Origin of the sequence: Pseudomonas sp. HS-18 (genome assembly GCF_020401845.1) — a bacterium.
GTDB classification, from domain to species: domain Bacteria; phylum Pseudomonadota; class Gammaproteobacteria; order Pseudomonadales; family Pseudomonadaceae; genus Pseudomonas; species Pseudomonas nitroreducens.
The window spans coordinates 5,818,736-6,271,466 of sequence record NZ_CP084413.1 but is presented as its reverse complement, the minus strand read 5'-3'; the positions used below and the strand labels follow the sequence as shown (position 1 = coordinate 6,271,466).

Sequence of the window (452,731 nt, the reverse complement as noted above, 5' to 3'; positions counted from 1 at the left end):
TTTAGAACGTCGTGAGACAGTTCGGTCCCTATCTGCCGTGGACGTTTGAGATTTGAGAGGGGCTGCTCCTAGTACGAGAGGACCGGAGTGGACGAACCTCTGGTGTTCCGGTTGTCACGCCAGTGGCATTGCCGGGTAGCTATGTTCGGAATAGATAACCGCTGAAAGCATCTAAGCGGGAAACTAGCCTCAAGATGAGATCTCACTGGGAACTTGATTCCCCTAAAGGGCCGTCGAAGACTACGACGTTGATAGGTCGGGTGTGTAAGCGCTGTGAGGCGTTGAGCTAACCGATACTAATTGCCCGTGAGGCTTGACCATATAACACCCAAACAATTTGCGTGTTGTACGGTGAAGACGTAACGAACCGAAAGTTCGTGTGAACCGCAAATTACCTGTCACATACCCGAATCTGGATGAGCGTGTGCAACTGCCACGAGCGTCCGTAAAGAATTGCTTGACGACCATAGAGCGTTGGAACCACCTGATCCCATCCCGAACTCAGTAGTGAAACGACGCATCGCCGATGGTAGTGTGGAGTTTCTCCATGTGAGAGTAGGTCATCGTCAAGCTCCTATCCCAAGACCCCTGGTCAGCTTCGCTGGCCGGGGGTTTTGCTTTTGCGCCTGAAAAAGGACTCCACCCGGCATGGAAACGTTGATCTCAACCCTCATTCTGCTGGGCGTTCTGAGCCTCAGCGTCGGCCAGTTGCTTGCCTTCTTCCTGTTGCTCTCGCGAGCGGGGCCAGCTGCGCTGCTTGCATTGATCATCCCAGGCTTTGGCTTCTTCCTCGGTCGCCGCCACGGCATCTATAAGTGGCTCCTGCTGCCGTATCTGGTGTGCATGGGGTGCTTCACCTCCGCCATGATCATGGCCGGATGAATCCCACCAAGAGTCTGCGAACAGCGCGCGCAGGAGCAGGTTGGTTTAACAGAAGGCGCTCTAGAACAGCTATTTCAGCGTGATTTCTCCTATTCGGGAGGCGCTATTCTTGCTGTTACAAAACCTCTTCAGCAGCGCTGATGGCATTTCATCCAAATGTCATATTCGCGTCATAGAGTCTTCATGCGGCCTGACGATACTGGCCCCCGTTCCATCCAACCCCATTCTCCTCAAGGAGCAAGGCATGAAACTCAAGCGTTTGATGGCGGCCCTGACTTTTGTCGCCGCAGGCGTAGGCACCGCCAGTGCGGTGGCCGCGATCGATCCGGCTCTGCCGGACTACCAGAAAGCCAGCGGTGTGTCGGGTAACCTGTCGAGCGTCGGTTCCGACACGCTGGCCAACCTGATGACCATGTGGGCGGAAGAGTACAAGCGCCTGTACCCGAACGTGAACGTGCAGATCCAGGCCGCCGGCTCCTCCACCGCGCCGCCGGCTCTGACTGAAGGCACCGCCAACCTGGGCCCGATGAGCCGCAAGATGAAGGACGTCGAGCTGCAGGCTTTCGAGCAGAAGTACGGCTACAAGCCGACTGCTGTTCCGGTGGCCGTGGACGCCCTGGCGATCTTCGTGCACAAGGATAACCCCATCAAAGGCCTGACCATGCAACAGGTCGACGCCATCTTCTCCTCCACCCGTCTGTGCGGCGGCAAGTCGGAAGTGAAGACCTGGGGTGACCTGGGCCTGACCGGCGACTGGGCCAACAAGCCCGTCCAGCTGTTCGGTCGTAACTCCGTATCCGGCACCTACGGTTACTTCAAGGAAGAAGCCCTGTGCAAAGGCGACTACAAACCGAACGTGAACGAGCAGCCGGGTTCGGCTTCCGTGGTGCAGTCGGTCAGCCAGTCCCTGAACGGCGTTGGCTACTCCGGTATCGGTTACAAGACCGCTAGCGTGAAGACCGTTGCCCTGGCCAAGAAAGAAGGCGGCGAATTCATCGAGGACAACGAGGCGAATGCCCTGAACGGCACCTACCCGCTGTCGCGCTTCCTCTACGTCTACGTCAACAAGGCGCCGAACAAGCCGCTGAACCCGCTGGAAGCACAGTTCCTGAAGATGGTGCTGTCCAAGACTGGCCAGCAGGTTGTCGTGAAAGACGGCTACATCCCGCTGCCGTCCAAAGTCGCCGAAAAAGCGATCAAGGACCTGGGTCTGTAATCAGCCTTCAAACCGGGCGGAGATCCCCGCCCGGCATGGGCTGACGCTTACTCGACCGAGCCCGCCAGCATGGCTCTGCTGGTGGGCTTTGTCGCGTCACTTCCATGTCATCTTTCTGTCATACAGAGCCGCTAGGGTGTCACCCCATGAACGACATGGCCAACTCCCCGATGACTTCTTCTCTCCCCGAGCGGATCGATTTCAATACGCCTGCCCTGCAGCGCAAGCGCCGTATCCGAGCGCTCAAGGATCGACTGACCCGTTGGTACGTCCTGGTCGGCGGTCTCGCCGTGCTGGCTGCCATTACCCTGATTTTCTTCTACCTCGCCTACGTCGTGCTGCCGCTGTTCCGCGGCGCCGAACTGGAGACGCGTGATCCCCTGGCTCCGGCCTGGCTGAAGACGGCCCAGGCGCCGCTCCTGCTGAGCATCGAAGAGCAGAACATGGTGGGCATGCGTGTCGCCGCGAACGGCGAGGTGATGTTCTTCGACGCCAAGAAAGGCGACGAGATGGATCGCGTTGCGCTCAAGCTGCCTGCCGGTACCAGCGTCACCTCCATCGCCGAGGACCAGCCGGGACATCCGACCGTTGCGCTGGGCCTGTCCAACGGTCAGGTGCTGGTGTTCAAGCACAACTACAAGGTTACCTACCCGGACAACAAGAAGACCATCACCCCGCAGATCGACTATCCCTATGGCGAAGCTCCGATGAACCTGGATCCCCAGGGCCGTCCGCTGGAGCACGTGGCGATCGTCTCGGGTGATGACAGCCTGTTGCTGGCCGCGTCCACCGGCAGCGAGATGCTCCTGCTCGGCCTGACCCAGCAGGAAAACATGCTGACCGGCGAAAGCACCCTGCAGGAAGAGCGCATCAACCTGCCGCAAATCGCCGACCCGGTGAAAGCCATCTACATGGACCCGCGCAAGCAGTGGCTCTATGTGCTCAATGGCCGTGCCCAGGCCGACGTCTTCAACCTGAATACCCACCAGCTCAACGGCCGCTACAAGCTGCTGGATGACGCCTCCGCCGAAGTGACTGCCAGCAGCCAGCTGCTGGGGGGCATCTCGCTGATGGTCGGCGACTCCAAGGGTGGCATCGGCCAGTGGTTCATGGCTCGTGGTGAAGATGGCGAGCCGCGCCTGTCTCACGTACGTGACTTCAAGCTGGGCGACCAGCCGATCTCCAGCATCGCCCCGGAGCAGCGCCGCAAGGGCTTCCTGGCCCTCGACAAGCAAGGCAACCTGGGTATCTTCCACAGCACCGCGCACCGCACGCTGTTGGTGGAGAACGTCGCTCCGTCCGCCGGCCCGATGGCCCTGTCGCCGCGCGCCAACCGTCTGATCGTCGAGCAGGGTGGCGAACTGCGCCGCTTCAGCCTGAGCAACCCGCACCCGGAAGTGTCCTTCAGCGCGCTGTGGGGCAAGGTCTGGTACGAGAGCTACGACAAGCCGTCCTACGTCTGGCAGTCCACCGCCGCGACCACCGACTTCGAGCCCAAGCTGAGCCTGTCGCCGCTGACCTTCGGTACCCTGAAGGCCGCCTTCTACGCGATGATTCTCGCCGCGCCGCTGGCCATCGCCGCTGCCGTCTACACCGCTTACTTCATGGCGCCGGGCATGCGCCGCAAGGTCAAGCCGGTGATCGAGTTGATGGAAGCGTTGCCGACCGTGATCCTCGGCTTCTTCGCCGGCCTGTTCCTCGCGCCCTACGTCGAAGGCCACCTGCCGGGCATCTTCAGCCTGCTGCTGCTCACGCCTTTGGGCATCCTCGCCGCCGGCCTGATCTGGAGCCGACTGCCCGAGCGCATCCGCCTGAGCCTGCCGGCCGGCTGGGAAGCAGCGATCCTGATCCCCGTGGTCCTCGCCACCGGCGCCTTCGCCCTGTGGATGAGCCCGCACCTGGAGACGCTGTTCTTCGGCGGCGACATGCGCCTGTGGATCAGCCACGACCTGGGCATCACCTACGACCAGCGCAACGCCCTGGTAGTCGGCCTGGCCATGGGCTTCGCGGTGATTCCGAACATCTTCTCCATCGCCGAAGACGCCATCTTCAGCGTGCCGCGCAGCCTGACCTACGGCTCCCTGGCCCTGGGCGCCACGCCCTGGCAGACGCTGACCCGCGTGGTGATCCTGACCGCCAGCCCGGGCATCTTCTCCGCGCTGATGATCGGCATGGGCCGCGCCGTGGGTGAGACGATGATCGTACTCATGGCCACCGGCAACACCCCGGTCATGGACGTGAACATCTTCCAGGGCATGCGCACGCTGGCGGCGAACGTCGCGGTGGAAATGCCCGAGTCGGAGGTGGGCGGGACTCACTACCGCGTGCTGTTCCTTTCGGCACTGGTACTGCTGACCTTCACCTTCGTGATGAACACCCTGGCAGAGCTGATCCGTCAGCGCCTGCGCAAGAAATACGCGTCGCTCTAAGCGCCGCCCGACGAGGCTAGTTCCGTGAAACAGAAACAGGAATCCGTCAAAGCGTGGTTTGCCAGCGGTTCTCCCTGGGTGTGGATGAACGCGGGGGCCGTGTCCATCGCCGTGATCATGACCATCGGCCTGCTCGCCGTGATCGCCGTGCGCGGTCTTGGCCACTTCTGGCCGGCGGACGTGATCGAGGCGACGTACAGCGTCCCCGGTGAAGCCCCCAAGACCCTGATCGGCGAAGAAGTGCAGATCGAACAGGTGCCGCGTGCGCGCCTGCGCGGCGCCGGCCTGCCGGTGCCGGACAACGGCCCGGAGTTCATGACCCGCGAACTGCTCAAGCTGGGTAACCGCGACCTGTATGGCAGCGACTTCTCCTGGGTGATCGGCGAGTGGCTGACCGACCGTCACCACCCCGCCGAGCTGGTGACCCTGGAGCGCCGCGAGTGGGGCAACTTCTATGGCTACCTGCTGAGCGTGAAAGAAAACGGCAAGGTGGTCGCCGAAGGTCCCGGCGCCATGGCCGAGCTGCAGACCCGTCTCAAGCGCGTCGATGAGCTCTACACCAAGCTGTATCAGCTGGAGAAGAAGGATATCGGCGGCATCAACCACGGCCTGGAGCGCCTACGCCTGAAAGAGCGTGGCTTGCAGCTGAACAACAAGCTGGACGCCACTGCCGAGGCTGACATCGCTGCCGGCCGCGCCGAGCTGAACGCCCAGTACAAGGTGCTGGAAGAACAGCTCAACGGCCTGCACCAGGAGTTCAACCGCGACAGCATCGTCATGCGTGATGCCACCGGGCAGCAGACCGAAATCAGCGTCGGCAAGCTGGTGCATGCCTATCAGCCGAACCAGATGGGCGTCGCGACCAAGCTGAGCTTCTACTTCAAGAAACTATGGGAATTCCTCAGCGACGACCCGCGTGAAGCCAACACCGAGGGCGGTATCTTCCCGGCCATCTTCGGCACCGTGATGATGACCCTGGTGATGGCCGTGATCGTCACCCCGTTCGGCGTGATCGCCGCGGTCTACCTGCGTGAGTACGCTCGCCAGGGCCTGCTGACCCGGATCATCCGTATCGCGGTGAACAACCTCGCGGGCGTTCCGGCGATCGTCTACGGCGTGTTCGGCCTGGGCTTCTTCGTCTACGTGCTGGGCGGTTCCCTCGACCGGATGTTCTTCCCCGAAGCGTTGCCGGCGCCGACCTTCGGCACGCCGGGGCTGTTCTGGGCCTCGCTGACCCTGGCCATCCTCGCGGTGCCAGTGGTAATCGTGGCCACCGAGGAGGGCCTGGCGCGCATCCCGCGGGCCACCCGTGAGGGCTCGCTGGCACTGGGCGCGACCAAGGCCGAGACCCTGTGGAAAGTGGTCCTGCCGATGGCCAGCCCGGCGATGATGACCGGCCTGATTCTCGCCGTGGCCCGTGCCGCCGGCGAAGTGGCGCCGCTGATGCTGGTGGGCGTGGTGAAGCTGGCTCCGGCGCTGCCGGTGGACGGCAACTACCCCTACGTGCACCTGGACCAGAAGATCATGCACCTGGGCTTCCACATCTATGACGTCGGCTTCCAGAGTCCCAACGTCGAGGCTGCACGCCCGCTGGTATACGCCACCGCGCTGCTGCTGGTGATGGTGATCGCCCTGCTGAACTTCTCGGCCATCGCCATCCGTAACCGCCTGCGCGAAAAGTACAAGGCGCTGGAAAACTGATTCTGCAGGCGGCGGGCAAGGCCCGCCGCCAAGCCTCCCAAGGAGACTGGATATGCAACATGAAACCGCAACCCATGGCATCGACATCGGCGCACTCGGCCGTGGCGATCGCCAGGGCATGAACCTGGAAAGCGAGACCGTCGCTCTGGAAGTACCCGGCCTGAGCCTGTTCTACGGCGAGAAACAGGCGCTGTTCGACGTCAGCATGAACATCCCCAAGCAGCGCGTGACCGCCTTCATCGGCCCTTCCGGCTGCGGCAAGTCCACCCTGCTGCGCTGCTTCAACCGCATGAACGATCTGGTCGACGGCTGCAACGTGAAGGGCGAGATCCGCCTGGACGGCCATAACATCTTCGCCAAGAACGTCGATGTCGCCGAGCTGCGCCGCCGCGTCGGCATGGTGTTCCAGAAGCCCAACCCGTTCCCCAAGAGCATCTACGAGAACGTGGTGTACGGCCTGCGCATCCAGGGCATCAACAAGAAGCGCGTGCTCGACGAGGCCGTCGAGTGGGCGCTCAAGGGCGCGGCGCTGTGGGACGAGGTGAAGGACCGCTTGCACGAGTCCGCCCTTGGCCTTTCCGGCGGCCAGCAGCAGCGCCTGGTCATCGCCCGTACCATCGCCGTGGAGCCGGAAGTCCTGTTGCTCGACGAACCCTGCTCGGCGCTGGACCCGATCTCCACCCTGAAGATCGAAGAGCTGATCTACGAACTGAAATCCAAGTTCACCATCGTCATCGTCACCCACAACATGCAGCAGGCCGCGCGCGTCTCCGACTACACGGCGTTCATGTACATGGGCAAGCTGATCGAGTTCGGCGACACCGATACCCTGTTCACCAACCCGGCCAAGAAGCAGACGGAAGACTACATCACCGGTCGTTATGGTTAAGCGCTGCGCGCCAGCTTCAAGCCGCAAGCTACAAGCGGCAAGAACACCAGGAAACGACTGACTTGAAGCTTGCAGCTTGCAGCTTGCAGCTATTTCGCGGAGCGAAAGCATGATCAACAAAGAAAGCCTCACCCACCATATCTCGCAGCAGTTCAACGCCGAGCTGGAAGATGTGCGCAGCCATCTGCTGGCCATGGGTGGCCTGGTGGAGAAGCAGGTCAACGATGCGGTCAACGCGCTGATCGACGCCGATTCCGGCCTGGCCCAGCAGGTGCGCGAGATCGACGACCAGATCAACCAGATGGAGCGCAACATCGACGAGGAATGCCTGCGCATCCTCGCCCGCCGCCAGCCGGCCGCCTCCGACCTGCGCCTGATCATCAGCATCTCCAAGTCGGTGATTGATCTGGAACGCATCGGTGACGAAGCTTCGAAGATCGCTCGTCGCGCCATCCAGTTGTGCGAGGAAGGCGAGTCGCCGCGCGGCTACGTCGAGGTACGCCACATTGGCAACCAAGTGCGCAAGATGGTGCAGGAGGCGCTGGACGCCTTCGCCCGCTTCGATGCCGACCTTGCGCTGTCGGTGGCGCAGTACGACAAGACCGTCGACCGCGAATACAAGACCGCCCTGCGCGAGCTGGTCACCTACATGATGGAAGACCCGCGCGCCATCTCCCGCGTGCTCAACGTCATCTGGGCCCTGCGTTCGCTGGAGCGCATCGGCGACCATGCGCGCAATATCGCCGAGCTGGTGATCTACCTGGTGCGTGGCACCGACGTGCGCCACCTGGGCCTGACCCGCATGAAGGAAGAAGTGCAGGGCACCGCTGGCAAGGCAGACAAGGCCGAATAAGCCGGACGCCCGTGCCAGAACGAACCCGGCCACCGCGCCGGGTTCGTCATTTTATGGCCGAGCGGTCCCTCACCAATGGCATGTAGCCACCCGGCAAGGCTATTCTTCGCCCTATCGTTTTCGGGAGATGCCGATGGGCAAAGTCAGTGTGCTGGTGGTGGATGACGCTCCGTTCATCCGTGACCTGGTGAAGAAGGGGCTACGGGACCATTTCCCTGGCCTGCAGATCGAAGAGGCGGTCAACGGCCGCAAGGCTCAGCAGTTCCTTGCGCGCCAAGCGGTCGACCTGATCCTCTGCGACTGGGAAATGCCCGAGCTCTCCGGTATCGAGTTGCTCACCTGGTGCCGCGAGCAGGACAGCCTGAAGACCACGCCCTTCATCATGGTCACCAGCCGTGGCGACAAGGACAATGTGGTGCAGGCGATCCAGGCCGGCGTCTCCGACTTCATCGGCAAGCCGTTCTCCAACGATCAGCTGGTGAGCAAGGTGAAGAAGGCGCTGTCGCGCGCCGGCAAGCTGGAGGCCCTGGCGGCGCAGGCACCGCAGCGCAGCCTGGTTGGCTCGCTGCCCAACGACTCCCTCGCGGCCCTTACCGGAGGCAAGGCCGAAGTCGTTCGCCCGGCGGCGGCACCCGCTGCACCAAGTCCGGCTGCTGCGGCGCCGACAGCAGCTGCCCCCGCCGCGCGCAGCGGCGCCAAGGGCCAGCAGGGGCAACTGCGGCTGCCATCGGCGAACCTGCCCTGCGTCATCAAGGCGTTGAGCCTCAAGGAGGCGCTGTTGGTGGTGAAGCGCGTAACGCCGCTGCCACAGGTACTGGAAAGCGCCGTACTGGACCTGGAGGAAGACAGCGATGTCGCTCGCCTCAACGGCTACCTGCATGCCGTGGCGGCGCTGGAGCCCAAGCCGGACAGCGAGTGGCTGCAGCTGACCTTCCGCTTCGTCGACCGTGACCCGCAGAAACTCGACTACCTGTCGCGCCTGATCGCCCGAGGCAGCACCCAGAAGCACTACGTGCCCGGAGCCTGATCCGGCTACAAATGCGCCGACCGGCGGGTAGTACTGCTTCACAGGCCGACCGGCGGCAGGTCGCGACGCAGGAGCGACGCTGCTAGTCTTGCCACCGTCGCCATACCTATAACCAGAGTCGACATGCTAGGGCGCAGTATCCTCCTGTGCGGTCTATTGGCCGCCTCCGGGACGGCTTCGGCCGTGACCATCTACAAGTACACCGACGCCAACGGCGTGGTCACCTACACGGACAAGGCCGTGCCGGGTGCGGCCGTCTTCGTCTTCCGCGATCGCATGGTCGAGCACCTGGAACAGCAGGTGAAGTTGGAGACCAGGAAGCACGCCGGCGGCGAAACGCTGCAGGTGCGCAACGACCTGTACGCGCCGGTGGAAGTGGAGCTGAGCGTGACCGGTGCGCAGAACGCCGTTGGGGTTCCGAAGCAGCCGATTCGCTGGGTGCTGCCGCCGCGCAGTTCGATCCGCCTGGCCACCCTCAGCGCGCTGGATCCCAACCAGCCGCTGCGCTTCAAGCCCAAGCTGCGCTACGCGCTGGGTGATCCGCGGCCGGTACCGCTGTCCTATCAGTACGCGCTGCCGTGGGTGGGCGGCCCGTTCCGCCTGACCCAGGGTGCCAACGGCCGCTACAGCCATTTCACGCCCAAGGGCCGCTACGCCATGGATATCGCCATGCCGGTGGGCACGCCGATCGTCGCGGCACGCGGCGGCATGGTAGTGAAGATCGAGAACGGGCAGAACGGGCGCGGCAAGAACCCCTCGGGCAACTTCGTGCGCATCCTCCACGATGACGGCACCATGGGCGTCTACCTGCACCTGATGCAGGGCTCGGTGCTGGTTCGCGAGGGGCAGCGCGTAGCTACCGGCTCGCCGCTGGCCAAATCGGGCAATACCGGCAACAGCAGCGGCCCGCACTTGCATTTCGTGGTGCAGCGCAACGTCGGGCTGGATCTGGTCTCGATTCCCTACGACTTTGCCCAGCCAGTCGATACGCTACCCAATTTCGCGGTGGTCAGAGAGCACTGACGGCCACTCCCTGCAGGAGCGATCCTGCTCGCGAGCAGAATTGCCAGCAGCGCCGGCGCCGGGCAAGCTCGCTCTTACGAACAGACAAAAAAGGCTGCCCTGGGGCAGCCTTGTTCATTTCCGCGCAGGAGAATCAATCCAGCTTCACCACCTTGGCGAGGACGATCCTCGGGCCTTTCATCTTCTTCACGATGATGCGCAGGCCTTCGGTATCCAGCACTTCCTCTTCTTCCGGCACGCGCTTGAGCGTGTCGTAGACCAGGCCGGCGAGGGTATCGGCCTCGATGTGATCCAGGTCGATGCCCAGCAGGCGCTCCAGCTTGAACAGCGGGGTATCGCCACGCACCAGCAGTTTGCCGGGCTGGTAGGCAACGATGCCGCGCTCGGCCTTGCGGTGTTCGTCCTGGATATCGCCGACCAGCACTTCCAGCACGTCCTCCATGGTCAGATAGCCGACCACCTTGTGATCGGCTTCCTCCACCAGCGCGAAGTGCGAGCCGCCCTGGCGGAACTGCTCCAGCAGACGCGCCAGCGGCAAGTGCTTGGTGACCATTTCCAGCGGATGAGTCAGCTCATCGAGATCGAAGGACTCCGGCAGGCTATCCAGCGTGGCCAGGGCCAGCAGCAGATCCTTGATGTGCAGCAGGCCGATGAACTCGTTCTTCTCGCTGTCGTACACCGGGTAGCGGCTGTACTTGTGGCGGCGAATGGTGGCGAGGATGTCATCCAGCGGCGCAGTGCGCTCAAGGTAGACCAGGTCCTCGCGGGAGTTGGCCCAGTCGGCCACTTCCAGCTCGCCCAGCTCCACCGCCGAGGCCAATACGCGCATGCCCTGGTCGCTGGGGTCGTGGGCGCGGCTGGAGTGCAGGATCAGCTTGAGCTCATCGCGGCTGTAGTGGTGTTCGTGATGCGGCCCCGGCTCGCCTTGTCCGGCAATCTTCAGGATGGCGTTGGCGCTGGCGTTGAGCAGCCAGATCGCCGGGTACATCGCCCAGTAGAACAGGTACAGCGGTACCGCCGTCCACAGCGACAGCAGCTCCGGCTTGCGGATCGCCCAGGACTTGGGCGCGAGCTCGCCGACCACGATGTGCAGGTAGGAAATGATGAAGAACGCAGTGAAGAACGACACGCCGCGGATGACTTCCTCGGAGTGCACGCCGACGGCGGCCAGCAGCGGCTCGAGCAGCTCGGCGAAGGCCGGCTCGCCGACCCAGCCCAGGCCAAGGGAGGCCAGGGTGATGCCCAGCTGGCAGGCGGAAAGGTAGGCGTCGAGCTGGTTGTGCACCTTGCGCAGGATGGTGCCGCGCCAGCCGTGCTGGTTGGCGATCGTCTCCACGCGGGTGGAGCGCAGCTTGACCATGGCGAACTCGGCGGCCACGAAGAAGCCGTTGAGCACGACGAGGAACAGGGCGAACAGGATCAGGCCGAAATCGGCGAAATAGGTGAGGAAGTTGCTACTAGGGGAAGGGTCCATGGTTCTGTTGGATTAGGAATGGACGGACAAGAATGCGGTTCGTGGGGCCTGGCTGGCAAGCCCGTCTATACCAGAGTCGAAGTCGGGCACCGCTATGCGCGGCTCTCCACCTGCTGCGTCGGGAAGTGGCAGGTGAAACTGCTGCCCTTGCCCGGCACGCTGCTGATGTCCAGGGTGCCGCGGTGGCGCAGCAACACGTGCTTGACGATGGCCAGGCCCAGGCCGGTGCCGCCGGTACTGGCGTTGCGGCTGGAGTCGACGCGGTAGAAGCGCTCGGTCAGGCGTGGCAGGTGCTTGGGATCGATGCCGATGCCGCTGTCCTGCACGGCCAGGTGCGCGCCTTGTTCGTCCGCCCACCAGCGAATGCGGATCTCGCCCTCGTCGGGGGTGTACTTCACCGCGTTGAACACCAGGTTGGAGAAGGCGCTGCGCAGTTCGGCCTCGCTGCCCTTGAGCTTCACCTTCGAATCCGCCTCCAGGCTGATGCGATGGTTGCGCGCGCCAGACAGCGCCTGGGCGTCGTTGCGGATCGACAGCAGCATCAGGTCCACTGCCACCGGCTTGTTGTCCGCCGGGTAGTCGGTGGCCTCCAGCTTGGCCAGCAGGAGCAGGTCGTTGAGCAGGTTCTGCATGCGCCCGGCCTGCTGCTGCATCTGCTGCAGCGCGCGGGTCCAGCGCGGGTTCACGTCCTCGACGTTGTCCAGCAGCGTCTCCAGGTAGCCGGCGATCACTGTCAGCGGCGTACGCAGTTCGTGGGAGACGTTGGCGACGAAGTCCTTGCGCATCTGTTCCAGCTGATGGACACGGGTCACGTCGCGCACCAGCATCAGGTGTTCGCCGGCGCCGTAGAGGGTGATGTGGAACTGCAGGCGCAGGTTGTCGTTGATCGGCGAGGAGAGCTCCAGGGGCTCGCGATAATCCTCGCTCTCGAAATATTCCTTGAAGCGCGGGTGGCGCACCAGGTTGGTCACCGGCTGGCCGCCGTCCTGCGGGCTCTTGAGGCCCAGCAGGCGCTCGGCGGACTGGTTCCACCATTCCAGGTTGCCATCGCGGTCGAGCAGGATCATGCCGTCGCGCAGGGCTGCCGTGGATTCCTGCATGCGATCGATCACCGCCTGCAGGCGCCCACGGGCCCGCTGGTTGCGCCGCTGCAGGTGGTAGATGCTGTCGAACACCTCGCCCCACAGGCCGTAGCCATCGGGCGGAGCCTCATCGGGCTGGTGATGCTTCAGCCACTTGTGCAGGCGCAGCAGTTGCCAGGTCGACCAACCGAGGTAGGCGCCCAGCGCCACGGCGATGGCCCAGCCGTACTGGCCGGTGATCAGGCCGAGCAGCGAGCCGGCGGCCACCACCAACAGCAGGTGGCGTATCAGCACGCCTCTCCAGTTCTGGGTCACGAAATTCCGTTCCTTGTACCCGTCAGACGAGAAGTCGGGTCAGCTCTTGGTCGAGAAACGATACCCGGTGCCGCGCACGGTCTGAACCAGATTTTCGTAGACCTCGCCCAGGGCCTTGCGCAGACGACGGATGTGCACGTCGACGGTGCGTTCCTCGACGTAGACGTTGCCGCCCCAGACCTGGTCCAGCAGTTGGCCGCGGGTGTAGGCGCGTTCCTGGTGGGTCATGAAGAACTGCAGCAGGCGGTATTCGGTCGGGCCCATCTCGGCGGGCTTGCCGTCGATGGTCACGCGGTGGCTGATCGGGTCCAGCAGCAGGCCGCCGACCTCGATCGGCGTTTCGCTGTCACCGGCGCCGGTACGACGCAGTACGGCCTTCAAACGGGCCACCAGTTCGCGCGGGGAGAACGGTTTGGTGATGTAGTCGTCGGCGCCGACTTCCAGGCCCTGGATCTTGTTGTCCTCTTCACCCTTGGCGGTGAGCATGATGATCGGGATGGCCGAGGTCAGCTCGTCGCGCTTGAGCCGGCGGGCCAGTTCGATGCCCGAGGTGCCCGGCAGCATCCAGTCGAGCAGGATCAGGTCCGGTTTGCGATCGACGATCACCGCGTGAGCCGTCTGGGCGCTGTCGGCCTCCAGACACTCGTAGCCGGCCATCTCCAGGGCCACGGCGATCATTTCCCGGATCGGAGCTTCGTCATCGACGATGAGGATTGTCTTGCCAACCATGCTGAGGCCTCAGAATTTCTGTAATGCGCCGCATTAGATAACGGAAATATTTCATGAATGTGACACGCCGATGGTAGCCGAGCCTGGTCGCAGCACGCTCGTCTATGCTGATCGAGTCGCCGCGCGATGCTTGCGCGGCACACGGAACGCACCGGCCCGGTCGGCGGTGTGCCCGGCAGGCGACCCTGCCGGAGTCTTGCGATGACGGTAGTGAGTGCGTTGTCGACGTCGCCCTGGCCGGCCCTGCCTGCATTCCTGCCTGCCTTTGCGCCGATGCTCGCGCCGTTTCCACCTCACCAGAGGAGAAGCGCTCATGAAACTGCTATTCCCGGCCCTGGCACTGGGTCTGATGCTGCCCGCGATGTCCGCCCTGGCCGCCGGCCCCGGCATGGAGAAGAACGGCATGCTGGTCGATGCCAAGGGCATGACGCTCTACACCTTCGACAAGGACAGCGGCGGCAAGTCGATGTGCAACGGCGGCTGCGCGCAGAACTGGCCTCCGCTGATGGCCGCTGCGGATGACAGCGCCATGGGTGACTGGACGCTGATCAAGCGTGACGACGGCAGCGCCCAGTGGGCCTACAAGGGCAAGCCGCTGTACACCTTCGTGCAGGACAAGAAGGCCGGCGACATGGCCGGTGAGGGCAAGATGGGCGTCTGGCACATGGCCAAACCGTAGCGTCTCTTTGTAGGAGCGAGCTTGCTCGCGAACTGCTCCGCTGGGGGGGGCGATTCGCGAGCAAGCTCGCTCCTACAGGGTTTGTATCAGCGCAGGGCGAAATCCAGCACGGTGCCGAGGAAGATCGCCAGCCCCGCCCAGTGGTTGTGCAGGAAGGCCTTGAAGCACTTCATCGGCTCGCGGTCGCGGGTCGAATGGAACTGCCAGGCGAAGCAGCCCGCCGCCACGGCCAGGCCCAGGTAGTAATACAGGTGCATCGCCAGCTTGTTGCCGGCCAGGATCAGCAGCAGGAGCATCAGGCCCTGCAGGCTCAGGTTGATCACCCGGTCGGCATCGCCGAAGAGGATCGCCGTGGACTTCATGCCCATCTTCAGGTCGTCCTCGCGGTCGGTCATCGCGTAGTAGGTGTCATACGCGACCGTCCACAGCACGTTGGCGAAGAACAGCAGCCAGGCCACCGCCGGCAGGGTGCCGCTGGCCGCGGTGAAGGCCATCGGGATGCCCCAGGAGAAGGCCGCGCCCAGTACCACCTGCGGGTAGTAGGTGTAGCGCTTCATGAACGGGTAGAGCGCCGCGATGGCCGCCCCGCCGAAGGACAGCCAGATGGTCTGCGCGTTGGTGCACAGCACCAGCAGGAAGCTCAAGCCCAGCAGCACGAAGAAGGCGATCCAGGCTTCGCGCACGGTGATCCTGCCGGTTGCGAGCGGGCGCAACTGGGTGCGTTCCACGTGGCCATCGAGCTTGCGGTCGGCGAAGTCGTTGATCACGCAGCCGGCCATGCGCATCAGCACGGTGCCGAGGACGAAGATCACCAGGTTCTTCACGCTCGGCACGCCGCCGCTGGCCATCCACAGCGCCCACAGCGTCGGCCAGAGCAGCAGGTAGATGCCGATCGGCTTGTCCATGCGCGTCAGCTGGATGAAGTCCCAGGCGCGGGGATGCAGGCGGGCGAGGGGTTTGATCAGGGCGACGAACATGGCGGCCTCCGGAAAACGATCCGGGAATTATACGGGCTGTTGTTCCACGCGTTGCCACAGTGTCGGCAGGAATACTTCGGCAACCAGCACGCCCAGGCCATCGCGGCTGAAGCAGGAGCGGCGCCCCCACAGGCGTTCGGCGCGGACCTCGGCGGGCAGGCTGGCGGCAGGATAGCGGCACACTTCGATGGGCCCGCGCAGGAAGGCGCGGTCACTGAACAGCAGTTCGCCCAGAGAGCGCGTGCCGAGCAGGCGCAGGTCGAAGCCCGAACCCTCCAGCGCCGAGCGCGCAGCGACGCTGCGGGCGAATACCCAGGGCGTGCCGTGGCCCTTCAGGTACACCTCGCGCACCCAGCCCTGGCCGCCATCCGGCACGCCCAGCGCTGCGCACTCATCGGTACGCAGGCGATGCCAGCCCTCGGCCAGCGGCTGCACAGCGAAGGCTCCGTCGGACAGCGCGGTAAGGCGGCGCGTCAGCGAACCTTCGTCGAACAGCCAGTCCACCACCTGGGCGGCGGGAGCAGGGTGCAATTGGGCGGCGGTGAGCCAGCGAGGCGGGTGGATCAGGGCGGCTTCGGGCACGGGTTCGACTGCGGTTGGCCAGGGACGCGGCAGCTTAACATGGCGGCTTTGCGGCTCCGATTGCGTTGTCTGCAACAGTGCCTTGCGCAAAACCCCACCAAAGGTTTGGCCGGCTACCCGCATTTTTCCAGGGGCTTGCGCCACAAGCCCATCGCCAGTAAAAAGCCGAACATTGGATGCACTGACGTCCAAGCGACAAGAACATGAGGGTGATAGCTGATGAAGAAGTGGCAGTGCGTGGTTTGTGGCCTGATCTATGACGAAACCAAGGGCTGGCCGGAAGAGGGCATCGCCGCCGGTACCCGTTGGGAAGATGTGCCGGAAGACTGGCTATGCCCGGATTGCGGCGTCGGCAAGCTGGATTTCGAGATGATCGAGATCGGCTGATCCACGGCCAATGGAATCCCCGCGACGGCGGCCTTCGGGCCGCCGTCTGCGTTTGTGCGGCCAGCAGGCCTCAGCCGTGCGCGGTAGACTGGGCGGACGCCGGGTTGGCCTTGCTGACGCAGCTCGGCGGCACGGGCGCCGTTGGCCGGCGCCGCCAAAGTGGGTTAGGTTCACTTCGCAATCGCTGGAGGGCTTGGCTGATGCGCAAATGGCAATGCGTGGTCTGTGGCTTCATCTACGACGAGGCGCTGGGGTTGCCCGAGGAGGGCATAGCTCCCGGCACGCCGTGGGAAGACATCCCGGCGGATTGGGTCTGCCCGGATTGCGGTGTCGGCAAGATCGATTTCGAAATGATCGAAATTTCCTGAACCCTGCCGAGATAACGAATCAACGCGGCGGCCCGATGGCCGCCGCGCCGTCTTTACGAAGTGCCGTCTTTTGGATATGGAGAGAGCAATGAGCGAAAACGCACCGCTGGTGATCATCGGCACCGGCCTGGCCGGTTACAACCTGGCTCGCGAGTGGCGCAAGCTGGACAGCGAGACGCCGCTGCTGCTGATCACTGCCGATGACGGCCGCTCCTACTCCAAGCCGATGCTCTCCACCGGCTTCTCCAAGGACAAGGACGCTGACGGTCTGGCGATGGCCGGGGCCGGCGCCATGGCCGACCAGCTCAAGGCGCGCATCCTCACCCACACCCGTGTCACCGGCATCGATCCGGGCCATCGGCGCATCTGGATCGGCGAAGAGGAGGTCCAGTACCGCGACCTGGTGCTGGCCTGGGGCGCCGAAACCATCCGCGTGCCGGTCGAGGGCGATGCCCAGGAGCTGATTTTCCCGATCAACGATCTCGAGGACTACGCGCGCTTCCGCGCTGCCGCCGCCGGCAAGCGCCGCGTGTTGCTGCTGGGCGCCGGCCTGATCGGCTGCGAATTCGCCAACGACCTGTCCAGCGGCGGCTACCAGCTCGACGTGGTGGCGCCGTGCGAGCAGGTCATGCCCGGCCTGCTCCACCCGGCTGCCGCCCAGGCAGTGCAGCAGGGGCTGGAAGGCCTCGGCGTGCGCTTCCACCTCGGCCCGGTGCTGAACAGCCTGGTGCGCGCGGGAGATGGCCTGGAGGCTCATCTTTCCGATGGCCAGGTGATCCCCTGCGACCTGGTGGTTTCTGCCGTGGGCCTGCGCCCGCGCGTCGATCTGGCCGCCGCCGCCGGCCTGGATATCAACCGTGGCGTGATGGTCAATCGCGAGCTGCGCACCTCCCACGCCAATATCTACGCCCTGGGCGACTGCGCCGAGGTCGATGGCCTCAACCTGCTGTACGTGATGCCGCTGATGTCCTGTGCCCGCGCGCTGGCCCAGACCCTGGCCGGCAAGCCGACGCCGGTGACCTACGGTGCCATGCCCGTGACGGTGAAGACGCCGGTGTGCCCGCTGGTGGTGTCGCCGCCTCCGCGCGGAAGCGAGGGCGAATGGCAGGTGGAAGGCTCTGGCCCGGACCTCAAGGTCCTGTGCCGGGATACCGCCGGTCGATTGCTCGGTTACGCCCTTACCGGCGCCGCCGTGAGTGAAAAACTCTCTTTGAACAAGGAGTTGCCGGCCCTGTTGGCGTGACAGGCGCCGTCTATGGCGTTTTTGCCTTGGGAAACTGCTCGCAAATTGTCAGACGATACTGGCGTACCAGCTTTCGGCGTGCCATTCTCCCCCCGTCTGCCGCAGCCTAGAGCCTGTACGGCAAGGCTGCGGTGCCTTGGGCGCTGTTGGGAAGACAGCACGGACACAACAACAACAAACCGTCAAAGAGGCATTTATGCGTAAACCAGAACTCGCCGCCGCGATCGCCGAGAAGGCCGACCTCACCAAAGAACAAGCCAACAAGGTGCTGAACGCGCTGCTGGATGAAATCACTGGCGCGCTCAACCGCAAGGACAGCGTTACCCTTGTCGGTTTCGGTACCTTCGTTCAGCGCCACCGTGGCGCCCGTACCGGCAAGAACCCGCAGACCGGCCAACCGGTCAAGATCAAAGCCAGCAATACCGTTGCCTTCAAACCGGGCAAGGCGCTCAAAGACGCAGTCAACTGATCGTCTCAAGCCCGGAGCCAGAGCGGCTCCGGGTTGCTTCCTGCGGTTACATAATCCCTCCAAAAGACCGGATGTAGTCCGTTTTGAAACTGGCTACAATGCGCAGACTTTTGTCTCGAACGTCGAGGTTTGTGCATGAAATTCCGTCTTCTCCTGTGGATGCTCGGTCGCCTGATGGCCAAGGCCAGCCGCGAAAACCCGGCATTCCAGAAGCAGCTCGAAGGCAAGGACCTGGTGTTCCAGCTCCACACCCTCGACGGCAAGGTCGCCCGCCACTACATCGTCAAGGACCTCAAGGTCAGTGCCCGCCGCGGCACGCACCCCAGCCCTGCCTTCGCGCTCGGTTTCAAGGACGGCGCCTACGGCTTCGCCACCATGACCTCGAAGAACCCGCAGTTGGCGTTCATGCAGGGCATCCAGAACAAGGACATCCAGATCCAGGGCAACCCCGGCCTGGTGATCTGGTTCCAGGGCCTGGTGAAGTACCTGAAACCGAAGAAGAAGGCCGCACCGGCGAGCGACAAGAAAGCCGCCTGAGGCGCTTTCTTGCGGACAGAAAAAAGGCCCCTGATGGGGCCTTTTGCATTGGCGCCGGCTTTCAGTGCCCCGGGTTGAACTGGTTGGCCAGCTCGCGCAGAACGGCTTCGGCATCGAGTACCTTGCGCACGGCGTCCTCGGCCTTTTCACGCGGGATGTCCAGGCGATCGAGCAGGTCCTGCGGGATATCGCTCTCCGGGCCGCTGCCGATGCCGTGGTTGCGCAGCAGGCGGGTCGCCAGGCACACCAGGTTGGCGTAGGCCGAGCAGTCGCCGGCATAAGATGGGTCGTGCTGGAAGCGCAGCGCGGTGTAGATCTCTTCCGGCATGTCCCAGGTGCGCATCAGCCAGGCGCCGATCTGCTCGCGGGTGATGCCCAGCAGGTGCTGCTCGACGAGGTTGTGCTCGACGTGCGGGTTCACTTCCAGGTGCCGGCAGATCAGCGAGAAATGCGGTGGGAAGATGTGCGCCAGGACCAGGTAGCCGATGCTGTGCAGCAGGCCGCCGAGGTAGGTCAGGCCGGCTTCCGGGCGTTCTGCGCGGGGCACGGCGCGGGTCAGGCCCTCGATCACCGCGGCGGTGTAGATCGCCTGGTGCCAGTAGGGCGTGGCGTGCTGCGGCTGGTCCTTGGGCAGGCTCAGGGTCTTGCCCAGGGCCAGGCCCAGGGCGAGGTTGATCACCAGGTCGAAGCCCAGCACGCGGACGATGGCGTCTTCCACCGAGCGGATCTTGCCGGGTGCGGCGTAGTAGGGCGAGGCCGCCCAACTGACCACCTGCGCGGCGAGTGCCGGGTCGGTTTCCACCACGCCGGTGATGTCGTCCACCGTGGCGTTGGGATCGACGCGCAGCTTGATGATCTTCTGCGCGGTTTCCGGCAGCGGCGGAATCTCGATGGTTTCTTCCAGGCGCTGCTGGATGCGGCGGGCGGTGAACGCCTGCACGGCCTGGGTGATTTCCTTGCGGTCGTCGTCCGGGCGGTCCAGGTTCGGCCGGATCGAGTCCAGCAGCACGCCGAAGCGCGCCGCGCTGGCTTTCTCCAGCAGGCTGCGGAAGGACGCCGTAGGAATCTCCAGCAGGGTGCCCGGCGTGCCGGATTCGATCAGCAGCTGGGGCTCCTGCAGCAGGCGCTCGTCATACAGGCACGGCGAACTGGTCAGCGGTGGCAATGCCGGCAGGCGGCCGAGCTGATGCTTGCCGAGCATGCGCTCCAAGCGATCGGGCTTGACCGCCACCAGCTTGCGCCCGGTGAGTTCGGCGAGGCGATTGAGGTCCAGCAGTTGGCTCTGGGGGAACAGCACCAGCAGGGTGCCGACCGCATCCTCCAGCAGGCTGGCCTGCACCCGACGCGCAGCGGAAAGCGTGCTGCCGTCGTTCACCTCGCGAGAGGGAATGCCCAGCTTGGCGAGCAGCTGCAGGATGACCTCGGGGGCCTGCGAGGAGTCGGATGGGGCGAGTGCGGCATCGCTCATGAATGTGATCCGGTTATCAACGGCTGGGTCGGAGTATAACCACGCAGTCAGCGTGACCGAGCGGTCAACTGACCGATGAGAGTGAAATACATCACACTTGTCCGTATTGCTGCCCGTGTCGCAGCCAGCGCGCCAGCAATGGGCTGACCGATTGCGGCCAGTGCGCCAGCAGGGCTTGGGCGGCATCGCGTACTGCGGGCAGCAGGTCGGCGTCGCGCATCAGGTCGGCGACCTTGAATTGCAGCAGGCCGGTCTGGCGGGTGCCGAGCATTTCGCCGGGGCCGCGCAGCTCCAGGTCCTTCTCGGCGATGATGAAGCCGTCGCAGGTCTCGCGCATGATCCCCAGGCGCTCGCGGCCGATCTGTGACAGCGGCGGGTGGTAGAGCAGCACGCAGTGGCTCGCCGCACTGCCCCGGCCGACGCGCCCGCGCAGCTGGTGCAGCTGGGCCAGGCCCAGGCGCTCGGGGTTCTCGATGATCATCAGGCTGGCGTTGGGCACGTCCACGCCGACCTCGATCACCGTGGTCGCCACCAGCAGCTGCAGCAGGCCTTCCTTGAAGGCTTCCATGACCACGGCCTTGTCCGCCGGCTTCATGCGCCCGTGGATCAGGCCCACGCGCAATTCGCCCAGCGCCGAGGAGAGTTCCTCGTAGGTGGTTTCCGCGGCCTGGCAGGTCAGTTCTTCGGATTCTTCGATCAGCGTGCACACCCAGTAGGCCTGACGACCTTCAGCGCAGGCGGCGCGAACCCGCTCGATCACTTCGATGCGGCGGCTGTCGGCCACCAGCACGGTGTTCACCGGCGTGCGGCCGGGCGGCAGCTCGTCGAGGATCGAGGTGTCCAGGTCGGCGTAGGCGCTCATCGCCAGGGTTCGTGGGATCGGTGTGGCGGTCATGATCAGCTGGTGCGGGCAGAGCCGTCCGTCCACGCCTTTCTGGCGCAGGGCGAGGCGCTGCTGCACGCCGAAGCGGTGCTGCTCGTCGATGATCACCAGGGCCAGGCGCTTGAACTTCACTTCGTCCTGGAACAGCGCGTGGGTGCCGACGATCATCGGCGCGCCGCCGGCGATCTGCTCCAGCGCACTGGCGCGGGCCTTGCCCTTGAGCTTGCCGGCCAGCCAGGCGACTTCGATGCCCAGCGGCTGCAGCCACTTGGTGAAGTTGAGGAAGTGCTGCTCGGCAAGGATCTCGGTGGGCGCCATCAGCGCCACCTGGTAGCCGGCCTCCAGTGCTTGCAGGGCGGCGAGGGCGGCGACCACGGTCTTGCCAGCACCCACGTCGCCTTGTACCAGGCGCAGCATCGGCTCGGGCTGGGCGAGGTCGTAGGCGATCTCCGCACCGACCCGCTGCTGCGCGCCGGTGGGCTTGAAGCCGAGGTTCTTCAGGTACAGCGCCGGCAGTCGCTTGGCCGGTGGCAGCTGCGGCGCGGCCTGGGAGCGCACGCTCTCGCGCAGGCGTTGCAGCGACAGCTGGTGGGTCAGCAGTTCCTCGAAGGCCAGGCGGTGCTGCGCCCAGTGGCGGCCTTCGGCGAGCTCTTCCAGATCGGCGTCCGGCGGCGGCCGATGCAGGTAGCGGATGGCTTCGTCCAGCGGGCCCAGGCGGTAGTCGCGGGCCAGCTCCGCCGGCAGCCAGTCCGGCAGGCTCGACGGGCCGAGGCGCGCCAGGGTCTGCTCGCTCAGCTGGCGCAGACGCTGCTGGGTAAGGCCTTCGGTGGTCGGGTAGATCGGTGTCAGCGTCTGCTCCACCGGCGCCGCGACGGCGTCGGTGAGCGAGCGGTATTCGGGGTGGTAGATCTCCAGGCCCGATGCGCCGGGGCGCGCCTCGCCGTAGCAGCGCAGGTGCGTGCCGCGCTTGAGGTTTTCCTTCTGCGCCTGGCTGAAGTGATAGAAGCGCAGGCTCAGCGTGCCGGTGCCGTCCTGCAGGCGCACCAATAAACTGCGACGCTTGCCCATCACCACGTCGGCGCCGGAGACCACGCCTTCGACCACCGCATCCTGCCCCGGGCGCAGCGCGCCGATGGGCGTGATGCGGGTGCGGTCCTGGTAGCGCAGCGGCAGGTGGAAGAGGATGTCCTGGAGGTTCTCCAGGCCGACCTTCGCCAGCTTCTCCTCCAGCGCGGCGCCTACGCCCTTGAGCGCGGTGACCGGGACGTTAGACAGATCGGTCATGCCGGCTCGGCTTCACCCTTGACGGTCGGCTTGGCGACCGAACAGAGGCGGATCGAGTCGGCCAGCACCTCTATCGCTCGCGGCCGCGGGAAGCTGGCGCGCCAGGCGATGGCGACGGTACGGAAGGGCACTGGCGCGCTGAACGGACGCACTTCCAGCACGCCCGGCGCGTAGTGGTGGCTGTCCACGGCGGAGAACGGCAGCACCGACACGCCCAGGCCGGAGGCGACCATGTGGCGGATGGTTTCCAGCGAGCTGGATTCCACCGTGGTGTGCTTGTTCTCGCTGCCCTTGTGGGTCGTCGGGCAGGCTTCGAGCACCTGGTCGCGGAAGCAGTGGCCTTCGCCGAGCAGCAGCAGGCTCTTGTCGTTGAGCAGCTCCGGGTCGATGGTCTTCTTCGCGGTCCATTGGTGGTCCGCCGGCATCAGCACGTAGAAGGGCTCGTCGAACAGCTGCAGGGTCAGCACGTCGGCTTCCTGGAACGGCAGGGCGATGATGATCGCGTCCAGCTCGCCGGTGCGCAGCTTGTCGCGCAGGATGTGGGTGAAGTTTTCCTCGATGTACAGCGGCATCTGCGGAGCGACCCGATGCAGCTGCGGGATCAGGTGCGGGAACAGGTACGGGCCGATGGTGTAGATGGCGCCGACCTTGAGCGGCGAGGTCAACTGGTTCTTGCCGGCCTGGGCCAGTTCGCGGATGCCCTGGGCCTGTTCCAGCACCTTCTGCGCCTGCGCCACGATGCCTTCGCCGACCGGGGTCAGGCGCACCGCACTCTTGCTGCGCTCGAAGATCAGCACGCCGAGCTCGTCTTCCAGCTTCTTCACGCCCACCGACAGGGTCGGCTGGCTGACATGGCAGCGCTCCGCGGCGCGGCCGAAGTGTTGCTCCTGGGCAAGCGTGACGATGTAGCGCAGTTCGGTCAGGGTCATGGCGACTAAATCCGTTGAGGTGGCCCAAGCATAGCGGCTGCACCGCCGCGAACCAACCGCGCTAAACTGCCGAGCTTTGATTCGCGGAGCCAAGCATGAGCAAGAGCACCTTCCCGAGCCTGATGATCGTCGGTTGCGGCGATGTCGGCAGCCGCCTGGGGCGTCAACTGGCCGCGCAGGACTGGCGCGTCCATGGCCTGCGTCGCAACGTCGCCGCGCTGCCGCTGGAAGTGCTGCCGGTGGCAGGTGACCTGGCCCAGCTCGAATGCCCCGATACCTGGCCGGTCGGCAGCCTGGATTACCTGGTGTACTGCGCCGCCGCGACCCAGCATGACGAGGCTGGTTATCGTGCCGCCTATGTCGAAGGCCTGCGCAATACCCTCGGTTGGCTCAAGCAGCGCGGGCAGACGCCCAAGCGCCTGCTGTTCGTTTCCAGCAGCGGCGTGTATGCCCAGCGCAATGGCGAGTGGATCGACGAGACCTCGCCGGCCGAGGCCGAAAGCTATTCCGGCAGCGTGATGCTCGAAGCCGAGCAGGTGGCGCTGCAGAGCGGCATTCCCGCCAGCGTCGTGCGTCTCACCGGCATCTACGGCCCCGGCCGCGAGTGGCTGCTCAAGCAGGTGCGCGAGGGCTACCGCGTAGCCAGCGAGCCGCCGCTGTACGCCAACCGCATTCACGCCGAGGACTGTGCCGGCCTGCTGGCGCATCTGCTGGAGGCCGATCGCCAAGGTGTTGCGCTGGAAGACTGCTACCTCGGCGTCGACAACGACCCCGCTGCATTGCATGACGTGGTCGCCTGGCTGCGCTCGCACCTTGGCGTGACCCACTGGGCCGACGAGCAGACCGTGCGCCGCGCCGGCAGCAAGCGCTGCAGCAATGCTCGCGCCCGTGCGCTGGGCTGGGAGCCGCGTTACCCGAGCTTCCGCGAAGGCTACGCGGCGATTCTCGCGGGCAAGCAGGACTGATGGACGCCAACCGGCTGCTGGTGCGCCCCTGGTTGCCGGGGGTGGAGTTGTTCCACGCGGACTTCTCCGGCCAGCCGTTCGGGCGTCATAGCCACGATGCCTTCGCCATCGGCGCCATCCTGCACGGCGCTGGCGGCTACCAGTGCCGTGGCGCGCACCACGTGCTGCCGGCCGGCACCCTGTCGCTGATGAACCCGGAGGAGCCACATACCGGCAATGCCGAGTCCGAGCGTCTGGTCTACCGCATGCTCTACATCGAGGAGTCGCGCCTGCTCCCGCTGCTGGGCCGCAAGCAGTTGCCGCGCGGCTTCCAGGCGCTCAATCCGAACGATGACGGGCAGGTGGCGGAAGCGCTGCGGCGTGTGGCCAGCGAGTTCGAACGCAACGATGCGCTGGCGCTGGAAAGCGAACTGCTGGCGCTGCTGGAGTTGGTGTTCGTCCGCCACGGTGGCATGCGCCCGACGGCCTCGGCCGCGCGCGATGGCAGTGCCACCACAAAGCTGCGGGATTATCTGGAGGCGCATTACCGCGAGGCAGTCAGCCTCGAAGAACTCGCCACGCTGTTGCAGCGCCATCCGCGCCACCTGATCGAAGCCTTCCGCAACGCCTACGGCGTGCCGCCGCATACCTATCTGCTGCAGCGACGCATCCGCGAGGCCAAGCGCCTGCTGGTGGCTGGCGAGAAGCCGCTGGATGTCGCGCTCACCCTGGGCTTCTACGACCAGGCGCATCTTTCCGGCACCTTCCGCCGCTTCACTGGCGTCACTCCCGGACGTTTCCTGCGCGCCACGCGCACCTGAGTTTCTTCCAAGACTCCACGAGGTCGGTCCTTTCAGACTGCGCGACGCCGCATTCGGGAGATCGCCATGTTCGCCGCCTTCGCGCTGGTTGCCAGCACTCACTTCGCCGCCCTGCTGTCGCCGGGGCCGGATTTCTTCCTGCTGATTCGCGCTGCGCTTTTGCGCGGCAGGCGCCATGCAGACGGCTGCGCAGCGGGCATCTCCCTGGCCAATCTGGCCAGCATGCTGCTGGTGTTGTTCGTCCTCGGCCTGCTGCCGGAGGTGGCGAGCCATGGGCTGCGCGTCGTGCAATTGCTGGGAGGTGGCTATTTCGTCTGGCTCGGTACGCAGGCTCTGCTGGCGCGGCGGAAGCTGGAGATTCCCACAGCCGGCGGCAACCACAAGGCGGGCGGCTTCCTGCGGGGAGTGCGCGAGGGGTTCCTGGCCAGCAGCCTGAATCCCAAGCTGCCGATCTTCTATGCCGGGCTGTTCGGCGTACTCGGGCAGTTCCACCTGCCCGCCTGGGCACTGGGGGCCTGCGTGCTGTGGATGGGCGCGGTGGTACTGCTGTGGGACATGGCGCTGGTGCGCCTGCTGGATCGCCCGCGCTGGCGCGGCTGGCTGAAGCGTCGGGTGACGGCGCTGGACAGGATCTGCGGGGGATTGCTGCTGGCGCTGGGCGGCTGGCTGCTGTGGAGCGGGCTGCGCTGATGCTGTCAGCCCGTCCGCTTGCGGATCAGTCGCGCTCCAGGGTCCAGACCTTGTTGCCCGGCGCGTAGCTGGGCATTTCATCGGCCTGGGCGCGATTTACCGCCTCGAACAGCTCCAGCTTGTCGCCGTCACGCTCGAACAGATACTCGCGGCCTTGCTGGCCCTGTTGCAGCCAGATGCTGTCGTTGTCGCCGCTCATGGCCGCGCAGTCGCCGGCCAGGCACAGCGCGTAGCGGTCGAAGCCCGGCATGCCTTCGAGGCTGCCGTTGGAGAGGAACTTGACCTTGCTGCCCTTGCCTTCGCCTTCCTCGATGATCCAGGTGCCGTTGAGGTAGGCCGCATACAGGGCGTTCTCGAAGGTGCTGCCGGCCGATGCCTGCGTCGCGGGCTGCTCCTTGGGACGCAGGAAGCGCTGTTCGGGCCAGTTGTCGCTGCCTACCTGCACCAGTTCCTTGCCGTCCAGCTCCAGGGATTCCTGGTTGCTGCCGTAGAACTCCACGCGGTAGTGCTTGGGATCGGTCTGGGTAAGCTGCCCTTCGCCCAGCTCGAAGCCGTTGCTGAAGGTCGCCTGGCTGGCCTTGGTGTCCAGCTTCCATTCCAGGTTCGGGCCGTAGGCCAGCAGCGCCTCGCGCAGCTTGCCACCTTTGCCGGCAGCATCGATGGCGGCCTGGTTGACCCAGACGCCGGAAGGGTCGGACGGGGTGCCGGCGCAGCCAGTAAGCAGGCCGATCAGAGCGCTCAGGATCAGGGCGCGACGCATGTTTGCTCCTTGCAGACAAAGGAACGGGGAAAGGGTCTGATGACGTTTCGTCGTGAACCGCGTTGCCGCGTCAAATCACGCCAGGCTAGACGCGGGGCGACGGTAATGGCGCTCCCTTACCTAGCCCCGCAACGACGCATGGCGTGATTTGACGCGCAACCCGAAGGAGCGGGCCGCATTTTGCGCAGCGCTTCGTTACTCATCGTTCATTTGGAGTGACCAAACCACACGATTCGCGCCTCACCCTGCGCAAAATGCGGCTCCGTCGCGGCCACGTCGAAACGACATCAGACCCTCCGGGGCCCCGTAGGTGTTTCGTAGCGCTTATTCCAGGACGACGATGGCGTCCATCTCGACCTGCGCGCCCTTGGGCAGTGCGGCGACGCCAATGGCGGCACGGGCCGGGTAGGGCTGGGTGAAGTACTTGCCCATGATCTCGTTGACCTTGGCGAAGTGCGAGAGGTCGGTGAGGAAGATGTTCAGCTTGGCGACGTCGTGCAGGTAGCCGCCGGAAGCCTCGATGACGGCTTTCAGGTTCTCGAAGACCTGGACGGTCTGCTCTTCGAAGCCCTCGACCAGTTCCATGGTTTTCGGGTCCAGCGGGATCTGACCGGAGACATAGACGGTGTTGCCGGCCTTGATCGCCTGGGAGTAGGTACCGATGGCGGCCGGAGCTTTGTCGGTGTGGATAACGGTCTTGGTCATGTCGACTCCTTAGGGTGGGATCAGCTGCGCATGCGGGTGATGCGGATCACGCCCTTGAGCGCGCGCAGCTTCTTGATGACGCGGGCCAGGTGCACACGGTCATGCACGCTGACGACGAGCTGGACCACGCTGATGCGGCCGTCGCGCTCGTCCATGCTGATCTTCTCGATGTTGCCGTCGGCGGCGTTGACGCTGGTCGCCAGCAGGGCGATCAGGCCGCGCTGGTGTTCCAGTTCGACGCGCAATTCGACGTTGAATTCGCCGGTGACATCCTTGGCCCAGCTGAGCTGGATGCATTTTTCCGGGTTGTGGCGAATCTCGCTGATGTTCCGGCAGTTCTCCAGATGCACGACCATGCCCTTGCCGGCGGACAGGTGGCCGACGATCGGGTCTCCCGGGATCGGTGTGCAGCACTTGGCGTAGCTGAGCACCAGGCCCTCGGTGCCGCGAATCGCCAGCGGACCTTCGGCGCTGGGCGCTTCCTCGCCTTCGCTGGACAGCAGGCGGCGCGCGACTACGTAAGCCATGCGGTTGCCCAGGCCGATCTCTTCGAGCAGGTCCTCGAAGACTTCCATGCGGTATTCGGCGAGCACGCCCTGGATGCGTTCCTGCGGGATCTTCTCCAGGTGGCTGTCGAAGCCGGCCAGGGTCTTGTTCAGCAGGCGCTCGCCGAGGTTGATCGACTCGGAGCGGCGCTGCAGCTTGAGCGCGTGGCGAATGTGCGTGCGCGCCTTGCCGGTGACCACGAAGTTGAGCCAGGCCGGGTTCGGCCGGGTGCCCGGCGCGGTGACGATTTCCACCGTCGCGCCGCTCTGCAGCGGTTCGGACAGCGGCGCCAGGCGGCGGTTGATGCGGCAGGCGATGCAGCTGTTGCCGACGTCGGTGTGCACCGCGTAGGCGAAGTCGACCGCCGTGGAGCCCTTGGGCAGCTCCATGATGCGGCCCTTGGGCGTGAAGACGTAGACCTCGTCCGGGAACAGGTCGATCTTCACGTTCTCGATGAATTCCAGCGAGTTGCCCGCGCGCTGCTGCAGTTCGAGGATGCCCTTCACCCACTGGCGGGCGCGGGCGTGGGTGCCCTTCTGGGCTTCCTCTTCGCTGGACTTGTACAGCCAGTGCGCGGCAATCCCGTGGTTGGCCATCTCTTCCATCTCGCGGGTGCGGATCTGGATCTCGATGGGCACGCCGTGCATGCCGAACAGCGTGGTGTGCAACGACTGGTAGCCGTTGGCCTTGGGAATCGCGATGTAGTCCTTGAAGCGACCGGGGAACGGCTTGTACAGGTTGTGCACGGCGCCGAGCACGCGGTAGCAGGTGTCGACCTTGTCGACGATGACGCGGAAGGCGTAGACGTCCATGATCTCGTTGAACGCCTTGCGCTTGCCGCGCATCTTCTTGTAGATGCTGAACAGGTGCTTCTCGCGGCCCAGGACCTGGCCTTCCATGCCTTCGCGGGCGAGGCAGTTGACCAGCGATTCCTGGATCTTGCCGACGATCTCGCGGCGGTTGCCGCGGGCTTTCTTCACCGCCTGGCGGATGCGCTCGGAGCGCATCGGGTGCATGGCCTTGAAGCCCAGGTCCTCGAACTCCACGCGCATGCTGTGCATGCCCAGCCGGTTGGCGATGGGCGCGTAGATTTCCAGGGTTTCCTTGGCGATGCGCCGGCGTTTCTCGCCCGACAGCACTTCCAGCGTGCGCATGTTGTGCAGGCGGTCGGCCAGCTTCACCAGGATCACGCGGATGTCGCGTGCCATGGCCATGGCCATCTTCTGGAAGTTCTCGGCCTGCGCCTCGGCCTTGGACTCGAAGTTCATCTGGGTCAGCTTGCTGACCCCGTCCACGAGTTCCGAGACGGTCTCGCCAAACTGCGCGGTGAGCGCTTCCTTGGCGATGCCGGTGTCCTCGATCACATCGTGCAGCATGGCCGCCATCAGGCTCTGATGGTCCATGTGCATGTCGGCGAGGATATTGGCGACGGCGAGCGGATGCGTGACGTAGGCTTCGCCGCTGCGGCGGCGCTGCCCGTCATGGGCCTGCTCGGCGTAGTAGTAGGCGCGGCGGACCAGGTTGACCTGATCCGGGCCCAGGTAGCTCGAAAGCCGGTCGGCGAAGGCGTCTATGCTCGGCATGGGTTCACCCCCTGCCGAGCGGCATATCGCGGTGCGCCGATTCGTCGGCCGGACATCGACTTACAGGGCCTCGTTGTTGGCCTCGTCTTCAAAAGCAGCGAACAGCGGCTCTTCTTCAACCACGTCCTCCTGCTGAACGATGTCAGCATCCACCAGACCCGAAGCGATTTCGCGCAGGGCGACAACGGTGGGCTTGTCGTTTTCCCACGGTACCTTGGGCTCTTTGCCGCCGGTAGCCAGCTGGCGCGAACGCTTGGTGGCGAGCATGACCAGCTCGAAACGGTTATCGACGTTGTCCAGGCAGTCTTCAACGGTGACGCGGGCCATGGTGTTCCTCATTACGCAAATGGAGACCCGGAGAAATACCGGGCGGACTGGATAGTCTAAAAAATCGCCAATCTTTATGGAAGTGCCTTTGCTCGCCCGATTCAGGCCAGCAGGCGTTGCAGCAGCTCGGTGTGACGCTTCTGCTGGGCATCCTGGCGCAGCTGGCGGGCGCGGAAGATCGCCTTGAGGTCTTCCAGCGCGTGGGCGAAATCGTCGTTGATCACCAAATGATCGTATTCCACATAGTGGCTCATTTCGCTGACGGCTTCCTGCATGCGCCGCTCGATCACCTCGTCGCTGTCCTGGCCGCGGTTGGTCAGGCGCTGGCGCAGGGCTTCCTGGGTCGGCGGCAGGATGAAGATCGATTGCGCCTGCGGCATCAGCCGGCGTACCTGCTGCGCGCCTTGCCAGTCGATCTCCAGGATCAGGTCGTTGCCTTCGGCGAGGGTCTTTTCCACCCAGCGCTGGGAAGTGCCGTAGAGATTGTCGAAGACCTGCGCGTGCTCGAGGAATTCGTTGCGCTCGAGCATGGCGCGGAAGGTGTCGTGGCCGACGAAGTGGTAATTCACCCCGTCCACTTCGCCCGGGCGCATGCCGCGGGTGGTGTGCGAGACGGAGACGCGCACGCTGGGCATGGCGTCGAGCAGGGCCTTGACCAGGCTGGTCTTGCCGGCACCGGACGGAGCGGAAACGATGTAGAGGGTGCCGGACATGGCGCTTTCCTGGAGTTGCGGTGGATGGGGGCCGGAGGCGTCCGGCTTACTCGATATTCTGGACCTGTTCGCGCATCTGCTCGATCAGCACCTTGAGGTTGACCGCGGCCTGTGTGGAGCGCGGATCGAAAGCCTTCGAACCCAGCGTGTTGGCCTCGCGGTTGAGTTCCTGCATCAGGAAGTCCAGGCGCCGGCCAGCGGCGCCGCCGGCCTTGAGCACGCGGCGCACTTCGGTGACGTGGGTGGTCAGGCGGTCCAGTTCCTCGGCGACATCGCTCTTCTGCGCCAGCAGGACCATTTCCTGCTCCAGGCGCTGCGGGTCGAGCTCGGCTTTCATCTCGGTGAAGCGGTCGAGGATCTTCTGGCGCTGGTTGGCGAGCATCTGTGGCACGAGTTCGCGCAGATTGACCACTTCGTCCTGCATCGCGCTCAGGCGCTCGTCGATGATCTTCGCCAGCTCGGCGCCTTCACGGGCGCGGCCGGCCTTGAGTTCGTCCAGGGCCTGATTGAACGCGGCCAGGGCGCTGGCGTTGAGCGCCTGCGGGTCAGCGGCGTCGCCTACCAGCACGCCCGGCCAGGCCAGCACGGCCAGCGGATCGAGCGGGGCCGGCTGCTGGATCAGGCCGGCAACGGTCTCGGCGGCGGCGACCAGCTGCGCGGCGCGCTCGCGGTCGACCTGCAGCGGCTTGCCGGCGTTCTCCTCGTTGAAGCGCAGGGTGCATTCCACCTTGCCGCGCGACAGTCCCTGGCGCAGGGCCTCGCGCACCGCGCCTTCGAGGTCGCGGAAGGCTTCGGGCAGGCGCAGGTTGGGCTCGAGGTAGCGGTGGTTCACCGAGCGCAGCTCCCAGCTGAGCGTTCCATGGGTGCCGGCGCGCTCGACGCGGGCGAAGGCGGTCATGCTGTGGACCATGGAATTACCTCGCTTGAAGACTGTGGGAAACGGCCGACAGGTCGTCGGAAACCGGCAATTGTACCCCAGCGTGGCGCGCAGCCGCACGCCGGCGGTGGTTGCGCCCGTCCGCTGGCCTCTATAATGGCGGACATTCCCCCGCCAGCAATCTGTACAGGATGCCTCCATGAACCGTCCCAGTGGCCGCGCCGCCGACCAACTGCGCCCGATCCGTATCACCCGCCATTACACCAAGCACGCCGAGGGCTCCGTGCTGGTCGAGTTCGGCGACACCAAGGTGATCTGCACCGTCAGCGCCGAAGCCGGTGTGCCGCGCTTCCTCAAGGGCCAGGGCCAGGGCTGGCTGACCGCCGAGTACGGCATGCTGCCGCGCTCCACCGGCGAGCGTAACCAGCGTGAAGCCGCGCGCGGCAAGCAGGGTGGCCGCACCCTGGAAATCCAGCGCCTGATCGGCCGCTCCCTGCGCGCCGCGCTGGACCTGACCAAGCTGGGCGAGAACACCCTGTACATCGACTGCGATGTGATCCAGGCCGACGGCGGCACCCGCACTGCGTCCATCACCGGCGCCACCGTGGCGGTGATCGACGCGCTGGCCGTGCTGAAGAAGCGCGGTGCCCTCAAGGGCAACCCGCTCAAGCAGATGATTGCCGCCGTTTCCGTGGGCATGTACCAGGGCGAGCCGGTGCTGGACCTGGACTACCTGGAGGATTCCGCCGCCGAGACCGACCTGAACGTGGTCATGACCGATGCCGGCGGCTTCATCGAGGTCCAGGGCACCGCCGAGGGTGCGCCCTTCCAGCCGGCCGAGCTGAATGCCATGCTGGAGCTGGCGCAGCAGGGCCTGCGCGAACTGTTCGAACTGCAGCGCGCCGCGCTGGCGGACTGATCCGCACTCGATACCCAACGGCAAGGAGCGAAAGGATGAGCGACGAAGTACCGGTACAGCAGGTTCAACCGAGCCAGGAAGCCCGCCAGTGGGCGATGTTCTGCCACTTCGCCGCCTTTCTCGGCTTCATCTTTCCCTTCGGCAACCTGCTCGGGCCGCTGATCGTCTGGCAGATCAAGCGTGAATCGGACCCGTTCGTGGACCGCCAGGGCAAAGAGGCGCTGAACTTCCAGATCACCGTGAGCCTCGCGGTGATGGTCAGCTTCCTGCTGATGCTGGTGGTGATCGGCTTCTTCCTGCTGGGGCTGGTGAGTATCGGCGCGCTGGTGCTCACCATCATCGCCGGGATCAAGGCCAACGAAGGGCTGGATTATCGCTATCCCTTCACCTGGCGCCCGATCAAGTAGGGGCTGAACTCCAGGCACGAAAAAGCCGGCTCGAAGCCGGCTTTTTTCTGTCCGCCTCTCGGCGGCACGACGGGGCTCAGATGCTCAGGGTCCAGTCGTAGTCCACGATCAGCGGCGCATGCTGGGAGAAACGCGGCTGGCGCGGCAGCTTGGCGCCGCGCACGAAGCGGCGCAGCCCCGGCGTGAGGATCTGGTAGTCGAAGCGCCAGCCCAGGTTGAGCAGCTCGGCCTGTTCGCTTTCCGGCCACCAGCTGTACTGGTCGCCTTCGCGGTTGACCTCGCGCAGGGCGTCGACGTAGCCCATGGTGCCGAAGATCTCATCCATCCAGCCACGCTCCGGCGCCATGAAGCCGGGCGATTGCTGGCATTCGCGCCAGTTCTTCACGTCCAGCTTCTGGTGCGCGACGTAGAGCGAGCCGCAATAGATGTATTCGCGGCGCTTGCGGCGCTGCTTGTTCATGTACTGGGCGAAATCGTCCATGAACTTGAACTTGTGGTTCAGGTTCTCGTCCCCTTCCTGCCCGGTAGGCAGCAGGAGAGTGGCGATACTCACCTTATCGAAATCGGCTTGCAGGTAGCGCCCGTAACGATCGGCCATCTCGAAACCCAGGCCGCTTATGACAGCCTTGGGTTGCAGACGACTATAGATTGCGACGCCACCCTGACTGGGCACTTCGGCATCGCAGGCGTACAGGAAGTAGCCATCCAGTTGGTAGGACGGGTCATCCAGATCGAAAGCGGAGGCGCGGGTATCCTGCAAGCAGATCACGTCGGCATTCTGGGCTTGCAGCCAACTGAGCAAACCACGCTCGGCTGCAGCCTGAATACCATTCACGTTCACACTGATGATCCGCATAAATGGCCCCCAAAATCACGTGTGTGTATGATACCCGAGCTCAAACGGTTTAGCTAAATTCATACCGGCCGGTTCTCTCCCATGCACGCATATCAACGCGATTTCATCCGCTTCGCCATCGAGCGCGGCGTTCTTCGCTTCGGCGAGTTCACCCTCAAGTCCGGGCGCACCAGTCCGTACTTCTTCAACGCCGGTCTGTTCAATACCGGGGTTGCACTGTCCCAGCTGGGTCGTTTCTACGCCAGCGCGGTGGTCGACAGCGGCATACCTTTCGACGTGTTGTTCGGCCCGGCCTATAAAGGAATCCCGCTGGCGGCCGCTACAGCGATTGCGTTGGCCGAACAGCACGGCCGCGACCTGCCCTGGTGCTTCAACCGCAAGGAAGCCAAGGACCATGGCGAAGGCGGCACGCTGGTCGGCGCGCCGCTGGCCGGCCGCGCGCTGATCATCGATGACGTGATCACCGCCGGCACTGCGATCCGCGAGGTCATGCAGATCATCGACGCCCAGGGTGCCCAGGCAGCCGGCGTGCTGATCGCGCTGAACCGTCAGGAGCGCGGCAAGGGTGAGCTGTCGGCGATCCAGGAAGTTGAACGGGACTTTTCGATTCCGGTCGTCAGCATTGTCTCGCTGGAGCAGGTATTGGAATATCTGGCCGGTGACGGTCAGCTCAAGCAGCATCTCGCGGCTGTCGAGGCTTATCGGGCGCAGTACGGTATCTAACCGCAACCAGGACGTAGGGCATGGCCAAGCAGGGTGCTTTCCGCTACAGGGTGTTGATGGGGCTTCTGGGAGCCATGCTCGCAGGCCAGGTGACGGCTGCCGGGCAGCCGACCAGCCAGGTCGAGATGTACCGTTACGTCAATGACAAGGGCATCACCGTCATCGACCGCCTGGGTGTCCCTCCGCAGTACATCGGCAAGGGCTACCAGGTGCTCAACGACCAGGGCCGGGTCATCCGCGAGGTTCCGCCGGCACCGACCGCCGCCGAGATCGAGCAGCGCAAGGCGGACGCCGCCCGCGCCAGCTCCGATCAGCAGTTGATGCGCATGTATACCAGCGTGGAAGACGTCGACCGTGCCCGCGATCGCAAGCTGGCCGAGCTCGATGGGCTGGCCAGCGTTGCCAAGGGCAACCTGCAGTCGCTGAAGATGCAGCAGGCCAACCTGCAGGCCCGTGCCGCCGACCAGGAGCGCGCCGGTCGCCAGGTGCCGGACGACCTGGTCGCGCAACTGAGCAACCTGCGCGACGATGAACAGCGCCTGCAGCAGGATATCGCCCGCTACCAGCAGTTGCGGATTCAGGCGCAAAGCAGCTTTGCCTCCGATCGGGCGCGCTTCGCCCAGATATCCGGCGGTAATTGACGCGCCGTCCGCCGCGCTCACTGCTGCGGCGAGACGCGCTCGAATTCGTTGATCTTCCCGCGCAGCCAGTCCGGCAGGGGCTGGCTCGTCCGGTCCTCGCCGGCATAGGCGTAGATCAGTTCCCCCAGCGTCAGCAACTGTTCGTCACACCAGATCGACACCTGGAAGGTCAGGCTGCTGCGGCCCAGGCGGCTGGCGCGTACGCCCATTTCCAGCCAGTCGTCGAAGCGTGCCGGCGCCAGATACTCCAGGGTGGTCTTCACCGCGAACAGGTCGCCGCCGCCACGCAGCAGGTCGGCCGGGTAGCTCACGCCCAGGTGGCGGTAGTACTCGGTGGTGGCGACGTCGGCGTAGGTCAGGTAATTGCCGTTGAAGACGATGCCCTGTGGATCGACTTCCGACCAGCGCACGCGCAGGCCGTGGAAGAAGCTGAAGTCATTGCGGGAAACGGGAGACGCGGCCATGTCAGAAGGACTCCTGTAGACCTGTTCGAGGCCGGGCATCCATGGGGCTGAAGCGGCCTGGAACAGGCAAAAAAACACCCGCGAGGATCGCTCCTGGCGGGTGTCGTTGCGATCAGCGCTGCTTGCGGTTGGTGATCAGCGTGCCGACACCGCTGTCGGTGAAGATCTCCAGCAGCACGGCGTTGGGTACGCGGCCATCGATGATGTGCGCGCTGGTCACGCCGCCCTGGACTGCCTCGAGGGCGCAGCGGATCTTCGGCAGCATGCCGCCGTAGATGGTGCCGTCGGCGATCAGCTCGTTGACCTGCTCGGTGGTCAGGCCGGTGAGCACCTGGCCCTGCTTGTCCATCAGGCCGGCGATGTTGGTGAGCAGCATCAGCTTCTCGGCCTTCAGCGCCTCGGCCACCTTGCCGGCCACCAGGTCGGCGTTGATGTTGTAGGACTCGCCGTTGGCGCCTACGCCGATCGGCGCGATGACCGGGATGAAGTCGCCCTGCACCAGCATGTTCAGCAGGTCGACGTTGACCCCGGTGACTTCGCCCACGTGGCCGATGTCGATGATTTCCGGCTTGGTCATTTCCGGCGTCTGGCGGGTGACGGTGAGCTTCTTCGCGCGGATCAGCTCGGCGTCCTTGCCGGTCAGGCCGATGGCGCTGCCGCCATGACGGTTGATCAGATTGACGATGTCCTTGTTCACCTGGCCGCCGAGGACCATCTCCACCACGTCCATGGTCTGCGCGTCGGTGACGCGCATGCCATCGATGAAGTGGCTTTCGATCGACAGGCGGCTGAGCAGGTCGCCGATCTGCGGACCACCACCATGGACCACCACCGGGTTGATACCGACGGCCTTCATCAGCACCACGTCGCGGGCGAAGCTGTTCTTCAGCTCGTCCGTTTCCATGGCGTTGCCGCCATACTTGATCACCAGCGTCTTGCCGACGAACCGGCGGATATAGGGCAGGGCTTCGGCAAGGACGCGGGCAACCTGGGCGGCGTCATCGCGGCTCTGGGTCATGGTGGGCTCCGGCATAGGGGTCAAAATGGCAGGCTGAGGGCGGGGTCGACCGCTTTCAGCTGGGTACGGAACACGTCCTTGATGCGTTCCAGTTCGTCCTGGGAATCCGCCTCGAAGCGCAGCACCAGCACCGGAGTGGTGTTGGACGCGCGAACCAGGCCCCAGCCTTTGGGGTAATCGACACGCACGCCGTCGAGGGTGGTGAGGTTGGCTTCACCCCACTGGCCGCGGGCCTGCAGCGCCTCGATCAGGGCGAACTTGCCCTCGTCGGTGACGGTGATGTTGATTTCCGGGGTGGAGATGTCCATCGGGAACGCGGAGAACACGCGCTCGGCATCGCGCTTGTCCAGGCTGATGATTTCCAGCAGGCGCGCGGCGCTGTAGATGCCGTCGTCGAAGCCGTACCAGCGCTCCTTGAAGAAGATGTGGCCGCTCATCTCGCCGGCGAGCAGGGCGCCGGTTTCCTTCATTTTCTTCTTGATCAGCGAGTGGCCGGTCTTCCACATCACCGGGCGACCGCCGTAGCCGCTGATCAGCGAGATCAGGCGACGGGTGCACTTGACGTCGAAGATGATGTCGGCGCCCGGGTTGCGCGAGACCACGTCCTTGGCGAACAGCATCAGCAGGCGGTCCGGGTAGATGATGGTGCCTTCGTTGGTCACCACGCCCACGCGGTCGCCGTCGCCGTCGAAGGCCAGGCCCAGGTCGGCGCCGGTCTCCTTCACCTTGGCGATCAGGTCTTCCAGGTTCTCCGGCTTGCCCGGATCCGGGTGATGGTTGGGGAAGGTGCCGTCGACATCGCAGTACAGCGGGATCACGGTGCAGCCCAGGGCTTCGATCAGTTGCGGGGCGATCACGCCGGCCACGCCGTTGCCGCAGTCCACCACCACTTTCAGCGGCTTGGCCAGGGCGATGTCGTCGCGAATCTGCTGGAAGTAGCGCGGCAGGATGTCGACCTGCTGCACGCTGCCGACGCCAGAGGCGAGGTCATCGTTCTGGATGCGCTCGCGCAGGGCCTGGATCTGTTCGTTGGCCAGGGTTTCGCCGGCGACGACGATCTTGAAGCCGTTGTAGTCCGGCGGGTTGTGGCTGCCGGTGAGCATCACACCGGATTTGCCTTCCAGGACGTTGGCGGCGTAGTACAGGACCGGGGTGGGCACCATGCCGATGTCGGTGACCTGGCAACCGCAATCGACCAGGCCCTGGATCAACTGCTGGACCAACTCGGGGCCGGACAGGCGGCCGTCGCGGCCGACGGAGACGCACGGCTCGCCGCGCGCCAGGCTTTCGGAACCGATCGCGCGGCCGACCCAGTAGGCGGTCTCGGCGGTCAGGGTATCGCCGACCACGCCACGGATGTCGTAGGCGCGGAAGATGCTGGCGGGCAGTTGCGGGGCTTTTGGCGTGCTCATAGCGGGTGTTTGCTCCAATCCCAGGAGATCCTGGTCTTCATCAAGAATGTCGATGTCCAGAATGTCGGTGTTCTGGAATAGCGGATCGACCAATGGCGATTCGGTGGCAGCGACCGGGGCGCTGGCAGCGGTGGCAGCCGGGATCGGCTGGGCGGGAGCTGCGGGCGCGGAGGGTGCGCTGGCACCGGGTGTTTCGGTCTTGCGGCGTGGCTGGCGGGCCAGCGCCTGAGCCAGCGCCTGCAGACTCGGCAGGCTCAGCTCAGGTGCTTTGGCAGTGCGTTGGCCGGCGAGTTCCTGAACGAACTGCCCCAGGGCCTGTGCATCCTTGCTTACCCGGCGCTGCATCGCACTTTGCGCAAGATAGAGGCCAAGGATACTGCCCACCAGTGCCAGCAAGGCGGCGATACCCAGCAGGGTTGGCGAGTACAGCTGGTCGGTGACGGTCGGGCCGGGGGTGAAGCTCAGCTTCCAGTTCGGATTGCCACTGGGTAGCGCTACCGCAGCGGCGTCGCTGGCCTGCCCGCGTTGCAGCAGCAACTGGGCCGGCGAGTTGCCGAACTGCTGGGAAATCTGCAGCTGGCCGATATCGGCGGACATCGGCGGCAGGTTGCCGAGCAGGCGCTGCAGGTCGACGACCAGCAGCAGGGAGCCCTGGATCGAGTTATCCGCGGCGCGCAGGGCGATGGGGTTGTAGACCAGCCAGCGGGTCCCGACCTTGTAGGCCTCCGGCGCCACGGCCTGGCCGCTTTCGACACGGTGCAGCATATCCAGCGCGGCATAGTTCAGCGGGCCGGGGCGGGCGGTGTCCTGCACAGCCTGACCGTTGGCGTTCAGGTGGACGTCCACCAGCCCATCCAGATGGCCCTGGGTCAGCGCCTTCTCCAGTGCGGCAATGCGCGTCGGGTCATTGCTCTGCAGGGTCGGCAGCAACTGCGGGTCTCCTGCCATGGCGCGGCTGTCGGCGGCCAGCAGATTCAGGGACTGACGCAGCGCGCCGGCCTGGCTTTCCGACCAGGCGTTGCTCAACTGGGTGACGTGAGCCTTGTCGGCCTGGCCGAACAGGCTGAACCACAGCAGCGCGCTGGCCGCCACTACGCCGCCCACGGTAAGGATGAGCGATGGCAGCAGTGGTTTGAGGTCGACCTTGGGGGGCGATCCCCTGACGGGCTTCTCCGCCGGCACGAGTTCCGGCAGGTCGGCGCTGTCCTTGGCAGTGCGTTGGAAAAGTTTCATGCAACGTCTCCTCGGCGATTCATCCTGAAATGGGTAGGGGTCAATGGCTGCCGGAGTGCCCGAAGCCGCCGGCGCCGCGCTGGCTTTCGTCGAAGCTCTCGACCAACTCGAAATGCGCCTGCACTACCGGCACCAGCACCAGCTGGGCGATGCGCTCGCCGATGGCGATCGTGAAAGCGGTATTGCCGCGGTTCCAGCAGGAGACCATCAGCTCGCCCTGGTAGTCCGAGTCGATCAGCCCGACCAGGTTGCCCAGCACGATGCCGTGCTTGTGGCCCAGGCCCGAGCGCGGAAGGATCAGCGCGGCCAGGCCCGGATCGGCGATGTAGATGGACAGGCCGGTGGGGATCAGCACGGTCTGGCCCGGCTCGAGGATGAGGTCTTCCTTGAGCATGGCGCGCAGGTCGAGGCCGGCGGAACCCGGGGTGGCGTACTGCGGCAGCGGGAAGTCGCTGCCCAGGCGGGGATCGAGGATCTTGGCTTGCAGGGAATGCATTGGGTTCTCAGTGTTGATGGATGCGGTCGGCGATGAAGGCGATCAGCTGGCGGGCGATCTTGCCCTTGCTGGTCTGGGCGAATGCAGTCTTGTGCAATTCGCGGTCGATGACCGTGATGGCGTTCTCTTCACTATTGAAGCCGATTGACGGATTTGCCACGTCGTTGGCGACAATCAGGTCGAGATTCTTGTCCTTGAGCTTGCGCGAGGCGTACTCGAGCAGGTTCTCGGTCTCCGCCGCGAAGCCGACGCTGAAGGGCCGGTCCTCGCGCAGCGAGAGGGTGGCGAGGATGTCGGGATTGCGCACCAGCTGCAAGAGCAGGCCATCACCCTTGGTGGGATCTTTCTTCAGCTTCTGCGTTGCGACCAGTTCCGGGCGGTAGTCGGCCACGGCGGCGGAGGCGATCAGGATGTCCGCCGGCATCGCCGCTTCGCAGGCGGCGAGCATGTCGCGGGCGCTGACCACGTCGACGCGGCTCACCCGGTCCGGAGTCGGCAGGTGCACCGGGCCGGTCACCAGGGTCACGCGGGCGCCGGCCTCGGCGGCCGCCTCTGCCAGGGCGAAGCCCATCTTCCCGGAGCTGTGGTTGGTGATGTAGCGCACCGGGTCGATGTTTTCCTGGGTCGGCCCGGCGGTGATCAGGATGTGCTGGCCGGTCAGTGCCTTGAACTCGAAGCAGTCGGCGGCCAGTTGCGCCAGCTCCTCGGCTTCGAGCATGCGCCCGGGGCCGACGTCGCCGCAGGCCTGGCTGCCGGCAGCGGGGCCGAAGAAGTGCAGGCCACGGCTGCGCAGCAACTCGGCGTTGACCTGGGTGGCCGGGTCGCGCCACATGGCCTGGTTCATTGCCGGGGCGAGGGCAACCTGTGCATCGGTGGCCAGTACCAGGGTAGTCAGCAGATCGTTGGCCACGCCCTGGGCCAGACGCGCCATGAGGTCGGCGGTGGCGGGGGCGATCAGGACCAGGTCGGCCCAGCGGGCCAGCTCGATATGCCCCATGGCCGCTTCGGCGGCGGGGTCGAGCAGGTCCAGGTGCACTGGATGACCGGAAAGGGCCTGAAGGGTGAGCGGGGTGATGAACTCGCGGCCGCCCTGGGTCATCACGACACGCACCTCGGCGCCCTGGTCGCGCAACCGGCGGACCAGTTCGGCGCTCTTGTAGGCGGCGATGCCGCCGCCGACGCCCAGAACGATGCGTTTACGATAGAGCCGCTGCATAGGCCAGCCTTAAATACGGAAATGGATGACGCGCGCTGAAGCCGACGACGCCTCCCCAGGCCTCCGGCTGCGCGAAGCGAGGGGGCTAAGATAGCACAGCGCCTGCGCGGGAACAGCGGGCGGCCTGACCGGGAGGTTCCTTGAGTATTCGTGACTGGCCTGCGGCGGAGCGCCCGCGGGAAAAGCTTCTCGAACGGGGCGCGGCGAGCCTGAGCGACGCCGAGTTGCTGGCGATCTTCCTGCGTACCGGCGTGGTCGGCTGCAGTGCCGTCGACCTGGCGCGGCGGCTGCTCAGCGAGTTCGGCAGCCTGCGGGCCCTGCTGGAGGCCGACCTGGAATCGTTCTGCAGTCACCTGGGGCTGGGCGTCGCCAAGTTCGTGCAACTGCAGGCCGTGCTGGAAATTGCCCGGCGCCACCTGGCGGAACAGCTCAGTCGCGATTCGGCGCTGGAAAGCCCCCAGGCCGTGCGTGACTTTCTCAAGGCGCGGTTGCGGCATGAGCACCACGAGGTGTTCGCCTGCCTGTTCATGGACAATCGCCACCGGGTGCTGGACTTCGAAGTGCTGTTCCACGGCTCCATCGACAGCGCCAGCGTCTACCCCCGGCAGATCGTCAAGCGCGCCCTGGCGCACAACGCCGCCGCGCTGATCCTGGCGCACAACCATCCCTCGGGGATCTGCGAGCCGAGCCACTCCGACCGCCTGCTGACCCGCCGCATCATCGAGGCGCTGGCGCTCATCGACGTACGCGTGCTGGATCACTTCATTGTCGGCGACGGCGAGCCGCAATCAATGGCCGAGTTGGGGATGGTCTGAGATGCGCCGCTGGATGTCGCGCAGCAGGCGTCGGCGAATCAGCCCGCTGACCGGGCGGATCGCCAACCAGTAAGGTGTGAACAGCAGGCGGCTGCGGCGGTCCGGGCAGTGCACGCGGGTTTCCGTTCGGACCTGGGTGTAGCCGTCCCGATCCGCTGGCTCGCAGGAAAAGTGCAGCATCAGCCTGGCTGTGCCGGGCTCGGCGAAGCGCCGGAAGGCTTCGCCGTCCGCGCATGAACGCAGGCCGAAGTCGCTGCGCCAGAAGCGTCCAACCAGCCCATAGCCGATTTCCCGGTCGGCGTGGCGACCCAGCAGGGTGAACTCGTGCAGGCCGAAGCGCGGGCGATCAGCCAGCGCGTTTCGTAACCCCAGGCGCAGGGCGAGCCGCGCCGGTGCCTCGCGGATCTGCAGAAAACGCTGTACCAGCGGGTCCTGTTCGGCGGTGAGCTGGGTCACTGCGTCCAGCACCTGGCCGGGTGACGCCCGCATGTTCAGCGTGTGCCGCTCGGAGAACTGGAACTCCGGTAGCAGATGATTGAGCAGGACGTCGCTCAAAGCTGCACCTTGGAGAAATCCTGGCGACCGAAGGGGCTGACTGAATAACCCTTCACGTTCTGGCGGGTGAGCGCCGAGGCGGTCGGGTGTGCCAACGGCAGCCACAGCGCCTGGTCGTGGATGATCTGCTGGGCCTGGTGGTACAGCGCGCTGCGCTTGGTCTGGTCGGCGACTGCCTTGCCCTGGCTGATCAGGCCGTCGAGCTTCTCGTCGCAATAACGGGCGAAGTTGAGGCCGGACTTCACGCTGGCGCAGGAGAATTGCGGGGTGAGGAAGTTGTCCGGGTCGCCGTTGTCGCCGGCCCAGCCCATGAACAGCAGGTCATGCTCGCCGGCCTTGGCGCGGCGGATCAGCTCGCCCCATTCGATCACGCGGATCTCGGCCTGGATGCCGATCTGCGCCAGGTCCGCCTGCAGCAGTTGTGCGCCGACACTGGGATTGGGGTTGAGCAGGCTGCCGGAGGGGCGGGTCCAGAGGGTGGTCTTGAAGCCGTCCTTGTGTCCGGCTTCGGCCAGCAGCGCGCGGGCCTTGTCCAGGTCGCGCGGGTAGCGGGGGATGTCCTTGGCGTAGCTCCAGGTGTTGGGGGGGTAGATGCCGTCGGCGACGGTGGCACTGCCGGCGAACACGCTCTTGAGGTAGGTGCCCTTGTCGAAGGCAAGGTTGATCGCCTGGCGCACCTTGGGGTTGTCCAGCGGCGGGTGCTGGCTGTTGATGCCGACGAACGCGGTCATGAAGGCCGGGGTCTGCTCGACCTTGAGGTCGGCGCTCTTGGTCGCCGCCTCGACGTCCAGGGGCTTGGGCGACAGGGCGATCTGGCATTCGCCGCGCTTGAGCTTCTGCAGGCGCACGCTGGCGTCCGGGGTGATGGCGAACACCAGGTTATCCACAGCCGGCTTGCCGCCGAAGTACTCGGCGTTGGCGCTGTAGCGCACCACGGCGTCCTTCTGGAAGCGCTTGAAGACGAAGGGGCCGGTGCCGATCGGCTGGGAGTTGAGCTTCTCCGGGGTGCCGGCCTTCATCAGCTGGTCGGCGTACTCGGCCGAATAGATTGAGGCGAAGCCCATGCTGAGCATTGCCAGGAAGGTCGCGTCCGGATGGTTGAGGGTGAAGCGCACATGGCCCTCATCGACCCTCTCCACGGCTTTTACCAGGCTCGGCAGCTGCATCGACTGGGCATGGGGGAAGCCGCTCTGCGCGACCTTGTGCCAGGGTTGGGCCGAGTCGAGCATGCGCTGGAAGCTGAACACCACGTCGTCGGCGCTCAGCGTGCGGCTGGGCTTGAAGTAGTCGGTGTGATGGAAGGCTACGCCGTCGCGCAACTGGAAGTCGTAGGTCAGGCCGTCATCGGATACCTTCCAGCTTTCGGCCAGGCTCGGTACTACGGCGCCCTTTGCAGCATCGAAGTCCACCAGGCGATTCATCAGTACGTCGGCCGAGGCGTTGGTGGTGGTCAGCGAGTTGTACTGGACCACGTCGAAGCCTTCGGGGCTGGCTTCGGTGCAGACACTCAGCGAGGCGGCACTGGCGAGGGCGGGAGAAAGAAAGAGGGCGAGAAGGGCAAGACGCATGACGGACTCCGTGTAAGCTGGCAAGATGCCCATCCGCGAGGCTGGGCGGGTCATGCAAGGCTGTTGGCAGCCTCGAAGGAGCTACCCTAGACCAAGCCGCTGCCCGTCACAACGATGACAGGCGACGAACGGCACCAGTGCCGCGGCCCGCGGGGGCTGGCGTCGGCTTTTCCGAGTCATGCTTTCCCTTGCAGCGTGAAGTGACTTTCTGATATAAAGCTGCGCTCTTTTCTGGGGCCCTGCCTGATCCTGCGACTCGATCGCGGCGAAGCGGCAGTTAAGACCCCGGTGAAACTGAGAATCCTATTGAGTTAAGCAGCCAACCCATGCCGGGTTTGGCATGTGGTTTACAGAGGGCTGAGCCATGTCGAGAGTTTGCCAAGTGACCGGTAAGGGTCCGGTTACCGGGAATAACATTTCCCACGCACACAACAAAACCCGTCGCCGTTTCCTGCCGAACCTGCAGCATCACCGTTTCTGGGTTGAATCCGAGAAGCGCTTCGTGCGTCTGCGCGTTTCCGCCAAAGGCATGCGTATCATCGACAAGCGTGGCATCGAGGCCGTTCTGAACGACCTGCGCGCCCGCGGCGAAAAATTCTAAGGAGCTGCAGTCATGCGCGAACTGATCCGTTTGGTGTCCAGCGCCGGTACCGGCCACTTCTACACCACCGACAAGAACAAGCGTACCAAGCCTGAGAAAATCGAGATCAAGAAATACGATCCGGTTGTTCGCAAGCACGTGATCTACAAGGAAGCCAAGATCAAGTAATTGATCTTCGCCCTTGTGAAGAAACCCGCCCCTTGTGGCGGGTTTTTTCTTGCCCGCGGTTTCTGACGGAACCGCAGGCAAAAAAAAGCCCGCCGATCGGCGGGCTTTTTCATGTTCGGTGGATCAGGCCTTCTGCTCGAAGATCACGTAGACCTTGCGGCACGGCTCCAGCACTTCCCAGGTGCCACTGAAGCCGGCGGGGATGACGAAGCGGTCGCCGACGCGCACGGTCTTGGCGCCGCCATTGGCGTCACGGATCACCGACACTCCCTGGAGAATCTCGCAGTACTCGTGCTCGGTGTAGCTGACGTTCCAGTGGCCGGGCTCGCCTTCCCAGATGCCCACGTTGAACTGGCCGCAGTCGCTGGCGTAGTGGTTGCGCACGTTCTGCGCCGGGTCGCCCTTGATGATGCGGTCCGGGGCGGGGCGGTAGTGTTCGGGGGCGGTGGTGGCCTGGGCGAAATCGACGATCTGCTCGACGTTCATGGCGGTCTCGGTTCTTTAGAGTTGTAGGCGAGAGTGCGTGCGGGCACGCGCAGCGCTGTTGGTTATTTACTCCGAAGCGGCTGTCGGAAAACCATCAGCCGACGAATCAGGGCAGTCTATGTTTAATAAAACGAACGTGACAAGGCCATTTGGCCGCTTAGTGTAAAAAATATTGAAAATTGGCTGCCTCCGGTTTAGGGTTGCCAACAGCATGCGTTTGCTCCGCCTTGCGGAATATTTGACAGCGCGCCCACGCCGGGCGCCTGCACCTGAATAAGTACATTAATAAGAGGACACGTTGTCATGGGTACCCTCACTCGCGCCGATTGGGAAGCTCGCGCCAAGGACCTGAAGATCGAAGGCCGCGCCTTCGTCAACGGTGAATACGTCGACGCCGCATCCGGCGCCACCTTCGACTGCATCAGCCCTGTGGATGGCCGCTTCCTGGCCAAGGTCGCCAGCTGCGACCTGGCCGATGCCGAAAGTGCCGTGCAGGTTGCCCGTGCTGCCTTCGACTCCGGCGTGTGGTCGCGCCTGGCCCCGGCCAAGCGCAAGAAGGTCATGATCCGCTTCTCCGAGCTGCTGCTGGAGAACGCCGAGGAACTGGCCCTGCTGGAAACCCTCGACATGGGCAAGCCGATCAGCGACTCGCTGAGCATCGACGTATCCAGCGCCGCCAACAGCCTGCGCTGGAGCGGTGAGGCGATCGACAAGATCTACGACGAAGTCGCTGCCACTGCCCACAACGAACTGGGCCTGGTCACCCGCGAGCCGGTCGGCGTCGTCGCCGCCATCGTGCCGTGGAACTTCCCGCTGCTGATGACCTGCTGGAAGCTCGGCCCGGCGCTGACCACCGGTAACTCGGTGATCCTCAAGCCTTCCGAGAAGTCCCCGCTGACCGGTATCCGTATCGCCCAGCTGGCCATCGAGGCCGGCATCCCGAAAGGCGTGTTCAACGTCCTGCCGGGCTTCGGCCACACCGTAGGCAAGGCCCTGGCCCTGCACATGGACGTCGACACCCTGGTGTTCACCGGTTCGACCAAGATCGCCAAGCAGCTGATGATCTACGCGGGCGAATCCAACATGAAGCGCGTCTGGCTGGAAGCCGGCGGCAAGAGCCCGAACATCGTCTTCGCTGACGCGCCGGACCTGAAAGCCGCTGCCGAAGCCGCTGCCAGCGCCATCGCCTTCAACCAGGGCGAAGTCTGCACCGCTGGCTCGCGCCTGCTGGTAGAGAAGTCGATCAAGGCCGAGTTCGTGCCGATGGTCGTCGAAGCCATCAAGGCCTGGAAGCCGGGCAACCCGCTGGACCCGGAAACCAACGTCGGTGCGCTGGTCGACACCACCCAGATGAACAACGTGCTGAGCTACATCCAGGCTGGCCACGACGACGGCGCCAAGCTGGTGGCCGGCGGCAAGCGCACCCTGGAAGAGACTGGCGGCACCTACGTCGAGCCGACCATCTTCGACGGCGTGACCAACGCCATGCGCATCGCCCGTGAAGAGATCTTCGGCCCGGTGCTGTCGGTCATCGAGTTCACCGATGCCGAAGAAGCCGTGCGCATCGCCAACGACACTCCGTACGGCCTGGCCGCCGCGGTGTGGACCAGCGACCTGTCCAAGGCCCACCTGACCGCCAAGGCGCTGCGCGCCGGCAGCGTGTGGGTGAACCAGTACGACGGCGGCGACATGACCGCTCCGTTCGGCGGCTTCAAGCAGTCCGGCAACGGCCGCGACAAGTCGCTGCACGCGTTCGACAAGTACACCGAGCTGAAAGCCACCTGGATCAAACTCTGATCCTCGGCTGAAGCAGGTCGGCCCCGATCCAGGGGCCGGCTCTGACAAAGAGCCACACCCGCGGCCGGGTTTCCCTCAGGGAAACCCGGCCGCTGTGCATTGCGCATCGGGCACCCTCGCGCCTGGCGTGCGCTCCGGATGGAACGGGAGAAAGACAATGCGTTGGGGTCCTTATTTTGCTGTGTGTGCTGCCGTGATCAGCATCGGTCTGGCCCTGGGCCTGACCATGCCGCTGGTTTCTCTGCGCCTGGAGAGCTGGGGTTACGGCAACTTCGCTATCGGCGTCATGGCGTCCACGCCTGCGGTGGGCGTACTGCTGGGCGCAATGATCGCCGGCCGCCTCGCCGCGCGTGTCGGTACACCGCTACTGATGCGCATCTGCCTGATTTCCGGGGCCTTCTCGGTGGGCCTGCTGGCGTTGCTGCAGAGCTATCCGGTCTGGCTGATCCTGCGCCTGCTGATCGGTGTGCAGCTGACCGTCGTGTTCATCCTCGGGGAGAGCTGGATCAACCAGCTGGCCATCGAGAAGTGGCGCGGCCGCCTGGTCGCCCTCTATGGCACCGGCTATGCGCTGAGCCAGCTGTCCGGCCCGGTGCTGCTGACCTTCATCGGCACCGCCGACGACCGTGGTTTCTGGTTCAGCGTCTGCCTGCTGGTGGGTGGTTCCCTGTTGCTGCTCGGCCGCACCGGCGCGCCCAAGGTCGACCCGCACAGTGCCAACGGCCGCGGGCTGTTCAGCTTCTGCGCCCAGCTTCCGGCGATTGCCTGGGCGGTGGTGCTGTTCGCCGGCTTCGAGGCCATGATCCTCACCTTGCTGCCGGTGTATGGCATCCAGCAGGGCTTCACCCAGGCCGTGGCACTGGCGATGGTGAGCACCGTGGTGGTCGGCGATGCACTGCTGCAACTGCCCATCGGCTGGCTGGCCGACCGCATCTCCCGGCAGACGTTGTTCAAGGGCTGCGGCATCGTGCTGTTCCTCAGCAGCCTGGCCATGCCTCTGCTGCTGCAGCACATCGCCATCTGGCCGATCCTGGTGCTTTTCGGTGCCAGTGCAGGCGGGCTGTTCACCCTGTCGCTGATCCTGATTGGCGAGCGTTATCGCGATGATGCGCTGGTTCGCGCCAACGCGCATGTCGCTCAGCTGTGGGGGATAGGCTGCCTGATCGGCCCCCTGGCGACCGGCGCGGCCAGCCAGTGGATCAGCGGCCATGCACTGCCACTGGTGATGGCGCTGGGCGCTGCGGGGTTCGTGGTGCTGGTGTCCTATCGCGGTTTGCCGCCGGTGATGCGCGCGACCGACGCCGAGCTGCAGCAGGAGCGCTCCTAGAGCATCTTCTCCAGCCCGATGGCGCCGGCGATCCATACGTTGAGCCGGCGCCAGACGTTGCCCGGCTCACGGTCCAGCGCCACCCGCTTGCCGCCACGCTCCTCGATCCAGATCAGCTTCGGCGGCTCGCTGCCCGGCGCTATCTTCACCTGGTAGCTGACGCTGGGCGACATGCTCGCCAGCGCCAGGCGGCGCACCTGGTCGGCCAGTTCCGGGCTGTCGACTATAATGCCGACCTCGGTGTTCCACAGCACCGAGCGCGGGTCGAAGTTCAGCGAGCCGACGAACACCTTCTGCTGGTCGAACACCGCCGCCTTGCTGTGCAGGCTGGCACTGCTCGACCCGCGCACCATCCACGGCGCTCCGGAGAGGCGCTGGTCCGGGTCGGCGCGCAGCTCGTAGAGCTTCACCCCGTGCTCCAGCAGCTCCAGGCGGTAGGGCGCGTAACCGGCGTGCACGGCCGGCACGTCGGTGGCTTCCAGCGAGTTGGTCAGCAGGCGCACGCTGACGCCGCTTTCGGCACGCTGGGTCAGGTAGTCGACGCCGGCGCTGGTCGGCACGAAGTAGGCCGAGACCAGGATCAGCTCCTTCGACACTTCGTCGAACAGCGGTTGCAACTGGGTGCTGAGCAACTGCTCGCCTTTCGGATCGCCCTGGTCGAGTACCTTCAGTGGCGTATCCCAGACCGCCTTTCCCGGCGCCCAGACCAGGTCGTCCAGCCAGTTCTGCAGATGCGGGCGGTCACTGTTGCGATTCAGCCGGGCGATATAGCTGGAGCTCTTCACCCGCTCCTTCGCCAGGTAGTGATCCAGCTTGCGGCGCATGCGATTGAGCTCGTCGAGATCCGGCTCGCCCCACAGGTAGTCCTCGATGGGCCGGCTGATGCGGCTGTTCCAGTACTGGTCGAAGCTCTGCCCCAGCGATTGCGCTACCGGGCCGACACCCATCAGGTCGAGGTCGCTGAAGTTCATCTCGGCCTTGGCGTCGAAGTACTCGTCGCCCAGGTTGCGGCCGCCGACGATGGCCACGCTGTTGTCCGCCAGCAGCAACTTGTTGTGCATTCGCCGATGCTGCTCGGAGAGGTTGAACAGCCGACCGAGGTTGCGCGTGACGCCGGTACTGCGGCCCAGGTGCAGCGGATTGAACAGGCGCACCTGAATGTTCGGATGGGCGGCGAGGGCGCCCAGTTCGTAGTCCCAGCCATCGCTGCTGGTGTCGTCGATCAGGATGCGCACGCGCACGCCGCGATCTGCCGCGTGCAGCAGTTCGCGGATCAGCGCGCGGGTGGTGAGACCGTCGTGGACGATGTAGTACTGGACGTCGAGGCTGCGCTGGGCCTTGCGGATCAGTTCGGCGCGGGCGAGGAAGGCGTCGACGCTGGACGCCAGCAGGTGGAAGCCGGACTGGCCGGGATGGGCGGCGGCGCGCTCGCTGATCTGATTGTCCAGCCGCGTGCCCTGCACCGGCAGCACGTGCGAGGGCTCGGGCGGCGGCGCGCTGGCGCAGCCACCCAGGGCCAGAAGGATCAGCAGGAGCAGGCGTGGAAGCAAAGAGGAGTCTCCGACAAGCCCGCCGGTGACGGGCTGCGGAAGATTCTAGCCGCTGCAGCGCGCAGGGGTCAGCCGCCGAGGGTTTCCTTGAAGCGGTACCAGGCCATGCCCAGGGCCAGCAATGGCGAGCGCAGCAGCTTGCCGCCGGGGAAGGTGATGTGCGGCACCTTGGCGAACAGCTCGAAGCCGCTGCCCTGCTGGCCGGCAATGGCCTCGGCGAGCAGCTTGCCGGCCAGGTGCGTGGCGTTCACCCCGTGGCCGGCATAGGCCTGGGCGAAGTACACATTGGGCTGGTCCGGCAGGCGGCCGATCTGCGGCAGGCGGTTGGCGCCGATGCCGATCATGCCGCCCCACTGGTAGTCGATGCGCAGGTTTTCCAGGTGCGGGAAGACCTTGAGCATCTTCGGTCGCATATAGGCGGCGATGTCCGCCGGGTCGCGCCCGGAGTAATGGCAGGCGCCGCCGAACAGCAGGCGGTTGTCGGCGGAAAGACGGTAGTAGTCCAGCGCCACGCGCTGGTCGCACACGGCCATGTTCTGCGGCAGCAGTGCATGCGCCTGTTCAGCGGACAGCGGCTCGGTGGCGATGACGTAGCTGCCGGCAGGCAGCACCTTGCCGTCGAGGTAGGCATTCAGGCGGTTCTGGTAGGCGTTGCAGGCGATCACCAGGGACTTGGCGCGCACACTGCCCTGGGCGGTACGCACGCGCACTTCGCTGCCGTAGTCGATGCCGGTGACGGCGGAGTTCTCGAACAGCTTCACGCCCAGGCTCTGCGCCGCGGCCGCTTCGCCCAAGGCGAGGTTGAGCGGGTGCAGGTGGCCCGAGCCCATGTCCACCATGCCGCCGACATAGAGGTCGGAGCCGACGATGGAGCGCATTTCCTCCTTCGGGACCATGCGCAGTTCATGGCGGTAGCCGAGGCTCTTCAGTTCGTTGAAGTCCTCCTGGAAACCTTCGACGTCGGAAGGCTTGTTGGCCAAATCGCAGTAGCCCCAGGTCAGGTCGCAGTCGATGGCGTACTGCTCGACGCGGCGACGGACGATTTCCACCGCCTCCAGGCCCATCAGCTTGATGGCATGGACGCCATCGGCGCCAATCACCGGCTCGAATTGCTCCAGGCCGTGGCCGACGCCGCGGATCAGTTGGCCGCCGTTGCGGCCGCTGGCGCCCCAGCCGATCTGGTGGGCTTCCAGCAGGATCACCGAGAACCCGCGCTCGGCCAGTTCGATGGCCGTGTTCAGCCCGGAGAAACCTCCGCCGATGATGCACACGTCGGCCCTTTCCTCGCCGGCCAGGGGCGGTACTTCGAGGCGCCGATTGACGCTCGCGGCATAGTAGGACGGGGCGTGGCGGTCGGTGTGTACCGGCTGGTGAACGCGGGCGTTCATGTGCGATATCCTGATTTTTGTGTTGTTAAAATTTTACGCAGGATAAACGCCGACTTCCCGCCCAGCCAATAGGCAGTGGCGCAAAAAACGCCGGGAAGTCGTAAATAAACTCGATGAGCCTGCCGCGAACGGCGGGAAATCAGTCGGGCTTTTTAGTCCGGCTATTTAGTCGGGGATAGGCAGGGTGAGGCTTTCCTTCACCTCTTCCATCACGATGTAGCTCTTGGACTCGCGGACATGGGGCAGCTTGAGCAGGATGTCGCCCAGCAGCTTGCGGTAGGAGGCCATCTCCGAGATACGCGCCTTCACCAGGTAGTCGAAGTGGCCCGACACCAGGTGGCACTCCAGCACGTGGGGCAGCTTGAGCACCGAGCGGCGGAAGTCCTCGAAGGTGTCTCCGGATTTGTAGTCCAGGCTGATTTCGACGAACACCAGCAGGCTTGCTTTCAGGTATTGCGGGTTCAGCCGGGCGTTGTAGCCCATGATGATCCCCTCGCGCTCCAGCCGGCGCACGCGCTCGGTGCACGGCGTGGTGGAGAGGCCGACGCGCTCGCCCAGTTCGGTGAAGGAGATGCGACCCTCTTCCTGCAGGATGCGCAGGATATTGCGGTCGATCTTGTCCAGTTCGCGGCGGCTTTGGTGCTGGGTTCTCATGGGAAAGACTCTGGGATGAGCTTTGGGGGAATATCGGCAATATAGTCGGTTGTGTAGGGAATATCACTGGCAACCCTTGAACTTCCCGCGCCGGGCGGCCAGCCTGTAGGCCAGAGTTCTGCCGTTTCCGGCTGCAATCGCCTGTTTTTTCCGGAGCCTTCGCATGTCGTTCCCCCGCCTGCGCACCGCCCTCCTGCTGCTGTTGCTGCTCCTGGCACTGGCGGTTGGCGCGGCGTGGCTGGCGGTTCCGCGACTGCTGGCCAATGCCGGGGTGAGCATCGAGCAGTGGCAGGGCCTGAGCGTTTCGCGACAAGGGCTGACCCTGGAACAGATGGCTCTTCAGCGGCAGACACCCGATGGTGCGCGGTTGGCCATCCAGTTGCGCAAGGTCCGTGTCGGCTGGCCCGAACATGCCGATGGCCGCTGGCGCTTGAAGGAGCTGGCCGCCGGCAGGATCGATGTCCGCCAATGGCCGGGAGAGAGCGCGGAAGGCGAGGACGTCGCGCTGCCGGACCTGGCCAAACTCAATCGCTGGCTGGCGTTGCTGCCCGGACGGCTGGCGCTGGAACAGGTTTTCCTCGAGCTGCCCTGTGCCCGCGAGCAGCGTTGCACCCTCAACGGCAGCGCCCACTGGCAGCAGATCCCGGGCGGCGCCGCGGCGCTGGGCGGCGAGTTGCGCCAGGGCGGGCAGCAGCTCGCCTTCAATGGCCTGTTGCAGCCCGGCGACGGGCAGTGGCGCCTGCAACTGGACAGCTTCCTCGACAACGAACAGCTGCTGTCGCTGGATTCGATCTGGGCGCCGGGCGCCCGCCAGCTCAGCGGCAGCCTTGCCAGCCCCGCCGTGCCGCCGGTGCAGGCGGTGCGCAACTGGCTGGGCATGTGGTTGCCAACGCCGAACCTGCCGCTGCCTATCCCCGAAGCCGGCCGCCTGCGCCTGAGCTGGAATACGCAGCTGGCTGGCAACGCCGCGTGGCCGGACTGGCCCGGCCTGCGCGATGGCCGCGGCAACATCGATCTTTCCCTGCAATTGCCGCAACCCTGGCCGCTGCCGGGCCTGGGCAACCTGCAGGGCGACCTGCGGCTGATCGCCAGCGGCACCGACCTTGGCTGGCGGCCCTCGGTGCTCAGCGGCGATCTGCGCCTGTCCGACCTCTACGGCGACTGGCTGCAGGCGCTGCCAGTGGGCCTGCGCCCGGCACGCCTGACGCTGCACATGGAGCCCGGCGTGGATGAAGAGGCCGGTAGTGTTCGCGCCGACCTGCACGCCGTGGGCGCCGCCGACTTGCGCCTGCGTTCCCGCGTGGCATTGCTGGAAGCGACGCCGCTGGCGCTGCAGCTGATGGATTCGCGGCTCGAAGGCAAGGTCCCGCACCTTGAACTGGCCGGCTTGCGTGGCGACAGCAGCCGTCTCGATCTGAGCTTCGAGGGGCGCATCGACCAGCAGTCCGCCAACGTCGCCTTCGCCGATGGCGCGCAACTCCAGGTCGGCACCCTGGCCGGGCCGCAGTCGCTCAAGGCGAGCAAGCTCAGCGCCGTTCTCGGCAAGGGCGCACTCGACCTGGGCTATGCGGCCGATGCGCCGGCCACCCTGCAACTGAATGCGCCGCTGAAATTGGCCGTGGGCGAACTCCGTCAGCCCCACGTCAAACCGCTTTCCTGGAATGCCCTCGGGACGCTGGCGGCGAGCCTCGACAGCCAGCAGTTCAAGGGCCGCCTGCTGAACAGCGGCGGGCTGAATGCCGAAGTCGATCTGAACAATTCCGCCAGGCAGGGCGTTGCGCTGGTTGCGCGCCAGCCGGAGTTCTTCCTGCGCACCGGCAACCCGCTGGAGAAGTCCCTTGGCGACTGGCCGGCGCTGCTCAGCCTGAACAACGGCAAGGCCAGCTTCGACCTGAACTGGCGCCTGCCACCGGGTAGCGCGCCGCAGAGCCTGGGCCTGAACGTGCGCGGGCAAGGTCTGGAGGGCGTGTACGACCGCAGCGAGGTCCATGGCCTCGACCTGCAGGCGAAGTTCGCGCTGAACGGCTCGCAGATGGAGCTGCAGTTGCCGCAGGTGAAAGTCGCCTCGCTCAACCCCGGCGTGACACTGGGGCCGCTGTCGCTGCAGGGCAACTACAGGGGCTCGCTGGACGCACCGCTGGCCGGGCGGGTCGACTGGCAGCAGGCGGAGCTCGGTATGTTCAACGGTCGCGCATGGCTACCGCCGGGGGCCGTGGATCTTTCCGCGCGCCGCGAGGGTCTGACGCTGAAGCTGGAAGGGTTGGCGCTGGAGGCGATCCTGGCGGCCTACCCGGCGGAAGGGCTGTCCGGCAACGGCGTCATCGACGGCAACCTGCCGCTGGGCCTGCGCGAAGGCAAGCTGGTCATCCACGGCGGGGAAGTCGCCGCACGGCAACCGGGCGTGCTGCAGTTCCGTTCGGAGAAGATCCGCTCCCTGGGCCAGAGCAACCCGGCCATGCAACTGGTGGCCACGGCCATCGACGATTTCCGCTACGACAAACTGAGCAGCCGCGTGGATTATGATGAATCGGGCAAGCTGCTTCTCGCCCTGAGCCTGAGCGGGCGCAACCCGGCGCTGGAGCAGGGCCGGCCGATCAACCTCAACGTCAACCTGGAGGAGAACGTGCCCAAGCTGCTCACCAGCCTGCAACTGAGCGACCGGGTCAGCGACACCATTCGCAAGCGCGTGCAGGAACGCCTGCGCAACGACCCGGCCGCCGCGCCATGACCGCAAGGAGAACCCCGATGCGCCTTCGCGCCGTTTTACCCTTCCTGCTCCTGGCAGGCGTCGTCCAGGGCTGCACGCCTACCGTGCAGTTGGCCGCGCCCAAGGAGCCGATCAACATCAACCTCAACGTGAAGATCGAGCACGAGATCTATATCAAGGTCGACAAGGCGCTCGACGGCATCATCAACGAGAACAGCGGCCTGTTCTGAGAAGGAGCCTTTGCATGAGATTGCACCGCAAACTGGGCGTCGCGCTGGTCGCCCTCTGCCTGAGCCTGCCGGTCATGGCCATGAGCCTGGAACAGGCGATGTCTGCCCTGGGTGGCGCCAAGTCCCAGGGTCTGGTCGGTGAACAGACCGACGGCTACCTGGGCGTCGTGAAGAATGGCGGTGACGCCGCCGATATCGCCGCGCAGATCAACGCGGCACGCCGCGCCGAATACCAGAAGGTTGCCGGGCAGAGCGGCGCCAAGCTGGCTGACGTCGAAGCGCTGGCTGGCAAGAAGGCCATCGAACGTACGCCATCGGGGCAGTACGTGCAGGTCAATGGTCAGTGGGTACGCAAGTAGCCGCGCCAAGGGGAATTCCCTGCTCGCCGCCACCTGTGGCGGCGAGTTCGGGGGCGGGCGGCGGGAGCAGGTAATTCCCGTCGGGGAATGGTCCGGCGGGAGAAGTTCTGGCCAATCCCATTTCGTTCGCTATTTACTCTGGATCTGGTGAAATTTTCACCAGATCATCGACCATTCGGTCTCGGCTGAAAATGCCGTAATCCTGGTGGATGTCCCTCCGTGAAAGCGACTTTTGCCAGGATTTTTCGTCAAATACCGCATCGCAATCAGTGAATATCGCTGAGCCCGACTTCCTATACTGCGCGCATCTACGTTCAGAATAAGAAACGTCTGCGCCCCTGGCGCGACGTAGGAGGCAAAGATGCGCGTTCTGGTGCTTGGCAGCGGTGTGATCGGTACCGCCAGTGCTTACTATCTCGCCCGTGCCGGCTTCGAAGTGGTCGTCGTCGACCGCCAGCCCGGCCCGGCCCTGGAAACCAGCTTCGCCAACGCCGGCCAGGTGTCGCCTGGCTACGCCTCGCCCTGGGCCGCCCCGGGCATCCCGCTCAAGGCCATGAAATGGCTGCTGCAGACCCACGCCCCGCTGGCCATCAAGCTGACCGGTGACCCCAGCCAGTACAGCTGGATGTGGCAGATGCTGCGCAACTGCAACGCCAAGAGCTACGCGGTGAACAAGGAGCGCATGGTGCGCCTGTCCGAGTACAGCCGCGATTGCCTCGATGAGCTGCGCGCCGAGACCGGCATCACCTACGAAGGCCGCTCCCTGGGCACCACCCAGTTGTTCCGCACCCAGGCGCAGCTGGATTCCGCCGCCAAGGACATCGCCGTCCTGGAAAGCACCGGCGTTCCTTATGAAGTGCTGGACCGCGCCGGCATTGCCCGCGTCGAGCCGGCCCTGGCCAAGGTGGCCGACAAGCTGGTCGGCGCCCTGCGCCTGCCCAATGACCAGACCGGCGACTGCCAGATGTTCACCACCAAGCTGGCCGAGATGGCCAAGGCCCTGGGCGTGGAATTCCGCTTCGGCCAGGACATTCAGCGCCTGGACTTCGCCGGTGACCGCATCAACGGCGTCTGGGTCGATGGCCAACTGGTCACCGCCGACCGCTACGTGCTGGCGCTGGGCAGCTACTCGCCGCAGATGCTCAAGCCGCTGGGCATCGACGCCCCGGTCTACCCGCTCAAGGGTTACTCGCTGACCGTGCCGATCACCAACCCGGACATGGCGCCGACCTCGACCATTCTCGACGAGACCTACAAGGTCGCGATCACCCGCTTCGACCAGCGCATCCGCGTCGGCGGTATGGCGGAAATCGCCGGCTTCGACCTGTCGCTGAACCCGCGTCGCCGCGCTACCCTGGAAATGATCACCACCGACCTCTATCCGGAAGGCGGCGATGTCAGCCAGGCGGAATTCTGGACCGGCCTGCGCCCGGCTACCCCGGACGGCACCCCGATCGTCGGTGCCACCTGCTATCGCAACCTGTTCCTCAATACCGGCCACGGCACCCTGGGCTGGACCATGGCGTGCGGCTCGGGCCGTTACCTCGCCGACCTGATGGCCAAGAAGCGCCCGCAGATCAGCACCGAAGGTCTGGACATCTCCCGCTACGGTTCCACTTCGGAGGCCCAGAATGGCCATCCAGCGCCTGCACACTAATCAGCGGATGAGCCAGGTCGTCGTCCACAACGGCACGGTGTACCTCGCCGGCCAGGTGGCGGACGACCTCACCGCCGACGTCGAGCAACAGACCCGCGAAGTCCTCGCCAGCGTCGAGCGCCTGCTCGACGAGGCCGGCACCGACAAGTCGCGTGTCCTCTCGGCAACCATCTACCTCAAGGACGTCGCCGCCGACTTCGCCGGCATGAACGGCGTCTGGGACCAGTGGGTCCCGCAGGGCTGCGCCCCGGCGCGCGCTACCGTCCAGGCGGCGTTGTGCTACCCGGAGATCCTCGTCGAGATCTCCATCGTCGCCGCACTGCCCTGATCGTTTTTGCGTGGCCCGGCCGGAGCGCCGGGTTTTTTTCGTCTGCAGTTTCGTACCACGTTGATAAAAAGAGAGCCTCGCCATGCGTCCCGCCCGTGCCCTGATCGATCTCGCCGCCCTGCGCCACAACTACCGCCTGGCCCGTGAAGTCACCGGCGCGCGAGCGCTGGCCGTGGTCAAGGCCGACGCCTACGGCCACGGTGCAGTGGTCTGCGCCCGCGCCCTGGAAGGCGAGGCTGACGGCTTCGCCGTGGCGTGCATCGAGGAAGCGCTGGAGCTGCGCGAAGCCGGCATCCGTGCGCCGATCCTGCTGCTCGAAGGCTTCTTCGAGGCCAGCGAACTGGAACTGATCGACGCCCATGATTTCTGGTGCGTGGTGCACTCGGCCTGGCAGCTGGAGGCCATCGAGCGTGCCCACCCCAGCAAGCCGCTGACCGTCTGGCTGAAGATGGACTCGGGCATGCACCGCGTCGGCTTCTTCCCGCAGGACTACGCCGCCGCGCTGGCGCGCCTGAAGGCGCTGCCCCACGTGGCCAAGGTCGTGCTGATGAGCCACTTCTCCCGCGCCGACGAACTGGACTGCGTCCGCACCGAAGAGCAGGTCGCCGCTTTCCAGACCGTGCGCGAAGCCGCAGGCCAGGGGCATGAGATCAGCCTGCGCAATTCCCCCGGCATCCTCGGCTGGTCCGAAGTGCCCAGCGACTGGGTGCGCCCCGGCATCATGCTCTACGGCGCCACTCCGTTCGAGCAGGCCCATCCGCTGGCGGACCAACTGCGTCCGGTGATGACCCTGGAATCCCAGATCATCAGCATCCGCGAGCTGCCGGCCGGCGAGCCGGTGGGGTACGGCGCGCGCTTCATCGCCGACCGCCCGGTACGCGTCGGCGTGGTCGCCATGGGATACGCCGATGGCTATCCGCGCCATGCGCCGGATGGCACGCCGGTGTTCATCGACGGCAAGCCCAGCCGCATCATCGGTCGCGTGTCCATGGACATGCTCACCGTGGACCTGACCGACCTGCCGCAGGCAGGCCTGGGCAGTCGCGTCGAGCTCTGGGGCCCGAACGTCCCCGCCAGCCAGCTGGCTTCCCTGTGCGGCAGCATTCCCTACCAGCTGTTCTGCAACCTCAAGCGCGTCCCGCGGGTCTATAGCGGCGAGTGACGGATACCGCCCGTAAAGTTTGCGCAGGATCGTCGGGCGATCTGTTGTAAATACTGAACGGTGTTGCCATGATACGTGGCACTTGGAACCCGCTCGGCTCAAGCCGCTGCGGGTTCTGCCTTTCAGAGCCTGCCTGATCACAAGAATAAGGAGGACCCCACCCTTGGACGTCGGTGCTCGTCTGCAAGCCATCCGTAAGCTCAAAGGTTTGTCCCAGCGCGAACTCGCCAAACGGGCGGGTGTGACCAACAGCACAATCTCGATGATCGAGAAGAACAGCGTCAGCCCCTCCATCAGTTCGCTGAAGAAAGTGCTGGGTGGTATTCCGATGTCCCTGGTCGAGTTCTTCTCCCTCGATCTTGAGCAGAGCAGCAACACTCCTGTGGTCTACAAGGCGGACGAGCTCAGTGACCTGTCCAGTGGCTCGATCATCATGAAGCTGATTGGCAAGGACTACCCCAGCCGCGCCATCACCCTGCTCGACGAGACCTATCCGCCGGGTTCCGACACCGGTGACGACATGTATGCCCACGAAGGCGAAGAGACCGGCGTGCTGGTCGAAGGCCGCCTGGAACTGACCGTCGGCGACGAGACTTTCGTCCTCGAATGTGGCGACAGCTACTATTTCGACAGCACCAAGCCGCACCGCTTCCGTAATCCGTTCGAAGCCCCGGCACGACTGATCAGCGCGACCACACCGGCAAATTTTTGAACAGCCGGTAGGACCGGCCAGATCAGCTGCGACCTAATGCCGCAAAGGCCGGCAAGGTGGCGCAATTGTTTCGAGCTTCCCGGCTTTGCCGTTATACTTGCGCCCGCTCGCGCGGCCCGAGACTGTGACTGCACCGCGACCGGGCGTGATAAGCCACGATGAGGGTGAAAGGGTGAACCTGATTAGAAAAATCCTGGCAGCCCAAGCTGCCGTGCTGGCCCTGTGGGCAGTGAGCGTTCAGGCTGCGACCAATGATGACGCCATTGCCAAGCGTCTCGAACCTGTCGGCAAAGTCTGCGTCCAGGGCAAGGAATGCGAAGGCGTTGGCGCCGTCGCTGCTGCCGGTGGTGGCGGTGCCCCGCGTTCGGGCGAAGAGATTGTCGGCAAGGTCTGCACCAACTGTCATGGTACAGGCCTGCTGAATGCACCGAAGATCGGTGACAAGGCCGAGTGGAGCAAGCGGGCGAAAGAGCAGGGTGGTTTGGATGGCCTGCTGGCCAAAGCTATCTCCGGCTTCAACGCCATGCCGCCCAAGGGTACTTGTGCTGATTGCTCCGATGACGAGCTGAAAGCTGCGATTCAACACATGTCCGGCCTGTAACAGCCGACCTGTGCGAAAAAGCCGCCCAAGGGCGGCTTTTTCATGCCCGCGATTTGTCACCTCGTGAGTCGCGGGAGCAACTTTTGCGTAAAGCCGGTCCAAACTCCTGTCGTGGACAACGAACCCGGAGGGATGCCCGGTGCAATCCTGCTCGATCGAAACCGCTGTTGAAGAACTGCTGCACCGCCTGGACGGGCACATCCGTCTCGGGCTTCCCCTGGGCCTGGGCAAGCCCAACCGACTGGCCAATGCGTTGTATCGGCACATGCGCGAGAACCCGCGCCGGCAACTGACGTTCTACACGGCGCTGTCCCTCGGTCGCCCGCAGGCCGGCGGCGAACTGCAGCGGCGCTTCCTCGACCCCTTCGTCGAGCGCATCTACGGCGACTACCCCGAACTGGACTACCTGCACGACCTGCGCAGCGGCAACGTGCCGGAAAACATCCGCGTCGAAGAGTTCTACCTGCAGCCCGGCAGCCTGCTGGACAGCGCCCCGGCACAGCAGAACTACATCAGCTGCAACTACAGCCACGTGGCGCGGGACATCAATGCCAAGGGCGTCAATGCCGTTGCCCAACTGGTTGCGCGCGACCCGGCGCGGCCGGGCAAGCTGAGCCTGGCGTGCAACCCGGACATCACCCTCGACTTGCTGCCGATGTTGCAGCGTCGCCGCGCGGCGGGCGAAACCATCGTCATTATCGGTGTCGTCCACGACCAGTTGCCGTACATGCCTGGCGATGCCGAAGTGGATGAGGATTTCTTCGACCTGCTGGTGGATTCACCGGGCGACAACAGCACGCTGTTTTCCACCCCCAACCTGCCAGTGGGCCTTCAGGACCACTGTATCGGCCTGCACGCCAGCGCCCTGGTGCGCGACGGCGGCACCCTGCAGATCGGCATCGGCTCCATGGGCGATGCCCTCACCTCGGCGCTGCTGACCCGCCAGCGCGACAACGATGGCTATCGTGCGCTGCTCGACGGCCTCGACTCCACCGCCCGTCACGCCGGGCTGATCGAGCGCGACGGCGGGCTGGGCGCTTTCCAGCACGGGCTGTATGGCTGCAGCGAAATGTTCGTACCCGGCCTGCTGGCCCTGGCCGAGGCGGGTGTGCTCAACCGCCGGGTAGCGGCGCGCCCCGGCGCCGCACCGACCGAGCCGGGCGTCTGGCTGCACGGCGGCTTTTTCCTCGGTCCGCAGGCCTTCTACCGGCGCCTGCGCGAGATGCCCCGCGAGGAGCGGGCCGGTATCGGCATGACCGGCATCGGCTTCGTCAACAACCTGTACCGCGACGAGGAGCTCAAGCGCGAGCAGCGCCGGGATGCGCGCTTCATCAACAGCGCCTTCACCGTCACCCTGCTCGGCGCCGGCGTGGCCGACCAACTGGAGGACGGCCGGGTACTCAGCGGTGTCGGCGGGCAGTACAACTTCGTCGCCCAGGCCCATGAGCTGGAAGGCGGGCGCTCCATCCTGATGCTGCGCAGCTGGCGCGAGTCCGAGGGTGAGCTGAGCTCCAACATCGTCTGGAGCTACGGCCACACGACGATTCCCCGGCATCTGCGTGACATGGTGGTGACCGAGTACGGCGTCGCCGACCTGCGCGGCCGCAACGATGCCGAGGTGATCGCCGCCATGCTGTCCATCGCCGACTCGCGCTTCCAGGATGCGCTGATCGCCCAGGCCCAGGAGGCCGGCAAGCTGCCGAAGGACTTCGAGCTGGACCAGCGCTATCGCGACAATACCCCGGAGCGCTTGCGGGACGCGACGCGACAGTATCGTCATCTGCTGCCGGAGTTCCCGTTGGGTTGCGACTTCACCGAACAGGAGCGCGAGTTGCTGCGCGCGTTGGGTTGGCTCAAGAGCAAGCTGAAGCTGAGCGAGATTCTCGAGCTGGGCAGGGCGACCCTCGATGCGCCGGCGCCGGAGGCCTACCCGGCGCACCTGGAACGCATGGGGCTGGCGAATCCGGAGGGGCTGCGCGAGGAGCTGTACCAGCGTCTGGTGCTGGCCGGCCTGAAAGCCAGCGACGAACAAACCTTGTAGGACGCGCTGAACTGTCAGGCATGAAAAAAGCGGGCCCTGTCGGCACCCGCCTTTTTACAGCGCAGGATCAGTCTTCGAGGAATTCGACCTGACCGTTGGCCAGGGATTTCACCCGGGCCAGGGATTCCACGCGGTAACCCTCGCTTTCCAGCAGGGAACGGCCTTCCTGGAAGGACTTCTCGATGACGATGCCCAGCCCGGCGATGCTGGCGCCGGCCTGCTGGATCAGGTCGATCAGCGCCTTGGCGGCGTGGCCATTGGCGAGGAAGTCGTCCACCACCAGCACGTGGTCGGCGGCGGTCAGGTGCTTGGCCGAGATGGCGATGGTGCTTTCGGTCTGCTTGGTGAAGGAGAACACCTTGGAGATCAGCAGGTCGTTCTTCAGCGTCAGCGACTGGAACTTGCGGGCGAAGATCACCGGGATGCCCAGCTCGAGGCCGGCCATGATCGCCGGGGCGATGCCCGAGGCCTCGATGGTGACGATCTTGGTGATGCCCTGGTTCTTGAAGCGTTCGGCGAATTCATGGCCGATCTGCTTCATCAGCGCCGGGTCGATCTGGTGGTTGAGGAAGGCGTCTACCTTGAGGACCTGTTCGGAAAGAACGATGCCTTCGCTGCGAATTTTGTCTTTGAGAGTGTTCACGGGGGTGCTTCCGGAGCGGCTGTCGCTGATGAAGCGCGTAATTCTACAACGCTAGTGGCCATCTGCGCGACGTTCCGACCAATGCAATTGCTGATCGAGTGGACAGTTTTTCGATGGGCGGGAAGCGTGGGGTTGCCTGCCGCGGAATCTGTCCTGGGGCTTGGCCCTCTCCCTAACCCTGGCTGCGCGCCCCGCTCCGAAGGGAGAGGGGACAGTTCGGCATCAGGGGGGAGTGGTGGTGTCAGCTGGCTCGGATAGCTCCCTCTCCCTTCAGGGAGAGGGTAGGGGAGAGGGGGCCCGGCACAAAACCGACCGGTAACACCCGGCAAGATCAGCGCTTGAGCATCGCCCGGATATCCGCCAGCGCCGAATTGCCCTTGGCCACCTTCACCTCCTGCGGCGCGTCCTCCTGGCCTTCCCAGACCAGGTCTTCGGGCGGCAGTTCGTCGAGGAAGCGGCTGGGCGAGCAGTCGATGATTTCGCCGTACTGCTTGCGCTTGGCGGCGAAGGTCATGGCCAGGTTCTTCTTCGCCCGGGTGATGCCCACATAGGCCAGGCGCCGCTCTTCCTCGATGGTGTCGGCTTCGATGCTGGAGCGGTGCGGGAGGATTTCTTCTTCCACGCCGAGAATGAACACGTAGGGGAATTCCAGGCCCTTTGAGGCGTGCAGGGTCATCATCTGCACGCCGTCGGCGCCCTCTTCCTCTTCCTGCTGGCGCTCGAGCATGTCGCGCAGCACCAGCTTGGCGATGGCCTGCTCGATGGTCATGTCGCCTTCTTCGTCGCGCTCCAGGGTGTTCTTCAGCGCTTCGATGAGGAACCAGACGTTGCCCATGCGGAAATCGGCGACCTTGTCGCTGGAGGCGTTCTGCCGCAGCCAGTTCTCGTAGTCGATGTCCATCACCATGCTCCGCAGCGCGCCGATCGGGTCGCTGCCGGCGCATTGCTCGCGGACCTTGTCGATGAAGCGCTTGAAGCGCTGCAGGCGCTCGATGTAGCGGGCGTCCAGGTGTTCGGACAGGCCGAGTTCGCCGGAGGCGTTGAACATCGAGCATCCGCTCTCGGTGGCGTAGTTGCCGAGCTTCTCCAGCGTGGTGGAGCCGATCTCGCGGCGCGGCACGTTGATCACCCGGAGGAAGGCGTTGTCATCGTCCGGGTTCACCAGCAGGCGGAAATAGGACATCAGGTCCTTCACCTCCTGGCGTCCGAAGAAACTGGTGCCGCCTGACAGGTGATAGGGAATCTGGTGATGCTGGAGTTTCAGTTCGATCAGCTTCGCCTGATAGTTGCCCCGGTAGAGGATGGCGAATTCGCTGTAGGGCCGCTGCGTCTTCAGGTGGATGGTGAGGATTTCCATCGCCACCCGCTCGGCCTCGGACTCCTCGTTGCGGCAACGGATCACGCGGATCGGGTCGCCCTCGCCCATCTCGCTCCACAGCTGCTTCTCGAACACGTGGGGATTGTTGGCGATGAGGATGTTGGCGCATTTGAGGATACGGCTGGTGGAGCGGTAGTTCTGCTCCAGCATCACCACCTTCAGCGAGGGAAAGTCATCCTTGAGCTGCATCAGGTTTTCCGGGCGCGCGCCGCGCCAGGCGTAGATCGACTGGTCGTCGTCACCCACCACGGTGAAGTGCGCGCGCTGCTGCACCAGCATCTTCACCAGCAGGTACTGGCTGGCGTTGGTGTCCTGGTATTCGTCCACCAGCATGTAGCGCACGCGGTTGCGCCACTTGTCGAGGATCTCCGGGTGCTCCTGGAACAGCTTCACCGGCTGCAGGATGAGGTCGTCGAAGTCCACCGCGTTGTACGCCTTGAGCGTGCGCTGGTAATGCAGGTAGACCATGGCCGCGGTCTGTTCCTTGGGGTTGCGCGCCTTTTCCAGCGCCTCTTCCGGAAGGATCAGGTCGTTCTTCCAGCTGCCGATCAGGTTCTTGATCTCGTCCAGACCGTCATCGCCGGAATATTCCTTCTGCATGATGTCGGTCATCAGCGCCTTCACATCGCTCTCGTCGAAGATCGAGAAGCCGGGCTTGTAGCCCAGGGCCGCGTGTTCCTTGCGGATGATGTTCAGGCCCAGGTTGTGGAAGGTCGAGACGGTCAGGCCCTTGCCTTCGCCCGGGCGCAGCAGGGTGCTGACGCGCTCCTTCATCTCGCGTGCGGCCTTGTTGGTGAAGGTCACGGCGACGATGTACTGGGCGCGGATGCCGCATTGCTGCACGAGGTAGGCGATCTTGCGGGTGATCACGCTGGTCTTGCCGGAGCCGGCGCCGGCCAGCACCAGGAGCGGGCCGCCGACGTAGTTCACGGCCTCTTGCTGCCGGGGATTGAGTCGGGACATGAAGGCGGGGGTCTTTAGTGAAGCGGGGGCATATTCTAGCAGGCCCTGCCGGGCGTCGGGGTGCCGCTCGGAATAGCGGCGATCTGTGACACGATCGTACTTATGTGTTTTGGATAAATCTGTACATGTATTAGGCTTGTGACAGCATTACTTGAAGAAAACTCTTAAGAGTTTCTCTGAAGTTTCGTCTACATCCACTGGATGTCCGGATGGCGTCGCTTCAAAACCGGGGGAAATGGGCGCAGGGATGGTGCCTGGAGTTTCCCCTCTTTCTAGAGATACATGGGGGTCGCTTGGCAGCGTCGGTCGAACCAACGCGCCTGCTCCTGCTGGCGGAAGCGCCGCAGTGGGCCCAGCTACTGCGCGGGCATCTGGCCGCGTTGGGGCCGGGCTATTCGCTGATCACGGCCCCGTCCTGGCAAGCCGCCAGCGCCCTGTTCGACGAGGATCAGGTCGGCCTGGTGCTCGCCACGCCCGCCAAGTTGCCGTCCGCCCACCAGTGCCACCTGCCGCTGATCCTGCTGCTGGAGCGCGAGCCCGCGGAAGAGCCCGTCGGCGTCGCCGACTACCTGGTGGCCGAATCCCTCGGTGTCGAAGTCCTGCGCCGTACCCTGCGCTACGTGCGCGAGCGCACTTCGCTGCAGAACACCCTGCAGAGCCTGGCCGAGCAGGACCCGCTGACCGGCATCGCCAACCGCCAGGGTTTCCAGACCCTGCTCGCCGCCCGGCTGAGCGAGAGCGAAGGGCGCGGCCTGGCGCTGGGCCACCTGGACCTGGACAACTTCCGCCACGTCAACGACGCCCTCGGCCACCAGGCCGGCGACCGCCTGATCCTGCAGGTGGTGGCACGGCTGAAGGCGCACCTGGACAACGGCGACCACATCGCCCGCCTGGGCAGCGACGAGTTCGCCCTGCTGCTGGACACCCGCCGCGATCCGGCACGGGTGGAGAAGGTCGCCGAACTGATAGTCGAGTCCCTGGGCGAACCCTACTGGGTCGAGGGCGAAAGCCTGCTGCTGGGCTGCAGCCTGGGCATGGCCCACGCCCGCGCCGGTGAAGCCGCCGACCCGTTGCTGTGGCACGCGCACATCGCCATGCAACAGGCCAAGTCGCGCCAGGGCTGCACCTTCCACATCTTCGATGAGCGCATCAACCGTGGCGCCCGCAGCCTTGCCGACCTGGAGAGCGAACTGCGCCGGGCGCTGCGTCGCGACGAGCTGGAGCTGCACTACCAGCCGCGCCTGGACCTGCACAGCGGGCAGATCGTCGGCCTCGAGGCCCTGGTGCGCTGGCGCCATCCCGAGCGCGGCCTGCTGACGCCGGGCGACTTCGTGCCGCTGGCCGAGGAAAGCGGGCTGATCGTGCCGCTGGGTTACTGGGTCATCTCCCGCGCCCTGCGCGACATGCAGTGGCTGCGCGGGCGCGGCCTGCCGCCGCTGCACATGGCGGTGAACCTGTCGTTCCGCCAGTTCCAGGACAGCCAGTTGCTGCCGACCCTGGAGCGACTGATCCGCGAGCGCGGCGTCGACGCCCAGTGGCTGGAATTCGAACTCACCGAGACCGCCGTGATGCGCCGCAGCGACCAGGTCCTGCAGACCATGCAGGCCCTCGGCCGGCTGGGCGTGCGCTTCTCGCTGGACGATTTCGGTACCGGCTTCTCCTCCTTCGTGCACCTCAACAGCCTGCCGATCACCCTGCTGAAGATCGACAAGAGTTTCGTCGGCGGCATGCACGTGCGCCCGGAAAACCTGCAACTGGTACGGGCCATGATCAACCTGGCGCACAACCTGAACCTGGAAGTGGTCGCCGAAGGCGTCGAGACCGCCGCCCAGCAGGATGAGTTGCGCCAGTTCGGCTGTGACCAGGTCCAGGGTTACTGGATCAGCCGCCCGCTGCCTTTGCCGGAGCTGGCGCGTTTCCTGGTCTTTGGCGCCAACCGTGCGCTGCGCCTGCAGGACTCGGTCAGCTAGCGACCAGCTCCGCGGCCGGCAGGCTCGGACGCAGCAATCGCGATGTCTTCGTCTCGAAGGCCAGCGTCAGCCCGATGGCCGCGCAGGCCAGGCCCGACGCCAGGCCCCACCATACGCCACTCGGTCCCCAGCCCAGAGGGAAGGCCAGCAGCAGCGCCATCGGTACGCCCACCAGCCAGTAGCCGGCCAGCCCGACCAGGAAGGTCGTGCGCGCATCCTTCAAGCCACGGATCGCCCCCATGGCGATGCATTGGGTACCGTCGAACAGCTCGAACCACGCGGCGATGGCCAGCAGGCCGACGGCCAGTTGCACCACGTCGCGGTTGGCTGGGTCGTTGTGGTCGATGAACAGGCCGATGACCAGCTCCGGGGCCAGCCAGAACAGCGCGGCGAAGGCAAACATGCAGCTGGCGCCGAAGCCGATGCCCAGCCGCCCGGCGCGTCTCGCCTCGAACAGCCGGCCCGCGCCGTAATGCTGGCCGATGCGGAAGGTCACCGCGTAGGAAAGCCCCATGGGCACCATGAAGGCCACATACACCGACTGGATGGCGATCTGGTGCGCCGCCAGCGCGGTGCTGCCGATCACGCCCATGCACAGCGTCGCCACGGTGAACATGCCCGACTCCACGGCGTAGGTGCCGCCGATGGAAATGCCCAGCCGTAGCGATTCGCCGATCACCTTGAAGTCCGGCTTCGACAATCCCTTCAGCAGCGGGTAGGGCGCGTACGCCCGGTGCCAGCGCAGGTACAGGGCGAAGATCACCGGCAACGCATTCATCACCACCGCGGTGACCATGCCGATCCCCGCCAGCCCCAGGCGCGGCAGGCCGAACAGTCCTTCGATGAAGGCGTAATTGAGGGCGAAGTTGGCCAGCGCGCCGATCAGGCTGATGGCCATGACCGGGCCGGGCCGCTCGATGGCGCTGGTGAAGCCGCGCAGCACCATGAAGGCCATGTAGCCGGGCAGGGCGAAGACGATGCTGTGCAGAAAACTCATGGTGCCGGCGACCGTTTCCGGGGCCTGGCCGAAGGCGATCAGGATCGGCCCGAGGTTCCACAGCAACAGGCCCGCCAGCAGCGCCAACGCGGCGCCGATCCACAGGCCGGCCTGGGTGGCTTCGACTACGCCGCGGGCGTCTTTTGCGCCATGCCGGATCGCCACCAGGTTGCCGGTGGCCGCCACCACGCCTACGCAGAAGGTCGAGATCAGCGCATAAGTAGATGCACCCAACCCACCGGCGGCCAGCGCCTCGCGGCCGAGCTTGCCCATCATCACGGTGTCGGTGAACACCATGGCGACGTAGGCCAGTTGGGCGGCAATCAGCGGGCCGGCCAGGCGCAGGATGGCGGCGAGTTCGTCACGGTACGGGCGTTTCATGAGTCAGGCTCAGCAAGCGGCAGGCGCCGCATCGATAGGAATGGCCCATTCTCCGGCCGTTATGGACGCGGGCACAAAAGGAAAAATGCGATGCCATCCATGAGTCATACTCATGTTTAAGACAGCCGGAGCCCGCCATGAACCGCCAGTTGCCGCCCCTTTACGCCCTGCGCGCCTTCGAGGCTGCCGCGCGGCACGCGTCCTTCACCCGCGCCGCCGAGGAACTGGCGATCACCCAGAGCGCGGTGAGCCGGCACATCAAGACCCTGGAAGAACACTTCGCCTGCCGGCTGTTCCAGCGCCGCGGCCGCCAGCTGGAGCTGAGCGAAACCGCACGGATGCTGCTGCCCGGCCTGCGCGACGGCTTCGATGCGCTGGAGCGCGCCTGCGCAAGCCTGCGCGCGGACGAAGGCGTACTGCGGCTGAAGGCGCCGTCCACCCTGACCATGCGCTGGTTGCTGGCGCGGCTGAGCAAGTTCCGCATGCAGAACAGCGATATCGAGGTGCAGCTGACCAGTGCCTGGATGGACGTGGATCGCGTCGACTTCGTGCATGAGCCCTTCGATTGCGCGGTGCTGCTGAGCTCGGGGCACTTCCCGCCGGACTGGGAGGCCGCCTTGCTGTTTCCCGAATGGCTGATTCCCGTCGGCTCGCCCGCGCTGCTGGCGGATGGCCCCTGGGACGCCGAGCGGCTGGCCGGCGCCGAACTGCTGCACCCCACCCCCGACCGTCGCGACTGGCGGCGCTGGTTGCAGCGCATGGGCCTGGGGGAGCAGGTCTCGCTCAAGGGCGGACAGGTATTCGATACCCTCGAGCTGGGCATAGTCGCTGCGACCCGCGGCTACGGTGTTTCCATCGGCGACCTGGTGATGGTCGCCGAGGATGCCAATCAGGGCCGCCTGGCACTGCCCTGGCCCAGTGCCGTCGCCAGTGGCGAGAGTTACTACCTGGTCTGGCCCCGCGCACGCCGAGACCAGGGGCGCCTGCGGCGGCTGCGCGAATTCCTCCAGGCGGAGATGCAGGCGATGCAGATGCCAGCGGTGGACTACTTCGAATGACCTGTCGCTGCGGATAATCTGTCAGCCGTTGCCTTCGCCGGGAATCCCATGAACTCCATCGACCACCTCATCCAGCTCGCTGGCCTGCGCGGCAGTCTCGACCTGCGTTGCCGCTTCCTCGGCGACTGGGCGCTGGACCACGAGCCCTTGCCCGAGGGGACGGCGCAGTACCACGTGGTGCTGTCCGGCAGCTGCCGGGCGGAAATGCCCGACGGACAGGCCCTGGACCTCGAGGCAGGCGACGTACTGGTCCTTCCCGACGGTGCAGCCCACCTGTTGCGCAGCCAAGGCGCTCGGGTGGCCGCGCAGTCGCCGGAAGTCCACGAGGCGGGCCTGTTGCCGGTCCATCGCCTTGGCACGGGCGAAGGCGAGCTGGACATGCTTTGCGGCAGCTTCCATTACCAGCGCGGCTCGCTGCTGATCGGCTCCTTGCCGAGCGTCCTGAAGGTGTCCTGCCAGGACAATGGACTGGGCGATGCCGTGGCCGCGCTGGTCGGCCTGCTGCGCGCCGAGGCGGACGGCAACCAGGCCGGTGCGCGCTTCCTGGTCGATGCATTGTCCTCGGCGCTGTTCACCCTGATCCTGCGCGTCTACCTGCAGGAGCACACCCCCAGCAGCGGCACCCTGGCATTGCTCGCCGACAGGCGCCTGAGCCGCGCCTGGCAGGCCATGCTCGACGATCCTGCCCACGAATGGACCATCGAGGCCCTGGCCGAACGGGCGAACATGTCCCGCGCCACTTTCACGCGCCTGTTCACCCAGGTTGCCGGGCGGTCGCCCTGGGCGCTGCTGACCACAGTGCGCATGGAACTGGCCTACCGCCTGCTGAGCACCTCGCAGCTGCGCCTCTGCGACATTGCCGCCCAGGTTGGCTACCAGTCCCAGGCCTCCTTCACCAAGAAGTTCAGGGACACCTACGGCGAGGCCCCCGGCCGCCTGCGCCGTGCGGTGAACTAGACCAGTCGTCGCTGCCGGCAAAGCCGCGTGGCGCGTATGGATATGTCCTGCCGCCTTCGCGACGGTTCGCGTCGCTGCCGTCGCAGAGCTGAAACAGCGCTTTGCTAGGGTCATTGCTGGACTAGTCCAGCGAGGGCCCGTTTCGGGCCTTCCCCATTCCAACAACACCACTCGGGGGAATTCCATGAAGCCCATGCGCACCTTGCTCGCCGGCCTGATCCTGGCCGGCCTCGCCAGCACCACGTTTGCCGCCACTGAGCTGAAGCACTGGCCGGCGCCCGCCGCCAAGCAGCTCGACGCCTTGATCGCTGCCAATGCCAACAAGGGCGCCTTCGCGGTCTTCGACATGGACAACACCAGCTACCGCTACGACCTCGAGGAATCGCTGCTGCCCTTCCTGGAAATGAAAGGTGTGCTGACCCGCGAGAAGCTCGATCCCTCGCTCAAGCTGATCCCCTTCAAGGACGTGAACGGCCACAAGGAAAGCCTCAACAGCTACTACTACCGCCTCTGCGAAGTCGACGACCTGGTCTGCTACCCCTGGGTCGCCCAGGTGTTCTCCGGCTTCACCCTCAAGGAGCTCAAGGGCTATGTCGACGAGCTGATGGCCTACGACAAGCCGGTGCCCAGCACCTATTACGAAGGCGATGTGGTCAAGACCCTCTCGATCAACCCGCCCAAGGTCTTCACCGGCCAGACCGAGCTGTACAACAAGCTGATGGAGAACGGCATCGAGGTCTATGTGATGACCGCCGCCCATGAGGAACTGGTGCGCATGGTCGCCAGCGATCCCAAGTACGGCTACAACGTGAAGCCGGAGAACGTCATCGGCGTCACCACCCTGCTCAAGGACCGCCAGAGTGGCGCGCTGACCACCGCGCGCAAGCAGATCAGCGAGGGCAAGTACGATCCCAAGGCCAACCTGAACCTGGAAATCACCCCCTACCTGTGGACTCCGGCGACCTGGATGGCCGGCAAGCAGGCGGCGATCCTCACCTATATCGACCAGTGGAAGAAGCCCATCCTGGTCGGCGGCGATACGCCCAGCAGCGACGGCTACATGCTGTTCAACGGAACCGCCGAGAACGGCGTGCACCTGTGGATCAACCGCAAGGCCAAGTACATGAACCAGCTCAACGGCATGATCAAGAAGAATGCCGAAGCTCAGGCCAAGCTCGGCCAGCCGGTGACCGCCGACAAGAACTGGGTGATCGTCACGCCGGAGGAGATCCAGTAAGCAGTAAGCGCTTAGCGCTTTTGCACGAGTTGGCTTCGTCCGCGATAGGCTCGTATCGCGCCGGGCCCCATCGCGGACGGAGTCCACTCTTGCGCCATTCCCCTGCTCTGGCCTCCCAGCCGCTTACGAATTCGCGGCTTTTACTGTGGGTCAGTCCTTGAGCTGGCCCAGCCCGTACTCCAGGCTGGCAGCAGAAAGCTCGCCCATCTGGCTGTGCTTCAGGCGCCCCTGGGCGTCGTAGAACAGGGTGGTGGGCATGCCGTAGGAACCGGTGAGCTGGCCCAGGCGGTTGCCGCTGTCGAGCAATACTGCCGCTTCGCTCAGGCCCTGGTCGCGCAGGAAACGCTGCACGGCTTCGGCGTTCTCACCCTGGTTGACCAGCAGGAAGCGCACATCACTGCGCTGCTTCTGGGCGGCCTCCAGCACCGGCATTTCGCGCCGGCACGGTGGGCACCAGGTGGCCCAGAGGTTCACCACCATGGGCCGGCCATCCCGCGCGCGCAGGTCCACGGCCGCCCCGCGCAAGTCCATCACCGTGAGTTCGGGAAGCTGCTGGCTGCGATCCAGCGCCGAAGTCACTGCCTTGCCGCCGCCCCACAGGCATACGCCGACCACGGCGGCGACGGCCAGCGGGCGACGCAGTGCGGCCCTGCGCCAGGCCAGCACGGAGCCGATCAGCGCAGCGGCGATCACGCCCGGTAGCGCGAGAAACCCGCCATCGCGGATATCCACAATGCTCAGGGGCGTCGCCGCGTACTGCTCGGCAAAGCGCGCAACGAATGCCAGCCGTGCCACCAGCAGGCCGCCGAGGAACATGGCGAACAGCGCACCTTCGGGATTGGCGCCGCGCCTGCGCCCGGCCAGCCAGCCGGCCAGCAGCGCACCGAAGAAGCCGAGGTAGAGCAGGACGTGGGGCAGGGGAATGGCCAGTGGGCCGAGGGTCAGACTGGTCAAGGCAGGAGCCCGGCAAAAGGAAACCAAGGTACAGCAGGGCGCGGCCATGCGGCAGCGCCGGGCTGTGGATAAATGTTTCGCCTCAGGCCGGCAGCGGCTCGGCCTGCTGCTCGCGCAACTCGGCGGTGAGCCGCCCGGCGCAGGCGCCGACCTTGCGCACGGCCGCTTCGATCAGCGGCAGGTCGCGGTTGGAGTAGTTCATGCGGATGCAGTTGCGGTATTTGCCCGAGGCGGAAAAGATGTTGCCCGCCGCTACCTGTACGTTGTCGCGGCGCAATTCGTGGTTCAGCCGCACGCTGTCGAACTGCGAGTCGAACTCGACCCAGAGCATGAAGCCGCCGCGCGGCCGGGTGACTCGCGCGCCTTCGGGGAAGTAGCGGCCGACCCACTCGGTCATCAGGTCGCGGTGGCGCTGGTACTGCGCGCGCATGCGGCGGATGTGCGGCTCGTAGTGGCCGCCGCCGACGAACTCGGCCAGGGCCATCTGCGGCTGCGGCGCGCAGGTGCCACTGGCGATGTACTTGAAGTGCAGGATGCGATCCAGGTAGCGCCCCGGTACCACCCAGCCGGTGCGCAGGCCGGGCGCGACCGTCTTGGAGAAGGAGCTGGCCAGCAGGACGCGGTCGTCGGTGTCGAAGGACTTGATGCTGCGTGGGCGCGGGAAGGCGTAGGCCAGTTCACCGTAGACGTCGTCCTCGAGGATCGGCACGTCGTAGCGCGCGGCCAGCGTCAGCAGGGCGCGCTTACGGGCGTCGGGCATGATGTAGCCCAGCGGATTGTTGCAGTTGGGGGTGAGCAGGATCAGCTTCACCGGCCACTGTTCCATCGCCAGTTCCAGCGCTTCCAGGCTGATGCCATTGGTGGGGTCGGTGGGAATTTCCAGCGCCTTCAGGCCATACGCCTTGAGCGCCTGCATGGCGCCGTGGAAGCTCGGCGAGTCGATGGCGATGATGTCCCCCGGTTCGCAGATGGCGCGCAGGGTGATGGCCAGCGCTTCCTGGCACCCGGTGGTGATGACGATCTCGCTGGGCGGCACCTGGCAGCCGGAGTCGAGCATCAGCCGGGCGATCTGCTCGCGCAGCGGCAGCGAGCCCTGGATGCCTTCGTAGCCCAGGCTCTGCAGGTCGGTCCGCCGCGCGGCATGCACCATCGCGCGTTGCAGCGGCTTGAGCGAAGGGCTGGCGATATCCGGCGTGCCGCGCCCGAGCTGGACGAAATCGCCGCCCGGCGCGCGGCGCACCTGTTCCAGAACCTGGTCCCACTGCGACACATCCACCGGCCGCTGTGCCGGGCGAGTCATCGCCGGCATCGGCGGCAGTTCGCGACGTTCCGGCACGAAGTAGCCGGACTTGGGCCGCGGCTCCACCAGGCCGTCATCTTCCAGTACGCGATAGGCCTGCTGCACGGTGCTGATACTGACGCCATGTTCTTCGCTTAGCGCGCGCACCGAGGGCAGGCGGTCGCCAGGGCGATACAGGCCTTGCTCGATGCGTTCGCCGAGGGTGGCGGCCAACTGCGCGTAGCGTTTCATGACAGATCTCCCGTGCCGGGTTGGTTCGGCTCGATGCAGTACAGATCGGGAAAAAATACGCCATTCAGACCGATTTCGCCCAGTTCTGTATGGAAAAAACTTTGTCGTGTTGAATCTGTAATGATTTTCCCCGATTCGTCACGCTTGCCCCACGTCCGAGGAACCCGACTGGAGGAGTGACGACATGAGCGGCCTGAGCGATGTGCGGCTGACCCTTTATCAACAGGAACTGCTGGAGATCCCCGGCACCCGCGTGGCGCCGCGTGAGCACGGCGAAAGCCGCTGGCAGCAGTTCTGGCGCCGCGTGCGCACCCGCAAGCAACTGCTGGAGCTCTCCGACGAGCAATTGCGCGACATCGGCATCAGCCGCGAGCAGGCGAAGCTGGAAGCGATGCGGCCATTCTGGCGCTGCTGATCACCTCCAGACCAATCAGGGAGCACTTATGAGCGAGACGCGCGCTGCTGCGTTTGAACGGATTGCCGCCGAGCTCGGCTACGACTTCAGCGGTGAAATGAAGATCGGTGGCAACTACGTGCCTTTCCTCATCGAGGGAAACCAGGTGCACCTGAGCGGGCAGATTCCGCGAGTAGGCGATGAAATCGTCGTCACCGGTCGGGCGGGCAGTGAGGTGTCGCTGGCCGACGCCCAACGGGCCGCCAAAGTCTGTGTGATGCGGGCGCTGGCGCTGCTGCGACAGGCGCTGGGGGATCTCGAGCGGGTGCGCAAGGTGCTGCAGCTCAATGTGTTCGTGCAGTCGGCGGAGCACTTTACCCAGCACAGCGAGGTGGCCGACGGCGCCTCGGCAGTCCTGTATGAGGTGCTGGGCGTGGCCGGTGTGCACACGCGCACGTCGGTCGGCGTCTATCAGTTGCCGAAGAATGCGACGGTCGAGCTGAATCTCCTCGTCATCGCCGAGGGCCTGCCGCGCTAGTGCCCCGCACGGTATTGCAGCGCTTCGGCCAGGTGCGGGCGCGCGATGCGGTCTTCCTGCTGCAGGTCGGCAAGGGTGCGGGCGACCTTGAGAATCCGGTGCAGGGCGCGCAGTGACAGGTTCAGGCGTTCGCCGGCCTTTTCCAGCCAGGCCTGGTCTTCCGGGCTTAATGCACAATATTGGTGCATTTTCTTCAGCGTAAGAAACGCGTTCGCGCAGCCCTGGCGGGCGAGTTGGCGCTGGCGGGCAGCGGCGACCTGAGTGGCCAGTTCCGCGCTGCTGGTGCTGGGCCCGCTGGGGGCAAGGGTGGTGCTTTCACGGTTGACGGTGAGGTGCAGGTCGATGCGGTCCAGCAGCGGCCCGGAGAGCTTGGCGCGGTAGCGCTGGATCTGTTCCGGCGAACAGCGGCAACGGCCGCTGGGGTCGCCGAGATATCCGCAGGGGCAGGGGTTCATCGCTGCCACCAACTGGAAGCGTGCCGGGAAGCGCACACGGCCGCTGGCGCGGGCGATGACAATTTCGCCCCCTTCCAGCGGTTCGCGGAGAACCTCCAGGACCTTGCGATCGAACTCCGGCAATTCATCCAGGAACAACACACCCTCGTGCGCCAGTGTGATCTCGCCCGGCTGCGGGCGGCTTCCCCCGCCGACCAGCGCCGGCGCGGAGGCGGTGTGGTGCGGTTGTCTGAAGGGGCGCTGTGGCCAGTGAGTCAGCGGCCCGCGACCTGCCACGGAATGGATCGCCGCAACCTGCAATGCCTCGTCTTCGTTCAGCGGCGGCATCAGACCGGGCAGGCGGCTGGCGAGCAGGGTCTTGCCGGTGCCGGGCGGACCGCTGAACAGCAGGTTGTGCGCCCCGGCAGCGGCGACCAATAGCGCGCGCTTGGCGGCGGCCTGGCCCTGGACTTCCGACAGGTCCGGATAGGGCGGCGTCACCCGCATCAGGCCGTTCGCCTCATAAGGACGCAGTCGCTCCTGGCCGCTGAAGTGCGCGGCCAGTTCCAGCAGGTGGCCGACGGCATAGACGGTCAGGCCGCTGGCGAGGCTGGCCTCTTCGGCGTTCTCCTTCGGCACCACCAGGGCGCGGCCGGCGGCGCGGGCAGCCAGGGCGGCGGGTAGTACTCCGGGGACCGGGCGCAAAGTGCCGGACAGCGCCAGTTCGCCCAGGCATTCCAGTTCATCCAGCCCGGCAGCGTCGGCCAATTGGCCGCTGGCGGCGAGGATGCCCAGGGCAATGGCCAGGTCGAAGCGCCCGCCATCCTTCGGCAGGTCGGCCGGGGCGAGGTTCAGGGTGATGCGTCGGTTGGGGAAATCGAAGCCGGCGTTGAGCAGGGCGCTGCGCACGCGGTCCTTGCTCTCTTTCACGGCGCCTTCGGGCAGGCCGACCAGGGTCAGGGAAGGCAGGCCGTTGGCCAGGTGTGCCTCGACGATGACGCCGGGCGCTTCCACGCCGACCTGGGCGCGGCTATGGACGATGGCGAGGGACATGGATCACTCCTGGATCGCATGCCGCCCGCCAGGAGGGGATTACTCGGCGGGTTCGGCGGCGGGCGGCGAGAGCTTGGCTTCCATTTCCGCGACCTTGGCTTCCAGCGCCTCGAGGCGCGCGCGGGTACGGGCGAGGACGACCATCTGGCTGTCGAATTCGTCGCGGCTGACCAGGTCGAGCTTGCTGAAGGCGCTCTGCATCAGAACCTTGAACTGGGCTTCCAGCTCGGCCTTCGGCAGGGGCGATTCGCCACCGAACAGACGTCCGGCTTGTTGGCTGATGGCATCGAGGAAGGCTTTGGGCGGCAGCATGGTTCATGGGTTCCGGATTGAATCAGAGCGCAGTCTATCACGCAGCCGCCGCCGGCTGCGGCGTGCGGGGTTGCACGCTTTTTGAGCAGTGTGCCCGCCCGCCGTGCGCGCTTTCGGTGCGCCCGGGCGGCACTGGCGAATCGCCAGAAACTCCTTTTTTAAGCCAAGTGCCTGATGGCGCGGGCATTTCCACGAACTGGCAAGCTTCATGCTTTGGGGCATACATGGCGTGCACCGATGCAGTTCCGGTGCGGCAGGCGAGGCAGGGGATCGCTTCGATCAACGCAGTCGGAGTGCTGAGGTAGGGCGGCCGGCGCATTACAAAAGCCAGACACTGCGCTTAGACTTGTCTCCGGGTTCGTTCTTCCTGGGGCGGGTCCACCAAAACACGGGAGAGAGTTACATGAAGCTAGTCACAGCCATCATCAAGCCGTTCAAGCTGGACGACGTTCGTGAGTCGCTGTCCGAGATCGGCGTGCAGGGCATCACTGTGACCGAAGTCAAAGGCTTCGGCCGGCAGAAGGGCCACACCGAGCTGTACCGTGGCGCGGAATACGTTGTCGATTTCCTGCCGAAGGTGAAGATCGATGTCGCCATTGCCGATGACCAGCTGGATCGTGTTATCGAAGCCATCACCAAGGCCGCCAACACCGGGAAGATCGGTGACGGCAAGATCTTTGTCGTAAATCTGGAACAGGCCATTCGTATCCGTACCGGCGAAACCGGCACCGACGCGATCTAAGCCAAGCCCACACCGAACCCCACGCCCCAGGAGAAACAACAATGACTCTGCGCAAATACGCAGGGCTAGGCGCCCTATTGCCCCTCGCAATGCCCGGTCTGGCCTTGGCCGACGAGGCTGCGGCCCCCGTCCTGAACAGCGGTGACACCGCCTGGATGCTGATTTCCAGTGCCCTGGTGCTGCTGATGACCATCCCCGGCCTGGCCCTGTTCTACGGCGGCATGGTGCGCGCCAAGAACGTCCTGTCGATCATGATGCAGTGCTTCGCGATCACCGCGCTGATCAGCATCCTCTGGGTCGTCTACGGCTACAGCCTGGCCTTCGATACCGTCGGTATGGAGAAGGGCGTGGTCAACTTCGCCTCCTTCGTCGGCGGCCTGGACAAGGCCTTCCTCAGTGGCCTGACCAGCACCGGCCTGACCTCTGCCGCGGCGCTGTTCCCGGAAAGCATCTTCGTGATGTTCCAGATGACCTTCGCGATCATCACTCCGGCCCTGATCGTCGGCGCCTTCGCCGAGCGCATGAAGTTCTCGGCCATGCTGATCTTCACCGCGCTGTGGTTCACCCTGGTCTACGCACCGATCGCCCACATGGTCTGGAGTGGTGACGGCGGCCTGCTGTGGGACTGGGGCGTGCTGGACTTCGCCGGTGGCACCGTGGTGCACATCAACGCCGGTATCGCCGGCCTGGTGGCGTGCATCGTGCTGGGCAAGCGCAAGGGCTACCCGACCGCTGCCATGGCACCGCACAACCTGGGCTACACCCTGATCGGCGCCGCGCTGCTGTGGGTGGGCTGGTTCGGCTTCAACGCCGGTTCCGCCGCTGCTGCCAACGGCACTGCCGGCATGGCCATGCTGGTCACCCAGATCGCCACCGCCGCCGCCGCCCTGGGCTGGATGTTCGCCGAGTGGATCACCCACGGTAAGCCGAGCGCCCTGGGCATCGCTTCGGGTGTGGTTGCCGGCCTGGTGGCCATCACCCCGGCCGCCGGTACCTGCGGCCCGATGGGCGCCATCGTGATCGGCCTGGCGGCCGGCGTGATCTGCTTCTTCGCCGCTACCAGCCTCAAGCGCGCCGTCGGCTATGACGACTCCCTGGACGCCTTCGGCGTGCATGCGGTCGGCGGTATCGTCGGCGCCCTGCTCACCGGCGTGTTCGCAGCGCCGGCCCTGGGCGGCTTCGGCACCGTGACCGACATCGGCGCGCAGCTGTTCACCCAGTTCAAGGGCGTGGCCTTCACCATCGTCTACACCGGTATCGTCAGCTTCGTGATCCTCAAGGTCCTGGACCTGGTCATGGGCCTGCGCGTCACCGAGGAAGAGGAAACCGTGGGTCTGGACCTCTCCCTGCACAACGAACGCGGCTACAACCTGTAAGGGTTCGCGCAAGTTCGACGAAGGGCGCCCTCGGGCGCCCTTTGCTTTTTCGATCAGCACGCTAGAATGCGCGCGCATCACCGTTAGCGACGGAGAAGTGCCCGCCATGTGGCAGCAGAAGTCCATCACCCTGCGCCCTCGCCCGCGAGGTTTCCACCTGGTCACCGACGAGATCCTGGCCGCGTTGCCGGAGCTGTCGAAGTGCCGGGTAGGCCTGCTGCACCTGCTGTTGCAGCACACCTCCGCCTCGCTGACGGTCAACGAGAATGCCGATCCCTCGGTGCGTCGCGATTTCGAGCGGTTCTTCAATCGCCTGGTGCCCCAGGGTGAAGGCGGCTACGAGCATGACTACGAGGGGCCGGATGACCTTCCGGCGCATTTCAAGTCGAGCCTGCTGGGCTGTCAGCTGACGCTGCCGATACAGCAGGGAGGCTTGGCAATGGGCACCTGGCAGGGTATCTATCTGGGCGAGCACCGTGACCACGGCGGCCCGCGCAGGATAGTGGCGACCTGGCAGGGCGAGCTTGTATGAATTTTTTCCGGCGGCGTTCGTCAAAGCGCGCAGCTGGGCTATAACTAACGTGCTTTGCAGCACCACAGAGGTTGAACGATGAGCGACGAAGAACTGGAACAGGACGAGCTGGACGGCGCTGACGAGGATGATGGCGAAGAGCTCGCCGCAGCCGACGACGGCGACGCCGAAGCAGACAGCGGCGATGGGGATGAAGCCCCTTCTTCCAAGGGCGGTGGCAAGAAAGCCAAGGCCGCTGCGGAAGAAGAGGAACTGCCCTCGGTCGAAGCCAAGCAGAAGGATCGTGATGCACTGGCTCGCGCGATGGAGGAATTCCTCACTCGCGGTGGCAAGGTGCAGGAGATCGAGCCCAACGTCGTGGCCGACCCGCCCAAGAAGCCGGATAGCAAATACGGCAGCCGCCCTATCTGATATCTGACGCAATACGAAAAGCCCCGTCGCTCCGTCTGGAGCGGCGGGGCTTTTTCATGTCCGATTATTGCGGCGTGCCGTGCTGTAGGAGCGAGCAGGAGTATCAGAGCTTCGCCAGGACGCCCGGCAGCTCTGCCAGGTTGTGGATGATCGCGCTGGGCGCTTCTTCGCCGTCCCATTGCTTGCGGGCGGGGTTGAACCAGATCGCCTTCATGCCCGCGCGGCGCGCGCCGGCGATGTCATCGCTGGGGTGGTCGCCGATGTGCACGGCCTGTTCGGCGGCGACGCCGCCGCGCTTGAGCGCTTCCTGGAACGGATGCGGATCGGGCTTGCCGACGCCCAGTTCTTCCGCGCACAGGGCGAACTGGAAGTAGTCCGCCAGGCCCAGCCGGCGCACGTCGGCGTTGCCGTTGGTGAGCACGCCGAGGATGAAGCGGTTGGCCAGTTGCTCCAGGGTCGGATGCACCTCGGGGAACAGTGCCACCTGGTGCCGCGCCTGGAGGAAGGTCTGGAAGCCGGCCTCGGCCAACTCCGTCGCCTCGGGCTGTGGATAACCCGCGTCGAGCAGCGCGTGGAACAGGATGCGCCGGCGCAGCTCACTCAGGCGGTGCTTGAGCATCGGGTCCTGCTGCATCAGTCGTGAGCGGATTGCCCACAGGTGCTCGATGGGCACCGGGCCGAGCTGTGCAGCGTGCACCGCGAGCCAGTCACGCAGGGTGGCTTCGGCGCTGTTCATCACCGGGGCGACGTCCCACAGCGTGTCGTCGAGATCGAAGGTGACCAGACGGATACTCATTCTTCTGCTCCGGGTTTACGGCGTGCCCGCGGGTGCGCCTGGTCGTAGACCGTGGCGAGGTGTTGGAAGTCCAGGTGGGTATAGATCTGCGTGGTGGCGATGTCGGCGTGGCCGAGCAGCTCCTGTACCGCGCGCAGGTCCTGGGAGGATTCGAGCATATGACTGGCGAACGAATGCCGCAGCATGTGCGGGTGCAGGTGCTGGCCCAGCTCGCGCACGCCGGCCTCGCGCACCCGCAGCTGGATGGCGCGCGGCGTCAGGCGCTTGCCGCTGCGGCCGATGAAGACGGCGTTGTCCTGCGGCGACACGCTGGCCCGTAGTGGCAGCCAGGCTTCGATGGCCTGCCGCGCGGCGCGGCCGACCGGGAGTTCGCGAACCTTGTTACCCTTGCCGTGGACGCGTACCAGGCCGTCTTTCAGGTCCAGCCATTCCAGGTCGAGGCCGACCAGCTCGGAGAGGCGCAGGCCGGAGGAATAGAACAGCTCCAGCAACGCCTGGTCGCGACGGGCGATGAAGTCGTCCTCGACGCCGCCGTCGAGCAGTTGCGCAGTGCGGTCGGTATCCAGCGTGCGCGGCAGCTTACGGGCGCCCTTCGGAGCGGCGAGGCCGTCGGCGGGATCGTGCCGGCAGCGGCCTTCGCGGATCAGGTACTGGTACAGCCCGCGCGTGGCCGACAGCAGGCGCGCCAGGCTGCGGCTGGCAAGGCCCTGCTGGTGCAGGCGGGCGACGAACAGGCGCAGGTCGCGCACCTGCAGCGCCGACCATTCGTTGATCGAGGATTTCTCGCACAGCGCGGCGAGCCGCGCCAGGTCGCGGCGGTAGCCGTCGAGCGTGTGCACGGACACCTGGCGCTCGCTGCGCAGGTGTTCCAGATAGGATTCCAGATCGGCTTCGAGCGACACGCGGAAAGCTCCCAGTGATACAGCCAGGCTGGCAGCTTACCGCGTTGCGAAGGTCAGCGTACCGAGCGCAGTGGCGTGGAGAAGCGCGGCAGGGTGCGCGCGAGGACTTCGGCAACGTAGCCGAGGAACAGGGTGCCCAGCGAGCTCTTATAGTGCTGCGGATCGGGGCTGCCGATCGCCAGCACGCCGTGCAGACCCTGGAAGGTCAGCGGCACGACGGCGGCGGACCCGACCTGCTCGCGTTCGCTTTCGCAGAACAGGAAGGCCAGCTCGTGGGGGCGCAGCACGCCGCAGACGGTCTTGCCGCCGGACAGCAGGCCACCGATGGCCTGGTGCGCTTCGGCGCTGCTCACCGAGCGGCCCACCGGCAGATTGTTGTCGCTGAACAGGATCAGGCTGACGTAGGGCACGAGGAATTCGTGGCGCAGGCTGTCTTCCACCGTGCTGACGATTTCCTCGAGGCTGGTGGCGTCGAGCAGATCGAGCACCAGGCGGCGGGTCTTGTCGAACAGGCGATCGTTGTCGCGGGCTACGTCCATCAGTTGCGACAGCCGATGGCGCATCTCGATGTTGCGCTCACGCAGCAGGCGCACCTGGCGTTCCACCAGCGACACGGCATCGCCCGGCTGGTGCGGAATGCGCATCTCCGGGATCAGCTCGTCATGGTCGACGAAGAATTCAGGGTGCCGGCGAAGATAGTCGGCGACCTGTTCGGCTTCGAGCGTAACGGTGGGGTCCTGGGGGATATCGGTCATAAGCGTCCCGGTTCAGCGCCTGTCCAATGTCTGCCTGCGCTTTGCTCATACGGCGTTGGAAACAGGCTCAAAATGCTCATCTACTCTTCGTAAACTGCGCTTTCTCGCCTGTTTCCGCCTTGTCTGAGCTGCGCTCGGCAAGACCTTGAACAGGCTTATAGACGTACCTGGCCTTCGAACACCCGCACGGCGGGCCCGGTCATCATAACGGGCTGACCCGGTCCTGCCCACTCGATGGACAACCGTCCGCCGGGAAGGTCGATCTGTACCGGCGATTGCAGCCAGCCCTGGCGAATGCCGGCGACGGCGGCGGCGCAGGCGCCGGTGCCGCAGGCCAGTGTCTCGCCGGCGCCGCGTTCCCAGACGCGCAAGCGTGCCTGGTGCGGATTGACGATCTGCAGGAAGCCGATGTTGGCCTTCTGCGGGAAGCTTTCGTGGACTTCGAGTTTCGGGCCCAGGGTGCGTACCGGTGCGCTGTCGACGTCATCCACGCGCAGCACGCCGTGCGGGTTGCCCATGGAGATGGCGGCCAGCTCGTAGCGCTGCCCGTCCACTTCCAGGGGATAGCTCAGCGCCTCGCTCTCGGCCTTGAACGGCACCTGCTCGGGCACCAGGCGCGGCGGGCCCATGTCGACGGTGACCTGGCCATCGTTGGCGATGGTCAGCTCGATCATGCCGCCCTTGGTTTCCACGCGGATGGTCTTCTTCGCGGTCAGGCGCTTGTCGACCACGAAGCGCGCGAAGCAGCGCGCGCCGTTGCCGCACTGTTCGACCTCGGTACCGTCGCAGTTGAAGATGCGGTAGCGGAAGTCCGCGTCCGGTGTGCTCGGCGGCTCGACGATCAGCAGTTGATCGAAACCGACTCCGAAATTGCGGTCGCCCCACTGTTTGACGTGGCGTGGCTGCACATGGGCGTGCTGGCTGACCAGGTCCAGGACCATGAAGTCATTGCCCAGCCCGTGCATCTTGGTAAAGCGCAGAAGCATCGTCGTCTCGGCCTCAGTCCGGCAGCAGGCTTTCGCCGGCGAACAGCTCTTGTCTCTTGCGGCAACGCACCCCGTGCGCGGCCGAGCTATCCGCCAGCACCTCGGCGGCGCGGCCCCGGGTGTTGTCGTTGGAAATCATGACGAAACCATAGGCGCCGGCCGGATGAACGGCCAGCAGGTCACCTTCTTTCCGGGCGGGGGCGCGAAGCCGGGCGGGGAAGTCGCCGGTTTCGCCCGGCGGCGTGCCAAAGCGCTCGGCAATCGCCGACGCTGGCACGTCTGCCGCGAGCAGTCGCCCGCCGCGGACGTCGAAGGCGTCCATGGGAACGCCCTCAGAGACCGTAGCGGTCCTTGCTGTGTTCGTTCTTGGCCTTTTCGTCGTCCGGCAGGTACAGCGGGCCTTTCTGCCCGCAGCCAGCAATGGCGGCGGTCAGCAGGGCGATCGCGACGAAGGGAAGCAGCAGTCGCTTCATGGCGGAATCCTTTAAATAAAGCGTCGATTGGGCCGGAGTATACCGGCCCCCCGCCGGCTTGCCTATGCGAGCCGGCTCCCGCCTGGCGGGGCTTTCGGCTCGCGCCCGGCGGGCCGCTGGCCCTATGATGGTGGGCAAAAAATGGAAAGCTCGATGGACTATCGCGATCCCCTGCCCAGTTCGGTGTCGGTGGCCTACCTGCAGGGCCTTGTGGGGCATCTGCAGCGCCACGGCGTGGAGCCGACGCAGTTGCTGGAGACGGTGCATCTGGAGCCCTCGATCCTCGCCCAGCGTGACCAGCGTATCGCCGCCAGTGCTTACCTCGAACTGGTTGGCGCCGGCGTGCGCCTGAGTGGCGACGACAACCTCGGCCTGCATCTGGGCGAGGCGGTGCGCCCCGGCTACTACGGCGTACTCGGCTACCTGATCATGAGCTGCGCGACCCTTTCCGACGCCCTGCATCGCCAGGCGCGCTATGCCGCGCTGGTGGGCAACCTGGGCCGCGTCGAGCTGGCCGACGAGCCGCCGCGCGACGGTTGCGAGCCCTTGGTCAAACACTGCTGGGAGGCGCTGCTGCCGCAACAGCAGCGGCAGATGAGCGAGGAGACGCTGGCCGGCTGGGTCAGCTTCGGCCATTGGGTCAGTGGCGTGGACGAGGCGCCGTTCGAAGTCCGCTTCAGGCACAGCGCCCCGGCGGACGTCAGCGAACACGCCCGCATCTTCCGCTGCCCGGTACTCTTCGATCAGCCGGACAATGCCCTGGTCTTTCCCAAACGCCTGCTGGCGCTGCCGCTCGGCCAGGCTGACGCTCAGGTGCAGCGCACCCTGGATGCCTACGCCGAACGCCTGCTGGTGGAGATCAACAAGGGCGACAGCGTGCTCGACCGTGCGCGCCGGGAGCTGGCGCGCCAGTTGCCGGAGCAGGGCGCCGACCTGGAGCACCTGTCGCTGACGCTCGCCCTGAGCCCCCGCACCCTGCAACGCCGCCTGCGCGATACCGGCCTGTCGTTCAGCCAACTGGTGGACGAAACCCGCCAGCAGCTGGTGCTCCACTATTTGCGCGACCCGGCACTGGATACCGCCGATATCGCCTATCTGCTGGGCTTCAGCGAAGCCAGTTCGCTCGCCCGCGCATTCCGGCGCTGGACGGGGCAGAGTCTGGGCGAATACCGGCGTAAACTGGTGCCTTTGACTGATTCCGAGGACGATGCATGAGCACTTTGAGCGAAGCCCGCTTCCATGACCTGGTGGACGCCGTACAGGTAACGGTGGAGGACGCCTTCGACGACAGCGATCTGGACCTGGACCTGGAGAACTCCAGCGGCGTGCTGACCGTGCGCTTCGAGAACGGCACCCAGCTGATCCTCAGCCGCCAGCCGGCGCTGCGCCAGCTGTGGGTGGCGGCGCGCTCCGGCGGCTTCCACTTCGACTACGACGAATCCGGCTCGCTGTGGATTTGCGACAGCACCCGCGAACCGCTGGGCGCGCTGCTCAATCGCGCCACGCTGGAACAGGCTGGCGAGGATGTCGACTTCCCCGGCATCTGAGGGGCAGGCGAGCGTCGCTTCGCCCTGCTGCCGGCGCTGCTGCCTGGACGACGCGGATGTCTGCGTCGGCTGCGGCCGCACCCTGGGCGAGATACTGGAGTGGAACGAGGCGGACGGCGAGCGTCGCCGGGCGATTCTGGCGGACTGCGAAAAGCGCCGAAACAACCACTCGCCGAAGTGGTGACTGGTCGGTGTTGCTTATTTTCTGTGCTGTGTTAGTGTCCGGGAAAACCCCGCCTTGGGCGGGGTTTTTCTTTTTTCGGAATTCATTGCGCGTTCGTTTCCCGAACGTCTTTACTGCCAGAACACCCAGGGCCCCGAGCGCGCGAGCGTCCGGGGCTCTCCTGTAAGGAGACTGCCAACCATCATGACCACGACTCCCATCACCGTCACCCGACTCGACCTGCAACGTCTGGAGCGCATGCTCGACAGCCTGGATGAGTACGGCCCCGCTGCCGAGGCGTTGGAGGCCGAGCTGGCCCGTGCCACGGTCGTCGGCCACGACGAGATACCGCCGGGCGTGGTCACGATGAACTCCACCGTGCGCTGCCGCGAGGAAAGCAGTGGCAAGGAGTACCACCTGACGCTGGTCTACCCGGCCAATGTCGGCGGGGAAGGCAAGGTGTCGATCCTGGCGCCGGTCGGCACCGCGCTGCTCGGCCTGACCACCGGCCAGAGCATCGACTGGCCGGCGCCCAGCGGCAAGACGCTGAAGCTGACCCTGCTGGAAGTCGAATACCAGCCCGAAGCGGCCGGCGACTTCGATCGCTGAGTTCCCTTCCGGGACTTTCCCTCCCCGGGCGTCCGGTCCGGCCTTCAGGCCTCGGCCAGCGCCCGGTTCAGCGCCTGTTCCAGGCTCTGCTTGTAGCGCAGGAAGTGCACCGTCTGCAGCTCGCCGCCCTCGCGCATGGCCGAGAGGTCCAGGTCGGTGATGTAGCAGGGGTAGCGCTCCTGTCCCCGGCGCCGGTCCAGGATGTGCCTGGCCACGGCCTGGAACAGCTCGTTACCGAACTCCAGTTCCGAGAACTCGCGGTGGTTGCAGAACAGCGTGGTGCGCGCGCGCTGGCCTTCTCCGGGTTCGACGATCGCCTGCACGTTGTAGAACGGCAGCGCTTCCAGCGGCTGCGGCGCGTTGCGCCGCTCGATGCGTTGCGCACGCTGGTGACCGTTGGTCACCACTTCGTAGAAGAGGATGTCCGCACCCACCGGTCCCTGGCTTTCCAGTAGCGAGATCACGGCGTTGCGGCGGTACTGCACCGACTGCAGGAAGCGCTGCAGCGGCAGCAGCAGGCCTTCCTCGGTGTCGTACTCCTGGTGGCGTCGCCAGAGGGCGTTGCGCTCATCGAGGATGGTGATTTCCGCGCTGCCTTCGTCCAGGCGGTAGAACACCTGCACGGTATTGGCCCGGCCCAGCGGCAGGATCATGGCGAGGTCGTCGCCTTCCAGCGCGTGCCGGTCCAGCTGCAGGAAGCCGCTGTCGTCCTGGGTGTCGCCCAGGTGCTCGACGAGCGCCGGCAGCCCTTCGATCACCCGGTGGCTGACGCTGCCGGGCACCAGGTGCAGCAGGTGGAAATGCTGGCGCACCTGCAGCAGGTAGCGCCCGCCCTTGCCGCTGGCGAGCTGCGCATGGGCATCGCGGAACAGGTCTTCCACGCGCTGGGCGATGGCCGCGGCGCGGTTGCGGCAGAAGCAGCGCACCAGCAGACGCGGCGGCGGGGCGTCGGTGGGCAGCGTGTTGAGGAACTCGCGCAGGCAGTCGAGCAGCGCGTGGGGGCCCGAGTAGCGGCTGACCAGCAGTTCGTTCCAGCTGTTGAGGGTGATTTGGTCGAGGGTCAGCACCAGGTTGTCGCGCACCCCGGAGTAGCCGAGCGAGTCGGTGCGCTCGGTGGTCATATGCACGTTCATCTGGCTGTGCTGGCGCAGCGGGTCGATGCCGACGTTCACCAGCAGCAACACCTGCGACGGCACCGCGCTGCGCAGCAGGGCACTTTCCGGCACCTCGTCGAGCGGCAGCGGGACGGCCTGCTGCAGGCTGCCCAGCAGGTTCTGCAGTTCGAACTCGCTCAGGTCGCTGGCGCCCGGCTGCAGGGACAGCCGCGTGGTTGCATCGACCACGCCGTTGCGGTGGCTCCAGGCGAGCAGGTCCATGAGGTCACGGGCGCGACGTAGCGGGGCGAAGTCGGCCATCTCCTGCAGCGACAGGTTGCCGCCATACAGCGCCCAGAACGGAGGTTTGCCGGCGTCGCCACCCGGCAGCTGGGCGAGGGTGAGGATGTCTTCGGCCATGTCCGGGGCGATACCCGGGTTGATGAATTCGACCTTGCCGGCCTTGCGCTCGAAGGCGGCGTACAGGCGTCGTCCGAGGATGCCCATGTCCCGCGGGTTGATGCCGCTGGCGGCCTGCTGCAGGCGGGCGAACTGAGAAAGGAAGCGGTAGCTATGGGTCAGCTCGTTGACCAGCGCGCGGCGTTCCAGCAGCACCTGGCGTACTTTCCACTGGCTGCGGCTGTCCAGTTGGGCGAAGGCGCGGTTGTCCCACTTCCACTCCGCCGAGACGCGCTCCATCACCTTGCGTTGCCAGCTCTTGTGGCCCTGGCGCGGCGGCCGGCCGAGTTTCTTGCCGACCTTCAGGTAGAGGCAGCGGCGGATCAGTTCCAGGCGCTCGGTTTCCCCGCGCGCCTTGAGGTATTCCTCCAGGCGCCGGTAGAGCATCACGTAGGGGTCGAGATCCTCCACGTCCAGGCGGCCGGCGTAGATCGCCTGCTTGTAGCGCAGGCTCAGGCAGGAAACCTGCGGGTGTTCGCTGGCGTAGACCTCGGTGAGCAGCAGCTTGAGCACCGATTTGTAGGGCGACTCGATGCCCTTGAACAATTGCCACATGCCGGCGCCGATGAACTCGCCGGGCGGGATGCGCGCCAGGTGCCCGAGATCGAGGACGTCCTCGGCGCGGATGAAGCGTTTGCTCAGCAGTGTCTGGCAGTACTCTGCGTAGCGATTCTCCTCATAGACCGGTACCAGCCACCACAGCGGCGTGCGGCCGCCAAGCCAGATGGCGGTGCGGTAGAACTCGTCGAGCAGCAGGTAGTGCTGGCTGGTGCCGCAGTCGTCGGAGGTCAGCCGCGCCTCGCGGGCGCCCTGGGTGTAGTGCTGCGGGTCGACGAGGAAGCAGTGCACCTCGGCGCCCAGGGTCGCGGCCCATTGTTCGAGCAGCTCGCATTTGCGGCGCAGTTCCGCCAGCTCCCGCTCGGAGAGGTCGGGGGCGTGGCAGACCCACAGGTCCAGGTCGCTCTGTTCGGCCTGGGCGACGGTGCCCAGGCTGCCCATCAGGAACAGCCCGTGGATCGGCAGTGGCGGGTTGCCGCGACGGGGCTTGTAGCTGAAGGAGCGGGTCAGGCGCTGGGCTTCGGCGAGGACGTCGTCCTCCGGAACGAAGTTCGACAGCCCTGCGGGGGTGCTGGCCGATACGTAGCCGGGCAGCAGCGGGTGGTTCACGTCCAGCAGCAGCGGCAGCAGCTTGAGAACAAGCTGCTGCCGCGTGGAAAGCGCTTCACTGGCCCGTTGCAGGCGCGCGGAGTTGACCTTCAGGAAGCGCTGACGCAGCTGCGTCAGCACCTTTCGGTCGATGCCGTCGTCGATGTCCGGGCGAATTTCGGGAGTGAGCGTCATGGCGTACTGCTGCCTGGCCAGCGGCGCCGCATCAGGGAATGCGGCGCTCGGAAGTGTGCCAGTTTATCGCCCGCTCGCAGGGGAACTTGAGGTCAGCCGCGCAGGATGCCGAGCAGGACCTGAGCGTGTTCGGCGGCGTCGAGGCCCAGGCTGGTCAGATAGCCGCCGTCCTGCTGGTCGATCAGGCCTTTGGCATGGAGTCGGCCGGCGGCCGCCACGGCCTCGGCGGAAGCGTCGTGATGCACTTTCAACCCGGCCTGGCTGTTCTCCAGGTCGTAGAGCGCCAGCAGATCAAGTTCCTCAACCATTTCTTTGGTGAAAGCCATTCTTCTAACTCCCGATGGTCACTGAGGCTCCAGTGTAGTCTCAAGTCCGACCGGTTCGGCAAGCGGTCTTATGCCGCTGCCTCATTCGGCAACAGTGCCGTCGGGCAGGGTCGGCAGTGCGCGCAAGGCCTGTTCGTACCATTCGCCGTTGAACGGGCGGTCTTCGGCCAGCATCGACTCGATCTCGTGGGCGAGCACGAGGGCCATCAGGTGCAGTGCATCCTCGCGCTCGTAGCCGACCAGCGTCAGCTTGTTGAACACCGCGCGGGCGGCTGCCGGGCTCTCGCTTTCAATCTGGTTCTCGATCGCCTGGATCAGGGTGTCTTCGGCGAAGGACTCTTCGGCATCGTCCTGGTCAGTCATCACATTGCTCTCCGCTGGACTTGTGAAGCCGCCTGAAGTTGGCCAACCTGCGGGACAACTTCAGGTGCGTAAAAGGATTGTCGGGCGACATGATCACCTATTACACCCTCGTCGGCGACCGCCTGGTTCGCCACAACGGCAGCGAGTGCCATGGCATGCCCAAGGACACGCTCTGGATCGACCTGTTCCGGCCCACGGCGGAAGAGGAAAAACTGCTGGAGTCGATCATCGAGGTGGATGTGCCGACCCAGGAGGAGATGGCCGAGATCGAGGACTCCTCGCGCTTCTACGAGAGCAAGGGAGCGCTGTACATGACCACCACCGTGGTCGGTGGCATCCGCGAGCACAAGCCGAGCACCTCGGAGGTCACCTGCGTACTGACACCGCACTGGCTGGTGACGGTGCGCTACACCGACCTGCTGGCCTTCCGTACCTTCGAGTCGCGCACCCAGCGCGGCGGCTGCGAGGGGCGCAGCGACCAGTTGTTCGTGACCCTGATGGACAGCGTGGTGGACCGCATCGCCGACGTGCTGGAGAACGTCCAGAAGCAGCTCGACAGCCTGGGCACCAGCATCTTCCGCGAGGGCCCGGCCAACGAGAAGGCCGACCTGCAGGAAGTGGTCAAGCAGCTCGGGCGCAAGAACTCGCTGCTGTCCAAGCTCAACGAGAGCCTGCTGAGCATCAGCCGGCCGCTGAGCTATTTCCGCCAGGGCAGCAACGGCTGGATCAGCGACGAAGTGAAGCTGGGCATGAAGTCGGTGGAGCGCGACGTGCGCTCGCTCAGCGAGTACCAGACGAAGATGGCCGGGGAAATCACCTTCCTGCTCGATGCCACCCTGGGCCTGATCAACATCGAGCAGAACAGCATCATCAAGGTGTTCTCCATCGCCGCGGTACTGTTCCTGCCGCCGACCCTGGTGGGTACGGTGTACGGCATGAACTTCGCGCACATGCCCGAGCTTGCGTGGCTGGCCGGCTACCCCATGGCGCTGGTGGCGATGGTGATCTCGGCGATCATTCCCTACTACTGGTTCAAGTACAAAGGCTGGCTGTAGCCGGTTGCTGGGTGGATTGAGGCGAGCTCGCTCGATGAGATTGATGCCGGTCAAGAAGGCTTGCCCCGCTGGCGCAGAGAGTGGGAAGTCCCCTGACCACTCAATGTCTCACCGGAGGAGACCATGTCCGAGACCGTCACCCGCAGAACCGCCCCGGTACGCCGTGCCAACAAGACTGCCAGCCGGGCGCCGGCCGCCGCCAAGCCACCGATGACCGATGGCGCGGAGGAAATCCGTGCCCAGAGCCATGGCCCGGTTGCGCTGAAAGTGGCCATGGCGCCCCGCGGCAGCAACGAGGACTCCACGTCCGCCGAGCTGCCGGCCCTCTACCCTTACCGCAAGCGGCTGCAGCGCAGGGAATACGAACATCTCAAGGAGCAGTTGCAGGTCGAGCTGCTGAAGGTGCAAAGCTGGGTGAAGGAGACCGGCCAGCGCGTCGTCGTGCTGTTCGAGGGCCGTGACGCCGCGGGCAAGGGCGGCACGATCAAACGCTTCATGGAGCACCTCAACCCGCGTGGCGCGCGGGTCATCGCCCTGGAGAAACCCAGCGACGCCGAGCGCGGCCAGTGGTACTTCCAGCGCTACATCCAGCACCTGCCCACGGCCGGGGAGATCGTCTTCTTCGACCGCTCCTGGTACAACCGCGCCGGCGTCGAGCGGGTGATGGGCTTCTGCTCGCCGCGCCAGTACCTGGAGTTCATGCAGCAGACACCGGAGCTGGAGCGCATGCTGGTGCGCAACGGCATCCTGGTCTTCAAGTACTGGTTCTCGGTGAGCCGCGAGGAGCAACTGCGCCGTTTCGTCTCGCGCCGCGACGACCCGCTCAAGCACTGGAAGCTGTCACCCATCGACATCCAGTCGCTGGACAAGTGGGATGACTACACCCAGGCCAAGGAAGCGATGTTCTTCCACACCGACACCGCCGATGCGCCCTGGGTGGTGATCAAGTCCGACGACAAGAAGCGTGCGCGCCTCAACTGCCTGCGGCACTTCCTGCACACGCTGGATTACCCCGGCAAGGACGAGAAGATCGCCCACGCGCCTGACCCGCTGCTGGTCGGCCGGGCCGCCGACCTGGACCGTGACGAGATGCAGGCGCCGCCTGTGGTGGAGAGTGCTGCCGCGGTACCCGAGGCGGAGCCGGAACCCGAGGCGATCCCGGCCTGAGGCGCTACTGCTGGCTGATCAGCATGAGCTGGCCGGAAACGGCGCGGGCGTTGCGGTCGACGATGATCGGGGCCCAGGGACGGCCGGAAGCGCTGACGCCGCTGTTGCTCTTGCTGTTCATGTCCAGCAGCGCCTTGCTCAGGTATTCCCAGCGGGTGCGCAGTTTCTTGGTCGCATCGCTATCGGGCAACTGATCGATGCGCTGGGTCAGCAGCGGTACCAGCACGCTCTCGTCCTGGCCGAGGTATTCCTGCGGCTGCTCGCGGGCCAGCTCCAGGCCGCTGATGTACGCGCGGCCCAGGTACTGGGTGGCCAGGTACTCGACGCGCACCGGCAGTTCCCACAGCGGAATCTGATTGGCGTCGGCGCTAGCCGGCACGAAGCGCTCGACCTGGTTGAGCAACTCGCGCAGGGCGCGGCTCAGGTCCTGGTTGTAGCGCCAGGGCAGGTCTTCTTCCTTGGGGCCGTAGGAAACGCCATTGCGAATCTGCGTTACGAATTCCGCATGGGCCTTCTTGAGCGCGTCGTCGGCCTTGGGGTAGCCCTTGACCGCCTTGTCCAGGGTGGCCAGGTCCTTCTCCAGCTGGGCGGCGTGGGTTTCCTGGAAGCCTTCGCCGCGCAGCAGCAACAGGCTGTTGATCGAGCGGCAGGTGTAGACCTGCAGGGTCTGCAATTGCAGTTCCTCGCTGGGCAGGTTGGCCTGGGCGGCGAGGGAGAGGAGTCCGAAACAGCACAGCAGGAAACCGCGATAGACATCGAGCTTTCGGAACATGGCGGAGGCGTCCTTCTTGTTATTGTGAGCTGCCTGATTCGCCCGGGCGCGTGTTCTCTGGCGCCAGAAATGCAGCTATCCCTAGGCTAGCTGCGAACCTTGCCGCTGCAACCGTCCGAAAGAGTGATTTGTGCAGCTGAACCGGTGCCGGCGGAGGGTTCGGGAGGGGGAGGACTGCTCTGGGGAGAGCCGAACCTCCGCCGGGCGTTGCGGGGCAGACGGGCGTCAGAAGCGCCAGTAGGCCGAAAGGGTGGTCTGGTCGAGGTCGATGTCGCCGACGTCCAGGTACTCCTGCTGCAGGCGCACGCCCAGGCCGCCGATCACGTCCATTTCACCGCCGAAACCGTAGAGCGCGTCCACGTCGTCGGATTTGCCGGCGGCATCGTCATCAGCGTGCCAGGCATGCACGCCGGCGATGCCGTACAGGCGGATGCGCTGGCCGATGGGGACGCCCAGGTGGACGTTGGCTTGCAGCGACTCGCCGTCGAAGTGCTTCTTGCCGTCGCTCATGTCGCCGAAGTCGACCACCGCGCCTTCCAGGGACAGGTAATTGTTGAAGCGGTAGCCGGCGTACAGCTTGTAGCTGTTGTCGTGGTCATCGAAGGACCGCTCGTCGATCTCGAGGCGGGTCACGCCGCCACCGACGTAGAGGCCGCTGTCGTCGGCCATCGCCAGGGCCGGAGCGGTCAGGGCGAGGGCGCAGAGGAGTTTCGAAAGGCGCATAGGATTCCCTTGCGGCCGGCGCGTGGCGCTGGCCGCCTTGCTGTCATGCTGAAGGTTCGGGTGCCGGCTCGGCGCTGACGGATGGGGGCCAGCGCGGCGGCGGGTGCATTAGAACGAGGGGGCGACGGGCTCGACCATCGTAGGTTGTCGAGACTCGCCTGGCTTTTTTTCTAGACGGGCCGGCAGAGGTCAGGCGTGGGCCGCCTGGCGCAGGCGTTCGCGGTCGAGGATCTCGATGCCGCCGTAGCTCAGGCGCACGATGCCCTGGGCTTCCAGGTCCTTGAGGATCTGGTTGGTGGTCTGCCGTGACAGCGAGAGCATGGCCGCCAACTGCTCCTGGGGCAGGTGCAGCTCGCGCTTGGCAGTGGCCGACTCGCCGTAGCCCTCGGCGATCATCAGCAGGCGCCGGGCCAGGCGCGGCGCGGCGGGCAGCAGCGACAGCTCTTCCAGTACGGCGAAGGTGATGCGCAGCTTGTGGCTCATCAGCAGGGCGAAGTCGCGCCAGTATTCCGGGTGCTGCGCCAGCAGCGCCTGCAGCGGCGCCAGGGGCACCTGCAACAGCACGGTGGCACCTTCGGCGTAGGCGTCGTGGGTGCGCGGCTGGCCGTCGAACAGGCAGATCTCGCCGAACCAGTTGGGCGCTTCCACCAGGGCCAGCAGCGCTTCCTTGCCGCTCTCGCCGACCACGCTGACGCGCATCGCCCCATCCACCACGCAATACAGGCCGCACGGCGCGTCGCCACGGGCGAACAGGCGCTGGCCGGCGGGCAGGCGGCGCACCAGGGCGGCTTCGCACAGGGCCTGGCGCAGACCCTCCGGCAGGGTCTGGAACCAGCGGCCTTCCGGCAGGCGGGCGAGGTAGGGCTTGGCGTCGGTCATGGGTAATGTCGGCTAGCTGACAGAGTGGCGAGGCGCACATCGCCATGATGCCAGTACCTTGCGGGAGAACAACAATGAAAACGCTCGTCGACCACCTTGCCCAATATGCCGCCTACCATCGTGACCGGCGGAACATCGTCAGCCATTTCATCGGCATCCCGATGATCGTGCTGTCCATCGCTACCCTGCTGTCGCGCCCCGGCTTCGAGCTGGGCGGCCTGCTGGTCTCACCGGCCACGCTGCTGGCGCTTGCCTCTGTCGTTTTCTACCTGCGCCTGGACCTGCGCTTCGGCCTGCTGATGACTGCGCTGCTGGCGCTGTCGCTGTGGATCGGCGCTGCATTCGCAGCCGGCACCACGGCATCCTGGCTTGCCTGGGGGATCGGCCTGTTCGTGGTGGGCTGGATCATCCAGTTCGTCGGCCACTGGTATGAGGGGCGCAAGCCGGCGTTCGTCGATGACCTCACCGGGCTGATCGTCGGCCCGCTGTTCGTCGCTGCCGAAGCGGCCTTCCTGCTTGGCCTGCGCGACGAAGTGCGCCACGCCGTGGAAGAGCGCGCCGGCCCCACCTGCATCCGCGAGAAGAAGGCGACCGCCTGATTCAGCTCATTCTGTGCCGCTGAGCTGGCGCAGGATCCGGGCGCTGTCGGGGTCGGCCGGGAAGAAGGTTTCCAGCGCCAGCTCCGACAGCGTCACGTCCACCGGCGTGCCGAACACCGTGATGGTGCCGATCAGGCTGCAGACACCCAGCTCCGTCTGCAATTGCACCGGGATCAGCACCATGTCGCCGCTGGCTGTCTCGTCGTAGGGCGGCGCCGGATAGGCGGCCACCTCGTCGCGCAACGCCGCCAATGCCGGGTCGCCGCTGGCCTCGTAGTCGCGCTGCAAGCGCTCCACTACATGCGCCTTCCACGGCCCGAGATTGAGGATGCGCGGCGCCAGGCCCTTGGGGTGCAGGCTCATGCGCAGCACGTTGATCGGCGGCTGCAGCAGCTCCGGGGCGACGCCGAGCAGGAAGATATCGACCGTGCGGTTGGACGCCAGCAGATTCCAGTGGCGGTCCACAACCATCGCCGGGTTCGGCTCGTGGGCCTTGAGCAACTGGTCGATGGCCTGTTTCGCCACGGTCAGCGCCGGATCGTCCAGGCCTTTCTCCGAATACACCGGGGCGTAGCCCGCCGCGCTGAGCAGGCGGTTGCGCTCGCGCAGCGGAATGTCCAGTTGCTCCGCCAGGTGCAGGAGCATCTCGCGGCTGGGCAGGGCGCGTCCGGTTTCGACGAAGCTCAGGTGGCGCGTGGAGATATCCGCGTCGCAGGCGAGGTCGAGCTGGCTGAGTCGGCGGCGCTGGCGCCATTGGCGGAGCAGGGCGCCGACAGGTTGGGCTGGGCTGTTCATGGGAGGCAACGATAGACCTCCCGCTTCGATGCGGCCATTACCTGGCAGGTAATCGACGGGCTTACGCCAGGGGCGGATTCTTCAGCCACACGCTGCCAACCGGTGGCGACACTTGAAGGAGCTTTGCCATGACTCTGCTGCAACCGTCCCCGCTGCTTCGCCTCACCCTGAAAGTCGACGCCCTGGCCGGTGGCGCCATGGGCCTGCTGATGGCCTTGGCTGCACAACCGCTGGGCGAGCTGCTGGGCCTGCCCTTCGTCCTGTTGCTGGTGGCCGGCATCGTCCTGTTGCCGCTGGCGCTGGTGCTCTACTGGATGTCCAATCAGCCGGCGCTGTCGCGCACCGGAGTCTGGGCCGTGATCGCGCTGAACGCGCTGTGGGTGGTGGAGAGCGCTGCCCTGCTGGTGACCGGCTATGTGCAGCCGACCGCCCTGGGCTATGCCTTCGTCATCGGCCAGGCGCTGGTGGTCCTGCTGTTCGCCGAACTGGAGTTCTTCGGCCTGCGTCGCTCGGCTGTCCTGGCGCTGTGATGTTCGCGAGCAAGAACTAGGCGTCCCCCTCGCTCCTACAGGGCTGCATCGGTGCGCTTTTCGTAGGAGCGAGCTTGCTCGCGAACCGCTTCCTGCCGGCGGATAACCTGTTCCAGGTTATGCGCCCTACGGTACTCGAGAACCGCTTTACGCCAGCGCTTCGCGAACGAAATCCAGACGATCCTGGCCGAAGAACATCTCGTTGCCGACGAAGAAGGTCGGCGCTCCGAACATGCCGCGCTTGATCGCCGCTTCGGTGTTGGCCTTCAGCGCATCCTTCACTTCCTGCTCGGCGGTCAGCGCCAGCATCGCCTGCGGGTCGAAGCCCGCCTCGGCCAGCAACGGGCCGAGCACCGCCGGGTCGCCCAGGTTCAGCGCATCCACCCACATACCCTTGAACACGCAGGCCAGCAGCGCCTCGAAACGCTCCGGCTGGCGCAGTTGTACGCCGGTGGCGGCACGCATCAGGGTGAGGGTGTTGATCGGGAAGTGCGGGTTCATCTTCATCGGCACGCCATAGCGGCGGGCGAAGCGGCTCATGTCGATCAGCGTGTAGCGACCCTTGGCCGGCACGGCGATGGGCGAGGCGTTGCCGGTGGCCTGGAACACGCCGCCCAGCAGGACTGGGCGGTAGACCAGCTCGGCGCCGGATTCGGCGCAGATGCCCGGCAGTTGGGTATACGCCAGGTAGGACGTCGGGCTGCCGAAGTCGAAGTAGAACTCGACGGATTTGCTCATGAGTGGCTCTCTTCTTGTTGTCGTTATGAGGGGATTACCAGCGCTCGATCCAGGGGCGGAGATCGAGTTCGAAGGTCCAGGCATCGCGCGGTTGCGAATGCAAATACCAGTAACTGTCGGCGATGTGCTCGGGGTCGAGGATGCCGTCCTGGTCCTTCTGCGCGTACTTCTGCGGGAAGTTCTCGCGGATGAATTCGGTGTCGATGGCGCCGTCCACCACCACGTGGCCGACGTGCAGGCCCATCGGCCCCAGTTCGCGGGCCATGCTCTGGGCCAGGGCGCGGATGCCGTGCTTGGCGCCGGCGAAGGCGGCGAAGCCCGAGGCGCCGCGCAGGCCGGCCGTGGCGCCGGTGAACAGGATGGTGCCGCGCTGGCGCTTGACCATGCGCTTGGCCACTTCGCGGCCGGTGAGGAAGCCGGAGAAGCAGGCCATCTCCCAGATCTTGAAGTACTTGCGCGCGGTCTCTTCGAGGATGCTGCAGGGTACGTTGGCGCCGATATTGAAGACGAAGGCTTCGATGGGGCCGATGTCGCGCTCGATGGTCTCCACCAGTTCGATCACCGCTTCTTCCTTGCGGGCGTCGGAGGCAAAGCCGTGGGCCTCGCCGCCTTCGGCGCGGATGGCATCCACCAGCGGCTGCAGTTTGTCCGCCGAGCGCCGGGTGACGCAGGCGACGTAGCCTTCGCGGGCGAAACGGCGGGCGATGGCGCCGCCGGTGGCATCGCCGGCGCCGATGACCAGGACGACTTTCTTGTTCGACATTCTCGTTTCCTCTGGGGTGCGCGAAATTTGGTAAACGGTCGTTAGGTAAACGAACGTTATGTTAATATTCGACGCATCGTCAACCGCTTCGACGGAGGCGCTCCATGCGCTACTCAGCGACCCACAAGGAAGAAACCCGCCAGCGCCTGCTCGACAGCAGCGGCTCGCTCGCCAAGCAGGGCGGTTTCGCCACCACCGGCGTGGACGGGCTGATGAAGGCCGTGGGGCTGTCCGGCGGGGCGTTCTACAACCACTTCGGTTCGAAGGACGAACTGTTCGCCGCCATCGTCGAGCGCGAGCTGAGCCAGAGCGTCGAGCGCCTCGCGGCGAAGGGCAAGGTGCTCGACCGCGCGCGCCTGGAGCGCGGGTTGAAGCGCTACCTGAACGTCACCCATGTGCAGGATTCGGCTGCCGGTTGCGCGATTCCGGCGCTGGGCGCGGAGATTGCCCGCGCCGACGAGTCAGTGCGACAAAGCGCCGAGGATGCGCTGGTGGAATTGCAGCAGGCCTGGGCTGAGGTGCTGGGTTCGGCGGAAGACGCCTGGGCATTGCTGGCGCAGTGCGTCGGCGCGCTGGTGCTGGCGCGCATGGTGGCCAGCGAACAGGCACAGAAGGCGATCGTCGAGTCGAGCCGGGATTTCCTGCTACAGCATCTGGACGAAGCTGTGCGGGATTAACACTTGCAGGAGCGAGGGGACGCCTCGTTCTTGCTCGCGAACAAACCCTCGCTCGGGGCCGGGTTCGCGAGGCCGAATCCGTTCCCTTCGGATAACGGCATTCCCCACATCCCTGTGGGTCACAAGCTCGCTCCTACAGAAAAGCAATCCGGCGCGAGATCAAATACCGCGAACTGCGAGGTCCGCGCCCAGCAGCAACAGCCCGCCGAAGAAGCAGCGGCGGAACGCCAGCGGGCTGATCCGCGAACGCAGCCAGGTGCCCAGGTACATGCCTGCCAGCGCCGGCAGCAGGGCCAGTAGGGACAAGCCGAGCACATCCGCCTGCAACAGCGAGCCGTGCTGGCTGAGGGTGATCGCCAGGGCCAGCGTCGAGACGGTGAACGACAGCCCCAGTGCCTGCACCAGATCGTCCTTCTCCAGGTCGAGGGCCTGTAGGAAAGGCACGGCGGGAATCACGAAGACGCCGGTCACGGCGGTGACGCCGCCGGTGATCAGACCGATCACCGGCGATAGCCAGCGCTCGTGCTGCGGCGCCACGCTGAAGCGTTGGTTCGACAGTCCCAGCAACGCATAGAGGATCAGCGCCACGCCCAGCAGCGGCGTGGCTGCCGGCCAGTTTTCCCCCGCCAGGAGCCAACCCACCGCCAGCGTTCCGACGACGATGCCGAGCAGCATCCCCCACAACCGTTTGAACAACCCGAGGAAGCGCGGGCCGGCAGCCAGCTGCCAGATATTGGTGACGGTGGAGGGGACGACCAGGATCGCGGCAGCCTGCATCGGCGGCATCACCAGCCCGAGCAGCCCGACGGCGACCGTGGGCAGGCCGAGCCCGACCACGCCCTTCACCAGGCCGGCGAGGAGGAAGGTGAGGACGATCAGTTCGAGGTGTTGCGGGAGGGCGTCGAACATGGCCGGGCCTTGTTGAAAGCAAGGCCGGCAGGATACGAGGGATTGGCAGTCAGGGAAAAGCGCGGGTGGCTCTCTGTAGGAGCGAGGAGGACGCTCAGTTCTTGCTCGCGAACCCGGCCCCGTAGCGGAGTTGTTCGCGAGCAAGCTCGCTCCTACAGAAAAGCGGTTTGCCGGATCAGATGTTGGCCACCGGCTGATACGCCTTCGGCTTGAAGTACAGCGTCTCGCCACGCGCCAGGCCAGTCAGGCTGTCGTGGTCCTTCACCACTTCGGCCTCGATCAGCTCGTCCTGGCCGTCGACCTTGAGGGTCACGCGGGTGATCGCGCCCAGCGGGCGGATGTCGCGGACCTCGGCGGCGCGGTGCTCGGCCACTTCGGAGCGCGACAGCGAGATCTCGTGCGGGCGGAACAGCACGTGCTCGTCCCCGCCGAGGTGCAGGCGGTTGGAGTCGCCGAGGAAGTGGTAGACGAAGTCGCTGGCCGGGTTCTCGTAGACCTCGCCCGGCGAGCCGATCTGCTCGATCACGCCTTTGTTCATCACCACGATGCGGTCGGCGACTTCCATCGCTTCTTCCTGGTCGTGGGTGACGAACACGGAGGTCAGGTTGATCTCCTCGTGCAGGCGTGCGAGCCAGCGGCGCAGCTCCTTGCGCACCTTGGCGTCGAGGGCGCCAAAAGGTTCGTCGAGCAGCAGGATCTTCGGCTCCACCGCCAGGGCGCGGGCCAGGGCGATACGCTGGCGCTGGCCGCCGGAGAGCTGCTCCGGGTAGCGGTCGGCGAGCCAGTCCAGCTGCACCATGTTCAGCAGTTCGTGGACTTTCTCGGCGATGCGCGCTTCGCTTGGGCGCTCCTTCTTCGGTTTCATGCGCAGGCCGAAGGCGACGTTGTCGAACACTGTCATATGGCGGAACAGCGCGTAATGCTGGAACACGAAGCCGACGTTGCGATCGCGCACGTCGTGCTGCGAAACGTCTTCGCCGTGGAAGACGATTTTGCCGGCGTCCGGGGTTTCCAGGCCGGCGATGATGCGCAGCAGGGTGGTCTTGCCGCAGCCGGACGGGCCGAGCAGGGCGACCAGCTCGCCGCTGTGGATGTCCAGGTTGATGTCGTTCAGCGCCTTGAAGGCGTTGAAGTTCTTGCTGACGTTACGGATCTCGATGCTCATGGCTGGGCTCTCACTTATTCATCGTCAGCTTTGACTTTGGTGCGGGACAGGCGCGACTCGCTCCACTGCTTGAGCAGCAGGATGACGAGGGCCATCAGCAGCAACAGGGTGGCAACGCTGAAAGCGGCGACGTGGTTGTACTCGTTGTAGAGGATTTCGACGTGCAGCGGCAGGGTGTTGGTGACGCCGCGGATGTGCCCGGAGACCACCGACACGGCGCCGAACTCGCCCATGGCACGCGCGGTGCACAGCACCACGCCGTAGATCAGACCCCATTTGATGTTCGGCAGGGTCACGTGCCAGAACATCTGCCAGCCGTTGGCGCCGAGCAGGCGCGCGGCTTCCTCTTCCTGCGTGCCCTGTTCCTGCATCAGCGGGATCAGTTCGCGGGCGACGAAGGGGAAGGTGACGAAAATGGTGGCCAGGACGATGCCGGGCACGGCGAAGACGATCTGGATGTCGTGCTCGCTCAGCCACTCGCCAAAGTAGCCCTGGGCGCCGAACAGCAGCACGTAGATCAGGCCGGCGATCACCGGCGAAACCGAGAACGGCAGGTCGATCAGGGTGACCAGGATGCTCTTGCCGGGGAACTCGAACTTGGTCACGCACCAGGCGGCGGCGACGCCGAACACCAGGTTCAGCGGCACCGAGATGCCCACGGCGATCAACGTCAGCTTCAGCGCGGCCAGTGCGTCGGGCTCCAGGATGGCTTCGAAGAAGGTGCCGAAGCCCTGCTTCAGCGCCTCGCTCAGCACCACGAACAGCGGTAGCAGCAGGAACAGCGCGAAGGCCAGCCAGGCCAGCGCGATCAGGGCGCGGCGGCCCCAGACATTACCCCGGCGAGCAGCGTTGGCAGCGGCCGCGGCGGAAAGGCTTGCGGTACTCATGGCGCGCTCCTCAGGGCGTTTCGATGCGGCGCTGCAGCAGGTTGATCAGCAGCAGCAGGACGAAGGCGACGACCAGCATCAGCACGCCGATGGCGGTGGCGCCGGTGTAGTCGTACTGGTCCAGCTTGACCATGATCAGCAGCGGCAGGATCTCGGTCTTCATCGGCATGTTGCCGGCGATGAAAATCACCGAGCCGTACTCGCCGACGCCGCGGGCGAAGGCCAGGGCGAAGCCGGTCAACCAGGCGGGGAGCAACGCCGGCAGCAGCACGTGACGGAATACCTGCAGCGGCTTGGCGCCCAGGCAGGCGGCGGCTTCTTCCACTTCACGCGGTATGTCCGCCAGCACCGGCTGCACCGTGCGCACCACGAAGGGCAGGACCACGAAGGTCAGCGCCAGGGTGATGCCCAGCGGGGTATAGGCGATCTTCAGGCCGATCTCGGTGGCGAAGCGCCCGACCAGGCCGTTGGGCGCATACAGCGCGGTGAGCGCGATGCCGGCCACGGCGGTGGGCAAGGCGAAAGGCAGGTCGATCATCGCGTCGATGATCTTGCGGCCGGGGAAGCGGTAGCGCACCAGCACCCAGGCCAGCAGCGTGCCGATCACGCCGTTGATCAGGGCGGCGATCAGCGCGGTGCCGAAGCTCAGCTTGAGCGCGGCGATGACGCGCGGCGCGGTGATGATGGTCCAGAACTGATCCCAGGAAAGCTGGGTCGTCTTGAGGAACATGGCCCCCAGCGGAATCAGCACCAACAGGCTGAGGTACACCAGGGTGTAGCCCAGAGTCAGCCCGAAGCCGGGTATGACCGGGGAGATGCGTCGCGACATTGTCTGTCCTTTCTCGTGAACGCGTTAAGCCCCCGCCATGGGGCGGGGGTTTTCGTTCCGGCGGGCTGTGCACCGCCCGCCGGATCGGACCGCCCGGCGCAGGGCCGGGCGGGTGGCGCATCACTGCGCCTGGTAGATCTTGTCGAAGATGCCGCCGTCGTTGAAGAACTTTGGCTGTGCGGATTTCCAGCCACCGAAGTCCTTGTCGATGGTCACCAGGTTCAGTTTCGGGAACTGGCTGGCGAACTCGGCAGCGACCTTGGCATCACGCGGGCGGTAGAAGTTCTGCGCGGCGATGCGCTGGCCTTCTTCGCTGTACAGGTACTTCAGGTATTCCTCGGCGACCTTGCGGGTGCCTTTCTTGTCGACGGTCTTGTCGACCACGGCCACCGGCGGTTCGGCCAGGATCGAGATGGACGGAACGACGATCTCGAAGTTCTCGCCACCCTGTTCCTTCTTGGCCAGGAAGGCTTCGTTCTCCCAGGCCAGCAGTACGTCGCCAATGTTGTTGTTGACGAAGGTGATGGTCGAACCGCGGGCGCCAGTGTCCAGAACCGGGACGTGCTTGTACAGGTTCTGCACGTATTCCTGGGCTTTCTCGTCGCTACCGTATTGCTTCTTGGCCCAGGCCCAGGCGGCCAGGAAGTTCCAGCGGGCGCCGCCGGAGGTCTTCGGGTTCGGGGTGATGACTTCCACGCCCTGCTTGGTCAGGTCGCCCCAGTCCTTGATGCCCTTGGGGTTGCCCTTGCGGACCAGGAACACGATGGTCGAGGTGTAGGGCGTGCTGTTGTCGGGCAGGCGTGCCTGCCAGTCGGCGGGCAGCAGCTTGCCCAGCTTGTTCAGTTCGTCGATGTCGCCGGCCAGGGCCAGGGTCACCACGTCGGCCTTCAGGCCGTCGATCACGGCGCGGGCCTGCTTGCCCGAGCCACCGTGGGATTGCTGCACGGTCAGGTCATCACCGCCCTGGGCCTTCCAGTGCTTGATGAAGGCGGCGTTGTAGGCTTGGTACAGCTCGCGGGTCGGGTCGTAGGAAACGTTCAGCAGTTGGGTGGCGGCGGATACCGGGCCGGCAATCAGGGCGCTGGCCAGTGCGGCCAAGGCGAAACGGCGGATGGACATGTGCAGCTCCTGAAAAAATGCAGTTCTTTATGTTTGTTGGGCAGGGTCTTTCGGGGGAGGGGCGTTGTCAGCCACGCATTCGCGGCTGACAGCTGCAGTACCGGTGGGGCAGTTTGCTCATGGCGAGGCTCCGGTGGTCCAGTCATGCCCCTTGATAAAGGGACGAAAGGCTCAGGCGGGCTTGCCCGGGCTCTGTTGCAGGCGGAATTTTTCCTTGCGCTCGATCTGCACGACCTGGCCGTTGTGCACGGTGATCTCGACGGCGCCGAAACGCAGGCCACGCAGGGCGCTCTGCACTTCGCGCAGGATGTTGGCTTCGTCCTGGCCGTCCAGGCTACGGAGGGTTGCGCTCATGGGTATCTGCTCCTAATGGGTTGACCACCGGCCGATTCACCAACGGCGCGTGCGGTGTGAGCGCATAGTAAGCAGGAGCTGGATATTCTTAAAAATACTGTTTAAGAATTTTTATATATCAGAAAGTTTTTAGCCTGTTTTAGGCCGTGTCGCGCGGCAATTGCGGCAGCAGGAGCTCGGCCGGCTGCGGGGCGCCGTACCAGTAGCCCTGGCCGAAATTGCAGGCATGGGTGAGGAGGAAGGCGGCCTGGTCCGGGCGTTCCACGCCCTCGGCGACCACCTGCAGCCCCATGCTCTGGCCCAGGGCGATCACTGCGCAGGCGATGGCGGCGTCCTCGGAGTCGTCCGGCAGACCAGCGACGAAGCCCTGGTCGATTTTCAGCTTGTGTACCGGCATACGCTTCAAGCGCATCAGCGAGGAATACCCGGTGCCGAAGTCGTCGATGGCCAGGTGCACGCCCAGCAGGCGCAACTGGCAAAGCAGTTCCAGCGCCTGGTCGAAATTTTCCATCACCGCGCTTTCGGTGACTTCCAGCTCCAGGTGATGCGGCGCCAGGCCACTCTGTTCCAGGGCCAGGGCCACGCGTTCCTCCAGGCCGCCGCGGCCGAACAGTCGGCTGGAGACGTTCACTGCGATGAAGTCCAGGTGGATTCCGTCGTCCAGCCACTGGCGCATCTGCCGGCAGGCGCGCTCCAGTACCCAGGCGTCGATGGCGGTGATCAGGCCACTTTCCTCGGCCACCGGGATGAATTCGCTGGGGGCAATGAGGCCGTGTTGCGGGTGCTGCCAGCGCACCAGCGACTCGACGCCGACCATGCGGCCGCTGGCGAGGTCGTGTACCGGCTGGAAATACAGGCGCAGTTCGTCGTGGTCCAGCGCATGGCGCAGCGCCGACTCCACCTGCACGTGGGAGCGCGCGCGGGCGGTCAGCTCGGGGGTATAGAAGGCATAGAGGTTGCGTCCGCTGGCCTTGGCCTGGAACAGCGCGGCGTCGGCGTGCTGCATCAGGTGATCGACGTTGCGTGCATCCTCGGGGAACAGGCTGACGCCCAGGCTCACCGACATATAGATGAGCTGGCCATTGACCTCGAAGGGCGCGCTCATCGCCTCCAGCAGGCGCTGGGCGAGGCTGCTGGCGTGATGCGGCTGCTGGCTTTCGAGGACCACGGCGAACTCGTCGCCGCCCAGGCGCGCCAGGGAGCAGCGCTCGTCCAGGCAGTCTTCCAGGCGCTCCGCCACGGCGCGGATCAGCAGGTCGCCGATGCTGTGGCCGAGGCTGTCGTTGATGTGCTTGAAGTGGTCCAGATCGATGCTCAGCAGCGCGCCGCCGCTGCCTTCACGTTCGGCGCGGGCCAGCGCCTGCTCGATGCGCTCGCGCAGCAGCAGGCGGTTGGGCAGGCCGGTGAGCGGGTCGTGGTGGGCGAGGAAGTCCAGCTCGTGCTGGGAGCGCTTGAGGCTGCTGAGGTCGGAGAACACCGCCACATAATGCGTCAGTTCGCCTTCGTCGTTGCGCACGGCGCGGATGTGCTGCCACTGCGGGTATACCTCGCCGCTCTTGCGGCGGTTCCAGATTTCGCCGCTCCAGACACCCTGTTCATGCAGGGCGGTCCACATGCGCTGGTAGAAGGCGGCATCCTGGCGGCCGGACTTGAGCACCGAGGGCTGGCCGCCGAGCACGTCTTCGGCGCTGTAGCCGGTGATGCGCGAGAAGGAGGGGTTGATGTGCACGATCACGCCGCGAGCATCGGTGACCAGCAGGCCTTCCTGGGTCGCCTCGAACACGGCGGCGGCCTGGCGCAGGTGGTCTTCGTTGCTGCGCTGGTGGGTGATGTCGCGGTTGATGCCGGTCAGGCGCAGGGGGCGGCCGTCTTCGGCGCGGGTCAGGCGGCCGCTGCTGCGGACCCAGCGATAGCTGCCGTCGCCGTGGCGGATGCGGTAGACGCACTCCAGGTGGGTGCGCAGGCCCTGGATGCAGTCCTGGTGGAGGGCCAGGATACGCGCGCGGTCGTCCGGGTGCAGGCGGTTCTCCCAGAGCAGCAGGTCATCGCTCAGGTGCTCCAGGGGCAGGCCGATCAGGTTGGCATAGCCGGGCGAGTAGTAGACGCGCTGGGATTCCAGGTCCCAGTCCCAGATGCCGTCCTCGACCACCGCGAAGGCGCGGCTCAGGCGCTGTTCGCTGTCGGTCAGCGCGGCAAGGGCGGCGTGCTGCCGGCGAAAGTGCCGCCAGAGCAGAAAGAACAGCAGCAGGAAGGTAATCGCGAGGAAGACGTACTTCTTCAGCTCCAATGCCCGCGCCAGCGAGGCCGGGTCGCGCAGGACATTTTGTAACCATTGGTCACCCAGCCAGACCCATAGGGTGGCGGCGATCAGGTACAGGAAGCTGATGCGCAGGGCGCTGAGGCGTGGATTCATGCGGTAGTGGGTTGGAATTATTGGCTGAGCAGTATAAATGATGGCCACTTGGCCTTGTTCGTATCTAAAAGACCGGATGGTAATCCGGACCCGCTTAGTGATAATGCGGGCTGGCTTTTCCCGGCAACGCATGCCCAGCAAGGCGTTGCCCACACCCCTTCCGAGGTACAGTATCGCCTATGTGGTACAACGGTTTCCTTGATCTGTCGCCGTGGCAATTGGTGGCGGTCACCCTGATCCTGACCCATATCACCATCGTCGGTGTCACGGTCTACCTGCATCGCTATTCCGCGCACCGGGCGCTCGAACTGCACCCGGCTCTGAAGCATTTCTTCCGCTTCTGGCTGTGGCTGACCACGGCCATGAACACCCGCGAGTGGACTGCCATCCATCGCAAGCACCACGCCAAGTGCGAGACCGCCGAAGACCCGCACAGCCCGGTGTTCAAGGGCCTGGGCACCGTGCTGCGTACCGGCGCCGAGCTCTATCGCAAGGAGGCGGAGAACGCCGACACCCTGCGTATCTACGGCAAGAACTGCCCGGAAGACTGGATCGAGCGCAACCTCTACTCGCGCTTCCCCATCGGCGGCGTGGTGCTGATGGCGATCATCGACCTCGCCCTGTTCGGCGTACTCGGCATGACCGTCTGGGCCGTGCAGATGATGTGGATCCCCGTGTGGGCCGCCGGCGTGATCAACGGCCTGGGCCACGCCATCGGCTATCGCAACTTCGAGTGCCGCGACGCCGCCACCAACCTGGTGCCCTGGGGCATCCTGATCGGCGGTGAAGAACTGCACAACAACCACCACACCTACCCGAACTCGGCGAAGCTGTCGGTGAAGAAGTGGGAGTTCGACCTGGGCTGGGCCTGGATCAAGTTGTTCAGCTTCCTGCGCCTGGCCAAGGTGGCCCGCGTGGCGCCCATCGCCCACCGCGTGGAAGGCAAGGGCAGCCTGGACATGGACACCGCCATGGCGATCCTCAACAACCGCTTCCAGATCATGGCCCAGTACCGCAAATTGGTGATCGGCCCGCTGGTGAAGCAGGAACTGGCCAAGGCCGACGAGTCGGTGCGCCACCTGTTCCGTCGCGCCAAGCGACTGCTCTCGCGGGAAACCAGCCTGCTGGAAGAGCGCCATCACGCGCGCATCCAGGACCTGCTCGCGCAGAGCCAGTCCCTGCAGGTGATCTACGAGAAGCGCCTGGCGCTGCAACAGATCTGGGTGAAAACCAGCGCCAACGGCCACGACATGCTCGCCGCGATCAAGCAGTGGGTGCACGAGGCGGAAGCCAGCGGCATCCAGTCGCTGCGCGAATTCGCCGAGCAGCTGAAGACCTACTCCCTGCGCCCTGCCATCTGAATGGCGGAAGCGTCCTAGGACGTTGAGAGATGCGTCTCAAGAAAAGCCCGCCGTTCGGCGGGCTTTTCGTTTAATTTGCAGAAGCCTGGCGTAGTTTGCGGTCATAGCCCCGGTCAATGAACGGGAGGACGCTGATACATGGATGAGAATAAATTGCCGGCCGATCAGGAAGAGGCCCTGCTGGCATTGCTGCACAGTCGCGCCGAGGTGACGCGCCTGAAGGAGCGCGAACAGCTTTTCAGCGCACTGCTGGCCAGTGTGAACTCGGTGCTCTGGGCCTTCGACTGGCAGGCGCAGCGCATGGTCTATGTCAGCCCGGCGTACGAGCGCATCTTCGGTCGCTCCGCGGCGCTGCTGCTGGCGGATTACAACGAGTGGCGCAACTGCATCTATCCCGATGACCTGGATTACGCCCAGAGCACCCTGCAGGAAGTACTCGAGCGCGGCGCCATCGAGCAGCGCGAGTACCGCATCCTGCGGGCCGACGGCGAGGTGCGCTGGCTCAGCGACAAATGCTTCGTCAGCCAGCACAGCGATGCCGGCCTGCCGCTGATGATCGTCGGCATTGCCGAGGACATCACCGACAAGAAGCACCTGGAAACCGAGCTGCACCGTCTGGCCACCACCGACGTGCTGACCCAGAGCAGCAACCGCCGCTACTTCTTCGACAGCGCCGAGCAGGCCTTCCGCGACTGCAAGGCGACCTCCACGCCGCTGGCCTTCCTGCTACTGGACGTGGACGACTTCAAGAAGATCAACGACGTCTACGGCCACCAGGTCGGCGACGTGGTACTGCAACGCATCGCCCAGAGCGGTGCTGGCGCGCTGCGCCGTGGCGACCTGTTCGGGCGTATCGGTGGCGAGGAGTTCGCCGTGCTACTGCCCGGCTGCGACGAGAACATGGCGCGGCAGATCGGCGAGCGCCTGCAGCGGGAAGTGCAGCGTCTGCGCTTCAACGAGGCCGAGCATTTCTTCAGCGTGACCATCAGCCAGGGGCTCACCCTGTTGCAGCCCGATGACCAGAATCTTTCCGCGCTCTACAGCCGCTCCGACGCGGCGCTGTACCAGGCGAAACGCACCGGCAAGGACCGCATAGTTCAGGGATGAAACACATCCGCCGTGTCCGCGGCGGATACATTAATACTTTCCGACTAATACTTTTAATGCAGATTCGAAGGTGTACGTTTATGCTGTCAAAACGCCTGTGTCGGGTTTATGGCGCCTTATAAATCAATAAGTTACAGAGACTGATTTGCCTTCTGTCGGATTCCTGGCGTAGTGGTGCTTCCTACGTTGACATGCCTTTGTTCCCCCCTCTATTACTATCCACATAGCAATATCGTGTGGTGTCCGGATGAGACACCTCAGGGAGTAGTCGCAAGAGCAGTAAGGTCAAGGAAGATTCTGCCCCCTCTTCTTCCTGTCATTTTCCTATCGCTGCCTGACAACTTTCGCCAGCCTTCTTTGCTGCGGAAGCGCGATAGCTTTTTGCTGTTGTTTTTCCAGATTTTCGGAACAGGCCGAAGGGCGGTAGCTTTGCCCAGCGAAAACTAGCGGCCACTCCAGGGACGAACAGTTGATTGTCGTTGTTTGAATCGGGTCGTTCGAACTCGGGCGGTAGCCTTGTCTTCGAATTTTGTGAAAGGCCCGGTACAGAGCTTCTCCTGGATTGGAGTCAGTGACGATGGCCGCTCGAAGAATGGATAACGACGGAACTTTGCGTTCCCTCGAAGCAGGCAGAAAGAACCGCCCGTTGCACTCGGAAAGTGTTTCTTTCACGGGGCTGCGAAAGTCTGGCGTCAAACTTTGCGGTATTCATGAGCAATATGCTTTCGCCCGCTTAGTTAATTTGGCGATGAGTTATGCCATGTATCCATGGTGTAACGATTCTGAACTTTCGTCGAAACTTTCCCTGCGTCATTCAGTGTCTGTTTCATTGTCGAAACACTCACTTCCATTTATCCCCGAAGTTACCTCGCCGGCATCCGCCATCCATTCCGAAGACTCTCCCGCCACCTTCTCGACGAGGGTGCGCGTGCTTGCGGCTGCGCCGCGAGTGACGGAATTCCGGCGCGAGCGCTGCCACCCTGCCGGCCGACAGTGCCGGTATCACGAAAGCCGCGCGCCCCGTCGCGCTGGGAGTCAAGGCTGATGGCCGAGCAATCTCTTCGTTCCAACTATGCCTGTGTGGTCGGCGGCGCCGGCCCGGCAGGCATGGGGTTCCTCTTCAACGCCTACAAGACCGGCGCGCTGGCGAGCCTCGCCCGTGATGGCCTGCTGGTCGTGGACGCTGCACTGGCGGTCGGCCGTGGCCGCCTGGGGGACTATCACATCACCGCGAACTCGGTGGGCGATGTGTTCCTCGACTGCCTGCGCGATCCGGCGTTGTTGCCCATCTTCGCGCCGCTGGCGCATTCGCCCGCGTTTCGCGCGCTGCAGAACGATCCCCATGGTGCGCCGATGCTCACGCAGGTGGGCGAGTTGCTGGCCCATGCCTCGACCCTGTTCATGCGCTACGTCACCGAGCACCTGGGCGTCGAAGTGGCGCTGGGTACCCGCATCGAGAAGATCACCGCGCAGGACGACGGCAGCTTCCAGCTGGCGCTGCGCAGTGGCTCCCATGGCGTGCAGATCGGCGCCGGCACACTGGTGATGAACCTCGGCGGGCGGCAGAACCGCGAGTACCTGAACTGGAGCCTGGCCGAGCAGGACCTGCACCTGGCCCACGACGGCCCGACGGTTTACTCCTCCGACGCGCTGCTCAGCCTGAACCCTGCCGAGCTGGTGGAGCTGTTCGGCGACCGGGTCACCCCGGGCACCCGCTTTACCGTGGTCGGCGGTTCCCACAGTGCCTTCTCGATCCTCGACAACCTCGCGTGCGCGCTGGACTGCCTGGGGCTGGAGCAGATCACCCTGCTGCACCGCGCGCCGATCCGCCTGTTCTTCGAGAGCGTCGAGGAAGCCCGCGCGGCTGGCTACGTGGTCGACGAAGGCATGGATGTCTGCCCGGTCTCAGGCCGGGTCAACCGTTCCGGCGGCCTGCGCTACCGCGCCCACCAGGTCGGCACCGACGTACTGGCCAACGGGATCGTCAGCGGCACGCGGGTGAAGGTCGAGCTGCTGTGTCTGGAGGACCGCTCGCCCGCCGTGCGCGAGCGTCTGGCGCAGGTCTGCAGCGAAGACGGCGTGATCGTCCAGGCCATCGGCTACCAGCCCTGCCTGCCGGCGCTGCGCCGCGCCAATGGCGAGCCGCTGCAGGTGCGCGAGAGCAAGGGCGGACTGGATTCGGACGCCGCCGGCTGCCTGCGCGATCTCAATGGCCGGCCGATCCCCGGCCTCTACAGCTTCGGCCTCGGCTCGGGCCTCGCGGCCAATCCGATGCTGGGCAGCGAGCGCTCCTTCGACAGCCGCATCTATGGCGTCTGGCAGTTCCACCATGACGCCAGCGGCCGGGTCATCGAGGCCCTGCAGGAGCACCTGGCCAGCCGCGCGACGTCAGCCGTGCAACCCATGGAAAGCGGCATCGACGACGCGCCTTTCGCGCTGTCGGCGCTGGGCTGAGCGGCGCGCACGCCGGCTGCGAGCTAACGGATTTTCCATCCAACAGAGGGATGCGACCGTGATCAATGTGACCAAGACCTACCTGGGCAACCTGGACAAGTTCAAGGCCTATGTGGAACAGATCTACGCCTCCGGCTGGATCACCAACCACGGCCCCTTCGTCACGGAGTTGGAAGAGCGCCTGCAGGATTACTTCGGCGTTCGCCATGTGATTCTCACCAACAACGGCACCATCGCCCTGCAGGTGGCCTATCGTGCCCTGGGCGTGACCGGCAGTGCCGTCACCACCCCCTTCAGCTTCGTTGCCACCAGCAGCACGCTGCAGTGGGAGAGCATCCGTCCGCGCTTCGCCGATATCGATGCGCGGACCTGGAACCTCGACCCTGCGCGCATCGAAGCCAGCCTTGCGCCGGATACCACCGCCATCGTCGCCACCCACGTGTTCGGTAATCCCTGTGCGGTGGAGGAGATTCAGGCGGTGGCCCAGCGCAACCGGTTGAAGGTGATCTACGACGGCGCCCACGCCTTCGGTTCGCGCTACCGCGACCGCTCGGTCCTGGCCTGGGGCGATGCGACCACCCTGAGCTTCCACGCCACCAAGCTGTTCCACACCATCGAGGGCGGCGCCATCGTCACCTCCGATGACGAGCTGGCGAAGCAGATCCGCCTGATGTGCAACTTCGGCATTGCCGGCGTCGACCAGATCGTCGGCCTGGGGATCAACGCCAAGCTCAACGAGTTCTCCGCGGCCATGGGCTTGTGCGTGCTCGACGAGATCGACGACATCCTCGCCCAGCGCGAGGAAATTGCCGCCCGCTACACCGCGTCGCTCAGTGGCTACTACGACCTGCAGGCCAGCGAGAGTTATGCCCGGCTGAACAACAGCTACTACCCCATCGGGCTGCGTGACGAAGCCCAGGTGCTGCGCGTGCGTACTGCGCTGAACGAGATCGGCGTCAACCCGCGGCGCTACTTCTACCCGTCGCTGGACACCCTCGATTACCTCGCCCCGCAGGTGCCGCAGGTGCAGTCCCGCGAACTGAGCCAGCGCATCCTCTGCCTGCCCCTGTACCCGGGCCTGCCGCAGGAAATCCAACGCGCCGTGATCGAAGTGCTGCTGCTGGAAAGCGGCCGCGTCGCGGTCGCGGTGTAAGGGGACGATGATGCGCACCGCACGCTCGCTGTCGATGGTCCGCAACACCCTGCTCAACTATGCAGGGCAGGCGTACGCCATCGTCATCGGCATCCTGATCCAGCCGTTCTACCTCGGCCACCTGGGCGCCGAGGCCTACGGCCTGATCGGCTTCTTCGCGGTGTTGCAGACCTGGTTGCTGCTGCTCGATGTCGGCTTGTCGCCGGCGCTGGTGCGCCAGGTGGCCCACGGCCGTGGCGCCCGTGGTCGTAACGTGAGCGGCGAAGGTCAGGACCAGGCACGCCTGCTGCGTTCGTTCGAGCTGATCCTGCTGCCGCTGACGGCCGCCAGCACCCTGGCCGTGTTCGGCGGCAGCGGCTGGATCGCCGGGCAGTGGCTGAACGTGCAGCAGTTGTCGCCGGAACTGGTGGCGCAGTGCATCAGCCTGATGGGGCTGCTGGTCGCCCTGCGTCTGTACGCCACGCTGTACCGCAGTGCACTGCAGGGCCAGGAACTGCACGCGTATATCAATGGCGTGAACGTGTTCATCACCACCCTGCGTTACTTCGGCGGCCTGTTGCTGGTGGCGCACATCAGCCAGGACCCGCTGGTGTTCTTCCAGTTCCAGGTTGCGGTATCGCTGATCGAGGCGCTGCTGCTGGGCGGCAAGGCCTACCTGTGGATGGACGTGCGCCTGCTGACCCGCTTCTGCTGGGACACGGTGCGCCCGGTGCTGCCCTTCGCCCTGGGCATGTCGCTCACCTCCTGCCTGTGGATCGTGCTCACCCAGCTGGACAAGGTCCTGCTGTCGAACCTGCTGCCCCTGCAGCAGTACGGTTATTTCTCCCTGGTGGCGCTGATTTCCGGCGGCATTCTCAGCCTGGTCAACCCGCTGGCGCAGTCGCTGCTGCCGCGCATGACCATGCTGGTCGCCGAAGGGCGCCACGACGACATGCAGCAGCTCTATCTCAAGGCGAACCGCTTCGTCTGTGTGCTGCTGTTCCCGATGGTCGCGGTGATCGCTGCTCATGGTCATGACCTGGTCCTGGCCTGGAGCGGCGATGCCGTGGCCGCCAGTTGGTGCCGGCCGATCCTCGTCTGGTACGTGCTGGGCGCAGGCCTGCTGGCAGTCGCCAGCTTCCAGTTCTACCTGCAGTACGCCCATGGCCAGCTGCGCATGCACGTCTGGTACAGCGTCGTTTCCACCCTGGTGAGCGTGCCGCTGGTGATCGCCAGCGCCTACCTGTACGGCGTCGTTGGCGTGGCGCTGTGCTGGTTCGGCCTGCGCCTGGTGTCGTTCCTGATCTGGCCGCTGATCGTGCACCGCACCTTCGCTCCGGAACTGCACGGCACCTGGCTGCGCGACACCCTGCAGATCGCCGCGCTCAGCGCCGCCGGCCTGCTGCTCAGCGAGCCCTTCTACGCGCTGCTGGCCCGCTCGGGTGAGCGCCTGTGGCTGCTGGCGGCGCTCGCCGCGTGCGGCCTGATCACCCTGTTCCTCGTTGGCGCGGGCTCTGCCCCGGCTCTGCTGCGCCTGTTCAAACCGTCCCACAAGCCGAGTGTCTAGACATGGATATCCGCTCCGAGCTGCAGATCCTCTCCAACTGGCCGGAAGACCCGAAGCCTCTCTTGAGTGTCGTTTGCCTGGCCTACAACCAGGTCAACTACATCGGCCGCACGCTGGACAGCTTCCTGGAGCAGGTCACCGACTTCCGCATCGAAGTGCTGGTCAACGATGACGCCTCCACCGACGGCACCAGCGAAGTGATCGCCGACTACGCGGCGCGCTATCCGCACATCATCAAGCCGATCTTCCACAAGGAAAACCAGTACTCCAAGGGCCTGTCCCACGGCCTGCCGGTCTTCCGCAAGGCGCGCGGCCGCTACATCGCCTACTGCGAGGGCGACGACTACTGGACCGACCCGCGCAAGCTGCAGATCCAGGTCGATTTCCTCGAGAAGAATCCCGACTACGTCATCACCTACCACGACGCCTACACCTTCAACGAGGACGGCGTGATCAAGCCGATGCAGCTCACCGGCAAGTTCCGCCGTGACGCCAGCCGCCTGGAGCTGCAGCAGGCGCGGGCGATCTCCACGCTGACCACGGTGTTCCGCAACGTGCTCACCGAAATGCCCGAGGAGCTGCTCACCACGCGCATGGTCGACCTCTGCTGGTGGTCGCTGCTGGGTGCCTACGGCAAGGGGCGCTTCATGGAGGAAATCCGTCCCGCCGCCTACCGCGTGCACAAGGGCGGGATCTTCTCCATGCAGGCCGACCGTGTGCAGCAGCACATGACCCTGCACACCTACTACTGCCTGTCGCGCTACTACCAGCGCCTGGGGAACCAGGAGCTCAACGAGTATTTCCTGATGCAGGTCTGCCGGATGTCCATGGCCGCCATTTCGCCCATGCGCAAGGTGCAGGCGTTCCTGATGTTGATCGGCAACCACGGCGTCAACCTGCTCAAGCGGCTGAACCCGATTCAGGCGCGCTGAGCCGCGCTACCTCAATGGAGGATGGAAGTCCATGAGTGTCATGCCCCGCTCGTCCCTGGAAACGCTCCAGGACACCCGCATCGATGTCGCCGGCCTGCTGCGCCTGCTGTTCGATCACAAGAAGATGATCCTCGCCGTCACTGGCCTGTTCGCCGTACTCGGGCTCTTCTATGCAGTGGTCGCCACGCCCATCTATGTCTCCGGCGCGATGATCCAGATCGAGCAGAAGAAGAACGGCCTCAACGGCACGCCCGAGGTGATCAATCGCCCCGACTCGGTGTCGATCGCCTCCACCGAGATCGAACTGCTGAAATCCCGCGCGGTGCTCGGCAAGGCGGTCGAACTGCTGAAGCTGGACATCGTCGCCAAGCCCAAGCGCCTGCCGCTGATTGGTGACTACCTGGCGCGGCGCTACCAGCCGGAAGCCGGCCAGACCCTCGCTGCACCCTGGCTGGGCATGGGCGCCTACGGTTGGGGTGGTGAGCAGATCAAGGTGTTCTCCCTCGACGTGCCGGAGGAATACCTGGGTGAGCCGCTGACCCTGGTGGCCGACGGCGGCGACGCCTATCACCTGCTCAACGCCGATGGCCAGCTGCTGCTGCGCGGCGAGCTGAAGAAACCGGTGCTGGAGAAAGGCTTCAGCATCGAGGTGGACGAACTGGTGGCACGCCCCGGTACCGAGTTCATTGTGGCGAAGAACCGCCTGCTGACCACCACCCTGAACTACCAGAAGCTGCTCAAGGTGGCCGAGGCGGGCAAGGACTCGGGGATCATCTACATGACCCTGGAGGACCCGAACCCGCTGCAGGCTGACCGCATCCTCGACAAGATCAGCCAGCTCTACGTGCTGCAGAACGTCGAGCGCAGTTCCGCCGAAGCCTCCCAGCGCCTGCAGTTCCTGCGCTCGCAGCTGCCGGTGGTGCGCATGGACCTGGAAAAGGCCGAAGCCGCCTACAACGCCTACCAGACCACGGCCAAATCTGCCGACATCAGCGTCGAGACCCGTGGCGTGCTGGACCAGGTGGTGGGCATCGACAACCAGCTCTCCGAGCTCAAGCTCAAGCGCGCCGAGTACGACCGCCTTTACACCCCGACCCACCCGACCTACCAGGCCCTGCTCAAGCAGATGAGCAGCCTGGAAGACCGCAAGGCGCAACTGCAGAAACGCATCCAGACCCTGCCGGCGACCCAGCAGGAGCTGCTGCGCCTGTCCCGTGACATGCAGGTCACCCGGCAGACCTACACCACCCTGCTGAACAAGGCCCAGGAGCAGGACATCATCCGCGCCGGGACCATCGGCAACGTGCGGGTGATCGACACCGCCCAGGCCAACGTCGAGCAGCCGGCCAAGCCCATGCGCAAGGTCATCGTGCTGCTCGCCACCCTGCTCGGCTTCTGTGTCGCCCTGGGCATCCTGTTCCTGCGCCAGGCCTTCTACCGTGGCGTGGAGAATCCCGAGGCGATCGAACAGCTCGGCCTCTCGGTGCTCGCCGCGATTCCCTACTCGCGGCAGCAGGAGCGCCTGGAGAAGGAACGCAAGGGCGACATCCTCGGCCATACGCCCAAGCTGCTCGCCGCCTCCACCCCCGGCGACCTGGCCAACGAGGCCATCCGCAGCCTGCGCACCAACCTGCATTTCGCCCTGCTCGAAGCGCGCAACAACGTCGTGATGCTCACCAGCCCCGCGCCGGGAGCCGGCAAGTCGTTCGTCTCCAGCAACCTGGCGGCCATCGTCGCGCAATCGGGCCTGCGCACCCTGCTGATCGATGCCGACATGCGCAAGGGCTACCTGCACCGGGTGTTCGGCCTGACGCCGCGCCACGGCCTGTCCGACGCGCTGAGCGCGCACCGCCCACTGAGCGAGGTGATCCTGCCCACCGAGGTGCCGGAGCTGGACTTCATTTCCTGTGGCTTCGCCGCACCGAACCCGTCCGAGCTGCTGATGCACGACAACTTCGCCCAGCTGCTGCGCGATGCCTCGTCGATGTACGACCTGGTGATAGTCGACACCCCGCCGGTGCTGGCGGTGACCGACGCCGCGCTGGTCGGCCGGCTGTGCGGCATCTGCCTGCTGGTGACCCGCTTCGGCCAGAGCCCGGCCAGCGAGATCGACACCGCGCGCCGCCGCCTGGGGCAGAGCGGCATCCACCTGCAGGGCGCGATCCTCAATGGCGTGAAGCGCAAGGCCTCCACCGCAGCCTACGACTACGGTGCCTACGCCTATCGCTACGACGCCAAGGACTGAAACCGCAGGCAGGGAAGGAGTACCGACATGGTCCATATCGTCAGCCTGATGCAGCCGTACCTGTTCCCCTACCTGGGGTACTTCCAGCTGATCGCCGCGAGCAGTCTGTTCATTCTCGGCGACAGCCTGCAGTACACCCGGCGCGGCTGGATCAACCGCAATCGGGTGCTGGTCGGCGGCAAGATCTGGCAGTTCAGTTTTCCCCTGGAACAGGGCTCGCAGACCCAGGCGATCAACGAACGACGCCTGAGTGACGAGATGCGGCTGACCAACCAGCGCTTGCTGCACACGATCCGCCATGCCTACCACCGTGCGCCGTGCTACGAGCAGGTGATGCCGCTGCTGGAGGAAATCCTCGAACACCCCGAGCGCAACCTGTCGCACTTCGCCGAGCACTCGATCCGCCGCATCTGCCAGTACATGAAGATCGACACGCCGATGACGCGTGTCTCCGAGCTGGACCTGGCCGACGACATCGGGCGCGACCAGCGCCTGATCGAAGCGGTGAAGCAGACCGGTGGCGACGTCTACCTCAATCCCGAAGGTGGCCGCCACCTGTACTCGCCGGACGTGTTCAACGCCCACGGCCTGGAGTTGCAGTTCCTGCGCATGGAGCCGGTTAGCTACCCGCAGTTCGGCCCGGATTTCGTCCCCAGCCTGTCGATCATCGACGTGCTGATGTTCAACCCGCCAGACGAACTGCAGCGCCTGCTGGGCCGCTACACCGTGGAGCGGCCCGCGCCCTCCTCGGACATCCTCGGAGAGTACGAATCATGAGCGCCGTCGCCATCTCCACTGCCGGGCAATACCGCTGGTACCTGATCCAGACCAAGCCGCACCAGGAGCTGCGCGCCGAGGAGAACCTCGGCCGCCAGGGCTTTTCCTGCTACCGCCCGGTGGTGGGGCAGGGCGGCCGGGCGCAGCCGCTGTTCCCCGGTTACCTGTTCATCCGCCTCGATCAGCAGCACGACAACTGGTTCCCGATCCGCTCCACCCGTGGCGTGGCGCGCCTCGTCAGCTTTGGCGCGCAGCCGCTGGCAGTGGCCGACGACCTGGTGGAAGGCATCCGCCAGCGCCTGGCCGCCATGCCGGAGCGCCGTGCCAGCGGCTTCCACGAAGGGCAGATGGTGCGCGTGAAGTGCGCAGGCGATTGCGAAGTGGATGCGATCTTCCTCTGCGAGGACGGCACCGAGCGCGGGTTGATACTGCTCAACCTGCTGCAACGCGAACAACGCATCCGGGTCCCGCTCAGCCAGCTCTCGGCGGTGGTTGGCAACGACGGCTGGCGCGCCTGAGGCGCTCGACTCTTACAGGATCAACTGCAAGGAGGTGTGGCGAGATGAATGGATCGACCGTGCTGGTGACGCTGACCTATGGCGACCGCCTCGAGTACTTGGAAGAGCTGCTGGCCCGCGCCTTCCGCGAGAAGGACATCACCCGCGCCATCGTCGTCAGCAATGCCTCGGTGGCTGAACTGGACCAGTTGTTCATGCTCTGGCCCAACCGCGTGCAGGTGATCGAGCTGGACAGCAACACCGGCTCGGCCAATGGCTATGCCGTGGGCATCGAGGCCGCGCTGAAGAGCGGCTGCGACTTCATCTGGCTGATGGATGACGACAACGCGCCGACGCCGGGCTCGTTCCCGCTGCTCAAGCAGCGCCTGATCGATTGCGCGCTGCGCCATGGCACCGACAACACGGCCGTGCTGGGCTTCCGCCCGACCCACCAGGCCGACGTCGCTTCCGGAGTGCCGACCCGTTTCATCACGCCGCCGCGCTCCAGCTACTTCGGTTTCCACGTTCGCCAGCTGCCCTACAAACTCTGGCGCCGCACGCCCTGGGGCAAGCCGAAGCCGCGCCCGGCGCAGCCGCTGCTGGAGCTGCCGTTCGCCTACTACGGCGGCCTGCTCGGGCATGCCGATCTGTTCCGCCGCATCGGCCTGCCGCGCCGCGACCTGGTGCTCTACGCCGACGACACCGAATACACCTTCCGTATCGGCAACCTGGGTGGCCACCTCTACCTGGTACCCGAGGCGGGCCTGGATGACCTGGAGAACTCCTGGAACATCAAGGCGCGCACCTCGAACATCTACGAGACCTACCTGCTGGGCAGCTCCGACCTGCGGGCCTACTACGCCGCGCGCAACCAGGCGTGGTTCGACAAGAACCTGTGGGTGACCTCGCCGCTGATGTACCGCTTCAACCGCTGGGTGTTCATCCGCCTGCTGCACTTCTTCGCCCGCCGCCACCAGCGCGAAAGCCGCCTGGCCCTGCTGCTGCAGGCGATCCGCGATGGCGAAGCCGGTGCGCTCGGCATGAACCGGGCCTACCCGCTATGAGACTGCTGCTGCTCAACACCCTCTACGCCCCGCACATCGGCGGCGGGGCGGAGGTCATGCTGCAGCACATGGCCGAGGGCCTGCGCGCACGCGGCCATGAGGTGCAGGTGCTCTGCACCGGGCCGGACGCCAGCCTGCAACGCGAGACGGTGAACGGCGTGCCGGTGCTTCGAGCCGGCCTGCGTAACCTTTACTGGCCCTTCGACGACAAGAGCCAAGGCGCGCTGAAACGCCTCGCCTGGCACGGGCTGGACCGCTACAACCGCGGCATGCGCAGTCTGCTGGCGAAGGTGCTCGAAGAGGTCGAGCCGGACGTGGTGATCTGCCACAACCTGTCGGGCTGGTCGATCTCCGCCTGGGATGCGATCCGTGCCGCCGGCCTGCCCATCGTGCAGGTCCTGCACGACCAGTACCTGACCTGCCCGCGCGGTGTGCGCTTCAACAAGGGCCGCCATTGCGAGCAGCAATGCGCCCCCTGTGCGTTGTTGCGGCGCTCCCATGCTGCAGCTTCGAGCGATGTCGACGCGGTGGTCGGTGTCAGTCGCTACCAGCTCAATACGCTGCTCGACGCCGGTTACTTCTCCGGCAGCCAGACCCACGTGGTGTACAACGGCTCGCCGATGGCAGAAGTGCCTGTCGTGCCGCCGGCTTCCGGGCGCCGCCCGTTGCGCTTCGGCTTCATCGGTGCGCTGACGCCGAACAAGGGCGTGGAGTGGTTGATCGAGCAGTTCCAGGCGCGCGGCGACGATGCCTCGCTGCTGATCGCCGGACGCGGCGACGCGGCCTACGTGAACCAGCTGAAGTCCGCCGCCGACCCCCAGAGCGTGCACTTCGTCGGCTACCGCAAGGCCTCCGAGTTCTTTGCCGAGATCGACGTCGCCGTGGTCCCCAGCCTGTCGCCGGAGTCCTTCGGCCTGGTGGCGCTGGAGGCCTGCGCGCATCACCTGCCGGTAATCGCCTCGCGCATGGGCGGGCTGGTGGAAGTCGTCCAGGACGAGATCAACGGCCTGCTCTGCTCGCCCGAGCAACCCGACTCGCTCGGTGATGCCATCCAGCGCCTGGCCCGGGACCCGGCGCTGCGCCAGCGCCTCGCCTCGCGAGCCCATGAATACGTGGCGCCGATGCTCAGCCTGGAGCGGATGCTCGACGAGTACGAAACCATCCTGCGCCACACCCTGCTTACCCGCGGAGTCCAGCATGGAACTGCAATCCCCGTATCCACGCTTTGAGCTCGACCGTCGTGTGACCTTCGACCGCTCGTTGCTGGCGCTCGGGGTGCTGGTGGCATTGCTGCTGGTGGAGACCTTCAACGGCGCGTTGCGCTTCTATACCGACCAGGCCGGACTGTCGGCGATCGTCTACCTGCCCAAGGTGGCCTGCATCATCGCCGTGGCCTGGGAGTTGATCACCCGCCCGCAGCAGCGCGGGCTGTGGCTGTTGCTGATCCTCGCCGCGGCTTCGCTGCTCCTCGGGCGGCTGCATGGCGCCGAGTTCAAGAGCGGCTTCTTCGCCGTTTTCATTTACGCGCCGCTGCTGTTCGGCCTGCTCTGCGGCCCCTACCTGGAAATGCATCGCAAGGCGGTGGGCTGGATCATCGCCTTCTGCCTGGTCGCCTCCCTCATCGGCATCGCGCTGGACCTGCTGATCAATGTGCCGTGGAAGGGCTACACCTACTCCATGGGCGGCGTCGAGGTCAGCGCCAACCGCTCCTGGAGCGCTTACGGCCTGGATCGCATCGCCGGCTTCTCGCGGATGTCCTCCAGCCTGGCGATGATGCTGGCGGTGTTCAGCCTCTACCTGGGGTCGTTCCGCCTGCCGCTGCTGGCGCGCGGTCTGCTCTACGCGGTGGCGCTGGTGGGCATCGTGCTCACCACCAACAAGTCCTCCGCCGGCGCCTTCTTCCTCGCCCTGATGGTGATGAGCATTGCCCGCCAGCGCCTGCTGTTCCTGTTCGCCGCGCTGCTGGTGGTGCTCGGCGCGCTGCTGCTGCCGCTGTACGGCCTGTATGCGCAGGTCGACCCCTACCTGGCCAGCGCCACTGGCGACAACCTGATGGGTTCGATGGTGGATCGCCTGGTCAACACCTGGCCGAACCTGATCAAGGTGATGGACTACAACGGCTGGATCTACACCGGCGCCGGGCTGGGCATGACCGGCAGCGCCTATGCCGCCTTCCCGATCTTCGGTGTCGAGCAGCTGGCAGTGGCCGATAATTCGCTGCTCTACCTCTGGTGCCTGTTCGGCGTGGCCGGCGTCGCCCTCTACCTGCTCGGGGTGCCGATGCTGATGCGCCTGCAGCGCCAGCCCGGCCAGGAAGCCCGCGCGCTGCTGGGGATCGCCTATTGCATCCTGCTGATCGGCTGGACCAGCGACGTACTCGAATCGCCCATACCCAGCCTGTTCCTCGGCCTGGCCATCGGTCGCGCCCTGCGCCTGCCGGGTGAGGCCGCGCCGCAACCGGCGCCGCGCACCCTGCGCCTGCAGGGCGGCATGCTCAGCCTGCTGGCCTGCGCGCTGCTGATCGGCGGCCTGCTGCAATCGCCGCGCACCCTGGCCAACCAGGCGCCGGTGGAAAACCCCGGTGCAGCGGAATTCATCGTCGGCGCCAGCACCCACCAGAACATCCGCGCCGGCAACCGTGATGGCATCAATCGCCTCGGGCGCGAGGCCGGCATCACCTCGTTCCGCGACGACGCCTACTGGTCCAGCGTCGAGCGCGAGCGCGGCAAGCTGGCCATCGATGCCGCGTGGCGCGCACAGCTGCGCAGCACGCGCAGCCTGGGTATCAGCACGCTGCTGATCCTGGGCAACGAGAACCAGTTCTACGGCAATGCCAAGCCGCGCGACGACGCCTCCCGCGAGGGCTACCTGCGCTACGTGCGCTATGTGGTCCGCAGCTTCAAGGGGCAGGTCGCCTTCTACGAAGTGTGGAACGAGTGGGACTCGGAAAACGCCACCGACAAGGACTTCAGCGACGATTACCTGACCCTGGTGCGCGCCGCCGCCAAGGTGATCCGCGAGGAAGACCCGCAAGCCAAGGTGCTCGCTGGCGCCGTCACCCTCAAGGGCATCCGCCAGGGCTTCGCCGAACGCATCGCCGGTGGTGGCGTGCTCGATGTGGCCGATGGCATCTCGCTGCACCCGTCGGTGTATTGCGAGGGCGAGATGTCCACGCCCGAGGCCTGGCTCAACTGGTTCCAGGGCGTCAACCAGAAGCTGGAAAACGCCGCCGGCAAGCCGGTGCCGCTGTACTTCACCGAATTCAGCTGGCCGGCCCACGAAGGCGATTGCGGCATCAGCCGCGAACGCCAGGCCGCGTACCTGGCCCGCGCCTATGTGCTGGTGCGCAGCCTGCCCAATGTGAAGGGCGCCTGGTGGTATGACCTGGTGGACGACGGCATCGACCGCACGGACATGGAACACAACTTCGGCCTGCTCACCGCCAGCGGCCAACCCAAGCCGGCCTACCACGCCATGGCCAGCGTCGCCGACATCATCGGTCGCTACCGCTTCGTCGGCCGCGTGCCCAACCAGGACCCGAACGTCTACCTGCTGCGCTTCGCCAAGGCCAGCGAGGAAATCCTGGTGGCCTGGACCCTGGGCCACGAACAGACCCTGAACATCACCAGCAAGCCCGGCAGCAGCGACACCCTCTGGCGCCTCGACGCCGTGGAGGGCATCGCCCGCCGCGAGGGCCGGCCGGTGCCCTGGCAATGCCCCGCAGGCGGCGGCGATTGCCAGGCCAGCATCCGCATCGACGAGTCGCCCACCCTGGTGCGCAGCGCGTCGGCCCCGCAACTGTCGCTGCGCTGACGCCTCGCGGAGAACCCTTCATGATCGTGATCAACGCGCGTTTCCTCACCCAGCAGTTGAGCGGTGTGCAGCGCTTCGCCGAGCAGATATCGCTGTCGCTGGCACGCCTGCGCAGCGACCTGCACTTCGTGGCGCCGCCAGGGGAAATCCTCCGCCCGGAGATCGCCCGGCAACTGAACGTCGAGCAGGTCGGGCGCAACGGCGGGCACCTCTGGGAGCAGGTCGACCTGCCGCTATGGCTGGCGCACCACGGCCGGCCGCTGCTGGTCTCGCTGTGCAGCACGGCGCCACTGGCGTACTCGCGGCAGGTGATGACGCACCACGACATCACCTACGTGCGCCACCCGGAAAGTTTTTCCTGGAAGTTCCGCGCCCTGTACCGCGTGATGATTCCCCTGCTGCTGCGCCGCTCGCTGGCGCAGGTCACAGTCAGCGAATTCTCCCGCCAGGAGATCGCCACGCACTATGGCGTCGACCCCAAGGGCATCCATGTGATCGCCAACGCGGTGTCCGCCGAGTTCTGTACCGGCCTGGAACCGGCGACGCCCGAGCGGCCCTATGTACTGGCGGTGTCCTCGCCGGCCACGCACAAGAACTTCCAGCGGCTGATCGAAGCCTTCCGCCTGCTGGGTGAGCTGGACGTGGAGTTGCGCATCGTCGGCGCCGCCAACCGCAGCTTCGTCGACGCGCAGCTGCAGCAGAGCGGGCAGGGCGATCGCGTGCGCTGGCTGGGACGGCTGGACGACGACCAACTGATCGAGCAGTACCGCCACGCGGCCGTCTTCGCCTTTCCGTCGCTGTATGAAGGTTTCGGCATTCCACCGCTGGAAGCGCAGGCCTGCGGCTGCCCGGTGGTGGCCGCCAGCAGCGCCTCGATTCCCGAAGTGCTGGGCAACTCGGTGCTGTATTTCGACCCCCTCGACCCGCCCGGCATCGCTGCCGCCCTGCGTCGCGTGCTGCTCGACCACCAGCTGCGCGCCGACCTTTGCCGGCTGGGGCAGGAGAATGTCCTGCGCTACTCCTGGGACATCTCCGCACTGCGCCTGTCGAGCCTGATCGACACCTTTCTGATGGAGCGCTCGGGCTACCCGGCGCGCTTCGACGCCAAACAGATCGCCAAGCAAGGAGGCAGATCATGAAGGGCATCATCCTCGCCGGCGGCTCCGGCACCCGCCTGCACCCGATCACCCTGGGCGTGTCCAAGCAGCTGCTGCCGATCTACGACAAGCCGATGGTGTACTACCCGCTCTCGGTACTGATGCTCGCCGGCATCGACGACATCCTGCTGATCTGCACGCCCACCGACCTGCCGAACTTCCGCGCCCTGCTGGGTGACGGCGAGCAGTTCGGCGTGCAGCTGCAGTACGCCGTGCAGCCTTCGCCGGATGGCCTGGCCCAGGCCTTCCTGATCGGCGCCGAGTTCATCGGCGATGACTCGGTATGCCTGGTGCTGGGCGACAACATCTTCTACGGCCAGGGCTTCACCGAAACCCTGCGTGAAGCGGCGGCGCGCACCCAGGGCGCCACCGTGTTCGGCTACCAGGTGGCGGACCCGGCGCGCTTCGGCGTGGTCGAGTTCGACGACCAGGGGCGCGTGCTCTCCATCGAAGAGAAACCGCGCGTGCCGCGTTCGAACTACGCCGTCACCGGCCTGTACTTCTACGACAACCGCGTGGTGGAGATGGCCCGCCAGATCCGCCCTTCGGCCCGTGGCGAACTGGAAATCACCGACATCAACAACCTCTACCTGGAGCGGGGCGAACTGCACGTGAGCCTGCTCGGTCGCGGGTTCGCCTGGCTGGACACCGGCACCCACGAATCGCTGATGGAAGCCGGCCATTTCGTGCAGACCATCGAGCAGCGCCAGGGACTGAAGGTGGCCTGCCTTGAGGAGATCGCCTTCCAGCAGGGCTGGCTCAGCGAAACGTACCTGGCCCTGCAGGCCGAGCGGCTGAGCAAGACCGGCTATGGCCGTTACCTGCAGCAGTTGCTGCTGGACAAGCGACAGTGAATTCGCACCCGACGAACCCGAGGCGGGTTCGCCGGCCCTGCGCCCGTTAACGGACTGCGATAACGAAGCAGCGGCACAAGGAGCGATGCCGGACATCGCGAGGTCATCATGCCCAACAAGACAAAAGGAATTCTGCGTGCGCACCAGTCACTGATCTCGCTGGCGCACCGCCTGAGCGACATCCTGGTGATCGTGCTCAGCGGGGTGATTCTGCTCAGCGCCGGCAATGGCGTTCTGGACGCACAGATCTGGGTCTCGGTGCTGCTCTGCGTCATGCTGTTCCACTGGCTCGGCGAGCTGAACCAGCTCTACGGCTCCTGGCGGGGCGAGTCGCTGCTGCGCGAGTCGCTGAGTGTCACCCTGTACTGGTCGCTGGCGTTCTTCGCCGTGCTGCTGCTGGACATCTCGCTGCGCCACGTGGAGCTGGAGGAGCCGCGCCGGCTGGGGTGGTTCGCCGCCGCGCTGCTGATCATGTGCGGCTATCGCCTGGCCATCCGCATGTTGCTGCGCGTCGCCCGGCGCCATGGCTTCAACAGCCGCAACGTGGCCATCTACGGCACCGGAGAGGTCGGTGCTCGGCTCGCCGAAACCATCCTCAATGCCCCGTGGATGGGGCTGCGCCTGATCGGCTTCTATGACGACCGCCCGCAGCAGATGGAGCTGGGCGAGCGGGTGCCGGTAAAGGGGGATCGCCTGGCGCTGATCGAAGCCGCGCGCTCGGGGCAGATCGACAAGGTCTACCTGACCCTGCCCCTGTCCCGCGAGCCGCTGCTCAACGAGCTGATCCGCGAGCTGTCCGATACCACGGTGTCGGTGTACCTGATCCCCGACCTGTTCATGTTCGACCTGCTGCACGCGCGCAGCGAAAGCATCAACGGCCTGGCCACCATCAGCATCTTCGACACGCCCATGGATGGCCCCAACGCCGTGCTCAAGCGTATCGAGGACGTGGTGCTGGCCTCGCTGATCCTGTTGCTGATCGCCGTGCCCATGCTCTTCATCGCGGTGGCCGTGAAGCTCAGCTCGCGCGGCCCGGTGCTGTTCCGCCAGACCCGCTACGGCATGGATGGCCGGCCGATCCGCGTCTGGAAATTCCGCAGCATGACGGTGATGGAAGACGGCGCCGCCGTCACCCAGGCCTCGCGCAACGATTGCCGCATCACCCCGCTGGGCGCCTTCCTGCGGCGCACCTCGCTGGATGAACTGCCACAATTCTTCAACGTCTTGCTCGGCGACATGTCCGTGGTCGGCCCACGCCCCCACGCCGTGGCGCACAACGAGCAATACCGGCGTCAGGTCAGCCGCTACATGCTGCGTCACAAGGTCAAGCCGGGCATCACCGGCTGGGCCCAGGTGAACGGCTGGCGCGGCGAAACCGACACCCTGGAGAAGATGCAGAAACGCATCGAGTTCGATCTGGACTACATCGAGAACTGGTCCGTCTGGTGGGACCTGAAGATCGTCCTGCTGACCCTGTTCAAGGGTTTCGTACACCGCAACGCCTACTGAGTTTTCACACTCGTTTCAAGGAAGGATTGCCATGAAAAACCTGCTCGCTTTCAGCTTTGTAGTCGGCAGTCTGGCGCTACAAGGCTGCGTGTTCTCCCCCGGTCAGTACATGACGGATTCCGATGTCCAGCGCGAGGCGCAGAAGCAGGGGATGAACATTACCCTCGTGCCTATCACGCCACAGGTGCTGCAGCGCCAGGAGGCCGCGTTCGCCGCCAGGCCCGGTGTGCCCGCGGAACTGCTGAACTACCGCCCGCCGCAACAGGACTACGTGATCGGCGGCGGCGACGTACTGCTGGTGACCGTCTGGGACCACCCGGAACTGACCAGCCCCGGCTCGACCCAACAGATGGAAGCCAACGGCCGCGTGGTCGGCGCCGACGGCAACATCTTCTTCCCCTACGCTGGCGTGGTGCGAGCCGAAGGGCAGACCCCGGCACAATTGCGTTCGAGCCTGGCCCGCCGGCTGGCGAACAAGGGCATCGTCGACCCGCAGGTGGATGTCACCGTGCTGCGCTATGCCAGCCAGCACGTGGTGTTCTCCGGCGCCTTCCAGAACGGCGGCCAGGTCGAGCTGAACAACACGCCCACGACCCTGGTGCAGGCGGTCAGCAAAGCGGGAGTGATTGCCGGCGAGGCGGACCTGTCCGGACTGACGCTCAAGCGTGACGGCCGCGAATACGTGATCGACGTCGACGCGCTGAACCGCTCCGGCTCGACGCTCAGCGGCATCTACCTGAAGAACGGCGACCAGGTTCACCTGCCCTACAACGACCGCAAGAAAGTCTATGTGGTCGGCGAGGTGGAACGCCCGCAGGTCGTGACCTACCGCACCACCGGCCTGTCACTGCTGGAAGTGCTGGGCAACGCAGGCGGCCTGGCCCCGGAAACCTCCGATGGTGACTCCGTGTACGTGATCCGCGGCAACCCGCAGCAGGCCGATGGCAAGGGGCAGGGTACCTTCCAGGCGCAGGTCTTCCACCTGGAAGCCAAGCGTCCGACCGCCTACGCCCTGGCCAAGGACTTCGCCATGCAGCCGCAGGACGTAGTGTTCATCGGCCCGGCCAACATCACTCGCTGGAACCGCTTCATCAGCCAGCTGCTGCCGTCGGCCTCGATCGTCGCCACCAGTGCGGCAGTGGGCAACTGACGCCCAGGCCTGATACCGGCGGGAATGCCAGGCTTCCGCCCACAGCAGTCACGAATATTCCTACGGCTGTGGGCGGTTCTTTGGAATCGACTCTTCATCACCGACTGGCCATCATCGCCGCCATCCGGTGCCGAGCAGCACCACTCCTACTGGCGGAAGCGATTCCGCCGCTCTCCTTTGGGGTCTTCCCCTAGCACAAGGCCCCGAACCCGCCCGCGTTGCAGCGCCGGCGGGTTTTTTTTGCCTGGCGTTCCACCGTGTATGGATTCCTACGCCGGAGTTGCCTTTGGAGGTACCTCCAGCGATGAGCAGTCGACCGCCGCTGAGAGGCGTATCATATATTCCATAAAGAAATTACATATTAATAATTAATTCTTTTTGGATTTATGACGGTTCTTTTATCGTTGCCCTGCGCTGCCGCGAGCTGTTTCGGACAGAGCGGAAGAGGGTGGCGGTTTACCGCCAGCCAGAGTTGGTGGGATGGCGGTTTTCCGCTGATCCGGCCCTGGGGAGTGGCTCGACGAACGAGCCGGAGGCCGGAAAGACGGGAGTGTCGGACAGGGTAGGCCGGTTGGCCTGGGGATTGCCTTGTCAGGTGGCGAATGCCCAGCGCATCGCCACAACAACAAGACACGAGAATCGATCCATGCCCTTCCCATCTTCTGCCGTATCCCTGTCCGCCTGCCTGCGCTTCGCTCCCGCCTAGCGGGGCGTCGAAACAACCAACGAATCCTGCATGCCCGTCGTGCTCGTCACGCCGCGGCCGCTGCCTGCCATTCGGTCGGACTCCCGGGGGAGCCAGTCGTTGTTGCGAATGGCGTGTTTCCAAGATCAATAAAATGGGGAAATTCCAATGAAAAGCCGCACTCTCACGCAATCGGGCCTCGCGCTCGCCATCGCTGCCGCAGGCCTCGCGCAATCCGCCGTCGCCGCTGGGTTCATCGAAGACAGCAAGGCCAGCCTGACCCTGCGCAACTTCTACATCAACACCGACAACCGCAACGGCGACGTCACGGGGACCCAGCCGAACAAGTCTGAAGAGTGGGGCCAGGGCTTCCTGCTCAACTACGCCTCCGGTTTCACCGAGGGCACCGTGGGCTTTGGCATCGACGCGCTGGGCCTGCTGGGCGTGCGACTGGACAGCGGCAAGGGTACCCACTACAACCCGAGCAGCTCCGCCTATGCGGGCTCCGTGTTTCCTACCGACGGTGATGGCCGCGCCGTGGATGACTTCTCCCACCTGGGCGCCACCGGCAAGCTGAAGGTCTCCAGCACCGAGTTGCGCTACGGCACGCTGCTGCCCAAGCTGCCGGTGGTGACCTACAACGACGGTCGCCTGCTGCCGCAGACCTTTGAAGGTGGCCAGGTCACCTCCAACGAATTCAAGGACCTGACCCTCATCGGCGGCCAGCTGGAACATGCCAAGGGCCGTAACTCGAGCAACAACGAAGGCCTGTCGATTGCCGGCGCGAACAACGCCCAGACCGGCCAGTTCGTCAACAAGTTCTACTACGGCGGCGGCGACTACAAGGTCACCAAGGACCTGACGCTGCAGTACTACTACGGCAACCTGCAGGACTTCTACAAGCAGCACTTCCTGGGTCTGCAACACAACTGGGCGATCGGCCCGGGCGTGCTGAAGAGCGACCTGCGCTACTTCCACAGCAGCGACGATGGCAAGAACGGTCACGACAAGACCTATTACACCAACGGCTACTACGGCAACGGCGTGACCAAGGGCGAGGTCGACAACCGCGCCTGGAGCGGCCTGTTCACCTATACCGTCAGCGGCCACAGCTTCGGCGCGGGCTACCAGCAACTCAGCGGCGACAGCGACTTCCCGTTCATCAATAACGGCGATGGCGCTACCGCCTACCTGATCACCGACGTGCAGATCGGCAAGTTCCTGCGCGCCGGCGAGCGTACCTGGCAGGTTCGCTACGGCTACGATTTCGCTCAGGCCGGACTGCCGGGCCTGACCTTCCAGACCCTGTACCTGCATGGTGACAACATCGACACCCGTTACGGCGACAAAAGCGAGTGGGAGCGTGACATCTCCCTCGCCTACGTGATCCCGGACGGCACCTTCAAGGGCCTGGGCTTTACCTGGAAGAACGCCGCGCTGCGCAGCGGCCTGCCGGCGGACTCCCGCAGCGGTACTGCCGGCCAGCGCGACCAGGACGAAAACCGCCTGATCGTCAGCTACACCATCCCGCTGCTGTAATTCTCGCGGGATAACGAAAAAGCCGCCGACCTCGCAAGAGGCCGGCGGCTTTTTCATGGGTGCGCACGAGGGCTCTTCGCAGGAGCGAGCTTGCTCGCGAACAAGTCCCGTCGCGAAGTCGTTCGCGCGCAAGCTCGTTCCTACAGAGGCATTCCTCTGCCAATGAAAAGGCCGTCGTTCCGGTGGGAGCGACGGCCCTTTTCTTCAGCAAATCAGCTTCAGCGAATCAGCGCTTCTGCGGCGCCGGCTGCTGCTGGGTGATGCAGTGGATGTTGCCGCCGCCCAGGAGAATCTCGCGGCCCGGCACCATCACCACTTCGTGTTCGGGGAAGATGCGCTTCAAGGTGGCTTCGGCCTCTGCGTCCGCCGGATCGTCGAAGCGCGGCGCGATGATGCCGCCGTTGACGATCAGGAAGTTGACGTAGGAGCCGGCCAGGCGGATCGACGGATCGCGCGGCTGGGTGCCGATCACCAGGTCGATGCCTTCGCACTCGGCTTCGGTCGCGTGGATCGGGCCGGGGATGACCATCTTGTGCACGGTGAGCTGGCGGCCCTTGGCGTCGCGGGCGGTTTCCAGCACGCGCATGGCGGCCTGGCAGCGCTCGTAGTTCGGGTCGTTCTGATCGTCGGTCCAGGCCAGCAGGACTTCGGCGGGGCGCACGTAGCAGCAGAAGTTGTCGACGTGGCCGTCGGTCTCGTCGTTGAACAGGCCGTCCGGCAGCCAGATCACGCTGTCGATGGCCAGGTGCTCGCGCAGCACGGCCTCTATCTCTTCGCGGCTCATGTGCGGGTTGCGGTTGTGGTTGAGCAGGCATTCCTCGGTGGTGATCACCGTGCCTTCGCCGTCCACATGGATCGAGCCGCCTTCCAGCACGAAGCCTTCGGTGCGGTAGCCGTCGCAACGCTCGATGCCGAGGATCTTGCTCGCCACCTGGTCGTCGCGGTGCCACGGGAAGTACAGGCCGCCTTCCAGGCCGCCCCAGGCATTGAAGGTCCAGTCCACGCCGCGTACTTCGCCGTCGTTATTGGTGACGAAGGTCGGGCCGGTGTCGCGCACCCAGGCGTCGTCGTTGCTGATTTCCACCACGCGGATGTTGGCCGCGTCGGCCAGCTGGGCGCGGGCGTTTTCGTACTGGCCGGCGGAAACGCCGATGGTCACCGGCTCGAAGCGGGCGATGGCGCGGGCCACGGCGCTGAAGGCGGCCTGCGCCGGCTTGCCGCCCAGGCGCCAGTTGTCCGGCCGCTCGGGCCAGACCATCCAGGTCTGGGTGTGGGGTTCCCATTCCGCCGGCATGCGGAAGCCATCGGCGCGGGGAGTGCTGGTCAACGTAGTCATGGGGCGATCCTGGGGGCTGCTCAGTTGGGGACGTACGGCGCTATGCGCGTCGCCCCATCCTGCGCTTTGGGTTGTGTCATTCGAGAGTGCGTCACGAGCGGCCAGTATAGGTCGCCGCGGGCAGTTTCTGATTTTATATCCGATAAAAATCGATTTATGAAGTGAATTATTCTCAGGAAATGCCCGTATATCCGGATTTTAATCGGATATAAATCGATTTATTTAAGGGGTGAGGGGCGCTTCGGCAGGCAGGGCGGCAGGTACAGCGAGAGGTAGGCATCGATCACCCGCATGCCTTCTTCAGCCAGGCGTTCGGTAATCAGCCCGTGACGCTGCACGGAGAGGGCGTAAACGCGATCACCCAGTTCGATGGCGAGGCTGAATACCTCGATATCCTGCGGCAACGGTGGCAGCTCGAAATGCCGCTCGAACAGGGCGCGCATGGCCTGGCCGAGTTGCACGTCATGCTGGCTGTCGGCCTGGGTGACTTCGGCAAGGCCGTGGCTGGCGAGGATCAGCTGGCGTGCGGCGGCGTCTTCGGCGTACACGGCCAGGGTGCGTTGTTCGACCAGTCGTGCGAGGTCGCGCCAGTCGCGTAGGGCAGCGTGATCGACGGGCTGTTCCAGGCAGGCGCGGAAGGCGGCGTGGACGTCATTGGTCAGGCCTTGCAGCAACGCCGGGACGCTGGGGAAAAAGTGATAGACGGAAGAGGGAGGAATGTCCGCGCGTTCGGCCACCGCGTAGATCGATAGCCCCGCTGCGCCGCTTTCGGCCAGCAGGGCGCGGGCCGCGTCGAGGATCACGGCGATTCTTGCCTGGCTGCTGGCGCGAGGTTTGCGGGTGGGAGCGGGCATGGCTGTCTCCGGAGCTGGGCGGCTATTGGACGCCAGCTCCGGTGCGCTCGGCAAGTCAGCTGCCGCCGTCGCGCAGCTTGGCCCAGACTTCGGTGATCACCGGGGCGGTCTTCTCCGGTGCGGTTTCCAGGGCAAACAGGCGGCGCTTGGTTTCCTGGTCCGGGTACAGGCCCGGCTGGTCGCGCAGGGCGGCATCGAGGAACTGCGCGGAGTCCTTGTTGCCGTTGGGGTAGAGGGTGGCGGCGGTGATCTGCGCGGCGACCTTGGGTTGCATCAGGTAGTCGATGAACTTCAGGGCCAGGTCCGGATGCTCGGAGGCGCTGGGGATCACCAGGTTGTCGATGAACAGCACCGAGCCTTCCTGCGGCACCACGAAGCGCACCGGCTGGCCGGCGTTGGCGGCGCCCAGGGCATCGCCGACCCAGGCCATGGCGACGCACAGCTTGCCGGCGTTGAGGTCCTGGATGTAGCGCTCGCTGTCGATGTAGCGCAGGTTCGGGCGCAGCTGTGCGAGCACTTCGCCGGCACGGCGGATCTGCGACGGCGCGCTGCGGGCGAAGTTGCGGCCCTGGTAGTTCATCAGCACCGAGAAGGCCTCGTCCGGAGCGTCCAGCAGGCTCATGCCGCAGGCCTTCAGGCGCTGGCTCTGCTGCGGGTCGAACATCACGCTCCAGCTGTCGGGCAGCTTGCCGCCGTAGGCCTTCTCCGCTTCGGGTTCGTTGATTGCCAGGCCCACGGCACCCCACAGATAAGGGATGGCGTGCTGGTTGTTGGGGTCGACGGCGGCCAGCTTGCTCAGCAACTGGGTGTCGAGGTGGCTGCGGTTGGGCAGCTTGGAGAAATCCAATGCCTGGATGCGCTTGTCGCGGATCAGCGCCGGCAGGTCGTTGTGCGAAGGCACGGCGACGTCGATCTTCTCACCGCTCTCCAGGGCCTTCTTGACCTCTTCGGCGGTGCTGTAGGTTTTGTAGTCGACACGGATGCCGGTGTCCTTCTCGAAGTCCTTGAGCACTTCGGGGGCGATGTAGTCGTTCCAGTTGTAGACATGGATGACCTGCTCGGCCCAGGCAGACAGCGGGCACAACAGCATCAGAATCACGGCGTACAGGCGTGGCATTGGCGATCTCCCTGAATGAACCACGTAATCAGCGGATGCGGCATTCGCCGCTCGATAGCGCGACAGCAAAGACACGACAGACGCGATGGCGCCCGGGCGGGCGGATGGAGACATCGCGAGCAGGAAGGAACGACGGATGTGACTCGCCCTGGCGCCCCTCCTCGCCGTTGCGATGTCGCAGTTCCCCGGGTGTGCCAGAGGCACAAGGAAACGCCGGCACGAGGGCCGGCGTTTCGTTTACCACTTATACGGTGTGCAAGTACCAGTTGTACTCGAGATCGGAAATCGAATACTCGAACTCCTGCATCTCATGCTCCTTGCACGCGACGAAGATGTCGATGTACTCGGGGCTGATGTACTTGTTCATCACGTCGCTGTCGTCCAGCTCGCGCAGGGCATCGCGCAAGTTGTTCGGCAGGCTCTGTTCCAGCTGCTCGTAGGCGTTGCCTTCGATCGGCGCGCCCGGCTCGACCTTGTTGGTCAGGCCGTGGTGGACGCCAGCCAGTACAGCCGAGAGCAGCAGGTACGGGTTGGCGTCGGCACCGGCGACGCGGTGTTCCAGGCGCACCGCTTCCGGTGCTCCGGTCGGCACGCGCAGGGCGACGGTACGGTTGTCCAGGCCCCAGCTCGGCGCGTTCGGCACGAAGAAGGCCGAACCGAAACGGCGGTACGAGTTGACGTTCGGGCAGAGGAACGCCATCGACGCCGGCAGGGTCTCGAGCACACCGCCGATCGCGTGGCGCAATGCGGCGTTCTGCTCGGGATCCTCGCTGGTGAAGATGTTCTTGCCGTCCTTGTCGAGCAGCGAGACGTGGACGTGCAGACCGTTGCCAGCCTGACCCGGGTAGGGCTTGGCCATGAAGGTCGAGTCCATCTCGTGGTCGTAGGCGACGTTCTTGATCAGGCGCTTGAGCAGGACTGCGTAGTCGCAGGCCTTCAGAGCGTCGTCAACGTGGTGCATGTTGACTTCGAACTGGGCCGGTGCGCTTTCCTTGACGATGGCGTCGGCGGGGATGCCCTGGGCGCGGGCGCCGTCGATGATGTCCTGGAGGCAATCAGCGTATTCGTCGAGGTCGTCGATGGAGTAGACCTGGACCGATTGCGGGCGCTTGCCGGAGATCGGCGAGCGCGGCGGCTGCGGCCGGCCGTTCACGTTCTCCTGGTCGATCAGGTAGAACTCGAGCTCGAAGGCCGCGACGATGGTCAGGCCGATGTCGGTGAACTTCTGTACCACCTGGCGCAGTACTTCACGCGGGTCGGCGAAGAACGGCGTGCGTTCTTCCATCTCGTGCATGGTCATCAGCAGCTGCGCGGTCGGGCGCTTCTGCCAGGGCTCCATGGAGAGGGTATTGGGGATCGGGAAACAGACGCGGTCCGCGTCGCCAATGTCCAGGCCGAGGCCGGTGCTTTCCACGGTGGAGCCGGTGATGTCGAGAGCGAAGAGAGAGGCGGGGAGGTTGATGCCCTTCTCATAGACTTTGGGCAGGTTGGTGCGTTCGATGCGCTTGCCGCGGACCACACCATTCATGTCTGCAATAAGGAGGTCGACGAACTGGACCTCGGGGTGTTCCTTCAGGAACTCACTCGCTTCTTCGAGCGACACGGCACTCTGGGGTACCGACATGATGTCACACCTTTATTGTTAAAAATTTCAATCATTCGAAAGCTGAGGTGTGAGTCAATCCGAATTGGCAAGGGTTGTCAATGTCGCACCAAAGTGGGGCGCATCAGTCCTGATGGGCCGTTTTTGGGGCGTTTCGAGCCGCTTTTGATCCGCGGAGAGCCTTTGCTGGCGGGCTGTTCAGTGGGGCGTGTTTGATTTTTTACATGACTATTGTGTAAAAAAATGAACAAGGCTAAGCTCGGCCTCAAGCCCATAACACTTACAAACACGGGTGTCCCATGTCTCGCCTGCCGTTAATCGGCGTGTCCGCCTGCCTCAAGCAGATCGGTTCCAAACCCTACCATGTTGCTGGCGACAAATACCTCAGAGCGCTGATCTCCGGGGCCTCGGGCATTCCTTTGATCATTCCCTCCCTGGGCGATGCCATCGACCAGGAAGGCATGTTGGCCGCGTTCGACGGCCTGCTCTTCACAGGCTCGGCGTCGAACGTCGAACCCCATCATTATAGTGGCTCCGCCAGCGTTGCAGGCACCCCCCATGATCCCGAGCGCGACAGCACGACGCTGCCGCTGATTCGCCGCGCCGTCGCGGCCGGGATTCCGGTGCTGGGCATCTGCCGTGGCTTCCAGGAAATGAATGTCGCCTTCGGCGGTTCGTTGCACCAGAAGGTGCACGAAGTCGAGGGCTTCATGGACCACCGCGAACCTGCCGGTGAGCCGATCGAAATCCAATATGGTCTGCGGCATGTCGTCGACGTGCAGCCGGGCGGCGTATTCGCCGGTATCGGGCTACCCTCGCAGTTCCAGGTCAATTCTATTCACGGCCAGGGCGTTGATCGTCTGGCGCCCGGCCTTCGTGTAGAAGCTCTGGCGCCTGACGGGTTGGTTGAAGCCTTCTCCGTCGAAGGTGCGGCCTTCGCCGTCGGGGTGCAGTGGCACCCGGAATGGCAGGTCGAAACGAACCCCAACTATCTCGCTATCTTCCAGGCATTCGGCAAAGCCTGCAGCAAGAGGGCGGGGAACCGCTGAGTCCGGCGTTGGGGCCGGGCTCTCAAACCCTGAGGTCTTTATGACTAGCAAGCTAGACCAGCTCAGTGGCTGGTTGAAGGAACGCAAGATCACTGAAGTGGAATGCATGATCGCCGACCTGACCGGGATCGCCCGGGGCAAGATCGCGCCGACTGCGAAATTCCTCAACGAGAAGGGCATGCGCCTGCCGGAGAGCGTTCTCCTGCAGACCGTGACCGGCGACTACGTCGAGGATGACATCTATTACGACCTGCTGGACCCGGCCGACATCGATATGGTCTGCCGCCCGGACGAGAATGCCGTGTTCCTCGTCCCCTGGGCCATTGAGCCGACCGCGATGGTCATCCACGATACCTACGACAAGCTGGGCAACCCCATCGAGCTGTCGCCGCGCAACGTCCTCAAGCGCGTCCTCCAGCTATACGCCGAAAAGGGCTGGAGGCCGATCGTGGCTCCGGAGATGGAGTTCTACCTGACCAAGCGCAGCGACGACCCCGACTACCCGCTGCAGGCTCCGGTGGGCCGTTCCGGCCGCCAGGAGACCGGTCGCCAGTCCTTCTCCATCGACGCGGCGAACGAATTCGACCCGCTGTTCGAGGACATGTACGACTGGTGCGAACTGCAGGGCCTGGATCTGGACACCCTGATCCATGAAGAAGGCACCGCGCAGATGGAGATCAACTTCCGTCACGGCGATGCCCTGGACCTGGCCGACCAGATCGTGGTGTTCAAGCGCACCATGCGCGAGGCCGCTCTCAAGCACAACGTGGCCGCGACCTTCATGGCCAAGCCGATGACCGGCGAGCCGGGCAGTGCCATGCACCTGCACCAGAGCATCGTCGACATCAAGACCGGCAAGAACATCTTCTCCAACGCCGACGGCAGCATGAGCGAGCTGTTCCTGCATCACATCGGCGGCCTGCAGAAGCTGATTCCCGAGGCGCTGCCGCTGTTCGCGCCGAACGTCAACTCGTTCCGCCGCTTCCTGCCCGACACCTCGGCGCCGGTGAACGTGGAATGGGGCGAAGAGAACCGCACCGTGGGCCTGCGCGTACCGGATTCCACCCCGGACAACCGGCGCGTGGAAAACCGCCTGGCCGGCGCCGATGCCAACCCCTACCTGGCCCTCGCCGCCAGCCTGCTGTGCGGCTACATCGGCATGGTCGAAGGCCTCAAACCCAGTGCGCAGGTCAAGGGCCGCGGCTATGAACGGCGTAACCTGCGCCTGCCGCTGACCATCGAGGCTGCACTGGAGTGCATGGAAGGTAGCAAGACCCTGGAGAAATACCTGGGTGACAAGTTCATTCGAGGCTATGTCGCGGTGAAGCGCGCCGAGCACGAGAACTTCAAGCGAGTAATCAGTTCCTGGGAGCGCGAGTTCCTCCTGCTTTCTGTCTGATCGGCGTGGGGTCCGGCGCGTGGCCGGGCCCCGTGTTTCTTAGAGAAGAGGTTTTATCAAGATGACTAACCAGACCAGCGCCAACACCCAACACTGGCAGGCGCTCAGCCGCGATCACCACCTGGCTCCGTTCACCGACTACAAGCAGCTGAACGAGAAGGGTGCGCGCATCATCACCAAGGCCGAAGGCGTGTACCTGTGGGACAGCGAGGGCAACAAGATCCTCGACGGCATGGCTGGCCTGTGGTGCGTGAACGTCGGTTACGGTCGCAAGGAACTTGCTGAAGCCGCCTACAAGCAGATGCAGGAACTGCCCTACTACAACCTGTTCTTCCAGACCGCACACCCGCCGGTACTGGAGCTGTCCAAGGCCATCGCCGACATCGCTCCCGAAGGCATGAACCACGTGTTCTTCACCGGCTCGGGTTCGGAGTCCAACGACACCGTGCTGCGCATGGTCCGCCACTACTGGTCGATCAAGGGTCAGCCGCAGAAGAAGGTGGTCATCGGCCGCTGGAACGGCTACCACGGCTCCACCGTCGCCGGCGTCAGCCTGGGCGGCATGAAGGCGCTGCACGAGCAGGGTGACCTGCCGATCCCGGGTATCGAGCACATCGCCCAGCCTTACTGGTTCGGCGAAGGCGGCGACATGGACCCGGAAGAGTTCGGCGTCTGGGCTGCCGAGCAGCTGGAGAAGAAGATTCTCGAAGTCGGCGAAGACAAGGTCGCCGCCTTCATCGCCGAGCCCCTGCAGGGCGCGGGTGGCGTGATCGTTCCGCCGAAAACCTACTGGCCGAAGATCCGCGAGATCCTCGCCAAGTACGACATCCTGTTCATCGCTGACGAAGTGATCTGTGGTTTCGGCCGTACCGGCGAATGGTTCGGCAGCCAGTACTTCGGCAACGCCCCGGACCTGATGCCGATCGCCAAGGGCCTGACCAGCGGTTACATCCCCATGGGCGGTGTGATCGTTCGCGACGAGATCGTCCATACCCTGAATGAGGGTGGCGAGTTCTACCACGGCTTCACTTACTCTGGTCACCCGGTAGCCGCTGCGGTGGCGCTGGAGAACATCCGCATCCTGCGCGAAGAGAAGATCGTCGAGCGAGTGAAGAGCGAAACGGCACCGTATTTGCAACAACGCTGGCAAGAGCTGGCCGACCATCCCCTGGTAGGCGAAGCCCGCGGGGTAGGCCTGGTGGCAGCACTGGAGCTGGTGAAGAACAAGAAGACCCGCGAGCGCTTCGAAGGCAAGGGTGTCGGGATGCTGTGCCGCGAGCACTGCTTCCGCAACGGTCTGATCATGCGCGCGGTGGGAGACACTATGATTATCTCGCCGCCGCTGGTGATCGAGAAATCGCAGATCGATGACCTGATCACCCTGGCGCGCAAGTGCCTCGATCAAACCGCCGCAGCCGTTCTGTCTTGAGTCTTTCACCAGACCTTTGACAGACTGCGCCTGTGCGTTGGCCAGGCTCACCGGGTGGTGACGGAAGGAGATGTCCACGCCACCCGGAACATCAAAAAAACAAACGGAGCTACCCGCATGTTCAAGACCTTCGGCAAATCCCTGCTCGCTGTAACGCTGGCAGGCGCTGTGGCTGGTATGGCGCAGGCTGATGACAAGGTGCTGCACGTCTACAACTGGTCGGACTACATCGCGCCGGACACGGTCGACAAGTTCACCAAGGAAACCGGTATCAAGGTCGTCTACGACGTCTACGACAGCAACGAAGTGCTGGAAGCCAAGCTGCTGGCCGGCAAGTCGGGCTACGACATCGTGGTGCCGTCCAACTCCTTCCTGGCCAAGCAGATCAAGGCGGGTGTGTATGTGCCGCTGGACAAGTCCAAGCTGCCGAACTGGAAGAACCTGAATCCGGACATCATGAAGACCCTGGAGATCAGCGACCCGGGCAACCAGTACGCGATCCCCTACATGTGGGGCACCATCGGCATCGGCTACAACCCGGACAAGGTCAAGGCCGCGCTGGGCGACAACGCCCCGGTGGACTCCTGGGACCTGGTGTTCAAGCCGGAAAACATTCAGAAGCTGAAGGCCTGCGGCGTGAGCTTCCTCGACTCGCCGACCGAAATGATCCCGGCAGCCCTGCACTACCTGGGCTACAAGCCCGATAGTCAGGACCCCAAAGAGCTCAAGGAAGCCGAGGCACTGTTCCTGAAGATTCGTCCGTACATCTCCTACTTCCACTCCTCCAAGTACATTTCCGATATCGCCAACGGCAACATCTGCGTGGCCATCGGTTACTCGGGTGACGTGTACCAGGCCAAGTCCCGCGCTGAAGAAGCCAAGAACAAGGTCACTGTGAAGTACAACATTCCGAAGGAAGGTGCTGGCGCGTTCTTCGACACCGTTGCCATTCCGAAGGATGCCGAGAACCAGGAAGCTGCGCTGAAGTGGATCAACTTCCTGCTCGAGCCGGCTGTCATGTCCGAGATCACCAACGTCGTGCAGTTCCCGAACGGCAACGCCGCGGCCACCCCGATGGTGAACGAGGCGATCCGCAACGACCCGGGCGTGTATCCGACTCCGGAAACCATGAAGAAGCTGTACGCCTTCCCGGATCTGCCGGCGAAGACCCAGCGTCTGATGACCCGCAGCTGGACCACCATCAAGTCCGGCAAGTAATCGGGTAGTCGCTGCCGCCTGACGCGGCAGCGGATGGTCCGGGACCGCGGCGGGGGAGTGCCCTTCCTCGCCGCTACCGGCAGCAACAAACAGCTTCCATCGGTGGAATGGCTGCGCAGGCCCTGGCGCTCTCGTGCTGATGAAGGGTTCGGCGCTATCCACGGACCGGCCGTCGAAACCCCGGCAGCAACCGACAGAAGTAGTAAAAAACAACGAGAGGACTCACGTGTGCGCATTCCCTTCCGCAGAACCCTGATCGCTGCAGTCTCCGTCCTCGGCCTGACTTCGCAGGTGCAGGCGCAAGAGACCGTCCACATCTACAACTGGTCGGACTACATCGGTGAAACCACCCTCGCCGATTTCGAGAAGGAAACCGGTATCAAGCCGGTGTACGACGTCTTCGACTCCAACGAAACCCTGGAAGGCAAGCTCCTGGCCGGTCGCACCGGTTATGACGTGGTCGTGCCGTCCAACCACTTCCTCGGTCGCCAGATCAAGGCCGGTGCGTTCCAGAAGCTGGACAAGAGCCAGCTGCCGAACTGGTCGAACCTCGACCCGCACCTGATGAAACAGCTCGAGGCCAACGACCCGGGCAACGAGTACGGCGTGCCGTACCTGTGGGGCACCAACGGCATCGGCTACAACGTCGACAAGGTCAAGGCCGTGCTGGGTGTCGACAAGATCGATTCGTGGGCTGTGCTGTTCGAGCCCGAGAACATGAAGAAGCTCAGCCAGTGCGGCGTCGCCTTCCTCGATTCGGGCGACGAGATGATGCCGGCTGTGCTCAAGTACCTGGGGTTGGACCCCAATAGCACCAATCCGGACGACTACAAGAAGGTGGAAGAGAAGCTGATGGCGGTGCGCCCATACGTCACCTACTTCCATTCCTCCAAGTACATTTCCGACCTGGCCAACGGCAACATCTGCGTGGCGGCCGGTTTCTCCGGTGACGTATTCCAGGCCGCCAACCGCGCCAAGGAAGCCGGCAAGGGCGTGAACATCGCCTACGCCATTCCCAAGGAAGGCGCCAACCTCTGGTTCGACATCCTCGCCATTCCGAAGGATGCCTCCAACCCGAAGGCAGCCCATGCGTTCATCAACTACCTGCTCAAACCCGAAGTGATCGCCAAGGTCAGCGATTACGTCGGTTACGCCAACCCGAACCCCAAGGCTGGCGAATTCATGGATGAGTCCGTGCGCAACAATCCTGAGGTGTACCCATCCCAGGAGGTTCTCGACAAACTCTTCGTGCAGCATGAGCTGCCGCCGAAGACCCTGCGCCTCATGACCCGTTCCTGGACCAAGATCAAGTCAGGCAAGTAAGGCGGATTTCCCCCAATCCGTCCGCGCGGGCACGGAGCGTCGGAGAGCCCCTCGAAAGGTTTTCCGACGCACGTAAACTGCGCCAGCCCTGAGTAATACCAAGCATGCCCGGCCGCGGGGGCCGGGCCTCTATGATTTGGGAGTTGTGGTAATGGCAATAGCCTCCGGTGCCTACAAGAAAGCCTTGAGTGGCGACCAGAAACCGAAAGAGGTTCTGGTAAAAATCGACCGGGTCAGCAAGCAGTTCGACGAAACGCTGGCTGTGGACAGCGTGACCCTGGACATCAAGAAGGGCGAGATCTTCGCCCTGCTGGGTGGTTCGGGTTCGGGCAAGTCGACCCTGCTTCGCATGCTGGCTGGTTTCGAGCGTCCCACTGAAGGTCGCATCTTCCTCGATGGCCAGGACATTACCGACCTGCCGCCCTATGAGCGGCCGATCAACATGATGTTCCAGTCGTACGCCCTGTTCCCCCACATGAGCGTGGCGCAGAACATCGCTTTCGGCCTCAAGCAGGACGGCCTGCCCAAGGCAGAGATCGACAAGATCGTCGACGAGATGCTCAAGCTCGTACAGATGACCCAGTACGCCAAGCGCAAGCCGCACCAGCTCTCCGGTGGCCAGCGCCAGCGCGTGGCCCTGGCCCGTTCCCTGGCCAAGCGTCCGAAGCTGCTGCTGCTCGACGAGCCCATGGGCGCGCTGGACAAGAAGCTGCGTTCGCAAATGCAGCTGGAACTGGTGGAGATCATCGAGCGCGTAGGCGTGACCTGCGTGATGGTGACCCACGACCAGGAAGAGGCCATGACCATGGCCCAGCGCATCGCCATCATGCACCTGGGTTGCATCGAGCAGATCGGCAGCCCGATGGACATCTACGAGACGCCGGCCAGCCGCCTGATCTGCGAGTTTATCGGCAACGTCAACCTGTTCGACGGCGAGATCGTCGAAGACCTGCAGGACCACGCGGTGATCGCCTGCCCGCAGCTGGAAAACCCGATCTACATCGGCCACGGCATCAGCACCCGTGCCGAGAACAAGCGCATCACCTACGCGCTGCGCCCGGAAAAGGTCATGGTCAGCGCGCAGAAGCCCGCCGACCTTGAGCACGAAGGCTTCAACGTTGCCCAGGGCACCGTGCATGACATCGCCTACCTGGGCGGCCACTCGGTGTACTACATCAAGCTGGCTTCGGGCTTCATCGTCCAGGCCTTCATGGCCAACGCCGAGCGCCACGTGGCGCGTCCGACCTGGGACCAGCCGGTTTACATCAGCTGGTACGACGACAGCGGTGTGGTACTGCAATCATGAACATCAGCAAATCGCTCATGAAACGCCTGCCGAACGGCCGGCATGCCGTGATCGGTGTGCCGTTCTTCTGGCTGTTCCTGTTCTTCCTGCTGCCCTTCGCCATCGTGCTGAAGATCAGTCTGGCAGCCGCAGACGTGGCCATTCCGCCGTACACCGAAGTGTTCCAGTACGCCGACCAGACCCTCCAGGTCGTGATGAACCTGGGCAACTACCTGATGCTGACGGACGACCCGCTCTACATCGACGCCTACCTGGGCTCGCTGAAGATGGCGGCGATCAGCACATTCCTCTGCCTTGTGATCGGTTATCCGATGGCCTACGCCATCGCCCGCGCCAGCAAGGAAATGCAGACCGTCCTGCTGCTGCTGATCATGATGCCGACCTGGACGGCGATCCTGATCCGCGTGTACGCCTGGATGGGCATCCTGTCCAACAACGGCCTGCTCAACAGCTTCCTGATGTGGCTGGGTATCATCAACGAGCCGCTGACGATCCTGAACACCAACTTCGCGGTGTACATCGGCATCGTCTACTCGTACCTGCCCTTCATGGTCATGCCGCTCTACGCCAACCTGGTGAAGCACGACATGAGCCTGCTCGAAGCCGCGTCCGACCTCGGCGCGCGCAGCTTCACCAGCTTCTGGAAGATCACCGTCCCGCTGTCCAAGAACGGCATCATCGCCGGCTGCATGCTGGTGTTCATCCCGGCGGTGGGCGAGTTCGTGATTCCGGAACTGCTCGGCGGCCCCGAGACGCTGATGATCGGCAAGGTGCTGTGGCAGGAGTTCTTCAACAACCGTGACTGGCCGGTGGCGTCTGCCCTTGCCGTGGTGATGCTGGCCATCCTGATCATCCCCATCATTCTCTTTAACAAGAACCAGGCTAAAGAGCTGGAGGGCAAGGTATGAGTTTCTTCAAGGCAATCTGCCCATCATTCTCTTTAACAGACTCTTTACCCACGAGCCTGGCTAAAGAGCTGGAGGGCAAGGTATGAACAAGCGTTGGTCGTTCTCCAACATCATGCTGGTGTTGGGCCTGCTCTTCATCTACGTGCCGATGATCATCCTGGTCATCTACTCCTTCAACGGCTCCAAACTGGTGACCGTGTGGGGCGGCTGGTCGGTGAAGTGGTACGTCGGCCTGCTGGACAACCAGCAGCTCGTTGGCTCGGTGTTCCGCTCGCTGGAGATCGCCTGCTACACCGCGATCTCCTCGGTAGCCCTGGGTACCCTGGCCGCCTTCGTGCTGACCCGCATCCCGCGCTTCCGTGGCCGTACGCTGTTCGGCGGCATGGTGACCGCGCCGCTGGTCATGCCCGAGGTCATCACCGGTCTGTCGCTGCTGCTGCTGTTCGTCGCCATGGCCCAGCTGATCGGCTGGCCGCAGGAACGCGGCATCGTGACCATCTGGATCGCCCACACCAGCTTCTGCTCGTCCTACGTAGCGGTGGTGGTGTCGGCACGCCTGCGCGAACTGGACCTGTCCATCGAGGAAGCGGCCATGGACCTGGGCGCCAAGCCCTGGAAAGTGTTCATGCTGATCACCATCCCGATGATCGCCCCGTCGCTGGCGGCGGGCGGCATGATGTCCTTCGCCCTGTCGCTGGATGATCTGGTACTGGCCAGCTTCGTCTCCGGTCCTGGCTCCACCACCCTGCCGATGGAAGTGTTCTCCGCCGTGCGCCTGGGCGTGAAGCCGGAGATCAACGCCGTCGCCAGCCTGATCCTGCTGACCGTTTCGCTGTTCACCTTCTTCGCCTGGTACTTCACCCGTCAGGCCGAGGAACGTCGCAAGCGCGCGATCCAGGAAGCCATGGAGTCCAACGCGACCGACTGGCAGAAGGGTTCGACAGCCACCGCCTGACGCCGTCTTGTCGGCCGGTAGTATCCGGCGATTGTCGAACCACGGGCCACCTTCGGGTGGCCCGTGTTTTTTGCTCACACGTTATTCCGAAGTGCTTGGAAGACTTGGGTTTATCGGAAAAATCCGTGGGTAGGAAAGCGCAACTCCCAGCGGATTGCGATCTACGCTTTAAACGTTCGGTTGCGCTTTCCGGTCTCCCCCGAACCAGGACCGGGGCGCGCCGCCGGCAAACTTCCAGTGACGCCTTTTGGCACTCCGTGCGGGAGACGGCGCCCAATACAACACCCCGATCGTTATCCCTTGGGGAAATAACGCGCCAGGGAGCTTCGGCATCTCCCGCAACACTCTCTACATGCACCCATGAAAAACCCCGCAGGAGCGGGGTTTTTCATTTTCGGCAGGCAACTCAGCGACGGACGGGGATCAGCCGCAGGATGCCCTTGGTGTTGGCCTTCACCTCGTTTTCATCGTAGTGCTGCGGCAGGTACTGGCCTTCGATGTAGGCTTCGGCCTGGTCGTCGTAGTGCTTGTCGAAGGGCACGCCGCTCTGGCCCACCGGGTTGATGCCCAGGCTGTGGGCCGGGTCGGCGAAGTCGATCAGGCGACGGGTGGACGGGCCGTAGACCACCTGCCAGGGTGCCGGGCCGACGCGGGCGGAGAGGTTGTTCGGTACCTCGTGGCCGCCCGGCGCGGCGAATGGGCCGACATTGAAGAGGCGATCCAGCGGCTTCTGCTGGCCCAGCGGGTGGCCGTGGGTCAGGGTGTGCGCCTTACCCCACAGCCACTGTTTCGAGTCCTGGCCGAGGGTGGTGCGCAGATGCGCCAGGCTGCCTTTCCAGGCGGCCTTGACGATATCCGCGCGAGTTTCCTTCTGCGGCGTCTTGCGGTTGTCCCACCAGGGCGAGCCCTCGTCGGCGGCCAGGCGCGGCAGGGCCACGTCGAGCACGCGGGTGGACAGCAGGTTGTCGAAGAAGGCGTCGCCCATCTCGTCGCGCATGGCGCCGTCTGCCACCTGGTAGAGGAGCTGGTTGAACAGCGTGGCGGTCACGGAGTCCAGCGGATGGTCGCCCTGCCAGTTGGCCAGGCTCTCCACCAGCGCCTTCTCTTCGTCGGTTGCCGCGGCTTCACGCAGGATCGGCAGCAGCGGCTTGAGGAAGCGCGGGCCATAGCCGGTGGCGGTGTCCAGTTGCAGCGCCTGGCTGTTCTGCAGGTCCCATTTCACCGAATCGTCGGACAGGCGCTTGTTCAGTTGCTGACCGCGGTCGGGCAGGTTGTAGTAGCCCGGCACCGGGCGACCGTTGGCCGGTACCGGCTGGAAGTTGGCCGAGACGATGTAGCCGCGCGCCGGGTTTTCTTCCTGCGGGTTCTCGCTGAAGGGGTAGAAGCCGGTCTTGTCGGCCTGGCCGCTGGCGCCGTCGAGCAGGAAGTTCGGGTTGACCCCGTCCGGGCGTACCGGCAATTGCGCCGATGCCCACCAGCCGATGTCGCCGCGGGCGTTGGCCCATACCACGTTGAGGCCCGGCGACTGGATCTTCGAAGCCGCCGTGCGGGCCTTGGCAAGGGTATCGGCGCGGTTCAGCTCGTAGAAGGCATCGAGGATCGGGTTCTGGGTTTCCAGGAAGGCCCACCACATGGCCACCGGTGTCTTGCCCGCGGCAGTGCCCAGCGCGTCATTGACCAGCGGACCGTGGGGCGAGCTGCGCAGGGTGATCTTCACTGGCGCCTCGCCTTTCACGGCGATGCTCTGCTCCTCGCTCTTCAGGTCCACCCACTGGCCGTGGTACCAGACCTGGTTGGGGTTGTCCGGGTTGACCTTCTCGGCGACCAGGTCGACGTCGTCGTTCTGGAACATGGTCAGGCTCCAGCCGAACTGCAGGTTATGGCCCAGCGAGGCGAACGGGTTGAGCGCCTGGTAGTGGCCGTACAGCTCGAACCCCGGCGCGCTGGCCTGCATCTCGTACCACACTGCCGGCACGGCGAAGCGGATGTGTGGGTCACCCGCCAGCAGCGGCTTGCCGCTCTTGGTGCGGCTGCCGGACACGGCCCAGGCGTTGCTGCCTTCGAACTGCGGCAGGCCGGCCTTCTCCAGGGCCGCGTGGCTGAGCTGGGCGATGGCGCTCATGTCCTGCCAGTCGGCGGCGGCCAACGGGGACGGCGTGAGGACGCCGTTGGGGTGCCAGTCGAGGTCGAAGACTTTCAGGTAATCCGCGCCCAGTTGGTCGCGCACGTAGGTCAGCACCGGTTCGGTACGGAAGGCGGCGGCGAAGCTGTAGGCCATGTAGCCGGCGACGCTGACGGTGTCCTCGGGCGTGAAGGGGCGCTTGGGTATGCCGAGGATGTCGAACTCCACCGGGCGCGGGTGGCTGTCCTGGAACTGGTTGACGCCATCGAGGTAGGCGACCAGGGCCTTCCAGGCCGGGGAATTCTTGTCCTGCGTCTTCACATACTCCGCCGCGTGGTCGCGGATGCGCAGGCTACGGAACATGCGGTCGGTGTCCACCAGCTTGGGCCCGAGCACTTCGGCCAGCTCGCCGCGGGACAGGCGCCGCAGTATTTCCATCTGGAACAGCCGGTCCTGGGCATGCACGTAACCGATCGCCCGGTACATGTCCTCCTCGCTGCCGGCCTTGATGTGCGGCACGCCACGCTCGTCGTAGCGAACCGTGACTTCGCTGGCGAGGCCGGCCAGCGGCAGTTGTCCGTCGCGTACCGGCTGCTTGCCGTGCAGGTACCAGCCAGCGCCCGCCGCGGCAGCGACGACAACGACAGCGAGGACAGTCAAAGTGCGTTTCATGGGGCAACTCCTTGTTGTTATGCGGCGATTCTGCAAAGGAAGTTGCATGGCGTTCATTGACCAAATGCCTCATGGCTGGAACTCTTCGGTCAATCCCAGGAGGAAGCATGTCCGCCCCAGAGCTGAATTTCCCGGCAGCGCCAGCCATGACTCAGTCCGCCACCCTGCGCCGCCAGTTGTACGAGGCGCTGTCCGTGCTGGGCTTCGATCCGACCGACATCTACCGCCAGGCCTTGCAGAAGGTCCGCCTGCCGCCGCCGGCGCAGAGTGGCCGGCTGGTACATGACGATGCCCCGCTATTCTGGACGACCCTCGACGACATCACCGGCGATCCCGACATCGGCCTGCACCTGGGCGAGGCGATGAGGCCGCGTCTGCTCGATGTGGTCGGCTACCTGCAGATGGCCAGCGGCGACCTGCGCGAGGCGCTGCAGAGCTTCCTGCGTTTCCAGCACATCCTCTCCGGTGGCTTCGCCGCACAGATGCATGAAGAGGGCGACCGGGTACGGCTGATCCTCGACCTCAACTACCTGGGCATCAGCAACCTGCGGCAGCAGATGGAGTGCCTGATGCTGCTGTTTCTCAAGCAGCTGGCGCTGATCACCGACGATGAGTTCCGTGTCCAGGCCGTGGAGTTCCGCCACCCCCAGCCACGCCGCCTGAGCGAGCACCGACGGCTGTTCGGCCTGACGCCCAGCTTCGGCAAGCCCCATGACGCCTTGCTCTTCGACCGGGCCCTGCTGGCGAGGCCTTCGCGTACCGGCAACCCGGTGCTGCACCGCCTGCTCACCGAGCATGCGCGAGAACAGCTGGGCACGCTGGACGAGAACGACCTGCTCAATCGCCTGCGCTACCTGATTGGCATCCGCCTGGGGGAGGGGGAGTGCACCCTGCAAAGTTGTGCTCGCGAACTGGGCGTGCGCGCAGGGCTGCTGCAGCGCAACCTGGCGAGCCGGGCGCAGACGTTCAGGGAGGTGCGCGAGGAAGTACGCCGGCAGCGTGCGGCGCAGTTGCTGGAGCAGGGCGTGGCGATTCGCGAGGTGGCGCGGGCCTGCGGGTTTGCCGAGGTGTCGCCGTTCTATCGTGCCTTCAGGCGCTGGTATTCGGTGCCGCCCGAGCGCTATCGCCAGCGCCTGCGAGGCGGCACCGAAGGCTGAGGGCTACTCGGCCAGCGGGATTTCGCGGCTGACTTCCAGCAGCGCCATCGCGTCCAGCTGGTCTTCGATCTGCAGGAAGCGCAGCGCGCGCTGCGGCGAGACTTCCTTGGCGATGCGCTTGAGGTATTTCTCCTTGAGATCCTGGCGGTCGTCCTGCAGCTCCAGCACCTGTTTCTGCAGTTTCGCTGCCTCGTCGTTGCTCACCGAGCCGGTGTTATAGCTGTTGGCGTAGTCGATGATGATCGCCAGCGTCTGCTTGCTCAGCTTGTCCGCCTCGGTGCGGTAGCTGTTGTAGATCGGCCAGAACTTCTCAGTCTCCTGCGGGGTGAGCTTCATGTTGGCTTCGACGATGCGCTTGCGCTTGTAGTCGATGTCGGCGATGCGGTTGTTGATGGCCTGCTTGTGCTGCTCCATGACTTGGCTGCTGCTGGGGGTATCTTCGGCGTGGGCGGCCAGGGGCAGGGCGAACCCGGTGGAGAGAGCGGCGCAGAAGGCGAAGGCGGAATGAAGACGCATGCGAAAAGCTCCTTGGTGACGATCAGCCCTTCATGGGCCGGCGAACCAAGTGTAGTCACGGATTGGCCATCGTCTTCGTTGATGCGGCTCAGTGCTTCGTTTCGTCCCACGGGCAATAGCAGCCCACGGCCAGGGTGTGGGTCGCGTTGACCTGGCGCCCCTGCACCAGCGCGTCGAGGATCGGTTCGATGAAGCTGTTGCCCGAGGTGCACACCGCCCCTTCGCTGTAGGGCCCGAAATAGGCCAGCTCGCCCTGGGCGTTCCAGATCGCCACGGCGGGGCTGGCCGGCAATTGCCCGGCGCCGGGCAGTGAGTCCAGCGCGCGCATGGCGCTGAGCGTGTCGGGCAGGTGGCCGCGGGTGCCTGGCTTCTGCACGGCGAAGAATTCCACGCCCTGCGGGCCGAAGCGCTGGATCAGCTCGGCGAGGTGCTGCTGGTTGCCGACGTTGCACGGGCAGGCCGGGTCCCAGAAATGCACCAGGCGGATCTTTCCGGGACCGGCCAGCTGCGCGGGCAGCATCAGGTGGTCGCCGGAGAACAGCTGCGGCTGATGGCTGAAGGGGCGGATGAAGCGGTTCTCGTACCACCAGTAGGTGGCGAGCAGCGTGCCCAGGCAGAGCGCGGCAATCAGCCAGGTAAGCAGCGACTTTTGACGTGAGGACATGGCAGCGACCAGTGACAGAGTCGGTAAGATAGCCGACAAGCTTGCCACGGGGGCGGGCGCGGCAGAATATCCGGCTGCTCCGCGCGCTCCTTCCGTTACCCGCCTGCCAGAAGCGAAACGCCCATGCCTGAAGCCTTCCAGCCCGATCTGCTGCGCACCCTGCTGCGACCTCTGACCGCAGAGGCGAACGAAGTCGGCATCGCGCTGTACCAGCATTTCTACGGCCTGGACCTGCATGGGCGCCACCCGGGACTGCAGAGCCGCCTGGGCACCTTCGAGGCCGGGGGCTACCAGATCGCCGCGCAGTACTGGCGGCCGGTGCTGGCGCGGGGGACGGTGGTGCTGCTGCATGGCTATTACGACCACATGGGGCTGTACCGCCACGTGATCGACTGGGCGCTGGACATGGGCTTCGCGGTGCTGGCCTGCGACCTGCCGGGCCACGGCCTGTCCGGTGGCGCGGCTGCCAGCATTGGCGACTTCGCCGAGTACCAGATAGTGCTGGGCGCACTGCTCAACCAGGCCCAGGCGCTGGACCTGCCGCAACCCTGGCACCTCTGTGGGCAGAGCACCGGCGGGGCGATATTGCTGGATTACCTGCTCACCGGCGCGCTCCGTCCGGAACTCGGGCGGACCATCCTGCTGGCGCCATTGGTGCGGCCCCGGGCCTGGGGCTGGTCGAAATTCAGCTATCAGTTGCTGCGACCGTTCGTGGACTCGATTCCGCGACGGTTCAGCGAGAACTCCAGCGACGCCGAATTCCTCGCCTTCCTGCGTGATCGCGATCCGCTGCAGCCGAAGATCCTGCCGACGGCCTGGGTGGGCGCACTGGCGCGCTGGATTCCGCGTATCGAGGCCGCCGGCCATGGCGCGCAGAGCCTGCTGGTGGTGCAGGGCGACGCCGACGAGACGGTGGACTGGCGCTACAACCTGAAGGTGCTGGAAGACAAGTTCGAGAAGATCGAATGCCTGCTGCTGACCGGCGCGCGTCACCACCTGGCGAACGAGAGCGAGACGCTGCGCAGACGTTACTTCGATTTTCTCAGTGAGCGGATGGCATAGCCGGGGGGGGACGCGGGGCGAAGTCGCTGTAGTCGAGGGTGTGTCCTTCACTCCATGCGCCATGATCCTCAGGCGCCACCCTCTGTACAGCGGGCGCCATTCTAGGGGGAGCGCTTCTCGGAGTGGTCCGCTAGGACGGTAAGGTTATTCCTATCATTGCCCGCTGGAGGAAACGCTTAATCCGGCCTTAAGGGCGGCCAGTGCGGCGCGGTAATATTCGCGCCCGGCTGGCGACTCGCTGAAATCGGCGAACTGGCCCAGCTCGGCATCGCTCAGACCGCGATAGACGTACAGCAGGGTGTTGTCGAGATCGGCGCCAATCTGCCCCATCAGCTTCTGCCGCTGGCCTTCGAGCATGCCCTGGGTAGTGCCGCCGCCGAGCAGGCCGGGGAGCATCTGGCTGAGGCTGTCGGCGGCCACGCTGGCCAGCGCCAGGCTCACTTCGGCACCGGCTTCGCGGGCCGGCAGCACCTGGCTCAGGCGGTGGGCGATCTGCTTGCGCGCATCGCTGGCCTGCTGGCGTGGCAGGCCGTTGGCGTACTTCTGCAACTGATCGCTGCGAGTGGCCAGGGTCTCGGCGCCGGCGACCTTGCGGCCCAGCGGGGATTCGAAGAAGTTCACCGCCGCGGAGCTGTCCGGTAGGTTCTGGCGCAGGCCGTTGAGGGCGCGCTGGTCGATGTCGGCGGGGGCGAAGCGCTGGTTGCTGTTGTCCACCAGCGTCTGGTACAGCGCCGGCGGCAGATTGCCCTGGTAACGCTTCTGCGCGGCGTGCAGGGCGTCATTGAAGTGCGCTCGCTGTTCCGGCCAGCCGGCGGCCTGGTACAGGCGCTGGTAGTTGTCGGCCAGGGCAGGCATGCCCAGTACAAGAAGGGTGAGGGCCAGCAGTACGCGCATTGCAACTCCTTTTGGGCGGCAGGGTTCGCTCGCCGGGGGCTATTGTCGGCAAGGCTTGCCCCGCTTGTCGAGACACTGGCGCCGGACGTTACAATACGCGATGCATTTCGACGCCCCTTCTCCATTCATGCAAGGCCCCCTCCTGAAAAACATCGTTGACGACCTCGCCGAGAAGGGCTGGTCGCAGCAGGACGCCTTCCTTCCCGATGCCCTGATCGCTGAGCTGGCGACGGAATGCCGTGCCCGTGACGCAGCCGGCAAGCTGGCCGCTGCGGCCATCGGCCGGGGCGATGGGCAGGCCGTGCGCGAAGGTATTCGCGGCGACCGCATCCAGTGGCTCGAGCCCGGCCAGTCCAAGGCCTGCGACCTTTACCTGGGGGCGCTGGACGAGTTGCGCCGGCAGATCAATCGCTCCTTGTACCTGGGGTTGGAAGACTTCGAAGGGCACTTCGCGCTCTACCCGCCGGGCGCCTTTTATCAGAAGCATCTCGATCGCTTCCGCGACGACGATCGTCGCACTGTCTCGGCGGTGTTCTACCTGAATCGGGATTGGTCGGTGGAGCAGGGCGGCGAACTACGCATGTACTTCCCCGACGAACGGACGCTGGACCTGCCGCCACTGGCCGGCCGGCTGGTGGTGTTCCTCTCCGGCGAATTCCCCCATGAGGTGCTGCCGGCCAGTCACGAGCGCCTCTCGCTCACCGGCTGGTTCCGCCGCCGCGGTGACGCTCCGCTCTGAGGCGTCCGTGTGGGGTCAGTGCCCCCAGATCTTCAGTGTGCCGCTGATGTCCTGGATATCGCGCACTTCGATGGTTCCCAGCCGTCCTCCGCCCACGTAAAGATCGCCGGTCACCCGCATCCGGATGGTCTGCGACGGCAGGCCGCTCGCATTCAGCTGCTGGTTGATGGTGGTGAGATCCGGCAGGGTCAGTGCCAGTTGCTGCTGGCCGCCAGCGCCCTGCACCACATCCACCTGCAGGGTCGGTTGCTCGATGCCGAAGATCGGCAGGCTCAGGCCCAGTTGGGCGGGGCCGTAGGGCAGGTTGCCACCGCGGCCGTCCGGGCAGTCGCCGGCATTCACGCAACCGTTGTCGATGAACACGTTGCGCAGCGAGACGCTGCCGCCGTCGTCCTTCCAGGCCACGCTGTCCATGTGCGCCAGCACGTCGGTGCGGATGCTGATGCCGTCCTGGCCGGTGACGGCGCCCAAGTGTTCGTTGTCCAGCGCCTGGAGCTCGGCGAAAGCCAAGGGCAGGTAGGACAGCGCAGCGAAGGTGGCGGTGCAGAGCAAGAAGCGAGGCATGAGGGAGGCTCCATGGCGATTGGCCGATGCGCGAGTCTGGGCGGCTGCCTGCGGGGCAGCCAGTGCCGGGCGGCTGTTCCCGTCGAAGGTTGTGTTTCAGCACAGTGCCGACGGCCGGCGAGCCGCTCAAGAACCCGACTTTCGGCGGGGCGGAAACCTGTTGCGACACACGGTCCGATGAAAGTTGCGTTACCCGGCGTGACCGCCAAACGGCGAGCGGCTAGTCTGTCCCCTTCCCAAAGGGAGTGATTCGCCCATGCAGAAGGTTCTCGTCAGCCGCTGCCTGCTTGGCCATCGCGTCCGTTACGACGGCGGTGCGCACGGGCCGTTCGACCTGCTATCGCGCTGGCTGGACCAGGGGCGGGTGGTGGCGCTGTGCCCGGAAGTCGCCGGCGGCCTGCCGACGCCCCGCGCTCCGGCAGAGATCCCCGGAGGCCAGGGCATGGCCGTTCTGGAACGTGTTCGGCCGGTGGTGACAGTGGACGGCGAGGACGTCAGCGACGCCTTCCTGCTCGGCGCCGAGGAAGCCATGGCACTGGTGCGTCGCCACGATATCCGACTGGCGGTGCTCAAGGCGCGCAGCCCCTCCTGCGGCAACCGCGAGAACTACGACGGCAGCTTCAGCGGGCGGAAGGTCGTTGGCGAAGGTGTGACCGCCGCTGCGCTCAAGCGCATGGGCGTTCTGGTGTTCAGCGAGGAAGAGCTGGATGCCGCCGCCGTCTGCCTGGCCGGGCTGGAAGCCGGAGGCTAGAGCACTCTGCGTCACTCGAAGATGCACTATTTTGCTTGAGCCTCGCGCCGCGGCGCCTATGCTTGTGCGTTCCATGCGTGAGGCAAGGCCGGCCTGAGCGGGTCCTTCGCCTTTCGATTTCCATGTAGAAGGAGAAGAACATGAGAACCCTGCTGCCTTGCCTGGGCCTTGCCGCGCTGCTCGCCGGCACCTCTGCCGTTGCCGCCGATATCCCGCGTACCCCGGCTCCGGAAGGCGCGAAGGTGTACTTCATCGAGCCGGTCGACGGTGCCACGGTGGACAAGACCTTCACCGTCAAATTCGGCCTCAAGGGCATGGGCGTCGCGCCGGCGGGCGTGGACTCGCCAGCCACCGGCCACCACCACCTGCTGATCGACCTCAAGGAGCAGCCGGTGATGAACCTGCCGCTGCCGATGACCGACCAGATCAAGCATTTCGGCAAGGGCCAGACCGAGACCCAGGTGACGCTGCCGCCGGGCAAGCACACCCTGCAACTGCTGGTAGGCGACAAGAACCACGTGCCGTTCGACCCGCCGGTGGAGTCGCAGCAGATCACCGTCAATGTGAAGTGATCTTTCTCCAGGCATGAAAAAAGGAGGCCGAAGCCTCCTTTTTTCTGACCGGGCTGCGCTTAGAACAGCACGCGGCTGCGGATGGTGCCGTTGACGTGCTGCAGCTTCTCCAGCGCCAGGTCCGAGTATTCGGCGTCGACGTCGATCACCACGTAGCCGACCTTGTCGTTGGTCTGCAGGTACTGGCCGGAGATGTTGATGCCGTTGTCGGCGAACACCTTGTTGATCTCGCTCATCACACCCGGGATGTTCTCGTGGATGTGCAGCAGGCGGTGCTTGCCCGGGTGCGACGGCAGGGCGACTTCCGGGAAGTTGACGGAAGATACCGAGGTACCGTTGTCGCTGTACTTGACCAGCTTCTCGGCCACTTCCAGGCCGATGTTGGCCTGGGCTTCGGCAGTGGAGCCGCCGATGTGCGGGGTCAGGATCACGCGATCCAGGCCGCGCAGCGGGCTTTCGAACTCGTCGTCGTTGGACTTGGGTTCGACCGGGAACACGTCGATGGCGGCGCCGATCAGGTGCTCGTCCTTGATCGCGGCGGCCAGGTGGTCCAGCTCGACCACGGTGCCGCGGGCGGCGTTGATCAGGATGCCGCCTTTCTTGATAGCGCGGATTTCCTTCTCACCGATCATCCACTGGGTGGACGGCAGTTCCGGCACGTGCAGCGAGACGATGTCGGACATGCCGAGCAGCTCGTGCAGGTTGCCGACCTGCTGGGCATTACCCAGCGGCAGCTTGGTCACGACATCGTAGAAGTACACCTGCATCCCTAAGGCTTCGGCCAGGACCGAGAGCTGGGTGCCGATCGAGCCGTAGCCGACGATGCCCAGCTTCTTGCCGCGGATCTCGAAGGAGTTGGCGGCGGACTTGATCCAGCCGCCACGGTGGCAGGAGGCGTTCTTTTCCGGGATGCCGCGCAGCAGCAGGATGGCTTCGGCCAGCACCAGTTCGGCGACCGAGCGGGTGTTGGAGTAGGGCGCGTTGAACACGGCGATGCCGCGCTCGCGGGCCGCGTTCAGGTCGACCTGGTTGGTGCCGATGCAGAAGCAACCAACGGCGATCAGCTTCTTGGCAGCGTCGAAGACTTCTTCGGTCAGCTGGGTGCGGGAGCGGATACCGATGAAGTGGGCATCGGCAATCTTTTCCTTCAGCTCGTCACCGGACAGTGCGGTCTTGAGGTACTCGATGTTGGAGTAGCCGGCCGCCTTGAGGGTGTCGACGGCGTTCTGGTGCACGCCTTCAAGGAGAAGGAATTTGATCTTGCTCTTGTCGAGAGAAGTCTTGCTCATCTGCTTTGAACCTGTAGTCCCGGGATGTGGCGAGAAATTGAACAGCTCAGGCCGGACCGGCCGGTGCCAAGCTTGGCGCCAGGTGGCGATCTGCGTGGGGTGCGTATGCTAGCATGTTCTCCCTTTTCCTTGCCCGGTTGCGACCTGAGCTGTTCTCAGGACGACCATGAACCATTTGAGAGTTCCTCCAATGACCCGCGACGCCCTGATCGAATCGCTCAAGCCCCTGCTGGATGCCGGGAAGCTGCTGACAGACGCCGATTCCCTCGACACCTACGGCAAGGATTGGACCAAGCATTTCGCCCCGGCGCCCCTGGCGATCGCCTTCCCCAAGAGCACCGAGCAGGTCCAGGCCATCGTCCGCTGGGCCAACGAGCACAAGGTCGCGCTGGTTCCCTCGGGTGGCCGTACCGGGCTCTCCGCCGCTGCCGTCGCCGCCAATGGCGAAGTGGTCGTGGCCTTCGACTACATGAACAAGATCGTCGAATTCAACGAATTCGACCGCACCGCGGTCTGCCAGCCGGGCGTGATCACCAAGCAGCTGCAGACCTTCGCCGAAGAGCACGGCCTCTATTACCCGGTGGACTTCGCATCGTCCGGTTCCAGCCAGATCGGCGGCAACATCGGCACCAATGCCGGCGGGATCAAGGTCATTCGCTACGGCATGACCCGCAACTGGGTGGCCGGCATGAAGGTCGTCACCGGCAAGGGCGACCTGCTGGAGCTGAACAAGGATCTGATCAAGAACGCCACCGGCTACGACCTGCGCCAGCTGTTCATCGGCGCCGAAGGCACCCTGGGCTTCGTGGTCGAGGCCACCATGCGCCTGGAGCGCCAGCCGAAGAACCTCACCGCGATGGTCCTCGGCACCCCGGACTTCGATTCGATCATGCCGGTGCTGCATGCCTTCCAGAGCAAGCTGGACCTGACCGCCTTCGAGTTCTTCTCCGACAAGGCCCTGGCCAAGATCATGGCCCGTGGCGACGTACCGCCGGCCTTCGAGACCGATTGCCCGTTCTACGCGCTGCTGGAATTCGAAGCGACCACCGAGGAAGTGGCCAACGAGGCGCTGGCGACTTTCGAACATTGTGTAGAGCAGGGCTGGGTGCTGGACGGCGTGATGAGCCAGAGCGAGCAGCAGCTGCAGAACCTGTGGAAGCTGCGCGAGTACATCTCCGAGACCATCTCCCACTGGACGCCGTACAAGAACGACATCTCGGTCACCGTGAGCAAGGTCCCGGCCTTCCTCAAGGACATCGATACCATCGTCGAAGCCAACTACCCCGACTTCGAAGTGGTGTGGTTCGGCCACATCGGCGACGGCAACCTGCACCTGAACATCCTCAAGCCCGAGAACCTGAGCAAGGACGAGTTCTTCGCCAAGTGCGCGACCGTCAACAAGTGGGTGTTCGAGACCGTGCAGAAGTACAACGGCTCGATCTCCGCCGAGCACGGCGTGGGCATGACCAAGCGCGATTACCTGGGTTACTCTCGCTCCGAGGCTGAAATCGGCTACATGAAGGCGGTCAAGGCGGTGTTCGACCCGAACGGGATCATGAACCCCGGCAAGATCTTCGCCGAATAAGCTGCGGTATCCAGAAGGGCCGGTTCTCTGGGATAGAGGGGCCGGCCCTTCGCACGTCAGCGTCACGGGAAGTGGCGCGTACGCCGGCAGGATGCGGGCAACTGTGCGGGATCACGAGCCCCGCGCGGATCATCTCTTCCATCCGTTGCAGGAGTCGGTCATGAGTTACCAGCATCAGTACGTCGATGGCACCCCGATCCATTTCACCCTGGGCAAGGTGGTGTGCGTCGGCCGCAATTACGCGGAGCACGCCAAGGAGCTGAACAACCCGGTGCCGACCGAGCCGCTGCTATTCATCAAGCCCGGTTCCTGCACGGTTTCCCAGGCTGGCGGTTTCTCCATTCCCGAGGACCGCGGCTCGGTGCATTACGAGGCGGAAATCGCCGTGCTGATCGGCAAGCCGCTGTCGCGCAAGCCGAGTGCCGAGGAAGTGCTGGACGCCATTTCCGGCTACGCCCCGGCCCTGGACCTGACCCTGCGCGACGTGCAGGCCAAGCTGAAGGAAAAGGGCCTGCCGTGGGAACTGGCCAAGTCCTTCGACGGCGCCTTCGTGCTGGCGCCCTTCGTCAGCGCCGACCACTTCCCGGACCCGACGGACATCGGCATCCGCCTGACCATCGACGGCGAAGTCCGCCAGGACGGCAACAGCCGCGACATGCTCAACCCCATCGTGCCGCTGATCCAGCACATCTGCGGCCATTTCTCGCTGCAGCCGGGCGACGTGGTGTCCACCGGCACGCCGGTCGGTGTCGGCCCGCTCAAGAGCGGCAGTGACGTGGTGCTGGAACTTCCCGGCGCCAGCCGATTCGAAAGCCGCGTGCTTTAACTCCGTTGTCCCGCCGAAGGCCGCCGATTGTGCGGCCTTCGCTTGTTGCGGGATGCCTTGCCCGTGCTGATCAACAAGAGTCGCCATGACCATGTCCGTCCTTCGTCCTCGCTGGCTGTTGCTGGCCTTGCTGTTCATCCTGATTGTGCTCGGCTACCTGACATCCCGCTTCCACTGGGATGACCGTGCGCGTCTCTGGTTGCGCGAGCAGGACACCAGCACTCAGGCGCGCTCGGAAAGCATCTGGTTGCCCGGTTATCGGGCGGTCATCCAGGCCAAACCTCTCAAGGGCGGCATCGAGGGGCAGGAGACCTCCGACCTGGCCTACAACCCGGTGACCCGCACCCTGTTCACCGTGACCGGCAAGAAGCCGCTGCTGGCCGAACTGTCGCTCACCGGGGATGTGCTGCGGGTGATTCCGTTGCTGGGCATGTCGAACCCGGAAGGCGTGGCGGTGCTGGAAAACGGCAATATCGCCGTGACCGACGAGCGCCAGAATTCCCTGACCATCTTCCATGTCGACCCGCAGACCCGCGAGCTGAGCACCGCAAAGTTGTCCAGCTTCGATCTCGGCCCGCGCGGCAAGAAGAACAAGGGCATCGAGGGTATCGCCTGGGACCCACGGCAGCATCGCCTGGTGCTGGGCCAGGAACGTGACCCGCTGGCGCTGTTCAGCCTCGCCAGCGACGGCGGGGCCAGCTTGAACGGTGCGCTCCAGCCCCTGCCCAGTGATCTGCTGATGACCAACGTCTCGGCGCTGAGCATCGACCCGCGCACCGGCCATACCCTGGTGCTGTCGGCGGAGTCGCACCTGCTGCTGGAGCTTGACGAGAAGGGCGAGCCGATCAGCTTCATCAGCCTGCTCGGGGGACTCAACGGCCTGGATGATCGGATCCCGCGTGCCGAGGGCGTCGCCATCGACGAGCAGGGCACCATCTACATGGTCAGCGAGCCTGACCTCTTCTACGTGTTCAAGCGCGAGGCGCAGTCCGGCGAGGGGAACTGATTTAGATCGGAGCAATGTGGGCGTTTGCGGTCTTAAGCTTGGATTAAGTCCCGATTCAGGATGGTTTCAGCCGTCGGCACTAGGCTGAGCCCATCGAAAACGCCCAAGGAGGCACTTCCATGAAACTGACTCACCTCCCGCTGATCGCCGCCGCTGGCCTGTTCTCCACCGTCACCTTCGCCGCTGGCGGTTACACCGGCCCGGGCAGCGATGCCCAGCCCGCCGCCGCCGCTGCCGGCCCGATCACCACGGTGAAGCAGGCCCAGGCCGCCGCCGATGACACCAAGGTCGTGCTCGAAGGCACCATCACCAAGCGCATCAGCAGCGAGCACTACGAGTTCAAGGACGCCACCGGCAGCATCCAGGTCGAGATCGACCACGACGATTGGCCAGCGGGTACTTCGGTCTCCGAGAACACCAAGGTGCGCCTGACGGGTGAGGTTGACCACCACAAGCAGAAGCCCACCGATATCGATGTGGATCGCGTGGAAATCCTCCAGTAATCCGCTCTCGATAAAAAAAGCCGCGCCGGGAACCCCATCCCCGGCGCGGCTTTTTTGCTTTCGAGTGCGTCAGCCGATGCTTTCGAAGCCTTGCAATACGTTGATCGCATTGATACCGATCTCTTCCACCGCATAACCCCCTTCCATGACGAACAGGGTCGGCAGGCCGAGCTTGCCGATTGCCTCGCCCATGCGCAGGTAGTCCGGACTGTCCAGCTTGAACTGGGAGATCGGGTCTTCCTTGTAAGTGTCCACGCCCAGCGACACGATCAGCACGTCCGGCTTGTACGCCGAGATCTGCCGGATCGCCGCCTGCAATGCCAGGCTCCAGACCGACCAGTCACTGCCCGAGGCCAGCGGATAGTTGAAGTTGAAGCCTTCGCCAACGCCTTGGCCCTTCTCGTCGGCGTAGCCGAGGAAGTAGGGATACTCGAAACGCGGGTCACCGTGGATCGAGGTGAACAGCACGTCGGCGCGGTCGTAGAAGATGTCCTGGGTGCCGTTACCGTGGTGGTAGTCGACGTCGAGGATGGCCACGCGGTTCGCGCCCTGGTCGAGGATCGACTGGGCAGCGATGGCGGCGTTGTTGAAGAAGCAGTATCCGCCCATGAAGTCCGCCGAGGCGTGGTGGCCCGGCGGACGGCAGAGCGAGAACACCGAGCGCGCGCCCTTGGCCAGTTCGGCCTGGCCGGTCATCGCCACGTTCACCGAGCTGAGCACCGCCTGCCAGGTGCCGGCGGTGATCGGTGCGCCCGCGTCCAGGCTGTAGTAGCCCAGGCGGCCGTCGATGCTGTCCGGCTCCTTCTGCCGCAGGCGGCGGGTCGGCCAGCAGATCGGCAGCATGTCGTGGGTGCGGCCGGTGGCCAGCCAGTCACGCCAGGCGTGTTGCAGGAACCGCACGAAGCCTTCGCTGTGCACCCTCAGGATGGGTTCCAGGCCGAAGTCGCGTGGGGCCTGGATGTCGCCCAGTTTCACCGCCTTGGCCCGGTCCAGCACCATGTCGGCGCGGCTGGGCTTTTCGAAGCAGGGGGTGAACTGGCCGCCGATCAGCTCGTGCTGACCGTGGTGCAAGCGATGGTCGTCGGTGTAGATCGTCAACATCACGCGCTCCTGAGGGCGCACAAGGCGCCCGGTTAGGTTCCGGTTATCTCGGCCTGTCTACGATCTGCTGCGCGTCGGCATAACTGCGTTGAAATCGGTCTCGGGATGCTCATTTACTGCGTGTAAATTCCGCTCCCTCCACCGATTTCGCCTTGTTCTGCTCTAGCTCGCGAGATCGTCAACGGGCTTTCAGGCGTTTTCCTCGAAATTCACACTCGGTGCCTTGCGGCGGAAGCCGCCGGTATGCACCGCCAGGTAGGCGAAGCCGACGGCGAACCAGCTCAGGCCCACGATCAGGGTCATCTGCGAGAGGCTGGTCCACAGCCACAGGGTCAGGCACAGGCCGATGAACGGGATGGCGCCGTACAGCAGGACGTTCTTCGCGCCGCGACGGCGCTCCACGCCCAGGTAGGTGCGGATCACCGCCAGGTTGACCACGGAGAAGGCCACCAGCGCACCGAAGCTGATCATCGAGGCGAGGGTGGTCAGGTCCAGCACGATGGCCAGCAACGAGATCGCCGAGACCACCAGGATCGCCACCACCGGGGTCTGGAAGCGCGCGTGCAAGGTGCCGAACAGGCTGCGCGGCAGGATGCCGTCGCGGCCCATGGTGAAGATGATGCGCGATACCGAGGCCTGGGATGCCAGCGCCGAGCCGATGCAACCGGCGATATAGGCGGAGGTGAAGAAGTTGCCGAGGAACTGGCCGCCGGCCTTGAGCATCACTTCGTTGGCCGCCGAGTCGGCGTTCTGGAACACGCTGCCGGGGAACACCAGCTGGCTGATGATCGCCAGCAGGGTGAACATCAGGCCGGCGATGACGGTGGTGATGATGATCGCGCGGGGAATGTCGCGGCGGGCGTCGCGGGTTTCCTCGGCCATGGTCGAGACCGCGTCGAAGCCCAGGAACGACAGGCACAACACCGCGGCGCCGGCCATCAGCGGGGCGAAGCCGGGCTGGGTGCCGTCACCGACGAAGGGCAGGCTGAAGTCGATCGCCGCGCCGCCGGCCAGTGTCTTGATCGACATGATCACGAACACCACGATGAACACCAGTTGCGCGCCGACAATGACGTTGCTCATGCCGGCCACCTGGCTGATGCCGACCACGTTGAGCACGGTCACCAGGGCGATGGAGGCGACCACGAACACCCAGGCCGGGATTTCCGGGAAGGCGATGTTCATGAACAGGCCGATGAGCAGATAGTTGATCATCGGCAGGAACAGGTAGTCGAGCAGCAGCGACCAGCCGGACAGGAAGCCGACCACCGGGCCGAAGCTCAGGCTGGTGTAGGAATACGCAGAACCCGAGATCGGGTACTTGCGCACCATGAAACTGTAGGAAGCGGCGGTGAACAGCATCGCCAGCAGGGTGATCAGGTAGGCGCTGGCAGTGCGGCCGCCGGTCATCTCGGTGACCACGCCGTAGGTGGTGAACATGGTCAGCGGGACCATGTAGACCAGGCCGAAGAAGACCAGGGCGGGCAGGCCCAGGACGCGTTTCAGGCGGGCGTCGGCGTTGGCCGGGGTGCCCTGTTGGGTGTGAGCTGTGCTGGCGCTGTGTTGGCTGGCCATGGGGGAGTCCTCGCGATTGTTGTTGTCTTGCGGGCGGGCGGCGTTCGGTGGCCGTCCTGTAGTCATCGGTTTACGGCTCAGCCGCAGCGATGACGACGCGCGAGGAATGAGGGTGTGTGCTGCAGGGTGACGCAAAAGCTGGTCATGGGCGTTCTCGGGGCATTTGTTCTTGTGGATAACGCGCTCGCGTTCCCTCGGGAAATCCCTGCGCCATCTGCGATGGTGTAGGGGCTGGCCGCCTTTCCAGCCGCTCCCTGCGCGAGCCGCCCGACTCTAGCAACCAGGGGTGCCGGGCAGAACTCTGCAAAGGGTCAAAAAGGGATCGAAATGGCCAAAATGGCTGTCAGAATCACCCGACGCGAACCGCCGCGCCGGGTGACCTGTGGGTCATTTCTTCAGTTTGGTCCAGACCTTGGAACGCAGTTGCAGCGCCTTGGGCGAACAGAGCTTGAAGGGCTTCAGGCGATCCAGCTTGTCCGCCGGGGTGTTGATCGCCGGGTCGTCGAACAGCTCCTTGTCCATGAACTTGTCCGAGCCTTCGATCGCGTTGTTGTACTTGGCGAAGTTGGAGGCCAGGGCGATGTTCTCGGGCTGCATCATCCAGTTCAGGAAGGCGTGGGCCTCCTTGATGTTGGTGGCGTCCTTGGGAATGGTCAGGTTGTCGATGAACAGGCGCACGCCTTCCTTGGGATAGACGTAGACCAGGCTGGCGCGCTGGGCGTGGGCGCGGTGGAAGGCGCCGTTCCATTGCTGGTGCATGGAAACCTCGCCGGCGGCCATGCGCTCGATGGTGCCGTCGCTGTTGTACATGGCCAGCATGGGTTTCTGCTTGAGCAGCAGGTCCTGGATCTTCGCCGCCTCTTTCGGGTCCTCGGTGCATTCGTCGACGCCCAGGTAGTAGGACGCGGGGGCATAGAGCTCCTCGATGGAGTTGAGCGCCACCACCTTGCCTTTCAGCTCCGCCGGCGGCTCGAAGAACGGCTTCCAGCTTTCATCCAGCTTGCCGCCTGGCACCTTGGCGCTGTCGTAGCTGTAGCCGGTGGTGCCCCACAGGTAGGGCACGGAGTAGTCGTGGCCCGGGTCGTAGGTCAGGGTCTTGAACTTGTCCTTGAGGTTGGCCAGGTTCGGCAGCTGCGACTTGTCGAGCTTCTGCAGCAGGCCTTCCTTGACGAAGATCTCGATGAAGCTGTCCGACGGTACGACCACGTCGTACGCGCCGCCGCCGGCCTTCAGCTTGGCCAGCAGGGTTTCGTTGCTGTCGTAGGAGTCCAGGGTGGCGTGGATGCCGGTGTCCTTCTCGAACTTCTTCAACAGTTCCGGCGGGAAGTAGTCGGACCAGTTGGCGAAGTGCAGGGTGCCGTCGGCATGGGCGCTGCCGGCCAGCAGCAGGCTGGCGGCGACGAGCGTGCGGGCGATGGGGGTACGGCGGAATTTCATCGGTGAAGCTCCTTGCAATGTTGTTTTGATTGGCGGCAGGAGGTCAGCGGCGACGCTGGCCGACGTAGTACGACAACGCAACGAACGCGATGGAAATCAACAGTATTATTGATGATATGGCGTTGATCTTCGGGGAAATCCCCATTCGGATGGAGCTGAAGATATACACCGGCAGGGTAGTGGCACCGGCACCGGCGACGAAGTAGGTGATGACGAAGTCGTCCATCGAGATGATGAACGCCAGCATCGCCCCGGACACGATCCCCGGCGTCAGCAGCGGGAAGGTCACCTTCCAGAAGGTCTTCCACGGCGAGGCATAGAGGTCCGCCGCCGCTTCCGCCAGCCGTGGGTCCATGCCTTCGAGACGGGCGCGGATCGGCAGGTAGGCGAAGGGAATACAGAACACGATGTGCGCCAGCAGGATGGTGAACAGCGACAGCTTCAGGCCGATGAAGGCGAAGAACATCAGCGTCGCCACGGCGGTGACGATCTCCGGCACCAGCAGCGGCAGGCCCAGTACGCCGCTCATCAGCGTCTGCCCGCGGAATGTGCGACCGCGCATGCCTAGCGCGGCGAGCGTGGCCAGGGTGGTGGCGACGACGGTGGCCAGGGTGGCGACGATCAGCGAGTTCTTCGCTGCGCGGAGGATTTCCGGATCGTCCGCCACCACGGCGTACCATTTCAGGCTGAAACTTTCCCACAGCGTGGCCGATTGGCCGCTGTTGAAGCTCAGCACCACCAGCACGAAGATCGGGATATAGAGGAAGGCGAAGAACAGCCAGGCGGCGGGCCGGACCCCGGTGAACTTCCACAGCGGGTTGGCCGACTTCATGGATGACCTCCCGATGCGCCCTGTTTGAACCGCATGCTGTAGATCAGCATCGCCAGCAGCACGAAGGCGAGCAGGGCGAAGGACAGCGCCGCGCCGAACGGCCAGTTGTGCGCCGTGCCGAACTGCAACTGGATCAGGTTGCCGATCATCAGCGACTTACCGCCCCCCAGCAGCTCGGGAATGATGTAGCTGCCCAGCGAGGGAATGAATACCAGGATGCAGCCGGCGACGATGCCGGGCATGGCCAGCGGAATGATGATCCGCTTCAGCGCCTTCCAGCGGTTGGCGCCCAGGTCGAAGGCCGCTTCCACCAGGCGCCAGTCCATCTTCTCCAGGCTGGTGTAGATGGGCAGGACCATGAACGGCAGGTAGGTGTAGAGCAGGCCGATGATCACCGCGTTGTCGGTGTAGAGGATGCCCAGCGATGCGTCGGAGAAGCCCAGCCCGTGCAGCCCTTCGTCGATCAGCCCGCCGTTGCGCAGGAGCAGCATCCAGGCGTAGACCCGCACCAGCAGGTTGGTCCAGAACGGCACGGTGACCAGGAACAGCAGCAGGTTGCGCCGGCGTTCGTCCTGCAGCGCCAGGTACAGCGCGGTGGGGAAGCCGATGAGCACGCAGCCCAGGGTGGTCAGGATCGACAGCCAGAACGAGCGCTGGAAGATGCCCAGGTAGTCGGCGTTGAACGACAGGCTGTCGTCCAGGTCGCGCTCCCAGAGGAAATTGATGTAGGCCTCGACGGTGTGCTGGCCCCATTTCACGCCGCCATAGTCCCCCGGTGCCTGGACCGACACGGCGAACATGATGCCCAGCGGCAGGACCAGGAACACCACCAGCATGATCATCGCCGGGCTGGTCAGGGCCAGGCGCTTGAACAGTGATTGGCGTTCCGCTTGCGCGCGTAGTGTTGTACTCATTCGGCCAGCACCCGGATGGCGGTGGCGGGAACACGGACCCGCACCCGCGCGCCGGGCGCGTGGGTGGAAAGAGCGCCGTCGCGGTTCTGCTGACGTACGCGGAAGCCGCCCTGACCGGCGACATTGAGGTGGTACACGGTGTCGGTGCCGACGTAGACGATGTTCTCGACTACGCCTTCGAGCTGGCCGTCCTGCGCCAGCTCGGTGCGCTCCGGGCGGATCGCCAGGGTCACCTTGCCGGGCAGGGTGGTGGCGGCCGGCAGCGTCTGGCCGTCGGCCAGGCGTACGCTATCGCCGCTGGATTCGCCTTCGAGGAAATTGGTCTCGCCGATGAAGTCGGCCACCAGGCGGTTGACCGGTGCCTCGTAGATCTCGGTGGGCGTGCCGATCTGCATGACCTTGCCGCGGCTCATTACCGCGATGCGGTCGGACATGGTCAGCGCTTCTTCCTGGTCGTGGGTGACGAAGATGAAGGTGATGCCGGTCTCGTGCTGCAGGCGCTTGAGCTCGATCTGCATTTCCTTGCGCAGCTTCAAGTCGAGTGCCGAGAGGGATTCGTCGAGCAGCAGCACCTTGGGCCTGCTGGCCAGCGCGCGAGCTAGAGCGATGCGCTGTTGCTGGCCGCCGGAGAGCTGGTCGGCGCGGCGCTTGCCGACGTCGGGCAGGCGCACCAGGTCGAGCATCTTCTGCACGGTGGCGTCGATGTCGCTGCGTTGCTTGCCCTGCATTTCCAGGCCGAAGGCGATGTTCTCCGCCACGGTCATGTGTGGGAACAGGGCATAGCTCTGGAAGACGGTATTGACCGGGCGCTTGAAGGGCGGAAGGCCTTCCATCGCGTCGCCATACAGGCGAATGCTGCCGGAGGAGGGTTGTTCGAAGCCTGCGATCAGTCGCAGCAAGGTGGTCTTGCCGCAGCCCGACGGGCCGAGGAGGGTGAAGAATTCGTTGGCGCGGATTTCCAGTGACACGTCGTCCAGGGCCTTGAGGCCTTGTCCGGGTGTACCGAACTCCATGCATATCCGCTCGATGGTGATCGCGCTGGTCATGCTCGTACCATGCAGTTAAGCAGTTGTTATTGTTGAGGTTTTACGGTTTCTAGGGCCGTTTCACCTAGCTGCGGATTGATAATGACCAAGCGCCGGGATGCGCAGAACGATAGATCAGGCCAATAAGGGATAAATCAGGCCAAGTTGAAAATGGCGCCTGGAACGCTGGATTTCGGGCGTCAGCGGTGTGTCGTCTGCCGGGCTTTTTGTAGGAGCGAGCTTGCTCGCGAACCGATCGGCTCTGGCGCGTGGACTGGCTTTGCCCTCTCCCTGAAGGGAGAGGGAGCCGTGCGGAGTTCTTTGGATGGAATGGAGTCAGCCGGCGAGCGCGGGACTTTCCGCTTGCTCCGGAAAGTTCAGGGAGAGGGTTAGGGAGAGGGGGCGCCGGTCTGCACCTAGCCCCGATACAGGCTCGGACTCGCCCCACTCCAGCGCTGGAAGGCATGCCGGAAGCTGGCCGTCTCGCTATAACCTAACTGCTCGGCGATCAGGTAGATCGGCAGGTCAGTATCCTTGAGCAACTGCCGCGCACGGTCGAAACGCACCTCGTCGAGCACCTGTTGATAACTGGTGTTCTGCTGCTGCAGGTGGCGGCGCAGGGTACGGGTGGAGCGGTGCAGGTGGCGCGCCACGGTGTCCAGGCTGGCGGTGTCCTGCAGGTGGCTGGCCAGGTGCTCGCGCAACTGGTCGATCATGTCGCCGCGGCTGCTGAGCGTGGCGCTCATGCGCAGGCATTGCTGCACGCCGTTGTGGCAGCTGACCGGGTCGGCCAGTGGCAGCGGGCGGTCCAGCAGGCCGGGGCTGAAGCACAGCGCGCTGGTTGGCGCGCCGAAATCCACCGGGCAGCCGAGGCGCTCGGTGTAGGTCTCCGCGTGCAGCGGCGGACGGTAGGCGAGCAGCAGCCGGCGCGGGCGCACCGATTCGCCGAGCAGGTCGCGGATCACCGTCAGCAGCGAGGTCAGGCACAGTTCGGTGTTGAACACCGTCAGCTCCGGCGCGTAGCGGTAGCCGTCGGCAGTCAGGTGCACCTCATCGCCCTGCGGCGTCAGCGCCAGGCGGAAGTAGGTGCCCAGCAGCTCGGGAAAGGACAGCGCCAGTTGCAGCGCATCGCGCAGGGTGCGGCTGGCAAGCATGCTGTAACCCAGGATTCCGTAAGCCGAGACATGCATGCGCAGGCCCAGGTAGAGGCCCAGCGCCGGGTCGTGGTGGCAGTTGAGGGCGTTGGCGAAGACCCGCAGCTCCTGGGCGTGGGTGATCAGCTTCTCCGGTGTCAGCAGGTCCGCTTCGCCAATGCCGCTGCCTTCCAGCAGCTTCGGGCGCGGCACGCCCGCGTGGTGCAGCACCTCGGTCGCCAGCACCACGGTGTGCAGGGTCGCCTGCTGGCGTTGTTCGGGGAGCAGATGCTGGGCCATCGATACGCCTCTTGTAGCCTCTTGCAAAAGAAACACAGGACAGACTTGCGCTAACCTGACTCTAGCCTGCCCGCAAGCTCTGGTGGCCTTTAAGTTTGGCTTCAGGCGCTGCTGCCAATCTGCCATGCCAACCCCGCCCAGAGTCCTCCATGCGTCGTTTGCTCAAGCCCCGTCGTCTGTTCCTGCTGCTGGCGCTGCTTGCCTTGGCCATGCTGCTCGCGCTGGGCCAGAGCTTCCGCGTCTACGAGCGCGCCTGGTTCAAGTTCAACGAGTGGCGCCATGCTGCGCTGTGGCAGGACAAATCCATTTGGCTGCCCGACTACCGTGTCGTGCTGGAGGCGCAGCCGATCGAGGGGCTGGAGGAAAATGTCTCGGCGCTGACCTACGACCCGGACCGGCAGACCCTCTTCACCGTCACCAACAAGCAGAACGAGCTCGTCGAGCTGTCGCTCGAAGGCGAGGTGCTGCGCAGGATCGAGCTGCACGGTTTCGGCGATACCGAGGCGATCGAATACATCAGTCGCAACGTCTATGTGATCACCGACGAAACCCACCAGCGCCTGATCCGTGTTGAGCTGCGCGACGACACCAGGGAGTTGCGCATCGAAGACGCCCAGCAACTCGCCCTGGCCCTCGGCCGTGGCGGTAACAGTGGCTTCGAGGGGCTGGCCTACGACTCGGTCGGCAAGCGGCTGTTCGTCGCCAAGGAGCGCAAGCCTGTGCATATCTACGAAGTGCGCGGCTTCCCTTACGAGCAGTCCGAGCAGCCCATCGCCGTCCACGTGGTGGAAGACCTCCAGCACAATCGCAACCTGTTCGTCCGCGATCTTTCCAGCCTGCAGTACGACGAGCGCAGTGGTCACCTGCTGGCGCTGTCCGACGAGTCCCGGCTGGTGCTGGAGCTGAGCGCCGATGGTGAGCCGATCAGTTCGCTGTCGCTGCTGCGCGGCATGAGCGGCCTGCGTCGCAGCGTGCCGCAGGCCGAAGGTATCGCCATGGACGACCAGGGCACGCTGTACCTGGTCAGCGAGCCCAACCTCTTCTACGTATTCAAGAAACGCGAGGCGCACTGAGGGCGCCTCGCTGTCCCGCGATCAGAACTGCCACTGCACGCCGAGGGAATAGGACGCCTGGCTGCCCTCGCTGTGGGCGAAGCGCGAGTTGGCCTCGGCGAACACGCCCAATTGCTCGGTGACCGCCAGCAGGGCACCGGCCTGGGCACGGCCGAAGTCCTTGTCCACGCCGCCCAGGTCGGCGACGCGAGTGCGGCCATCGCCCAGGGCGGTCAGCGCGATGTCGTCCAGGCGGCCATCGGCCAATTCCCTCACCCAGCGCACGCTGGCGTACGGCTGCACGGCCATGCGGTTACCCAGCGGCAGCTCGCCGCGCAGGCCCCAGCCAAGGCTGGCTTCGACCGAGTCATAATCCTGCTTCTCGTAGCCCAGCGCGGTGCGCAGGTCGTCATCCTCGTTGAAATCGTCGATCTTGTAGTGCACATAGTCCAGCCCGCCCTGTGGCCCGGTCTTGATGCCGTCGATGTCGAAGTCGTAACCGCCGTCGATCCGCGCGCCCCAGAACCAGGCGTTGGTGTCGCCGTCGATGCGCTGGTCGAGCAGCACCGGGCCGTTCTTCGCCTTCAGGTACACCGCGCGCTTGCTGTCGAAGTCGGCGTAGCCGGCGCTCAGCTCGCCACCCAGCCAGGCCGGGCCGCCGTCGTTGAACAGGCCGTAGAGGCCGAGCTGCCAGGTTTCCGCTTCCAGTCGTGCACTATGGTCGAGGTTGTCGCGGCTGCGCTGGAAGCTCAGGCTGCCGCCAACGGTCAGTGCCTCGCTGGCGCGATAATCACCCAGCAGGTTCACCCCGGCGCGGTGCGAGCGCGGGTCGCCGGGCATGTCGAAACCGCTCTCGGGGGTGGTTTCACCTTCCACGCCAACGGCGCCGTCGAAGCTGCCGACCGGGCCCGAGCTGCCCAGCAGGCTCAGCCAACGGCGGTCATGCAGGCGGGTCAGGGCCAGGTGCTGGCGCTGCAACTGGTCTTCCATCTGCCGCGCCATGGCGCCGCCGGAGGCGGTGGAGGCGAGCAGGTCGGCGTTGGTCAATTCCAGCACCAGGCGCGTGAGCAGGCGCGAGAAGTCCCGCAGGCGCTGGTCGATGCGCTCCTGGCCAAAGGCGCCAGTGAGTACCTGCTCGTTGTCCAGCGCCGGATTGTGCCAGGTGGCGCCGCCGGGGATGGCGGGGTTGTCGGTCTGTTCGTAGCCGTCCAGGTCGCCCAGTTCCCAGTTGGTGGCTTCGATGAACAGCACCGGGACGTTCAGGCCCTCGAAGCTTTCCCCGTCGCTGCAGCAACCGGTACCCGCGGGGTATTCCTCGTTCAGGCCAGGGTTGGTGAACAGCGGGATCTTCAGCTCCTGGGCGATACGCAGCAACTGATCGCGGTAGGCGCCCAGCGCAGGGTTGTCGACGCTGTTGAAGCCGGCGTGGGCGTACATCTTGTCGCCGGTGATCAGGCTGTCGAGGTTGATCATGCCCAGCAGGTTGCTGCGCTGTTCCTCACTGAGCGAGGCGACGTAGGCGCGCGAACCGCGCAGACCTTCCTCTTCGGCTCCAAAGCCGACCACTTCCAAACCGTTCTCCAGCTCGATACCGCCCAGGTTGCGGGTGATCTCGGTCAGTACGGCTGCGCCTGAGCCATTGTCGTCCAGGCCCTGCAGGGTGGGGCGGCCGTAGTAGGTGTCATAGTGCGCGCCCAGCACCACGTACTGGCCGCTGCTGCCTGGGGCACTGGCGATGACGTTCTGCGAGCGGCGGTTGCCGGCCCAGGTGAAGTCCTGGATCTGCGTCTGGTAGCCGAAGCCTAGGCGCGACTGCATGAGCGCGGTGGCGCCGGCGAAGCTGGCGGTGCCACGGTAACGGCCGGGGTAATCGTTGATCAGGGTGTCGAGGGTGTCCTCGGCGTAATCCCCGTACTCATAGGCGCTGGCGTCGATCGAAAACGCGGCGCATCCCAGGCTGACCGCAACGGCTAAAGGTTTGAACACGGCACTTTCCTCTGTGTCGATTGGAATCGCATCGGTCTTCGATGCGTGCGCCGGAGGAAAGCAGGATGCAGGCCGGTTCGCCGGAGATGGGCGGAATTTGACGCGTCAGTGACCGAGGGTGTCGCGCCACTGTAACAATGTTGATACACGGCCGGCGACGGTGCCGGCCGTGCAAGGCGGCTGTGTGAGAACGCTCACCGAAACGGTGCGCGATCAGGTGTCGTCGCTGATCGGTGCATCCCCCGCGTAACGCTTGACCGCCGCCACGCCGGCATCGGCGGTGGCCTTGCTGGCGTACATCTGGCTCTGTCCGACGACCTGGCCGTTGGTGGCCTTGAGCACGAAGTAGTGCTTGCCGTTGGTGGCGACCTTGACCTCGAAGGCACCTTCGCGCTGCGAGTTCTTGCGCACCGACTCGATGCCGTCGATGGCCGAGGTCTTGGCCTTGTACAGCTCGCTGGTCAGGACGATCTCGCCATTGCTGGCGTGCAGGTTGAAGTGGAACTGGCCATCGCTGGCCTTTTTCAGATGGTATTTGGCGGCCATGCTGCGTCTCCGTTGGGGCTTGAGGTCATCCCAGCGTAGACGGCAGCAGAGGCTCTGGAAGGCGCCATCCGGCGGATGGCGCCTGAGGGTGTCAAACCTTGAGGGTCTTCACGCCTTCGGTGGTTCCCAGCAGCAGCAGGTCGGCCGGGCGGGCGGCGAACAGGCCGTTGGTGACCACGCCGACGATGTTGTTGATCGCCTCTTCCAGTTGCACCGGGCTGTCGATGCGCAGGTTGTGCACGTCGAGGATGATGTTGCCGTTGTCGGTCAGCACGCCCTCGCGGTACACCGGGTCGCCGCCCAGCTTAACCAGTTGGCGGGCGACGTGGCTGCGGGCCATGGGGATGACTTCCACCGGCAGCGGGAACTCGCCGAGGATCGGCACCAGCTTGCTGCCGTCGGCGATGCAGATGAACTTGCGGGCCACTGCCGCGACGATCTTCTCGCGGGTCAGTGCGGCGCCGCCGCCCTTGATCAGCTCCAGGCGCTCGTTGGTCTCGTCGGCGCCGTCCACATAGAACTCCAGCTCGCTGACCGTGTTCAGGTCGTAGACCGGGATGCCATGGCCCTTCAGGCGCTGGGCGGTGGCTTCGGAGCTGGCCACGGCGCCGTCGAACTCGGCCTTGTGCTGGGCCAGCAGGTCGATGAAGAAGTTGGCGGTGGAGCCGGTGCCGACGCCAACGATGCTCTTGCTGTCGAGGTGCGGAAGAATGTGGTCGACGGCGGCCTGGGCCACAGCCTGCTTGAGCTGATCCTGGTTCATGGCGAAGGGTCTTCTTACCTGGAAGGGCGCAACGGCGCCGGAGAAAGTTCGAGTGGGCGGATTATAGCGGCCGATGACGCGCCGGTGTTGCGCCGCCGGGCAACTGTTCTGGTCGTTTCCGCACGGATTGTTCGGTGGCCCGCGCCGCGCCGGCTGGAGTAGACTCGCGATTCCTCGAAAAGCCGCCGATATAGCCCTTCCGATGCTCGAACACTACGTCAAGAAGATCCTCACCTCGCGTGTCTACGACGTTGCCGTGGAAACGCCCCTGCAGCCCGCCCGCCAGCTCTCCGAGCGCCTGGGCAACCAGATTCTGCTCAAGCGCGAAGACCTGCAGCCGGTGTTCTCCTTCAAGATTCGCGGCGCCTACAACAAGCTGGCGCAGCTGAGCCCGGAAGAACTCGCCCGTGGCGTCGTCACCGCCTCCGCCGGCAACCACGCCCAGGGCGTGGCCCTGGCCGCCCGCGAGCTGGGCATCAAGGCGACCATCGTGATGCCGCGCACCACGCCGGAGTTGAAGGTCCAGGGCGTACGCGCCCGCGGCGGCAAGGCCGTGCTGCATGGCGATGCCTTCCCCGATGCGCTGGCGCATTCGCTCAAGCTGGTGGAAGAGAAGGGTTACGTCTACATCCATCCCTACGACGATCCGGACGTGATCGCCGGCCAGGGCACCGTGGCGATGGAAATCCTCCGCCAGAACCCGGGCCGCATCGACGCGATCTTCGTGCCCGTCGGCGGCGGCGGCCTGATCGCCGGCATCGCCGCCTACGTCAAATACCTGCGTCCGGAGATCAAGGTCATCGGCGTCGAGCCGGACGACTCCAATTGCCTGCAGGCTGCCATGGCCGCCGGCGAGCGCGTGGTGCTCGGCCAGGTCGGGCTGTTCGCCGACGGGGTCGCCGTGGCGCAGATCGGTAAGCACAACTTCGAGCTGTGCAAGGACCATGTCGATGAAGTCATCACCGTCAGCACCGACGAGATCTGCGCGGCGATCAAGGACATCTACGACGACACCCGCTCCATCACCGAACCGGCCGGCGCGCTGGCGGTGGCCGGGATCAAGCGCTACGTCGAGCGCGAAGGCGTGAAGGGCGAGACCCTGGTCGCCATCGATTCGGGCGCCAACATCAACTTCGACCGCCTGCGCCACGTGGCCGAGCGCGCCGAACTGGGCGAGAAGCGCGAAGCGATCATCGCCGTGACCATCCCGGAGCGCCCGGGCAGCTTCAAGGCCTTCTGCGAGGCCATCGGCAAGCGCCAGATCACCGAGTTCAACTACCGCTACAACACCGACAGCGAAGCGCACATCTTCGTCGGCGTGCAGACGCACCCGGAGAACGACCCGCGCGCGGCGCTGGTGCAGCAACTGCAGGAGCAGGGCTTCCCGGTGCTGGACCTGACCGACAACGAACTGGCCAAGCTGCACATCCGCCACATGGTCGGCGGCCATTCGCCGCGGGTTTCGGGCGAGCAGGTGTTCCGCTTCGAATTCCCCGAGCGTCCCGGCGCGCTGTTCAACTTCCTCAACCGCCTGGGTGGCCGCTGGAACATCACCCTGTTCCACTACCGCAACCACGGTGCCGCCGACGGTCGCGTGGTGGCGGGCCTGCAGGTGCCGGAGGATGAGCGCCACCTGGTGTCGGCCGCACTGGAAGAGATCGGCTACCCCTACTGGGACGAAACGGACAACCCGGCCTATCGCCTGTTCCTCGGCTGAGGTCAGGCAGAGGCGGCGCGACTGCTGCTAGGCTTGTCGGAAAGCCGCATCGATCACAGGGACTTGAAATGGAAAGCCTGCAGACCTTCCGCATCCTCCACGGCATCGCCGCAGTGCTGCCGTTCCTGGCCATCATCGGCCTGGCCTGGTACGGCTGGCGCAGCTGGCGGAGCGGCGACGCCGGGTTGATCGCCAAGGCGCTGCAGCGCATCGGCCTGATCGGCTGGGTGCTGGTCGCCGGCAGCGTCGCCAGCCTGCCGGTCACCGGTTATCGCATGGTGCAGACTGTTGGCTGGCCGCTGGGGCAGACCTGGCTGCTGGGCAGTGCCTGCCTGCTGATCGTGGCCACGATCTTCTGGCTGCTGTTCACCACCCGCCTGTGGCGCATCCGCGACCTGGCGCTGGTGGCGCAGAGCAGTGGCGAGCCGATCTCCGCGGGTGCGGCACGGCAGTGGACGTTCGGCCTGGCCTTCTTCGCGCTGGCGCTGCTGAGCGTGGTCGCCATTCTGGTGCTGATGATCAGCAAGCCGGTGTGATGCCCGCCGCGTGAACCTTTACCTGCTGCTCAAGACCCTGCACATCCTGTCCTCCACACTGCTGTTCGGCACCGGGCTGGGCTCGGCCTATTACAGCTGGCGCGCCTGGCGCAGCGGCAACCTGGAAGCGATCCGCATCACCTTCCGCAACCTGGTCACCGCCGACTGGCTGTTCATCGCCACCACGGCGGTCTTCCAGCCGCTGAGCGGCATCGCTATGGCGCATATGGCCGGTTGGCCGCTGGGTTCGGGCTGGCTGCTGCGGAGCCTGGGCCTGTATGTGTTCGCCGGCGCCTGCTGGCTGCCGGTGGTCTGGCTGCAGATCCGCGTACGCGACATGGCCGAAGCGGCGCATCGGGAAGGCACGGCGCTGCCGCCGCAAGCCTTCCTCTATATGCGCTGGTGGTTCGCCCTGGGCTGGCCGGCGTTCCTGGCCTTCCTGGCGATCTTCCACCTGATGGTCAACAAGGGCTACTGACGGCTCAGCCGCGCAGGCTGATCACCGGCCAGCCGCGTTCGATGGCGGTGGCGCGCAGGGTGTCGTCCGGGTCGACGGCCACCGGGTTGGCGACCTGCTCGAGCAGCGGCAGGTCGTTGCGCGAGTCGCTGTAGAAGTATGCGTCGTGCAGTGTCAGGCCGGATTCCTCGAGCCAGCTGTTCAGGCGTGTCACCTTGCCGCCCTGGAAGCAGGGCACTCCGCAGGTCTGGCCGGTATAACGGCCGTCCTGCATCGCGCACTCGGTGGCGATCAGGGTTTCCACGCCCAGGCGCTCGGCGATGGGAGCGGTGATGAAACGATTGGTAGCGGTGATGATCACCAGCTTGTCGCCTGCAGCGCGGTGTTCGGCCAGCAGCGCTTCACCCTTGGCCAGGATGATGGGCTCGATCACCTCTTCCATGAACTGGCGATGCCAGACGGCCAGCTGCGCCAGGTCGGTGCGGCCGAGAATGGCCTGGGTGAATGCCTGGTAGGCGAACACGTCGAGGGTGCCGGCGACGTAGTCGGCATAAAAGGCGTCGTTGCGCGCCTGGTACTCGCCAGCGTCCACCAGTCCGCGCTGGCACAGCCATTCGCCCCAGCTATGGTCGCTGTCGCCGGCCAGGAGGGTGTTGTCGAGATCGAAGAGAGCCAGTCGCACGTTGGATTACCGCCAGTTGCCAATACCGAAAAGTCGCCTAGAGTAACGGCTTTTGCCCACCCAGCACAGGACGCCACAGCCCGCGTTGCCGCTGTCACAAGCTTTGTGGAACAATGCGGGCACACGCGATTTCGAGGATGTACCGCCGTGATCGATCCCGATGGTTTTCGCCCCAATGTCGGCATCATCCTTTGCAACGATGTCGGACAGGTCCTGTGGGCACGGCGCATCAACCAGGAAGCCTGGCAATTTCCCCAGGGTGGTATCAACGCCCGCGAAACCCCTGAGGAAGCGCTGTACCGCGAACTGAACGAAGAAGTCGGCCTGGAAGAGCAGGACGTCAAGATCCTCGCCTGTACCCGGGGCTGGCTGCGTTACCGCCTGCCGCAACGCCTGGTGCGTACCAACAGCCAGCCGTTGTGCATCGGGCAGAAACAGAAGTGGTTCCTGCTGCGCCTGACCGGAGAGGAAAGCCGGGTACGCATGGACGTGACCGGCAAGCCTGAATTCGACGGCTGGAAATGGGTGAGCTACTGGTACCCGCTGGGCCAGGTCGTGACCTTCAAACGCGAGGTCTACCGCCGGGCTCTGAAGGAATTGGCACCGCGCCTGCTGGCGCGCGACTAGCACGAAGTTCAAGGAGTTAGACCCCGAGCCATGCTCAACACGCTGCGTAAGATCGTCCAGGAAGTGAACTCCGCCAAGGACCTCAAGGCGGCGCTGGGCATCATCGTGCAGCGCGTGAAGGAGGCGATGGGCACCCAGGTGTGCTCGGTCTACCTGCTGGACCCGGAGAGCAACCGCTTCGTGCTGATGGCCACCGAAGGCCTGAACAAGCGCTCCATCGGCAAGGTCAGCATGGCGCCCAACGAGGGCCTGGTCGGCCTGGTCGGCACCCGCGAGGAGCCGCTGAACCTCGAGAACGCCTCCGAACACCCCCGTTACCGCTACTTCGCCGAGACCGGCGAGGAACGCTACGCCTCCTTCCTCGGCGCACCGATCATTCACCACCGTCGGGTGATGGGCGTTCTGGTCGTGCAGCAGAAGGAAAAGCGCCAGTTCGACGAAGGCGAGGAAGCCTTCCTCGTCACCATGAGTGCGCAGCTCGCCGGCGTCATCGCCCACGCCGAGGCCACCGGTTCGATCCGTGGCCTGGGCAAGATGGGCAAGGGCATCAGCGAAGCCAAGTTCGTCGGTGTTCCCGGCGCCCCCGGCGTGGCCGTGGGCAAGGCCGTGGTGGTGCTGCCGCCTGCCGACCTGGAAGTCGTCCCGGACAAACCCATCGACGACGTCGAGGCCGAAATCGAGCGCTTCAAGCAGGCGCTGGAATCGGTCCGCGAAGACATGCGCAACCTGTCCAGCAAGCTGGCCACCCAGCTGCGCAAGGAAGAGCGCGCGCTATTCGACGTCTACCTGATGATGCTCGACGACGCCTCCATCGGCCTCGAAGTCAAACGCATCATCCGCACCGGCCAATGGGCCCAGGGCGCTCTGCGCCAGGTGGTCATGGAGCACGTGCAGCGCTTCGAGCTGATGGACGACGCCTACCTGCGCGAGCGCGCCTCCGACGTCAAGGACATCGGCCGACGCATCCTCGCCTACCTGCAGGAAGAGCGTAAGCAGACGCTGACCTATCCGGACCAGACCATCATCGTCAGCGAAGAGCTGTCGCCGGCGATGCTCGGCGAAGTGCCCGAGGGCAAGCTGGTGGGCCTGATCTCGGTGCTCGGCTCGGGCAACTCCCACGTGGCCATTCTCGCTCGCGCCATGGGCATTCCCACGGTCATGGGCGCGGTCGACCTGCCGTACTCCAAGGTCGACGGCATCGACCTGATCGTCGACGGCTACCACGGCGAGATCTACACCAACCCGTCGCCGCAGCTGGTCAAGCAGTACGGCGAAGTGGTCGCCGAAGAGAAGGAACTGAGCAAGGGCCTGGCCGCGCTGCGCGAGCTGCCCTGCGAGACCCTGGACGGCCATCGCATGCCGCTGTGGGTCAACACCGGCCTGCTGGCGGACGTGGCGCGCGCCCAGGAGCGCGGTGCAGAAGGCGTCGGCCTGTACCGCACCGAAGTGCCGTTCATGATCAACGACCGCTTCCCCAGCGAGAAGGAACAGCTCGCCATCTACCGCGAGCAGCTCTCCGCCTTCCACCCGCTGCCGGTGACCATGCGCACCCTGGACATCGGCGGCGACAAGGCGCTGTCCTACTTCCCGATCAAGGAAGACAACCCCTTCCTCGGCTGGCGCGGCATCCGCGTCACCCTCGACCACCCGGAAATCTTCCTGGTGCAGACCCGCGCCATGCTCAAGGCCAGTGAGGGCCTGGACAACCTGCGCATCCTGCTGCCGATGATCTCCGGCACCCATGAGCTGGAAGAGGCGCTGCACCTGATCCACCGCGCCTGGGGCGAAGTGCGCGACGAAGGCGTGGATATCCCCATGCCGCCGATCGGCATGATGATTGAAATCCCAGCTGCGGTGTACCAGATACGTGAGCTGGCGCGTCAGGTGGACTTCGTATCGGTCGGTTCCAACGACCTGACCCAGTACCTGCTGGCGGTCGACCGCAACAACCCACGGGTCGCCGATCTTTACGATTACCTGCACCCGGCCGTGCTGCAAGCACTGCGGATCGTGGTCAACGGCGCGCACGACGAAGGCAAGCCGGTGAGCATCTGCGGCGAAATGGCCGGCGATCCGGCGGCTGCCGTACTGCTGATGGCCATGGGCTTCGATTCCCTGTCGATGAACGCCACCAACCTGCCCAAGGTGAAATGGCTGCTGCGCCAGATGACCCTGTCCAAGGCCCGCGAGCTGCTTGGCCAACTGATGACCTTCGACAACCCTCAGGTTATCCACAGCTCGCTGCACCTGGCCCTGCGCAATCTCGGCCTGGGCCGCGTGATCAACCCGGCGGCGACCATCCAGGCCTGACGCCAGCGAAAGCCGCCTTCCGGAGCCGTGCATTTCCGGAAGGTCAGACGATGACTCGGCCGGCACGCCGGCCAGGACGATGCTTATGGAAGAGCTCGACGTCACGCCTTGCACGGAGGCCGATAGAAGCGCCCGCACCCTGCGCTATGCCCTGAGCATCGTCAGCGACGGCATCTGGGACTGGGACATCCGCAGCAACCACGTCACCCGTAGCCCGAGCTGGTACGCCATGCTCGGCTACGACCCCGACAGCCTCCCGGAAAACGTCGCTACCTGGCACGAGATCATCCATCCCGAGGATTTCGGCCGGGTCATGTTCGCCTTCGATGCCTATGTCGAGGGTCGCAGCGGCGTCTACCGCGAGGAGTATCGCTGCCGCTGCCTGGACGGCAGCTACCTGTGGGTCAGCGATCACGGGCGCTTCTTCGAGTTCGACGGGGACGGCAAGCCAACGCGGATGATCGGCGCGCACCGCAACATTCATGAGCGCAAGCTGGCGGAACTGGCGCTGCAGGACAAGAACCACGAACTGCACCAGCTCAACCTGAGCCTGGAGCTGCTGGTGCAGACGCGTACTGAAGCTTTGCGCCAGGCCAACCAGGCACTGGCCGAGCAGGCTGCGGTCGCGCTGCGCCTTTCCGAGATCGATCCGCTGACCCAGATCGCCAACCGGCGGCGCTTCGAGCAGCAATTGCACGCCGAATGGCAGCGCCTGCAGCGGCACCATCACGGTTGCTCACTGATGATGTTCGACCTCGACCACTTCAAGCGCATCAACGACAGCCTCGGCCACCAGGCCGGCGACCGCGTGCTCGTGGCGGTGGCCGAGGTGGTGCGGCGGCGCCTGCGTGAAGAGGATTGCTTTGCCCGCTGGGGTGGCGAGGAGTTCATCGTGCTGCTGCCCGAGACCGAAGCCGAGGCGGCACGGGAGCTGGCCGAGCGCCTGCGCTTGAGCCTGCGCCGGGCGGATGTTTCGTTGCCGACCCAGCTCACCGCCAGCTTCGCCGTGACCCAGATGCAGCCCGGCGAGGACCTGATGGCGATGCTGCGCCGTCTGGATGACGCGCTCTACCGCGCCAAGCGTCAGCGCGACTGTATCGTTGTCTGCTAGACGATGAGGGAAACCTCGCCCAGGCGTGCGCCACTGGGACCAAAGCTGTGTTCGAGCAGCTCGCGACGGCCGTCCGCGTGGACGATCAGCGCGGTGCTGGCACGGGTGCCGTAGTTCGGGCTGGCGATGAACACGCTGGACAGCAGGCGCTCGGTGGCCAGGCCGACGCCGGTGTCCGGCAACTCGGCTTCACTGGGCTGACGATTGTCCGCCAGTAGCGCGACCAGGGAGCCGGTATCAGGCTTCTCCAACGCTGCCTCCAGAGCGTCTCGCGCGGTAAGAAGCTTGGGCCAGGGCGTGTTCAGCGCTGCATTGGACAGTCCGTGCACCCCCGGAGCCACCGCCACAGGCGCGCCGACGCGGGGATTGAAGTAGCACAGTTGTGCAACGTCGCCGACCAGCAGGTTGAAGCCGCTGTAGTCCGAAGCGCGGCGGGCAACCTGCTGCAGGTATTCCAGCGGCGACTGCTGGCCTTGCAGGAAAGCCGCTACCAGCTCGCCACGGGAACGCGGGCCGATCGGCTGGCCGGGATCGCGCACGTTGGTCAGGGCGGCGAAACGCCCACCCGCGGCCACTCCCATCCAGGTGCCGCCGGCCTCCAGGTCGCGGCCGGCATACACGCCGGGATACTCCTCCCAGGCCGCCAGCGGCAGGGTCGGGCGGGCATAGAATTCATCGCGGTTGGCCGCGACGATCAGGGGCGTGGCGTGCTCGGGGCGCCAGGCGAAGACGATCAGGCACATGGGGCGAACTCCGTAGTGTGCCGGCAGTCTATCAACATCCGCCGATGTCCCGGAGTGGCTGGAGCGCCCGGGAGCCTTCGGCTACCATGCCCGCTTTGTTGCCCGAGGTTGCCCATGGAGTTCGTGCTCTACCTGGTGCTTGGCGCCTGTGCTGGCGTGCTCGCCGGCCTGTTCGGCGTCGGCGGTGGGTTGATCATCGTTCCGGCCCTGGTGTTCAGCTTCACCGCCCACGGCTTCTCGCCCGATGTGCTGACGCAGATGGCGGTCGGGACGTCGCTGGCGACCATCATCTTCACGTCGATCAATTCGATTCTCGAACACCACCGCCGTGGCGCCGTGCGCTGGCGGGTGTTCGCCTGGATGACCGTCGGCATCCTGGTCGGCAGCGCGCTGGGCGCATTGACCGCGTCGAAGATTCAGGGGCCGGTGCTGCAGAAGATCATCGGTACCTTCGCCATTCTGGTGTCGATCCAGATGGCCCTCGGGCTCCAGCCCAAGGGCGGGCGCGACCTGCCGGGCCGCTTCGGCCTTTGCGTGGCGGGCGGCGTGGTGGGCTGGGCTTCGGCGATCTTCGGCATCGGCGGCGGTTCGCTGACTGTGCCGTTTCTGTCCTGGCGTGGCGTCTCCATGCAACAGGCGGTTGCGACTTCTTCGGCGTGCGGCCTGCCGATCGCCATCGCCGGCGCGATATCCTTCATCGCCGTCGGCTGGCACAACGCCAAGCTGCCGGAGCTGAGCCTGGGCTTCGTCTACCTGCCGGCGCTGCTGGGCATCGCCGTTACCAGTATGTTCTTCGCCCGCATCGGGGCGCGGCTGGCATCGCCTGCCGGCCAAGGTCCTGAAGCGTTTGTTTGCCCTGCTGCTGTTCAGCGTGGGTTTGAGTTTCCTGATCTGAGTTCCTGCTAGGAGAAGCGGATGCTGCCTTATCCACAGATCGACCCGGTTGCCGTAGCGCTCGGGCCGCTGAAAATCCACTGGTACGGCCTGATGTACCTGATCGGCATCGGCGGCGCCTGGCTGCTGGCCTCGCGCAAGCTGAAGGAGTTCGACCCGACCTGGACCAAGGAGAAACTCTCCGATCTGGTTTTCTGGGTGGCGTGCGGCGTGGTCCTGGGCGGTCGCCTGGGCTACGTGTTGTTCTACAACCTGGACGAGTACATCGCCAACCCGACGCTGATCTTCGAGGTGTGGAAGGGTGGCATGTCGTTCCACGGCGGCCTGATCGGCGTGATGCTGGCCACCTGGTGGTTCGGCAAGCGCAACAACAAGAGCTTCTTCCAGCTGATGGACTTCATCGCGCCGTTGGTGCCGATCGGACTGGGCGCCGGACGTATCGGCAACTTCATCAACGGCGAGCTGTGGGGCAAGGTGTCCGACGTGCCCTGGGCGATGATCTTCCCCACCGGCGGCCCGGAGCCGCGCCACCCGTCGCAGCTGTACCAGTTCGCGCTGGAAGGCGTGGCACTGTTCGTCGTGCTCTGGCTGTTCACCCGCAAGCCGCGCCCGACTGCCTCGGTGTCCGGCCTGTTCGTGCTGTGCTACGGCATCTTCCGCTTCATCGTCGAGTTCGTCCGCGTGCCCGATGCCCAGTTGGGCTATCTGGCGTGGGGCTGGCTGACCATGGGCCAGGTGCTGTGCGTGCCGATGGTCCTGGGCGGCATCGCGCTGATGGTCTGGGCCTATCGTCGCGCCCCGGCGCAGCCGGCCGCGAGCTGAGCATTGCCTGAATGAAAAAGCCCGCCGATTGGCGGGCTTTTTCATTGGCTCTTACAAGTCGTGCTTCAGACCGGTTCGATGAGAAGCAGGACACCGTCCTGCCCGATCACGCGCACCTGCGCGCCCACGGGCAGGTCCGGCCCGCTGACCAGCCAGACGCTGTCGCCGACGCGGACCTTGCCGCGCCCGCCGACGATGGCGTCATGCAGGGCGAACTGCCGGCCCACCAGTTCGCTGCCGCGGCGATTCAGGCTGGACGGTTCGGCTGTGCGCTTGTTGATGCGCTGGTGGTTCCACCAGTACAGCGCGGTGAGGATCGCCAGCACGCCGAAGGCCAGGCACTGCCAGACCCAGTCGAGCCCCGGCACGAGGAAGGACAGCACGCCGGTTAGCGCGGCGGCGATGCCGATCCACAGCAGGTAGCCGCCGGCGCCGAAGATCTCCAGGATCAGCAGGACGATGCCCAGGCCCAGCCAGTCCCAGAAACCGAGGTTCTGGAGAAAGGCGGCCATCAGCTACGGCCCTTGGTGTCGCCGAAGGTGGCCTTGACGATCTCGCCGATGCCGGCGACCGAGCCGATCACCTGGCTGGCTTCCAGCGGCATCAGCACGATCTTGCTGTTGTTCGAGCTGGCCAGCTTGCCCAGCGCGTCGACGTACTTCTGCGCGACGAAGTAGTTGATCGCCTGCACGTTGCCGGTGGCGATGGCCTCGGAAACCACCTGGGTCGCCTTGGCTTCGGCCTCGGCCTGGCGCTCGCGGGCCTCGGCTTCGAGGAAGGCGGCCTGGCGCTGGCCCTCGGCCTTGAGGATCTGTGCCTGCTTCTCACCTTCGGCGGTAAGAATGTCGGCGGCGCGCTTGCCTTCGGCTTCGAGAATCTGCGCGCGCTTGAGGCGCTCGGCACGCATCTGTCCGCTCATCGCTTCCACCAGATCGGCCGGCGGGCTGATGTCCTTGATCTCGATACGGGTGACCTTCAGGCCCCAGGGCGCGGTGGCTTCATCGACGGTACGCAGCAGGCGCTCGTTGATCGAGTCGCGCTGGCTGAGCATATGGTCCAGCTCCATGGAGCCGAGCACGGTGCGGATGTTGGTCATCACCAGGTTGCGCACGGCATTTTCCAGCCCGCTGACCTCATAAGCGGCGCGTGCCGCGTCCACTACCTGGTAGAAGCACACCGCGTCGATCTCGACGATGGCGTTGTCGGCGCTGATCGCCTCCTGCGGCGGGATGTCCAGCACGCGTTCCATCATGTTGATCTTCTGGCCGACGCGATCCACCACCGGAATGATGATGCTCAGGCCCGGCTTGAGCGTGACGGTATAGCGACCGAAGCGCTCGATGGTCCATTCGAAGCCCTGGGGAACGACCTTGAACCCCATGAGCACGATGACGATGGCGAGGATGACGAAGAGCAGGGCAACACTGCCGATTTCCATGTGAAGAACTCCTTGTGGTGCAAGACGGACGGTTTTGCTGCAGGGCATCAGTATAAGGCTGCAGAGCCGGCCGACTGGATAAGCATAGTCCCCGCAACTTCCCGGGATTTCGCCAGTGAGAGGGCGCATTAAGAAATATCCGTGCCCCTGCTTCCAGACTTCTGATTGAGCGCGGCGGCACGGACAGCGGACTCTGCACACCCTTCGGATCATCCTATCAGCGCGGAGGTCGGTCCCGCCCGGCTCCATCGCAATCTATCCGTCGATGCGCGGCGTGCGGGACTCATGGAGCCGGTGTTGTCGTGAAATTGTTGCTCATCCACCAGAACTTTCCTGGCCAGTTCCTCCACCTGGCACACGGTCTGCTCAAGGACAGTCGCTGCCAGCTGCTGGCCATTGCCCGTGATACGGCACGGGGTGTGCCGGGGGTACGTACGCTGCGCTACAGCCCCAGCCGGGCGGTTTCCCCGCAGATCCACCACTATCTGTACACCGTCGAGGACGCCGTCCTGCATGGTCAGCAGGTAGCCAGGCTGTTGCTGCAACTGCGCGGCACTGGCTATCGCCCGGACGTGATCCTGGCGCACCCGGGCTGGGGAGAAACCTTGTATGCCAAGGACGTCTACCCGGATGTTCCGCTGATGCATTTCTGCGAGTACTACGGCGCCATGGAGGGGTCGGATATCAATTTCGATCCGGAGTTTCCGTCGAGTTTCGACGAGTGTGCTCGCAGCCGGACGCGCAATGCCCTGCACCTGCTTAACCTGGAGCATTGCGACCTGGGCATCAGCCCCACCCCGTGGCAGCGCGGCCTGCATCCGCTGGCATACCGGGAGAAAATCCAGGTGGCTCACGAAGGTATTCCCCTCGATATGCTGCGCCCGGACCCGCGAGGTTCCTTGCGCCTACCCTCCGGGCAGGTGCTCAGGGCTGGCGATCCCGTGGTGACTTACGTGGCGCGCAATCTGGAGCCCTATCGGGGCTTCCACATCTTCATGCGCGCGTTGCCGCAGATTCTCGACCGCCATCCGCGGGCACAGGTCCTGATACTGGGGGGCGACGAGGTGAGCTACGGCATGCCTCCCCAGGGGGCGCCCAACTGGCGCACGCGCATGCTCGAGGAGGTGAGGCTGGACCGCTCACGCGTGCACTTCCTTGGCAAGGTTCCCTATGCCACCTACGTGAAAGCGCTGCAGGTTTCCTGTGCACACGTCTACCTGACCTACCCCTTCGTCCTGTCGTGGTCGATGCTCGAGGCCATGGCGTGCGGCTGCCTGCTGGTCGCCTCCGACACGGCACCGGTCCGCGAGGTGGTTCGCGATCGAGAGAATGGCTATCTGGTGGACTTCTTCGCCGTCGACGACCTGGCCGAGCGCGTGCTCGAGGTCCTGCACAATCCGTCGGCGCATGCCGGCCTGCGTCAGATGGCCCGTCTCACTGCACAACGCTTTGACACCCGCAGTGGGGTCAGCGCCTATCGTCGTCTGCTGGAGATGGCCATGGACCCTGCGCGGGCTCAAGGCTGAGGCTGGGTGGCGGCGCGACCTGCGCCGCCGTGGCGTCCAGAGGGGCTACTTCTGTTCGCTCTGCGGGGTCACCCGCATGACTTCCTCGATGGTCGTCAGGCCCGCCGCAACCTTCTGCGCGCCGGACAGCCGCAGGCTGCGCATGCCTTCCTTGAAGGCCTGGCGGCGCAGCGGGATGAGGTCGGTGTCGGCGGTGATCAGCTCCTTCAGCGACTCCGTCAGCAGCATGATCTCGTACACGCCGGCGCGTCCGCGGTAACCGGTGTCGCGGCATTCCAGGCAGCCGACGGCCTGCTGCGCACCGGTGGGCAGCGGGGCGTTCCAGGGGCGGGTGACTTCCTGCCAGTCTTCCTCGTGCAGCTCCATCGGCGCCTTGCAGTGCGGGCAGAGCGTGCGCACCAGGCGCTGGGCCATGACGCCGAGCACGGTGGCGCGGATCAGGTAGTAGGGCACGCCCAGTTCCAGCAGACGGGTGATGGCGGTGGGCGAGTCGTTGGTGTGCAGCGTGGAGAGCACCAGGTGGCCGGTGAGTGCCGCCTGGATCGCCATTTCGGCGGTTTCCAGGTCACGGATCTCGCCGACCATGATGATGTCCGGGTCTTGCCGCAGCAGGGCGCGCACGCCGCTGGCGAAGGTCAGGTCGATGTTGTGCTGGACCTGCATCTGGTTGAACGAGGGCTCGATCATCTCGATCGGGTCCTCGATGGTGCAGAGGTTCACCTCATCGGTCGCCAGCTGCTTGAGCGTGGTGTAGAGCGTGGTGGTCTTGCCCGAACCGGTGGGGCCGGTGACCAGGATGATGCCGTTGGGCTGGCTGGTCATGCTTTCCCAGCGGCGCAGGTCGTCGGGGGAGAAGCCGAGCTGGTCGAAACTCTTGAGCAGCACCTCGGGATCGAAGATCCGCATCACCATCTTCTCGCCGAAGGCCGTGGGCAGGGTGGACAGGCGCAGCTCCACCTCGGCGCCTTCCGGGGTCTTGGTCTTCACCCGGCCGTCCTGCGGCTTGCGCTTCTCGGCGACGTTCATGCGCCCCAGGGATTTCAGGCGGCTGACCACCGCCATGCTGACCTGCGGCGGGAACTGGTAGACGTTGTGCAGCACGCCGTCGATGCGGAAGCGTACCGTGCCCTGCTCGCGGCGCGGTTCGATATGGATATCGCTGGCGCGCTGTTGGAAGGCGTACTGGAACAGCCAGTCGACGATGGTGACGATGTGCGCGTCGTTGGCATCGGGTTCCTGATCGCTGGCGCCCAGGTTGAGCAACTGCTCGAAGTTGCCGACCCCGCTGATCTTCTGGTCCGCCGAGCTGGCACCGGTCACCGACTTGGCGAGACGGTAGAACTCGACGGTGAAGCGCTGAATGTCCGCGGGGTTGGCCACCACGCGTTTGATCGGGCGCTTGAGAACGTGGGTGAGGTTGCTCTCCCAGGCGTGCACGAAGGGCTGTGCACTGGCGATGGTGACTTCGTCCGGCGCTACCGCGACCGCGAGGATATGGTGGCGCTGGGCGAAGGCGTAGGACATCAGCGGCGTGACCGCGGCGACATCGATCTTCAGCGGGTCGATGCGCAGGTAGGGCTGCCCGGCGTAGTCCGCCAGCCACCTCACCAGCGTATCCAGGTCCAGCTTGTGCCCCGGCCGCTGGCGATCCTCGACCTGCTGCGCGGCGAGGAACTCCAGCGGGTGCTGCTGGTTCTTCACCGCGCTGCGGCGGATCGCCAGGCACTGCTCGGCGTCATCCTGGGCGACGCGGCCCTGGGTGACCAGCTCGCGCAGGATGTCGCCCAGGTCGAGCGGACGGTCCTGGGCGGAAGGGGCAAAGACGGACATGCAGACTCCCTACTTCAATGGCGGGTCGACAGGCCAGCGACGTCGCCGGGCCAGCTTATTTCAAAAGCGCCTTCCACGGCTTGAGGGTCAGCACAGTATGGGCCTGGGCCGCGAGGGCATCCAGGCGCCCCTCGGCGTCGGGAGTGGCGAGCAGCTCCTGCAGCTTGGCCAGTTCGCCGTAGAGGCGGTCGGTTTCCGGCAGCTCCAGTACGCTGCGCGCCAGGCGCAGCCAGACCAGCATGCGCTGCAGGCGCGGCAGCTGGTCGGCGAGTACCTCGGGCAACTGCTGGGCGCGTTGCAGCGGCATGGCCTGTGCCTCTTCGGCCAGGGTGCGCTGCAGCCACTTGCCGACGGCGGAGCCGCCCAGCCGGTTGGCACGGTCGTTGCGCTCGGCGGTCCAGGCCTTGCCCAGCAGCCAGCGCGAGGTGCTCAGGGAGAACTGACCCCAGCGCACATTCGCCAGTTCCTCGCGGAAGACTGCCGGCATCTGCTGGCGCAGCGCCTCGTCATCGCGAGCCTGTTCGATGCGCGGTTGCCAGTCGGCGATCAGCGCGTCGAGAGCAGTACGCAGTTCGCGGGTGGTGGCGCGCGGCACGGCCTGGCCAAGACTGCCGAGCAAAGCGCGCAGGTCGAGCAGTTGCTGCAGCCAGCTTTCCAGCAGGCTCCAGTGGCCATTGAAGCGGTATTGCTCGGCCAGGCGCTGGCTGCTGCCCAGCAGCGACCAGGACAGCGCGGCAAAGGCGCCGTCCAGCGGGGTCTCATGCAGCAGCTTCTGGGTGTCGGGCTGGATGCTGTAGCTGGCCGGGTCGAACAGACGGTAGCCGCGCTCGGCCTTGCTGATGTCGCAGGGCATCAGCGCGAGGTCGGCGGCCAGTTCGATGGCCAGGTCCAGCAGCGCCTCGGGCTCGCCCTGGCGCAGTTCCAGCTCCAGTTCGCAGATATCCTCTTCCTGTTTGCCGGCGACGACCTTGCCCAGGTCGAGCGCGGCCTCGATCACCACCTTGGTCTTGCCGCGGCCCCAGGCGATCTCGGCGCGCTGGCGGGTGAAGTCGGTGCTGAAGATCGGCTTCAGGGTCTTCTTGTCCAGGTCCGCCAGGGCGGCTGGCCAGCACTGGTCGTCGAGCTTCTTGATGTCGAGCTTGTTCTTCTCCAGGTACCAGTCCCATTCGTTGCGCTCGGACAGGCCGGCGATGCTCTGGCCGCGGGTCTTCAGGGTCTGGATGAACTGCTCGCCATCCTTGCGCATGCGCAGCGCCACACGGGCGCGGGCCAGATCGCGGCCAGGGGTGTCGTAGTACTGGTTGAACAGCTCGCGGGGCTCCCAGCCGGATTTGTTGCGCTTCTTCAGCGCCGGGTGATCGCGCAGGGCTTCGAGGGTCTCGCGGCTGACGCGCAATTTGATTTCGGTTTCTTTCTGCATGGCGGGGGTCCGGTTCAGAGCGGCCGCGCCCGGATTCCCGACCTGCTGTAGGAAGGACGGAACGACGGGCGCGAAAAAGACTTCAAAGTCATGCAGTCTACAGGACTTCGGCGTTCCTGCCGGGTGCCGCGAGGTTTTACCGCAGCGTGGCATGGTCCATAGTGGGAGCACATCTTCGGAGGACGCCATGCCGTTGCCGCCCCTGAAACAACGCTTTGCCGAGCTGATCGCGGTTCCTTCCGTCAGCTGTACCCAGCCCGCGCTGGACCAGTCCAATCGCCCGGTGGTCGAGTTGCTCGGCAACTGGCTGGTGGACCTGGGTTTCGCCTGCGAGATGCAGCCGGTGTCACCGGGCAAGTTCAACCTGATCGCGACCCTGGGCAGCGGCCCCGGCGGCCTGGTACTGGCGGGGCATACCGATACCGTGCCCTACGACGAGGCCCTGTGGAAAAGCGACCCGCTGGGCCTGGATGAACGCGACGGGCGCTGGTTCGGCCTGGGCTCCTGCGACATGAAGGGTTTCTTCGCCCTGGCCATCGAAGCGCTGTTGCCGCTGCTGCAGCAGCCGTTCAGGCAGCCGCTGATCATCCTCGCCACCTGCGACGAGGAAAGCTCCATGGCCGGTGCCCGTGCGCTGGCCGACGCGGGGCGGCCGTTGGGGCGCGCCGCGGTGATCGGCGAGCCGACCAACCTCAAACCGATCCGCCTGCACAAGGGCGTGATGATGGAGCGCATCGACATCCTCGGGCAAAGCGGCCATTCCTCCGACCCGAGCCTGGGACGCAGTGCGTTGGAGGCCATGCAGGCGGTGATGGGCGAACTGCAGGGCCTGCGCAGCCAGTGGCAGCAGGAGTTCAACAACCCGCAGTTCAGCGTGCCGCAGCCGACGCTCAACCTGGGCTGCATCCACGGCGGCGACAACCCCAACCGCATCTGCGGCCAGTGCGCCCTGGAATTCGACCTGCGCCCGCTGCCGGGAATGGCCCCGGAAGCCCTGCGCCAGAGCATTCGCGAGCGGCTGCGGCCGGTTGCCGAGCGCCACGCCGTGAAGATCGATTACGCACCGCTTTTCCCTGCCGTGCCGCCCTTCGAGGAGCCGGCGCAGAGCGAGCTGGTGCGACTCGCCGAAAGTCTGACCGGGCACACGGCGGAAGCGGTAGCCTTTGGCACCGAAGCACCGTATCTTCAGCAGCTCGGCTGCCAGACCCTGGTGCTGGGCCCCGGCGACATCGCCTGTGCCCACCAGCCCGATGAACACCTTGAACTGGACCGCATTGAGCCGACCGTAGCGTTGCTACGCGGATTGATCCGTCATTACTGTCTATAAATAGCCCTGTGTAGGCAGTTGCCTGTAGAGCGCCCGGAAAGCGGGCCCAACGTACCCAAGAGGAGAAACCTGTCGATGTTCCTGCGACGACGATAACCGCGCCGCCACTGGCCGCCTTTCGGCCGCATCCGACAGATTTCCGCCCACTCGAACGACAGGCTTTTCAAGCAATGCACGACTACGTCAACTGGCTGCGCCACGCTTCCCCCTACATCAACTCGCACCGGGACTGCACCTTCGTGGTGATGCTCCCCGGCGAGGGCGTCGAAGACCCCAATTTCGGCAATATCGTCCACGACCTGGTGCTGCTGCACAGCCTGGGTGTGCGCCTGGTGCTGGTGCACGGCTCGCGTCCGCAGATCGAGGCGCGTCTGGCCCAGCACGGGTTGGCGCCGCGTTTCCATCGCGGCCTGCGGGTGACCGATGCGCCGACCCTGGGCTGCGTGATCGACGCGGTGGGCAGCCTGCGCATCACCATCGAGGCACGCCTGTCGATGGACATGGCCGCCTCGCCCATGCAGGGCTCGCGCATGCGCGTGACCTCGGGCAACTTCGTCACCGCACGGCCGATCGGCGTAGTCGATGGCATCGACTACCACCACACCGGCGAAGTCCGCCGGATCGACCGCAAGGGCATCAATCGCCAGCTCGACGAGCGCAGCATCGTCCTGCTCTCGCCGCTGGGTTATTCCCCCACCGGGGAAATCTTCAACCTCGCCTGCGAGGACGTGGCCATGCGCGCGGCCATCGACCTGGGCGCGGACAAACTGATTCTCTACGGGGCCGAGCGCGGCCTGATGGACGAGGCCGGCAAGCTGGTGCGCGAGTTGCGCCCGCAGCAGGTGCCGGCGCACCTGGAGCGCCTCGGGCCGAGTTATCAGGGCGAGTTGCTCGACGCCGCCGCCCAGGCCTGCCGCGCGGGTGTGCGGCGCAGCCATATCGTCAGCTACACCGAGGATGGCTCGCTGCTGTCGGAACTCTTCACCCGCACCGGCAACGGCACCCTGGTGGCGCAGGAGCAGTTCGAACAGCTGCGCGAAGCGGGCATCGAGGACGTTGGTGGACTGCTGGAGCTTATTCGCCCGCTGGAAGAGCAGGGCATCCTGGTGCGTCGTTCCCGCGAGGTGCTGGAGCGCGAGATCGAGCAGTTCAGCATCGTCGAGCGCGAAGGGCTGATCATCGCCTGCGCGGCGCTCTATCCCATCGCCGATTCCGACGCGGGCGAACTGGCATGCCTGGCGGTGAATCCGGAGTACCGCCACGGCGGACGCGGCGACGACCTGCTGGAGCGTATCGAACAGCGCGCGCGCAACCTGGGACTGAAAACCCTTTATGTGCTCACCACCCGCACGGCTCACTGGTTCCGTGAGCGTGGCTTCCAGCCCAGCAGCGTCGAGCGCCTGCCGGCGGCGCGGGCGTCGCTGTACAACTACCAGCGCAATTCCCAGGTATTCGAGAAGACGCTCTGATCAGACCCGGTCTTTACCGGATACCGAATGCCTGATCTGCACGCTCAGCCGCGGCGCCGGGCCTGGCTCTGCGCAGGGCCTGGCCTGTTCCTCCTGCTGCTGGCGCAGTCGCTCGCCGCCGTCGCGCCAGCCGGCTTCCCAGCTGGCCGCCAGAATCTCATGTGGCGGACAGCGCGGGGCGCGGCCGAGCAGCGCTTCCAGGTAGCCTTGCCGGTAGGCGACTTCCAGCTGATGGAGTGTCCAGGAGGGAGAGTGGGGGGACATGCGCGCTTTCCTGCGAGGTCTTGCGCGGATCGCGCCGGCCGGGGCCGGACGATCCGCAGGGAGGGAGGATTCTCCCCCCGCACCCGCAGGTTGCCGATCAGAACTCTATGAGCTGCATGTCAGCGATTTCTTGCACCGTCAGACGCTGAGCAGGCCCAGGATGCTCGCCTGATACGCGGCGACGAAGGTGTCGAAATCGCCTTCGGGCTGCTTCTCCAGCTCCGCCTGTTCGGCCAGGGATTCGCTGGCCATGCTCTCGAAGCGCGCCTGCTCCTCGGCCGGCAGCGGCTCACCCTGCAGGGTGGCGGCATGCTGGCGGCTGTAGCGCAGGGCGAAGGCCTCGAAGCTCTCGCCGCGCTCGCGCATCTCCGCCAGGACCTTCGCCGACGGCGTCAGGCTGGCGTCGGCAACCTTGGTGCGCTGCTCGGCCAGGCTCTGCGCGTGCAGGCCCGTACCGTTGGCGCGGTCGAGCAGTTCGATGATCGGCGCGATGCCGTCGAGCAGGGCGTTCGCCCAGTCCTTCATCTCGAGCTGCTGGCCTGCGCGCTCCAGCTTCAGGCCGGGACGACGACCTTCCTTGACCACCTTGAGGAAATTGCTGGTGGCCGCGCCACACTCGCAACCGCCCAGCGGCGGGCTGTCGGACAGCGCGCAGTAGAGCAGGAAGGCGTCGAGGAAGCGCGCCTCGGTGACGTCGATGCCCAGCGGCAGGAAGGGGTTGATGTCCAGGCAGCGCGCCTCGACGTACTGCACGCCACGGGCCATCAGCGCCTGGATCGGGCGCTCGCCGGTGTAGGTGACGCGTTTCGGGCGGATGCTCGAGTAGTACTCGTTCTCGATCTGCAGGATGTTGGTGTTGAGCTGCACCCATTCGCCATCGACCTTGGTGCCGACCTTCTCGTACGGCGCGTACGGCGTGCTCACCGCGCGGCGCAGGCTGTCGATGTAGCTGTCCAGGTCGTTGTAGCAGGGCGTCAGGCCGGCCTGGGCGTTGTTCTGGTAGCCCAGGTCGCTCATGCGCAGGCTGGTGGCGTAGGGCAGGTAGAGCGTGTGTTCGTCGAAGGCTTCCAGGCCGTGCGGGCGGCCGCGCAGGAAGCCGGCGTCCAGCGCCGGCGAGGCGCCGAACAGATACATCAGCAGCCAGCTGTAGCGGCGGAAGTTGCGGATCATCGCGATGTAGCGGTGCGACTGGAAGTCCCGCGCGCTCTTCTCGCTGCCTTCGTCCTGGCGCAGCAGCTCCCAGATGCCTTCGGGCAGGGAGAAGTTGTAGTGGATGCCGGCGATGCACTGCATGGTCTTGCCGTAACGCAGGGCCAGGCCCTTGCGGTAGACGTACTTCAGGCGGCCGATGTGCGAACTGCCGTAGCGAGCGATCGGGATGGTCTCTTCATCCGGCAACTCGCAGGGCATGGACGGGCTCCACAGGTATTCGCCGTCGAGCTTGCCGCTGGCGAAGCGGTGGATTTCATCCAGTTCTTCCAGGGTCTTCTCGACGCTGGTCGAAGTCGGCGTGATGAACTCCAGCAGCGACTCGGAGTAGTCGGTGGTGATCTGCGGGTTGGTCAGTGCCGAGCCCAGGGCGCGCGGATGCGGGGTCAGGGCAAGCTTGCCGTGCCCGTCGACGCGCAGGCATTCGCGCTCGATACCGTGCAGGCACTGGGTGAGCAGGGACAGGTTGGCGGCATCGCCCAGCAGGGCCAGGCGGCGGGAAAGTTGGTCGCTCAAGTTGGAAGTCCTTCACACGGCAATCGCCCCACTATGGGGGTGGACTGGGCGGTCTACAAGGGGAGAACACAACCGGCGTGGTCGCCTGGCTTCATCGAGGCGCTGCGCCGGCGCCCGCAAATCCGGGGCTCCGGCGTACAGCATAGGTCAGTTGTCACGGCGCGAATTACAGCTGGGCGAAGGTGCCTTGTCCCTTGGCGACCAGCTTGTCGCCCTGGTGGATGTCGGCCTCGACCACCAGCGAGCGCCGCCCGGCATGCAGGACTTTCGCTACACAGCGCACTTCGCCCTCGGCGACCGCGCGGATGTAGTTGATCTTGCATTCCAGGGTGACGCTCTGTCGGTCGAAGCCATGGGCGCTGGAGCAGGCCAGGCCCATGGTCATGTCCATCAGCGTGAAGAGCGCGCCGCCGTGCATGACGTTGCCGCGATTGCGCAGGTGCTCGGCCATCGGCAGCAGCACCTCGGCTTCGCCGTCGGCGACACGGATCGGCTGCACGCCAAGGGTGTCGCTGAAGCGGCTGATCATCAGCTCGCGGGCGGGCATCTCGCTCATGGACCTTCCTTACTTCTTCTTCAGTTGCTTGGCGTTGGCGAACAGCGAGGCCATGGCATTGTTCGCCGGGGCCTTCTCCTGCTGGCGCGGAGCGCTGCGCTCGCCACGCGGCGCGCCGTTGCCGGGGCGGCCGCCGCCACGCGGGCCGTCGACCTTCTCGCCGGGGGTGTCGCTCATGCGCATGGACAGGCCGACGCGGTTGCGCGGGATGTCCACTTCCATGACCTTGACCTTGACGATGTCGCCGGCCTTGACCACTTCGTACGGGTCCTTGACGAACTTCTCCGACAGCGCGGAGATGTGCACCAGGCCGTCCTGGTGGACGCCGATGTCGACGAAGGCGCCGAAGTTGGTGACGTTGGTCACCACGCCCTCGAGCACCATGCCGGGCTTCAAGTCCTTCAGGCTCTCGACGCCTTCCTGGAACTCGGCAGTCTTGAACTCCGGGCGCGGGTCGCGGCCGGGTTTGTCGAGTTCCTTGAGGATGTCGGTGACGGTGGGCAGGCCGAACTGCTCGTCGGTGAACTTCTTCGGGTCCAGGCGCTTGAGGAAGCCCGAATCGCCGATCAGCGAGCGCACGTCGCGGCCGGTATCGGCGGCGATACGCTGCACCAGCGGGTAGGTTTCCGGGTGCACCGCGGAGGCGTCCAGCGGGTTGTCGCCGTTCATCACGCGGAGGAAGCCGGCGGCCTGTTCGAAGGTCTTCTCGCCCAGGCGGCTGACTTTCTTCAGTTCGTCGCGGGTCTTGAAGGCGCCGTTAACGTCGCGGTGCGCGACGATGTTCTGCGCCAGGGTGCTGTTGAGGCCGGAGATGCGCGCCAGCAGGGCGGCGGAGGCGGTGTTGACGTCCACGCCGACGGCGTTCACGCAGTCTTCCACCACCGCGTCCAGGCTGCGGGCGAGCTGCAACTGGGACACGTCGTGCTGGTACTGGCCGACGCCGATGGATTTCGGCTCGATCTTCACCAGTTCGGCCAGCGGGTCCTGCAGGCGACGGGCGATGGACACGGCGCCGCGCAGCGACACGTCCAGCTCCGGGAATTCCTTGGCGGCCAGTTCGGAGGCCGAGTACACCGAAGCGCCGGCCTCGCTGACCATGATCTTGGTGCACTTGAGCGCCGGGTATTTCTTGATCAGCTCGGCGGCCAGCTTGTCGGTCTCGCGGCTGGCGGTGCCGTTGCCGATGGCGATCAGCTCCACCTGGTGCTTGGCGCACAGCGCGGCGAGCACCGCGATGGTCTGGTCCCACTGGTTCTTCGGCGCGTGCGGGTAGACGGTGGCGGTGTCCAGCAGCTTGCCGGTGGCATCGACCACGGCGACCTTCACGCCGGTGCGCAGGCCTGGGTCCAGGCCCAGGGTGGCGCGCGGGCCGGCCGGAGCGGCCAGCAGCAGGTCGTGCAGGTTGCGCGCGAATACGTTGATCGCCTCGAGGTCGGCGCCTTCGCGCAGCTCGCCCAGCAGGTCGGTTTCCAGGTGGGTGTAAAGCTTGACCTTCCAGGTCCAGCGCACCACTTCGGAGAGCCACTTGTCAGCGGCGCGGCCCTGGTTACTCACGCCGAAGCGCTCGCCAATCATGATTTCGCAAGGGTGCGAGGTGCCCGGCAGTTCTTCGCCGACCTTCAGGGCGACGCTGAGGATGCCCTCGTTGCGCCCACGGAAGATCGCCAGTGCACGGTGCGATGGGGCGTTCTTCAGCGGTTCGTCGTGCTCGAAGTAGTCGCTGAACTTGGCGCCTTCGGTTTCCTTGCCCGGCACCATGCGCGCGGTGAGGGTGGCGTTGTCCTTGAGGAAGCTGCGCAGGCGGTCGAGCAGCGTGGCGTCCTCGGCGAAGCGTTCCATGAGGATGTACTTGGCGCCTTCGAGCACGGCCTTGGTGTCGGCGAAGCCCTTCTCGGCATCGACGAAGCGCGCGGCTTCGCTTTCCGGGGTCAGGCTCGGGTCGGCGAACAGCGCGTCGGCCAGTTCGCCCAGGCCGGCTTCCAGGGCGATCTGGCCCTTGGTGCGGCGCTTCTGCTTATAGGGCAGGTAGAGGTCTTCGAGGCGGGTCTTGGTGTCGGCCAGGTTGATCTCACGGGCCAGTTCCGGGGTCAGCTTGCCCTGTTCCTCGATGCTGGCGAGAATCGCGCCGCGGCGCTCGTCCAGTTCGCGCAGGTAGCGCAGGCGCTCTTCGAGCATGCGCAGCTGGGTGTCGTCCAGGCTGCCGGTGACTTCTTTCCGGTAGCGGGCGATGAAGGGGACGGTGGAGCCTTCGTCGAGCAGGGCGACGGCAGCGGCGACTTGCTGCGGTTGAACGCGGCCGGAGGGCAGTGCGGAAAGCTCTTCGGCGATACGGGTGTTGATGCTGTCCATGAATCCACCTGACAAAACAATCGAATTACGGGACGTCAGGACCGGAGTTCCGGCCTCACGACAGGCTCTGTGACAACGCCCCGCCGCAAAAGCGCCGCATTATACCCACGACAATTTCACCGGGTGGGCGGCTGGTCGGGGAAAAATCTGCTAACAATGGACAAGCCGTGATGCGCGGCTGCTGGGCGATAATGCCCGCCGAATCAGATTCTGGGAGTTTCCATGAGCAACGCTGCCACCCTGCCCGAAGGCGAAAAGATCCTCGTGGTCGATGACGACGCGCGCCTGCGCCGTCTGCTCGAACGCTTCCTCGACGAGCAGGGTTATCGCGTCCGCGCCGTCGAAAACACCGAGCAGATGGACCGCCTGCTGGCCCGCGAACTGTTCCAGCTGGTGGTGCTCGACCTGATGATGCCCGGCGAGGATGGTCTCTCGGCGTGCAAGCGCCTGCGCGAGTCGAACAACCAGATCCCGATCATCATGCTCACCGCCAAGGGCGACGAATCCAGCCGCATCTCCGGCCTGGAACAGGGCGCTGACGACTACCTGGCCAAACCCTTCAATCCGCGCGAATTGCTGGCACGGATCAAGGCCGTGCTGCGCCGCCAGGCGCCGCTGGTACCGGGCGCGCCGGCGGGCGAAGACGAGATCGTCACCTTCGGCGACTATGAACTGCACCTGGCGACCCGCGAACTGAAGAAGGGCGAGGAAGTGCACATGCTCACCACCGGTGAGTTCGCCGTGCTCAAGGCCCTGGTACAGCACGCCCGCGAGCCACTGACCCGCGACAAGCTGATGAACCTGGCCCGCGGCCGCGAGTGGGATGCCCTGGAACGCTCCATCGACGTGCAGATTTCCCGCCTGCGTCGGCTGATCGAGCCCGATCCGTCGAAGCCGCGCTACATCCAGACTGTCTGGGGCGTGGGCTACGTATTCGTACCGGACGGCGCCGCTCGCAAGTGATCGACCTCGCCGGGGCGAAGCCCTTCGCCCCGGCCGTTTGTGTTTCCCTGGTAACGCCTTCTTGAAGACACCCCTCTGGTTCCCGCAAAGCTTCTTCGCCCGCACCCTCTGGCTGGTGCTCATTGTCGTGCTGTTCTCCAAGGCACTGACCCTGGTCTACCTGCTGATGAACGAAGACATGCTGGTCGACCGCCAGTACAGCCACGGCGCAGCGCTGACCGTGCGCGCCTACTGGGCGGCCGACGAGAAGTCGCGCGAAGCGATCGCCCAGTCTGCCGGGCTGAAGTGGGCACCCCACGAGCAGGGGCAGCCGGAGGAAGTGCACTGGCCATACACGGAAATCTTCCAGCGGCAGATGCGCATGGAGCTGGGCATCGACACCGAGACGCGCCTGCGCATCCATCATCCGTCGATGCTCTGGGTGCGCGCGCCGACCCTGGGCGATGGCTGGATCGGCGTACCGCTCTACCCGCACCCACTGCGCGGCCAGCAGATCTGGAGCGTGCTGGGCTGGTTCCTCGGCATCGGCCTGTTGTCCACCGCGGCGGCATGGATCTTCGTGCGGCAGCTCAGCCAGCCGCTCAAGCGCCTGGTCTTCGCCTCCCGCGAGTTCGGCAAGGGGCGCAGCGTGCGCCTGCCGCTGGGGCAGGAAACGCCCAGCGAGATGGCCGAGGTGTACCGCGCCTTCAACCAGATGGCCGACGATGTCGAGCAGGCCGGGCGTGAACGCGAGCTGATGCTGGCCGGCGTCTCTCACGACTTGCGCACGCCGTTGACGCGTCTGCGCCTGTCGCTGGAGCTGATGCCCGAAAGCGACCGCGAGATGGTCGAGGACATGGTGCGTGACATCGAGGACATGGATGCCATCCTCGACCAGTTCCTCGCCTTCATCCGCGATGGCCGCGACGAGCCGGTGGAGGAGGGCGACCTCGCCGACCTGATCCGTGAAGTCGCCGACGCCTTCAACCAGACCGGCAACCGTGTGCGCCTGTGCCTGGAGACGCTGCCGCTGTTCCGCTTCCGTCGCGTATCGATCAAGCGTCTACTCGGCAACCTGATCGAGAACGGCCTCAACCACGGCGGTGGCAAGGTCGAAGTGGCGGCCCACGTCGCCGGTGGCGGCGGTGCGCCCTACGTGGTGCTCAGCGTGCTGGACCGTGGCGCGGGCGTCGATCCGCAGGAGTTGGACAACATCTTCAACCCCTTCTTCCGTGGCGACAAAGCGCGCGGCGGCAAGGGCACCGGCCTGGGGCTGGCGATCGTCAAGCGTATCGCCGAACAGCACGGCGGTAGCATCGAGCTGCGCAACCGCGAGGGTGGTGGCGTGGAAGCGCGCGTCTGCCTGCCGCTGGGCCTGCTGCTGCCGCGCGACGCGCATTGAGAGCCTGCTTGCGATCTGCTGCGCGTCGGCATAACTGTGTTGAGGCCATCCGAGAAGTGCTCATTGACTGCAGTCAACTCCGCTTTCTCAGCTGTCCTCGCCTTGTTCTGCTCTAGCTCGCGAGATCGTAAACAGACTCTAATCCCAGCGCAGGGATTTTCCTTCCAGCACCGCCCTGCGCCCGTAGGGCCAGGCGCGGTTGTGCGCACCGTGGCCGCTGGGCAGGCCGTGGTAGAGCGGGGCGCCCAACCGCGCAGCGTACTCGGCGAAGATTTCTTCCAGGCTGTGGGCCACGCCCTTGCGCGGGCAATCGGTGAAGGTGCCGAGGCAGATCGCGCCCAGGCGCGCGCCGTTCAGGCTGTTGAGTAGCTGCCAGAGGCTGCGTTCGATTCGGTAGTAGGGCTCGCCGACGTCCTCGAGGATCAGGATCGCGCCATCAGGCACATACAGCGCACCGGCGGTGCCGGCCATGCAGGCCAGTGCGGTGAGGTTGCCGCCGATCAATTCGCCTTCCACCGCTGTCTTCGGCCCCGCCAGATGCTGTGTCGCCAGCTTGCCGGGGCCGCCGGCCAGTACGTGGCTGATCGAGGCCAGGGAAGCCAGGCGCTCACGCTGCTCGCTGGGCGCGCTCAGCGGTTGCAGGCCCAGCCCGGTGGCGACCATGCCGTGGATCGCTGGCAGGCTCTGGCGGTGGAAAGCGCTGAGCAAAATGGAGATGTCCGAGAAGCCGATCAGCGGGCGCGGTGAGGCTGCCTTGAGGCGTTGCCAGTCCAGTTGCGGGATGAGTTGTCCGCAGCCGTAGCCGCCACGCAGGCACCAGACGGCGCTGACGCCGTCCAGCTCGAAGGCGGTGTGGAAGTCTTCCAGGCGTTGCTCAGGCGTGCCGGCCAGGTAGCGATAGCGCGCGTCGGCGTGGGTGCCCAGGTGGTAGTCCACGCCCAGCACTTCAAGTTGGCGCAGCGTGGCTTCCAGCACCTCTTCTGCGATGGCCGAGGCAGGCGCCACCAGGGCGACACGGCGTTCGATGGGCGACCATTGGAGTTCGGAGAAGCGCGGTGATTTGGGCATAGGGGCATTCAAAGGCGTGCAGTGGTTCAGTTTGAGGGTGGGAGTGCTTTATGAGGCGTCTGAGTGGATATCCCTGCCGAGACATTGTGCCCGTCGGAATCCCCGGCCTGGCCATCCCTGGCCAGTCGTTCGCCGGGATGACGCATGCGCCCCGGCTCACCCCTTGCCCTTGGTCCGCGCCAGGTGCGGCCCGCCGTTCTTCTCCAGGTACTCGATGATCACCCCGGCGATGTCCTTGCCGGTGGTGGTCTCGATGCCCTCCAGGCCCGGCGAGGAGTTCACTTCCATCACCAACGGCCCATGGTTGGAGCGCAGGATGTCGACGCCGGCGACGTGCAGGCCCATCACCTTGGCGGCGCGGATGGCGGTCATGCGCTCCTCGGGGGTGATCTTGATCAGGCTGGCGCTGCCGCCGCGGTGCAGGTTGGAGCGGAACTCGCCGGCTGCGGCCTGGCGCTTCATCGATGCGATCACCTTGTCGCCGACCACGAAGCAGCGGATATCGGCGCCACCGGCTTCCTTGATGTACTCCTGCACCATGATGTTGTGCTTGAGCCCCATGAACGCCTCAAGCACGGATTCGGCGGCCTTCTCCGTCTCGCAGAGCACCACGCCGATGCCCTGGGTGCCTTCCAGCAGCTTGATCACCAGCGGCGCGCCGCCGACCATCTCGATCAGGTCCGGTACGTCATCGGGGGAATGGGCGAAGCCCGTCACCGGCAGGCCGATGCCCTTGCGCGACAGCAGTTGCAGCGAGCGCAGCTTGTCGCGGGAGCGGGCGATGGCCACCGATTCGTTGAGCGGGAATACCCCCATCATCTCGAATTGGCGCAGCACGGCGCAGCCATAGAAGGTCACCGAGGCGCCGATGCGCGGGATCACCGCGTCGAAACCTTCCAGCGGCTTGCCGCGGTAGTGGATCTGCGGCTTGTGGCTGGCGATGTTCATGTAGGCGCGGAGGGTGTCGATCACCACCATCTCGTGGCCGCGTTGCTGCCCGGCCTCCACCAGCCGACGGGTGGAATACAGACGCGGATTGCGCGACAGCACAGCAATTTTCATTGATCACCTGGAAGGGTGGCGGGAACCATGATGAGGGGTTTGTCTTGTACGTAGGTGAGGCCGGGGTTGACCACGAGCTGGCCCTGAACCAGCGCCTTGGAGCCTAGCAGCACGCGGTAGCGCATGGTCTTGCGGCACGCCAGGGTGAATTCCACTGACCAGGCGCGATCGCCGAGGGCCAGCAACGTGCGGATCACGTAGCGGGTCTGGGCCTGGCCGTTGGAGCTCTTGATGGTCTTCATCGTCACCACCGGCGCTTCGCAGCGGTGGCGGCGCTGCACCTGGGTACCCAGGTGGGCGATGAAGCGTACCCAGTCCTGGCCGCCACGCTGGAACGGCACGATGTCACTGGCATGCAGGGTGGAGGTGCTGGCGCCGGTATCGATCTTCGCGCGCAGGCCCACCATGCCCAGTTCGGGCAGGGCGATCCATTCGCGCAGACCAATTACCGACAGCTGGTCGAAAGTCTTCAAGGCAGGCGTCCCCGGCGTTTGCCGGCATTCTAGTCAGGCCGGTTGTGCCCCGCCAGCGGGGTGCACGGTACACTCGCAGGCCCGCATGACGAGGTTGTGACGTGAGCGAGAAAGACGACGACAAGGTCCGCCTGGACAAGTGGCTGTGGGCGGCGCGCTTCTACAAGACCCGCTCCCTGGCCAAGGAGGCCATCGACGGTGGCAAGGTGCATTGCCGGGGCGAGCGCTGCAAGCCGGGTAAGGAACCCAAGGTTGGCGACGAATACGTGATCCGCACCGGCTTCGACGAGCGCACGGTCGTGGTGAAGGCGCTGTCGATGGTGCGTCGTGGCGCACCTGAGGCGCAGTTGCTCTACGAAGAGACCGCCGACAGCGTGAAGCGCCGCGAGGATGCTTCTGCCATGCGCAAGGCCGGCGCGCTGGGCGTGCAGACCGACGGGCGGCCGACCAAGAAGCAGCGTCGCCAGCTGTTCAGCTTCCGCGATCAGGAGTGAGCAGCCGGCGAGGGCCGCAGGCGCCTCGCCGGGGGCGAACGGCCGTCAGGCCGCGACGACGCTCAGGCGCTTGAGCAGCGGTATTTTCGCCGCCAGGCGGAACAGCGGATCGGTCCAGCGAACCAGCGCGGCGCTGGCCACGGCGGCGAAGGGCGTGAAGCAGCTCCAGGCCAGGGCCACCAGCGCCATCTGCACGCCGCCGATGTAGTCATCCTGGCCCCAGTGGGCGCCGGCTACCAGGCGCGGCAGCATGAACAGCAGCGCGAGGCCCCAGATCACCACCCATTGCAGGGCGGTGCGGGCGAACAGGGTGAGGAACAGCGCCCAGATCAGCAACACCGAGGCGTGGTCGCCAGGGAAACTGCGGGCCGACTCGTCCTTCACCTCGAAGGGCGTGTCCTCCCACTGCGGGAAGAAGTGCTCCAGGCGCACGGCATCCGGCGCAATGCTGGAAATGCTTGCATGCTGCCAGCCCAGCTTGTGGGCGATCTTCGCGTAAAGGATGCGTACCACCACCAGAACCACGGCTGCGCATAAAAAGCCGAAAGTCGCGGCGCGGGCCTGGCTGGCCTTGAAGATCCAGTCACCACGGATCAGCAGAAGCAGCAGGATCACCCCGACCAGCAGGTCGAACGGCCGGGTGCTGGCCACGGCCCAGGTCAGGCGCCAGGCTTCGTTGGTCGCCAGCGGTTGGTTGAGCAGGCTGAACAGGCTGAAATCGAACAGGTCCATCGCACTGCGAGTAGGCTCCCAGAGCCACAGCAGAAGCAGGGCGAGGGCCATCAGGTGACAGGCGATGAAGGGCTTCCAGGACCAGGTGGCTTGGAACGGCGTGGTTTTGTCCATAAAATCGATTCCCCCTTCTGACAACGGTTCCGGGTTGCCGGATACGACAAAGCGCGCTTTATAGGCCTTTGCCATCAACTTGTCATTTATTTGTGCCTATCGCAGCGTTGTGCCCAGCATGTCTCAGATCGATCAAAGTCAGCGTTTCCTGTTCGACAACACCGATGTTCGCGGTGAGCTGGTGGAGCTCGACCGCAGTTATGCCGAAGTGTTGGCCAAGCACCCCTATCCGCAGCCGGTCGCCCAACTGCTGGGAGAAATGCTAGCCGCGGCCGCGCTACTTTGCGGCACTCTCAAATTCGACGGTCTGCTGGTGCTGCAGGCGCGCTCCGCCGGCGCCGTTCCGCTGCTGATGGTGGAGTGTTCCAGTGCTCGTGAAGTGCGTGGCCTGGCCCGCTATGACGCCGAGGCCATCGGTGACGCCGCCGGCCTTGCCGAGCTGATGCCCCATGGCGTGCTGACGCTCACCGTCGATCCGAAGAACGGCAAACGCTACCAGGGCATCGTGCCGCTGGAGGGCGCGACCCTGGCCGAGTGCCTGTCGACCTACTTCGCCACCTCCGAGCAGTTGCCGACCCGCTTCTGGCTCAACGCCGACAGCCGCCGCGCCCGCGGCCTGCTGTTGCAGCAATTGCCAGCGGACCGCCAGCGCGACATCGAGTCGCGGGAAGCCAGCTGGCAGCACGTCACCACCCTGGCCGATACCCTCACCGCCGAGGAACTGCTGGGCCTGGACAATCCCACCGTGCTGCATCGCCTGTACCACGAAGACGATGTGCGCCTGTTCGAGCCGCAGCCGCTGGTATTCCGTTGCAGCTGTTCCCGGGAACGCTCGGCCAATGCGCTGGTCAGTCTTGGGCAGGACGACGCCGAGCGTCTGCTGGCCGAAGAGGACGGCGAAATCGTCATCGACTGCCAGTTCTGCAACCAGCGCTACCGTTTCGACGGCTCCGACGTTGCCCAGCTGTTCTCGGGTGGCGGAAGCCAGACGCCGTCAGAAACCCGCCATTGACCGCTTCGATTTGTCCGATAGCCGAACCAATGGCGCTCTCGCCAGATCAGAGGCTGCACGAGAACAGTTCTTTTCTGGCATAATCCCGCGACTTTTTTCCGCGGTAGTGGGAATCAGAAGTCACTACGCAATGTTTGGAGGACTCGGCTTCGGCCGACGGGGACCCACATGACGCAAGCCAACAAAGCCGTTTACACCGATATCAGCGTTGCCCAACTGGTTGAAGAAGCCATTCGCCGCGGCGAAGGCGAACTCGCCGACAACGGCTCGCTGGTCGTGAAAACCGGCCACCGCACCGGCCGCTCGCCTGCCGACCGTTTCATCGTCGAAGAGCCGGGCAGCAAGGATTCCATCGCATGGGGCGCCATCAACCGTCCGTTCCCGGCCGACAAGTTCGATGCCCTGTGGGACCGTGTCCAGGCGTTCAATAACGCCCAGGAACACTTCGTCTCCCACGTTCATGTAGGTTCCGCCGCGGATCACTACTTGGCCGTCAAGATGACCACCGCCACTGCCTGGCAGAACCTGTTCGGCCGCGCACTGTTCATCGAGCCCGAGCAGTACAACCCGGCCGGCCGCGAAGAGTGGCAGGTGCTCAACGTCGCCAACTTCGAGTGCGTGCCCGAGCGTGACGGCACCAACTCCGATGGCTGCGTGATCCTCAACTTCGCCCAGAAGAAAGTGCTGATCGCCGGCATGCGCTACGCCGGTGAAATGAAGAAGGCCATGTTCGGCGTGCAGAACTACCTGCTGCCGGAAAAAGACGTGCTGCCGATGCACTGCGCCGCCAACATCGGTGAAGCCGGCGACGTGACCCTGTTCTTCGGCCTGTCCGGCACCGGCAAGACCACCCTGTCCGCCGACGAAAGCCGCTACCTGATCGGCGACGACGAGCACGGCTGGGGCGAAGGCGTTGTCTTCAACATCGAAGGCGGCTGCTACGCCAAGTGCATCGACCTGTCCGAGAAGAACGAGCCGGTCATCTGGAAAGCCATCAAGTTCGGCGCCGTGCTGGAAAACGTCGTCCTCGACGAAAACCGCACCCCGAACTACGCCGATGACAGCCTGACCCAGAACTCCCGCGCGGCCTACCCGCTGGAAAACGTCGAGAAGCGTTCCGAGAAGAACCTCGGCGGCGAGCCGAATGCCGTGATCTTCCTGACCTGCGACCTGACCGGCGTTCTGCCGCCGGTGTCGATCCTGAACAACGAGCAGGCGGCCTACCACTTCCTGTCCGGCTACACCGCGCTGGTGGGTTCCACCGAAATGGGTTCGGGCGGCGGCATCAAGTCGACCTTCTCCACCTGCTTCGGCGCACCGTTCTTCCCGCGTCCGGCTGGCGTTTACGCCGAGCTGCTGATCAAGCGCATCCAGGCCTTCGGTTCCAAGGTCTACCTGGTCAACACCGGCTGGACCGGCGGTGGCTACGGCGTCGGCAAGCGCTTCAACATCCCGACCACCCGTGGCGTGATCGCCGCCATCCAGAGCGGCGCTCTGGTCGGCGCCGAGACCGAGCACCTGGACATCATCAACCTGGACGTACCGAAGGTCGTTCCGGGCGTCGAGACCAACCTGCTCAACCCGCGCAACACCTGGGAAGACAAGGCTGCCTACGACGAAGCTGCCAAGGGCCTGGCCAGCAAGTTCATCGAGAACTTCAAGAAGTTCGACGTGAGCGACGCCATCAAGAACGCCGGCCCGCAGCTGTAAGCGAGCCTGTTCTGGAAAGAGCCGCCTTCGGGCGGCTTTTTCATTGGTGCCTGGGATCGGTCATGCTCCTGGTGCTCCGCGTACGAGCGAGCCTGTGCCCAACAAGGGTGTGGGGCAATGCCGTTATCCATGAGGAATGGATTCGGCCTCGGCAACCGGCGTTTGGCTGTTCGCGAGCAAGCTCGCTCCTACAACAGACATCCTTAGGCTCAAGGCATCGTCCATGACAGGCAAGGGAGTTATCCACATGCACGACACCCTCGAACGCGTCTTCGGTTTCCGCCAGTTCCGCCCCGGCCAGGAGGCGGCGGTCAGCGCAGTGCTGGCCGGGCGCTCGGCTGCCGCGATCTTTCCTACCGGCTCGGGCAAGTCGTTGTGCTACCAGTTGCCTGCGCTACTGCTGCCGCACCTGACGCTGGTGGTCTCGCCGCTGCTGGCGTTGATGCAGGACCAGCTCGCCTTCCTCGCCCGCCACGGCATCGCCGCCGCGAGCATCGATTCGGCGCAGAGCCGCGAGCAGACCGCGCAGACCATGGCCCGCGCGCGTAGCGGCGAGCTGAAGGTGCTGATGATTTCGGTCGAACGCCTGAAGAACGAGCGCTTCCGCCACTTCATCAGCGAGGTGCCGATTTCCCTGTTGGTGGTGGACGAGGCGCACTGCATCTCGGAGTGGGGCCACAACTTCCGCCCCGACTACCTGAAGTTGCCGGACTATCAGAAGCAGTTCCGCATTCCCCAGGTGCTGCTGCTCACCGCCACGGCGACGCCCGCGGTGATCGCCGACATGCGCAGCAAGTTCGCCATCGCCGAGAGCGACGTGGTCACCACCGGTTTCTACCGAGCCAACCTCGACCTGCAGGTAGAGCCGATCTCCAGCGCCGCTCGCCGTGCCCGGCTGGTGGAGTGGCTGCGCGAGCGTCCGGGCAGGCCGGCCATCGTCTACGTCACCCAGCAGAAGACCGCCGAGGAGATCGCCGCGCATCTGGCCGAGCGCGGTATTCCCGCCTGTGCCTACCACGCCGGGATGGAACACCCGGAGCGCGAGAGTATCCAGCGCCGCTTCATGGAGGGCCGGCTGAACTGCATCGTCGCCACCATCGCCTTCGGCATGGGCATCGACAAGAGCGACATCCGCCAGGTAGTGCACTACGACCTGCCCAAGTCGCTGGAGAACTACAGCCAGGAAATCGGCCGCGCCGGGCGCGACGGCCAGCGCTCGGAATGCCTGGTGCTGGCCAACCGCGACAGCCTCAACGTGCTGGAGAACTTCGTCTACGGCGACACACCCGAGCGTGAAGGCATCCGCAGCGTAATGGAGGACATCCGCCAGGCGCCGAATGGCCAGTGGGAGACCATGCTGGTGCCGTTGTCGGACCAGTCGAACATCCGCCAGCTGCCACTCAAGACGCTGCTGGTGCAGCTGGAGCTACGCGGCATCATCGCGCCACGCTTCGCCTATTTCGCCGAATATCGCTACAAGCTGCTGATCGATTCCTCCGCGCTGCTGAGCCACTTTGAGGGCGAGCGGCGGCAGTTCGTCGAAGCCATCCTCACCACTTCGGCCCGCGCGCGAACCTGGGCGACCCTGGACTTCGACACACTCTACAGCCGCCATGGCGCCGAGCGCTCACGGGTGGTGAAGGCGCTGGATTACTTCCAGGAGCGCGGCTGGGTGGAGCTGGAGAGCAAGCAGATGACGGAGGTCTACTCGGTGCGCGACGCCTCCTTCGCTGTGGATCAGTTGAGCGAGGAGCTGCACGGCTACTTCAAGCGCCACGAGGAAAGCGAGATCGCCCGCATCGGCGCCATGCTCGATCTGCTGGGCAGCTCCGAATGCCTGAGCTGGCGCCTCGCCCGGTACTTCGGCGACCAGCAGGCGCCGCGCCAGTGTGGTCACTGTTCGGTATGCGCCGGCCATGTCGCCCGCCTGCCGGAACCGCCTGCACTGCCGGCTCTGGATGGCCAGTCGCTGCACAACCGATGCGACGCCTTCCTGGAGAAGTACCGCAGTGCCCGAGGCACCGCGCCCAGCGCCGACTGCATCACGCGCTTCCTCTGTGGCATCAGCGTGCCGGCCTTCACCCGCATGCGCGCGCGTGGATTGCCGGGCTACGCCACGCTGGAAGACTACCCCTACGCCCAGGTGCGCGACTGGGTACAGGCGCAGCTCTGAACGGCTGAATTCGGCGGTGCCACGCACGACTAAAGGTCGGCGTGATGCCGCCCGGGCTGCTTGTAGGGTGAGGGGAGGAAATTCCTCCTAGACTCACCAGGCACTGCCTGCCCAACGGCCGAGGAGCCCCAAGCATGTCCGTCGAGCACCTGGATGTACTGATCATCGGCGCCGGCCTGTCCGGCATCGGCGCCGCCTGTCACCTGCAGAAGCAATGCCCCGGCAAGTCCTACGCCATCCTCGAAGGCCGCGAGGCCATGGGCGGCACCTGGGACCTGTTCCGCTACCCTGGCATCCGCTCCGACTCGGACATGTACACCCTGGGCTACAACTTCAAGCCCTGGACCGATCCCAAGGCCATCGCCGACGGCCCGTCGATCCTCAACTACATCCGCGAAACCGCCCGCGAGTACCGCGTCGAGGACAAGGTGCGCTACCGCCACCGCGTGCTCAAGGCCGACTGGGACAGCAACACCGCACGCTGGAACCTCAGCGTGCAGCGCGGCGATGAAGAGGAGCCCGTGCGCATGAGTGCGCAATTCCTCTTCATGTGCACCGGCTACTACCGCTACGACGCCGGCTACACCCCGGACTTCCCGGGCCGCGAAAGCTTTGGCGGGCAGGTCATCCACCCGCAGCTGTGGCCGGAGAATTTCGACTACAGCGGCAAGCGCATCGTGGTGATCGGCAGCGGCGCCACCGCCGTCACGCTGATCCCCTCGCTGACCGACAAGGCCGCCCATGTCACCATGCTGCAGCGCTCGCCGTCCTACGTGATCACCCTGCCGGCGAAGGACCCGATCTCCAACTTCCTGCGCAACTTCCTGCCGGAGAAGTGGGTGTACCGCCAGGCGCGGGCGCGCAACGTGACCATGCAGATGATCTTCTTCATGGCTTCCAAGGCGTTCCCCGGCGCGGTGCGCAAGCTGATGCTCAAGCTGGCCAACCTGCAGCTGGGCAAGGATTTCGACATGCGTCACTTCAGCCCGCGCTACAAGCCGTGGGACGAGCGCGTGTGCTGCGTGCCGGACGGCGACCTGTTCAAGGCACTGCGCCAGGGGCGAGCCTCGGTGGTGACCGAGCACATCGAGCGCTTCACCGAGAAAGGCATCCTGCTCAAGTCCGGGCAACTGCTCGAAGCGGACGTGATCGTCACCGCCACCGGGCTCGACCTGGTGATGTTCGGCGGCGCGGAACTGGCCATCGACGGCAAGCCGTTCGACGTCACCCAGAGCATGGGCTATCGGGGTATCATGCTGCGCGATCTGCCCAACCTGGCGGCCATCGTCGGCTACACCAACGCCAGCTGGACGCTCAAGGCGGACCTGTCCAGCGAGTACTTCTGCCGCCTGATCAACCACCTCGATGCTATCGGCATGCGCCAGTGCACGCCGCGTCAGACCGATGGATCGGTGAAGGAAGAGCCCTTCCTCAACCTCAACTCCGGCTATATCCAGCGCGCTGCCGACCGCATGCCCAAGCAGGGCGACCGCACGCCGTGGAAGCTCTACCAGAACTACGCGCTGGACCTGGCCCTGCTGCGCTTCGGCAAGGTCGAGGATGGCTACCTGAGCTTCACCTCGCCCAAGCAGCGCCAGGCCACGGCCGCGCCGGTGGAAGCGCTGGAGAGCTGATGGGCATTCGGAGCCCGCCGGTCCTGGCGGGCTTCGTTCTATCGAGGCAGCGGATAGACATTATCGATATGCCGCTCTGCCACGGAGCTGCCTCTGGGCTTACCATGCGCGCCATTCCCGCCCATGCCAGCCAGAGGATTTTCCATGCTGATCGAAGACGCCATCCGCAGCCGCCGCTCCATCCGTGGTTTCGACACTTCCTACGTGATGAGCCGCGAGGAGAAGGACGACCTGCTGCAACAGGCGCTGCTCGCGCCCACCTCGTTCAACCTGCAGCACGTGCGCCTGGTGGAAGTCAGCGACCCGCAGCTGCGTGCGCAGATCCGCGAAGCCGGCTGGGACCAGGTGCAGATGACCGACGCTTCGATGCTGGTGATCGTCTGCGCGCAGGTCGACAGCTGGGAGAAGAATGCCGAACGCGTGTGGGACGGCGCCCCGGTTGAAGTGAAGAACTACATGGTCGGCGCCATCGACGGCTACTACAGAGGCAAACCGCAGACCCAGCGCGACGAAGCCATGCGCAGCAGCGGCCTGGTGGCCCAGACCCTGATGCTCGCCGCCCGTGGTCGTGGCCTGGACAGCGTGCCGATGGTCGGTTTCGATTTCGACGCCGTGGGCAAGCTGATCAACCTGCCGGCCAACCATGCCATCGGCCTGATGATCGCCGTGGGCAAGCAGGCGGTTGAAGCCAAGCCGCGCATTGGTCGCCTGCCGCTGGAAGAGACGATCGTTCGCGATCGCTTCTGATCCCCACGAAACGCGCCTCCGGGCGCGTTTCTGCTTTCTTCTGCACACCGCCCGCCTCCGAGCCTGTGTCTTCCCTCACCCTAACCCTCTCCCAGAGGGAGAGGGGACTGGAGCGTGCCGGCTGTAACCGTGCCATCAGCCGGTGCGGACAGCTCCCTCTCCCTCTGGGAGAGGGCGGGGGTGAGGGTAGCCCTCGAGCGCAAGGTTCACATTTGCGTGCCCCGCCCTCAATCCGGCGCCGCCTCGATGATCCGCTCGACCAACCACTGCAACGCCGCATCCCGCTCGCGCTGGGCGAGGTACACCAGCTCCAGGTGGAACTGCCCCACATCGAACGGCAGCTCCAGCACCTGCAACGGCAGCAACTCGGCGAAGTAGGCCGCCAGCCGCGTCGGCAGCACCGTCAGCAAATCCGTGGTTGCCACCAGATGCGCCGCCTGCAGGTAGTTGGGCGTGGTGTAGGCGATTTCCCGCTTGAGTCCCTGGCTGGCCAGCCACTGGTCGACCATGCCCTTGGTCTGCCCGCCGGAAACCCACAGGTGCCTTTGCTGGAGAAACGTCTCCAGATCGATCCCTCCATCCACCTGCGAATGCCCGCGCCTGGCTAGCAGGCGCAGCGTCTCGCTCACCCAAGGGCGGCGCTGGAAGCGCGCTGGCAAGTCTTCGAAGCGGCCCAGCACGAGATCGAGATTGCCCTTGTCCAGCGCCTCGGCCGGTAGCGTTGGTGTCAGGTGCTGGATGGCCAGGCCCATGCCCGGCGCCGTACTGCCCAGACTTTCGAGCAGGTGTGGCATGCACAATGCTTCCACATAGTCGGTCAGTGCCAGGGTGAAGCGCTGGCGGCTGCGCGCTGGGTCGAAGCTGTCGCCGCCGGCCAGGCTCTGGCCGATGCGCTGCAGCGCATCGCGGATCGGCGCTTCCAGCTCCAGCGCCCGGGGCGTCGGCTGCATCGCCCGGCCGACACGCACCAGCAGCGGATCATCGAGCAGCTCGCGCAGGCGGTTCAGCGCGTTGCTCACCGCCGGCTGGCTCAGCGACAGGCGCTCCGCCGCGCGCGAGACGTTGCGCTCGCGCAGCAGCGCGTCCAGCACCCGCAGCAGGTTGAGGTCGAACGTATTCATATTCATCGGCTGAATGCCACTTATCACAACTCAAAATTTCAAAAATAGTACCGCCTTCCCTAAGGTGAGTGGTCTTCAAACGAGCGTTTCAGGCTGACAAGAGGATCAACATGAGCCAGAACATCCGCATCGCCAGCGCCGCCGTCATTGGCGCCGGCACCATGGGCCGGGGCATTGCCATGTGCCTGGCGAACGCCGGCGTGCAGGTCCTGTGGCTGGACAACAACCCGCAGATGCTGACCCAGGCCCTCGGCGCCGTGGCCGACACCTACGCCCACAACGTCCGCCAGGGCCGCATCGACGAGGCCGAGGCGGCGCGCCGCCGCGCGCGTATCTCCCAGGTGGCGAACTACGCGGCGATCCGCGAAGTGGACCTGGTGATCGAGGCGGTATACGAGAACCTGGAGCTCAAGCAGTCGATCTTCCGCGAGCTGGACGCGGCGCTGAAACCCTCGGCGATCCTGGCATCCAACACGTCCTACCTGGACGTCGACGCCATCGCCGCCGTGACCTCGCGGCCGTCCCAGGTGCTCGGCCTGCACTTCTTCAGCCCGGCGCACATCATGAAGCTGCTGGAGATCGTGCGCGGTGCGAAGACCGCGCCCGCCGTGCTCGAAGCCGCGCTGGAACTGGGCGAGCGCATGGGCAAGGTCAGCGTGGTGGCCGGCAACTGCCACGGCTTCATCGGCAACCGCATGCTGGAGAAGTACGTCCAGGAGTCGCGCCGGTTGATCCTCGAAGGCTCGCTGCCGCACCAGGTGGACGCGGCGATCCAAAGCTTCGGTTTCGCCATGGGGCCGTTCCGCATGTTCGACGTGGTCGGTATCGACCTCGAATGGCGCGCCCGCGAGTTGGCCGGCAAGGGCCAGGACGCGCCGACCGTGCAGGTGGATAACCGCCTGTGCGAGATGGGCCGTTTCGGCCAGAAGAGCGGCAACGGCTTCTATCACTACGAGCCGGGCAGCCGCCAGGCCGAGCATGACCCGGAAGTCGACGCCCTGGTGGTGCGCGAATCCGAGCGCCTGGGCTACGCCCGCCGCGATATCGGTGCCGAGGAAATCCTCGAGCGCTGCCTGCTGGCCCTGGTCAACGAAGGCGCGAAGATCCTCGACGAAGGCATCGCCTCCACCAGCGCCGACATCGACACCGTTTACCTCAATGGTTATGGCTTCCCCAAGGACAAGTCCGGCCCAATGGCCTGGGCCGATGCCCAGGGCCTGCAGAGCGTGCTGGCGCGCCTGCGCGACCTGGCTGGCGAGCACGGCGCGCACTGGCAGCCGGCCGCGCTGATCGAGCGCCTGGCCGCCGCCAATGGCCGCTTCGCCGACGTCAAACAGGAGCATTGAACATGAGTTACCAGGCACCCTTGCGCGACATGCGCTTCGTCCTCCACGAACTGTTCGACGTCAGCGCGCACTGCGAGCTGCTGGGCAACGGCCTCGACCGCGAGCTGATCGACGGCGTGCTGGAAGAAGGTGCGCGTTACACCGGCGAGGTGGTTGCACCGTTGAACCGCAACAGCGACGAGCAGGGCGCGACCCTGCTGAACGGTGAAGTCACTACCCCCGACGGTTTCCGCGAGGCGTACAAGCAGTACTGCGACAACGGCTGGGCGAGCATGACCGGGCCGACCGAGTTCGGCGGCCAGGGCTTCCCGCAGATGGTTTCGGCCAGCTTCCACGAGATGCTGATGGCTGCCTCGCTGTCCTTCCGCGTCTATTCCGGGCTGACCGAGGGCGCGGTGCTGGCGCTGTACAAGCACGGCGCGCCGGAGCTTCAGCGCGACTACCTGGCGAAGATGGTCAGTGGCGTGTGGACCGGCACCATGTGCCTCACCGAGCCGCAGGCCGGTACCGACCTCGCGCTGCTGCGCACCCGCGCCGAGCCGCAGGCTGACGGCTCCTACAGCGTCAGCGGCAGCAAGATCTTCATCAGCGGCGGCGAACAGGACCTGTCGGAGAACATCGTCCACCTGGTGCTGGCGCGCCTGCCGGATGCGCCGGCCGGGGTGAAGGGCATCAGCCTGTTCCTCGTGCCCAAGTTCATCGCCAACCCCGACGGCACGCCGGGCGCGCGCAACGCCCTGAGCTGCGGTGCCATCGAGCACAAGATGGGCATCAAGGGCGCGTCCACCTGCGTGATGAACTTCGACGGCGCCACCGGCTGGCTGATCGGCCAGGCCAACCAGGGGCTGGCCTGCATGTTCACCATGATGAACGACGCGCGCTTCCAGGTCGGCCTGCAGGGACTGGGTATCGCCGAGCGCTCCTGCCAGGGCGCGCTGGCCTACGCCCGCGAGCGCCTGCAATCGCGCGCGCTGACCGGCGCGGCCCAGCCGTCGAAAGCCGCCGACCCGATCATCGTCCACCCGGACGTGCGGCGCATGCTGCTGACCCAGAAGACCCTGACCGAGGGCTGCCGGATGGTGTCGGCGCTCTGCGCACGGGAGCTGGACCTGGAGCACGGCCATCCCGAGGCGGACGGCCGCAAGGCCGCGGGCAAGCGCGCCGCATTGCTGATCCCCATCGTGAAGTCGTTCTTCACCGACGTCGGCCAGGAGGTTTCCAGCCTCGGCGTGCAGGTCTACGGCGGTCACGGCTACATTCGCGAGTGGGGCATGGAGCAGCTGATGCGCGACAGCCGCATCACTCAGATCTACGAAGGCACCAACGGCATCCAGGCGCTCGACCTGATCCGTCGCAAGCTGCTGGGCGACGGCGGTACGGAGTTGAATGCGCTGATGGGCGAACTGGCGGCGGTCTGCGAGACCGCAGGTGCCCACTCCGAGCTTGCCGGCTTGGCTGAAACTGTCCGCCAACGCCTGCTGGAATGGCGCAGCCTCACCAGCGAAGTGATCGCCGCCTGCCAGCGCGACCCGCAGGAAATCGGCGCCACCTCGGTGGACTTCCTGCAGTACTGCTCCTATGTGCTGCTGGCGGGCCTGTGGCTGCAGGCCGCTGGCGTGGCCCAGGCGAAGCTGGCGGCCGGCGAGGGCGATGCGGACTTCTACCGCGCCAAGCTCGCCAGCGCCGAGTTCTACGTCAAGCGCATCCTGCCGCGCGCCAGCATGCACCGCGAGGCGCTGCTGGGAGGTGCGGATTGCCTGATGGCGCTGGACGCGGAGCATTTCGCCTTCTGAGCCCAGGGCCCGAGGTTTTGCCGCGGGCCCGTCAGCTGCCGCGCTCCTGGCCGCACTGCGCACAGAAGCGTGCCTGAGGCGCGACAGCGGCGCCGCAGCCCTTGCATGGCGTGGCCTGTAGCGACCCGCCGCAGTTGTTGCAGAAGCGACTGTCCTGCGGGTTCTGCGCGCTGCACTGCGGGCAGGGCTGGGTGGGAGCCGCATTGGCTGTCGGTGGTGGTGCGGGTGCCGGCGGATAGCCCGGTGCGCCGTAACCGCCACCGTGCCCGCCATAACCGCCGCGGCCGTGGTGACCGCCCATCATCAAACGTTCGAGCCAACCCATGATGTACCTCCAGTTTCCCGTCGTGGGGTGGAGTCATTGGGCAGCCTGTAGTTGCTACAGGGTCAAGGCTTGGGAGTGTGAGCGGAGATTTCGCAAAAGAGCGCCCTATGAAAAACGCCGCGCTGGGTGATCGGGGCGGCGTTTTCTTTTGGTAGTTCGGAGCTGGGTGTTCCCTCACCCTAACCCTGGCTGCGCGCCCCGCTCCTGAGGGAGAGGGGACCGTTCGGAGCGCTCTGGGAGTCAGGCGTCAGCCGGTCGATCAGGGAGAGCAGGATTCATCTCGGCACATACGGCTCCCTCTCCCTCTGGGAGAGGGCTGGGGTGAGGGGCTCCGGATACGCAGGGCTATCAGGCCCGCTCCCAAACCTCGAACGCATAGGCCGGCGTCTCGCCTTCCGCGTCGTGCTCGATGCTCGACGCCAGGTGCCACTGGCTTTCGTTCACTTCGGGGAAGTGCGCGTCGCCCGCCGGGCTCAGGCCCACGCGAGTCAGGTAGAGGCGTTCGGCGCGGCCCAGGGCTTCACCGTAGAGTTGCGCACCGCCGATCAGCATCAGCTCGTCGGCTTCCTCTTCCTTGGCCCATTGCTCGGCGCGCTCCAGGGCTGCGTCGAGGCTGGTGAAGACTTCCGCGCCTTCGAGCGTCAGGCCCGCCTGGCGGGTGACCACGATGTTCAGGCGGCCCGGCAGTGGGCGGCCGAGCGAATCCCAGGTCTTGCGGCCCATGATCACCGGCTTGCCCAGGGTCATGGCCTTGAAGTGCTTGAGGTCCTGCGGCAGGTGCCAGGGCAGGCGGTTGTCGACGCCGATCACGCGGTTCTCGGCAAGGGCGGCGATCATCGCCAGGGGCAGTGCTTGGGTCATCTCGACTCCAGTGGTGAACATCAGCGGGAACTCCCGTTGCCAGAGGATACCAGCCGCTCGCCGTCGGCGGGGCCGGCGGGTGGCGGAACGCGCATGAAGAAGGTGCCGTCCTCGTTGACCTGGGTGATGCCGGTGGCCAGCACCTTGCGATAGTCCTTGAGGTTGAAGGCCAGGGTCTGGTCCGGGCGCTCGGCCTTGAGCAGCACCTGCGAGTAGGTGATGAGGATTTCGAAGATCTTCAGGTCGCCCGACTGCAGCCAGATGTAGGACTGCCCGGCCTGGCGCGGAGGCTCGAAGGCCAGCGAGGCGGCGCCGTCTCTGGGCGCGAATTTCAGGTGCAGGCCCTTGGCGTCCAGCCAGGTGGACTCGACGCGGCCGTCGATGCCCACCAGCGGGAAGACCTGGTGGTAGTTCAGGTGCATCACGTTGTCCTGCAGCACCGCGCCGGGTCGCTCCAGGGTCACCAGCGAATCCAGGCGCAGGCCTACCAGGCTCATGGCGCCGTAGCTGGGCACGCCGAGCACCTTCACGCTGTCGGGCTGGTAGTCGAGGTTGTCGCCGTCGAGCTTCACCGTGCCGGAGAGCCGCAGCGGCAGCCAGGGGCCGACGCCCAGCGGCTGCACTTCGCCGGAGACCAGCAGGCGGTCGCCTTCGATGCTCAGCTTGAAGTCGCGCAGCATGGTTTCCGGGTAGGCAAGGATGTGCTGGTTGAACAGGTTGCCGAGCTGTTCGGGGCTGAGGATCACCTCGCCCTCGGAAACGTTGATGCGCATGTCCTGCGGGCGGTCGAAGTCGATCGGCTCGCCGGCCCTGAGCGGCACCAGCCAGCCCTTGAGCAGCGGGCTGTGGAAGCCGATGTCGCCCTGGAAGTACATGTCCACTTTGTTGAGCAGGATGCCCACGCCGTCCTGGCCGGAATCGCGCAGGCCGCCCGGCCGGCTGGCCTTGAAGTCCGCCGCCGGCGGCGTCTGCTGGAACCAGCCCTGGCGCAGCACGCCCAGTTCGCGCTGTTGCTTGTCGATGGCGCTCTCGGCCGCGGCCTGGCCGGCCAGCGTGAGGCAAAGAAGGGAAGCAAGGAGGGTTCTCATAGGGCTTTCTCCTCCGGGGCCGGCGCCTTAACCGGCGAGACGGCGATGTGCACCATGCCGTCTTCGCGCAGGCGGATTTCGCCGTACTGCAGCTGGCGGCGGTAGTCGTAGAGGTTGAACAGCAGTGGCGCGTCCGGGCTGAGGCTGGTGAAGAGCGCGTAGGCCTTCACCAGGATGGTCCGCGCCATCTTGATGTCGCCGCCCTCGATGAACATGTAGCTCTGCGGCGCCTTGAGCTGTGGCCACTTGAGCTCGGCCAGGTCGCTGCCCAGCAGCAGGTCCATGCCGCCGTCGGCGAGCTTCAGGTGGCTGACGGTGAAGTCCAGGCGCGGCGGCGGGAACAGGCCGTCGAGGTCGACCAGGATGCGGTTGCCGATCAGCTGCATGTGCGCGGTGTGCAGTTGCAGCACCTCGGACATCTCGATGGAAGCAGCGGTCAGCGACGGTGTGACGTCCACCCCGTCGACGAAGATTCGCTGCGGCACCAGCGCCACCTTCAGCGGCCCGGCCTGCTCGATCCCGGTGACCATCCGCAGCGGCCGCCAGCGGCCCTTGCGCAGCAGCTCGCCGTGGACTTCCTGGCCGTCGGCGCGGGTGCTGAGCTTGAGGTTGCGCACCGGCGCGTTGGCGTTGCGCAGCTCCTCGTTGAGCAGGCTGGCGAGGGTGGCGTCAGCGACGAAGATGTCCCCGGCCTGGATGCGCGCGACCATGGACTTCGGGTCGTCGAGCATCAGCGGCGTGCCGGCGCCCGCCACCGGGCTCATCTGGATCAGCATCTTGCGGATGAAGAAGCCGATGTCGTCGTGCAGGCGGAAGTCGGTGTGGCTGATCCACAGTTGCGAGGTGTTGCTGTCGGACTGCCGGGCGCTGACGTTGGCGTCCAGCACGCGCGGCGGCACCGCCTGCATCAGCGGGGTGTCCGGGCCCCAGTCGGAGGGGCGCACCGGCGGTGTTTCCACGGCAACCGCGGTGGCGGCGGCCAGCAGCAGGGGCAAGGCACTGAGCATCGAGCGCAGCATGGCGAGGCCTCATTCTTGTTGTTTTTTCCGAGTGTGAGGCTGGCCGGGCACGGCGAGAGCCCCCCCTTGGTTTGGTTGACGCCACCGGGTGTTACCGGCGGTGCCGGGACGCGGCGGCGAGCAGCGGTTATCCTTGGTGCCGAGTACCGATTGTCGGAGACCCCGTGAGCGAAACCCCCGCTTCCGCCCTCGAATCCCTGTGGCTGTGCGAGGCCGTGCGTCTGCGCGAGGAGCAGGTCGGCCCGCTGGAAGACAGCGAAGCCAACCGCCGCGCCATCGTCAGCGGCGGCGACCTCGTCCGCCGCCTGCAACACCGCGCGCTGCTGCTCGCCGAACGCGATGGTCAGCGCGCCGCCCTGCGCACCTGGGTGCAAGGCTCGCGCCTGGCGCTGTACCTGCTGCTGGCGCTGGCGCTGTTCACCGGCGGCGGGCTGGCCTTCGCCGCCCTCGGCGACGGCCTGCGCCCGGTCAACGTGTTCTGGGCCCTGGCCAGCCTGCTCGGCCTGCACCTGATTACCCTGATCGGCTGGACCCTGGCCTTCTTCGCTGGCGGTGAGGCCGCCGGTGCGCTCGGCCGCCTGTGGTTGTGGTTGAGTGGCAAGTTCGCCCGCGACGCCCATGCTGCGCAATTGGCGCCCGCGCTGCTGGTGCTGCTGGACCGGCAGAAGCTCACGCGCTGGGCGCTCGGCCTGCTGGTTCATGGCCTCTGGCTGGTGGCGCTGGGCAGCGCGCTGGGCGTGATGCTGGCGTTGCTGGCGACGCGGCGCTACGGCTTCGTCTGGGAGACCACCATCCTCGCCGGCGATACCTTCATCGCCCTCACCCACGGCCTCGGCGCGCTGCCGTCGCTGCTCGGCTTCCCGCAGCCGGACTCGGAGCTGGTGCGCGCCAGCGGCGATGCCCTGGTGGCCAGCGAAAACGCGCGCCACGCCTGGGCCGGCTGGCTGGTGGGCATCCTGCTGGTGTACGGCGTGCTGCTGCGCGGTGCGTTGTGGCTGCTCTGCCTGTGGCGCTGGAAGCGCGGGCGTGCGCAGCTGGCGCTGGATGTCTCGCTGCCCGGCTACGCCCTGCTGCGCGAGCGTTTGATGCCGGCCAGCGAGCGGCTGGGCGTCAGCGATGCCGCGCCGGACGAACTGATTGAGCCGCAGGCGCAGGCCCCGGCGACCACCGCCGACGGCGCCGTGCTGGTGTCCATCGAACTGCTCGACCGGCCCAACTGGCCGCCGAAGCTGGCCGAAGGCATCGCCAATGCCGGCGACCTCGACGACGGTGCCCAGCGTCGCCGACTGCTGGAACAACTCACCCGCTACCCGCCGGCGCGCCTGGTGATCGCCTGCGACCCGCGTCGCTCGCCGGATCGCGGCACCCTGGCGCTGATCGCCGAACTCTCGCGCTGCGCCGCCGCCACCCGCGTCTGGCTGTTGCAGGCACCGACGGGCGAAGCGCTGGACGCCGAGCGCCTGGGCGACTGGCACGCCGGCGTCGAGCGCCTGCAACTGCCGCACACCTCGGCATCGCCGCTGGGCTGGCTGGAGACCGGGCATGACTGATGCGCTGAAACTGGCCGTGGTCGGCCACACCAACGTCGGCAAGACCTCCCTGCTGCGTACCCTGACCCGTGACGTGGGCTTCGGCGAGGTATCCCATCGCCCCAGCACCACGCGGCATGTGGAAGGCGCGCGGCTGTCGGTGGACGGCGAGCCGCTGCTGGAGCTGTACGACACGCCGGGCCTGGAAGATGCCATCGCCCTGCGCGACTTCCTCGATGGGCTGGAGCGCCCCGGCGAGCGCCTGGACGGCCCGGAGAAGCTACGGCGCTTCCTCGACGGCAGCGAAGCCCGCGGGCGTTTCGAGCAGGAAGCCAAGGTGCTGCGCCAATTGCTCGCCTCCGACGCCGGCCTCTACGTGATCGACGCCCGCGAACCGGTGCTGGCCAAGTACCGCGACGAACTGGCAGTGCTCGCCGCCTGCGCGCGGCCGTTGCTGCCGGTACTCAACTTCGTCGCCAGCCCACAGCACCGCGAGGAGCAGTGGCGCGAGGCGCTTTCCCGTCTCGGCCTGCATGCGCTGGTGCGTTTCGATAGTGTGGCGCCGCCGCTGGATGGTGAGCGCCGCCTGTACGAAAGCCTGGCGCTGCTGCTGGAGCGTGCGCGCCCGCAGCTGGATCGACTGGTCGCAGATCACGAGGCCCAGGCCGTCGCCCGCCGCGAGGCCGGGGCGCGGCTGATCGCCGAGCTGCTGGTGGATGTCGCCGCTTGCCGCCAACTGGTGCCCGCTGGCGACAGTGCTGTTCGAGCAGCCACCGAGACGCTGCGCAATCAGGTGCGCAAGCGCGAAGATATCTGCGTGAAGGCGCTGCTCAGCCTCTACGCCTTCCGCAAGGACGACGCCCGCGCCGCCGACCTGCCGTTGCTGGACGGACGCTGGGGCGATGACCTGTTCAACCCGGAAACCCTCCGCCAACTGGGCATTCGCCTCGGTGGTGGCGTTGCGGCCGGTGCGGCGGCAGGGGCGGGGATCGACCTGCTGGTGGGCGGCCTGACCCTCGGCGCGGCCACCGCGCTGGGCGCCATCGCCGGCGGCGCCTGGCAGACCGTCGGCCATTACGGCCAGCGCCTGCTGGGCAAGCTCAAGGGCAGCCGCGAACTGTCGGTGGACGACAGCGTGCTGCGTCTGCTGGCGCTGCGGCAGCGGCAACTGCTGGCGGCCCTGCAGACGCGCGGGCATGCGGCGGTGGAGGCGATCCAGGTGCAGTCGCCCGAAGACAGGCAGTGGCGCGAGGGCAAGCTGCCCGAGGCGTTGCGCAAGGCGCGTGCGCATCCGGAGTGGTCCGGCCTCAACGGTCGCTTGCGCAGCGAGAAGACCGAGCGGCAGGAGGCGGTGGCGCAGTTGGCTTCGCAGTTGCTCGAACCATAAGCCCATCGTCCATTTGCGAAATCGGCATGGCTGACGCCCCCTCACCCCAGCCCTTTCCCTCCGGGAGAGGGCTGGGGTGAGGGCAAGCATGAGCGCTGAATTTACCTGTGGGAGCGAGCTTGTGACTCACTTGGATGTGGGGAATGCCGTTTTCGGCCTCGCGAATGCTCTTAGACGAGCGTGACCATCTCCACCCTTGGCTGCCCTTCGGCGATCTCCAGAATCGCCAAGGCAATCGGCAACTTGAACCTCCGCGGTCCAGCGCTGCCCGGATTCAGGTACAGCACCCCATCGCGCGCCTCGTTCAGCGGTTTGTGCGAATGGCCCGCCAGCACGACATCGATGCCTTCGGCCGACGGATCGATGGCCAACTGCTTGAGGTCGTGGATCAGGTAGAGCCGCCGTCCGCCCAGTTCCAGCAGCAGCGTTTCCGGCAGCGCGGCGGCCCAGTCGTCGGTGTCGTTGTTGCCGCGCACCACGTCCAGCGGCGCCAGGGCGCGCAGCTGGTCGAGCAATGAGGCGGGGCCGATGTCGCCCAGGTGCAGGATACGCCCGCAGCCTTGCAGCGCCGCCAGCGCTTCGGGGCGCAGCAGACCGTGGGTGTCGGCGATGACGCCGATGCGCAGGGAAGTGGTCATCCGGGAAGCATAAACGACGACGCCACCCGAAGGTGGCGTCGTGGCGGTTCAGCCGTTGTGCGAGGCCTTGGCGGCGTCGGACTCGGGCAGGAACCAGTTGAGCAGCAGGGCGCAGATGCCGCCGGTGGCTACGCCGGATTCCAGCACGTTGCGGATCGCGTGGGGCATGTGCGCGAGGAACTCCGGCACCTGGGAGATGCCCAGGCCCAGCGCCAGGCTGACGGCGATGATCAGCAGCGCGCGGCGGTCCAGGTGGGTGCCGGCGAGGATGTTGATGCCGGAAGCGGCGACCGCGCCGAACATCACCATCACCGCGCCGCCGAGCACCGGCTCGGGCACGGCCTGGATCACCCCGGCGACGCTGGGGAACAGGCCCAGCACGATGAGCATCGCGGCAATCCACAGGCCGACGTGGCGGCTGGCGACGCCGGTCAGCTGGATCACACCGTTGTTCTGCGCGAACACGGAGCTTGGGAAGGTGTTGAACAGGCCGGCCAGCAGCGAGTTGGCGCCGTTCACCAGTACGCCGCCCTTGATGCGCTGCATCCACAGCGGGCCTTCGACCGGCTGCTTGGAAATCTTGCTGGTGGCGGTGACGTCACCGATGGCTTCCAGCGAGGTCACCAGGTAGATCACCAGCATCGGGATGAACAGGCTCCAGGAGAAGCCCAGGCCGAAGTGCAGCGGCACCGGGACCTGGAAGGCCGGCGCCTCGTGCATGCCGGTGAAGTCCAGGCGGCCCAGGTAGCCGGCCAGCGCGTAGCCCACGGCCAGGGCGATGACGATGGCGCCGCTGCGCATCCACACCACCGGGATGCGGTTGAGGATGACGATGATCGCCAGCACCAGGCCCGACAGCATCAGGTTCTCGCCGTTGGCGAAGGTGCCGTTGGACATGGCGGAGAAGCCGCCGCCCATGCTGATCAGTCCGACCTTGATCAGGGTCAGGCCGATCATCAGCACCACGATGCCGGTGACCAGCGGAGTGATCAGGCGCTTCACGAAGGGCAGGATGCGCGACACGCCCATCTCCACGAAGGAGCCGGCCATGACCACGCCGAAGATCGCCGCCATCACCGCTTCCACCGGGGTGCCGTTCTTCACCATCAGCGCGCCGCCGGCGATCAGCGGGCCGACGAAGTTGAAGCTGGTGCCCTGGACGATCAGCAGGCCCGCGCCGAATGGCCCGAAGCGCTTGCACTGGACGAAGGTGGCGATGCCGGAGATCACCAGCGACATCGACACGATCAGGTTGGTGTCGCGCGGCGACACGCCCAGCGCCTGGCAGATCAGCAGGCCGGGGGTGACGATGGGCACGATGATCGCCAGCAGGTGCTGCAGTGCCGCAAGCCATGCGATGGGCAGGGCGGGGCGGTCTTCCAGGCCGTAGACCAGATCGGGCTGGTCCTTGGCGGCGGACGGATTCTCGAGGGAGCTCATGGGCGGCGGTCCGGGAAAAAAAGAGCGCGATTTTACTGGCCCACGGCGGGATCGCACAGTGCCATGAGGCAAGTTGGGATGAATGGGGAAGCCTGGGTTCCTACGGCGTCATAGTGCGGTGGCACTCCGAAGGCTTTCGGCGTGGAAAAAACTGCCGAAATTTCAACAGGGTGCGCGGAAGCGTCTGAGTGTGTCGGCCCGCTGGCGTGGCTTCACTGGAATGCATCCGGAGCCATTCGGGCGTCCGGCTCTATCCAGAGGGATACGACGATGGGTAAACAACAAGGCTTCACCCTGATCGAGCTGATGATCGTGGTGGCGATCATCGGGATTCTGGCTTCGGTCTCCATTCCCATGTATTCGGACTATTCGTCGCGCTCAAGAGCTGCGGCAGCCAAGGCAGAGCTGTCCGCCGTCAAAACCGCTGTGAGCCTTTGTATCTCTGAAACGGGCAAGGCAGATGATTGCAAGGCGGGTGATTACGGGATACCGGAAAACTTTGCTGCGACGTCCAACATCACTGGCGACTATGCCGTCGAGAAGGGCGTGATTAAGGCTACGACTGCGGCCACTGATGCGGATGGGAATGCGCTCAAGATTGAGCTGACTCCTACCAAGGCAACGGGAGAGAGCTCGGTCGCTTGGGAAGAGAAGGGATCCATCTGCAATGCGGATCGTGGGCTCAAGCCGGGTTCGGGTGATTGCCCGAAGGTGCCTGCAACCAAGTCATAAGCCTTCAGGCCACATCAATAAAAAAGCCCGGCATTCGCCGGGCTTTTTCATGTCACCGCCAGACTCAACCGTCCAGCAGCGCCTTGTCGCGCACCGCGCCCTTGTCGGCGCTGGTGGCCAGCAGGGCGTAGGCTTTCAGTGCGGTGCTCACCTTGCGCGCGCGGGGCTGAGCTGGCTTCCAGCCCTTCTTGTCCTGCTCGGCGCGGCGGGCGGCCAGTTCTTCATCGCTGACCAGCAGGTTGATACTGCGGTTGGGGATGTCGATCAGCACCTTGTCGCCGTCCTGTACCAGACCGATGGCGCCACCTGCGGCGGCTTCCGGCGAGGCGTGGCCGATGGATAGGCCCGAGGTGCCGCCGGAGAAGCGGCCGTCGGTGAGCAGGGCGCAGTCCTTGCCCAGGCCCTTGGACTTCAGGTAGCTGGTCGGGTACAGCATTTCCTGCATGCCCGGGCCGCCTTTCGGGCCTTCGTAGCGGATGATCACGATGTCGCCCGGCTTCACTTCGTCGGCGAGGATGCCCTTCACGGCGCCGTCCTGGCTTTCGAAGATCTTCGCGCGGCCTTCGAACACATGGATGGATTCGTCCACGCCAGCGGTCTTCACCACGCAACCATCGAGGGCGATGTTGCCGTAAAGAACGGCCAGACCGCCTTCCTGGGAGTAGGCGTGCTCGACACTGCGGATGCAGCCTTCGGCGCGGTCGGCGTCGAGGGTGTCCCAGCGGGTGCTCTGGCTGAAGGCGACCTGGGTCGGGATGCCGGCGGGGCCGGCCTTGAAGAAGGTGTGGACCTTCTCGTCCTGGGTCTGGGTGATGTCCCACTCGGCGATGGCGTCGGCCATGCTCGGGCTGTGCACGGTCGGTACGTCGGTGTGCAGCAGGCCGCCACGGGCCAGCTCGCCGAGGATGGAGAAGATGCCACCGGCGCGGTGCACGTCTTCCATGTGGTACTTCTGGATGTTCGGCGCGACCTTGCACAGCTGCGGCACCTTGCGCGACAGGCGATCGATGTCGCGCAGGTCGAAGGCGATCTCCGCCTCCTGGGCGGCGGCCAGCAGGTGCAGGATGGTGTTGGTCGAACCGCCCATGGCGATGTCCAGGGTCATGGCGTTCTCGAACGCCTTGAAGCTGGCGACATTGCGCGGCAGTACGGACTCGTCGCCTTCGCCGTAGTAGCGCTGGCACAGTTCGACGGCCAGGCGGCCAGCGCGCAGGAACAGCTGCTCGCGGTCGGAGTGGGTGGCCAGGGTGGAACCGTTGCCCGGCAGGGAAAGCCCTAAGGCTTCGGTCAGGCAGTTCATCGAGTTGGCGGTGAACATGCCGGAGCAGGAGCCGCAGGTCGGGCAGGCGCTGCGCTCGTACTCGGCGACCTTTTCGTCGGAGCAGGAGTCGTCTGCGGCAACGACCATGGCGTCGACCAGGTCCAGGCCGTGGCTGGCCAGCTTGGTCTTGCCAGCTTCCATCGGGCCGCCGGAGACGAACACCACCGGGATGTTCAGGCGCAGGGCGGCCATCAGCATGCCGGGGGTGATCTTGTCGCAGTTGGAGATGCAGACGATGGCGTCGGCGCAGTGGGCGTTGACCATGTATTCCACGGAGTCGGCGATGATCTCGCGCGACGGCAGGGAATAGAGCATGCCGTCATGGCCCATGGCGATGCCGTCGTCCACGGCGATGGTGTTGAATTCCTTGGCCACGCCGCCGTGTTTTTCGATCTCGCGGGCGACCAGCTGGCCAGGTCCTTCAGGTGCACGTGGCCGGGCACGAACTGGGTGAAGGAGTTGGCGATGGCGATGATCGGCTTCTTGAAGTCGTCCTTCATCCCCGGGGGCGCAGAGGGCACGGGCGCCGGCCATGTTGCGGCCGTGGGTGGAGGTTTTCGAGCGGTAATCGGGCATGACAGGTTCCTGCGCATCAGGTCACGGTGGGAGTCGATCCGGGTCTTCTGTGCGCGGCGCGTACAGCGGGTAGGGCTGGCCGGCGAGACCTTGAGCAAACTCTAAGTCGTATCGTGAGCGCGGTACGCACCGGATGCAAACAGCAGATGGCCTTGCATGGGCGAGGTCGGCGCGGGGCTTGGCGGGGTCACCGCCTGCTCGGCGGGGCTCACAGGCCCGCCGGGGGATAAATGGCAGGAATGCCCCGGATTCTACGCCGGCCCTTGCCGCCAGGGAAAGGCTGGCGGTCGGCACAAGGCATAGACTTTCGCCGCCCCGGCGTGGTCTGAATGGCCACTGGCGCTTTTCCCGTCCCGTTTCGTTGAAGGAGCAACCCCATGAAAGTCACCCGCATCGCCCTGCTCGCCGCGCTGTTTGCCGGCAGTGTGCAGGCCTCGTCCGACGAAGCCTGGCAGGCGCAGGACAAGCAGCAGCGCGAAGCCTGCCTGGCGCTGAGTCATCTGCAGAACAAGAAGGTGCTGGGCTCGCCGGTGCTGTTCGATGACAGCGTGGGCTACACGGCGCTGATGATCGGCGGGCAATACCCTCAGAAAAAGAATGCTCAGAAGCACATGAAGGGCAAACCGGGCCTCGAGCTGTGCCTGTTCGAGCGCAAGACCGGCAACGCAGTGATCAGCGAGGCGGATTCGTTGATGCCGATGAAGTAATCGCAGGAGGGGATGGCGGATAAAGCGTCCCGCTTTATGCGCCCTACGCGGCTGCACACCGTAGGGCGCATAACGCCCCCGGCGTTATCCGCCATCCCATTGCTGCATGAAAAACGGGGCGTTCCCCTGCGGAAACGCCCCGTTTCTGGAGTGACGTGAAGCCTTAGCCGTTGGGCAGCAGGCGCACGGTCAGGCTCTTGATGTAGCGGGTTTCCGGGATCGCCAGGTGCACCGGGTGGTCCGGACCTGACCGCCGCGCTCGAGCAACTGGATGTTGCGGTCCAGGTGGCGGGCGCTGCCCAGCAGGAAGTTCTGCAGGTCGTCCTCGGGCAGGTGCATGGAGCAGGAGGCACTGACCAGCACGCCGTCCTTGGACAGCAGGCGCATGGCCTGTTCGTTGAGGCGGCGGTAGGCGGCCTCGCCGTTCTTCAGGTCCTTCTTGCGCTTGATGAAGGCGGGCGGGTCGGCAACGATCACGTCGAAGCGCTCGTCAGCGGCCTTCAGCTCGCGCAGGGCGTCGAATACGTCGCCTTCCACGCAGGCGACTTTCTCGGCGAGGCCGTTCAGCGTGGCGTTGCGCTCGACGCCGTCGAGGGCGAAGCCGGAGGCATCGACGCACATCACTTCGCTGGCGCCGAAGGCCGCGGCCTGGATGCCCCAGCCGCCGATGTAGCTGAACAGGTCGAGCACGCGCTTGCCCTGCACATAGGGCTGCAGGCGGGCGCGGTTCATGCGGTGGTCGTAGAACCAGCCGGTTCTGGCCGGCCAGCACTGGGGCTTCGAACTTCACGCCGTTCTCTTCCAGGGCGACCCATTCCGGGACTTCGCCGTAGGCGTTGGCGACATAGCGCTCCAGGCCTTCGGCGTCACGGGCGCTGGAATCGTTCTTCCACAGCACGGCGCTGGGCTTGAGCACCTGCAGCAGGGCGGCAAGCACGTCGTCGCGGTGTTTTTCCATGGTCGCCGAGGCGAGCTGGACCACCAGTACATCGCCGAAGCGGTCCACCACCAGGCCCGGCAGCAGGTCCGAGTCGCCGTAGACCAGGCGGTAGAAAGGCTTGTCGAACAGGCGGTCGCGCAGGCTCAGGGCGACGTTCAGGCGGTGAACCAGCAGGGATTTGTCGAGAACGTGCTTGGTATCGCGAGAAATCAGGCGGGCGCAGATGAGGTTGTTCGGGCTCATCGCGACGATGCCCAGCGGCTTGCCGTTGGCCATTTCCAGGATGGCCTGTTCGCCGGCGCCCGAGCGGGGTGGCGGCGACGTCCACCTCGTTGCTGTAGACCCACAGGTGGCCGGCGCGCAGGCGGCGCTCGGCGTTGGCTTTCAGACGCAGGCTGGGCAGGGTCATGGGGGAGGGCTCCGGCAAAAAGAGCGGGATTATAGCGCAGCAGCGTGCGCCGCCGGAGCGCGGCGCACGGGCTTTTGATCGGCGGCTCTCAGGCGGCGAGGGTTCGATCAGTTGCTTGCTGAAGGCGGGGATGTCGTCGGGCTTGCGACTGCTGATCAGCCCGCCATCGTTGACCACCTGTCGGTCGACCCAGTGGCCGCCAGCGTTGTTGATGTCGTCCTTGAGCGAGTTCCAGCTGGTCAGGGTCTTGCCCTTCACCAGGCCGGCTGAGACCAGCAACCAGGCGCCATGGCAGATCACCGCGATGGGTTGTCGGCCTCGGCGGCCTTCTGCACGATTTCCTGGGCCTTGGGCAGGCTTGCGGATCTGGTCGGCGTTGATCACCCCGCCTGGCAGCAGCACGCGTTCGTACTCGTTCGATGCGGGCGGGTCTCGAAGGTGCCGTCGACCTTGAAACTGTCCGCCGGCTGGTCGTGGTTCCAGCCGCGTACCTTGTCCTTGCTGTCGGAGAGGATCTTCACCTTGGCACCGGCTTCCTTCAGGGCGTCGCGGGGGCCAGTCAGCTCCACCTGCTCGAAACCGTCGGTGACCAGGATGGCGATGGTCTTGCCTTTGAGTGTCTGGCTCATGTGGCTGTCTCCCATTTCGTCCGCTTGGGTGTAAAGGTTCCGACACAGCCGCCGATGAAAGTTCAATCAAAAGCAGCACTTCCAGAAGCCCCGGCTCTGGGTAAACTGTGCGCCCCGTCAACTTTTCCCAGCGCGCCCATGTCTCAAGAACTCTCCGCCCGAACAGATCCGTCAGGCCCTGCAGGGTATCAGCGTGCCGCCGCAGCCGCAGATCATGGTTGACCTGCAGATGGAGCAGTTCATGCCCAACCCGGACCTGAAGGCGATCGCCAAGCTGATCAGCCAGGACCCGGGGCTGTCCGGCGCGCTGCTGAAGCTGGTGAACTCGCCGTTCTTCGGCCTGGCCAATCGCATCACCTCGATCCAGCGCGCGGTGAACCTGCTGGGCAGCCGCTCGGTGATCAACCTGATCAACGCCCAGTCGATCAAGGGCGAGATGAGCGACGCGACCATCGTCACCCTCAATCGCTTCTGGGACACCCGCCCAGGACGTGGCCATGAGCTGCCTGACGCTGGCCAAGCGCATCGGCTATGAGTCGGTGGACGAGGCTTACGCGCTGGGGCTGTTCCACAACTGCGGCATTCCGCTGATGCTCAAGCGCTTCCCGCACTACATGGCGGTGCTGGAGGAGGCCTATGCCAGCGCGAGCGACGAGCGCCGCGTGGTGGACACCGAGAACCGCGTGTTGAACACCAATCATGCGGTGGTCGGCTACTTCACCGCGCGCTCCTGGCGCCTGCCGGAGCACGTCTGCGAGGCCATCGCCAACCACCACAATGCGCTGTCTATCTTCAGCGAGGACAACTGCCGCGATACCCAGCTGAAGAACCTGCTGGCGATCCTCAAGATGGCCGAGCACATCTGCGGTTCCTACCGCGTGCTGGGCAACCAGGACGAGGACCACGAGTGGGAGAGCGTGCGCGCGCTGGTGCTGGATTACGTCGGGCTCAGCGAGTACGACTTCGAGAACCTCAAGGCGAGCATTCTCGAGTTGGGCGTGGGGCAGGGGACGTACTGACCTCAGGTTCCTGCACTGGAGCTGGATATGAAAAAGCCGGGCATCTGCCCGGCTTTTTCGTTCAACGTCGGCGATCAGTCGAGCATGTCGCTGAAACGTGCATCCTTCTTGTAGGCAATGGTCTGGCTGAAGCCGGGGACCTGGATGCCACGGTCGCTGATCTCGATGGCCTGCTCGTCGATCATGTCGTTGCCGAAGTTGTAAATGATGTCGAAACGGCCCTGGGTCGCGGCTTCGTCGTACTGCCGGGCGGCAGCGCGAGTGGCTTCGCGGCGGCCCTGGTAGTCGGCGAAGGCGGCGTCGCCGTGGCGCTTGCGCAGCATCTTCTCGGTGATGGCCGGGGACAGCAGCACGCCGGTGGCGTTGTTGCCGCCGAAGCCCTTGGAATTGATGAAGCAGACTTCCAGGTCGTCGCGGCGCACGTCGCTGCTGGACAGGGCGATGTGGTCCTTGAAGACGTCGTCGGCGAACTTGTCGACGGTCTTGATGCCGGGGATGACGCCGTAGCGGAAGGTGCCCAGGGCGGAGATCATCTGGTCGGCGCTGGCGGTGGCCAGGGAGTGGCCGACGAAGGCTTTCACCGCGGTGACCGGCCAGCCCTCGATGCCGAAGGCGGTGGCGACGCGGTCGAGGATTTCCGATTCGGTCACGCGGTTGGCCGGGGTGCTGGAACCGTGGGCGTGGACGAAGCTGTGCTGGCGCACGCTCTTCTCGCCGACGATCTGCGCGGCGGCGGCCACGGCCTTGGCCATGGTCAGGTAGTTGCCCGGACCGGGAGCGGAGATGGACTTCTTGAAGCCGTCGGCGTTGATGAACACGTCCGACACCGAACCGTGGATGTCGGCACCCAGCTCCAGGGCCAGGGCGTCGTCCATCAGCACCACGTACTGCGCGGACTCGGCCAGGGAGAAGCCGCAGTTGTCGCCGAACGGGCGGCTGGCGCGGCGGAAGTCGACGTCGTCGCGGCCTTCGATGTGGCGCAGGCCTTCCTCTGTGGCCAGCGCGCCCATGGCGGCGTAGCCCTCGATGATCTCGGAGGTGATCGGCGCTTCGGCGTTGCCGACGATGGCCACGCGGGCCTGGCCGGTGGTGATGACGTCGATGCCTTTCTGCAGGTTGTACAGGAAGGTGGCGCAGGCGCCGGTGACGCTACCGGTCATGCCGACGCTGCCCAGCACGTAGGCGTTGATGAAGTCGGTGGGCATGCTGTTGAAGCCCAGCGGCAGCTGCTTGGCCGACACGCGGTGGCCGCGCAGGCGCGACTGCAGCAGGCCGCCGAAGCCGTTCTCGTCCAGCTGGCTCATGATGCTGCTGGAGAACACGGCGATTTCGTCAGGCTGGACGGCGTTGCAGATGGTCTGCCAGTCGAGGCCGGTGGAGCGCACCGCGTCGGTGGCGGCGACCACGGACATCTGCAGGCCGCGCGGGTGGAAGCGCGAGTTGTACAGCTCACTCGGCTCGAAGCCGGTGGGCAGCTGGCCGGCGGATTTCACCGGCAGCGCGCGGTAACTGTCGACCTTGAATTCGCAGCTGTCGTGCAGGGTGACGCGGACTTCGCCGCCTTCGAGTTCTTCCACCGACCAGTTGGCCGGCAGCGGCTCGGGCAGTTGCTTGCGCAGGGTGGTAAAGGTCACCGGGCTGCCGGCGGCGCTGACGGTCAGGCTCTTGTGGCAGTGCGCGGCGTCGACGTCGAGGTATTGCAGCTCGATGCGGCGGATCAGGGTGGACTGGCGAATCTGCTGCTCGAAGCGCTGCTCGATGGCGGCCAGGTCGAGGCTGTTGCCGTCGGCGTCCTGGTACTGGCCGTCGACGGCCTTGACCAGTTTCATCATGACCGCGAGACCGGCGAGGGTTTCCTGGCGGGCGGCGGACTCCATGGATTCGAGGACGGTGCGGCGGAACCCATGGTGGAAGGAACTGCGGCCAGCCGCGTTATATCCACCAAAACCAACGATGACCGGTAGTCGAGACATCTCTCGGAAACTCCTTCAGCAAGTGCATCTTGCGCGCCGGACGACGGTGGCCCATGGCGGGGCGGCCCGGTGGCACAAAGCCAGGCGTGGCTTCTAGTGATTCGGAATGCTTTAGCTGACGAGGATGATGACCGCCGAGTCACGCTCGCGCCAGGATTTGTCGGAAGAAGGCGACGAGTTCCCGAGCGAATCCTGCAGGGCTCATGAATGAAAACGGGAGCCGCGAAGGGCTCCCGTTTTTTACCGCGGCAGAACTCAGCGGTATTCGATGCCAGCTTTCTTGGTGCTGACGCGAGTACCGGACTTGCCTTCGGTGATGGCGACGATGTTTTCCAGCGAGCCGATCACTGCGTCCTTGCCGGTCGCGCGGGCGAACTCGATGGCGGCCATGACCTTCGGACCCATGGAGCCGGCGGCGAAGCCTAAGCGTTCCAGTTCGTCCGGGTGGGCCTGGGCGATGCCTTTCTGGGTCGGTTTGCCCCAGTCGATGTAGGCCGCGTCCACGTCGGTGGCGATGATCAGGATGTCAGCCGACAGCTCCTGGGCCAGCAGCGAGGAGCAGAGGTCCTTGTCGATCACCGCCTCGACGCCGGAGAGTTTCTTGCCGGATTCGTCGTACATGGTCGGGATGCCGCCGCCGCCAGCGCAGATGACGATGGTGCCTTTCTCCAGCAGCCACTTGACCGGGCGGATCTCGAAGATGCGCTTCGGACGCGGGCTGGCCACGACGCGGCGGAACTTGTCACCGTCCGGGGCGATGCTCCAGCCTTTCTCCTTGGCGAGGGCTTCGGCCTCTTCCTTGGAGTAGACCGGGCCGATGGGCTTGGTCGGGTTCTTGAAGGCCGGGTCCTTGGAGTCGACCTCGACCTGGGTGAGCAGGGTGGCGAACGGTACTTCGAACGGCAGAAGGTTGCCCATTTCCTGTTCGATCATGTAGCCGATCATGCCTTCGGTCTCGGCGCCGAGAACGTCCAGCGGGTACGGGCTGACCTTCTCGTAGGCCGCGCCCTGCAGGGCCAGCAGGCCGACCTGCGGGCCGTTGCCGTGGGCGATCACCAGCTCGTTGCCGGGGGCAACCTTGGCGATCTGTTCGGCAGCGATCCGTACGTTGGTGCGCTGGTTGTCGGCAGTCATGGGCTCGCCACGACGCAGCAGGGCATTGCCGCCCAATGCGACGACGATACGCATATTCATTTCCTCCGAAAGAGTGGGAGCGCCCGGACCGGCGACCTTGTCGCGGTCCGGGGCTGTCCGGCATTACATGTCGGCGAGGGTCGAAACGAGGATTGCCTTGATGGTGTGCATGCGGTTTTCCGCCTGCTCGAAGGCAATGTTGTACGGGGATTCGAAGACGTCTTCGGTCACTTCGATGCCGTTCTTCAGGTTCGGGTACTTGGCGGCGATTTCCTTGCCGACCTTGGTCTCGCTGTTGTGGAAGGCGGGCAGGCAGTGCATGAACTTCACGCGCGGGTTGCCGGCGGCCTTCATCATGTCCATGTTGACCTGGTAGGGCAGCAGCTCGTTGATGCGTTCGCCCCAGGCTTCGACCGGCTCACCCATGGATACCCAGACGTCGGTGTGGATGAAGTCCACGCCCTTGACGGCTTCTTTCGGGTCTTCGGTGATGGTGATGCGGGCACCGCTTTCTTCAGCGAACTTCTTGCAGGCGGCGACGTGTTCGTCGGTCGGCCAGAGCTCCTTGGGAGCTGCGATCCGTACGTCCATGCCGAGCTTGGCGCCGATCAGCAGCAGGGAGTTACCCATGTTGTTGCGGGCGTCGCCCAGGTAGGCGTAGCTGATGTCGTGCAGCGGCTTGTCGCTGTGCTCGCGCATGGTCAGCACGTCGGCCAGCATCTGGGTCGGGTGGTACTCGTCGGTCAGGCCGTTGAACACCGGTACGCCAGCGAACTTGGCCAGTTCTTCGACGATTTCCTGCTTGAAGCCACGGTATTCGATGGCGTCGTACATGCGGCCCAGTACGCGGGCGGTGTCCTTCATCGATTCCTTGTGGCCGATCTGCGAGGAGTTCGGGTCGATGTAGGTGACGTTGGCGCCCTGGTCATAGGCGGCGACTTCGAAGGCGCAGCGGGTGCGGGTCGAGGTCTTTTCGAAGATCAGCGCAATGTTGTTGCCTTTCAGGTGTTGCTGCTCGGTACCGGTGTACTTGGCGCGCTTCAGGTCGCGGGACAGGTCGAGCAGATAGCGCAACTCGCGGGTGCTGTGGTGCATCAGGCTGAGCAGGTTGCGGTTGTGCATGTTGAAAGCCATGGTGTTTCTCCTTGTGGGATCCAATCTCGGCCCTCGTCAGTACAGCTCGTGGCTGGCGGGGCGGGCGGCCCTGGCAAGGGCCGCCTCGTGAGGTCAATGCGCTCTGGTTGAGGTAGTCGCGTTTATCGGGTGCCGATCGATCAATAGTCGATCGGGTCGCGGATGATCGGGCAGGTCATGCAGTGACCGCCGCCACGGCCCCGGCCCAGTTCGCCGGCGCTGATGGTGATGACTTCCACGCCAGCCTTGCGCAGCAGGGTGTTGGTGTAGGTGTTGCGGTCATAACCCACCACCACGCCCGGTTCCAGGCAGACCACGTTGTTGCCGTCGTCCCACTGCTCGCGTTCGGCGGCGAAGCTGTTGCCGCCGGTTTCGACGACGCGCAGTTTCTTCAGGCCCAGGGACTCGGCGACGACGGTCATGAAGTCCTTGTCTTCGCATTGGACGTTGATGCCGTAGGGGCTCATCTCGTCCGGGCGCAGGGTGAAGGCGACGATCTCTTTCACCACTTCCGGGAAGACAGTCACCAGGTCGCGGTCGCAGAAGCTGAACACAGTGTCCAGGTGCATTGCGGCGCGGGACTTCGGCAGGCCGGCGACGATGACTTTTTCGCAGGCGCCCTTGGCGAACAGATTCTGAGCGACTTGGCCGATGGCCTGGCGGGAAGTGCGCTCACCCATGCCGATCAGTACGACACCGTTGCCTATGGGCATTACGTCGCCACCTTCGAGGGTGGAGGAACCATGGTCCTTGTCCGGATCGCCGTACCAGATTTCGAATTCGGCGTTGGTGAATTCCGGGTGGAACTTGTAGATGGCGGTGGTCAGCAGGGTTTCCTGACGTCGCGCCGGCCAGTACATCGGGTTCAGGGTCACGCCACCGTAGATCCAGCAGGTGGTGTCACGGGTGAACTGGGTATTGGGTAGCGGCGGCAGCAGGAAGCTGGAGTGGCCCAGGTAGTCGCGATACATCTTCAGCGCCTTGGCGCCTTCGCTTTCCGGGATGTCGTCAGCGGTCACGCCACCGATCAGGAACTCGGCCAGCTTGCGCGGTTCCAGGCTTTCCAGCCAGCCACGCAGTTCTTCGGTCAGGCCCACACCCACGCTGTCGGCGGTGAGCTTGCGGTCGAGGATCCACTTGAGGGCTTCGGGGTTCGCCACGATGTCGGTCAGCAGGTTGTGCATTTCCAGAACATCGATGCCGCGTTCGCGCATCTTGGTGACGAAGTCGAAGTGGTCGCGCTTCGCCTGGTTCACCCAGATAACGTCGTCGAACAGCAACTCGTCGCAGTTGCTCGGGGTCAGGCGTTGATGGGCGAGTCCGGGCGAGCAGACCATCACTTTGCGTAGTTTGCCAGCTTCAGAATGGACGCCTAGTTTGGTTTTTTCCGTGCTCATGAGATGTCTCCAAGAGTTACAGAGTGAGGAAGCCGTCATAGAGGCCATACGCCGCGACCAGTGCACCGATCACGACAGCCGCGAAAATGAGCTTCTCGACATTGGTGAAGATGGGTTGGCCCACTTCATGTTTCGCTTTGGCGAAGAGGATGACGCCGGGCGCGTACAGCAGCGCCGACAGCAGCAGGTACTTCAGGCCACCTGCGTAGATCAGCCACACCGCGTAGAGAACCGAGATACCGGCGATGATCAGGTCTTTGGTGCGGTCGGCCGAGTCGGTCTCGTAGGTCTCGCCCTTGACTGCCAGCAGCAGGCCGTAGGCCGCGGACCAGAAGTACGGGATCAGGATCATCGAGGTGGCCAGCAGCAGCATCTTGGTGTACGGGTCCATGCCACCGTCGGCGCTGCCGGAGGTGAAGAACACGATGACCAGGAAGACCTGCACGCAGATGTTGGTCAGCCAGAGGGCGTTGGCCGGCACCTGGTTGGCGTTCTCCTTGCGGAGGAACTCCGGCATGGTGTGGTCCTTGGCGGCAGCGAACATGATCTCGGCGCACAGCAGTACCCAGGAGAGCAGGGCACCCAGCAGGGAGATGAGCAGGCCGACGCTGATCAGGACCGCGCCCCAGTGGCCGACCACATGCTCCAGCACTAGTGCCATAGACGGGTTCTGCAGCTTGGCCAGTTCCGGCTGGGTCATCACGCCCATGGACAGCACGTTCACCAGTACCAGCAGCAGCAGGACGGTGATGAAGCCGATCACGGTGGCCTTGCCGACGTCCGAACGTTTTTCCGCACGGGAGGAGAAGATGCTCGCGCCCTCGATGCCGATGAACACCCACACGGTGACCAGCATCATGTTGCGCACCTGGTTCATCACGCTGCCCAGGTCAGGATTGCTCTTGCCCCAGATGTCCGCGGTGAAGATGTCCAGTTTGAAGGCGAACAGGCAGATCAGGATGAACAGGAACAGCGGGACGATCTTCGCCACCGTGGTGATGGTGTTGATGAACGCCGCTTCCTTGATCCCGCGCAGTACCAGGAAGTGCAGGGCCCACAAGAGGATCGACGCGCAGACGATCGCCGCGACGGTGTCGCCCTTGCCGAAGATCGGGAAGAAGTAGCCCAGGGTGCTGAACAGCAGGAGGAAGTAACCGACGTTGCCGAGCCAGGCGCTGATCCAGTAACCCCAGGCCGAGGAGAAGCCCATGTAGTCACCGAAACCGGCCTTCGCGTAGGCGTACACACCGCCGTCGAGTTGGGGTTTGCGGTTGGCCAGGGTCTGGAAGACGAATGCCAGGGTCAGCATGCCGACCGCGGTGATGGCCCAACCGATGAGGATCGCGCCGACGTCAGCGCTGGCGGCCATGTTTTGCGGGAGAGAGAAGATGCCCCCGCCAATCATCGAGCCGACAACAAGAGCCGTCAAAGCGCCTAGCTTTAGTTTTTGGCTGCTTTCTTGCGACATTTAAGAATCTCCCTATAGGAAGTTGGAGAGTGAGGCTATTTAGCGCCCGTCTTGGCGGGGCACTCCTGATTCAGGTCAATAGCTTGCTATCCAATGTATTGGGCAGTACTTCCTGCTCTGCCCACCCCGCATAAACCATAGGAGAGGTTTTGCATTAGCGCCCGATTTAGAGGGGATTTCGTGAAGATTTGAGCGCGGTTTCATGACCGCAGAATGGCAGTCGATTTCGCAGGCCCACGCAGGGCGCGCCGTTGCGCTTGATTCGCAGATGCAGAGAGGCGCAGGACCGCTGTGTAGGAAAGTCCTGAACGAAGATGCGAGAGGGGAAAATTGGCCGGGGCAGGATCACTGCACCCGGCGATGCGCCTGTCGAATCGAAGGCACGAGATGGCAAGAAGCCCGAAGGACACCGCCGGGTTCGTGGCCCGGCGGGCGCGACGTGGCAGGCACGTCGCGAGATGTGATGCACAAGGCAATCGCACCTGTGTCGCAGAGCAAGGTGTGTGCCAGGGCTGAAGACTACGTCAGAGCGCTCTGTGGCGCTGTTCGCCCTTGGTCGCAGTCCAGGCCATCGGCGGATTTCTGCTCAGAGGTCGTTGTCGTCGGCGGAATTTCCGCCACTGCCGGAGAACAGCAGGCCGTGCTTGCGCAGTTTGTCGTGCAGGGTCTTGCGCGGTACGCCTAGCGCTTCGGCAAGGCTGCGCAGGGAGTTGTGCGAGCGGCCCATCTCGGCGGCGATCAGCGAGCGCTCGAAGGATTCCACCTGCTCGTTCAGCCCGGCGCCGGGAGTGGCGGCGGTGGCCTGCCCGTGGCTGTCGTCCAGCCCCAGGTCCAGGCCGAGGGCGTAGCGCTCCGCGGCGTTCTGTAGCTCGCGGACATTGCCCGGCCAGTCGTGTGCCAGCAGTTGCGCACGTTGCGCCGAGTCCAGCGGGCGGGCGTTCAGGCCATGGCGCTGCGCACCGCGCTCGGCAAAGTGCTGGAACAGCAGCAGGATGTCGTCGCCCCGTTCGCGCAATGGTGGAATGCGCAGACTGGCCACATTCAGGCGGTAGTAGAGGTCAGCGCGGAAGCGGCCTTCATCGGAGGCCAGGCGCAGGTCTTCCTTGGTGGCCGCGATGATGCGGATATCCAGCGGGATGAGCTGGTTGGAGCCCAGGCGCTCAACCGTGCGTTCCTGCAGCAGGCGCAGCAGCTTGACCTGCACGTCCAGGCTCATGCTCTCGATCTCGTCGAGGAACAGCGTGCCGCCATTGGCATATTCGAACTTGCCGATGCGTCGCTTCTGCGCGCCGGTGAACGCGCCTTGCTCATGGCCGAACAGCTCGCTCTCCACCACCGACTCGGCGAGCGCGCCGGCATTGATGGCGACAAAGGGACCGTTGCGGCGACTGGACAGGTCATGCAGGGCGCGGGCGACCACCTCCTTGCCCGAGCCGGTCTCGCCGAGGATCAGCACGTCCGCCTGGATCGCCGCCAACGAGGCGACCTGCTGCTGCAGGCGTTGCATGGGGGCGGATTGGCCAACCAGGCGGCCGCGCAGTTCCTTCTGCTCGGACAGCGCCAGGCGCAGGCTGCGGTTCTCCAGCACCAGGCGGCGTACATCGAGGGCGCGGCGTACGCTGTCGAGCAATGCATCGCTGGGGAAGGGTTTTTCCAGGAAGTCATAGGCGCCCGAGCGCATGGCCTTGACCGCCAGCGGGACGTCGCCGTGACCGGTGACCAGGATCACCGGAAGTTCGGCATCCTGCCCGTGCAACTGTTCCAGCAGCTGCAGACCGTCGATACCGGGCATGCGGATATCGCTGACGATCACGCCGGGCCAGTCCCGCGCCTGCTGCGTATCGAGCTGGCGCGCATCGGCCAGGGCGACGACCTTGAAGCCGGCCAGGTCGAGGGTCTGGCACAGTGCCTGGCGCAGGTGCGGGTCGTCATCGATCAGCAACACCTGGGTGGTGGAGTCGAACGGCTCGGCCAAACTCATGCGCGGGTTTCCTCCTGCGGCGTCGAAGTCACGCCGGGGATGCCCGGCAACAGATGCAATTGTACGAGAGCGCCGCCCTCGGGGTGATTCCCCAATTCCAGATGACCGCCGAGCGTTCGTAACAGGGTGTCGCAGATGGCGAGGCCCAGGCCAAGGCCCTTGGCGCTGGTCTTGGTGGTGAAGAAGGGTTCGCGGGCATGGGCCAGCGCCTGTTCGGAGAAGCCGGGGCCGTTGTCGCGCAGGGACAGGATGATGCGCTCGGGCGTCTGCTCGGCGGTCAGCCAGATGCGTCGCGGTGGCGCCTTCTCGGTAAGGGCGTCGAGGGCGTTGGACAGCAGGTTGGAGAGAATCTGCCGCAGCCGGGTTTCGCCGGCCTGCACCCAGATCGCTGCATCCGGCAGGTCGCGCAGCAGTTCCACGTTCATCGCCTGCCGGCGCGGCGCGACGAGCGCCAGGGCATCGTTGATCGCCGGCTGCAGGGCGACGTTTTCCGGCGCGCGCCGGGCGCCACGGGCGTAGGCCTTGAGGTGGCCGATGATCGAGGCCATGCGTCCGGTCAGCTCGCCGATCTGCTGCAGGTTGCCGCGGGCGTCATCGTAGCGCTCGTGGTCGAGCAGTACGCGGGCGTTGTCGGCGTAGCTGCGGATCGCCGCCAGCGGCTGGTTGAGTTCGTGGCTGATGCTGGCGGACATTGTGCCTAGGGCGGTGAGCTTGCCGGCTTGCACGACTTCGTCCTGGGCATGCATCAGCTCGCGTTGTGCCTGCTCGCGGTTGCTGACTTCCTCCTGCAAGCGGCTGTTGGTGTCTTCCAGTTCCTGGGTGCGTTCCTGCACGCGCAGTTCCAGTTCGTGCTTGGCCTGTGCTTCGAGCTCGATGCGTTCCAGGTAATGGCGGCGGCTGATGGTCAGCAGCGACAGCAGCAGGAGCAGCGCGACGAGGGTGGCCGCGCCGATCAGCACGACGCTGCGCACCGGACCGTCGACCTGGGTGCGCGGGGTATAGATGCTGACGGTCCAGCCGGTTTCCGGCAATTGGCGGCTCTGGCTGATCCAGCGGCGCTGGTCGATCTTCAGCGGTGCGGGATGCAGGACGGGGTAGGGGATGTTCTCGGCGATTTCGCGCTGCTTGGCCGGCGACAGTTCCCGGCTGGTATGGAAGCGCCAGGCCTTGTTGGACGACAGGATGACCACGCCGTCGCTGTCCATCACCAGTAACTGGTCGGGCGTATTGCCCCACAGCTGTTCCATGTGTTCCAGGTCGACCTTCACCACCAGCACACCCAGCAGCGTATCCCCGTCGCGCACCTCGCTGGCGAAGAAGTAGCCGCGACGCTTGGAGGTGGTGCCCAGGCCGAAGAAGCGCGCGGGGCGCCCCTGCATCGCTTCCTTATAGTAAGGACGGAACGAGAAGTTGCGGCCGACGAAGCTGTCGGGTTGGTCCCAGTTGGAGGCGGCGCGGGTGAGGCCGTCCGGCTGCATCAGGTAGATGACGTCGGCGCCGGTGCGCCCCCGGATGCGCGCCAGTTCGAGATTGGCGGCGTTCTGCAGGGGCAGGTTGCCGGGAGACTGGAGCGCGGCCCGTAGCGTCGGAAGTTCGCCGAGGATCGGCGGCAGGTCCTCATAGCGGCGCAACGTACCGAGCAGGTTGGCGACGTAGAGGTCGAGGGTCTGCTGGTTCTGCTGGGCGATCTGCTGGCTGTAGTAGCGCTCGGCGAAGTGGTGGAGGGGCCAGAGCAGTACTAACACCGCAGCGGTTGTGATCAGCAGTAGCCGCCAGTGCGTTGGTCTGTCCATGTTTTGGATGTGCTTGGGGGCTGCGGTCGGTAGGCCCAGTGTAGGCGGCCGGTGTCGCGAGGAGTATCCCGGGACACGCTTGATTTGCGATGTCCCGGAATCAGGGGCTGGCTCAATGAGTTAAGTTGCGTAACCCGTCGGATTGAGGCTCTGCCAGCGCCAGGTGTCGACACACATGTCGGAAAGGTTGCGGGTAGCTTTCCAACCCAGCAGCGCCTGGGCTAGCTCTGGGTTGGCATAGCACGCGGCAATATCCCCAGGGCGACGAGGGCAAATCGTGTAGGGAATTGTTTTGCCTGACGCCTTTTCAAAAGCACGAACAACTTCAAGGACGCTGTAGCCTCGGCCAGTTCCAAGGTTCACCGTGAAATAAGGAGAGGAGTCGAGTTGTTGCAAGGCGCACACATGGCCTTCAGCAAGATCCATGACATGAATGTAGTCACGCACGCCGGTTCCATCGTGAGTTGCGTAGTCCCCGCCCCAGACACTGAGCTGTGGTCGCCGATCAACTGCTACTTGCGCAACGAAGGGCATGAGGTTGTTCGGGGTTCCCAGTGGGTCCTCACCAATGAGTCCACTCTCGTGAGCTCCAACAGGGTTGAAATAGCGAAGAATGGAGACATTGAAGTCTGTATTGGCTGCATGGAAATCGCGCAGGATCTCTTCGACCATGAGCTTTGTGCGGCCATAGGGATTCGTCGCACCGAGCGGGTGGCTTTCTGGAATGGGGAGGGCCTGTGGATCGCCATATACCGTTGCAGAAGAACTGAATACCAGCTTCTTGACATTGGCTGAGCGCATGGCAGCGAGCAGCCTTAAGGTACCGACGACATTGTTTTCGTAGTACGCAAGCGGCTCTTTCACAGAGTCGCCAACGGCTTTCAGACCGGCAAAGTGGATGGCCGCTGTGCACTTATGAAGCTTCAGCGTCTCTTCCAGTAGGTCCTGATCAAGAACGTCACCTTCTACCAGGGTTACGTCCTTGTTAGTAATTTTCCTGATCCGATCGACAGCATTCGGGTGGCTATTGCAGAAGTTGTCGTAGATGACCAGTTCATACCCCTTGTTCAGGAGTTCGATGCAGGTGTGGGAGCCAATGTATCCAGCGCCCCCGGTTACCAATACTTTCATGATACTCCAGGCGTTATGGACGAGAGTTGATAGTCGCCGAAGAGATCGCCTTCAGCACTCGATAAATTTCGGTCTGCAACCACTTTGGTAGTCTGCGCTTGATAGCGCGTAGTAGTTGCATGGTGAGGTTGGGTCGATTGAAGTTCCTGAGCACAGCTCTGGAGTATGCCCGGTCAGGTGATGGAGTAATGGTATGACAAACGTCAATTAGCGATTGTGTCACTTTACTCCAGCGGAAATCATCGGCGCACTTGGCCGAGGCCTGTGCACACTCCTCCCGGAACGCCTTGTCGGATATCAATCTCTTCAGCGCTGTGCTCCAGTCGTCTGTAGAGCCAAAGTCCACCACCAACCCCAGACCGTTTGCGGAGACGACTTCAGCGAAGTGATCGCCCTTGCTGCATACGATCGGAAGTCCGCACCAAAGGTAATCGAGCATGCGAGTTCTGAAGGAAAATCGGGTTTCCGGATTATCGAAATGAGCCGAAACACCTATGTCAGCATCAAGCAGGTAGTTATGCCGATCAGCATAATCAATCCAGTTGAAGTTGAAGTGGACAAATTCGCCCAGTAGACCGGATTCCTTCGCCAGAGTTATAGCTTCTGCGCAAACGTTATGCTGCTCAATGCCGGAGTTGGGGTGCTTTACACCGATAAAAACAAGGTGTGCCCGGTACCCTTCGGATACAATTTTCTGAATCGCCCGAATGATTGTTATGGGGTCGAACCACTGGTAGATGCCTCCCCCCCAAACCAGCACGAAGTCGTCCTCAGGGATATTGAAGAGCTCACGGATTCCCTTTCGGGATTGTACGGGCTTGGCTTCAGGCAGGCCGAAAGGAAGCATGGAGAGCAGGTCAGGGATCTTTGCGTCCTTTGCGTTTGGCCAGCGCAAGGCATTAATCCTGCTGCTAAGCATCAGCGCGCCGGTCCAGAAGTCGCGTTGCCGTTCGTTGGCACACAGGAAATAGTCCGAATACGCCAGTTGTTCCGCCTGCATCCCTGCCAGATAGGCGATGGTCGTATTTCTCTCGTCTACGTCTTTGTCTACCGATGCCTGGTGATACTCCAACGGTATTGGGCAATACAAATCCGCAATCAGGGCGGCACTGGAGTCCTTAAGGAATGGATATTCCTTCAGCGCGCTGCCCTGGAGAAGAATTACATCACTGGACGAGATCGAATCTCTGAACTCGCTGGAGCCGGTCGATATGCAGGGGAACGGAAAGTCGAGACTTTCCCCAATGTCAGGTGCAGCGACGGTAACGTCGAAATGCTCTGACAGACATCTTGCAATCTCAACCGAGCGAATGGCCGTCCCGGCCATTCGCTGGCCGATGAAGTCGTTACAGAGAATTGTAATCTTTCTGGCCATTCGCTTCTTCAATATGTCCTGAGTGTTGAGTTACGGGCAGTCAGCGACGCAGGTTTAGATTCTTTGGCGCAGGCGGGCAACCTGGACTCGCAGAGGCAGCAGCTTTCGCCAGCCCCAGCGAAGTGGCCGAAGCATCTTGTTGATCGTATTGACTAGCGGGATCAGTTGGTCGCGGAGGTCGTCCTGGCCAAGCCCATCCTGGTGATTGATATCCCAGTGCATTGCATTGAGTTTGTTGTTGAGCATGTTCTCCAGCGATTCGATTCTGACCAGCAAAAGGTGAATCAGACCCGCGTAGCCGGGCTCCTTGGCCAGGAGAGTCCGCAGCATGCCGTTGCGATAGAGAACCTGGTAGTCAAGATGCTTGTTGTGCCCTGCAATTACCGAATTCCCATAGCCGCTGGTGTTGCTCGTAGGGCGGCGGTGATGGTAGTAGGCAAGCGGCTTATTGATGGTTCCAATGTCACCGGCCAGGAGGATTCGCAGGTTGTAATCCCAGTCGCCTAGTACAGGCAGGAATTCGTTGTAGCCGCCAATGCTCTTGACGACACTCATGCGAATCAGCAGGCAGATTGGAGGGAAGTTATTGCCTCGAAGCTGATCCAGGAGGTCGACGCGCTCCTTCCAGTAGCTCCAAGTCATGCGCTCGTGCTCTATGACTTTGTTGTCGGCGATTTCTTCCATCACAACTGTGCAGTTTGTTGCAACCGCAGCAAACTTCTTATTCTCTTCCTTTTTGAGGTATTCAACTGTTTCGGACAGGAAATCAGGCTGCCAGGCATCATCGTCATCATGGATGACAACGAATTCACCCTCCATCCCCTCAAGTGCAGAGTTGGACGCTGCCTCCATACCCATGCTGGCAGGGTGATGCTTCACCGAAATACGCCCCTTGAACGAGGTCATATATTGGTTCAGAAGTTTATCGACGGGCTCGGGGTCGCCGCCATCGTTTACTACGGAAATGTGCCAGTTCTGGTAAGTCTGCGAGAGTACGCTGGCGAAGGCGCGGGCAAGCAATATCGGCCGGTCCTTTGTGCGCGTGACAATAATGACTTTGCCATCGGATGGTTCGTGTTGAACCTTGCTCATGCTGTTAGGGAAGAAAGTATTCATGGTTTAAACTCAGTAAAATTGGCGCTTGATACGGTCGTTCAAATGCGACATGTGATCTCTCATGATATCGCGTAGCACGTTTTTTTGGTGATCGTTGGCCGCCAGCCACCAGTGCCTGAGTTGACCTACACGCCAGTCCGAATGAATGAACTTCTGGTAAGCGAGGTGATGGGATTCAGGAACGGCCGAATCGAGTATAGGTTCATGAAGGCTATGGTCGAACGTGGCGCAGTGGCCAAATCCGGAGAACAGTTCGAGTTCATTCTTCGAGGGGGAAAGCATTACAGCGCCAAGTGCAGACACTGCGCTCTCACGGGACAGGTCTGCCTCAGTGATGGGGTAGTTGTTGGCGCCGGCGAAGATCTTCTGTATGGACTCCAGAGTCCCGAGTTGGAAATACTTGGTTTTCTCTTCGTACTGACGAAGTTCCGACTGATTTTCCTGGGTGACGGGCTGGGCAATTCCAGCTGCATCGATCTGGAAGTCTTTTACGCTGCCGTGCGGTGCACTGTGGAACTGCTCCAGCAGTGCGACACCTTGCTCCACTTCCAACTGTTGATGGTTGGGAAGGAACTCTGTCGTGAGGCAGGACTCCATCAAACCCGCAGAGAAACGATTGCCGAGCGCCGCCGGCCATAGGCCGTAGTAGAAACCGAAGAATTCATCAGGGCCGCCCGCTGTGCCAATCAGGCCGCGGAGACTCCGCTGCATTGTGCCGTGCCAGCCAATGTCGACCATTGCCTGCCGCCCTGGCTCAAACATTCCCTGCTGACGGAGATACTCTATGCAGCTGGCGTTCCGCTGCTTCAAGCATTCATAGACAATAGCCGAGTGTTGCTGCAGCAGCTGCTCGAAACGCAATGTCAGTTCGGGGAAGAGCAGCAGTTGATTCAGGGAGCCAAAGGCTTGTTTGGCATTTGCAACCAGCTCTTTCTGTTCAGCGAGCCCTGCTCGCTCAAGTGCGGTAAGCACGGTTGTCTTTCCTGCAGAGCTACTCAGGAAGTTGAGCAGTTCCTGGCTGAGCTTCTGGGGAGTGCTATTGTGCACGCCAGCAGCAAGATTGAGTACGGCACGGGAGATATAGAGATAGCTGAATTTGACATCCAGCTTTTCGGCCAGGCCGGCAATCTCCCAAGCATTCTTGATCAGGAAGCCATCGCGGGCACAGAAATATAGTCGGTCGATTTTGTGCTGAGTAACTTTGTCGGCTAGCCATTTTATGAAGTTCCCGACAACGATACCGCCCAAGGACCGCCCAAGATTTATCAGCGCGTCTTCGGTTGAAATCGGATTCAGTGTGTTTCGGGACTGGAGTTCGAAGTAGCGTTTAGCAGCCGAAAATGGCAGCAGGTTCGGGTCAAGTTTTGCACCGACTCTACGTTCGGAGCGCGCACGAACATAAGCCAGTGTTTCGACCCCGTGCTTGCGCGGACCCAGTTCATCGGACCATTCGTCATCGCCAATGTGCAGGACCTTCTGACCATAAGCCGGAAGCAGCTCCGGCCAGATCTTGCCCGTGGCTTTTGTATGGCCAACTTCGGCAGAGACATGAACGGCGGACCAGCCAGTGTACCCAGCTTTCGTCAACGCCTCGGCGAGGAAGCTGCTCGGCAGGTACATGTCCGAAATAAAGATATAGGGCTTGCCTTGCTGCGTTAGCCTTCGAGTGACTTCCAGAATATCGGGTACAGCGTGAAGCAGGCCCTTCTCGACGAACAGTTCGAGCTCTGCTGCGAGTTGCCATTCCTTGAACTCCGGAAGGAAAGCCGGGAGTTCTTCATAGATATCTGAAAAACCGATTTCTTCGGCGCCATTCAGGTCGAAGAGACGCTTCCTGGCGCTTCGCTCGGCGTCCTCTCGTGCCAGGGCAAATCCACGAGCGGCGGTGCCGAAGCAGTCGACCAAACGACGCTCTACCTCTGCGAAGACATCGACCGGGCTATCAAGAAGCCGGGTCAATGCGGTATCGAAGATGTCAAACGACACGACATTGGCATTTGCGGAGCGCGCAAGCGTTTCCTGGATGAATTCTTCATCCAGGACCCAGCTGTCGAGTGGAGACAACACCATTACTTCTTCAAACAGCTTGTCAGTGTTCGGCGGTAACTCGGTGAGTACTGGTTCGGTCACGTCGGCGCTTACGGCCAACTCGCAGGCAGTGGAGGCGACTTCAGACTCAGTCACGGGGTCGGGTTCCGGCGCTGCCTGAGTGGCAGGCTCAAGAAGTTTAAATTCCATTTTGGGGAAGTTCTCCTTTAGCGAGTGTTCGTAAATAGCCTGGTTTTTGAAGTACTGATTGGACAAGAGGGTGACTTTCTTGCCGAGGAAAGCAGAAAGAATAGAAACGTGCAGACGATCAGTGACGACGCTCTCGTAGGGGGCTATGAAAGCGGCAAGGCTGTGGGTCACATGTCTGCAGAAGTCTGGAGATGTCCAGATGTCACCGTTCCAGCTAAGCGATATATCGATATTCTGCGGGGGGACTTCGACAGCATGTGTCGACTCACCGTCAGTGCGCAGTACGTGCAGCTCGCCAGCGCTATCCTGGAAGTACTTCTTGAAGTACTCTTTATTAAGGAATAATGTTAGATCGTGGGAGAGGTGTGTTCTTTCGGGGTTGGCGCCATTCTCTAAAGCATTTTTATAGCTGGTGCGCTCCCGACAGAATATCGTTAGATTTCTGTGGGTTTCAGAAAGGATGTCCTTGTATCCCACGATGGTGTGGGGCAAGAGAATTACATTGTTTTTATCAGCATACCGCGAAATGAGGTCAGCTACCTCATGGTAGCGGCCTTCTACAAGATTTCCTCCGCCACCAATGAAGATTGTCTCACCACTAATTTCCTCTCCCGCTTTGATATGTGCTGTCTTGATTTTGTATTGGTCAAACAGCAAGTATGTTGCGTAGGCAATGAATCCGTCTCCAGCATTCCCTGGATTCGGGAGGTAGTAGATAGTTTTGCCCCCGTGATCCATGAGGAAATTGATGAGAGGGTCATCTTTGATGATCGGATTCATTGTCAGGTTCCGTTATTTCTGGGGCAGGTGTTTAGCATGGGCATCTGTATTGGGGCGAGGGTTTCCAGTAGTCGTTGACGGCTGCCTGCCTTTACTGTTTGACTATGCTTAGTGAAAAGTCCTGCCGGAATTTGAACCACATTGGATTGTCGGTGTCGTGAATTACTGAGAATACAAAAGCAAGTTCGTTGGCGTAGATGGTGATGTTGTCGCTACGGTCCCACTTTGTTACTTGATTAAGTCTCACTGCGACGGAGTAGGTTTGGCCGCCGCGGAGGATCATTTCCGAGGAGAAGGAGAAAGCAGCAACTTCGCCCTTCTCGAAGTCTAGGCTGCGGCGGTAGGTATTGAATACACTTTGTCCAGTAAGATCCTGGCCGAATTGGTCTTTTATTAGGAATCCGAGACTGACGTTTTTTACGGATTCTATGAATTTAACTTTGAATTCCAAGGTGAATTTTTCACCTTGTTCCAAGTGGTCCGTGAGTTCGCCTTTGCTGTTTCTGAGGTTGCTAGATATAACCTCTAGAATGCTGGATTCGCTGACGGAGGTCTGTGTATTGACGATGTTGGAGGTCTCGAGATCTGGGGGGAGTTCTGCCCCGTCACTTTTGTTATCTTCGATTGCCTTTGCGTGTGACTCAAGCGCTATGCGGTTGTGCTCAATGAATACATCGTTCATGTATTCATTTGTTACCTCGGTAACGTCACCTTGCATTCGCACGCGCCCGGCGTCGATCCAGATTGCAGTGTCGCAGAGCGCCCGGATGGACTCGATGGAGTGACTGACGAAGAGAACGGTGCAGCCGTTCGACATCAGCTTCCGCATGCGTGCAATCGACTTGTGCTGGAACCAGGAATCGCCGACGCTGAGTGCTTCATCGACAATTAAAATGTCCGGGTCAACATGTACCGCCACGGAAAATGCCAGTCTGGCGTACATGCCGCTAGAGTAGGTTTTAACCGGTTGGTATACGAAATCGCCAATATCGGCGAACTTTAAAATGGCATCGAGTTTCTCATCGATTTCACTTCTGGATAGGCCCAGGAGCTGACCATTCATGTAAACGTTTTCAACCCCGGTGAATTCGGGGTTGAATCCAGCGCCTAGTTCGAGTAGGGCGGCAATTCGTCCATTGATCTGAATGGAGCCCAGGCTGGGCGCCAGAGTACCGCAGAGGATCTGCAGTAAGGTGGATTTGCCCGCGCCATTTTTGCCCATGACTCCCACGACGCTGCCGCGAGGTACTTCGAAGTCGATCTCCTTCAGGGCCCAGTGCTCCTTGAAGTAGCGACGTCGGCCCCCACCCCCGAGGATCATCTGCATCAGGCGATGATGAGGCTTTTCATAGATCTGATATGACTTCCCGAGTCCTTTTACGCAGATAGCAGCTTCAGATGACATCGGAGAAACCCCTACGTGTTTTCTGGAACCATGCAAACCCGAGCCACGCGATGACGGACGTGGCAGCGGTGTAGATGGCCCATTCATTCCAGTTGATGCCGTGGCCCCAGATCATCGTGTCCCTGGCCTGCTCGATGGCAAAGGCCAATGGATTCAGGCCAAGCAGGGAGCGGAACTCCTTTGGAAGAACATCAATGGGGTAGAAAATAGGGGAGAGAAACATCAACACCGTAGTGATGACACCCACAATCTGACTGACGTCCCTGAGGTAAACGCCCAAAGATGCAAGAAGCCAGGAAAGTCCTAGCGTCAGCATGATGGTGGGAATCAGCGATAGTGGGAGCAGCAGAATCGTGAGGTGTGGAACTCCAAAGAAGAATAGGTAGAAGATCAGCCAGACCAGGAGGCTGATCAACAAGTGGAATGCTGCAGAGCAGAACGCTATCAACGGAAGGATTTCAAGTGGAAAGATTACTTTCTTTACGTAATTCGCGTTGCTCAGGATCAGGCTCGGGGCTCTATTTATGCATTCGGAAAAAAGATTGAATATAAGTAGGCCGGTAAACAGGACAAGCGCGAACTCGGTTTTCGAATCGCTTCCGCCGGCCCAGCGTGCCTTGAATACTGTGCTGAAGATGAATGTGTAGACTGACAGCATCAGAATGGGGTTGAAGAATGACCAGAGCAGCCCCAGGGTTGATCCTTTGTATCGGCCAATTACTTCTCGGCGAGTCATGGAGAAGATAAGATTGCGGTTCCTCCAGCAGCTGGCAAATGCCTCTAGTGGAGTCATGCTGAAGCTTTTCATCAGGAAAAATGATCCGAATCATAGAGTGGAGTGCCCGCCAAGTCTTTTGGGGACAGAATTGGAGTAATTTCTAGCGGCCAGTCTATATTTAGATCTGCATCATTCCAGCGAATGCACCGCTCATATTCGGGGGCGTAATAGTCAGTTGTCTTGTACAGGAACTCGGCATGCTCACTCAGTACAAGAAAGCCGTGGGCAAATCCTTCGGGAACCCAGAGTTGCCTCTTGTTCTCTGCGCTCAGGTAGGCGCCGACCCATTTTCCAAAGTTCGGTGATGACTTCCGGATATCCACGGCAACGTCAAAAACTTCACCGGCAGTGACACGGACGAGCTTTCCCTGTGTCTGCTTGATTTGATAGTGCAGGCCGCGCAGTACGCCCTTGGCCGAGCGTGAGTGATTGTCCTGAACAAACTCGACCGGCCTGCCTATGGCTTCTTCGAATTGCTGAAGATTGAAACTCTCGAAGAAAAAGCCACGCTCGTCGCCAAATACCTTGGGTTCGAACAGGATGACCTCAGGAATGCATAGGGGAGTGGCTTTCATCAGTAAATTTTCTCGACGAGCAGACGCTTGAGGTATTGCCCGTAACCACTCTTGAGCAATGGGTCGGCAAGTTCTTCCAGTTGCTCGGGGCTTATCCACTTCTGGCGGAAGGCGATTTCTTCGGGGCACGCCACCTTGAGGTCCTGGCGGTTTTCCAGGGTGGCGATAAAATGGCTCGCCTCCAGTAATGAGTCGTGCGTGCCGGTGTCCAGCCAGGCATAGCCGCGCCCCATTATCTCAACGGAAAGCATGTTGCGCTGGAGATAAACGGAGTTGACGTCGGTAATCTCCAATTCACCCCTGGCGGATGGGGAGATACTCTTGGCAATATCAATGACGGAGTTGTCGTAAAAATAAAGTCCAGTTACTGCATAGCTGGATTTTGGTTTGGTTGGCTTTTCTTCCAGGCTGATTGCTTTGCCATTTTCATCGAACTCGACGACGCCATAGCGCTCAGGGTCTTGTACGTGATAGGCAAAGACGCTTGCTCCTTCCTTGCGCTGTGTGGCGTTGAGGAGCAGATCCTGGAAGTCATGGCCATGATAGATGTTGTCGCCCAGGACAAGAGCACAGCCGTCCTGGCCAATAAAATCCTCACCAATTAGAAAGGCTTGAGCCAGGCCGTCCGGTGAGGGTTGTACGGCGTACTGCAGGTTCAGACCCCATTGGCTGCCATCAGCGAGCAGTTGCTGAAAGCGCGGTGTGTCCTGGGGGGTGGAAATAATAAGGATGTCGCGAATCCCGGCGAGCATCAGTGTGCTCAGCGGGTAGTAGATCATTGGCTTATCGTAAACTGGCAGTAGTTGCTTTGAGATTGCCAGCGTTGCAGGGTGCAGCCGCGTGCCGGAACCACCTGCGAGAATTATTCCTTTGCGTTTCATTTCTTCTCCTGCTCTACCAATTCCTGGACCATGCGCCGAAGGTGTATGGTCCAATCGGGGAGCACCAGGCCAAACGTGCGCTGCAACTTGGCATTGGCCAGGCGGGAGTTCTGTGGTCGCTTCGCGGGCAATGGATAGTCAGCGGTAGTGATTGGAACGACGCGCTCCGAAGAGGCCTGCAGCGAACAGCCAAGGTTGAGCGCTTCTGCGACTACCAGTTGTGCATACTGATGCCAGCTAGTTTCTCCGCTGGCAACCAAATGGTAAGTGCCGCTAGCGGTTTGTTGCAGGTCGACGTCGCTGGAAAGTCGCTGCAGTATCTGTGCTGTGACGTCAGCAATTAGTTCTGCACTGGTTGGTGCACCAAACTGATCGGCGATCACGCGCAATTCATTTCGCTCTTTTGCAAGACGCAGGATCGTCTTGGCAAAGTTGTTTCCGCGTAATGCAAATACCCAACTGGTTCTGAAAATAAGATGGCGACAGCCACTCTCGCGAATCGCTATTTCGCCTTCGAGTTTTGAGCGGCCATAGGCATTCACTGGCGCCGGCTCGGTTTCCTCGTCGAATGGCTTGTCGCTGCCGCCATCGAATACATAGTCAGTGGAATAATGAACTAGCCAGGAGTTCGATTTTCTTGCGTAGCGAGCAAGGATGTCGACCGCTTCTGCGTTGATCTTGTGTGCAGTCACGTAATCGCTTTCGGCCTTGTCGACCGCGGTATATGCACCGGCATTGACGATGACATCCGGCTTTTCCTCGGTGAGGAGCCTGGACAGGCTGTCCACATCGGCCAGATCAGCGCGTTGACGATCGCAAACGACGAGCTGCGCAATGGGGGCCAGGGAGCGCTGGAGCTCCCAGCCGACCTGCCCATTGGCCCCGAGCAAGAGAATTTTTTTCATTCGTACTGCTTGCCTACCCAGTCGCGATAGGAGCCATTGGTGACGTTATTCACCCACTCCTGATTATCCAGGTACCAGCGCACAGTTTTGCGGATCCCGGTTTCGAAGGTTTCTGCAGGTTTCCAGCCCAGCTCCTGCTCGAGCCGAGTTGCATCGATAGCGTAGCGGCGATCGTGGCCAGGCCGATCCTTCACGAAAGTTATGAGATCGCGGTAGCTACGGCCAGCCGAGAGAGGTCTTTCCTCATCCAGGATGTCGCACAGGGTATGTACTACCTCGAGGTTGGCTTTTTCGTTCCACCCGCCGACGTTGTAAGTCTCGCCAGTCCGGCCTGCTTCCAATACCCGCCGGATCGCTGCGCAATGATCCTTGACGTAGAGCCAGTCACGGATTTGCTGGCCGTCGCCGTATATCGGCAAAGCCTTCCCTGAGAGGGCGTTGTGGATGATCAGCGGTATCAGCTTCTCGGGGAAGTGATAAGGACCATAGTTGTTGGAGCAGTTTGTCGTAAGTACTGGAAGTCCGTAAGTATGGTGATAGGCGCGCACCAGATGATCGGATGCAGCCTTGGACGCCGAGTACGGGCTATTGGGTTCGTACCTGTTGTCTTCACGGAATGCCGGGGCATCATCGCTAAGCGAGCCATAGACCTCGTCCGTGGAAACGTGGAGGAAGCGGAAATCGGCCTGCAGCGGCTCTGCGAGGTCGCGCCAGTAAGCCCTTGCGGCTTCAAGCAGGCGGAAAGTGCCAACGACGTTTGTCTGTACGAAGTCTTCCGGTCCATGGATAGAGCGGTCCACGTGGGACTCAGCGGCAAAGTTGATTATTGCGCGCGGCTTATGCTCGGCCAGCAGCTGCGACACCAGCGAGCTGTCGCCAATGTCGCCCTGGACGAAGACGTGTCGATCGTCGCCCTCCAGGCTCACCAGGTTCTGGCGATTGCCTGCATAGGTCAGCTTGTCGAGACTGATGACTTTCTCATTGCTTTCAGCCAGCCAGTCGAGAACAAAATTCGAGCCAATGAATCCGGCACTGCCGGTCACGAGGATAGTCATGTCGGTCATATCCTTTGAAAAACGGCAGCCGCTGCCAGTCCCAGCGTTCCGGTTGAAGATTGGCGATGGACACCAGATTGCCTGATCAGTCGGAGACGTTCGGGCAGGCGTGACTCGCGAGCTAGCTCGAACAGACGGAGGGTCTCCCTGTTCTCCGGAGTGAGGCGTTCGCGGAAGCACGATAGCGCGTGGAGATTCGCATCCATCCAGCCGCGGAAAGTGCCTTTGAACATTTTCCCTACGCGAATTGCGCGCTCGCGCAGACTGGAATTGGCGCCAACCAGGTTCTGTTCGTGCTGTCGGTAAGCAACAGTTGGCCGCTGCTCATAGATGACGTTACCGCCACAGCCGGTAACCAGCAGATAGGCCCACCAGTCATGGGAGATGATGCGTGCCGTGGTCGGGGTCTGCTTCAGCAGGTCGCGGGCCACTGCGTTGAATAACATGGTGTTGCCGCCAGCAATGCTCTGAACCAGCGCGTTCTCGAAGGACGGCGGTCGTGCGAACAGGGGAGACATGCCGAAGGGCTTTCCACTGGCGTCGATCAATTGGGTCCGGGAGCAGAACAGGGCTGGCCGCTCCAGCGGGCATGCGATCAGTTGCGACAAGCCAGTTGTCAGGCGATCTGGCAGCCAGCGGTCATCTTGGTCGCAGAAGGCGAAGTAGGGGGCCTGAATATCCGGGTGGCGGAGAAGGCTGAGGAAATTTGCCGCAAAGCCCTGGCAGGGGCCCTGCACTATGACGAGTCGATCGGTTCCCAGCTTTGCCTGATACTGCTCCAGAATGCTGCGCGTGCTATCGCTGGAGCCGTCGTCCGAGGCATAGACCACCCAATGCGGGTGCGTCTGGGCGATCAGCGAGTCCAGTTGTTCGGCCAGGAACTCTTCTCCGTTATAGGTTGACAGTAAAATGGCAACCAGATCGGAGGGTTGTTGGGAAACAAGCCCTCTTGGGGCCGATGTCGAGGGGGAGAACATCAACGCAACGCCTCACGCGGATCCATCCAGTTGGTACCCTTACACCATCCATGGTCAATGGGATAGATGAGCGTGACGCACGCACGAGCCGGACCAGGTGGAAAAACTAGGGCGGCCATTATATGCATCACGTCGATTGAGTAAATCTATGTCCGCACAGATGTGTGGCTCTTTGGTATCACTCTGGTGTCCTAGCAATCCCATGGCTCGCATCTATAAGATGAAATTGGACACAGCTCAAGGCGAAAAGTTTCAGGGCCGTCGAACGGTCTGTCCATGGGCTCAGTCAAGGAAATGCTTACGTGACGTGATAGCCGTCTGCTCATGGAAAGCACTGTCTCGGGGGGAAGAGACCTGACGCTGAGAGCCGACGACCGGCCATTCTTGTAACCAATGCGAACTTGTCTGGTTTGCGTCGGCTCTATGACAATCCATTTCCACAGCAACAGACGGAAGCCTCGGGTTGCTAGCCCGGGAGAAAAGTTACGGATGAACGGTAACAAGAAGTGCAAAAAGGCCCATGCGGGGTGGGCCTTTGTGTTTGGTAGTCATGGTGCCGGCACCAGGAATCGAACCCGGGACCTACTGATTACAAGTCAGTTGCTCTACCAGCTGAGCTATACCGGCAAGGAGGGCCGCCATTATAGCGGCGCCGGCTGGGGTGTAAACCACTGATTTTGCAGTGTGATGCAGTACCTGTTCAGTGTCCGCCAGCCGTAGCCGCACCGGGTTTGGCGCCGAAGGGCGGCTTGGCCAGGCAGATGACCACCAGCATGGCGAGAAACAGCCAACCCAACAGGGTGAAGTAGTCGATGGTCGACATCATGTAGGCCTGGCTTTCCACCATGCGCTCCAGCAGCGAAGCGCTGTGTTGGCCGGGGCCGCCGAGCTGATCGACGGTCGCCCGGGTGGCTGGGTCGTAGGCGCTGAGGTTCTCGGTCAGGTAGGCATGGTGCATGGTCGCCCGGCGGTTCCACAGCCAGGTGGTCAGGGACGCGGCGAAGCTGCCGGCCAGGGTGCGCAGGAAGGTGGCCAGGCCCGAGCCGTCGGCGATCTGGTCGGGCGGCAGGTCCGAGAGCAGGATGCTGAGGATCGGCATGAAGAAGAACGCCACGCCGAAGCCCATGAACATCTGCACCAGGGCGACGCGGGCGTAATCGACCTCGGTGGTGAAGCCTGCCCGCATGAAGCAGGTTGCGGCCATCGTCAGGAACGCAAGGCTGGCGACCACGCGCAGGTCGAAGCTTTGCGCGTAGCGTCCGACGATCGGCGAGAGGAAGATCGGCAGGATGCCGATGGGTGCGGCTGCCAGGCCCGCCCAGGTGGCGGTGTAGCCCATCTGCGTCTGCAACCACAGCGGCAGCAGCAGGCCCATGCCGAAGAATCCGGCGTAGCCGCCGACCAGGGCCAGGGTTCCGACGGTGAAGTTGCGGTGCACGAACAGTCGCAGATTGACGATCGGGTGGCGGTCGGTCAGTTCCCAGATCACGAACACGGCCAGGGCGATCACCGCGACCACCGTGCCGCCGATGATGAAGCCGGATTCGAACCAGTCCAGGTCGTTGCCCTTGTCGAGGACGATCTGCAGGGCGCCGACGCCGATCACCAGCATCGCCAGGCCCATGTAGTCCATGGGCGCGTGCTTGATCACAACTGGACGAGCGCGCAGTTGCTGGTAGACGACCATGGCGGCGAACAGGCCGATGGGCACGTTGATGAAGAAAATCCACGGCCAGCTGTAGCTGTCGGTGATCCAGCCGCCGAGGATGGGCCCGGCGATGGGCGCGACCACCGTCACCATCGCCAGCAGTGCCAGTGCCATCCCCCTTTTCGCCGGCGGATAGATGGAGATCAGCAGGGTCTGGGTGATCGGGTAGAGCGGCCCGGCGACGAAGCCCTGGATGGCCCGAAAGCCCACCAGCATGCCCATCTGCTGGGCGACGCCACAGAGAAACGAGGCGACCACGAAGAGCAGGGTGGCGGCAATGAACAGCCGCACCTCTCCGACCTTGCGGCTCAGCCAGCCGGTGAGCGGCAGGGCAATGGCGTTGCTCACCGCGAAGGAGGTGATGACCCAGGTGCCCTGCTCGGAGCTCACCCCGAGGTTGCCGGAGATGGTCGGCAGGGCGACGTTGGCGATGGTGGTATCGAGCACCTGCATGAAGGTCGCCAGCGACAGGCCGATGGTGGCCATAACCAGGCTGGGGGGGCTGAAACTGCTGCTGTTGGGCTGGCTCATGACGGTAGTAGGATCAGCGCTGCGCGGTGCTGTGGTTGGCGTCGGCCAGGTTGGCCTGGATCAGCTTCTCGATCAGTTGGTCGGCCGAGGCCAGCTGCTCCTGGTAGACGTCGGTGGAGAACACCGCCTCGTGCGGCGATTGCTGGGCGAGGGCGGGTCCGCTCTGGTCGTGCAGGCTGACGTTGACGTCCATGGACAGGCCGATGCGCAGCGGATTCTTCGCCAGTTCCTCGGGGTTGATGCGGATGCGCACTGGTACGCGCTGGACGATCTTGATCCAGTTGCCGGTCGCGTTCTGTGCCGGCAGCAGGGAGAAGGCGCTGCCGGTGCCGACGCCGAGGCTGTCGACGGTGCCGGAGTACTTCACTTCGCTGCCATAGAGGTCGGAGCGGATTTCCACCGGCTGGCCGATGCGCATGTGCTTGAGCTGGGTTTCCTTGAAGTTGGCGTCGATCCACACCTGGTCAAGCGGGATCACTGCCATCAGTGCGGCACCCGGCTGCACGCGCTGGCCGACTTGCACGGTGCGCTTGGCGACGTAGCCGGTGACCGGCGCGATGATCACCGCGCGGGCGTCGTCCAGGTAGGCCTGGCGCAGCTTGGCGGCGGCGGCTTTGACGTCCGGGTGCGAGGCGATCACGGTGTCGTCCACCAGCGCGCGGTTGGTGTCCAGTTGCTGCTCGGAGTTGGTCAGCGAGCTGCGCGCGGTGTCCAGGGCGTCGCGAGCGTGAGCCAGTTCTTCCTGGGAGATGGCGCCGTCGTTGGCGAGGTTCTGCCGGCGCTTGAAATCGGCCTCGGCCTTGGACAGGGCGACCTTCTTCGTGGCGACGTCGGCCTTGTAGCCGTCGACGTTGCTGAACAGCCCGCGCACCTGGCGCACGGTGCGCGCGAGGTTGGCTTCGGCCTGCTGCAGGGCGATGTCGGCATCACTGGGGTCGAACTTCACCAGCACCTGGCCCTTGCGCACCAGATCGCCGTCATCGGCGCCGATGCTGACCACGGTGCCGGTGATCTGCGGGGTGATCTGCACGACGTTGCCGTTCACGTAGGCATCGTCGGTGTCCTCGTGCCAGCGGCCGTAGAGGATTTCCCAGGCGACGCTGGCGAGGCCGGCGATGATGACGACGGCGAGCAGGATCAGCAGCCAGCGCTTGCGCTTGGGGTTGCCGTTCTGGGTTTCTTGGGTGGCGGTGCTCATGTCGGGTGCCTCGTTCAGTGCGCGGCGGCCGCGTTCGCCTGGGCGAGCGGGGCAGGAATGGAAGTGGTGTCGGGCTGGTAGCCACCGCCCAGGGCCTGGACCAGTTGCACCGAAAGGTCGATGCGTTGGGCGTCCAGACTGGCCAGCTGACGTTCGGCGAGGAGCAGCTGCTGCTGCACGCTGAGGGCGTCGAGGTAGTTGCCGACGCCTTCGCCGTAACGGCGCATGGCCAGGTCGAAGTTGGACTTTGCGATATCGCGGGCATCGCGCTGGTCGTCGATCTGCTGCTCCAGCGAGCGCAGCTTGCCGAGATCGTCGGTGACCTCGCCGAGAGCGCTGACCAGGGTCTTGTTGTACTGGGCGACGGCCAGGTCGTAGTCGGCGTCCTTCCCGGCCAGGTTGGTGCGCAGGCGGCCACCGTCGAAGATCGGCAGGGAGATGGCCGGCGCGATCTGGAAGAACCGGCTCGGCGCTTTCAGCACGTCGCTGGTGTGCAGAGCGGCCAGGCCGACCATCGCGCCCAGGTTCACGTTGGGATAGAACTCGGTCTTCGCCGAGTCGATGCTTTTTGATGCAGCTTCGACCCGCCAGCGCGCGGCGACGATGTCCGGGCGACGGCCCAGCAGTTCGGCCGGCAGGTTCGACGGCAAGCTCAGCGCGCCGGGCTTTAGCACCTGCGGACGCTGCAGGTCCTGGCCACGGTCCGGGCCCTGGCCGAGCAGGACGGCGAGGGCGATGCGGTCGCTGGCAATTTCCTGTTCCGCGGCGGCCAGCTGCTGCTTGGCGCTGGCGACCTGGGACTGCGTCTGTTGCAGCTGGACCTTGCTGTCGAGACCAGCGTCCATGCGTTTCTGGCTGAGCTGGAAGAGGTGCTGCGAGCGATCCAGTTCATCCTTGGCCAGGTCGCGGGCAACGAAGGCGTGGGCCAGATTGCTGTAGGCGCGGGCGACATTGGTGGAGAGCGTGATCGAGGCGGCCTGGCGGTCGACTTCGGCAGCGTTGGCCTGGCCGAGGGCGGCTTCCCAGGCGTCGCGCTGGCCGCCCCAGAGATCGAGGTCGTAGCTGAAGCTGAGCGACAGGTATTTTACCGCCGAGTAGCGACCGCCCATGGGCGCAGGAATCACGCTTTCCGGTGCGCGGATGCCGGCATAACTGGCGGTGCCCTTGACGCTGGGCATGCGCGCGGCGTCCTGCGCTTGCGCAGCGGCGATGGCCTGGCGTGCGCGGGCGCTGGCGATGTCCAGGTCTGGCGTGCCTTGCAGGGCCTCGCTGATCAGACTGTCCAGCTGCGGGTCGCCCAGGCTGATCCACCAGTGCTCGCTGGGCCAGGCAGCGGTGGACAGCGGAGTACCATCGAGGCTGACGCCAGCCTTCAGGCTGGCGGGGTCGACGGCCTTGCCACTGATGTCCAGGCCCTTGTAGCTGACGCAGCCGGACAGGCCCAGTGCGGCGACGAACACGGCGGCCGGCAGCAGGGCGATACGGAGATGGTTCATGATCATTTCTCCTGCGCCGCGCAATGGGCCGCGGCGCCGTGGGCGCGCAGGATCTTGTCGAGCAGGCCGGTGAGGGTCTGCAGTTCATCGCGGGAGAGGCCGCCGACCAGCTCGTTCATGGCTGCAGCGGCGATGCTCGGGGCTTCGTCATTCACGGCCTGTCCGGCGGGGCTCAGGCTTAGGCGCACGCTGCGTCGGTCGTTCTGGCAGGGCTCGCGGACCAGCAGGTCCTTGCGTGCCAGGCGGTCGAGCATGCGGGTCATGGACCCGCTGTCGATGGACAGCTCGCGGCACAGCTCGGCCGGGGTGTTGGCGCGGTCGTTGCCGATGAAGAACAGCACCTTGAACTGCGCGGCGGTGATGTCCAGGTGCGCCAGATGCTTGTCCAGCAGGCGATCCTTGAGGATGGCGGTGGCACCCAGCAGCTGGCCGATGGAGCCTTTGAATGGAAAATCCGCGACGTCGTAGTGATTCATGTCAAAACAGAAAGCTGCTTAGGCAGTGAAATGTTTCGAAATGATACTGCCTAGGCAGCGATTGACAAGATTAGATTGTCGCGATTACGCAACAATTCGTTCGACGAAGCGCTATTGGAGCAGGAATGGCAACAGGAATGGCTGATTTCCTACACCGCCGAAGACCTTTATGCACAAGGGGGGTAGCTTTAGGGCGCAAATCGCATATGAGATGTGATAGCAATCACGAAGTCTCATAACCCACTGTTTTTAAAAGATTAAATTTATATGTACAGAAAATGACCAGATCGCAGCGAGGCGGTCTGGGCAGTAAGGAAGGGGAGTTTTTTCCGGGGTTACGAACAGAGTTATCCACAGGGTCTGTGGGTGAAGCCCTGGAACGCCCGTCTCAGATGCGTTCGGCCAGTAATAGCAGGTTGCGAGGGGTCATCCGGGTGGCGCAGAAGGCGCCCAGGGTGGCGCGATAGCCCTGTTCCTCGAGGAATAACGCGCGATCGAGCAGCAGCCACAGCTCCATGGGGCGGCGGAACAGTCCGCGCACCAGTTCCAGGTTGCGAACCTGGGCCAGGCGTTGCCAGCCCCTGGCCTCCAGCTCCTGCCAGTCGGTGCCAGTGGGCAGGTCGAGCTCCCTGAGCGCGGCCAGGTCGCGGCAATAGTCGGCGAAGGGCTTGTCCAGCCAGGTCGGCGGCACGGAGGGAGTGGGCAGGTAGTCATTGCTGCCGCGGACTTCCCGTTGCAGCAGGTCGAAAGCCAGCCGCCGCGCCATCGAACCGTCGCGCTGGCGGCGCACGCGGGCGCCAGCGGTGACGGTTTCCGCGAGCGGCAGGCGCAGGTCGTCCCGCGAGAGCAGCAGGGTGGAGCTTTGCGCGGCGTGCGAGAGCGGCTGGTAATACTCGCTATCGATGCGGTTGTAGCAGCAGGGCGCCACGGCGAGCTGGCGGCAGCCCTGGGCGCTGGCCAGTTGCAGCAAGCGTACGTGCAGGTTGCCGCAGGCGTGCAGGGCGACGGCGGTGCGCTCGGTCTGCAGGTGCTCGCGGACGTCCGGTGCGAGCACGTCCTGCTGGTGATGCCGGGCGTGAAGCTGAAGCCGGTCGCTCAGGCGCTGGCCGTCTTCCACCAGGGCATGGTTAAACTCCAGGCTCAGCAGCGGCTTGCCGTCACGCGCCAGCAGACGGCCCAGATGGCCTTTACCGGCGCACCAGTCGAGCCATTGCTGCGGTGCTTCGGCGAAATCCAGGCGGCTGGCGAAGGCTTCGATCTGTTGCCACTTGCGGCCAGGCACATCGACGGTCAGCTGGTTCGGCAACTTGCCCAGCGGCGTTGCCGGGAGTTCGCCGACGACGGACAGCTTTGCGGCCGTGGCAGCCAATGCCGGGAAGGGCGCGGGGGCGTCGAGCTGCTCGGGCGCGTTGTGCACCGCCTCGGCGTCATCGAGGCTGCGGCTTCGCAGCCAGGCGGCCAGTTCGGGGTGTTCGCGCTCCCAGGCCAGCTCCAGCGCCGTGAAGGGTTTCGGCCGCCATAGCGCCTGATGGTCCAGCAGGAAGCCGTCCAGTGCCAGGAAGCGCTGGAGCAGGTCGGGGCCGGTCAGGGGAGTGTCGTTCGAGAGCACGGTGCGAAGCGGGAGAAAGCCACGGGGCGCGCATTATAGCGACCCCGTGGGGGAACGGCGCGCCGGTCAGCGGCCCTGCATGGAGTCGACCTTCAGCCAGCGTTCCAGCAGGCGGAAGATGCGGGTAAGCAGGAGGGTGATGACCAGGTAGAACACCCCGGCGAGGCAGAAGAACAGCATGGCCTCGTAGGTGCGCGCGATGATGGTGCGGGTCATGCCCATGATGTCGAACAGGGTCACGGTGTAGACCACGGCGCTGGCCTTGAGCATGAGGATCACCTCGTTGCTGTAGGCCGGCATGGCGATGCGCGCGGCGCGCGGCAGGATGATGTGGAACAGCGCCTGGCGGCGGGACATGCCCAGCGCGCGGGCGGCTTCCACTTCTCCGACCGGGATGGCGTGGATGGCGCCGCGCAGGATCTCCGCGATGTAGGCTGCGGTGTGTAGGGTCATGGTCAGCAGGGCGCACCAGTACGGGTCGCGCAGGTATGGCCAGAGCGGCCCCTTGCGCACGCTTTCGAACTGGGCGAAGCCGTAGTAGACGATGAACAGCTGCAGCAGCAGCGGTGTGCCGCGGAAGAAGAAGATGTAGGCGTAGGGCACGGCGCGTACGTACCAGTGCCGCGAGGCGCGGGCGATGCCCAGCGGTACGGCGAGGCACAGGCCGGCTACCACGGCGATGGCCAGCAGCTCCAGGGTCAGGGTGGCGCCCTGAAGCATCTTCGGCAGCCATTTGAGGATCAGCTCGAGATCGGTCATAGCTCGTTCCTCACGAAGCCGCGGCCGGCGCGTCGCTCAAGGAAGTGCAGGGCGGCCATGATGAAGACGGTCAGGCCCAGGTAGATGAAGGCCGCAGTCATGTAGAAGGTGAAGGGTTCCTTGGTCGCGTTGGAAGCGACCTGGGCCTTGCGCATGATTTCGTCGAGGGTGATCAGCGAGACCAGCGCGGTGTCCTTCAGCAGAATCAGGTAGAGGTTGCCCAGGCCCGGCAGCGCCACGCGCCACACTTGCGGCAGGACGATGCGCCAGAAGATGCGCGGAGCGGAGAGGCCCAGCGCCTGCCCGGCTTCGCGGTGGCCCTTGGGAATCGCCAGTAGCGCGCCACGGAACACCTCGGTGGCGTAGGCGCCGAAGCACAGGCCCAGGGCGCAGGTGCCGGCGGCGAAGGGCGACAGGGCGAATTCGGGGTAGCCGAACAGGTCACCGATGGCGTTCAGGCCGGCCACGGTGCCGAAATAGATCATCAATACCCAGAGCGTCTCGGGTACGCCGCGCACTACGGTGGTGTAGAAACCGCCGAGCATGCGCAGGAAGCCATTCTTCGAGGTCTTGGCGACGGCGCCGAGCAGGCCGAGGATCAGTCCCACGCAGACTGCGGCGAGCGAGAGCTTGAGCGTCATCCAGGTGCCGGCGATCAACTGATCGCCAAAGCCGTGCAGGTCGAAAATCATGGGGAGTCACGCCTGAAGGCGCGCGCCGCCCGGCAAGGGCGGCGCGGCACGTGCATCAGTAGATGCTGAAGGGGAAGTACTTGTCGTTGATCTTCTTGTAGGTACCGTCGTCGACGATTTCCTTCAGAGCGGCGTTCAGCTTCTCGCGCAGCGGGTCGCCCTTGCGCACGGCGATGCCGATCTTGTCGTTGTCGAATACCGGCTCGCCCTTGAACTCGAAGTCCTTGCCGGCGTCGCTCTTCAGCCAGTCGTACTGCACGAACTTGTCGGCCAGTACGCCGTCGAGGCGGCCCGAGGACAGGTCGAGGTAGGCGTTTTCCTGGGTGTCGTACAGCTTGATGGTGACGACGTCGGACATGTTGTCCTCGAGCCAGGTACCGGCGATGGTCGCGCGCTGCGCACCGATCACCTTGCCTTTCAGGTAGCCCTTGTCGGTCTTGAAGTCGGTGGACTTGGGCGCCACGAACTGCAGCTTGTTGGTGTAGTAGGGGTTGGTGAAGTCGACGGCCTGCTTGCGTTCGTCGGTGATCGACATGGAAGCGACGATGAAGTCGAATTTCTTGGCGTTCAGGGCCGGAATGATGCCGTCCCAGTCCGAAGTGACGACTTCGCATTCGGTCTTCATCTTGGCGCACAGCGCCTTGCCGATGTCGAGGTCGAAACCGACGACCTGGCCGCTGGCGTCGATACCGTTGAAGGGCGGGTAGGCGCCTTCGGTACCGATGCGCAGTTTGTCCGCGGCGATGGCCTGGCTCCCCAGTGCAAAGGTGGCCGCGATAGCCAGAACGATCTTCTTATAGTTGTTCATGCAGTGATGCTCCGTTAGCGGTGGCTGGACATGAATTGTTTACAGCGTGCCGATTGCGGGTTGTCAAATACCTGCTGCGGCGGTCCCTGCTCTTCTACCAGGCCCTGGTGGAGGAACACCACCTCGCTGGAAACCTGGCGGGCAAAGTTCATTTCGTGGGTCACCAGCAGCATGGTGCGACCCTCCTCGGCAAGCGCGCGGATTACGTTAAGCACTTCCTGGACCATTTCCGGGTCCAGTGCCGAAGTCGGCTCGTCGAAGAGGATGACCTTGGGTTGCATCGCCAGCGTACGGGCGATGGCGGCGCGCTGCTGCTGGCCGCCGGAAAGCTGTGCGGGGAAGCTGTGGCGCTTGTCGGAGATGCCGACCTTGGCCAGCAGGGCCTCGGCGATCTCGGTGGCTTCGGCCTTGGTCTTGCCCAGCACACGGCGTGGCGCCTCGATGATGTTGTCGAGGATGCTCATGTGCGGCCAGAGGTTGAAGTTCTGGAAGACGAAGCCCAGTTCGCTGCGCAGGCGATTGATCTGCTTGCCGTCCGAGGCGACCAGCGAGCCATCCTTGGATTTCTTCAGCTTGAGTTCTTCACCGGCAACCAGGATCTGGCCCTGGTGGGGGTTCTCCAGCAGGTTGATGCAGCGCAGGAACGTGGATTTACCGGAACCGGAGGAGCCGAGAATGGAAATCACATCGCCGTCGCGGGCGGTCAGGGAAATGCCTTTGAGCACTTCCAGGTCACCGTAACGCTTGTGCAGGTTACGGATTTCCAGTGCGGGTATGGCCGTGGCCATAGGGGGCTCCTCTGTTGTTATTCGGACGCTTTCGCAGCAGGTCACTGCAGAATCGGGGCCATCCTGGCGAGGGGCAACCTAACATGCACTCCAGGGTGCGCCAAGCGCCCATCTGCCGCGGTCGTCGGCTGTAGTGGCAAGTTGTCGCATTGCCGCTCGGCGTTGTCGCCTGGGCTGAACTAGCCGCGCCGGAGGAGGGTGTCCGATGGTGGCGCGGGCGCGGGATAGTGCCAGTTTAGGCCGGCAGTTAAAAGTCCGGCGGCCACTGGGGCCGCCGGTTCGGGTTACTGCATCATCTGCCGCAGCTGCGGATTCGGATCTTCCAACGCCTCGGCGGGCGTAATGTCGTCCTGGGACTCCGGCGGCTGGCTGGCCATCAGATTCGGGTGGCCGGACAGGCGCGGGACCGGCAGCGGCTTGGCGTCGGCCAGGCCGGTACCGCCGGCTTCGGTGGCATTGATCGTCGATTTGCGTGGCTGGGTCAGCACGTGGAAGTCGGTGATCTCGATGACGCCCTTGCCCTCGGCCAGCAGGTGGAAGGAGAACGCCTTGCGCGCTTCCTCGTTGTCGAAGCCGAAGGTCACTTCCAGCGGCTGGTTGCGTTTCACCAGCGGGAAGTCCGGCATCTGGATCGGCACCGGCTTCTCGAACGAGCGCGTCTTGAGTGTCACTTTCGCACCCTTGGCGTCCATCTGGATCGCCCGGATCTTCAGGCTCACCGTGGTGTGGGTGTTGGCCGGGAATTCCAGGTACTGCGCGCCGATCAGGTTGTCGGTGTACTCGTTGTCGATCTGCGGCTTCAGGCGGATGCGCTCCTTGGTCGCGAACTGGTATTCGCGGGCCGACTGCGCATTGACCACCGACTGGTCGAGGATGTCCGCGCGAGCGGTCATCAGACGGGCATCGCGGCCACTGAAGCGCCCGACGAACTTGGCGCTGTCAGCGATGAAGCCGTCACTCTGGTAGCGCCGGCAAACCTGCTGGAAGTCACACTCGGTGAAGTTGCCCTTGCCGTCGTGGTAGCGCTGCATGCCGTTGGTGAACGTCACCATCTCGCGCCCGTTGCTGTATTCGCGGAACAGGGAGCGGCCGGCAATATCCTGCGGCGCCTTGATGGCGAAGTAGTCGAGCACCGAGGATTCCATGTCGACGTGTCCGTAGACGCCAGCCTTCACCGGCGGGAGCGCGGCCTGTTCCGGTGCAAGAATCAGGTTCAGGCCCCAGGCCGAGGCAAGGCGTACGTTGTCGATGCCGTGGGATTCGTCGGAGGTGACGATCACCAGGGTGTCCTTGAGCACGCCTTTCTCTTCCAGGCCCTTGAGGAAGGCATCGACCGCGTCGTCGAGGTAGGCGACCGCTGCCTGGCGCGGCGTCGGGTACTTGGCCAGGTACTCCGGGGTGGCCGAATACGGCTGGTGGGTGCCGACGGTGAGCAGGGTGAGCATCCACGGCTGTTTCTTCTGGCGCAGCTGGCCGACATAGTCCAGCGCACCCTCGAAGAAGGCCTTGTCATCCATGCCCCAGGCGAACTCCAGGTAGGGCTTCTTCTTGAACCAATCGCGGCCCAGGGTCTTGTCGAAGCCCATGGCCGGCATGACCTTGTCCTTGGCCATGAAGCGCAGCCCGGCGCCCTGCAGGAAGTGGGTGCTGAAGCCGGCCTGGTGCATCTGCGCCGGCAGGCATTCGGCGGCGCGGGTCGGATTGCCCAGCAGCTCGACGCCCTTGGGCGTGCCGTTGTCCAGCTTGCTGTAATCGCCGCAGAGCATGGCATAGAGACCGCGGATGGTCTGGTGGCTATGCACTACGTAGTCCGGGGTGGTCATGGCGCGCTCGGCCCAGGTGCTCAGGCGCGGCATCATCGATTCTTCGTAGCTGCTGCTGAGCGCGGCCCGGTTGGTGGCCACGTAGGCGCCAGGAATACCTTCCATGGCGATGATCAGCACATTCTTCGCCTGGCCGCGACCGGCCAGCAGCGGCGTCCCGTTGAGGTCGTGCTGGGTCAGGCCGGTGACGTCCGGGCGGACTTCCGGAAGGTCGCGGTCGCGCCAGTCCTGATAGGCCATCTCGCCGCTGGTGACAGCGCGGGAGACAAGCTGGTGCGGCAGGTTGAACTGCTTCCACATTTCCGCATCGCTGGGCTGGAAGTACTGCACGGCGGCATGGCTGGCCAGCAGGACCGCCGGCACGGCATAGGCGTAGCGCGGCAGCGGCTTCTCGCGGCGGCGCCAGAGCAATGCGCTGAGCAGGATGCCGGCGCCGATCAGGATCGCCAGGTGCAGGTGGTTGAGGCCGCCGCCCTCGGTGGAGTTGGCGACGAAGGTCGGGTCGGCGAGGAAGTGCAGGTCTTCCGGCGCGGGCATGCGGCCCACGGCGCTGACCAGCTCGGCGGTGCCGATCACCGAGAGCGCCCAGACCAGCATCACCGGAATCGCGATGAACAGTCGTCGATTGTGCAGCGCGACGACCAGCAGTGTGCCGAGTGCCAGGTCCGACAGGTAGCCCAGGGCGGAGCTCCAGCCAAGGCTGTAGCGGCCGATCAGCGGGATCAGCAGGAAAAGGGCAGACAGAGAAACCAGGTTGCCCCGGGAATTCCACCAGCTAATGAGTTTGCGCACAGTGACTCCGCTACCAAACATCGAATCCCGGAGGGTATCCCACTCAAAGTGTGGAAATCGTCCGGATGGTCATGATTCTGAAAGATCGGTGTGCTATGTGCCAGTAGACACTGAACTTAAGCAAACATTCGATACGAATCGTGGGAGCGTGCCGGGGCGGGGGAGTGACTTGTTCGGACGGGAATGAAAAAGCCCCTGAAATCTCTCGATTTCAGGGGCTTTTCGGAAGGCTTGGTGCCAGGGACGGAATCGAACTTTTCCCTACAGGCGTTGGGCTGCAACGACTTCGCTGTTCATTCGCTGTGATCTACTCACAAATCTACTCACATTTGTGAAAGTTACACCTTGCATGGGGTGCAAGGCGGCCCATTACTGAGTACCCAGCCGGCGGCGATCAAGCTCTTCGCGCATCCATTGGCTGATGCTGTCCTCACCTGGCACATGGGCCTCGCGGTATTTCATGTTCACATCGTCGGAGTTCGCGGCGATGATCCGCACAAAGCCGCCAGCCGGGACGACTGAAATAACCCTGGTTCCACTAGCCACACATACCTCTATCTCTAGCGGGCCAGGATTGTTGTTCGTGAATGTCCAGATGACGCAGCCGTTAACGTTCTCGTCGGTTATTTCAGGTGGATTACTCATCAGGTGTATCTCTCCGAATTGTTCACAATTCTGGCGATTTGGCGGGCAGCCTTGGCGTTCGCTGCTTGCTGGCTTCTGGCGTCGGTGGTGGTTTGGTAGAAGTTGTTCGTGATGCTGGAGTTGCGACCACCGCCGTTTGCCATACCGGCCTGAACTCGTTCAAGGGTTCTGTCCAGCTTCGCACTGGTCTCAGCGGTGGTGACGCGCTCGCCCTTCTCCAAGTTCCAGGTGCCGGAGACGGGCACCTTGTCGATGCCGTCGTGGGCCATCCCTGCGAGGGCAGACGTGCCGACGGCGATGGCGACAGGCTCGGTGATCGCAAGGGCGGCGGCCATTGCACCAGGGGCCAGGGCCGGACCCACGATTGGGATAGCCGCTGTGGACGCGAATGCGGCAAGTCCGGCCTGCAAGGAGGTTGCCTGTGCGTTTGCCGCCATGGTGGCTGCTGCGCTCATCTGCGTGGTGCGGCCAAAAACGAGCTGGATGGCCTGAGCCACCAACCACTGCGCAGCCATGTCGGCAATTGCCTTGACGATGGTTTGCCCGATAGTGACCGCCAGGTTGCCCAGCGAATCACTCAACGTCTCGGTGCCGGTGAAAACGTCGTAGATGCTGTCGCTAAGTGCGCTGGTGGCGCCACCCAAGATGCCAGTGATCGCATCCGCGGCGATCTGGTAGTGGTTCTCGGCGCTGTCGACGTAGTTCTGGAAGGCCTCATCTACCCCTTTCATCCAGTCGGCCTGGGCTTCGTCAGCGCGTTCGTAATAGCCTTCCTGAATCTTCAGGCGCTTTTCCATCGCGGCCTGGATGATCTCGTTTTCCTCGTCGTACAGTTCCTTCGTAATCTCGCCGGAGTTGTACTGCTCATTGAGGTCAGCAAGCTTCTCGTTGTAGGTCTGCTTGATCTGGAGCATTTCCTGCAGACGGCTCCGGTACTTCTCCCCCATGCCGGCGCCGGCCAGGTCTATATCCAGACCAGCAGCTGCGGTGCTGTTCTCTTGATCAAGATTTGACCCAAATGCAGCCGCCTTAGCAGCGTCCTCGTTCGCCTTTTTCAGCTTCTGCAGGCGGTCGAGCTCGGCGGCCAGGCCATTGAGGCGTTCCTGCTGCTGGGCATTGATGCCCTTCAGTTTGCCCGACTCGATCTCGAACTGAAGCTTGGCGACCTCGGTGGCATCCTTGCGCTTATCGACCTCGGTGTTGATCAGGGCGATCTGCCGCTCGTAGCCGGTCTCGGCATCGTCGAAGCGCTTCTGCAAGGCCTTGGCGGCCTGCTCTGCCGCCTTCGCGGCGGCCTGCTCTTCTTGGGTGGTCGCACGGAAGGTACCCGGCTTATTGCTGAGCTTATTCAGCTCATCCATCACCCCGGCAATCTGCTTCACGAATCCGTTCGTGCCGCCCGTTCCGGCCTTGTCGATATTTTCGATGTAGCCAGCCCACTTCAGGGTTTCCGCCCGAAGGTCTTCACCAACGCCCTCAGCCGTAGATTTGATGCCATCCCAGTTCTTGGCCAATCGAACGCCGAGGGCCGCCGGTCCCATAGCAAGATCAGTCCAGTCGGCATCCTTGAAGCCGGAAGCAGCCACTGCGGCAGCACCACCGATTGCCTTTCCCATGAGGTCGAACGCACCCACGGCTCCTACGGCGGCCTTCGCCATCCACTTGATCGTCGTCACCACCGTCTCGCCAACGGTGACCATCACGGTTCCCTGCTTCGATACTCCGAAGAGATCGTCTGCAAAATCACTCAGTACCGGCAGGAGCTGAGAAACCAATTGGTTTTTGAGGCCCGCTGTACTCTGCTCGATCAGCCAGGTCGCGGCCTTCAGTTCATTTGCCGACTTGATCGTCTTCTCATCCATGATCGCGCCGGCAGCTTCGGCCGCATCGCCGAGCATGGTGAAACCTTCTGAATTGTTCCGGAGCAGCGGCAGCAGAGAAGTTGCGTCACTGGCGATTGCCTCCATGTAGAAGGTCATGTCGGCCTGACTGACGTTCGCCTTCTCCAGGCTATGGACGTAAAGGCCGAGCGCCTGCGGGCCGGAAAGGTTACGGAAATCGTCAGCGGTGACACCGACCTTCGGAGCAATGTTGGTGAAGAAGTCGGCGAGCGCGCCGCCTCCAGTGTTTAGGAAGTCACCTACCTTGTCGTTCACGTCCTTGAAGATGTCGGCAAGTTTCTCTTGCTCAATCCCCACCACCTTTGCACCAGCCGCGTACTTCTGGAATTCGGTGGTGCTGGTGTTGGCCACGCTGGAGAGATTCGAAATCTCTTTCGCCGAATTGATGGCGCCGACGGTAATCGCGCCCAGCGCAGTTACCCCGGCTGCGATGCCGGCACCAATTGCCACACCTGCAGCCTTGGCGTTCTTCTCAACCTCCTTACGCCACTTCGCCGAGCTGCGCTCGGCCGCGTCCATGCCCTGGACGAAGCCGCTGACTTTTGCTACGAGATCAAGAGTCAACACCCCCAACGACTTGCTGGCCATGGCGGCCTCCTAGAAACCTGAATTCTGTGGAAATGGAAAAAAGGGTTCGGGCGCGGTGTCCGAGGGGGGAGAGCTGAACTTTCTCCCCGCCCCGTCAGTAACCCGGATTGACCGCGGGCGGATTGGCCCGCAGATGCTCCAGGGCGTCTGTCGGGCTCATGCCTTTTGCCAACAGCTCGTCGATCTCACGGCGCAGGCGCTCGCGCTGGGTGACCTCATGGAGCAGGGCGCGGGCGTGGGCCAGATGATTGAGTGCGCGCTGGACGTGCTTGGGCAGTTCGTTGGTGGTGGTCATTGGTTCTCTCCCGAGTATTGGTAAAAGGCCCGCCTGGCGCGGGCCTAGTGCCTGATCACTGCGATCCTCCTTACAGCTCAGGCTGCGGCGGTTTTCTTGACCGTGGCACTCACCGCTAATCCACGCCGAGCCCGTCGCGAGACAGGCCCGGTCTGCTATCAGCTGCTGGTGGCGTCTTCCAGGTCCACCAGGTAGATGGCTTGGCCATCGAGGACTTCCAGGCCGGCACGCAGTTCACCCAGGATCAGCACCAGATTGCGGGTGAAGTAGTCCTTGTGGCTGTTGCTCACCATCACGTTGGCGGCCTCACGGTCCAGGACAGTGTGGTCCTCCAGCTTGCTCATCACCTTGGAGCGGATCACCAAGTCGATTTGGCTCTGCAGGGCGCCGTTGTCAGACAGAACCTGCTTGGACGCGGTGGTGTGGCCGGCCACGGTGATGACGTCGGCACGGACCAAGGTGCCCTCGAAGTCCAGTTCAGATTTCTCGTCGCCTTCCTTGACCTGCTGGGCAGCATCGCCGGTGACGTTCAGGCGGACGTGCTCAACGGCATCGCTGGTGGTCGGGCGGGACGGCAGCACCTGGATCAGGCTCAGAGGCGGCAGTACCGGGCCGACGATGCCGGAGCGTTCCGGGTTGCTCGGCATGGTGCTGCTGTTCGAATCGCCGCGGCCTTCGGTGACGATGGCGCGGATGCTGGCGCTGAGCTTGGTACGAGCGGTGCCGTGGTTCCATTCCTTCAGCGCGGCGAAGGCGGTGGACTCACCCAGGGAGCGGACGACCTCGCCGGACACGTCGCGCAGGGTGCCGTGCTGACGCTGTTGGCCGTCACCACCAGCCAGGAAGGACTGTTCCAGGGCCAGCAGTCGGGAATTCACTTCAGCGCCGTGCTGCTTGATGGCTTGGTTGCTTTCGGTGAAGGCCTTGAGGGTTTCGCTCAGGTCATTCCCCAGGGCGCTGACCTCTTCGCTAATGGCCGCCAGAACGCGGGGATCGGCAGCGCCGCCAGCATTCAGATGGGCGCGCAGTCGGCTGGTTCGAGCAGCAACGGTCTCATGGGTGGGCATATCAGGGACTCCAGTCAGATAGGGAGATGGGCTTTCACCCGTCCCGCCAGCGCCAAGCATGACGGAGCCCCAGCGCCAAGCATGAGGCTATGGCAACCAATCTACGCGCGCGCCAATCCCCTGATCTACTGGTGGTTTTTGGTGTTTGTCCCGTACTGTCCCGTACCGTTTCAGAGCCTGGATTCATCCGACGAACGGTATTGGTGGCGAGCATTGAACAGATCGAGATACCCGGAATCCCGGGGATTTAAATCCCTCTGATCAGAGGGATTTAAAGGTGAGGTGGGGTCACTTTTGATACCGGATTTTCCGGTATCAGCCATCGTCACCAGGCGTACACGTTTCGTGCTGGTAAAGCCGGGATTCCGACCTTTAGGAAAAGGGGAGGATCTGCCCACTTTCCAATCCGGGGCGGAAACCCGGAAGAAACCCAGCCGGTTAGCACTGGGTTCCAAGTTTCGTTTGAAACGGCAGTTCGGAAGGGTAGCATTTGAAACGCGGACCTTTGGGACGACTGGCGGCCGGTTGGCCCTCGCTTCCTTTTGAAAGGGAAGCGAGCCCCTCACTGAGACCAAATCGCCACACTCGGAAAGCCTGGTCCGGCGCTGAACACGTTCCAGGAACGGGTAAACCTGCGCCACACCCTGTCCCGCGCAGGAATCTGCAGTCAGGTCGGACGAAAATCAGAGGTCGGAAATTTCGAGTCGTCGGGCCGCGCGCACTTCTGAGCCCTCTTTGGAGCCCTTTCCAAGGGCAGTAGATTGGAGATGGCCATGGCTGCGCCCTGGTATATCTAAGAAGGAGTACAGTTTCTGTACCAAGTGAAACCCCTCCATCGGTACAGTTTCTGTACCCATGAGCGTGTTTTTCATGGTCCGTCAGGCCTCCATCGGTACAGTTTCTGTACCCTGTCGGTACAGTTTCTGTACCGGGTGTTTTGCTCTTTCGAGGCTGAATTTCCGCGGCGGGGTGGTGGTCGGCGATAGCTCGATCTTTCCATCGCACGGATCGATGGGGCGCCAGGTGATCGCGTACAGCGCGCAGCAGCCACCTGGCTTGATGAACCTGCCTTCCCGGGTGCGCACGATCAGATCGCGCTCCTGGAGCTCTTCCAGGGCCTTGGCGAGGGTGGCCTTGCTGCCGATACCCCATTCGCTAGCGCTGGCGAAGGTGGCGCTGAGGTCGCCGTTGTTCGCGCCGCGGTACTGCCGGAGCAAGCCCAGCAGCACCTTGAGCGCGCCACCTGATAGTGTCCGGAAGTCTTCGCTGTCCATCACCGCGTGGGGAATGGCAGCGAAGGTTCCGGATTCTCGGCGGCCCTTCGACTTAGCGAGGGTTCGGGCCACTGGCACCGTCCTCGTACTGCTGGACCTTCTTCAGATGCTCTTCGAACCGCTCGCCGGTTTCACACAGGCCGCCAGCAATGACCTGCAGAGCAGAGAGCAGGCCGCCGAGCTCGTACTCGCGGAGGAACGCTTGATTGGAGTCATCGGACTTGCGACAGATGTCTTCCAGGATCAGCTTGCCGATAGTGTCGATGGCGTAACCGGCGTCGCGCATGAGCTTTGCCGACTCATGGCCGAGGGGATAGACAGTCATTGCTCATCCTCCTTCTCCGCCACGTCGAGCTCGTTTTGCATGTCCCTTGCCCGAGTTTCCGAGTAGGTGCAAAGTTCGTTGGCGAGATAGCAGGCGAGGCCAGCCAGATCGCGAGCATGCGACACGCGAGCACCGAGCAACGCACTTCCACCCTCCAGTGTGTTGTCGATGGCGCAAGCCAGCGCGTTGAGCCAGCGAGCCTGCTCCACGCAATAGCGGGCGTGCTCGATTGCATCAAACGCTACCAAGGAAATCTTCTGAGATTGAGTATTCATTTGGCACCGCCTTGCGCTTCCAGAGCGGCGGCAATCTCTTCACAGGCATCGGCCCAGGCATCCCCTTCCAGGTTCTCCAGCCAATCGCAGGCGTTGGGCTGGGCTTCAAGGGAGCGCTGGATAGCGCGGTGGTGGTTGTAGCGTTTGAGTCGAACGGCGAGGGAGGTATTGCTGTGCAGAGCAGCAAGGGCCATTGCCCGGTGGGCAGAGGCGCGTGCTTTGGACTGATTGCGGGTGGTCATGGATGACACTCCTGTGTAATTGGAGCTGCCACCGCTCGCGGCCAAGCGAGTGAGGGAGGCAGCAGTACGCGGGTTGGCCGACCGGGTACACAGGCTCCCGGCACACCCGAAGGTGTCCCACGCACTGCTGCCATAACACGGCATTGCGGACGCAAAAAAAGCGCCTGCAATGGTGTGTTGGGCGCTGGTGCGCCTGTGTATATTCGACCGGCCAAGGTCGGTCACGGGATTTACCGTGACCACCTCACGATAGCGGGAGGAAGGGCTGAGCGCAAGAGTCATGCGGCAGCCCTCCGGTTGATGGCCATCATCGCCAGCGCACGGTGGGCACGCTTGAGCTGGGATGCGGGGATGCTATAGCGGATGACGTCGCAGCCTTTGCCCCAGCGGGTGGGCACGCGCTCAGGCTGGCGCTGGAACTCGATGCCCCAGTTGTGGGCCAGAGCGCTAATGGTGGAGTTAAGGCAGTGGTCGCCGATGCGCTCGGCTTCGAAGCGATTGAGGGAGCCGCCGGCCACCAGGAAGGCGAGCACGCGGCTCAGCTTGGTGGGAGCGTTGGCGACTGTGATAGTATTACGTTGCGAATTTTGAGGGCTGGCCTGTTGGTCGGCCTTTTTTTTGTCCATTAGGCTGCCACCCCGCGAGCTTCAGCGATGCGGGAATCCATCCAGGCACGAACTTCTTCTTCGGCCCATACGACGGTCATCGGGCCGAGATTGATCTGAGCGGGGAAGGTGCCAGCAGCGATCCGGCGATACAGATCGGACTTGCTGAGCGAGGTGATGGAGAGCACTTCTTTGATGCGGATGAAGCGCCGGGGCTGGGTAGTTTTGTCTGCCATCGCACTAGCCTCCTTGGGGCTGGTTGGGAGCGATGGGCAAATGCTGTTGGTTGAGGCTGGAAACTAAGGGGGGTTACCTTCCAGCTTTGCGAGCAGGGCGGTAATAAATTTTTAGAAAGGTGCTTTTCTTGAGTGACCCAAGTTCCTTCCTGGAGTTGTCGTCAACCGCAATCACGCTGTCGCCGTCGATATAGACCTCGAAGTCGAATTCGTCCGCCTCGAACAGCCATGGGTTATCGGCGCTGGGTAACGCCTGCCAGGCTGATTCCGCGCTGGCATGTCTTGTGCTGGCGAGTCTTTTAGCGACTGCTTTTGCCCATTTGCGTTTTTTGTGTCGGCAACCGCCATTGGCTCCATGGCGCTTCGATGCTTCAGCCGTTTTCAGCGCGGGCCAGACCAAAAGGAGTCGGTTGATGTTTACGATGCAGGCCATTAGCTCCGCTGCTGAGCGGGTGTCAGATGCGGCTAGAGGGGCGAGGGCGATTATCCGCTGCGACAGGGCAGAGAGATTGCCGGGCAGTCCTTCACGCTCGAGGTAAAGCGTATCGGCGAGTAGTCGAGCGTTTTCTACAACTCCATCCAGGGCGCCAGGCGCTGCAAAGTCAGCGGGGGCCAGGAAGGTAATAGCCTTCACTTTTATCCCGCTCATGCGCGCCTGATGCTCACTACGTTAGCGCCAGCGCATAGTGCGTCGATCTCGTCCGCCCAGGCTTGCATCATTCCCCGGCGCTGCTCCAAGTAGCTGGCGTGGTTGTAGGTGTCGCGGATCTCGTTTTCATCGCCGTGGGCCAACTGACGCTCAATCCAATCACGATTGTAACCGCGGTTGTTCAGCTCGGTACTCAGCAGGTGACGGAATCCGTGGCCCGTTTGCCGTCCCTCGTAGCCGAGATTGCGCAGCGCCTTGTTGACGGTGTTCTCGGATAGCGGCCGGCCAGGGTTGGCCTTGCCAGCGAAAGCAAGGCCATAGCGTCCGGTGATTTCTTGTAGGTTACGAAGCAGTTCCACGGCCTGGGTTGGCAGGGGGACGATGTGCGGGCGCCTGGCCTTCATTCTGGCTGCTGGGATGGTCCAGGTAGCGGCATCAGGATCGAACTCAGACCAGGGAGCCTGACGTAGTTCTCCGGGGCGTACGCCGGTCAGCAGTAAAAGGCGAATGGCAATCTTGGTGGTCTGGTCGCACCTAGCTCCAGCCAACTTTTCCAGCAATTCGGGAATTTCACTCAGTGGGATATGGGGATGATGCTTCGCCCGGGGTGCGTGGGCGGCGACCACATCCAGATCGGTAGCCGGGTTGGTGGTGACTACTCCCTTGGCCAGGCCGAAGCGGAAAATCTGATTCAGCCACTGGCGAATCTTGCCGGCCGCGTTCAGGGTTCCTCGTGCTTCGACCTTACGGACCAGCTCTACCACCTCCGGTCTGGTGATCTCCGACGCCGGCCGCTTGCCGATCACTGGGATGATGTCGTTGTCCAAGTACAGGCGCGCCTTGTAGGCGGTGGCGTCTGCCCATCGAGGGGCGCTGTAGGCGTACCACTCGTTGGCCAGTTTCTCGAAGGTGTACGCCTCGGCCTCTCTGGCGCGTTTCTCGGCCTGTTTGTGCTTGGATGGATCTACCCCAGCGGCAACCTGTGATCGTGCAACGTCGCGCAATTCTCGCGCCTTGGCGAGCGTGACGGCCGGGTAGGAGCCCAGGCTGATCATCTTAGGCTTACCGGCGAAGCGATAGCGGAAGCGCCAGAGCTTACTGCCGGTGGGAGGGATTTCGAGGCTCAGGCCCAGGGTGTCGGAGAGGCGATAGAGCCTCTCGCGGGGCTTGGCGGTACGGGCTGCGGAGTCGGTGAGAGGCACGGATATCCCCGGAAAGCCACGCCGGGCGCCGGATAGGCATCCGGGTGTGAGTAGAAATTCATGACCGAACTGCGTCTACTCACGAATCTACTCACAAAGTTTTGGGCTTACAAGGGATCGCTTGGGATCGGTAGAAACAAAAAAACCGGCTCAGAGGCCGGTTTTCTTGGGGTTCCGAGACTGCTAGAGAACTCTCGGGACCAGTATGTGGTGCCCAGGGACGGAATCGAACCGCCGACACGGGGATTTTCAATCCCCTGCTCTACCAACTGAGCTACCTGGGCAACGTGGCGCGCATTAAAAGGGTTTTCGGAAAGGGTGTCAAGCGTGCCGCGAAAAAATTTTTCAAATAATACCGGAGCTTACGCGCTGGGCGGGACGTAGCCTTCGGCCTGCGCGTATTCCTCGCCGCTGAGGAACTTGTCCATTTCGGTGCTGAGGAACTTGCGATCCTCGGCGTTCATCATGTTCAGGCGACGCTCGTTGATCAGCATGGTCTGGTGCTTCTGCCATTCTTCCCAGGCTTTCTTCGAAACGTGCTCATAGATGTCCTGGCCCTTGGCCCCGGGATAGGGCGCGCGATCGAGGCCGGGCAGCTCTTCTTTGTATTTGCGGCACATCACCAGTCGGGTCATGACATTTCTCCTGCGTTCAACACGTCGGCGGCTCGTTTGAGCAGCTTCTTCACCGGGGCGGCAAGGCCGAGCCGGGGCGGGGTGGCGAGGTTATACCAGAGCCAGTCGGCCTCGGCCACGGCGGGGGTTGCGTCTTCGACGCGCACCAGCCAGGGCTCGATGGCCAGCTGGAAGTGGCTGAAGGTATGGGTCAGGCCGGGCAGTTCGCGGCGCTCGCCCAGGCGAAGGGCGTGGCGCTGGGCCAGCGGGTCGAGGGCGGCCAGGTCGTCCAACTCGGGGAAGCTCCACAGGCCGCCCCAGAGGCCGGTCGACGGACGGCGATAGAGCAGGATGTCGCCCTCGCGGTTGGCGAGGATCGGCATCAGCGTGCGCTTCTGCGGCAGCGCCTTGCGCGGCTTGGACACCGGGAAATCGGTCTCGCGGCCGAGGAAGTGCGCGCGGCAGCCCTCACGCAGCGGGCAGAGCAGGCAGCTCGGCTTGCTGCGGGTGCAGAGCGTGGCGCCCAGGTCCATCATCGCCTGGGTGTAGTGGTTGACCCGCTCCTGTGGCGTGAAGCGTTCGGCGGCGTCCCACAGTTGCTTGGCCACTTTCGGCTCGCCCGGATAGCCGTCGCAGGCCAGGTAGCGCGCCAGCACGCGCTTGACGTTGCCGTCGAGGATCGGCGCGCGCAGGCCCATGGAGATGCTGGCGATGGCGCCGGCGGTGGAGCGGCCGATGCCAGGCAGCTCGGCGAGCTGCTCGACGTCACGGGGGAATTCGCCGCCGTGCTGCTCCATGACCCGCTTGGCGGTCTTGTGCAGATTACGGGCGCGGGTGTAGTAGCCCAGGCCCGTCCACAGGTGCAGTACTTCGTCTTCCGGCGCATTCGCGAGATCGGCCACGGTGGGCAGCGCCGTCATGAAGCGGTCGTAGTAGCCCATCACGGTGCTGACCTGGGTCTGCTGCAGCATGATTTCCGAGACCCACACCCGATAGGGCGTTATGTTCTGCTGCCAGGGCAGGTCATGGCGGCCGTGCGTGTCGAACCAGTCGAGCACGGCCGAGTTGAAGCTTTGCGGGGTCACTTCTTGAACAGCCCTTTGAGTGCGTCTTTGAGTTCGGGACTGACCTTGTCGCCGAGCTTCTCTTCGAGTTTCTGGTTCAGCCGGTCCCCGGCCAACCGTGCGGCGATCTTGCCGATGCCGTCCTTGTCCAGGCGACAGGCCTTGGCGCCCAGCTCCAGCGGGCCGCGGCAGCGCAGCGGCCACTCGATGCCGACATAGCGCTTGTTCACTTCGCAGGCCGGATCGGGCATGTCGCTCTTGTCGCCTTCGATGGTCACGCCGACGCGGTAGTCCATGCCCAGTACACGCAGGTCGAGGTCGCCGTCAGCCTTGACGGTCAGGCCGGGAATGCTGGCCTTGAGGTCCGGGTTGCTGGCCACGCCGTTGCGGAAGGTGAGGTTGCCCTGCAGTTCGCGGAACGGGGTGTCCTTGCCGCCGTGCTCGGCGGTCAGCGACTTGCGGTTGAGCGTGGCGATGCCCTGGCACAGTTGTTGTTCGAGGTTGGCGTTGAGCAGCACGCCCTGGGTCATGACAAAGCGCGCGGTGCCGTTGAGGTTGTCGATCCAGGCCTTTTGACTGTTGCCCTGGGTGGTGATGTCGGCATCCAGATCGAGCAGGCCCTTCACCGGCGGCTTCTGGCCCTGGGATTCGAGCAGGCGCTCCACCGGTATGTCGGCGATGTGTTTCTTGGCCTTCAGCGTCGGTACGTCCTGGCGCACGTCGAGGCTGGCGCTGGCGTTGAACCTGCCGTCGTAGAGCTCGCCGCGCATGTCGTCGAGGTTGAGCAGGCCACCCTGGCCGCGCAGCTTGAGCACGGCGTTGTCGATGGGCAGCTTGTCCAGGATCAGCTGGCCGAGGGTCAGGCTGGCGTCCAGGTCCAGTGCACGCAGGCGGGCGATAGGCAGCAGCGGCGCGTCGCTCCAGGCCTGCTGGGTCGGCTGGTTGGGCAGCGGAGTGTCGCCTTTGATAGCGCTCTGCTCGGTACTGGCAACTTCAGCCTTGCGTGCGCTGTTGGTGGCGTCCTGGGCCTGCTTGACCTTGGCCGGCAGGTAGCGGTCGAGGTTCAGCTTGTCGCCGGACAACTGGGCGCGGATGGCCTGCTTGCCGAAGTCGGCGATGCCGAGGTTGCCGCTGAAGCTGCTGTCGTCCAGCTTCAGCTTGAGGTCGTTCAAGGTCAGGCTGTTGCGGGTGCCGCTGACGCGGGTGGCCAGTTCGAGCTTGGTGAGGGTGGTGGCGTCGGCCATTTCCGGCAGGGTCTGGCCGATGCTTTCGAGGAATTCGCGCAGATTGAACGGCGCCAGCGACAGGCCGCCATCGAACTTGGGTTCCTTGTCCAGCTCGCGGGCCTTGATCTCGCCGAGGGCGCGCAGCTGGTTGACGGTGACCTTCAGGCCATTCCACTCGGCAACCTGGGCTGCCTGGTCGAGTACCAGCTGGCCCTGGGCACTGTAGTTGGCGGTCTTGCCCTGGAACTGGTCGCCGGAAACTTCGCCGGAGAGCTTGGCGTCTTCGAGCTGGTAGCGCTTGAGCGCGCGGTCGAAGCGCAGGTTGCCGGTCAGTTCGGTGCGGGCGCGGATCACCGGCTGGTTGGTGCCCAGGTAGGCGCTGAGCTTGAGCGGGATGTTGCTGCCTTCGCGGATGGCCCCGGTGGTCAGCTCGAGACCCTCGACGCTGTAGGTCTTGCCGCTCTGGGCGTCGGCGTAGTCGATACGCGCGTTCTTCACGTTGAGGCTGTCGATGTCCAGCTTCATCGCCTGGTGGGATTGCTGGGCGTCGGCCTTGGCCTGCTCGGTCGGTACGGGCGCTGGTTGTGCGGCAGGCGGCGTGCCGGCGGCGGGCTGGGCGGGCTTGCCGATGCTTTCCCAGTTGCCGACGCCGGCCTTGTCCCTGTTCAGGGAAAGGGTCAGGCCTTCGACGCGGATATCGCTCATCTGCACTTCCTTGCGCAGCAGCGGCAGCACGCGCACGGACATGGCCAGCAACTGGGCGTCGGCAAACGGCTTGTCCGGGGTCTGCAGGCTCGCCACGCTGGTGTCATGCAATTCCAGCCCGAGCCAGGGGAACAGGCTCCAGCCGATATCGCCCTTGAGGTTCAGTTCGAGGTTGGCCTTGTCCCGGGCGAGCTGGCGGATCTCGTCCTTGTAGTCGTTCGGGTCGAAGAAGTGGGTCAGCACGAAGCCGGCGGCGACGATGAGCAGCAGCAGGACCAGGGCAATGATGCCGATGAGTTTGCCGAACGCTTTCATGGACGGGTCCTTGTTCAGGCGGCGAATGGAATGGCGAAGGAGTATACCAATGACGCGCCGGCACCCCAGCCCGCAGGGCAGGGTGGCGTTATTGCGGAGTTGGAACGGGGACGCGGCGCTCGGTTCCCGTCATGAACGCGATCAGGTCGTTTCCAGTGTCAGGCCGAGATGCTCGGCGAAAACAGCCGCTTCGTGTTTGCCGTCAGGTGCTGTCAGCCGCAGCGCGGCCCCTTGCAGCACAGCCAGGCGCTGCGCCTCTTCGAGCAGGCGGCGGGCCACGCCGCGTCCGCGGGTGACCTGGCGCACGCAGAGGCGGGAAAGCCGCCAGGTATCGCCATCGCGCTCGATCCAGGCGGCGCCCAGCAGGCGATCATTGAAGCGCCCGGTGAACAGCAGGCCGTCAGCAAGTCCACGTTCGACCAGCTCGCCGGCGTCTGGGAAGGGCGCCAGCAGCCAGTCGGGCGCGTCGGCGTAGATCTTCAGCAGGTCCTGGCGGTCCTGGTCGCTGGGCTGGGTCAGGTGCTGGACGACGACGGGCATGCTCGATCCTCGTATTCGGGCCGCGCAGTGTAGGGCCATCGGCCAGCGCCGACCACCGCCCGTAGCGGCGCAGCGCCCGGCGCGCCTATAATGCCGGCCCTTCTTATAATTACGTGCAGTGTTAGCTGTGGAGCTGGTGATGGCCGAACGCAAGGCATCCGTCGCGCGCGACACCCTGGAAACCCAGATCAAGGTTTCCATCGACCTGGATGGAACGGGCAAGGCCCGCTTCGATACCGGGGTTCCCTTCCTCGAGCACATGATGGACCAGATCGCCCGCCACGGCCTGATCGACCTGGATATCGAGTGCAAGGGCGACCTGCATATCGACGACCACCATACCGTCGAAGACATCGGCATCACCCTCGGCCAGGCCTTCGCCAAGGCTATCGGCGACAAGAAGGGCATCCGCCGCTACGGCCATGCCTACGTGCCGCTGGACGAGGCGCTGTCGCGTGTGGTCATCGACTTCTCCGGCCGCCCCGGCCTGCAGATGCACGTGCCGTTCACCCGCGCCAGCGTCGGCGGCTTCGACGTGGACCTGTTCATGGAGTTCTTCCAGGGCTTCGTCAACCACGCCAACGTCACCCTGCACATCGACAACCTGCGTGGGCACAACACCCACCACCAGATCGAAACCGTGTTCAAGGCCTTCGGCCGCGCGCTGCGCATGGCCATCGAACTGGACGAGCGCATGGCCGGCCAGATGCCGTCCACCAAAGGGTGCCTGTAATGCAGACTGTCGCCGTCATCGACTACGGCATGGGCAACCTGCACTCGGTGTCCAAGGCACTGGAGCGCGTGGGCGCCGGGCGCGTACTGGTGACCAGCGACGCCAATGTGATCCGCGAGGCGGACCGCGTGGTGTTCCCCGGCGTCGGCGCGATCCGCGACTGCATGGCCGAGATCAAGCGCCTGGGCTTCGACAGCCTGGTGCGTGAAGTCAGCCAGGACCGTCCGTTCCTCGGCATCTGCGTCGGCATGCAGGCGCTGATGGAGCGTAGTGAAGAGAATGACGGTGTCGACTGCATCGGTCTGTTCCCCGGCCAGGTGCGCTTCTTCGGCAAGGACCTGCACGAGGACGGCGAGCACCTGAAGGTGCCGCACATGGGCTGGAACGAAGTGGCGCAGGGCGTCGACCACCCGCTGTGGCACGACATCCCGAACAACGCGCGCTTCTACTTCGTGCACAGCTACTACATCGAGGCGGGCAACCCGCGCCAGGTGGTCGGCCGCGGCCATTACGGGCGTGATTTCGCCGCTGCGCTGGCCGATGGCTCGCGCTTCGCCGTGCAGTTCCACCCGGAGAAGAGCCATACCCATGGCCTGCAGTTGTTGCAGAACTTCGCTGCCTGGGATGGCCGTTGGTAAGCCATGGCCCGCCAGAAGGACAAGCCCGCGATCCTCGAACTCGATGGCGCCCAGCGCCAGAGTGCGGCGCGGGCCATCCAGCGTTTTCTTGAAGACCGTTTCGAGCTGGACGTCGGCTCCTTCGAGGCCGAGGAGGCGCTGGATTTCTTCATGCGCGAGTTCGGCCCGCTGTTCTACAACAAGGCGATCTTCGACGTGCAATCTCACCTGAAAGACCGGTTCGAGAGCATCGAAAGCGACTTGTGGGCGCTCGAGAAGAGCTGACCCGACCCCATTCATCTTTGGATTCGAGCAGGTTCAACCCATGCTGATCATCCCCGCAATCGATCTGAAAGACGGCGCCTGCGTGCGCCTGCGCCAGGGCCTGATGGAAGACGCCACCGTCTTCTCCGACGACCCGGTATCCATGGCCGCCAAGTGGGTGGAGGGCGGATGCCGTCGTCTGCACCTGGTGGACCTGAACGGCGCCTTCGAAGGCAAGCCGGTCAACGGTGAAGTGGTCACCGCCATCGCCAAGCGCTACCCGAACCTGCCGATCCAGATCGGCGGTGGCATCCGTTCGCTGGAAACCATCGAGCACTACGTCCGCGCCGGCGTCAGCTACGTGATCATCGGCACCAAGGCAGTGAAGCAGCCGGAATTTGTCGCCGAAGCCTGCAAGGCATTCCCGGGCAAGGTCATCGTTGGCCTCGACGCGAAAGACGGCTTCGTCGCCACCGATGGCTGGGCGGAAGTGAGCTCGGTACAGGTCATCGACCTGGCCAAGCGTTTCGAGGCCGATGGCGTCTCGGCGATCGTCTACACCGACATCGCGAAGGACGGCATGATGCAGGGCTGCAACGTCGAAGCTACTGCTGCCCTGGCCAACGCCACGCGCATCCCGGTGATCGCTTCGGGCGGCATCCACAACCTGGGTGACATCCAGAAGCTGCTGGACGCCCGCACACCGGGCATCGTTGGCGCCATCACCGGTCGCGCGATCTACGAAGGCACCCTGGACGTCGCCGAGGCCCAGGCACTGTGCGACGCCTTCAAGGGCTGAGCTGAACCACGGGGAACCCTGACATGGCACTGGCTAAACGCATCATTCCCTGCCTCGACGTGGACAACGGCCGCGTGGTGAAGGGCGTCAAGTTCGAGAACATCCGCGATGCCGGCGACCCGGTGGAAATCGCCCGTCGCTACGACGAGCAGGGCGCGGACGAGATCACCTTCCTCGACATCACCGCCAGCGTCGATGGCCGCGACACCACTCTGCATACCGTCGAGCGCATGGCCAGCCAGGTGTTCATCCCGCTGACCGTGGGCGGCGGCGTCAGGACAGTGCAGGACATCCGCAACCTGCTCAATGCCGGTGCGGACAAGGTCTCCATCAACACCGCCGCGGTATTCACCCCGGAATTCGTCGGCGAAGCCGCCGCGCGCTTCGGCTCGCAGTGCATCGTGGTCGCCATCGACGCCAAGAAAGTGTCGGCCCCCGGCGAAACCCCGCGCTGGGAAATCTTCACCCACGGCGGCCGCAAGCCTACCGGGCTGGATGCCGTGGAGTGGGCGAAGAAGATGGAAGGCCTGGGCGCCGGTGAAATCCTGCTGACCAGCATGGATCAGGACGGCGTCAAGAGCGGCTACGACCTGGGCGTGACCCGCGCCATCAGTGAGGCTGTGGGCGTTCCGGTGATCGCTTCCGGCGGTGTCGGCAACCTGGAGCACCTGGCCGCCGGCATCATCGAAGGCAAGGCCGACGCGGTTCTGGCGGCGAGCATCTTCCACTTCGGCGAGTACAGTGTGCCGGAAGCCAAGGCTTACCTGGCCAGCCGCGGCATCGTCGTGCGCTGATCCCTTCCGGGCCGGGGTTCTCCCGGCCCGATGGCTCTATCGCGAGCCTTCCCCTCCTGCGTCCGGTGGCCGCATCCCCTTCCTGCGCACGAAGCTTGCTAGCCGAAGGCTTCAGTCAAGGTAATGGCGTATCCATGTCCCATTGCCATATTCATAGGGTTTATTGGCGTCAATTCTCCGAGTAAGCTCTGCGCCTTCTCAGAAATGTCATACGCAGGAAATATCTCGATGCTGAAGCGCATTCTGCTCGCATGGCTAGGCTGCGGCCTGCTTCTGGCCGGTGCGGCAAGGGCCGAAACGGATTCTTCGGATTACAGCGTGGTGCTGCTTACCGAGAACTTCCCTCCTTACAACATGGCCATCAACGGCAAGAACTTCGCCCAGGAAGACAGCATCGACGGCATCGCCGTGGATATCGTCAAGGAGATGTTCAAGCGCGCCGGCGTGCAGTACAGCCTGACCCTGCGCTTCCCCTGGGACCGCATCTACAAGCTGGCGCTGGAGAAGCCCGGCTACGGCGTGTTCGTCACCGCCCGCCTGCCCGAGCGCGAAAGCCAGTTCAAGTGGGTCGGCCCGATCGGTCCGGACGACTGGGTGCTGCTGGCCAAGGCCGACAGCCCGATCAGCCTGAACAATCTGGACGAAGCGAAGAAATATCGCGTCGGCGCCTACAAGGGCGACGCCATGGCCCAGTACCTGAGCGAGCACGGCTTCGAGCCGGTGCTGGCGCTGCGTGACCAGGAGAACGCCGCCAAGCTGCGCGACGGCCAGATCGACCTTTGGGCCAGCGGTGACCCGGCGGGTCGCTACCTGGCCAAGCAGGTTGGCGTCACCGGCCTGAAGACCGTGCTGCGTTTCAATAGCGACCAGCTGTTCCTCGCGCTGAACCGCGAGACCCCGGATGCCGTGGTGCAGAAGCTGCAGGCGGCGCTGGACAAGATGCGCGCCGAAGGTTTCGTCGACGACGTACTCAACAGTTACCTGTGACACCCGAAGGCCGGCTACTCGCCGGCCTTCGTGTTTGGCGCCGACATCCCTCGGCGCCGGTTTTGCCACGGAAGGCAGACGAGCGAAGTATTCCGTCCCCTCTGCAGGGATGCCGCAAGCCCAATAACGATAACCAAGCGAGCGGTATGACCATGCTGAAAGTCCTGATCAAGACCCTGACCCTGGGTCTGTTGCTGGGGGCCGCCACGGCCCGCGCCGAGTTGCCCGCCGATTACAAGATGGTGCTGCTCACCGAGAACTTCCCGCCGTTCAACATGGCGGTGGACGACAAGAACTTCGCCCGTGATGAGGGTATCGACGGCATCAGCGCCGATATCGTTCGCGAGATGTTCAAGCGCGCCGGCATCCAGTACAGCCTGAGCCTGCGTTTCCCCTGGGACCGCCTGTACAAACTGGCCCTCGACAAGCCCGACTACGGGCTGTTCTCCACCACCTATACGCCCGAGCGCGTGCCGCTGTTCAAGTGGGTCGGGCCGATCGCCAAGACCCACTGGGTGCTGCTGGCGCCGCCGGGCAGTTCGATCAAGGTGAAGGACCTCAAGGACGCCGCCAAGTACAAGCTCGGTGCCTACAAGAACGACGCCGTCAGCCAGAACCTGGAGAGCCAGGGCATCCCGGTGCTCAACGCGCTGCGCGATCAGGAAAACGTGAAGAAGCTGACCACTGGCGAAATCGACCTCTGGGCCACCACCGATCCCGTGGGTCGCTACCTGGCCAAGCAGGAGGGCGTGTCCGGCCTGCAGACCGTGCTGCGTTTCAATGAGGCGCAGTTGTACCTGGCGATCAACAAGGACACGCCGGACGAGGTGGTGGACAAGCTGCAGAAGGCGCTGGACGAGATGCGCGCCGATGGCTTCATCGAGCAGGCGACCAATAACTACCTGTGAGCAGGGACGGGTGTGCGGAATGACCGGCTGAAGATTTGGCTGCACTCCGCTCAGTCGGCTCCCTCTCCCTGAAGGGAGAGGGAGCTATCCGTGCGCTTGGCGGGTGCAGTGCTCGCCGGGAAAGTCAGCGGTAAATCCCATTCCGCCCATGCCCCGCCATGGCGCGGTTGCCGCGCTCGGCGATCATCAACGGCGGTTTCACCAGTTCGAAGCCCTGGGCCTTCAGCGTCGGCAAAACACGCTTGAGCACCGCCAGGGTCGCCGGCTTCGGGTGGCCGATCATCACCACCGTGCCCTGCTTGCGCGCCAGTGCGAGGCCGCGCTGCATCTGCTCCATCACCGCCGCTTCGCTCGGGTCGTCATCGAGGAATACGTCCCGCGAGAGGCTGGCGAGGCCGATCTTCTGCGCCTCGGCGGCGGCTACGGTGGCAGCGCTGGTGCGGCTGTCGAGGAGGAACAGATGGCGGCGCTGCAGCTCCGCGGCCAGCCAGGCCATGGCCGGGCGGTCGGCCGTCATGCGGCTGCCTTCGTGGTTGTTCAGGCCTTGCACATAGGGGACCTTTGCCAGCGCGGCGTCCAGACGCCGAGCTCTTTCGTCCTGGGTCAGCTCAGGGCTCCAGGCGAAGTCACCGCGGGCCGGGTCCATAGGCATGTGCAGCATCACGGTGCGCCCGCGCTGGTGCGCCTCGCGCGCAAGCTCGGCGGCGTGGGGCGTGTCGGGGATGATTGCCAGGGCGATGGCGGGGGATATGTCGAGCACCTGGCGGTCGCGCGCCAGATTCTGCCCGAGGTCGTCGATGACGATGCTGACCAGCGGCTTGCTGCCATCCGGCCGGGGCGCGGCGGCCACCGGCAGGCACAGCAACGCACCCAGGCACAGGCTCAGTAGCAGCCGGGCCGGGCGCATCGGTCAGTTGTTGCCGCGGCTGACGCTGAGTCCTTTCAGCAGGCTGAGGGCTTGGCTGAGCTGGTAGTCGCCATCCTGCGGGCGATCCTCCGGCGGCTTGCCGGAGGCGGTCGGACGATCCTGGCCACCATTGCCGTTGGCCAGGTGACCCTGCAGGTCGGCTTCCTTGAACCCGTCGAACTCGCTCTTCTCGCGGGTCACCTTGGCGCGTTCCACCTCAATGTCCGGGGTGATGCCCTGGGCCTGGATGGAGCGGCCGTTGGGGGTGTAGTACAGCGCGGTGGTGAGCTTCAGGGCGCGGTCGTTGTTCAGCGGCAGCACGGTCTGCACCGAGCCCTTGCCGAAGCTGTCGGTGCCCATGAGGATGCCGCGCTTCTGGTCCTGCAGAGCGCCGGCGACGATTTCTGCCGCCGAGGCGCTGCCGCCGTTGATCAGTACCACCAACGGCACACCGTCGCTCGGGTCGGCCGGATCGGCGGAGAAGCGCAGCTCGGAGTTGGGGATGCGGCCCTTGGTGTAGACGATCAGCCCCTTGGTGAGGAAGGCGTCCGCCACTTCCACCGCCGACTGCAGCACGCCGCCAGGGTTGTTGCGCAGGTCCAGGATCACGCCCTTGAGCTTACCCTTGTTGTCGTTGCGCAGCTTGGCCAGCGCCTTGACGGTCTCCTCGCCGGTGTTGACCTGGAACTGGGTGATGCGCAGGTAGCCATAGCCCGGTTCGAGCATCTGGCTCTTCACGCTCTTGACCTTGATGATGGCGCGCTTGAGGGTGACGTCGAACGGCTTGCCGCCGCCGCGCACGATGGTCAGGGTGATCGGCGAGCCAGCCTTGCCGCGCATGCTGTCCACCGCCTCGTTCATCGACTGGCCCTTGGTCGGCTTGCCGTCGATCTTGACGATCAGGTCGCCCGGCTGGATGCCGGCGTTGGCGGCGGGGGTGTCGTCGATCGGCGAGATCACCTTGACGAAGCCATCCTCGCTGCCGACCTCGATGCCCAGGCCACCGAATTCGCCGCTGGTGCTTTCCTGCAGCTCGGCGAATTCTTCCGGGCCGAGGTACGCCGAGTGCGGGTCGAGGTTGCTGAGCATGCCCTTGATGGCATTCTCCAGCAGCGTCTTGTCGTCCACCGGTTCCACATAGGCCGCCTTCACCCGGTCGAGGACCTCGGCAAAGGTGCGCAGCTCATCGAGCGGCAGCGGAGCCTCCTTGCCGTTGGCCGCAGCAGATGCGGCCGGCGCGTCGGCGGCCTGGACCGCACCGACGCCGAGCAGCAAGGCCAGGGCCAGGGTAGTAAGACGGAAAGCTTGCGACATGTTTGGCTCCTAATGCGTGATCGCCGCTTATCCTTGCGTGCGACACCAGGTCGAAGGGTCCGCCGGGCGGCCCTGATGGCGAATGGCAAAATACACCGCCGGGGTACTCTGACCCCCGCTGGCTCCCACGGTTGCAATGGGATCGCCCGCTTTGACGGTATCGCCGGCGTCCTTCAGAAGACTTTGATTATGCCCATAAAGGCTCAGGTAGCCACCACCGTGGTCGAGAATCACCAGTAGGCCGGAGCCGCGCAGCCAGTCGGCGAACACCACGCGGCCGCCATGTACGGCACGCACGGTGCTGCCGGCAGAAGCGCCGATCAGTACGCCGTCCCAGGTGGCACGGGGGTCGTCGCCACGCGGGCTGCCGAAGCGCGCCAGCACGCGGCCATCCACCGGCCAGGGCAGCCTGCCCTTGGTGGCGGCGAAGGCTCCGCCGAAACCGGCGCCGCTGGAAACCAGCGGGCCGCTGTAATCGGGGCGCTTGGAGGGCGTGTCCGGCTTCTCGCCGCGTGCCGCCAGTTCCTGCTCGCGCTTGACCCGCTCGCGCTCGGCGGCCAGGGCGCGCTGCCGCGCTTCCTCGGCTTCGCGGGCCTGGCGGGCGAGGGTTTCCTCGATGGTCTTGAGTACCTTGTTGAGGTCCTCCTGGCTCTGTTCGCGGTCCTTGAGCTTGCTGCTGCCGTCCTTGAGATCGCTGTTGAGCTTGGCCAGGGTCTCCTGGCGCGCCTTGCGGGCGTCGGCCAGTTCCTGGCGACGGGCTTCCAGGGCGCTCTGCTGGGCGACCTGCTCGTCCTTCTGCGAGGTGATTTCCTGCTCGACGTTGCTCAGCTGGCGCAAGGTCTCGTTGAAGGCCGAGAGCTGCTCCAGGCGCGCCTTGTTGATGTAGTCGTAGTAGGTGAGGGTGCGGCTGAACTTCTCCGGGTGCTCCTGGTTCAGCAGCAGCTTGAGGTATTCCTGGCGGCCGCTCTGGTAGGCGGCACGGGCCTGGATGGCGATCAGACGCTGCTGCTCAAGGCGCGCGCCCTGGAGTTTTTTTTTCTCTGAATCGAGGCGCTGCAGCTCTTCCTCGTTCTTCTTCATCTCGTCCTGGATCTGCTTGATCTGCTTCTCCAGGTCGCCCATCTGGGTCTCGGTGGACTTGAGCTGCTTCTGCACCCCGGACTTCTCGTCCTGGATGTTCTTCAGGTTTTTCTTCAGCTCGTTGATGTCTTTCTGCGTCTGCTCCAGCTGACGCTGGGCGTCGGCGCGTTCGTCGGCAACGGCCGGGAGCGGGCTCAGGAGGCAGATCAGCAGCAGCGGGAGGAGGGCGCGAGGCATTGGGCGGCGGGGACCTGAAGTCTGGACGGCCTAGTATGCCCGTGGCGGGCATTAAAAAAAACGCCCCAGGCCGCATGGCGTGGGGCGTTTGCTCTGACCGACGGGAGGTGGCTCACGTTCCCGCCAGATCGACAGCCATTAAAGCAGGGTGACGATCGATTTCCCGGTCATCTCTTTTGGCTGCTCCAGACCCATCAGGTTCAGCAGGGTCGGGGCCACATCGGCGAGTACGCCGCCCTCGCGGATGCTCAGCTTGCGCTTGCCGACATAGACGAAGGGCACCGGCTCGCAGGTGTGCGCGGTGTGCGCCTGGCCGGTCATGGCGTCTTCCATCTGCTCGACGTTGCCGTGGTCGGCGGTGATCAGCGCTTCGCCGCCGACCTTGTCCAGCGCCTCGACGATGCGACCGACGCAGGTATCCAGGCACTCGACGGCTTTCACCGCGGCTTCGAACACGCCGGTGTGGCCGACCATGTCGCCGTTGGCGTAGTTGACGATGATCACGTCGAAGCGCTGGTTCTCGATGGCGTCGACGATCTTGTCGGTGACCTGCGGCGCGCTCATTTCCGGCTGCAGGTCATAGGTGGCGACCTTGGGCGAGGGGATGAGGATGCGTTCTTCGCCTTCGAACGGCTCTTCACGGCCGCCGGAGAAGAAGAAGGTCACGTGGGCGTACTTCTCGGTCTCGGCGATGCGCAGTTGGGTCTTGCCGTTCTTGGCCAGGTATTCGCCCAGGACGTTGTCCAGGGATTCGGGCTTGAACGCGCAGGGTGCCGGAATGCTCGCCGCGTACTGGGTCAGCATCACGTATTCGGCCAGGTGCAGCTCGCGCTGGCGCGGGAATTCCTTGAAGCCCGGCTCGACGAAGGCGCGCGACAGCTCGCGGGCACGGTCGGCGCGGAAGTTCATGAAGACCACTGCATCGCCATCTTCCACGCGCACCTGTGCGCCGATGCGGGTGGCCTTGACGAATTCATCGCTCTCACCGCGCTCGTAGGCGGCGTTCAGCGCGCCCACGGCGGTCTCGGCGGTGAATTCGGCAGTGCCGTCGGTGATCAGGTTGTAGGCGGCTTCGACGCGGTCCCAGCGATTGTCGCGGTCCATGGCGAAGTAGCGGCCGATGATGCTGGCGGTACGGCCCTTGCCGATGCGGGCGAAGGCGTCGTCGAGCAGCTTCAGCGACGGCTCGGCGCTCCTGGGCGGCGTGTCGCGACCGTCGAGGAAGGCGTGCAGGTAGATTTTCTCGGCGCCACGCTGGGCGGCCAGCTCGGCCATGGCGATCAGGTGGTCCTGGTGGCTGTGTACGCCACCGTCGGAAAGCAGGCCGAGGATGTGCACGGCCTTTCCGGCATTCGCTGCCTTGTCCACGGCGCCAGTCAGCACGGGGTTCTGGAAGAACTCGCCATCGCGGATGGCCTTGGTGACGCGGGTGAAGTCCTGGTAGACGACACGGCCTGCGCCCAGGTTCATGTGGCCGACCTCGGAGTTGCCCATCTGGCCGTCGGGCAGGCCGACGTCCATGCCGGAGCCTGAGATCAGGCCGTTGGGCTGGCTGGCCAGCAGGCGGTCCCAGTTGGGCTTCTTCGCGGCATAGATGGCGTTGTATTCGGGGCTCTCGCTATGGCCGAAGCCGTCCAGAATGATCAGGACCAGCGGTTTGGGCGTTGCAGTCATAGTTACGGCTCTTTCCGAGAATAGGGGTCAGAAAAGGACACATATTTTACCTTTTGGTGCCGACAGACGCCATGATCCCTAGGGTTCAGCCGTCAGATACGCGCGTGTATACTGGCCGGCATTTTTACGTCTGGATGTCCTGCGCATGTCTTCGTTTCTTCCTCGTCTGATCGAATTCGCCACCCACCACTACCTGCTGGTCGGTGCCCTGGTCATCCTGCTGGTACTGCTGGCCCTGCACGAAATGCGCAAGGGCGGCCGCGCGCTGTCCACCCGCGAGCTGACTGCCATGGTCAACGCCGAGCAGGCCGTGGTGCTGGATATCCGTCCCACCAAGGAGTTCACCACCGGTCATATCGTCGGTGCTCTGAATATCCCGGCGGACAAGCTGAACGCCCGCATGAGCGAGCTGGACAAACACAAGGCCAAGACCATCATCGTGGTCGATGGCATGGGGCAGCACTCGGGCACCTGGTGCAGCGTGCTGCAGAAGGCTGGCTACACCGCCGCCAAGCTCTCCGGCGGTATCGGCAGCTGGCGTGGCGACAACCTGCCCCTGGTGAAGTGAGATGCCGTCGACCTTGATCTACACCAGCGCGTGGTGCCCTTATTGCATCCGCGCCAAGGCCCTGCTGGACAAGAAGGGTGTCGCCTACGAGGAAATCTCCGTGGACGGCAAGCCTGGCGTTCGCGCCGAGATGGCCAGCAAGGCGGGCCGCACTTCGGTGCCGCAGATCTGGATCGACGGAACCCACATCGGCGGCTGCGACGATCTTTACGCGCTGGAACGCGCGGGCAAGCTGGATACGCTGCTCTCGGCGTGATCCCTCATTCTGAAACGATGCACAAGAAGGTCCCGAAATGACTGAACAAGCCAGCAACGGCGCAGCCGAACAAGACAACAACCCGCAGTTCTCGCTGCAGCGCATCTACGTACGCGACCTCTCCTTCGAGGCCCCCAAGGCTCCGGAAATCTTCCGCCAGGAGTGGCAGCCGGCCATTTCGATGGACCTGAACACCCGTCAGAAGCAGCTGGACGGCGACTTCTACGAAGTGGTCCTGACCGTTTCGGTGACCGTGAAGAACAACGAGGAAACCGCTTTCATCGTTGAGGTGCAGCAGGCCGGCATCTTCCTGATCAAGGGCCTGGACGCTTCCAGCATGAGCCACACCCTGGGTGCCTTCTGCCCGAACATCCTCTTCCCGTATGCTCGCGAAACCCTGGACAGCCTGGTTGTCCGCGGTTCTTTCCCGGCGCTGATGCTGTCCCCGGTGAACTTCGATGCGCTGTACGCGCAGGAAATTGCCCGTATGCAGGCTTCCGGCGAGATCCCGGCTCAGTAATCACTGACGCCCGACGAGAAAGGCGCCTTCGGGCGCCTTTTTCTTTGCCTGCGATCTGGTGTGGTCAAAATTTGCACAACATTGTGCGAGCTACGAGCCGCATGGCCTGTGCATGGTTATCCACAGGCTGTTCCGTCGGTTGCTCAGAGTTGCTGTGGGTAAGCGCTGCTGCTCTTCGTGGGAGCGCGCTTGCTTGCGAACAGTCTGGCGGTAGCTGAGGGAGTCCGGCGTTCGCGAGCAAGCTCGCTCCTGTAGAAAGGAAATGCGGGCTGAGCGTTCAAGTTTGGTGCATGCGCACTAGCAGGGCGCAGGTGCAGCGACACTCGACGCGCCGGGAAATGCCTGGGGAATGCTGCCGTCAGCGCGTTTCAGTTATCGGGTAGAAATCGCTGAAAGCCTTATGCGGCAAGGCCTGTAGGGTCTTTTCGTGTTGTGCCTCCGCTCGCCGGCAAGGCCCTGGGCCGATTTTGGCACGCCCTCTGCAATACCCCTGACAACAGCGATTTCAGGGGCCTCGGTACAGGCAGGCTGGGGAACCCCTCTTTTACATCTTGCGAGCGTGCAGCCCGAAGCGGCGGCCGTCGCCGCCGGTTCGGGGGTCCTGGTACAGGCAGGCCGGGAAAGCCCCCTTTTTATGCCCGCAGGCGTGCCACGGCGCCCTGCGCACCCGTTAGGGGTCCTGGTACAGGCAGGCCGGGGAAACCCCTCTTTTATGCCCGCGAACCTTCGCTCGAAGGCATCGCCTCACACTTCGGGGCCCCGGACCAGGCAGGCCGGGAATACCCCGCTTTTATTCGGGCCGCGCGCTGATGGTCAGGCGCCACCGGCCCTCGACTTCGGTGCTGTCCCAGGTACCTTGCAGGCGCCGGGTCGACAGCAGCGTCAGCAGAAGCCCTTCTCCTTGCGGCTCCAGTCTCCAGCGCACCGGCGCATCACCGATCCGCAGTTGCCCCTGCTGTGCCGTGGCAACGGCTTCGATCTGCAGCACCAGTGCGCCGTCCTGATGGCCGGCGCGAACGGCCGGCTGCGCGTCCAGGGTGAGTACCAGGCCATCGGTCGCAGGCTCTATGGCGAGGATCCGGGTTGGCCCTTCGTGCGGCGGATTGACCAGGCGGCCTATCATCAGGCCCAGCAGCAGGCCCAGCACACACAGCGAAACCATCACTTTCAGCCAGGGCCTGGGCCGCATTTGCTCCTTTGCGGGAGTAGAATGCCCGCCGTTCTCAGGCTCGGAGCGCTGCATGTTCCACGTAATCCTTTTTCAACCGGAAATTCCCCCCAACACCGGCAACATTATCAGGCTGTGCGCCAACGCGGGCGCAAGCCTGCACCTGATCGAGCCGCTGGGCTTCGAGCTGGACGACAAGCGCCTGCGTCGCGCCGGGCTGGATTACCACGAGTACGCCAGCGTGCGGCGCTACGCGAGCCTCGAGCAATGCCTGGAACAGCTCGGCCGCCCGCGCCTGTTCGCCTTCACCACCAAGGGTTCGCAGCCATTCCATGAAGTGGCTTACGAGCGTGGCGACGCTTTCCTCTTCGGTCCGGAAAGCCGTGGGCTGCCCGAGGAAGTGCGTGACGCGCTGCCGCCGGAGCAGCGCGTGCGCCTGCCGATGCGTCCGGGTTGCCGCAGCCTGAACCTGTCCAATACCGTCGCCGTGACCGTCTATGAAGCCTGGCGTCAACACGGCTTCGCCATGGACTGAGCGTTTTTTGTACGGCTCACGCCAACCCGCGTCGGGCGTGAAGCGCAGCGGCTTGCCCCAAGCTTATCCACAGGCAGGCGCACAGCCGATGTGAGCAACCCGCAAATTCCTGCACAGAAACCGAGCAAACTCCCAGACCGCGCATGCTCTGGGCTGTAGCACGTTCCTTCCCCGTTCCGTGCACAGTGTTATCCACAGGTTCTGGGGGTAAATGCTACCGGGATGTGACCTGGTTTAATGGGCATTGATGGCGGCCGTGGCCCCCGCTTACAGCCAATGACGCGCTCGCCAACTGTGAAGGAGCGGACTTCGTCCGCGAGCGGTCAGCCCCGCACCGCGCTGCGGGGTTTGGCACGGCAACACAAGAAAAAGGGGCCTTCGGCCCCTTTCCAGTGGAACGACTTCAGTCGTCGCCGTCCTCGTCCGGGCCGTCGATCTTCATGCCCAGTTCCTTGATCTTGCGAGTCAGGGTATTACGGCCCCAGCCCAGCAGCACGGCGGCGTCGCGGCGGCGGCCGGCGGTGTGCTTGAGCGCGGTCTCGATCATGATCCGCTCGAACGCCGGCACGGCGGTGTCCAGCAGGTTCGACTGCCCGCGTCCCAGTGCCTGGTCGGCCCAATGGCGCAACGCCTGCTCCCAGTTGGCGGCCGGCACGCTGTCCTGCGGCTGGGTCATCAGCTCCGGCGGCAGGTCGTCGATATGCACCTCACGGCCCGAAGCCATGACGGTGATCCAGCGGCAGGTGTTCTCCAACTGGCGCACGTTGCCCGGCCAGCCGAGGTTCTTCAGGTATTCCTCGGTTTCCGGCTTGAGCAGCTTCGGCTCGACTGCCAGCTCCTGCGCCGCGCGGGAAAGGAAGTGTCGGGCCAGTGCCGGGATGTCCTCGCGGCGGTCGGCCAGGCGCGGAATGTGCACCCGGATGACGTTCAGGCGGTGGAACAGGTCCTCGCGGAACTTGCCTTCGCGCACCAGGTTTTCCAGGTTCTGGTGAGTGGCGGCGATGATTCTCACGTCCACTTTCACCGGGGTGTGGCCACCCACCCGGTAGAACTCGCCGTCGGCCAGTACGCGCAACAGGCGGGTCTGGGTGTCGGCCGGCATGTCGCCGATCTCGTCGAGGAACAGCGAGCCGCCGTCAGCCTGTTCGAAGCGGCCGCGCCGCTGGTTGGCTGCGCCGGTAAAGGCGCCTTTCTCGTGGCCGAACAGTTCGGACTCCATCAGATCCTTGGGGATCGCCGCCATGTTCAGCGCGATGAACGGCGAAGCCGCGCGCGGGCTGTGGCGGTGCAGGGCGTGGGCGACCAGCTCCTTGCCGGTGCCCGACTCGCCGTTGATCAGCACGGTGATGTTGGAGTGGGAGAGGCGGCCGATGGCGCGGAATACTTCCTGCATCGCCGGCGCCTCGCCGATGATCTCCGGGGTGCGTGTCTGGTTGGCCGGGGCTTCCAGGCCCTGTTGCTCCTGGGCGTGCTGGTTGGCGCGCTTGACCAGGGAGACGGCCTCGTCGACGTCGAACGGCTTGGGCAGGTATTCGAAGGCGCCGCCCTGGTAGGAGGCCACGGCGCTGTCCAGGTCCGAATGCGCAGTCATGATGATCACCGGCAGGCGCGGGTGCACCTCGCGGATCTGCGCCAGCAAATCCAGGCCGCTGGAACCGGGCATGCGGATGTCGGAGATGATCACGTCCGGTTGTTGCCGGCCCAGGCGGCTCATCACGCTGTCGGCGCTGTCGAAGCTGACGGTGGTCATGCCTTCCTGCTGCAGGGCTTTTTCCAGCACCCAGCGGATGGAGCGGTCGTCGTCGACGATCCAGACGGTCTCTGATCGGCTCATGGTCAATGGACTCCTTGTTCCAGGGGCAGGAACAGACTGAACACGGTGTGGCCGGGATGGCTCTCGCATTCGATCAAGCCCTGGTGCTGGCTGATGATGTTCTGGGTGATGGCGAGGCCCAGGCCGGTGCCGTCGGCGCGGCCGCTGACCATGGGATAGAAGATGGTGTCCTGCAGTTCAGCCGGAATGCCGGGGCCGTTGTCGATGATCTCGACCTTGCACACGAGGCGATGGCGCGTGTGGCCGATGGTGAACTGACGCAGGGTGCGGGTGCGCAGGGTGATGCGCCCCAGCTTGAGTTCGTTCTGCGCGGCGATCGCCTGCATGGCGTTGCGCACGATGTTGAGCACCGCCTGGATCATCTGCTCGCGGTCGATCAGCAGATCCGGGATGCTCGGGTCGTAGTCGCGTACCAGCGGAATGGTGCCCTGGGTTTCGGCTTCGACGAGGCTGCAGACGCGCTCCAGCACTTCGTGGACGTTGGTCACCGAGAGCTGCGGGAGCTTGTTGGAGCCGAGCATGCGGTCCACCAGGTTCCTCAGCCGGTCGGCTTCCTCGATGATGACGTTGGTGTAGTCCTTGAGCGACTCGTCCGGCAGCTCGCGGGAAAGCAGCTGCGCCGCGCCACGAATCCCACCCAGCGGGTTCTTGATCTCATGGGCCAGGCCGCGCACCAGGAGCTTGGTGGTCTCCTGCTTGGACAGTTGCGCCTCTTCCTTGGTGATCCGCAGCAGCCGGTCGCGAGGGTGGACTTCGAGTAGCAGCAGGGTGTCGCGACGGTCGAGAATCGGCGTCACCGCGTAGTCGACGGTGATGGTCTGGCCGGTCAGCGAGGTCAGGGTCGCTTCGCGCTTGGTGAAGGGGTGCGCCTCTTCCACGGCCTGGCGCAGCGACTGCAGTGCCTCGGGCGATTCGGTGAACAGCTCGCTGATGAATTGCCCATGGCTGCGCTGGCCACTGACTGCCAGCAGCATTTCCGCTGCCGGGTTCATGTACTCCAGGCGCAGCTCGGCGTTGAGCAGGATCACCGCCGTGGTGAGGTTGTCGAGCAACAGGCGGAGCTGGGTTTCTGTAGGCATGGCGTAGGAGATGTCCCAAGACTGTGCGGGAAAATGCAAGAAGCAAACCAGGCCCTGAAAAGACGCGTATTTCGCGGCATCGCGCTGATTTGCGGTGCGCAGGCGGCCAATCCGCTCAGCGGGAGTGACCCGAAATGGGGAGAGTATAGAAAGTGGTGCAGGCATATGCACCGATATGGTGCATTTGTGGCTGGTCGCACGCCGCCGTCAGCGACGGTCGGCGCTGAACGGTTGGCTGCGGTCGAGGTCGAGCGAGTCGGCCACGGAAACGCGGAACATATGGAAGGGCTGGTTGGGCGTCTGCTCGATGGTGCGCCCGAGGGTGTCGATGATTTCCACCGACAGCTGGTGAGTGCCGCGATCGATGTTGTTCAGCGGGAAGACCGGGCTGCGGCCAGGGTCGCCGACCGGCTTGCCGTCCAGCAGCAGGCGGTAGAGGTGGCCGGGCAACAGGGCTGGGTCGCTGGTGGCGGAAACGATCAGGGCCCCGTCATTGGCGCGTACGGTGGCATCGGGCTCCGGCACGATGATGCGCAGCAACCGGTAGGCCGGCGGGCCGGGCGGCAGCGCGGGAGTGGCCGGTGCGTAGAGCGGCGGCGGCATCTGCACGCCGTTGGGCGAGCCGGGCTGGGAGTTGGTCGGCGCCAGTTGCAGCTTCTGCGCGTTGCCGCGCGGTGGCTGGTCGGTGAAGACGCGATTGCCGTCCTTGTCGATGTAGGTGTAGACCTCGGCGCTGGCCGAGAGGCAGAACAGTACCGAGAGCAGGAAAACCAGCAGATGACGCATCGTCAGTTGGCCTTGCGCGCAGGGCTGTTGGTGCTGATGCGTTGCAGGGTGAAGCTCACCGGACTGCTGGCCTGGATCACCCGGCTGCCCTGCAGCACCTGGACAGCCAGGGTGTGGTCGCCACGGTCGATGTTCTGCAGGCCGATGCTGGTGCTGCTGGTCGGGACGCCGTAGGGCTGGCCGTCGAGCAACAGCTGCAATTGATGATCCGGCGCCAGGGGCGGCTGCACCACGACGTTCACCGTGAAAGTACCGTTGTTCTGGCGCAGCGCTTCGTCGTTCGGCAGGTTGCTCAGGGCGAGAATGGCATAGGCACCGGCAGGCTGGTTCTGGCTGCCGCTGACGGCGGGGACGATGGGAGCCTGCGGGCCGACGGTGTTGGTCGGTGGCAATTCCACGGGCTTGGCGTCGACGTTGGTCGGCGGCTGGTTGGTGAACACCGTCTTGCCGTTGGCGTCGGTGTACTTGTAGATCTGCGCGCTGGCTGGCAATGCGGCGGCGAGCAGCAGGGCGGTAAGGATCAGGCGCATGAAGAATCTCCGGATGGTCGTGCCAAGCCTTGCACCGCCGACGGCGGCTGGCAAGTTGCCTATTGTCTTTCAGCAGGGTGCCGCGCGTTGTGCGCTGCTGCTCGTCGAAGGACCTTTCCCGCGCGGGACGGGTCCGAGCCTGGCGCCCGCGTCTGTATGATGCGGGCGAGCGTCATTTTCCATCGGTGTGGGGTGTGCCTGTGATTTCGATTCGTTACCTGCTTCGTCAGTGGCTGCTGCTGTGCTGCCTTGGCCTCGGCTTGTCCGCCGCCGGTCCTGTGCTGGCGGCGCTACCCGGGCCGCTGGCCGGGGTGACGGGCGGTGGCGAGGCCAAGGTCAGCGATGCCCAGCTGGAGCAGTCGCTGAACCAGGTGATCAAGACCCTGGAGAATGACCAGCAGCGCGGCGATCTGCTGAAGAAACTCAAGCAGCTGCGCGATGCGACGCAGAAGGGTGCACAGGAACAGGGCGGCGTGCTCGGCCTGATCGGCGATACCCTGGGCAGCCTGGAGAAGCAGTTCGAAGGCGCCAACAGCCCGATGGTGCGCTGGGCCGAGCTGTTCCAGGGGGCGGGTTACGAGCTGGAAGTGCGTACGCCGTCGCTGGCGGAATGGCCGGGGATGATCCTCGATTTTGCCCTGGTCATCCTCATCTGGGCCTGCGTCGCCCTCGGCCTGCGCTGGATCGCCGGGCGCATGCGCAAGCGCTTCGGCCTGGAAGACGAGCTGCCACAGCATCCCAAGACCCGCGACCTGCTGCTGTTCGCCTTGCGCAAACTGGGCCCCTGGCTGGTCGCCTTCCTGATTACCGTCTACCTGTCGGTTGTCCTGCCCAGCTCGCTCGGCAAACTGGTGGCGATGGTGATCGCTTACACCCTGGTGTGCGGCACGCTGTTCTCCGCCCTTTGCGTGATCTCCCTGTCGCTGCTCAGCGGTCCGCACCGCATGCGCGCGCTGGATATCCTGCGCCGTCGGGCCTTCCGTCCGCTCTGGCTGATCGGCAGCCTCGCCGCACTGGGCGAGGTGATGCACGACCCGCGCGTCATCGAGAGCCTTGGCATGAACATCTCGCTCTTCGTCGGTTCGGTGGCGAACATCTGCGCGGCGCTGCTCACCGCGCTGTTCGTCCTGCAGTTCCGCCGCCCCATCGCACACCTGATCCGCAACCAGCCGCTGGAACGCCGGCTCAAGCGCCGCGGCCTGAGCGACCTGGTCGAGCTGATCGGCTCGATCTGGTTCCTGCCGGTGCTGGTGCTGGTGGGCATTTCGCTGTTCGCCACCATCGTTACTGCCGGCGACAGCAGCTACGCACTGCGCCGGGCCCTGGTCTGCGCCGTCGTGGCGGTGGTGGCGATGACCGTCAACGGCCTGATCCGTCGCGCGCACCAGCGCTCTGCCCGGCGCGGTGCGCGTCGCCATGCGCCCTACATCGAGCAATTGCAGAGCTTCGGCTACACGCTGCTGCACATCGCCAGCCTGCTGTTCTTCCTGGAGATCGGCCTGCGCGTCTGGGGCATGTCGCTGATCCGCTTCGCCGAGGGCGACGGCTCGCAGATCAGCCTCAAGCTGTTCAGCTTCGGCACCACCCTGCTGGTCGCCTGGCTGGTCTGGATCCTCACGGACACCGCCGTGCAGCACAGCCTCGGACTGGGCGGCAAGAAGAGCGCCAATGCCCGCGCCCTGACCATGCTGCCGCTGATCCGCAACGTACTGTTCGTGACTATCGCGGTGATCGCCCTGATCGTCGCCCTGGCCAACATGGGCATGAACGTCACGCCGCTGCTCGCCGGTGCCGGTGTGATCGGCCTGGCCATCGGTTTCGGCGCGCAATCGCTGGTGGCGGATTTGATCACCGGCCTGTTCATCATCATCGAGGACTCGCTGTCCATCGACGACTACGTCGACGTCGGCGGCCACCTCGGCACGGTGGAGGGCCTGACCATCCGCACCGTGCGCCTGCGCGACCTGGACGGCGTGGTGCACACCATCCCGTTCAGCGAGATCAAGAGCATCAAGAACTACTCGCGCCAGTTCGGCTACGCCATGTTCCGCTGGCCGGTGCCGGCGAGCATGCCGATCGACGACGCGCTGGCGCTGGTCAAGGAAGTCTCCGGCGAGCTGCGCACCGACCGCACCATCAACCGCGCCATCTGGTCGCCACTGGAAATCCAGGGTATCGAGAGCTTCGATGCCGGCCAGGCGATCCTGCGCTTCCGCTTCAAGACCGCGCCGATCCGCCAGTGGGAAGTACAGCGGGCGTTCAACCTGCGCCTGCGGCAGAAGCTCGACAAGGCCGGGCTGGAGCTCTCCATGCCGCGCCTGAACGTGCAGCTTTCGCGCATGCGCAAATCGCGCCGCGAGGACGACGAGGAACAGGGCGTGCCGGCGGACGGTGGTATCTGACCCGGCCTCCCGTTGCAGAAAGGGGCCTGCTCGCGATCAGATCAGTGCCAGGCGGTTCGCGAGCAGGCTCGCTCCTGCGGGGATGAGCTGCGGCGTTTTTCTGCAGGCATAAAAAAGGCCTCCCGAAGGAGGCCTTAATGCTGTCGCTATTTATAGGTATTCGTGGATCAGACGCTGTAGTACAGGTCGTATTCCAGCGGGTGCACGAAGGTACGCACCTTGATTTCTTCTTCCGACTTCAGCTCGATGTAGGCATCGATGAACTCGTCGGTGAACACGCCGCCCTTGGTCAGGAACGCACGGCCCTTGTCGAGTTCTTCCAGCGCCTCTTTCAGGCTGCCGCACACCTGCGGGATTTCCTTCGCCTCTTCCGGCGGCAGGTCGTACAGGTTCTTGTCGGCGGCATCGCCGGGGTGAATCTTGTTCTGGATGCCGTCCAGGCCGGCCATCAGCAGAGCGGCGAAGCACAGGTAGGGGTTGGCAGCCGGGTCCGGGAAGCGCGCTTCGATGCGGCGGGCTTTCGGGCTGGAAACGTACGGGATGCGGATCGAGGCGGAACGGTTACGGGCCGAGTAGGCCAGCATGACCGGGGCTTCGAAGCCCGGAACCAGACGCTTGTAGGAGTTGGTGGCCGGGTTGGTGAAGCCGTTCAGGGCCTTGCCGTGCTTGATGATGCCGCCGATGAAGTACAGGGCGGTGTCGGACAGGCCGGCATAGCCTTCGCCCGCGAAGGTGTTCTTGCCATCCTTGGAGATGGACATGTGCACGTGCATGCCCGAGCCGTTGTCGCCGTACAGCGGCTTCGGCATGAAGGTCACGGTCTTGCCGTAGGCGTCGGCCACGTTGTGGATGCAGTACTTCAGGGTCTGCACTTCGTCAGCCTTGGCAACGAGGGTGTTGAACTTCACACCGATCTCGTTCTGGCCGGCGGTGGCCACTTCGTGGTGGTGAACTTCCACGGTCAGGCCCATTTCTTCCAGAGCGTTGCACATGGCGGTACGGATTTCGTGGTCGTGGTCGACCGGCGGTACCGGGAAGTAGCCGCCTTTAACGCCCGGACGGTGACCTTTGTTGCCGGTCTCGATGTCGGCGTCGGTGTTCCAGGAAGCCTGCTCGGAGAAGATCTTGAACATCGAGCCGGAGATGTCGGACTTGAACTTCACTTCGTCGAAGATGAAGAACTCCGGCTCCGGGCCGACGAAGACGGTGTCGCCGATACCGGTGGACTTCAGGTATTCCTCGGCGCGCTTGGCGATGTTGCGCGGGTCGCGCTCATAGCCCTGCATGGTGCTCGGCTCGATGATGTCGCAGACCAGGATCAGCGTCGGCTCTTCGGTGAACGGGTCGAGCACGGCGGTGCTGTCGTCCGGGAGCAGGATCATGTCGGAGGCTTCGATGCCTTTCCAACCAGCGATGGAGGAACCGTCGAACATCTTGCCGGCTTCGAAGAATTCATCGTCCAGGGCGTCGCGGGCGGGCATGGTGACGTGCTGCTGCTTGCCTTTGGTATCGGTGAAGCGCAGGTCAACCCACTTCACGTCATGATCTTTGATCAGTTGTTGCGACTTGTACGACATGCTGTCCTCCAGGAGGGATTAGAGCTGGGAGCTTTTTCGTGCCCCAGTATCGGGTGATGCCGGCCGGAATACTCCGCCAGGGCAACCTGCCTCACAAGAGAGCAAGTTGCGTGCCAGTGCCCGTAAACGGGCAGGGCCCCTGAAAATGCGGGCTGTGGCGGGTGTTGCGGCGAACTGCGCCGTTTCTCTGCACTGCTTTGGTGCTCCATGGTGGTGCACAAGTCCATTTTGGTGCACAAAAAAGAAAGTCTCTGATTTCTGCTCAAGTCTTGAGCAATTTCGGATATAATTCCGCCCCTTTTTTTCAGTCCCATGGCAATCGCCCGATTCGCATGAAACTCATCGTCAAGGTCTTCCAGGAAATCACCATCAAGAGCCGGCCGGTGCGCAAGCGCTTCATCCGGCAACTGGCGAAGAACATTCGCACGGTGCTCCGCGACCTCGACCCCGAGCTGATGGTCGAAGGCGAGTGGGACAACCTCGAGGTCGAGACCAGGGTCACCGACCCCAAGGCCCTGCGCGAGATGATCGAGCGGCTGACCTGCACGCCGGGCATCGGCCACTTCCTGGAAGTGCATGAGTACCCGCTGGGCGATTTCGACGACATCCTCGAGAAGTGCAAACAGCACTTCGGCGACAAGCTGCTGGGCAAAGTGTTCTCCATGCGCTGCAAGCGCGCCGGCAAGCATCCCTTCACCTCTATAGATGTGGAGCGTTATGTCGGCGGCGGCCTGCGCCAGCACTGCGGTGCGGCGGGCGTATCGCTGAAGAACCCGGAAGTGGAAGTGCGCGTGGAAATCCGCCACGACCGCCTCTATGTCATCCACGCTCAGCACGAGGGCCTGGGCGGCTATCCGCTGGGCGCGCTGGAGCAGGTGCTGGTGCTGATGTCCGGCGGCTTCGACTCCACCGTGGCGGCCTACCAGATGATGCGCCGCGGCATGATCAGCCACTTCGTGTTCTTCAATCTCGGCGGCCGTGCCCACGAACTGGGCGTGATGGAAGTCGCGCACTACCTGTGGCAGAAGTACGGCAGCTCCCAGCGCGTGCTGTTCGTCAGCGTGCCTTTCGAGGAAGTGGTCGGCGAGATTCTCACCAAGGTCGACGACAGCTACATGGGCGTGACCTTGAAGCGCATGATGCTGCGCGCCGCGAGCCGCGTGGCCGAGCGCCTGGAGATCGACGCGCTGGTGACCGGCGAGGCGATTTCCCAGGTGTCCAGCCAGACTCTGCCGAACCTCTCGGTGATCGACCGGGTGACCGACACCCTGGTGCTGCGCCCGCTGATCGTCAGCCACAAGCAGGACATCATCGATACCGCGACGAAGATCGGCACCGCCGAGTTCGCCAAGCACATGCCCGAGTACTGTGGTGTGATCTCGGTGAACCCGACCACCCAGGCCAAGCCGCAGCGCGTCGACTACGAAGAAACCAAGTTCGACATGGCCGTGCTCGACCGCGCCCTGGAACGCTCCACCCAGATGACCGTCGACCGCGTGATCGACGAACTCGGCAAGGACCTGCCGGTGGAGATGGTCGACGAAGTGTTGGCCGGCCAGATAGTCATCGACATCCGTCACCCGGATGCCCAGGAAGATGAACCGCTGGCCATCGAGGGCACCGAAGTCCTGCCGATGCCGTTCTACGCCATCAACAGCAAGTTCAAGGAACTGGACCCCAACCGCCAGTACCTCCTGTATTGCGACAAGGGCGTCATGAGCCGCCTGCACGCCCACCACCTGGTCAACGAAGGGCACACCAATGTGCGTGTTTACCGTCCGCAATAAAGGTGCGGACCAACGCCGCCAGCCCGGACTGTTCGGCGGCAGTATCCGCCACCGACCTCCCGACACATTGGGTGCGTAGGCTCACGCCCTGACCTTTTGCACCGCCGCGCCACGGCCCGGCCCCCGCTGCCGAAAACGGCAGCCGAAGATTCACTATCGAGACTGACACTGTGATCGAAAAACTGCGCAACATCGCCATCATCGCCCACGTCGACCATGGCAAGACCACCCTCGTAGACAAGCTCCTGCGCCTGTCCGGCACCCTCGACCGCAAAGAAGCGGAAAACGAGCGCGTGATGGACTCCAACGACCAGGAAAAAGAGCGTGGCATTACCATCCTGGCGAAGAACACCGCCCTGAAATGGAACGACTACAGCATCAACATCGTCGACACCCCCGGCCACGCCGACTTCGGTGGCGAGGTTGAGCGCGTGATGTCCATGGTCGACTCCGTACTGCTGGTGGTCGACGCCCAGGACGGCCCCATGCCGCAGACCCGCTTCGTGACCCAGAAGGCGTTCAAGGCCGGCCTGCGTCCGATCGTTGTGGTGAACAAGATCGACCGTCCGGGCGCGCGTCCTGACTGGGTTATCGACCAGATCTTCGACCTGTTCGACAACCTCGGCGCCACCGACGAGCAACTGGACTTCCCGATCGTCTATGCCAGTGCCCTGAACGGCATCGCCGGCATGGACCACGAGAAGATGGACGACAACATGGACGCGCTGTTCCAGGCGATCATCGACCACGTCCCGGCGCCGAAAGTCGACGTCGACGGTCCGTTCCAGATGCAGATCTCCCAGCTGGACTACAACAGCTTCCTCGGCGTGATCGGCATCGGCCGTATCGCTCGCGGCAAGGTCAAGACCAACACCCCGGTCGTGGCCATCAGCGACGACGGCACCAAGCGCAACGGCCGTATCCTGAAGATCATGGGCCACTCGGGCCTGCAGCGCATCGAAGTCGCTGAAGCCGAGGCCGGTGACATCGTCTGCGTCTCGGGCATGGACGAGCTGTACATCTCCGACACCCTGTGCGACCCGCAGAACGTCGAAGCGCGCCCGCCGCTGACCGTCGACCAGCCGACCGTGAGCATGACCTTCCAGGTCAACGACTCGCCGTTCGCCGGCAAGGAAGGCAAGTTCGTCACCAGCCGCAACATCAAGGACCGTCTGGACAAGGAACTGCTGCACAACGTGGCCCTGCGCGTCGAGCAAGGCGACTCCCCGGAGAAGTTCAAGGTCTCCGGCCGTGGCGAACTGCACCTCTCGGTACTGATCGAAACCATGCGTCGTGAAGGCTTCGAGCTGGCCGTAGGCCGTCCGGAAGTGGTCATCATCGAGACCGCCGAAGGCGAGAAGCAGGAGCCTTACGAGAACGTCACCATCGACATCGAAGAGCAGCACCAGGGCTCGGCGATGGAGCAGATGGGCCTGCGCAAGGGCGATCTGACCAACATGATCCCCGACGGCAAGGGTCGCGTGCGCCTGGAATACACCATCCCGGCGCGTGGCCTGATCGGCTTCCGTAACAACTTCCTGACCCTGACATCGGGCACCGGCATCCTGACCTCGACCTTCAGCCACTACGGCCCGATCAAGGCCGGCGAAGTGACCAACCGTCAGAACGGCGTACTGGTCTCCATGGCCACCGGCACCGCGCTGACCTACTCGCTGGAAACCCTGCAGAGCCGCGGCAAGCTGTTCCTCGGCCCAGGCGACGAGATCTACGAAGGCCAGCTGGCCGGCATCAACAGCCGCGACAACGACCTGGTGATCAACCCCACCAAAGGCAAGAAGCTCGACAACATGCGCGCTTCGGGCAAGGACGAAGTCATCGCCCTGGTTCCGCCGATCCGCTTCACCCTCGAGCAGGCGCTGGAATTCATCGCCGATGACGAGCTGGTGGAAGTGACGCCGAAGTCGATCCGTCTGCGCAAGAAGATGCTGAACGAGAACGACCGCAAGCGCTACGAGCGCGCCAAGGTCTAAGTCGACCAGCAGTACGAGAAAGCCGGGCTTATGCCCGGCTTTTTTTTGCCCGTCTTCCGCGCTGGAGGTTTGTTCTTTGTAGGAGCGAGCTTGCTCGCGAACGAGTTACCCGGTAACGCCGGAGCTGGGCGGTTCGCGAGCAAGCTCGCTCCTACAGCTAAGTGTCACCTTTTAGGAAATTTCTGACTTTTTCACGGGGCGTGGCCGAACGACACCTTCCGACGTCAGAGTATTCGAAGCTGTGAGATCGTGGACGCAGGCCAGGGAGCCGGGCCGATATACTCAGCTGTCCGGGCGTACGCGTCCGGATCGGGATGGATTCGCACAGAACCTCAAGGATTCGAAAGCATGCAATGGATTTTCATGCTGGTCGGCCTGGTCATCGGCGCCGCTGCGGGCGAGTCGATCACCGGGGCGGTACTCGGCGCGGTGATGGGCCTCGCGCTGGGGCAGACCTTCGCGCTGCACAGCCTGCAACGGGAGAACGCCAGCCTTCGTGGTGAGCTGAAGGCTTTTGGCGAGCGCTTCGACCAGGGCACCAAGGCTCTCTATGAGCGGCTGCTGCAGGTGGAGCGCGGCGCGGCCGGGCAGGTGCCGCCGGCCGGCGTCGAGTACACCGCGCCCGAGATGCCCGTTGCTGCGTCCAAGACTGAGGCAGACGCCGACGGCGAGCCCGAATTCGAGGCACCCACCCGCGAAGCTGTTGCCACCGAGCTGGAGTGGAGTATCGAGCTGCCTGCCGACGAGCTGGCGCCCGCCCTAGCGCCTGCTGCGCGGGAGGAAGCAGCTGTCGAGTGGTCGGACCTGGTGCTCGAACCCCTGGACAAGCCAGCAACCCAGGTGCGTGTCGAAGAGCCCGAGGTTCGGCCACACGCGGCTCCTGCCGCCCCGCCGGTGCCACCACAACCGCCAGTTCCCTCCCTGTTCGACCGCGCCTTCGGGGCCGCCCGCGACTGGCTGCTCGGCGGCAACACCGTACTGCGCGTCGGCGTGCTGCTGTTGTTCCTCGGCCTGGCCTTCCTGCTGCGCTACGCCACCGAGGGCATGACCATGCCGCCGCAGGGGCCGTACATCGGCACCGCCGCCGCCGCGCTGGCGTTGCTCGGCCTGGGTTGGTGGCTGCGTCATCGGCGCCCGGCCTATGCGCTGATCCTTCAGGGCACCGGTATCGCCGTGCTCTACTTGACGGTGTTCGCCAGTATCAAGCTGTACCCGGCGATGAACCACGGCGAAGTGCTGATCGATCCGCAGGCCGGGTTCGTGCTGCTGGTGGCGGTCACCCTGTTCTCGGCGATCCTGGCCATCCTCCAGGATGCGCTGGGCCTCGCCGCTGCTGCCGTGCTGGGTGGTTTCGCCGCGCCGATCCTGGCTTCCACCGGCGGCGGCAGCCATGTCGCGCTGTTCAGCTACTTCGCCCTGCTCAACGCCGGTATCTTCGCCATCGCCTGGTTCAAGGCCTGGCGCCTGCTCAACCTGATCGGCTTCTTCGGCACCTTCGGTATCGGTCTCGCCTGGGGGCTGCGCTCCTACAAGCCGGAACTGTTCGCCACCACCGAGCCGTTCCTGGTCCTGTTCTTCCTCACCTACGTCGCCATCGGCCTGCTGTTCGCCCGCCGGCGCCTGCGCGAGGCGGCTGGCGCGCCGGAAGATGACTCCCGCGAGGCGCTGCTGCGCTGGTCGGCGCGGCAGACCGACTACGTCGACGGCACCATCCTGTTCGGCACGCCGTTGGTGGGCTTCGGCCTGCAGTACGGGATCATCCAGCACCTGGCGTTCGGCGCTGCGTTCAGCGCCTTGGCGCTGGGCCTGTTCTACATGGTGCTCGCCCGCGTGCTGGCCGGTCGCACTGCCGGCCGCGCGCTGCTGTTGGTGGAAACCTGCCTGGCGCTGGGCGTGGTATTCGGCACCCTGGCGATTCCGCTGGGCCTGGACGCGCGCTGGACGTCTGCCGCCTGGGCCGTGGAAGGCGCCGGTATCCTCTGGCTCGGGCTGCGCCAGCAGCGGCCGCTGGCGCGGATTTTTGCCCTGCTGTTGCAAGTGGGCGCAGCGCTGGCGTTCCTCGCCGGGCTGCATGCCGACCCGCAATCGCTGACGCTGCTCGAAGGCGCACCGCTGGGCGCGCTGATGCTCGGTGTGGCATTGCTGTTCAGCTTCTGGAACCTGCGCAATGCCGATCCACACATTCTGCGCAACTGGGAGCCGAGTGCGCGTCCGGTCCTGGCAGCTTTCGGCCTGGCCTTCCTCTACCTGATCGCGCCCCTGCTGCTGGGCGCGGACGGCACGGCCATGACCTGGGCCATCGCCGGGCTGGCCACGCTGTTCGCCGCGCTGCGCCTGCGCTCGCGCACTTTCCTGGCCTGCGCATTTGCCGTGCAGCTGTTGGGCGGAGCGGTGTTCCTCCTGCATCTGCATGGCGCGCAGGAGGGCGGCGGGGTGCTGGGCTCCGGCTGGCGCGGGCTGGTCACGGCCTCGCTGATTGGCCTCGCGCTGATCGCAGGCATGCTGGTCGCTGCGAGAGACGCCATGGTCCGCGACGACCGCCGGCTGATGCTGGGATTGAGCGTGGTCCTGCTGCTGGGCCTGGCCTTCGTCAACCTCGCCGTGCTTTTCGTGCTGCCGTGGCAAGCGGCGGCGGCGGTGTGGGCGGGCAGCGGCCTGCTGATCCTCTGGTTGAGCCTGCAATTGCAGCAACGCGCCGCTTTCGTCTTCGGCCTGGTGCTGCAGGTGATTGGCGCGGGCGCCTTCCTCTTCGGTGGCGCCGCGCTGTTCGGCGACCTGCCCAGCGAGGGCCTGAAGCCGCTGGCGCACATGGGCTTCTGGACTCCGGCGGTGCTGGCGCTGGCCGCTCTGGTCGGCGCCTGGCGCCTGCACCGGGCCAGCGAGCGCGAGCGCAACCTGGCGCTGGGTGGTCTTGGGCTGGAGCAGCTTTCGCAGTTGCTGCTGGTCTGGGGCGCCGGCTGGTGGGCATTGACCGCGCTGTGGGAGATCGCCCGCTTCGTGCCCGGCGAGATGCGTGAGCACGTGGCAGTGCTGGTGGCTGCGATCAGCGTGGGCTTCTGGTCGCTGCTGGCGCGCCGCGAGCAATGGCGCGCGCTGGCGCTGCTGTGCCTGGCGCTGGTGCCGATGTCGCTAGTGGCCCTGGCCAGTGCCTGGAACCTGCAGTACCACCCGCTGGCAGAGCTGGGCTGGCTTGGCTGGCTGGCGGTGTTCGTGGTGCACTTCCTCATACTGCGTCGCCTCGATGCGCTGCTACCGCGCCTGGCCGCGCGCACGGCCCATGTGCTGGGCTGCTGGCTGATCCTCGGCGTGCTGGCGCTGGAGCTGCGCTACCTGTTCTTCGCCCTGGCCGAGCACTACAACGCCTGGCGCTGGCTGGGTTGGGCGCTGGTACCGAGCCTGTTCCTGATCCTCATGGGCGGTGTGGCGCGCCTGCCGTGGCCGGTGGCCGCCTTCGAGCGCGAGTACCGCGCCATCGCCGCCGCTCCGGTAGCCCTGGCGCTACTGGGCTGGTTCTGGCTGGTCAACCTGTTCAGCAACGGCGCGGCCGACCCGCTGCCGTACCTGCCGCTGCTGAACCCGCTGGAGCTGGGCATGCTCATCGTGCTCGGGGCGATCTTCCAGTGGACGCGCCTGGGCCTGCCGCAACTGGGCGTGGCCGAATCCACCCTGCGCCTGCCGGTGCAGGCGCTGCTGGGCGCCTCGCTGTTTGCCCTGCTGACCATGGCCGTGTGCCGTACCGCGCACCATTGGGGCGGCGTGCCGTTCGAGTTCGACGCCCTGAGCCAGTCCATGCTGGTGCAGGCCGGGCTGTCCATCGTCTGGGCGCTGATCGCGCTGGGTCTGATGATCGCCGGGCACCTGCGTGGCCGGCGTGATTTCTGGCTGGTCGGCGCGGTGCTGCTGGTCGTGGTGGTGATCAAGCTGTTCCTGGTCGACCGTGCCAGTGGCGGCAGCCTGGAACGCATCATTTCCTTCATCGGTGTCGGCGTGCTGATGCTGATCGTCGGCTACTTCGCGCCGCTGCCGCCGCGCCGGCCTGTGCCCGAAGAGTCATCGCAACAGGAGCAACCCTCCGCATGAAGCTCAAGACACTCGTACTTTTCATCGGCGCGTGCCTGCTGGGTAATCACGCCAGTGCTGCGCCCGCGCCGGCGGATTTCGCCAGTCGCGTGCCGCTGGAGGTTTCCGGCAACGGCCCCTGGTACCGCGTGCAACTGCCCATCGAAGTGCTGTTCGCGGCCCGCCATGGTGACCTGCGCGACGTGCGCATTTTCAACGCCGAGGGCGAGGCGCTGCCCTACAGCCTGCGCACCAGCGCGGCGAGCGAGAAAGAGGTGCGCAGCGAAGTGCAGGCGCGCATCTTCCCGCTGCGGGGAGCCTCCGGCAGTGCGGCCGGCGACAACCTGAAGATCGTCCGCAGCACCACCGGCACCATCCTGGAAATCACCCCGAATGCGCCGACGCCGGACAAGGCTCAGGTGCTCCGCGGCTGGCTGCTGGAGACCGGTGCCGGCGACCTGCCGCTGGACCGCCTGCAGCTTGACTGGACGGCCGACAGCGACGGCTTCCAGCGCCTGCGCATCGAGGCCAGCGACGACCTCGAACACTGGCGCTCGCTGGGCGAGGGACAACTGGCGCGGCTGGACTTCAACGGCCAGCGTATCGAGCAGAACGACATCGCCTTGCCGGGCGAAACAGCGCGCTACCTGCGCCTGTGGTGGGAGTCGCCGGAGCAGGCCGCGCAACTGGTGGGCGCCACGCTCAGTGGCAGCCGCAGCAGTAGCGGCCCGGTGCCGATGCTCTGGTCCGAACCGCTGGCGGCCAAGGCCGACACTAATGGTGACTTCAACTGGAGCCTGCCGCTGGCGCTGCCGGTGGAGCGCGTGCGGATTCCTCTGCAGCAGGACAACACCCTGGCGCCGGTGGTCATCTCTGGTCGCCACGACGGCAACGTGCAGTGGACCCCGCTGGCGCGCGGCGTGCTGTATCGCCTGCCGGGGCAGGGTGGCGAGATTACCCAGGAAGAGCTGGAGCTGCCTGGCAGCACGTTGGGCCAGTTGCGCCTGCAAGTGGATTCGCGCGGTGGTGGCCTCGGCGGCTCGACAGCGCACCTGAGCGTGGGCGTGCGCGCCAGCGAGCTGGTGTTCCTCGCCCGCGGCGGTGCGCCCTATGAGCTGGCGGTGGGCAACGGTTCGATCACCGATGGCAGCCTGCCGTTGACCACCCTGGTGCCCGGCTACGAGCCCAAGCGCCTGGCGGGCGTGGGCGAGGCACGGCTCAAGGGCACTCTTCAGGCTCCTGCCACACCCGCGACGGCCAAGGAGGCGAAGGCCGATACAAACTGGAAACGCTACGGCCTGTGGGCGCTGCTGCTGGCGGGCGTCGGCCTGCTCGCGCTGATGGCGCTGAGCCTGCTGCGGAGCAATCGCCAGGCCAGCTGATCGACGCGGATCGCCGCAAGATAGGGGTGTCGCCTATAGAAATTCTGATACTGTCTTGGTTGTTCTGATTACCGAATAACAACAAAGCATGGAGTAGCAGAATGATCAGAAAGGCGCTCACCCCGCTGGCGGCTGCGTGCGCGATGGCCATTGCCGCACAGGCCTCCGCAGCCCCTTCGCCGTATTCCACCATGGTCGTCTTCGGCGACAGCCTGAGCGATTCCGGACAGTTCGCCGACGCCGGCGGCCCTGCCGGTGCCAGCACCCGCTTCACCAACCGCGTCGGCCCCACCTACCTGGACGGCAGCGGCGAGATTTTCGGCCCCACGGCGCCGATGATCCTGGGCGGCAAGCTGGGCATCAATGGCGCCGACCTGAACCCCTCCACGTCGCTGGTCCCCGGCACCGTAGACGGCAACAACTGGGCAGTCGGCGGCTATCGCACCGACCAGATCTACGATTCCATCACCGCGCCCGGTGGCTCTGTCGTCACCTCCGGCTCCAACAGCCGTACCCGTGATGGCTACCTGGTGAACAATCGCGCCGACCCGAACGCACTGTATTACCTCACCGGCGGCGGCAACGACTTCCTCCAGTTCCGCATCACCGACGACCCCACGGCCCGCGCCGCCGCCGGCCGCCTGGTGGACAGCGTCGATGCGCTGCACAACGCCGGTGCGCGCTACATCATGGTCTGGCTGCTGCCCGACCTCGGCCAGACCCCGGCCACCAACGGCACCGTGCTGGAATCCTTTGGCACCCAGCTGTCGGGCATCTTCAACGAGGAGCTGGCCGCGCAGCTGGCCGCCTCCAATGCCAACGTCATCCCGCTGAACATCCCGGCGATGTTCAAGGAAGTCCTGGCCAACCCGGGCGCCTATGGCCTGGCCACCGACCAGAACCTGATCGGCACCTGCTTCAGCGGCAACAGCTGCCCCGAAAACGCTGTGTATGGTCGCCACGGCAGCAGCCTCGATCCGACCAAGCTGATCTTCAACGACGGCGTGCACCCGACCATCGCCGGCCAGACGCTGATTGCCGACTATGCCTACTCGGTGCTCTCTGCCCCGTGGGAAGCAACCATGCTGCCGGAGATGGCCCTGGGTACGTACAACGCCTACCAGGACCAACTGCGCAGCCAGTGGCTGGCGGACTGGGAAAGCTGGCAGGGCGTGAATCAGTGGCGCGGCTTCGTCAGCGGCGGCGCGCAGCACCTGGACTACGACGACCAGGACAGCGCGGCCGACGGCTCCGGCTACGGCGCCAACCTGACCCTGGGCACCAGCTATCGTCTCGACGACGCTTGGCGCGTCGGTGGCTCGCTGGGCTTCTACCGGCAGAAACTGGAGCTGGGTTCCGACGACTCCGACTACAAGCTCAACAGCTACCTGGGCAGCCTGTTCGTGCAGTTCCAGCAGAACCGCTGGTGGGCCGACGCCTCTATCACTGGCGGCAAGCTCGACTTCGACGATGCCAATCGCAAGTTCAGCATCATCAACCACGAAGTCGAGGAAAAGGCCGACACCGACGGCAGCCTGCTGGCCTTCAGCGGTCGCCTGGGCTACGACATTGCCCAGGGCGGCGAGAACTGGCACCTGTCGCCCTTCGTCAGTGCGGACTGGGCGCGGGTGAAAGTGGACAGCTACGAAGAGGGCAGCGGCCGTTCCACCGCGCTGGCCTATGACGAGCAGAATCGCTACTCCCGGCGCCTCGGGGTGGGCCTGCAGGGCAAGTTCGACGTATCGCCGCAGACCCAGCTGTTCGGTGAAGTCGCGGTAGAGCGGGAATATGCCGACGACACCCAGAACGTCGGCATGAACTTCACCAGCCTGCCGGACATCGGCTTCAGCCTGCAGGGCTATACCCCGCAGAGTCACCTGCAGCGCGCCACCATTGGCGTCGCCCAGAAGCTGACCCCGGAGCTGACCCTGCGCGGCGGCTACAGCGCACACCGCAGCAGCGACGACCTGGCACAGGGGGTGAACCTGGCGCTGAGCCTGGACTTCTGATCGCCTGAGGTGAATGAGCGGGGTGACGGGCGGATGCGGCCGTCACCCCGTTTTCTTTCACGTGGGCCGCTCGCCGCGCGGCCGAAGGTCGCGGGGCCGACCGGCGTTGGGGAACTGCCCGTGAGCGGCGGGCTCCAAGCATTCGGTGAGCCGCTGTGCAAGGAGGCATCGCGGTCGTTTCCACGCTAGAATGCGCCCTGATTTTTTTCCTCTTCTCCCCTGGAGCCTTCCATGTCCCGCGTTACCCTGAGCCGCTACCTGATCGAGCAGACCCGCAGTCACAATACCCCGGCCGACCTGCGCTTCCTCGTCGAGGTAGTAGCGCGCGCCTGCAAGGAAATCAGCCATGCCGTCTCCAAGGGCGCCCTGGGCGGCGTGCTGGGCAGCATGGGCACCGAGAACGTGCAGGGCGAAGTGCAGAAGAAGCTGGACGTGATCTCCAACGAGATCCTCCTGGAGGCCAACGAGTGGGCCGGCAACCTGGCCGGCATGGCATCCGAGGAGATGGACCATCCCTACCAGATTCCGGGAAAGTACCCCAAGGGCGCCTACCTGCTGGTCTTCGATCCGCTGGACGGCTCCTCCAACATCGACGTCAACGTCTCGGTCGGCACCATCTTCTCCGTGCTGCGCTGTCCGCATGAGTACCTGAGCCAGAATGACAGCCTGCGCGAGGAAGCCTTCCTGCAGCCGGGTACCACCCAGGTCGCCGCCGGCTACGCCATCTACGGCCCGCAGACCATGCTGATCCTGACCCTGGGCAATGGCGTGAAGGGCTTCACCCTGGACCGCGAACTGGGCAGCTTCGTGCTGACCCACGAGAACATCACCGTGCCCACCAGCACCGCCGAATTCGCCATCAACATGTCCAACGAGCGCCACTGGGAAGCTCCGGTGAAGCGCTATGTCAGCGAACTGCTGGCCGGCAAGGAAGGCCCGCTGGGCAAGAACTACAACATGCGCTGGATCGCCTCCATGGTGGCCGACGTGCACCGCATCCTGACCCGCGGTGGAGTGTTCATGTACCCGCGCGACTCCCGCGAGCCGGAGAAGCCCGGCAAGCTGCGCCTGATGTACGAAGCCAACCCGATGTCCTTCATCATCGAGCAGGCTGGCGGCGCCGCCACCAACGGCCACCAGCGCATCCTCGACATCCAGCCGGAAAACCTGCACCAGCGCGTCGCGGTGTTCCTGGGCTCCAAGGAAGAAGTCGAACGCGCCACCGCCTACCACCAGGAAGGCTGATGAGCGCCGCGCCCTGGCAGTCGCTGCTCGACTGGTGGTTCGGCAACGCGCTGGACGCCAACGAAGTCGCCGCCCAGCGCAACGCCCTGTGGTTCGGCAAGAGCGCCTGCCAGGACGTGGACTCGGAAAACCGTTTCGGTGGCCTGGTGCGCCAGGCCCTGGACGGTGGTCTGCAGGAGTGGGAGCGCGAGCCGCAGAGCTGGCTGGCGCTGATCCTGCTGCTGGACCAGCTGCCACGGATGATCTTCCGTGATTCCCCGCGCGCCTACGCCGGCGATGCCCGCGCCCAGCAACTGGTGCGCCAGGGGCTGGAGGCCGGTTTCGATCGCCAGTTGCCGCGCATCGAGCGAGTGTTCGTCTACATCGTGCTGGAGCACGCCGAGAATCTGGCCAGCCAGAACGAGGCAGTGCGCCTGTATGAGGAATTGCAGGGCGAATCCAGCGAGAGCGAGAAGGTGCTGTTCGCTGGTTACCTCGCCTATGCGCGCAAGCACCAGGTGGTGATCAAGCGCTTCGGCCGCTTCCCCCACCGCAACGCCATTCTCGGCCGCGAATCCACGGTCGAAGAAGTACAGTTCCTCACGGAACCTGGCTCACGTTTCTGACTCCAACCCGGCGGCCGAACCGGTCGCTCTGTGCCAAGCTTGTTGGTCTGCCCCCAAAAAATGGAGTTGTCGATGTCTTTCCGCCGCCTCGCGCTCGTCGCGTTCTGTGTCGTCCTGGCCGCTTGCAGCAAAGTGAACCAGGAGAACTATTCCAAGATCAAAACCGGCATGAGCAAGGCCGAGGTGGAAAGCCTGCTCGGCAAGCCTGCCGAATGCTCCGGCGCACTGGGGGTTTCCAGCTGCACCTGGGGAGACGAGAAGGCTTTCATCAGCATCCAGTACGCTGGCGACAAAGTGCTGCTGTTCTCCGCCCAGGGCCTGAAGTAGGCCTGGGGGACGGGGCGGGCAGCCAAGGAGCAACGCAATGCGTCGATCCCTTATCTGGTTGGCCTGCCTCGCCGCGTTGAGCGGTTGTGCCGGTTCCTCGCCGCAACCGCCGCAGACCGTGCAGGTCGACCTCAAGCGCTACGAGGGCACCTGGTACGAGTTGGCGCGCAAGCCGATGTTTTTCCAGCGCCACTGCGCGCAGTCGGAAGCCCACTATCGGTTGCAGCCTGATTCCAGCATCGCGGTGACCAATCGCTGCCTGACCACCGACGGTGAATGGGACCAGGCCACCGGCCGCGCCGAAGCGCAGGTGCCGGGCCGCACCGACAAGCTCTGGGTGCGTTTCGACAACACCTTCACGCGGATCTTCCCGGGGCTCGCCAAGGGTGACTATTGGGTACTCTACGTCGACGACGATTACCAGACCGCGCTGGTGGGCAACCCGAATCGCGAGTACCTCTGGCTGCTGTCGCGCAAGCTGGTGGTGCCGGATGCCACCCGCATGAAGCTGCTGGGGCTGGCCCATGAGCGCGGCTACCAGACCGACGACCTGATCTGGCGGGCAGCCGATTCCAGTTCGGCGGCCCAATAAAAAACGCCCCTCGGGGCGTTTTTTCATGGCGGGTATTTCGCGCGGTATTGCCGGCGCGGGCTTTTCGTAGGAGCGAGCTTGCTCGCGAACTCGCCTCGCAGCGAAGGCTGTTCGCGAGCAAGCTCGCTCCTACAGGGGCTGTCAGTCCAGCAGCTCGCGAAGGACGCCACCGAACGCCTGGGCGCTTTGTTCTTCAAGCGCGTGCCGGCCTTCGCGCACACGCCATTGCCCGGCAACCATCACATCGCGTACCTGGCGGTCGCCGCCGGCGAACAGCCAGCGGTTGAGGATCGCGTCGCCACGGGCAGTTTGCAGGTAAGGGTCGCCACCGTTGAGTACCAGCAGGTCGGCGCGCTTGCCGACAGCCAGTTCCCCCGTGGGCTGGCCAAGCGCCTGTGCGCCGCCGCTGAGGGCGGCATCGAACAGGGTGCGGCCAACCATGGGCTGGTCCTTGCCGTAGAGGCGGTTGCGGCGCTGGTCGCGCAGGCGCTGGCCATATTCCAGCCAGCGCAGTTCCTCGACCACGCTCAGTGATACATGGCTGTCCGAACCGATGCCGAAGCGGCCGTTTTGGGCGAGGTAATCCACCGCCGGGAAGATGCCGTCGCCCAGGTTCGCCTCGGTGGTCAGGCAGAGGCCGGCGACCGCACCACTACGGGCCATGGCGGTGACTTCGTCGGGTTCGGCGTGGGTGGCGTGGACCAGGCACCAGCGTTCGTCCACCGCGACGTTCTCGTACAGCCACTGCAGTGGTCGGCGACCGCTCCAGGCCAGGCAGTCGTCGACTTCCTTCTGCTGCTCGGCGATGTGGATGTGCACCGGGCAGCCGCTGGAATCAGCGCCCAGCACCTCGGTGATCTGCTGCGGTGTCACCGCGCGCAGGGAGTGGAAGCACAGGCCGAGGCCCTGCTGCGGCTGGTCTGCCAGGTGCGTGCGCAGCCCGTCGATCAATTTCAGGTAGCTGTCCGTGCTGTTGATGAAACGGCGCTGGCCTTCGCTCGGCGACTGGCCGCCGAAACCGGCGTGGGAGTAGAGCACCGGCAGCAGGGTCAGGCCGATGCCGGCATCCGCCGCGGCTTGGCTGACGCGCAGCGCCAGTTCCGCCGGGTTGGCATAGGGCTGGCCGTCGATGTCGTGGTGCACGTAGTGGAATTCGGCGACGCCGGTGTAACCGGCCTTGAGCATTTCGATGTACAGCTGGCGGGCGATCACCCCGACCTGCTCGGGCGACAGGCGACCGACCAGGCGATACATCAGCTCGCGCCAGGTCCAGAAGCTGTCGTTGGGGTTGCCGGCAACTTCCGCCAGGCCCGCCATGGCGCGCTGGAAGGCGTGGGAGTGCAGGTTCGGCATGCCCGCCAGGACCGGTCCGGCGATGCGCTCGGCGCCTTCTGCGCTGGCGTCCGGGGTGATCGCGGTGAACTGGCCCGCGGCATCGATTTCGAAGCGGACGTTGCGCGCCCAGCCAGAAGGCAGCAGTGCAGTTTCGGCGAACAGAACGGACATGCGGGAGGTCCTCGCAGGTTTCTTGGAATTTGTATATACATATACAGACGTTTGCCGGGGCCGTAAACTGCAAGGCAACCCGGCGGTCGTCAGAGGACTTGTATGCACGGGTCGAATCCGGTACATGCCGGAGTCAGACCGCAGTCGCCCTCCATAGAAAGAACACCGTCGCCACGACAAGGAGTTTCCCGTGCCCGCATCGCCCACGCCTACCCCGCCCGCCGAGGGTTCGTCGCTCGCCGCGCAGATGGGGGAAATTCCCGCGCCGCTGTACGCTCGCGTCAAGCAGATGATCATCCAGCAGATCCAGTCCGGAACCTGGCCGCCGCACCACCGCGTGCCGTCCGAGGCGGAGCTGGTTGCCGAGCTGAGTGTCAGCCGCATGACCATCAACCGCGCGCTGCGCGAGCTGACTGCCGACGGCCTGCTGGTGCGCATGCAGGGCGTCGGCACCTTCGTCGCCGAGCCCAAGGGCCAGTCGGCGCTGTTCCAGGTGCAGAACATCGCCGAGGAAATCACTGCCCGCGGGCACAAGCACCACCTCGTGGTGATCAGTCTGGTGGAAGAGCTGGCCAGCGCCGAGCGCGCGCTGGCGCTGGACGTGCGCGAGGGCCAGCGCATCTTCCACTCGGTGATCGTGCACTACGAAAACGATATCCCGGTGCAGATCGAGGACCGCTACGTCAACGCAGCCGTGGCGCCGGATTACCTCAAGCAGGATTTCACCGGGCAGACGCCCTTCGCCTACCTCACCCAGGTCGCCCCGCTGAGCGAGGGCGAGCACGTGGTCGAGGCGGTGCTGCCCAGCCCCGAGGAATGCAAGCTGCTGTCCGTCGACCGCCATGAGCCATGCCTGCTGATCCGCCGGCGCACCTGGTCGGGACGCAATACCGTGACCAGCGCGCGCCTGCTCTATCCGGGTTCGCGCTACCGCCTGGAAGGACGATTCAGTTCATGAGTGAAGTGCGAATTCTGCGCGCCGCCGACTACCCGGCGATGCCCTGGAAGAACGGCGCGGGCACGACCCGCGAGATCGTCCGCGATGCCGGCGATGGCCTGGAAGGCTTCGGCTGGCGCGTGTCCATCGCCGACGTAGGGGCGCCGGGGCCGTTCTCTGCGTTCACCGGTTACCAGCGCGTCATCAGCGTGTTGCAAGGCGAGGGTATGCGGCTGAGCGTGGACGGCATCGATTCCCGCGACCTGCGCGCACTCGATGCCTTCGCCTTCGATGGCGCCAGTGCGGTGGACTGTACGCTGCTGGGCGGCGCGATTCGTGACTTCAATCTGATCTATTCGCCCACTCGCTACCGGGCACGCTTGCAGTGGCTGCGGTTGGACCGCGAGGCGCATTTCTTCAGCAGCGCTTCCACGGTGCTGTTGTTCAGTACGGGCGAGGGGGTTCACCCCAGTCTGAACGGCGAGGCCGCCGGGGTGCTGGGGCTGCATGACACGCTGATTGCCGAAGGTGCGGGCGTTCTGCGGGAGTGGCGGCTGGCGATGGCGGGAAGTGCAGATATCTGCGTGATCGAACTCGATCCGCGATGAACAACAAGGGCGCCTCGGCGCCCTTGTTGTTGGCGGGATGTTGATCCGTAGGGCGGGTTACGAATACAACCGCTCGTAGCCAATCCAGCGGCTCATCACCCCATCCTCGACCCACGCCCGCGCGGCGGCGATGTCCGGAGCGAAGTAGCGGTCCTGCTCATAGTGCGGCACCTGGCTGCGGATCAGCGTGCGGACTTCCTGCAACTGCGGCGAACTTTGCAGCGGCGCGTGGAAGTCCACGCCCTGCGCGGCGGCGAGCAGTTCGATGGCGACCACACCGGCGCTGTTGGCGGCCATGTCCTGCAGGCGGCGGGCGGCGAAGGTGGCCATGGAGACGTGGTCTTCCTGGTTGGCCGAGGTCGGCAGGCTGTCCACCGAGGCCGGGTGCGCCCAGGTCTTGTTCTCCGAGGCCAGCGCCGCCGAGGTGACCTGGGCGATCATGAAGCCGGAGTTGAGCCCGCCTTCCTTGACCAGGAACGCCGGCAGGCCGGACATGGCCGGGTCCACCAGTTGGGCGATGCGCCGCTCGGACAGCGCGCCGATCTCGGAGATTGCCAGCGCCAGCACGTCGGAGGCCATGGCCACCGGCTCGGCGTGGAAGTTACCGCCTGACAGAACGTCGCCGTCAGCGCTGAACACCAGCGGGTTGTCGGAAACCGCATTGGCCTCGCGCAGGAAAACTCCAGCAGCGAAGCGCAGATGGTCCAGGCATGCGCCCATCACCTGTGGCTGGCAGCGCAGCGAGTACGGGTCCTGCACACGCTTGCAGTCGATGTGCGACTGGTTGATCGGGCTGTCGTGCAGCAGTTCCCGGTACAACGCGGCGACCGTGATCTGTCCCGGTTGGCCACGCACGGCCTGGATGCGCGCATCGAAGGGCACGAACGAGCCCTTCAGCGCTTCCACGCTTAAGCTGCCGGCCACCACCGCGGAGATGAACAGCTTCTCCGCCGCAAACAGCCCGCGCAGGGCCAGAGCCGTGGAAACCTGGGTGCCGTTGATCAGCGCCAGGCCCTCCTTCGGGCCCAGCACCAGCGGCTCGGCGCCGGCGATGGCGAGGCCTTCGCTGGCTTCGAGGATGCGCCCTTCATGGCGCACCTGGCCGACGCCCAGCAGGATCGCGGACATGTGCGCCAGCGGCGCGAGGTCGCCGGAGGCGCCCACCGAACCCTGGGATGGAATACACGGGTAGACACGTGCGCGGTAGAGCTTGAGCAGCGTCTCGATCACCGCCGGGCTGACGCCGGAAAAGCCGCGCGCCAGCGAGCCGATCTTCAGCGCCATGATCAGCGCCACGCTGGCGTCGTCCAGCAGCGCTCCGGTGCCGGTGCAATGGGAAAGGATCAGGTTGCGCTGCAGGGTGGCGAGTTGCTCCTCGGGAATCGAGGTGCGCGCCAGCAGGCCGAAACCGGTATTGATGCCGTACACGGTGCGCTGGTCGGCGATGATCTGGCTGACCGTCTGCGCGCTGTGCAGGATGGCTTCGCGGCATTCGTCGGCAAGCTGCAGGTCGGGCTGGTGCTGGTAGATGGCGCGCAGTTGGTCGAGGTCGAACTGGCCGGGCGTCAGGATCAGGGTTGCGGGCATGTCGGCATCCTGGATTCGGTGAAGTGTTACCGTGGATAGTTCCTGTATATACAGGTATAGCAATCTCTGTGCCATGGTGCGCCAGGGCCCATGCCTTCGTCGCCGGTCGCGCTGAGAGGCCGCTCGGGAGAAAGTGAATGTCACCCCCGGTGGCATTTCCAGTCCGATGGTTGTGGGCAAACCGCGCCGCGGCGGCTAAACCCTAAGGACACCAACGCGTCCGGAGTCGCCCATGTCCGCCCCCCGTTGCCTGTTCGCGCTGCTACTGGCCTTCGGCCTGTGCGCCCAGACCCTTGCTGCCGGCTGTCCCTATCCGAAACCCGTGGTATTCGCCGGGCTGAACTGGGAGAGCGGGATGTTCACCACCGAGGTCCTGCGCTTCATCCTGGAGAAGGGCTACGGCTGTCAGACCGACGCCGTGCCGGGTAACACGGTGACCATGGAGAACGCGCTGAAGCAGAACGACATCCAGGTCACCGGCGAGCAGTGGGCCGGGCGCAGTACCGTGTGGCAGCAGGCCGAACAGGCCGGCCAGGTGTTCTCCGTGGGCGAGACAGTGAAGGGCGCCAGCGAAGGCTGGTGGGTGCCGGATTATGTAGTGCACGGCGATGCCAAGCGCGGCATCAAGGCTTCCGCGCCGGGCCTGAAGTCCGTCAGCGACCTGCCCCGTTACAAGGCGTTGTTCAAGGATGACGAGGAGCCGGACAAGGGCCGCTTCTACAACTGCCCCACCGGCTGGACCTGCGAGATCGTCAACACACAGAAGCTCAAGGCCTACGGGCTGACTGACAGCTACGTGAACTTCCGTACCGGCGCCGGCCCGGCGCTGGATGCGGCGATCAGCTCGGCCATCGCACAGGGCCGGCCAGTGCTCTTCTATTACTGGGCGCCGACGCCGCTGCTGGGGCGCTTCAAGTTGGTGCAGCTGGAGGAGCCACCGTTCAGTGAGGAGGCCTGGAAGACCTTGACCGACCCGAACAACCCCAATCCCGAGGGCTCTCGCTCGCTACCGGCGAAGATCAGCATTGGCGTGTCGCGCGACTTCCACGACAAGGCGCCGGAACTGGTGCAGGTGTTCGAGCAGGTCGAGCTGCCGCTGCCGATATTCAACGCGCTGCTCGCAGACATGGCGCAGCATCATCGGAACGTGGCGGACGTGCGGGCAAAGTTCTTCCGCGAGCACCGGGCGTTGTGGTCGAAATGGGTGACGCCCCAGGCGGTGGGGAGGATCGATGCAGCGTTGAAGTGAGCGAGTGCCTGAAGAGTGGTCATTGTGCTGGACGCTTTTCTTCCCCTTGTCCTGTCAGTGCTCGTGGTCTGACGCTGGCGTACTTTCCTTCGTCCTCATGCTTGTCTATACAACCTGTGTCTCTTCGTAGCGAGCGGTGTTACCGAAGGCTACGAAACGGTGCACGGAAGCCTTCTTCCGGTGCGGCTGTCTGTCAGACGGCGCTTTCTGTCAGCTCCTGCTCGTTTCATGTTTTCCTATTTTTATTTTTATTAATCAATAGCTTAATTGATTGTTCTGGTGGGCGATCAGCACCGCCAAACAAGGTTGGCCCTTGCTTTGCTTATACTTGTACATACAAGCATAGACATGATGGTTTCGAGACTTTCGGAACTGTCCAACGAACCGCCAAAGCCCTCACCGGCTGAACGATCCGAGCAAGCGAAGGAGCCTTCCGTGACCAAATTCCGCGACGTCGAAATCCGTGCCCCGCGCGGCACCCAACTGAACGCCAAAAGCTGGCTGACCGAAGCGCCGCTGCGCATGCTGATGAACAACCTCGACCCGGAAGTCGCCGAGAACCCCAAGGAGCTGGTGGTGTACGGCGGCATCGGTCGCGCCGCGCGCAACTGGGAGTGCTACGACAAGATCGTCGCCACCCTGAAAGAGCTGAATGAAGACGAGACCCTGCTGGTTCAGTCCGGCAAGCCGGTCGGCGTCTTCAAGACCCACGCCAATGCCCCGCGCGTGCTGATCGCCAACTCCAACCTGGTGCCGCACTGGGCCAACTGGGAGCACTTCAACGAGCTCGATGCCAAGGGCCTGGCCATGTACGGCCAGATGACCGCCGGCTCGTGGATCTATATCGGCAGCCAGGGCATCGTCCAGGGCACCTACGAAACCTTCGTCGAAGCCGGCCGCCAGCATTACGACGGCAACCTGAAAGGCAAGTGGGTGCTCACCGCCGGTCTCGGCGGCATGGGCGGCGCCCAGCCGCTGGCCGCGACCCTGGCCGGCGCCTGCTCGCTGAACATCGAATGCCAGCAGAGCCGCATCGACTTCCGCCTCGCCAGCCGCTACGTCGACGAGCAGGCCAAGGACCTCGACGACGCCCTGGCGCGCATCGCCCAGTACACCGCCGAAGGCAAGGCCATCTCCATCGCCCTGCTGGGCAACGCCGCGGAAATCCTCCCGGAGCTGATCCAGCGCGGCGTGCGCCCGGACATGGTGACCGACCAGACCTCCGCCCACGACCCGCTCAACGGCTACCTGCCGGCCGGCTGGACCTGGGAGCAGTACCGCGACCGCGCGCAGACCGACCCGGCCGCCGTGGTCAAGGCCGCCAAGCAATCCATGGCCGTGCACGTCAAAGCCATGCTGGCGTTCCAGCAGCAGGGCGTGCCGACCTTCGACTACGGCAACAACATCCGCCAGATGGCCAAGGAAGAGGGCGTCGCCAACGCCTTCGACTTCCCCGGCTTCGTCCCGGCCTACATCCGCCCGCTGTTCTGCCGTGGCGTCGGTCCGTTCCGCTGGGCCGCGCTGTCCGGCGACGCCGAGGACATCTACAAGACCGATGCCAAGGTCAAGGAACTGATCGCCGACGACGCCCACCTGCACAACTGGCTGGACATGGCCAAGCAGCGCATCAGCTTCCAGGGCCTGCCGGCGCGCATCTGCTGGGTCGGCCTGGGCCAGCGCGCCAAGCTCGGCCTGGCGTTCAACGAAATGGTCCGCCGCGGCGAGCTGAAGGCACCGATCGTGATCGGCCGCGACCACCTCGACTCCGGTTCGGTGGCAAGCCCCAACCGCGAGACCGAAGCCATGCGCGACGGCTCCGACGCCGTGTCCGACTGGCCGCTGCTCAACGCCCTGCTGAACACCGCCAGCGGCGCCACCTGGGTCTCGTTGCACCATGGCGGCGGGGTGGGCATGGGCTTCTCCCAGCACTCGGGGATGGTGATCGTCTGCGACGGCACCGACGAAGCTGCCGAGCGCATCGCCCGGGTGCTGACCAACGACCCAGGCACCGGCGTGATGCGCCATGCCGACGCGGGTTATCAGATCGCGATCGATTGCGCCAAGGAACAGGGCCTGAACCTGCCGATGATCACCGGCAAGTAATTCGGCGATAGCAAGCCAGGACCAGGGAGAGGGCCGCCGCACGGCGTGGTGCGGCGGCCAGGTCCGTAAAGCAGCAGTACATCGACAGACAAGAATTCCCTTCGGGAGAACAATAACGATGTCCCAGGCCAGTGATAGCTCCAAACCCCTGATCGAGGTGCGCTCGATCGACTACATCCCCGAGGCCGAGCGCCACGGCAAGCTCTACAGCCAGTTCACCCTATGGCTGGGCGCCAACCTGCAGATCACCGCCATCGTCACCGGCGCCCTGGCCGTGGTGCTGGGCGGCGACGTGTTCTGGTCGCTGATCGGCCTGCTCATCGGCCAACTGCTGGGCGGCGGCGTGATGGCGCTGCACGCCGCCCAAGGGCCCAAGCTCGGCCTGCCGCAGATGATCTCCAGCCGCGTGCAGTTCGGCGTCTACGGCGCGGCCATCCCGATCGTGCTGGTGTGCCTGATGTACCTGGGCTTCACCGCCACCGGCACGGTGCTTTCCGGCCAGGCGCTGGGCCAGCTGTTCGGCGTCAGCGACAGCGCCGGCATCCTGATGTTCGCCAGCGTCATCGTGCTGGTGACCGTGCTCGGCTACCGCGTCATCCACGTCATCGGTCGCATCGCCAGCGTCATCGGGGTGATCGCCTTCGTCTACCTGTTCAGCCGCCTGATGAGCCAGACCGACGTCAGCGCGTTGCTGCAGATCCGCCACTTCAGCTGGAGCAGCTTCCTGCTCGCGGTGTCCCTGGCCGCCTCCTGGCAGATTGCGTTCGGGCCGTATGTCGCGGACTACTCGCGCTACCTGCCGAGCAAGACGTCCTCGGTGAAAACCTTCCTCGCCGTGGGCGCGGGCTCGGTGATCGGTGCCCAGGTGGCGATGATCTTCGGCGTGTTCGCCGCGGCCGGGGCCAACGGGCAGTTCGCCGGCCATGAGGTGGCCTATATCGTCGGCCTGAGCGGCAGTGGCGCCGTTGCTGCGCTGCTGTACTTCAGCATCGCCTTCGGCAAGATCACCATCTCGACGCTGAACTCCTACGGCAGCTTCATGTGCATCGCCACCGTGATCAGCGGCTTCCGTGGCCACCTGGAAGTGAGCCGTGTGCAGCGCCTGGTGTTCGTCCTGCTGATCGTCGGCGCCGCGACCCTGATCGCGTTGCTCGGCCAGCATTCGTTCCTTGGCGCGTTCAAGTCCTTCATCCTCTTCCTGCTGGCCTTCTTCACCCCGTGGAGCGCGGTCAACCTGGTGGACTACTACTGCATCACCCGCGAGCACTACGACGTGCCGGCGCTGGCCGACCCCGATGGCCGCTACGGCCGCTGGAACATCCCCGGCATCAGCGTCTATGTGATCGGCGTGCTGGTGCAGTTGCCGTTCATTTCCACCAAGTTCTACACCGGCCCGATGGTGGACGCCCTGGGTGGCGTGGATATCTCCTGGATCATCGGCCTCGTGGTTCCGGCCGTTCTCTATTACCTGGTCGCCCGCCGCGTCACGCGGGCAGTACCGGACCGGCTGATCCTGCCGGCCCGCACCTGAACAGACCGGCCCGGCCGCGCGGCCACAAGCCTGCGCGGCCCTTGCACTGCCCAACCTCATTCACGTTTAGGAGCATCAGATGAACAACACCAAGAAGACGCTGCTGGGCCTGTTCCTGTCCGCCGGTCTGCTGGGCGGCACCATGACTTCGGCCCAGGCCGCCGGCTGGTGCGAGAGTGGCAAGCCGGTGAAATTCGCAGGGCTGAACTGGGAGAGCGGCATGCTGCTCACCGACCTCATGCAGATCATCCTGAAAAACGGCTACGGCTGCGAAACCGACAGCCTGCCGGGCAACTCCATCACCATGGAGCAGGCGCTGGCGAACAACGACATCCAGATTTTCAGCGAGGAATGGATTGGCCGCAGCGACGCCTGGAACAAGGCCGCCGCCGCGAACAAGGTGGTCGGCGTGGGCGCGCCCATCGTCGGCGCCACCGAGGGCTGGTACGTACCGCGCTTCGTGATCGAGGGCGACAAGGCGCGCAACATCGAAGCCAAGGCGCCGAATCTCAAGGCCGTCACTGACCTGGCGCAGTACGCCGAGGTCTTCCGCGACCCGGAAGAGCCGGGCAAGGGCCGCTTCTACAACTGCCCGGCCGGCTGGACCTGCGAGCTGGAAAACTCCGAGATGCTGAAAAAGTACGGCCTCGAGGACAAGTTCACCAACTTCCGCCCCGGCACCGGCCCGGCCCTGGATGCCGCCGTATTGTCGAGCTACAAGCGCAAGGAGCCTATTCTCTTCTACTACTGGTCGCCGACGCCGCTGATGGGCCAGGCCGACCTGGTGAAGCTGGATGAGCCGGGCGTAAACAAGGACGTGAAGATCCAGGTCGGCCTGTCCAGGGCCTTCCACGACCAGGCCCCGGAACTGGTCGCCGTGCTGGAAAAGGTCAACCTGCCCATCGACCTGCTGAACCAGAACCTGGCGAAGATGGCCAAGGAGAAACTCACCTCCGAGCAACTGGCCAAGGCCTTCCTCAAGGAACACCCGGAAGTGTGGACCACCTGGGTCAGCGAGGACGCTGCGAAGAAGGTCCAGGCCGCGCTCTGACGCCGCCGAATCCGGGGAGGCGCTGCTTCCCCGGTGATGCCCACTCCTGACGAGTACGTGCCATGTTTCCCGAACGCTTCACCTTCTCCATCGCCGACTGGGTCAACGGTTGGGTCGATGCCCTGGTTACCAATTACGGCGACGTGTTCCGCCACATCTCCGACACCCTGCTGTGGGCCATCGTCAACCTGGAGAGCGTGCTGCGCGCGACGCCCTGGTGGCTGATGCTGGCCATCGTCGCCGGCATCGCCTGGCACGCCACCCGGCGCATCCTGCCGACCGTGGTGATCGTCGGGCTGCTGTTCCTGGTGGGCGCCGTGGGCCTGTGGGACAAGCTGATGCAGACCCTGGCGCTGATGATGGTTGCGACGATCATCTCGGTGCTGATCGGCATCCCGCTGGGTATCCTTGCCGCACGCAGCGACCGCTTCCGGGCGATCCTGCTGCCGCTGCTGGACATCATGCAGACCATGCCCAGCTTCGTGTACCTGATCCCGGTGCTGATGCTGTTCGGCCTGGGCAAGGTGCCGGCGATCTTCGCCACGGTGATCTACGCCGCGCCGCCGCTGATCCGCCTCACCGACCTGGGCATCCGCCAGGTCGACCGCGAAGTGATGGAGGCCATCACCGCCTTCGGCGCCAACCGCCGCCAGCAACTGTTCGGCGTGCAGCTGCCGCTGGCGCTGCCGAGCATCATGGCCGGCATCAACCAGACCACCATGATGGCCCTGTCGATGGTGGTCATCGCCTCGATGATCGGCGCCCGTGGTCTGGGCGAGGACGTGCTGGTGGGCATCCAGACCCTCAACGTCGGCAAGGGCCTGGAGGCGGGTCTCGCCATCGTCATCCTTGCCGTGGTCATCGACCGCATCACCCAGGCTTACGGCCGCTCGCGCCACCATGAGGCCAGCAAATGAGCAAGATCCAGGTCAAGAACGTCTACAAGATCTTCGGCGCCAAGGCCGATGCGGCCCTGGCGATGATCCGCCAGGGCAAGAGCAAGGCCGAAGTCCTCGCCGCCACCGACTGCGTGGTCGGGGTGAACGACCTGTCGCTGTCCATCGAGGCCGGGGAAATCTTCGTCATCATGGGCCTCTCCGGTTCCGGCAAGTCGACCCTGGTGCGCCACTTCAACCGTCTGATCGACCCCACCAGCGGGCAGATCCTGGTCGACGGTGAGGACGTGCTCGGCTACGACGCTGCCGCGCTGGAAAACTTCCGCCGGCGCAAGATCAGCATGGTGTTCCAGAGCTTCGGTCTGCTGCCGCACAAGAGCGTGCTCGACAACGTCGCCTACGGCCTGAAGATCCGTGGCGAGAGCAAGGCATTGTGCCAGGAACGCGCGCTGCACTGGATCAACACCGTGGGCCTGAAGGGCTATGAAAAGTCCTACCCGCACCAGCTCTCCGGCGGCATGCGCCAGCGCGTCGGCCTGGCCCGCGCCCTGGCGGCGGACACCGACATCATCCTCATGGACGAAGCCTTCAGCGCCCTCGACCCGCTGATCCGCGCGGACATGCAGGACCAGTTGCTGGAGCTGCAGAAAACCCTGCACAAGACCATCGTCTTCATCACCCACGACCTCGACGAAGCGGTGCGCATCGGCAACCGCATCGCCATCCTCAAGGACGGCCAGCTGATCCAGGTCGGTGCGCCCAGCGACATCCTGCACAAGCCTGCCGACGAATACGTCGACCGCTTCGTCCAGCGCCGTGTCGCTGCTATCTAACGTCATTCACCGGCGGGGAAGGGGGCTTCCCCGCCTACAGGAGTTCCGCATGTCGTCCGCTTCCCCCATTACCATCGGCAACGGCCCAGTGCGCTGGCAGGATCTGGTCGCGGTGGCGCGCCACGGCGCGCGGCTGCAACTGTCGGCGGCCGCCTGGGCGCGCATCGACAACGCCCACGGTATCGTCGAGCGCATCGTCAGCCGGGGGGAACGGGCCTATGGCATCAGTACCGGGCTGGGCGCGCTGTGCAACGTGGTGCTGCAGGGCGAGCAACTGGCGCAGCTGTCGCGCAACACATTGCTCAGCCATGCCTGCGGTGTCGGCGAACCGCTGAAGGATGAGCAGACCCGCGCGATTATTTGCGCGGCCATCACCAACTACAGCCACGGCAAATCCGGCCTGCACCGCCGCGTGGTGGAAGCGCTGGTCGCGCTGCTCAACCATGGCATCACCCCGCGCGTGCCGTCGCAGGGTTCGGTCGGTTACCTGACCCACATGGCCCACGTCGGCGTGGCGCTGCTGGGCATTGGTGACGTGAGCTATCGCGGTGAAGTCGTCCCGGCCTTCCAGGCCCTGGCCGCCGAAGGTCTGGAGCCGGTGCAGCTGGGCGCCAAGGACGGGCTCTGTCTGGTCAATGGCACGCCCTGCATGACCGGCCTGAGCTGCCTCGCCCTCGACGACGCGACGCGCCTGACGCAATGGGCCGACGTGATCGGCGCCATGAGCTTCGAAGCCCTGCGCGGGCAGATCGACGCCTTCGACGCCGAGATCATCGCGCTCAAGCCGCACCCGGGCATGCAGAAGGTCGGTGCCAACCTGCGCGCGCTGCTCGAAGGCAGCGAAGTGATCGCCAGCAGCAAGGGTGTCCGCACCCAGGACGCGCTGAGCATCCGTTCCATGCCGCAGATCCACGGCGCCTGCCGCGATCAGCTGGAACACGCGGCGAAGCAGATCGAGACCGAACTCAACTCCGCCACCGACAACCCGCTGGTGCTGGGTACGCCGGACGATTACCGCGTGGTGTCCCAGGCCAACCCCCACGGCGAATCCGTGGCCATGGCCGCCGACCTGCTGGCGATTGCCGTGGCTGAATTGGGTGGGGTATCCGAACGCCGCCTGGACCGTCTGATCAACCCGCTGGTCAGCGGCCTGCCGGCTTTCCTGGTCAGCCAGCCGGGCGTCAACTCGGGGATGATGATCGTGCAATACGTCGCCGCCTCCCTGGCCGGCGAGAACCGCCAGCTGGCGCAGCCGGCGGTGGTGGACAACTTCGTCACCTCCGGCCTGCAGGAAGACCACCTGAGCCTGGGCACCAGCGCCGCGCTCAAGCTCGGCCGCGCCATCGACAATACCCGGCGCATCTTCGCCATCGAATACCTGCTGGCTGCCCAGGCCTTTGAATTCCTCAAGCCGCAGCGTTTCGGCGCCGGCACCGACTGTGCCTGGAGCCTGCTGCGCGAGCAGGTACCGGCCTATGACAGCGACCGCTGGCTGGCGCCGGACATCGACCGTGCCACCGCACTGCTGGCCGACCCGGCAGCACTGGAAAGCGTCGGCGCGAGCATCGGGAGACTGCAATGAAACACCTCTGGCACCACTGCCACGCGGCAACCATGAAAGATGGCCGCTACGCCATCATCGAAGACGCCGCGATCATCACCGAGGGTGAACGCATCAGCTGGATCGGTCCGCGTGCCGAGCTGCCCGAGCGCCCGGTACAGAGCACCGACCTGGGCGGCGCCTGGGTCACGCCCGGCTTCATCGACTGCCACACCCACCTGGTGTTCGGCGGCGATCGCAGCGGCGAGTTCGAGCAGCGCCTGAACGGCGTCAGCTACGCGGACATCGCGGCGGCCGGCGGCGGCATCGCCAGCACCGTGCGCGCCACCCGCGAGGCCAGCGAGGAGGAACTGCTGGCCAGCGCCATCAAGCGTGCCCGCCCACTGTTGGCCGACGGCGTGACCGTGCTGGAAGTGAAGTCCGGCTACGGCCTGGATCTGGACAGCGAACGGCGCATGCTGCGCGTGGCCCGCCGTCTGGAGCAGGAGTTGCCAGTGACGGTGCGTACCACCTGTCTGTCCGCCCACGCCCTGCCGCCGGAGTATGCCGGGCGCGCCGACGAGTACATCGAGCAGGTCTGCACCCGCATCCTCCCGGCGCTGGCCGAAGAGGGGCTGGTGGACGCGGTGGATGCCTTCTGTGAGCACCTAGCATTCTCTCCGGCGCAAGTCGAACGGGTGTTCCAGGCCGCCCGGCGCCTGGGCCTGCCGGTCAAACTGCACGCCGAGCAATTGTCCTCGCTGCATGGTTCCAGTCTTGCGGCGCGTTACGGCGCGCTATCCGCCGACCACCTGGAATTCATGGACGAGAGCGACGCCATGGCCATGGCCGAAGCGGGCACCGTTGCCGTGCTGCTGCCGGGCGCCTTCTTCGTCCTGCGCGAAACCCAGCTGCCGCCGATGGACGCCCTGCGCAAGCACGGCGTGAACATCGCCATCGCCAGCGACCTCAACCCCGGCACCTCGCCAGCGCTGTCGCTGCGCCTGATGCTGAATATGGCCTGCACCGCTTTCCGCCTGACCCCGGAGGAAGCGCTGGCCGGTGTCACCCTCAACGCCGCGCGGGCGCTGGGCATGGCCGACAGCCACGGCAGCCTGGAAGCGGGCAAGGTCGCCGATTTCATCGCCTGGGACATCCAGCGCCCCGCCGAACTGGCCTACTGGCTCGGTGGCGACCTGCCCAAGCGCATCATTCGTCACGGCGAAGAGTTGTGAAACCGCAAGTTCAAAAGCCCCTCACCCTAACCCTGGCTGCGCGCCCCGCTCCTCAAGCGGGAGAGGGGACTGTTCGGTGCAGGATGACGCTTTGCTGTAGGCCGGTACGGACGGCCCGCTCTCCCCCTGGGAGAGGGCTGGGGTGAGGGGGAAGCATTGGCACAGACTTTCAGCACGAAAATGAACTCATCTCGCTGGGTGTGGAGATAACTACCCATGAATAACGTTCTCGAATTCAAACGCGGCCGCGTGCCACTGCTCATCAGCATGCCGCACCCCGGCCTGCGCCTGACCCCGGCCGTGGAAGCCGGTCTGGTCGACGAGGCCCGTGAGCTGGCCGACACCGACTGGCACATCCCGCAGCTTTATGCCTTCGCCGAAGAACTGGGTGCCAGCACCCTGGCCGCCGGCTACTCGCGCTATGTCATCGACCTCAATCGCCCGGCCGACGACAAGCCGCTGTACAGCACGGCCACCACCGGCCTCTACCCGGACACCCTGTTCGACGGCCGCCCGCTGTTCAAGGAAGGGCAGGCGCCTTCCGCGGAAGAGCGTGCGCGTTACCTCAAGGAAGTCTGGACGCCGTATCACCAGACCCTGGCCGGCGAACTCGCACGGCTGAAGGCAGAATTCGGCTACGCGCTGCTGTGGGATGCCCACTCGATCGCCTCGGTCATCCCGCACCTGTTCGACGGCAAGTTGCCGGACTTCAACATCGGCACCAACAGCGGCGCCAGCTGCGACGCGCAACTGGCCGAGCGACTGGTGGCGGTGTGCGCCGACGCGCCGGCCTATCGCCACATCCTCAACGGCCGCTTCAAGGGCGGCCACATCACCCGCCACTACGGCCAGCCGCAGGACAACGTGCATGCGGTGCAGCTGGAACTCGCGCAGTGCAACTACATGGATGAGCACGCACCCTTCGGCTACCGCGAAGACCTCGCCGCACCGACCGCCCAGGTACTCCGGCGCATGCTGGAAACCTTCATCGCCTGGGGCCGCGAGCACTACGGCCGGTAAGTTTTTACACAGCCTCCTGCCGCGCCGGGGCTTGTCGGCGCGGCGCCGCTGGACCACGCATCCCGGCGGCGCTTCCCCGGTGTGACAGGGGGCTGTCTTTTCTTCCCGAAACTGCTTCAGCGAAAGCGAACGATGCGCGAATCGGAGTAATAGAATTCATTTCGGCTATCGCCCTGGCGGAATACCAGGCCGTAGTCTTCCAGGAAGTATCGGGTATCGATGCGCTTGTATTTGTCGTCGACTACCGAGCAATGAATCTCTTTGGCGCTGCCGGATAGTTGGGGATTCAGCTCGGCTGCGGACAACTCGCGGATCACCTCGCAGCGCGTTTCCTGGGTGTCTCGGGTCTGGCCGATGATGCTGAAGTTCTCTTTTCGAGTGAGCCGGTAGCTGAGCTTTTCACCCACAGGCATCTGTTTCCAGTTGCCTTCCAATTCCAGCTTTTCTACCTCACAGGTGCCCTGCGCCTTGCTGTAGTGGGTCACGCTGCTGAGCTCCAGCATGCCCATGAAACTGGTGTCCTGCGAGACGTAGCCCGTGCCCTGCCGCTTGATGTGCAGCAGGCCGGGAGTATCGCCCGGCTGGAACCAGAACTCCTCAATCAATGGCTTGGTTTCTCCCTTGAAGGTCGAGGTGCCTTCGGTGCGTAGGTAGGACAGAGATTTTCGAGGCGCATCGAAGCCCAGGGAGGTCACGTAGCGAGCGACTCCGGCATCCAGCGCAGGTTGGTTTTCCAGATCAGGGGCGGGCTTGTCGCGATTCTCCGCCCGCGCCAGCGCGGACAGTTGTTCGTGCGGCTTGCAGGCAGCTTGCAGGATGGCGAGGTAGTCGGCTGAGGCGGAGCTGAAGGTGCGCGCGCTGGGGGAGGCCTCGATGCGGCCATCCGTGACTCGCTGGCGCGGATCCAGGTCGTAGCCAGTCAGCCAGGTGTAAGTGTTACGGCCGCAATTGACTTGCAGTTGCTCGACCTTGCTGCCGTAAGGCGCTTGGTAGGGCGCATCGTAGGCCAGCGACGGGTAGTCGAATGCAGCCCAGAGCTTCAGGCTCCCGTCGGGCTGTGGTTCCAGGCTGGCGATGTCCAGCAGGACATGTCCGTCGTTGCCGCTTTCGAAGTTCGCCAGTTTGCGCCAGTCCGGGTTCTGAGCGCAGGCCTGAACCACCTGCGGCAAGCTACGCAGTGTTCTGGCGGTGTCACTCGTCAGCGGGATGGGTTCGCGATATTGCGACTGGCCCACAGCGTACATGCGACCGGGAGTGTCGACATATAACCAGTTGGCGCTCTCAGCCGAGCAACTTACCTGAAGCTGCAGCAGGCCGCGTGGAAGGCGCAGGGCGAGGGCGGCTTCGTTGCCGGCGCGCAGGACGCTGTTTTCCACAACGTTGCCGGCGCTGGCGGTATTGGTCACCAGCTTGTCGAGGGCTTGCGTGGGATTCTTTCCGGTGGCGGTTTGCGTGGCGCAGGCGCCAAGCGAGAGCAGAAACGGAGCAAGGAGAAGTGGGCGAAGCAATGTCATGACGAGTCCTTTCAGATCAAAACCAATCCCTTCGGGGCGCGGAAGATTCGGGTATTTCCCCTCGTTTGACAATGACGCGTAGCAATCAGGCGCAGCAGACTTCGCGGACCTTGCTTCAATCCTCGGTCTGGAGATCGGCCAACTGCATCTCGGCATGTCGCACCAGCATCTCCAGCAGCAGGGCCTGGGTGTGCGGCGGGGTCTCGTCGGCTCGGGTCAGGGCGTAGAGCGTGACCTTCACCGGAGGTGACAGCGGGCGCAGTGCGGTGAGTCTTTCGTCCGCGCCCAGTGCCGTGAAGGGGTCGACCAGCGCCAATCCTGTTCCTGCCTCCACCAGCGTGCGCGCCAGTGCATAGGTCTGTACTGAAATGCGCACGCGCGGCGGTGGTTCGACGTTCGCCAGGTAGCTTTCCAGCCGCGCCGACAGCGGGTCGGAGGTGGACAGCCCGATCATCGGCTCGCCGGCCAGTTCGTCCAGCGTCAGCGCCTTGCCCAAACGGTCTTCCGGCCAGTGCGCGCGTGGTGCCAGGGCTACCAGCGGGCCGCTGGCGATGACCTGCGAGCGCAGGCCGGGGTGGTCGGTCTGCTGCAGGGTGAGGGCGAGGTCGAGCTCGCGCATCAGCAGGTTCTGGATCAGTTCGCGGGAATGCTGGGTGGCCAGTTCGCAACTGCTTTGCGGGTAGCGGTCGGTCCATTCGCGGATCACCGGCGGCAGCAGCGACAGCGCCAGGGCCGGCGTGGCGCCCACGCGCAGGCGGTTCTCCGGCTGGCCGCGCAGGCTCTGCGCCAGGCGGCGCACGCCCTGCAGGCTTTCCGTGACCTTGGCGACTTCGCGCTCCAGCTCCAGCGCCTCGGGGGTCGCCTGCAGTTTGCCGCGCACGCGCAGGAATAGCGGGAAGCCCAACTGCTGCTCGGCGTGCTGCAGCACCTTGGTCACTGCCGGCTGGGAGACGTGCAGCAATTGCGCGGCGCCGCTGACCGAGCCGGTTTCGCGGATGGCCTGGAACACTTCGATATGGCGCAGGCGCATGGCTTGCCTCCGTCAGCGGATTCGCCAAGGTATAACCCTGGTTTATGGGTTGCCCATGTTTATTCATTGTTCGCCGCCTGTCATCCGGTCCTAAGGTCGGAGCCTGGAATGGATGGACAGTGAGACGGCAATGGCACAGCGGATTTGCATCATCGGCGCGGGCGTGGTCGGGCTGGCTACGGCGCAGGCGCTGGTCCAGGAGAGCTTCGACGTCACTGTGCTGGAAGCACGGGATGCGGGCGGGCTGGAAACCAGTTTCGCCAACGGCGGCCAGCTGTCCTACCGCTACGTGGCGCCCCTGGCCGATGCCGGCGTACCGCAGCAGGCACTGGGCTGGCTGCTGCGCGGCGACTCGCCGCTGCGCCTGCGCCCGCGTCTGGATCCGGCGCAGTGGCGCTGGCTGATGGAATTCACGGCGGCCTGTCGGCGCTCGGTGAACCAGGCCAATGCGAAACATTTACTGCGCCTCGCGCTGTTCAGCCAGAGCACGCTGGCGCAGTGGCGGGAGGATGGGCTGGACGGCTTCGACTGGCGGCGCAACGGCAAGCTGGTGGCCTTCCGCGATGAAGGCAGCTTCCGCAGTGCGCGGCAGACCCTATCCGATCCTTCAGCGCAATTCGTGCTCTCGGCGCAGCAGTGCCGCGGGCTGGACCCGGCGCTGGCGAGTGCGCCCTTCGTCGGTGGCATCCATACGCCGGACGAGGAGGTCGCCGATTGCTTCCTGTTCTGCCAGCGGCTCGCCGAGCGACTTCAGGCATCGGGACGTTGCCGGCTGGTGTATGCCCGCCCGGCTTCCCGGCTGATGATTCGCAATGGCGTCGTGATCGGTGTGGAGGCGGGCGGCGAGACCTTCGAGGCCGATCACGTGGTCCTCGCCGCCGGCTACCGCAGCGCGGCGCTGCTGCCGGGTAGACCGCGCCTGCCGCTCTATCCGCTGAAGGGCTACAGCCTGACCGCGCCAATCCGCGCCGAGGACCACGCGCTGGAGGTGAGCCTCACCGACTACGACCGCAAGGTGGTCTATGCACGCCTCGGCGAACGTCTGCGCATCGCTGCCATGGTCGATATCGTCGGCTTCGACCCGCGCCTGGAACCCAGGCGACTGGCGCTGATCCGGCAGCAGGCGGCGGATACGCTGCCGGACGCCTGTGACTACAGCGCCGCCATCGAATGGGCCGGCATGCGTCCGGCCACGCCCACCGGCGTGCCGCTGGTGGGGGCCTGCGGGCCGCGTGGCCTCTGGCTGAATCTCGGCCACGGCGCGCTGGGCTTCACCCTCGCCTGTGGCAGTGCGCAACTGATCGCCGCACAGATCGCCGGGCGTCACCCGGATATCGACACGACCGGCCTGACGCCCGCGCGGCTGGCCGGCTGATTTCTTCGAATGGGGAGACACACCATGCAACTCACACGCATCGCCACCAACGATCGCCTTTCCGGCGCTATGGTCTTCGGCTCGCTGGTGTTCCTGTCCGGGCAGGTACCTGGGCAGGCCACCGACATCCAGGGCCAGACCCGCGAAGTGCTGGCGAAGATCGACGCGCTGCTGGCCGAAGCCGGCACCGGGAAGGCGGACATCCTCAGCGCGACCATCTACCTCAAGGACATCGCCGCCGATTTCGAGGCCATGAACGGCATCTGGTCCGGCTGGCTGCCGGAAGGCTGCGCACCGACCCGCACCACGGTGCAGGCGCTGCTGGCGCGGCCGCAGGTGCTGGTGGAAATCACCGTGATTGCCGCGCGGCCCTGACCCCTAACCCGACTCACAACAACAAGAAGGATCGCACCCATGAAACGACTTGCACTGGGAATGCTGGCGGCGTCCAGCCTGGTCTGCGCGCTGGCGCAGGCCAACGAGGCACTGGACGGCACGCTGAAGAAAGTCGCCGAGCGCGGCACGATAACCCTGGGTTATCGCGACGCCTCGGTACCGTTCTCCTACCTGGGCGATAACAGCGGGCAGCCCATGGGTTACTCGGTGGACCTGGCCGGCAAGGTGGTCGAGCGCATCCGGCAGAAGCTCGGCAAGCCCGATCTCAAGGTGAAGTACAACCTGGTGACCTCGCAGACGCGCATTCCGCTGGTGCAGAACGGCACGGTGGACCTGGAGTGCGGTTCCACCGGTGTCACCGCCGAGCGCATGAAGCAGGTCGCCTTCTCCTACGGCTTCATCTATGTGAAAGGCCAGTTGCTGACCGCCAAGGACAGCGGCATCCAGGGCTTCGCCGACCTCAAGGGCAAGAACGTGGTGACCACCGCCGGCACCACCAACGAGCGCTACCTGAAGGCCTATAACGCCGAGCACAAGCTGGGCATGAACGTGGTCAGCGCCAAGGACCACGGCGAAGCCTTCCTCATGCTGCAGTCGGGTCGCGCGGTGGCCTTCTACATGGATGATGCGCTGCTCTACGGCGAGAAGGCCAAGGCCCGCGACCCGCACCAGTGGGTGGTGGTGGGCGAGCCGCAATCGCGAGAAATCTACGCCTGCATGGTGCGCCGCGACGATCCGCAGTTCCTCGCCCTGGTCAACCAGACGCTGGCCGAGCTGTATTCCTCCGGCGAGATCAAGGGCATCTACCAGCGCTGGTTCGAGCAGCCGATCCCGCCGAAGAACCTCAACCTGGAATTCCCCATGACCGCCGAGCTGCAGGCGATCATTGCCAAGCCCACCAGCGAACCGGTGCAGTAATCCTAGCGCTGCAGGCCGAGGTGGCGGATCAGCGGTTGCGCCTCGGCCAGGCGCTCCCAGACATCGTCGAGCAATTCGGCGGGGTAGTAGGAGGGCAGGCGCGGCAGCTCGCGGCGCGGCACCCAGGCGACTTCGCGGATATCGAACTCGTCGCCACCCAGGCCGCGCAGGTTGTCCAGGTTGACCCGGCCGTCCCAGGCATCCACGCGGTAGAACAGCTCCATGTGGAAGCGCCCGGCCAGCGGCTCGGCGAACTCGCGCACGTAGACCAGCGGGCCGACCTCCACCGCCAGCCCGGTTTCCTCCCGGCACTCGCGGCGCACGGTGTCGCGGGTGCACTCGTCCTTGTCCGACTCGAAGCCACCGCCCGGTGGAATCCAGTATTCGTCGCCGGCGACTGCATGACGCACCAGCAGGATTTCGTCGTTGCTGACCAGCAGCCCGGCGGCGCGAATGCGGTGTTGCAAGGGGGAAGTCATTGCCAGTCGAGCCTCGCCAGTTTCCATTCCGATCCTTCGCGCCACCACTCCAGCCTGACCGAGTAATGCCCGGCGCTATCAGGGAGGAGGTTCTCGGCGCCGGTGAGGGCGACCTGCGCGTCGGTATGGCCGCGGTTGGCGTAGGTCGGGTCGATCCTGCTCTCGCTGCTGAGCAGGATCACCTTGACCTGCTGGTGCCGCAGGAACATCAGCGTCATGGTGCGCCTGGCCCAGTCGCGATCGAACTCGCCATTGGCGCGGAAGTCGCCAGCCAGCTGATCGATCACGGCCCCGCTATTCTTGGCTTCGAGGTTGTCCTGCAACTGCTTCACGGCGGCGTCCAGCTGTGCGCGCGGGTCGTCGCGATCACAGCCGGCCAAGGCGAGCATCAGCAGGAAAAGAGAAAGAAACAACTTCCGTGGCATGGCTCACTAACTCCCTTATGGGTTTTTCGCTGGCCCGAGTATCATGCCCGACACCGTGGGGGCCGAAGACTTTCGATGGAAGTCGCGCTGCGGCAACGCGACTTTCTATAAGGTGGCGACAGGCCCTAGGATGGTTACTGGTCCGGGAGCGACCGTACGCACTGATCCAGGAGCGAGCCATGCAAACTTTGTATCCGGAAATCAAGCCTTACGCCCGCCATGAACTGGCCGTCGATGAGCCGCACGTCCTCTATGTGGACGAGAGCGGTACGCCCGACGGACTGCCGGTTCTGTTCATCCATGGTGGCCCGGGCTCCGGTTGCGATGCCATGTCGCGGCGCTTCTTCGACCCCAATATCTACCGCATCGTCACCTTCGACCAGCGCGGCTGCGGCCGCTCCACGCCTTACGCCAGCCTGGAGAACAACACCACCTGGCATCTGGTGCAGGACATCGAGCGCATCCGCGAGCACCTGGGCATCGACAAGTGGGTGCTGTTCGGCGGTTCCTGGGGCTCCACCCTTTCGCTGGCCTACGCCCAGACCCATCCCGAGCGCGTGCTGGCGCTGATCGTACGCGGCATCTTCCTCTGCCGTCCGCAGGAAATCCGCTGGTTCTACCAGGAGGGCGCAAGCCGCCTGTTCCCGGATTACTGGGAAGACTACCTGGCGCCGATTCCCGCCGACGAGCACGACGACCTGCTGCACGCCTTCCATCGCCGCCTGACCGGCCCCGACCAGATCGCCCAGATGCACGCCGCGCGCGCCTGGTCCACCTGGGAAGGCCGGACCGCCACGCTGCGGCCGAACCCGGCGGTGGTGGATCGCTTCGCCGACCCGCACCGCTCGCTGTCCATCGCCCGCATCGAGAACCACTATTTCGTCAACGACGGCTTCCTCGAGCCGGACCAGCTGCTGCGCGACATGCACAAGATCGCCCACCTGCCGGGGGTGATCGTTCACGGCCGCTACGACGTGGTCTGCCCGCTCGACAATGCCTGGGCGCTGCACAAGGCCTGGCCCAACAGCGAGTTGCAGATCGTCCGCGACGCCGGCCACGTGGCCGGCGAGCCGGGCATCACCGATGCGCTGATCCGCGCCACCAATGAAATCGGCCGCCGCCTGCTGAACCTGCCGCCGGAGGCTGAATGAAGGGTTTGATCCAGCGGGTGCGAGGCGCCCGCGTCGAGGTTGACGGCGAAATCGTCGGCGCTATCGACCATGGGCTGCTGGCTCTGGTAGGGGTCGAACCCCAGGACGACGAAGACTCGGTCAACCGTTTGCTGCACAAGCTGCTTAACTATCGAGTGTTTGGCGACGATGAAGGTAAAATGAACCTTTCATTGAGCGATGTCGGCGGCGGCCTGCTGCTGGTTTCGCAGTTCACCCTGGCCGCAGACACCCGCAAGGGCCTGCGACCGAGCTTTTCCAGCGCGGCGCCTCCTGCAAGGGGCGCCGCGTTGTTCGATCTACTCGTGGAACAGGCGCGAGAGCGTCATCCGCTGGTCGCCACTGGCCGTTTTGGCGCCAACATGCAGGTCCACCTGGTCAATGACGGGCCGGTGACCTTTCTACTGGAGGCTTGAACGCGCGGCAGCTTGTCATATCGCCGTGGGATGATGGTTAGGGCTTATGCATCTAGAACAATGCGCCTCCGGGAGCCGGAAGTACCCGTGGAAAAAAGCGGGGAATCATTCAGGCTCACCGGGGTCGGAATTCAATCGCCGGCAATTTGGCATCGCCTTTGCTGGCTTTAATCGTTTTGTGTTCACGGACGAGGGGGACTCGTGATTTTCCGTTCCGTTCAACAACCGCTTTCGCGCCACATCCTTCGCGGACTGGTCGGCTCCGCCCTGTTGGCGTTGAGCGCTACCCATGCCTGGGCCTTCAATCTCGACGACGTTGGCGAACAGGCCAAGGCGCTGGCTGCTGAGAAGTACAGCGCACCGACGAGCAACCTGCCATCGGAATTCAGCGAAATGAAGTTCGCCGATTACCAGCAGATTCGCTTCCGTAACGAGAAGGCCTACTGGGCCGACGAGAAGACCCCCTTCAAGATCAGCTTCTATCACCAGGGCATGCACTTCGACACCCCGGTGAAGATCAACGAAGTCACGGCGACCGACGTCAAGGAGATCAAGTACGATCCCTCCCGTTTCGACTTCGGTTCGCTGAAGTTCGACGCCAATGCGACCAAGGATCTGGGTTACGCCGGCTTCCGCCTGCTGTACCCGATCAACTCGCCGGACAAGCAGGACGAGATCGCCACCTTCCTGGGGGCGAGCTACTTCCGCATCATCGGCAAGGACCAGTGGTGGGGCCTCTCCGCCCGTGGCCTGGCGCTGGATACCGCGCTGCCATCGGGTGAGGAATTCCCGCGCTTCCGCGAGTTCTGGATCGAGAAGCCCAAGCCCAAGGACAAGCACCTGGTGATCTTCGCGCTGCTGGATTCGCCCCGCGCGACCGGCGCTTACCGCTTCACCATTCGTCCGGGCAACGACACCGTGGTCGATGTGAAGGCCCGCGTGTATTTGCGCGACAAGGTGAGCAAGCTGGGCCTGGCGCCCCTGACCAGCATGTTCCTGTTCGGCTCCAACCAGCCGTCCGCCGAGCACAACTTCCGCCCGGAACTGCATGACTCCACCGGTCTGCAGATCCACGCCGGCAACGACGAGTGGATCTGGCGTCCGCTGAACAACCCCAAACACCTGTCCGTCAGCGCCTACAGCGTCGAGAACCCGAAAGGATTCGGCCTGCTGCAGCGCGGCCGCGAGTTCTCCCGCTACGAAGACCTCGACGACCGCTACGACCTGCGTCCGTCCGCCTGGGTCGAGCCGCAGGGCGACTGGGGCAAGGGCACCATCGAGCTGGTGGAAATCCCGACCCCGGATGAGACCAACGACAACATCGTCGCCTTCTGGAATCCGGAGAAGCGCCCGGAAGCCGGCGAGCCGCTGGACTTCGCCTACCGCATGCGCTGGACCAAGGATGAGGACGCGCTGCACGACGCGAAGAACGCCTGGGTCATGCAGACCCTGCGCTCGGTCGGCGACGTGAAGCAGAAGAACCTGATTCGCCAGCCTGATGGCAGCGTCGCCCTGGTCGTCGACTTTGTCGGCCCGACCCTGAAGGCGCTGGCCGGCGATGCTCCGGTGAGCACCCAGGTGAGCACCGACGACAATGCCGAGGTGAAGGAAAACGCCCTGCGCTACAACGCGGTGACCAAAGGCTGGCGTCTGACCCTGCGGATCAAGGTCAAGGACCCGAAAAAGCCGACGGAAATGCGTGCGGCGCTGGTAAACGGCGGCCAGACCATTTCCGAAACCTGGAGCTACCAGCTGCCTGCCGATGAATAACTCCACCGCTACCACCGCGCCGGTGGCCGACTACCTCGCGCACCTGCCCCTTTCGGCGCAGGAGCGTGAGCAGCTGGCCCAGGCCGGTTCCTTCAGCGAGCTGCATCAGCAGCTCGCTGGCGATATCCAGGGCGAGGACGCTGCGCTGGCTTCGGTCGGCGCGCGTCTGCGCCACGGCTATGGGCAGGACCTGGACGATGCCCAGATGCTGGGCATGGACGACAACGGCCGCACCTACCTCAAGGCCGCGCCGCCGATCCAGCGCACCAAGGTGATTCCCGAACCCTGGCGCACCAACCCGATCATGCGCGGCTGGCGCCGCCTGACCGGGCGCAGCAATCCGGCCAAGCCCGCCCGCGACCTGCCCAAGGCGCGCTGGCAACGAGTCGGTTCGCTGCGCCGGTTCATCCTGGTCCTGCTCATGCTCGGCCAGACCACCGTCGCCACCTACTACATGAAAGGCATCCTGCCCTACCAGGGCTGGGCCTTCGTCGACCTGGAAGAGATCAACCGCCAGACCTGGCTGCAGACCCTGGAGCAGGTGCTGCCCTACGCCATCCAGTTCGGCGTGCTGACCCTCTTCGCCATCCTCTTCTGCTGGGTTTCTGCCGGGTTCTGGACCGCCCTGATGGGCTTCTGGGAACTGCTCACCGGCCGTGACCGCTACCGCATCTCCGGCAGCAGCGCGGGTAGCGAGCCGATTGCCGCCGACGCCCGCACCGCCATCGTCATGCCGATCTGCAACGAAGACGTCCCGCGCGTCTTCGCCGGCTTGCGGGCGACCTATGAATCGGTGGCGGCCAGCGGCGAGCTGGATCGCTTCGACTTCTTCGTGCTCAGCGACACCAATCAGCCCGACATCGCCATGGCGGAAGAAAAGGCCTGGATCGAGCTGTGCAAGGAAGCCCTGGGCTTCGGTCGTATCTTCTACCGTCGCCGCCGGCGCCGGGTGAAGCGCAAGAGCGGCAACATCGACGACTTCTGCCGTCGCTGGGGTGGCCAGTACAAGTACATGGTCGTCATGGACGCCGACAGCGTGATGAGCGGCGACTGCCTGACCAAGCTGGTGCGGCTGATGGAGGCCAACCCCGAGGCCGGCATTATCCAGACCGCGCCCAAGGCGTCGGGCATGGACACGCTCTATGCGCGCATGCAGCAGTTCGCCACCCGCGTGTACGGCCCGCTGTTCACCGCCGGCCTGCACTTCTGGCAGCTGGGCGAATCCCACTACTGGGGCCACAACGCGATCATCCGAGTGAAACCCTTCATCGAGCACTGCGCCCTGGCGCCGCTGCCGGGCAAGGGCTCCTTCGCCGGCGCGATCCTCTCCCACGACTTCGTCGAAGCCGCGCTGATGCGCCGCGCCGGCTGGGGCGTGTGGATCGCCTACGATCTGGAAGGCAGCTACGAGGAGTTGCCGCCCAACCTGCTGGATGAGCTCAAGCGCGACCGCCGCTGGTGCCACGGCAACCTGATGAACTTCCGCCTGTTCCTGGTCAAGGGCATGCATCCGGTGCATCGCGCGGTGTTCCTCACCGGCGTGATGTCCTACCTGTCGGCGCCCCTGTGGTTCTTCTTCCTGGTACTGTCCACCGCGCTGCTGGCGGTGCACCAGTTGATGGAGCCGCAGTACTTCCTCGAGCCGCGCCAGCTGTTCCCGATCTGGCCGCAGTGGCACCCGGAGAAGGCCATCGCCCTGTTCTCCACCACCCTGACCCTGCTGTTCCTGCCCAAGCTGCTCAGCGTCATGCTGATCTGGGCCAAGGGCGCCAAGGGCTACGGCGGCGTAATCAAGGTGACCCTGAGCATGCTGCTGGAAATGCTCTTCTCCGTGCTGCTCGCGCCGGTGCGCATGCTCTTCCACACCCGCTTCGTGCTGGCCGCCTTCCTCGGCTGGGAAGCCCAGTGGAAGTCGCCGCAGCGTGACGACGACGACACCCCGTGGAGCGAGGCGATTCGTCGCCATGGCCTGCAGACCCTGCTGGGCCTGTGCTGGGCGCTGCTGGTGGCGTGGCTGAACCCGCGGTTCCTGTGGTGGCTGTCGCCCATCGTCGGCGCGCTGATGCTGTCGATCCCGGTCTCGGTGATCAGCAGCCGGGTCAAGCTGGGCCTGGCCTCGCGCGACGAGAAGCTGTTCCTCATCCCCGAGGAATACGACACCCCGCGCGAGCTGCGCGCTACCGACGAGTATACCTACCAGAACCGCTGGCAGGCGCTGAAGGACGGCTTCGTCCGCTCTGCCGTGGACCCGGTGCTGAACGCCCTGGCCTGTGCCATGGGTACTGCCCGCCACGGCCAGTCCGCCGCCATCGAATCGACCCGCGCCGCGCTGGTCGAGAAGGCGCTGGAAGCCGGTCCCGAGCAGCTCGACGGCAACCGCCGGCTGGCGCTGCTGAGCGATCCGGTGGCGCTGTCGCGCCTGCACCTGGCGCTCTGGCAGGGGGACAGGGAACAGTGGATCGGTCCCTGGCGGCAATCGCTGAAGGCCGATGCCCATGCTCCCGCCGTCCCCTTGGCCCCGGTTGCGGAACAGGGCGTCTTGGCGCTGCCCGCCGCGCAATCCTGACCGCAGGTCGCCCCGTCTCGTTCGGGACGGGGCGACCTGCCGGTTTCCGCTGTTTTCCCCGCGCACCGCTGCTGGTAACCTTCGCCAGCTATCCAGAAAAGATTGAGATATCCGGCGCATGGGGTACGCTTCGCACCCTTCCGCGCAAGGCTTGCTCTTGCGCGCCCGGTTCGATCGCTGGGAAAAACAACAAGTTCTTTCACTTGCTTGGGAGTATGGGGATGAAAAAGTACCTGGCATCGCTGGTGATGGGCGTCTGCGCCCTGGTCAGCGTGAGCGCGGCTCAGGCCGGCGCCATCGATGAAGCGGCCAAGCGCGGCACCCTGCGCGTGGGCATGGACCCGACCTACATGCCGTTCGAGATGACCAACAAGCGCGGTCAGATCGTCGGCTTCGAAGTAGACCTGCTCAAGGCCATGGCCAAGTCCATGAACGTCAAGCTGGAACTGGTTTCCACCGCCTACGACGGCATCATCCCGGCCCTGCTCACCGACAAGTTCGACATGATCGGCTCGGGCATGACCCTGACCCAGGAACGCAACCTGCGCCTGAACTTCACCGATCCCTTCATCGTGGTCGGCCAGACCCTGCTGATTCGCAAGGAACTGCAAGGCGAGATCAAGTCCTACAAGGACCTGAACGACGCCAAGTACCGCATCACCTCGAAGATCGGCACCACCGGCGAATTTGTCGCCAAGAAGCAGCTCTCCAAGGCCCAGTACCACGGCTTCGACAACGAGCCCGAAGCGGTCATGGATGTGGTCAACGGCAAGGCCGACGCCTTCATCTACGACTCTCCGTACAACGTCGTTGCCGTCGGCAAGTTCGGCGCCGGCAAGCTGGTGCACCTGGATCAGCCGTTCACCTACGAGCCGCTGGCCTTCGGTCTCAAGAAGGGCGACTACGACTCGATCAACTTCATCAACAACTTCCTCAAGCAGATTCGTGAAGACGGCACCTACGATCGCATTCACGACAAGTGGTTCAAGAACACCGACTGGCTCAAGGACATGGAATAATCCACGTCTGACACTGGTCGACCCGACGCGCAGGCCCTGAGCCTGCGCGTTCGCATTTTCACGGTAGAGATTCGTGGCTAGAACGAAACGCGCAACCTGGCCCTGGCACGGGCTGACCGGACTGATCCTGCTGTTGATCGGCCTGGCCATCTGGTACTCCACTTCGCTGATCTCCTACGAGTGGCGCTGGAACCGCGTCCCGCAGTACTTCGCCTACCAGGCCGAAGAACCGCTGCGTGCGGACAGCATCTCGCGGGTGGAGAAGATCGAGCCGTACGGCAGCGATGCCCGCGTCACGCTGGTGGACGAGGATGGCAAGCAGCAGGTGCTGACCGTTGCGTCGGACAGCCTGCAGTTCTCCGAGAACGACGACGTCGCCGAAGGCGATGTGGTCGGCGCAACCCGCCACTGGGCGGCCGGCCCGCTCGCCTGGGGCCTGTGGACCACGCTGTGGATCTCTTTCGTTTCCGGCGCGTTCGGTCTGTTCATCGGCCTGTTCACCGGTCTCTGCCGTCTGTCGAAGAACCCGACGCTGCACGACCTCTCGACCCTCTACGTCGAGCTGGTGCGCGGTACGCCGCTGCTGGTGCAGATCTTCATCTTCTACTTCTTCATCGGCACCGTGCTGAACCTGTCCCGCGAGTTCGCCGGCGTGGCAGCGCTGGCGCTGTTCACCGGCGCCTATGTGGCCGAGATCGTCCGTGCCGGCGTGCAGTCCATCGCTCGCGGCCAGGACGAGGCGGCGCGCTCTCTGGGCCTGAATGCCGCGCAGTCGATGCGCCACGTGATCCTGCCGCAGGCCTTCAAGCGCGTGCTGCCGCCGTTGGCCGGGCAGTTCATCAGCCTGGTGAAAGACACTTCCCTGGTCTCGGTGATCGCCATCACTGAACTGACCAAGAGCGGCCGCGAGGCGATCACCACCTCGTTCTCCACCTTCGAGATCTGGTTCTGCGTCGCCGCCCTCTACCTCGTGATCAACCTGCCGCTGTCGCATCTGGCGGGGCGCCTGGAGCGGAGGCTCGGCCAAAGTGATTGAAGTCCGTAACCTGACCAAGGTCTTCGATACCCGCGGGCAAGTCGTGCGCGCGGTGGATGACGTCACCACCGGTGTGGCCAAGGGTGAGGTCGTGGTGGTGATCGGCCCGTCCGGCTCGGGCAAGTCCACCTTCCTGCGTTGCCTGAATGGCCTGGAGGAGTTCGACTCCGGCTCGGTGAGCATCGACGGCCTCGATCTCGCCAACCCGAAGACCGACGTCAACGCCTACCGTCGCGAAGTCGGCATGGTCTTCCAGCACTTCAACCTGTTCCCGCACATGACCGTGCTGGAAAACCTGTGCCTGGCGCAGAAAGTCGTGCGCAAGCGCGGCAAGGCGGAGCGCGAGGCCAAGGCCAGGGCGCTGCTGGATAAGGTCGGCATCGGCCAGAAGGCCAATGAGTACCCGTCGCGCCTCTCCGGCGGCCAGCAGCAGCGCGTGGCCATTGCCCGCGCGCTGTGCATGGACCCGAAGGTGATGCTGTTCGACGAACCCACCTCGGCGCTCGACCCGGAAATGGTCGGCGAGGTGCTGGACGTGATGAAGACCCTGGCCGTGGAAGGCATGACCATGGTCTGCGTGACCCACGAGATGGGCTTCGCCCGCGAAGTGGCGGATCGCGTGCTGTTCTTCGATCATGGCAAGCTGCTGGAGGACGCCGCCCCGGCGGAGTTCTTCGCTCAGCCCAGGGATGCCCGCGCGCAGAGCTTCCTGCGGCAGGTGCTGTGAGGTATTCGCCGCTGTGAAAGAGCCGCCTTCGGGCGGCTTTTTGGTGTTTGCTCGGGGGTGAGGGATGGCTTTGGTAGGAGCAACTGTCTTCTTCAGGTAAGTCCGTGCCAGTGCCTTCCCTCACCCCAGCCCTCTCCCAGAGGGAGAGGGAGCCGCCCGTGCCGGCGGGCACCAAGGTTTCATCCTGCACCGAACGGTCCCCTCTCCCTCTGGGAGAGGGTTAGGGTGAGGGCTGATCCGAGTACAGGACTGTCGGGTAGGAGCAACTCCGTCCGTGATAGCTCACAGCGAGCTCGGAACATCGCGGACAAAGTCCGCTCCTACGATCACAGGGAACACCGGCGACAAATCCCGGACAAAAAGAAACCGCCCCGGAGGGCGGTTTCTTCTGCAGCGTCAGTCGCGGTTGCGGGTCAGCAGCGCGGGACGCTCGGTCTTGCGGCGCGGTTCCAGCTCTTCCAGCTGCTCCGGTGTCGGGAAGCGGTCGGTGCGGACCAGGTCGCGCTTGTTGATCACTACCGGTTGGCGGGTCGGCTTGGCGGCGCCGTACTCGCTCGGCTCGCGCAGCGGGGCGTCGTTCATGCGCGAAGCCGGAGCCTTGCCGCCGCGCTTGCGCTGGCCGGCCTTGCCCTGAGCGTTGCCGCCCTGGCCCTGGGTGCGACCGCCGCCGTTAGGCTTCTTGGCGGCGCGGCCCTGGCCTTGCCCCTGGCCACGGTTCTGACCGCTTCCGCCCTGGCCGGCACCTTGGCCACCCTGGCCGCGCGGGCGCTGCTGGCCCTGCCCCTGGTTCTGGCCTTGCCCCTGGCCGCCACGGCGGCGCTGGCTGCGCTGCTGGTCCTTGTCCGGGAACGGGCTGACGTAGTCGGCGCGGTTGCCAAAGTTGTCGAAGTCGTCGTCGAGGAACTCTTCAGGATCGCGGTTACCGTCGACCTTCGGTGCTCGGACCTGCCTGGGCTGCTGCTGGCGGCCCTGACCCTGCTGGTCCTGCTGCCGGGGCTGGCGAGGCTCACGAGCCTGGGTGTGGGCGTTCGGCTGAGCGTCGCTGCCCTGGCCGTCACCCTTCTTCTTGCCACGGCCGCCACGACGACGGCGCTTGCCGGCTGGCTTGTCGCTGTCGGCGAATTCGCCTTCAGCTGCGGGGGCAGCGTTCTGCTGGTCCTCACCCTGGGGCTGCTGAGGCTTGTCCTTGCTGCGGTCTTTGCGTTCGCCACGCTTGGCCTTGTCCTTGCGCGGCTGGCGCTGAGGTACTTCGCGGGCCTCGGGCTGCTGGACCTCGGGCAGCACGGTATCGGGGTCGAAGCCCTGCATGTCGCCATCGGGGATGCGCTGCTTGGTCAGGCGTTCGATGGCCTTGAGCAGTTTGTCTTCGTCCGGCGCCACCAGCGAGATGGCTTCACCGGTGCGACCGGCACGGCCGGTACGGCCGATGCGGTGAACGTAGTCTTCCTCGACGTTGGGCAGCTCGTAGTTGACCACGTGAGGCAGTTGGTCGATGTCCAGGCCGCGGGCGGCGATGTCGGTGGCGACCAGGATGCGCACGTCGTTGGCCTTGAAATCAGCCAGGGCCTTGGTGCGCGCATTCTGGCTCTTGTTGCCGTGGATCGCGGCAGCCGGCAGGCCATGCTTGCTCAGGTATTCGGCGAGGCGGTTGGCGCCGTGCTTGGTGCGGGTGAACACCAGCACCTGTTCCCAGGCACCCACGGTCACCAGGTGCGCCAGCAGGGCGCGCTTCTGCACCGACGGGATGCGGAACACGCGTTGTTCGATGCGCTCGACGGTGGTGTTCGGCGGGGTGACCTCGATGCGCTCCGGGTTGTGCAGGAGCTTGTTGGTGAGGTCGATGATGTCTTTGGAGAAGGTCGCCGAGAACAGCAGGTTCTGGCGCTTGGCCGGCAGCTTGGCGAGGACCTTTTTCACGTCATGGATGAAGCCCATGTCGAGCATGCGGTCGGCTTCGTCGAGGACGAGGATTTCCACATGGGACAGGTCGACGCTGCCCTGACCGATCAGGTCGAGCAGGCGGCCGGGGCAGGCGACCAGGACGTCGACGCCCTTGGACATCGCCTGCACCTGGGGATTCATGCCGACGCCGCCGAAGATGCAGGCGCTTTTCAGCGGCAGGTCGCGGGCGTAGACCTTGAAGCTGTCGTGCACCTGGGCTGCCAGCTCGCGGGTCGGAGTCAGTACCAGGACACGGGCCTGGCGTGGGCCATGGCGGTGTTCGCGGTCCGGGTGACCTTCGGGGAACAGGCGTTCGAGCACCGGGAGGGCGAAGCCGCCGGTCTTGCCGGTGCCGGTCTGTGCGGCAACCATGAGGTCGCGGCCTTGCAGTACGGCGGGGATGGCGCGTTCCTGAACGGGAGTGGGGCGCGCGTAGCCGGCGGCTTCAACGGCGCCAGCCAGGGCCTCGGAGAGACCGAGGGAAGTAAAGGACATGCGGGGTTCCTGTAGGCCGGCAACCTGCCGGCTCGAGGGCGCGTGATTTCAAGCTCGGGGCGAGCGCTCAGCCTTGGGCTGGAAGCACTCCGCCCACGATACGCCGGCGTTGCGCTGGCCGGGATCGTGGACGGTAAGCCCGGAGCAATGATCCTCAGCGGGGGAGCTTGAGGTTGTTCCAGAGCGCCAGGCTGGGTTCAGCCTGGTTCAGGGTGTAGAAATGCAGACCCGGTGCGCCGCCTTCCAGGAGACGTTCGCACATGTCGGTGATGACCTGCTCACCAAAGGCCTGGATGCTGGCGATGTCGTCGCCGTAGGCTTCCAGTTGCTTGCGAATCCAGCGGGGGATTTCCGCGCCACAGGCGTCGGAGAAGCGGGCCAGTTTGGTGTAGTTGGTGATCGGCATGATACCCGGTACGACCGGAATGCTGACACCGAGTTTCTCCGCACGCTCGACAAAATGGAAGTAGCTGTCGGCGTTGAAGAAGTATTGTGTGATGGCAGAGTCGGCGCCGGCTTTGACCTTGCGCACGAAATTCGCCAGATCATCCTCGAAATTGCGCGCTTGCGGGTGAACTTCCGGATAGGCGGCAACTTCGATGTGGAAGTGGTCGCCGGTTTCGGCGCGGATGAATTCCACCAGTTCGTTGGCGAAACGCAGTTCGCCGCTGGCCATGCCCATGCCCGAGGGCAGGTCGCCACGCAGGGCGACGATGCGACGGATGCCGGCGTCCTTGTAATGGGCCAGCAGGGCGGAGAGCTCGGCCTTGGTGTCGCCGACGCACGACAGGTGCGGGGCCGTCGGCACCTGCACGTCGCCGTCCAGCTGCAGCACGGTGGTCAGGGTGCGGTCGCGGGTGGAGCCGCCGGCACCGTAGGTGCAGGAGAAGAAGTCGGGCTTCTTCGCTGCCAGCTGGCGCGCGGTGGCCAGCAGTTTTTCATGGCCGGCTTCGGTCTTGGCGGGGAAGAACTCGAAGCTGAAACGGCGATCTTTCTGACTCATGGTCGTTCCTTCGGCGCCACATCATTGCGCGGCTGCCGGCATGTGCCGTCGACTTCAGAAGTAACGGCGATAATGGTCTATCTTCGTGCGCAGTCGCTCGGCGCTGGGCTCGTGCACATGGCCGAGGACGGCCAGGATACGCTGCGACTCCCCATGGTATTCGGCGATCTTGCTCCGCGCCCAGGTCGAGGGTGGCGGCTGCAGGTTGGTGATCCGGTCACACAGCTTGACGATCGCATATTGCTGCGCGCCGGTTGCCAGCCTTTCGAGGTAGGTATCGAATGACAGCTTTTCGCCATTCACCACCTTGCTCAGGCGTTGGGCGCCCTCGGCGACGAACTCGCCGAAATCCGTCTGCAGTTCCTCGAAGGGCACCGGGGTGTCCTCGAGTACGTCGTGCAGCAGTGCAATCTGGACGGTCTCCGCCAGGCGCTCGATGGGCGCTTCGCGGTCGGCCGCCATCACTTCGTTGGCCACCATCGCCAGGTGGACCGCGTAGGGCAGCGTCGAGGCGGTCAGCGTCTGCCCGGCGTGCGCGCCGGCGGCGAAGATCCAGGCCTGGTTGTAGCTGTCCTGCAGGTCCATGCAAGGTTTCCAATGGCAAAGAGGGCAGACGATTGCTCGTCTGCCCTCTGGTACATCAGTAGCGGTAGGTGTCCGGCTTGAACGGGCCTTCCACGGTCACGCCGATGTACTCGGCCTGTTTCGGGGTCAGCTGGGTGACGACGCCACCGAAGCCTTTCACCATCTCCAGGGCCACTTCTTCGTCCAGCTTCTTCGGCAGTACTTCGACGGTCAGGCGCTGGGCCTTCTTCTCGGCGGAGAGGTCGGCGTACTTCTGCTCGAACAGGAAGATCTGCGCCAGTACCTGGTTGGCGAAGGAGCCGTCCATGATGCGGCTCGGGTGGCCGGTGGCGTTGCCCAGGTTCACCAGACGGCCTTCGGCCAGCAGGATCAGGTAGTCGTCGTTGGCCGGATCGAAATCGCCAGCGCCGGTGCGGTGGATCTTGTGCACCTGCGGCTTGACCTCTTCCCAGGCCCAGGTCTTGCGCATGAAGGCGGTGTCGATCTCGTTGTCGAAGTGGCCGATGTTGCACACCACGGCGCGCTTCTTCAGCGCTTTCAGCATGCCCGCGTCACAGACGTTGACGTTGCCGGTGGTGGTGACGATCAGGTCGATCTTGCCCAGCAGGGCGGCGTCAACGCTGGCTTCGGTGCCGTCGTTCAGGCCGTTCTTGTACGGGGAGACCAGCTCGAAGCCGTCCATGCAGGCCTGCATGGCGCAGATCGGGTCGATTTCGGAAACCTTCACGATCATGCCTTCCTGACGCAGCGACTGGGCGGAGCCCTTGCCCACGTCGCCGTAGCCGATCACCAGGGCCTGCTTGCCCGACAGCAGGTGGTCGGTGCCGCGCTTGATGGCATCGTTCAGGCTGTGACGGCAGCCGTACTTGTTGTCGTTCTTGCTCTTGGTCACAGCGTCGTTGACGTTGATCGCCGGGACTTTCAGGGTGCCGGCCTTGAGCATGTCGAGCAGGCGGTGAACACCGGTGGTGGTTTCTTCGGTGACACCGTGGATGCGCTCGAGCATCTGCGGGTATTTCTTGTGCAGGATCTCGGTCAGGTCACCGCCGTCGTCCAGCACCATGTTGGCGTCCCACGGCTGGCCATCCTTGAGGATGGTCTGCTCAATGCACCACTCGTACTCCTGCTCGGTCTCGCCTTTCCAGGCGAACACCGGGATGCCGGCGGCAGCGATGGCGGCAGCGGCCTGATCCTGGGTGGAGAAGATGTTGCAGGAGGACCAGCGCACTTCGGCGCCCAGCGCAGTCAGGGTCTCGATCAGCACGCCGGTCTGGATGGTCATGTGGATGCAGCCGAGGATTTTCGCGCCCTTGAGCGGCTGGCTGGCGGCGTACTTGCGGCGCAGGCCCATCAGAGCCGGCATTTCGGACTCGGCGATGATCAGCTCGCGGCGGCCCCAGGCGGCCAGGGAAATGTCGGCGACTTTGTAGTCAGTAAAAGCAGCGCTCATGTGTAACTCCATTCGTTGTCTGCGAATGGGCGCCGTTGATGCGTTTGGCGATCGGCGGCAGCCGACCGTGACGCGCCCTGTTCGAGCCTGACAAGCCGAAGCGAATCGACCTGCTGCAGCGCCCCTCGGACAGGTGGCGGGAACGACCGGACAGCGCCGGCCGTTATTGGTCGGGTGGGAACCAGCCATCGCTGGCTGATCCCCCCCTAAGAACCGTACGTGCGCTTTTCGGCGCATACGGCTCAAGTCTTCGCAAAGCCCTTTAGGGGGCCGGTTTGTTCACGGTCAGGCCACGTGTGTGGAGTTGATGGTGACAAGTTGGGTGCAATAGTACCCGGTTCTCCAGGGAGTCTCCACCGCCTTGTGAGCGGTAGATAATGTGGTGATCGTGCCACCCGGTTTCCCTGGATATCGGCTGTTTGCATAGCGCGCATAACCCACTTTGGCTGGTGAATAGACTGGCGATTTGCTTCCGGTACTTCAGCTTGTTCAGCATCCGTTCCATGCGCAGTTTTTCGCCTGCCGCCTCCATGGTCGGGTCGTAGGGGTTGTATTCCCCGCTCACCTTTTTGTGCCGCTCGATCGGTGTCCCTGCAAGCTGGTACAACTCGACTTCCCGTTTTGTTCCGTTCGCTTCCAGAACCGTGGTGGCGAACACCCATCCGCGTTCCCCTTGTGGTCGGAAATACTTCTTCCGTATCCAGTCCAGGGACTTGTTTGGATGCCGCCTTTTGGCCCAGCGCCAGAGCTTAACAAACGCCCTGTTATCCATCCGGCTATACGCCTGTTTGGCCACTACTGGCTGATGGTAAAGCGCCCACCCCCGCAGGATCGGATTCAGCAGTCGGATCAAATCCTCCTGCTTACTCGTCTTGTGGGTGTCGATCACCTCTCTGACCTTGCCGTAGAACGCCTTGACGTTCTTCTTGCTCGGCTTGATCAACAACGTTCCGTCGTACTTTCGGAAGTTCCATCCAAGGAAGTCGAAGCCTTCGTCGATGTGGACGATGCGGGTTTTCTTGGGAGAAAGCCGCAGCCCGCGTACCGCCAGGAACTGCTCTACCCAGGGTTTGACCTCGTTTTCCAGTACCTCCGGGGAGGCGCCAGTGATCACGAAATCATCCGCGTAACGCACCACGTTGATCTTCAGCTTCTTCGCCCTCGTCACCCCCAGATGTTGCTTGAGGAGTGACTCCAGCCCATCCAGCGCCAGATTTGCCAAGGTTGGGGAGATGATCCCCCCTTGTGGCGTACCTGCATCCGTTGCGTGCAACTGCCCTCGGTGTACAACCCCGGCCTTTAACCATTGCCGGAGTACTCGTGTATCCGTGGGGACATTCCTTATCAGCCAATCATGGTTGATGTTGTCGAAGAACCCTTCGATGTCCGCGTCCAGCACCCATTGGGCCGAGGCCTTCTGAGACAGGCATACGAACAACTGCGCCATCGCGTCCGCCGTGGAGCGTTCGATCCGGAAGCCGTAGCTGTTCGGATCGCCCCGGGTTTCTGCGACAGGAGACAGCGCCAGCAGATACAGCGCCTGCATGGCTCTGTCCGTCATGGTCGGGATACCCAAAGGGCGTTCCCGGCCATCCGATTTCGGGATAAAGACGCGCCGTAGAGGTCGAGCCTTGTATCCCCGCGTCTTCAACTGACCAACCGCTTCCCATTTCGCGTTGGGTGTATCCCAGAGTTGCTTATCGACTCCCGTCGTGCGGCTCCCCTGATTTTCCGTGACTCTCCGTACGGCCAAGTATCTGGCCGACTTCGAGCGGGTCAGCATCCGTTGCAAGGCTTTCACCCTGCGCCATTTGCCTTCCCGACAAGCCTTCGCAATCCGCACCTGCATTCCCCGGACGTTCCGCTGGACACGACTCCAATCGACGTCGTGCCATTGCTGTGGAGCGCCGGAAAGCGCAGGCTCGGCCTGTTGGCTGAGCTCTTTCATGCTGCTTTCCTCTCAAGTGAATACCCGAGCGGAAGGTGCACGCCGCCCCTGACGGGGTGGGTGCACCCGCCAGGGTAGGTTTGTTAAGGGCCGATGGAAGCTGGCCCTGGGTTGATTGAGACGGTCTCTGTCAGAGCTGTTGCGACGGAAGACCACGCAGAAGTCTGCCCGGTTTCCCGTGGGGTGATGTTTCAACCCCTATCCGGACCATTACAGTCCGGCATTCGCTTTCTCTGCGATCCCATACCCGCATCGCCAACAGATCCCCTTACGGTTCACCTGCCCGGAGGGCGGCGATACGGGCTTACCACGTTCCCTGCCTGTCACACGACTGGGTTAGAGCCCGCCTCTTCACCGGTGGCCATGATGGCGACGTACTTCCAGAGCCCACGGAAGTAACCGGCCACGTACCTTTTGGTTCAAGCCTAACAGCAGTTTTGGCTTGTCAATCCTTACGGTGTTTATCAGCGGTTCACATGTGTTGCCCGTACCAGTCAGCCTGGCGCCTCAACCCGGTACTGCTCCGAGTATCTACAGCCTGCCTCGCGGAAGGACTGCACCCTGGATAGGGGGCTACGTTGTCGGACGAGCTTCGCACAACGCCGTTACCAGCGATGCACGTCGTCGTAGGCTACCGTTGGTCGCACAACGAGTCCGCTACCGCACCCTGATGGGTGTGGTTGGACAATGACAGACAGAGCTTTCGCTCATGTCTCCTGTGGAAGAGCCGAGCCAAGACAGTCATATGACCGTTGGTCGGAAAAGTTGATGCCTCCTGACAAAATTAGCAGGAGGAGACCCCTGCGGGGGTCAACTCCCCGCTTGGGTTGGTGTTTTAAGATGCTCTCCGAAACCGGTCTATCTGGCTCCGTGATCGTGCCGCCGAGAGCTAAACGATCTAAGGGTTATGCCGCCCGCCGCAGCGGTAAGTCCTTGAAGGCATTGGACTTCCGGGCCGGTTTTGTTTCTTGGGGGTGGATACCCAAGTATTCGATTTCCGAGGAAATCTCATCTAGCTGACCTGACAGCTAGGTGACCGGAGACACGCAACGCGTGTCGCACAAGCTCGCGGATTATAGCCATGGCGCATGACAAGCCAAAGGCTTTTGGTCGTGTTCGCGCAGTGGATCGCGACCGGGATCCCCGTCGCGCCCGCGCCAGGGGCCGTGAAAACCCTGGCGCGGGCGTCGTTGCGGGGATCGGTGGCGTCCGCTGGAGCGGGCGCCGATGGTCAGTTGTAGGGCGTATAAAGCGGTGCGCTTTATCTGCCGCTTCTGGCTTCAGAGCCGACGGACGGCGGATAACGCTCGAGGCGTTATTCGCCCTACGGGGACGTCAGATCACGCCGTCCTCGCGCAGCTTGCCGATGGCTGCCTGGTCCAGGCCGAGCACGCCTTCGAGGATTTCCTGTGTGTGCTGGCCGAGGGTCGGCGGGGCGTTGCGGTATTCGACCGGGGTCTCGGACAGGCGGATCGGGCTGGCGACCTGCGGCACCGTGCCGGCCAGCGGGTGCGGCAGGTCCACGCGCAGCCCGCGAGCGATGACCTGCGGATCGGCGAACACCTGGGCCAGATCGTTGATCGGCCCGCACGGCACGCTGGCGTGTTCCAGCACGGCGATCCACTCGGCGGTGGTGCGCATCACGGTGGCCTGGCGGATCAGCGGGATCAGCACCTCGCGGTGCGCCACGCGCGCCTGGTTGGTGGCGAAGCGCTCGTCGGTGGCCCACTCCGGGTGGCCCGCCAGCTCGGCGAACTTGCGGAACTGGCCGTCGTTGCCGACGGTGAGGATCAGGTCGCCGTCGGCGGTGGGGAAGTCCTGGTACGGCACGATGTTCGGGTGCGCGTTGCCCAGGCGACGCGGCGGGTTGCCGGTGGTCAGGTAGTTCAGGGTTTGGTTGGCCAGGCAGGCGACCTGCACGTCCAGCAGCGCCATGTCGATGTGCTGGCCGATGCCGCTGACATCGCGGTGGGCGAGCGCGGCGAGGATCGCGGTGGACGAGTAGAGGCCAGTGAGGATGTCAGTCAGTGCTACACCCACTTTCACCGGGCCGGCGCCTTCCTCGGCGTCGGAGCGCCCGGTCAGGCTCATCAGGCCGCCCAGGCCCTGGATCATGAAGTCGTAGCCGGCGCGCTTGGCGTAGGGGCCGAACTGGCCGAAGCCGGTGATCGAGCAGTAGATCAGCTTCGGGTTGAGCGCTTTCAGCGACTCGTAGTCCAGGCCGTAGGCCTTCAGCCCGCCGACCTTGAAGTTCTCCAGCACGATGTCGGCCTTGGCGGCGAGTTCGCGCACCAGGCGCTGGCCTTCGGGCTGGGTGAAGTCGATGGTCAGGGATTTCTTGTTGCGGTTCGCCGAGAGGTAATACGCCGCTTCGCTGGTGTCGCGGCCGTCGGCGTCCTTGAGGAACGGCGGGCCCCAGGCGCGAGTGTCGTCGCCGCTGCCGGGACGCTCGATCTTGATCACTTCCGCGCCGAGGTCGGCGAGGATCTGCCCGGCCCAGGGGCCGGCGAGAACGCGGGAGAGGTCGAGGACACGAATGTGCGAAAGGGCGCCGGACATGCAATCACCTGCAGCTTGGATAGGGGCGGGGAGGACGCGGTGCGGGGACTCCACGGTCCTCCCCGGGGCCTCTCGGGCGAGAGGTAAAGCGTGCGCTGGCCCAGGCGGGCCAGCGCGGGGCATTGCTTAGAAGAACGCCTGGATGCCAGTCTGGGCGCGGCCGAGTATCAGCGCGTGGACGTCGTGGGTACCTTCGTAGGTGTTCACCACTTCCAGGTTGACCAGGTGGCGGGCGACGCCGAACTCGTCGGAGATGCCGTTGCCGCCAAGCATGTCGCGGGCCAGGCGGGCGATGTCCAGGGCCTTGCCGCAGCTGTTGCGCTTCATGATCGAGGTGATTTCGACGGCGGCGGTGCCTTCGTCCTTCATCCGGCCCAGGCGCAGGCAGCCTTGCAGGGCGAGGGTGATGTCGGTCTGCATGTCGGCCAGTTTCTTCTGGATCAGCTGGTTGGCGGCCAGCGGGCGACCAAACTGCTTGCGGTCCAGGGTGTACTGGCGAGCGGTGTGCCAGCAGGCTTCGGCGGCACCCAGGGCGCCCCAGGAGATGCCGTAGCGGGCGGAGTTCAGGCAGGTGAACGGACCACGCAGGCCGCGCACGTCCGGGAAGGCGTTTTCTTCCGGGCAGAACACGTTGTTCATCACGATCTCGCCGGTGATCGAGGCGCGCAGGCCGACCTTGCCGTGGATCGCCGGGGCGGACAGGCCTTCCCAGCCTTTTTCCAGGACGAAGCCGCGGATCTGGCCTTCGTCATCCTTGGCCCAGACCACGAAGACGTCGGCGATCGGGCTGTTGGTGATCCACATCTTGGCGCCGGTGAGACGGTAGCCGCCGTCGACTTTCTTGGCACGGGTGATCATCGAGCCCGGGTCGGAGCCGTGGTCCGGCTCGGTCAGGCCGAAGCAGCCGATGTATTCGCCGCTGGCCAGTTTCGGCAGGTATTTCTGCTTGGTGGCTTCGTTGCCGAATTCGTTGATCGGCACCATCACCAGGGAGGACTGCACGCTCATCATCGAGCGGTAGCCGGAGTCGATGCGCTCGACTTCGCGGGCGATCAGGCCGTAGCACACGTAGTTCAGGCCGCTGCCGCCGTACTGTTCGGGGATGGTCGCACCGAGCAGGCCGGTTTCGCCCATCTCGCGGAAGATCGCCGGGTCGGTCTGCTCGTGGCGGAAGGCTTCCAGTACGCGCGGGGCCAGCTTGTCCTGGGCGAACTGCTGGGCGCTGTCGCGCACCATGCGCTCTTCTTCGGTGAGTTGCTGATCCAGCAGCAGCGGATCTTCCCAGTTGAAGCTTGCTTTGGTCGCCATGGAGAACCTCGAACGCAGACAGTGAAAGACCCGCACAAGTCTAGGCGGGCTCGGTGTGGGCCATCCTAGTCAGCCGTCGGGAAGCGGGGCAACCGATTAATTCGCACGCTGTTGTGCTATTTTGTCACTCCGTAATTGCTGGGCTGCTGCTGGATTTTGCCTGCTCGCCTCTATTTCAGGCGTTCATGGCGATTCCTGTGCATCACGATATTCCGAAGAGGCATTCGATGCGACGCAAGATCCCGACCACCGCGGCGCTGGTCGCCTTCGAGTCCGCCGCCCGCCATGAGAGCTTTACCAAGGCCGCCGACGAGCTGTCGCTGACCCAGAGCGCCATCTGCCGACAGATCGCCACGCTGGAGGGGTTCCTCGGCGTCGAGCTGTTCCGCCGTTCGCGGCGCGGGGTGAAGCTGACCGAAGCGGGGCTCAACTACAGCCGCCGTGTTGCCCAGCGCCTGGACGCCGTGGAGCGCGACACGCTGGCAGTGATGGGGCAGCAGGGCGGCGGTACGCTGGAGCTGGCGGTGGTGCCGACCTTTGCGACGCAATGGCTGCTGCCACGGCTGAAGGACTTCAAGCGCCTGCACCCGGAAGTCACGGTGAACATGACCAACCGCACCCGGCCCTTCCTCTTCGCCGACACCGAGTTCGACGCGGCGCTGTATTTCGGCGACGGCGTGTGGTCCGGCACGGTGGCCAACTTCCTCATGCACGAGAACCCGGTGCCGGTGTGCAGTCCCGAGCTGCTGGGTGGGTGCCGTGAACTGTCCGCCGCGCAGATCGCCGAATTGCCCTTGATGCAGCAGACCACCCGGCCCTACGCCTGGCGCCAGTGGTTCGGTTCGCTGGGCATGAGCGTGGCGCACGACATGAGCGGCACCCGCTACGAGCTGTTCTCCATGCTCGCCCAGGCGGCGATGCACGGCATGGGCGTGGCGCTGATCCCGCCGATGCTGATCCAGCACGAGCTGGCCGACGGGCGGCTTATCGTGCCGATGCAACATGCCTATTTGAGCGAAAATGCCTATTACCTGATGATTCCCGAACGCAAGGTGGAGTCGGCGACCCTGGGCGCCTTCCGCGACTGGCTGGTGGATGAGGCCGCGCGCTACCGCGCCGAAGCTGGTCTTGGCTGAGCCGGGGCAGGGTGGGCAGCGGCATTCCGAGCCAGACTTGCATAGCCGGCGGGGCTTTCCCCGTCATCGCGCTCACGAGGCGCAACCTCCCAAGAAGGAGCTTCCATGAATTTCCACACCCGCAAATGGGTCAAGCCTGAAGACCTCAACCCGAACGGTACCCTGTTCGGCGGCAGCCTTCTGAAATGGATCGACGAAGAAGCGGCGATCTACGCCATCGTCCAGCTGGGCAACCAGCGCGTGGTCACCAAGTTCATCTCGGAGATCAACTTCGTCAGTTCCGCGCGCCAGGGCGACATCATCGAGCTGGGCATCACCGCCACCGAGTTCGGCCGCACCTCGATCACCCTGACCTGCGAAGTGCGCAACAAGATCACCCGCAAGAGCATCCTCACGGTGGACAAGATGGTCTTCGTCAACATCGGCCCCGATGGCCAGCCGGCGCCGCACGGCCGCACCGAGATCAAGTACATCAAGGACCAGTTCAAGGACGATGCCATTCCCCAGCCCTGATGGCTGGCTCGCCAAGGTGATTGCCTGCGTGCCCGGAGCCAAGCCGAACCGCGGCGAAAACCTTTGCATTTGCGTCGATTGAATGTGAGCCTGTGCCCGCCCACGGCGGGCATGGGCCGACGCTGCTCCCCGCCGATCCAGCAGTACTGCACTCAGCAGAATGTTCCTGCAGAACAATGACCGGGGAGAGACCATGCACACCACTTTCGCATCCGCGCTGCGCCAACTGGCCGTGGCCACCTGCGCCAGCCTGCTGCTGGCCAGCGTCGCGCACGCCGCCGCGATCAAGGCCGACACTAAGCCCGAGGCCGGCACCTTCAAGATGGGCATGCAGCCCTGGCTGGGCTACGGCCAGTGGTACGTCGCCGAGCAGGCTGGCGCCTTCAAGGCCAACGGCCTGGAGCAGGTCGAGCTGGTCAACTTCACCGAAGACAAGGACATGAACGCCGCCTTGGCCAGCGGCCAGATCGACGGCGGCAACCTCGCCACCCACACCGCCATGGCCATGGTCGCCGCCGGCCTGCCGGTGAAGATCGTCCTGTTGCTGGACCAGAGCACCAGCGCCGACGCGCTGATCGTCGACCCGTCGATCAAGACCCTGACTGACCTCAAGGGCAAGCAGGTCGCCTATGAAGAAGGCACCACCAGCGACATCCTCCTGCACAGCGCCCTGCGCAAGGCCGGCCTGACCCTCGCCGATGTGCAGCCGGTGCCGATGCCCGCCGCCAATGCCGGTAGCGCGCTGATCGCCGGCCAGGTCCCGGCCGCCGTCACCTATGAGCCGTACCTGTCCGCCGCCAAGCAGCAGAACCCCAAGGTCAACCTGCTGTACAAGGGCTCGGATGACCCGGGCATCATCAGCGACGTGTTCGTGGTGCGCGACGAAGTGCTGAAGGAGCGTCCCGGCCAGGTGCTGGCGCTGATCAAGAGTTGGGAAGCGGGCCTCAAGCACTACAACGAGAAGAGCGCCGAAGGCCGCGCCGCCATCGCCAAGGGCGTGGGCGCCGACGAGTCCGAGCTGAGTAGCGCCTTTGACGGCGTGCACTTCTACTCGGTGAAGGAGAACCAGGCCGAGCTGAAGGGCTCCTTCCAGAAAGGCTCGTTCGAGCACATCCAGAAGGCCGCCAGCGAAGCCGGCATCCTGCAGCAGCCGGTCACCCCGGCACAGGCCATCGACGCGCGCTTCGTTGAGGCCCTCTGACTCTCTGAAACACCACGCGCGCCGGCCCCGAGCCGGCGCGCGTCTTTCTCCGTTCGACGAGCCCGACATGAAAGCCCGCAAATCCAACCCGCTGTTCACCATCGGCAAGCCGATCGCGCAGCGCCATTTCCTGCTCATCGGCGGCGCCGTGTTCGTCCTGCTGGCGCTGCTCTGGTGGCTGGCCGGCGCCAGCGGCGCGGTGCCGAAGATCTTCCTGCCGGCGCCCGGCGATGTCTGGGCACGCATGCTCAAGCTGGCCGCTGATGGCACGCTGTGGTCGGACCTGAAGGTCAGCGTGTACCGCATCGCCGTGGCCTTCCTGGTGTCCTCGGCGATGTCCATCGTCATCGGCGTCTTCGCCGGCTGCTACGGCTTCTGGAAAGCCGCCACCGAGCCGCTGGTGGACTTCGTGCGCTACATGCCGGTGGTCGCCTTCGTCCCGCTGACCATCCTCTGGGCCGGCACCAGCGACTTCCAGAAATTCCTCATCATCTGGATCGGTACCTTCTTCCAGCAGGTGCTGATGGTGATGGACGCGATCAAGCGCGTGCCGGCTGACTTCGTCGGCCTTGGTCGCACGCTGGGGATGCCGGATCGCCGCATCCTCCTGAAGATCGTCCTGCCCAGCGCATTGCCGGGTATCTGGGACGCCCTGCGGATCAGCCTCGGCTGGGCCTGGACCTGGCTGGTGCTGGCTGAGCTGGTGGCGGCGACTTCGGGCCTGGGCTACCGCATCACCGTGTCCCAGCGCTTCTTCCAGACCGACACCATTATCGGCTACATCCTGCTGCTCGGCTTCCTCGGCCTGATCACCGATCAGGCCATGCGCGCCGGCGAGAAGGTCCTGTTCCGCTACAACCGGAGGCGCAACTGATGGCGACTTTGGAAATCTCCGGCCTGAACAAGAGTTTCGCGGTCGGCCAGTCGCGCCGCGAGGTGCTGCGCAACATCGACCTGACGCTGGCGGACAACGAATTCGTTTCCATCGTCGGCACGTCGGGTTGCGGCAAGAGCACCCTGCTGTCCATCGCCGCCGGCCTGGAAGACTTCGACAGCGGCAATGTGAAGGTCGACGGCGTGCCGATCACCGGCCCCGGCCTGGATCGTGGCGTGGTGTTCCAGTCCTACACCCTGCTGCCCTGGCTCACCGCGCGGCAGAACGTCGAGTTCGCTCTCAAGGCGGCCGGCCTGTCCCGTGCACAGTGCCGCGAAATCGCCGACGAGCACCTGGAGCTGGTGAAGCTGACGAAGTTTGCCGAGGCCTACCCGAACGAGTTGTCCGGCGGGATGAAGCAGCGCGTGGCGATCGCTCGCGCGTTGTCCTACCGGCCAAAGATTCTGCTGATGGACGAGCCCTTCGGCGCGCTGGATGCGATGACTCGCCACCAGATGCAGGAACTGCTCACGCGCATCTGGGAAACCCATCGACTGACGGTGATGTTCGTCACCCACGACGTGGAAGAGGCGGTGTACCTGTCCGACCGCATCGTGGTGATGGGACTCGGGCCGGGGCGGATCAAGGCCACCTTCGACGTGAAGCTGGGGCGTCCGCGCTACGAGGACATGGCTGCCAGCGCCGAGTTCATCGACCTGCAGCGCCAGGTACTGCGCTCGATCCGCGAGGAAGAGCAGGGCGTCGCCGCCCTCTGAGGGCCCAGGATTACCAGCGGCCGGAGGCTCCGCCACCGCCGCTGGAACCACCGCCGCCACGGAACCCGCCACCGCCGCCGACACCTCCACGCCCGCCGCGGCCGATCGAGCTGATGATCGTCATGAGCAGTTGCAGCACGCCCATGGTCAGCCACATCGGCGGCAGGAAGAAGATGTACAGCACCAGCGGGATCGAGAAGGCGCCGATCAACTGCTGTTGCAGCGCGGCGGGATTGGCTTCGCTGACCAGCAGCACGCCAGCGGCGATGCCGCCCACCAGCACGCTGCACAGCAGGTAGCGGCCCATGCTGCGCTGGCGCATCCAGGACACCGGCAGCAGCATGCCCAGCAGCGGCACGCCGACCAGCAGGCCGAGTAGCGCTGCCAGGCGGGTGGGCGGGATTTCCTCGGCGGCCGTCGCGTTGCGGTTCGAGTAAGCGTCGCTGTAGTTTTCCGCCGGGCCGGTATGCGGCAATTCGTCTTCGCTGCCGTCCGGCGTGGTTGCGGCGGAGGGCGGCTCGATCAGCGCGATCAGACTGTCGACGCCGGCCTGGATGCCGCCAGCGAAGTCACCTTTCTGAAAGAAGGGGACGATCTGTTCGCGGATGATCCGGCCGGCCTGCACGTCGGTGATGGTGCCTTCCAGCCCGTAGCCGACTTCGATGCGCAGCGTACGGTCATTCTTCGCAACCACCAGCAGCACGCCGTCATCGACACCCTTGCGGCCCAGCTTCCATTGCTCGAAAGCACGCACCGTGTAGTCCTCGATGCTGTCCTCGCCAGTGGTGGGAACCAGCAGTACGGCGATTTGCGCGCCCTTGCGTTGCTCCAGGCCGGCGAGTTGGCTTTCCAGCTGCGCGCGCTGCCCGGCATCGAGGGTCTGGGTGAGGTCGGTGACGCGGGCGCTGAGCGGCGGAATGGCGACCGGCGCCGCCTGCAGCACGACCGCCCAGCACAGCAGCAGGGCGGCCAGCAGCCAGCGCGGCAAGGTCATTGTGCGGGCTGCGCCGGCGCGTTGCCGAAGTCCACTTTAGGCGCGGTGGAAATGGCGGCTTCGTTCTCGACGCTGAAGTTGGCCTTGGGCTTGTAGCCGAAGATCTTCGCGGTGATCACCTGCGGGAACTGGCGAATCATCACGTTGTATTCCTGCACGGCCTTCACATAGCGGCCACGGGCGACAGTGATGCGGTTCTCGGTGCCTTCGAGCTGGGTCAGCAGGTCCTTGAACAGGCCGTCAGCCTTGAGCTGCGGGTAGTTTTCCGAGACCACCAGCAAGCGTGACAGCGCCGAGCTGAGCTGCCCCTGGGCCTGCTGGAAGCGCTTGACCGCTTCCGGGTCGTCGAGCTGGTCGGCATTCAGGGTGGTGCTGCCGACCTTGGCGCGGGCCTCGGTCACCTGGGTCAGCACGCTGGCTTCATGGGCGGCGTAGCCCTTCACGGTGCTGACCAGGTTGGGGATCAGGTCGGCGCGGCGCTGGTACTGGTTGAGCACTTCCGACCAGGCGGCCTTCACGCCTTCGTCGCCGGATTGCATGGCGTTGTAGCCGCAGCCGGAGAGCAGGGTGACGAGGATGTAAGCGGTCAGGAACTTGATCAGGCGTGGCATGGCAGAGGCTCGTGCTGGCGAAAAGGCCCAGTCTAGGCCAGTTATGGCTGAGGAGGCAGGTGGAAATGTCCGAAACAGCCAGCGCTTGCCCGGCATGGGGTGGCTCAGGGTAGAATTGATCTGGTCTATACCAGGAGTTCGTTTTCGTGCTTGCCACTACCCTGGTGCTGCTGGCCGCCCTGCTGCACGCTACCTGGAACACCCTCGTCAAGTTCAGCAACGACCGCCTGCTGGTGGTTGCCTGCATGGACATGGTCGGCCTCGCCGCCGCGCTGCTCCTGCTGCCCTGGATCGAGATTCCTCCTGCCGAAGTCTGGCCCTGGCTGCTGGCCGCCGTGTCGTTGCAACTGGTCTATCGCGTGCTGCTGATCCAGGCCTACAAGGTCGGCGACCTGGGTTTGGTCTATCCGCTGATGCGCGGGCTGTCGCCGCTGGTGGTGCTGGCGCTGACCCTCTACTTCGGCGGCGAGCACCTGACCGGCAAGCAGATCCTCGGTATCCTGCTGATCCCGGTCGGCATGCTGTTCCTGCTCAAGGGCGGCGGCGGCTCGAAGCTGCCGTGGATCGCCTATCCCACCGTGCTGCTGATGGGCCTGTGCATCGGCAGTTACACCTGGACCGACGGCAACGCGCTCAAGCTCTGGCCCAAGCCGCTGGACTACCTGGTTTGGCTGTCGCTGCTGTCGGGCCTGCCATTTCCGCTGGTGGCGCTGTGCGGGCGCACCCGAGCCTTCGCCAAGTTCTGGATCAACGACTGGAAGCTCGGCCTGAGCGTCGGTTTCTGCGTGCTGCTCAGCTACGGGCTGGTGCTCTGGGCCATGCAGCTGGGCTCCATCGCCGAGGCCGCCGCGCTGCGCGAGACCAGTGTGCTGCTGGTGGTGCTGTTCGGCATGCGCTTCCTCAAGGAACCCTTCGGCCTGCCGCGTCTGGCGGCGTGCAGCCTGGTGTTGGCGGGCATGCTGGTGATGAAACTCTGAGGATTGGCTCGCGCTACGGAGCAACCCGCCAAGCCGGTCAAGGACGCGGCGCACGGCCATGGCCTAAGCTGCGGCCTTTCCCCTCGACGAGAGTTCCGCCATGCCCATTGCCTTCTGGTGCGTCCTGATCGCGATCTTCCTGCCTTACGTCGGCACCAGCATCGCCAAGTTCACTGGCGGCGGCTTCGGCCCCCGGCAGAACCACGACCCGCGCACCTTCCTCGCCAGCCTGGAGGGCTATCGCAAGCGCGCCAACGCCTTCCAGATGAACAGCTTCGAGGTGACCCCGGCCTTCGCCGCGGCAGTAATCATAGCTTACGTGGTGAACAATGCCGAACCCGCCACCATCGACCGCCTGGCCATCGCCTGGGTCACCAGCCGCCTGCTCTACCTGATCTTCTACATCGCCGACCTGGCGATGCTGCGCTCGCTGGCATGGTTCCTCGGCATGGCGTTGATCATCGCGATCTTCGTCGTTTCCGCCTGACCCGAGGCTGCCTGAACGGCAGCTGAACGAATGGCACGGCGCTGCGGCGGATGGCCGCAGCGACCGGCACGCGGTCTGGATCATTCGGGGAACCGGGCGGATAATCCGGCGCTTCCGTGTCTGGCCGTCCTACAAGAGTCCCCCATGAAGTTGAAGACCCTGCTCGTTCTGCTGCTGGCCGGTACCGCGCTTGCCGGCTGCCATCGCCTGGACCCCAACTCGCCGGAGTACAAGCGCCAGGCGGTGTTCAAGGAGATGCTCAAGACCAGCGAGGACATGGGCGGCATGTTGCGCGGGCGAATTCCCTTCGACGCGGACAAGTTCCGGAGCAATTCGACCAAGCTGGGCGAACTGGCCGACAAGCCCTGGCAGTACTTCCCCACGACCCAGCCGCCAGCTGACAAGGTGGAAAGCGACGACACCCGCGCCAAGGCAGAAATCTGGCAGCGCCAACTGGAGTTCCAGGCCGACGCCAAGACCTTCGAACAGGCCGTCCGCGCCCTGGGCGAAAACACCCGCAATGCCGCGCCGACGCCTGAAGGCGTGCGCAAGGACTTCGCCGCGGTGGAAGACGCCTGCGAAGCCTGCCACAAGAAATTCCGCGCGCTCTGACGGGCGCTTTCTTGTAGGGTCGAGCTGACTCGCGAACGAGCCAGTTCGATCCTACAGGTTCACTCCTCCAGTTCGCGCTTGGCCTGCTCCAGTTCGGCGCGGGCTTCGGCCAGCTTGTCCTTGCGCTTCTCGATCTTCTCGGCGTCACCCTTGTTCATCGCCTTGCGCAGGTCCTTCTCGCGCTGGGCGACTTCCTTCTCCGCGTCCAGCACATTCTGCTTGCGCTCCTGCGTAAGGCTGGCGTCGGTGCAATAGGTCTTCACCTTCTCCAGGGCGGTCTGCAGGCCGGCGATGCGGTTGCCGTTGCCTTGGGCCTTGGCCTGTTCGAGCTGGGTTTCGAGAGCGGCGCGCTTGGCGGCGCAGCCGGTCAGCGGTTGCCCGGACGCCTCGGCGGCGAGTAGCGGGCTGGCGCAGCCGAGGGCGAGAACGGCGGCCATCAGGGCAGAGCTTCGGAACATTTTCGGAGTCCTTGGTTACCAAACACTATGACGTTGGAGTCAACGGCTAGAGTTTGCCATGGACGGGAGCGCCAGGGGCTGCCCCAGGGCAATGCCTCCGAATCTGGCCCGGACTCGCAAGGCCCGCCGGGCGGGCAAGGAGAAGCGGTATGCGGGTGGCGATGCGGATCGTGCAGGGGCTCATCGCGCTGCTGGTACTGGCGCTGCTGGTGGGCGGTTGGTGGTACGTGCCCGGCGAGCTGATGCAGCGACCAACGCTGACCGGCAGCAGTGAGGATGCCTCGCTGCGCCAGGGTCAGCGACGCCGCAGCTACGTGCTCTACGTGCCGCAGAAGTTGGCCGAGCGCCCGGCGCTGCTGGTGGTGCTGCACAGCTCGCAGAGCAACGGCGAGCGCATGCGCCGCGACAGCGGCTACCGTTTCGACGCGTTGGCAGATCGCGACGGTTTTCTGGTGCTCTACCCCGATGGTTTCGAAGGCCATTGGAACGACTGCCGGCGGGTCGCCTCCTACAGCGCCCGGCAACTGAACATCGATGATGTCGGCTTTCTCTCGGACATGATCGCGCGCCTGCAGCGCGAGCGCGGCGTCGATCCCGCGAGGGTGTTCGTCACGGGCTATTCCAATGGCGGGCAGATGGCCTTGCGGATGGCGGCGGAAGCGCCGGACAAGGTCGCTGGCGTCGCCGCCGTGGCTGCCAGCCTGCCGAGCGCCGACAACGACGCCTGCCGTCCCGCCGAGCAGCCCAGGGCGGCGTTGTTGATGAATGGCACGCGGGACCCCATCAATCCCTACGCGGGTGGCCGGGTCACGCTGTTTGGCTTCGGTGATCGCGGCAACGTGCTCTCTGCCGAGGACTCTGCTCTTGCACTGGCGCGGCGCAACGGCCAGGGAGGCGAGCCGCAGGTGGATAAGCTGACCCTGCCGGGGCCGGTGTGGACGCAGCGCCAGCGCTGGGCTGCCGGCGACGGGCCGCCCGTGGAGCTGGTGACGGTGTTTGGTGGAGGGCACCTGATTTCGCAGCCGCTTTACCGGCCGCCGCGCATGCTTGGCCAGGTCGACCCGCAACTGGATGGGCCGGCTGAAATCTGGCGGTTCTTCAGCGAGCTATCACCTGGCGAGCAGCCACATAGCGGGCAGCCGTTCTAGAGTTCGATCACCCGACAGGGATCGAAACCGCTGTCCTCGCCGGGGTAGGCGCCGGGGTTGGTGACGATGCGACCCCGGCCGACGTGGTAGTCCAGGCATTCGTGAACGTGACCGTGGATCCACAGGTCACAGCGCTCGACCAGTGATTCCAGGTTGGAAGCGAAGGCCGGCGACAGCGCATCGCCCACGTAATGCGGAGGAATCGAGCGCGCGCTGGGTGCGTGGTGGGTGACCACCACCGTGGGCCCGGCAAAGGGCTGTGCCAGTTCCGCCTCCAGCCACCGACAGGTCGACGCGCAGATATCGGCGCTCATGCCTGGGGTGAAGGGTTGGGCGAAGTAGTCGATCGTACGGAAGTCCGGCATGAGTAACTGGGCCTGCTCGTAGGCCAGTTCCGACGCATGCGCGCCATAGAGCTGAAAGTCGGTCCACAGCGTGGCGCCAAGGAAGCGTACGCCGCCCAGGACCACGGCGTCCTTTTCCAGAAAGTGAATATTCAATGCCTGCGCCAGATTGCGCATGGCCTGGGTCAGTTCGGGCAAGTCTGAGTGATAGAACTCGTGATTGCCGGCGACGTAGATGATCTCGCTATCAGGAAATTCCTCGCGCGCCCAGTGCAGCCCCTGCAAGTGTTCGTGGATATCTCCGGCAAGTACGACGATGTCCGACACAGTCTGCGGCAATTGGCGATAACCGTTGGGAAAGTGCTCGTGATGGAGGTCGGAAAGAACGCGAAGGCGCATGGTTGTTTTTATATTTGCCGTAGGAAAGTGCCGAGCATAACGAAGGATGATGCGTTTGACATGGATCATGGCATCACCGGTACGACCCTAAAGGCCCTTCGAAATTAAGGGATAATTCAGAGGAACCCTTCAGCTTCCATGTGGGTGCACTAAGTCAGTGCTCCAAGGAGAAGTCATGAAACTCATCTGGATCGTACTGTTGGCCGTGGCGGCCACCTTTGGCCTCGCCCTGTTCGTCGACCCGCCGGCGACGCTGGATATCTGGGTCGTGCGCAAGCAGGCCATTCTCTTCACTGGCGTCGCGTCATTCGCGCTGATGTCGCTGATCATGCTGCTGGCGGTGCGCCCGGTGTGGCTGGAGAAGCCCCTCGACGGCCTCGACCGCATGTACCGCGCGCACAAGTGGGCGGGCATCCTGGCCATCGTGCTGGGCCTGCTGCACTACCTGATGGAGCTGGGTGGGCCGCTGCTCGCCGAGTTCATCGCCAAGCCGGCCAAGGGGCCGAGGGTGGAAACCTTCCTCGACGTATTCCGCGGCTCGGCCAAGGACCTGGGCGAGTGGTCGGCCTGGTTGCTGGCGGCGATGCTGGTCATCACGCTCTGGCAGCGCTTCCCCTATCACTTGTGGCGCTATGTCCACAAAACCCTCGCCGTGGTCTATCTGGTGCTCGCCTTCCATGGCGTGGTGCTGGCGCCGGCGGGCTACTGGGCGCAACCGGTCGGCTGGCTGGTGGCACTCTGCGCCGCGGTGGGCAGCCTGTGTGCGCTCTGGTCGCTGACCGGGCAGATCGGCCGCCGGCGCACCCATGAGGGTGTCGTGGTGGCGGTCGACCGCCCAGGCGAGCGAATGCTGGAAGTGACCTGCAAGCTGCAGGGGCGTTGGCAGCACCGTGCCGGGCAATTTGCCTTCCTCACCTGCAATCGCCTGGAAGGCCAGCATCCCTTCACCATTTCCAGCGGCGACCTGGGCAACGGCGAAGTGCGTTTCAGCATCAAGGCATTGGGGGACTACACACAGCGCCTTCAGGATGGACTGAAGGTGGGAGACCCGGTGAAGGTGGAAGGGCCGTACGGCCGCTTCGACTTCCGCCGCGACAAGGGCGAGCGGCAGGTCTGGATCGCCGGTGGTATCGGCATTACACCCTTCCTGGCGTGGCTCGACTCACTGCAGGCGCGGCCGGATGACAGCCCGGAGGTGACGCTGCTGTACTGCGTGCGCTCGCCGTCCGATGCCATCTATGCCGGCCGCCTGCGTGAGTTGTGTGCGAAATTGCCGCGTATCGATCTGCGTGTGCATTACAGCGAGAGCGAAGGTTACCTGCAGGCAGCCGATCTGGGTCTGCAGCCCGGTGTAGGAGGGCGGTGGCCGAGCGTGTGGTTCTGCGGCCCGCAGGCGCTGGCCGAACTGCTGCGCCGTGACCTGCGCCGCCAGGGCATGCCGGGCAACCGCTTCCACCAGGAAGCCTTCCAGATGCGCTGAGGCGCTCAGAAACCGGCAACGCCGAGGTCGTGCAACTGCTCGCGCAATTGCACGACTGCCGGCGCTTTGAAGAAGGCTTCCAGTTGTGCCGCGCGCACCTTGCCTATGCCTGGTTGCATCTGCCACTGCACTGCGTCGCGGGCGGCCAGCGCGGGCCAGTCGTCTCCCGCGGGATGGGCGTTGGGGGACGGTGCACCCAGGGCACGCAGCCAGGTAGCGAACGATCGCCGGCGAGCGAGCTGGAACTGCTGGTGCAGACTCGCTGCACTTCGCTCACCGAGTCCGGGAACCTGGCTCAGTTGCTCTGGCGTCAGCGTCATCCAGGCGAGTATTCCCGTCAGCAGCCCGGCTTCGTGCAGCTTGCTCCAGGTGCCCGGTCCGACACCGGCTAGCCCCAGCCCGCTCTTTCCGCTGAGCCACTCCAGGCGGGCGAGGAACTGTTCCTCGCAGCCCTCGATGGGCTGCCAGCAGGAGAGGGCGTTGAACTGGCCGTCTTCTGGCGCGGCTATTTTGGGGCGATTCGGCGAGCGCCAGACCACGCCGTCCAGGCGAGGAATGGTCAGTCCGGCGAGGGCGATGGCGACCTGGTCGCCAGGGCGGATGTCCAGGCTGCGCCAGCGCTTGAGCGAGCCGACGCCGACGCGCTGGATGGTTCGTCCATCCAGCTCTACCGGGGCCAGATGCAGCACAGGTGTCACCCGGCCACTGCGGCCGACCTTGAACGCCACGCGACGAACCTCCGCCAGTGCCTGTTGATGTGGATACTTCCACGCCACCGCCCAGCCCGGCGCCTGTGCACTCCAGGCCTTGCCCGGTGGCCGGCGGCCCTGGCGGATGACAATGCCATCGCTGGCGAAGGGCAGCGGCTGGCGATACCAGCGTTCGCGCCAGGACTCGATTTCAGATTGCCCTGCCACCGGCACGGTCAGGTCGGCGCTGTCATCGAATCCCAGCTGGCGCAGTCGTGCCAAACGATCCGGCATTTTCACCGGACCCTCCGGCAGCTCCCAGACGAACAGACCGATCTGTGTGCCTTGGTCGCCCAAATCCTTGCGGGCCATCAGGCCGGCGACCTTGCCGCGGGCACCCGAACCGCCCTGCAACGCTTGCACATGCTGTGGCAGTCGCCAGTACAGCTCGCCTTGCAGTACTAGATCGCCTGGTTCGCCGGGTAACTGCCTGGGGATAGCATCGATTCGTTGCGCGTTGGCGGTCCAGTCCTGCCCGGCGCTGCCGTCGCCGCGGCTGATTGCCTGGATGAAGCGACCGTCGCGGTAGATCAGCGTGACCGCTACGCCGTCGACCTTAGGTTGCGCCCAGAGATCGGAGCGGTTGGCCAGCCAACTGCGCACGGCCGAGGCATCGGGAAGCTTGTCGAGGCCGGTGTGGGGGAAGGGGTGGCGAATCGTCCCCGCGCTGCTGGCCAGCGGTGACTCGGGGGCAACACGGACTTGAGGGAGGCAGTCCCGCCACTGCGCCAGTCGTTCGCGTGCCTGGTCGTAAAGCTCATCGGCCACGGGGGACTTTCCGTCCCGGTGGTAGGCGTCATCCCACTGCGTCAGCTGCCCGCGGAGTGCCTCGATCTGTCGAGGCACCTGCTCGGACGGCCAGTCGGGGCAGGCACGAACGGTAAGAGGAAGGCAAAGCAGCAAGGTGATGACGAGGCGGAGCATGGCGAGAGACCGTGCAGTGGAAACCCGCAAGGCTAGGAGCCGAAAGCGGCGATTGATGCCGGAATGAGCGTGGATTTTTCGCCAAGGCTTGTGGGCGATCAGAAACGAAAAAGCCCCGCCGAGGCGGGGCTTTTTCCTGCTACCGGGCCTTACAGGCCGGCGGCATCACGCAGGGCGGCAGCCTTGTCGGTGCGCTCCCAGGTGAAGGCGGTGAAGGTGTCACCGTCGTAGGTCATTTCGAACGGGTTGCGACCGAAGTGGCCGTAGGCTGCGGTCGGCTGGTACATCGGGTGCAGCAGGTCGAGCATCTTGGTGATCGCGTACGGACGCAGGTCGAAGTGCTCGCGGACCAGTTGGATGATCTTGTCATCGCTGATCTTGCCGGTGCCGAAGGTGTTGATCGAGATGGAGGTCGGCTGGGCCACGCCGATGGCGTAGGACACCTGGATCTCGCAACGCTCGGCCAGGCCGGCGGCGACGATGTTCTTGGCCACGTAGCGGCCGGCGTAGGCGGCGGAACGGTCGACCTTGGACGGGTCCTTGCCGGAGAACGCGCCGCCGCCGTGACGGGCCATGCCGCCGTAGGAGTCGACGATGATCTTGCGGCCGGTCAGGCCGCAGTCGCCCACCGGGCCACCGATGACGAAGTTACCGGTCGGGTTGATGTGGAACTGGGTGTCCTTGTGCAGCAGTTCGGCCGGCAGCACCTGCTTGATGATCAGCTCCATCACGCCTTCGCGCAGGTCCTTGTAGCTGACTTCCGGGTTGTGCTGGGTGGACAGCACGATGGCGTCGATACCGACGACCTTGCCGCCTTCGTAGCGGCAGGTGACCTGGGACTTGGCATCCGGGCGCAGCCACGGCAGCAGGCCGGATTTGCGGGCCTCGGCCTGGCGCTCCACCAGGCGGTGGGAGAAGCAGATCGGCGCGGGCATCAGCACGTCGGTTTCGTTGCTGGCATAGCCGAACATCAGGCCCTGGTCGCCAGCGCCCTGGTCTTCCGGCTTGGCGCGGTCGACGCCCTGGTTGATGTCCACCGACTGCTTGCCGATGATGTTCAGCACGCCGCAGGTGGCGCCGTCGAAGCCGACTTCGGAGCTGTTGTAACCGATGTCGATGATGACCTTGCGCACCAGCTCTTCCAGGTCGACCCAGGCGGAAGTGGTGACTTCACCGGCGATGATCGCGACACCGGTCTTCACCAGGGTTTCGCAGGCCACGCGGGCGTATTTGTCCTTGGCGATGATGGCGTCGAGCACCGCATCGGAAATCTGGTCCGCGATCTTGTCCGGATGGCCTTCGGAGACGGATTCGGAGGTGAAAACTGAGTATTCGCTCATCTAACGGTTCCTATCATTTACCGGTGGGTGAGGACGCTTCGCGAATCCGGTTTGGCGAAGTGCCGCACCTGGATCTGAAAGCCATTGCGTAAACCGATGTACACACTTTCGCCGGACGCGAGCCCGGCGGCGTCGGCCCAGCGGGCCAGGTCTTCCTGTTCGAACCCCAGCCAGAGATCGCCACAGGCCTCGCGGGCCCAGCTCTGGTCGTGGCTGCAGAGTTCGGTCACCAGCAGGCTGCCACCGGGTTTCACCAGGCGTGCCAGCTGCTTCATGGCCTCCGCCGGTGCGGCGAAGTGATGCAGCACCATGTTCAGCACCACACAGTCCGCCGCGTCGTCGACGTCCTGCAGGGCGTCGCCCAGCCGCAGCCGGACGTTGTTCAATCCATCGCTGGCGCAACGTTGCCGCGCCATTGCAAGCATGGTCTCGCTGTTGTCCAGCGCCGTGACCTGATCGAAACGCCGGGCCAGCTCGGGGAGAAACCCGCCGTCGCCGGGGCCGACTTCCAGCGCCGTGGCGCCGGCGGCGAAGCTCAGTGCATCGAGCAGCGCCAGTACGCTTTCGCGGTATTGCGGCAGTCCTGCGATCAGGTCCTGGGTCGCCTGGAACTTCTCCGCACTACGGGCGAAGTAGTCGCGGCTCACGGCGGCACGTTGGGCGTGTACGCCGTCGACCCGGGCGCTGACGTCATCGGCCAGCGCCAGTTCGTCCACTTCTTCGAGCAGCGCCCCGTGCAGCGTGCCGCCCAGGCTTTCACCCTGGGGCAGGGCGCGGCGATAGAAGATCGCGTTGCCTTCGCGACGGGTAGCGACCAGGCCGGCCTGGGCCAGCACCTTCAGGTGATGGCTCATGCCCGACTGACGTACGCCGAAGATATGCGCCAGTTCCAGTACGCCGAACGAATCGTTGGCCAGCACCCGCAGCACGTTCAGCCGCAGCGGGTCGCCGCCGGCCTTGCACAGGGCAGCCAACTGGTCGCAATCGTCGTGGCGGATTTCGGGCAGGCGCAGACTCATGGGTTGCGCAGTCTAGTCATGGCCTTCGGGGTCGGCAAGGGCTGTATCAAAAAGTTTTGATATTGCCGGATGAGTGGTTTTTGATCAGCCCACGGCGATAAACCGGTGCCCTGTGTCAGGCATCTGCCGATCTGTCATTGCCCCACAGGGCCCGGCTGGGCGAAAATACCGGCCTTTTTTCATTCCCTTCGATCTTTCGAAGCAGCCCCCGCAGGAGATTCAGCGATGCCCAGCCGTCGTGAGCGAGCCAACGCCATCCGCGCACTCAGCATGGATGCCGTGCAGAAAGCCAACAGCGGCCATCCTGGCGCCCCCATGGGCATGGCGGATATCGCCGAAGTCCTCTGGCGCGACTACCTCAAGCACAACCCGAGCAACCCGCAGTGGGCCGACCGCGACCGCTTCGTGCTGTCCAACGGCCACGGCTCGATGCTGATCTACTCGCTGCTGCACCTCACCGGCTACGACGTCACCGTCGATGACCTGAAGAACTTCCGCCAGATGCACTCGCGTACCCCGGGCCACCCGGAGTACGGCTATACCGCTGGCGTCGAGACCACCACCGGCCCGCTGGGCCAGGGCATCGCCAATGCCGTGGGCATGGCGCTGGCCGAAAAAGTACTGGCTGCGCAGTTCAACCGCGACGGCCACAGCATCGTCGACCACTACACCTACGCCTTCCTGGGCGACGGCTGCATGATGGAGGGCATCTCCCATGAAGTCGCCTCGCTGGCCGGCACCCTGCGCCTGAACAAGCTGATCGCCTTCTACGACGACAACGGCATCTCCATCGATGGCGAAGTCCACGGCTGGTTCACCGACGACACCCCGAAACGCTTCGAAGCCTACGGCTGGCAGGTGATCCGCAACGTCGACGGGCATGACGCCGACGAGATCAAGACCGCCATCGACACCGCCCGCAAGAGCGACGCGCCGACCCTGATCTGCTGCAAGACCATCATCGGCTTCGGTTCGCCCAACAAGCAGGGCAAGGAAGAAAGCCACGGCGCCGCCCTGGGCGTCGACGAAGTGGCCGCCACCCGCGCTGCGCTGGGCTGGAACCACGGCCCGTTCGAAATCCCGGCGGACATCTACGCCGAGTGGAGCGCCAAGGACAGCGGCGCCACCCGCGAAGCCGAGTGGAACAAGCGCTTCGCTGCCTACCAGGCCGCGCACCCGGAACTGGCCGCCGAGTTCGAGCGCCGTGTGGCCGGTGAGCTGCCCGCCGACTTCGCCGAGAAGGCTGCTGCCTACGTCGCCGACGTCGCCCTGAAGGGTGAGACCATCGCCAGCCGCAAGGCCAGCCAGAACGCCCTGAACGCCTTCGGCCCGCTGCTGCCGGAACTGCTGGGCGGCTCCGCCGACCTCGCCGGTTCCAACCTGACCCTGTGGAAGGGCTGTAAGGGTGTGAGCGCCGACGATGCCAACGGCAACTACCTGTTCTACGGCGTGCGCGAGTTCGGCATGAGCGCCATCATGAACGGCGTGGCCCTGCACGGCGGCTTCATCCCCTACGGCGCAACCTTCCTGATCTTCATGGAATACGCCCGCAACGCGGTGCGCATGTCCGCCCTGATGAAGCAGCGCGTGCTGTACGTGTTCACCCACGACTCCATCGGTCTGGGCGAAGACGGCCCGACCCACCAGCCGATCGAGCAACTGGCCAGCCTGCGCCTGACCCCGAACCTGGACACCTGGCGCCCGGCCGATGCCGTGGAATCCGCGGTGGCCTGGAAGTACGCCATCGAGCGCGCTGACGGCCCGTCCGCACTGATCTTCAGCCGCCAGAACCTGCCGCACCAGCCGCGCGACGCCGCCCAACTGGCCGATGTGGCCCGTGGCGCCTACGTGCTGAAAGACTGCGACGGCGAGCCGGAACTGATCCTGATCGCCACCGGCTCCGAAGTCGGGCTGGCCGTGCAGGCGTTCGACAAGCTCAGCGCCGAAGGCCGCAAGGTGCGCGTGGTCTCCATGCCGTCCACCAGCGTCTTCGACCAGCAGGACGCCGGCTACAAGCAGGCCGTGCTGCCGGTACAGGTCGGTGCGCGCATTGCCATCGAAGCGGCCCACGCCGACTATTGGTACAAGTATGTGGGCCTGGAAGGCCGCGTGATCGGCATGACCACCTTCGGTGAGTCGGCCCCGGCCCCGGCGCTGTTCGAACACTTCGGCTTCACCGTCGAGAACGTGCTGGAAGTCGCCGCCGAGCTGCTCGAAGCCTGACGAGCGCCTGAGCCTGCCGGGGTGCGTTACGCCCCGGCAGCGATCACCAAGGGATAACAATGTCCAAGCGCCCTTACCGAGTTGCCCTCAACGGCTACGGCCGTATTGGCCGCTGCGTGTTCCGTGCCCTGCACGAACGCGGCGCCAAGGCCGGTTTCTCCATCGTCGCGCTGAACGACCTGGCGGACCTGGCCAGCCTGGAATACCTGACCCGCTTTGACTCCACCCACGGCCGCTTCCCCGGCGAGGTGAGCGTGGCCGACGGCTGCCTGCATGTAGGCGGCGACTGCGTGAAGGTGTTCCGCGAAGCCGAACCCGAGGCGATCGACTGGCGCGCCCTGGACATCGACCTGGTGCTGGAATGCTCCGGCGTCTACAACACCCGCGCCGATGGCGAGCGCTTCCTCACCGCGGGTGCGTCGCGGGTGCTTTTCTCGCAGCCGATGGCCAGCGAGGCGGATATCGACGCCACCGTGGTCTTCGGTATCAACCAGCAAGAGCTCTCCGGCGCCGAGACGCTGGTGTCCAACGCCTCCTGCACCACCAACTGCAGCGTGCCGCTGCTCAAGCTGCTGAACGAGGCCGTGGGCATCGAGTACGTCTCGATCACCACCATCCACTCGGCGATGAACGACCAGCCGGTGATCGACGCCTACCACCACGAAGATCTGCGCCGCACGCGTTCGGCCTTCCAGTCGGTGATCCCGGTGTCCACGGGGCTGGCGCGCGGCATTGAGCGCCTGCTGCCGGAACTCGCCGGGCGAATCCAGGCCAAAGCCATTCGGGTGCCGACGGTGAACGTCTCGGCCCTGGACATCACCCTGCAGGTCTCCCGCGATACGTCCGCCGAGGAGATCAACCGCGTGCTGCGCCAGGCTGCCGCCGAAGGCCCGCTGAAAGGCCTGCTGGCGTACACCGAGCTGCCCCACGCCAGCTGCGATTTCAATCATGACCCGCACTCGGCCATCGTCGATGGCAGCCAGACTCGCGTTTCCGGCCCTCGCCTGGTGAACGTGCTGGCCTGGTTCGACAACGAGTGGGGGTTCGCCAACCGCATGCTCGACACCGCAGGGCACTTCCTGCACGTCGCCGCTACTGAACGTTAATCAAACAGCCCCTACAGGACTGACTGTCATGACCGTGTTGAAGATGACCGACCTCGACCTCCAAGGTAAGCGCGTACTGATCCGCGAAGACCTCAACGTTCCGGTGAAGGACGGTGTGGTCAAGAGCGACGCGCGTATCCTGGCCTCGCTGCCGACCATCAAGCTGGCCCTGGAGAAGGGCGCGGCGGTAATGGTCTGCTCGCACCTGGGCCGCCCGACCGAAGGTGAATTCTCCGAAGAGAACAGCCTGCAGCCGGTCGCCGACTACCTGTCCAAGGCCCTGGGCCGCACCGTGCCGCTGGTCAGGGATTACCTGGGCGGCGTCGAGGTGAAGCCGGGTGAAGTCGTGCTGTTCGAGAACGTGCGCTTCAACAAGGGCGAGAAGAAGAACGCCGACGAGCTGGCCCAGCAATACGCCGCCCTGTGCGACGTGTTCGTCATGGACGCCTTCGGCACCGCCCACCGCGCCGAGGGTTCCACCCACGGTGTAGCCAAGTTCGCCAAGGTCGCTGCCGCTGGCCCGCTGCTGGCCGCCGAACTGGAAGCCCTGGGCAAGGCGCTGGGTAATCCAGCGCGCCCGATGGCGGCCATCGTCGCCGGCTCCAAGGTGTCGACCAAGCTCGACGTGCTGAACAGCCTGGCGCAGATCTGTGACCAGTTGATCGTCGGTGGCGGTATCGCCAACACCTTCCTTGCCGCGGCAGGCCACAAGGTCGGCAAGTCCCTGTACGAGGCCGACCTGGTCGATACCGCCAAGGCCATTGCCGCCAAGGTCAGCGTACCGCTGCCGGTGGACGTGGTGGTTGCCAAGGAATTCGCCGAGACTGCCGTTGCTACCGTCAAGGACATTGCTGACGTGGCCGACGATGACATGATCCTGGATATCGGTCCGAAGACGGCGGCCCAGTTCGCCGAGTTGCTGAAGACTTCCAGGACCATCCTCTGGAATGGTCCGGTCGGCGTGTTCGAGTTCGACCAGTTCGGCGAAGGCACCAAGACCCTGGCCAAGGCCATCGCCGAAGGTTCCGCCTTCAGCATCGCCGGCGGTGGCGACACCCTGGCTGCCATCGACAAGTACGGCATCGGCGAGCAGATTTCCTACATTTCCACCGGTGGTGGCGCCTTCCTTGAGTTCGTCGAGGGCAAGGTCCTGCCGGCCGTCGAAGTGCTGGAACAGCGCGCCAAGGCCTGACCTGGGGCGTTGCCGGGCGACAGTAAAGCAAACCTCCGCGGCATCCTCGGGTCACAAGCCTTGTATGGATGCCAAGGAGAATGGTCATGCGAGTTGTCACCCCTCTGTTGTCGTTTTGCCTGGTTCTGGTGGGATGCGCCGGTGGCGGCGGAACGCCCAGTACCTGTGAAGTGATGAGCCCGCCCCCGGTCATGGTGCCTTCGGACCAGAACCGCGAGCGGGTGGAAAGCCAGAGCAGCGGCGATCCGACCCCTGACCAGAAGCCGGTGAACTGCCCCTGAGGCCTCGTCCGGCGGTCGGGTTCACGAACTGGCAGTGCCGCCCGCGCCCTGGCGTAGGCGGCACTGGCGTTCCTGCGGCGGGACGGGCAATCTGGCGCATTGGATATCCGGCGGCGCGTCCGTCCGAAGGAGAGTCGCCCGATGCTGCGTTATATCGTCCCGGCCCTGGCCCTATTGCTGGTGGCGGGCTGCTCGAGCCATTCGTCCGGCGGCAAGGCGGCTTCGGGTAGTGGCTGGAACCACTGGGTCTGCGACAGCAAGGCCGAGGTGCAGTGGCGCTACGTCGATCCCAGCAAGTCGGTGGTCGACCTGAAGCTGGGTGAGGACGACGTGGTCCATCACCTGGAAGAGGAACCCGGCGGTTCCGGCGCTTTCTATAGCGACGGGCTGATCGGCTTGAGCATCAAAGGCGACCAGGGTCTGGTCTACTGGGTCGAGAGCAACGACCTGATCGGCCGTGGTTGCAAGGCGCCCTGAGCGCCGATTGTCCGGCGTGCGCCGGAAGGCTTGAACACGGCCTGTCCCTGCGGCAGGCTTCCAAACATGTAGTTAAGGGGCTCGTGTAACCGAGCCTGACTTCTGGGAGAAGCGAAGACCATGGCACTCATCAGCATGCGCCAAATGCTGGACCACGCCGCCGAGTTCGGCTACGGCGTTCCGGCTTTCAACGTCAATAACCTGGAGCAGATGCGCGCCATCATGGAAGCGGCCGACAAGACCGATTCTCCGGTGATCGTGCAGGCCTCCGCCGGTGCCCGCAAATACGCCGGTGCGCCTTTCCTGCGCCACCTGATTCTCGCGGCCATTGAAGAATTCCCGCACATCCCGGTGTGCATGCACCAGGACCACGGCACCAGCCCCGACGTCTGCCAGCGTTCCATCCAGCTGGGCTTCAGCTCGGTGATGATGGACGGCTCGCTGAAGGAAGACGGCAAGACCCCGGCCGACTACGAGTACAACGTCCGCGTGACCCAGCAGACCGTTGCCTTCGCCCATGCCTGCGGCGTGTCCGTGGAAGGTGAGCTGGGCTGCCTGGGCTCCCTGGAAACCGGCATGGCCGGCGAAGAAGACGGCGTTGGCGCCGAAGGCGTGCTGGATCACAGCCAGTTGCTGACCGACCCGGAAGAGGCTGCGGACTTCGTCAAGAAGACCCAGGTCGACGCCCTGGCCATCGCCATCGGCACCAGCCACGGCGCCTACAAGTTCACCAAGCCGCCGACCGGCGACGTGCTTTCCATCGAGCGCATCAAGGAAATCCACAAGCGCATCCCCAACACCCACCTGGTGATGCACGGCTCCTCCTCGGTGCCGCAAGAGTGGCTGAAGGTGATCAACGAGTTCGGCGGCGACATCAAGGAAACCTACGGGGTGCCGGTCGAGGAAATCGTCGAAGGTATCAAGCACGGTGTGCGCAAGGTCAACATCGACACCGACCTGCGCCTGGCTTCCACCGGCGCCATCCGCCGCATGATGGCCGAGCAGCCGAGCGAGTTCGACCCGCGCAAGTTCTTCGCCAAGACCATCGTCGCCATGCGTGATATCTGCATCGCCCGCTACGAAGCCTTCGGCACCGCCGGCCATGCCTCGAAGATCAAGCCGATCTCCCTGGAAGGCATGTTCCAGCGTTACGCCAAGGGTGAGCTGGTGTCGAAGGTCAACTGATCTCGAGCCCGGTTCCCGCTCTCGCTCTGTTTCTGAAGAGTTGAAGAGTTGAAGAGCCCCGCCCTGCGGGGCTCTTTCGTATCCGCCAGAAGGAAATCGCCGATGTTGCGCGCCTTGTTTTCCGTCTTGCTGCTGGCGCTTCTCGCGGGTTGTTCGCTGTCCCCGGCACAGCCCCCCGCGCCAGCGCCCAAGCCGCCCGTGGATCTGCCCGTGGATGCGCAGAACTGCCTGACGCACCAGGAGTGCACGCTGAAGACCTCGCGCACCCTGCTGTTCGTCTTCGACTATGCCGAAGCGGGCGCCGCGCTGGTGGAAAATGAAAACCGCGTGCTCAGTACCCCGGAAAAGGCGCCGAAGAAGGGCTGGCCGGCGATCCGCATCCAGTTGGCCGATCCGGATGGCGGTCGCTTCGAGTTCTCCAGCGAATGCCGGCAGAAGCGCTGCCTTATCAAGGAATCGCGCCTGCTCAGCTGCTACCGTAGTTATCTGGACGGAAAAGCCTGCCGGTTCCGCTGAGCGCTGGTGCTCCGGCCGGACGGGCTCTGGAGGCACGATGACGGATGTACACGGCAGTGCGCGGGAGGGGTTCTCCCGCGAAGCTAAGACCTACGCCCACGGGCGTCCGGATTATCCCGACGAGCTGCTCGGCTGGCTCGGCGAAGAGCTGGAGATCGGCGCGGGCAGGAGCGTTGTCGATCTTGGCGCAGGCACCGGGAAGTTCACCACGCTACTGCTGCGCACGGGGGCGCAGGTCACTGCCATCGAGCCGGTGGCAGCGATGCGGGAGCAGCTCAGTGCGGCGCTGCCTGCCGTGAAGGCGCTGAATGGCACGGCACAGGCGATACCTCTGGCGGCAGAGAGCATCGATGCACTGACTTGCGCACAGGCCTTCCACTGGTTCGCCGACGCGCGGGCGCTGGAGGAAATCCATCGCGTCCTGCGGCCGGGCGGCCATCTTGGCCTGGTCTGGAACGTGCGCGACGAGCGGGTCGATTGGGTGGCCCAGGTGACGCGGATTCTCGAGCGCTACGAAGGCAGCACGCCGCGCTTCCACACCGGGCAATGGCGCCGCGCCTTTGCCGGGTCGCGCTTCGAGGAACTGCGGTTGCGCGAGTTCAGCTACCAGCACCTCGGCCCGCCGGAGCAGGTCATAGTCGCACGCACCCTCTCGGTGAGCTTCATCGCGGCGCTGCCTGACGAGCAGAAGCAGCGTGTCGCCGATCAGCTGCACGAGCTGATCGCCACGCACCCGGCGCTGAAAGGGCGCAGCGAAATTGCCTTCCCATACCGCACCGAGGCCTACAGCACCCGCGCGTTGGCCTGAACGGCGAATGCGGTAGACTGGCGGACGTTTTCTCCGCCAGTCGTTTCCCATGCAGCCGCTTCGCTATCTCCAGGCCTATCCGCCACAGCTCCAGGACCAGGTGCGCCAGCTCATCGAGCAGGACCGCCTCGGCGAGTATCTGGAGCGCCGCTACCCCGGTCGCCACGACGTGCAGAGCGACAAGGCGCTGTACAGCTATGCCATGGACCTCAAGCAGCAGTACATGCGCACTGCGCCCGCGGTGGACAAGGTGCTCTACGACAACAAGCTGGACGTGGTGCAGCGGGCGCTTGGCCTGAATACGGCGATCTCGCGAGTGCAGGGCGGCAAGCTCAAGGCGAAGAAGGAGATCCGTGTTGCCTCGTTGTTCAAGGAGGCAGCTCCCGAGTTCCTGCAGATGATCGTCGTCCACGAGTTGGCGCACCTGAAGGAGCGCGATCACAGCAAGTCCTTCTACCAGCTCTGCGAGCACATGCTGCCCGGTTATCACCAGCTGGAGTTCGACCTGCGCGTCTACCTGACCTGGCGCGACTTGCCTCAGTAGTAGAGGCGCCCGAGGTAGAACAGCCCCAGGCACCACGGCAGCAGCAAGGCGAGGCCCAGGTAACGCAGCGCTTTGCGCGGGCCGCGCTCGCCCTGGTTCAGCCAATGGATGCCCGCCAATATCAGTGCATAGACCGCCAGACCCGCCAGCAGCCACTCATATTGCTCCGTTGTGGGCGAAACCGGGCCGAGATGGGTGTGGGTCAGGTGCCACGCGCAAAGGATGATGGCCGGCACGAGCAGTAGCAGTGCCACCAGAACTCGCCCTGCGAGGCGCAGCAGGAAGGCGATGAACAGCCCGGCCAGGCCGGCGCTGGCAATCAGCACGGTGAACGCCTGGTCGAGGTAGACGAGGTCAGGCGCCGGCTCGAGTGAGCGTGGCTGTGCGAGCAGGCGCAACAGGGGCGCGCCGAGCAGAAGGACGATCAGGCAGAACAGCCAGCCAGTCAGAGGGCGCGGCATTCGAATCTCCTGATGAAGTTGCTGCGGGAAGCCCCTGACGTGCCGGATGGGGTCGGTCGCCTGGGGTTGTTCACCGCCGCAAAGCCCAGATTAATCAATGCTTTGGCTAAATGCCATGATTTTGTCGGGAATGATTCCCGAAAATGAGAAGGCCCCTCCTGGGAGGGGCCTTTCTGTCAGAACAGGTCTATCGGTGCTTCTTCATCCGCCGGCATACCGCTTTGGGGGGCGCTCCCTCCCGGAGCCAGCTCTCTCGTTGATGGCGGGGTATCCTCGTTCTTGAATAGCTCGAAGTACGCTCCTGGTGTGCCCGGTGGTGCCGCGCGTCCGGTGTAAGGGTCGATGCGCAGGCTGACCATGCCGGGCGGCTCGGGCAGCAGATGCGAAGGCTTGTCCTTGAGCGCCGCGCCCATGTAGCGCATCCAGATCGGCAGGGCCACGTTACCGCCGTACTCGGCGCGGCCAAGGCTTTCCGGCTGATCGAAGCCCACCCACACGGTGGTCATGAAATCGGCGTTGAAGCCGGAGAACCAGGCATCCTTCGACTCGTTGGTGGTGCCGGTCTTGCCTGCCAGATCGTCGCGCTTGAGCGCCAGCGCGCGGCGGCCGGTGCCGCGCTTGATCACGTCCTGCAGCATGCTGGTCATGATGTACGCGGTACGGGCGTCGAGGACGCGTTCGGCTGCCGCCGGTTCGATCGTGGTCCTGGCTTGGCTCGGGTCGTCATTGCCGAAGGCGTCGGTAGCGGCCGGTTGCGGCTGTGCCTGTACCTGCTCCCCGTCGTGGGGAATGCTGGGTGGGTTGGCCTGGTAAAGCACCTGGCCGTCGCGGCTTTCGATGCGCTGGACGATATAGGGTGAAACCTTGAACCCGCCATTGGCGAAGACGGTCCAGGCGCTGGCGATCTCCATCGGGGTCAGGGTCGCGGTTCCCAGGGCCATGGACAGGTTGGGCGGCAGGTCCTCCTTGTTCAGGCCGAACTTGCTGATGCAGTCGCGCGCGCGATTGACGCCCAGGGCTTGGAGAATGCGGATCGAGACCATGTTGCGCGACTTGTAGAGCGCTTCACGCATGGGAATCGGGCCGAGGAAAGTATTGGTGTCGTTCTTCGGGCGCCAGACCTTGTCCAGGTACTCGTCGTAGAACACCACCGGTGCATCGTTGATCAGCGAGGCGGCAGTGAAGCCGTTGTCCAGTGCGCAGCTGTAGATGAACGGCTTGAAGCTAGAGCCGGGCTGGCGACGGGCCTGGGTGGCGCGGTTGTAGTTGCTCTGTTCGAAGGAGAAGCCACCGACCAGCGCCATGATCGCGCCGTCCTGCGGGTTCAGCGACACCAGGGCGCTCTGAGCGGCAGGTACCTGGGTCAGGCGCAGCGAGCCGTCGTCCTTGCGTTGCACGCGAATTACATCGCCGGCTTGCACCACATCGCTGGGCTGGCTGGGCATGCGGCCCATGCTGTTGTTGCTCAGGTACGGGCGGGCCCACTTCATGCCGTCCCAGCTCAGGGCCTCTTCCTTGCCGTCGCGGGTCATGACCATGGCACCGCTTTTCTCGACCTGGACAACGATGGCCGGTTCCAGGCCGCCCAGCGGGCGCTGCTGTGCGATAGCCTGGCGCCAGGCGTCGCGGGTCTTGCCAGGCAGGCGGGTTTCGGGGCCGCGGTAGCCGTGGCGCTGGTCGTAATCCTGCAGGCCTTCGCGCAGGGCGGTATTGGCGTCTTCCTGCAGATCGCTGCGTACGGTGGTGTAGACGCGATAGCCTTCGGTATAGGCGTCGCCGCCAAAGCGGCCGACCAGCTCGGCGCGGGCCATCTCGGCGATGTAGGGGGCAGCCAGTTCCGGAGTCTGGACGTGGTAGGAAGCGCCGACCGGTTCCTGGATGGCTGCCTGGTAGCGTTGCTGGTCGATGAAGCCGAGCTTGAGCATGCGCTCGAGGATCCAATTGCGACGTTCCAGGCTGCGCGCGGCATTCGCCAGTGGGTTGTAGCGCGAAGGCGCCTTGGGCAGGCCGGCGATCATCGCCATCTGGGCCAGGCTCAAGTCCTTGATGGACTTGCCGTAGTAGACCTGGGCCGCGGCCTCGACGCCGTAGGCGCGGTTGCCCAGGTAGATCTTGTTCACGTAGAGCTCGAGGATCTCGTCCTTGGTGAGCGAACGTTCGATCTGCAGGGCGAGCAATATCTCGTTGATCTTGCGGGAGAAACTGCGCTCGTTGGTGAGGAAGTAGTTCTTCGCGACCTGCATGGTGATGGTGCTGCCGCCGGTCTGGATGTGCCCAGTCTTCAATAATTGCGCGGCAGCACGCATCAGGCTTTTGACGTCCACGCCATAATGGTTGGCGAAATTGTCATCTTCAGCCGATAACAGTGCGTGGGTGAAATCCGGGGGGATTTCAGCAAATCGAATCGGCGTTCGGCGCATCTCGCCAAACTCTGCTATCAATTTGTTATCAGCACTGTACACCCGCAGCGGCATCTGCAATCGCACGTTGCGCAAGGCCTCCACGGAAGGGAGGTTCGGGCTGAGGTACAGATAGGCGCCGCTGAAACTGAGCAGCACTCCACAAATAATGGTGACGCAAGTCCACCACAGAAACTTCAGCAGGCGCATCGGAAGGTCTTGGATTTCCAGAGAAAAGAAAGAGTTAAGCGGATGGTGCGGTAAAAAGGGAAAAGCTGATCACATTATAAGCAGTTTTTTTGCTGGCGAGCCATTTGCGAAGCTGTCAAGTCTGGTATCTAATGTGGAAAAACATAAATCGTCCGTAAGTCTCGGATGCTGATAGGAAATCAGTCGTGCTAGGGCTCTTCAATAAGAAAGCGAACACGCTGCTGGGGATAGACATCAGTTCGACTTCGGTCAAACTTCTCGAATTGAGCCGCTCTGGAGGCCGCTACAAGGTAGAGGCCTACGCTGTCGAGCCGCTCCCGCCCAATGCAGTGGTAGAAAAGAACATCGCTGAGCTGGAGGGTGTCGGCCAGGCGTTGTCACGTGTGGTCGCCAAGGCGCGGACCGCTGTGAAAACGTCTGCGGTCGCGGTTGCCGGCTCGGCGGTCATCACCAAAACCATCGAGATGGACGGCGGACTCTCGGACGACGAGCTGGAAAACCAGCTCAAGATCGAGGCCGACCAGTACATCCCCTATCCCCTCGAAGAGGTTGCCATCGACTTCGAGGTGCAAGGCACGTCCGCGCGCAACGCAGAGCGCGTCGATGTTCTTCTTGCCGCTTGCCGCAAGGAAAACGTCGAGGTGCGCGAAGCTGCGCTGGCGCTCGCGGGTCTGACAGCCAAGGTCGTCGACGTCGAAGCCTATGCGCTGGAGCGAGCATTCAGTCTGCTGGGAGACCAGCTGGGCGGCAATGCCGACGAGCTCACAGTTGCGGTGGTCGATATCGGCGCCACCATGACCACGCTGAGCGTCCTGCACCACGGACGCACCATCTATACGCGCGAACAGCTCTTCGGTGGGCGTCAGTTGACCGAGGAAATCCAGCGTCGCTATGGCCTGTCGGTCGAAGAAGCTGGCCTTGCCAAGAAGCAGGGCGGTCTTCCGGATGACTACGACAGCGAAGTGCTGCAACCGTTCAAGGATGCCGTGGTCCAGCAGGTGTCCCGTTCCTTGCAGTTCTTTTTCGCCGCCGGTCAGTTCAACGATGTGGATTACATCCTGCTGGCGGGTGGCACTGCGTCCATCCCTGACCTGGATCGCCTGATCCAGCAGAAGATCGGTACTCCGACCCTGGTGGCCAACCCGTTCGCCGACATGGTGCTGAGCGGCAAGGTCAACGCCGGTGCGCTGGCCAGCGATGCGCCGGCGCTGATGATTGCCTGCGGTCTGGCGATGAGGAGTTTCGACTGATGGCTCGCATCAACTTATTGCCCTGGCGAGAGCAACTGCGCGAGGAACGCAAGCAACGCTTCCTGGTGATCCTCGGTGTTGTGCTGCTGGCCTCCGGGGCCCTGATTTTCCTGGGGGACCAGTACTTCAATTCGGCCATCGAGAACCAGAGTGCGCGCAATGACTTCCTGCGCAAGGAAATCGCCGTGCTGGATGCCCGGATCAAGGAGATCAGCGAGCTGAAGACCCGTCGCCAGCAGTTGCTGGAAAGGATGAAGATCATCCAGGACCTGCAGGGCAACCGCCCGATCATTGGCCGGGTGTTCGATCAGCTGGTCCGCACCTTGCCCGATGGCGTGTTCTTCACCGAGCTGAAGATGTCCGGGAAGTCGATTTCCATTGCGGGGGCGGCCGAATCCAACAATCGCGTCTCCAACCTGATGCGTAACCTGGATGCATCGGAGTGGCTGATGTCGCCGAACCTCACCGAAGTGAAGGCCGTCACTCAGGGCGCACTGGATCAGGCGAACGTCTTCCAGTTGACCGTGCAGCAGACCCAGCCCGGCGGCGAGGATCAGAACAAGACCAGCGCCGCGCAAGGAGCCAAGAAATGAGTCTGGCCAGTTCTCTGGAGAGCTTGCGCAAGATCGATATCAACGATCTTGACCTGAACAACCTCGGCTCCTGGCCGGCAGCGGTCAAGTTCATCGCCTGCGTACTGGTGATGGCTGTGGTACTGGTGCTCGGGTACAACTTCCACCTGAAGGATCTGCAGGATCAGCTGGACCGCAATCGCGACGAGGAGCAGACCCTCAAGCAGCAGTTCTCGACCAAGGCCTTCCAGGCGGCAAACCTGGACGCCTACAAGGTACAGATGAAGGAAATGGAAGAGTCCTTCGGTGCCTTGCTGCGTCAACTGCCGAGCGATACCGAGGTGCCTGGGCTGCTGGAAGACATCACCCGCACCGGTCTGGGCAGTGGCCTGGAGTTCGAAGAGATCAAGCTGCTGCCGGAAGTTACCCAGCAATTCTACATCGAGCTGCCGATCCAGATCAGCGTTGTAGGGGGGTATCACGACCTGGCTACCTTCGTCAGCGGTGTGGCCAGCCTGCCACGGATCGTGACGCTGCATGATTTCGACATCAAGCCGGCCAGCCCGGACAGCACCTCGAAGCTGCGCATGAGCATTCTGGCGAAGACCTATCGGTACAACGACAAGGGCGTGAAAGCTACTGTCCCGGCTGCAGGAGCGAATAAATGAGGGTGCGCCTGATCATTTGCAGTTTCCTGCTTCTGACCTTGAACGGCTGTGGCTCGGGAAGCGATTTCGCCGATTTGCAAGCCTACATGGATGAGGTCCGCGCTCGTCCGAAGGGCGCCATCGAGCCGCTGCCCAAGTTCCAGGCGTATGAGGCGTTCACCTACAGCGCCTCGTCCCTGCGCAGTCCGTTCCAGCCTCCGGTGAAGATCGATCTTGCGGTCAAGCAGAAGGGTAATAGGGTCATCAAGCCCGATGAAACCCGGGTCAGGCAGTTCCTCGAAGGCTTCAACATCGAGACTTTCGAAATGGTCGGTACTCTGGCCAAGGACAGTCAGGTATTTGCCCTTGTGAAAGGTGCAGGAGGGGTGCACCGGGTACGAGTGGGTGACTACCTTGGGCGCAACGACGGCAAGATCGTTGCGATCAGCGAAGCCAAGATCGACGTGATTGAAATCGTTCCTGATGGTGAGGGTGGCTGGCTGGAGCGTCCGCGCAGCCTGACTCTCAAGGAACGCTCCTAAGGGCGGGGATGAACATGGATAACAAACAGCAGTCTGCACGACGGATTCAGACGATGAATAGAACGCTTTCCCGCCTGGGCATTTCCGTGCTCCTGGCCGTATTTGCACCGACTCTGCTGGCTGCAAACCTGCAGAGCGTCGACGTGGCGGCCCTGCCGGGCGACCGTGTGGAGCTCAAGCTGGGCTTCGACGAGCCGGTAGCCGCGCCGCGTGGCTATACCATCGAACAGCCTGCGCGCATTGCATTGGACCTGCCGGGCGTGCAGAACAAGCTGGGTAGCAAGAATCGCGAGTTGGGTGTCGGTAATGCCCGTAGTCTGACTGTGGTCGAGGCCAAAGATCGCACGCGTCTGATCGTGAACCTGACCACTCTGGTCCCTTACAGCACCCGTGCTGACGGCTCCAACCTTTATGTCGTAGTAGGTGGTTCGGCCAAAAACTCGACGGCCAGCGTTGCGGCGGCGTCGACATCTGTCCCGATCACGCGGCCGGCCGCACCTAGGCCGTACATTCCGGTGGGCAAGGCTATTCGTAATGTTGATTTCCAGCGGGGCGAGCAGGGCGAAGGCAATGTCGTGATCGATCTGTCCGATCCGACCGTCAGCCCGGATATCCAGGAGCAGGGCGGCAAGATTCGTCTGGACTTCCCGCGTACCCAATTGCCGGACAACCTACGTGTACGCCTGGATGTGAAGGACTTCGCCACTCCGGTGCAGTTCGTCAACGCATCGGCAGTAGGTGATAAGGCCAGCATCACCATTGAGCCGACCGGGCTATACGACTATTTGGTCTATCAGACCGATAACCGCATGACGGTCAGCATCAAGCCTCTGACCCAGGACGATGCGGAGAAGCGCAAGAAGGACAGCTTCGCCTACTCCGGCGAGAAGCTGTCGCTGAACTTCCAAGACATTGATGTGCGGTCGGTGCTGCAGCTTATTGCTGACTTCACCGACCTCAACCTGGTGGCTTCCGATACAGTGCAGGGCAATATCACCCTGCGTCTGCAGAACGTACCGTGGGATCAGGCTCTGGATCTGGTGCTCAAGACCAAGGGCCTGGACAAGCGTAAGGTTGGCAACGTGCTGCTGGTCGCGCCGGCCGATGAGATCGCGGCTCGTGAGCGTCAGGAGTTGGAGGCGCAAAAGCAGATTTCCGAGCTGGCGCCGCTGCGTCGTGAGCTGATTCAGGTGAACTATGCCAAGGCTGCCGACATTGCCAAACTGTTCAACTCTGTAACGGGGGGCGCGGGCGCTGGTGCTCAGCCCGATACTCGCGGGTCTATCACTGTCGATGATCGCACCAATGCTATCATCGCGTACCAGACTCAGGATCGTCTGGACGAGCTGCGTCGGATTGTTGCTCAGCTGGATATTCCGGTGCGCCAAGTCATGATCGAAGCGCGCATTGTTGAGGCCTCGGTGGATTACAGCAAAAGCCTGGGTGTTCGTTGGGGTGGCGCTTTCACCTTTGGTAACTGGGCCAGTTGGGGTAAGGATGGCAATATTGGTACTGGTGGTACCGCCGGTGCTGGCTGTGGCCCATTTGTCAACGGATGTACTCTGCCGACATCTGGAAGCAATTCCCCGACTCCATCGGTTGATCTCGGGGCAACCAATGCCACCTCTGGTATCGGTATCGGCTTCGTTTCCAACAACGCAATTCTCGACTTGCAACTCTCTGCGATGGAGAAGGGCGGCAACGGCGAGGTCGTTTCCCAGCCGAAAGTCGTTACTTCCGACAAGGAAACCGCAAAGATCCTCAAGGGCTCGGAGATTCCGTACCAGGAAGCCAGCTCCAGTGGCGCGACCTCGGTGTCCTTCAAGGAGGCGGCACTGTCCTTGGAGGTGACCCCACAGATCACGCCGGACAACCGCATCATCATGGAAGTGAAGGTCAACAAGGATGAGCCGGACTACGCCAATGCGCTCAATGGTGTTCCTCCGATCAAGAAGAACGAAGTGAATGCCAAGGTGCTGGTCAATGATGGCGAGACCATCGTGATCGGTGGTGTATTCTCCAATACGCAGACTAAGGCGACCGACAAGGTTCCGTTCCTGGGTGACGTTCCGGTGCTGGGCCGACTGTTCCGTCGGGATTCGGTAACCGACAGCAAGAACGAGCTACTGGTTTTCCTTACCCCGCGGATCATGAATAATCAGGCCATTGCAGTCGGCCGTTGATCAATGTCGTGTCCAATTTGATTCTGGTAGGCCCGATGGGGGCTGGTAAAAGCACCATCGGGCGTCTTCTCGCCAAAGAGCTTCACCTCGTCTTCAAAGATTCGGATAAAGAGATCGAGCAGCGCTGCGGAGCCAACATCCCCTGGATATTCGATGTCGAGGGCGAGGCGGGCTTCCGTGAGCGTGAGCAGGCGATGCTGGCCGAGTTGTGCGATGAAGGGGGCATGGTCATTGCCACCGGTGGCGGCGCGGTGATGCGCGACGCCAATAGGCTCATCCTCAAGGCCGGCGGCAAGGTGATCTACCTGCACGCCTCGGTCGAGCAGCAGATTTCCCGCACGGCGCGCGACAAGAATCGCCCGCTGCTGCAGAAGCCCAATCCGGACCAGATCCTTCGTGATCTCATGCAGATGCGCGACCCGCTCTATCGCGAAATCGCCGACGTGATCATCGAAACCGACGAGCGGCCTCCACGCCTGGTCGTTCTGGAGATTCTGGAGCGGTTGCGTGAGCTTGAGCGCCATTAACGGCGCTGCAATCTGCGGTATCCTAGTCCCCTTTCTTGCCTGGGGGTTTCATGCGCACACTCAACGTCGATCTGGCCGATCGCAGCTACCCGATCTACATCGGTGAAGGGCTGCTGGACGATCCGCGCTACTTCGAGCCGCATATTCGCGGCCGCCAGGTAGCCATCGTCACCAACGAAACCATCGCGCCGCTGTACCTGGATCGACTGCAGAAGACCCTGGCCGGCTACAAGGTCACCACGGTCGTGCTCCCCGACGGCGAGGCCTACAAGCAGTGGGAAACCCTGCAACTGATCTTCGATGGCCTGCTGACCGCGCGCCATGACCGCAAGACCACCCTGATCGCACTGGGCGGTGGCGTCATCGGCGACATGACCGGTTTCGCGGCGGCCTGTTACCAGCGTGGTGTCGACTTTATCCAGGTGCCGACCACCCTGCTGTCCCAGGTGGACTCCTCGGTCGGCGGCAAGACCGGCATCAACCACCCGCTGGGCAAGAACATGGTCGGGGCCTTCTACCAGCCCCAGGCCGTGGTCATCGATACCGCGACCCTGAAGACCCTGCCGCCGCGCGAGCTGTCGGCGGGCTTGGCGGAAGTGGTCAAGTACGGCTTCATCTGCGACGAGCCCTTCCTCACTTGGCTGGAAGCGCACATGGATGACCTCCTGGCGTTGGAGCCCACCGCGCTGACCGAGGCCATCGAGCGCTCCTGCGCCGCCAAGGCGCGAGTGGTCGGCGCCGACGAGAAGGAAACCGGCGTCCGCGCCACGCTCAACCTGGGCCACACCTTCGGCCACGCCATCGAGACCCACATGGGTTATGGCGTCTGGTTGCACGGTGAGGCGGTGGGGGCGGGAACCGTGATGGCACTTGAGATGTCGCATCGGCTGGGATGGCTGACAAAGGCCGAACTCGACCGCGGTATCCGCCTGCTTGCTGCGGCGAAACTGCCGGTGGTCCCGCCGCAGGAAATGAACGCCGAGCATTTTCTCGAGCACATGGCTGTCGACAAGAAAGTGCTCGATGGCCGTTTGCGTCTGGTATTGCTCCAAGGGCTGGGGGGCGCGGTCGTGACCGCCGAATTCCCCCGTGAGATTCTGGAAGAAACACTGCGCGCTGACTACCAGGCACTGGTCGGTCAGGCAGGAGAACACTGAGGTCCCATGTCCAGCTTGCATGCCGATGAGGCCTTCCTGGCCCACTACCAGTTCAGTCACGATCCGTTCGCACCGCGGGTCCCGGGCTTCAAGTTCTTCCCGGCGCAGCGCAAGCCCGTACTGGGCCAGCTGCACCACCTGGCGCGTTACAGCCACCTGCTGCTGGCCGTCACCGGCCCGCTGGGCAGCGGCAAGACGCTGCTGCGCCAGGCGCTGGTGGCCAGCACCAACAAGGACGCCGTCTCCAGTGTGGTGATTTCCGGTCGCTCAGTGACCGACGAAGCCACTCTGCTGCGACAGCTCGCGCAAGGCCTGGGTATCACCCAGACCAGCATCGAGGCGATCCTCGCCAAGGTCGCCCAGTTGGCGATCACCGGGCAGGACGTTTATCTGCTGGTGGACGACGCCGAGCAACTGCGCGACGACGCCCTCGAAGTCCTGCTGCTGCTGGCTGCCGGCAACTCCGAAGCGCGCCTGCACGTCTTCCTGTTCGGCGAGCCCGAGTTGCTGTCGCGCCTGGAAGTGCTGTCCGAAGGCGAGGAGCGCTTCCATGCCATCGAACTGCAACCCTACAGCGAGGAAGAGACCCGCGAGTACCTAGCGCAGCGCCTGGAAGGCGCGGGGCAGGGCATCGAGCTGATCTCCGCCGACCTGCTGGCCGACATTCACGAACAATCCGGTGGTTGGCCGGGCACTATCAACCAGACCGCCCGCGACGCGATGATCGAGGCGATGCTGGCGGATCGTAGCGGCGAGCGCAAAGCGGCCGGTGCCGGCTTCAAGCTGCCGAAGAAACATCTGGCCATCCTGGGCGTGGTCGCGATTGGCGTCATCGCTGCCTGGTTCATGCAGGGCAAGACCACCAAGCCGGAGACAGCGAGCAGCACCGCTGCGCAGACTTCGTCGCAACTGCCGCTGAATGGCGCTGCACCGCAGCCGAACGCTCAGCCGCAGCCTGATGCCCAGGGTAATGGCCCGTCGGTGGAGTTCGCCGGTTCCAACCAGCCGCTGCCGCTGCCGCTGGTAGGCGAAAGCCAGCCGGTGATCCGCGAGCCGATGGCCCAGGCCGGCGGCCAGGAGGATGCCGACGAAGGCGCCATGCCGTCCGCGGCCATTCCGCCGACCGTGACCACGACCGCGCCGCCGGTGACTCCGCTGGCCAATAACGGCCCTAAACCGCTGAACCCGGTTCCGCCGGCCCCCGCCCAACAGCAGGCCGCTATCCAGCCCACGCCGACTCCGGCGGCTACGCCGCGCCCGGAGCCGGTCAAGCCGGCCGCTACCGCACCGGCCAAGCCTGTCCAGACTGCCAAGCCGGCAGCGTCCAAACCTGCCACCACCGTTGCCAGCGCCAAGCCGGCGACCGCCGCCAGCAAGCCCGTCGCAGCCGTCGGCAGTGCCGGCGGCAGCAGCTGGTATCAGTCCCAGGCCGGGTCGCGCTACTCCGTGCAGGTGCTGGGCACCGGTTCCGAAGCCAGTGCCAAGGCCTTCATCAGCCAGCAGGGCGGCGGCGAGTACCGCTACTTCCGCAAGAACCTGCAGGGCAAGCCGTTCTATGTGGTGACCTACGGCAACTTCGCTGACCGTAATGCCGCCCAGGCTGCGATCAAGAAGCTGCCGGCGAAGATCCAGGCCTCCAAGCCCTGGGCCCGACCCTTCTCCAGCATCCAGCAGGACATCGCCGGGGCGCGCTGAAAGGTTGCACTGTCGCAATACTGAAAAAGCCGAGCCCCATACCCTGGGTCTCGGCTTTTTTATTGGCTTGTTTCTTTTGTCGCATTCTTATAAAAATGCGACATCGGGTGTCAGTAGTGCGTCAAAAAAATTAAGTGACGTCGCTTTCCCCGTGTGTACAATGACCTCCCTTTGCCTATCGGAAACTCGCCGCTTGAGCGGGTAGACAGGCGAAGTGCTTGAAGAGGGTCTGCTGACGTTTCGTCATGGCCAGGGCCGGAACCGCCGCCGCGTTGGGTAAGACGTGGCAACTCGCGCGGAACGGTCATTCCAGGTGAACCAGGGGCTACAACGGCGCTGCACGATAGAGGCGGCCCGAGCCTTTAGGGTGCGCGGGAAACGAGCCTGCACGGCGAAACAGGGCGATGGCGAAACGTCAGCAGACCCTGGAATTTATAAAAGTTTTGCCGGTGAGAGTTCCCTATGAAAGCAGGTCTGTACCATCCTGAGACGTTCAAGGATAACTGCGGATTCGGTCTGATCGCCCATATGACGGGCGAGGCAAGCCACGAACTTCTGCAAACCGCCATCGAAGCACTGACCTGCATGACCCACCGAGGTGGGATCAACGCGGACGGAAAAACCGGGGACGGTTGTGGGCTGCTGATCCAGAAGCCCGACCAGTTCCTGCGCGCCGTGGCCAAGGAATCCTTCAACGCCGAGCTGCCCGCCCAGTACGCCGTGGGCATGGTCTTCTTCAACCAGGACCCGGTGAAAGCCGAAGCCGCCCGCGCGAACATGAACCGCGAGATCGAGCGTGCGGGCCTTACGCTGGTCGGCTGGCGCAAGGTGCCGATCGACACCAGCGTGCTGGGTCGCCTGGCGCTGGAGCGCCTGCCGCAGATCGAGCAGGTGTTCATCGGCGGCGAAGGCCTGTCCGACCAGGAATTCGCGGTCAAGCTGTTCAGCTCCCGTCGCCGTTCCTCCGTGGCCAACGCGGAGGACGCCGACCACTACGTCTGCAGCTTCTCGCACAAGACCATCATCTATAAGGGCCTGATGATGCCGGCGGACCTCGCCGCCTTCTATCCGGACCTCTCCGACGAGCGCCTGAAGACCGCCATCTGCGTCTTCCACCAGCGCTTCTCCACCAACACCCTGCCGAAATGGCCGCTGGCCCAGCCGTTCCGCCTGCTGGCGCACAACGGCGAGATCAACACCATCACCGGCAACCGCAACTGGGCCCAGGCCCGTCGTGCCAAGTTCGCCAACGAGTGGATGCCGGACCTGGACGAGCTCGGCCCGCTGGTCAACCGCGTGGGTTCGGACTCCTCCAGCATGGACAACATGCTCGAGCTGATGGTCACCGGCGGCATGGACATGTTCCGTGGCCTGCGCATGATCATTCCGCCGGCCTGGCAGAACGTCGAGACCATGGACGCCGATCTGCGCGCGTTCTACGAATTCAACTCGCTGCACATGGAGCCGTGGGACGGTCCCGCCGGCGTCGTGCTGACCGACGGCCGCTACGCCGTCTGCCTGCTCGACCGCAACGGCCTGCGCCCGTCGCGCTGGGTCACCACCAAGAACGGCTACATCACCCTCGCCTCGGAAATCGGCGTGTGGGACTACAAGCCCGAGGATGTCATCGCCAAGGGCCGTGTCGGCCCGGGGCAGATCCTCGCGGTGGACACCGAGACTGGCCAGCTGCTGCAGACCGAGGACATCGACAACCGCCTGAAGTCGCGCCACCCGTACAAGCAGTGGCTGCGCCAGAGCGCGCTGCGTATCCAGGCGACTCTGGACGATGACCAGGGCGTGGCCAGCTACGACGGCGACCAGCTCAAGCAGTACATGAAGATGTTCCAGGTCACCTTCGAGGAGCGTGACCAGGTGCTGCGCCCGCTCGCCGAGCAGGGTCAGGAAGCGGTCGGCTCGATGGGCGATGACACGCCGATGGCGGTGCTGTCCAAGCGCATCCGCTCGCCGTACGACTACTTCCGCCAGGTCTTCGCGCAGGTCACCAACCCGCCGATCGACCCGCTGCGCGAAGCGATCGTGATGTCCCTGGAAACCTGTCTGGGCATCGAGCAGAACATCTTCGAAGAGTCCCCGCACCACGCCAACCAGGCGATCCTGACCACCCCGGTGATTTCCCCGGCCAAGTGGCGGACCCTGATGAATCTGGAGCGCCCGGGCTTCGACCTGCACCACATCGACCTGAACTACGACGAATCCGTCGGCCTCGAAGCGGCCGTGCGCAACATCGCCGACCAGGCCGAGGAAGCCGTACGCGCCGGCAAGGTGCTGCTGGTGCTATCCGACCGTCAGATCGCCCCCGGCAAGCTGCCGGTGCACGCGGCCCTGGCCGTCGGCGCCGTGCACCACCGTCTGGTGCAGACCGGCCTGCGCTGCGACTCCAACATCCTGGTGGAAACCGCCACCGCCCGTGACCCGCACCACTTCGCGGTGCTGGTGGGCTTCGGTGCGTCCGCGGTCTACCCGTACCTCGCCTACGAAGTGCTGGCCGACCTGATCCGCACCGGCGAAGTGCTGGGCGACCTCTACGAGGTCTTCAAGTACTACCGCAAGGGCATCTCCAAGGGGATGCTGAAGATCCTCTCGAAGATGGGCATCTCCACCATCGCCTCCTACCGTGGCGCCCAGCTGTTCGAAGCCATCGGCCTGGCCGACGAAGTCACCGGCCTGTGCTTCCCGGGTACCCCGAGCCGTATCCAGGGCGCGCGCTTCCTCGACATCGAGAACGAGCAGAAGCTGCTGGCCAATGAAGCCTGGAACAACCGCAAGGCGATCCAGCAGGGCGGCCTGCTGAAGTTCGTCTACGGCGGCGAGTACCACGCCTACAACCCGGACGTGGTGAACACCCTGCAGGCCGCCGTGCAGCAGGGCGACTACGCCAAATTCAAGGAATACACCGCGCTGGTGGACAGCCGCCCGGTGTCCATGCTGCGCGACCTGCTCAAGGTGAAACCTGCCGAGCAGCCGCTGAGCCTGGACGAGATCGAGCCGCTGGAAGCCATCTTCAAGCGCTTCGACGCCGCCGGCATTTCCCTCGGCGCGCTGTCGCCGGAGGCCCACGAGGCGCTGGCCGAAGCGATGAACCGCCTCGGCGGCCGCTCCAACTCCGGTGAAGGCGGTGAGGACCCGGCGCGCTACGGCACGCTGAAGAGCTCGAAGATCAAGCAGGTGGCCACCGGCCGCTTTGGCGTGACCCCGGAGTACCTGGTCAACGCTGAAGTCCTGCAGATCAAGGTGGCCCAGGGCGCCAAGCCCGGCGAAGGCGGCCAACTGCCGGGCGGCAAGGTCAACGGTCTGATCGCCCGCCTGCGCTACGCAGTTCCCGGCGTGACCCTGATCTCGCCGCCGCCGCACCACGACATCTACTCCATCGAAGACCTCGCCCAACTGATCTTCGACCTCAAACAGGTCAACCCGCAGGCGCTGGTCTCGGTGAAGCTGGTGTCCGAACCGGGCGTGGGCACCATTGCCGCCGGCGTGGCCAAGGCCTACGCCGACCTGATCACCATCTCCGGCTACGACGGCGGTACCGGCGCTTCGCCGATCACCTCCATCAAGTACGCGGGTTCGCCGTGGGAGCTGGGCCTCGCCGAGGCGCACCAGACCCTGCGCGGCAACGACCTGCGCGGTAAGGTCCGCGTGCAGACCGACGGCGGCCTGAAGACCGGCCTGGACGTCATCAAGGCGGCCATCCTCGGCGCCGAGAGCTTCGGCTTCGGTACCGCGCCGATGATCGCCCTGGGCTGCAAGTACCTGCGCATCTGCCACCTGAACAACTGCGCCACCGGCGTTGCCACCCAGAATGACAAGCTGCGCAAGGACCACTTCATTGGCACCGTGGACATGGTGGTGAACTTCTTCACCTTCATCGCCAGCGAGACCCGCGAGTGGCTGGCCAAGCTCGGCGTGCGCAGCCTGGAAGAGCTGATCGGCCGCACCGACCTGCTGGAAATCCTCCCGGGCGAGACGCCCAAGCAGGGCAACCTCGACCTCACGCCGCTGCTGGGCAGCGACCTGATCCCGGCCGAGAAGCCGCAGTTCTGCGAAGTCGAGAAGAACCCGCCGTTCGACCAGGGCCTGCTGGCCGAGAAGATGGTCGACCTGGCCCGTGGCGCCATCGAAGGTGCCAAGGGCGGCGAGTACGAACTGGATATCTGCAACTGCGACCGTTCCATCGGCGCGCGGATTTCCGGCGAGATCGCCAAGGTCCATGGCAACCAGGGCATGGTCAAGGCGCCGATCACCTTCCGCTTCAAGGGCACTGCGGGCCAGAGCTTCGGCGTATGGAACGCCGGCGGCCTGCACCTGTATCTGGAAGGTGACGCCAACGACTACGTGGGCAAGGGCATGACCGGCGGCAAGCTGGTCGTCACCCCGCCCAAGGGCAGCCCGTTCAAGTCGCAGGAGTCGGCCATCGTCGGCAACACCTGCCTGTACGGCGCCACTGGCGGCAAGCTGTTCGCCGCCGGTACCGCGGGCGAGCGTTTCGGCGTGCGTAACTCCGGCGCCCATGCCGTCGTGGAAGGCACCGGTGACCACTGCTGCGAGTACATGACCGGCGGTTTCATCTGTGTTCTGGGCAAGACCGGCTACAACTTCGGCTCCGGTATGACCGGTGGCTTTGCTTATGTCCTCGACCTGGACAACACCTTCGTTGACCGCGTGAACCATGAGCTGGTGGAGATCCAGCGGATCAGCGGCGAGGCGATGGAAGCCCAGCGCAGCCACCTGCGCAAGGTGCTGGTCGAGTATGTGGCGGAAACCGCGAGCGAGTGGGGCGCGCATCTGCTGGAGAACCTCGACGACTACCTGCGTCGGTTCTGGCTGGTGAAACCGAAGGCCGCCAGCCTCGGTTCCCTGCTGACCAGCACCCGTGCCAACCCGCAATAAGCGCCTGAAGTTTGATGAGGTCTCTAAATGTCTGAACGTCTGAGTTCTGATCGCCTGAATAACGACTTCCAGTTCATCGAAGTCGGGCGCAAGGATCCGAAGAAGAAGCTTCTTCGCCAGCGCAAGCGCGAGTTCGTGGAAATCTACGACCTGTTCAAGCCGCAACAGGCGGCTGACCAGGCCCACCGTTGCCTGGGCTGCGGCAACCCCTACTGCGAGTGGAAGTGCCCGGTGCACAACTTCATCCCCAACTGGTTGAAGCTGGTCTCCGAAGGCAACATCCTCGCCGCCGCCGAACTGTCCCATCAGACCAACACCCTGCCGGAAGTCTGCGGCCGGGTGTGCCCGCAGGATCGCCTGTGCGAAGGCGCCTGCACCCTGAACGACGGCTTCGGCGCGGTCACTATCGGCTCGGTGGAGAAGTACATCACCGATACCGCCTTCGCCATGGGCTGGCGCCCGGACATGTCCAAGGTCAAGCCCACCGGAAAGCGCGTCGCCGTGATCGGTGCGGGCCCGGCGGGCCTGGGCTGCGCCGACGTGCTGGTGCGTAACGGCGTGACTCCGGTGGTGTTCGACAAGAACCCGGAAATCGGCGGCCTGCTGACCTTCGGCATCCCCGAGTTCAAGCTGGAGAAGCAGGTGCTGTCGCGCCGTCGCGAAGTCTTCACCGGCATGGGCATCGAGTTCCGCCTGAACACCGAGATCGGCAAGGACGTGACCCTGTCGCAACTGCTCGATGAGTACGATGCCGTGTTCATGGGCATGGGCACCTACACCTACATGAAAGGCGGCTTCCCCGGCGAGGACCTGCCCGGCGTGCACGACGCGCTGGACTTCCTGATCGCCAACGTGAACCGCAACCTGGGCTTCGAGAAGTCGCCGGAAGACTTCGTCGACATGAAGGGCAAGCGCGTCGTGGTACTGGGCGGTGGCGACACCGCGATGGACTGCAACCGCACCTCGATTCGCCAGGGCGCCAAGAGCGTGACCTGCGCCTACCGTCGTGACGAAGAGAACATGCCCGGCTCGCGCAAAGAGGTGAAGAACGCCAAGGAAGAAGGCGTGAAGTTCCTCTTCAACCGCCAGCCCATCGCCATCGTCGGCGAGGACAAGGTGGAAGGCGTGAAGGTGGTCGAGACCCGTCTCGGTGAACCGGACGCCCGTGGCCGTCGCAGCCCCGAGCCGATCCCGGGCTCCGAGGAAATCATCCCGGCCGAAGCCGTGCTGATCGCCTTCGGCTTCCGCCCGAGCCCGGCGCCGTGGTTCGACCAGCACCAGGTGGAAATCGACAGCCAGGGCCGTGTCATCGCCCCGGCCGCCGCGCAGTTCAAGCACCAGACCAGCAACCCGAAGATCTTCGCTGGCGGCGACATGGTCCGTGGTTCCGACCTGGTCGTGACGGCGATATTCGAAGGCCGCACGGCAGCCGAAGGTATCCTCGACTACCTGGGCGTCTGAGTGCGTTCCCTGTAGGGCGAGGCAGAATGCCTTATCCGCCCTACGAGAATGGCGCAGCGACAAACTGTCGCGATGGACGAAAGGCACGGCACCCGCCGTGCCTTTTCGTTTGCGCTTTGCGAAAATACCCGCACTTTTTTGCCGGATGCCGTTATGACTGCCTTGAAGAACGATCGCTTCCTCCGCGCCCTGCTCAAGCAGCCCGTCGATGTCACCCCTGTCTGGATGATGCGCCAGGCCGGCCGCTACCTGCCGGAGTACCGCGCCACGCGCGCCAAGGCCGGTGACTTCATGAGCCTGTGCATGAACCCGCAGATGGCCTGCGAAGTGACCCTGCAGCCGCTGGACCGCTACCCGCAGCTGGACGCCGCGATCCTCTTCTCCGACATCCTCACCATTCCCGACGCCATGGGCCAGGGTTTGTACTTCGAGACCGGCGAAGGCCCGCGCTTCAAGAAGGTCGTCAGCACCCAGGCCGACATCGACGCCCTGCCGATCCCCGATCCGGAGAAGGACCTGGGCTACGTGATGGACGCCGTGCGCACCATCCGCCGCGAGCTGAATGGCCGCGTCCCGCTGATCGGCTTCTCCGGCAGCCCCTGGACCCTGGCCACCTACATGGTCGAAGGCGGCTCCAGTCGTGACTTCCGCAAGACCAAGGCGATGCTCTACGACAACCCGCAGGCCCTGCACGCGCTGCTGGACAAGCTGGCCCAGTCGGTCACCAGTTACCTCAATGGCCAGATCCTCGCCGGTGCACAGGCGGTGCAGATCTTCGATTCCTGGGGCGGCGCGCTGTCGGCGGCGGCCTACCAGGAGTTCTCCCTGGCCTACATGCAGAAGATCGTCGACGGCCTGATCCGCGAACACGAAGGGCGCCGCGTGCCGGTGATCCTCTTCACCAAGGGCGGCGGCCTGTGGCTGGAGTCCATGGCCAATACCGGCGCCGAAGCCCTGGGTCTGGACTGGACCTGCGACATCGGCAGCGCCCGCGCCCGCGTCGGTGACAAGGTCGCCCTGCAGGGCAACATGGACCCGGCGGTGCTCTATGCCAAGCCCGAAGCCATCCGTGCCGAAGTGGCGCGCATCCTCGGCGCTTTCGGCAATGGCACCGGCCACGTGTTCAACCTCGGCCACGGCATCACCCCGGAAGTCGACCCGGCCCATGCCGGTGCCTTCTTCGAGGCCGTGCACGAGCTGTCGGCACAGTACCACTGAGCCTGATGCCGAACTGAAAAGCCCCGCGGATGCGGGGCTTTTTCGTTTCTGGCTCCGGGGTTCGCGACCCGGCACCGGGCCTTCCGGCGTATCGCGAACCAACCTCGCACCGGCAAAAGCCAATCCGCGTGTGGGAGCGTACTCCGTCCGTGATCGGCCCGAACAGCAGAGGCTTTCCCCGACAACAAAAAAAGCCCCGCTTCACAGCGGGGCTTTTCGTTCCCTCATGGAGCATCAGGCCCCATCAGAGCGCGTCACGCGGCATCGCCCACCAGGCCGGCGGCGCGCTGGGCCTTGCGACGGTTGGACACCAGCAGGCCGGAGCAGACCACTACGACGGTCAGCAGGGTAGTGGCGACCACTTCCATGCGGTGATCCGGACGGATCAGCATGATCACCAGGGCGCCGACGATGAACAGAATCACCGCCCAGGTCAGCCAGGGGAACAGCCACATCTTCAGCTTCAGCTGGTGGCCCTGGGCGAGCAGCTTCTTGCGCATGCGCAGCTGCGACAGGGCGATCACCAGGTACACCAGCAGGGCGATGGCGCCGGAGCTGGCCAGCAGGAAGTTGAACACTTCGGCCGGGGCGAGGTAGTTGGCGAAGGTGCAGAGGAAGGCCATGGCGGTGGACAGCAGCACGGCATACACCGGAGTACGGCTGACGCTGGTTACCTGGGCGATCTTCGGTGCATCGCCGCGCTTGCTCAGCGAGTACATCATGCGCGAAGCGGTGTAGAGCGCCGAGTTCAGGCAGCTGGTTACCGAGACGAGGACGATGATGTCGACGATCAGCTTGGCGTACGGGATGTGCAGGTGTTCCAGCACGGTCTGGTAGGAACCCATGCTCACCAGGCGCGGGTCGTTCCACGGCACCAGGCAGACCACGATCAGGATCGACAGCAGGTAGAACAGCGCGATACGCCAGATTACCGAGTTGGTGGCACGGGTGATCTGCTGCTCCGGGTCCTTGGACTCGGTGGCGGCGATGGTGACGATTTCCGAGCCCATGAAGGAGAACATGGTGGTCAGCAGCGCAGCGAGCACGGCGCCCCAGCCCTTGGGCAGGAAGCCTTCGCTGGTCAGGTGGCCGATGCCGGAGACTTCGCTGTTGGGCGAGAAGCCGAAGATGGCCGCGCAGCCCAGCACCAGGAAGGCGATGATCGAGACGACCTTGATCAGCGCCAGCCAGAACTCGAACTCACCGTAGTTCTTCACGCTGAACAGGTTGGTCACGGTCAGCGCGGAGGTGATCAGGAAGGCCAGCACCCAGATCGGCGCGCCGGGGAACCACGCGTGGATGATGGCCGCGGCGGCGTTGGCCTCCAGCGGGATCACCAGGACCCAGAACCACCAGTACAACCAGCCGATGGTGAAACCGGCCCAGTGCCCGATGGCACGGTCGGCGTAGGTGGAGAAGGAGCCGCTGTCCGGCTGCGCGACGGCCATTTCGGCCAGCATGCGCATCACCAGGACCACCAGCAGGCCGGCGACCAGATAGGAAATCATGACGGCCGGGCCGGCTTCGGCGATGGCGTGGCCGGAGCCTACGAACAGGCCTGCGCCGATGGCGCCGGCGATCGAAAGCATCGTGACGTGACGATTTTGCAGGCCCTGGGAGAGCCCGGAGGTTGGGGTGCTGCTCATGCTTTACCTACAACTACGGAGGGAATTGCGTACTGCGGGAGTCGAGGTCCGTTTCAGGATTCCAACAAGTCGTTCGACATTGTGAACGCAAGGATCGCGCCACACTTTGTTACGACTTAAGTCGTAGGTTGGGAATTTATCCTACAACGCCCGCCTGGCAGGCGTTATCGGATATGAGATTAATGTCTTTGCACGACAGTTCCATGTCGTTTTCAGGAATGCACGATGTCGTGTGTGTAGAAACTACCCAGCTTTGTTGAGTGCAGGAAGGTCGCGCGGTAACACTGGCAGGCGTGCCAGGTGCAGGGCCACCAGCAGGCCGATGCCCAGCAGGCTGGCGATGAACAGGCCCACGCCGTTCCAACCGTACTGGTGCCAGAACAGCCCGCCAGCGGTGCCGGCGACGCTGGAGCCGACGTAGTAGCTGAACAGGTACAGAGAGGAGGCCTGGCCTTTGGCCTTCAGAGCGCGGCGGCCGATCCAGCTGCTGGCCACCGAATGCGCGCCGAAGAAGCCGAAGGTGAAGATCAGCAGACCGACCAGGACCACGGCCAGCGGTTGCAGCAGGGTGATCAGCACGCCGCCGAGCATCAGCGCGATCATCGCCCAGAGCACTTTGCGCCGGCCCAGCTTGTCGGCCAGCGACCCGACCCACGCCGAGCTGTAGATGCCCGAGAGGTAGACCAGCGAGAGCACGCCGACGATGGCCTGGCTCAGGTGATAAGGCTCAGCCAGCAGGCGATAGCCGATGTAGTTGAACAGGGTGACGAAGGCACCCATCAGCAGGAAGGCTTCGAGAAACAGCCAGGGCAGGCCGGCATCGCGGAAATGTCCGGTGAATCCCTCGATGAGCCGGCGTGGCTTGAGCGGTGCCGGACGGAAGTTCTTCGATTCGGGAAGGATGCGCCAGAACAGCAGCGCCGCGGCCAGGGCGAGCACACCCAGGGTGGCTAGCGCCACGTGCCAGTTCACGTAGTCCACCAGCACGCCGCTGATCAAGCGGCCGCTCATGCCGCCGATGGCGTTGCCGCCGATGTACAGCCCCATGGACAGCCCGATGTGTTGCGGGTGGATTTCCTCGGAAAGGTAGGTCATGCCCACCGCCGCCAGGCCGCTGAGGGACAGGCCGAGCAGCGCGCGCATGGCCAGCACGCCGTGCCAGGTCGGCATCAGCGAGCTGCCAATGGTAAACAGGGCGGCGAGGACCAGCGAAGCAACCATGATCGGCTTGCGTCCGATGGCGTCGGAGATCGGCCCGGTGACGAGCAGGCCGAAGGCCATGGTGACGGTGGAGATCGACAGTACCAGGCTGCTCTGCGCGGCGGTCAGGCCAAAGGCCTTGGACAGCACCGGCATCATCGGCTGCACGCAGTAGAGCAGGGCGAAGGTGGCGAAGCCACCGGAGAACAGCGCCAGCGAAGTGCGCATGAAGGCCGGGGTGCCTTTCTCTATGTAGGTTTCGATTTCCTCGACGACGCGTACCACGTCGCCGTTGGCTTCACGCGCGCTCTCGCGCAGATTCGCCAGCACCTCCGCCGGATCGTTGGCGGCTACCGGTTCTTGTACGACGGTCGGTTCGGCCGCCATGGGATGTTCTTCCCGCAAAGCCCGCAGGGCAGGTTGACTCACGACACACCTCAAGTAGATGACAGCAGAGGGCCTGGAATGACGGCAGGGTTCCGCGCGGCCAGGCAGGGAGCAGGTTGGTAGTCGTTATTGGGCTTGTGTGGAAAGGATAAGGAGCGGGCTTTATTATTTCCAATATATTAATCGACACGTTTGATTCGTTTTACGAATCACTTATGCGGAGGCGGAATGGAACTGCGACACCTGCGTTATTTCATCGCCGTGGCGGAAGAGCTGCACTTCGGCCGCGCGGCCGAGCAACTGGGGATTTCCCAGCCGCCGCTGAGTCAGCAGATCCAGGCGCTGGAGGAAGAGATCGGCGCGCGCCTGCTGGAGCGCACCAACCGCCGTGTGGCGCTCACCGAGGCCGGCAAGCTGTTTCTCGATGAGGCGCGGCAGGTACTGCAGCAGGTGGACCGCGCCGTGCTACTGGCCCGGCGCGCGCATCAGGGCGAGATCGGTGAACTGAAGGTCGGCTTCACCGCGTCGGCGCCGTTCACCTCCAGCATCCCGCGCGCGATTCTGGCGTTCCGCCAGGCCTATCCGGACGTGCATCTGGACCTGCAGGAGCTGAGCAGCGGGCAGGCGGTGCAGGCATTGCTGGAGGAGCGCGTACAGGTGGGACTGATTCGTCCGATCCCGCTGCCGGAAACCCTGGAGGCCGTGGAGCTGTTCAGCGAACCGCTGGTGGCTGTGCTGCGCGCCGATCATCCGCTGGCGCAGGCCAGCCAGGAGGGCCTGGAGTTCGCCGAACTGGCAGACGAGCCTTTCGTATTCTTCCCGCGCAGCTATGGCACGGGGCTCTACAGCCAACTGATGGCGCTCTCACGACAGGCCGGCTTCAGCCCGCGCATCGCCCAGGAAGCGGGAGAGGCGATGACCATTATCGGTCTGGTGGCGGCGGGGCTGGGGGTGTCGATGTTGCCGGCGTCGTTCCGCCGTACGCGGGTGGACGGCGTGGTCTATCGCACCCTGAGCGATCCGGGCGCTACCAGCTCGGTATGGCTGGTGCGGCGGCGCAACGAGACGTCACGCCTGGCGCAGTCGTTCTTCGACCTGGTGACCGAGGAAGTGAAGGCTCAGCACGGCGCGCGCTGAGCAGGGGCAAATATACCGGGCTGCTGCGCTCGCCCTTGTCATGGGCTTTGCATAGAATCCACCGGCACTCGATTGGTTCCTGGAGGGACGGCTCATGCGGCGTGTGGTGTTCAATCAGAAGGGCGGGGTCGGCAAGTCCAGCATCGCCTGCAACCTGGCGGCAGTGAGCGCAGCGGAGGGCCACCGCACCTTGCTGGTGGACCTCGATGCCCAGGCCAACTCCACCCACTACCTCACCGGTCTGACCGGCGAAGATCTCCCGGTGGGCATTGCCGATTTCTTCAAGCAGACGCTTTCGTCCGGACCTTTCAGCCGCAAAGGCAAGGTCGACATCTATGAGACGCCGTTCGATAACCTGCATATCGTCACCGCCAGTCCCGAGCTGGCCGACCTGCAGCCCAAGCTCGAGCAGAAGCACAAGATCAACAAGCTGCGCAAACTGCTGGACGAGCTCGGCGAAGACTACGACAGGATCTACCTGGATACTCCGCCGGCGCTGAACTTCTACACGGTTTCTGCACTGATCGCCGCCGATCGCTGCCTGATTCCCTTCGATTGCGATAGCTTCTCCCGCCAGGCGCTGTATGGCCTGCTGCAGGAGATCGAAGAGCTGAAGGAGGACCACAACGAAGACCTGGAAGTCGAAGGCATCGTGGTCAACCAGTTCCAGCCGCGCGCCACGCTGCCGCAGCAACTGCTGGATGAGCTGGTGGAAGAGGAGCTGCCGGTGCTGCCGGTCTACCTGATGAGTTCGGTGAAAATGCGCGAGTCGCACCAGGCGTGCACCCCGCTGATCTTCCTCGAGCCCCGGCACAAGCTGACCCAGCAGTTCGTCGAACTGCACAACCTGCTGGAAGCCTGAGCGGTTATTGGCTGATCAGCACATCGCAGGGTGGCCGGCGCAGGAAGTAACGCGTCGAGCTGCCCAGCATGGCTTGCTCGATGGCGCCGCGGCTGCGGCTGCCGAGTATCAGCAGGTCGGGCGACCACTCCCGCAGCGCCGTTTCCAGCGCCTGCTGGGCTGTGCCCTGTTGCACCGCGCAGAGTAGCTGCGGCCCCGTGCTCGGTACGTGCTTGCGCTCATCCTGCAGCGCCTGGCGCAGCAGTTCGCGCTGCGTCTCCAGGTGGCTGTCGGCGCGGCCGGCCTTCTTGCCCGGCTGGTAGGCGTTGAGCGCCAGCAGCTCGGCGGCGGGTTCCAGCAGGCGGTAGCCGGCGCGCCAGGCCTGGCAGGAGCAGTGCGACAGGTCCAGCCCAGCCAAGGCCTTGGTGTAAGGCGCGGCGGACTCTTCCACGGCGAGCAGGATCGGCGCGCGGCAATGCCGGGCGATGCGCTCCAGTGTGGTGCCGTCGAAACGCTCGAGCAGTTGCTGATGGTGCGCACCGATCACCAGCAGGTCGGCGCCCAGCTCCTGCACCGCCTGGGTGACGGTATTGGCGGCGCGCCCCTGGCGTATCACCAGTTGGTAGTCGGCGATGTCACTGGCGCGGGCTGCATCGCGCAATGCCACTTCAGCCGCTTCGCGGACGGTATCCATCATGCGGTCGGGGAAGAATTCCTCGATGACGTGCAGCAGCGTGACGCTGGCCCCGTGCTGGCGCGCCAGTTTTGCAGCGCGCCGCACCGCGATGTCCGCCTCGACACTGAGGTCATGGGCGACGAGCAGGTTCCTGTACATGGTGGGTTCCCTCTATGGCGCTTCCACTGTCGCGCCACATAGGAAATTTCACCTTGATGCAGGGCAATGGCTCGATTCAGCGACTGCGCAACTGATAGATGGCATGGCTTTCGGCGACGACATTGCCTTCTTCGTCCTTCAACTGCAGGTCGAGGACGAACTCCGCCTTGCCTTGGTGCGTCGCCTCTTCGCCGATACGCTGGATTTCGGCTTCAGTGAGCTGCGCATCGACGGTCACGTCACTGGCGGCGGGGCGCAGGAAGCGCAGCCCGGCTTCCTTGACGATGGGGTAGAAGCGCCGCGCATCGAAGCTGGTGAGCATCAGTACGCCACCGGGCAATTCGGCCACGGTGAACAGCGCGCCGGCGTACATGTTCTGGATGTGGTTCTCATTGCCCTTGAGCGGCATGCGCAGGCGCACGTGGCCAGGCTCCAGCACTTCGGCCTTGAGGCCGGTGCGCTTGACGAAGGCGATGTGCTCTTCGGTGAGCTGGCGGATGAAGTCTTCGGGGTAGGAAGGCATGGGCGTGCTCCGTTTTTTGCCCAAGCCTAGCCCGCGTGTGCGGTCTGGCAATGACCGCACCGATTGACCGAAACGCTCGCCGTCAGATGCCCTGGCGCGACAGCCAGTCGAGCAACTGCGGCAACGGCATCGCACCGCTCTGGCGCGCCACTTCCTGGCCATTGCGCAGCAGGATCAGGCTGGGAATCGAGCGAATCCCCAGGTGCGTGGAGAGGTTCGGGTTGGCGTCGCTGTCCAGCTTGGCCAGACGCACCTTGCCCGACAAGCGCGCCGCCGCTTGTTCGAACACCGGCGCAAAGCCCTTGCACGGCCCGCACCAGTCGGCCCACACGTCCACCAGCAACGGCAGATCGCCCTTGGCCTGGGCGGTGAAACCGGCTTCATCAAGGTCGAACGGCGTATCCAGCACGATCGGCGCCTGGCAGCGCCCGCAGCTGGGCGAGTCAGCCAGGCGCGCGGCGGGCACGCGATTGAGGCCGTTGCAGTTCGGGCAGGGGATGATCAGGGAATCGGACATGGTGGGGCTCCAGAGGCTGTGGGGAGCTAGGTGGTGGCGGAGGGAGGGATTATCAAGCGGCGCCAATTCATAACATCAAGTAGCATCGAGCAGCGAGTGGTTTTAAAGTAATCCCTTCATTACGCGCTTCGATATCAACAATAAAAGGTTTGTGAATGATAAAAACTATCCCCATGTGGAAGATGTTGCTGGCAACCAAGGGCAAGATGGCGGGGCTTGCAGTTCTCGCATTCCTGCCTGTCTTGATTGTTGGCGCTGCATGGATGTTTCTTGAGGGGCTGCAAACCGGGCAAAAGCGGCAAGCTGTAATGGGGGTTGTTAGTCTGGTTTTTTTTGCTGCATGTGCGCTGGGGTTGGCGCCTTCCAAGCAATATATTCCCGGAAAAACTTTTTTGGCTTATAGAAATAAAAAGCTCAGTATGCAGAAGGCCATAAACTACGGCTACGGCGTCATGGCTTTTGCTGTTTTGGCTTTTGTGATTCTTTCGCCGGCGGATACGATAAAGGCAATACTCTTTGCGTTGGTAGGAGTCTTTGCTCTTTATGTTCTGTCAAAAAGTTTTAAATTCCATGCGGATGTTGATTTCTCGACAAATGAATACCTGGCAAGCGCCTTGGGGGTCTCTGTAGGCGAGAAGGTTCTGCTCAGTTATCAGAATTTCAATGCCAACGAGGTTGAGCAAGGGAGTAATGCCTTTGCCACAACGGCAACAACGTTGATTGTGGCGGTATTTGATGGGGGCTCCTGGAGAAAGATGAGGCGAGATCTTAACCAGATTTCGCACATTGGTATCATTGGTAGTGAAGAGCAGAATTACTGTGTCAAATTGAATTTCAGTGATGGCCTCCATGTTTTGTTGTGCATTGGTCTGTATGACAAGCTCACATCAAATCCAATTCTGGTAATCAGAAGGCTGCTGGAGGTAATTGATGCAAGTCTGCTTGGCGGTAGTGATGCGCCGATGGCAGCGCAGAGGCGTCGTGTAGTGGTCAATGCCGGCGCTCCAGTCTCGACGCCAGCCGCTTCTGCGCCCGAAGCCATGTCTGCATCCGCGGCACCGATACGCAACATCGAGCTGAATTCTGAGGTGTTAATGGCAATCCAGGGCGCCGAAGAAGTCGTTCCTAGACGAAGGCTGGAGCTTTGATATGTCGCATTGCACAAGGTTTGAATTTTCTTATGTCAATGAGGACGCCATTGCTAAAGCGTTCGGCAAGATGGGGATCAACCCGGAGACAGATATAGTTTTCCTGTATCCCAGCGAATTCAGTAAGAAGGTATTGAGCAAAGTCGGCTATATGGGCAGTCAGCAATTCAGAGCGGTGTGTGGTCGAGCCGCTGATGGATTCAACCTATTTGTTTGCCAGATTGAGGAGAACTCCTACAGGCTCCTTATCGAACGCGACACTGTTTCGGACGGAGACGAGGCGATCAAGGCCGATTTGGCGTTGAGCTTTCAGAAAGCCTACATCAGCGTAGCCATCGATGAAACCATCAGGCGCATAGAAGCTTCAGGTGTTCCCGCCAGAACGAAAGAAACTCTTCAAGGGTTCGAGATTGAGTTTGGACCGCAGTACGAATACAGCATCCATGTGACCTTTACGGGCGACGAAGTAATGGAGGAGGTGCGTGGTGTGAAAGGCGATATTTGCACAAAGCTTACCGAGGAGCTTGAAGCGCTACTCTCCAGTCCTACTGCGGAGCTGGTGACCGAGTGGAAGCCGGAATATACCGTCGTTCACGAGGAGCAAACCCTTCAAGTTCTCAGTGCGAATCTCTAAATGCATATCAACGTACACCACATGGAGTTGAGTTGCGTTAATGGTCCTGGGTTGCGCTTGACATTATGGGTGCAGGGTTGTGCATTGAATTGTAAAGGGTGTTTCAATCAGCGGACCCATGCTCGCGAAGCGGCTACGCTGATGTCTGTCGAGGCATTGGCGCAGAAGATAAATGCACACGACATCGCCGGGGTTACCCTCTCCGGAGGGGAGCCGCTGGATCAGGCGGCAGCCCTGGAGCAATTGATCCATGCCGTCAATGGCGAGAAAAACTGGATACTCTATACAGGCTATACACCAAAAGAAATATTCCAGAATGAAGCCATGATTCGTGTCGTTAAAGCCGTAGACGTGACGCTGGCTGGCCGGTATCGGCATAACGCGGAACATCCCTATCAGTACAAGCAGATCATCAAGGCCAGTGACAGAGTCGATCTTGATTTTTTCCGTACTAGAAGAGTTGTCGAATTTGTTGTTTCAAATTCCAGTGTGACCAAGACCGGTCTTCCGATGCATATATAATTCAGTTCAGGCACAGGGATATTAGGCATGAACCGCACCAAGCAGATAACTGATTACCTAAAGGCTCGCTATGCGATTCTGGTCATCGAGTCGTTCGAGGAAGAGCGCGCACTCAGTGAGATTTCTGAGATCGCCAAGGCGCTTGGCCATCGTTTATTCGTGTGGAACTCGACCCAAGGCGTGCAGATAAATGGCTCCGTGGCTGGGGAAAAAACCTTCGATTTGAAGGTGGCCTTGGATTTTTGCGAAGAAAGAGCAAAAGAAGAAAACAGCAAGAGTATCTTTGTTTTTTGTGATGCCCATAATTATCTTACCCCCAGTTCGAACCCCGTCTATCGTCGTCGACTTCGAGATTTTGCCATCAATATTCGCTCGCGCGGATATCGAAGCAATTGCATTATCGTGGCGCCTAGCTTTGAAATTGCCACTGACCTTCAAAAGGAAATCACGCTGGTTGATTTTCCTTTGCCGTCACGCGACGAAATCACGGGTCAGGTCAGCAAGTTCATAAGCTCCTGGCAAGGCAATGAAAATATCAAGATTGATCTGCCGAGCGATGCCAAGGAAAAACTCATCGATGCCGCGTTGGGCCTCACGGAATTGGAGATTGACAATAGCCTGTCCCGTTCATTGGTATCGAGCCTGAGTGTCAATGAAAACACCGTTAAAGACCTGCTTTCCGAGAAGAAACAAATTATACGGAAGACAGGTATCCTGGAGTACATTGACTCAAAGGTGAATCTTGACGACGTCGGAGGCTTGGCAACCCTCAAGAAGTGGCTCCATCTGCGCAGTCAGTGTTTCGGTCAGGCTGCCCAGGAATTTGGTGTCGGAACCCCGAAGGGATTGCTCTTGACCGGGGTTCCCGGTTGCGGCAAGTCGCTTACGGCGAAGTGCGTTTCGTCGTCCTGGAACATGCCGTTATTGCGCCTGGATATGGGGAAAATCTTCCAGGGACTGGTTGGCTCTTCAGAGTCCAACATTCGTTCCGCGCTACGCACCGCCGAAGCGATTTCGCCCTGCATCTTATGGATCGATGAAATTGAAAAGGGGCTTTCCGGTTCTTCCGGCGGTGCGTCCGATGGGGGGGTGGCGTCGCGTGTATTCGGCACGCTATTGACCTGGATGCAAGAGAAAACGGCGCCGGTCTTTGTATTTGCTACCGCTAACAATATTGGCAGCTTGCCTCCGGAACTATTGAGGAAGGGCCGGTTCGATGAAATATTCTTCGTTGACTTCCCGTCAACATTGGAAAGAAAGAAGATTCTTGAAATACACCTGAAGAAATTGAAACGTGACCCGGCGAAGTTTGACTTGGACCTGTTGTCTGCTCTGGGGGGCGAATCGAATTTTGGTAAGGATGTTGTGCTATCGGGGGCTGAAATCGAAGCTTGGGTTGGGGAATCGCTGATCGAGGCGTTCTCACGGCGAATGAGCGGTTCTGGCGATGCCAGCGACCTGACGATGGCTGATTTTGAAACCACTATTTCCCGCATGGTCCCCATGAGCAAAATGCGCAAGGAGGAATTTGCGAAGCTTCGTGAATGGGCGAATCAAAATGCGATTAGCGCCTCGGCTATGGTGGCCGGCCAGAATGGTGCCGAAACTCAAGTCGGCGGCAGGCAAATCGACTTTTGAACGACGATGATTCATCAGTGCGTCAGCGTTGTTGCGCCAATCGCGGCGGAGGGTTCGGCCGGTAGAGTGACAGTGTGAGCATTCCTGCTGCTTCACCCGTTGGTTTGTCTCTAAGCCGGATCGGCCTCGGTGCGCTGCGGGGGTGCGACGGTGATCCTGACGACGCGCTGGCCGAGGTTGTTGTCGCTGGAGTGCACAGCAAAGCGTAAAGCTTGCAGCGCGGACCGATGGCCGCTGGGGATCCAGCGGCCATGGGCGTCAGACGCGGAAGTGGCTGACCAGGGTTTGCAGTTGCCCACCCAGGCGCGCGAGTTCGACGCTGGAGGCGGCGACTTCTTCGTTGGCCGAGGCGGTCTGTTCGGAGACGTCGCGCACATTGACCACGCTGCGGCTGATTTCCTCGGCCACGGCGCTCTGTTCCTCGGCAGCGGTGGCGATCTGCTGGTTCATCGCCTGGATGTTCGACACGGTGCGGGTGATCTCGCCCAGTGACTCGCCGGCCTGGCGGCTGAGGGCGACGCTGCTGGCGGTGAGTTCGCGGCTGCCGAGCATGACGCTGGAGACCTGGCGGGTGCCGCTCTGCAGGCCGGCGACCAGGGCTTCGATTTCTTCGGTGGATTGCTGGGTGCGCTGGGCCAGCCCGCGTACTTCGTCGGCGACCACGGCGAAACCACGACCGGCTTCGCCCGCGCGGGCGGCCTCGATGGCGGCGTTGAGGGCCAGCAGGTTGGTCTGCTCGGCCACCGACTTGATCACGTCCATGACCTTGCCGATCTTCTCGCTCTCCTGTTCCAGGCGCTGCATGGCCTCGGCGGAGCGTTCGACTTCCTCGGCGAGACGCTCGATCTGCTCCACGGCCTTGTTCACCACGCGGTCGCCGTCCTGGGCCTGGTGGTCGGCGGCGGAGGCGGCCTGGGAGGCCTGCTCGGCGTTGCGCGCTACCTCCTGCACGGTGGCGGACATCTCGTGCATGGCGGTGGCGACCTGGTCGGTCTCGACCTTCTGGGTGTTCGCGCCGGCGCTGGTCTGCTCGGTGACGGCGGAGAGCTCTTCGGCGGCGCTGGCGATCTGGGTGACGCCGTCGCGGATGCCACCGATCAGCTCGCGCAGGCTCTGGCTCATGCGCTGCATGCTTTGCTGCAGGCGGCCGAGCTCGTCGCGGCGGGTGACCTGGACGGTCTGCGACAGGTCGCCGGCGGCGATGCGGTCGACCACAGCCATGGTTTCCTGCAGCGGGCGGGTGATCTGGCGGGTGATGATCAGCGCGGCGATGCCGCCCAGGACCAGCGCGAGCAGGGTGAACAGGGTCTGCAGACTGCGGGCGCTGGCGCTTTCGGCGTCGCGGCGATCGAGTTGCAGCTGGTAGAGATTCTCGCTGATCTTGACGATGTCCTGGCCCTGGGTGGTCATTTCCTTGCGCGCCTGGACGATGGCGGCCATGTTGCCGCGCAGGGTGGTGACGGCATCGCGATAGGCGCGCAGGGCAGTGCCCAGTTGCTGGACGTACTGCGCTTCGGCGACGCCGAGGACGCTTTCCAGGGCCGGCAGGCCGGCGATGCTTTCGTCCAGGCCGCGGGTCACGCCGTCACCGTTGCTGGTGAGGGCCGTGGCCAGGTAATCGCGTACGTCGTAGCGGGCCTGTAGCAGGTCTTCACGGGTGCCGGTGATGGCCTGGAAGCGGGTGGCGCGCTCTTCGTCCGCGGGGGCCTTGAGTACGTCCTGCTGGATGGTCGCCGTCAGTTCGGCGGCGCGCGTGGCGTTGTCCTGCAGGGCGCCTCGGGTGATGCCGGCGCTCTGGTAGCCGGCGCGCATGGCGGCCAGGGATTTCTCGTAGTCGGCGATGACGCCGCCGAGTTGGTCGAGCAGGCGCACGTTCTCGGGGCTGACGAAGGAGGCGCGCAGTTTCTGCTGCTGCGCCTTGAAGTCGGCCAGGGTGGACATGACGTTGGCAGCTTCCTGCTCGGCGCCGTCGGCGATCATGTACTGCAGGCGGGTGATGCGCAGCTTGGTCAGGCGCGAGTTCAGCTCGGTGATATCGCTCATCCAGTTGCTGCGGTCGATCAGCGAGCCGAGGCCGACCCAACTGACGATGGCGAGGATGGCGGTGAAGGCGAGGACCAGGCCGAAGCCCAGGGCCAACTTGAGATTCACGCTCAGGTTGGAAATCCAGGTGTTCATTGACGATCTCCAGGAAAGGTTGTGTGAAGTCAGGCCGTTCGGAGATTGTTCTTGTTGGGGGCCAGGGTGGCGAACCACGTCCAAGCCCTATCGGCAGGATCGGACGGAACCGTATGGTCACGGGCGAAAAAAGTTATCCGCCGGCCGGCGCCTGGAAGGCGGGTCGGAGAGGAATGGGCGGGGAAAGGCGGACGAAATCCCTGTTCGCTTGCGTGCCGCTGGGTGCGGTCGCGCTCTGGCTTGCGGCGCTGCGCGGCATTCTACGGAAAGGCCGGTGGGCTCGTCTGCAAAATGATGGCAAAGAGATATTGCAGGGGCGCTGACCCGCGAATGAGGCGCCGGCCTGGCGCCTCATTCGGTTGCCACGGGATCAGGCCTTGGCGGCGTCAAGCGCCTGGGCGAGGTCGGCGAGGATGTCGTCGATGTGCTCGATGCCGATGGACAGGCGCACCATGTCGCGCGGTACGCCGGCCTTCTGCAGTTCTTCGTCGTTGAGCTGGCGGTGGGTGGTCGAGGCCGGGTGGCAGGCCAGGGACTTGGCGTCGCCGATGTTGACCAGGCGCACCACCAGGTTCAGCGCATCGATGAAGCGCGCGCCGGCTTCCTGCCCGCCCTTGATGCCGAACGAGAGGATCGACGCGGGCTTGCCGCCCATGTAGCGCAGCGCCAGTTCCTGCTCGGGGTGGTCGGCGAGACCTGCATACTTCACCCAGCTGACCTGCGGGTGGTCCTGCAGGTATTGCGCGACTTTCACGGCGTTCTCGCAGTGGCGCTCCATGCGCAGGGCGAGGGTTTCCAGGCCTTGCAGGATGAGGAAGGCGTTGAACGGCGAGAGCGCGGCACCGGTGTTGCGCAGCGGCACGACACGGCAGCGGCCGATGAAGGCGGCGGGGCCGAAGGCTTCGGTGTAGGTCACGCCGTGATAGGACGGGTCGGGCGTGTTGAGCAGCGGGAAGCGTTCCTTGTTCTCGGCCCAGGGGAATTTGCCGGAGTCGACGACGATGCCGCCGATGCTGGTGCCGTGGCCGCCGATGTACTTGGTGAGCGAGTGCACGACGATGTCCGCGCCGTGTTCGAACGGGCGGCAGAGGATCGGCGTGGCGACGGTGTTGTCGACGATCAGCGGCACGCCGTGGCGGTGCGCGGCGTCGGCCAGGGCCTGCAGGTCGACGATGTTTCCGGCCGGGTTGCCGATGGATTCGCAGAACACCGCCTTGGTGCGTTCGTCGATCAGCGCTTCGAGGGCGGCGATGTCGTCATGCGGCGCGAAGCGGGTCTGGATGCCGAAGCGCGGCAGGGTGTGGGCGAGCAGGTTGTAGGTGCCGCCGTAGAGCTTGGCCACCGAGACGATGTTGTCGCCGGCTTCGGCGACGGTCTGGATGGCGTAGGTGATGGCGGCCATGCCGGAGGCCACGGCCAGCGCTGCCACGCCGCCTTCCAGCGCGGCCACGCGCTCCTCCAGCACCGCGTTGGTGGGGTTCATGATTCGCGTGTAGATGTTGCCGGCGACCTTCAGGTCGAACAGATCGGCGCCGTGCTGGGTGTCGTCGAAGGCGTAGGAGCTGGTCTGGTAGATCGGCACGGCCACGGCCTTGGTGGTCGGGTCGGGGCTGTAGCCGGCGTGGATGGCCAGGGTTTCCGGTTTCATTGTTCGAGCGTCCTTGTGGCAGAAAGCCCCGAGGATGCGAGCGGCGCCCGGCCCCGGTCAATGACCGGGAGCAATCTGGCCAGGGCGTCGCTAGATCGCTTTTGGCTGAGCTTATAACCGGCTCAGGAGGAGCAACTGATCTCCAGATGCTTGCCCCAGTCCGGCGGACGGCGGGTGAAGGCTTCGGCGTCGGGCTGCTCTTCGAAGGGCCGGCTGAGCACTTCATGCAGGCGGCGCACGACGCTGAAGTTGCCCTGCTCGGCGGCTGTGATGGCTTCCTGGGCGAGGTAGTTGCGCAGGACGTAAAGCGGGTTGACGGCGTGCATGCGCGCGCGGCGTTCGTCCTGGCTGCCGCCTTCGCGCTCGACGCGAGCGCGGTAGTCGGCAGCCCAGGCGTCGAAGCCGGCCAGGTCGACGAAGTCGTCACGCACCACGGCCAGCGCCTGCTCCGGCGCCTGCTCACCGAGGCGGCGGAAGAACAGCGAGTAGTCCACCGCGCCTTTCTGCATGCTCTGCAGCAGGCGCTGTACCAGCTCCAGGTCGCCATCCTCGGCAGTGGTGAAGCCCAGGCGCCGGCGCATCAGGTCCAGGTAGTGGGCCTGGTACAGCGGCAGGAACAGGTCCAGCGTGGCGCGCAGGTCATCGACTTCGACGAAGTGCACCAGCGTCTGGCCCAGCGCGGCGAGGTTCCAGTGGGCGATGGGCACCTGGTTGCTGAAGGAGTAGCGGCCGGTGTCGTCGGAGTGGTTGCAGATGTGGTTGGCGTCGAAGTCGTCGAGGAAGGCGTAGGGGCCGTAGTCGAAGGTGATGCCGAGGATCGACATGTTGTCGGTGTTCATCACGCCGTGGCAGAAACCGTAGGCCTGCCAGCAGGCGATCATCTGCGCGTTGCGCTCGACCACTTCGCGGAAGAATGCCAGGTAGGGCTTCTCGTCGTTCAGGCTGTCGGGGAAATACTCGCGCAGGACGAACTCGCCGAGTGTCTTCAACTGCTCTTCCTGCTGGGTGTAGTAGAAGTACTCGAAGTGGCCGAAGCGCACGTGGCTGGGCGCCATGCGCAGCAGCATGGCGCCGGTTTCCCGGGTCTCGCGCCACACCGTGGTACTGGATCCGGTGACGCACAGGGCGCGGCTGCTGGGGATGCCGAGGGCGTTGAGGTATTCGCTGGCGAGGAACTCGCGGATCGACGAGCGCAGCACGGCGCGGCCGTCGCCCATGCGCGAGTAGGGGGTCTGCCCGGCGCCCTTGAGGTGCAGGTCCCAGTGCTCGCCTGCAGCATTGACCACTTCGCCCAGCAGCAGCCCGCGGCCGTCGCCCAGGCGTGGGTTGTAGGAGCCGAACTGGTGCCCGGAATAGACCATGGCGCGCGGCTCGGCTTCTTCCCAGAGCTTGTGGCCGGCGAAGATTTCCGCGAACACCGGGGTATCCGCCTCGCTCGGGTCGAGATCGAGCAGGGCCATGGCCGAGCGGCTGGCGACGACCAGGCGCGGGTCGGCGATGGGATCGGGCAGGACTTCGGTGGAAAACACGTCGCCCAGGCGGGCGAAGCGGTTATCGAAGGCGAGTTCGTCGAGCTTTTTCACAGGCTAACTCCGGACATGTCCGAGTATTGTGCTCGGATATGTCCGGAGGCGTCCAGCCTCAGGCCTTGTCGCCGTTGGGCTTGTCCTGGCTGATCTTCACGGGCGTGGCGGTGGGCTGCTGCTGGCCGACGATGACCTGGGCTTCCTGGCCCTGGAAGTTCTTCAGGAACACGTCGACCTGGTTGAAGGCCATGTCGATGCCGGCCTCGCGGAAGGCCAGGGCGATGCGAGTCAGGGTCTCGTCCACCGCCGGATTGCGGTCGCCCAGTTCGCGCACATGGAAGCGCAGTTCGTAGTCGAAGGTGCTGGCGCTGATGGTGGTGAAGTACAGCACCGGTTCCGGGTCGCGCAGGATGCGCGGGTTGGCGTGGGCCGCGTCGAGCATGATCTTGCGCGCCAGCGGCAGGTCGCTCTCGTAGGCCAGACCGATCTTGATGGTCACCCGCGTCACGGTATCGCTCAGCGACCAGTTCACCAGTTGCCCGGTGATGAAGGTCTGGTTGGGGACGATGATTTCCTTGCGGTCGAAGTCGGTGATAGTGGTGGCGCGGATACGAATCCGGCTGACGGTGCCGGACAGCGTGCCGATGGTCACCACGTCGCCGATCCGCACCGGGCGCTCGAAGAGGATGATCAGGCCGGAGACGAAGTTGGAGAAGATCGCCTGCAGGCCGAAGCCCAGGCCTACCGACAGGGCGGCCACCAGCCATTGCAGCTTGTCCCAGCTCACCCCGAGGGTGGACAGCGCGCTGACGAAGCCGATGCCGCTGATGGTGTAGGACAGCAGGGTGGTGATGGCGTAGGCGCTGCCCTGGGCCAGGGTCAGGCGTTGCAGTACCAGCACTTCCAGCAGGCCGGGCAGGTTGCGCGCCAGGGCCACGGTGACAGCCGCGATGACCATGGCCATGAGGAAGTCGCTGAGGCTGATCGGCGTGGTGGAGGCCGCGTCGCCTGTGCCGCTGGTGTATTGGTAGAGGGTCACGTTGTCGAGGTACGAGACCACGCTGATCAGGTCGGCCCAGACCCAGTACAGGGTGACCACGAAGCCGATCAGCAGGCCCAGGCGGATCAGGCGCATGGACTGCTCGTTGATCTGCTCGATGCCCAGGGTGGGCTCTTCCACGACGACCTCGCTGCCCTCGATGCCTTCCTTGGGGGCGTTCTGCCGCTTCGCCAGGGCGCGCTGGTAGGCCAGGCGGCGCGCGGCGACGCCCATGCCGCGGACGAAGGTGGCTTCCACCACCATCCAGAACATCAGCAGGAACAAGGTGTCGATCAGCCGGTCGGTCAGCTTTAGCGCGGTGTAGTAGTAGCCGAAGCCCACGGCGAGGAACAATGCCACTGGCAGGGCAGTGAAGCCCAGGCCGACGACCATCTTGATCATCGACGGACGCTCGCTGGACGGGCTGTTGAACAGCAGCTGGGCGAGCAGCCAGGTCATGGCGCCATAGCCGAACAACACCACGGCGATGCCAATCACGTCATCGGCGAGGGACGCCGGTGAGTGCTCGGCGACGGTCACCACCGCGACCAGCGACATCACCACCAGGCCCAGTCGGCGCATCAGCTTGCCGAGGAACTGCACCTGCGACTGGCTCCAGTGGAAGTGTCGCTCGGCGATGCCGCCGGGGCGCAGGATACGGTGTGCGGTGTAGAACACCAGCCAGACCTGCGCCATCTCCAGCAGCGCACTGCCCAGGGTGGCGTTCTGCCCACGGGCGTCGAGCAGCAGGGCGAGGCCGGCGATGGCCAGGGCCAGCGTTCCGGGCAGCGCCAGCAGCACCGCGAGCAGTAGAGCCAGCGGGGTGTGCGCCTGGCTGTCACGCTTGAAGTGGCCGATGTCGTCGTTCAGCGATTCCAGCTTGTCGTAGAGGAACTTGCGCTTCCACAGCAGCCCGGCGACCAGCAGGAGCAGCGGCAGGAACAGGAAAGGCCGGTCGATCAGGCCTTCGAACAGCTCCTGCACACCCGATCCCCAGGGCACTTCGGCGAGCTGGTGGTGTAGCAGAGTCGGGGTCATCTTGAACCACGACAGGTCCAGCGGGCGGTTGCTGGGGATCCAGAACATCTGCTCGTCGAGGGTGGCGCGCAGGCTGTCGCTGGTTTCCTTGAGCTGCTTCTGGTTGAGCTGCAGCGTAATGGCTTCGTTGAGCAGCGCGTTGAGTTCGTGGTTGAGGCGCTCCATCAGCTCCAGGCGGGTATTCACCAGCTCGTTGAGGTCGTGGCGCAGTTGCGGTGTGACGCTTTCCTGGGCCTGCTGGGCAAGCAGGTTGTCGATGTAGAGCTGGGTGTTGTTGATTTCGTCGCGCTTCTGGTTCAACTCGAACTGGTAGAGACGCAGGTCGGCGATTTCGTCGGCGAGGTCCTGGTCGGTCTTGATCACCGGCAGCGATTGTTTCTGCTGGTAGAGGATCTTCGACAGCAGCAGGCTGCCGCGCAGTACGTTGATCTGCTCGTCCAGCGCCTGCTCGCCCTGGGTCAGGTTGTCCAGTTGCTGCTTGGCCTCCAGGTTGCGCCGGGTGAGCGTGTTAAGGCGGTCGGTGGTGCGCAGCAGGTAGTCGGAGAGCTTGAGGTTGGTGGCGCTCTGCTGGCTCAGCAGGCTGTCGGTGCCGGCAGCCTGGTCGGTGTCCTTGGACAGTTTGGCGACAGTCTGTTCGGATTGCTCGCGGCGCTTGTCGCTGATCATCGTCTGCAGTTCGAGGGTCTCGCGCTCCTCGCGGCCAATGCGTTCGGCGAGCAGGTCGCGCTGGCTGGAAGCGAGGTCGAGCAGCAGGTTGTTGCCGGCCAGTTGCTTGCGCAACAGCGGGTTCTGGGCAGTGAGCAGGGCCTGTTCGGCAAGCAGTTCGTTGCGATGCTCTTCGCTGAGCGTCTTGCTACCGTCCTTGCCGGCCTTGAGGATGCCGGCGATCTCCAGCAGGCGTGTCTGGTTCTTGCTCAGATCGGCCTGGGCGCGCTCGGGACGGGTCTGCGCAGTGAGGATGTCGCTCTTGGCGTCCACCAGTTCTTTCTGCCACGCGGCCAGTTGGGTGGACTGCTCGTTGAGGGTCATTTCCAGCTGGGTAGCGTTGAAACCGGCGTAGCGTTGGCTGGCGGGCTTGTCGCTGCTGCCCTTGAGGCGGCTGAGCGCCTTCTGGTTTTCATTGATCAGCTTGGGTGCGTCGGCCAGCTTGCCGTTCAGCTCCTGCAATTGCTGCTCGGCATCGGTCTTGGCGGCGAGCAGCTTGAGCGTGTTTTCCAGGGTGGCCTTGAGCGCTTTGGCGTCCGCCTCGGGCAGCTTGCGGTCGGCCAGACCGTCGAGGCTCTGTTGCACCTTTTCGGCGCTGGGCACGGTGGTATCGGCGGCCTGCGCGGGCAGGCCGGTGAACGCGCCGCACAGGAGGACGGCAGTCAGAAAGGTACGCAGCAGGAATGACATGGTCGCGATCAGCGGCTCGTGCAAAAAGTGGAGTGAGGGTAGTGCTGGCGGGCCGGCACCCGCAAGCGGGCACCGGTAGGCGGTCAGAGGAAGAGCCCGGGACCGGGACGGCCTTCCGGGAATTTGACCCCGACCTTGCGGATCTTGTTCCCGTCCAGGGCGGCAACGGTCCAGGTCAGGCCGTTCCATTCCACCTGGTCGCCGATGATCGCCTGGCCGCCGATTTCCTGGGCGATGAAGCGGCCCAGGTTCTGCTCGCCATCCACGCCTTCGAGCTTTAGGCCGTAAAGCGAGGCCACGGCGGAGAGCTGGGCGTCGCCCTCGAGGACGAAATCGCCGAAGAAGCGCGCGCTCAGGCCGCGGTCCGGCGCCTGACTGAACAGCTTGCCCAGCGGCGAGAGGTCATGCTCGTGGCCGATCACGCAGAGGATGTCGTCGGCTTCGAGGATGGTACTGCCCGAGGGGTGCAGCAACTGGGTGCCACGGAACAGCGCGGCGATTCGGGTGCCTTCGGGCATCTTCAGCTCGCGCAGGGCGGCGCCGATGCACCACTTTTCCTTGCTCAGGTGATAGACGAACAGCTCCCACTCGCTGGTGGGGTGGACTTCCAGGCCGGCGCGGGAGATCGGCGCCGGATCCGGTGGTACCACCACGCGCAACAGCTTGGCGGCCCAGGGCAGGCTGGTGCCCTGCACCAGCAGCGAGACCAGCACGATGAAGAAGGCGACGTTGAAGAACAGCTGGGCGTTGGGCAGCCCGGCCATCAGCGGGAACACCGCGAGGATGATCGGCACCGCGCCACGCAGGCCGACCCAGGCGATGAAGGCCTTCTCGCGGCCATGGAAGGCGCGGAACGGCGCAAGGCCCACCAGCACCGACAGCGGACGGGCAAAGAGGATCATCCACAGCGCCAGGCCGAGAGCGGGCAGGGCGATGGGCCAGAGGTCGTGTGGCGTGACCAGTAGGCCGAGGACCAGGAACATGCCGATCTGCGCCAGCCAGGCCATGCCGTCGAGCATGTGCATGATGCCGTGGCGCGAGCGGATCGGCTGGTTGCCCAGCACCAGGCCACACAGGTAGATGGCCAGGATGCCGCTGCCGTGCACCGCGTTGGCCACGGCGAAGATCAGCAGGCCGCCGCTGATGGCCAGCAGCGGGTACAAGCCGTTGGCCAGGTGGATGCGATTGATCACCTGCAGCAGCAGCCAGCCGCCACCCAGGCCCAGTACCGAGCCGATGCCGAACTCGCGCAGGAAGTGCCAGAGGAAGCTCCAGGACAGGCCGCTCTCGCCGTGGGCAAGCATGTCGATCAGGGTAACGGTGAGGAATACCGCCATGGGGTCGTTGCTGCCCGACTCGATTTCCAGGGTCGCGGTGACCCGCTCGTTCAGGCCCTTGCCGCCCAGCAGCGAGAACACCGCCGCAGCGTCGGTGGAGCCGACGATGGCGCCGATCAGAAGGCCTTCCATCCAGCTCAGCTTGAACAGCCAGGCCGCGGCGATGCCGGTCAGCCCTGCGGTGATCAGCACCCCGGCAGTGGCCAGCGACAGCGCGGGCCAGAGTGCCACACGGAAACTCGACACCCGCGTGCGCAAGCCGCCGTCCAGCAGTATCACCGCCAGCGCCAGGTTGCCCACCAGGTAGGCCATGGGATAGTTCGAGAAACCGATGCCGCCGGGGCCGTCGGTGCCCGCGATCATGCCCACGGCGAGAAAGATGACCAGGATCGGGATGCCCAGGCGCGAGGACAGCGAGCTGACCAGGATGCTCATGCCGATCAGCACGGCAGCGATCAGGAAATAGCTGTTGATGGCCACGGCATCCAATATGTCGACCTCCTGGGGGATAGGGGAGTGGCGACGCTACTCGAGGATCAGGATGCAGGCCGCATGCCAATCGATTCTAACCTGCGGATTTACAAGGCTGTCAAAGGTTTGTTGAGGACCGTTCGACGGTGCTTTCAAGCCAGCCTGCACTGCCTTGCCAGGTGGGCACCAGATTGAGCCCGGAGAGTGCGGTGGGCGCCCATTTCAGTGCCTCTTCCAGAGGCAGTCTGACGGCGTCCAGGCAGGATTGCCTGTCTCGTTGCAGGATGGCGCGGGCATTGGCGACCTCGCCGGCGATGCTGTGCCCGGCATCGGCGCTCAGGGCGCGAATCTGCGTGTGCCATAGGTGGCGCGCCGAGCTGCCGGTGACGCCGCAACTGCCCAGCGGGTCGTAATAGGACGAGCCGAACTGCGCATAGCCGGCATTGACCAGTGCGTTGAAGTAGCGGCTCTGCGAGGTGATGGATTTGCTGTCGCCACCGCGCAGCACGGCAAGCCCGTCGCTCATGGCCTTGTCGATGTCCTTCAGGTAGTCGTCAGCGTGCTCGAAGGCTTCTGTGCTGGGTGCGCTGTAGATCGGCGAGGTGCTTGGCGAAAGGGCGGTGTCTCGCTGTTTGCCGTCGTCGGTCGACCCGGTGTTGAACAGGACGAGCGTGCAGCCCAGTGCTGCAGCGATAGCGAGCAGAGGCAGGAAGTTCTGGTAGTGGCGTTGGAGTGACGGGAGAGTGACGGTCTGCATGGCCATGGTCGAGAGGGATGGAGAATGCGCGGTCGCTATTCAATTGCATCTACCTCAGGCCTTGCTGTCGGTCGGTTCGGTGCTTCTCGTGGGAAGTATCCTCCAATTCTTTAGGCTGTCTTCTGTCAGCTTGTGGGGCGCTTCCGCGGTCGGCGACGCGGCCTTCATCCGGACATAAAAAAGCCCCGGACGTGACCGGGGCATAAGGGACATACGAGACGCTTAGAACCAGGCGTCCTGCATGGTGGAACAGGTGTCGTCGCGGGCTTCGAGCAGCGCCAGGTCATGGTGGCAGGACGGCACTTCCCAGGTCAGGAAGTAGCGCGCGGCCTGCAGCTTGCCGCGGTAGAAGTCGGTGTCCGAAGCATCGCCTCGTGCAAGGCCCTCTTCGGCGCGGATGGCCTGCTCCAGCCAGCGCCAGCCGATCACGGCGTGGCCGAAGACCTTCAGGTACAGCGCGGAGTTGGCCAGGCCCTGGGCTACGCGGCCCTGCATCAGGTCGCCGAGCAGGCTCAGGGTGGTGGCCGACAGGCGCGCCATCAGTTGTTCCAGCGGCTCGCGCAGCTTGTCCAGCGACGGGTGCGCGCTGGCGCGCTCGCAGCACTGGTTGATCAGGCGGGTCAGCTGTTTCAGGCCGGCGCCATTGTTCTGCGCCAGCTTGCGGCCGAGCAGGTCCAGCGACTGGATGCCGTGGGTGCCTTCGTGGATCGGGTTCAGGCGGTTGTCGCGGTAGTACTGCTCCACCGGGTATTCGCGGGTGTAGCCGTGGCCGCCGAGGATCTGGATCGCCAGTTCGTTGGCCTTCAGGCAGAACTCCGAGGGCCAGGACTTGACGATCGGAGTGAGCAGGTCGAGCAGTTCGTGGGCCTGCGTGCGCTCTTCCTCGGTGGGCAGGGTTTCGCAGTCGTCCACCAGGCGCGAGGCGTACAGGCCCAGGTCAAAGGCGCCCTCGACGTAGGACTTCTGGGTCAGCAGCATGCGCTTGACGTCGGTGTGCTGGACGATGGAGACGGGCGCCGAGGTCGGGTCCTTGGCATCCACCGGGCGGCCTTGCGGGCGCTCGCGGGCGTATTCCAGGGAGTACAGGTAGCCGGCGTAGCCGAGCATGATCGCGCCCATGCCGACGCCGATGCGCGCCTCGTTCATCATCTGGAACATGTAGGCCAGGCCATGGTGTGGCTTGCCCACCAGGTAGCCGACGCACTCGCCCTTGTCGCCGAAGTTCAGCGCGGTGGAGGTGGTGCCGCGCCAGCCCATCTTGTGGAACAGGCCGGCCAGAGTCACGTCGTTGCGTGCGCCGAGGGAACCGTCGTCGTTGACCAGGAACTTCGGCACGATGAACAGGCTGATGCCTTTCACGCCGGGCGGGGCGTCCGGCAGCTTGGCCAGGACCATGTGCACGATGTTCTCCGACAGCGGGTGGTCGCCGCCGGAAATGAAGATCTTGTTGCCCTTGATCCGGTAGCTGCCGTCGGCGGCCGGTTCGGCGCGGGTGCGGATATCCGCCAGCGACGAGCCGGCGTGGGGCTCGGTCAGCGCCATGGTGCCGAAGAAGCGCGCGTCGATCATCGGCTGCAGGAACCGGCGTTTCTGTTCTTCGCTGCCGAAGGTCTCGATCAGGTGGCTGGCGCCCATGCTCAGCATCGGATAGGACGAGGTGGCGATGTTGGCCGACTGGAAGTGCGCGAAGCAGGCGCGCGACAGCAGATGCGGCAACTGCATGCCGCCCTGTTCGAAGCTGCGCGAGGCGTTCTGGAAACCGGCTTCGTTGAACGCATCCACTGCCGGCTTCACTTCCGGAATCAGCACCGCGCCGCCGTCGACGTACTGCGGTTCGTTCTCGTCGTTCTTGCGGTTGTGCGGGGCGAACAGCTCTTCGGCGATGCCGCGCGCGGTGGACAGGGCCGCATCGAAGGTCTCGCGGTTGTGGTCGGCGAAGCGTTCGCGCTGGGTCAGGGCCTCGGCGTCGAGCACTTCGTAGAGTTCGAAAGCGAGGTTGCGGGAGCTGAGCAGGGTCTCGGACATGGATCGACCTCCGTGGGAATTGGCGCAGTCTAGTCTGGTGAATGAAGCGCGCACAGAATCATCCATGAGCGTGATAAAGGGCTAAAACACTCGGCTCCCGGCAGGCCCCCGGCGACGGCGGACTCGCACCGCACCCGCCGCAGGACCTAAACTGCGCGCCTTGAGGAGTCCGCTATCCATGAACTACCGCCATGCCTACCACGCCGGCAACCACGCCGACGTGCTGAAACACATCGTCCTTGCCCGCATCTTCGCGCTGATGGCGCGCAAGGACACGCCCTTCGCCTATCTCGACAGCCATTCCGGCATCGGCCTGTACGACCTGCTGGGTAATGAAGCCAGCCGTACCGGCGAATGGGAGTCGGGCATCGGTCGCCTGTGGGAGCGCGATGACGTGCCGGAGCTGCTGCAGGACTACCTGGAGGTAGTCCGCGCGCTGAATCCCGATGGCGGGCTGGAGTTCTACCCCGGTTCGCCTGAGCTGGCGCGGCGCCTGACCCGCCCGCAGGATCGGGTGATGCTCAACGAGCTGCACCCGGAAGACGGCCGCCTGCTCAAGGTCAACATGGCTGGCGAGCGCCGCATCTCGGTGCATCAGGGCGATGGCTGGTTGCTGCCGCGGGCTTTCCTGCCGGTTTCCGAGAAGCGCGGGGTGCTGTTGATCGACCCGCCCTTCGAGCAGCCCGATGACCTGGAGCGCTGCGTAACCGCACTGGACGAAGCCATCGGCCGCATGCGCCAGACCGTGGTTGCCATCTGGTACCCGATCAAGGATCGCCGCCAGCTCAAGCGTTTCTACCAGCGCCTGGAAAAGAGCTCGGCGCCGAAGATGCTCCGCGTGGAGCTGTGCGTACATCCGGCCGACACGGCCGACCGCCTGAATGGCTCCGGACTGGTCATTGCCAATCCACCGTGGCCGCTGGACGAGGAACTGCGCGGGCTGTTGCCCTGGCTGGCCCAGACGCTGGCGCAGAGTGAAGGCAGCAGCCAGGTGGACTGGCTGATCGCGGAATGAAAAAAGCCCTGGCAGTGCCGGGGCTTTTTCGTGATACGGGCTCGATCCTGATGATCTGGCGCAGGCGCCGTGCTGATCGAGGACGGAGCCCAGTCCTGCAGATATGGCTTACGCCGGCAGGCAGACGCCCGTGCCGCCCAGGCCACAGTAGCCGTTGGGGTTCTTCGCCAGGTACTGCTGGTGGTAGGCCTCGGCATAGTAGAACGGCGGCACCTCGCGGATTTCCGTAGTGATCTCGCCGTAGCCCTTGGCGCTCAGCTCCTTCTGGAAAGCCGCGCGGCTGGCGTCGATGGCAGCCTTCTGCGCCTGGTCGAACCAGTAGATCACCGAGCGGTACTGGGTGCCGGTGTCGTTGCCCTGGCGCATGCCCTGGGTCGGGTCGTGGGATTCCCAGAACACCTTGAGCAGCGCCTCGATGCTGGTTTCGCGCGGGTCGTACGCCACCAGCACCACTTCGCTGTGGCCGGTCAGGCCGGAACAGACTTCGTCGTAGGTCGGGTTCGGCGTGAAGCCGCCGGCATAACCCACCGCGGTTACCCAGACGCCCGGCTGCTGCCAGAAGCGCCGCTCGGCGCCCCAGAAGCAGCCCAGGCCGACAACGATCTGCTGCACGCCGGCGGGGAAGGGTGCAGTCAGCGGGTGGCCATTGACGTAATGCGCTTCGGGCACCGGCATCGGGCTCTCGCGTCCCGGCAGGGCCTGGGCGGAGCTGGGCAGTTCCAGTTTGTGGGCAAGTATCTGCGAGCGCAGGGTCATGGCATTCGTCTCCTGTCGAATAGGGGCGGCAATAGACTCGGGTACTCGCCGAAGATTACAGCGTTTGTTTTGCTTTGCGGGAGGTTTGAGACAGCTCGTGCGAATGGCTGCGGGCACGCCGCGCCAGAGTCGTTCAATGCGGGCGGCAGGGGTAGCGCTGCAGGCTGGAGGAGAGGTCGTGGCTGGGGATGGGCTTGTCGAACAGGTAGCCCTGGCCGATGTCGCAGCGGTTGCGCCGCAGGAAGGCCAGCTGGGCGGCGGTCTCCACGCCTTCGGCAACCACCTGCAGCTTGAGGTTGTGCGCCATGGCGATCACCGCCGAGGTGATCTCCATGTCGTCCTGGTTGTCCGGGATGTCCTTGATGAAGCTGCGATCGATCTTGATCACGTCGATGGGGAATTTCTTCAGGTAGCTCAGCGACGAGTAACCGGTGCCGAAGTCGTCCATGGCCAGGGTCAGGCCGAGGTTCTTCAGGCGTTCCAGCTGCTGGCGGGTGTCGTCGGTGGCGTCAAGCAGCAGGCTTTCGGTCAACTCCAGTTCCAACTGCGAGGCCGGGATGCTTTCCTCGTGGAGGATCGCGGCGATGGAGCCGACCAGGTCCGGGTCGCTGAACTGCTTGGGCGACAGGTTGATCGCCATGTGCAGCTCGCCCAGGCCTTTGGCGGCCAGTTCCCGCACCTGGCGGCAGGCCTGGCGGATCACCCACTTGCCGATGGGGATGATCAGGCCGGTTTCCTCGGCCACGCTGATGAATTGGTCCGGGCGGATCATGCCCTTCTCCGGGTGCTGCCAGCGCAGCAACGCTTCCAGGCCCAGCAGCGCACCGCTGCGCAGGCACAGCTTGGGCTGGTAGTGCACGGCCAGTTCGTCCTGCACCAGCGCGCGGCGCAGGTTGCTCTCGACGAACAGCTTGTAGCTGGCCTCGGCGGTCATCGCCTCGGTGAAGGTCTGCACCTGATGCTTGCCATTGGCCTTGGCCTTGTGCAGCGCAAGACCCGCGTGCTTCATCAGCGTCTGCGGATCCTGACCGTGTTGCGGCGCGTAGGCGATGCCCACGGAGCCGGTGATGCTGATCAGCTGGTTGTCGACGAACAGCGGCTTATCGAGCACAGAGAGAATCTGCGCTGCAATCTTCTCTCCACGGCCGGCCACGGACTCTTCCAGCAGTACGGCGAATTCGTTGCTGGCGAAGCGCGCCAGGGTGGCGCTGTCACTCAGGCTGCTGCGCAGGCGGCGGGCGAGGTTGGCCAGCAGTTTGTCGCCGGTCTGGTGGCCGAGGCTGTCGTTGATCCGCTTGAAATTGTCGATGTCCACCAGCAGCAGGCTCAGCGAGTGCTCGCTGCCCACCTGCAGGCGTTCTTCCAGGGCATTGATGAAGAAGTGCCGGTTGGCCAGGCCCGTGAGATTGTCGCGGTAGGCGAGCTTCTCGATGTGCTGCTGGGCCAGCTTGCTCTGGGTGATGTCTTCGTAGATGCCGATGTAGTGGGTCAGCTCGCCCTTGTCGTCGTAGACCTTGGACAGCGACAACTGGCCCCAGTAGGGCTCCAGATTCTTGCGCCGGCTGCGGAACTCGCCCTGCCAGCTGTTCTGCGTGACCAGGGTGGAGCGCGCATCGAACAGCAGTTCGCTGAGATTCGCCAGTGCCGGTAGCTCCGGCAGGCGGCGGCCGCGCACTTCGTCGGCGCCGTACTGGGTGATGGCGGTGAAGCTCGGGTTGACGTACTCCACCAGGCCCTCGCGGTCGATCAGCAGGAAGGCGCTGGCGCTCTGTTCGACGGCGCGCTGGAACAGGTGCAGGGCGCTGGAGACGTTGCGCCGCTCGTGGTTCATCAGCACCTGGGCATACTGGTCGGCCAGCTCCCCGGCGAAGGCTATCTCGTCGCTCTGCCACATGCGCACTTCGCCGACATGCTCCAGGCAGAGCACGCCGACCACTTCGCCACCGACGCGGATGGTGGCGTCGAGCATGGCGCTGATGCCCTGCGGGCGCAGGTAGCGCATGGCCAGCTCCTGGGTGCGCGGGTCCTGCTGGGCATTATGGGCGTCGATGGCGCGGCCGCTATGCACCGCGTCAAGGTAATTGGGGAAGTGGCTGGCGTCGATATCCTGCGGCTTTTCGTACTGGTCGGTATCACGGCGGTAGATGGTCACCGCTTCCAGGCGATGGTCCGGGTGCAGGCGCCAGATGCCGGCGCGGGCGACATCGTAGGCCTCGCAGGCGGCCTGGGCGATCAGTTGCGCGGCTTCCAGCAGCGGGTCGCTGGACAGGTAGCGGTGCCGCGCCAGACGCACGATGAGGTTCTGCTGGGTACGCGAGCGCACCAGGTGCTGCAGGTGTTCGTCCTGGGAGCGCTGGTACATCTCCAGGGACATCTTCAGGCGGATGTTCTGAGCCTCGAGGTCCAGCAGGCGCGGGTCCAGCTCGGTTTCGTGCTCGTCCGCCTCGGTCTGTAGCAGGTAGCCGTGGAGCAGTTGGCGGCCGTGCTGCTGGAAGGCTTCGCCGACCTCCAGCACGTTCAGCGTGCCGCGTGGCGAATGGAGCAGGTAGCGCACCCGGTAACGGCCGTCCCTGAGCAGTTGCTGCTGCACCTGCTCATGCAGGCGATGGCGCGCTTCGGGCTCCATCAGGCTGGCGTAGGGGGCGTCGAGGATGCCGCAGAGGTCCTGGGCCGGGACGCCGATCTGGCGTTCGCAGCCGGGGTCGAGGAACAGCAGGGTCCAGCTGGGCTCGTTCAGGCGCTCGAAGCGCAGCATCCCGAGCCTCGACGGGACGGGAAGCTGCGTGACAACCTCGGCCGCCTGACGGCTGGCGGCATCGGGATGACTCTTCATGCGCGGGAGATTTCCAGGGTGCTGGATGGGGTACTTCGCCCCACCCGACTTCTATGGGCGTTGGCAAGATTTGCATGAGGCACGGGGCCATGACAAGCCAAGACTGTATCGGCCGTCACAGTGGGAAGTTGAGTCAGCGGCGGGCGCTGGGCCTGACCGCCGGTCCGGCAAAAAGAAGCCCCGCCATCCGGCAGGGCTGGAGAGAACGAGCGTGGCGTGCTCGTCGAGAGGAAGGGCCGGGCGAACCGGCCCCTTGCAACACTTACAGCAGCCGCACTTACAGGAGCAGGGTGCGGATATCGCCCAGCAGGTCGGACAGGCGCTTGGTGTAGCGCGCGGCAGCCGCCCCGTTGATCACGCGGTGATCGTAGGACAGCGACAGCGGCAGCATCAGGCGCGGCTGGAAGGCCTTGCCATCCCACACCGGCTGGATCGTCGCTTTGCTGACCCCCAGGATCGCCACTTCCGGCGCGTTGACGATCGGCGTGAAGCCGGTGCCGCCAATGTGGCCGAGGCTGGAGATAGTGAAGCAGGCGCCCTGCATGGCATCGGCGGAGAGCTTCTTGGTGCGCGCTTTCTCGGCCAGTTCGGCGGCTTCGGCGGCGAGTTGCAGGAGGCTCTTCTGGTCGACGTTCTTGATCACCGGGACCAGCAGACCGTCCGGCGTGTCCACGGCGAAGCCGATGTGCACGTACTTCTTGCGGATCAGCGCCTTGCCGCTGGGGGCCAGCGAGCTGTTGAAGTCCGGCATTTCCTTGAGCAGGTGGGCACAGGCCTTGAGCAGGATCGGCAGCACGGTCAGCTTGACGCCGGCTTTTTCCGCCACGGCCTTCTGGGCCACGCGGAAGGCTTCCATCTCGGTGATGTCGGCCGAGTCGAACTGGGTCACGTGCGGCACGTTCAGCCAGCTGCGGTGCAGGTTGGCGGCGCCGACCTGCATCAGGCGGGTCATCGCCACTTCTTCCACTTCGCCGAACTTGCTGAAGTCGACTTCCGGGATCGGCGGGATGCCTGCGCCACCGGTAGCGCCGGCCGGAGCCGACTTGGCGCGCTGCAGTTGTTCCTTGACGAACAGCTGCACGTCTTCCTTGAGGATGCGGCCTTTCGGGCCGGTGCCTTTGACTTCGCTCAGCTCGACGCCGAACTCGCGGGCGACCATGCGCACCGCGGGGCCGGCGTGGACCTTGGCGCCGTCACGGCTGGGCGCGCCCACCGGAGCGGCTTCCGCAGCCTTGGCCGGCGCGGCAGCCGGTGTCTGGGTGGCGGCCGGAGCGGCAGCGGCGGGAGCCGGAGCAGCCGCCGGGGCAGCAGCGCCCGCGACCTTCAGCTTGAGGATCAGGTCGCCGGTGCCGACTTCGTCACCGACCTTGATCGACACGCTTTCCACCACGCCGGCAGCCGGCGAGGGGATTTCCATGCTGGCCTTGTCCGACTCCAGGGTGATCAGCGACTGGTCGGCTTCGACCGTGTCGCCGGCTTTCACCATGACTTCGATGACGTTGGCCTTGCCGGCCGAGCCGATGTCCGGGACGTGGATGTCCTGGACGCTGGCGCCAGCGGCAGGTGCGGCAGCCGGCGCCGGGGCAGCGGCCGGAGCCTCTGCCTTCGGAGCCTCGGCGGCCGGAGCCGGCGCTTCCGCCTTGGGCGCTTCGGCGGCAGCCGAACCCCCCTCGACTTCCAGCTCGAGGATCTCGTCGCCTTCCTTCAGGGTGTCGCCCACCTTGACCTTCAGGCTCTTCACCACGCCGGCTTTCGGCGAGGGGATTTCCATGCTGGCCTTGTCGGATTCTAGGGTCAGCAGGCTCTGGTCGGCCTCGACGGTGTCGCCGACCTTGACCAGCAGTTCGATCACTTCACCCTGACCATTGCCGATGTCGGGTACACGAATCAGTTCGCTCATCGTGCCTCTCCTCAGCAGTCCAGCGGGTTGCGTTTTTCGGGGTTGATGCCGAACTTGGCGATGGCTTCGGCCACGACCTTGGGTTCGATATCACCGCGATCGGCCAGGGCTTCCAGTGCGGCCAGCACGACCCAGTGGCGGTCGACTTCGAAGAAGTCGCGCAGCTTGCGGCGGCTGTCGCTGCGGCCGAAGCCATCGGTGCCCAGGACCTTGAATTCCTTGCTCGGCACCCACTGGCGGATCTGTTCGGCGTAAAGCTTCATATAGTCGGTGGAGGCGATGACCGGACCCTTGCGGCCGGACAGGCACTCTTCGACGTAGCTCTGTTTGGGCTTCTGGCCCGGGTGCAGGCGGTTCCAGCGCTCCACGGCCAGGCCGTCGCGGCGCAGTTCGTTGAAGCTCGGAACGGACCAGACGTCGGCGCCGATGCCGAAGTCTTCGCGCAGGATCTTCGCGGCGGCTTCGACTTCGCGCAGGATGGTGCCCGAACCCAGCAGCTGCACGTGATGCGCGGCGTCCTTCTTGTCCTCATCGAGCAGGTACATGCCCTTGATGATGCCTTCCTCGGCGCCCTTGGGCATGGCCGGCTGGACGTAGTTCTCGTTCATCACGGTGATGTAATAGAAGATGTCCTGCTGCTCTTCGATCATCTGCCGCGAGCCTTCGCGGATGATCACCGCCAGCTCGTACGCGTAGGTCGGATCGTAGGTGCGGCAGTTCGGGATGGTTGCCGCCAGCAGGTGGCTGTGACCGTCTTCGTGCTGCAGGCCTTCACCGTTCAGGGTGGTACGGCCGGCGGTGCCGCCGATCAGGAAGCCGTGCGCGCGGCTGTCGCCAGCGGCCCAGGCCAGGTCGCCGATACGCTGGAAGCCGAACATCGAGTAGAAGATGTAGAACGGCAGCATCGGCTGGTTGTGCGTGGAGTACGAGGTACCCGCAGCGATCCAGCTGGACATGGCGCCGGCTTCGTTGATGCCTTCCTCGAGGATCTGACCTTTCTTGTCCTCGCGGTAGAACATCACCTGGTCTTTATCCACCGGCTCGTACAGCTGGCCGACGGAGGAGTAGATGCCCAACTGGCGGAACATGCCTTCCATACCGAAGGTACGGGCTTCGTCCGGCACGATCGGGACGATGCGCGGGCCGAGTTCCTTGTCCTTGACCAGCTGCGAGATGATCCGCACGAAAGCCATGGTGGTGGAGATTTCGCGGTCGCCCGAGCCGTCGAGCATGGCCTTGAGGGTTTCCAGCGGGGGAACCGGGACCTGGAAGCTCTTCTCGCGGCGAACCGGCATCACGCCGCCCAGCGCGGCACGGCGGGAAGCCAGGTACTTGGCTTCGGCGCTGCCTTCCTCGGGGCGGTAGAACGGCAGGTTTTCCAGATCGTCATCCTTGATCGGGATGTCGAACTTGTCGCGGAACGACTTCAGCGACTCGACGTCGACCTTCTTGACGTTGTGCGCGATGTTCTTCGCTTCGCCCGAGCCGGTACCGTAGCCCTTGATGGTCTTGGCCAGGATGACGGTGGGCTGGCCCTTGTGGTTGACCGCCTGGTGGTAGGCCGCATAGACCTTGTAGGGATCGTGGCCGCCACGGTTGAGTTTCCAGATCTCTTCGTCGGAGAGGTCCTTGACCATCTCCAGCAGCTCCGGACGGGCACCGAAGAAGTGCTCACGCACGTAGGCGCCGTCTTTGGCCTTGTAGTTCTGGTACTCGCCGTCGATGACCTCGTCCATGCGCTGCTGCAGCAGGCCGGCGGTGTCCTTGGCGAACAGCGGGTCCCAGAAGCGACCCCAGACCACCTTGTTGACGTTCCACTCGGCGCCACGGAACACGCCTTCGAGTTCCTGGATGATCTTGCCGTTGCCGCGAACCGGGCCGTCGAGGCGCTGCAGGTTGCAGTTGATGACGAAGATCAGGTTGTCCAGCTTCTCGCGGCCGGCCAGGGAGATCGCGCCCAGGGATTCGGGCTCGTCGCACTCGCCGTCGCCCATGAAGCACCAGACCTTCTGCTTCCCGGCGGGGATGAAGCCGCGGCTTTCCAGGTACTTCATGAAGCGCGCCTGGTAGATCGCCTGGATCGGGCCCAGGCCCATGGAAACGGTCGGGAACTGCCAGAAGTCCGGCATCAGCCAGGGGTGCGGGTAGGAGGACAGGCCGTTGCCGTCCACTTCCTGGCGGAAGTTGTTCAGCTGGTCTTCGCTGATGCGGCCTTCGAGGAAGGCGCGGGCGTAGACGCCGGGGGAGGCGTGGCCCTGGAAGAACACCAGGTCGCCGCCGTGCTCGTCGGTCGGGGCCTGGAAGAAGTAGTTGAAGCCCACGTCATAGAGGGTCGCCGAGGAGGCGAAGGAGGAGATGTGGCCACCCAGATCCGGGTCGTTCTTGTTGGCCTTCATCACCATCGCCAGGGCGTTCCAGCGCACCAGGGAGCGGATGCGGCGCTCCATGAATAGGTCGCCGGGCATGCGCGCTTCGTGGGTCACCGGGATGCTGTTGCGGTACGGCGTGGTGATGGCGTAGGGCAGTTGGGTGCCGGACCGGCTGGCCAGCTCGCCCATGCGGGTCATCAGGTAATGGGCGCGGTCTTCACCTTCACGGTCCAGGACCGATTCCAGGGCGTCCAGCCATTCCTGGGTTTCGACGGGATCGAGGTCTTGCATGGCTTGCTCCAGGGCGGAAAGGCTTCCAGAATCGGAAGCCAGTAGATCGTTGCCGATAGCTGCGCCAACCTCGTGGGCGACGCGGCGAATTCTTGGAAGTGCTCCGGGGGTACGCCCGGCGGGTTGTAGTTTTACTACAAATCGCCAGCGGATACATCCCTCCGCCAGAAAAAGTTAGTAGTAAAACTACAGGGGCGCGAAAAGACAGGAATGCCGGCGCCTCGCCGACCACTCAGGATAGACCATGAGCCTGCCGTCCCTGGCCGCTTTGCCGGCCACCCTCAAGCCCCTCGCCGAGCGGGCTGAGCAGAATTTCCGCACTGCCATCGCCGCGTTTTCCCCCGAGCAGATCGCCAGCTTCGACAGCTGGTCCGACGAGCGGCACGCCGACTTCTTCCGCGTCACTGCCGGCAGCGATTTCGTTGCCGAGCAGGTCCAGCGCGATCCTGCCTTTCTATTGGAACTGGCCGCGACCGGTGAGCTGGAGCGCGTCCTGCAGCCCGGCGAAATGGGCGCACAACTGGAAGCGCTGCTGGCCGATTGCGCCGACGAGGACGAACTGGGTCGCCGCCTGCGTCGCTTCCGTCGGCGCCAGCAGGTGCGCATCATCTGGCGCGACCTGAGCCGCCGCAGCGACCTGGCGGGTACCTGCCGCGACCTGTCGGACCTCGCCGACGCCTGCATCGACCAGTCCCTGGCCTGGCTCTACCAGCGCCACTGCCAGCAGTTCGGCGTGCCCATCGGCAACCGCTCGGGCCTGCCGCAGAAGATGATCGTGCTGGGCATGGGCAAGCTGGGCGCGGGTGAGTTGAACCTGTCTTCGGACATCGACCTGATCTTCGGCTACCCCGAGGGTGGCGAAACCCAGGGCGCCAAGCGGGCGCTGGACAATCAGGAGTTCTTCACCCGTTTAGGGCAGAAGCTGATCAAGTCGCTGGACGCCATCACCGTCGAGGGCTTCGCCTTCCGCGTCGACATGCGCCTGCGCCCTTACGGTTCCAGTGGCCCGCTGGTACACAGCTTCGCCGCGCTGGAGCAGTACTACCAGGACCAGGGCCGCGACTGGGAACGCTACGCGATGATCAAGGCCCGCGTGGTCGGTGGCGACCAGGAGGCTGGTCAGCGCCTGCTGGAGCTGCTGCGCCCCTTCGTTTACCGCCGCTACCTGGACTTTTCCGCCATCGAGGCGCTGCGCACCATGAAGCAGCTGATCCAGCAGGAAGTCCGGCGCAAGGGCATGAGCGAGAACATCAAGCTGGGCGCTGGCGGCATCCGCGAGGTGGAGTTCATCGCCCAGGCCTTCCAGTTGATCCACGGCGGCCGTGACCTGAGCCTGCAGCAGCGGCCGCTGCTGCGCGTGCTGGCGATCCTCGAGGGGCAGGGCTACCTGCCGCCGCAGGTGGTCGCCGAGTTGCGCGAGGGGTACGAATTCCTGCGTTACGCCGAGCACGCCCTGCAGGCCATTGCCGATCGGCAGACGCAGATGCTGCCGGAGGACGAACTCGAGCGAATCCGCGTCGCCTTCATCATGGGCTTCGCCAACTGGTCGGCGTTCCACCAGACCACCAACCAGTGGCGCGATCGCATCGACTGGCATTTCCGCCAGGTCATCGCCGATCCGGACGAGGACGAAGACGGCCAGGTCGACACCACCATCGGCGGCGAATGGATTCCGCTCTGGGAAGAGGCGGTGGACGAGGAGTCCGCCTGCCGACAGTTCGCCGACGCCGGCTTCGCCGAACCCGCGCAGGCCTGGAAACGCTTGACCGACCTGCGCCATGGCACGCAGGTGCGTGCCATGCAACGTCTTGGGCGCGAGCGGTTGGATGCCTTCATGCCGCGGCTGCTGAACATGATTGCCGAGCGCGGCCCGGCCGATGTGTTGCTCGAACGCGTCCTGCCGCTGATCGAGGCGGTGGCGCGGCGCTCGGCCTATCTCGTGTTGCTGACAGAAAACCCCGGTGCGTTGGAGCGCCTGCTGACGCTCTGTGCGGCCAGCCCGATGGTGGCCGAGCAGATCGCCCGCTTCCCGATCCTGCTCGACGAGCTATTGAACGAAGGGCGCCTGTTCCGCCCGCCGCAGGCTGCCGAACTGGGCGCCGAGCTGCGCGAGCGGCTGATGCGTATTCCGGAGGATGATCTCGAGCAGCAGATGGAGACCCTGCGTCACTTCAAGCTGGCCCATGCCTTGCGCGTGGTGGCCTCGGAGATCGCCGGGACTCTGCCTTTAATGAAGGTCAGCGACTACCTGACCTGGCTGGCCGAAGCAATCCTCGAACAGGTGCTGAGCCTGACCTGGGACCAGCTGGTGCAGCGCCACGGCCGGCCGACCCGCGTCGACGGGACGCCCTGCGATCCGGACTTCATCATCATCGGCTACGGCAAGTCCGGCGGCCTGGAACTGGGCCACGGCTCCGACCTGGACCTGGTGTTCATCCACGATGGCGACCCGCAGAGCGAGACCGACGGTGCCAAGCCCATCGATGGGGCGCAGTTCTATACGCGCCTGGGGCAGAAGATCATTCACTTCCTCACCGCGCAGACGCCCTCGGGCATGCTCTACGAAGTGGACATGCGCCTGCGCCCCAGCGGTGCCTCCGGCCTGCTGGTCAGTTCGCTGCGCGCCTTCGAGGCCTACCAGTTGGGCGAGGCCTGGACCTGGGAGCACCAGGCGCTGGTGCGCGCCCGCGTGCTCGCCGGCTGCCAGCGGGTGGCCAGGGCCTTCGAGGCGATCCGCGCGAAAGTGCTGGGCCAGCAACGCGATCTGCCGGAGTTGCGCAAGGAGGTCAGCGAGATGCGCGCGAAGATGCGCGACAACCTCGGCACCCCCAGCACTGTCGCCGGCACCGCGCCGAATGCCTTCGAGGCCGCGGCCCCGTTCGATCTCAAGCAGGATGCCGGTGGTATCGTCGATATCGAATTTATGGTGCAATACGCGGCCCTGGCCTGGTCGTGGCAGCACCCGGAGCTGGTGGAGTTCACCGACAATATCCGCATCCTGGAAGCGCTGGAGCGGGTCGGGTTGATGTCCGGCGAGGATGTCCTGACGTTGCAGGACGCCTACAAGGCTTACCGGGCGGCGGCGCACCGATTGTCCCTGCAGAAGCAGCCGGGCGTGGTAAGCGGCGACCACTTCCATGCGGAGCGGCGCATGGTGATGCAGATGTGGAAAGCCTTCGAGCTGACCTGATTCGCTGCGATTTCCCTCCCCTGGGCTTTTGAACGATGGAGCCAGCATCCGGCGGGATGAAGTTCGCCGGAGCGGCCCGCGCTGTCAGTTGTGTTGTGCGGGCCTATGGATGTCAGGAACGAGGCGCGTGATGCCATTGCGCCAGGTCACAGGGAGTGACGAAAACTGTCCGGCCGAAAGAGCGGCTGGGCTAGACTGCCGGCATTCGATGCACGGCACCCGACGACGCCACACGGCTGGATGAATGGAGTACGGGGAGGCGAGAGCCTCCCCGGTCGTTTCTGGAAAAGGCATGAGAATTCTGATCGTAGGCCCCTCCTGGGTGGGCGACATGGTGATGGCGCAGACACTCTTCCAGTGTCTGAGGCAGCGGCACCCCGACTGCGTGATCGATGTGCTGGCGCCTGACTGGAGCCGGCCGATCCTCGAGCGCATGCCCGAGGTGCGCCAGGCCCTGAGCTTCCCGCTCGGCCACGGCGTGCTGGACATCGCCTCGCGCCGCCGTATCGGCAAGTCCCTCAAGGGGCAGTACGACCAGGCGATCCTCCTGCCCAACTCGCTGAAGTCGGCGCTGGTGCCCTATTTTGCCGGTATCCCCAAGCGCACCGGCTGGAAGGGCGAGATGCGTTACGGCCTGCTCAACGATATCCGCGCGCTGGATAAAGAGCGTTACCCGCTGATGATCGAGCGCTTCATGGCCCTGGCATTCGAGCCGGGTGCGGAGCTGCCGCAGCCTTATCCACAGCCACGCCTGGCCATCGACCCGCAGAGCCGCGAGGCCGCGTTGGCCAAGTTCGGCCTTAGTCTGGATCGCCCGGTGCTCGCCCTGTGCCCCGGCGCCGAATTCGGCGAGGCCAAGCGCTGGCCTGCGGAGTATTACGCCAAGATCGCCGAGGTGAAGATCCGCGCCGGCTGGCAGGTATGGATATTCGGCTCGAAGAACGATCATCCCGGCGGCGAAGACATCCGCATGCGCCTGATCCCCGGCCTTCGCGAAGAGTCGGTGAACCTGGCGGGCGAGACGGCCCTGTCCGAGGCCATCGACCTGATGTCCTGCGCCGGAGCCGTGGTCACCAACGATTCGGGCCTGATGCACGTGGCTGCTGCGCTGAACCGCCCGCTGGTGGCGGTCTACGGCTCCACCTCGCCGCAGTTCACGCCGCCGCTGGCCGACCAGGTGGAAATCGTCCGCCTGGGATTGGAATGCAGCCCCTGCTTCGACCGCGTGTGCCGTTTCGGCCACTACAACTGCCTGCGCGAGCTCAAGCCGCGCCCCGTGATCGAAGCGCTGGACCGACTGGTCGCTGACCCGGTGGACGTGGAAAGCGCCGAATGAGGGTTCTGCTGATCAAGACATCGTCCCTGGGCGATGTCATCCATACCCTGCCGGCTCTGACCGACGCCGCCCGTGCCATTCCCGGGATCCAGTTCGACTGGGTGGTGGAGGAAGGCTTCGCCGAGATTCCCGCCTGGCACCCCGCCGTGGCCCAGGTGATCCCCGTGGCGATCCGTCGCTGGCGCAAGAATCTCTGGCAGACATTGAAAAGCGGCGAATGGGGCCGCTTCAAACGCCGTCTGAAGGAAGTCGACTACGACCTGGTGATCGACGCCCAGGGCCTGCTCAAGAGCGCCTGGCTGACCCGCTACGCTCGCCGCCGCACGCCGATCGCCGGGCTGGACAAGGAGTCTGCGCGCGAGCCGGCTGCCAGCCGCTTCTATAACCGCACCCATCCGGTCGCCTGGGGCCAGCATGCCGTCGAGCGCGTGCGCCAGCTGTTCGCCCAGGCGCTGGACTACCCGCTGCCCGCCGGCACCGGTGACTACGGGCTGGATCGCAATCGCCTGCTGGACGAGACGGAGGCCGAGCCCTACCTGGTGTTCCTGCATGGCACCACCTGGGTGACCAAGCACTGGCCCGAAGTGTATTGGCGTGAACTGGCCCAGCGCATGGGCGAGCGCGGCTGGTCGGTGCGCCTGCCCTGGGGCAACGAAGCCGAACGGCAACGCGCCGAACGTTTGGCCGAAGGCTTGGAAAACGCTTCGGTGCTCCCCAGATTATCCCTCGCAGGCATGGCCAAGGTGCTGGCCGGCGCTTCCGCCTGCGTAGCGGTCGACACCGGACTCGGGCACCTGGCTGCCGCTCTGGACGTGCCGACGCTGTCGCTGTTCGGCCCGACCAATCCCGGTCTCACCGGCGCCTACGGACGCTCGCAGGTGCACCTGGCCAGCGACTGGCCTTCATGCGCGCCCTGCCTGCAGAAGACCTGCACCTACCAGCCGACGGCCGAAGACAAGCGCCAGTTCGACCTGCGGCATGAACAGCCTCTGTGCTTCACGCGCCTGAATCCCCAGCGCGTAGCGACCCAGCTGGAGGCACTGCTGCTGGCCCCGGAGACGCTTCGATGACCCTGGCTTTCGTCCTCTACAAATACTTCCCGTTCGGCGGGCTGCAGCGCGACTTCATGCGCATCGCCCTGGAGTGCCAGCAGCGCGGCCACGCGATCCGCGTCTACACGCCGATCTGGGAAGGCGAAGTACCGCCCGGCTTCGACGTGCGCGTGGCGCCGGTGAAGTCGTTGTTCAACCATCGCCGCAACGAGAAGTTCAGCGCCTGGCTGACCGCGGACCTTGCGCGCTCGCCGGTAGACCGGGTGATTGGTTTCAACAAGATGCCCGGCCTGGATGTGTACTACGCCGCCGACGGCTGCTTCGAGGACAAGGCGCAGACCCTGCGCAACTCCTTCTACCGCCGCTGGGGCCGTTACAAACACTTCGCCGACTACGAGCGCGCGGTGTTCGCGCCAGAGTCCAAGACCGAGATCCTGATGATCTCCGAAGTGCAGCAGCCGCTGTTCATCAAGCATTACCGCACCCCCGAGGCACGCTTCCACCTCTTGCCGCCGGGCATCGCCCAGGACCGCCGTGCGCCGGCCAACGCCGCCGAAATCCGCGCCGAGTTCCGTCGCGAGTTCAAGTTGGCAGAGGATGACCTGCTGCTGGTGCAGATCGGCTCGGGCTTCAAGACCAAGGGCCTGGACCGCAGCCTCAAGGCACTGGCCGCGTTGCCGCGCTCGCTGCGCAAGCGCACCCGCCTGATCGCCATCGGCCAGGACGATCCCAAGCCATTTCTGCTGCAGGTGAAGGCGCTGGGCCTGTCGGACAACGTGCAGATCCTCAAGGGGCGCAGCGATATCCCGCGCTTCCTGCTCGGCGCTGACCTGCTGATTCACCCGGCGTACAACGAGAACACCGGCACCGTGCTGCTCGAAGCGCTGGTCGCGGGCTTGCCGGTGCTGGTCACCGATGTCTGCGGCTACGCCCACTACATCGACGAGGCGAAGGCCGGGCGCGTGGTGCCGTCGCCCTTCGAGCAGGAGCGGTTGAACGCCATGCTCCAGGAGATGCTGCAAGACGACGTCGCGCGCGCCGACTGGTCGCGCAATGGCCTGGCCTTCGCCGACAGCGCTGATCTCTACAGCATGCCGCAGCACGCCGCCGACCTGATCCTGCGGGAGCGCGCATGAAGCTCGAACTGCACGAGCCCTTCAAGACCCTCTGGGCCGGCAAGGACCCGTTCGCCGAAGTCGAACGCCTGCAAGGCAAGGTCTACCGCGAGCTGGAGGGCCGCCGCACGCTGCGCGCTGAGGTCGAAGGTCGCGGCTATTTCGTGAAGATCCACCGCGGCATCGGCTGGGGCGAGATCGTCAAGAATCTGTTCAGTGCCAAGCTTCCGGTGCTGGGGGCGGGCCAGGAGCAGCGAGCCCTGGAGCGCCTGCATCAAGCCGGGGTGGCCACCATGACCTCGGTGGCGTATGGCGAGCGCGGCGGCAATCCGGCCGCACAACACTCCTTCATCATCACCGAGGAACTGGCGCCGACCATCGATCTGGAAGTCCTCTCGCTGGATTGGCTGCAGACGCCACCCGAGCCACGCCTCAAGCGTGCGCTGATCGCCGAGGTGGCGAAGATGGTCGGCACCATGCACCGCGCCGGGGTGAACCACCGCGACTGCTACATCTGCCACTTCCTGTTGCATACCGACCGCCCGATCAGCGCCGATGACCTGCGCCTGTCGGTGATCGACCTGCACCGGGCGCAGACCCGCGCCGCCACCCCGCGGCGCTGGCGCGACAAGGACCTGGCGGCGCTGTATTTCTCCGCGCTGGACATCGGCCTCACGCGCCGTGACAAATTGCGCTTCCTGCGCGGTTACTTCCTGCGCCCGCTGCGTGACATCCTCCGCGAGGAAGCCGCGCTGCTGGCGTGGATGGAACGCAAGGCGGCCAAGCTCTACGACCGCAAACAACGATACGGAGACCTGCTCTGATGGCCGGCTGGGTACTCGAAGCCGACTACCAGCACCTCGCCGCCGATTTCGGCAGCCTGGATGCCGTGTTCGCCCTCGAAGGCGAGCGCATCACCAAGGATGCGATGTCCGACGTCGTGCGCATCGAGCGTGACGGCGTGCGTTATTACGTCAAACGCTACCGCAAGCCGGGCAAGGGTTTCCGTCGCTATCTGCCGCGCCCGCGGGTGAAGGCCGAGTGGCAGAACCTCAAACAGTTCGCCAAGTGGGGCATCCCGACCGCGCAGGTGGTGGCCTACGGCCTGGAGCGCGCCAATGGCGGCTTCTCCCGTGGCGCGATCATTACCCGCGAGCTGGTCGACACCGAAGACCTGCATGCCCTGGCCAGGCGCAACGATCCGCGCCTGAAGGATCGCGCCTGGGTCGCGCATGTCATGCGCCAGCTGGCCGGCTACACGCGGACCATGCATGACCACCATTTCACCCATAACGACCTGAAGTGGCGCAACATTCTGGTCGACGGGGAGGGCACGGTGTACTTCATCGATTGCCCGATCGGTGATTTCTGGGTCAGCTTCATGCTGCGCTATCGGATCACCAAGGACCTGGCCACCCTCGACAAGGTCGCCAAGTACCATCTCTCTTACACGCAGCGCCTGCAGTTCTACCTGCTGTACCGGCGCCGCGAACGACTGAACGCGTCGGACAAGAAGCGTGTCCGGCAGATCGTCCATTTCTTCGAGGGACGCGAGTGAAGGATTTCATTGCCGAGGGCGACCAGGCCCTGCTGGAAAGCAACGCCCTGGCCGATTTCGATGCCCTCTGGACTCTGCAGCTGGATGCGGTGGACGAGCCCAACACCGAGCGTGGCGGCTGGAGCAGCGTTTATCGCCTGGAGCTGGACGGCACCGCCTACTACCTCAAGCGCCAGAGCAACCACCTGACCCGCAGCCTGAAGCACCCGCTGGGCGAACCTACCTTCAGCCGCGAGTTCCGCAATATCCAGCGTTACCGCCAGCTCGGCATTCCCTCGATGCAGGCGGCCTTCTTCGGCGCGCGGCAGGTCGGCGGCGAGCGCCGGGCGATCCTCATGACCCGTGCCCTGGATGGCTGGCGTGACCTGGACAGTCTGCTGCAAGGCTGGTCGAACCTGCCTGCCGAGCGCCGCCAGGCCGTCCTGCGTGCCTGTGGCATGCTCGCCCGGCGCCTGCATGAGGCCGGGCAGATGCACGGCTGCTTCTATCCCAAGCACATCTTCCTGCGCGAGACCGACGACGCCTTCGAGGCGACCCTGATCGACCTGGAGAAGACCCGCCCGCTGTGGTTCGGCCAGCGCGACCGCGTGCGCGACCTTGAACCGCTGCTGCGCCGCGCGCCGGACTGGAACGAGGCCGACGTGCGCAACCTGCTGGCGGCTTATCTGGGAACTGCCGCGGGTGGCCCGGAAGTCGACGACTGGTACCGCCGCCTGGGCGCGCGCCGCAAGAAGAAGGAAAACCGCGCATGAGGCTGTCCGCCCTGCGCGATGCCGGCCGCGCTCCGTCGCTGCCCCTGCGCATCGAGCTGGAAGACGGCGCCGGCCCGGCCGAGCTGCGCCTGGACAGCCTGTTGCGGGTACTGCCCGGGCAGCGTTACGTCGGCGCGGCCAATTGGCGTGGCCGGCCGGTGCTGGCCAAGCTGCTGGTCGGCGGCAAGGCTGCCCGGCACTTCCAGCGTGAGCGCGACGGCGTGCGCCTGCTCGCCGAGCAGGGCCTGACCACACCGCAACTGCTGGCCGATGGCCTGAAGGACGGCGAGGGCGGCTGGTTGCTCTTCGAGTTCCTCGACAACGCCCAGAGCCTCTGGGATGCCTGGCGCGCCGTGGAGGGCGAGCCACTGCTGTCCGAAGGCCAGGCCGCCGTCATTGCCGAGGCGCTGACGGCCATCGCCCAGCTGCATGCCAAGGGCCTGTGGCAGGAAGACCTGCACCTGGACAACCTGCTGCGCCACGCCGGCCAGCTCTACCTCATCGACGGCGCCGGCATCCGCGCGGAAACCCCGGGTCAGCCACTGTCGCGCAAGCATGTCTTGGAAAACCTCGGGGTATTCTTCGCCCAGTTGCCGGCCAGCCTTGATCCGTATCTGGAAGAGCTGCTGATCCATTACCTGCTGGCCAATGGCGAGCACGCGCTGCCGTTGGAGGCCTTGCAGAAGGAAATCGCCAGGGTGCGCCGCTGGCGCGTGGGCGACCTGATGAAGAAGATCGCCCGCGATTGCAGCCTGTTCAGCGTGTTCAAGGGGCCGTTCGGCCTGCGCGCGGTGCGCCGCGAGGAAGAACCGGGCCTGCAGCCGTTGCTGGCCGATCCCGACGCCTTCATCGGCAAAGGGCATATCTACAAGACCGGCGGCGCCGCCACGGTTGCCCGAGTCGAGCTCGACGGCCGGCCGTTGGTCGTCAAGCGTTACAACATCAAGAACCTGTTGCACTGGTTCAAGCGCTTCTGGCGCCCCAGCCGGGCCTGGGGGGCGTGGCGCGAGGGCAATCGACTGGACTTCCTCGGCATTGCCACCCCGCGTCCTCTGGCGGTCATCGAGCGCCGCTGGCTCTGGCTGCGCGGGCCGGCCTTCCTGATTACCGATTACCTGACGGGTCAGGATATAATCGCCCGTTTCAAACCCTACCTGGATCAGTCGGAGGGTGGCGGCTTGCCGCCAGAATCGGATCTTGCAGCCCTGGACAGACTGTTCGCGGCGTTGGTGCGTGAACGTATCAGCCACGGCGATCTCAAAGGGCACAACGTGTTCTGGCAGGAGCAGGGCGAAGGCGGGCAATGGTCGTTGATCGACCTGGATGCCATGCAGCGCCACTCGCGAGAAGCGAGTTTCGCCCGCGCCTATGCCCGCGACCGTGCGCGCTTCCTGCGCAACTGGCCAGAGGGCAGCGCACTGCACCAGCTGCTCGACGAACGTTTACCGCGGGTGCCTGCGCACCCGCCCAGATGAAAGAGGCTAGACCCTGTGGCATTGACCATCCTCGGCCTGTCCGGCGCCGTAAGCCATGACCCTTCCGCCGCCCTGTACATCGACGGCAAGCTGGTCGCGGCCGTCGAAGAAGAGCGCTTCGTCCGCGACAAGCACGCGAAGAACCGCATGCCCTACGAGTCGGCCAAGTTCTGCCTGGAACAGGCCGGGATCAAACCGTCGGACGTTGACGTGGTGGCCATTCCCTTCGCCCCCATCAGCATCTTCGACAAGGCCCGCTGGCACTATGCCAAGCGCTACGCCTACGCGCCGGACCGCGCGCTGGACGCCATCCTGCTCGGCAACCGCCGCTACCACCGCTACTACAAGCGAATCCAGTGGTGCCTGCAGCAGTTGGGCTTCGACCTGAAGAAGGTCAAGATCCAGCCGGTCGAGCACCACCTGGCCCACGCCTCCAGCGCCTACCACTGCTCGGGCTTCAAGGAGAAGACGGCGATCCTCGGGATCGACGGCAAGGGCGAGTACGCCACCACCTTCTTCGGCTACGGCGAGAACGGCAAGATCCACAAGATCAAGGAGTTCTACGATCCGGACTCCCTGGGTGGCCTGTATGGCGCGATCACCGAGTACCTCGGCTTCGACATGCTCGACGGTGAGTTCAAAGTCATGGGCATGGCGCCCTACGGCGATGCCAGCAAGTACGATTTCTCGCGCCTGGCCAAATTCGAGAACGGCGAGCTGATCATCAATACCGACTACGCCAACGTCATCGGCTTCCGTCGCTACAAGGAGAAGGGCAAGGGTTACTACTTCTCGCCCAAGCTGATCGAGTGGCTCGGTCCCAAGCGTGAAGGCGACATCGCCGACGATCCCTACATCCACTACGCCGCCAGCATCCAGGCGCTGTTCGAGAAGCTGGCGCTGGAAATGATGGATTACTACCTGGGCGACATCATCCGCGAGACCGGCAAGGTCGCCTTCGCCGGCGGCTGCGCGTTGAACGTCAAGCTCAACCAGAAGATCATCGCCCGTCCCGAGGTCAAGGAACTGTACGTGCAGCCCGCGGCCAGCGACGCCGGCACCGCGGTTGGCGCGGCGGCTTATGTGTCCTGGGAGCGTGGCGTACCGGTCGAGAAGATGGAACATGTCTACCTCGGCCCGGAATACAGCAACGAAGACGTCATCGCCGCCTGCGCCCGCCACGAGGCCAAGCCGCAATGGCGCAAGATCGACAATGTGCCCGAGCACATCGCCAAGGTGCTGGTCGAAGGCAATCCAGTAGCCTGGTTCCAGGGCCGCATGGAGTTCGGCCCGCGCGCCCTCGGCGGCCGCTCGATCATCGGTTGCCCTAGCATCGCTGGCGTGGCTGACCGCATCAACGCGCAGATCAAGTTCCGCGAGCGCTGGAGGCCCTTCTGCCCGTCGATGCTCGATACCGTCGGCCCGCAGATGTTCAAGATCGACCACCCGGCGCCGTTCATGACCTTCACCTTCGAAGTCAACGAAGAGTGGAAGACCCGCGTGCCGGAAGTCGTCCACGAAGACGGCACCTCGCGCGCCCAGGTGCTCAAGCGCGAGTTCAACCCGCGTTACTACGACATGATGAAGGAGCTGGAGAAGCTCACCGGCAACGGCGTGGCGCTCAACACCTCGCTGAACCGCCGTGGCGAGCCGATGATCTGCTCGCCGACCGACGCCCTGAACATGTTCTACGGTTCGGACCTGCAGTACCTGATCATGCAGGACATCCTGGTGGTCAAGGATGGCACCGCCGCCAGCCCCGCCGACTGAGTCTGCCAGGCTGTTTCCAGCCGGCTCCGCCAGGGGCCGGTTTCCATGTCGGGAAGACACGTCGTGAAAGTGATGTTGATGGTGATGGACGAGCAGAGGGTCATCCTCGATCGTCTTTATGAAGTCATCCAGAGCAATTGCTCCGAGTGCGAGATTCATCGACTGAGCAAGGCGCAGCAGATGAACCTGGGGCCCTACCTCATCGCCGCCGATTACCGTCGTTTCGACCGGATCGTGATCTTCTCGCGCCTCAAGCGCATGGTGCCTCAACTCGCTGTACTGCGCTGCCTGCCCAACCTGGTGATTCTCGAGCACGACGCCTACCAGAACTACATGCCCGGCAGTAAGTATCGCGGCAAGTACTCGGCCCTGCTGCACAAGCTCCCAGGGGCGCGCATCCTCGTGTCGGGAGCGCTGGTTGCCCAGCGTCTGGCGAACGAGGGGGTCGATGTGCGCTTCGTCTCCAAGGGTTATGACGAGGAGATGCTGCGCAATATCGGCAGCGAGCGGGATATCCCGGTCGGCTTCCTCGGCAGCTTGAAGAGCAGCGAGTACAGCCAGCGCAAGGAGATGCTGGAGAGCATTGCAGAACGTGTGCCGATGCTCATCACTCGCACCGCTTCCGGAGCGGAGTATCTGGAGACCCTCAATCGCATCGCGATCTTCGTCAGCGCGGATATCGGCATGGGCGAGTTCATGATCAAGAACTTCGAGGCCATGGCCTGTGGTTGCGTCCTGCTGGCGTGGAGCCAGGGAGAGGAAGATCGCCTGCTGGGCTTCGAGGATATGCACAACGTGGTGTTCTATCGCTCGGTTGACGAAGCCGTGGAGAAGATCCGGCAGCTTCAGGCCGACCCTGAACTGGCCCAGCGGATTGCCCAGGTCGGCCAGGCATTCGTCGAGGAGCGCTACACCTTCGCCCGGGTCGGCAAGGACCTGGCGGCGGCCATCGCCGAGCCTATGCAAGGCTGGTCGATGCCCGGAGTGCTGACCCGCTGGTGGGCTCGCATGCGCTTTGGCTTCCGGGTGGGCTGAGAGGATGCCAATGCAGCATTTGTACCGTGGTGTCGCGGCGAAAGGTCGATCGTGAGTCAGAGTCGTCATGCAGCGCAGTGGGTGGAAGACAACCTGCCGCCGGAGTTGAAGGTTCTGCTTCGTCGCGCCGAGCGAGTCATCCTGGTCGCGAACAACCCTGCCATCAGTGCCGGGGATTTTGACGCCCTGGCCCTCGGCCCGCGCGATGTCGTGGTGAGCTTCAATACCGCTGTCAAAGCAGAGTTGCTGAGTGCCGAGACGGTCAACGTGTTTGTCCATGGCTATCACGGCCAGGAATTCCACTTCTTCGGATTGCCGTGTCGTCCATGCATCACAAGGTTGTTCGAGCAGTCTCCGGATCGCTGTTTCACCTTGCTGGTGGGGGTGGTCAACCCGATGTCGGCGTTGCCGCGGGTGGCGATCTACGAAGATCGCATCCCGCTGCCGACCCTGCTCGACTATCCCCGCATGCGCCCCAGCGGCAAGCCGTTCGCCGGCCCTTCCACCGGCTTCAACGCCATGGTGGTGTTCGACTGGTTGCTGGGCAGGCCCGGTTATACCTACGAGTTGTTCGCCCTGGGCTTCTCCAACGAGGCGGGAACTCTGTGGAACGGGCATGCCTGGGACTACGAGCGCGCCTGGATGCATGCATCCCGCGTGCGTGTGATTGCCCTGGAAAGCGCCGGAAAGCGCTGGTGGTGGCCATTGCGTTTCAAAGGGAAGAAAGCCAAATGAGTGGCTATCAGTCGAGCCTTTTCGCTGGAGTCTGGTCGTGAAGATCGCCGTCGCCTTCTTTGGTATTCCACGCAATTCCGAGCTCTGCTTCCCCCAGATCCAGCGCAACATCCTGCAGGTTCTTCCCGCCGACGCGCAGGTGTCCTGCTTCTACCATCTCTATCGCCTGCGCGAGGTCTTCAATCCGCGTTCTGGCGAGGCCGGGGTGCTCGGCGATGAGAACTTCACCCCTTTCCAGGATATGACCGGCCTGATCGAAGAGCCGGAGCTCTGTCTCGATCGCTGGAATTTCGAAGCGATCAAGCAGCGCGGGGACACCTGGAAAGATGATTTCCGCTCGATCCGCAACCTGATCCACCAGCTCAATTCTCTGCATCAGGTGACGTCGCTGCTGGCCCCGACTGACCCGGATTTCGTAGTGTACGTCCGCCCGGACATCTTCTTCCATGACCCATTGCCGGGGTATGTGTTCGCCCACACGGAGCGGCGACGCAGGAATGTCTACGTGCCGAACTGGCAATGGTGGGGCGGTCTCAACGACCGCTTTGCCATCTGCGGTCGCGAGATATACCGGGCGTACGGCTGCCGGGCCGAGGAGATGCTGAACTTCTGTGATGCGAGCGGCCGCTCTCTGCACTCCGAGCGGCTGCTGAAGTTCGCCTTGCAACGTTACGGCGCGCGGGTCTGCATGATGGATACTACCGCCTCGCGGGTACGCATCGATGGGCAGTTTGCCGAGGAACCGTTCTCGCCCAAGCGCTCGATGGGCAAGCGAGAGAATCGCTATTTCCATAGGGTTGCCCAACTGCGCACCTGGCTGGACAAGTACGGCATTCTCTAGGTTTCCGTGAGCGCTGCGGCAGGCGGGCCGTCTGTCCCGTTTGCCCGGCGAGCAGGTCGCCAGAAACTATCTGGCGACCTTCTTCCTGCGCTTGGCATTGAGCCAGAGCCGCACGGCCTTGCGGGTATAAGACAGTTTGAAGATGACGCGCCAATTGCGCTTGAGGGCCATGCGGAAGAAGTGCTTGGCCGAGAGGTCGTCGTCCGTCAGGTAGGCTTCGCGGAACAGCGACAGGCAGCGTTGGGTGTAATAAGCCTTGCTCAGTCGCTGCCAGTCGCCATCAAGGCGCCGGAAGACTTCCTCGACCAGTTCCACGCCGATCTGCTTCGAGTAGTGGAACTGGTGGCGCAGGCTGTCATCGTGGCGGTGGATGGTAGCCAGGGGTTTTTCCAGAATGGTGCAGGGATAACTAGCCAGCACCTGCGCAAATACCGGGATATCTTCGGCATTGCGGAAGTTCTCCGGGTACAGGCCCCGCTCGAATACCTCTCGATGCATGACGCAGGCACCATTGGAGAGGTTGATATTCTTTTCGATCAGGTAGCCGCGTACCCGCTCCTGCGGGGTTCGCGGAAGCGCCTGAGGCGTGCGCTCCACCGTCCTGTCGCAGGTCTTTGCCAGGTAGCCGCCAATCACCATGCGACTGTGCGGGTACTGCTCGATGTGCTGGCGTGCGGCTCTCAAGGCTCCGGGCGTCATTTCATCATCGGCGTCCAGGAAGATCAGGTAGTCCCCTCGGGTTTCGGCAATTCCACGATTGCGCACGGTGGCGAGACCGCCGTTTTCCTTGCGCAGGCTGCGGAAATTGCCGAACTGCTGATGAAGGGCCTCGATCAGGGCCGGCGTAGCGTCCGACGAACCGTCATCGATGATCAGTAGCTCGCTGTGCTCATCCAATTGAGTTGCGACGGATTCGACGGCGCGACGAAGCACGTGCGCATAGTTGTACGCGGGAATTACAACGCTGATCAGGGGTCTTGCTGTCATGAGAGGCGCGTCATTGTGTAGCTGTCCATCCACTAGCTGGCATCAGGATATGCGAGGCTGCGATCTGCTTGAGGGCGTTCGTCACAGCAAATTCAAGTTAAGTCGCAGCGGCTTGTGCCTGCTTGGTCCCGAGGTGACTCGACGCGAGTGCGGTTGCACAAGTCGTTCCGGGGCGACGAATAGTATCCTGTTGAAAGGTTTGTATCCAAGGTTCTACAGACGGCCAGAGCCCGTCGTGGAAGTCCGCCCGGGGAAACCCACGTTCAGCGCTGTTTCGACACTTCAGGCGAGGGAGAGTGCTTGCTCCGGGTTGATTCTTTGAGCAGGAAACTGCTGAATGCTGCGTTTCTGGTGATTCATATCCGAGATGAAGGGTTTCATGGGAAGTCATGTAGTCGGGCGTTCGATTTTTTCCGCGGTCAGCGAAGGAAAGCTACTGTGGTGCGTTTTCTTTGCCAGCCTCGTTTTGTCATTGATTGCATCCTTCTGCAACCCGATCATCGGTCGTGATGCGGCCCTGTACATGGATCTTGCGGGTATTTACCAGCAGCAGGGTGTCACCGGTGCGTTGCAGCGCTTTGACTGGCCCTGGTTTTCCATACTGCTGAGCGTGACGAGCCAGGTGACAGGGCTGAGTTATGAACTGCTCGCCCGAGTGTTCTGCGAGCTGCTCACGGCAGTCGCCTGCGTCGCCTGCGTCGACTTTGTCCGCCGACTCCGCCCGCAAGCCCTGCCCTGGGCCTGCCTCGCCGTATTGGCAGTGCCGGCATTCAATGAGTATCGCGGCGACATCCTGCGTGAAAACGGTTTCTGGGCCTTCTCGCTCGTTGGTTTGTGCTACATGCAGAGCTGGCTGCAGCAGCGTCGTCCTGTCAGTTTGCTACTGGCTTGCGTGGCCGTCATTGTGGCGGCGGCTTTCCGCTTCGAGGCCGTCTACCTGCTACTGATCGTGCCGCTGATGGAGGTACTGAAAGCCGGCGGGGTCCCCTTGCGTCGGGGTTTGCGCTTCGCCGTAGGGGTGGCCTTGATGGGCGTGATTGCCGGCGCGTTGCTGTGGGTCGGCCGGCATGGCCTGTTGCCCCAGGGGCGAGTGGCCGGCCTGGTGGACTACCTGGATCTGGCGAGCGTCTTGCGCAACTTTTACGCGTTCGCTGATGGCGTGGCGCAAGCAATGCCCTTTGAATACGCCCGCGACAGTGCCCCGCAGATCATCTTCTTCGGCCTGCTGGGTTACCTGGCGAGCAAGGTACTCAGTGCTTTTGGTGTACTGGTGGTGCCGCTGTTCGTGGGCGCCGTTGCCCAGTGGCGAGAGCGGGAAAACCGCTGGCTGCTCCTGGATGTCGCTGCCGTTGGCTACATCGCACTTTTGCTGGTCTTCGCACTGAGCCACCTGTTTCTATCTAGCCGCTACGTGGCATTTGCCGCGTTCCTTCTGTTGCCACGGGCTGCCTGGGGGCTGAGTCTGATAGCGCAACGCTGGCCGCGCATCCGCGTCGCTCTGGTGGCGATCCTGGTGTTGATAGCCATGGCTAACGTGGTGTCACTCTCGGCGCCCAAGACACACTTGCGCGATGCTGGCCACTGGGTGGGAGAGCATCTGCCGAGGTCGGCAAGTGTGTACCAGGACGACAACCGGGTGAGTTACTACGCAGGCTGGGGATACGGCAGGGAAAGTTTGGACCGTGATCACGCGCTGGCGCGGACGGGCAAGGGGGCCTACGAGTATTTCGTCCTGGACCTCAAGCGCAAGGCCAAGCTACAACTACCCGCGCTGGAGAAAAAGGGCCTGGTGCCGCTTGCACAGTTCCACAACCGCAAGGGCGAGACCTACGTGGTCCTGCGCCGTGCCGGCGCGAAGCAGCCCTGATCTAGGGTTGCTGGAGCGTTTTTTCCAGGGAACCAGGTGGCCAGGGCATCGAGCTGGCTTGTCGATAGCCCTGGCAAAGCTGGGCGCCAGCGTCCGCTAGCAGCCATGTGCGGTCCTGCATGTAGCGCAGCATGTGGGCGAAGTTGCGTTTGCGCTGCAGTCGGCTCAAGGCACGGCGCTGGGTCTTCATGTCGGCAATGTCGATCAGGCCCAGTTCGCCTTCGGGGGTCTGCACGACGTTACCCAGGTGCAGCGAACGGAAGTACACCCCGCAATCATGCAGTTTGGCGATGAGCGAGCCGAGGTCCTGGCGTAGCTGCTTCTGGGGATGCTCCGCGCTTATCAGCTGGCGCAAGGTCAGACCGGGCAGCGGGTGGTAGTGCACCGCGTCGCGGGCGATCCCTGGGATGCGGTAGACAGCAATGATCCGTGGGCAGGGGATGGCCAGTTTCTGCAAGGCCTGGGTGTTGTCGGCAAAGCGTTGCGCATAGGGATACAACGCCGCCGAGGAGATCAGCCGCTTGCGCCGGAACAGCTTGAGGAAGTTGCCATCGGCCAGGCGCAGGACCTTGTCGCCATGCTTGTCGGCTTCCAGCACCTGGGCGCCGGCGCGCAGCGCTTCGTAGGCGGAGAGAGCGAGGTCTTGCATAACGGGTCCCTGAATCGATAGCCGGCTATAGTAGCCCAGCCGCCGGGCAAACGAGAGCGCTGTGTTATAATCGCCGACCTTTTAAGCGTGCGATTCCTACATGTCCGGTAAAGAACCCCAGGCAACTTCCAGCCTGAAGATCTACTTCCGACTGCTGACCTATGTGCGCCCGTACATTGGGATGTTCCTGCTCAGCATCGTCGGCTTCCTGATCTTTGCCGCTACTCAGCCGATGCTGGGAGCCATTCTCCAGTACTTCGTCGATGGCCTGAACAACCCCAATGCGTCGCTCTTCCCACGTTCGCAGTGGGTCTGGCTGCGTGACCTCAAGTTGCTGTTTGCCGTGCCGTTGCTGGTTGTTCTGATTGCCGTCTGGCAGGGTGTCGGGTCATTCCTCGGCAACTACTTTCTGGCCAAGGTTTCCCTGGGGCTGGTACATGACCTGCGGGTCGAACTCTTCAACAACCTGTTGACCCTGCCCAACCGCTATTTCGACCGACATAACTCCGGCCACCTGATTTCGCGTATCACCTTCAACGTGACCATGGTGACTGGTGCCGCCACCGACGCTATCAAGGTCGTGATCCGCGAGGGCATGACGGTCGTCTTCCTGTTCCTCTACCTGTTGTACAAAAACTGGAGCCTGACGCTGGTGATGCTGGCGATCCTGCCGGTCATCGCCCTGATGGTCACCAGTGCCAGCCGCAAGTTCCGCAAGCAGAGCAAGAAGATCCAGGTAGCCATGGGCGACGTGACCCATGTGTCCTCGGAGACCATTCAGGGTTATCGCGTGGTTCGCAGTTTTGGTGGCGAACCCTACGAGCGCTCGCGCTTTTTCAATGTAAGCAGCGAGAACACCGCCAAGAACCTGCGCATGAACAAGACCTCGGCGGTCTACACCCCCATGCTGCAACTGGTGATCTACAGCGCCATGGCCGTGCTGCTGTACCTCGTGCTGCTGCTGCGCGGCGATGCCTCCGCCGGCGAGTTGATCGCCTACATCACCGTTGCCGGCCTGCTGCCCAAACCGATCCGCCAGCTCTCCGAAGTCAGCTCGACCATCCAGAAGGGCGTGGCCGGCGCGGAAAGCATCTTCGAGCAGCTCGACGAACAGCCCGAG

395 protein-coding genes, 2 tRNA genes, 2 rRNA genes, 6 pseudogenes and 1 riboswitch (2 of these 406 cut by a window edge) are annotated in these 452,731 nt (G+C 64.4%); of the genes and pseudogenes, 210 read left to right on the top strand and 195 right to left on the bottom strand.

The window, feature by feature from the left end; genetic code table 11:
• The 10 genes from LDJ84_RS29155 to LDJ84_RS29110 all read left to right on the top strand — a co-directional run.
• Positions 1–321: ribosomal RNA gene (locus LDJ84_RS29155) — 23S ribosomal RNA — on the top strand; it begins 2,571 nt to the left of the window's first position.
• Positions 322–456: 135 nt separating this feature from the next.
• Positions 457–572 (top strand): 5S ribosomal RNA (gene rrf / locus LDJ84_RS29150).
• 76 nt (positions 573–648) lie between these two features.
• Complete coding sequence (locus tag LDJ84_RS29145) at positions 649–882, top strand: hypothetical protein (protein ID WP_024762033.1); 234 nt, start codon at positions 649–651, stop codon at positions 880–882.
• 244 nt (positions 883–1,126) lie between these two features.
• On the top strand, positions 1,127–2,098 hold the full coding sequence (gene pstS / locus LDJ84_RS29140) for a phosphate ABC transporter substrate-binding protein PstS (protein ID WP_024762034.1): 972 nt from the start codon (positions 1,127–1,129) through the stop codon (positions 2,096–2,098).
• A 395-nt stretch (positions 2,099–2,493) separates the two neighbouring features.
• Entirely contained in the window at positions 2,494–4,527 is a 2,034-nt protein-coding gene (locus tag LDJ84_RS29135; RefSeq protein WP_089285857.1) for an ABC transporter permease subunit, read from the top strand.
• Between the two features lie 24 nt (positions 4,528–4,551).
• Positions 4,552–6,228, top strand: coding sequence for a phosphate ABC transporter permease PstA (gene pstA / locus LDJ84_RS29130; protein WP_024762036.1), 1,677 nt, complete (start codon positions 4,552–4,554; stop codon positions 6,226–6,228).
• 52 nt (positions 6,229–6,280) lie between these two features.
• A complete protein-coding gene (gene pstB / locus LDJ84_RS29125; protein ID WP_024762037.1) occupies positions 6,281–7,117 on the top strand; it encodes a phosphate ABC transporter ATP-binding protein PstB in 837 nt (278 codons plus the stop codon).
• A 109-nt stretch (positions 7,118–7,226) separates the two neighbouring features.
• A complete protein-coding gene (phoU, locus tag LDJ84_RS29120) occupies positions 7,227–7,970 on the top strand; it encodes a phosphate signaling complex protein PhoU (RefSeq protein ID WP_037011757.1) in 744 nt (247 codons plus the stop codon).
• Positions 7,971–8,103: 133 nt separating this feature from the next.
• The gene (locus tag LDJ84_RS29115; RefSeq protein ID WP_193453265.1) at positions 8,104–8,997 is read left to right on the top strand and encodes a response regulator; all 894 of its coding nucleotides are present in this window, start codon (positions 8,104–8,106) and stop codon (positions 8,995–8,997) included.
• A gap of 123 nt (positions 8,998–9,120) precedes the next feature.
• Complete coding sequence (locus tag LDJ84_RS29110) at positions 9,121–10,020, top strand: peptidoglycan DD-metalloendopeptidase family protein (protein WP_193453264.1); 900 nt, start codon at positions 9,121–9,123, stop codon at positions 10,018–10,020.
• 133 nt (positions 10,021–10,153) lie between these two features.
• On the opposite strand, the gene LDJ84_RS29105 is transcribed toward LDJ84_RS29110, so the two are convergent.
• The 3 genes from LDJ84_RS29105 to phoB form a co-directional block, all read right to left on the bottom strand.
• On the bottom strand, positions 10,154–11,494 hold the full coding sequence (locus tag LDJ84_RS29105; RefSeq protein ID WP_038803560.1) for a hemolysin family protein: 1,341 nt from the start codon (positions 11,492–11,494) through the stop codon (positions 10,154–10,156).
• Between the two features lie 92 nt (positions 11,495–11,586).
• Positions 11,587–12,891: a phosphate regulon sensor histidine kinase PhoR gene (gene phoR / locus LDJ84_RS29100; RefSeq protein WP_024762042.1), complete on the bottom strand. Its 1,305-nt coding sequence runs from the start codon at positions 12,889–12,891 to the stop codon at positions 11,587–11,589.
• Positions 12,892–12,930: 39 nt separating this feature from the next.
• Positions 12,931–13,620: a phosphate regulon transcriptional regulator PhoB gene (gene phoB, locus LDJ84_RS29095; RefSeq protein ID WP_024762043.1), complete on the bottom strand. Its 690-nt coding sequence runs from the start codon at positions 13,618–13,620 to the stop codon at positions 12,931–12,933.
• A gap of 313 nt (positions 13,621–13,933) precedes the next feature.
• Here phoB and LDJ84_RS29090 point away from each other — a divergent pair, with 313 nt between their 5' ends.
• Positions 13,934–14,299 carry a hypothetical protein gene (locus LDJ84_RS29090; protein ID WP_024762044.1) on the top strand — a complete coding sequence of 122 codons (366 nt, stop codon included), beginning with the start codon at positions 13,934–13,936 and terminating at the stop codon, positions 14,297–14,299.
• An 86-nt stretch (positions 14,300–14,385) separates the two neighbouring features.
• Here the strand turns inward: LDJ84_RS29090 and ubiA are convergent, their stop codons facing one another.
• Both ubiA and LDJ84_RS29080 read right to left on the bottom strand, forming a co-directional pair.
• A complete protein-coding gene (ubiA, locus tag LDJ84_RS29085; RefSeq protein ID WP_024762045.1) occupies positions 14,386–15,276 on the bottom strand; it encodes a 4-hydroxybenzoate octaprenyltransferase in 891 nt (296 codons plus the stop codon).
• 27 nt (positions 15,277–15,303) lie between these two features.
• Positions 15,304–15,843, bottom strand: a complete 540-nt coding sequence (locus tag LDJ84_RS29080; protein WP_089285858.1) for a chorismate lyase — start codon at positions 15,841–15,843, stop codon at positions 15,304–15,306.
• A 234-nt stretch (positions 15,844–16,077) separates the two neighbouring features.
• Here LDJ84_RS29080 and LDJ84_RS29075 point away from each other — a divergent pair, with 234 nt between their 5' ends.
• The 5 genes from LDJ84_RS29075 (at position 16,078) to LDJ84_RS29055 (ending at position 18,862) form a co-directional block, all read left to right on the top strand.
• Positions 16,078–16,245: a rubredoxin gene (locus tag LDJ84_RS29075; RefSeq protein WP_015479573.1), complete on the top strand. Its 168-nt coding sequence runs from the start codon at positions 16,078–16,080 to the stop codon at positions 16,243–16,245.
• A gap of 200 nt (positions 16,246–16,445) precedes the next feature.
• The gene (locus LDJ84_RS29070) at positions 16,446–16,613 is read left to right on the top strand and encodes a rubredoxin (protein ID WP_024762047.1); all 168 of its coding nucleotides are present in this window, start codon (positions 16,446–16,448) and stop codon (positions 16,611–16,613) included.
• 88 nt (positions 16,614–16,701) lie between these two features.
• Positions 16,702–17,856: an NAD(P)/FAD-dependent oxidoreductase gene (locus LDJ84_RS29065; RefSeq protein ID WP_024762048.1), complete on the top strand. Its 1,155-nt coding sequence runs from the start codon at positions 16,702–16,704 to the stop codon at positions 17,854–17,856.
• A gap of 196 nt (positions 17,857–18,052) precedes the next feature.
• Positions 18,053–18,325 carry an HU family DNA-binding protein gene (locus LDJ84_RS29060; protein WP_017520695.1) on the top strand — a complete coding sequence of 91 codons (273 nt, stop codon included), beginning with the start codon at positions 18,053–18,055 and terminating at the stop codon, positions 18,323–18,325.
• Between the two features lie 135 nt (positions 18,326–18,460).
• Positions 18,461–18,862: a hypothetical protein gene (locus LDJ84_RS29055; RefSeq protein WP_024762049.1), complete on the top strand. Its 402-nt coding sequence runs from the start codon at positions 18,461–18,463 to the stop codon at positions 18,860–18,862.
• 61 nt (positions 18,863–18,923) lie between these two features.
• On the opposite strand, the gene LDJ84_RS29050 is transcribed toward LDJ84_RS29055, so the two are convergent.
• From LDJ84_RS29050 to LDJ84_RS29040, 3 genes are all read right to left on the bottom strand, one after another.
• Positions 18,924–20,330 (bottom strand): aminoacyl-tRNA deacylase and HDOD domain-containing protein, encoded by a 1,407-nt coding sequence (locus LDJ84_RS29050; RefSeq protein ID WP_024762050.1) that lies wholly within the window; start codon positions 20,328–20,330, stop codon positions 18,924–18,926.
• 91 nt (positions 20,331–20,421) lie between these two features.
• A complete protein-coding gene (gene recG / locus LDJ84_RS29045; protein ID WP_024762051.1) occupies positions 20,422–22,497 on the bottom strand; it encodes an ATP-dependent DNA helicase RecG in 2,076 nt (691 codons plus the stop codon).
• Positions 22,494–23,426, bottom strand: coding sequence for a hydrogen peroxide-inducible genes activator (locus LDJ84_RS29040; protein WP_037016754.1), 933 nt, complete (start codon positions 23,424–23,426; stop codon positions 22,494–22,496). Before LDJ84_RS29040 ends, recG begins: the two co-directional genes overlap by 4 nt.
• Before the next feature lie 95 nt (positions 23,427–23,521).
• Between LDJ84_RS29040 and LDJ84_RS29035 the strand changes: the two genes are divergently transcribed.
• The 3 genes from LDJ84_RS29035 to LDJ84_RS29025 all read left to right on the top strand — a co-directional run bounded on the left by LDJ84_RS29035 (position 23,522) and on the right by LDJ84_RS29025 (position 25,881).
• Positions 23,522–24,391 (top strand): NAD-dependent epimerase/dehydratase family protein, encoded by an 870-nt coding sequence (locus LDJ84_RS29035; RefSeq protein WP_024762052.1) that lies wholly within the window; start codon positions 23,522–23,524, stop codon positions 24,389–24,391.
• The gene (locus LDJ84_RS29030; protein WP_024762053.1) at positions 24,391–25,191 is read left to right on the top strand and encodes an AraC family transcriptional regulator; all 801 of its coding nucleotides are present in this window, start codon (positions 24,391–24,393) and stop codon (positions 25,189–25,191) included. Before LDJ84_RS29035 ends, LDJ84_RS29030 begins: the two co-directional genes overlap by 1 nt.
• A gap of 66 nt (positions 25,192–25,257) precedes the next feature.
• Complete coding sequence (locus LDJ84_RS29025) at positions 25,258–25,881, top strand: LysE family translocator (protein WP_226045653.1); 624 nt, start codon at positions 25,258–25,260, stop codon at positions 25,879–25,881.
• 25 nt (positions 25,882–25,906) lie between these two features.
• Here the strand turns inward: LDJ84_RS29025 and LDJ84_RS29020 are convergent, their stop codons facing one another.
• The 6 genes from LDJ84_RS29020 to LDJ84_RS28995 form a co-directional block, all read right to left on the bottom strand.
• Entirely contained in the window at positions 25,907–26,641 is a 735-nt protein-coding gene (locus tag LDJ84_RS29020; RefSeq protein WP_024762055.1) for a hypothetical protein, read from the bottom strand.
• Positions 26,642–26,965: 324 nt separating this feature from the next.
• On the bottom strand, positions 26,966–27,346 hold the full coding sequence (locus tag LDJ84_RS29015; RefSeq protein WP_024762056.1) for a RidA family protein: 381 nt from the start codon (positions 27,344–27,346) through the stop codon (positions 26,966–26,968).
• 20 nt (positions 27,347–27,366) lie between these two features.
• Positions 27,367–29,475 carry a bifunctional GTP diphosphokinase/guanosine-3',5'-bis pyrophosphate 3'-pyrophosphohydrolase gene (gene spoT, locus LDJ84_RS29010; protein WP_169890255.1) on the bottom strand — a complete coding sequence of 703 codons (2,109 nt, stop codon included), beginning with the start codon at positions 29,473–29,475 and terminating at the stop codon, positions 27,367–27,369.
• Between the two features lie 60 nt (positions 29,476–29,535).
• Positions 29,536–29,802 (bottom strand): DNA-directed RNA polymerase subunit omega, encoded by a 267-nt coding sequence (gene rpoZ / locus LDJ84_RS29005; RefSeq protein WP_024762058.1) that lies wholly within the window; start codon positions 29,800–29,802, stop codon positions 29,536–29,538.
• 101 nt (positions 29,803–29,903) lie between these two features.
• Positions 29,904–30,515, bottom strand: coding sequence for a guanylate kinase (gene gmk / locus LDJ84_RS29000; protein WP_226045652.1), 612 nt, complete (start codon positions 30,513–30,515; stop codon positions 29,904–29,906).
• 46 nt (positions 30,516–30,561) lie between these two features.
• Complete coding sequence (locus LDJ84_RS28995; RefSeq protein WP_226045651.1) at positions 30,562–31,425, bottom strand: YicC/YloC family endoribonuclease; 864 nt, start codon at positions 31,423–31,425, stop codon at positions 30,562–30,564.
• A gap of 166 nt (positions 31,426–31,591) precedes the next feature.
• Here LDJ84_RS28995 and rph point away from each other — a divergent pair, with 166 nt between their 5' ends.
• Both rph and LDJ84_RS28985 read left to right on the top strand, forming a co-directional pair.
• Complete coding sequence (gene rph / locus LDJ84_RS28990) at positions 31,592–32,311, top strand: ribonuclease PH (protein WP_226045650.1); 720 nt, start codon at positions 31,592–31,594, stop codon at positions 32,309–32,311.
• 35 nt (positions 32,312–32,346) lie between these two features.
• The gene (locus tag LDJ84_RS28985) at positions 32,347–32,718 is read left to right on the top strand and encodes a DUF4870 domain-containing protein (protein ID WP_024762061.1); all 372 of its coding nucleotides are present in this window, start codon (positions 32,347–32,349) and stop codon (positions 32,716–32,718) included.
• A 76-nt stretch (positions 32,719–32,794) separates the two neighbouring features.
• Here LDJ84_RS28985 and LDJ84_RS28980 read toward each other — a convergent pair whose 3' ends face one another.
• Positions 32,795–33,574: an exodeoxyribonuclease III gene (locus LDJ84_RS28980; RefSeq protein WP_037009721.1), complete on the bottom strand. Its 780-nt coding sequence runs from the start codon at positions 33,572–33,574 to the stop codon at positions 32,795–32,797.
• A gap of 81 nt (positions 33,575–33,655) precedes the next feature.
• On the opposite strand from LDJ84_RS28980, the gene pyrE reads away from it, so the two are divergent.
• Complete coding sequence (pyrE, locus tag LDJ84_RS28975; RefSeq protein ID WP_024762062.1) at positions 33,656–34,297, top strand: orotate phosphoribosyltransferase; 642 nt, start codon at positions 33,656–33,658, stop codon at positions 34,295–34,297.
• A gap of 20 nt (positions 34,298–34,317) precedes the next feature.
• The gene (locus LDJ84_RS28970; RefSeq protein WP_024762063.1) at positions 34,318–34,938 is read left to right on the top strand and encodes a hypothetical protein; all 621 of its coding nucleotides are present in this window, start codon (positions 34,318–34,320) and stop codon (positions 34,936–34,938) included.
• A 17-nt stretch (positions 34,939–34,955) separates the two neighbouring features.
• On the opposite strand, the gene LDJ84_RS28965 is transcribed toward LDJ84_RS28970, so the two are convergent.
• From LDJ84_RS28965 to coaBC, 5 genes are all read right to left on the bottom strand, one after another.
• Entirely contained in the window at positions 34,956–35,402 is a 447-nt protein-coding gene (locus LDJ84_RS28965) for an acyl-CoA thioesterase (protein WP_226045649.1), read from the bottom strand.
• 112 nt (positions 35,403–35,514) lie between these two features.
• The gene (argB, locus tag LDJ84_RS28960; RefSeq protein WP_024762065.1) at positions 35,515–36,420 is read right to left on the bottom strand and encodes an acetylglutamate kinase; all 906 of its coding nucleotides are present in this window, start codon (positions 36,418–36,420) and stop codon (positions 35,515–35,517) included.
• Between the two features lie 20 nt (positions 36,421–36,440).
• Entirely contained in the window at positions 36,441–39,065 is a 2,625-nt protein-coding gene (locus LDJ84_RS28955; RefSeq protein WP_065085353.1) for a phosphomannomutase/phosphoglucomutase, read from the bottom strand.
• A gap of 40 nt (positions 39,066–39,105) precedes the next feature.
• A complete protein-coding gene (gene dut, locus LDJ84_RS28950; protein ID WP_024762067.1) occupies positions 39,106–39,561 on the bottom strand; it encodes a dUTP diphosphatase in 456 nt (151 codons plus the stop codon).
• A gap of 7 nt (positions 39,562–39,568) precedes the next feature.
• A complete protein-coding gene (gene coaBC, locus LDJ84_RS28945) occupies positions 39,569–40,777 on the bottom strand; it encodes a bifunctional phosphopantothenoylcysteine decarboxylase/phosphopantothenate--cysteine ligase CoaBC (protein WP_024762068.1) in 1,209 nt (402 codons plus the stop codon).
• A gap of 140 nt (positions 40,778–40,917) precedes the next feature.
• On the opposite strand from coaBC, the gene radC reads away from it, so the two are divergent.
• The gene (gene radC / locus LDJ84_RS28940) at positions 40,918–41,592 is read left to right on the top strand and encodes a RadC family protein (protein ID WP_024762069.1); all 675 of its coding nucleotides are present in this window, start codon (positions 40,918–40,920) and stop codon (positions 41,590–41,592) included.
• Here radC and LDJ84_RS28935 read toward each other — a convergent pair.
• Complete coding sequence (locus LDJ84_RS28935; RefSeq protein WP_226045648.1) at positions 41,566–42,147, bottom strand: DUF2867 domain-containing protein; 582 nt, start codon at positions 42,145–42,147, stop codon at positions 41,566–41,568. The genes radC and LDJ84_RS28935 overlap by 27 nt on opposite strands.
• A complete protein-coding gene (locus tag LDJ84_RS28930; RefSeq protein ID WP_226045647.1) occupies positions 42,144–43,715 on the bottom strand; it encodes an ABC transporter substrate-binding protein in 1,572 nt (523 codons plus the stop codon). The genes LDJ84_RS28935 and LDJ84_RS28930 overlap by 4 nt, the downstream gene beginning before the upstream one ends.
• Positions 43,716–44,079: 364 nt before the next feature.
• Here LDJ84_RS28930 and rpmB point away from each other — a divergent pair, with 364 nt between their 5' ends.
• On the top strand, positions 44,080–44,316 hold the full coding sequence (gene rpmB / locus LDJ84_RS28925; protein ID WP_009614118.1) for a 50S ribosomal protein L28: 237 nt from the start codon (positions 44,080–44,082) through the stop codon (positions 44,314–44,316).
• 12 nt (positions 44,317–44,328) lie between these two features.
• Positions 44,329–44,484 carry a 50S ribosomal protein L33 gene (rpmG, locus tag LDJ84_RS28920; protein ID WP_017520721.1) on the top strand — a complete coding sequence of 52 codons (156 nt, stop codon included), beginning with the start codon at positions 44,329–44,331 and terminating at the stop codon, positions 44,482–44,484.
• Between the two features lie 123 nt (positions 44,485–44,607).
• Here rpmG and LDJ84_RS28915 read toward each other — a convergent pair whose 3' ends face one another.
• Positions 44,608–44,970, bottom strand: a complete 363-nt coding sequence (locus LDJ84_RS28915; protein ID WP_024762072.1) for a cupin domain-containing protein — start codon at positions 44,968–44,970, stop codon at positions 44,608–44,610.
• A gap of 303 nt (positions 44,971–45,273) precedes the next feature.
• On the opposite strand from LDJ84_RS28915, the gene LDJ84_RS28910 reads away from it, so the two are divergent.
• Complete coding sequence (locus LDJ84_RS28910) at positions 45,274–46,767, top strand: aldehyde dehydrogenase (RefSeq protein WP_024762073.1); 1,494 nt, start codon at positions 45,274–45,276, stop codon at positions 46,765–46,767.
• A 157-nt stretch (positions 46,768–46,924) separates the two neighbouring features.
• Positions 46,925–48,094, top strand: a complete 1,170-nt coding sequence (locus LDJ84_RS28905; protein WP_037009710.1) for an MFS transporter — start codon at positions 46,925–46,927, stop codon at positions 48,092–48,094.
• Here LDJ84_RS28905 and LDJ84_RS28900 read toward each other — a convergent pair.
• From LDJ84_RS28900 to dadR, 3 genes are all read right to left on the bottom strand, one after another.
• Positions 48,091–49,644, bottom strand: coding sequence for a phospholipase D family protein (locus LDJ84_RS28900; RefSeq protein WP_024762074.1), 1,554 nt, complete (start codon positions 49,642–49,644; stop codon positions 48,091–48,093). The two genes, LDJ84_RS28905 and LDJ84_RS28900, sit on opposite strands and share 4 nt — an antisense overlap.
• Before the next feature lie 68 nt (positions 49,645–49,712).
• Positions 49,713–51,032: an NAD(P)/FAD-dependent oxidoreductase gene (locus LDJ84_RS28895; RefSeq protein WP_037009706.1), complete on the bottom strand. Its 1,320-nt coding sequence runs from the start codon at positions 51,030–51,032 to the stop codon at positions 49,713–49,715.
• Between the two features lie 165 nt (positions 51,033–51,197).
• Positions 51,198–51,686 (bottom strand): transcriptional regulator DadR, encoded by a 489-nt coding sequence (dadR, locus tag LDJ84_RS28890; RefSeq protein ID WP_015479539.1) that lies wholly within the window; start codon positions 51,684–51,686, stop codon positions 51,198–51,200.
• A gap of 163 nt (positions 51,687–51,849) precedes the next feature.
• Here dadR and LDJ84_RS28885 point away from each other — a divergent pair, with 163 nt between their 5' ends.
• The 9 genes from LDJ84_RS28885 to LDJ84_RS28845 all read left to right on the top strand — a co-directional run bounded on the left by LDJ84_RS28885 (position 51,850) and on the right by LDJ84_RS28845 (position 61,483).
• Positions 51,850–54,414, top strand: coding sequence for a YdbH domain-containing protein (locus tag LDJ84_RS28885; protein ID WP_226045646.1), 2,565 nt, complete (start codon positions 51,850–51,852; stop codon positions 54,412–54,414).
• A gap of 17 nt (positions 54,415–54,431) precedes the next feature.
• Positions 54,432–54,623 carry a YnbE family lipoprotein gene (locus LDJ84_RS28880; protein ID WP_024762075.1) on the top strand — a complete coding sequence of 64 codons (192 nt, stop codon included), beginning with the start codon at positions 54,432–54,434 and terminating at the stop codon, positions 54,621–54,623.
• A gap of 14 nt (positions 54,624–54,637) precedes the next feature.
• On the top strand, positions 54,638–54,982 hold the full coding sequence (locus LDJ84_RS28875) for a YdbL family protein (protein ID WP_024762076.1): 345 nt from the start codon (positions 54,638–54,640) through the stop codon (positions 54,980–54,982).
• 361 nt (positions 54,983–55,343) lie between these two features.
• The gene (dadA, locus tag LDJ84_RS28870; protein ID WP_084358791.1) at positions 55,344–56,639 is read left to right on the top strand and encodes a D-amino acid dehydrogenase; all 1,296 of its coding nucleotides are present in this window, start codon (positions 55,344–55,346) and stop codon (positions 56,637–56,639) included.
• Positions 56,614–56,967 (top strand): RidA family protein, encoded by a 354-nt coding sequence (locus tag LDJ84_RS28865; protein ID WP_024762078.1) that lies wholly within the window; start codon positions 56,614–56,616, stop codon positions 56,965–56,967. The genes dadA and LDJ84_RS28865 overlap by 26 nt, the downstream gene beginning before the upstream one ends.
• Before the next feature lie 82 nt (positions 56,968–57,049).
• Positions 57,050–58,129, top strand: coding sequence for an alanine racemase (alr, locus tag LDJ84_RS28860; protein WP_024762079.1), 1,080 nt, complete (start codon positions 57,050–57,052; stop codon positions 58,127–58,129).
• A gap of 163 nt (positions 58,130–58,292) precedes the next feature.
• Positions 58,293–58,841: a cupin domain-containing protein gene (locus tag LDJ84_RS28855; RefSeq protein ID WP_024762080.1), complete on the top strand. Its 549-nt coding sequence runs from the start codon at positions 58,293–58,295 to the stop codon at positions 58,839–58,841.
• A gap of 172 nt (positions 58,842–59,013) precedes the next feature.
• Positions 59,014–59,442 carry a c-type cytochrome gene (locus LDJ84_RS28850; protein ID WP_024762081.1) on the top strand — a complete coding sequence of 143 codons (429 nt, stop codon included), beginning with the start codon at positions 59,014–59,016 and terminating at the stop codon, positions 59,440–59,442.
• 265 nt (positions 59,443–59,707) lie between these two features.
• Positions 59,708–61,483: an acetyl-CoA hydrolase/transferase C-terminal domain-containing protein gene (locus tag LDJ84_RS28845; protein ID WP_141678462.1), complete on the top strand. Its 1,776-nt coding sequence runs from the start codon at positions 59,708–59,710 to the stop codon at positions 61,481–61,483.
• Positions 61,484–61,550: 67 nt separating this feature from the next.
• Here LDJ84_RS28845 and LDJ84_RS28840 read toward each other — a convergent pair whose 3' ends face one another.
• On the bottom strand, positions 61,551–62,126 hold the full coding sequence (locus tag LDJ84_RS28840; protein ID WP_024762083.1) for a xanthine phosphoribosyltransferase: 576 nt from the start codon (positions 62,124–62,126) through the stop codon (positions 61,551–61,553).
• 331 nt (positions 62,127–62,457) lie between these two features.
• Positions 62,458–64,467, bottom strand: coding sequence for a DNA helicase Rep (gene rep / locus LDJ84_RS28835; protein ID WP_226045645.1), 2,010 nt, complete (start codon positions 64,465–64,467; stop codon positions 62,458–62,460).
• 293 nt (positions 64,468–64,760) lie between these two features.
• Here rep and LDJ84_RS28830 point away from each other — a divergent pair, with 293 nt between their 5' ends.
• The gene (locus tag LDJ84_RS28830; RefSeq protein WP_024762084.1) at positions 64,761–66,437 is read left to right on the top strand and encodes a putative bifunctional diguanylate cyclase/phosphodiesterase; all 1,677 of its coding nucleotides are present in this window, start codon (positions 64,761–64,763) and stop codon (positions 66,435–66,437) included.
• Here LDJ84_RS28830 and LDJ84_RS28825 read toward each other — a convergent pair.
• Positions 66,430–67,815 (bottom strand): NorM family multidrug efflux MATE transporter, encoded by a 1,386-nt coding sequence (locus LDJ84_RS28825; RefSeq protein ID WP_065085345.1) that lies wholly within the window; start codon positions 67,813–67,815, stop codon positions 66,430–66,432. The two genes, LDJ84_RS28830 and LDJ84_RS28825, sit on opposite strands and share 8 nt — an antisense overlap.
• 137 nt (positions 67,816–67,952) lie before the next feature.
• Here LDJ84_RS28825 and LDJ84_RS28820 point away from each other — a divergent pair, with 137 nt between their 5' ends.
• From LDJ84_RS28820 to LDJ84_RS28810, 3 genes are all read left to right on the top strand, one after another.
• Complete coding sequence (locus LDJ84_RS28820) at positions 67,953–68,873, top strand: LysR substrate-binding domain-containing protein (protein ID WP_037012812.1); 921 nt, start codon at positions 67,953–67,955, stop codon at positions 68,871–68,873.
• A gap of 48 nt (positions 68,874–68,921) precedes the next feature.
• Positions 68,922–69,830, top strand: coding sequence for an AraC family transcriptional regulator (locus LDJ84_RS28815; protein ID WP_037012811.1), 909 nt, complete (start codon positions 68,922–68,924; stop codon positions 69,828–69,830).
• A gap of 184 nt (positions 69,831–70,014) precedes the next feature.
• The gene (locus LDJ84_RS28810; protein WP_226045644.1) at positions 70,015–71,067 is read left to right on the top strand and encodes a haloacid dehalogenase-like hydrolase; all 1,053 of its coding nucleotides are present in this window, start codon (positions 70,015–70,017) and stop codon (positions 71,065–71,067) included.
• 150 nt (positions 71,068–71,217) lie between these two features.
• Here the strand turns inward: LDJ84_RS28810 and LDJ84_RS28805 are convergent, their stop codons facing one another.
• Both LDJ84_RS28805 and LDJ84_RS28800 read right to left on the bottom strand, forming a co-directional pair.
• Positions 71,218–72,021, bottom strand: a complete 804-nt coding sequence (locus tag LDJ84_RS28805) for a TlpA disulfide reductase family protein (protein WP_226045643.1) — start codon at positions 72,019–72,021, stop codon at positions 71,218–71,220.
• Positions 72,022–72,103: 82 nt separating this feature from the next.
• Positions 72,104–73,552 (bottom strand): PLP-dependent aminotransferase family protein, encoded by a 1,449-nt coding sequence (locus tag LDJ84_RS28800; RefSeq protein ID WP_226045642.1) that lies wholly within the window; start codon positions 73,550–73,552, stop codon positions 72,104–72,106.
• A 184-nt stretch (positions 73,553–73,736) separates the two neighbouring features.
• On the opposite strand from LDJ84_RS28800, the gene LDJ84_RS28795 reads away from it, so the two are divergent.
• Both LDJ84_RS28795 and LDJ84_RS28790 read left to right on the top strand, forming a co-directional pair.
• Positions 73,737–73,967, top strand: a complete 231-nt coding sequence (locus LDJ84_RS28795; RefSeq protein WP_024762090.1) for a DUF1127 domain-containing protein — start codon at positions 73,737–73,739, stop codon at positions 73,965–73,967.
• A gap of 28 nt (positions 73,968–73,995) precedes the next feature.
• The gene (locus LDJ84_RS28790; RefSeq protein ID WP_024762091.1) at positions 73,996–74,484 is read left to right on the top strand and encodes a RidA family protein; all 489 of its coding nucleotides are present in this window, start codon (positions 73,996–73,998) and stop codon (positions 74,482–74,484) included.
• Here the strand turns inward: LDJ84_RS28790 and LDJ84_RS28785 are convergent.
• Together LDJ84_RS28785 and LDJ84_RS28780 are read right to left on the bottom strand one after the other, a co-directional pair.
• Positions 74,481–75,971, bottom strand: a complete 1,491-nt coding sequence (locus tag LDJ84_RS28785; RefSeq protein WP_024762092.1) for a YifB family Mg chelatase-like AAA ATPase — start codon at positions 75,969–75,971, stop codon at positions 74,481–74,483. The two genes, LDJ84_RS28790 and LDJ84_RS28785, sit on opposite strands and share 4 nt — an antisense overlap.
• Positions 75,972–76,010: 39 nt before the next feature.
• A complete protein-coding gene (locus LDJ84_RS28780) occupies positions 76,011–76,283 on the bottom strand; it encodes an accessory factor UbiK family protein (RefSeq protein ID WP_024762093.1) in 273 nt (90 codons plus the stop codon).
• Between the two features lie 403 nt (positions 76,284–76,686).
• Between LDJ84_RS28780 and glnK the strand changes: the two genes are divergently transcribed.
• The 4 genes from glnK (at position 76,687) to sutA (ending at position 79,344) form a co-directional block, all read left to right on the top strand.
• Complete coding sequence (gene glnK / locus LDJ84_RS28775) at positions 76,687–77,025, top strand: P-II family nitrogen regulator (protein WP_003457590.1); 339 nt, start codon at positions 76,687–76,689, stop codon at positions 77,023–77,025.
• A 41-nt stretch (positions 77,026–77,066) separates the two neighbouring features.
• A complete protein-coding gene (locus LDJ84_RS28770; RefSeq protein ID WP_037011554.1) occupies positions 77,067–78,401 on the top strand; it encodes an ammonium transporter in 1,335 nt (444 codons plus the stop codon).
• Positions 78,402–78,507: 106 nt separating this feature from the next.
• The gene (locus LDJ84_RS28765) at positions 78,508–78,933 is read left to right on the top strand and encodes a secondary thiamine-phosphate synthase enzyme YjbQ (RefSeq protein WP_024762094.1); all 426 of its coding nucleotides are present in this window, start codon (positions 78,508–78,510) and stop codon (positions 78,931–78,933) included.
• Positions 78,934–79,011: 78 nt separating this feature from the next.
• Positions 79,012–79,344 (top strand): transcriptional regulator SutA, encoded by a 333-nt coding sequence (sutA, locus tag LDJ84_RS28760; protein ID WP_037011556.1) that lies wholly within the window; start codon positions 79,012–79,014, stop codon positions 79,342–79,344.
• Positions 79,345–79,447: 103 nt separating this feature from the next.
• Here the strand turns inward: sutA and LDJ84_RS28755 are convergent, their stop codons facing one another.
• The 6 genes and pseudogenes from LDJ84_RS28755 to lptM all read right to left on the bottom strand — a co-directional run bounded on the left by LDJ84_RS28755 (position 79,448) and on the right by lptM (position 83,256).
• Positions 79,448–80,140 carry an HAD family hydrolase gene (locus LDJ84_RS28755; RefSeq protein ID WP_226045641.1) on the bottom strand — a complete coding sequence of 231 codons (693 nt, stop codon included), beginning with the start codon at positions 80,138–80,140 and terminating at the stop codon, positions 79,448–79,450.
• Positions 80,137–81,042 carry a tyrosine recombinase XerC gene (gene xerC / locus LDJ84_RS28750; RefSeq protein WP_024762097.1) on the bottom strand — a complete coding sequence of 302 codons (906 nt, stop codon included), beginning with the start codon at positions 81,040–81,042 and terminating at the stop codon, positions 80,137–80,139. The genes LDJ84_RS28755 and xerC overlap by 4 nt, the downstream gene beginning before the upstream one ends.
• Before the next feature lie 53 nt (positions 81,043–81,095).
• A complete protein-coding gene (locus tag LDJ84_RS28745; protein WP_024762098.1) occupies positions 81,096–81,797 on the bottom strand; it encodes a DUF484 family protein in 702 nt (233 codons plus the stop codon).
• A 155-nt stretch (positions 81,798–81,952) separates the two neighbouring features.
• Positions 81,953–82,783 carry a diaminopimelate epimerase gene (gene dapF / locus LDJ84_RS28740; protein WP_024762099.1) on the bottom strand — a complete coding sequence of 277 codons (831 nt, stop codon included), beginning with the start codon at positions 82,781–82,783 and terminating at the stop codon, positions 81,953–81,955.
• A 13-nt stretch (positions 82,784–82,796) separates the two neighbouring features.
• Positions 82,797–83,024, bottom strand: a pseudogene (locus LDJ84_RS28735) (diaminopimelate decarboxylase); the annotation flags it as partial.
• Positions 83,025–83,115: 91 nt separating this feature from the next.
• Positions 83,116–83,256: an LPS translocon maturation chaperone LptM gene (gene lptM, locus LDJ84_RS28730; protein ID WP_017520757.1), complete on the bottom strand. Its 141-nt coding sequence runs from the start codon at positions 83,254–83,256 to the stop codon at positions 83,116–83,118.
• 153 nt (positions 83,257–83,409) lie between these two features.
• On the opposite strand from lptM, the gene LDJ84_RS28725 reads away from it, so the two are divergent.
• The 4 genes from LDJ84_RS28725 (at position 83,410) to rnk (ending at position 85,575) form a co-directional block, all read left to right on the top strand.
• Entirely contained in the window at positions 83,410–84,471 is a 1,062-nt protein-coding gene (locus LDJ84_RS28725; protein WP_024762101.1) for an AraC family transcriptional regulator, read from the top strand.
• The gene (gene cyaY, locus LDJ84_RS28720) at positions 84,468–84,803 is read left to right on the top strand and encodes an iron donor protein CyaY (protein ID WP_024762102.1); all 336 of its coding nucleotides are present in this window, start codon (positions 84,468–84,470) and stop codon (positions 84,801–84,803) included. The genes LDJ84_RS28725 and cyaY overlap by 4 nt, the downstream gene beginning before the upstream one ends.
• A complete protein-coding gene (locus LDJ84_RS28715; RefSeq protein ID WP_081753917.1) occupies positions 84,781–84,987 on the top strand; it encodes a DUF1289 domain-containing protein in 207 nt (68 codons plus the stop codon). The genes cyaY and LDJ84_RS28715 overlap by 23 nt, the downstream gene beginning before the upstream one ends.
• 183 nt (positions 84,988–85,170) lie before the next feature.
• Positions 85,171–85,575, top strand: a complete 405-nt coding sequence (gene rnk, locus LDJ84_RS28710; protein ID WP_024762103.1) for a nucleoside diphosphate kinase regulator — start codon at positions 85,171–85,173, stop codon at positions 85,573–85,575.
• A 44-nt stretch (positions 85,576–85,619) separates the two neighbouring features.
• Here the strand turns inward: rnk and LDJ84_RS28705 are convergent, their stop codons facing one another.
• The 3 genes from LDJ84_RS28705 to LDJ84_RS28695 form a co-directional block, all read right to left on the bottom strand.
• Positions 85,620–88,469, bottom strand: coding sequence for a class I adenylate cyclase (locus LDJ84_RS28705; RefSeq protein ID WP_024762104.1), 2,850 nt, complete (start codon positions 88,467–88,469; stop codon positions 85,620–85,622).
• Between the two features lie 92 nt (positions 88,470–88,561).
• Positions 88,562–88,795, bottom strand: coding sequence for a TIGR02647 family protein (locus LDJ84_RS28700; protein WP_017520761.1), 234 nt, complete (start codon positions 88,793–88,795; stop codon positions 88,562–88,564).
• A gap of 81 nt (positions 88,796–88,876) precedes the next feature.
• Positions 88,877–89,158 carry a hypothetical protein gene (locus LDJ84_RS28695; protein WP_024762105.1) on the bottom strand — a complete coding sequence of 94 codons (282 nt, stop codon included), beginning with the start codon at positions 89,156–89,158 and terminating at the stop codon, positions 88,877–88,879.
• Positions 89,159–89,247: 89 nt separating this feature from the next.
• Between LDJ84_RS28695 and LDJ84_RS28690 the strand changes: the two genes are divergently transcribed.
• Positions 89,248–90,213 carry a magnesium transporter CorA family protein gene (locus LDJ84_RS28690; protein ID WP_024762106.1) on the top strand — a complete coding sequence of 322 codons (966 nt, stop codon included), beginning with the start codon at positions 89,248–89,250 and terminating at the stop codon, positions 90,211–90,213.
• A gap of 210 nt (positions 90,214–90,423) precedes the next feature.
• On the top strand, positions 90,424–91,380 hold the full coding sequence (gene ppk2, locus LDJ84_RS28685; protein ID WP_065085371.1) for a polyphosphate kinase 2: 957 nt from the start codon (positions 90,424–90,426) through the stop codon (positions 91,378–91,380).
• A 4-nt stretch (positions 91,381–91,384) separates the two neighbouring features.
• On the opposite strand, the gene LDJ84_RS28680 is transcribed toward ppk2, so the two are convergent.
• The 3 genes from LDJ84_RS28680 to LDJ84_RS28670 form a co-directional block, all read right to left on the bottom strand.
• Complete coding sequence (locus LDJ84_RS28680) at positions 91,385–92,152, bottom strand: hypothetical protein (protein ID WP_038803554.1); 768 nt, start codon at positions 92,150–92,152, stop codon at positions 91,385–91,387.
• A gap of 225 nt (positions 92,153–92,377) precedes the next feature.
• Positions 92,378–92,875, bottom strand: coding sequence for an outer membrane beta-barrel protein (locus LDJ84_RS28675; protein ID WP_226045640.1), 498 nt, complete (start codon positions 92,873–92,875; stop codon positions 92,378–92,380).
• A gap of 189 nt (positions 92,876–93,064) precedes the next feature.
• Entirely contained in the window at positions 93,065–93,754 is a 690-nt protein-coding gene (locus LDJ84_RS28670; RefSeq protein WP_037011569.1) for a Crp/Fnr family transcriptional regulator, read from the bottom strand.
• Positions 93,755–93,828: 74 nt separating this feature from the next.
• Here LDJ84_RS28670 and LDJ84_RS28665 point away from each other — a divergent pair, with 74 nt between their 5' ends.
• Positions 93,829–94,353 (top strand): DUF962 domain-containing protein, encoded by a 525-nt coding sequence (locus tag LDJ84_RS28665; protein ID WP_024762111.1) that lies wholly within the window; start codon positions 93,829–93,831, stop codon positions 94,351–94,353.
• A gap of 6 nt (positions 94,354–94,359) precedes the next feature.
• Here LDJ84_RS28665 and LDJ84_RS28660 read toward each other — a convergent pair whose 3' ends face one another.
• Positions 94,360–95,148 (bottom strand): helix-turn-helix domain-containing protein, encoded by a 789-nt coding sequence (locus LDJ84_RS28660; RefSeq protein WP_024762112.1) that lies wholly within the window; start codon positions 95,146–95,148, stop codon positions 94,360–94,362.
• A gap of 128 nt (positions 95,149–95,276) precedes the next feature.
• On the opposite strand from LDJ84_RS28660, the gene LDJ84_RS28655 reads away from it, so the two are divergent.
• A complete protein-coding gene (locus LDJ84_RS28655) occupies positions 95,277–95,678 on the top strand; it encodes a hypothetical protein (protein ID WP_024762113.1) in 402 nt (133 codons plus the stop codon).
• Between the two features lie 147 nt (positions 95,679–95,825).
• Here LDJ84_RS28655 and LDJ84_RS28650 read toward each other — a convergent pair whose 3' ends face one another.
• Together LDJ84_RS28650 and LDJ84_RS28645 are read right to left on the bottom strand one after the other, a co-directional pair.
• A complete protein-coding gene (locus LDJ84_RS28650) occupies positions 95,826–96,416 on the bottom strand; it encodes a 2-hydroxychromene-2-carboxylate isomerase (protein ID WP_024762114.1) in 591 nt (196 codons plus the stop codon).
• Between the two features lie 34 nt (positions 96,417–96,450).
• Positions 96,451–97,179, bottom strand: a complete 729-nt coding sequence (locus LDJ84_RS28645; protein WP_024762115.1) for an SDR family oxidoreductase — start codon at positions 97,177–97,179, stop codon at positions 96,451–96,453.
• A gap of 104 nt (positions 97,180–97,283) precedes the next feature.
• On the opposite strand from LDJ84_RS28645, the gene LDJ84_RS28640 reads away from it, so the two are divergent.
• Complete coding sequence (locus tag LDJ84_RS28640; protein ID WP_065085326.1) at positions 97,284–97,856, top strand: TetR/AcrR family transcriptional regulator; 573 nt, start codon at positions 97,284–97,286, stop codon at positions 97,854–97,856.
• A gap of 159 nt (positions 97,857–98,015) precedes the next feature.
• Here the strand turns inward: LDJ84_RS28640 and LDJ84_RS28635 are convergent, their stop codons facing one another.
• From LDJ84_RS28635 to LDJ84_RS28605, 7 genes are all read right to left on the bottom strand, one after another.
• Entirely contained in the window at positions 98,016–98,765 is a 750-nt protein-coding gene (locus LDJ84_RS28635; protein WP_024762117.1) for a sulfite exporter TauE/SafE family protein, read from the bottom strand.
• Between the two features lie 175 nt (positions 98,766–98,940).
• Entirely contained in the window at positions 98,941–99,930 is a 990-nt protein-coding gene (locus LDJ84_RS28630) for a sulfate/molybdate ABC transporter ATP-binding protein (RefSeq protein WP_024762118.1), read from the bottom strand.
• A 14-nt stretch (positions 99,931–99,944) separates the two neighbouring features.
• Positions 99,945–100,817, bottom strand: coding sequence for a sulfate ABC transporter permease subunit CysW (gene cysW, locus LDJ84_RS28625; protein WP_024762119.1), 873 nt, complete (start codon positions 100,815–100,817; stop codon positions 99,945–99,947).
• A 10-nt stretch (positions 100,818–100,827) separates the two neighbouring features.
• A complete protein-coding gene (gene cysT / locus LDJ84_RS28620) occupies positions 100,828–101,646 on the bottom strand; it encodes a sulfate ABC transporter permease subunit CysT (RefSeq protein ID WP_017520777.1) in 819 nt (272 codons plus the stop codon).
• A 120-nt stretch (positions 101,647–101,766) separates the two neighbouring features.
• Positions 101,767–102,765 carry a sulfate ABC transporter substrate-binding protein gene (locus LDJ84_RS28615; RefSeq protein ID WP_024762120.1) on the bottom strand — a complete coding sequence of 333 codons (999 nt, stop codon included), beginning with the start codon at positions 102,763–102,765 and terminating at the stop codon, positions 101,767–101,769.
• Positions 102,766–102,936: 171 nt separating this feature from the next.
• On the bottom strand, positions 102,937–103,119 hold the full coding sequence (gene oscA / locus LDJ84_RS28610) for a sulfur starvation response protein OscA (RefSeq protein WP_017520779.1): 183 nt from the start codon (positions 103,117–103,119) through the stop codon (positions 102,937–102,939).
• Positions 103,120–103,258: 139 nt separating this feature from the next.
• Positions 103,259–105,532 (bottom strand): putative bifunctional diguanylate cyclase/phosphodiesterase, encoded by a 2,274-nt coding sequence (locus tag LDJ84_RS28605; RefSeq protein WP_084358802.1) that lies wholly within the window; start codon positions 105,530–105,532, stop codon positions 103,259–103,261.
• A 179-nt stretch (positions 105,533–105,711) separates the two neighbouring features.
• Here LDJ84_RS28605 and desA point away from each other — a divergent pair, with 179 nt between their 5' ends.
• From desA to LDJ84_RS28520, 17 genes are all read left to right on the top strand, one after another.
• On the top strand, positions 105,712–106,893 hold the full coding sequence (gene desA, locus LDJ84_RS28600) for a delta-9 fatty acid desaturase DesA (RefSeq protein ID WP_226045639.1): 1,182 nt from the start codon (positions 105,712–105,714) through the stop codon (positions 106,891–106,893).
• Between the two features lie 138 nt (positions 106,894–107,031).
• Positions 107,032–108,000, top strand: a complete 969-nt coding sequence (locus tag LDJ84_RS28595; RefSeq protein ID WP_024762123.1) for a GGDEF domain-containing protein — start codon at positions 107,032–107,034, stop codon at positions 107,998–108,000.
• Positions 108,001–109,044: 1,044 nt separating this feature from the next.
• Positions 109,045–110,454 carry a hypothetical protein gene (locus tag LDJ84_RS28590; protein WP_226045638.1) on the top strand — a complete coding sequence of 470 codons (1,410 nt, stop codon included), beginning with the start codon at positions 109,045–109,047 and terminating at the stop codon, positions 110,452–110,454.
• Between the two features lie 58 nt (positions 110,455–110,512).
• Positions 110,513–111,607 (top strand): DegT/DnrJ/EryC1/StrS family aminotransferase, encoded by a 1,095-nt coding sequence (locus LDJ84_RS28585; protein WP_024762125.1) that lies wholly within the window; start codon positions 110,513–110,515, stop codon positions 111,605–111,607.
• 10 nt (positions 111,608–111,617) lie between these two features.
• Positions 111,618–113,153, top strand: coding sequence for a lipopolysaccharide biosynthesis protein (locus tag LDJ84_RS28580; protein ID WP_024762126.1), 1,536 nt, complete (start codon positions 111,618–111,620; stop codon positions 113,151–113,153).
• 2 nt (positions 113,154–113,155) lie between these two features.
• Positions 113,156–114,085, top strand: coding sequence for a glycosyltransferase family 2 protein (locus LDJ84_RS28575; protein WP_024762127.1), 930 nt, complete (start codon positions 113,156–113,158; stop codon positions 114,083–114,085).
• A 31-nt stretch (positions 114,086–114,116) separates the two neighbouring features.
• A complete protein-coding gene (locus tag LDJ84_RS28570; protein ID WP_037011021.1) occupies positions 114,117–116,330 on the top strand; it encodes a polysaccharide biosynthesis tyrosine autokinase in 2,214 nt (737 codons plus the stop codon).
• A 27-nt stretch (positions 116,331–116,357) separates the two neighbouring features.
• Positions 116,358–117,107 (top strand): WbqC family protein, encoded by a 750-nt coding sequence (locus tag LDJ84_RS28565; protein WP_037011018.1) that lies wholly within the window; start codon positions 116,358–116,360, stop codon positions 117,105–117,107.
• A complete protein-coding gene (gene rfaH, locus LDJ84_RS28560) occupies positions 117,104–117,625 on the top strand; it encodes a transcription/translation regulatory transformer protein RfaH (RefSeq protein ID WP_089285854.1) in 522 nt (173 codons plus the stop codon). The genes LDJ84_RS28565 and rfaH overlap by 4 nt, the downstream gene beginning before the upstream one ends.
• 44 nt (positions 117,626–117,669) lie before the next feature.
• Positions 117,670–118,668, top strand: coding sequence for a glycosyltransferase (locus LDJ84_RS28555; protein WP_065085322.1), 999 nt, complete (start codon positions 117,670–117,672; stop codon positions 118,666–118,668).
• Positions 118,665–119,897: a glycosyltransferase family 4 protein gene (locus LDJ84_RS28550; protein ID WP_226045637.1), complete on the top strand. Its 1,233-nt coding sequence runs from the start codon at positions 118,665–118,667 to the stop codon at positions 119,895–119,897. The genes LDJ84_RS28555 and LDJ84_RS28550 overlap by 4 nt, the downstream gene beginning before the upstream one ends.
• Positions 119,866–122,481, top strand: coding sequence for a GH39 family glycosyl hydrolase (locus tag LDJ84_RS28545; RefSeq protein WP_054908145.1), 2,616 nt, complete (start codon positions 119,866–119,868; stop codon positions 122,479–122,481). Before LDJ84_RS28550 ends, LDJ84_RS28545 begins: the two co-directional genes overlap by 32 nt.
• Positions 122,482–122,501: 20 nt before the next feature.
• On the top strand, positions 122,502–123,620 hold the full coding sequence (locus LDJ84_RS28540; protein WP_065085320.1) for a glycosyltransferase family 4 protein: 1,119 nt from the start codon (positions 122,502–122,504) through the stop codon (positions 123,618–123,620).
• A complete protein-coding gene (rfbA, locus tag LDJ84_RS28535; protein ID WP_024762134.1) occupies positions 123,617–124,492 on the top strand; it encodes a glucose-1-phosphate thymidylyltransferase RfbA in 876 nt (291 codons plus the stop codon). Before LDJ84_RS28540 ends, rfbA (LDJ84_RS28535) begins: the two co-directional genes overlap by 4 nt.
• Positions 124,493–124,600: 108 nt before the next feature.
• Positions 124,601–126,001 (top strand): undecaprenyl-phosphate glucose phosphotransferase, encoded by a 1,401-nt coding sequence (locus LDJ84_RS28530; RefSeq protein ID WP_024762135.1) that lies wholly within the window; start codon positions 124,601–124,603, stop codon positions 125,999–126,001.
• A gap of 31 nt (positions 126,002–126,032) precedes the next feature.
• The gene (locus LDJ84_RS28525) at positions 126,033–127,151 is read left to right on the top strand and encodes a polysaccharide biosynthesis/export family protein (protein ID WP_169887070.1); all 1,119 of its coding nucleotides are present in this window, start codon (positions 126,033–126,035) and stop codon (positions 127,149–127,151) included.
• An 853-nt stretch (positions 127,152–128,004) separates the two neighbouring features.
• On the top strand, positions 128,005–129,375 hold the full coding sequence (locus tag LDJ84_RS28520; protein WP_038803553.1) for an OprD family porin: 1,371 nt from the start codon (positions 128,005–128,007) through the stop codon (positions 129,373–129,375).
• Between the two features lie 226 nt (positions 129,376–129,601).
• On the opposite strand, the gene aguA is transcribed toward LDJ84_RS28520, so the two are convergent.
• The 4 genes from aguA to LDJ84_RS28500 all read right to left on the bottom strand — a co-directional run bounded on the left by aguA (position 129,602) and on the right by LDJ84_RS28500 (position 134,306).
• Positions 129,602–130,711 (bottom strand): agmatine deiminase, encoded by a 1,110-nt coding sequence (gene aguA, locus LDJ84_RS28515; RefSeq protein WP_024762137.1) that lies wholly within the window; start codon positions 130,709–130,711, stop codon positions 129,602–129,604.
• A gap of 218 nt (positions 130,712–130,929) precedes the next feature.
• Entirely contained in the window at positions 130,930–131,565 is a 636-nt protein-coding gene (locus LDJ84_RS28510; RefSeq protein WP_038803552.1) for a TetR/AcrR family transcriptional regulator, read from the bottom strand.
• A gap of 55 nt (positions 131,566–131,620) precedes the next feature.
• Positions 131,621–132,682 (bottom strand): polyamine ABC transporter substrate-binding protein, encoded by a 1,062-nt coding sequence (locus LDJ84_RS28505; RefSeq protein WP_065085316.1) that lies wholly within the window; start codon positions 132,680–132,682, stop codon positions 131,621–131,623.
• Between the two features lie 244 nt (positions 132,683–132,926).
• The gene (locus LDJ84_RS28500; RefSeq protein WP_024762139.1) at positions 132,927–134,306 is read right to left on the bottom strand and encodes a glutamine synthetase family protein; all 1,380 of its coding nucleotides are present in this window, start codon (positions 134,304–134,306) and stop codon (positions 132,927–132,929) included.
• 278 nt (positions 134,307–134,584) lie between these two features.
• Here LDJ84_RS28500 and LDJ84_RS28495 point away from each other — a divergent pair, with 278 nt between their 5' ends.
• The 8 genes from LDJ84_RS28495 to LDJ84_RS28460 all read left to right on the top strand — a co-directional run bounded on the left by LDJ84_RS28495 (position 134,585) and on the right by LDJ84_RS28460 (position 143,872).
• Entirely contained in the window at positions 134,585–135,334 is a 750-nt protein-coding gene (locus LDJ84_RS28495) for a gamma-glutamyl-gamma-aminobutyrate hydrolase family protein (RefSeq protein ID WP_169887074.1), read from the top strand.
• Positions 135,335–135,374: 40 nt separating this feature from the next.
• Positions 135,375–136,733, top strand: coding sequence for a glutamine synthetase family protein (locus tag LDJ84_RS28490; protein ID WP_024762141.1), 1,359 nt, complete (start codon positions 135,375–135,377; stop codon positions 136,731–136,733).
• A 61-nt stretch (positions 136,734–136,794) separates the two neighbouring features.
• Positions 136,795–138,162 carry an aspartate aminotransferase family protein gene (locus LDJ84_RS28485; protein WP_024762142.1) on the top strand — a complete coding sequence of 456 codons (1,368 nt, stop codon included), beginning with the start codon at positions 136,795–136,797 and terminating at the stop codon, positions 138,160–138,162.
• A 117-nt stretch (positions 138,163–138,279) separates the two neighbouring features.
• Positions 138,280–139,380: a polyamine ABC transporter substrate-binding protein gene (locus LDJ84_RS28480; RefSeq protein ID WP_038803551.1), complete on the top strand. Its 1,101-nt coding sequence runs from the start codon at positions 138,280–138,282 to the stop codon at positions 139,378–139,380.
• A gap of 228 nt (positions 139,381–139,608) precedes the next feature.
• A complete protein-coding gene (locus tag LDJ84_RS28475; protein WP_065085314.1) occupies positions 139,609–140,703 on the top strand; it encodes a polyamine ABC transporter substrate-binding protein in 1,095 nt (364 codons plus the stop codon).
• A gap of 151 nt (positions 140,704–140,854) precedes the next feature.
• Positions 140,855–142,009, top strand: a complete 1,155-nt coding sequence (locus tag LDJ84_RS28470; RefSeq protein ID WP_024762144.1) for an ABC transporter ATP-binding protein — start codon at positions 140,855–140,857, stop codon at positions 142,007–142,009.
• Between the two features lie 26 nt (positions 142,010–142,035).
• Positions 142,036–142,917 (top strand): ABC transporter permease subunit, encoded by an 882-nt coding sequence (locus tag LDJ84_RS28465; RefSeq protein ID WP_089285861.1) that lies wholly within the window; start codon positions 142,036–142,038, stop codon positions 142,915–142,917.
• 82 nt (positions 142,918–142,999) lie between these two features.
• The gene (locus tag LDJ84_RS28460; RefSeq protein WP_024762146.1) at positions 143,000–143,872 is read left to right on the top strand and encodes an ABC transporter permease subunit; all 873 of its coding nucleotides are present in this window, start codon (positions 143,000–143,002) and stop codon (positions 143,870–143,872) included.
• Positions 143,873–144,278: 406 nt separating this feature from the next.
• Here LDJ84_RS28460 and LDJ84_RS28455 read toward each other — a convergent pair whose 3' ends face one another.
• Positions 144,279–146,666: a penicillin acylase family protein gene (locus LDJ84_RS28455; protein ID WP_169887076.1), complete on the bottom strand. Its 2,388-nt coding sequence runs from the start codon at positions 146,664–146,666 to the stop codon at positions 144,279–144,281.
• Between the two features lie 107 nt (positions 146,667–146,773).
• Between LDJ84_RS28455 and LDJ84_RS28450 the strand changes: the two genes are divergently transcribed.
• Positions 146,774–147,823, top strand: coding sequence for an AraC family transcriptional regulator (locus LDJ84_RS28450; protein ID WP_024762148.1), 1,050 nt, complete (start codon positions 146,774–146,776; stop codon positions 147,821–147,823).
• A 3-nt stretch (positions 147,824–147,826) separates the two neighbouring features.
• Here LDJ84_RS28450 and LDJ84_RS28445 read toward each other — a convergent pair whose 3' ends face one another.
• Entirely contained in the window at positions 147,827–148,339 is a 513-nt protein-coding gene (locus LDJ84_RS28445; RefSeq protein ID WP_170859028.1) for a transcriptional regulator, read from the bottom strand.
• A gap of 88 nt (positions 148,340–148,427) precedes the next feature.
• The gene (locus tag LDJ84_RS28440) at positions 148,428–149,003 is read right to left on the bottom strand and encodes a DUF6436 domain-containing protein (RefSeq protein WP_169887078.1); all 576 of its coding nucleotides are present in this window, start codon (positions 149,001–149,003) and stop codon (positions 148,428–148,430) included.
• 123 nt (positions 149,004–149,126) lie between these two features.
• On the opposite strand from LDJ84_RS28440, the gene LDJ84_RS28435 reads away from it, so the two are divergent.
• Positions 149,127–150,065, top strand: a complete 939-nt coding sequence (locus LDJ84_RS28435) for an alpha/beta hydrolase (protein ID WP_226045636.1) — start codon at positions 149,127–149,129, stop codon at positions 150,063–150,065.
• Between the two features lie 153 nt (positions 150,066–150,218).
• On the opposite strand, the gene LDJ84_RS28430 is transcribed toward LDJ84_RS28435, so the two are convergent.
• Positions 150,219–150,959, bottom strand: a complete 741-nt coding sequence (locus LDJ84_RS28430; RefSeq protein ID WP_024762152.1) for a hypothetical protein — start codon at positions 150,957–150,959, stop codon at positions 150,219–150,221.
• A gap of 127 nt (positions 150,960–151,086) precedes the next feature.
• On the opposite strand from LDJ84_RS28430, the gene LDJ84_RS28425 reads away from it, so the two are divergent.
• On the top strand, positions 151,087–151,698 hold the full coding sequence (locus LDJ84_RS28425) for a 2OG-Fe(II) oxygenase (RefSeq protein WP_413247437.1): 612 nt from the start codon (positions 151,087–151,089) through the stop codon (positions 151,696–151,698).
• Between the two features lie 15 nt (positions 151,699–151,713).
• On the opposite strand, the gene LDJ84_RS28420 is transcribed toward LDJ84_RS28425, so the two are convergent.
• On the bottom strand, positions 151,714–152,262 hold the full coding sequence (locus LDJ84_RS28420; protein WP_024762154.1) for a DUF6160 family protein: 549 nt from the start codon (positions 152,260–152,262) through the stop codon (positions 151,714–151,716).
• A gap of 256 nt (positions 152,263–152,518) precedes the next feature.
• Between LDJ84_RS28420 and LDJ84_RS28415 the strand changes: the two genes are divergently transcribed.
• The gene (locus LDJ84_RS28415) at positions 152,519–153,013 is read left to right on the top strand and encodes a DUF523 domain-containing protein (protein ID WP_037015473.1); all 495 of its coding nucleotides are present in this window, start codon (positions 152,519–152,521) and stop codon (positions 153,011–153,013) included.
• A gap of 140 nt (positions 153,014–153,153) precedes the next feature.
• Positions 153,154–153,585 (top strand): DUF4399 domain-containing protein, encoded by a 432-nt coding sequence (locus LDJ84_RS28410; RefSeq protein ID WP_024762155.1) that lies wholly within the window; start codon positions 153,154–153,156, stop codon positions 153,583–153,585.
• Positions 153,586–153,644: 59 nt separating this feature from the next.
• Here LDJ84_RS28410 and serA read toward each other — a convergent pair whose 3' ends face one another.
• Complete coding sequence (gene serA / locus LDJ84_RS28405; RefSeq protein WP_024762156.1) at positions 153,645–154,874, bottom strand: phosphoglycerate dehydrogenase; 1,230 nt, start codon at positions 154,872–154,874, stop codon at positions 153,645–153,647.
• Between the two features lie 190 nt (positions 154,875–155,064).
• Here serA and LDJ84_RS28400 point away from each other — a divergent pair, with 190 nt between their 5' ends.
• The 4 genes from LDJ84_RS28400 (at position 155,065) to LDJ84_RS28385 (ending at position 158,794) form a co-directional block, all read left to right on the top strand.
• Positions 155,065–156,459: an FAD-binding oxidoreductase gene (locus LDJ84_RS28400; RefSeq protein ID WP_024762157.1), complete on the top strand. Its 1,395-nt coding sequence runs from the start codon at positions 155,065–155,067 to the stop codon at positions 156,457–156,459.
• A gap of 160 nt (positions 156,460–156,619) precedes the next feature.
• The gene (locus tag LDJ84_RS28395) at positions 156,620–157,285 is read left to right on the top strand and encodes a fumarylacetoacetate hydrolase family protein (protein ID WP_024762158.1); all 666 of its coding nucleotides are present in this window, start codon (positions 156,620–156,622) and stop codon (positions 157,283–157,285) included.
• Positions 157,286–157,370: 85 nt separating this feature from the next.
• A complete protein-coding gene (locus LDJ84_RS28390) occupies positions 157,371–158,291 on the top strand; it encodes an SdiA-regulated domain-containing protein (RefSeq protein WP_024762159.1) in 921 nt (306 codons plus the stop codon).
• A 119-nt stretch (positions 158,292–158,410) separates the two neighbouring features.
• A complete protein-coding gene (locus LDJ84_RS28385; protein ID WP_024762160.1) occupies positions 158,411–158,794 on the top strand; it encodes a NirD/YgiW/YdeI family stress tolerance protein in 384 nt (127 codons plus the stop codon).
• Between the two features lie 69 nt (positions 158,795–158,863).
• Here LDJ84_RS28385 and LDJ84_RS28380 read toward each other — a convergent pair whose 3' ends face one another.
• From LDJ84_RS28380 to LDJ84_RS28350, 7 genes are all read right to left on the bottom strand, one after another.
• A complete protein-coding gene (locus LDJ84_RS28380) occupies positions 158,864–159,895 on the bottom strand; it encodes a histone deacetylase family protein (protein ID WP_017520827.1) in 1,032 nt (343 codons plus the stop codon).
• A 189-nt stretch (positions 159,896–160,084) separates the two neighbouring features.
• Positions 160,085–161,470, bottom strand: a complete 1,386-nt coding sequence (locus LDJ84_RS28375; protein ID WP_038803550.1) for an APC family permease — start codon at positions 161,468–161,470, stop codon at positions 160,085–160,087.
• Between the two features lie 387 nt (positions 161,471–161,857).
• Entirely contained in the window at positions 161,858–162,907 is a 1,050-nt protein-coding gene (locus tag LDJ84_RS28370; protein ID WP_024762162.1) for an extracellular solute-binding protein, read from the bottom strand.
• 43 nt (positions 162,908–162,950) lie between these two features.
• Positions 162,951–163,739, bottom strand: coding sequence for an ABC transporter permease (locus LDJ84_RS28365; RefSeq protein ID WP_065086552.1), 789 nt, complete (start codon positions 163,737–163,739; stop codon positions 162,951–162,953).
• Positions 163,736–164,653: an ABC transporter permease gene (locus LDJ84_RS28360; RefSeq protein WP_024762163.1), complete on the bottom strand. Its 918-nt coding sequence runs from the start codon at positions 164,651–164,653 to the stop codon at positions 163,736–163,738. Before LDJ84_RS28360 ends, LDJ84_RS28365 begins: the two co-directional genes overlap by 4 nt.
• Positions 164,650–165,699 (bottom strand): ABC transporter ATP-binding protein, encoded by a 1,050-nt coding sequence (locus tag LDJ84_RS28355; RefSeq protein WP_065086551.1) that lies wholly within the window; start codon positions 165,697–165,699, stop codon positions 164,650–164,652. The genes LDJ84_RS28360 and LDJ84_RS28355 overlap by 4 nt, the downstream gene beginning before the upstream one ends.
• 395 nt (positions 165,700–166,094) lie before the next feature.
• A complete protein-coding gene (locus LDJ84_RS28350; protein WP_065086550.1) occupies positions 166,095–167,111 on the bottom strand; it encodes an AraC family transcriptional regulator in 1,017 nt (338 codons plus the stop codon).
• Between the two features lie 149 nt (positions 167,112–167,260).
• On the opposite strand from LDJ84_RS28350, the gene LDJ84_RS28345 reads away from it, so the two are divergent.
• Positions 167,261–168,184, top strand: a complete 924-nt coding sequence (locus tag LDJ84_RS28345) for an SdiA-regulated domain-containing protein (RefSeq protein WP_169887082.1) — start codon at positions 167,261–167,263, stop codon at positions 168,182–168,184.
• A 21-nt stretch (positions 168,185–168,205) separates the two neighbouring features.
• Here the strand turns inward: LDJ84_RS28345 and LDJ84_RS28340 are convergent, their stop codons facing one another.
• The 3 genes from LDJ84_RS28340 to rpiA all read right to left on the bottom strand — a co-directional run bounded on the left by LDJ84_RS28340 (position 168,206) and on the right by rpiA (position 171,458).
• Positions 168,206–170,149 carry an autotransporter outer membrane beta-barrel domain-containing protein gene (locus tag LDJ84_RS28340; protein WP_226045634.1) on the bottom strand — a complete coding sequence of 648 codons (1,944 nt, stop codon included), beginning with the start codon at positions 170,147–170,149 and terminating at the stop codon, positions 168,206–168,208.
• A 213-nt stretch (positions 170,150–170,362) separates the two neighbouring features.
• Positions 170,363–170,695 (bottom strand): YegP family protein, encoded by a 333-nt coding sequence (locus tag LDJ84_RS28335; RefSeq protein ID WP_037012520.1) that lies wholly within the window; start codon positions 170,693–170,695, stop codon positions 170,363–170,365.
• Positions 170,696–170,786: 91 nt separating this feature from the next.
• Entirely contained in the window at positions 170,787–171,458 is a 672-nt protein-coding gene (rpiA, locus tag LDJ84_RS28330) for a ribose-5-phosphate isomerase RpiA (protein WP_037012516.1), read from the bottom strand.
• A gap of 202 nt (positions 171,459–171,660) precedes the next feature.
• Between rpiA and ilvA the strand changes: the two genes are divergently transcribed.
• The 3 genes from ilvA (at position 171,661) to LDJ84_RS28315 (ending at position 174,189) form a co-directional block, all read left to right on the top strand.
• On the top strand, positions 171,661–173,175 hold the full coding sequence (ilvA, locus tag LDJ84_RS28325) for a threonine ammonia-lyase, biosynthetic (protein ID WP_084358813.1): 1,515 nt from the start codon (positions 171,661–171,663) through the stop codon (positions 173,173–173,175).
• 68 nt (positions 173,176–173,243) lie between these two features.
• Positions 173,244–173,711, top strand: a complete 468-nt coding sequence (locus LDJ84_RS28320) for a DUF2269 domain-containing protein (RefSeq protein WP_037012511.1) — start codon at positions 173,244–173,246, stop codon at positions 173,709–173,711.
• A 10-nt stretch (positions 173,712–173,721) separates the two neighbouring features.
• A complete protein-coding gene (locus LDJ84_RS28315; RefSeq protein WP_226045633.1) occupies positions 173,722–174,189 on the top strand; it encodes a DUF2269 family protein in 468 nt (155 codons plus the stop codon).
• Between the two features lie 4 nt (positions 174,190–174,193).
• Here the strand turns inward: LDJ84_RS28315 and LDJ84_RS28310 are convergent, their stop codons facing one another.
• Entirely contained in the window at positions 174,194–174,850 is a 657-nt protein-coding gene (locus LDJ84_RS28310; protein ID WP_065086544.1) for an HAD family hydrolase, read from the bottom strand.
• A gap of 147 nt (positions 174,851–174,997) precedes the next feature.
• Between LDJ84_RS28310 and LDJ84_RS28305 the strand changes: the two genes are divergently transcribed.
• From LDJ84_RS28305 to LDJ84_RS28295, 3 genes are all read left to right on the top strand, one after another.
• On the top strand, positions 174,998–175,477 hold the full coding sequence (locus LDJ84_RS28305) for an RNA pyrophosphohydrolase (protein ID WP_017520843.1): 480 nt from the start codon (positions 174,998–175,000) through the stop codon (positions 175,475–175,477).
• A gap of 30 nt (positions 175,478–175,507) precedes the next feature.
• A complete protein-coding gene (gene ptsP / locus LDJ84_RS28300) occupies positions 175,508–177,787 on the top strand; it encodes a phosphoenolpyruvate--protein phosphotransferase (protein WP_024762172.1) in 2,280 nt (759 codons plus the stop codon).
• Positions 177,788–177,872: 85 nt separating this feature from the next.
• Positions 177,873–178,898, top strand: a complete 1,026-nt coding sequence (locus tag LDJ84_RS28295; RefSeq protein ID WP_170859024.1) for a sensor domain-containing diguanylate cyclase — start codon at positions 177,873–177,875, stop codon at positions 178,896–178,898.
• On the opposite strand, the gene LDJ84_RS28290 is transcribed toward LDJ84_RS28295, so the two are convergent.
• Entirely contained in the window at positions 178,895–179,641 is a 747-nt protein-coding gene (locus tag LDJ84_RS28290; protein WP_226045632.1) for an NRDE family protein, read from the bottom strand. The genes LDJ84_RS28295 and LDJ84_RS28290 overlap by 4 nt on opposite strands.
• 114 nt (positions 179,642–179,755) lie before the next feature.
• Here LDJ84_RS28290 and LDJ84_RS28285 point away from each other — a divergent pair.
• Together LDJ84_RS28285 and lgt are read left to right on the top strand one after the other, a co-directional pair.
• Positions 179,756–180,536, top strand: a pseudogene (locus LDJ84_RS28285) (sulfite exporter TauE/SafE family protein).
• 20 nt (positions 180,537–180,556) lie between these two features.
• Complete coding sequence (lgt, locus tag LDJ84_RS28280) at positions 180,557–181,357, top strand: prolipoprotein diacylglyceryl transferase (RefSeq protein ID WP_024762176.1); 801 nt, start codon at positions 180,557–180,559, stop codon at positions 181,355–181,357.
• A 65-nt stretch (positions 181,358–181,422) separates the two neighbouring features.
• Here lgt and LDJ84_RS28275 read toward each other — a convergent pair whose 3' ends face one another.
• Positions 181,423–181,869: an NfeD family protein gene (locus LDJ84_RS28275; protein WP_169935694.1), complete on the bottom strand. Its 447-nt coding sequence runs from the start codon at positions 181,867–181,869 to the stop codon at positions 181,423–181,425.
• The gene (locus tag LDJ84_RS28270; RefSeq protein WP_054908101.1) at positions 181,869–182,795 is read right to left on the bottom strand and encodes an SPFH domain-containing protein; all 927 of its coding nucleotides are present in this window, start codon (positions 182,793–182,795) and stop codon (positions 181,869–181,871) included. The genes LDJ84_RS28275 and LDJ84_RS28270 overlap by 1 nt, the downstream gene beginning before the upstream one ends.
• A 302-nt stretch (positions 182,796–183,097) precedes the next feature.
• Between LDJ84_RS28270 and LDJ84_RS28265 the strand changes: the two genes are divergently transcribed.
• The gene (locus LDJ84_RS28265; RefSeq protein ID WP_226045631.1) at positions 183,098–184,321 is read left to right on the top strand and encodes a glycosyltransferase family 4 protein; all 1,224 of its coding nucleotides are present in this window, start codon (positions 183,098–183,100) and stop codon (positions 184,319–184,321) included.
• 45 nt (positions 184,322–184,366) lie between these two features.
• On the opposite strand, the gene LDJ84_RS28260 is transcribed toward LDJ84_RS28265, so the two are convergent.
• Positions 184,367–186,151 (bottom strand): GspE/PulE family protein, encoded by a 1,785-nt coding sequence (locus LDJ84_RS28260; RefSeq protein ID WP_037012496.1) that lies wholly within the window; start codon positions 186,149–186,151, stop codon positions 184,367–184,369.
• Between the two features lie 55 nt (positions 186,152–186,206).
• The gene (locus tag LDJ84_RS28255; RefSeq protein ID WP_226045630.1) at positions 186,207–187,571 is read right to left on the bottom strand and encodes an inorganic triphosphatase; all 1,365 of its coding nucleotides are present in this window, start codon (positions 187,569–187,571) and stop codon (positions 186,207–186,209) included.
• Between the two features lie 187 nt (positions 187,572–187,758).
• Here LDJ84_RS28255 and argE point away from each other — a divergent pair, with 187 nt between their 5' ends.
• Both argE and argA read left to right on the top strand, forming a co-directional pair.
• Entirely contained in the window at positions 187,759–188,898 is a 1,140-nt protein-coding gene (argE, locus tag LDJ84_RS28250; protein WP_037012489.1) for an acetylornithine deacetylase, read from the top strand.
• Positions 188,899–189,068: 170 nt separating this feature from the next.
• Positions 189,069–190,367 (top strand): amino-acid N-acetyltransferase, encoded by a 1,299-nt coding sequence (gene argA, locus LDJ84_RS28245; protein ID WP_226045629.1) that lies wholly within the window; start codon positions 189,069–189,071, stop codon positions 190,365–190,367.
• Here the strand turns inward: argA and LDJ84_RS28240 are convergent, their stop codons facing one another.
• The 4 genes from LDJ84_RS28240 to LDJ84_RS28225 form a co-directional block, all read right to left on the bottom strand.
• On the bottom strand, positions 190,368–190,631 hold the full coding sequence (locus LDJ84_RS28240) for a hypothetical protein (protein ID WP_024762182.1): 264 nt from the start codon (positions 190,629–190,631) through the stop codon (positions 190,368–190,370).
• Positions 190,632–190,769: 138 nt separating this feature from the next.
• Positions 190,770–192,356, bottom strand: a complete 1,587-nt coding sequence (gene gshA, locus LDJ84_RS28235) for a glutamate--cysteine ligase (RefSeq protein ID WP_065086538.1) — start codon at positions 192,354–192,356, stop codon at positions 190,770–190,772.
• Positions 192,357–192,522: 166 nt separating this feature from the next.
• Complete coding sequence (locus LDJ84_RS28230; RefSeq protein WP_045216869.1) at positions 192,523–192,885, bottom strand: PaaI family thioesterase; 363 nt, start codon at positions 192,883–192,885, stop codon at positions 192,523–192,525.
• A gap of 36 nt (positions 192,886–192,921) precedes the next feature.
• Positions 192,922–195,261 carry a Tex family protein gene (locus LDJ84_RS28225; RefSeq protein WP_169887089.1) on the bottom strand — a complete coding sequence of 780 codons (2,340 nt, stop codon included), beginning with the start codon at positions 195,259–195,261 and terminating at the stop codon, positions 192,922–192,924.
• 222 nt (positions 195,262–195,483) lie between these two features.
• On the opposite strand from LDJ84_RS28225, the gene ompR reads away from it, so the two are divergent.
• Both ompR and LDJ84_RS28215 read left to right on the top strand, forming a co-directional pair.
• The gene (gene ompR / locus LDJ84_RS28220) at positions 195,484–196,224 is read left to right on the top strand and encodes a two-component system response regulator OmpR (RefSeq protein ID WP_024762186.1); all 741 of its coding nucleotides are present in this window, start codon (positions 195,484–195,486) and stop codon (positions 196,222–196,224) included.
• A gap of 61 nt (positions 196,225–196,285) precedes the next feature.
• On the top strand, positions 196,286–197,605 hold the full coding sequence (locus tag LDJ84_RS28215) for an ATP-binding protein (protein ID WP_024762187.1): 1,320 nt from the start codon (positions 196,286–196,288) through the stop codon (positions 197,603–197,605).
• 138 nt (positions 197,606–197,743) lie between these two features.
• Here LDJ84_RS28215 and LDJ84_RS28210 read toward each other — a convergent pair whose 3' ends face one another.
• The 3 genes from LDJ84_RS28210 to LDJ84_RS28200 form a co-directional block, all read right to left on the bottom strand.
• Entirely contained in the window at positions 197,744–198,673 is a 930-nt protein-coding gene (locus LDJ84_RS28210) for a S66 peptidase family protein (protein ID WP_065086536.1), read from the bottom strand.
• A 156-nt stretch (positions 198,674–198,829) separates the two neighbouring features.
• On the bottom strand, positions 198,830–199,735 hold the full coding sequence (gene rimK / locus LDJ84_RS28205; protein ID WP_038803545.1) for a 30S ribosomal protein S6--L-glutamate ligase: 906 nt from the start codon (positions 199,733–199,735) through the stop codon (positions 198,830–198,832).
• Positions 199,732–200,142, bottom strand: coding sequence for an ATP-dependent zinc protease (locus LDJ84_RS28200; RefSeq protein ID WP_231387771.1), 411 nt, complete (start codon positions 200,140–200,142; stop codon positions 199,732–199,734). The genes rimK and LDJ84_RS28200 overlap by 4 nt, the downstream gene beginning before the upstream one ends.
• A gap of 167 nt (positions 200,143–200,309) precedes the next feature.
• On the opposite strand from LDJ84_RS28200, the gene LDJ84_RS28195 reads away from it, so the two are divergent.
• The gene (locus LDJ84_RS28195) at positions 200,310–200,702 is read left to right on the top strand and encodes an RNA-binding S4 domain-containing protein (RefSeq protein ID WP_065086535.1); all 393 of its coding nucleotides are present in this window, start codon (positions 200,310–200,312) and stop codon (positions 200,700–200,702) included.
• Between the two features lie 45 nt (positions 200,703–200,747).
• Here the strand turns inward: LDJ84_RS28195 and LDJ84_RS28190 are convergent, their stop codons facing one another.
• Entirely contained in the window at positions 200,748–201,548 is an 801-nt protein-coding gene (locus tag LDJ84_RS28190; protein WP_024762191.1) for a phosphatase PAP2 family protein, read from the bottom strand.
• 118 nt (positions 201,549–201,666) lie between these two features.
• On the opposite strand from LDJ84_RS28190, the gene hslO reads away from it, so the two are divergent.
• From hslO to LDJ84_RS28165, 5 genes are all read left to right on the top strand, one after another.
• A complete protein-coding gene (hslO, locus tag LDJ84_RS28185; protein ID WP_038803544.1) occupies positions 201,667–202,560 on the top strand; it encodes an Hsp33 family molecular chaperone HslO in 894 nt (297 codons plus the stop codon).
• Between the two features lie 168 nt (positions 202,561–202,728).
• Positions 202,729–204,270, top strand: a complete 1,542-nt coding sequence (locus LDJ84_RS28180; RefSeq protein WP_024762192.1) for a phosphoenolpyruvate carboxykinase — start codon at positions 202,729–202,731, stop codon at positions 204,268–204,270.
• A 247-nt stretch (positions 204,271–204,517) separates the two neighbouring features.
• Entirely contained in the window at positions 204,518–206,443 is a 1,926-nt protein-coding gene (locus LDJ84_RS28175; protein ID WP_226045628.1) for an ATP-dependent DNA helicase RecQ, read from the top strand.
• Positions 206,444–206,577: 134 nt separating this feature from the next.
• The gene (locus LDJ84_RS28170; RefSeq protein WP_024762194.1) at positions 206,578–208,077 is read left to right on the top strand and encodes a flavin-containing monooxygenase; all 1,500 of its coding nucleotides are present in this window, start codon (positions 206,578–206,580) and stop codon (positions 208,075–208,077) included.
• 144 nt (positions 208,078–208,221) lie between these two features.
• Positions 208,222–208,824: a nitroreductase family protein gene (locus tag LDJ84_RS28165; protein WP_024762195.1), complete on the top strand. Its 603-nt coding sequence runs from the start codon at positions 208,222–208,224 to the stop codon at positions 208,822–208,824.
• A gap of 227 nt (positions 208,825–209,051) precedes the next feature.
• Here the strand turns inward: LDJ84_RS28165 and LDJ84_RS28160 are convergent, their stop codons facing one another.
• Positions 209,052–209,951, bottom strand: coding sequence for a LysR family transcriptional regulator (locus tag LDJ84_RS28160; RefSeq protein ID WP_024762196.1), 900 nt, complete (start codon positions 209,949–209,951; stop codon positions 209,052–209,054).
• A 104-nt stretch (positions 209,952–210,055) separates the two neighbouring features.
• On the opposite strand from LDJ84_RS28160, the gene LDJ84_RS28155 reads away from it, so the two are divergent.
• Positions 210,056–211,291 (top strand): 3-hydroxyacyl-CoA dehydrogenase, encoded by a 1,236-nt coding sequence (locus LDJ84_RS28155; RefSeq protein WP_065086533.1) that lies wholly within the window; start codon positions 210,056–210,058, stop codon positions 211,289–211,291.
• Between the two features lie 2 nt (positions 211,292–211,293).
• Positions 211,294–213,084 (top strand): acyl-CoA dehydrogenase C-terminal domain-containing protein, encoded by a 1,791-nt coding sequence (locus LDJ84_RS28150; RefSeq protein ID WP_065086532.1) that lies wholly within the window; start codon positions 211,294–211,296, stop codon positions 213,082–213,084.
• Positions 213,085–213,115: 31 nt separating this feature from the next.
• Here the strand turns inward: LDJ84_RS28150 and LDJ84_RS28145 are convergent, their stop codons facing one another.
• The 4 genes from LDJ84_RS28145 to LDJ84_RS28130 all read right to left on the bottom strand — a co-directional run bounded on the left by LDJ84_RS28145 (position 213,116) and on the right by LDJ84_RS28130 (position 216,377).
• Complete coding sequence (locus LDJ84_RS28145; RefSeq protein ID WP_065327972.1) at positions 213,116–213,409, bottom strand: double zinc ribbon domain-containing protein; 294 nt, start codon at positions 213,407–213,409, stop codon at positions 213,116–213,118.
• 348 nt (positions 213,410–213,757) lie between these two features.
• Complete coding sequence (locus LDJ84_RS28140; protein WP_065086563.1) at positions 213,758–214,270, bottom strand: dihydrofolate reductase; 513 nt, start codon at positions 214,268–214,270, stop codon at positions 213,758–213,760.
• Between the two features lie 20 nt (positions 214,271–214,290).
• Positions 214,291–215,358, bottom strand: coding sequence for a hypothetical protein (locus LDJ84_RS28135; protein ID WP_065086531.1), 1,068 nt, complete (start codon positions 215,356–215,358; stop codon positions 214,291–214,293).
• A complete protein-coding gene (locus tag LDJ84_RS28130; RefSeq protein ID WP_065086530.1) occupies positions 215,355–216,377 on the bottom strand; it encodes a hypothetical protein in 1,023 nt (340 codons plus the stop codon). The genes LDJ84_RS28135 and LDJ84_RS28130 overlap by 4 nt, the downstream gene beginning before the upstream one ends.
• Before the next feature lie 164 nt (positions 216,378–216,541).
• On the opposite strand from LDJ84_RS28130, the gene LDJ84_RS28125 reads away from it, so the two are divergent.
• Together LDJ84_RS28125 and LDJ84_RS28120 are read left to right on the top strand one after the other, a co-directional pair.
• A complete protein-coding gene (locus LDJ84_RS28125) occupies positions 216,542–217,927 on the top strand; it encodes a DUF2868 domain-containing protein (RefSeq protein WP_065086529.1) in 1,386 nt (461 codons plus the stop codon).
• Complete coding sequence (locus tag LDJ84_RS28120) at positions 217,920–219,293, top strand: GTPase/DUF3482 domain-containing protein (protein WP_065086528.1); 1,374 nt, start codon at positions 217,920–217,922, stop codon at positions 219,291–219,293. Before LDJ84_RS28125 ends, LDJ84_RS28120 begins: the two co-directional genes overlap by 8 nt.
• Before the next feature lie 170 nt (positions 219,294–219,463).
• On the opposite strand, the gene LDJ84_RS28115 is transcribed toward LDJ84_RS28120, so the two are convergent.
• The gene (locus tag LDJ84_RS28115) at positions 219,464–219,931 is read right to left on the bottom strand and encodes a metallophosphoesterase family protein (RefSeq protein WP_141678567.1); all 468 of its coding nucleotides are present in this window, start codon (positions 219,929–219,931) and stop codon (positions 219,464–219,466) included.
• Between the two features lie 48 nt (positions 219,932–219,979).
• Positions 219,980–221,371: a uracil-xanthine permease family protein gene (locus LDJ84_RS28110; protein WP_065086527.1), complete on the bottom strand. Its 1,392-nt coding sequence runs from the start codon at positions 221,369–221,371 to the stop codon at positions 219,980–219,982.
• Between the two features lie 270 nt (positions 221,372–221,641).
• Between LDJ84_RS28110 and LDJ84_RS28100 the strand changes: the two genes are divergently transcribed.
• Positions 221,642–222,103, top strand: a complete 462-nt coding sequence (locus tag LDJ84_RS28100) for a pilin (protein WP_065086526.1) — start codon at positions 221,642–221,644, stop codon at positions 222,101–222,103.
• 64 nt (positions 222,104–222,167) lie between these two features.
• Here LDJ84_RS28100 and ilvD read toward each other — a convergent pair whose 3' ends face one another.
• Positions 222,168–224,000: a dihydroxy-acid dehydratase gene (ilvD, locus tag LDJ84_RS28095; RefSeq protein WP_226045627.1), complete on the bottom strand. Its 1,833-nt coding sequence runs from the start codon at positions 223,998–224,000 to the stop codon at positions 222,168–222,170.
• A gap of 377 nt (positions 224,001–224,377) precedes the next feature.
• On the opposite strand from ilvD, the gene LDJ84_RS28090 reads away from it, so the two are divergent.
• Positions 224,378–224,707: a hypothetical protein gene (locus tag LDJ84_RS28090; protein WP_065086524.1), complete on the top strand. Its 330-nt coding sequence runs from the start codon at positions 224,378–224,380 to the stop codon at positions 224,705–224,707.
• Positions 224,708–224,870: 163 nt separating this feature from the next.
• Here the strand turns inward: LDJ84_RS28090 and LDJ84_RS28085 are convergent.
• Both LDJ84_RS28085 and LDJ84_RS28080 read right to left on the bottom strand, forming a co-directional pair.
• Positions 224,871–226,056 (bottom strand): annotated as a pseudogene (locus LDJ84_RS28085) (class I SAM-dependent rRNA methyltransferase).
• 102 nt (positions 226,057–226,158) lie between these two features.
• Positions 226,159–226,685, bottom strand: a pseudogene (locus LDJ84_RS28080) (type 1 glutamine amidotransferase domain-containing protein); the annotation flags it as partial.
• Between the two features lie 193 nt (positions 226,686–226,878).
• On the opposite strand from LDJ84_RS28080, the pseudogene LDJ84_RS28075 reads away from it, so the two are divergent.
• Positions 226,879–227,704 (top strand): annotated as a pseudogene (locus LDJ84_RS28075) (HDOD domain-containing protein).
• A gap of 74 nt (positions 227,705–227,778) precedes the next feature.
• Here LDJ84_RS28075 and LDJ84_RS28070 read toward each other — a convergent pair.
• The 46 genes from LDJ84_RS28070 to LDJ84_RS27845 all read right to left on the bottom strand — a co-directional run bounded on the left by LDJ84_RS28070 (position 227,779) and on the right by LDJ84_RS27845 (position 278,248).
• Positions 227,779–229,677 carry a beta-ketoacyl synthase gene (locus LDJ84_RS28070; protein WP_065086520.1) on the bottom strand — a complete coding sequence of 633 codons (1,899 nt, stop codon included), beginning with the start codon at positions 229,675–229,677 and terminating at the stop codon, positions 227,779–227,781.
• 255 nt (positions 229,678–229,932) lie between these two features.
• Entirely contained in the window at positions 229,933–230,865 is a 933-nt protein-coding gene (arcC, locus tag LDJ84_RS28065; protein WP_065086519.1) for a carbamate kinase, read from the bottom strand.
• A gap of 69 nt (positions 230,866–230,934) precedes the next feature.
• Complete coding sequence (locus LDJ84_RS28060; RefSeq protein WP_065086518.1) at positions 230,935–231,945, bottom strand: ornithine carbamoyltransferase; 1,011 nt, start codon at positions 231,943–231,945, stop codon at positions 230,935–230,937.
• 140 nt (positions 231,946–232,085) lie between these two features.
• Positions 232,086–233,342 carry an arginine deiminase gene (gene arcA, locus LDJ84_RS28055; RefSeq protein WP_169887094.1) on the bottom strand — a complete coding sequence of 419 codons (1,257 nt, stop codon included), beginning with the start codon at positions 233,340–233,342 and terminating at the stop codon, positions 232,086–232,088.
• Between the two features lie 16 nt (positions 233,343–233,358).
• Positions 233,359–234,810: an arginine-ornithine antiporter gene (gene arcD, locus LDJ84_RS28050; RefSeq protein WP_169887095.1), complete on the bottom strand. Its 1,452-nt coding sequence runs from the start codon at positions 234,808–234,810 to the stop codon at positions 233,359–233,361.
• Positions 234,811–235,396: 586 nt separating this feature from the next.
• Positions 235,397–236,791 carry a two-component system response regulator DctD gene (dctD, locus tag LDJ84_RS28045; protein ID WP_065086515.1) on the bottom strand — a complete coding sequence of 465 codons (1,395 nt, stop codon included), beginning with the start codon at positions 236,789–236,791 and terminating at the stop codon, positions 235,397–235,399.
• Positions 236,788–238,584: a sensor histidine kinase gene (locus LDJ84_RS28040; protein WP_065086514.1), complete on the bottom strand. Its 1,797-nt coding sequence runs from the start codon at positions 238,582–238,584 to the stop codon at positions 236,788–236,790. Before LDJ84_RS28040 ends, dctD begins: the two co-directional genes overlap by 4 nt.
• Before the next feature lie 120 nt (positions 238,585–238,704).
• Positions 238,705–239,715 (bottom strand): UDP-glucose 4-epimerase GalE, encoded by a 1,011-nt coding sequence (galE, locus tag LDJ84_RS28035; RefSeq protein ID WP_065327971.1) that lies wholly within the window; start codon positions 239,713–239,715, stop codon positions 238,705–238,707.
• A gap of 13 nt (positions 239,716–239,728) precedes the next feature.
• The gene (locus tag LDJ84_RS28030; RefSeq protein WP_065086512.1) at positions 239,729–241,090 is read right to left on the bottom strand and encodes a glycosyltransferase; all 1,362 of its coding nucleotides are present in this window, start codon (positions 241,088–241,090) and stop codon (positions 239,729–239,731) included.
• Positions 241,091–241,144: 54 nt separating this feature from the next.
• Positions 241,145–242,206: a glycosyltransferase family 2 protein gene (locus tag LDJ84_RS28025; RefSeq protein ID WP_065086511.1), complete on the bottom strand. Its 1,062-nt coding sequence runs from the start codon at positions 242,204–242,206 to the stop codon at positions 241,145–241,147.
• A gap of 9 nt (positions 242,207–242,215) precedes the next feature.
• The gene (locus tag LDJ84_RS28020; RefSeq protein ID WP_065086510.1) at positions 242,216–245,224 is read right to left on the bottom strand and encodes a polysaccharide pyruvyl transferase family protein; all 3,009 of its coding nucleotides are present in this window, start codon (positions 245,222–245,224) and stop codon (positions 242,216–242,218) included.
• Between the two features lie 91 nt (positions 245,225–245,315).
• Positions 245,316–246,629, bottom strand: coding sequence for an ABC transporter ATP-binding protein (locus LDJ84_RS28015; RefSeq protein ID WP_065086509.1), 1,314 nt, complete (start codon positions 246,627–246,629; stop codon positions 245,316–245,318).
• Complete coding sequence (locus LDJ84_RS28010) at positions 246,619–247,437, bottom strand: ABC transporter permease (RefSeq protein WP_065086508.1); 819 nt, start codon at positions 247,435–247,437, stop codon at positions 246,619–246,621. The genes LDJ84_RS28015 and LDJ84_RS28010 overlap by 11 nt, the downstream gene beginning before the upstream one ends.
• A complete protein-coding gene (gene rfbC, locus LDJ84_RS28005; protein ID WP_065086507.1) occupies positions 247,437–247,982 on the bottom strand; it encodes a dTDP-4-dehydrorhamnose 3,5-epimerase in 546 nt (181 codons plus the stop codon). Before rfbC ends, LDJ84_RS28010 begins: the two co-directional genes overlap by 1 nt.
• The gene (gene rfbA / locus LDJ84_RS28000; protein WP_065086506.1) at positions 247,982–248,863 is read right to left on the bottom strand and encodes a glucose-1-phosphate thymidylyltransferase RfbA; all 882 of its coding nucleotides are present in this window, start codon (positions 248,861–248,863) and stop codon (positions 247,982–247,984) included. Before rfbA (LDJ84_RS28000) ends, rfbC begins: the two co-directional genes overlap by 1 nt.
• Complete coding sequence (rfbD, locus tag LDJ84_RS27995; protein ID WP_065086505.1) at positions 248,860–249,768, bottom strand: dTDP-4-dehydrorhamnose reductase; 909 nt, start codon at positions 249,766–249,768, stop codon at positions 248,860–248,862. The genes rfbA (LDJ84_RS28000) and rfbD overlap by 4 nt, the downstream gene beginning before the upstream one ends.
• Complete coding sequence (gene rfbB / locus LDJ84_RS27990; protein WP_065086561.1) at positions 249,765–250,823, bottom strand: dTDP-glucose 4,6-dehydratase; 1,059 nt, start codon at positions 250,821–250,823, stop codon at positions 249,765–249,767. The genes rfbD and rfbB overlap by 4 nt, the downstream gene beginning before the upstream one ends.
• A gap of 5 nt (positions 250,824–250,828) precedes the next feature.
• Positions 250,829–251,800, bottom strand: a complete 972-nt coding sequence (locus LDJ84_RS27985; protein ID WP_065086504.1) for a glycosyltransferase family 2 protein — start codon at positions 251,798–251,800, stop codon at positions 250,829–250,831.
• 551 nt (positions 251,801–252,351) lie between these two features.
• A tRNA-Thr gene (locus LDJ84_RS27980) sits at positions 252,352–252,427 on the bottom strand.
• Positions 252,428–252,500: 73 nt separating this feature from the next.
• Positions 252,501–254,039: a DHA2 family efflux MFS transporter permease subunit gene (locus LDJ84_RS27975; RefSeq protein ID WP_065086503.1), complete on the bottom strand. Its 1,539-nt coding sequence runs from the start codon at positions 254,037–254,039 to the stop codon at positions 252,501–252,503.
• Positions 254,040–254,052: 13 nt separating this feature from the next.
• Positions 254,053–255,237 carry an efflux RND transporter periplasmic adaptor subunit gene (locus tag LDJ84_RS27970; RefSeq protein ID WP_065086502.1) on the bottom strand — a complete coding sequence of 395 codons (1,185 nt, stop codon included), beginning with the start codon at positions 255,235–255,237 and terminating at the stop codon, positions 254,053–254,055.
• A gap of 14 nt (positions 255,238–255,251) precedes the next feature.
• Positions 255,252–256,739, bottom strand: a complete 1,488-nt coding sequence (locus LDJ84_RS27965) for an efflux transporter outer membrane subunit (protein ID WP_065086501.1) — start codon at positions 256,737–256,739, stop codon at positions 255,252–255,254.
• On the bottom strand, positions 256,736–257,209 hold the full coding sequence (locus tag LDJ84_RS27960) for a MarR family winged helix-turn-helix transcriptional regulator (protein ID WP_065086500.1): 474 nt from the start codon (positions 257,207–257,209) through the stop codon (positions 256,736–256,738). The genes LDJ84_RS27965 and LDJ84_RS27960 overlap by 4 nt, the downstream gene beginning before the upstream one ends.
• Before the next feature lie 388 nt (positions 257,210–257,597).
• Complete coding sequence (locus tag LDJ84_RS27955; protein ID WP_065086499.1) at positions 257,598–258,818, bottom strand: methyltransferase; 1,221 nt, start codon at positions 258,816–258,818, stop codon at positions 257,598–257,600.
• 66 nt (positions 258,819–258,884) lie between these two features.
• The gene (locus tag LDJ84_RS27950) at positions 258,885–259,577 is read right to left on the bottom strand and encodes an ABC transporter permease (protein WP_024762234.1); all 693 of its coding nucleotides are present in this window, start codon (positions 259,575–259,577) and stop codon (positions 258,885–258,887) included.
• Complete coding sequence (locus LDJ84_RS27945; RefSeq protein WP_024762235.1) at positions 259,574–260,269, bottom strand: ABC transporter permease; 696 nt, start codon at positions 260,267–260,269, stop codon at positions 259,574–259,576. The genes LDJ84_RS27950 and LDJ84_RS27945 overlap by 4 nt, the downstream gene beginning before the upstream one ends.
• A gap of 55 nt (positions 260,270–260,324) precedes the next feature.
• The gene (locus LDJ84_RS27940) at positions 260,325–261,077 is read right to left on the bottom strand and encodes an ABC transporter substrate-binding protein (RefSeq protein WP_024762236.1); all 753 of its coding nucleotides are present in this window, start codon (positions 261,075–261,077) and stop codon (positions 260,325–260,327) included.
• 14 nt (positions 261,078–261,091) lie between these two features.
• Positions 261,092–261,865, bottom strand: coding sequence for an ABC transporter ATP-binding protein (locus tag LDJ84_RS27935; RefSeq protein WP_024762237.1), 774 nt, complete (start codon positions 261,863–261,865; stop codon positions 261,092–261,094).
• A 284-nt stretch (positions 261,866–262,149) separates the two neighbouring features.
• Positions 262,150–264,480: an LTA synthase family protein gene (locus LDJ84_RS27930; RefSeq protein WP_065086498.1), complete on the bottom strand. Its 2,331-nt coding sequence runs from the start codon at positions 264,478–264,480 to the stop codon at positions 262,150–262,152.
• A gap of 369 nt (positions 264,481–264,849) precedes the next feature.
• The gene (locus tag LDJ84_RS27925) at positions 264,850–265,125 is read right to left on the bottom strand and encodes a hypothetical protein (protein ID WP_065086497.1); all 276 of its coding nucleotides are present in this window, start codon (positions 265,123–265,125) and stop codon (positions 264,850–264,852) included.
• On the bottom strand, positions 265,125–267,614 hold the full coding sequence (locus LDJ84_RS27920) for a phage tail tape measure protein (protein WP_065086496.1): 2,490 nt from the start codon (positions 267,612–267,614) through the stop codon (positions 265,125–265,127). The genes LDJ84_RS27925 and LDJ84_RS27920 overlap by 1 nt, the downstream gene beginning before the upstream one ends.
• 94 nt (positions 267,615–267,708) lie before the next feature.
• Positions 267,709–267,909 carry a hypothetical protein gene (locus LDJ84_RS27915; protein WP_065086495.1) on the bottom strand — a complete coding sequence of 67 codons (201 nt, stop codon included), beginning with the start codon at positions 267,907–267,909 and terminating at the stop codon, positions 267,709–267,711.
• A 158-nt stretch (positions 267,910–268,067) separates the two neighbouring features.
• Positions 268,068–268,976 (bottom strand): hypothetical protein, encoded by a 909-nt coding sequence (locus LDJ84_RS27910; RefSeq protein ID WP_226045625.1) that lies wholly within the window; start codon positions 268,974–268,976, stop codon positions 268,068–268,070.
• Positions 268,977–269,854: 878 nt separating this feature from the next.
• On the bottom strand, positions 269,855–270,322 hold the full coding sequence (locus LDJ84_RS27905; protein ID WP_065086494.1) for a hypothetical protein: 468 nt from the start codon (positions 270,320–270,322) through the stop codon (positions 269,855–269,857).
• Positions 270,303–270,575 carry a hypothetical protein gene (locus LDJ84_RS27900; RefSeq protein ID WP_065086493.1) on the bottom strand — a complete coding sequence of 91 codons (273 nt, stop codon included), beginning with the start codon at positions 270,573–270,575 and terminating at the stop codon, positions 270,303–270,305. The genes LDJ84_RS27905 and LDJ84_RS27900 overlap by 20 nt, the downstream gene beginning before the upstream one ends.
• A complete protein-coding gene (locus tag LDJ84_RS27895; protein WP_065086492.1) occupies positions 270,572–270,850 on the bottom strand; it encodes a hypothetical protein in 279 nt (92 codons plus the stop codon). The genes LDJ84_RS27900 and LDJ84_RS27895 overlap by 4 nt, the downstream gene beginning before the upstream one ends.
• Positions 270,847–271,092 carry a hypothetical protein gene (locus LDJ84_RS27890; protein ID WP_065086491.1) on the bottom strand — a complete coding sequence of 82 codons (246 nt, stop codon included), beginning with the start codon at positions 271,090–271,092 and terminating at the stop codon, positions 270,847–270,849. The genes LDJ84_RS27895 and LDJ84_RS27890 overlap by 4 nt, the downstream gene beginning before the upstream one ends.
• A 278-nt stretch (positions 271,093–271,370) precedes the next feature.
• The gene (locus tag LDJ84_RS27885; RefSeq protein ID WP_226045624.1) at positions 271,371–271,625 is read right to left on the bottom strand and encodes a hypothetical protein; all 255 of its coding nucleotides are present in this window, start codon (positions 271,623–271,625) and stop codon (positions 271,371–271,373) included.
• Between the two features lie 92 nt (positions 271,626–271,717).
• Entirely contained in the window at positions 271,718–271,933 is a 216-nt protein-coding gene (locus tag LDJ84_RS27880; RefSeq protein WP_065086489.1) for a helix-turn-helix transcriptional regulator, read from the bottom strand.
• A gap of 73 nt (positions 271,934–272,006) precedes the next feature.
• Positions 272,007–272,582, bottom strand: coding sequence for a hypothetical protein (locus LDJ84_RS27875; RefSeq protein ID WP_065086488.1), 576 nt, complete (start codon positions 272,580–272,582; stop codon positions 272,007–272,009).
• On the bottom strand, positions 272,579–273,784 hold the full coding sequence (locus LDJ84_RS27870; protein WP_065086487.1) for a tyrosine-type recombinase/integrase: 1,206 nt from the start codon (positions 273,782–273,784) through the stop codon (positions 272,579–272,581). The genes LDJ84_RS27875 and LDJ84_RS27870 overlap by 4 nt, the downstream gene beginning before the upstream one ends.
• A gap of 208 nt (positions 273,785–273,992) precedes the next feature.
• Positions 273,993–274,068: transfer RNA gene (locus LDJ84_RS27865), tRNA-Phe, on the bottom strand.
• 78 nt (positions 274,069–274,146) lie between these two features.
• Positions 274,147–274,419, bottom strand: a complete 273-nt coding sequence (locus tag LDJ84_RS27860) for an oxidative damage protection protein (RefSeq protein WP_037012291.1) — start codon at positions 274,417–274,419, stop codon at positions 274,147–274,149.
• The gene (mutY, locus tag LDJ84_RS27855) at positions 274,416–275,483 is read right to left on the bottom strand and encodes an A/G-specific adenine glycosylase (RefSeq protein WP_037012295.1); all 1,068 of its coding nucleotides are present in this window, start codon (positions 275,481–275,483) and stop codon (positions 274,416–274,418) included. The genes LDJ84_RS27860 and mutY overlap by 4 nt, the downstream gene beginning before the upstream one ends.
• The gene (locus LDJ84_RS27850) at positions 275,480–277,708 is read right to left on the bottom strand and encodes an AsmA family protein (RefSeq protein ID WP_065086486.1); all 2,229 of its coding nucleotides are present in this window, start codon (positions 277,706–277,708) and stop codon (positions 275,480–275,482) included. Before LDJ84_RS27850 ends, mutY begins: the two co-directional genes overlap by 4 nt.
• 141 nt (positions 277,709–277,849) lie before the next feature.
• On the bottom strand, positions 277,850–278,248 hold the full coding sequence (locus tag LDJ84_RS27845) for an acetyl-CoA sensor PanZ family protein (RefSeq protein ID WP_037012303.1): 399 nt from the start codon (positions 278,246–278,248) through the stop codon (positions 277,850–277,852).
• Between the two features lie 139 nt (positions 278,249–278,387).
• Between LDJ84_RS27845 and hisB the strand changes: the two genes are divergently transcribed.
• The 7 genes from hisB to LDJ84_RS27810 all read left to right on the top strand — a co-directional run bounded on the left by hisB (position 278,388) and on the right by LDJ84_RS27810 (position 283,350).
• Positions 278,388–278,981, top strand: a complete 594-nt coding sequence (hisB, locus tag LDJ84_RS27840) for an imidazoleglycerol-phosphate dehydratase HisB (protein ID WP_015479330.1) — start codon at positions 278,388–278,390, stop codon at positions 278,979–278,981.
• Positions 278,981–279,619 (top strand): imidazole glycerol phosphate synthase subunit HisH, encoded by a 639-nt coding sequence (gene hisH / locus LDJ84_RS27835; protein ID WP_024762242.1) that lies wholly within the window; start codon positions 278,981–278,983, stop codon positions 279,617–279,619. The genes hisB and hisH overlap by 1 nt, the downstream gene beginning before the upstream one ends.
• A gap of 3 nt (positions 279,620–279,622) precedes the next feature.
• Positions 279,623–279,883, top strand: a complete 261-nt coding sequence (locus tag LDJ84_RS27830) for a DUF2164 domain-containing protein (RefSeq protein ID WP_015479328.1) — start codon at positions 279,623–279,625, stop codon at positions 279,881–279,883.
• A gap of 40 nt (positions 279,884–279,923) precedes the next feature.
• Positions 279,924–280,661: a 1-(5-phosphoribosyl)-5-[(5-phosphoribosylamino)methylideneamino]imidazole-4-carboxamide isomerase gene (gene hisA, locus LDJ84_RS27825; RefSeq protein ID WP_024762243.1), complete on the top strand. Its 738-nt coding sequence runs from the start codon at positions 279,924–279,926 to the stop codon at positions 280,659–280,661.
• Between the two features lie 23 nt (positions 280,662–280,684).
• The gene (gene hisF / locus LDJ84_RS27820; protein ID WP_024762245.1) at positions 280,685–281,455 is read left to right on the top strand and encodes an imidazole glycerol phosphate synthase subunit HisF; all 771 of its coding nucleotides are present in this window, start codon (positions 280,685–280,687) and stop codon (positions 281,453–281,455) included.
• Between the two features lie 231 nt (positions 281,456–281,686).
• Complete coding sequence (locus LDJ84_RS27815; RefSeq protein WP_141678568.1) at positions 281,687–282,442, top strand: substrate-binding periplasmic protein; 756 nt, start codon at positions 281,687–281,689, stop codon at positions 282,440–282,442.
• Positions 282,443–282,594: 152 nt separating this feature from the next.
• A complete protein-coding gene (locus tag LDJ84_RS27810) occupies positions 282,595–283,350 on the top strand; it encodes a substrate-binding periplasmic protein (protein WP_065086559.1) in 756 nt (251 codons plus the stop codon).
• 124 nt (positions 283,351–283,474) lie between these two features.
• Here the strand turns inward: LDJ84_RS27810 and LDJ84_RS27805 are convergent, their stop codons facing one another.
• The 4 genes from LDJ84_RS27805 to gpmI form a co-directional block, all read right to left on the bottom strand.
• Positions 283,475–284,257, bottom strand: coding sequence for a divergent polysaccharide deacetylase family protein (locus tag LDJ84_RS27805; RefSeq protein ID WP_226045623.1), 783 nt, complete (start codon positions 284,255–284,257; stop codon positions 283,475–283,477).
• Between the two features lie 3 nt (positions 284,258–284,260).
• Positions 284,261–285,571 (bottom strand): S41 family peptidase, encoded by a 1,311-nt coding sequence (locus LDJ84_RS27800; protein ID WP_024762247.1) that lies wholly within the window; start codon positions 285,569–285,571, stop codon positions 284,261–284,263.
• Between the two features lie 27 nt (positions 285,572–285,598).
• Positions 285,599–286,888, bottom strand: a complete 1,290-nt coding sequence (locus LDJ84_RS27795; protein WP_038803538.1) for a murein hydrolase activator EnvC family protein — start codon at positions 286,886–286,888, stop codon at positions 285,599–285,601.
• A 138-nt stretch (positions 286,889–287,026) separates the two neighbouring features.
• Entirely contained in the window at positions 287,027–288,562 is a 1,536-nt protein-coding gene (gene gpmI, locus LDJ84_RS27790) for a 2,3-bisphosphoglycerate-independent phosphoglycerate mutase (protein WP_065086485.1), read from the bottom strand.
• A gap of 145 nt (positions 288,563–288,707) precedes the next feature.
• Here gpmI and LDJ84_RS27785 point away from each other — a divergent pair, with 145 nt between their 5' ends.
• Genes LDJ84_RS27785 through secB form a run of 3 tightly spaced genes read left to right on the top strand, consistent with a single transcriptional unit; the run spans position 288,708 to position 289,906 of the window.
• Positions 288,708–289,130 (top strand): rhodanese-like domain-containing protein, encoded by a 423-nt coding sequence (locus LDJ84_RS27785; RefSeq protein WP_024762248.1) that lies wholly within the window; start codon positions 288,708–288,710, stop codon positions 289,128–289,130.
• Between the two features lies 1 nt (position 289,131).
• On the top strand, positions 289,132–289,386 hold the full coding sequence (gene grxC, locus LDJ84_RS27780) for a glutaredoxin 3 (RefSeq protein WP_024762249.1): 255 nt from the start codon (positions 289,132–289,134) through the stop codon (positions 289,384–289,386).
• A 37-nt stretch (positions 289,387–289,423) separates the two neighbouring features.
• Complete coding sequence (secB, locus tag LDJ84_RS27775) at positions 289,424–289,906, top strand: protein-export chaperone SecB (protein ID WP_024762250.1); 483 nt, start codon at positions 289,424–289,426, stop codon at positions 289,904–289,906.
• A 790-nt stretch (positions 289,907–290,696) separates the two neighbouring features.
• On the opposite strand, the gene LDJ84_RS27770 is transcribed toward secB, so the two are convergent.
• Complete coding sequence (locus LDJ84_RS27770; RefSeq protein WP_024766652.1) at positions 290,697–291,149, bottom strand: hypothetical protein; 453 nt, start codon at positions 291,147–291,149, stop codon at positions 290,697–290,699.
• On the opposite strand from LDJ84_RS27770, the gene trmL reads away from it, so the two are divergent.
• Entirely contained in the window at positions 291,148–291,609 is a 462-nt protein-coding gene (gene trmL / locus LDJ84_RS27765; protein WP_065086484.1) for a tRNA (uridine(34)/cytosine(34)/5-carboxymethylaminomethyluridine(34)-2'-O)-methyltransferase TrmL, read from the top strand. The genes LDJ84_RS27770 and trmL overlap by 2 nt on opposite strands.
• Before the next feature lie 403 nt (positions 291,610–292,012).
• Here the strand turns inward: trmL and ntrC are convergent, their stop codons facing one another.
• The 4 genes from ntrC to LDJ84_RS27745 form a co-directional block, all read right to left on the bottom strand.
• On the bottom strand, positions 292,013–293,443 hold the full coding sequence (gene ntrC, locus LDJ84_RS27760; RefSeq protein WP_024766654.1) for a two-component system response regulator NtrC: 1,431 nt from the start codon (positions 293,441–293,443) through the stop codon (positions 292,013–292,015).
• Positions 293,444–293,445: 2 nt separating this feature from the next.
• Positions 293,446–294,522, bottom strand: a complete 1,077-nt coding sequence (gene glnL, locus LDJ84_RS27755) for a nitrogen regulation protein NR(II) (RefSeq protein WP_024766655.1) — start codon at positions 294,520–294,522, stop codon at positions 293,446–293,448.
• Positions 294,523–294,729: 207 nt separating this feature from the next.
• A complete protein-coding gene (locus tag LDJ84_RS27750) occupies positions 294,730–295,308 on the bottom strand; it encodes a DUF4124 domain-containing protein (protein ID WP_065086483.1) in 579 nt (192 codons plus the stop codon).
• A 2-nt stretch (positions 295,309–295,310) separates the two neighbouring features.
• On the bottom strand, positions 295,311–295,838 hold the full coding sequence (locus LDJ84_RS27745; protein ID WP_024766657.1) for a DUF4124 domain-containing protein: 528 nt from the start codon (positions 295,836–295,838) through the stop codon (positions 295,311–295,313).
• Positions 295,839–296,032: 194 nt separating this feature from the next.
• Between LDJ84_RS27745 and LDJ84_RS27740 the strand changes: the two genes are divergently transcribed.
• On the top strand, positions 296,033–298,240 hold the full coding sequence (locus tag LDJ84_RS27740) for a mechanosensitive ion channel family protein (RefSeq protein WP_024766658.1): 2,208 nt from the start codon (positions 296,033–296,035) through the stop codon (positions 298,238–298,240).
• Positions 298,241–298,407: 167 nt separating this feature from the next.
• On the opposite strand, the gene glnA is transcribed toward LDJ84_RS27740, so the two are convergent.
• Positions 298,408–299,817: a glutamate--ammonia ligase gene (gene glnA, locus LDJ84_RS27735; RefSeq protein ID WP_037012316.1), complete on the bottom strand. Its 1,410-nt coding sequence runs from the start codon at positions 299,815–299,817 to the stop codon at positions 298,408–298,410.
• Positions 299,818–300,149: 332 nt separating this feature from the next.
• On the opposite strand from glnA, the gene thiI reads away from it, so the two are divergent.
• The 9 genes from thiI to LDJ84_RS27690 all read left to right on the top strand — a co-directional run bounded on the left by thiI (position 300,150) and on the right by LDJ84_RS27690 (position 313,814).
• Positions 300,150–301,604: a tRNA uracil 4-sulfurtransferase ThiI gene (gene thiI / locus LDJ84_RS27730; protein WP_065086482.1), complete on the top strand. Its 1,455-nt coding sequence runs from the start codon at positions 300,150–300,152 to the stop codon at positions 301,602–301,604.
• Positions 301,605–301,774: 170 nt separating this feature from the next.
• Entirely contained in the window at positions 301,775–303,595 is a 1,821-nt protein-coding gene (typA, locus tag LDJ84_RS27725) for a translational GTPase TypA (RefSeq protein WP_065086481.1), read from the top strand.
• Positions 303,596–303,943: 348 nt separating this feature from the next.
• Positions 303,944–307,675 (top strand): DUF2339 domain-containing protein, encoded by a 3,732-nt coding sequence (locus LDJ84_RS27720; protein ID WP_226045622.1) that lies wholly within the window; start codon positions 303,944–303,946, stop codon positions 307,673–307,675.
• The gene (locus tag LDJ84_RS27715) at positions 307,672–309,036 is read left to right on the top strand and encodes a DUF3999 domain-containing protein (protein WP_065086479.1); all 1,365 of its coding nucleotides are present in this window, start codon (positions 307,672–307,674) and stop codon (positions 309,034–309,036) included. The genes LDJ84_RS27720 and LDJ84_RS27715 overlap by 4 nt, the downstream gene beginning before the upstream one ends.
• Before the next feature lie 101 nt (positions 309,037–309,137).
• On the top strand, positions 309,138–311,045 hold the full coding sequence (estP, locus tag LDJ84_RS27710; RefSeq protein ID WP_065086478.1) for an esterase EstP: 1,908 nt from the start codon (positions 309,138–309,140) through the stop codon (positions 311,043–311,045).
• A 231-nt stretch (positions 311,046–311,276) separates the two neighbouring features.
• Entirely contained in the window at positions 311,277–312,290 is a 1,014-nt protein-coding gene (locus LDJ84_RS27705) for a class 1 fructose-bisphosphatase (protein ID WP_024766663.1), read from the top strand.
• On the top strand, positions 312,290–312,895 hold the full coding sequence (locus tag LDJ84_RS27700) for a DUF924 family protein (RefSeq protein WP_038803535.1): 606 nt from the start codon (positions 312,290–312,292) through the stop codon (positions 312,893–312,895). The genes LDJ84_RS27705 and LDJ84_RS27700 overlap by 1 nt, the downstream gene beginning before the upstream one ends.
• 72 nt (positions 312,896–312,967) lie before the next feature.
• Complete coding sequence (gene bamE, locus LDJ84_RS27695; RefSeq protein ID WP_024766664.1) at positions 312,968–313,222, top strand: outer membrane protein assembly factor BamE; 255 nt, start codon at positions 312,968–312,970, stop codon at positions 313,220–313,222.
• A 37-nt stretch (positions 313,223–313,259) separates the two neighbouring features.
• On the top strand, positions 313,260–313,814 hold the full coding sequence (locus LDJ84_RS27690) for a lipocalin family protein (protein WP_065086477.1): 555 nt from the start codon (positions 313,260–313,262) through the stop codon (positions 313,812–313,814).
• Between the two features lie 141 nt (positions 313,815–313,955).
• Here LDJ84_RS27690 and LDJ84_RS27685 read toward each other — a convergent pair whose 3' ends face one another.
• Positions 313,956–315,320: a formimidoylglutamate deiminase gene (locus LDJ84_RS27685; RefSeq protein WP_024766666.1), complete on the bottom strand. Its 1,365-nt coding sequence runs from the start codon at positions 315,318–315,320 to the stop codon at positions 313,956–313,958.
• Between the two features lie 247 nt (positions 315,321–315,567).
• On the opposite strand from LDJ84_RS27685, the gene hutC reads away from it, so the two are divergent.
• On the top strand, positions 315,568–316,278 hold the full coding sequence (hutC, locus tag LDJ84_RS27680) for a histidine utilization repressor (protein WP_065086557.1): 711 nt from the start codon (positions 315,568–315,570) through the stop codon (positions 316,276–316,278).
• Complete coding sequence (locus LDJ84_RS27675) at positions 316,275–316,865, top strand: HutD family protein (protein ID WP_024766667.1); 591 nt, start codon at positions 316,275–316,277, stop codon at positions 316,863–316,865. Before hutC ends, LDJ84_RS27675 begins: the two co-directional genes overlap by 4 nt.
• 57 nt (positions 316,866–316,922) lie before the next feature.
• Here the strand turns inward: LDJ84_RS27675 and hutH (LDJ84_RS27670) are convergent, their stop codons facing one another.
• A complete protein-coding gene (gene hutH, locus LDJ84_RS27670) occupies positions 316,923–318,452 on the bottom strand; it encodes a histidine ammonia-lyase (RefSeq protein WP_065086476.1) in 1,530 nt (509 codons plus the stop codon).
• 232 nt (positions 318,453–318,684) lie between these two features.
• Between hutH (LDJ84_RS27670) and LDJ84_RS27665 the strand changes: the two genes are divergently transcribed.
• The 9 genes from LDJ84_RS27665 (at position 318,685) to hutG (ending at position 329,910) form a co-directional block, all read left to right on the top strand.
• Positions 318,685–319,701, top strand: a complete 1,017-nt coding sequence (locus tag LDJ84_RS27665; RefSeq protein WP_089285856.1) for an ABC transporter substrate-binding protein — start codon at positions 318,685–318,687, stop codon at positions 319,699–319,701.
• A 435-nt stretch (positions 319,702–320,136) separates the two neighbouring features.
• Positions 320,137–321,804, top strand: coding sequence for a urocanate hydratase (gene hutU, locus LDJ84_RS27660; RefSeq protein ID WP_169891286.1), 1,668 nt, complete (start codon positions 320,137–320,139; stop codon positions 321,802–321,804).
• Between the two features lie 118 nt (positions 321,805–321,922).
• The gene (locus tag LDJ84_RS27655) at positions 321,923–323,335 is read left to right on the top strand and encodes a purine-cytosine permease family protein (protein WP_065327954.1); all 1,413 of its coding nucleotides are present in this window, start codon (positions 321,923–321,925) and stop codon (positions 323,333–323,335) included.
• Positions 323,336–323,477: 142 nt separating this feature from the next.
• Positions 323,478–324,386 (top strand): ABC transporter substrate-binding protein, encoded by a 909-nt coding sequence (locus LDJ84_RS27650; RefSeq protein WP_413247473.1) that lies wholly within the window; start codon positions 323,478–323,480, stop codon positions 324,384–324,386.
• 62 nt (positions 324,387–324,448) lie between these two features.
• Complete coding sequence (locus tag LDJ84_RS27645; RefSeq protein ID WP_038803328.1) at positions 324,449–325,303, top strand: ABC transporter permease; 855 nt, start codon at positions 324,449–324,451, stop codon at positions 325,301–325,303.
• A complete protein-coding gene (locus LDJ84_RS27640; protein WP_024764190.1) occupies positions 325,300–326,115 on the top strand; it encodes a quaternary amine ABC transporter ATP-binding protein in 816 nt (271 codons plus the stop codon). The genes LDJ84_RS27645 and LDJ84_RS27640 overlap by 4 nt, the downstream gene beginning before the upstream one ends.
• Positions 326,116–326,164: 49 nt before the next feature.
• On the top strand, positions 326,165–327,697 hold the full coding sequence (gene hutH / locus LDJ84_RS27635; protein WP_065327953.1) for a histidine ammonia-lyase: 1,533 nt from the start codon (positions 326,165–326,167) through the stop codon (positions 327,695–327,697).
• Positions 327,694–328,890, top strand: a complete 1,197-nt coding sequence (hutI, locus tag LDJ84_RS27630; protein ID WP_065327952.1) for an imidazolonepropionase — start codon at positions 327,694–327,696, stop codon at positions 328,888–328,890. Before hutH (LDJ84_RS27635) ends, hutI begins: the two co-directional genes overlap by 4 nt.
• Positions 328,891–329,106: 216 nt before the next feature.
• Positions 329,107–329,910 (top strand): N-formylglutamate deformylase, encoded by an 804-nt coding sequence (hutG, locus tag LDJ84_RS27625; RefSeq protein WP_065327951.1) that lies wholly within the window; start codon positions 329,107–329,109, stop codon positions 329,908–329,910.
• 116 nt (positions 329,911–330,026) lie between these two features.
• Here the strand turns inward: hutG and LDJ84_RS27620 are convergent, their stop codons facing one another.
• Both LDJ84_RS27620 and LDJ84_RS27615 read right to left on the bottom strand, forming a co-directional pair.
• Complete coding sequence (locus LDJ84_RS27620) at positions 330,027–331,424, bottom strand: hypothetical protein (RefSeq protein WP_065327950.1); 1,398 nt, start codon at positions 331,422–331,424, stop codon at positions 330,027–330,029.
• Between the two features lie 115 nt (positions 331,425–331,539).
• Positions 331,540–332,521: pseudogene (locus LDJ84_RS27615) on the bottom strand (LysR family transcriptional regulator).
• 63 nt (positions 332,522–332,584) lie between these two features.
• Here LDJ84_RS27615 and LDJ84_RS27610 point away from each other — a divergent pair.
• Genes LDJ84_RS27610 through LDJ84_RS27600 form a run of 3 tightly spaced genes read left to right on the top strand, consistent with a single transcriptional unit; the run spans position 332,585 to position 335,143 of the window.
• Positions 332,585–333,829 carry a D-amino acid dehydrogenase gene (locus LDJ84_RS27610; RefSeq protein ID WP_065327948.1) on the top strand — a complete coding sequence of 415 codons (1,245 nt, stop codon included), beginning with the start codon at positions 332,585–332,587 and terminating at the stop codon, positions 333,827–333,829.
• A gap of 24 nt (positions 333,830–333,853) precedes the next feature.
• Positions 333,854–334,204, top strand: coding sequence for a RidA family protein (locus LDJ84_RS27605; RefSeq protein WP_024764186.1), 351 nt, complete (start codon positions 333,854–333,856; stop codon positions 334,202–334,204).
• Between the two features lie 39 nt (positions 334,205–334,243).
• Positions 334,244–335,143: a transporter substrate-binding domain-containing protein gene (locus LDJ84_RS27600; protein WP_065327947.1), complete on the top strand. Its 900-nt coding sequence runs from the start codon at positions 334,244–334,246 to the stop codon at positions 335,141–335,143.
• Between the two features lie 2 nt (positions 335,144–335,145).
• On the opposite strand, the gene LDJ84_RS27595 is transcribed toward LDJ84_RS27600, so the two are convergent.
• A complete protein-coding gene (locus LDJ84_RS27595; protein ID WP_065327946.1) occupies positions 335,146–335,622 on the bottom strand; it encodes an NUDIX domain-containing protein in 477 nt (158 codons plus the stop codon).
• Positions 335,619–336,047: a hypothetical protein gene (locus tag LDJ84_RS27590; protein WP_065327945.1), complete on the bottom strand. Its 429-nt coding sequence runs from the start codon at positions 336,045–336,047 to the stop codon at positions 335,619–335,621. The genes LDJ84_RS27595 and LDJ84_RS27590 overlap by 4 nt, the downstream gene beginning before the upstream one ends.
• Positions 336,048–336,226: 179 nt before the next feature.
• Here LDJ84_RS27590 and pip point away from each other — a divergent pair, with 179 nt between their 5' ends.
• From pip to LDJ84_RS27555, 7 genes are all read left to right on the top strand, one after another.
• Entirely contained in the window at positions 336,227–337,198 is a 972-nt protein-coding gene (gene pip / locus LDJ84_RS27585; protein WP_024764183.1) for a prolyl aminopeptidase, read from the top strand.
• Positions 337,195–337,632, top strand: a complete 438-nt coding sequence (gene dtd, locus LDJ84_RS27580; protein ID WP_024764182.1) for a D-aminoacyl-tRNA deacylase — start codon at positions 337,195–337,197, stop codon at positions 337,630–337,632. Before pip ends, dtd begins: the two co-directional genes overlap by 4 nt.
• 201 nt (positions 337,633–337,833) lie before the next feature.
• Positions 337,834–339,402: a glucan biosynthesis protein G gene (locus LDJ84_RS27575; protein WP_038803332.1), complete on the top strand. Its 1,569-nt coding sequence runs from the start codon at positions 337,834–337,836 to the stop codon at positions 339,400–339,402.
• Positions 339,395–341,968 (top strand): glucans biosynthesis glucosyltransferase MdoH, encoded by a 2,574-nt coding sequence (gene mdoH, locus LDJ84_RS27570; RefSeq protein ID WP_038803333.1) that lies wholly within the window; start codon positions 339,395–339,397, stop codon positions 341,966–341,968. Before LDJ84_RS27575 ends, mdoH begins: the two co-directional genes overlap by 8 nt.
• A 221-nt stretch (positions 341,969–342,189) precedes the next feature.
• Positions 342,190–342,987 (top strand): transporter substrate-binding domain-containing protein, encoded by a 798-nt coding sequence (locus LDJ84_RS27565; RefSeq protein WP_024764181.1) that lies wholly within the window; start codon positions 342,190–342,192, stop codon positions 342,985–342,987.
• Positions 342,988–343,060: 73 nt separating this feature from the next.
• Positions 343,061–344,023 carry an amino acid ABC transporter permease gene (locus LDJ84_RS27560; protein WP_065327944.1) on the top strand — a complete coding sequence of 321 codons (963 nt, stop codon included), beginning with the start codon at positions 343,061–343,063 and terminating at the stop codon, positions 344,021–344,023.
• Positions 344,016–344,750, top strand: a complete 735-nt coding sequence (locus LDJ84_RS27555; protein ID WP_024764179.1) for an amino acid ABC transporter ATP-binding protein — start codon at positions 344,016–344,018, stop codon at positions 344,748–344,750. Before LDJ84_RS27560 ends, LDJ84_RS27555 begins: the two co-directional genes overlap by 8 nt.
• Positions 344,751–345,146: 396 nt before the next feature.
• Here LDJ84_RS27555 and LDJ84_RS27550 read toward each other — a convergent pair whose 3' ends face one another.
• The 7 genes from LDJ84_RS27550 to LDJ84_RS27520 form a co-directional block, all read right to left on the bottom strand.
• Entirely contained in the window at positions 345,147–347,186 is a 2,040-nt protein-coding gene (locus tag LDJ84_RS27550; RefSeq protein WP_065327943.1) for a DEAD/DEAH box helicase, read from the bottom strand.
• A 154-nt stretch (positions 347,187–347,340) separates the two neighbouring features.
• A complete protein-coding gene (gene metF, locus LDJ84_RS27545; protein WP_024764178.1) occupies positions 347,341–348,189 on the bottom strand; it encodes a methylenetetrahydrofolate reductase [NAD(P)H] in 849 nt (282 codons plus the stop codon).
• Positions 348,190–348,243: 54 nt separating this feature from the next.
• A complete protein-coding gene (locus tag LDJ84_RS27540) occupies positions 348,244–348,774 on the bottom strand; it encodes an HD domain-containing protein (RefSeq protein ID WP_024764177.1) in 531 nt (176 codons plus the stop codon).
• A gap of 55 nt (positions 348,775–348,829) precedes the next feature.
• A complete protein-coding gene (ahcY, locus tag LDJ84_RS27535; RefSeq protein ID WP_024764176.1) occupies positions 348,830–350,236 on the bottom strand; it encodes an adenosylhomocysteinase in 1,407 nt (468 codons plus the stop codon).
• Positions 350,237–350,244: 8 nt separating this feature from the next.
• A riboswitch (S-adenosyl-L-homocysteine riboswitch) is annotated at positions 350,245–350,357 on the bottom strand.
• A gap of 129 nt (positions 350,358–350,486) precedes the next feature.
• On the bottom strand, positions 350,487–352,172 hold the full coding sequence (ltrA, locus tag LDJ84_RS27530) for a group II intron reverse transcriptase/maturase (protein ID WP_226045621.1): 1,686 nt from the start codon (positions 352,170–352,172) through the stop codon (positions 350,487–350,489).
• A gap of 1,335 nt (positions 352,173–353,507) precedes the next feature.
• The gene (locus LDJ84_RS27525) at positions 353,508–354,731 is read right to left on the bottom strand and encodes a CaiB/BaiF CoA transferase family protein (protein ID WP_065327942.1); all 1,224 of its coding nucleotides are present in this window, start codon (positions 354,729–354,731) and stop codon (positions 353,508–353,510) included.
• Between the two features lie 126 nt (positions 354,732–354,857).
• Entirely contained in the window at positions 354,858–356,039 is a 1,182-nt protein-coding gene (locus tag LDJ84_RS27520) for an acyl-CoA dehydrogenase (protein WP_038803335.1), read from the bottom strand.
• Between the two features lie 227 nt (positions 356,040–356,266).
• Here LDJ84_RS27520 and gcvA point away from each other — a divergent pair, with 227 nt between their 5' ends.
• From gcvA to LDJ84_RS27495, 5 genes are all read left to right on the top strand, one after another.
• A complete protein-coding gene (gene gcvA, locus LDJ84_RS27515) occupies positions 356,267–357,175 on the top strand; it encodes a transcriptional regulator GcvA (protein ID WP_226045620.1) in 909 nt (302 codons plus the stop codon).
• Positions 357,176–357,280: 105 nt separating this feature from the next.
• On the top strand, positions 357,281–357,688 hold the full coding sequence (locus LDJ84_RS27510; protein ID WP_015479269.1) for an acyl-CoA thioesterase: 408 nt from the start codon (positions 357,281–357,283) through the stop codon (positions 357,686–357,688).
• A 193-nt stretch (positions 357,689–357,881) separates the two neighbouring features.
• Positions 357,882–358,889 carry an ABC transporter substrate-binding protein gene (locus LDJ84_RS27505; RefSeq protein ID WP_065327941.1) on the top strand — a complete coding sequence of 336 codons (1,008 nt, stop codon included), beginning with the start codon at positions 357,882–357,884 and terminating at the stop codon, positions 358,887–358,889.
• A 67-nt stretch (positions 358,890–358,956) separates the two neighbouring features.
• Complete coding sequence (locus LDJ84_RS27500) at positions 358,957–359,763, top strand: ABC transporter permease (protein WP_045215900.1); 807 nt, start codon at positions 358,957–358,959, stop codon at positions 359,761–359,763.
• Positions 359,763–360,539, top strand: coding sequence for an ABC transporter ATP-binding protein (locus tag LDJ84_RS27495; protein WP_226045619.1), 777 nt, complete (start codon positions 359,763–359,765; stop codon positions 360,537–360,539). Before LDJ84_RS27500 ends, LDJ84_RS27495 begins: the two co-directional genes overlap by 1 nt.
• A 10-nt stretch (positions 360,540–360,549) precedes the next feature.
• Here LDJ84_RS27495 and LDJ84_RS27490 read toward each other — a convergent pair whose 3' ends face one another.
• Positions 360,550–361,533 (bottom strand): TPM domain-containing protein, encoded by a 984-nt coding sequence (locus LDJ84_RS27490; RefSeq protein ID WP_169887122.1) that lies wholly within the window; start codon positions 361,531–361,533, stop codon positions 360,550–360,552.
• Positions 361,530–362,144 (bottom strand): LemA family protein, encoded by a 615-nt coding sequence (locus LDJ84_RS27485; protein ID WP_037011389.1) that lies wholly within the window; start codon positions 362,142–362,144, stop codon positions 361,530–361,532. The genes LDJ84_RS27490 and LDJ84_RS27485 overlap by 4 nt, the downstream gene beginning before the upstream one ends.
• Positions 362,145–362,290: 146 nt before the next feature.
• Between LDJ84_RS27485 and LDJ84_RS27480 the strand changes: the two genes are divergently transcribed.
• The 3 genes from LDJ84_RS27480 (at position 362,291) to LDJ84_RS27470 (ending at position 364,220) form a co-directional block, all read left to right on the top strand.
• Positions 362,291–363,121: an EamA family transporter gene (locus LDJ84_RS27480; RefSeq protein ID WP_084358668.1), complete on the top strand. Its 831-nt coding sequence runs from the start codon at positions 362,291–362,293 to the stop codon at positions 363,119–363,121.
• Between the two features lie 100 nt (positions 363,122–363,221).
• Positions 363,222–363,608 (top strand): MAPEG family protein, encoded by a 387-nt coding sequence (locus tag LDJ84_RS27475; protein WP_024764168.1) that lies wholly within the window; start codon positions 363,222–363,224, stop codon positions 363,606–363,608.
• Positions 363,609–363,752: 144 nt separating this feature from the next.
• A complete protein-coding gene (locus LDJ84_RS27470; protein WP_065327936.1) occupies positions 363,753–364,220 on the top strand; it encodes a c-type cytochrome in 468 nt (155 codons plus the stop codon).
• Positions 364,221–364,279: 59 nt separating this feature from the next.
• Here the strand turns inward: LDJ84_RS27470 and LDJ84_RS27465 are convergent, their stop codons facing one another.
• Positions 364,280–364,678 (bottom strand): DUF1090 domain-containing protein, encoded by a 399-nt coding sequence (locus tag LDJ84_RS27465; RefSeq protein WP_169887123.1) that lies wholly within the window; start codon positions 364,676–364,678, stop codon positions 364,280–364,282.
• Between the two features lie 149 nt (positions 364,679–364,827).
• On the opposite strand from LDJ84_RS27465, the gene LDJ84_RS27460 reads away from it, so the two are divergent.
• Positions 364,828–365,826, top strand: a complete 999-nt coding sequence (locus LDJ84_RS27460) for an alpha/beta hydrolase family esterase (protein ID WP_169887124.1) — start codon at positions 364,828–364,830, stop codon at positions 365,824–365,826.
• Here the strand turns inward: LDJ84_RS27460 and LDJ84_RS27455 are convergent.
• Positions 365,823–366,569, bottom strand: coding sequence for a metallophosphoesterase family protein (locus tag LDJ84_RS27455; RefSeq protein WP_169887125.1), 747 nt, complete (start codon positions 366,567–366,569; stop codon positions 365,823–365,825). The genes LDJ84_RS27460 and LDJ84_RS27455 overlap by 4 nt on opposite strands.
• 175 nt (positions 366,570–366,744) lie before the next feature.
• On the opposite strand from LDJ84_RS27455, the gene LDJ84_RS27450 reads away from it, so the two are divergent.
• The gene (locus LDJ84_RS27450; RefSeq protein WP_024764163.1) at positions 366,745–368,049 is read left to right on the top strand and encodes a ferric reductase-like transmembrane domain-containing protein; all 1,305 of its coding nucleotides are present in this window, start codon (positions 366,745–366,747) and stop codon (positions 368,047–368,049) included.
• Between the two features lie 5 nt (positions 368,050–368,054).
• Here LDJ84_RS27450 and ligB read toward each other — a convergent pair whose 3' ends face one another.
• The 3 genes from ligB to LDJ84_RS27435 all read right to left on the bottom strand — a co-directional run bounded on the left by ligB (position 368,055) and on the right by LDJ84_RS27435 (position 372,081).
• Complete coding sequence (gene ligB, locus LDJ84_RS27445) at positions 368,055–369,722, bottom strand: NAD-dependent DNA ligase LigB (RefSeq protein ID WP_226045618.1); 1,668 nt, start codon at positions 369,720–369,722, stop codon at positions 368,055–368,057.
• A 149-nt stretch (positions 369,723–369,871) separates the two neighbouring features.
• Complete coding sequence (gene metK, locus LDJ84_RS27440; RefSeq protein WP_024764161.1) at positions 369,872–371,062, bottom strand: methionine adenosyltransferase; 1,191 nt, start codon at positions 371,060–371,062, stop codon at positions 369,872–369,874.
• A 17-nt stretch (positions 371,063–371,079) separates the two neighbouring features.
• Positions 371,080–372,081 (bottom strand): ArsR/SmtB family transcription factor, encoded by a 1,002-nt coding sequence (locus LDJ84_RS27435; protein ID WP_024764160.1) that lies wholly within the window; start codon positions 372,079–372,081, stop codon positions 371,080–371,082.
• Positions 372,082–372,306: 225 nt separating this feature from the next.
• Here LDJ84_RS27435 and tkt point away from each other — a divergent pair, with 225 nt between their 5' ends.
• The 9 genes from tkt (at position 372,307) to LDJ84_RS27390 (ending at position 380,413) form a co-directional block, all read left to right on the top strand.
• The gene (gene tkt / locus LDJ84_RS27430) at positions 372,307–374,304 is read left to right on the top strand and encodes a transketolase (protein WP_169887127.1); all 1,998 of its coding nucleotides are present in this window, start codon (positions 372,307–372,309) and stop codon (positions 374,302–374,304) included.
• Positions 374,305–374,363: 59 nt separating this feature from the next.
• Positions 374,364–375,410 (top strand): erythrose-4-phosphate dehydrogenase, encoded by a 1,047-nt coding sequence (epd, locus tag LDJ84_RS27425; protein WP_024764158.1) that lies wholly within the window; start codon positions 374,364–374,366, stop codon positions 375,408–375,410.
• Between the two features lie 28 nt (positions 375,411–375,438).
• Positions 375,439–376,602: a phosphoglycerate kinase gene (locus LDJ84_RS27420; protein ID WP_169887128.1), complete on the top strand. Its 1,164-nt coding sequence runs from the start codon at positions 375,439–375,441 to the stop codon at positions 376,600–376,602.
• 86 nt (positions 376,603–376,688) lie between these two features.
• Positions 376,689–376,883, top strand: a complete 195-nt coding sequence (locus tag LDJ84_RS27415; RefSeq protein WP_169887129.1) for a hypothetical protein — start codon at positions 376,689–376,691, stop codon at positions 376,881–376,883.
• Positions 376,884–377,024: 141 nt separating this feature from the next.
• Positions 377,025–377,360: an MliC family protein gene (locus LDJ84_RS27410; protein WP_065327929.1), complete on the top strand. Its 336-nt coding sequence runs from the start codon at positions 377,025–377,027 to the stop codon at positions 377,358–377,360.
• Between the two features lie 120 nt (positions 377,361–377,480).
• Positions 377,481–378,545: a class II fructose-bisphosphate aldolase gene (gene fba, locus LDJ84_RS27405; protein WP_024764154.1), complete on the top strand. Its 1,065-nt coding sequence runs from the start codon at positions 377,481–377,483 to the stop codon at positions 378,543–378,545.
• Between the two features lie 102 nt (positions 378,546–378,647).
• Positions 378,648–379,061: a hypothetical protein gene (locus LDJ84_RS27400; RefSeq protein ID WP_065327928.1), complete on the top strand. Its 414-nt coding sequence runs from the start codon at positions 378,648–378,650 to the stop codon at positions 379,059–379,061.
• A gap of 37 nt (positions 379,062–379,098) precedes the next feature.
• Positions 379,099–379,869, top strand: coding sequence for a class I SAM-dependent methyltransferase (locus tag LDJ84_RS27395; RefSeq protein WP_065327927.1), 771 nt, complete (start codon positions 379,099–379,101; stop codon positions 379,867–379,869).
• A gap of 49 nt (positions 379,870–379,918) precedes the next feature.
• On the top strand, positions 379,919–380,413 hold the full coding sequence (locus tag LDJ84_RS27390) for a YgjP-like metallopeptidase domain-containing protein (RefSeq protein WP_054911084.1): 495 nt from the start codon (positions 379,919–379,921) through the stop codon (positions 380,411–380,413).
• Here LDJ84_RS27390 and LDJ84_RS27385 read toward each other — a convergent pair.
• Both LDJ84_RS27385 and LDJ84_RS27380 read right to left on the bottom strand, forming a co-directional pair.
• A complete protein-coding gene (locus LDJ84_RS27385) occupies positions 380,407–380,874 on the bottom strand; it encodes a hypothetical protein (protein WP_065327926.1) in 468 nt (155 codons plus the stop codon). The two genes, LDJ84_RS27390 and LDJ84_RS27385, sit on opposite strands and share 7 nt — an antisense overlap.
• 176 nt (positions 380,875–381,050) lie before the next feature.
• Positions 381,051–383,483 carry a penicillin-binding protein 1A gene (locus tag LDJ84_RS27380; protein WP_065327925.1) on the bottom strand — a complete coding sequence of 811 codons (2,433 nt, stop codon included), beginning with the start codon at positions 383,481–383,483 and terminating at the stop codon, positions 381,051–381,053.
• Between the two features lie 185 nt (positions 383,484–383,668).
• Here LDJ84_RS27380 and LDJ84_RS27375 point away from each other — a divergent pair, with 185 nt between their 5' ends.
• The 11 genes from LDJ84_RS27375 to hemE all read left to right on the top strand — a co-directional run bounded on the left by LDJ84_RS27375 (position 383,669) and on the right by hemE (position 399,643).
• Positions 383,669–384,733, top strand: a complete 1,065-nt coding sequence (locus LDJ84_RS27375) for a pilus assembly protein PilM (RefSeq protein ID WP_024764148.1) — start codon at positions 383,669–383,671, stop codon at positions 384,731–384,733.
• On the top strand, positions 384,733–385,326 hold the full coding sequence (pilN, locus tag LDJ84_RS27370) for a type 4a pilus biogenesis protein PilN (protein WP_065327924.1): 594 nt from the start codon (positions 384,733–384,735) through the stop codon (positions 385,324–385,326). The genes LDJ84_RS27375 and pilN overlap by 1 nt, the downstream gene beginning before the upstream one ends.
• Positions 385,323–385,973 (top strand): type 4a pilus biogenesis protein PilO, encoded by a 651-nt coding sequence (gene pilO / locus LDJ84_RS27365; RefSeq protein WP_065327923.1) that lies wholly within the window; start codon positions 385,323–385,325, stop codon positions 385,971–385,973. Before pilN ends, pilO begins: the two co-directional genes overlap by 4 nt.
• Positions 385,970–386,494 (top strand): type 4a pilus biogenesis lipoprotein PilP, encoded by a 525-nt coding sequence (gene pilP / locus LDJ84_RS27360; protein ID WP_065327922.1) that lies wholly within the window; start codon positions 385,970–385,972, stop codon positions 386,492–386,494. The genes pilO and pilP overlap by 4 nt, the downstream gene beginning before the upstream one ends.
• A 53-nt stretch (positions 386,495–386,547) precedes the next feature.
• Positions 386,548–388,677 (top strand): type IV pilus secretin PilQ, encoded by a 2,130-nt coding sequence (gene pilQ, locus LDJ84_RS27355; RefSeq protein ID WP_065327921.1) that lies wholly within the window; start codon positions 386,548–386,550, stop codon positions 388,675–388,677.
• 35 nt (positions 388,678–388,712) lie between these two features.
• Positions 388,713–389,204: a shikimate kinase AroK gene (gene aroK / locus LDJ84_RS27350; RefSeq protein WP_052239087.1), complete on the top strand. Its 492-nt coding sequence runs from the start codon at positions 388,713–388,715 to the stop codon at positions 389,202–389,204.
• 50 nt (positions 389,205–389,254) lie between these two features.
• Positions 389,255–390,361 carry a 3-dehydroquinate synthase gene (gene aroB, locus LDJ84_RS27345; RefSeq protein ID WP_024764143.1) on the top strand — a complete coding sequence of 369 codons (1,107 nt, stop codon included), beginning with the start codon at positions 389,255–389,257 and terminating at the stop codon, positions 390,359–390,361.
• 6 nt (positions 390,362–390,367) lie between these two features.
• Entirely contained in the window at positions 390,368–392,056 is a 1,689-nt protein-coding gene (locus LDJ84_RS27340) for an AAA family ATPase (protein ID WP_065327920.1), read from the top strand.
• 462 nt (positions 392,057–392,518) lie between these two features.
• Complete coding sequence (gene gltB / locus LDJ84_RS27335) at positions 392,519–396,964, top strand: glutamate synthase large subunit (protein ID WP_065327919.1); 4,446 nt, start codon at positions 392,519–392,521, stop codon at positions 396,962–396,964.
• 27 nt (positions 396,965–396,991) lie between these two features.
• A complete protein-coding gene (locus LDJ84_RS27330; protein ID WP_065327918.1) occupies positions 396,992–398,425 on the top strand; it encodes an FAD-dependent oxidoreductase in 1,434 nt (477 codons plus the stop codon).
• Positions 398,426–398,578: 153 nt separating this feature from the next.
• Positions 398,579–399,643, top strand: coding sequence for a uroporphyrinogen decarboxylase (hemE, locus tag LDJ84_RS27325; RefSeq protein ID WP_065327917.1), 1,065 nt, complete (start codon positions 398,579–398,581; stop codon positions 399,641–399,643).
• Between the two features lie 254 nt (positions 399,644–399,897).
• On the opposite strand, the gene gabP is transcribed toward hemE, so the two are convergent.
• Both gabP and LDJ84_RS27315 read right to left on the bottom strand, forming a co-directional pair.
• Entirely contained in the window at positions 399,898–401,289 is a 1,392-nt protein-coding gene (gene gabP / locus LDJ84_RS27320) for a GABA permease (RefSeq protein ID WP_038803337.1), read from the bottom strand.
• A 243-nt stretch (positions 401,290–401,532) separates the two neighbouring features.
• Positions 401,533–402,876, bottom strand: a complete 1,344-nt coding sequence (locus LDJ84_RS27315) for an MFS transporter (RefSeq protein WP_226045617.1) — start codon at positions 402,874–402,876, stop codon at positions 401,533–401,535.
• A gap of 228 nt (positions 402,877–403,104) precedes the next feature.
• On the opposite strand from LDJ84_RS27315, the gene LDJ84_RS27310 reads away from it, so the two are divergent.
• Both LDJ84_RS27310 and LDJ84_RS27305 read left to right on the top strand, forming a co-directional pair.
• Positions 403,105–404,013: a LysR family transcriptional regulator gene (locus tag LDJ84_RS27310; protein WP_024764137.1), complete on the top strand. Its 909-nt coding sequence runs from the start codon at positions 403,105–403,107 to the stop codon at positions 404,011–404,013.
• 94 nt (positions 404,014–404,107) lie between these two features.
• Entirely contained in the window at positions 404,108–404,875 is a 768-nt protein-coding gene (locus tag LDJ84_RS27305) for a ParA family protein (protein ID WP_024764136.1), read from the top strand.
• Positions 404,876–404,879: 4 nt separating this feature from the next.
• Here LDJ84_RS27305 and LDJ84_RS27300 read toward each other — a convergent pair whose 3' ends face one another.
• From LDJ84_RS27300 to trxC, 3 genes are all read right to left on the bottom strand, one after another.
• Positions 404,880–405,689 carry a universal stress protein gene (locus tag LDJ84_RS27300; protein WP_024764135.1) on the bottom strand — a complete coding sequence of 270 codons (810 nt, stop codon included), beginning with the start codon at positions 405,687–405,689 and terminating at the stop codon, positions 404,880–404,882.
• Positions 405,690–405,765: 76 nt separating this feature from the next.
• Positions 405,766–406,212 (bottom strand): YiiD C-terminal domain-containing protein, encoded by a 447-nt coding sequence (locus tag LDJ84_RS27295; protein ID WP_024764134.1) that lies wholly within the window; start codon positions 406,210–406,212, stop codon positions 405,766–405,768.
• Between the two features lie 82 nt (positions 406,213–406,294).
• On the bottom strand, positions 406,295–406,729 hold the full coding sequence (gene trxC / locus LDJ84_RS27290; RefSeq protein ID WP_226045616.1) for a thioredoxin TrxC: 435 nt from the start codon (positions 406,727–406,729) through the stop codon (positions 406,295–406,297).
• Positions 406,730–406,902: 173 nt separating this feature from the next.
• Between trxC and LDJ84_RS27285 the strand changes: the two genes are divergently transcribed.
• The 4 genes from LDJ84_RS27285 to LDJ84_RS27270 are packed head-to-tail and all read left to right on the top strand — an operon-like array spanning position 406,903 to position 410,671.
• Positions 406,903–407,877 (top strand): hypothetical protein, encoded by a 975-nt coding sequence (locus LDJ84_RS27285; RefSeq protein ID WP_226045615.1) that lies wholly within the window; start codon positions 406,903–406,905, stop codon positions 407,875–407,877.
• 1 nt (position 407,878) lies between these two features.
• Positions 407,879–408,511: a DUF2997 domain-containing protein gene (locus tag LDJ84_RS27280; protein ID WP_065084678.1), complete on the top strand. Its 633-nt coding sequence runs from the start codon at positions 407,879–407,881 to the stop codon at positions 408,509–408,511.
• Positions 408,512–409,033, top strand: coding sequence for a 4Fe-4S single cluster domain-containing protein (locus LDJ84_RS27275; RefSeq protein WP_065084677.1), 522 nt, complete (start codon positions 408,512–408,514; stop codon positions 409,031–409,033).
• A gap of 27 nt (positions 409,034–409,060) precedes the next feature.
• Positions 409,061–410,671, top strand: a complete 1,611-nt coding sequence (locus LDJ84_RS27270) for an AAA family ATPase (RefSeq protein ID WP_065084676.1) — start codon at positions 409,061–409,063, stop codon at positions 410,669–410,671.
• Between the two features lie 258 nt (positions 410,672–410,929).
• Here LDJ84_RS27270 and LDJ84_RS27265 read toward each other — a convergent pair whose 3' ends face one another.
• The 7 genes from LDJ84_RS27265 to LDJ84_RS27235 form a co-directional block, all read right to left on the bottom strand.
• Positions 410,930–412,714 (bottom strand): methyl-accepting chemotaxis protein, encoded by a 1,785-nt coding sequence (locus tag LDJ84_RS27265; protein ID WP_413247472.1) that lies wholly within the window; start codon positions 412,712–412,714, stop codon positions 410,930–410,932.
• A 505-nt stretch (positions 412,715–413,219) separates the two neighbouring features.
• The gene (locus LDJ84_RS27260; protein WP_038803338.1) at positions 413,220–414,497 is read right to left on the bottom strand and encodes a bifunctional O-acetylhomoserine aminocarboxypropyltransferase/cysteine synthase; all 1,278 of its coding nucleotides are present in this window, start codon (positions 414,495–414,497) and stop codon (positions 413,220–413,222) included.
• 122 nt (positions 414,498–414,619) lie between these two features.
• Positions 414,620–416,080: a protein adenylyltransferase SelO gene (selO, locus tag LDJ84_RS27255; protein ID WP_065084674.1), complete on the bottom strand. Its 1,461-nt coding sequence runs from the start codon at positions 416,078–416,080 to the stop codon at positions 414,620–414,622.
• 58 nt (positions 416,081–416,138) lie between these two features.
• Positions 416,139–419,495 (bottom strand): mechanosensitive channel MscK, encoded by a 3,357-nt coding sequence (mscK, locus tag LDJ84_RS27250; protein ID WP_084358656.1) that lies wholly within the window; start codon positions 419,493–419,495, stop codon positions 416,139–416,141.
• 83 nt (positions 419,496–419,578) lie between these two features.
• Positions 419,579–421,321, bottom strand: a complete 1,743-nt coding sequence (locus LDJ84_RS27245) for a potassium/proton antiporter (protein WP_024764128.1) — start codon at positions 421,319–421,321, stop codon at positions 419,579–419,581.
• A 100-nt stretch (positions 421,322–421,421) separates the two neighbouring features.
• Positions 421,422–422,060, bottom strand: coding sequence for a hypothetical protein (locus tag LDJ84_RS27240; RefSeq protein ID WP_065327411.1), 639 nt, complete (start codon positions 422,058–422,060; stop codon positions 421,422–421,424).
• A 222-nt stretch (positions 422,061–422,282) separates the two neighbouring features.
• Positions 422,283–424,085, bottom strand: a complete 1,803-nt coding sequence (locus LDJ84_RS27235; protein ID WP_065084961.1) for an acyl-CoA dehydrogenase — start codon at positions 424,083–424,085, stop codon at positions 422,283–422,285.
• A 178-nt stretch (positions 424,086–424,263) separates the two neighbouring features.
• Between LDJ84_RS27235 and LDJ84_RS27230 the strand changes: the two genes are divergently transcribed.
• Positions 424,264–425,100, top strand: coding sequence for a 23S rRNA (adenine(2030)-N(6))-methyltransferase RlmJ (locus tag LDJ84_RS27230; RefSeq protein ID WP_065084960.1), 837 nt, complete (start codon positions 424,264–424,266; stop codon positions 425,098–425,100).
• A 108-nt stretch (positions 425,101–425,208) separates the two neighbouring features.
• Here the strand turns inward: LDJ84_RS27230 and msrA are convergent, their stop codons facing one another.
• From msrA to aceE, 4 genes are all read right to left on the bottom strand, one after another.
• Entirely contained in the window at positions 425,209–425,856 is a 648-nt protein-coding gene (gene msrA, locus LDJ84_RS27225; protein WP_024764124.1) for a peptide-methionine (S)-S-oxide reductase MsrA, read from the bottom strand.
• 133 nt (positions 425,857–425,989) lie between these two features.
• On the bottom strand, positions 425,990–428,689 hold the full coding sequence (locus tag LDJ84_RS27220; RefSeq protein ID WP_024764123.1) for a putative bifunctional diguanylate cyclase/phosphodiesterase: 2,700 nt from the start codon (positions 428,687–428,689) through the stop codon (positions 425,990–425,992).
• Between the two features lie 277 nt (positions 428,690–428,966).
• Entirely contained in the window at positions 428,967–430,589 is a 1,623-nt protein-coding gene (aceF, locus tag LDJ84_RS27215) for a dihydrolipoyllysine-residue acetyltransferase (protein ID WP_065084959.1), read from the bottom strand.
• An 11-nt stretch (positions 430,590–430,600) separates the two neighbouring features.
• Positions 430,601–433,249 carry a pyruvate dehydrogenase (acetyl-transferring), homodimeric type gene (gene aceE / locus LDJ84_RS27210; RefSeq protein ID WP_024764268.1) on the bottom strand — a complete coding sequence of 883 codons (2,649 nt, stop codon included), beginning with the start codon at positions 433,247–433,249 and terminating at the stop codon, positions 430,601–430,603.
• A gap of 244 nt (positions 433,250–433,493) precedes the next feature.
• Here aceE and glnE point away from each other — a divergent pair, with 244 nt between their 5' ends.
• The 12 genes from glnE (at position 433,494) to LDJ84_RS27150 (ending at position 448,108) form a co-directional block, all read left to right on the top strand.
• The gene (gene glnE / locus LDJ84_RS27205; protein WP_084358652.1) at positions 433,494–436,439 is read left to right on the top strand and encodes a bifunctional [glutamate--ammonia ligase]-adenylyl-L-tyrosine phosphorylase/[glutamate--ammonia-ligase] adenylyltransferase; all 2,946 of its coding nucleotides are present in this window, start codon (positions 433,494–433,496) and stop codon (positions 436,437–436,439) included.
• Positions 436,440–436,731: 292 nt separating this feature from the next.
• Positions 436,732–437,775 (top strand): lipopolysaccharide heptosyltransferase II, encoded by a 1,044-nt coding sequence (waaF, locus tag LDJ84_RS27200; RefSeq protein WP_024764270.1) that lies wholly within the window; start codon positions 436,732–436,734, stop codon positions 437,773–437,775.
• Complete coding sequence (gene waaC / locus LDJ84_RS27195) at positions 437,772–438,845, top strand: lipopolysaccharide heptosyltransferase I (RefSeq protein WP_065085598.1); 1,074 nt, start codon at positions 437,772–437,774, stop codon at positions 438,843–438,845. The genes waaF and waaC overlap by 4 nt, the downstream gene beginning before the upstream one ends.
• On the top strand, positions 438,842–439,963 hold the full coding sequence (locus LDJ84_RS27190; RefSeq protein WP_065085597.1) for a glycosyltransferase family 4 protein: 1,122 nt from the start codon (positions 438,842–438,844) through the stop codon (positions 439,961–439,963). Before waaC ends, LDJ84_RS27190 begins: the two co-directional genes overlap by 4 nt.
• Positions 439,960–440,766 (top strand): lipopolysaccharide core heptose(I) kinase RfaP, encoded by an 807-nt coding sequence (gene rfaP, locus LDJ84_RS27185; protein WP_037013950.1) that lies wholly within the window; start codon positions 439,960–439,962, stop codon positions 440,764–440,766. The genes LDJ84_RS27190 and rfaP overlap by 4 nt, the downstream gene beginning before the upstream one ends.
• Entirely contained in the window at positions 440,766–441,500 is a 735-nt protein-coding gene (locus LDJ84_RS27180) for a lipopolysaccharide kinase InaA family protein (RefSeq protein WP_024764273.1), read from the top strand. The genes rfaP and LDJ84_RS27180 overlap by 1 nt, the downstream gene beginning before the upstream one ends.
• Positions 441,497–442,252 (top strand): lipopolysaccharide kinase InaA family protein, encoded by a 756-nt coding sequence (locus tag LDJ84_RS27175; RefSeq protein ID WP_024764274.1) that lies wholly within the window; start codon positions 441,497–441,499, stop codon positions 442,250–442,252. Before LDJ84_RS27180 ends, LDJ84_RS27175 begins: the two co-directional genes overlap by 4 nt.
• Positions 442,249–443,727, top strand: a complete 1,479-nt coding sequence (locus LDJ84_RS27170) for a lipopolysaccharide kinase InaA family protein (RefSeq protein WP_065085596.1) — start codon at positions 442,249–442,251, stop codon at positions 443,725–443,727. The genes LDJ84_RS27175 and LDJ84_RS27170 overlap by 4 nt, the downstream gene beginning before the upstream one ends.
• 15 nt (positions 443,728–443,742) lie before the next feature.
• Positions 443,743–445,497 (top strand): carbamoyltransferase, encoded by a 1,755-nt coding sequence (locus LDJ84_RS27165; protein WP_024764275.1) that lies wholly within the window; start codon positions 443,743–443,745, stop codon positions 445,495–445,497.
• 63 nt (positions 445,498–445,560) lie between these two features.
• Positions 445,561–446,532, top strand: a complete 972-nt coding sequence (locus LDJ84_RS27160; protein ID WP_065085595.1) for a glycosyltransferase — start codon at positions 445,561–445,563, stop codon at positions 446,530–446,532.
• 81 nt (positions 446,533–446,613) lie between these two features.
• The gene (locus tag LDJ84_RS27155; protein WP_226045614.1) at positions 446,614–447,267 is read left to right on the top strand and encodes a hypothetical protein; all 654 of its coding nucleotides are present in this window, start codon (positions 446,614–446,616) and stop codon (positions 447,265–447,267) included.
• Between the two features lie 37 nt (positions 447,268–447,304).
• Positions 447,305–448,108 carry a hypothetical protein gene (locus LDJ84_RS27150; protein ID WP_169887132.1) on the top strand — a complete coding sequence of 268 codons (804 nt, stop codon included), beginning with the start codon at positions 447,305–447,307 and terminating at the stop codon, positions 448,106–448,108.
• 66 nt (positions 448,109–448,174) lie between these two features.
• On the opposite strand, the gene LDJ84_RS27145 is transcribed toward LDJ84_RS27150, so the two are convergent.
• Positions 448,175–449,041 (bottom strand): glycosyltransferase family 2 protein, encoded by an 867-nt coding sequence (locus LDJ84_RS27145; protein WP_318784711.1) that lies wholly within the window; start codon positions 449,039–449,041, stop codon positions 448,175–448,177.
• Between the two features lie 421 nt (positions 449,042–449,462).
• Between LDJ84_RS27145 and LDJ84_RS27140 the strand changes: the two genes are divergently transcribed.
• Complete coding sequence (locus LDJ84_RS27140; RefSeq protein ID WP_141678475.1) at positions 449,463–450,962, top strand: hypothetical protein; 1,500 nt, start codon at positions 449,463–449,465, stop codon at positions 450,960–450,962.
• Position 450,963: 1 nt separating this feature from the next.
• Here LDJ84_RS27140 and LDJ84_RS27135 read toward each other — a convergent pair whose 3' ends face one another.
• Positions 450,964–451,611, bottom strand: coding sequence for a lipopolysaccharide kinase InaA family protein (locus tag LDJ84_RS27135; RefSeq protein ID WP_024764281.1), 648 nt, complete (start codon positions 451,609–451,611; stop codon positions 450,964–450,966).
• 100 nt (positions 451,612–451,711) lie between these two features.
• Between LDJ84_RS27135 and msbA the strand changes: the two genes are divergently transcribed.
• Positions 451,712–452,731: the 5' portion of a lipid A export permease/ATP-binding protein MsbA gene (gene msbA, locus LDJ84_RS27130; RefSeq protein WP_065085593.1), read on the top strand. It continues 813 nt past the right edge of the window; the window shows 1,020 of its 1,833 coding nt (coding positions 1–1,020); it begins with the start codon at positions 451,712–451,714; the stop codon falls past the right edge of the window.

What these genes read in the sequence shown, in the direction of transcription:
- rfbA (WP_024762134.1), top strand. Translation starts at nt 123,617, where the DNA reads ATGAAGGGCATCATCCTCGCCGGCGGCTCCGGCACCCGCCTGCACCCG.
- LDJ84_RS28450 (WP_024762148.1), top strand. Translation starts at nt 146,774, where the DNA reads ATGTCCGCCCCAGAGCTGAATTTCCCGGCAGCGCCAGCCATGACTCAG.
- LDJ84_RS28650 (WP_024762114.1), bottom strand. Translation starts at nt 96,416, where the DNA reads ATGAGCAAATCCGTCGAGTTCTACTTCGACTTCGGCAGCCCGACGTCC.
- LDJ84_RS27230 (WP_065084960.1), top strand. Translation starts at nt 424,264, where the DNA reads ATGAACTACCGCCATGCCTACCACGCCGGCAACCACGCCGACGTGCTG.
- LDJ84_RS29050 (WP_024762050.1), bottom strand. Translation starts at nt 20,330, where the DNA reads ATGAGCGATGCCGCACTCGCCCCATCCGACTCCTCGCAGGCCCCCGAG.
- LDJ84_RS27540 (WP_024764177.1), bottom strand. Translation starts at nt 348,774, where the DNA reads ATGGACCTGCAGGACAGCTACAACCAGGCCTGGATCTTCGCCGCCGGC.
- ilvD (WP_226045627.1), bottom strand. Translation starts at nt 224,000, where the DNA reads ATGCCCGATTACCGCTCGAAAACCTCCACCCACGGCCGCAACATGGCC.
- LDJ84_RS28565 (WP_037011018.1), top strand. Translation starts at nt 116,358, where the DNA reads ATGGTCCATATCGTCAGCCTGATGCAGCCGTACCTGTTCCCCTACCTG.
- metK (WP_024764161.1), bottom strand. Translation starts at nt 371,062, where the DNA reads ATGAGCGAATACTCAGTTTTCACCTCCGAATCCGTCTCCGAAGGCCAT.
- LDJ84_RS28110 (WP_065086527.1), bottom strand. Translation starts at nt 221,371, where the DNA reads ATGAGCTCCCTCGAGAATCCGTCCGCCGCCAAGGACCAGCCCGATCTG.
- LDJ84_RS28690 (WP_024762106.1), top strand. Translation starts at nt 89,248, where the DNA reads ATGATCACCTATTACACCCTCGTCGGCGACCGCCTGGTTCGCCACAAC.
- LDJ84_RS28660 (WP_024762112.1), bottom strand. Translation starts at nt 95,148, where the DNA reads ATGAACAGCCCAGCCCAACCTGTCGGCGCCCTGCTCCGCCAATGGCGC.
- LDJ84_RS27275 (WP_065084677.1), top strand. Translation starts at nt 408,512, where the DNA reads ATGCATATCAACGTACACCACATGGAGTTGAGTTGCGTTAATGGTCCT.
- LDJ84_RS29040 (WP_037016754.1), bottom strand. Translation starts at nt 23,426, where the DNA reads ATGACCCTGACCGAACTGCGCTACATCGTCACGCTTGCCCAGGAGCAA.
- gcvA (WP_226045620.1), top strand. Translation starts at nt 356,267, where the DNA reads ATGCGACGCAAGATCCCGACCACCGCGGCGCTGGTCGCCTTCGAGTCC.
- thiI (WP_065086482.1), top strand. Translation starts at nt 300,150, where the DNA reads ATGAAACTCATCGTCAAGGTCTTCCAGGAAATCACCATCAAGAGCCGG.
- LDJ84_RS28425 (WP_413247437.1), top strand. Translation starts at nt 151,087, where the DNA reads ATGCAAGGCCCCCTCCTGAAAAACATCGTTGACGACCTCGCCGAGAAG.
- LDJ84_RS27410 (WP_065327929.1), top strand. Translation starts at nt 377,025, where the DNA reads ATGCTGCGTTATATCGTCCCGGCCCTGGCCCTATTGCTGGTGGCGGGC.
- LDJ84_RS28965 (WP_226045649.1), bottom strand. Translation starts at nt 35,402, where the DNA reads ATGGCCGCGTCTCCCGTTTCCCGCAATGACTTCAGCTTCTTCCACGGC.
- cysW (WP_024762119.1), bottom strand. Translation starts at nt 100,817, where the DNA reads ATGAGTACCGCAAGCCTTTCCGCCGCGGCCGCTGCCAACGCTGCTCGC.
- serA (WP_024762156.1), bottom strand. Translation starts at nt 154,874, where the DNA reads ATGAGCAAGACTTCTCTCGACAAGAGCAAGATCAAATTCCTTCTCCTT.
- LDJ84_RS28895 (WP_037009706.1), bottom strand. Translation starts at nt 51,032, where the DNA reads ATGAACGCCCGCGTTCACCAGCCGGTACACACCGACCGCCACGCCCCG.
- LDJ84_RS27240 (WP_065327411.1), bottom strand. Translation starts at nt 422,060, where the DNA reads ATGCAGACCGTCACTCTCCCGTCACTCCAACGCCACTACCAGAACTTC.
- LDJ84_RS27260 (WP_038803338.1), bottom strand. Translation starts at nt 414,497, where the DNA reads ATGAAACCGGAAACCCTGGCCATCCACGCCGGCTACAGCCCCGACCCG.
- LDJ84_RS27645 (WP_038803328.1), top strand. Translation starts at nt 324,449, where the DNA reads ATGTTTCCCGAACGCTTCACCTTCTCCATCGCCGACTGGGTCAACGGT.
- LDJ84_RS28530 (WP_024762135.1), top strand. Translation starts at nt 124,601, where the DNA reads ATGCCCAACAAGACAAAAGGAATTCTGCGTGCGCACCAGTCACTGATC.
- ompR (WP_024762186.1), top strand. Translation starts at nt 195,484, where the DNA reads ATGAGCAACGCTGCCACCCTGCCCGAAGGCGAAAAGATCCTCGTGGTC.
- LDJ84_RS28880 (WP_024762075.1), top strand. Translation starts at nt 54,432, where the DNA reads ATGCGCCTTCGCGCCGTTTTACCCTTCCTGCTCCTGGCAGGCGTCGTC.
- LDJ84_RS28865 (WP_024762078.1), top strand. Translation starts at nt 56,614, where the DNA reads ATGGCCATCCAGCGCCTGCACACTAATCAGCGGATGAGCCAGGTCGTC.
- LDJ84_RS28485 (WP_024762142.1), top strand. Translation starts at nt 136,795, where the DNA reads ATGACTAACCAGACCAGCGCCAACACCCAACACTGGCAGGCGCTCAGC.
- LDJ84_RS28495 (WP_169887074.1), top strand. Translation starts at nt 134,585, where the DNA reads ATGTCTCGCCTGCCGTTAATCGGCGTGTCCGCCTGCCTCAAGCAGATC.
- trmL (WP_065086484.1), top strand. Translation starts at nt 291,148, where the DNA reads ATGTTCCACGTAATCCTTTTTCAACCGGAAATTCCCCCCAACACCGGC.
- LDJ84_RS27805 (WP_226045623.1), bottom strand. Translation starts at nt 284,257, where the DNA reads ATGCGCCCGGCCCGGCTGCTACTGAGCCTGTGCCTGGGTGCGTTGCTG.
- LDJ84_RS27565 (WP_024764181.1), top strand. Translation starts at nt 342,190, where the DNA reads ATGAAAAAGTACCTGGCATCGCTGGTGATGGGCGTCTGCGCCCTGGTC.
- LDJ84_RS27770 (WP_024766652.1), bottom strand. Translation starts at nt 291,149, where the DNA reads ATGCAGCGCTCCGAGCCTGAGAACGGCGGGCATTCTACTCCCGCAAAG.
- LDJ84_RS28635 (WP_024762117.1), bottom strand. Translation starts at nt 98,765, where the DNA reads ATGTTCGACGCCCTCCCGCAACACCTCGAACTGATCGTCCTCACCTTC.
- LDJ84_RS27750 (WP_065086483.1), bottom strand. Translation starts at nt 295,308, where the DNA reads ATGCGTCATCTGCTGGTTTTCCTGCTCTCGGTACTGTTCTGCCTCTCG.
- LDJ84_RS27380 (WP_065327925.1), bottom strand. Translation starts at nt 383,483, where the DNA reads ATGCGCCTGCTGAAGTTTCTGTGGTGGACTTGCGTCACCATTATTTGT.
- LDJ84_RS29060 (WP_017520695.1), top strand. Translation starts at nt 18,053, where the DNA reads ATGCGTAAACCAGAACTCGCCGCCGCGATCGCCGAGAAGGCCGACCTC.
- LDJ84_RS27510 (WP_015479269.1), top strand. Translation starts at nt 357,281, where the DNA reads ATGAATTTCCACACCCGCAAATGGGTCAAGCCTGAAGACCTCAACCCG.
- LDJ84_RS29030 (WP_024762053.1), top strand. Translation starts at nt 24,391, where the DNA reads ATGGACGCCAACCGGCTGCTGGTGCGCCCCTGGTTGCCGGGGGTGGAG.
- waaC (WP_065085598.1), top strand. Translation starts at nt 437,772, where the DNA reads ATGAGGGTTCTGCTGATCAAGACATCGTCCCTGGGCGATGTCATCCAT.
- LDJ84_RS27415 (WP_169887129.1), top strand. Translation starts at nt 376,689, where the DNA reads ATGCGAGTTGTCACCCCTCTGTTGTCGTTTTGCCTGGTTCTGGTGGGA.
- hisA (WP_024762243.1), top strand. Translation starts at nt 279,924, where the DNA reads ATGCTGATCATCCCCGCAATCGATCTGAAAGACGGCGCCTGCGTGCGC.
- LDJ84_RS27690 (WP_065086477.1), top strand. Translation starts at nt 313,260, where the DNA reads ATGCGTCGATCCCTTATCTGGTTGGCCTGCCTCGCCGCGTTGAGCGGT.
- LDJ84_RS28355 (WP_065086551.1), bottom strand. Translation starts at nt 165,699, where the DNA reads ATGACCAGCGCGATCACCATCGAGCGGATATGCATGGAGTTCGGTACA.
- ilvA (WP_084358813.1), top strand. Translation starts at nt 171,661, where the DNA reads ATGCTCGAACACTACGTCAAGAAGATCCTCACCTCGCGTGTCTACGAC.
- hslO (WP_038803544.1), top strand. Translation starts at nt 201,667, where the DNA reads ATGTCTCAGATCGATCAAAGTCAGCGTTTCCTGTTCGACAACACCGAT.
- gmk (WP_226045652.1), bottom strand. Translation starts at nt 30,515, where the DNA reads ATGTCCGGCACCCTCTACATCGTTTCCGCTCCGTCCGGTGCCGGCAAG.
- LDJ84_RS28520 (WP_038803553.1), top strand. Translation starts at nt 128,005, where the DNA reads ATGAAAAGCCGCACTCTCACGCAATCGGGCCTCGCGCTCGCCATCGCT.
- LDJ84_RS28070 (WP_065086520.1), bottom strand. Translation starts at nt 229,677, where the DNA reads ATGTCTCGACTACCGGTCATCGTTGGTTTTGGTGGATATAACGCGGCT.
- LDJ84_RS27490 (WP_169887122.1), bottom strand. Translation starts at nt 361,533, where the DNA reads ATGACCTTGCCGCGCTGGCTGCTGGCCGCCCTGCTGCTGTGCTGGGCG.
- LDJ84_RS27620 (WP_065327950.1), bottom strand. Translation starts at nt 331,424, where the DNA reads ATGACATTGCTTCGCCCACTTCTCCTTGCTCCGTTTCTGCTCTCGCTT.
- LDJ84_RS27460 (WP_169887124.1), top strand. Translation starts at nt 364,828, where the DNA reads ATGCGGGTGGCGATGCGGATCGTGCAGGGGCTCATCGCGCTGCTGGTA.
- galE (WP_065327971.1), bottom strand. Translation starts at nt 239,715, where the DNA reads ATGAAAGTATTGGTAACCGGGGGCGCTGGATACATTGGCTCCCACACC.
- LDJ84_RS28640 (WP_065085326.1), top strand. Translation starts at nt 97,284, where the DNA reads ATGCGCTACTCAGCGACCCACAAGGAAGAAACCCGCCAGCGCCTGCTC.
- arcA (WP_169887094.1), bottom strand. Translation starts at nt 233,342, where the DNA reads ATGAGCACGGAAAAAACCAAACTAGGCGTCCATTCTGAAGCTGGCAAA.
- ppk2 (WP_065085371.1), top strand. Translation starts at nt 90,424, where the DNA reads ATGACCGATGGCGCGGAGGAAATCCGTGCCCAGAGCCATGGCCCGGTT.
- pilQ (WP_065327921.1), top strand. Translation starts at nt 386,548, where the DNA reads ATGAATAGAACGCTTTCCCGCCTGGGCATTTCCGTGCTCCTGGCCGTA.
- LDJ84_RS28455 (WP_169887076.1), bottom strand. Translation starts at nt 146,666, where the DNA reads ATGAAACGCACTTTGACTGTCCTCGCTGTCGTTGTCGTCGCTGCCGCG.
- glnK (WP_003457590.1), top strand. Translation starts at nt 76,687, where the DNA reads ATGAAGCTAGTCACAGCCATCATCAAGCCGTTCAAGCTGGACGACGTT.
- LDJ84_RS28030 (WP_065086512.1), bottom strand. Translation starts at nt 241,090, where the DNA reads ATGGCCAGAAAGATTACAATTCTCTGTAACGACTTCATCGGCCAGCGA.
- LDJ84_RS27970 (WP_065086502.1), bottom strand. Translation starts at nt 255,237, where the DNA reads ATGAGCACCGCCACCCAAGAAACCCAGAACGGCAACCCCAAGCGCAAG.
- LDJ84_RS28995 (WP_226045651.1), bottom strand. Translation starts at nt 31,425, where the DNA reads ATGGTCCACAGCATGACCGCCTTCGCCCGCGTCGAGCGCGCCGGCACC.
- epd (WP_024764158.1), top strand. Translation starts at nt 374,364, where the DNA reads ATGTCCAAGCGCCCTTACCGAGTTGCCCTCAACGGCTACGGCCGTATT.
- LDJ84_RS28800 (WP_226045642.1), bottom strand. Translation starts at nt 73,552, where the DNA reads ATGAAACGCTACGCGCAGTTGGCCGCCACCCTCGGCGAACGCATCGAG.
- LDJ84_RS27395 (WP_065327927.1), top strand. Translation starts at nt 379,099, where the DNA reads ATGACGGATGTACACGGCAGTGCGCGGGAGGGGTTCTCCCGCGAAGCT.
- LDJ84_RS28115 (WP_141678567.1), bottom strand. Translation starts at nt 219,931, where the DNA reads ATGACCACTTCCCTGCGCATCGGCGTCATCGCCGACACCCACGGTCTG.
- LDJ84_RS27650 (WP_413247473.1), top strand. Translation starts at nt 323,478, where the DNA reads ATGACTTCGGCCCAGGCCGCCGGCTGGTGCGAGAGTGGCAAGCCGGTG.
- LDJ84_RS28290 (WP_226045632.1), bottom strand. Translation starts at nt 179,641, where the DNA reads ATGTGCCTGATCGTCTTCGCCTGGCGCCCCGAGCACGCCACGCCCCTG.
- LDJ84_RS27985 (WP_065086504.1), bottom strand. Translation starts at nt 251,800, where the DNA reads ATGTTCTCCCCCTCGACATCGGCCCCAAGAGGGCTTGTTTCCCAACAA.
- LDJ84_RS27455 (WP_169887125.1), bottom strand. Translation starts at nt 366,569, where the DNA reads ATGCGCCTTCGCGTTCTTTCCGACCTCCATCACGAGCACTTTCCCAAC.
- LDJ84_RS29090 (WP_024762044.1), top strand. Translation starts at nt 13,934, where the DNA reads ATGAAACTGCTATTCCCGGCCCTGGCACTGGGTCTGATGCTGCCCGCG.
- ubiA (WP_024762045.1), bottom strand. Translation starts at nt 15,276, where the DNA reads ATGTTCGTCGCCCTGATCAAACCCCTCGCCCGCCTGCATCCCCGCGCC.
- LDJ84_RS27685 (WP_024766666.1), bottom strand. Translation starts at nt 315,320, where the DNA reads ATGTCCGTTCTGTTCGCCGAAACTGCACTGCTGCCTTCTGGCTGGGCG.
- LDJ84_RS27340 (WP_065327920.1), top strand. Translation starts at nt 390,368, where the DNA reads ATGTCCAGCTTGCATGCCGATGAGGCCTTCCTGGCCCACTACCAGTTC.
- LDJ84_RS28525 (WP_169887070.1), top strand. Translation starts at nt 126,033, where the DNA reads ATGAAAAACCTGCTCGCTTTCAGCTTTGTAGTCGGCAGTCTGGCGCTA.
- LDJ84_RS27310 (WP_024764137.1), top strand. Translation starts at nt 403,105, where the DNA reads ATGGAACTGCGACACCTGCGTTATTTCATCGCCGTGGCGGAAGAGCTG.
- LDJ84_RS28255 (WP_226045630.1), bottom strand. Translation starts at nt 187,571, where the DNA reads ATGCAGAAAGAAACCGAAATCAAATTGCGCGTCAGCCGCGAGACCCTC.
- LDJ84_RS29025 (WP_226045653.1), top strand. Translation starts at nt 25,258, where the DNA reads ATGTTCGCCGCCTTCGCGCTGGTTGCCAGCACTCACTTCGCCGCCCTG.
- LDJ84_RS28470 (WP_024762144.1), top strand. Translation starts at nt 140,855, where the DNA reads ATGGCAATAGCCTCCGGTGCCTACAAGAAAGCCTTGAGTGGCGACCAG.
- LDJ84_RS28135 (WP_065086531.1), bottom strand. Translation starts at nt 215,358, where the DNA reads ATGAGAACCCTCCTTGCTTCCCTTCTTTGCCTCACGCTGGCCGGCCAG.
- LDJ84_RS28980 (WP_037009721.1), bottom strand. Translation starts at nt 33,574, where the DNA reads ATGCGGATCATCAGTGTGAACGTGAATGGTATTCAGGCTGCAGCCGAG.
- ahcY (WP_024764176.1), bottom strand. Translation starts at nt 350,236, where the DNA reads ATGGAGTTACACATGAGCGCTGCTTTTACTGACTACAAAGTCGCCGAC.
- LDJ84_RS28415 (WP_037015473.1), top strand. Translation starts at nt 152,519, where the DNA reads ATGCAGAAGGTTCTCGTCAGCCGCTGCCTGCTTGGCCATCGCGTCCGT.
- LDJ84_RS27795 (WP_038803538.1), bottom strand. Translation starts at nt 286,888, where the DNA reads ATGCCTCGCGCCCTCCTCCCGCTGCTGCTGATCTGCCTCCTGAGCCCG.
- LDJ84_RS27595 (WP_065327946.1), bottom strand. Translation starts at nt 335,622, where the DNA reads ATGACTTCCCCCTTGCAACACCGCATTCGCGCCGCCGGGCTGCTGGTC.
- aroB (WP_024764143.1), top strand. Translation starts at nt 389,255, where the DNA reads ATGCGCACACTCAACGTCGATCTGGCCGATCGCAGCTACCCGATCTAC.
- estP (WP_065086478.1), top strand. Translation starts at nt 309,138, where the DNA reads ATGATCAGAAAGGCGCTCACCCCGCTGGCGGCTGCGTGCGCGATGGCC.
- aguA (WP_024762137.1), bottom strand. Translation starts at nt 130,711, where the DNA reads ATGACTACGTTGACCAGCACTCCCCGCGCCGATGGCTTCCGCATGCCG.
- LDJ84_RS28130 (WP_065086530.1), bottom strand. Translation starts at nt 216,377, where the DNA reads ATGCTGCGCTCGATGCTCAGTGCCTTGCCCCTGCTGCTGGCCGCCGCC.
- LDJ84_RS27700 (WP_038803535.1), top strand. Translation starts at nt 312,290, where the DNA reads ATGAGCGCCGCGCCCTGGCAGTCGCTGCTCGACTGGTGGTTCGGCAAC.
- LDJ84_RS27390 (WP_054911084.1), top strand. Translation starts at nt 379,919, where the DNA reads ATGCAGCCGCTTCGCTATCTCCAGGCCTATCCGCCACAGCTCCAGGAC.
- LDJ84_RS28240 (WP_024762182.1), bottom strand. Translation starts at nt 190,631, where the DNA reads ATGTCCCCCCACTCTCCCTCCTGGACACTCCATCAGCTGGAAGTCGCC.
- LDJ84_RS28335 (WP_037012520.1), bottom strand. Translation starts at nt 170,695, where the DNA reads ATGGCCGCCAAATACCATCTGAAAAAGGCCAGCGATGGCCAGTTCCAC.
- LDJ84_RS28120 (WP_065086528.1), top strand. Translation starts at nt 217,920, where the DNA reads ATGACTGATGCGCTGAAACTGGCCGTGGTCGGCCACACCAACGTCGGC.
- hisH (WP_024762242.1), top strand. Translation starts at nt 278,981, where the DNA reads ATGCAGACTGTCGCCGTCATCGACTACGGCATGGGCAACCTGCACTCG.
- pilP (WP_065327922.1), top strand. Translation starts at nt 385,970, where the DNA reads ATGAGGGTGCGCCTGATCATTTGCAGTTTCCTGCTTCTGACCTTGAAC.
- LDJ84_RS27220 (WP_024764123.1), bottom strand. Translation starts at nt 428,689, where the DNA reads ATGAAGAGTCATCCCGATGCCGCCAGCCGTCAGGCGGCCGAGGTTGTC.
- msrA (WP_024764124.1), bottom strand. Translation starts at nt 425,856, where the DNA reads ATGACCCTGCGCTCGCAGATACTTGCCCACAAACTGGAACTGCCCAGC.
- rep (WP_226045645.1), bottom strand. Translation starts at nt 64,467, where the DNA reads ATGTCCCGACTCAATCCCCGGCAGCAAGAGGCCGTGAACTACGTCGGC.
- mdoH (WP_038803333.1), top strand. Translation starts at nt 339,395, where the DNA reads ATGAATAACTCCACCGCTACCACCGCGCCGGTGGCCGACTACCTCGCG.
- trxC (WP_226045616.1), bottom strand. Translation starts at nt 406,729, where the DNA reads ATGTCCGATTCCCTGATCATCCCCTGCCCGAACTGCAACGGCCTCAAT.
- LDJ84_RS28210 (WP_065086536.1), bottom strand. Translation starts at nt 198,673, where the DNA reads ATGCCCAAATCACCGCGCTTCTCCGAACTCCAATGGTCGCCCATCGAA.
- LDJ84_RS28295 (WP_170859024.1), top strand. Translation starts at nt 177,873, where the DNA reads ATGGAAGAGCTCGACGTCACGCCTTGCACGGAGGCCGATAGAAGCGCC.
- LDJ84_RS28675 (WP_226045640.1), bottom strand. Translation starts at nt 92,875, where the DNA reads ATGCGCCTTTCGAAACTCCTCTGCGCCCTCGCCCTGACCGCTCCGGCC.
- LDJ84_RS27420 (WP_169887128.1), top strand. Translation starts at nt 375,439, where the DNA reads ATGACCGTGTTGAAGATGACCGACCTCGACCTCCAAGGTAAGCGCGTA.
- LDJ84_RS27500 (WP_045215900.1), top strand. Translation starts at nt 358,957, where the DNA reads ATGAAAGCCCGCAAATCCAACCCGCTGTTCACCATCGGCAAGCCGATC.
- LDJ84_RS29065 (WP_024762048.1), top strand. Translation starts at nt 16,702, where the DNA reads ATGAGCGAAAACGCACCGCTGGTGATCATCGGCACCGGCCTGGCCGGT.
- LDJ84_RS28170 (WP_024762194.1), top strand. Translation starts at nt 206,578, where the DNA reads ATGTCCGTCGAGCACCTGGATGTACTGATCATCGGCGCCGGCCTGTCC.
- argB (WP_024762065.1), bottom strand. Translation starts at nt 36,420, where the DNA reads ATGACCCAGAGCCGCGATGACGCCGCCCAGGTTGCCCGCGTCCTTGCC.
- hisB (WP_015479330.1), top strand. Translation starts at nt 278,388, where the DNA reads ATGGCCGAACGCAAGGCATCCGTCGCGCGCGACACCCTGGAAACCCAG.
- hutC (WP_065086557.1), top strand. Translation starts at nt 315,568, where the DNA reads ATGGGGGAAATTCCCGCGCCGCTGTACGCTCGCGTCAAGCAGATGATC.
- LDJ84_RS27610 (WP_065327948.1), top strand. Translation starts at nt 332,585, where the DNA reads ATGGCACAGCGGATTTGCATCATCGGCGCGGGCGTGGTCGGGCTGGCT.
- pstB (WP_024762037.1), top strand. Translation starts at nt 6,281, where the DNA reads ATGCAACATGAAACCGCAACCCATGGCATCGACATCGGCGCACTCGGC.
- LDJ84_RS29035 (WP_024762052.1), top strand. Translation starts at nt 23,522, where the DNA reads ATGAGCAAGAGCACCTTCCCGAGCCTGATGATCGTCGGTTGCGGCGAT.
- LDJ84_RS27810 (WP_065086559.1), top strand. Translation starts at nt 282,595, where the DNA reads ATGCTGAAAGTCCTGATCAAGACCCTGACCCTGGGTCTGTTGCTGGGG.
- waaF (WP_024764270.1), top strand. Translation starts at nt 436,732, where the DNA reads ATGAGAATTCTGATCGTAGGCCCCTCCTGGGTGGGCGACATGGTGATG.
- LDJ84_RS28480 (WP_038803551.1), top strand. Translation starts at nt 138,280, where the DNA reads ATGTTCAAGACCTTCGGCAAATCCCTGCTCGCTGTAACGCTGGCAGGC.
- LDJ84_RS28825 (WP_065085345.1), bottom strand. Translation starts at nt 67,815, where the DNA reads ATGAAACGCCCGTACCGTGACGAACTCGCCGCCATCCTGCGCCTGGCC.
- LDJ84_RS27880 (WP_065086489.1), bottom strand. Translation starts at nt 271,933, where the DNA reads ATGGCAGACAAAACTACCCAGCCCCGGCGCTTCATCCGCATCAAAGAA.
- rfbA (WP_065086506.1), bottom strand. Translation starts at nt 248,863, where the DNA reads ATGAAACGCAAAGGAATAATTCTCGCAGGTGGTTCCGGCACGCGGCTG.
- LDJ84_RS27140 (WP_141678475.1), top strand. Translation starts at nt 449,463, where the DNA reads ATGAAGGGTTTCATGGGAAGTCATGTAGTCGGGCGTTCGATTTTTTCC.
- LDJ84_RS27890 (WP_065086491.1), bottom strand. Translation starts at nt 271,092, where the DNA reads ATGACCACCCGCAATCAGTCCAAAGCACGCGCCTCTGCCCACCGGGCA.
- LDJ84_RS27525 (WP_065327942.1), bottom strand. Translation starts at nt 354,731, where the DNA reads ATGTCCGGCGCCCTTTCGCACATTCGTGTCCTCGACCTCTCCCGCGTT.
- coaBC (WP_024762068.1), bottom strand. Translation starts at nt 40,777, where the DNA reads ATGCAGCGGCTCTATCGTAAACGCATCGTTCTGGGCGTCGGCGGCGGC.
- LDJ84_RS29075 (WP_015479573.1), top strand. Translation starts at nt 16,078, where the DNA reads ATGAAGAAGTGGCAGTGCGTGGTTTGTGGCCTGATCTATGACGAAACC.
- LDJ84_RS28270 (WP_054908101.1), bottom strand. Translation starts at nt 182,795, where the DNA reads ATGGAAATCGGCAGTGTTGCCCTGCTCTTCGTCATCCTCGCCATCGTC.
- LDJ84_RS28445 (WP_170859028.1), bottom strand. Translation starts at nt 148,339, where the DNA reads ATGCGTCTTCATTCCGCCTTCGCCTTCTGCGCCGCTCTCTCCACCGGG.
- gabP (WP_038803337.1), bottom strand. Translation starts at nt 401,289, where the DNA reads ATGAGCAGCACCCCAACCTCCGGGCTCTCCCAGGGCCTGCAAAATCGT.
- dctD (WP_065086515.1), bottom strand. Translation starts at nt 236,791, where the DNA reads ATGAGTTTGGCCGAGCCGTTCGACTCCACCACCCAGGTGTTGCTGATC.
- LDJ84_RS28435 (WP_226045636.1), top strand. Translation starts at nt 149,127, where the DNA reads ATGCCTGAAGCCTTCCAGCCCGATCTGCTGCGCACCCTGCTGCGACCT.
- LDJ84_RS28630 (WP_024762118.1), bottom strand. Translation starts at nt 99,930, where the DNA reads ATGAGCATCGAGATCCGTAACGTCAGCAAGAACTTCAACGCCTTCAAG.
- LDJ84_RS27850 (WP_065086486.1), bottom strand. Translation starts at nt 277,708, where the DNA reads ATGAAAGCGTTCGGCAAACTCATCGGCATCATTGCCCTGGTCCTGCTG.
- LDJ84_RS28430 (WP_024762152.1), bottom strand. Translation starts at nt 150,959, where the DNA reads ATGCGCGTACTGCTGGCCCTCACCCTTCTTGTACTGGGCATGCCTGCC.
- pilO (WP_065327923.1), top strand. Translation starts at nt 385,323, where the DNA reads ATGAGTCTGGCCAGTTCTCTGGAGAGCTTGCGCAAGATCGATATCAAC.
- LDJ84_RS28545 (WP_054908145.1), top strand. Translation starts at nt 119,866, where the DNA reads ATGGAACTGCAATCCCCGTATCCACGCTTTGAGCTCGACCGTCGTGTG.
- LDJ84_RS28015 (WP_065086509.1), bottom strand. Translation starts at nt 246,629, where the DNA reads ATGTCATCTGAAGCTGCTATCTGCGTAAAAGGACTCGGGAAGTCATAT.
- LDJ84_RS28460 (WP_024762146.1), top strand. Translation starts at nt 143,000, where the DNA reads ATGAACAAGCGTTGGTCGTTCTCCAACATCATGCTGGTGTTGGGCCTG.
- LDJ84_RS27330 (WP_065327918.1), top strand. Translation starts at nt 396,992, where the DNA reads ATGTCTGAACGTCTGAGTTCTGATCGCCTGAATAACGACTTCCAGTTC.
- LDJ84_RS28905 (WP_037009710.1), top strand. Translation starts at nt 46,925, where the DNA reads ATGCGTTGGGGTCCTTATTTTGCTGTGTGTGCTGCCGTGATCAGCATC.
- LDJ84_RS28785 (WP_024762092.1), bottom strand. Translation starts at nt 75,971, where the DNA reads ATGTCCCTCGCCATCGTCCATAGCCGCGCCCAGGTCGGCGTGGAAGCG.
- LDJ84_RS28540 (WP_065085320.1), top strand. Translation starts at nt 122,502, where the DNA reads ATGATCGTGATCAACGCGCGTTTCCTCACCCAGCAGTTGAGCGGTGTG.
- LDJ84_RS28845 (WP_141678462.1), top strand. Translation starts at nt 59,708, where the DNA reads ATGCGCGAGAACCCGCGCCGGCAACTGACGTTCTACACGGCGCTGTCC.
- LDJ84_RS27875 (WP_065086488.1), bottom strand. Translation starts at nt 272,582, where the DNA reads ATGAGCGGGATAAAAGTGAAGGCTATTACCTTCCTGGCCCCCGCTGAC.
- LDJ84_RS27450 (WP_024764163.1), top strand. Translation starts at nt 366,745, where the DNA reads ATGAAACTCATCTGGATCGTACTGTTGGCCGTGGCGGCCACCTTTGGC.
- LDJ84_RS27505 (WP_065327941.1), top strand. Translation starts at nt 357,882, where the DNA reads ATGCACACCACTTTCGCATCCGCGCTGCGCCAACTGGCCGTGGCCACC.
- grxC (WP_024762249.1), top strand. Translation starts at nt 289,132, where the DNA reads ATGCCGTCGACCTTGATCTACACCAGCGCGTGGTGCCCTTATTGCATC.
- arcD (WP_169887095.1), bottom strand. Translation starts at nt 234,810, where the DNA reads ATGTCGCAAGAAAGCAGCCAAAAACTAAAGCTAGGCGCTTTGACGGCT.
- LDJ84_RS27640 (WP_024764190.1), top strand. Translation starts at nt 325,300, where the DNA reads ATGAGCAAGATCCAGGTCAAGAACGTCTACAAGATCTTCGGCGCCAAG.
- LDJ84_RS28815 (WP_037012811.1), top strand. Translation starts at nt 68,922, where the DNA reads ATGAACTCCATCGACCACCTCATCCAGCTCGCTGGCCTGCGCGGCAGT.
- dapF (WP_024762099.1), bottom strand. Translation starts at nt 82,783, where the DNA reads ATGCTTCTGCGCTTTACCAAGATGCACGGGCTGGGCAATGACTTCATG.
- LDJ84_RS28190 (WP_024762191.1), bottom strand. Translation starts at nt 201,548, where the DNA reads ATGGACAAAACCACGCCGTTCCAAGCCACCTGGTCCTGGAAGCCCTTC.
- LDJ84_RS28985 (WP_024762061.1), top strand. Translation starts at nt 32,347, where the DNA reads ATGAGCGACGAAGTACCGGTACAGCAGGTTCAACCGAGCCAGGAAGCC.
- glnE (WP_084358652.1), top strand. Translation starts at nt 433,494, where the DNA reads ATGAGCCTGCCGTCCCTGGCCGCTTTGCCGGCCACCCTCAAGCCCCTC.
- LDJ84_RS28700 (WP_017520761.1), bottom strand. Translation starts at nt 88,795, where the DNA reads ATGGCTTTCACCAAAGAAATGGTTGAGGAACTTGATCTGCTGGCGCTC.
- LDJ84_RS27285 (WP_226045615.1), top strand. Translation starts at nt 406,903, where the DNA reads ATGTGGAAGATGTTGCTGGCAACCAAGGGCAAGATGGCGGGGCTTGCA.
- LDJ84_RS28505 (WP_065085316.1), bottom strand. Translation starts at nt 132,682, where the DNA reads ATGCCACGCCTGTACGCCGTGATTCTGATGCTGTTGTGCCCGCTGTCT.
- LDJ84_RS27715 (WP_065086479.1), top strand. Translation starts at nt 307,672, where the DNA reads ATGAAGCTCAAGACACTCGTACTTTTCATCGGCGCGTGCCTGCTGGGT.
- LDJ84_RS28040 (WP_065086514.1), bottom strand. Translation starts at nt 238,584, where the DNA reads ATGGACAGACCAACGCACTGGCGGCTACTGCTGATCACAACCGCTGCG.
- LDJ84_RS28770 (WP_037011554.1), top strand. Translation starts at nt 77,067, where the DNA reads ATGACTCTGCGCAAATACGCAGGGCTAGGCGCCCTATTGCCCCTCGCA.
- LDJ84_RS29070 (WP_024762047.1), top strand. Translation starts at nt 16,446, where the DNA reads ATGCGCAAATGGCAATGCGTGGTCTGTGGCTTCATCTACGACGAGGCG.
- LDJ84_RS28140 (WP_065086563.1), bottom strand. Translation starts at nt 214,270, where the DNA reads ATGACCCAAGCACTGCCCCTGGCGATGATCGCCGCCCTTGCCGAGAAC.
- LDJ84_RS28155 (WP_065086533.1), top strand. Translation starts at nt 210,056, where the DNA reads ATGAGCCAGAACATCCGCATCGCCAGCGCCGCCGTCATTGGCGCCGGC.
- LDJ84_RS29015 (WP_024762056.1), bottom strand. Translation starts at nt 27,346, where the DNA reads ATGACCAAGACCGTTATCCACACCGACAAAGCTCCGGCCGCCATCGGT.
- LDJ84_RS27655 (WP_065327954.1), top strand. Translation starts at nt 321,923, where the DNA reads ATGTCCCAGGCCAGTGATAGCTCCAAACCCCTGATCGAGGTGCGCTCG.
- LDJ84_RS27975 (WP_065086503.1), bottom strand. Translation starts at nt 254,039, where the DNA reads ATGAGCCAGCCCAACAGCAGCAGTTTCAGCCCCCCCAGCCTGGTTATG.
- rfbD (WP_065086505.1), bottom strand. Translation starts at nt 249,768, where the DNA reads ATGAAAAAAATTCTCTTGCTCGGGGCCAATGGGCAGGTCGGCTGGGAG.
- LDJ84_RS28915 (WP_024762072.1), bottom strand. Translation starts at nt 44,970, where the DNA reads ATGAACGTCGAGCAGATCGTCGATTTCGCCCAGGCCACCACCGCCCCC.
- LDJ84_RS28060 (WP_065086518.1), bottom strand. Translation starts at nt 231,945, where the DNA reads ATGGCTTTCAACATGCACAACCGCAACCTGCTCAGCCTGATGCACCAC.
- pstS (WP_024762034.1), top strand. Translation starts at nt 1,127, where the DNA reads ATGAAACTCAAGCGTTTGATGGCGGCCCTGACTTTTGTCGCCGCAGGC.
- rpiA (WP_037012516.1), bottom strand. Translation starts at nt 171,458, where the DNA reads ATGAACCAGGATCAGCTCAAGCAGGCTGTGGCCCAGGCCGCCGTCGAC.
- LDJ84_RS27785 (WP_024762248.1), top strand. Translation starts at nt 288,708, where the DNA reads ATGTCTTCGTTTCTTCCTCGTCTGATCGAATTCGCCACCCACCACTAC.
- LDJ84_RS27475 (WP_024764168.1), top strand. Translation starts at nt 363,222, where the DNA reads ATGCCCATTGCCTTCTGGTGCGTCCTGATCGCGATCTTCCTGCCTTAC.
- LDJ84_RS28380 (WP_017520827.1), bottom strand. Translation starts at nt 159,895, where the DNA reads ATGTTGACGATCTACACCGACGACCATCGCTTGCACCACGGTCAGCAC.
- LDJ84_RS27945 (WP_024762235.1), bottom strand. Translation starts at nt 260,269, where the DNA reads ATGATTTTCGACCTGCACGGCTTTGGCGATCAGTTGATCGCCGGCACC.
- LDJ84_RS27920 (WP_065086496.1), bottom strand. Translation starts at nt 267,614, where the DNA reads ATGGCCAGCAAGTCGTTGGGGGTGTTGACTCTTGATCTCGTAGCAAAA.
- LDJ84_RS27495 (WP_226045619.1), top strand. Translation starts at nt 359,763, where the DNA reads ATGGCGACTTTGGAAATCTCCGGCCTGAACAAGAGTTTCGCGGTCGGC.
- LDJ84_RS28590 (WP_226045638.1), top strand. Translation starts at nt 109,045, where the DNA reads ATGGCCGAGCAATCTCTTCGTTCCAACTATGCCTGTGTGGTCGGCGGC.
- rpmG (WP_017520721.1), top strand. Translation starts at nt 44,329, where the DNA reads ATGCGCGAACTGATCCGTTTGGTGTCCAGCGCCGGTACCGGCCACTTC.
- LDJ84_RS27385 (WP_065327926.1), bottom strand. Translation starts at nt 380,874, where the DNA reads ATGCCGCGCCCTCTGACTGGCTGGCTGTTCTGCCTGATCGTCCTTCTG.
- LDJ84_RS27305 (WP_024764136.1), top strand. Translation starts at nt 404,108, where the DNA reads ATGCGGCGTGTGGTGTTCAATCAGAAGGGCGGGGTCGGCAAGTCCAGC.
- LDJ84_RS27280 (WP_065084678.1), top strand. Translation starts at nt 407,879, where the DNA reads ATGTCGCATTGCACAAGGTTTGAATTTTCTTATGTCAATGAGGACGCC.
- LDJ84_RS27900 (WP_065086493.1), bottom strand. Translation starts at nt 270,575, where the DNA reads ATGACTGTCTATCCCCTCGGCCATGAGTCGGCAAAGCTCATGCGCGAC.
- LDJ84_RS27720 (WP_226045622.1), top strand. Translation starts at nt 303,944, where the DNA reads ATGCAATGGATTTTCATGCTGGTCGGCCTGGTCATCGGCGCCGCTGCG.
- LDJ84_RS27235 (WP_065084961.1), bottom strand. Translation starts at nt 424,085, where the DNA reads ATGTCCGAGACCCTGCTCAGCTCCCGCAACCTCGCTTTCGAACTCTAC.
- LDJ84_RS27940 (WP_024762236.1), bottom strand. Translation starts at nt 261,077, where the DNA reads ATGAACAACTATAAGAAGATCGTTCTGGCTATCGCGGCCACCTTTGCA.
- LDJ84_RS28555 (WP_065085322.1), top strand. Translation starts at nt 117,670, where the DNA reads ATGAATGGATCGACCGTGCTGGTGACGCTGACCTATGGCGACCGCCTC.
- dut (WP_024762067.1), bottom strand. Translation starts at nt 39,561, where the DNA reads ATGCATTCCCTGCAAGCCAAGATCCTCGATCCCCGCCTGGGCAGCGAC.
- LDJ84_RS27470 (WP_065327936.1), top strand. Translation starts at nt 363,753, where the DNA reads ATGAAGTTGAAGACCCTGCTCGTTCTGCTGCTGGCCGGTACCGCGCTT.
- argA (WP_226045629.1), top strand. Translation starts at nt 189,069, where the DNA reads ATGCACGACTACGTCAACTGGCTGCGCCACGCTTCCCCCTACATCAAC.
- LDJ84_RS28165 (WP_024762195.1), top strand. Translation starts at nt 208,222, where the DNA reads ATGCTGATCGAAGACGCCATCCGCAGCCGCCGCTCCATCCGTGGTTTC.
- LDJ84_RS28010 (WP_065086508.1), bottom strand. Translation starts at nt 247,437, where the DNA reads ATGAAAAGCTTCAGCATGACTCCACTAGAGGCATTTGCCAGCTGCTGG.
- fba (WP_024764154.1), top strand. Translation starts at nt 377,481, where the DNA reads ATGGCACTCATCAGCATGCGCCAAATGCTGGACCACGCCGCCGAGTTC.
- LDJ84_RS27180 (WP_024764273.1), top strand. Translation starts at nt 440,766, where the DNA reads ATGGCCGGCTGGGTACTCGAAGCCGACTACCAGCACCTCGCCGCCGAT.
- hutH (WP_065086476.1), bottom strand. Translation starts at nt 318,452, where the DNA reads ATGCCCGCAACCCTGATCCTGACGCCCGGCCAGTTCGACCTCGACCAA.
- LDJ84_RS28230 (WP_045216869.1), bottom strand. Translation starts at nt 192,885, where the DNA reads ATGATCAGCCGCTTCAGCGACACCCTTGGCGTGCAGCCGATCCGTGTC.
- LDJ84_RS27295 (WP_024764134.1), bottom strand. Translation starts at nt 406,212, where the DNA reads ATGCCTTCCTACCCCGAAGACTTCATCCGCCAGCTCACCGAAGAGCAC.
- LDJ84_RS28575 (WP_024762127.1), top strand. Translation starts at nt 113,156, where the DNA reads ATGGATATCCGCTCCGAGCTGCAGATCCTCTCCAACTGGCCGGAAGAC.
- LDJ84_RS27300 (WP_024764135.1), bottom strand. Translation starts at nt 405,689, where the DNA reads ATGTACAGGAACCTGCTCGTCGCCCATGACCTCAGTGTCGAGGCGGAC.
- LDJ84_RS27665 (WP_089285856.1), top strand. Translation starts at nt 318,685, where the DNA reads ATGTCCGCCCCCCGTTGCCTGTTCGCGCTGCTACTGGCCTTCGGCCTG.
- LDJ84_RS28385 (WP_024762160.1), top strand. Translation starts at nt 158,411, where the DNA reads ATGAAACTGACTCACCTCCCGCTGATCGCCGCCGCTGGCCTGTTCTCC.
- LDJ84_RS28930 (WP_226045647.1), bottom strand. Translation starts at nt 43,715, where the DNA reads ATGCGTCTTGCCCTTCTCGCCCTCTTTCTTTCTCCCGCCCTCGCCAGT.
- ltrA (WP_226045621.1), bottom strand. Translation starts at nt 352,172, where the DNA reads ATGAAAGAGCTCAGCCAACAGGCCGAGCCTGCGCTTTCCGGCGCTCCA.
- phoU (WP_037011757.1), top strand. Translation starts at nt 7,227, where the DNA reads ATGATCAACAAAGAAAGCCTCACCCACCATATCTCGCAGCAGTTCAAC.
- rfbB (WP_065086561.1), bottom strand. Translation starts at nt 250,823, where the DNA reads ATGACTATCCTCGTGACCGGCAGTGCCGGATTCATTGGCTCGAATTTT.
- LDJ84_RS27520 (WP_038803335.1), bottom strand. Translation starts at nt 356,039, where the DNA reads ATGGCGACCAAAGCAAGCTTCAACTGGGAAGATCCGCTGCTGCTGGAT.
- LDJ84_RS27465 (WP_169887123.1), bottom strand. Translation starts at nt 364,678, where the DNA reads ATGTTCCGAAGCTCTGCCCTGATGGCCGCCGTTCTCGCCCTCGGCTGC.
- rpoZ (WP_024762058.1), bottom strand. Translation starts at nt 29,802, where the DNA reads ATGGCCCGCGTCACCGTTGAAGACTGCCTGGACAACGTCGATAACCGT.
- LDJ84_RS28745 (WP_024762098.1), bottom strand. Translation starts at nt 81,797, where the DNA reads ATGACCGATATCCCCCAGGACCCCACCGTTACGCTCGAAGCCGAACAG.
- aceF (WP_065084959.1), bottom strand. Translation starts at nt 430,589, where the DNA reads ATGAGCGAACTGATTCGTGTACCCGACATCGGCAATGGTCAGGGTGAA.
- LDJ84_RS28615 (WP_024762120.1), bottom strand. Translation starts at nt 102,765, where the DNA reads ATGTCCATCCGCCGTTTCGCCTTGGCCGCACTGGCCAGCGCCCTGATT.
- LDJ84_RS28885 (WP_226045646.1), top strand. Translation starts at nt 51,850, where the DNA reads ATGTCGTTCCCCCGCCTGCGCACCGCCCTCCTGCTGCTGTTGCTGCTC.
- hutG (WP_065327951.1), top strand. Translation starts at nt 329,107, where the DNA reads ATGAATAACGTTCTCGAATTCAAACGCGGCCGCGTGCCACTGCTCATC.
- LDJ84_RS28160 (WP_024762196.1), bottom strand. Translation starts at nt 209,951, where the DNA reads ATGAATATGAATACGTTCGACCTCAACCTGCTGCGGGTGCTGGACGCG.
- LDJ84_RS28510 (WP_038803552.1), bottom strand. Translation starts at nt 131,565, where the DNA reads ATGCCCGCTCCCACCCGCAAACCTCGCGCCAGCAGCCAGGCAAGAATC.
- LDJ84_RS27400 (WP_065327928.1), top strand. Translation starts at nt 378,648, where the DNA reads ATGTTGCGCGCCTTGTTTTCCGTCTTGCTGCTGGCGCTTCTCGCGGGT.
- LDJ84_RS28765 (WP_024762094.1), top strand. Translation starts at nt 78,508, where the DNA reads ATGTGGCAGCAGAAGTCCATCACCCTGCGCCCTCGCCCGCGAGGTTTC.
- LDJ84_RS28680 (WP_038803554.1), bottom strand. Translation starts at nt 92,152, where the DNA reads ATGTTCCGAAAGCTCGATGTCTATCGCGGTTTCCTGCTGTGCTGTTTC.
- spoT (WP_169890255.1), bottom strand. Translation starts at nt 29,475, where the DNA reads ATGCCGAGCATAGACGCCTTCGCCGACCGGCTTTCGAGCTACCTGGGC.
- hisF (WP_024762245.1), top strand. Translation starts at nt 280,685, where the DNA reads ATGGCACTGGCTAAACGCATCATTCCCTGCCTCGACGTGGACAACGGC.
- rph (WP_226045650.1), top strand. Translation starts at nt 31,592, where the DNA reads ATGAACCGTCCCAGTGGCCGCGCCGCCGACCAACTGCGCCCGATCCGT.
- LDJ84_RS28645 (WP_024762115.1), bottom strand. Translation starts at nt 97,179, where the DNA reads ATGTCGAACAAGAAAGTCGTCCTGGTCATCGGCGCCGGCGATGCCACC.
- hutH (WP_065327953.1), top strand. Translation starts at nt 326,165, where the DNA reads ATGTCGTCCGCTTCCCCCATTACCATCGGCAACGGCCCAGTGCGCTGG.
- LDJ84_RS28345 (WP_169887082.1), top strand. Translation starts at nt 167,261, where the DNA reads ATGCGTCGTTTGCTCAAGCCCCGTCGTCTGTTCCTGCTGCTGGCGCTG.
- LDJ84_RS27965 (WP_065086501.1), bottom strand. Translation starts at nt 256,739, where the DNA reads ATGATCATGAACCATCTCCGTATCGCCCTGCTGCCGGCCGCCGTGTTC.
- LDJ84_RS28400 (WP_024762157.1), top strand. Translation starts at nt 155,065, where the DNA reads ATGACCCGCGACGCCCTGATCGAATCGCTCAAGCCCCTGCTGGATGCC.
- LDJ84_RS27600 (WP_065327947.1), top strand. Translation starts at nt 334,244, where the DNA reads ATGAAACGACTTGCACTGGGAATGCTGGCGGCGTCCAGCCTGGTCTGC.
- LDJ84_RS27190 (WP_065085597.1), top strand. Translation starts at nt 438,842, where the DNA reads ATGACCCTGGCTTTCGTCCTCTACAAATACTTCCCGTTCGGCGGGCTG.
- LDJ84_RS28970 (WP_024762063.1), top strand. Translation starts at nt 34,318, where the DNA reads ATGGCCAAGCAGGGTGCTTTCCGCTACAGGGTGTTGATGGGGCTTCTG.
- ntrC (WP_024766654.1), bottom strand. Translation starts at nt 293,443, where the DNA reads ATGAGCCGATCAGAGACCGTCTGGATCGTCGACGACGACCGCTCCATC.
- LDJ84_RS28420 (WP_024762154.1), bottom strand. Translation starts at nt 152,262, where the DNA reads ATGCCTCGCTTCTTGCTCTGCACCGCCACCTTCGCTGCGCTGTCCTAC.
- LDJ84_RS29105 (WP_038803560.1), bottom strand. Translation starts at nt 11,494, where the DNA reads ATGGACCCTTCCCCTAGTAGCAACTTCCTCACCTATTTCGCCGATTTC.
- LDJ84_RS28410 (WP_024762155.1), top strand. Translation starts at nt 153,154, where the DNA reads ATGAGAACCCTGCTGCCTTGCCTGGGCCTTGCCGCGCTGCTCGCCGGC.
- gpmI (WP_065086485.1), bottom strand. Translation starts at nt 288,562, where the DNA reads ATGACTGCAACGCCCAAACCGCTGGTCCTGATCATTCTGGACGGCTTC.
- tkt (WP_169887127.1), top strand. Translation starts at nt 372,307, where the DNA reads ATGCCCAGCCGTCGTGAGCGAGCCAACGCCATCCGCGCACTCAGCATG.
- phoB (WP_024762043.1), bottom strand. Translation starts at nt 13,620, where the DNA reads ATGGTTGGCAAGACAATCCTCATCGTCGATGACGAAGCTCCGATCCGG.
- LDJ84_RS28820 (WP_037012812.1), top strand. Translation starts at nt 67,953, where the DNA reads ATGAACCGCCAGTTGCCGCCCCTTTACGCCCTGCGCGCCTTCGAGGCT.
- LDJ84_RS28375 (WP_038803550.1), bottom strand. Translation starts at nt 161,470, where the DNA reads ATGGCCAGCCAACACAGCGCCAGCACAGCTCACACCCAACAGGGCACC.
- rfbC (WP_065086507.1), bottom strand. Translation starts at nt 247,982, where the DNA reads ATGAAAGCCACTCCCCTATGCATTCCTGAGGTCATCCTGTTCGAACCC.
- LDJ84_RS28795 (WP_024762090.1), top strand. Translation starts at nt 73,737, where the DNA reads ATGAGCGGCCTGAGCGATGTGCGGCTGACCCTTTATCAACAGGAACTG.
- metF (WP_024764178.1), bottom strand. Translation starts at nt 348,189, where the DNA reads ATGAGTCAGAAAGATCGCCGTTTCAGCTTCGAGTTCTTCCCCGCCAAG.
- LDJ84_RS28500 (WP_024762139.1), bottom strand. Translation starts at nt 134,306, where the DNA reads ATGTCGGTACCCCAGAGTGCCGTGTCGCTCGAAGAAGCGAGTGAGTTC.
- LDJ84_RS28090 (WP_065086524.1), top strand. Translation starts at nt 224,378, where the DNA reads ATGAAAGTCACCCGCATCGCCCTGCTCGCCGCGCTGTTTGCCGGCAGT.
- LDJ84_RS27550 (WP_065327943.1), bottom strand. Translation starts at nt 347,186, where the DNA reads ATGTCCTTTACTTCCCTCGGTCTCTCCGAGGCCCTGGCTGGCGCCGTT.
- desA (WP_226045639.1), top strand. Translation starts at nt 105,712, where the DNA reads ATGTGGTACAACGGTTTCCTTGATCTGTCGCCGTGGCAATTGGTGGCG.
- ptsP (WP_024762172.1), top strand. Translation starts at nt 175,508, where the DNA reads ATGCTCAACACGCTGCGTAAGATCGTCCAGGAAGTGAACTCCGCCAAG.
- LDJ84_RS27605 (WP_024764186.1), top strand. Translation starts at nt 333,854, where the DNA reads ATGCAACTCACACGCATCGCCACCAACGATCGCCTTTCCGGCGCTATG.
- LDJ84_RS28755 (WP_226045641.1), bottom strand. Translation starts at nt 80,140, where the DNA reads ATGAGTATCCGTCTGGTCACCTTCGATCTCGACGACACGCTGTGGGAC.
- aroK (WP_052239087.1), top strand. Translation starts at nt 388,713, where the DNA reads ATGGGGGCTGGTAAAAGCACCATCGGGCGTCTTCTCGCCAAAGAGCTT.
- mscK (WP_084358656.1), bottom strand. Translation starts at nt 419,495, where the DNA reads ATGTCATTCCTGCTGCGTACCTTTCTGACTGCCGTCCTCCTGTGCGGC.
- LDJ84_RS28350 (WP_065086550.1), bottom strand. Translation starts at nt 167,111, where the DNA reads ATGGCCCAGCATCTGCTCCCCGAACAACGCCAGCAGGCGACCCTGCAC.
- LDJ84_RS28370 (WP_024762162.1), bottom strand. Translation starts at nt 162,907, where the DNA reads ATGAAATTCCGCCGTACCCCCATCGCCCGCACGCTCGTCGCCGCCAGC.
- LDJ84_RS28360 (WP_024762163.1), bottom strand. Translation starts at nt 164,653, where the DNA reads ATGAGTACAACACTACGCGCGCAAGCGGAACGCCAATCACTGTTCAAG.
- LDJ84_RS28910 (WP_024762073.1), top strand. Translation starts at nt 45,274, where the DNA reads ATGGGTACCCTCACTCGCGCCGATTGGGAAGCTCGCGCCAAGGACCTG.
- LDJ84_RS28390 (WP_024762159.1), top strand. Translation starts at nt 157,371, where the DNA reads ATGACCATGTCCGTCCTTCGTCCTCGCTGGCTGTTGCTGGCCTTGCTG.
- LDJ84_RS28145 (WP_065327972.1), bottom strand. Translation starts at nt 213,409, where the DNA reads ATGGGTTGGCTCGAACGTTTGATGATGGGCGGTCACCACGGCCGCGGC.
- LDJ84_RS28670 (WP_037011569.1), bottom strand. Translation starts at nt 93,754, where the DNA reads ATGACCGACGCCAAGCCCTACCTCGCCCGCCTGCCGGAAGGCCGCTGG.
- dadA (WP_084358791.1), top strand. Translation starts at nt 55,344, where the DNA reads ATGCGCGTTCTGGTGCTTGGCAGCGGTGTGATCGGTACCGCCAGTGCT.
- LDJ84_RS28365 (WP_065086552.1), bottom strand. Translation starts at nt 163,739, where the DNA reads ATGAAGTCGGCCAACCCGCTGTGGAAGTTCACCGGGGTCCGGCCCGCC.
- LDJ84_RS27705 (WP_024766663.1), top strand. Translation starts at nt 311,277, where the DNA reads ATGTCCCGCGTTACCCTGAGCCGCTACCTGATCGAGCAGACCCGCAGT.
- cyaY (WP_024762102.1), top strand. Translation starts at nt 84,468, where the DNA reads ATGAGCACTTTGAGCGAAGCCCGCTTCCATGACCTGGTGGACGCCGTA.
- recG (WP_024762051.1), bottom strand. Translation starts at nt 22,497, where the DNA reads ATGACCGATCTGTCTAACGTCCCGGTCACCGCGCTCAAGGGCGTAGGC.
- LDJ84_RS27270 (WP_065084676.1), top strand. Translation starts at nt 409,061, where the DNA reads ATGAACCGCACCAAGCAGATAACTGATTACCTAAAGGCTCGCTATGCG.
- rimK (WP_038803545.1), bottom strand. Translation starts at nt 199,735, where the DNA reads ATGAAAATTGCTGTGCTGTCGCGCAATCCGCGTCTGTATTCCACCCGT.
- LDJ84_RS28780 (WP_024762093.1), bottom strand. Translation starts at nt 76,283, where the DNA reads ATGCTGCCGCCCAAAGCCTTCCTCGATGCCATCAGCCAACAAGCCGGA.
- secB (WP_024762250.1), top strand. Translation starts at nt 289,424, where the DNA reads ATGACTGAACAAGCCAGCAACGGCGCAGCCGAACAAGACAACAACCCG.
- LDJ84_RS27925 (WP_065086497.1), bottom strand. Translation starts at nt 265,125, where the DNA reads ATGAGTAATCCACCTGAAATAACCGACGAGAACGTTAACGGCTGCGTC.
- LDJ84_RS28595 (WP_024762123.1), top strand. Translation starts at nt 107,032, where the DNA reads ATGGATGAGAATAAATTGCCGGCCGATCAGGAAGAGGCCCTGCTGGCA.
- LDJ84_RS28275 (WP_169935694.1), bottom strand. Translation starts at nt 181,869, where the DNA reads ATGGCCGCCTTTCTCCAGAACCTCGGTTTCTGGGACTGGCTGGGCCTG.
- dtd (WP_024764182.1), top strand. Translation starts at nt 337,195, where the DNA reads ATGAAGGGTTTGATCCAGCGGGTGCGAGGCGCCCGCGTCGAGGTTGAC.
- LDJ84_RS27265 (WP_413247472.1), bottom strand. Translation starts at nt 412,714, where the DNA reads ATGAGCGATATCACCGAGCTGAACTCGCGCCTGACCAAGCTGCGCATC.
- LDJ84_RS28875 (WP_024762076.1), top strand. Translation starts at nt 54,638, where the DNA reads ATGAGATTGCACCGCAAACTGGGCGTCGCGCTGGTCGCCCTCTGCCTG.
- LDJ84_RS28715 (WP_081753917.1), top strand. Translation starts at nt 84,781, where the DNA reads ATGTCGACTTCCCCGGCATCTGAGGGGCAGGCGAGCGTCGCTTCGCCC.
- LDJ84_RS28605 (WP_084358802.1), bottom strand. Translation starts at nt 105,532, where the DNA reads ATGAATCCACGCCTCAGCGCCCTGCGCATCAGCTTCCTGTACCTGATC.
- LDJ84_RS27745 (WP_024766657.1), bottom strand. Translation starts at nt 295,838, where the DNA reads ATGCGCCTGATCCTTACCGCCCTGCTGCTCGCCGCCGCATTGCCAGCC.
- LDJ84_RS27315 (WP_226045617.1), bottom strand. Translation starts at nt 402,876, where the DNA reads ATGGCGGCCGAACCGACCGTCGTACAAGAACCGGTAGCCGCCAACGAT.
- rpmB (WP_009614118.1), top strand. Translation starts at nt 44,080, where the DNA reads ATGTCGAGAGTTTGCCAAGTGACCGGTAAGGGTCCGGTTACCGGGAAT.
- lptM (WP_017520757.1), bottom strand. Translation starts at nt 83,256, where the DNA reads ATGAAGCGACTGCTGCTTCCCTTCGTCGCGATCGCCCTGCTGACCGCC.
- LDJ84_RS27675 (WP_024766667.1), top strand. Translation starts at nt 316,275, where the DNA reads ATGAGTGAAGTGCGAATTCTGCGCGCCGCCGACTACCCGGCGATGCCC.
- LDJ84_RS28490 (WP_024762141.1), top strand. Translation starts at nt 135,375, where the DNA reads ATGACTAGCAAGCTAGACCAGCTCAGTGGCTGGTTGAAGGAACGCAAG.
- pip (WP_024764183.1), top strand. Translation starts at nt 336,227, where the DNA reads ATGCAAACTTTGTATCCGGAAATCAAGCCTTACGCCCGCCATGAACTG.
- cysT (WP_017520777.1), bottom strand. Translation starts at nt 101,646, where the DNA reads ATGTCGCGACGCATCTCCCCGGTCATACCCGGCTTCGGGCTGACTCTG.
- LDJ84_RS28705 (WP_024762104.1), bottom strand. Translation starts at nt 88,469, where the DNA reads ATGACGCTCACTCCCGAAATTCGCCCGGACATCGACGACGGCATCGAC.
- LDJ84_RS28150 (WP_065086532.1), top strand. Translation starts at nt 211,294, where the DNA reads ATGAGTTACCAGGCACCCTTGCGCGACATGCGCTTCGTCCTCCACGAA.
- rfaH (WP_089285854.1), top strand. Translation starts at nt 117,104, where the DNA reads ATGAGCGCCGTCGCCATCTCCACTGCCGGGCAATACCGCTGGTACCTG.
- aceE (WP_024764268.1), bottom strand. Translation starts at nt 433,249, where the DNA reads ATGCAAGACCTCGATCCCGTCGAAACCCAGGAATGGCTGGACGCCCTG.
- LDJ84_RS27860 (WP_037012291.1), bottom strand. Translation starts at nt 274,419, where the DNA reads ATGACCCGACTGGTGATGTGCCGCAAATACAAAGAAGAGCTGCCCGGC.
- LDJ84_RS28175 (WP_226045628.1), top strand. Translation starts at nt 204,518, where the DNA reads ATGCACGACACCCTCGAACGCGTCTTCGGTTTCCGCCAGTTCCGCCCC.
- arcC (WP_065086519.1), bottom strand. Translation starts at nt 230,865, where the DNA reads ATGCGTATCGTCGTCGCATTGGGCGGCAATGCCCTGCTGCGTCGTGGC.
- oscA (WP_017520779.1), bottom strand. Translation starts at nt 103,119, where the DNA reads ATGAGCGCAACCCTCCGTAGCCTGGACGGCCAGGACGAAGCCAACATC.
- hutI (WP_065327952.1), top strand. Translation starts at nt 327,694, where the DNA reads ATGAAACACCTCTGGCACCACTGCCACGCGGCAACCATGAAAGATGGC.
- LDJ84_RS28550 (WP_226045637.1), top strand. Translation starts at nt 118,665, where the DNA reads ATGAGACTGCTGCTGCTCAACACCCTCTACGCCCCGCACATCGGCGGC.
- pilN (WP_065327924.1), top strand. Translation starts at nt 384,733, where the DNA reads ATGGCTCGCATCAACTTATTGCCCTGGCGAGAGCAACTGCGCGAGGAA.
- LDJ84_RS28260 (WP_037012496.1), bottom strand. Translation starts at nt 186,151, where the DNA reads ATGTCCGTCTTTGCCCCTTCCGCCCAGGACCGTCCGCTCGACCTGGGC.
- LDJ84_RS29055 (WP_024762049.1), top strand. Translation starts at nt 18,461, where the DNA reads ATGAAATTCCGTCTTCTCCTGTGGATGCTCGGTCGCCTGATGGCCAAG.
- LDJ84_RS28695 (WP_024762105.1), bottom strand. Translation starts at nt 89,158, where the DNA reads ATGACTGACCAGGACGATGCCGAAGAGTCCTTCGCCGAAGACACCCTG.
- gltB (WP_065327919.1), top strand. Translation starts at nt 392,519, where the DNA reads ATGAAAGCAGGTCTGTACCATCCTGAGACGTTCAAGGATAACTGCGGA.
- LDJ84_RS28580 (WP_024762126.1), top strand. Translation starts at nt 111,618, where the DNA reads ATGCGCACCGCACGCTCGCTGTCGATGGTCCGCAACACCCTGCTCAAC.
- LDJ84_RS28810 (WP_226045644.1), top strand. Translation starts at nt 70,015, where the DNA reads ATGAAGCCCATGCGCACCTTGCTCGCCGGCCTGATCCTGGCCGGCCTC.
- ligB (WP_226045618.1), bottom strand. Translation starts at nt 369,722, where the DNA reads ATGCTCCGCCTCGTCATCACCTTGCTGCTTTGCCTTCCTCTTACCGTT.
- LDJ84_RS27800 (WP_024762247.1), bottom strand. Translation starts at nt 285,571, where the DNA reads ATGTCGCAAGCTTTCCGTCTTACTACCCTGGCCCTGGCCTTGCTGCTC.
- LDJ84_RS29110 (WP_193453264.1), top strand. Translation starts at nt 9,121, where the DNA reads ATGCTAGGGCGCAGTATCCTCCTGTGCGGTCTATTGGCCGCCTCCGGG.
- hemE (WP_065327917.1), top strand. Translation starts at nt 398,579, where the DNA reads ATGACTGCCTTGAAGAACGATCGCTTCCTCCGCGCCCTGCTCAAGCAG.
- LDJ84_RS27435 (WP_024764160.1), bottom strand. Translation starts at nt 372,081, where the DNA reads ATGAGTCTGCGCCTGCCCGAAATCCGCCACGACGATTGCGACCAGTTG.
- alr (WP_024762079.1), top strand. Translation starts at nt 57,050, where the DNA reads ATGCGTCCCGCCCGTGCCCTGATCGATCTCGCCGCCCTGCGCCACAAC.
- LDJ84_RS27915 (WP_065086495.1), bottom strand. Translation starts at nt 267,909, where the DNA reads ATGACCACCACCAACGAACTGCCCAAGCACGTCCAGCGCGCACTCAAT.
- LDJ84_RS27845 (WP_037012303.1), bottom strand. Translation starts at nt 278,248, where the DNA reads ATGCCCGTCGTCGTCCAGCACCTGACCCAGCCCAGCGACCAGGACCGC.
- LDJ84_RS27895 (WP_065086492.1), bottom strand. Translation starts at nt 270,850, where the DNA reads ATGAATACTCAATCTCAGAAGATTTCCTTGGTAGCGTTTGATGCAATC.
- LDJ84_RS28200 (WP_231387771.1), bottom strand. Translation starts at nt 200,142, where the DNA reads ATGGTGGGCCTGCGCGCGAAGATCGATACCGGCGCCAGCACCTCCACC.
- LDJ84_RS28440 (WP_169887078.1), bottom strand. Translation starts at nt 149,003, where the DNA reads ATGTCCTCACGTCAAAAGTCGCTGCTTACCTGGCTGATTGCCGCGCTC.
- LDJ84_RS28665 (WP_024762111.1), top strand. Translation starts at nt 93,829, where the DNA reads ATGAAAACGCTCGTCGACCACCTTGCCCAATATGCCGCCTACCATCGT.
- dadR (WP_015479539.1), bottom strand. Translation starts at nt 51,686, where the DNA reads ATGAGAACCCAGCACCAAAGCCGCCGCGAACTGGACAAGATCGACCGC.
- LDJ84_RS28225 (WP_169887089.1), bottom strand. Translation starts at nt 195,261, where the DNA reads ATGGACAGCATCAACACCCGTATCGCCGAAGAGCTTTCCGCACTGCCC.
- LDJ84_RS27170 (WP_065085596.1), top strand. Translation starts at nt 442,249, where the DNA reads ATGAGGCTGTCCGCCCTGCGCGATGCCGGCCGCGCTCCGTCGCTGCCC.
- LDJ84_RS28570 (WP_037011021.1), top strand. Translation starts at nt 114,117, where the DNA reads ATGAGTGTCATGCCCCGCTCGTCCCTGGAAACGCTCCAGGACACCCGC.
- argE (WP_037012489.1), top strand. Translation starts at nt 187,759, where the DNA reads ATGCCGTTGCCGCCCCTGAAACAACGCTTTGCCGAGCTGATCGCGGTT.
- LDJ84_RS28025 (WP_065086511.1), bottom strand. Translation starts at nt 242,206, where the DNA reads ATGAATACTTTCTTCCCTAACAGCATGAGCAAGGTTCAACACGAACCA.
- rnk (WP_024762103.1), top strand. Translation starts at nt 85,171, where the DNA reads ATGACCACGACTCCCATCACCGTCACCCGACTCGACCTGCAACGTCTG.
- LDJ84_RS28395 (WP_024762158.1), top strand. Translation starts at nt 156,620, where the DNA reads ATGAGTTACCAGCATCAGTACGTCGATGGCACCCCGATCCATTTCACC.
- LDJ84_RS27960 (WP_065086500.1), bottom strand. Translation starts at nt 257,209, where the DNA reads ATGAATCACTACGACGTCGCGGATTTTCCATTCAAAGGCTCCATCGGC.
- LDJ84_RS27910 (WP_226045625.1), bottom strand. Translation starts at nt 268,976, where the DNA reads ATGCCCACCCATGAGACCGTTGCTGCTCGAACCAGCCGACTGCGCGCC.
- LDJ84_RS28725 (WP_024762101.1), top strand. Translation starts at nt 83,410, where the DNA reads ATGGACTATCGCGATCCCCTGCCCAGTTCGGTGTCGGTGGCCTACCTG.
- LDJ84_RS28955 (WP_065085353.1), bottom strand. Translation starts at nt 39,065, where the DNA reads ATGAAACTTTTCCAACGCACTGCCAAGGACAGCGCCGACCTGCCGGAA.
- pyrE (WP_024762062.1), top strand. Translation starts at nt 33,656, where the DNA reads ATGCACGCATATCAACGCGATTTCATCCGCTTCGCCATCGAGCGCGGC.
- LDJ84_RS27935 (WP_024762237.1), bottom strand. Translation starts at nt 261,865, where the DNA reads ATGGCCACGGCCATACCCGCACTGGAAATCCGTAACCTGCACAAGCGT.
- LDJ84_RS29115 (WP_193453265.1), top strand. Translation starts at nt 8,104, where the DNA reads ATGGGCAAAGTCAGTGTGCTGGTGGTGGATGACGCTCCGTTCATCCGT.
- LDJ84_RS27485 (WP_037011389.1), bottom strand. Translation starts at nt 362,144, where the DNA reads ATGCCACGCCTGATCAAGTTCCTGACCGCTTACATCCTCGTCACCCTG.
- LDJ84_RS28020 (WP_065086510.1), bottom strand. Translation starts at nt 245,224, where the DNA reads ATGAATCCGATCATCAAAGATGACCCTCTCATCAATTTCCTCATGGAT.
- bamE (WP_024766664.1), top strand. Translation starts at nt 312,968, where the DNA reads ATGTCTTTCCGCCGCCTCGCGCTCGTCGCGTTCTGTGTCGTCCTGGCC.
- LDJ84_RS27590 (WP_065327945.1), bottom strand. Translation starts at nt 336,047, where the DNA reads ATGCCACGGAAGTTGTTTCTTTCTCTTTTCCTGCTGATGCTCGCCTTG.
- LDJ84_RS28790 (WP_024762091.1), top strand. Translation starts at nt 73,996, where the DNA reads ATGAGCGAGACGCGCGCTGCTGCGTTTGAACGGATTGCCGCCGAGCTC.
- glnL (WP_024766655.1), bottom strand. Translation starts at nt 294,522, where the DNA reads ATGCCTACAGAAACCCAGCTCCGCCTGTTGCTCGACAACCTCACCACG.
- sutA (WP_037011556.1), top strand. Translation starts at nt 79,012, where the DNA reads ATGAGCGACGAAGAACTGGAACAGGACGAGCTGGACGGCGCTGACGAG.
- LDJ84_RS27950 (WP_024762234.1), bottom strand. Translation starts at nt 259,577, where the DNA reads ATGACCGATCTCGAGCTGATCCTCAAATGGCTGCCGAAGATGCTTCAG.
- glnA (WP_037012316.1), bottom strand. Translation starts at nt 299,817, where the DNA reads ATGTCGTACAAGTCGCAACAACTGATCAAAGATCATGACGTGAAGTGG.
- LDJ84_RS28320 (WP_037012511.1), top strand. Translation starts at nt 173,244, where the DNA reads ATGGAAAGCCTGCAGACCTTCCGCATCCTCCACGGCATCGCCGCAGTG.
- rfaP (WP_037013950.1), top strand. Translation starts at nt 439,960, where the DNA reads ATGAAGCTCGAACTGCACGAGCCCTTCAAGACCCTCTGGGCCGGCAAG.
- lgt (WP_024762176.1), top strand. Translation starts at nt 180,557, where the DNA reads ATGCTGCCTTATCCACAGATCGACCCGGTTGCCGTAGCGCTCGGGCCG.
- LDJ84_RS27135 (WP_024764281.1), bottom strand. Translation starts at nt 451,611, where the DNA reads ATGCAAGACCTCGCTCTCTCCGCCTACGAAGCGCTGCGCGCCGGCGCC.
- LDJ84_RS28655 (WP_024762113.1), top strand. Translation starts at nt 95,277, where the DNA reads ATGACTCTGCTGCAACCGTCCCCGCTGCTTCGCCTCACCCTGAAAGTC.
- LDJ84_RS29020 (WP_024762055.1), bottom strand. Translation starts at nt 26,641, where the DNA reads ATGCGTCGCGCCCTGATCCTGAGCGCTCTGATCGGCCTGCTTACTGGC.
- LDJ84_RS29145 (WP_024762033.1), top strand. Translation starts at nt 649, where the DNA reads ATGGAAACGTTGATCTCAACCCTCATTCTGCTGGGCGTTCTGAGCCTC.
- LDJ84_RS28100 (WP_065086526.1), top strand. Translation starts at nt 221,642, where the DNA reads ATGGGTAAACAACAAGGCTTCACCCTGATCGAGCTGATGATCGTGGTG.
- LDJ84_RS27830 (WP_015479328.1), top strand. Translation starts at nt 279,623, where the DNA reads ATGGCCCGCCAGAAGGACAAGCCCGCGATCCTCGAACTCGATGGCGCC.
- LDJ84_RS28180 (WP_024762192.1), top strand. Translation starts at nt 202,729, where the DNA reads ATGACGCAAGCCAACAAAGCCGTTTACACCGATATCAGCGTTGCCCAA.